The sequence below is a fragment of the Marinoscillum furvescens DSM 4134 genome (genome assembly GCF_003386095.1).
GTDB classification, from domain to species: Bacteria; Bacteroidota; Bacteroidia; order Cytophagales; family Cyclobacteriaceae; genus Marinoscillum; species Marinoscillum furvescens.
Genome location: NZ_QREG01000001.1, coordinates 173,015 through 576,886, shown reverse-complemented (window position 1 = coordinate 576,886; position 403,872 = coordinate 173,015). Strand labels below are relative to the sequence as shown.

At 45.8% G+C, this 403,872-nt stretch carries 378 protein-coding genes, 1 tRNA gene and 1 other RNA gene (1 of these 380 running past the window's edge); 191 read left to right on the top strand and 189 right to left on the bottom strand.

The window, feature by feature from the left end; translation table 11 throughout:
• Nucleotides 1-1,563: 1,563 nt before the first annotated feature.
• From floA to proS, 3 genes are read right to left on the bottom strand one after another with little or no spacing between them, the layout of a single operon-like run.
• Entirely contained in the window at nt 1,564-2,592 is a 1,029-nt protein-coding gene (gene floA, locus C7460_RS02610; RefSeq protein ID WP_115866495.1) for a flotillin-like protein FloA, read from the bottom strand.
• Nucleotides 2,593-2,604: 12 nt separating this feature from the next.
• The gene (locus C7460_RS02605) at nt 2,605-3,069 is read right to left on the bottom strand and encodes an NfeD family protein (protein ID WP_115866494.1); all 465 of its coding nucleotides are present in this window, start codon (nt 3,067-3,069) and stop codon (nt 2,605-2,607) included.
• Nucleotides 3,070-3,073: 4 nt separating this feature from the next.
• Nucleotides 3,074-4,549, bottom strand: a complete 1,476-nt coding sequence (gene proS / locus C7460_RS02600) for a proline--tRNA ligase (protein ID WP_115866493.1) — start codon at nt 4,547-4,549, stop codon at nt 3,074-3,076.
• Nucleotides 4,550-4,672: 123 nt separating this feature from the next.
• On the opposite strand from proS, the gene C7460_RS23600 reads away from it, so the two are divergent.
• Entirely contained in the window at nt 4,673-6,007 is a 1,335-nt protein-coding gene (locus C7460_RS23600) for a hypothetical protein (protein WP_170147855.1), read from the top strand.
• Between the two features lie 58 nt (nt 6,008-6,065).
• Entirely contained in the window at nt 6,066-7,655 is a 1,590-nt protein-coding gene (locus C7460_RS02580; RefSeq protein WP_115866490.1) for an outer membrane protein transport protein, read from the top strand.
• Between the two features lie 62 nt (nt 7,656-7,717).
• On the opposite strand, the gene C7460_RS02575 is transcribed toward C7460_RS02580, so the two are convergent.
• From C7460_RS02575 to C7460_RS02565, 3 genes are read right to left on the bottom strand one after another with little or no spacing between them, the layout of a single operon-like run.
• Complete coding sequence (locus tag C7460_RS02575) at nt 7,718-8,215, bottom strand: shikimate kinase (RefSeq protein ID WP_147302829.1); 498 nt, start codon at nt 8,213-8,215, stop codon at nt 7,718-7,720.
• A complete protein-coding gene (locus C7460_RS02570) occupies nt 8,212-9,300 on the bottom strand; it encodes a BT_3928 family protein (protein WP_115866488.1) in 1,089 nt (362 codons plus the stop codon). Before C7460_RS02570 ends, C7460_RS02575 begins: the two co-directional genes overlap by 4 nt.
• A gap of 13 nt (nt 9,301-9,313) precedes the next feature.
• On the bottom strand, nt 9,314-9,856 hold the full coding sequence (locus C7460_RS02565) for a DUF1599 domain-containing protein (RefSeq protein WP_115866487.1): 543 nt from the start codon (nt 9,854-9,856) through the stop codon (nt 9,314-9,316).
• 72 nt (nt 9,857-9,928) lie between these two features.
• Here C7460_RS02565 and folP point away from each other — a divergent pair, with 72 nt between their 5' ends.
• Both folP and cdaA read left to right on the top strand, forming a co-directional pair.
• Complete coding sequence (gene folP, locus C7460_RS02560; RefSeq protein WP_317127681.1) at nt 9,929-10,741, top strand: dihydropteroate synthase; 813 nt, start codon at nt 9,929-9,931, stop codon at nt 10,739-10,741.
• On the top strand, nt 10,738-11,664 hold the full coding sequence (gene cdaA / locus C7460_RS02555; protein ID WP_115866485.1) for a diadenylate cyclase CdaA: 927 nt from the start codon (nt 10,738-10,740) through the stop codon (nt 11,662-11,664). Before folP ends, cdaA begins: the two co-directional genes overlap by 4 nt.
• Here the strand turns inward: cdaA and kbl are convergent.
• Nucleotides 11,657-12,847 carry a glycine C-acetyltransferase gene (gene kbl / locus C7460_RS02550; protein ID WP_115866484.1) on the bottom strand — a complete coding sequence of 397 codons (1,191 nt, stop codon included), beginning with the start codon at nt 12,845-12,847 and terminating at the stop codon, nt 11,657-11,659. The genes cdaA and kbl overlap by 8 nt on opposite strands.
• Before the next feature lie 374 nt (nt 12,848-13,221).
• Here kbl and C7460_RS02540 point away from each other — a divergent pair, with 374 nt between their 5' ends.
• The 18 genes from C7460_RS02540 to C7460_RS02455 all read left to right on the top strand — a co-directional run bounded on the left by C7460_RS02540 (nt 13,222) and on the right by C7460_RS02455 (nt 37,604).
• Nucleotides 13,222-14,172: an NAD-dependent epimerase/dehydratase family protein gene (locus C7460_RS02540; protein WP_115866482.1), complete on the top strand. Its 951-nt coding sequence runs from the start codon at nt 13,222-13,224 to the stop codon at nt 14,170-14,172.
• A 131-nt stretch (nt 14,173-14,303) separates the two neighbouring features.
• On the top strand, nt 14,304-15,089 hold the full coding sequence (locus tag C7460_RS02535) for an enoyl-CoA hydratase/isomerase family protein (RefSeq protein WP_115866481.1): 786 nt from the start codon (nt 14,304-14,306) through the stop codon (nt 15,087-15,089).
• Nucleotides 15,090-16,577, top strand: a complete 1,488-nt coding sequence (locus tag C7460_RS02530) for an oligosaccharide flippase family protein (RefSeq protein WP_115866480.1) — start codon at nt 15,090-15,092, stop codon at nt 16,575-16,577.
• 5 nt (nt 16,578-16,582) lie between these two features.
• Nucleotides 16,583-17,584, top strand: coding sequence for a sugar phosphate nucleotidyltransferase (locus tag C7460_RS02525; protein ID WP_115866479.1), 1,002 nt, complete (start codon nt 16,583-16,585; stop codon nt 17,582-17,584).
• 4 nt (nt 17,585-17,588) lie between these two features.
• Nucleotides 17,589-19,301, top strand: a complete 1,713-nt coding sequence (locus C7460_RS02520) for a tetratricopeptide repeat protein (RefSeq protein WP_115866478.1) — start codon at nt 17,589-17,591, stop codon at nt 19,299-19,301.
• Complete coding sequence (locus tag C7460_RS02515; protein WP_115866477.1) at nt 19,294-20,037, top strand: DUF4292 domain-containing protein; 744 nt, start codon at nt 19,294-19,296, stop codon at nt 20,035-20,037. The genes C7460_RS02520 and C7460_RS02515 overlap by 8 nt, the downstream gene beginning before the upstream one ends.
• Complete coding sequence (locus tag C7460_RS02510) at nt 20,024-21,217, top strand: murein hydrolase activator EnvC family protein (protein WP_170147854.1); 1,194 nt, start codon at nt 20,024-20,026, stop codon at nt 21,215-21,217. Before C7460_RS02515 ends, C7460_RS02510 begins: the two co-directional genes overlap by 14 nt.
• A gap of 57 nt (nt 21,218-21,274) precedes the next feature.
• Nucleotides 21,275-21,490 carry a Sec-independent protein translocase subunit TatA/TatB gene (locus C7460_RS02505; RefSeq protein ID WP_115866475.1) on the top strand — a complete coding sequence of 72 codons (216 nt, stop codon included), beginning with the start codon at nt 21,275-21,277 and terminating at the stop codon, nt 21,488-21,490.
• 3 nt (nt 21,491-21,493) lie between these two features.
• Nucleotides 21,494-22,918 carry an Asp-tRNA(Asn)/Glu-tRNA(Gln) amidotransferase subunit GatA gene (gene gatA, locus C7460_RS02500; protein WP_115866474.1) on the top strand — a complete coding sequence of 475 codons (1,425 nt, stop codon included), beginning with the start codon at nt 21,494-21,496 and terminating at the stop codon, nt 22,916-22,918.
• Between the two features lie 27 nt (nt 22,919-22,945).
• Nucleotides 22,946-24,298 (top strand): lytic transglycosylase domain-containing protein, encoded by a 1,353-nt coding sequence (locus C7460_RS02495; protein ID WP_170147853.1) that lies wholly within the window; start codon nt 22,946-22,948, stop codon nt 24,296-24,298.
• Between the two features lie 56 nt (nt 24,299-24,354).
• Complete coding sequence (locus C7460_RS02490) at nt 24,355-25,434, top strand: DUF4837 family protein (protein WP_115866472.1); 1,080 nt, start codon at nt 24,355-24,357, stop codon at nt 25,432-25,434.
• 24 nt (nt 25,435-25,458) lie between these two features.
• The gene (locus tag C7460_RS02485; RefSeq protein ID WP_115866471.1) at nt 25,459-27,753 is read left to right on the top strand and encodes an NADP-dependent malic enzyme; all 2,295 of its coding nucleotides are present in this window, start codon (nt 25,459-25,461) and stop codon (nt 27,751-27,753) included.
• A complete protein-coding gene (gene ruvA, locus C7460_RS02480) occupies nt 27,750-28,343 on the top strand; it encodes a Holliday junction branch migration protein RuvA (RefSeq protein WP_115866470.1) in 594 nt (197 codons plus the stop codon). Before C7460_RS02485 ends, ruvA begins: the two co-directional genes overlap by 4 nt.
• A gap of 13 nt (nt 28,344-28,356) precedes the next feature.
• The gene (gene sov / locus C7460_RS02475; RefSeq protein WP_245986146.1) at nt 28,357-35,505 is read left to right on the top strand and encodes a T9SS outer membrane translocon Sov/SprA; all 7,149 of its coding nucleotides are present in this window, start codon (nt 28,357-28,359) and stop codon (nt 35,503-35,505) included.
• Nucleotides 35,506-35,590: 85 nt separating this feature from the next.
• Nucleotides 35,591-35,965 carry a glycine cleavage system protein GcvH gene (gene gcvH, locus C7460_RS02470; protein ID WP_115866468.1) on the top strand — a complete coding sequence of 125 codons (375 nt, stop codon included), beginning with the start codon at nt 35,591-35,593 and terminating at the stop codon, nt 35,963-35,965.
• Complete coding sequence (locus tag C7460_RS02465) at nt 35,931-36,362, top strand: VanZ family protein (protein WP_147302828.1); 432 nt, start codon at nt 35,931-35,933, stop codon at nt 36,360-36,362. The genes gcvH and C7460_RS02465 overlap by 35 nt, the downstream gene beginning before the upstream one ends.
• A 46-nt stretch (nt 36,363-36,408) precedes the next feature.
• Nucleotides 36,409-37,086: an energy transducer TonB gene (locus tag C7460_RS02460; protein ID WP_115866466.1), complete on the top strand. Its 678-nt coding sequence runs from the start codon at nt 36,409-36,411 to the stop codon at nt 37,084-37,086.
• A gap of 152 nt (nt 37,087-37,238) precedes the next feature.
• A complete protein-coding gene (locus C7460_RS02455) occupies nt 37,239-37,604 on the top strand; it encodes a hypothetical protein (protein WP_115866465.1) in 366 nt (121 codons plus the stop codon).
• Here the strand turns inward: C7460_RS02455 and hutU are convergent.
• From hutU to C7460_RS02430, 5 genes are read right to left on the bottom strand one after another with little or no spacing between them, the layout of a single operon-like run.
• The gene (hutU, locus tag C7460_RS02450; protein ID WP_115866464.1) at nt 37,596-39,266 is read right to left on the bottom strand and encodes a urocanate hydratase; all 1,671 of its coding nucleotides are present in this window, start codon (nt 39,264-39,266) and stop codon (nt 37,596-37,598) included. The genes C7460_RS02455 and hutU overlap by 9 nt on opposite strands.
• Complete coding sequence (hutH, locus tag C7460_RS02445) at nt 39,244-40,815, bottom strand: histidine ammonia-lyase (RefSeq protein WP_115866463.1); 1,572 nt, start codon at nt 40,813-40,815, stop codon at nt 39,244-39,246. The genes hutU and hutH overlap by 23 nt, the downstream gene beginning before the upstream one ends.
• A 52-nt stretch (nt 40,816-40,867) precedes the next feature.
• Nucleotides 40,868-43,711, bottom strand: a complete 2,844-nt coding sequence (locus C7460_RS02440) for a tetratricopeptide repeat protein (protein WP_147302827.1) — start codon at nt 43,709-43,711, stop codon at nt 40,868-40,870.
• 3 nt (nt 43,712-43,714) lie between these two features.
• Nucleotides 43,715-44,002 carry an Asp-tRNA(Asn)/Glu-tRNA(Gln) amidotransferase subunit GatC gene (gatC, locus tag C7460_RS02435; protein WP_115866461.1) on the bottom strand — a complete coding sequence of 96 codons (288 nt, stop codon included), beginning with the start codon at nt 44,000-44,002 and terminating at the stop codon, nt 43,715-43,717.
• Nucleotides 44,003-44,027: 25 nt separating this feature from the next.
• Nucleotides 44,028-44,780, bottom strand: a complete 753-nt coding sequence (locus C7460_RS02430; RefSeq protein WP_115866460.1) for a lysophospholipid acyltransferase family protein — start codon at nt 44,778-44,780, stop codon at nt 44,028-44,030.
• A 99-nt stretch (nt 44,781-44,879) separates the two neighbouring features.
• On the opposite strand from C7460_RS02430, the gene C7460_RS02425 reads away from it, so the two are divergent.
• From C7460_RS02425 to C7460_RS02400, 6 genes are all read left to right on the top strand, one after another.
• Nucleotides 44,880-45,791 (top strand): ABC transporter ATP-binding protein, encoded by a 912-nt coding sequence (locus C7460_RS02425; RefSeq protein ID WP_115866459.1) that lies wholly within the window; start codon nt 44,880-44,882, stop codon nt 45,789-45,791.
• Nucleotides 45,784-47,103, top strand: a complete 1,320-nt coding sequence (locus tag C7460_RS02420) for an ABC transporter permease (RefSeq protein ID WP_115866458.1) — start codon at nt 45,784-45,786, stop codon at nt 47,101-47,103. Before C7460_RS02425 ends, C7460_RS02420 begins: the two co-directional genes overlap by 8 nt.
• A gap of 186 nt (nt 47,104-47,289) precedes the next feature.
• Nucleotides 47,290-48,501, top strand: a complete 1,212-nt coding sequence (locus C7460_RS02415) for a sensor histidine kinase (protein WP_115866457.1) — start codon at nt 47,290-47,292, stop codon at nt 48,499-48,501.
• Nucleotides 48,502-48,674: 173 nt separating this feature from the next.
• Nucleotides 48,675-50,183 (top strand): F0F1 ATP synthase subunit beta, encoded by a 1,509-nt coding sequence (gene atpD / locus C7460_RS02410; protein ID WP_115866456.1) that lies wholly within the window; start codon nt 48,675-48,677, stop codon nt 50,181-50,183.
• A gap of 80 nt (nt 50,184-50,263) precedes the next feature.
• Entirely contained in the window at nt 50,264-50,524 is a 261-nt protein-coding gene (gene atpC / locus C7460_RS02405) for an ATP synthase F1 subunit epsilon (protein ID WP_115866455.1), read from the top strand.
• A gap of 146 nt (nt 50,525-50,670) precedes the next feature.
• Nucleotides 50,671-51,345 (top strand): hypothetical protein, encoded by a 675-nt coding sequence (locus tag C7460_RS02400; RefSeq protein WP_115866454.1) that lies wholly within the window; start codon nt 50,671-50,673, stop codon nt 51,343-51,345.
• A gap of 393 nt (nt 51,346-51,738) precedes the next feature.
• Here C7460_RS02400 and C7460_RS02395 read toward each other — a convergent pair whose 3' ends face one another.
• From C7460_RS02395 to C7460_RS02380, 4 genes are all read right to left on the bottom strand, one after another.
• Nucleotides 51,739-52,665 (bottom strand): type II toxin-antitoxin system HipA family toxin, encoded by a 927-nt coding sequence (locus C7460_RS02395; RefSeq protein ID WP_115866453.1) that lies wholly within the window; start codon nt 52,663-52,665, stop codon nt 51,739-51,741.
• Nucleotides 52,662-52,976 carry a HipA N-terminal domain-containing protein gene (locus C7460_RS02390; protein ID WP_115866452.1) on the bottom strand — a complete coding sequence of 105 codons (315 nt, stop codon included), beginning with the start codon at nt 52,974-52,976 and terminating at the stop codon, nt 52,662-52,664. The genes C7460_RS02395 and C7460_RS02390 overlap by 4 nt, the downstream gene beginning before the upstream one ends.
• The gene (locus C7460_RS02385; protein ID WP_115866451.1) at nt 52,945-53,178 is read right to left on the bottom strand and encodes a helix-turn-helix transcriptional regulator; all 234 of its coding nucleotides are present in this window, start codon (nt 53,176-53,178) and stop codon (nt 52,945-52,947) included. The genes C7460_RS02390 and C7460_RS02385 overlap by 32 nt, the downstream gene beginning before the upstream one ends.
• A 143-nt stretch (nt 53,179-53,321) precedes the next feature.
• Nucleotides 53,322-55,505: a tetratricopeptide repeat protein gene (locus C7460_RS02380; RefSeq protein ID WP_170147852.1), complete on the bottom strand. Its 2,184-nt coding sequence runs from the start codon at nt 55,503-55,505 to the stop codon at nt 53,322-53,324.
• A gap of 184 nt (nt 55,506-55,689) precedes the next feature.
• Between C7460_RS02380 and C7460_RS02375 the strand changes: the two genes are divergently transcribed.
• Nucleotides 55,690-56,289, top strand: a complete 600-nt coding sequence (locus C7460_RS02375) for a hypothetical protein (RefSeq protein ID WP_147302826.1) — start codon at nt 55,690-55,692, stop codon at nt 56,287-56,289.
• Here the strand turns inward: C7460_RS02375 and C7460_RS02370 are convergent, their stop codons facing one another.
• Nucleotides 56,290-58,746: an ABC transporter permease gene (locus C7460_RS02370; RefSeq protein ID WP_115866448.1), complete on the bottom strand. Its 2,457-nt coding sequence runs from the start codon at nt 58,744-58,746 to the stop codon at nt 56,290-56,292.
• 314 nt (nt 58,747-59,060) lie between these two features.
• On the opposite strand from C7460_RS02370, the gene C7460_RS02365 reads away from it, so the two are divergent.
• The 5 genes from C7460_RS02365 to C7460_RS02345 all read left to right on the top strand — a co-directional run bounded on the left by C7460_RS02365 (nt 59,061) and on the right by C7460_RS02345 (nt 62,216).
• On the top strand, nt 59,061-59,525 hold the full coding sequence (locus C7460_RS02365) for a hypothetical protein (protein ID WP_115866447.1): 465 nt from the start codon (nt 59,061-59,063) through the stop codon (nt 59,523-59,525).
• Between the two features lie 51 nt (nt 59,526-59,576).
• The gene (locus C7460_RS02360) at nt 59,577-60,026 is read left to right on the top strand and encodes a SiaC family regulatory phosphoprotein (protein ID WP_115866446.1); all 450 of its coding nucleotides are present in this window, start codon (nt 59,577-59,579) and stop codon (nt 60,024-60,026) included.
• Between the two features lie 281 nt (nt 60,027-60,307).
• Entirely contained in the window at nt 60,308-60,745 is a 438-nt protein-coding gene (locus tag C7460_RS02355) for a SiaC family regulatory phosphoprotein (protein WP_115866445.1), read from the top strand.
• 220 nt (nt 60,746-60,965) lie between these two features.
• The gene (locus tag C7460_RS02350; RefSeq protein ID WP_115866444.1) at nt 60,966-61,382 is read left to right on the top strand and encodes a SiaC family regulatory phosphoprotein; all 417 of its coding nucleotides are present in this window, start codon (nt 60,966-60,968) and stop codon (nt 61,380-61,382) included.
• Nucleotides 61,383-61,775: 393 nt separating this feature from the next.
• Nucleotides 61,776-62,216 carry a SiaC family regulatory phosphoprotein gene (locus tag C7460_RS02345; RefSeq protein ID WP_115866443.1) on the top strand — a complete coding sequence of 147 codons (441 nt, stop codon included), beginning with the start codon at nt 61,776-61,778 and terminating at the stop codon, nt 62,214-62,216.
• On the opposite strand, the gene C7460_RS02340 is transcribed toward C7460_RS02345, so the two are convergent.
• From C7460_RS02340 to C7460_RS02325, 4 genes are read right to left on the bottom strand one after another with little or no spacing between them, the layout of a single operon-like run.
• A complete protein-coding gene (locus tag C7460_RS02340) occupies nt 62,209-62,802 on the bottom strand; it encodes an aminotransferase class IV (RefSeq protein ID WP_115866442.1) in 594 nt (197 codons plus the stop codon). The two genes, C7460_RS02345 and C7460_RS02340, sit on opposite strands and share 8 nt — an antisense overlap.
• Before the next feature lie 10 nt (nt 62,803-62,812).
• Complete coding sequence (locus C7460_RS02335) at nt 62,813-63,775, bottom strand: aminodeoxychorismate synthase component I (protein ID WP_221409426.1); 963 nt, start codon at nt 63,773-63,775, stop codon at nt 62,813-62,815.
• Nucleotides 63,772-64,071 carry a DUF6787 family protein gene (locus C7460_RS02330; protein ID WP_115866441.1) on the bottom strand — a complete coding sequence of 100 codons (300 nt, stop codon included), beginning with the start codon at nt 64,069-64,071 and terminating at the stop codon, nt 63,772-63,774. Before C7460_RS02330 ends, C7460_RS02335 begins: the two co-directional genes overlap by 4 nt.
• Nucleotides 64,055-64,741, bottom strand: coding sequence for an RluA family pseudouridine synthase (locus C7460_RS02325; RefSeq protein ID WP_115866440.1), 687 nt, complete (start codon nt 64,739-64,741; stop codon nt 64,055-64,057). The genes C7460_RS02330 and C7460_RS02325 overlap by 17 nt, the downstream gene beginning before the upstream one ends.
• A gap of 226 nt (nt 64,742-64,967) precedes the next feature.
• On the opposite strand from C7460_RS02325, the gene C7460_RS02320 reads away from it, so the two are divergent.
• Entirely contained in the window at nt 64,968-66,941 is a 1,974-nt protein-coding gene (locus C7460_RS02320; protein ID WP_115866439.1) for a methyl-accepting chemotaxis protein, read from the top strand.
• A gap of 59 nt (nt 66,942-67,000) precedes the next feature.
• Here the strand turns inward: C7460_RS02320 and C7460_RS02315 are convergent, their stop codons facing one another.
• Nucleotides 67,001-68,581 (bottom strand): peptide chain release factor 3, encoded by a 1,581-nt coding sequence (locus C7460_RS02315; protein WP_115866438.1) that lies wholly within the window; start codon nt 68,579-68,581, stop codon nt 67,001-67,003.
• Between the two features lie 44 nt (nt 68,582-68,625).
• Between C7460_RS02315 and C7460_RS02310 the strand changes: the two genes are divergently transcribed.
• Nucleotides 68,626-68,808 (top strand): hypothetical protein, encoded by a 183-nt coding sequence (locus C7460_RS02310; protein ID WP_115866437.1) that lies wholly within the window; start codon nt 68,626-68,628, stop codon nt 68,806-68,808.
• 10 nt (nt 68,809-68,818) lie between these two features.
• Here the strand turns inward: C7460_RS02310 and C7460_RS02305 are convergent, their stop codons facing one another.
• Both C7460_RS02305 and C7460_RS02300 read right to left on the bottom strand, forming a co-directional pair.
• On the bottom strand, nt 68,819-69,526 hold the full coding sequence (locus C7460_RS02305) for a LytR/AlgR family response regulator transcription factor (RefSeq protein WP_115866436.1): 708 nt from the start codon (nt 69,524-69,526) through the stop codon (nt 68,819-68,821).
• Nucleotides 69,523-70,584, bottom strand: a complete 1,062-nt coding sequence (locus C7460_RS02300) for a sensor histidine kinase (RefSeq protein WP_170147851.1) — start codon at nt 70,582-70,584, stop codon at nt 69,523-69,525. Before C7460_RS02300 ends, C7460_RS02305 begins: the two co-directional genes overlap by 4 nt.
• Before the next feature lie 276 nt (nt 70,585-70,860).
• Between C7460_RS02300 and C7460_RS02295 the strand changes: the two genes are divergently transcribed.
• From C7460_RS02295 to dnaK, 5 genes are all read left to right on the top strand, one after another.
• Nucleotides 70,861-73,950, top strand: a complete 3,090-nt coding sequence (locus C7460_RS02295) for a SusC/RagA family TonB-linked outer membrane protein (RefSeq protein WP_115866525.1) — start codon at nt 70,861-70,863, stop codon at nt 73,948-73,950.
• A gap of 23 nt (nt 73,951-73,973) precedes the next feature.
• A complete protein-coding gene (locus tag C7460_RS02290; RefSeq protein WP_115866524.1) occupies nt 73,974-75,656 on the top strand; it encodes a SusD/RagB family nutrient-binding outer membrane lipoprotein in 1,683 nt (560 codons plus the stop codon).
• Nucleotides 75,657-75,863: 207 nt separating this feature from the next.
• Nucleotides 75,864-77,927: a beta-N-acetylhexosaminidase gene (locus C7460_RS02285; protein ID WP_115866434.1), complete on the top strand. Its 2,064-nt coding sequence runs from the start codon at nt 75,864-75,866 to the stop codon at nt 77,925-77,927.
• Between the two features lie 73 nt (nt 77,928-78,000).
• The gene (locus C7460_RS02280) at nt 78,001-78,198 is read left to right on the top strand and encodes a hypothetical protein (protein WP_147302825.1); all 198 of its coding nucleotides are present in this window, start codon (nt 78,001-78,003) and stop codon (nt 78,196-78,198) included.
• A gap of 182 nt (nt 78,199-78,380) precedes the next feature.
• The gene (gene dnaK, locus C7460_RS02275; RefSeq protein ID WP_115866432.1) at nt 78,381-80,315 is read left to right on the top strand and encodes a molecular chaperone DnaK; all 1,935 of its coding nucleotides are present in this window, start codon (nt 78,381-78,383) and stop codon (nt 80,313-80,315) included.
• Nucleotides 80,316-80,543: 228 nt separating this feature from the next.
• Here the strand turns inward: dnaK and C7460_RS02270 are convergent, their stop codons facing one another.
• Both C7460_RS02270 and C7460_RS02265 read right to left on the bottom strand, forming a co-directional pair.
• Nucleotides 80,544-80,876, bottom strand: coding sequence for a hypothetical protein (locus tag C7460_RS02270; protein WP_147302824.1), 333 nt, complete (start codon nt 80,874-80,876; stop codon nt 80,544-80,546).
• 77 nt (nt 80,877-80,953) lie between these two features.
• A complete protein-coding gene (locus C7460_RS02265) occupies nt 80,954-81,751 on the bottom strand; it encodes a formate/nitrite transporter family protein (protein WP_115866430.1) in 798 nt (265 codons plus the stop codon).
• Nucleotides 81,752-81,931: 180 nt separating this feature from the next.
• Here C7460_RS02265 and C7460_RS02260 point away from each other — a divergent pair, with 180 nt between their 5' ends.
• Nucleotides 81,932-83,245: a pyridoxal phosphate-dependent aminotransferase gene (locus C7460_RS02260; RefSeq protein WP_115866429.1), complete on the top strand. Its 1,314-nt coding sequence runs from the start codon at nt 81,932-81,934 to the stop codon at nt 83,243-83,245.
• Between the two features lie 39 nt (nt 83,246-83,284).
• On the opposite strand, the gene C7460_RS02255 is transcribed toward C7460_RS02260, so the two are convergent.
• The 7 genes from C7460_RS02255 to ruvB all read right to left on the bottom strand — a co-directional run bounded on the left by C7460_RS02255 (nt 83,285) and on the right by ruvB (nt 89,261).
• Complete coding sequence (locus C7460_RS02255) at nt 83,285-83,998, bottom strand: hypothetical protein (protein WP_115866428.1); 714 nt, start codon at nt 83,996-83,998, stop codon at nt 83,285-83,287.
• A 98-nt stretch (nt 83,999-84,096) separates the two neighbouring features.
• A complete protein-coding gene (gene purU / locus C7460_RS02250) occupies nt 84,097-84,960 on the bottom strand; it encodes a formyltetrahydrofolate deformylase (protein ID WP_221409425.1) in 864 nt (287 codons plus the stop codon).
• A 106-nt stretch (nt 84,961-85,066) separates the two neighbouring features.
• Nucleotides 85,067-85,672: a trimeric intracellular cation channel family protein gene (locus tag C7460_RS02245; protein WP_115866427.1), complete on the bottom strand. Its 606-nt coding sequence runs from the start codon at nt 85,670-85,672 to the stop codon at nt 85,067-85,069.
• 19 nt (nt 85,673-85,691) lie between these two features.
• Complete coding sequence (gene queG, locus C7460_RS02240) at nt 85,692-86,618, bottom strand: tRNA epoxyqueuosine(34) reductase QueG (protein WP_115866426.1); 927 nt, start codon at nt 86,616-86,618, stop codon at nt 85,692-85,694.
• Nucleotides 86,619-86,638: 20 nt separating this feature from the next.
• On the bottom strand, nt 86,639-86,914 hold the full coding sequence (locus C7460_RS02235) for a SelT/SelW/SelH family protein (RefSeq protein WP_115866425.1): 276 nt from the start codon (nt 86,912-86,914) through the stop codon (nt 86,639-86,641).
• Between the two features lie 40 nt (nt 86,915-86,954).
• On the bottom strand, nt 86,955-88,073 hold the full coding sequence (locus C7460_RS02230; protein ID WP_115866424.1) for a T9SS type A sorting domain-containing protein: 1,119 nt from the start codon (nt 88,071-88,073) through the stop codon (nt 86,955-86,957).
• Between the two features lie 162 nt (nt 88,074-88,235).
• Nucleotides 88,236-89,261, bottom strand: coding sequence for a Holliday junction branch migration DNA helicase RuvB (gene ruvB, locus C7460_RS02225; RefSeq protein ID WP_115866423.1), 1,026 nt, complete (start codon nt 89,259-89,261; stop codon nt 88,236-88,238).
• A 133-nt stretch (nt 89,262-89,394) separates the two neighbouring features.
• Here ruvB and C7460_RS02220 point away from each other — a divergent pair, with 133 nt between their 5' ends.
• The 8 genes from C7460_RS02220 (at nt 89,395) to C7460_RS02185 (ending at nt 97,772) form a co-directional block, all read left to right on the top strand.
• Complete coding sequence (locus C7460_RS02220; protein ID WP_115866422.1) at nt 89,395-90,423, top strand: FAD:protein FMN transferase; 1,029 nt, start codon at nt 89,395-89,397, stop codon at nt 90,421-90,423.
• On the top strand, nt 90,420-91,151 hold the full coding sequence (locus C7460_RS02215; RefSeq protein WP_115866421.1) for a class I SAM-dependent methyltransferase: 732 nt from the start codon (nt 90,420-90,422) through the stop codon (nt 91,149-91,151). Before C7460_RS02220 ends, C7460_RS02215 begins: the two co-directional genes overlap by 4 nt.
• Nucleotides 91,148-91,867, top strand: a complete 720-nt coding sequence (locus tag C7460_RS02210; protein WP_115866420.1) for a ZIP family metal transporter — start codon at nt 91,148-91,150, stop codon at nt 91,865-91,867. Before C7460_RS02215 ends, C7460_RS02210 begins: the two co-directional genes overlap by 4 nt.
• An 89-nt stretch (nt 91,868-91,956) precedes the next feature.
• Complete coding sequence (locus C7460_RS02205; RefSeq protein ID WP_115866419.1) at nt 91,957-92,214, top strand: DUF4212 domain-containing protein; 258 nt, start codon at nt 91,957-91,959, stop codon at nt 92,212-92,214.
• A gap of 6 nt (nt 92,215-92,220) precedes the next feature.
• Nucleotides 92,221-93,906 (top strand): sodium:solute symporter family protein, encoded by a 1,686-nt coding sequence (locus C7460_RS02200; RefSeq protein ID WP_115866418.1) that lies wholly within the window; start codon nt 92,221-92,223, stop codon nt 93,904-93,906.
• Between the two features lie 41 nt (nt 93,907-93,947).
• Nucleotides 93,948-95,849: an acetate--CoA ligase gene (gene acs, locus C7460_RS02195; protein ID WP_115866417.1), complete on the top strand. Its 1,902-nt coding sequence runs from the start codon at nt 93,948-93,950 to the stop codon at nt 95,847-95,849.
• A 251-nt stretch (nt 95,850-96,100) separates the two neighbouring features.
• Entirely contained in the window at nt 96,101-97,417 is a 1,317-nt protein-coding gene (locus tag C7460_RS02190; RefSeq protein ID WP_221409424.1) for an ammonium transporter, read from the top strand.
• Between the two features lie 7 nt (nt 97,418-97,424).
• A complete protein-coding gene (locus tag C7460_RS02185; RefSeq protein WP_115866415.1) occupies nt 97,425-97,772 on the top strand; it encodes a P-II family nitrogen regulator in 348 nt (115 codons plus the stop codon).
• Nucleotides 97,773-97,848: 76 nt separating this feature from the next.
• On the opposite strand, the gene C7460_RS02180 is transcribed toward C7460_RS02185, so the two are convergent.
• Nucleotides 97,849-98,301, bottom strand: coding sequence for a hypothetical protein (locus C7460_RS02180; RefSeq protein ID WP_245986144.1), 453 nt, complete (start codon nt 98,299-98,301; stop codon nt 97,849-97,851).
• A gap of 94 nt (nt 98,302-98,395) precedes the next feature.
• Between C7460_RS02180 and C7460_RS02175 the strand changes: the two genes are divergently transcribed.
• Nucleotides 98,396-99,373, top strand: a complete 978-nt coding sequence (locus tag C7460_RS02175) for an aldo/keto reductase (protein WP_115866413.1) — start codon at nt 98,396-98,398, stop codon at nt 99,371-99,373.
• A gap of 80 nt (nt 99,374-99,453) precedes the next feature.
• Here the strand turns inward: C7460_RS02175 and C7460_RS02170 are convergent, their stop codons facing one another.
• Entirely contained in the window at nt 99,454-100,686 is a 1,233-nt protein-coding gene (locus C7460_RS02170) for an aldolase/citrate lyase/malate synthase family protein (RefSeq protein ID WP_170147850.1), read from the bottom strand.
• Nucleotides 100,687-100,805: 119 nt separating this feature from the next.
• Here C7460_RS02170 and C7460_RS02165 point away from each other — a divergent pair, with 119 nt between their 5' ends.
• Nucleotides 100,806-101,426 carry a helix-turn-helix domain-containing protein gene (locus tag C7460_RS02165; protein WP_115866411.1) on the top strand — a complete coding sequence of 207 codons (621 nt, stop codon included), beginning with the start codon at nt 100,806-100,808 and terminating at the stop codon, nt 101,424-101,426.
• On the top strand, nt 101,389-102,297 hold the full coding sequence (locus C7460_RS02160) for an ImmA/IrrE family metallo-endopeptidase (RefSeq protein ID WP_115866410.1): 909 nt from the start codon (nt 101,389-101,391) through the stop codon (nt 102,295-102,297). Before C7460_RS02165 ends, C7460_RS02160 begins: the two co-directional genes overlap by 38 nt.
• A 141-nt stretch (nt 102,298-102,438) precedes the next feature.
• On the opposite strand, the gene C7460_RS02155 is transcribed toward C7460_RS02160, so the two are convergent.
• Both C7460_RS02155 and C7460_RS02150 read right to left on the bottom strand, forming a co-directional pair.
• The gene (locus C7460_RS02155; protein ID WP_115866409.1) at nt 102,439-104,820 is read right to left on the bottom strand and encodes a ribonucleoside-diphosphate reductase subunit alpha; all 2,382 of its coding nucleotides are present in this window, start codon (nt 104,818-104,820) and stop codon (nt 102,439-102,441) included.
• 63 nt (nt 104,821-104,883) lie between these two features.
• Complete coding sequence (locus C7460_RS02150; RefSeq protein ID WP_115866408.1) at nt 104,884-105,864, bottom strand: ribonucleoside-diphosphate reductase small subunit; 981 nt, start codon at nt 105,862-105,864, stop codon at nt 104,884-104,886.
• A gap of 477 nt (nt 105,865-106,341) precedes the next feature.
• On the opposite strand from C7460_RS02150, the gene rplU reads away from it, so the two are divergent.
• Both rplU and rpmA read left to right on the top strand, forming a co-directional pair.
• Entirely contained in the window at nt 106,342-106,653 is a 312-nt protein-coding gene (gene rplU / locus C7460_RS02140) for a 50S ribosomal protein L21 (RefSeq protein ID WP_115866406.1), read from the top strand.
• 6 nt (nt 106,654-106,659) lie between these two features.
• Nucleotides 106,660-106,920 (top strand): 50S ribosomal protein L27, encoded by a 261-nt coding sequence (gene rpmA / locus C7460_RS02135; protein WP_115866405.1) that lies wholly within the window; start codon nt 106,660-106,662, stop codon nt 106,918-106,920.
• Nucleotides 106,921-107,109: 189 nt separating this feature from the next.
• Here the strand turns inward: rpmA and C7460_RS02130 are convergent, their stop codons facing one another.
• The 9 genes from C7460_RS02130 to C7460_RS02090 form a co-directional block, all read right to left on the bottom strand.
• On the bottom strand, nt 107,110-107,661 hold the full coding sequence (locus tag C7460_RS02130) for an NUMOD4 domain-containing protein (RefSeq protein WP_115866404.1): 552 nt from the start codon (nt 107,659-107,661) through the stop codon (nt 107,110-107,112).
• 182 nt (nt 107,662-107,843) lie between these two features.
• Nucleotides 107,844-108,299, bottom strand: coding sequence for a sterol desaturase family protein (locus tag C7460_RS02125; protein WP_115866403.1), 456 nt, complete (start codon nt 108,297-108,299; stop codon nt 107,844-107,846).
• A 6-nt stretch (nt 108,300-108,305) separates the two neighbouring features.
• Entirely contained in the window at nt 108,306-109,148 is an 843-nt protein-coding gene (locus tag C7460_RS02120) for a 4-hydroxy-3-methylbut-2-enyl diphosphate reductase (protein ID WP_115866402.1), read from the bottom strand.
• 6 nt (nt 109,149-109,154) lie between these two features.
• Nucleotides 109,155-109,880 (bottom strand): lycopene cyclase domain-containing protein, encoded by a 726-nt coding sequence (locus tag C7460_RS02115; RefSeq protein WP_115866401.1) that lies wholly within the window; start codon nt 109,878-109,880, stop codon nt 109,155-109,157.
• Nucleotides 109,881-110,714: a phytoene/squalene synthase family protein gene (locus C7460_RS02110; RefSeq protein WP_115866400.1), complete on the bottom strand. Its 834-nt coding sequence runs from the start codon at nt 110,712-110,714 to the stop codon at nt 109,881-109,883.
• Nucleotides 110,715-110,727: 13 nt separating this feature from the next.
• Nucleotides 110,728-112,194 (bottom strand): phytoene desaturase family protein, encoded by a 1,467-nt coding sequence (locus tag C7460_RS02105; RefSeq protein WP_115866399.1) that lies wholly within the window; start codon nt 112,192-112,194, stop codon nt 110,728-110,730.
• A 30-nt stretch (nt 112,195-112,224) separates the two neighbouring features.
• Complete coding sequence (locus C7460_RS02100; RefSeq protein WP_115866398.1) at nt 112,225-112,734, bottom strand: RNA polymerase sigma factor; 510 nt, start codon at nt 112,732-112,734, stop codon at nt 112,225-112,227.
• A gap of 239 nt (nt 112,735-112,973) precedes the next feature.
• Nucleotides 112,974-113,870 carry a MerR family transcriptional regulator gene (locus C7460_RS02095; protein ID WP_115866397.1) on the bottom strand — a complete coding sequence of 299 codons (897 nt, stop codon included), beginning with the start codon at nt 113,868-113,870 and terminating at the stop codon, nt 112,974-112,976.
• 77 nt (nt 113,871-113,947) lie between these two features.
• Nucleotides 113,948-114,619, bottom strand: a complete 672-nt coding sequence (locus tag C7460_RS02090; protein WP_115866396.1) for a carotenoid biosynthesis protein — start codon at nt 114,617-114,619, stop codon at nt 113,948-113,950.
• A 55-nt stretch (nt 114,620-114,674) separates the two neighbouring features.
• Here C7460_RS02090 and C7460_RS02085 point away from each other — a divergent pair, with 55 nt between their 5' ends.
• On the top strand, nt 114,675-114,980 hold the full coding sequence (locus C7460_RS02085) for a DUF4286 family protein (protein WP_115866395.1): 306 nt from the start codon (nt 114,675-114,677) through the stop codon (nt 114,978-114,980).
• Here the strand turns inward: C7460_RS02085 and C7460_RS02080 are convergent.
• Nucleotides 114,977-115,423: a GNAT family N-acetyltransferase gene (locus C7460_RS02080; RefSeq protein WP_115866394.1), complete on the bottom strand. Its 447-nt coding sequence runs from the start codon at nt 115,421-115,423 to the stop codon at nt 114,977-114,979. The genes C7460_RS02085 and C7460_RS02080 overlap by 4 nt on opposite strands.
• Before the next feature lie 122 nt (nt 115,424-115,545).
• Here C7460_RS02080 and C7460_RS02075 point away from each other — a divergent pair, with 122 nt between their 5' ends.
• Nucleotides 115,546-117,897, top strand: coding sequence for a response regulator (locus C7460_RS02075; protein WP_115866393.1), 2,352 nt, complete (start codon nt 115,546-115,548; stop codon nt 117,895-117,897).
• A gap of 55 nt (nt 117,898-117,952) precedes the next feature.
• Here the strand turns inward: C7460_RS02075 and C7460_RS02070 are convergent, their stop codons facing one another.
• Both C7460_RS02070 and serS read right to left on the bottom strand, forming a co-directional pair.
• Entirely contained in the window at nt 117,953-120,100 is a 2,148-nt protein-coding gene (locus C7460_RS02070; protein WP_115866392.1) for a prolyl oligopeptidase family serine peptidase, read from the bottom strand.
• A gap of 108 nt (nt 120,101-120,208) precedes the next feature.
• Complete coding sequence (gene serS / locus C7460_RS02065) at nt 120,209-121,492, bottom strand: serine--tRNA ligase (RefSeq protein ID WP_115866391.1); 1,284 nt, start codon at nt 121,490-121,492, stop codon at nt 120,209-120,211.
• A 254-nt stretch (nt 121,493-121,746) separates the two neighbouring features.
• On the opposite strand from serS, the gene rho reads away from it, so the two are divergent.
• Together rho and C7460_RS02055 are read left to right on the top strand one after the other, a co-directional pair.
• Nucleotides 121,747-123,459 carry a transcription termination factor Rho gene (rho, locus tag C7460_RS02060; protein WP_115866390.1) on the top strand — a complete coding sequence of 571 codons (1,713 nt, stop codon included), beginning with the start codon at nt 121,747-121,749 and terminating at the stop codon, nt 123,457-123,459.
• A 144-nt stretch (nt 123,460-123,603) separates the two neighbouring features.
• Complete coding sequence (locus tag C7460_RS02055) at nt 123,604-124,710, top strand: DUF2911 domain-containing protein (protein WP_115866389.1); 1,107 nt, start codon at nt 123,604-123,606, stop codon at nt 124,708-124,710.
• A gap of 454 nt (nt 124,711-125,164) precedes the next feature.
• Here C7460_RS02055 and rfbD read toward each other — a convergent pair whose 3' ends face one another.
• Nucleotides 125,165-126,013 (bottom strand): dTDP-4-dehydrorhamnose reductase, encoded by an 849-nt coding sequence (gene rfbD / locus C7460_RS02050; protein ID WP_115866388.1) that lies wholly within the window; start codon nt 126,011-126,013, stop codon nt 125,165-125,167.
• The gene (locus C7460_RS02045; protein WP_115866387.1) at nt 126,010-127,227 is read right to left on the bottom strand and encodes an NAD(P)-dependent oxidoreductase; all 1,218 of its coding nucleotides are present in this window, start codon (nt 127,225-127,227) and stop codon (nt 126,010-126,012) included. Before C7460_RS02045 ends, rfbD begins: the two co-directional genes overlap by 4 nt.
• A gap of 253 nt (nt 127,228-127,480) precedes the next feature.
• Between C7460_RS02045 and C7460_RS02040 the strand changes: the two genes are divergently transcribed.
• A complete protein-coding gene (locus C7460_RS02040; protein WP_115866386.1) occupies nt 127,481-128,044 on the top strand; it encodes a methyltransferase family protein in 564 nt (187 codons plus the stop codon).
• A gap of 2 nt (nt 128,045-128,046) precedes the next feature.
• On the opposite strand, the gene C7460_RS02035 is transcribed toward C7460_RS02040, so the two are convergent.
• From C7460_RS02035 to C7460_RS02025, 3 genes are read right to left on the bottom strand one after another with little or no spacing between them, the layout of a single operon-like run.
• Complete coding sequence (locus C7460_RS02035; protein ID WP_115866385.1) at nt 128,047-130,158, bottom strand: AAA family ATPase; 2,112 nt, start codon at nt 130,156-130,158, stop codon at nt 128,047-128,049.
• A 59-nt stretch (nt 130,159-130,217) separates the two neighbouring features.
• Nucleotides 130,218-130,907, bottom strand: a complete 690-nt coding sequence (locus tag C7460_RS02030) for a hypothetical protein (RefSeq protein ID WP_115866384.1) — start codon at nt 130,905-130,907, stop codon at nt 130,218-130,220.
• A gap of 35 nt (nt 130,908-130,942) precedes the next feature.
• Nucleotides 130,943-131,689 carry a hypothetical protein gene (locus tag C7460_RS02025; RefSeq protein WP_147302823.1) on the bottom strand — a complete coding sequence of 249 codons (747 nt, stop codon included), beginning with the start codon at nt 131,687-131,689 and terminating at the stop codon, nt 130,943-130,945.
• A 216-nt stretch (nt 131,690-131,905) separates the two neighbouring features.
• On the opposite strand from C7460_RS02025, the gene C7460_RS02020 reads away from it, so the two are divergent.
• Both C7460_RS02020 and C7460_RS02015 read left to right on the top strand, forming a co-directional pair.
• Nucleotides 131,906-132,154 (top strand): type II toxin-antitoxin system ParD family antitoxin, encoded by a 249-nt coding sequence (locus tag C7460_RS02020; protein WP_115866382.1) that lies wholly within the window; start codon nt 131,906-131,908, stop codon nt 132,152-132,154.
• A complete protein-coding gene (locus tag C7460_RS02015) occupies nt 132,147-132,443 on the top strand; it encodes a type II toxin-antitoxin system RelE/ParE family toxin (protein ID WP_115866381.1) in 297 nt (98 codons plus the stop codon). Before C7460_RS02020 ends, C7460_RS02015 begins: the two co-directional genes overlap by 8 nt.
• A gap of 205 nt (nt 132,444-132,648) precedes the next feature.
• On the opposite strand, the gene C7460_RS02010 is transcribed toward C7460_RS02015, so the two are convergent.
• From C7460_RS02010 to C7460_RS01975, 8 genes are all read right to left on the bottom strand, one after another.
• Nucleotides 132,649-134,379, bottom strand: a complete 1,731-nt coding sequence (locus C7460_RS02010; RefSeq protein ID WP_147302822.1) for an OmpL47-type beta-barrel domain-containing protein — start codon at nt 134,377-134,379, stop codon at nt 132,649-132,651.
• A 34-nt stretch (nt 134,380-134,413) separates the two neighbouring features.
• On the bottom strand, nt 134,414-136,147 hold the full coding sequence (locus C7460_RS02005) for an ATP-binding protein (protein WP_115866379.1): 1,734 nt from the start codon (nt 136,145-136,147) through the stop codon (nt 134,414-134,416).
• Nucleotides 136,148-136,402: 255 nt separating this feature from the next.
• Nucleotides 136,403-138,850 (bottom strand): zinc-dependent metalloprotease, encoded by a 2,448-nt coding sequence (locus C7460_RS02000; protein WP_115866522.1) that lies wholly within the window; start codon nt 138,848-138,850, stop codon nt 136,403-136,405.
• A 212-nt stretch (nt 138,851-139,062) separates the two neighbouring features.
• Nucleotides 139,063-140,460, bottom strand: a complete 1,398-nt coding sequence (lpdA, locus tag C7460_RS01995) for a dihydrolipoyl dehydrogenase (RefSeq protein ID WP_115866378.1) — start codon at nt 140,458-140,460, stop codon at nt 139,063-139,065.
• A gap of 1 nt (nt 140,461) precedes the next feature.
• Nucleotides 140,462-140,857 carry an HI0074 family nucleotidyltransferase substrate-binding subunit gene (locus C7460_RS01990; RefSeq protein ID WP_115866377.1) on the bottom strand — a complete coding sequence of 132 codons (396 nt, stop codon included), beginning with the start codon at nt 140,855-140,857 and terminating at the stop codon, nt 140,462-140,464.
• Nucleotides 140,823-141,182: a nucleotidyltransferase domain-containing protein gene (locus tag C7460_RS01985; protein ID WP_115866376.1), complete on the bottom strand. Its 360-nt coding sequence runs from the start codon at nt 141,180-141,182 to the stop codon at nt 140,823-140,825. The genes C7460_RS01990 and C7460_RS01985 overlap by 35 nt, the downstream gene beginning before the upstream one ends.
• Before the next feature lies 1 nt (nt 141,183).
• Entirely contained in the window at nt 141,184-142,719 is a 1,536-nt protein-coding gene (gene odhB, locus C7460_RS01980; protein WP_115866375.1) for a 2-oxoglutarate dehydrogenase complex dihydrolipoyllysine-residue succinyltransferase, read from the bottom strand.
• Nucleotides 142,720-142,730: 11 nt separating this feature from the next.
• Complete coding sequence (locus C7460_RS01975; RefSeq protein WP_115866374.1) at nt 142,731-145,445, bottom strand: 2-oxoglutarate dehydrogenase E1 component; 2,715 nt, start codon at nt 145,443-145,445, stop codon at nt 142,731-142,733.
• Nucleotides 145,446-145,653: 208 nt separating this feature from the next.
• Here C7460_RS01975 and C7460_RS01970 point away from each other — a divergent pair, with 208 nt between their 5' ends.
• The 3 genes from C7460_RS01970 to trmD are packed head-to-tail and all read left to right on the top strand — an operon-like array spanning nt 145,654 to nt 147,469.
• Nucleotides 145,654-146,256, top strand: a complete 603-nt coding sequence (locus tag C7460_RS01970) for a 30S ribosomal protein S16 (RefSeq protein WP_115866373.1) — start codon at nt 145,654-145,656, stop codon at nt 146,254-146,256.
• 11 nt (nt 146,257-146,267) lie between these two features.
• On the top strand, nt 146,268-146,798 hold the full coding sequence (gene rimM / locus C7460_RS01965) for a ribosome maturation factor RimM (protein ID WP_115866372.1): 531 nt from the start codon (nt 146,268-146,270) through the stop codon (nt 146,796-146,798).
• The gene (gene trmD, locus C7460_RS01960) at nt 146,795-147,469 is read left to right on the top strand and encodes a tRNA (guanosine(37)-N1)-methyltransferase TrmD (protein WP_115866371.1); all 675 of its coding nucleotides are present in this window, start codon (nt 146,795-146,797) and stop codon (nt 147,467-147,469) included. The genes rimM and trmD overlap by 4 nt, the downstream gene beginning before the upstream one ends.
• 70 nt (nt 147,470-147,539) lie before the next feature.
• On the opposite strand, the gene C7460_RS01955 is transcribed toward trmD, so the two are convergent.
• The 7 genes from C7460_RS01955 to C7460_RS01925 all read right to left on the bottom strand — a co-directional run bounded on the left by C7460_RS01955 (nt 147,540) and on the right by C7460_RS01925 (nt 158,347).
• Nucleotides 147,540-149,141 carry a beta-N-acetylhexosaminidase gene (locus C7460_RS01955; protein ID WP_115866370.1) on the bottom strand — a complete coding sequence of 534 codons (1,602 nt, stop codon included), beginning with the start codon at nt 149,139-149,141 and terminating at the stop codon, nt 147,540-147,542.
• 22 nt (nt 149,142-149,163) lie between these two features.
• Nucleotides 149,164-150,732 (bottom strand): family 20 glycosylhydrolase, encoded by a 1,569-nt coding sequence (locus C7460_RS01950; protein ID WP_245986142.1) that lies wholly within the window; start codon nt 150,730-150,732, stop codon nt 149,164-149,166.
• A gap of 9 nt (nt 150,733-150,741) precedes the next feature.
• Nucleotides 150,742-151,497, bottom strand: a complete 756-nt coding sequence (locus C7460_RS01945) for a glucosamine-6-phosphate deaminase (protein WP_115866369.1) — start codon at nt 151,495-151,497, stop codon at nt 150,742-150,744.
• A gap of 96 nt (nt 151,498-151,593) precedes the next feature.
• Nucleotides 151,594-152,358 (bottom strand): glycoside hydrolase family 16 protein, encoded by a 765-nt coding sequence (locus tag C7460_RS01940; protein ID WP_115866368.1) that lies wholly within the window; start codon nt 152,356-152,358, stop codon nt 151,594-151,596.
• 11 nt (nt 152,359-152,369) lie between these two features.
• Entirely contained in the window at nt 152,370-153,824 is a 1,455-nt protein-coding gene (locus C7460_RS01935; RefSeq protein ID WP_245986141.1) for a CBM96 family carbohydrate-binding protein, read from the bottom strand.
• A gap of 38 nt (nt 153,825-153,862) precedes the next feature.
• On the bottom strand, nt 153,863-155,239 hold the full coding sequence (locus C7460_RS01930) for a RagB/SusD family nutrient uptake outer membrane protein (protein WP_115866367.1): 1,377 nt from the start codon (nt 155,237-155,239) through the stop codon (nt 153,863-153,865).
• A 12-nt stretch (nt 155,240-155,251) separates the two neighbouring features.
• Nucleotides 155,252-158,347 carry a SusC/RagA family TonB-linked outer membrane protein gene (locus C7460_RS01925; protein WP_115866366.1) on the bottom strand — a complete coding sequence of 1,032 codons (3,096 nt, stop codon included), beginning with the start codon at nt 158,345-158,347 and terminating at the stop codon, nt 155,252-155,254.
• Nucleotides 158,348-158,572: 225 nt separating this feature from the next.
• Here C7460_RS01925 and C7460_RS01920 point away from each other — a divergent pair, with 225 nt between their 5' ends.
• The 12 genes from C7460_RS01920 to C7460_RS01865 all read left to right on the top strand — a co-directional run bounded on the left by C7460_RS01920 (nt 158,573) and on the right by C7460_RS01865 (nt 171,650).
• A complete protein-coding gene (locus C7460_RS01920) occupies nt 158,573-159,607 on the top strand; it encodes a LacI family DNA-binding transcriptional regulator (protein ID WP_185148284.1) in 1,035 nt (344 codons plus the stop codon).
• A gap of 41 nt (nt 159,608-159,648) precedes the next feature.
• Nucleotides 159,649-161,109: a sodium:solute symporter family protein gene (locus C7460_RS01915; RefSeq protein ID WP_115866364.1), complete on the top strand. Its 1,461-nt coding sequence runs from the start codon at nt 159,649-159,651 to the stop codon at nt 161,107-161,109.
• A gap of 7 nt (nt 161,110-161,116) precedes the next feature.
• A complete protein-coding gene (locus C7460_RS01910) occupies nt 161,117-162,289 on the top strand; it encodes an N-acetylglucosamine-6-phosphate deacetylase (protein WP_115866363.1) in 1,173 nt (390 codons plus the stop codon).
• 195 nt (nt 162,290-162,484) lie between these two features.
• Nucleotides 162,485-163,114 (top strand): hypothetical protein, encoded by a 630-nt coding sequence (locus C7460_RS01905; protein ID WP_147302821.1) that lies wholly within the window; start codon nt 162,485-162,487, stop codon nt 163,112-163,114.
• The gene (locus C7460_RS01900; protein ID WP_115866361.1) at nt 163,114-163,743 is read left to right on the top strand and encodes a hypothetical protein; all 630 of its coding nucleotides are present in this window, start codon (nt 163,114-163,116) and stop codon (nt 163,741-163,743) included. The genes C7460_RS01905 and C7460_RS01900 overlap by 1 nt, the downstream gene beginning before the upstream one ends.
• Nucleotides 163,719-164,516 carry a sensor histidine kinase gene (locus tag C7460_RS01895; RefSeq protein WP_115866360.1) on the top strand — a complete coding sequence of 266 codons (798 nt, stop codon included), beginning with the start codon at nt 163,719-163,721 and terminating at the stop codon, nt 164,514-164,516. The genes C7460_RS01900 and C7460_RS01895 overlap by 25 nt, the downstream gene beginning before the upstream one ends.
• Nucleotides 164,513-165,130, top strand: a complete 618-nt coding sequence (locus tag C7460_RS01890) for a response regulator transcription factor (RefSeq protein WP_115866359.1) — start codon at nt 164,513-164,515, stop codon at nt 165,128-165,130. Before C7460_RS01895 ends, C7460_RS01890 begins: the two co-directional genes overlap by 4 nt.
• 151 nt (nt 165,131-165,281) lie before the next feature.
• The gene (gene rplS, locus C7460_RS01885; protein WP_115866358.1) at nt 165,282-165,635 is read left to right on the top strand and encodes a 50S ribosomal protein L19; all 354 of its coding nucleotides are present in this window, start codon (nt 165,282-165,284) and stop codon (nt 165,633-165,635) included.
• Between the two features lie 164 nt (nt 165,636-165,799).
• Nucleotides 165,800-166,594, top strand: a complete 795-nt coding sequence (gene dapF, locus C7460_RS01880) for a diaminopimelate epimerase (protein WP_115866357.1) — start codon at nt 165,800-165,802, stop codon at nt 166,592-166,594.
• A gap of 28 nt (nt 166,595-166,622) precedes the next feature.
• Entirely contained in the window at nt 166,623-169,979 is a 3,357-nt protein-coding gene (gene secA, locus C7460_RS01875) for a preprotein translocase subunit SecA (RefSeq protein WP_115866356.1), read from the top strand.
• The gene (locus C7460_RS01870) at nt 169,958-170,461 is read left to right on the top strand and encodes a hypothetical protein (protein ID WP_115866355.1); all 504 of its coding nucleotides are present in this window, start codon (nt 169,958-169,960) and stop codon (nt 170,459-170,461) included. Before secA ends, C7460_RS01870 begins: the two co-directional genes overlap by 22 nt.
• Nucleotides 170,454-171,650: a M20 metallopeptidase family protein gene (locus C7460_RS01865; RefSeq protein WP_115866354.1), complete on the top strand. Its 1,197-nt coding sequence runs from the start codon at nt 170,454-170,456 to the stop codon at nt 171,648-171,650. The genes C7460_RS01870 and C7460_RS01865 overlap by 8 nt, the downstream gene beginning before the upstream one ends.
• 4 nt (nt 171,651-171,654) lie before the next feature.
• On the opposite strand, the gene C7460_RS01860 is transcribed toward C7460_RS01865, so the two are convergent.
• The gene (locus tag C7460_RS01860; RefSeq protein WP_245986139.1) at nt 171,655-172,749 is read right to left on the bottom strand and encodes a porin; all 1,095 of its coding nucleotides are present in this window, start codon (nt 172,747-172,749) and stop codon (nt 171,655-171,657) included.
• A 218-nt stretch (nt 172,750-172,967) separates the two neighbouring features.
• On the opposite strand from C7460_RS01860, the gene C7460_RS01855 reads away from it, so the two are divergent.
• From C7460_RS01855 to C7460_RS01840, 4 genes are all read left to right on the top strand, one after another.
• On the top strand, nt 172,968-174,689 hold the full coding sequence (locus C7460_RS01855; protein WP_115866352.1) for a Na/Pi cotransporter family protein: 1,722 nt from the start codon (nt 172,968-172,970) through the stop codon (nt 174,687-174,689).
• A gap of 36 nt (nt 174,690-174,725) precedes the next feature.
• Nucleotides 174,726-175,874 carry a Na/Pi symporter gene (locus C7460_RS01850; RefSeq protein WP_115866351.1) on the top strand — a complete coding sequence of 383 codons (1,149 nt, stop codon included), beginning with the start codon at nt 174,726-174,728 and terminating at the stop codon, nt 175,872-175,874.
• 67 nt (nt 175,875-175,941) lie between these two features.
• On the top strand, nt 175,942-176,295 hold the full coding sequence (locus C7460_RS01845) for a phage holin family protein (protein ID WP_115866350.1): 354 nt from the start codon (nt 175,942-175,944) through the stop codon (nt 176,293-176,295).
• Nucleotides 176,282-176,707 (top strand): hypothetical protein, encoded by a 426-nt coding sequence (locus C7460_RS01840; protein ID WP_115866349.1) that lies wholly within the window; start codon nt 176,282-176,284, stop codon nt 176,705-176,707. The genes C7460_RS01845 and C7460_RS01840 overlap by 14 nt, the downstream gene beginning before the upstream one ends.
• Before the next feature lie 6 nt (nt 176,708-176,713).
• Here the strand turns inward: C7460_RS01840 and C7460_RS01835 are convergent, their stop codons facing one another.
• The 7 genes from C7460_RS01835 to panC all read right to left on the bottom strand — a co-directional run bounded on the left by C7460_RS01835 (nt 176,714) and on the right by panC (nt 182,397).
• Nucleotides 176,714-177,628, bottom strand: coding sequence for an AraC family transcriptional regulator (locus C7460_RS01835; RefSeq protein WP_115866519.1), 915 nt, complete (start codon nt 177,626-177,628; stop codon nt 176,714-176,716).
• A 126-nt stretch (nt 177,629-177,754) separates the two neighbouring features.
• Nucleotides 177,755-178,894, bottom strand: a complete 1,140-nt coding sequence (locus tag C7460_RS01830; RefSeq protein WP_115866348.1) for an acyl-CoA dehydrogenase — start codon at nt 178,892-178,894, stop codon at nt 177,755-177,757.
• Nucleotides 178,895-179,030: 136 nt separating this feature from the next.
• Nucleotides 179,031-179,726: a zinc metallopeptidase gene (locus tag C7460_RS01825; protein ID WP_115866347.1), complete on the bottom strand. Its 696-nt coding sequence runs from the start codon at nt 179,724-179,726 to the stop codon at nt 179,031-179,033.
• Nucleotides 179,727-179,732: 6 nt separating this feature from the next.
• Nucleotides 179,733-180,221, bottom strand: a complete 489-nt coding sequence (gene rfaE2, locus C7460_RS01820) for a D-glycero-beta-D-manno-heptose 1-phosphate adenylyltransferase (RefSeq protein ID WP_115866346.1) — start codon at nt 180,219-180,221, stop codon at nt 179,733-179,735.
• Nucleotides 180,190-181,182 carry a lysylphosphatidylglycerol synthase transmembrane domain-containing protein gene (locus tag C7460_RS01815; RefSeq protein WP_115866345.1) on the bottom strand — a complete coding sequence of 331 codons (993 nt, stop codon included), beginning with the start codon at nt 181,180-181,182 and terminating at the stop codon, nt 180,190-180,192. The genes rfaE2 and C7460_RS01815 overlap by 32 nt, the downstream gene beginning before the upstream one ends.
• An 11-nt stretch (nt 181,183-181,193) precedes the next feature.
• Entirely contained in the window at nt 181,194-181,544 is a 351-nt protein-coding gene (gene panD, locus C7460_RS01810) for an aspartate 1-decarboxylase (RefSeq protein WP_115866344.1), read from the bottom strand.
• Nucleotides 181,545-181,551: 7 nt separating this feature from the next.
• Nucleotides 181,552-182,397 (bottom strand): pantoate--beta-alanine ligase, encoded by an 846-nt coding sequence (panC, locus tag C7460_RS01805; RefSeq protein ID WP_115866343.1) that lies wholly within the window; start codon nt 182,395-182,397, stop codon nt 181,552-181,554.
• A 108-nt stretch (nt 182,398-182,505) separates the two neighbouring features.
• Between panC and C7460_RS01800 the strand changes: the two genes are divergently transcribed.
• The 7 genes from C7460_RS01800 (at nt 182,506) to C7460_RS01770 (ending at nt 189,176) form a co-directional block, all read left to right on the top strand.
• Nucleotides 182,506-183,315 carry a glycogen/starch synthase gene (locus C7460_RS01800; RefSeq protein WP_115866342.1) on the top strand — a complete coding sequence of 270 codons (810 nt, stop codon included), beginning with the start codon at nt 182,506-182,508 and terminating at the stop codon, nt 183,313-183,315.
• Nucleotides 183,316-183,328: 13 nt separating this feature from the next.
• On the top strand, nt 183,329-184,633 hold the full coding sequence (locus tag C7460_RS01795; protein ID WP_170147849.1) for a DUF4270 family protein: 1,305 nt from the start codon (nt 183,329-183,331) through the stop codon (nt 184,631-184,633).
• A gap of 8 nt (nt 184,634-184,641) precedes the next feature.
• Nucleotides 184,642-186,480 carry a glutamine--fructose-6-phosphate transaminase (isomerizing) gene (gene glmS / locus C7460_RS01790; protein WP_115866340.1) on the top strand — a complete coding sequence of 613 codons (1,839 nt, stop codon included), beginning with the start codon at nt 184,642-184,644 and terminating at the stop codon, nt 186,478-186,480.
• A 19-nt stretch (nt 186,481-186,499) separates the two neighbouring features.
• On the top strand, nt 186,500-186,880 hold the full coding sequence (locus tag C7460_RS01785) for a Rid family detoxifying hydrolase (protein WP_115866339.1): 381 nt from the start codon (nt 186,500-186,502) through the stop codon (nt 186,878-186,880).
• Nucleotides 186,877-187,347: a hypothetical protein gene (locus C7460_RS01780; protein ID WP_115866338.1), complete on the top strand. Its 471-nt coding sequence runs from the start codon at nt 186,877-186,879 to the stop codon at nt 187,345-187,347. The genes C7460_RS01785 and C7460_RS01780 overlap by 4 nt, the downstream gene beginning before the upstream one ends.
• Before the next feature lie 70 nt (nt 187,348-187,417).
• The gene (gltX, locus tag C7460_RS01775) at nt 187,418-188,944 is read left to right on the top strand and encodes a glutamate--tRNA ligase (protein WP_115866337.1); all 1,527 of its coding nucleotides are present in this window, start codon (nt 187,418-187,420) and stop codon (nt 188,942-188,944) included.
• Nucleotides 188,945-188,966: 22 nt separating this feature from the next.
• Entirely contained in the window at nt 188,967-189,176 is a 210-nt protein-coding gene (locus tag C7460_RS01770) for a hypothetical protein (protein WP_115866336.1), read from the top strand.
• Nucleotides 189,177-189,203: 27 nt separating this feature from the next.
• On the opposite strand, the gene C7460_RS01765 is transcribed toward C7460_RS01770, so the two are convergent.
• From C7460_RS01765 to C7460_RS01750, 4 genes are all read right to left on the bottom strand, one after another.
• Nucleotides 189,204-189,422, bottom strand: coding sequence for a DUF3185 family protein (locus C7460_RS01765; protein WP_115866335.1), 219 nt, complete (start codon nt 189,420-189,422; stop codon nt 189,204-189,206).
• A gap of 64 nt (nt 189,423-189,486) precedes the next feature.
• A complete protein-coding gene (locus tag C7460_RS01760) occupies nt 189,487-189,921 on the bottom strand; it encodes a VOC family protein (protein WP_221409423.1) in 435 nt (144 codons plus the stop codon).
• 6 nt (nt 189,922-189,927) lie between these two features.
• Nucleotides 189,928-190,563 carry a GyrI-like domain-containing protein gene (locus C7460_RS01755; protein WP_115866333.1) on the bottom strand — a complete coding sequence of 212 codons (636 nt, stop codon included), beginning with the start codon at nt 190,561-190,563 and terminating at the stop codon, nt 189,928-189,930.
• Nucleotides 190,564-190,617: 54 nt separating this feature from the next.
• A complete protein-coding gene (locus tag C7460_RS01750) occupies nt 190,618-191,595 on the bottom strand; it encodes a helix-turn-helix transcriptional regulator (protein ID WP_115866332.1) in 978 nt (325 codons plus the stop codon).
• A 143-nt stretch (nt 191,596-191,738) separates the two neighbouring features.
• Between C7460_RS01750 and carB the strand changes: the two genes are divergently transcribed.
• From carB to C7460_RS01725, 5 genes are all read left to right on the top strand, one after another.
• Nucleotides 191,739-194,552 carry a carbamoyl-phosphate synthase large subunit gene (gene carB / locus C7460_RS01745; RefSeq protein WP_115866331.1) on the top strand — a complete coding sequence of 938 codons (2,814 nt, stop codon included), beginning with the start codon at nt 191,739-191,741 and terminating at the stop codon, nt 194,550-194,552.
• Between the two features lie 14 nt (nt 194,553-194,566).
• On the top strand, nt 194,567-194,827 hold the full coding sequence (locus tag C7460_RS01740; RefSeq protein WP_115866330.1) for a DUF4834 family protein: 261 nt from the start codon (nt 194,567-194,569) through the stop codon (nt 194,825-194,827).
• A 215-nt stretch (nt 194,828-195,042) separates the two neighbouring features.
• A complete protein-coding gene (gene accD / locus C7460_RS01735; RefSeq protein WP_115866329.1) occupies nt 195,043-195,882 on the top strand; it encodes an acetyl-CoA carboxylase, carboxyltransferase subunit beta in 840 nt (279 codons plus the stop codon).
• A gap of 128 nt (nt 195,883-196,010) precedes the next feature.
• Nucleotides 196,011-197,309, top strand: a complete 1,299-nt coding sequence (gene nqrF / locus C7460_RS01730) for an NADH:ubiquinone reductase (Na(+)-transporting) subunit F (RefSeq protein WP_115866328.1) — start codon at nt 196,011-196,013, stop codon at nt 197,307-197,309.
• A 108-nt stretch (nt 197,310-197,417) separates the two neighbouring features.
• Entirely contained in the window at nt 197,418-198,584 is a 1,167-nt protein-coding gene (locus tag C7460_RS01725) for a formimidoylglutamase (protein ID WP_115866327.1), read from the top strand.
• Here the strand turns inward: C7460_RS01725 and C7460_RS01720 are convergent.
• Entirely contained in the window at nt 198,581-198,772 is a 192-nt protein-coding gene (locus C7460_RS01720; RefSeq protein WP_185148283.1) for a PspC domain-containing protein, read from the bottom strand. The two genes, C7460_RS01725 and C7460_RS01720, sit on opposite strands and share 4 nt — an antisense overlap.
• Before the next feature lie 2 nt (nt 198,773-198,774).
• A complete protein-coding gene (locus tag C7460_RS01715) occupies nt 198,775-199,050 on the bottom strand; it encodes a hypothetical protein (protein WP_147302819.1) in 276 nt (91 codons plus the stop codon).
• A 318-nt stretch (nt 199,051-199,368) separates the two neighbouring features.
• Between C7460_RS01715 and C7460_RS01710 the strand changes: the two genes are divergently transcribed.
• From C7460_RS01710 to C7460_RS01700, 3 genes are all read left to right on the top strand, one after another.
• Entirely contained in the window at nt 199,369-199,788 is a 420-nt protein-coding gene (locus C7460_RS01710) for a coiled-coil domain-containing protein (protein ID WP_115866324.1), read from the top strand.
• Between the two features lie 153 nt (nt 199,789-199,941).
• The gene (locus C7460_RS01705) at nt 199,942-201,063 is read left to right on the top strand and encodes an amidohydrolase family protein (protein WP_115866518.1); all 1,122 of its coding nucleotides are present in this window, start codon (nt 199,942-199,944) and stop codon (nt 201,061-201,063) included.
• Between the two features lie 39 nt (nt 201,064-201,102).
• Entirely contained in the window at nt 201,103-203,028 is a 1,926-nt protein-coding gene (locus C7460_RS01700; RefSeq protein WP_115866323.1) for an FGGY family carbohydrate kinase, read from the top strand.
• Here C7460_RS01700 and C7460_RS01695 read toward each other — a convergent pair.
• The 4 genes from C7460_RS01695 to C7460_RS01680 all read right to left on the bottom strand — a co-directional run bounded on the left by C7460_RS01695 (nt 203,025) and on the right by C7460_RS01680 (nt 206,577).
• Nucleotides 203,025-203,891, bottom strand: coding sequence for a DNA/RNA non-specific endonuclease (locus tag C7460_RS01695; RefSeq protein ID WP_221409422.1), 867 nt, complete (start codon nt 203,889-203,891; stop codon nt 203,025-203,027). The genes C7460_RS01700 and C7460_RS01695 overlap by 4 nt on opposite strands.
• Before the next feature lie 76 nt (nt 203,892-203,967).
• Nucleotides 203,968-204,882, bottom strand: coding sequence for a glutaminase (locus tag C7460_RS01690; RefSeq protein ID WP_115866321.1), 915 nt, complete (start codon nt 204,880-204,882; stop codon nt 203,968-203,970).
• Nucleotides 204,883-204,900: 18 nt separating this feature from the next.
• Nucleotides 204,901-205,386 carry a SixA phosphatase family protein gene (locus C7460_RS01685; protein WP_115866320.1) on the bottom strand — a complete coding sequence of 162 codons (486 nt, stop codon included), beginning with the start codon at nt 205,384-205,386 and terminating at the stop codon, nt 204,901-204,903.
• Between the two features lie 183 nt (nt 205,387-205,569).
• Complete coding sequence (locus C7460_RS01680) at nt 205,570-206,577, bottom strand: glycosyltransferase family 9 protein (protein WP_115866319.1); 1,008 nt, start codon at nt 206,575-206,577, stop codon at nt 205,570-205,572.
• A 136-nt stretch (nt 206,578-206,713) separates the two neighbouring features.
• Here C7460_RS01680 and C7460_RS01675 point away from each other — a divergent pair, with 136 nt between their 5' ends.
• From C7460_RS01675 to C7460_RS01665, 3 genes are all read left to right on the top strand, one after another.
• A complete protein-coding gene (locus C7460_RS01675) occupies nt 206,714-208,270 on the top strand; it encodes a hypothetical protein (RefSeq protein ID WP_221409421.1) in 1,557 nt (518 codons plus the stop codon).
• A gap of 79 nt (nt 208,271-208,349) precedes the next feature.
• Nucleotides 208,350-208,895 carry a bifunctional pyr operon transcriptional regulator/uracil phosphoribosyltransferase PyrR gene (gene pyrR, locus C7460_RS01670; RefSeq protein WP_185148282.1) on the top strand — a complete coding sequence of 182 codons (546 nt, stop codon included), beginning with the start codon at nt 208,350-208,352 and terminating at the stop codon, nt 208,893-208,895.
• A complete protein-coding gene (locus C7460_RS01665) occupies nt 208,892-209,818 on the top strand; it encodes an aspartate carbamoyltransferase catalytic subunit (protein ID WP_115866316.1) in 927 nt (308 codons plus the stop codon). Before pyrR ends, C7460_RS01665 begins: the two co-directional genes overlap by 4 nt.
• A gap of 109 nt (nt 209,819-209,927) precedes the next feature.
• On the opposite strand, the gene C7460_RS01660 is transcribed toward C7460_RS01665, so the two are convergent.
• The 4 genes from C7460_RS01660 to purB all read right to left on the bottom strand — a co-directional run bounded on the left by C7460_RS01660 (nt 209,928) and on the right by purB (nt 213,640).
• The gene (locus tag C7460_RS01660; protein ID WP_115866315.1) at nt 209,928-210,389 is read right to left on the bottom strand and encodes a hypothetical protein; all 462 of its coding nucleotides are present in this window, start codon (nt 210,387-210,389) and stop codon (nt 209,928-209,930) included.
• A gap of 166 nt (nt 210,390-210,555) precedes the next feature.
• The gene (locus tag C7460_RS01655) at nt 210,556-211,254 is read right to left on the bottom strand and encodes a hypothetical protein (protein WP_115866314.1); all 699 of its coding nucleotides are present in this window, start codon (nt 211,252-211,254) and stop codon (nt 210,556-210,558) included.
• Nucleotides 211,255-211,332: 78 nt separating this feature from the next.
• The gene (locus tag C7460_RS01650) at nt 211,333-211,926 is read right to left on the bottom strand and encodes a TlpA family protein disulfide reductase (protein ID WP_115866313.1); all 594 of its coding nucleotides are present in this window, start codon (nt 211,924-211,926) and stop codon (nt 211,333-211,335) included.
• Between the two features lie 370 nt (nt 211,927-212,296).
• On the bottom strand, nt 212,297-213,640 hold the full coding sequence (gene purB / locus C7460_RS01645; RefSeq protein WP_115866312.1) for an adenylosuccinate lyase: 1,344 nt from the start codon (nt 213,638-213,640) through the stop codon (nt 212,297-212,299).
• Between the two features lie 105 nt (nt 213,641-213,745).
• On the opposite strand from purB, the gene C7460_RS01640 reads away from it, so the two are divergent.
• Together C7460_RS01640 and C7460_RS01635 are read left to right on the top strand one after the other, a co-directional pair.
• Nucleotides 213,746-214,849: a 2Fe-2S iron-sulfur cluster-binding protein gene (locus C7460_RS01640; protein WP_115866311.1), complete on the top strand. Its 1,104-nt coding sequence runs from the start codon at nt 213,746-213,748 to the stop codon at nt 214,847-214,849.
• Nucleotides 214,850-214,926: 77 nt separating this feature from the next.
• Nucleotides 214,927-216,417, top strand: coding sequence for an alkaline phosphatase D family protein (locus C7460_RS01635; protein ID WP_115866310.1), 1,491 nt, complete (start codon nt 214,927-214,929; stop codon nt 216,415-216,417).
• Here C7460_RS01635 and C7460_RS01630 read toward each other — a convergent pair whose 3' ends face one another.
• The 3 genes from C7460_RS01630 to C7460_RS01620 are packed head-to-tail and all read right to left on the bottom strand — an operon-like array spanning nt 216,418 to nt 217,982.
• Nucleotides 216,418-216,576 (bottom strand): Arc family DNA binding domain-containing protein, encoded by a 159-nt coding sequence (locus C7460_RS01630; RefSeq protein WP_115866309.1) that lies wholly within the window; start codon nt 216,574-216,576, stop codon nt 216,418-216,420.
• A gap of 1 nt (nt 216,577) precedes the next feature.
• Nucleotides 216,578-217,117, bottom strand: coding sequence for a hypothetical protein (locus C7460_RS01625; protein ID WP_115866308.1), 540 nt, complete (start codon nt 217,115-217,117; stop codon nt 216,578-216,580).
• A gap of 4 nt (nt 217,118-217,121) precedes the next feature.
• Nucleotides 217,122-217,982 carry an SPFH domain-containing protein gene (locus C7460_RS01620; protein WP_115866307.1) on the bottom strand — a complete coding sequence of 287 codons (861 nt, stop codon included), beginning with the start codon at nt 217,980-217,982 and terminating at the stop codon, nt 217,122-217,124.
• A gap of 123 nt (nt 217,983-218,105) precedes the next feature.
• On the opposite strand from C7460_RS01620, the gene C7460_RS01615 reads away from it, so the two are divergent.
• Together C7460_RS01615 and C7460_RS01610 are read left to right on the top strand one after the other, a co-directional pair.
• Nucleotides 218,106-218,597, top strand: a complete 492-nt coding sequence (locus tag C7460_RS01615) for a hypothetical protein (RefSeq protein ID WP_115866306.1) — start codon at nt 218,106-218,108, stop codon at nt 218,595-218,597.
• 272 nt (nt 218,598-218,869) lie between these two features.
• Complete coding sequence (locus C7460_RS01610) at nt 218,870-219,313, top strand: hypothetical protein (protein WP_147302817.1); 444 nt, start codon at nt 218,870-218,872, stop codon at nt 219,311-219,313.
• Nucleotides 219,314-219,712: 399 nt separating this feature from the next.
• On the opposite strand, the gene C7460_RS01605 is transcribed toward C7460_RS01610, so the two are convergent.
• From C7460_RS01605 to C7460_RS01585, 5 genes are all read right to left on the bottom strand, one after another.
• The gene (locus tag C7460_RS01605; RefSeq protein WP_115866304.1) at nt 219,713-220,180 is read right to left on the bottom strand and encodes a hypothetical protein; all 468 of its coding nucleotides are present in this window, start codon (nt 220,178-220,180) and stop codon (nt 219,713-219,715) included.
• 284 nt (nt 220,181-220,464) lie between these two features.
• Nucleotides 220,465-221,571 carry a hypothetical protein gene (locus tag C7460_RS01600; protein ID WP_115866303.1) on the bottom strand — a complete coding sequence of 369 codons (1,107 nt, stop codon included), beginning with the start codon at nt 221,569-221,571 and terminating at the stop codon, nt 220,465-220,467.
• 30 nt (nt 221,572-221,601) lie between these two features.
• Nucleotides 221,602-222,231 (bottom strand): hypothetical protein, encoded by a 630-nt coding sequence (locus C7460_RS01595; RefSeq protein ID WP_115866302.1) that lies wholly within the window; start codon nt 222,229-222,231, stop codon nt 221,602-221,604.
• A complete protein-coding gene (locus C7460_RS01590) occupies nt 222,221-222,817 on the bottom strand; it encodes an RNA polymerase sigma factor (RefSeq protein ID WP_245986136.1) in 597 nt (198 codons plus the stop codon). Before C7460_RS01590 ends, C7460_RS01595 begins: the two co-directional genes overlap by 11 nt.
• Nucleotides 222,818-222,905: 88 nt before the next feature.
• Nucleotides 222,906-223,910 (bottom strand): VOC family protein, encoded by a 1,005-nt coding sequence (locus C7460_RS01585; protein WP_115866301.1) that lies wholly within the window; start codon nt 223,908-223,910, stop codon nt 222,906-222,908.
• Between the two features lie 133 nt (nt 223,911-224,043).
• Between C7460_RS01585 and dnaX the strand changes: the two genes are divergently transcribed.
• The 3 genes from dnaX (at nt 224,044) to C7460_RS01570 (ending at nt 226,177) form a co-directional block, all read left to right on the top strand.
• Complete coding sequence (dnaX, locus tag C7460_RS01580; RefSeq protein WP_115866300.1) at nt 224,044-225,168, top strand: DNA polymerase III subunit gamma/tau; 1,125 nt, start codon at nt 224,044-224,046, stop codon at nt 225,166-225,168.
• Between the two features lie 161 nt (nt 225,169-225,329).
• On the top strand, nt 225,330-225,728 hold the full coding sequence (locus C7460_RS01575) for a hypothetical protein (RefSeq protein ID WP_115866299.1): 399 nt from the start codon (nt 225,330-225,332) through the stop codon (nt 225,726-225,728).
• 95 nt (nt 225,729-225,823) lie between these two features.
• Nucleotides 225,824-226,177: a LytR/AlgR family response regulator transcription factor gene (locus C7460_RS01570; protein ID WP_115866298.1), complete on the top strand. Its 354-nt coding sequence runs from the start codon at nt 225,824-225,826 to the stop codon at nt 226,175-226,177.
• A gap of 3 nt (nt 226,178-226,180) precedes the next feature.
• Here C7460_RS01570 and C7460_RS01565 read toward each other — a convergent pair whose 3' ends face one another.
• Genes C7460_RS01565 through C7460_RS01555 form a run of 3 tightly spaced genes read right to left on the bottom strand, consistent with a single transcriptional unit; the run spans nt 226,181 to nt 230,245 of the window.
• Nucleotides 226,181-228,346: a LysM peptidoglycan-binding domain-containing protein gene (locus C7460_RS01565; protein ID WP_115866297.1), complete on the bottom strand. Its 2,166-nt coding sequence runs from the start codon at nt 228,344-228,346 to the stop codon at nt 226,181-226,183.
• Nucleotides 228,343-228,981, bottom strand: a complete 639-nt coding sequence (locus C7460_RS01560; RefSeq protein WP_115866296.1) for an O-methyltransferase — start codon at nt 228,979-228,981, stop codon at nt 228,343-228,345. Before C7460_RS01560 ends, C7460_RS01565 begins: the two co-directional genes overlap by 4 nt.
• 31 nt (nt 228,982-229,012) lie before the next feature.
• Nucleotides 229,013-230,245: a M16 family metallopeptidase gene (locus C7460_RS01555; protein WP_115866295.1), complete on the bottom strand. Its 1,233-nt coding sequence runs from the start codon at nt 230,243-230,245 to the stop codon at nt 229,013-229,015.
• Nucleotides 230,246-230,288: 43 nt separating this feature from the next.
• Between C7460_RS01555 and C7460_RS01550 the strand changes: the two genes are divergently transcribed.
• Both C7460_RS01550 and C7460_RS01545 read left to right on the top strand, forming a co-directional pair.
• A complete protein-coding gene (locus tag C7460_RS01550) occupies nt 230,289-231,263 on the top strand; it encodes a glycosyltransferase family 9 protein (protein ID WP_115866294.1) in 975 nt (324 codons plus the stop codon).
• Between the two features lie 85 nt (nt 231,264-231,348).
• Nucleotides 231,349-232,173, top strand: a complete 825-nt coding sequence (locus tag C7460_RS01545) for a helix-turn-helix domain-containing protein (RefSeq protein ID WP_115866293.1) — start codon at nt 231,349-231,351, stop codon at nt 232,171-232,173.
• A 56-nt stretch (nt 232,174-232,229) separates the two neighbouring features.
• On the opposite strand, the gene C7460_RS01540 is transcribed toward C7460_RS01545, so the two are convergent.
• Nucleotides 232,230-233,483 (bottom strand): RNA polymerase sigma factor, encoded by a 1,254-nt coding sequence (locus tag C7460_RS01540; protein WP_115866292.1) that lies wholly within the window; start codon nt 233,481-233,483, stop codon nt 232,230-232,232.
• Nucleotides 233,484-233,535: 52 nt separating this feature from the next.
• Entirely contained in the window at nt 233,536-233,877 is a 342-nt protein-coding gene (locus C7460_RS01535; RefSeq protein ID WP_115866291.1) for a YciI family protein, read from the bottom strand.
• Nucleotides 233,878-234,111: 234 nt separating this feature from the next.
• Here C7460_RS01535 and C7460_RS01530 point away from each other — a divergent pair, with 234 nt between their 5' ends.
• A complete protein-coding gene (locus tag C7460_RS01530; protein ID WP_115866290.1) occupies nt 234,112-234,441 on the top strand; it encodes a hypothetical protein in 330 nt (109 codons plus the stop codon).
• On the opposite strand, the gene C7460_RS01525 is transcribed toward C7460_RS01530, so the two are convergent.
• Nucleotides 234,442-235,656, bottom strand: a complete 1,215-nt coding sequence (locus C7460_RS01525) for a S8 family serine peptidase (RefSeq protein WP_170147848.1) — start codon at nt 235,654-235,656, stop codon at nt 234,442-234,444.
• Between the two features lie 330 nt (nt 235,657-235,986).
• On the opposite strand from C7460_RS01525, the gene C7460_RS01520 reads away from it, so the two are divergent.
• The 6 genes from C7460_RS01520 to murA all read left to right on the top strand — a co-directional run bounded on the left by C7460_RS01520 (nt 235,987) and on the right by murA (nt 242,597).
• A complete protein-coding gene (locus tag C7460_RS01520; protein ID WP_115866288.1) occupies nt 235,987-238,194 on the top strand; it encodes a DUF7282 domain-containing protein in 2,208 nt (735 codons plus the stop codon).
• A gap of 177 nt (nt 238,195-238,371) precedes the next feature.
• Nucleotides 238,372-239,667, top strand: a complete 1,296-nt coding sequence (locus tag C7460_RS01515; protein ID WP_115866287.1) for an aminopeptidase P N-terminal domain-containing protein — start codon at nt 238,372-238,374, stop codon at nt 239,665-239,667.
• Nucleotide 239,668: 1 nt separating this feature from the next.
• Complete coding sequence (locus C7460_RS01510) at nt 239,669-240,115, top strand: GNAT family N-acetyltransferase (RefSeq protein ID WP_115866286.1); 447 nt, start codon at nt 239,669-239,671, stop codon at nt 240,113-240,115.
• Nucleotides 240,112-240,525: a RidA family protein gene (locus C7460_RS01505; RefSeq protein ID WP_115866285.1), complete on the top strand. Its 414-nt coding sequence runs from the start codon at nt 240,112-240,114 to the stop codon at nt 240,523-240,525. Before C7460_RS01510 ends, C7460_RS01505 begins: the two co-directional genes overlap by 4 nt.
• 86 nt (nt 240,526-240,611) lie before the next feature.
• On the top strand, nt 240,612-241,289 hold the full coding sequence (locus C7460_RS01500) for a DUF4290 domain-containing protein (RefSeq protein WP_115866516.1): 678 nt from the start codon (nt 240,612-240,614) through the stop codon (nt 241,287-241,289).
• Complete coding sequence (murA, locus tag C7460_RS01495; protein ID WP_115866284.1) at nt 241,290-242,597, top strand: UDP-N-acetylglucosamine 1-carboxyvinyltransferase; 1,308 nt, start codon at nt 241,290-241,292, stop codon at nt 242,595-242,597. It begins immediately after the preceding gene.
• 138 nt (nt 242,598-242,735) lie between these two features.
• Here murA and C7460_RS01490 read toward each other — a convergent pair whose 3' ends face one another.
• Together C7460_RS01490 and C7460_RS01485 are read right to left on the bottom strand one after the other, a co-directional pair.
• Entirely contained in the window at nt 242,736-243,527 is a 792-nt protein-coding gene (locus C7460_RS01490; protein WP_115866283.1) for an anti-sigma factor, read from the bottom strand.
• Entirely contained in the window at nt 243,520-244,068 is a 549-nt protein-coding gene (locus C7460_RS01485; RefSeq protein WP_245986133.1) for an RNA polymerase sigma factor, read from the bottom strand. The genes C7460_RS01490 and C7460_RS01485 overlap by 8 nt, the downstream gene beginning before the upstream one ends.
• Nucleotides 244,069-244,115: 47 nt before the next feature.
• On the opposite strand from C7460_RS01485, the gene C7460_RS01480 reads away from it, so the two are divergent.
• On the top strand, nt 244,116-245,138 hold the full coding sequence (locus C7460_RS01480) for a glycoside hydrolase family 113 (protein WP_147302816.1): 1,023 nt from the start codon (nt 244,116-244,118) through the stop codon (nt 245,136-245,138).
• On the opposite strand, the gene C7460_RS01475 is transcribed toward C7460_RS01480, so the two are convergent.
• From C7460_RS01475 to C7460_RS01440, 8 genes are all read right to left on the bottom strand, one after another.
• Entirely contained in the window at nt 245,135-246,121 is a 987-nt protein-coding gene (locus tag C7460_RS01475; RefSeq protein WP_115866281.1) for a beta galactosidase jelly roll domain-containing protein, read from the bottom strand. The two genes, C7460_RS01480 and C7460_RS01475, sit on opposite strands and share 4 nt — an antisense overlap.
• Nucleotides 246,122-246,276: 155 nt before the next feature.
• On the bottom strand, nt 246,277-246,456 hold the full coding sequence (locus C7460_RS24215) for a type II toxin-antitoxin system YafQ family toxin (RefSeq protein ID WP_170147856.1): 180 nt from the start codon (nt 246,454-246,456) through the stop codon (nt 246,277-246,279).
• Between the two features lie 92 nt (nt 246,457-246,548).
• Entirely contained in the window at nt 246,549-246,749 is a 201-nt protein-coding gene (locus tag C7460_RS01465) for a hypothetical protein (RefSeq protein ID WP_115866280.1), read from the bottom strand.
• A 721-nt stretch (nt 246,750-247,470) separates the two neighbouring features.
• On the bottom strand, nt 247,471-247,794 hold the full coding sequence (locus C7460_RS01460; protein ID WP_115866279.1) for a T9SS type A sorting domain-containing protein: 324 nt from the start codon (nt 247,792-247,794) through the stop codon (nt 247,471-247,473).
• Nucleotides 247,795-248,025: 231 nt separating this feature from the next.
• Nucleotides 248,026-248,628 (bottom strand): superoxide dismutase family protein, encoded by a 603-nt coding sequence (locus C7460_RS01455; RefSeq protein WP_170147847.1) that lies wholly within the window; start codon nt 248,626-248,628, stop codon nt 248,026-248,028.
• The gene (locus C7460_RS01450; RefSeq protein WP_115866277.1) at nt 248,615-248,959 is read right to left on the bottom strand and encodes a hypothetical protein; all 345 of its coding nucleotides are present in this window, start codon (nt 248,957-248,959) and stop codon (nt 248,615-248,617) included. Before C7460_RS01450 ends, C7460_RS01455 begins: the two co-directional genes overlap by 14 nt.
• A 105-nt stretch (nt 248,960-249,064) precedes the next feature.
• Nucleotides 249,065-249,760, bottom strand: a complete 696-nt coding sequence (locus tag C7460_RS01445; RefSeq protein ID WP_115866276.1) for a response regulator transcription factor — start codon at nt 249,758-249,760, stop codon at nt 249,065-249,067.
• The gene (locus C7460_RS01440; protein WP_115866275.1) at nt 249,738-251,306 is read right to left on the bottom strand and encodes a sensor histidine kinase; all 1,569 of its coding nucleotides are present in this window, start codon (nt 251,304-251,306) and stop codon (nt 249,738-249,740) included. The genes C7460_RS01445 and C7460_RS01440 overlap by 23 nt, the downstream gene beginning before the upstream one ends.
• Before the next feature lie 122 nt (nt 251,307-251,428).
• Between C7460_RS01440 and C7460_RS01435 the strand changes: the two genes are divergently transcribed.
• A complete protein-coding gene (locus tag C7460_RS01435; RefSeq protein ID WP_115866274.1) occupies nt 251,429-251,713 on the top strand; it encodes a sll1863 family stress response protein in 285 nt (94 codons plus the stop codon).
• Nucleotides 251,714-251,718: 5 nt separating this feature from the next.
• Here C7460_RS01435 and C7460_RS01430 read toward each other — a convergent pair whose 3' ends face one another.
• From C7460_RS01430 to C7460_RS01390, 9 genes are all read right to left on the bottom strand, one after another.
• Complete coding sequence (locus C7460_RS01430; protein WP_115866273.1) at nt 251,719-252,576, bottom strand: nucleoside phosphorylase; 858 nt, start codon at nt 252,574-252,576, stop codon at nt 251,719-251,721.
• A gap of 14 nt (nt 252,577-252,590) precedes the next feature.
• Complete coding sequence (gene trhO, locus C7460_RS01425; protein ID WP_115866272.1) at nt 252,591-253,562, bottom strand: oxygen-dependent tRNA uridine(34) hydroxylase TrhO; 972 nt, start codon at nt 253,560-253,562, stop codon at nt 252,591-252,593.
• Nucleotides 253,563-253,649: 87 nt separating this feature from the next.
• On the bottom strand, nt 253,650-254,291 hold the full coding sequence (locus C7460_RS01420) for an acetyltransferase (RefSeq protein WP_115866271.1): 642 nt from the start codon (nt 254,289-254,291) through the stop codon (nt 253,650-253,652).
• Between the two features lie 81 nt (nt 254,292-254,372).
• Complete coding sequence (locus C7460_RS01415; protein ID WP_115866270.1) at nt 254,373-255,581, bottom strand: hypothetical protein; 1,209 nt, start codon at nt 255,579-255,581, stop codon at nt 254,373-254,375.
• Complete coding sequence (locus C7460_RS01410; protein ID WP_115866269.1) at nt 255,578-256,849, bottom strand: DUF2851 family protein; 1,272 nt, start codon at nt 256,847-256,849, stop codon at nt 255,578-255,580. Before C7460_RS01410 ends, C7460_RS01415 begins: the two co-directional genes overlap by 4 nt.
• Before the next feature lie 67 nt (nt 256,850-256,916).
• Nucleotides 256,917-257,738 carry an orotidine-5'-phosphate decarboxylase gene (gene pyrF, locus C7460_RS01405; protein ID WP_115866268.1) on the bottom strand — a complete coding sequence of 274 codons (822 nt, stop codon included), beginning with the start codon at nt 257,736-257,738 and terminating at the stop codon, nt 256,917-256,919.
• A gap of 166 nt (nt 257,739-257,904) precedes the next feature.
• Nucleotides 257,905-258,534, bottom strand: coding sequence for a LolA family protein (locus C7460_RS01400; protein ID WP_115866267.1), 630 nt, complete (start codon nt 258,532-258,534; stop codon nt 257,905-257,907).
• Nucleotides 258,535-258,579: 45 nt separating this feature from the next.
• Nucleotides 258,580-261,213 (bottom strand): FtsK/SpoIIIE family DNA translocase, encoded by a 2,634-nt coding sequence (locus C7460_RS01395; protein WP_115866266.1) that lies wholly within the window; start codon nt 261,211-261,213, stop codon nt 258,580-258,582.
• 43 nt (nt 261,214-261,256) lie between these two features.
• Nucleotides 261,257-262,285 carry a quinone-dependent dihydroorotate dehydrogenase gene (locus tag C7460_RS01390; protein ID WP_115866265.1) on the bottom strand — a complete coding sequence of 343 codons (1,029 nt, stop codon included), beginning with the start codon at nt 262,283-262,285 and terminating at the stop codon, nt 261,257-261,259.
• 194 nt (nt 262,286-262,479) lie between these two features.
• Here C7460_RS01390 and C7460_RS23595 point away from each other — a divergent pair, with 194 nt between their 5' ends.
• Entirely contained in the window at nt 262,480-262,638 is a 159-nt protein-coding gene (locus tag C7460_RS23595) for a hypothetical protein (RefSeq protein ID WP_170147846.1), read from the top strand.
• Here the strand turns inward: C7460_RS23595 and xerD are convergent.
• Entirely contained in the window at nt 262,635-263,534 is a 900-nt protein-coding gene (xerD, locus tag C7460_RS01385) for a site-specific tyrosine recombinase XerD (RefSeq protein WP_115866264.1), read from the bottom strand. The two genes, C7460_RS23595 and xerD, sit on opposite strands and share 4 nt — an antisense overlap.
• A gap of 14 nt (nt 263,535-263,548) precedes the next feature.
• Between xerD and aroQ the strand changes: the two genes are divergently transcribed.
• The 4 genes from aroQ (at nt 263,549) to rnhA (ending at nt 266,147) form a co-directional block, all read left to right on the top strand.
• A complete protein-coding gene (aroQ, locus tag C7460_RS01380) occupies nt 263,549-263,968 on the top strand; it encodes a type II 3-dehydroquinate dehydratase (RefSeq protein ID WP_115866263.1) in 420 nt (139 codons plus the stop codon).
• 2 nt (nt 263,969-263,970) lie between these two features.
• The gene (locus C7460_RS01375; RefSeq protein ID WP_245986128.1) at nt 263,971-265,014 is read left to right on the top strand and encodes an aminotransferase class V-fold PLP-dependent enzyme; all 1,044 of its coding nucleotides are present in this window, start codon (nt 263,971-263,973) and stop codon (nt 265,012-265,014) included.
• Nucleotides 265,015-265,121: 107 nt separating this feature from the next.
• A complete protein-coding gene (locus tag C7460_RS01370) occupies nt 265,122-265,691 on the top strand; it encodes a MarC family protein (protein ID WP_115866261.1) in 570 nt (189 codons plus the stop codon).
• The gene (gene rnhA, locus C7460_RS01365) at nt 265,692-266,147 is read left to right on the top strand and encodes a ribonuclease HI (protein WP_115866260.1); all 456 of its coding nucleotides are present in this window, start codon (nt 265,692-265,694) and stop codon (nt 266,145-266,147) included.
• Here the strand turns inward: rnhA and C7460_RS01360 are convergent.
• The 3 genes from C7460_RS01360 to C7460_RS01350 all read right to left on the bottom strand — a co-directional run bounded on the left by C7460_RS01360 (nt 266,140) and on the right by C7460_RS01350 (nt 272,141).
• Nucleotides 266,140-266,865: a LytR/AlgR family response regulator transcription factor gene (locus C7460_RS01360; protein WP_115866259.1), complete on the bottom strand. Its 726-nt coding sequence runs from the start codon at nt 266,863-266,865 to the stop codon at nt 266,140-266,142. The genes rnhA and C7460_RS01360 overlap by 8 nt on opposite strands.
• A 141-nt stretch (nt 266,866-267,006) precedes the next feature.
• Complete coding sequence (locus tag C7460_RS01355) at nt 267,007-268,881, bottom strand: histidine kinase dimerization/phosphoacceptor domain -containing protein (protein ID WP_115866258.1); 1,875 nt, start codon at nt 268,879-268,881, stop codon at nt 267,007-267,009.
• A 197-nt stretch (nt 268,882-269,078) separates the two neighbouring features.
• Nucleotides 269,079-272,141 (bottom strand): histidine kinase dimerization/phosphoacceptor domain -containing protein, encoded by a 3,063-nt coding sequence (locus C7460_RS01350; protein WP_115866257.1) that lies wholly within the window; start codon nt 272,139-272,141, stop codon nt 269,079-269,081.
• Between the two features lie 280 nt (nt 272,142-272,421).
• On the opposite strand from C7460_RS01350, the gene C7460_RS01345 reads away from it, so the two are divergent.
• Nucleotides 272,422-273,135 (top strand): tRNA1(Val) (adenine(37)-N6)-methyltransferase, encoded by a 714-nt coding sequence (locus C7460_RS01345; RefSeq protein ID WP_115866256.1) that lies wholly within the window; start codon nt 272,422-272,424, stop codon nt 273,133-273,135.
• 42 nt (nt 273,136-273,177) lie between these two features.
• On the opposite strand, the gene C7460_RS01340 is transcribed toward C7460_RS01345, so the two are convergent.
• From C7460_RS01340 to ubiE, 4 genes are all read right to left on the bottom strand, one after another.
• On the bottom strand, nt 273,178-274,515 hold the full coding sequence (locus C7460_RS01340; RefSeq protein WP_115866255.1) for a saccharopine dehydrogenase family protein: 1,338 nt from the start codon (nt 274,513-274,515) through the stop codon (nt 273,178-273,180).
• A gap of 73 nt (nt 274,516-274,588) precedes the next feature.
• Nucleotides 274,589-275,338 (bottom strand): SDR family NAD(P)-dependent oxidoreductase, encoded by a 750-nt coding sequence (locus tag C7460_RS01335; protein ID WP_115866254.1) that lies wholly within the window; start codon nt 275,336-275,338, stop codon nt 274,589-274,591.
• Complete coding sequence (gene porT / locus C7460_RS01330; protein WP_221409418.1) at nt 275,335-276,039, bottom strand: type IX secretion/gliding motility protein PorT/SprT; 705 nt, start codon at nt 276,037-276,039, stop codon at nt 275,335-275,337. The genes C7460_RS01335 and porT overlap by 4 nt, the downstream gene beginning before the upstream one ends.
• A 23-nt stretch (nt 276,040-276,062) precedes the next feature.
• Nucleotides 276,063-276,785, bottom strand: a complete 723-nt coding sequence (ubiE, locus tag C7460_RS01325; RefSeq protein WP_115866252.1) for a bifunctional demethylmenaquinone methyltransferase/2-methoxy-6-polyprenyl-1,4-benzoquinol methylase UbiE — start codon at nt 276,783-276,785, stop codon at nt 276,063-276,065.
• A 242-nt stretch (nt 276,786-277,027) separates the two neighbouring features.
• On the opposite strand from ubiE, the gene yihA reads away from it, so the two are divergent.
• The 4 genes from yihA to C7460_RS01305 all read left to right on the top strand — a co-directional run bounded on the left by yihA (nt 277,028) and on the right by C7460_RS01305 (nt 278,968).
• Nucleotides 277,028-277,633: a ribosome biogenesis GTP-binding protein YihA/YsxC gene (gene yihA, locus C7460_RS01320; RefSeq protein ID WP_115866251.1), complete on the top strand. Its 606-nt coding sequence runs from the start codon at nt 277,028-277,030 to the stop codon at nt 277,631-277,633.
• Between the two features lie 69 nt (nt 277,634-277,702).
• Nucleotides 277,703-278,146 (top strand): DUF5606 family protein, encoded by a 444-nt coding sequence (locus C7460_RS01315; RefSeq protein ID WP_115866250.1) that lies wholly within the window; start codon nt 277,703-277,705, stop codon nt 278,144-278,146.
• A 6-nt stretch (nt 278,147-278,152) separates the two neighbouring features.
• The gene (locus tag C7460_RS01310) at nt 278,153-278,593 is read left to right on the top strand and encodes an acyl-CoA thioesterase (protein WP_115866249.1); all 441 of its coding nucleotides are present in this window, start codon (nt 278,153-278,155) and stop codon (nt 278,591-278,593) included.
• Nucleotides 278,594-278,638: 45 nt separating this feature from the next.
• Nucleotides 278,639-278,968: a hypothetical protein gene (locus tag C7460_RS01305; RefSeq protein WP_115866248.1), complete on the top strand. Its 330-nt coding sequence runs from the start codon at nt 278,639-278,641 to the stop codon at nt 278,966-278,968.
• Nucleotides 278,969-279,686: 718 nt separating this feature from the next.
• On the opposite strand, the gene fbp is transcribed toward C7460_RS01305, so the two are convergent.
• Complete coding sequence (gene fbp / locus C7460_RS01300) at nt 279,687-280,694, bottom strand: class 1 fructose-bisphosphatase (RefSeq protein ID WP_115866247.1); 1,008 nt, start codon at nt 280,692-280,694, stop codon at nt 279,687-279,689.
• A 72-nt stretch (nt 280,695-280,766) separates the two neighbouring features.
• On the opposite strand from fbp, the gene C7460_RS01295 reads away from it, so the two are divergent.
• Nucleotides 280,767-282,023 (top strand): aspartate kinase, encoded by a 1,257-nt coding sequence (locus tag C7460_RS01295; protein WP_115866246.1) that lies wholly within the window; start codon nt 280,767-280,769, stop codon nt 282,021-282,023.
• Here C7460_RS01295 and C7460_RS01290 read toward each other — a convergent pair.
• From C7460_RS01290 to C7460_RS01265, 6 genes are all read right to left on the bottom strand, one after another.
• A complete protein-coding gene (locus tag C7460_RS01290; RefSeq protein WP_115866245.1) occupies nt 282,001-282,879 on the bottom strand; it encodes a fructosamine kinase family protein in 879 nt (292 codons plus the stop codon). The two genes, C7460_RS01295 and C7460_RS01290, sit on opposite strands and share 23 nt — an antisense overlap.
• Nucleotides 282,872-283,348, bottom strand: coding sequence for a low molecular weight protein-tyrosine-phosphatase (locus C7460_RS01285; protein WP_115866244.1), 477 nt, complete (start codon nt 283,346-283,348; stop codon nt 282,872-282,874). The genes C7460_RS01290 and C7460_RS01285 overlap by 8 nt, the downstream gene beginning before the upstream one ends.
• A 149-nt stretch (nt 283,349-283,497) precedes the next feature.
• Nucleotides 283,498-285,396 (bottom strand): hypothetical protein, encoded by a 1,899-nt coding sequence (locus C7460_RS01280; protein WP_115866243.1) that lies wholly within the window; start codon nt 285,394-285,396, stop codon nt 283,498-283,500.
• A gap of 54 nt (nt 285,397-285,450) precedes the next feature.
• Complete coding sequence (locus tag C7460_RS01275) at nt 285,451-286,458, bottom strand: DUF6588 family protein (RefSeq protein ID WP_115866242.1); 1,008 nt, start codon at nt 286,456-286,458, stop codon at nt 285,451-285,453.
• Nucleotides 286,459-286,482: 24 nt separating this feature from the next.
• A complete protein-coding gene (locus C7460_RS01270; RefSeq protein WP_115866241.1) occupies nt 286,483-287,037 on the bottom strand; it encodes a hypothetical protein in 555 nt (184 codons plus the stop codon).
• 209 nt (nt 287,038-287,246) lie between these two features.
• Nucleotides 287,247-288,281, bottom strand: a complete 1,035-nt coding sequence (locus tag C7460_RS01265; protein WP_221409417.1) for a DUF6588 family protein — start codon at nt 288,279-288,281, stop codon at nt 287,247-287,249.
• A gap of 127 nt (nt 288,282-288,408) precedes the next feature.
• Here C7460_RS01265 and C7460_RS01260 point away from each other — a divergent pair, with 127 nt between their 5' ends.
• Nucleotides 288,409-288,858 carry a Fur family transcriptional regulator gene (locus C7460_RS01260; RefSeq protein ID WP_115866239.1) on the top strand — a complete coding sequence of 150 codons (450 nt, stop codon included), beginning with the start codon at nt 288,409-288,411 and terminating at the stop codon, nt 288,856-288,858.
• A gap of 25 nt (nt 288,859-288,883) precedes the next feature.
• On the top strand, nt 288,884-289,513 hold the full coding sequence (locus C7460_RS01255) for a peroxiredoxin (RefSeq protein ID WP_115866238.1): 630 nt from the start codon (nt 288,884-288,886) through the stop codon (nt 289,511-289,513).
• Between the two features lie 80 nt (nt 289,514-289,593).
• Here the strand turns inward: C7460_RS01255 and ruvC are convergent, their stop codons facing one another.
• Nucleotides 289,594-290,154 carry a crossover junction endodeoxyribonuclease RuvC gene (gene ruvC, locus C7460_RS01250; RefSeq protein ID WP_115866514.1) on the bottom strand — a complete coding sequence of 187 codons (561 nt, stop codon included), beginning with the start codon at nt 290,152-290,154 and terminating at the stop codon, nt 289,594-289,596.
• Between the two features lie 71 nt (nt 290,155-290,225).
• Between ruvC and C7460_RS01245 the strand changes: the two genes are divergently transcribed.
• The 13 genes from C7460_RS01245 to C7460_RS01185 all read left to right on the top strand — a co-directional run bounded on the left by C7460_RS01245 (nt 290,226) and on the right by C7460_RS01185 (nt 298,954).
• A complete protein-coding gene (locus C7460_RS01245; RefSeq protein WP_170147845.1) occupies nt 290,226-291,002 on the top strand; it encodes a lysylphosphatidylglycerol synthase domain-containing protein in 777 nt (258 codons plus the stop codon).
• Nucleotides 291,003-291,011: 9 nt separating this feature from the next.
• A complete protein-coding gene (locus tag C7460_RS01240) occupies nt 291,012-292,124 on the top strand; it encodes a glycosyltransferase (protein WP_115866236.1) in 1,113 nt (370 codons plus the stop codon).
• On the top strand, nt 292,121-292,372 hold the full coding sequence (locus C7460_RS01235; RefSeq protein ID WP_115866235.1) for a hypothetical protein: 252 nt from the start codon (nt 292,121-292,123) through the stop codon (nt 292,370-292,372). The genes C7460_RS01240 and C7460_RS01235 overlap by 4 nt, the downstream gene beginning before the upstream one ends.
• Nucleotides 292,373-292,381: 9 nt before the next feature.
• Nucleotides 292,382-293,569, top strand: a complete 1,188-nt coding sequence (locus tag C7460_RS01230; RefSeq protein ID WP_115866234.1) for a PP2C family protein-serine/threonine phosphatase — start codon at nt 292,382-292,384, stop codon at nt 293,567-293,569.
• A complete protein-coding gene (locus tag C7460_RS01225; RefSeq protein WP_115866233.1) occupies nt 293,569-294,213 on the top strand; it encodes a polysaccharide deacetylase family protein in 645 nt (214 codons plus the stop codon). The genes C7460_RS01230 and C7460_RS01225 overlap by 1 nt, the downstream gene beginning before the upstream one ends.
• Complete coding sequence (locus C7460_RS01220) at nt 294,204-294,974, top strand: TatD family hydrolase (protein ID WP_115866232.1); 771 nt, start codon at nt 294,204-294,206, stop codon at nt 294,972-294,974. Before C7460_RS01225 ends, C7460_RS01220 begins: the two co-directional genes overlap by 10 nt.
• The gene (locus tag C7460_RS01215) at nt 294,971-296,038 is read left to right on the top strand and encodes an asparaginase (protein ID WP_115866231.1); all 1,068 of its coding nucleotides are present in this window, start codon (nt 294,971-294,973) and stop codon (nt 296,036-296,038) included. Before C7460_RS01220 ends, C7460_RS01215 begins: the two co-directional genes overlap by 4 nt.
• 87 nt (nt 296,039-296,125) lie before the next feature.
• Nucleotides 296,126-296,217 (top strand) — tRNA-Ser (locus C7460_RS01210).
• A 10-nt stretch (nt 296,218-296,227) separates the two neighbouring features.
• Nucleotides 296,228-296,437: a GIY-YIG nuclease family protein gene (locus C7460_RS24500; protein WP_115866230.1), complete on the top strand. Its 210-nt coding sequence runs from the start codon at nt 296,228-296,230 to the stop codon at nt 296,435-296,437.
• 257 nt (nt 296,438-296,694) lie between these two features.
• Entirely contained in the window at nt 296,695-297,522 is an 828-nt protein-coding gene (locus C7460_RS01200; RefSeq protein WP_115866229.1) for a MotA/TolQ/ExbB proton channel family protein, read from the top strand.
• 21 nt (nt 297,523-297,543) lie between these two features.
• A complete protein-coding gene (locus C7460_RS01195; RefSeq protein ID WP_115866228.1) occupies nt 297,544-297,849 on the top strand; it encodes a hypothetical protein in 306 nt (101 codons plus the stop codon).
• Nucleotides 297,849-298,481 carry an ExbD/TolR family protein gene (locus tag C7460_RS01190; protein ID WP_115866227.1) on the top strand — a complete coding sequence of 211 codons (633 nt, stop codon included), beginning with the start codon at nt 297,849-297,851 and terminating at the stop codon, nt 298,479-298,481. The genes C7460_RS01195 and C7460_RS01190 overlap by 1 nt, the downstream gene beginning before the upstream one ends.
• 11 nt (nt 298,482-298,492) lie before the next feature.
• Nucleotides 298,493-298,954: an ExbD/TolR family protein gene (locus C7460_RS01185; protein WP_115866226.1), complete on the top strand. Its 462-nt coding sequence runs from the start codon at nt 298,493-298,495 to the stop codon at nt 298,952-298,954.
• A gap of 50 nt (nt 298,955-299,004) precedes the next feature.
• Here C7460_RS01185 and C7460_RS01180 read toward each other — a convergent pair whose 3' ends face one another.
• Genes C7460_RS01180 through tsaD form a run of 6 tightly spaced genes read right to left on the bottom strand, consistent with a single transcriptional unit; the run spans nt 299,005 to nt 303,221 of the window.
• Nucleotides 299,005-299,403 (bottom strand): hypothetical protein, encoded by a 399-nt coding sequence (locus C7460_RS01180; protein WP_147302814.1) that lies wholly within the window; start codon nt 299,401-299,403, stop codon nt 299,005-299,007.
• Entirely contained in the window at nt 299,363-299,758 is a 396-nt protein-coding gene (locus C7460_RS01175) for an arsenate reductase family protein (RefSeq protein WP_115866224.1), read from the bottom strand. Before C7460_RS01175 ends, C7460_RS01180 begins: the two co-directional genes overlap by 41 nt.
• 57 nt (nt 299,759-299,815) lie before the next feature.
• Complete coding sequence (locus C7460_RS01170) at nt 299,816-301,180, bottom strand: NAD-dependent succinate-semialdehyde dehydrogenase (RefSeq protein ID WP_115866223.1); 1,365 nt, start codon at nt 301,178-301,180, stop codon at nt 299,816-299,818.
• A gap of 1 nt (nt 301,181) precedes the next feature.
• Nucleotides 301,182-301,688: an HNH endonuclease gene (locus C7460_RS01165; RefSeq protein ID WP_115866222.1), complete on the bottom strand. Its 507-nt coding sequence runs from the start codon at nt 301,686-301,688 to the stop codon at nt 301,182-301,184.
• Nucleotide 301,689: 1 nt separating this feature from the next.
• Complete coding sequence (smpB, locus tag C7460_RS01160) at nt 301,690-302,157, bottom strand: SsrA-binding protein SmpB (protein WP_115866221.1); 468 nt, start codon at nt 302,155-302,157, stop codon at nt 301,690-301,692.
• 53 nt (nt 302,158-302,210) lie between these two features.
• Entirely contained in the window at nt 302,211-303,221 is a 1,011-nt protein-coding gene (tsaD, locus tag C7460_RS01155) for a tRNA (adenosine(37)-N6)-threonylcarbamoyltransferase complex transferase subunit TsaD (protein ID WP_115866220.1), read from the bottom strand.
• Between the two features lie 36 nt (nt 303,222-303,257).
• On the opposite strand from tsaD, the gene C7460_RS01150 reads away from it, so the two are divergent.
• From C7460_RS01150 to C7460_RS01130, 5 genes are all read left to right on the top strand, one after another.
• Nucleotides 303,258-307,724 carry a translocation/assembly module TamB domain-containing protein gene (locus C7460_RS01150; protein WP_115866219.1) on the top strand — a complete coding sequence of 1,489 codons (4,467 nt, stop codon included), beginning with the start codon at nt 303,258-303,260 and terminating at the stop codon, nt 307,722-307,724.
• A gap of 51 nt (nt 307,725-307,775) precedes the next feature.
• Nucleotides 307,776-309,074, top strand: coding sequence for a cryptochrome/photolyase family protein (locus tag C7460_RS01145; protein WP_115866218.1), 1,299 nt, complete (start codon nt 307,776-307,778; stop codon nt 309,072-309,074).
• 63 nt (nt 309,075-309,137) lie between these two features.
• Nucleotides 309,138-309,536 (top strand): type III secretion system chaperone family protein, encoded by a 399-nt coding sequence (locus C7460_RS01140; RefSeq protein ID WP_115866217.1) that lies wholly within the window; start codon nt 309,138-309,140, stop codon nt 309,534-309,536.
• A gap of 15 nt (nt 309,537-309,551) precedes the next feature.
• An RNA gene (gene rnpB, locus C7460_RS01135) (RNase P RNA component class A) lies at nt 309,552-309,926 on the top strand.
• A 75-nt stretch (nt 309,927-310,001) separates the two neighbouring features.
• The gene (locus C7460_RS01130; RefSeq protein ID WP_115866216.1) at nt 310,002-311,159 is read left to right on the top strand and encodes a sigma-54-dependent transcriptional regulator; all 1,158 of its coding nucleotides are present in this window, start codon (nt 310,002-310,004) and stop codon (nt 311,157-311,159) included.
• A 236-nt stretch (nt 311,160-311,395) separates the two neighbouring features.
• Here C7460_RS01130 and C7460_RS01125 read toward each other — a convergent pair whose 3' ends face one another.
• Nucleotides 311,396-312,052: a long-chain-fatty-acid--protein ligase gene (locus tag C7460_RS01125; protein ID WP_245986125.1), complete on the bottom strand. Its 657-nt coding sequence runs from the start codon at nt 312,050-312,052 to the stop codon at nt 311,396-311,398.
• A gap of 396 nt (nt 312,053-312,448) precedes the next feature.
• Here C7460_RS01125 and C7460_RS01120 point away from each other — a divergent pair, with 396 nt between their 5' ends.
• Nucleotides 312,449-313,156, top strand: coding sequence for a hypothetical protein (locus tag C7460_RS01120; RefSeq protein ID WP_147302813.1), 708 nt, complete (start codon nt 312,449-312,451; stop codon nt 313,154-313,156).
• On the opposite strand, the gene C7460_RS01115 is transcribed toward C7460_RS01120, so the two are convergent.
• Nucleotides 313,153-315,564 (bottom strand): alpha-ketoacid dehydrogenase subunit alpha/beta, encoded by a 2,412-nt coding sequence (locus C7460_RS01115; RefSeq protein ID WP_115866213.1) that lies wholly within the window; start codon nt 315,562-315,564, stop codon nt 313,153-313,155. The genes C7460_RS01120 and C7460_RS01115 overlap by 4 nt on opposite strands.
• Before the next feature lie 279 nt (nt 315,565-315,843).
• On the opposite strand from C7460_RS01115, the gene ald reads away from it, so the two are divergent.
• Nucleotides 315,844-316,956 carry an alanine dehydrogenase gene (ald, locus tag C7460_RS01110; protein WP_115866212.1) on the top strand — a complete coding sequence of 371 codons (1,113 nt, stop codon included), beginning with the start codon at nt 315,844-315,846 and terminating at the stop codon, nt 316,954-316,956.
• Between the two features lie 94 nt (nt 316,957-317,050).
• Here ald and C7460_RS01105 read toward each other — a convergent pair whose 3' ends face one another.
• Nucleotides 317,051-317,503 (bottom strand): type I restriction enzyme HsdR N-terminal domain-containing protein, encoded by a 453-nt coding sequence (locus C7460_RS01105; RefSeq protein ID WP_115866211.1) that lies wholly within the window; start codon nt 317,501-317,503, stop codon nt 317,051-317,053.
• Nucleotides 317,490-318,785 (bottom strand): MFS transporter, encoded by a 1,296-nt coding sequence (locus C7460_RS01100; RefSeq protein WP_115866210.1) that lies wholly within the window; start codon nt 318,783-318,785, stop codon nt 317,490-317,492. The genes C7460_RS01105 and C7460_RS01100 overlap by 14 nt, the downstream gene beginning before the upstream one ends.
• 133 nt (nt 318,786-318,918) lie before the next feature.
• On the opposite strand from C7460_RS01100, the gene C7460_RS01095 reads away from it, so the two are divergent.
• From C7460_RS01095 to C7460_RS01055, 9 genes are all read left to right on the top strand, one after another.
• Entirely contained in the window at nt 318,919-320,247 is a 1,329-nt protein-coding gene (locus tag C7460_RS01095; RefSeq protein ID WP_245986122.1) for an NAD(P)/FAD-dependent oxidoreductase, read from the top strand.
• Between the two features lie 20 nt (nt 320,248-320,267).
• Entirely contained in the window at nt 320,268-320,975 is a 708-nt protein-coding gene (locus C7460_RS01090) for a C39 family peptidase (protein WP_115866209.1), read from the top strand.
• The gene (locus C7460_RS01085; protein ID WP_115866208.1) at nt 320,968-322,413 is read left to right on the top strand and encodes a RimK family protein; all 1,446 of its coding nucleotides are present in this window, start codon (nt 320,968-320,970) and stop codon (nt 322,411-322,413) included. The genes C7460_RS01090 and C7460_RS01085 overlap by 8 nt, the downstream gene beginning before the upstream one ends.
• Nucleotides 322,413-323,639 (top strand): carboxylate-amine ligase, encoded by a 1,227-nt coding sequence (locus C7460_RS01080; RefSeq protein ID WP_115866207.1) that lies wholly within the window; start codon nt 322,413-322,415, stop codon nt 323,637-323,639. The genes C7460_RS01085 and C7460_RS01080 overlap by 1 nt, the downstream gene beginning before the upstream one ends.
• On the top strand, nt 323,636-324,328 hold the full coding sequence (locus C7460_RS01075; protein WP_115866206.1) for an N-formylglutamate amidohydrolase: 693 nt from the start codon (nt 323,636-323,638) through the stop codon (nt 324,326-324,328). The genes C7460_RS01080 and C7460_RS01075 overlap by 4 nt, the downstream gene beginning before the upstream one ends.
• A complete protein-coding gene (locus C7460_RS01070) occupies nt 324,328-325,263 on the top strand; it encodes a succinylglutamate desuccinylase/aspartoacylase family protein (protein WP_115866205.1) in 936 nt (311 codons plus the stop codon). The genes C7460_RS01075 and C7460_RS01070 overlap by 1 nt, the downstream gene beginning before the upstream one ends.
• Before the next feature lie 117 nt (nt 325,264-325,380).
• Entirely contained in the window at nt 325,381-327,021 is a 1,641-nt protein-coding gene (glgP, locus tag C7460_RS01065; protein ID WP_115866204.1) for an alpha-glucan family phosphorylase, read from the top strand.
• A 59-nt stretch (nt 327,022-327,080) separates the two neighbouring features.
• On the top strand, nt 327,081-328,943 hold the full coding sequence (locus C7460_RS01060) for a PAS domain-containing sensor histidine kinase (protein ID WP_115866203.1): 1,863 nt from the start codon (nt 327,081-327,083) through the stop codon (nt 328,941-328,943).
• A 92-nt stretch (nt 328,944-329,035) separates the two neighbouring features.
• Complete coding sequence (locus C7460_RS01055) at nt 329,036-329,488, top strand: hypothetical protein (RefSeq protein WP_115866202.1); 453 nt, start codon at nt 329,036-329,038, stop codon at nt 329,486-329,488.
• Here C7460_RS01055 and C7460_RS01050 read toward each other — a convergent pair.
• On the bottom strand, nt 329,475-330,305 hold the full coding sequence (locus tag C7460_RS01050) for an alpha/beta hydrolase (protein WP_115866201.1): 831 nt from the start codon (nt 330,303-330,305) through the stop codon (nt 329,475-329,477). The genes C7460_RS01055 and C7460_RS01050 overlap by 14 nt on opposite strands.
• Before the next feature lie 121 nt (nt 330,306-330,426).
• On the opposite strand from C7460_RS01050, the gene C7460_RS01045 reads away from it, so the two are divergent.
• Nucleotides 330,427-332,640 carry a patatin-like phospholipase family protein gene (locus C7460_RS01045; protein ID WP_170147844.1) on the top strand — a complete coding sequence of 738 codons (2,214 nt, stop codon included), beginning with the start codon at nt 330,427-330,429 and terminating at the stop codon, nt 332,638-332,640.
• 7 nt (nt 332,641-332,647) lie between these two features.
• Here the strand turns inward: C7460_RS01045 and C7460_RS01040 are convergent, their stop codons facing one another.
• Entirely contained in the window at nt 332,648-332,827 is a 180-nt protein-coding gene (locus C7460_RS01040) for a hypothetical protein (protein WP_147302812.1), read from the bottom strand.
• An 18-nt stretch (nt 332,828-332,845) separates the two neighbouring features.
• Between C7460_RS01040 and C7460_RS23590 the strand changes: the two genes are divergently transcribed.
• Nucleotides 332,846-333,001, top strand: coding sequence for a hypothetical protein (locus C7460_RS23590; protein ID WP_170147843.1), 156 nt, complete (start codon nt 332,846-332,848; stop codon nt 332,999-333,001).
• Between the two features lie 439 nt (nt 333,002-333,440).
• Here C7460_RS23590 and C7460_RS01035 read toward each other — a convergent pair whose 3' ends face one another.
• Complete coding sequence (locus C7460_RS01035) at nt 333,441-334,163, bottom strand: SIMPL domain-containing protein (RefSeq protein WP_115866198.1); 723 nt, start codon at nt 334,161-334,163, stop codon at nt 333,441-333,443.
• A 56-nt stretch (nt 334,164-334,219) separates the two neighbouring features.
• Nucleotides 334,220-335,386 (bottom strand): aspartyl protease family protein, encoded by a 1,167-nt coding sequence (locus C7460_RS01030; RefSeq protein WP_115866197.1) that lies wholly within the window; start codon nt 335,384-335,386, stop codon nt 334,220-334,222.
• 261 nt (nt 335,387-335,647) lie between these two features.
• On the opposite strand from C7460_RS01030, the gene C7460_RS01025 reads away from it, so the two are divergent.
• Entirely contained in the window at nt 335,648-336,187 is a 540-nt protein-coding gene (locus C7460_RS01025) for an outer membrane beta-barrel protein (RefSeq protein WP_170147842.1), read from the top strand.
• An 85-nt stretch (nt 336,188-336,272) separates the two neighbouring features.
• On the opposite strand, the gene C7460_RS01020 is transcribed toward C7460_RS01025, so the two are convergent.
• Together C7460_RS01020 and C7460_RS01015 are read right to left on the bottom strand one after the other, a co-directional pair.
• A complete protein-coding gene (locus C7460_RS01020) occupies nt 336,273-336,677 on the bottom strand; it encodes an SRPBCC family protein (RefSeq protein ID WP_115866195.1) in 405 nt (134 codons plus the stop codon).
• 77 nt (nt 336,678-336,754) lie between these two features.
• The gene (locus C7460_RS01015; protein ID WP_115866194.1) at nt 336,755-337,534 is read right to left on the bottom strand and encodes an ion transporter; all 780 of its coding nucleotides are present in this window, start codon (nt 337,532-337,534) and stop codon (nt 336,755-336,757) included.
• A gap of 213 nt (nt 337,535-337,747) precedes the next feature.
• Here C7460_RS01015 and C7460_RS01010 point away from each other — a divergent pair, with 213 nt between their 5' ends.
• The 5 genes from C7460_RS01010 (at nt 337,748) to C7460_RS00990 (ending at nt 346,550) form a co-directional block, all read left to right on the top strand.
• Complete coding sequence (locus tag C7460_RS01010) at nt 337,748-341,125, top strand: methylmalonyl-CoA mutase family protein (protein WP_115866193.1); 3,378 nt, start codon at nt 337,748-337,750, stop codon at nt 341,123-341,125.
• A gap of 59 nt (nt 341,126-341,184) precedes the next feature.
• A complete protein-coding gene (locus tag C7460_RS01005) occupies nt 341,185-341,880 on the top strand; it encodes a hypothetical protein (RefSeq protein ID WP_115866192.1) in 696 nt (231 codons plus the stop codon).
• A 124-nt stretch (nt 341,881-342,004) separates the two neighbouring features.
• Complete coding sequence (locus tag C7460_RS01000; RefSeq protein WP_115866191.1) at nt 342,005-342,532, top strand: hypothetical protein; 528 nt, start codon at nt 342,005-342,007, stop codon at nt 342,530-342,532.
• A 236-nt stretch (nt 342,533-342,768) separates the two neighbouring features.
• Nucleotides 342,769-344,619 carry a family 16 glycoside hydrolase gene (locus tag C7460_RS00995; protein ID WP_115866190.1) on the top strand — a complete coding sequence of 617 codons (1,851 nt, stop codon included), beginning with the start codon at nt 342,769-342,771 and terminating at the stop codon, nt 344,617-344,619.
• A gap of 11 nt (nt 344,620-344,630) precedes the next feature.
• Nucleotides 344,631-346,550 carry a DUF7133 domain-containing protein gene (locus C7460_RS00990; protein WP_115866189.1) on the top strand — a complete coding sequence of 640 codons (1,920 nt, stop codon included), beginning with the start codon at nt 344,631-344,633 and terminating at the stop codon, nt 346,548-346,550.
• Nucleotides 346,551-346,572: 22 nt separating this feature from the next.
• On the opposite strand, the gene C7460_RS00985 is transcribed toward C7460_RS00990, so the two are convergent.
• A complete protein-coding gene (locus C7460_RS00985; RefSeq protein ID WP_170147841.1) occupies nt 346,573-347,427 on the bottom strand; it encodes a lysophospholipid acyltransferase family protein in 855 nt (284 codons plus the stop codon).
• Nucleotides 347,428-347,513: 86 nt separating this feature from the next.
• Between C7460_RS00985 and C7460_RS00980 the strand changes: the two genes are divergently transcribed.
• Nucleotides 347,514-348,344, top strand: a complete 831-nt coding sequence (locus C7460_RS00980) for a 3-keto-disaccharide hydrolase (protein WP_115866188.1) — start codon at nt 347,514-347,516, stop codon at nt 348,342-348,344.
• A 28-nt stretch (nt 348,345-348,372) separates the two neighbouring features.
• Here C7460_RS00980 and C7460_RS00975 read toward each other — a convergent pair whose 3' ends face one another.
• The 5 genes from C7460_RS00975 to C7460_RS00955 all read right to left on the bottom strand — a co-directional run bounded on the left by C7460_RS00975 (nt 348,373) and on the right by C7460_RS00955 (nt 352,520).
• A complete protein-coding gene (locus tag C7460_RS00975; RefSeq protein WP_115866187.1) occupies nt 348,373-348,822 on the bottom strand; it encodes a hypothetical protein in 450 nt (149 codons plus the stop codon).
• A 5-nt stretch (nt 348,823-348,827) separates the two neighbouring features.
• Nucleotides 348,828-349,289, bottom strand: a complete 462-nt coding sequence (locus tag C7460_RS00970; protein WP_115866186.1) for a hypothetical protein — start codon at nt 349,287-349,289, stop codon at nt 348,828-348,830.
• Between the two features lie 81 nt (nt 349,290-349,370).
• Nucleotides 349,371-350,174 carry a sterol desaturase family protein gene (locus C7460_RS00965; RefSeq protein ID WP_115866185.1) on the bottom strand — a complete coding sequence of 268 codons (804 nt, stop codon included), beginning with the start codon at nt 350,172-350,174 and terminating at the stop codon, nt 349,371-349,373.
• A 92-nt stretch (nt 350,175-350,266) separates the two neighbouring features.
• A complete protein-coding gene (locus C7460_RS00960; RefSeq protein WP_115866184.1) occupies nt 350,267-351,262 on the bottom strand; it encodes a helix-turn-helix domain-containing protein in 996 nt (331 codons plus the stop codon).
• Nucleotides 351,263-351,461: 199 nt separating this feature from the next.
• Nucleotides 351,462-352,520, bottom strand: a complete 1,059-nt coding sequence (locus tag C7460_RS00955; RefSeq protein ID WP_115866183.1) for a 3-deoxy-D-arabino-heptulosonate 7-phosphate synthase — start codon at nt 352,518-352,520, stop codon at nt 351,462-351,464.
• Nucleotides 352,521-352,683: 163 nt separating this feature from the next.
• Between C7460_RS00955 and C7460_RS00950 the strand changes: the two genes are divergently transcribed.
• Both C7460_RS00950 and C7460_RS00945 read left to right on the top strand, forming a co-directional pair.
• A complete protein-coding gene (locus C7460_RS00950) occupies nt 352,684-353,097 on the top strand; it encodes an OsmC family protein (protein WP_245986118.1) in 414 nt (137 codons plus the stop codon).
• Complete coding sequence (locus tag C7460_RS00945; RefSeq protein WP_115866181.1) at nt 353,097-354,044, top strand: carbon-nitrogen hydrolase family protein; 948 nt, start codon at nt 353,097-353,099, stop codon at nt 354,042-354,044. The genes C7460_RS00950 and C7460_RS00945 overlap by 1 nt, the downstream gene beginning before the upstream one ends.
• A 58-nt stretch (nt 354,045-354,102) precedes the next feature.
• Here the strand turns inward: C7460_RS00945 and C7460_RS00940 are convergent, their stop codons facing one another.
• Nucleotides 354,103-354,294, bottom strand: coding sequence for a cold-shock protein (locus C7460_RS00940; RefSeq protein WP_115866511.1), 192 nt, complete (start codon nt 354,292-354,294; stop codon nt 354,103-354,105).
• A 111-nt stretch (nt 354,295-354,405) separates the two neighbouring features.
• Here C7460_RS00940 and C7460_RS00935 point away from each other — a divergent pair, with 111 nt between their 5' ends.
• From C7460_RS00935 to C7460_RS00905, 7 genes are all read left to right on the top strand, one after another.
• The gene (locus C7460_RS00935) at nt 354,406-354,948 is read left to right on the top strand and encodes a hypothetical protein (RefSeq protein WP_115866180.1); all 543 of its coding nucleotides are present in this window, start codon (nt 354,406-354,408) and stop codon (nt 354,946-354,948) included.
• Between the two features lie 728 nt (nt 354,949-355,676).
• Nucleotides 355,677-356,528, top strand: coding sequence for a hypothetical protein (locus tag C7460_RS00930; RefSeq protein ID WP_221409416.1), 852 nt, complete (start codon nt 355,677-355,679; stop codon nt 356,526-356,528).
• Nucleotides 356,525-357,298, top strand: a complete 774-nt coding sequence (locus C7460_RS00925; protein ID WP_170147840.1) for a DUF3179 domain-containing (seleno)protein — start codon at nt 356,525-356,527, stop codon at nt 357,296-357,298. Before C7460_RS00930 ends, C7460_RS00925 begins: the two co-directional genes overlap by 4 nt.
• A 58-nt stretch (nt 357,299-357,356) precedes the next feature.
• Nucleotides 357,357-357,875, top strand: a complete 519-nt coding sequence (locus tag C7460_RS00920) for a hypothetical protein (protein WP_115866177.1) — start codon at nt 357,357-357,359, stop codon at nt 357,873-357,875.
• Entirely contained in the window at nt 357,865-358,284 is a 420-nt protein-coding gene (locus C7460_RS00915; protein WP_147302811.1) for a hypothetical protein, read from the top strand. The genes C7460_RS00920 and C7460_RS00915 overlap by 11 nt, the downstream gene beginning before the upstream one ends.
• A 106-nt stretch (nt 358,285-358,390) precedes the next feature.
• Nucleotides 358,391-360,748: a TonB-dependent receptor gene (locus C7460_RS00910; RefSeq protein ID WP_115866175.1), complete on the top strand. Its 2,358-nt coding sequence runs from the start codon at nt 358,391-358,393 to the stop codon at nt 360,746-360,748.
• On the top strand, nt 360,732-361,616 hold the full coding sequence (locus C7460_RS00905; protein ID WP_115866174.1) for a DUF4249 family protein: 885 nt from the start codon (nt 360,732-360,734) through the stop codon (nt 361,614-361,616). The genes C7460_RS00910 and C7460_RS00905 overlap by 17 nt, the downstream gene beginning before the upstream one ends.
• Before the next feature lie 115 nt (nt 361,617-361,731).
• Here C7460_RS00905 and C7460_RS00900 read toward each other — a convergent pair whose 3' ends face one another.
• The 5 genes from C7460_RS00900 to C7460_RS00880 all read right to left on the bottom strand — a co-directional run bounded on the left by C7460_RS00900 (nt 361,732) and on the right by C7460_RS00880 (nt 365,062).
• On the bottom strand, nt 361,732-362,367 hold the full coding sequence (locus C7460_RS00900) for a peroxiredoxin (protein ID WP_115866173.1): 636 nt from the start codon (nt 362,365-362,367) through the stop codon (nt 361,732-361,734).
• A 74-nt stretch (nt 362,368-362,441) separates the two neighbouring features.
• Complete coding sequence (locus tag C7460_RS00895) at nt 362,442-363,182, bottom strand: carbon-nitrogen hydrolase family protein (protein WP_170147839.1); 741 nt, start codon at nt 363,180-363,182, stop codon at nt 362,442-362,444.
• Between the two features lie 207 nt (nt 363,183-363,389).
• The gene (locus tag C7460_RS00890; RefSeq protein ID WP_115866171.1) at nt 363,390-363,836 is read right to left on the bottom strand and encodes a GyrI-like domain-containing protein; all 447 of its coding nucleotides are present in this window, start codon (nt 363,834-363,836) and stop codon (nt 363,390-363,392) included.
• Between the two features lie 24 nt (nt 363,837-363,860).
• A complete protein-coding gene (locus C7460_RS00885) occupies nt 363,861-364,526 on the bottom strand; it encodes a hypothetical protein (protein WP_115866170.1) in 666 nt (221 codons plus the stop codon).
• Nucleotides 364,526-365,062: an RNA polymerase sigma factor gene (locus C7460_RS00880; RefSeq protein WP_245986115.1), complete on the bottom strand. Its 537-nt coding sequence runs from the start codon at nt 365,060-365,062 to the stop codon at nt 364,526-364,528. The genes C7460_RS00885 and C7460_RS00880 overlap by 1 nt, the downstream gene beginning before the upstream one ends.
• 101 nt (nt 365,063-365,163) lie before the next feature.
• Between C7460_RS00880 and C7460_RS00875 the strand changes: the two genes are divergently transcribed.
• The gene (locus C7460_RS00875; protein ID WP_115866168.1) at nt 365,164-366,255 is read left to right on the top strand and encodes a lactonase family protein; all 1,092 of its coding nucleotides are present in this window, start codon (nt 365,164-365,166) and stop codon (nt 366,253-366,255) included.
• Here the strand turns inward: C7460_RS00875 and C7460_RS00870 are convergent.
• Nucleotides 366,252-367,046 carry a J domain-containing protein gene (locus C7460_RS00870; RefSeq protein ID WP_115866167.1) on the bottom strand — a complete coding sequence of 265 codons (795 nt, stop codon included), beginning with the start codon at nt 367,044-367,046 and terminating at the stop codon, nt 366,252-366,254. The two genes, C7460_RS00875 and C7460_RS00870, sit on opposite strands and share 4 nt — an antisense overlap.
• Before the next feature lie 9 nt (nt 367,047-367,055).
• Entirely contained in the window at nt 367,056-367,589 is a 534-nt protein-coding gene (locus C7460_RS00865; protein ID WP_115866166.1) for an NADPH-dependent FMN reductase, read from the bottom strand.
• Between the two features lie 182 nt (nt 367,590-367,771).
• Here C7460_RS00865 and C7460_RS00860 point away from each other — a divergent pair, with 182 nt between their 5' ends.
• The 7 genes from C7460_RS00860 (at nt 367,772) to C7460_RS23585 (ending at nt 374,490) form a co-directional block, all read left to right on the top strand.
• On the top strand, nt 367,772-368,473 hold the full coding sequence (locus C7460_RS00860) for an SDR family oxidoreductase (protein ID WP_115866165.1): 702 nt from the start codon (nt 367,772-367,774) through the stop codon (nt 368,471-368,473).
• 6 nt (nt 368,474-368,479) lie between these two features.
• Nucleotides 368,480-369,385: a gliding motility-associated ABC transporter ATP-binding subunit GldA gene (gldA, locus tag C7460_RS00855; RefSeq protein ID WP_115866164.1), complete on the top strand. Its 906-nt coding sequence runs from the start codon at nt 368,480-368,482 to the stop codon at nt 369,383-369,385.
• A complete protein-coding gene (gene gldF / locus C7460_RS00850; RefSeq protein ID WP_115866163.1) occupies nt 369,382-370,107 on the top strand; it encodes a gliding motility-associated ABC transporter permease subunit GldF in 726 nt (241 codons plus the stop codon). Before gldA ends, gldF begins: the two co-directional genes overlap by 4 nt.
• Nucleotides 370,104-371,786 (top strand): gliding motility-associated ABC transporter substrate-binding protein GldG, encoded by a 1,683-nt coding sequence (gene gldG, locus C7460_RS00845; RefSeq protein WP_170147838.1) that lies wholly within the window; start codon nt 370,104-370,106, stop codon nt 371,784-371,786. Before gldF ends, gldG begins: the two co-directional genes overlap by 4 nt.
• Before the next feature lies 1 nt (nt 371,787).
• A complete protein-coding gene (locus C7460_RS00840) occupies nt 371,788-372,678 on the top strand; it encodes a hypothetical protein (protein WP_115866161.1) in 891 nt (296 codons plus the stop codon).
• A 119-nt stretch (nt 372,679-372,797) separates the two neighbouring features.
• Nucleotides 372,798-373,922, top strand: a complete 1,125-nt coding sequence (gene dnaN / locus C7460_RS00835; RefSeq protein ID WP_115866160.1) for a DNA polymerase III subunit beta — start codon at nt 372,798-372,800, stop codon at nt 373,920-373,922.
• Between the two features lie 424 nt (nt 373,923-374,346).
• Nucleotides 374,347-374,490, top strand: a complete 144-nt coding sequence (locus C7460_RS23585) for a hypothetical protein (RefSeq protein WP_170147837.1) — start codon at nt 374,347-374,349, stop codon at nt 374,488-374,490.
• Between the two features lie 127 nt (nt 374,491-374,617).
• Here the strand turns inward: C7460_RS23585 and topA are convergent, their stop codons facing one another.
• Complete coding sequence (gene topA / locus C7460_RS00830) at nt 374,618-376,957, bottom strand: type I DNA topoisomerase (RefSeq protein WP_115866159.1); 2,340 nt, start codon at nt 376,955-376,957, stop codon at nt 374,618-374,620.
• 121 nt (nt 376,958-377,078) lie between these two features.
• On the opposite strand from topA, the gene C7460_RS00825 reads away from it, so the two are divergent.
• Together C7460_RS00825 and C7460_RS00820 are read left to right on the top strand one after the other, a co-directional pair.
• On the top strand, nt 377,079-377,549 hold the full coding sequence (locus tag C7460_RS00825) for a SixA phosphatase family protein (protein WP_115866158.1): 471 nt from the start codon (nt 377,079-377,081) through the stop codon (nt 377,547-377,549).
• 9 nt (nt 377,550-377,558) lie between these two features.
• Nucleotides 377,559-378,683 (top strand): glycerate kinase, encoded by a 1,125-nt coding sequence (locus tag C7460_RS00820; protein WP_115866157.1) that lies wholly within the window; start codon nt 377,559-377,561, stop codon nt 378,681-378,683.
• A gap of 85 nt (nt 378,684-378,768) precedes the next feature.
• On the opposite strand, the gene nagB is transcribed toward C7460_RS00820, so the two are convergent.
• On the bottom strand, nt 378,769-380,691 hold the full coding sequence (gene nagB, locus C7460_RS00815; RefSeq protein WP_115866156.1) for a glucosamine-6-phosphate deaminase: 1,923 nt from the start codon (nt 380,689-380,691) through the stop codon (nt 378,769-378,771).
• Nucleotides 380,692-380,908: 217 nt separating this feature from the next.
• On the opposite strand from nagB, the gene C7460_RS00810 reads away from it, so the two are divergent.
• Together C7460_RS00810 and C7460_RS00805 are read left to right on the top strand one after the other, a co-directional pair.
• Nucleotides 380,909-382,180: a sugar MFS transporter gene (locus C7460_RS00810; protein WP_221409415.1), complete on the top strand. Its 1,272-nt coding sequence runs from the start codon at nt 380,909-380,911 to the stop codon at nt 382,178-382,180.
• A gap of 57 nt (nt 382,181-382,237) precedes the next feature.
• Entirely contained in the window at nt 382,238-382,813 is a 576-nt protein-coding gene (locus C7460_RS00805; protein WP_147302810.1) for a hypothetical protein, read from the top strand.
• Nucleotides 382,814-382,816: 3 nt separating this feature from the next.
• Here the strand turns inward: C7460_RS00805 and C7460_RS00800 are convergent, their stop codons facing one another.
• The 11 genes from C7460_RS00800 to C7460_RS00745 form a co-directional block, all read right to left on the bottom strand.
• Nucleotides 382,817-385,165 (bottom strand): TonB-dependent receptor, encoded by a 2,349-nt coding sequence (locus C7460_RS00800; RefSeq protein ID WP_115866154.1) that lies wholly within the window; start codon nt 385,163-385,165, stop codon nt 382,817-382,819.
• 74 nt (nt 385,166-385,239) lie between these two features.
• Nucleotides 385,240-386,958 (bottom strand): STN and carboxypeptidase regulatory-like domain-containing protein, encoded by a 1,719-nt coding sequence (locus tag C7460_RS00795; RefSeq protein WP_115866153.1) that lies wholly within the window; start codon nt 386,956-386,958, stop codon nt 385,240-385,242.
• The gene (locus C7460_RS00790; RefSeq protein WP_115866152.1) at nt 386,943-387,917 is read right to left on the bottom strand and encodes a FecR family protein; all 975 of its coding nucleotides are present in this window, start codon (nt 387,915-387,917) and stop codon (nt 386,943-386,945) included. The genes C7460_RS00795 and C7460_RS00790 overlap by 16 nt, the downstream gene beginning before the upstream one ends.
• Before the next feature lie 24 nt (nt 387,918-387,941).
• Nucleotides 387,942-388,505 (bottom strand): RNA polymerase sigma-70 factor, encoded by a 564-nt coding sequence (locus tag C7460_RS00785; protein WP_115866151.1) that lies wholly within the window; start codon nt 388,503-388,505, stop codon nt 387,942-387,944.
• A gap of 167 nt (nt 388,506-388,672) precedes the next feature.
• Nucleotides 388,673-388,933 carry a hypothetical protein gene (locus C7460_RS00780; RefSeq protein WP_115866150.1) on the bottom strand — a complete coding sequence of 87 codons (261 nt, stop codon included), beginning with the start codon at nt 388,931-388,933 and terminating at the stop codon, nt 388,673-388,675.
• Nucleotides 388,934-389,049: 116 nt separating this feature from the next.
• Nucleotides 389,050-389,343, bottom strand: coding sequence for a type II toxin-antitoxin system RelE/ParE family toxin (locus C7460_RS00775; RefSeq protein WP_115866149.1), 294 nt, complete (start codon nt 389,341-389,343; stop codon nt 389,050-389,052).
• Complete coding sequence (locus tag C7460_RS00770) at nt 389,340-389,573, bottom strand: hypothetical protein (protein ID WP_115866148.1); 234 nt, start codon at nt 389,571-389,573, stop codon at nt 389,340-389,342. The genes C7460_RS00775 and C7460_RS00770 overlap by 4 nt, the downstream gene beginning before the upstream one ends.
• 132 nt (nt 389,574-389,705) lie before the next feature.
• A complete protein-coding gene (locus C7460_RS00765) occupies nt 389,706-390,251 on the bottom strand; it encodes an REP-associated tyrosine transposase (protein ID WP_115866147.1) in 546 nt (181 codons plus the stop codon).
• Nucleotides 390,252-390,494: 243 nt separating this feature from the next.
• Complete coding sequence (locus tag C7460_RS00760; protein WP_115866146.1) at nt 390,495-390,770, bottom strand: hypothetical protein; 276 nt, start codon at nt 390,768-390,770, stop codon at nt 390,495-390,497.
• A complete protein-coding gene (locus C7460_RS00755; RefSeq protein WP_115866145.1) occupies nt 390,770-392,233 on the bottom strand; it encodes an RES domain-containing protein in 1,464 nt (487 codons plus the stop codon). Before C7460_RS00755 ends, C7460_RS00760 begins: the two co-directional genes overlap by 1 nt.
• Before the next feature lie 354 nt (nt 392,234-392,587).
• A complete protein-coding gene (locus C7460_RS00745) occupies nt 392,588-393,763 on the bottom strand; it encodes an RHS repeat domain-containing protein (protein WP_115866143.1) in 1,176 nt (391 codons plus the stop codon).
• Between the two features lie 365 nt (nt 393,764-394,128).
• Here C7460_RS00745 and mobA point away from each other — a divergent pair, with 365 nt between their 5' ends.
• A complete protein-coding gene (gene mobA / locus C7460_RS00740) occupies nt 394,129-394,683 on the top strand; it encodes a molybdenum cofactor guanylyltransferase (RefSeq protein ID WP_115866142.1) in 555 nt (184 codons plus the stop codon).
• A gap of 113 nt (nt 394,684-394,796) precedes the next feature.
• Nucleotides 394,797-395,207, top strand: coding sequence for a hypothetical protein (locus C7460_RS00735; protein ID WP_115866141.1), 411 nt, complete (start codon nt 394,797-394,799; stop codon nt 395,205-395,207).
• Between the two features lie 31 nt (nt 395,208-395,238).
• Here C7460_RS00735 and C7460_RS00730 read toward each other — a convergent pair whose 3' ends face one another.
• The 6 genes from C7460_RS00730 to C7460_RS00705 form a co-directional block, all read right to left on the bottom strand.
• The gene (locus C7460_RS00730) at nt 395,239-396,654 is read right to left on the bottom strand and encodes a rubredoxin domain-containing protein (protein WP_115866140.1); all 1,416 of its coding nucleotides are present in this window, start codon (nt 396,652-396,654) and stop codon (nt 395,239-395,241) included.
• Nucleotides 396,655-396,672: 18 nt separating this feature from the next.
• Nucleotides 396,673-400,182: a nitrate reductase gene (locus tag C7460_RS00725; protein WP_115866139.1), complete on the bottom strand. Its 3,510-nt coding sequence runs from the start codon at nt 400,180-400,182 to the stop codon at nt 396,673-396,675.
• A gap of 22 nt (nt 400,183-400,204) precedes the next feature.
• Nucleotides 400,205-401,557, bottom strand: coding sequence for a NarK family nitrate/nitrite MFS transporter (locus C7460_RS00720; RefSeq protein ID WP_115866138.1), 1,353 nt, complete (start codon nt 401,555-401,557; stop codon nt 400,205-400,207).
• A 100-nt stretch (nt 401,558-401,657) separates the two neighbouring features.
• The gene (locus C7460_RS00715) at nt 401,658-402,572 is read right to left on the bottom strand and encodes an NAD(P)/FAD-dependent oxidoreductase (protein WP_115866509.1); all 915 of its coding nucleotides are present in this window, start codon (nt 402,570-402,572) and stop codon (nt 401,658-401,660) included.
• Between the two features lie 92 nt (nt 402,573-402,664).
• Nucleotides 402,665-403,555 (bottom strand): type IV pili methyl-accepting chemotaxis transducer N-terminal domain-containing protein, encoded by an 891-nt coding sequence (locus C7460_RS00710; RefSeq protein ID WP_115866137.1) that lies wholly within the window; start codon nt 403,553-403,555, stop codon nt 402,665-402,667.
• A 15-nt stretch (nt 403,556-403,570) separates the two neighbouring features.
• Nucleotides 403,571-403,872, bottom strand: partial view of an ABC transporter ATP-binding protein gene (locus C7460_RS00705; protein WP_115866136.1) — the 3' portion only. It continues 517 nt past the right edge of the window; the window shows 302 of its 819 coding nt (coding positions 518-819); the start codon falls outside the window, past its right edge; the stop codon is at nt 403,571-403,573.

Below are 403,872 nucleotides of genomic sequence, written 5' to 3'. Positions count from 1 at the left end.
CTGATGGTACTGCAGTAAAATGTGGGAGAGTAAGTCGTTGCCAGTCTTTATCAAAGGGTAGTTCTTAATTGAGCTACCCTTTTTTTATGCGCTAGAGTTAAATCTTGAGGCCATATACGTACAACAAGTGAAGCATTACTTTAGTAAATATCTGGGTGTTTGCTGGGTCTGTGGCAGCGCTGATGGTAGACTGGGCGTCCCCCTGCAGTAAAGTGTGGGAGAGTAAGGCTACGTGCCTTGATCGTTGCTAGGTTTTATCAAGGGTAGTTCTTAATTGATCTATCCTTTTTTTGCACCAGGGTTAAATCTTGTAGCGATGCACACAGAACAAGTGAAAGATTACTCTAGTATCTAGCTGGGTGGTTGCTAGGGGCTGTGCCAAAGCAGATGGTAAACTAGGCGTCCCCCTGCAGTAAAATGTGGGAGAGTAAGGCTAGTTGTTCCAGGTTATGCGCACCGGGCTACACGTCCTGTTCATTTCCATTCTTTATCAAAGAAAAATTCTTAATTGAGTTACCCTTTTTTTAAACACCAGGGTTAAATCTTGTTGCGATACACACAGAACAAGTAAACGATTGCTCTAGTATCAGCTGGGTAGTTGCTGGGTCTGTGGCAGCGCTGATGGTAATCTGGGCGTCCCCTTGCAGTAATATGTGGGAAAGTAAGGCTATGTGGCCCGAGCTATGTTTTCTGGGCTTCGCGCCCCGATCCTTACTAGACTTTATAAGAAAAAATAATTGAGCTACCCTTTTTTTATGCGCTAGAGTTAAATCTTGTTGCGATATACACAGAACAAGTAAAAGATTACTCTAATATCTAGTTGGGTGGTTGCTTGGGGCTGTGCCAGCATTGGTGGTAGACTAAGCGTCCCCCTGCAATAAAATGTGGGAGAGTAAGGCTACGTGCCTTGATCGTTGCTAGTTTTTATCAAAGATGAATTCTTATTGAGCTACCCTTTTACTATGCGCTAGAATTAAAAGTTTAAGCGATACACCTTTGAATACAGCTGGGTGGTTGCTCGCGGCTGTGTCAGCACTGATTGTAGACTTGGCGTCCCCCTGCAGTGAAATGTGGGAGAGTAAGGCTACGTGCCCGGTTTACGCTCCCAGGCTATGAGTGGTAGGCTATGCTTGCCGATCGAATCTAGCCTTATCAAAGAAAAATTCTTATAAGAGCTACTCATTTTTTATGCGCTAGGGTTAAATCTTGTTGCGATACACACAAAACAAGTGAAATAATATTCTAGTATCTAGCAGGGTGGTTGCTTAGGGCTATGCCAGTACTGATGGTAGACTGGGCGTCCCACTGTAATAAAATGTGGGAGATTAAGGCTGGCAGGCATGGACTATACGCCTGGGTATTTGTGATAGGAAATACGCTTTGATCGTAACTAGTTGCTAAGTAGTAAGCTTGATCTCCTAGTTTGATAGCGAAGTACCTGAACAGAGTGATAGGTACTTAAGGAACGGTTAGTTATAGGCTCAAATGACAATTTGGGAATGTACCTAACGAAAAAAGCCACTTCATGAGATGAAGTGGCTTTGCTTTAAAATGAATTTTATATTAATCTTTTTTCTTAGACGATGAGCTACCTTTTTTGCCAGTGCCGGCTATTGAAGATCTCATGTCTGTGTCGGCCTCTATGTTTTGGAACTTGTAGTAGTCCATCACGCCAAGGTTGCCGCTTCTAAAGGCTTCTGCTAAGGCTTTAGGAACTTCTGCTTCAGCAAGAATTACTTTGGCACGTGCTTCTTGTGCTTTGGCAACCATTTCTTGTTCTTCGGCAACAGCCATCGCTCGTCTCTCTTCAGCTTTAGCTTCAGCTACTTTGAGGTCTGCAGAAGCCTGGTCTGTTTGTAGTTTGGCTCCGATATTAGCCCCTACATCTACATCTGCTATGTCAATAGATAGTATCTCAAACGCTGTACCAGCGTCAAGTCCACGTTGTAATACGAGCTTTGAAATTTTATCAGGGTTTTCAAGAACGTCTTTGTGACTAGCAGCCGAACCAATAGAAGTCACAATGCCTTCACCTACACGGGCAAGAATAGTATCTTCACCAGCCCCTCCGACGAGCTGCTGAATATTTGCGCGAACGGTAACACGTGCTTTTGCGACAAGCTGAATGCCATCAGCGGCAACAGCGGCAACAGATGGAGTATTGATTACTTTAGGGTTTACCGAAATCTGAACTGCCTCAAAAACATCACGGCCTGCCAGGTCTATGGCAGTGGCTTGTTTAAAGGTAAGGTTGATATTAGCTTTGTCAGCGGAGATTAATGCTTTGATTACCTGTGGTACATTACCACCTGCCAAATAGTGAGTTTCTAGTTCTTGAGTTTTAAGTGGTCTGGGTTGCCCGTCTATGGTTTCTTCACGAATCATGAGGCCTGCTTTTGTTGCTGTAATCAGTGAGTTTACGATAACAGAAGGCGGAACCTTTCGGATTCGCATGAAAACCAACTCTAATAGTCCTACTCTTACATTCGAAAACTGAGCGGTAATCCACAGGTTTACAGGAACGAAATAGAGAAAGACAAAAAAGGCAATGATGCCCGCGAAAATGATAAGTATAATAGTAATGCTTCCCATTGTGAAATTTGATTAATTAATAGGTTCTACGGTAATTCGGTTGTTTACTATTCGGGATATTTTCACCTCGATGCCTTCGTCAATCCATGAACCATTGGATTTAACTTCGACAATATGATTTTGAAATTCGGCTTTCCCGAAAGGTTTCAATGAAGAAATTGTTTTGCCTTCATCGCCTATTGAAAGTTTGTGTTTGAGGTCGTTTGATTTGCCAGAGCTGACATCCTTGAGTGAAAGCTTTTGCCAGGCATTGCTTCTAAAAGAAAGTATTACTGCTGCCATGCCACTGATAGCCGCCACGGCAAGAAATATATTGCCTGTAGTGCTCCCAAAGTAATCGTAGCACAGATACACGGAAAATCCAGAAACAACAAACCCGGCGATACCTACTATGGTAGTGCCGGGCACGAAGATCACTTCAATAACAATGAGTGCTATCCCAAAAATGAGTAAACCGATTACAGTGATCCAATCCATTCTACTAATATGCCTTTGCAAATAAGACGCGTTGCGTAGAGGGTTTTCCAGAGTAAATGCATGTGCCCTCTTCTTTTTCGGAATTTAGTGGAATACAACGAATAGTTGCTTTTGTTTCCTGTTTAATTTTTTCTTCCGTTTCCGATGTGCCGTCCCAATGTGCGTAAATGAATCCTCCGTCTTTTTTGAGCAATTCTTTGAATTCTTCGTAAGTGTCTACTTTGTGAGTGTTTTCCTGCTCAAATGACTTGGCCTTATTGTGGATGTTTTCCTGTATTTCTTGAAGGAGTTTTTCCACAAAACCCACCGTATCAGACTGCTGAACGAATTGTTTTTCTTTGGTGTCTCTTCGGGCGATTTCTACTGTGCCTTTTTGAAGATCTTTCGGTCCGATGGCTATTCTAACTGGCACGCCTTTAAGCTCATATTCGGCAAATTTCCAACCGGGTTTATGAGTGTCTCTCTTGTCAAACTGAACAGAGATGTTTTTCGATCTAAGCTCCGATGCAAATTTCTCAGCAACTTCAGAAATAGCTGCTAACTCTTCATCTTTGCGGTAAATCGGCACAATCACTACTTGTATAGGTGCCAGGTTTGGAGGAAGTACCAGACCATCATCATCTGAATGCGCCATGATGAGTGCACCCATTAAGCGAGTAGATACACCCCATGAAGTTCCCCATACAAATTCTTCTTTACCTTCTTTATTTGCAAACTTTACATCGAATGCTTTTGCGAAATTTTGTCCAAGAAAATGGGATGTTCCGGCCTGTAGCGCTTTTCCATCTTGCATCATAGCTTCTATGCAGTATGTTTCTACTGCTCCTGCAAATCGCTCATTCGCTGTTTTTACTCCTTTGGTAACAGGTAGCGCCATGAAGTTTTCTACGAAATCTGCATAGACGTTAAGCATTTGCTCGGTTTCTTCTATGGCTTCATTTTTAGTAGCATGAGCGGTGTGGCCTTCCTGCCAGAGAAATTCTGCGGTGCGTAGGAATAGTCTGGTGCGCATTTCCCATCGTACCACATTTGCCCATTGGTTGATCAGTAGTGGAAGATCACGGTAGGACTGGATCCAGTTTTTGTAGCTATCCCAGATCACTGTTTCTGATGTGGGACGTACGATAAGTTCTTCTTCGAGTTTAGCATCAGGATCTACTACCACACCGCCGTTTTCCTCATCATTTTTTAAGCGATAGTGGGTGACTACTGCACACTCTTTGGCAAAGCCTTCTACATGATCTGCTTCGCGGCTGAAGAATGATTTCGGGATAAAAAGCGGAAAATATGCGTTGGAGTGACCGGTGTCCTTGAACATTTTGTCAAGGGTTTGTTGCATCTTTTCCCAGATAGCAAATCCATATGGTTTTATGACCATACAGCCTCGTACGGGCGAATTTTCTGCTAAGCCTGCTTTTTTTACTAACTCATTGTACCACAGAGAATAGTCCTCAGACCTACTTGGAATTGCTTTGCTCATGCTATATTTAATGTTTTGGTATAGATATTGCTAAATCTTAATAGAATTTGGCTCACAAATATAGCCGGAGCAGCCGGAAACTTTGAGCAGGATTCTGTTGTAATATTAACAAAAGGAGGAATTATGAAAGCATTTGCCACACTCATGAAACGCACTAGCCTGGTAGTTTTGGGCTTTGGCTCCCTACAGGTAATGGGACAGGAGTACGATGATTTGTACTTTACAAAAAATGACCGAAAGGAAGTGGCACATGAGGCATCTGCTTCCAATCCCAGCAAAGAGACTTATCAGTCTTTTAGAAATAACAATTACTCAGAGAACTACTCTACTCACGAAGTAAACCCTGAGTACATAGCTCGCTATCAGTCGCAGGGCGACTATCAGTCAACGAATGAGTATACAGGAGAGCTAGATGAAAACGCTAATTACAGCGAACCAACGCTTTCTAATATTTCATACTTTCCGGAAGATTATCAGGAAGAAAACACAGGAACTACTATCATCAATAATTACTATCAGGATTCAAGGTTTAATAACCGGGGCTGGAACAACAATCCTCGTTGGGGATTCAATAATAGCTTTTGGTGTGATCCATGGTATAGTGGATGGAATATTTCATTTGGCTGGGGGGTAGGATCTGTGTGGTATAATGACCCCTGGTATAATCCATATTTTAGGTCTACCTGGTGGCCGAATACTTTCTATGGTGCTATGTATCCTTATGGAGATCCTCTTTACTATGGATTCGGAGGATTTAGAGGTTATCGATGGAATCGGTTTAACTATGCATATTCTGCGGGCTTCTATGATGGTATGTACTTTGGAGGGTATAACTACTACAACAGAGACAGGTTAGCAGATTCGCGTACGATCACGAGAGGCGCTCGCTACTCCAGAGGTGGACAAGTGGTGAGCAATAATAACAGAACTACACGTACGAGGGCTACATCAGCTTCAGGTACGAATGTCTCTAATAATTCCCGTGGAAGAAAGGACTATTCAAGGACTCAAAATGAATATTTTAGCAGGTCCAGGTCTTCCGCATCTACGAGCAACTCTCGTGTAGCAACTAGCTCTCGAAGTTCTAATAATCGAAGTGGAAATACTTCTTATTCTCGTTCCAGATCTTCATCAAGCCTGAGTCGAAATGGTACATCTAGCAACTCTAGAAGGTATAGTAGCTCTGGGGTTTCCAGAAGTACGCGTTCGTCTGGTTCTAGTTCTTACAGTCGCAGTAGTTCGTCGAGTAAAAGAACATATAGCACTCCTTCGAGAAGCTCTTCTAGTTCGTACTCCTCTGGTAGGAGCAGGTCTAGTAGTTTCTCTTCTGGTAGCTCTTCTAGCAGGAGTTCGTCCTCATACTCCAGGTCTAGTAGTAGCTCATCCAGATCTAGTGGTAGCTCTTCTCGAAGTAGAAGTAGCAGCAGTTCGTCAAGATCAAGGTCTGGTGGCCGGTAGGCAATAACCTGAAGGCCTGGTTAACGTAGCATCATTATATAGTTAAACGAGAAAAACTATGAACAAAATCATCATCATGATATTGGCTGGGATTGGTGTGCTTTTATTAGAAGTATCAGCCCAGTCCGATGCAGCCCTTGGGTATTACAAAGATGTGCTTCTCTTAGGGCAGGGAGGTTCTAGTTATGGCGGATCAGCACGTATGCAGGCCATCGGTGCTCAGTCCGCTTTAGGTGCAGACCTGAGTTCGGCTATGGCCAACCCGGCAGGCCTGGGCTTTTTTAATAGAAGTGTGGTTTCTTTTACACCTAGTGTTAATTTTCAAACAGCTGATGCGACGTACATTGGGCAAAGTAATACTACGTTTCGTAACAGTTTTAACTTTTCAAATATGGGTGTGGCTTTCAACACCAATAAAGGAGAGTACACCAATGAAAAATTTAAAGGGGGCACTTTCTCGATTACATTTCATCGGGTGAATACCTTTAATAGCGAACTGTTTTATAGTGGTCGAAACCCCAATAATTCCGTCACGGATAGTTTTGTGGAAGATTTGAATGCTGGTTTTGAGGGAGGCCAATTAGATTATGCTTTTGGTCAGTTTTTGGTGGAAAATGCTGATGGCTATGTATATGATATTAACCCAGGAGCACAGAGTTATATTTATCCTGAAGGTGATTTTGATGGGTACACCTCACTAGTAGGCTCCCGAAGTGTAGATCAGTATATGCCACGGCAGACCGAAAAAATCGTTAGATCAGGTGGTCAAAATGTATTGAACTTTGCCTGGGGTGGAAATTTTGATGATAAGGTGTATTTCGGAGGGGGGATTGGATTCGAATCAGTAAACTATTCAGAAAAGAAGACTTATCAGGAAAATGACTTCAGGGATCAGAACGGTGATCCTGATGACTTGCTGTACGGTATAGAAATAGTGGATGAGTTGCGAATAGAGGGAAGTGGAATAGGTTTTACAGGAGGATTTATTGTGCGACCAGCAGCATTCATGACTGTTGGTGTAAGTTACAAATCACCCGTTTATTACAGTTTGAATGATGAGAGCGGATTTACGTTTAGTACTGACTATAATGAGAATTATAGCTATTATGATGGGACGAATAGCGAGGGTGATTCATTGTACTATGATCTAGGGTATTTTAGTGAGTCCAGTGATCTGTTGACATCACAATATAACATCCGCACACCAGCAAAAGTCACAACAGGCTTAGCGTTTTTTATTGGTAAGTCAGGCTTTATTAGTGCTGATTTGGATTTTGTGGATTATGCAAGTGCACAAATTAGGTCTAGTGACTTCACCACTATAGGAGACAATCAAGCTATTCGGGATGTCTACCAAAATACAGTGAACTATCGTGTAGGTGGGGAGTATCGATTTGATATATTTCGACTAAGAGCAGGGTATGCAGGCTATGGAGATCCGTTTTCGGACTCAGATGTTGATGGTAGCTCTAAACAGCTTTCGTTTGGTGCGGGAATAAGAACCCGAGATTACTTCATTGATTTTTCTGTGGTAAACAGAAAAAGTCAAATGCAAATAGCTCCATACTTTGTATCTGAGGACACTCCCCAGGCAGCAGTAGATAGCAAAATGGCTACGATTTCAGCCACTGTAGGGTTTAACTTTTAGTGTTAAACCCGTACGGTAGCGTAGAGATTCTTTGAGATGTCTTTGTCCATTGACAATTACTGCTAGCTATTTTCAAGCTCCTGAGCTAGCCGCTTTGGATCTCGATGACTCAACGTGATTTTAGCTTTTTGATATACCGGAAGCCGTTGGTTTAGTAGCTCTTTCACCCTTTTTTCTGTATCACCCACCATCAGTGGTCGGTGATCTTTGGGGGCTAACCTTTTGATGAGTACAGATTCTTCAGCCTCCAGATATACAGTAGTCCCGTGTGCATTCATGTATTCCAGGCCGTCGTGATAACAGGGGGTGCCACCTCCGGTGGAAATGATCACTTCTTCTTGAGATTCGGTAATAATTCGCAGCATGCGGGCTTCCGCCTGTCGGAAATACTCCTCGCCTTCCTGTTCAAAAATGTCTGATATGGTACGCTCTTCCGCTTCTTCGATTTCTTTGTCCAGATCTATCAATGGGCAAATCAGCTCTTCTTCCAGTATGCGACCAAAATGAGATTTGCCAGATCCTGGCATGCCTATTAAGTAAATTCGTCCGTAAGATTTCAATACAGTAGTTGGTTGATTTCAGATACTTCAGGGGTGTCATTGTGGTGCCACTTGCCTCGCACGGTGCCGTTTGAAAGCAGTATTACCCCCGGGTTGGACCTCACCATGGTTTTGAGTACAGTAGCATCTGCATAAAAATAGGGCGCTGCGAGCTGCACTTCATGCCTGAAGCGCTCATATTGCTCATACCCAGATGCAGTTAGCACCCATGGTTCGGCTGTCTTTACATTGTTTACAAGGGCGGTGATGTCTTCTATGTTGTTTTTCGATGCCTTGTCAGCATTATAGATGATGATCAGCAGCTTATTGCCTTGCATCAGTTGGTCGGTAAAGTCTCCATCATCATTCCAGATGCTCAGGTCAGTTATTTTAGGTTGAGCCTCTGGGTTAACCAGGTTCATAGATTTGAACTCATAGGTTTTGTCTGACGGATATTGCTCGAAAGTGTACTCTTTACCGTCTTTTTCCATGATGTACTCATACTTTAGTTCCTCGGAAGGCTCCATGAGTGATGGTAAGTGGTTGCCCACGGCGTAGGCCCTAAAGTCGATAAAAGGCAAATGGCGAACGGCATAGTTTGCCAATAGTGTGAAGACGATTGTAGAGCCAATGATTTTTACGTACCCAAATTTTTCTGAAAACCAGCTGCCGTATTGATGCCTGTTGATAAATATGCCTATGATAAGTATGAGTAGAATAATGTCCTTATAAAAAGACTCCCAAGGGGTGAGTTTGATTGCATCTCCAAAGCACCCACAGTCGGTTACTTTGTTGAAATATGCTGAGTAAAAAGTAAGGAAAGTGAAAAACACGATCATTAATAGCAGCGCCCAGGCTGTTCGGGGCATTTTAAATCCAATGATCAGCGCTATACCGAGCACTACCTCCAGAACGCTAAGGAGTATTGCTAAAAACAGTGATGCAGGAATAAACCACTCAAAGAAAGGGGCGAAATCATAAGCGAATACTTCGAAATATTCTTTTAGCTTGATAGCTGTCCCTGCGGGATCGTTGATTTTAATTATTCCAGAAAAAATGAATAATCCTCCTACGAGGTATCGGGCTAATTCGTAAAAGATGCGCATTGGGAATGGTTATTTATACTTCTTTCAATTTGATCATGCAAAATACCGAGTAGTTGATGATGTCCTGATAGTTGGCATCTACACCTTCCGATATGATCGTTTTACCTGCATTGTCTTCAATTTGTTTCACGCGAAAGAGTTTCATTAAGATGATGTCTGTCATCGAACTTACGCGCATTTCTCGCCAGGCCTCTCCATAGTCATGGTTTTTATTGGTGAGCAGCTGAAGGGTGTCTTCAGCTGCTTTGTCGTATTTAGGCTCCAGAAGTTCGTAGCTTATTTCCATGGGGTCTTCTGGGGTGAGTTGCATTTGGATGAGTGCCATGATGCAATAGTTGATGATACCGATAAACTCAGACTGAATATCGTCACCTACTTTTTGCTCACCTTTTTCCTGGATAGACCTGATGCGTTGAGCTTTGATGTAGATTTGGTCTGTAATGGATGGCAGCCTCAGTATCCTCCAGGCAGTACCGTAATCTTTGGTTTTCTTTTCGAAAATTTCTTTGCATGATGCGATAATTTCGCGGTATTGCTCAATAGTGCTTGCCTTCAATTTCTAATCTGAGTTTATATTGTACGTATGGCTGACAAATCTAACACATTGCATCTTCAAAAGTCCATAAACGTGGCGGGGAACCTGCTGGACCTGGCTACCCCCAGAGTGATGGGGATACTGAATGTCACACCAGACTCATTTTATGCAGGCAGTAGAAAGCAAGAGCTATCAGCTGTATTGGGCAGCGCTGAACAGATGCTTATAGACGGAGCTACGTTTTTAGATGTTGGTGGATACTCCTCACGGCCCGGGGCATCAAACATTTCGGAAGGTGAAGAGCTTGATAGAATGGTGCCTGTGATCGATGCTTTGAGTAAGGAATTTCCAGAGGCCATATTGTCGGCAGATACATTTCGTGCCAAGGTAGCTCGCCTTGCAGTGGATGCGGGAGCACATGTGGTAAACGACATCTCGGCAGGATGTATGGACGATCGGATGCTGGCCACAGTAGGGGAGTTGGGGGTGCCATATATCGCAATGCACATGCGCGGTACCCCTCAGACCATGAACGCGAATACGGAATATGACGATTTGCTGAAAGAAATCATGGCATATTTTGCCGAACGGCTGGCTGCAGCACGGCTGGCAGGAATCAAAGATGTGATCATCGATCCGGGGTTTGGTTTTGCAAAAAAAGCGACCCAAAGTTTTGAATTGCTGCAAAAGCTGGATCATTTGGCTTATCTGGAGTGTCCGGTATTGGTGGGAGTTTCACGTAAGTCTATGATTTATAAAACATTAAATATTTCAGCCAATGAAGCTTTAAATGGTACAACTGTACTAAATACAGTAGCTTTGGGGCGAGGAGCATCTATCCTTCGCGTACATGACGTAAAGGAAGCTGTAGAAGCAGTAAAATTAGTAAATCAATTATCAGTTTGATATTAGGATTCAATATCGGGTTTTTAGAAATAGACTGGGTTGATATCATTGATATCTTCTTCGTTTCGGTATTGCTGTACCAGGTGTACAAGCTGATGAAAGGTAGTGTTGCTATCAAGATCTTTATTGGTTTCTTGGTACTTTACCTCATCTATTTGGTGGTAAATGCTGCCCAAATGGAGCTGCTCAGTAATATTTTAGGGCAGTTTATGGGAGTGGGAGTTTTGGCCGCTATCATTCTTTTTCAGCAAGAAATTAGAAAGTTCCTACTATTACTTGGTCGCACGCCGGTATTTGCCGAAGGTGACTTGCTGGAAAACTTCAAGCGACTTTGGAAAAGTAACACAGGGTATAGTAAGGCAGATATCACTCCACTGATAGAGGCAGCTAAGACACTGGGAGGAACGAATACGGGGGCGTTGATAGTGCTGTCCAAAAATTCTGAGTTGAAATTCTATGCCGAGTCAGGCGATCGTATCGATGCAGTGATTTCCAAGCGACTGTTGATGGCTATTTTCAATAAATACAGCCCGCTTCATGATGGAGCAGTAATCATTCATGACAACAAAATTGTGGCGGCCCGCTGTATATTGCCTGTAACCGAGCGAGACGTTCCTGCTCAGTTTGGTCTGCGCCACAGGGCGGGTATTGGCATGTCAGAAAATACAGATACGCTGGTGATTGTAGTTTCTGAAGAAACCGGTCAGCTGTCGACCATGCGCAATGGTGAGATTTTTCATAATCTGTCTACTCAGGAGCTGAGAAAGAAGATCAACGAATACCTCTACGAAGAAAGTTTTGAGCCGACCTCTTCTACAGATAATGTGCTTAAGAAGGCCAAAAAAGAAGGCTCTTCTAAGAAAGAAGAGCCTAAAAAGTCTGGAAAGAAAGAAGGTTCTAAGGAATCGATTCAGGCTAGCTGATTACTCCAAGTTCCTTGCCTACTTCCGTAAATGCAGTTATTGCTTGGTCTAAGTGTGACTGGTCGTGTACTGCAGACATTTGCACGCGAATTCGAGCCTGCCCTTTTGGTACTACCGGGAAGTAAAATCCAATCACATAAATTCCTTTTTCTAAAAGTTTGGCTGCCATTTTTTGAGAAAGCACTGCATCGTAAAGCATGATTGGTACGATGGCATGATCTCCAGGTTTGATGTCAAAGCCAGCTTCTGTCATTTTTGCACGGAAGTATTTGGTATTAGCCTCTAGCTTATCTCTCAGCTCTGTGGTTTCGGATAGCATGTCGATCACGGCAATAGAAGCTCCTACTATGGACGGAGCCAGTGTGTTGCTAAACAAGTACGGCCGTGAGCGCTGACGCAGCACTTCTATGATTTCTTTTTTGCCGGATGTAAACCCACCGGAAGCGCCTCCCAGGGCCTTGCCCAGTGTGCCAGTAATGATGTCCACTTTGTCCATACAGTTGCGGTACTCATGTACGCCGCGTCCTGTTTTGCCCATAAAGCCAGTGGAGTGGCATTCGTCGGTCATGACTACTGCGTCATATTTTTCAGCCAGCTCGCATATTTTGTCCAGTTGCGCCACGGTGCCGTCCATAGAAAACACGCCATCTGTTACAATGACTTTTACCTTGGCATCAGAAGCTTCCTGAAGTTTGGCTTCCAGGTCGGCCATGTCGTTGTGCTGGTAGCGGTAGCGAGCAGCTTTACAAAGACGTACGCCATCTATGATCGATGCGTGATTGAGTGCATCGGAGATGATGGCGTCTTCAGGGCCTAGCATAGGCTCAAAGACCCCACCATTGGCGTCAAACGCAGCAGCGTAAAGGATCGTGTCCTCTGTCCCTAGAAATTCGGATATTTTGCGCTCTAGCTCTTTATGAATGTCCTGTGTGCCACAGATAAATCGAACCGAAGACATGCCAAACCCGTGGGTGTCGATCGTTTTTTTGGCAGCTTCTACCACGCGCGGGTGAGAGGAGAGGCCCAGATAGTTGTTGGCACAGAAGTTTATGACCTCACTGCCATCCTGAAGTTTGATGACGGCATCCTGAGGCGTAGTGATGATGCGTTCTTCCTTAAATAATCCAGCCTCTTTTATATCGTTGATTTCGTTTTCGAGCTTGGTTTTAAGTGATTTGTACATGTTGTTTATTTTTTCGGGTTTTGCTTGATTATTTAGATGCTTTTGGTTTTCGGACTACTCGGGGTTTAGCTGCCTTCGGTTTAGAGGTCGCCGTGGTTTCAGGTGCCTGTTCTAATTTGTACAGATGCCTAAGCTTGTTGATCAAAAACAGCTTTTGCGCAGTAAAACTATTGGGGTGCATTTGCGAAAAATGCTCCTCGAATTCACAAAATCGCCCGGGTTCTTGCGCTGCGAAGCGCTCTGCGTCGATCTTTTTGCCGATGAGATAAGTCCTTAAGTCCATTTGGGAAACAAATTTAGAAGGAATGCCGATTATAGTATAAGGGAAAGCTCAAATTACTACTTTTGCCCCAAACACATTACCCCACCCAATTATGAATAAAGTACTTGTAATAGGTGCCTGCGGGCAGCTAGGTACGGAGTTAACCCTAAAGCTCCGTGATCTGTTTGGTGTAGACAATGTCATAGCCTCAGATCTGCGAGATCCTGCCGAACTCATTGCAGATGGACCCTACGAGCGTTTGGATGTGATGGATAAAGAATCTCTGGATCTCATTATAGATCAATATCAAATCACTGAAATTTATCATTTGGCGGCTATTTTGTCTGCAAAGGGTGAGCAAGCGCCTAAAATGGCCTGGGATCTCAACATGAACAGCTTGCTCAATGTGCTGGAGGCTGGTCGCAAAGGTGTGAAGAAAATTTACTGGCCTAGTTCTATAGCGGTGTTTGGTCCGGACACACCCTCCAATCAAACACCTCAGCATACGGTCATGAATCCCAATACTGTATATGGCATCAGTAAGCTGGCCGGTGAGCGATGGTGCGAATACTATCATCAAAAATATGGTGTAGATGTGCGCTCGCTTAGGTATCCCGGATTGATTGGGTACAAAGCACAGCCAGGTGGAGGTACTACAGACTATGCTGTTGATATCTTTTGGAAGGCAATCATGGATGGCTCCTATGAGTGTTTTTTGCGTGCAGACGCCAAGCTGCCCATGATGTATATGGACGATGCGGTGAAGGCTACTGTGGAGTTGATGCAGGCGGATGCAGACAAAGTCACCGTGCGCTCAAGTTACAATGTGTCCGCTATGAGCTTTTCTCCTGAAATGATCTATGAAGCCATATGCAAGCGGTATCCTGATTTTAAGATAACCTATACCCCTGATTTTCGTCAGGAGATAGCGGACAGCTGGCCCAATAGTATAGACGATTCGCAAGCGCGAAAAGACTGGGGGTGGCAGCATGATTTTGACCTGGATCAGTTGGTAGGAACCATGCTTGATAACCTCGAGGCAATTTTGGTTAGTGCCAAATAAAGCATATTAAAAGTGGGGATTTGGCAAAGATGCTTCTGAATCGATGCGTAAATCACCCCTTATTTCGGAAAATGTTTGAAATAATCTGATTTTTAATTTTTCTTTCGAGTTCATAAGAAATCATCGACTCTATGGCAGACTTGCAAAATCTTTCGCTGGCAACAGATGGAAGTATTCTGACTATTACAATAAACAGGGAAAGTAAACTCAATGCGCTGAATACCGCTACTTTGGCAGAGCTGAAGGAAGTCATTCAGTCTGTATATGATGACAAGGAAATAAGTGGAGTGATCCTCACCGGAGCAGGTGAAAAGGCCTTTGCGGCAGGTGCAGACATTGGAGAGTTTTCAGAGCTCAATGAAATGAATGCGCGAAAGTTTGCCGAAGAAGGGCAAGAGGTCTTTCAGTTGATTGAAAACTCTCATACACCAGTTATCGCAGTGGTAAATGGATTTGCCCTGGGGGGAGGCTGTGAACTCGCTATGGCATGCCACATGCGTGTGGCATCTGCAAATGCACGATTGGGGCAGCCTGAAGTAAATCTGGGGATTTTGCCAGGTTATGGAGGTACGCAGCGTCTGACTCAGCTGATAGGCAAGGGCCGAGCATTTGAATACCTCATGACCGGAGATATGATGGACGCTAATCAGGCTCAGTCGTTTGGTCTGGTGAACTACACGGAGGTAGACAAAGAAGCGGCTATGGCCAAGGCCAATGAAATACTGGCCAAAATAAGTGCTAAGGCTCCTATCGCCATAGGTCTGGTGGTAGACTGTGTAAACGCCGTTTATAACCACGATGAAAACGGCTATCAGACAGAGGCCAATGCTTTTGCTCGATGCTGCGGAACAGACGACTTCAAGGAAGGGGCTTCGGCTTTTATGGAAAAACGCACGCCAGAGTTTAAAGGCGAGTAAGTGGGTCAACTTAAACAGCTTGCAGGTCAAACCGTAATCTACGGAGCCAGCAGCATTCTTGGTAGACTACTCAATTACCTGCTGGTGCCGCTTTATACAGCGGTATTTGCAGTGGCTGAATACGGGGTAGTTACCGAGCTATATGCCATCGTGGCTTTTCTCAATGTGATTTACACCTATGGTTTTGAAACAGCCTATTTTCGGTTTGCGTCAAAAAGCGAAACGCCCTCTCATTATTTCAATGTTGCTCAGACTTCACTGATTCTCACTTCAGTTGTTCTAAGTGCATTATTAGCGCTTTTTTCAGCAGATATAGCTGAGGCTCTGGAGTATCCTGGTAGAGGGCATCTGGTGACTTGGCTGGCGATCATCATGGCGGTAGATGCTGTGGTAGTGGTGCCGTTTGCCAAACTCAGACTACAAAGCAAAGCTGTAAAGTTTGCCGGACTGAAGCTGATGAATATTAGTGCCAATATCGGCCTGAACCTATTTTTTTTGGTTTTTTGCCCCTGGTGGCTCTCGATGTTTCCAGATTCTATTGTAAGGTGGATTTACAATGAGCAGCTGGGAGTGGGGTACGTTTTTCTATCCAATCTGCTGGCCAATGCGCTGTATCTCCCATTTTTTGGCAGGGCATTTCTTCAGGTACGCTTTGCACTGGGTGCTGAGTGGAAACGGATGCTTTCATATGCTCTACCACTGATGGTGATGGGCTTGGCTGGAGTGACGAATGAAATGTTCTCCAGAGTATTACTAAAATATTGGCTGCCAGAAGGCTTCTATCCGGCCTATACCAATCAGGAGATTCTCGGGATTTTTGGCGGGTGTTATAAGCTGTCAGTTTTTATGACCCTGGCGATTCAAGCCTTTCGTTATGCGTTTGAGCCATTCTTTTTCTCCAAATCTGGAGATGCCCAGAGTCCTCAGCTTTTTGCTCGGGTGATGCACGGATTTGTGATTTTTGGTGCCTTTAGCTGGATGCTGATTTCCATTTTTTTACCTGAAGTCGCTCCCATACTGCTGCGCAAGCCGAGCTACCTCACGGCGCTGGAGATAGTGCCTTTGCTGTTGGGCGGAGGTTTGTTTTTAGGCATCTATTACAATCTGTCTGTGTGGTACAAGCTCACGGATAAGACCAAATATGGAGCCTGGATCACCGTGCTGGGTGCGGTGCTTACATTGCTTTTAAATTTTATATTGATACCTGTGCTGGGCTACATGGGCAGTGCCTGGACCACATTGGCGGTGTATTTCGTTATGGTAGTGGTTAGTTATTATTTAGGGCAAAGGCACTATCCGATTCCATACTTTACCGGGAAGGGGCTATTTTACATAGCTTTGGCTGGGCTTTCCATTATGCCGTTTTATTTTTGCGCGCTTAGCGGCCCCTCTAAGTATTTCACAGCCACGGCGTTATTGCTGCTGTTTGTGGGAGTGGTGTGGTGGCTAGATCTACGAAAAGGAACTTTGCTTAAAAAACAACTATAAAACTTATGAACTTAATAGTGCCTATGGCTGGCAAAGGCAAACGCTTGCGCCCGCATACACTTACTGTACCAAAGCCCTTAATCCCCATTGCTGGAAAACCGATTGTACAGCGACTGGTAGAAGATATTGCTGCTGTGACTCCAGAGCCCATTGAGAAGATAGGGTTTGTAGTAGGAGATTTTGGTGAGGAAACCGAAAAAGAACTGCTGCAAATAGCCGAAGCAGTAGGAGCCAGGGGGTATATTTTTTATCAAGAGGAGGCTTTGGGTACTGCTCATGCAGTACATTGTGCCCGAGAGATTATGCAGGGCAAGGTGACCGTGGCATTTTCGGATACTTTGTTTAAGGCTAACTTTAAACTCAATACGGAAGACGGAGGCATTATTTGGGTAAAACAAGTGGATGACCCGAGCGCTTATGGAGTAGTGAACCTGGATCAGGATGGAGTCATTACAGAGTTTGTAGAGAAGCCAAAAGAGCCTGTTTCAGCCCTGGCTATCATAGGTATATATTATTTCAAAGAAGGAGAAAAGCTTCGTGAGCAGCTAGATTATATAATAGACAATGACGTGCGTGCTGGTGGCGAATACCAGCTCACTACTGCCCTGGAAAATCTAAAGCAGGACGGGGTGAAGTTTACCACTGGTGCGGTAGACGCGTGGTTAGATTGTGGAAATAAACGTGTAACCGTGGAGTCAAACAGTCGGTACCTTGGATTTCTTGGAAAGAATATCATTTCTGAGTCTGCCATCGTTAAAGATAGCGTGGTGATTCCTCCGGTATTTATTGGCGACGGTGTGGAGGTTACAAACTCGGTCATCGGCCCTGGGGTATCTTTAGGTGCTGGTTCTAAGGTGTCAGATAGCCGCATTCAGGATGCGTTGATACAATCAGACAGTACGTTAAAAGGTGTGAATCTACAAAACTCGATGATTGGTAACCACGTTAACATGGAGTCTGCCCCAGAGGACGTAAGTCTTGGGGATTTTTCGGAATGGAAGAAATGATGGGATGAGAATAGCCTGCTTAGTCATATTGCTACTCTTTGCCAGCCTCGCTGAGGCGCAAAGAAAAAAGTCAAAGAAAGAAAAATTTGAGCCTTTGGATGTCACGGAGCTTTCTGAAAGTGATGCCCTGAAGCTCGAAATGATCCTGATAGATGCTGAGCGGGAGCATATTCTAGAAAATTACTACAAAGCTCTGGAGCTTTTTAAGGAAGCTTTGGAGATAGACCCCAGCAATGCGGTGGTCAATTTTAAAATCGCTGAAATTCTTACTAAGAATGGAGATAGCCAGCTCGCACTGCCTTATGCCACAAAAGCCATGCAGCTTGATGGGGGTAATAAATATTATTTGCTGCTAGCTGCAGAGGTTCAGAAATCGCTTTCCAATTATGAGGAAGCCGCCCGGATTTATCAGCAAATGATAGACCATATTCCGGGTACAGAGACTTATTTGTTTGACCTGGCGATCATTTATCAGTATCAGGGACAAAACGAAAAAGCGCTGGCGACCTACCGCCGTGCGGAGGAAGTGTTTGGCATGAACGAAATGGTGCTTCGCGAAAAGCAGAAGATCTACTTGAAAGACAAAGATTTCGATGCTTTGATTGCCGATTGGGACAAGCTCATTGGTGAAAACCCGGGGCAGGACCGCTATATCATTGAACTGTGCGAGTTTTTGATCGCCAACAATCGTTTGGAAGAAGCTAAAGAAAGACTGCAGACTCTCAACAACAGCAAGCATGCAGATTTGCTTTTAAGTGAAATAGCACTGCTGGAAGGCGATACCCCTCGTGCCATTAACCTGGCCATGAGCACATTCGATTCACCGAAGGTGGACTATAAAGCCAAACTTTCGGTTCTCAATAACTTTCTCGACTATGTGGTGACTCCAGAGGAGTTTGCGGCGATTACTGAGTTGACAAAGAAAATGGTGTCGCAGTACCCTGAGCAATATGAAGTGCTGGCATTTTCTGGGGATGTAATGTTTCGCCTAGAGCAAAAGGAAGAGGCCCGTGACTACTACCTTCGTGCTGTGAGCATTGATCCGGGGAATTTTGGTGTATGGCAAAATATTCTAAATCTGGAAGCATCACTCAATCAGTACGACAGTGTGATTGTTCACGCGGAAACAGCCTTAGAGTATTTCCCGAATCAGGCAGCGCTGTATTACTTTGCAGGCACTGGATATCTGATCAAAAAGGATTATCGTAAATCCGTACAAATTCTGGATCAGGGAAAAAGATTTGCCACTGAGCCTGGCTTGCTCACGATATTCTATGGGCAGATGGGTGATGCTTACAATAGCATGAAGCAATATGAAAAATCCTACGCTGCCTATGAGCAGGCGCTCAAAGCAAATCCCGACAATGACCATGTGCTGAATAATTACAGCTATTTCCTCAGCCTCAGAGAGGAAAAAATGGAAAAGGCTCTGGCAATGTCCACGAGGTTGGTTGAGGCTCACCCTGAAAACCCTACCTATCTGGATACGCATGGATGGGTGCTTTATACACTAGGTAAATTCGAAGAAGCTTTAGTTTATTTGCGAAAAGCTGCCAACATGCAAGAAGATGGTACAGTGATAGAACACTACGGTGATGTGCTCTTTCAACTTGGCAAAATAGATGAGGCGGTAGCACAATGGAAGCGTGCACTACAGACCAATGAGGCTTCTAAACAGATAGAAAAGAAAATTGCAGACAGAAAATTGTATGAGTAGTCTGGTGAGGACTTTGCTGGTGCTGACGGTAGTTTTGCTGGCAGGTTGTAATAAGAAGTTGTCGGATATCTTTGATAGAAATGGCAAGACACTCGTGGTAGACGATGTAGAGTTCGACTACTTGTCGGCCAAAGCTAAAATTGACTTTGAGTCAGAAAAAAATAGCCTTTCTGGGAGTGCTAATATTCGCATTCAGCGGGACAGTGTCATTTGGATGTCTTTGTCTCCCGGGCTAGGCATAGAAGTGGCCCGTGTGCTAATCACCACGGATTCCGTGGCGGTTATCGATAAAGTAAATAAGCAGTACATGCAGTACCACTTTGCGGATCTTAGTGAAAAATTTGACTTTGAGCTCAACTATCAGCTGGTGCAGTCTGCCATCCTGGGCAACCTCATTTATCCGTATGACAAAGAACGAGTCGTACGCTCACCACAGGCATACACCTACCGGCAACAGCACGGTCCATTTGCGTTTGAAAACTTTATAGGTGCTAAGACCATGAAGCTGGAAAAGGTACAGGTGCGGGATACAGTTTCTAATAATTCATTTTCTGTAAATTACAGTGATTTTCAGCTGGTAGAGGAGGAAGTCTTCCCTTATCAGATCATGGCCAAGCTGACTACTAGTAAAGAAAAAGGCAACACCGAAGTGCAGATTGCCTACAAGCAGACGTCCATCGAAAAGAAACCATTGAAATTTCCGTTTAATGTGCCACAGCGATATGAGCGTAAATAGTTGGTGTAAAGCCCTGGGGCTGCTATTGCTCATTTTTTCAACTTCCTTACATGCACAAAAGACCAAGTCTCAGCTAGAGCAGGAGAAGCGTGAAAACCTGAGCAAGATAGCTGAGGCGGAAAAAATTCTCAGTGACACTGAATCGGAGAAGAAGGCAACGCTTGGTCAGTTGCGGGCACTCAATCAACAGATAGCTGCACGTGAAGGGCTTATAAGCTCACTAAATCAGGAGATATCCTTGCTAGACGGTGAAATTTCCGACCTCAATATTATCGTAAGAGCATTGCAAGCCGACTTGAAGCGTCTTAAGGAAGAATATGCGGCCATGATTTACAGCAGCTATAAGGCAAATCAGGGATATTCCAAACTCACCTTTCTATTTTCTGCGCGTACGTTTAACCAGCTTTTTATGAGACTAAAGTACCTGGAGCAGTATGCAGATGCTCGGAAAATACAAGTGCGGCAGATTGAAGAAGTGAGCCGGGAGCTCGAAGATCAGCGGGGCAAAGTGGAGATAAAAAGAGCGGAGCAAAGAACTTTGCTCGATCAGCAGCTAGCAGAAAACAGGAAACTCATTCGCCTCAAATCCAAACAGAGCAACCTGGTACAGGAGCTAACCAAGAAAGAAAAAGAACTACAAAAAGAACTGGCCAACAGGAAAAAGGCAGTGGAGCGTCTGGACAATCTAATCGCAGAAATTGTGAGAAAAGAACTGGAGCGGTCCAAGACCCTGTCGTCTAGTGCCATTGCAGATGAGGAGGAGGTTTCAGCATCTTTTGAGGCCAATAAAAACAAACTGGCCTGGCCGGTGAGTTCGGGCTTTATTTCTTCTAAGTTTGGCAAACATCCGCACCCGGTAATGAAAGGAATCATCCAGGACAACCCTGGAGTGGACATTCAAACTCAAAAGGGTGAGCAGGTAAAAAGTGTGTACGATGGCAAGGTGATTCAGATCGCTTATGTGCCAGGCATGTACAATGTGGTCATCTTACAGCATGGTGAATACTATACCGTATATTCGAGGCTCAGGGAGGTCAATGTGAAGAAAGGCAACGTGGTTAAGAAAGATCAGGCCATAGGCTCAGTGCATACAGATAAGGACGGAGTTTCCGAAGTTCATTTTGAAGTTTGGAAAAACTACGCCAAACTTGATCCAGAAAAATGGCTTTCTCCGAAATGATTTTTTCGTAGGAACGTTTTATAGCTATCTTTGAAAATATTTTAAAAGCAATCAATTATGAATACGGTGTTAGCATTTGGAATGCCAGGTGGATGGGAATTGATCGTGATCATTTTGTTCGTGATCATCTTTTTCGGAGCGAAGAAAATACCTGAAATCGCCAGAGGCATGGGTAAAGGCATTCGTGAATTTAAAGATGCTACCAAAGAGATCAAGACTGAAATAGACGAAAGCGCTAAATCCACTTCTTCAGACGACTCTAAAAAGAACTAAAGTTTGCGTTCTCACTCCTCCTTTGCTGAAATCAGCCGGCAGCTTACTGACGGTTCGCTTACCTGCGTCCAGGTAGTAGAGCATTACCTGCAAAATATCCGGGCTAAAAACTCTGAGCTCAATGCCTTATTGTCTGTATATGATGAGGAGGCTTTAGAGCGAGCAGCTCTGGTAGATGGTAAATTGCAAGCTGGCTCAGCCGGCAAACTTGCCGGTATGGTAGTTTCTATCAAAGACGTCCTATGTTATCAGGATCATCCCTTGCAGTGTGGGTCAGAAATCCTCAATGGATTCGAGTCTCAGTTTAACGCTACAGCAGTTCAGCGTTTGCTGGATGAAGACGCTATCATCATAGGTCGCAATAATTGTGATGAGTTTGCAATGGGTTCCTCTAACGAGAATTCGGCATTTGGTCCCGTACGCAATGCCGATAATCCCAACAGAGTGCCCGGAGGGTCATCAGGAGGATCTGCAGTAGCAGTTCAGGCGGATATGTGTGCGGTATCACTAGGCACGGACACCGGTGGAAGTGTACGTCAGCCGGCCTCATTTTGCGGCATTCTAGGGCTGAAACCTACTTACAGTCGCATTTCTCGTCATGGCCTGGCGGCATATGCCAGCACGTTTGACACCATAGGGGTATTTGCACATCATGTAGCAGATATGGCCCTCGTTATGGAAGTAATCGCCGGTGAAGACGCTAATGACAGCACTGTGTCACGACAGGTCGTACCAGCCTATTCGCAGCAGCTAGAGGTTTCGAGCAAAAAGAAAATTGCCTATATCAAAGAGACCATCGATAACGATGCGCTTAATGGAGATGTGAAAGAAGCATTTCTTTCTAAAATTGAAGCACTCAAGGCAGATGGTCATACTGTAGAGGAGGTTTCATTTCCACTCATGGAGTATGCCCTTCCTACTTACTACATTCTTACCACTGCTGAGGCTAGTTCAAACTTGTCTCGCTATGATGGTGTGCGCTTTGGGCACCGGAGTACAGAAGCTAAAAACCTGGAAGAGATGTATAAAAAATCTCGTGCCGAAGGTTTTGGTGAGGAGGTACTTAAGAGAATACTGCTAGGAACGGCAGTGTTATCTGCAAGCTATCATGATGCCTATTATCTCAAGGCACAAAAGGTGCGCCGCATGATCCAAAGTGCGCTAAATGAACTTTTGGAGAATTATGATTTTGTGGCCATGCCAACAGCGCCAACCACGGCGTTTGAGCTCGGCGCCAAAACAGAAAACTCCATGGAAATGTACCTTGCTGACTTGTTTACCGTACAAGCTTCAGTAGCAGGGGTGCCAGCTATTTCTGTGCCTGTGGGTAGAGATCAGGATGGCATGTCCATAGGACTGCAGCTGATCACTAAGGCATTTGATGAAGCTAAGCTGTTAGCCTTCAGCAATTACCTTTTGGAAAATTAATCTGACAGTTTTCGTGTTATGACAGGTATGAAACAAATACTCTCAGGAGTTTTGGTGCTTATCGGTATCGCAGCGAATGCTCAGCGTCCGGATATCGCCTACGATTACATCCCTGACTTCACCTACGAAGAAATAGGGGCTCGAATCGATAGTATTGAAGGTGAAGTGCCGCTTGGCTACAATGAAAAGGTTAAGGCCTTTATCGATTACTTCACGATTCGTGATCGAGCCTATACTCGAAATGTGCTGAGTAAAATTGATTTGTATTTTCCCATTTTTGAGGAAACTCTGGCCAAATATGACCTGCCTGACGAACTCAAGTACCTCTCCATCGTGGAGTCAGGTTTGCGAGCCAACGCCATCTCACATGCCAACGCTGTAGGACTATGGCAGTTTATGTCTTCTACGGGCAAGATGTATGGATTGAAGAATGACTGGTACCTGGACGATCGTATGGATCCCTTTGCTTCCACAGATGCCGCTGCAAGGCATTTGCGGGACCTTCATAGCATGTTTAACGACTGGGAGTTAGCACTGGCAGCATACAATTGTGGCCCAGGCAACGTCCGCAAAGCAATTCGCAGAAGTGGTTATAAAAAGAAATTTTGGGACATTTACCGATACCTACCTCGCGAAACCAGGTCGTATGTGCCTCAGTTTGTTGCCATCATGTACACCGTAAATTATGCTGCGGAGCACAACCTCCTTCCAGAACATAAGGAAATAATGCCCCGGTTTGATACGGTTATGGTCAGCCAGTACTTTCATTTGGAGACTTTTGCTCGTCAGCTCAACGTCTGCCTGGATGACTTGCTTGCATTAAACCCAAACATCAAGCGAGGGGCATTGCCTGAGGGCACCAAAAATTTTGCGCTACGTATTCCTGCCGACCTGAAAGATACTATAGTGGCCAATCGGGCGGTGTTGTACGATACTGCCGGTAGAGTGGGAAAGGCTCAACTAGAATATCTGGCAAGAAACACCCCGGGTAGTACCTATGGCCGAATCAAACAAATCTATCGCGTTCGGAGTGGCGATGTGCTGGGCACCATCGCACAGCGTTATCATGTGCGAGTCTCAGACCTTCGTGCCTGGAACAACATTCGTGGCAACATGATAAGAGTAGGCCAAAGGCTCAATGTCTGGGTGATGCCTACCTACAGTAGCAGTACCAAAGACCTCTACACTTCCTCAGCAAGAGATGTCAATAAGCCCAAACCATTGCCCGGGCAGAAGGTATACTATGTGCAGCCAGGCGATACACTGTGGGATATTGCCAACAAATACGCTGGCCTATCTATAGAGCAGCTCAAATCCCTGAACAACCTGAAGGGCAATACCATAAAGCCGGGTCAGCAACTTATCATATCTTCACAGTAAATTCGTTGGTATTAAAGTTGCCTTTAATAACCTTTACGAACAAACCCAGAATTGCCATGAGAATTACATTCCTGCTGACTGTTTTTTGTCTGTCCACTCTAATTGCCTGTAAAAGCACAACCGATAAAGTCAAAAAAGATTTTATGCCGTTGGCGCGTGGTGAGGCTGATGAAATAATCCTGGTGATCGACTCGGCGCACTGGGCCACAGATCTGGGGGATCAGATGCGAGACATGTACCGCCAGTACATGCGTGGCCTGCCACAGGATGAGCCAAAGTTTTCCCTCAACAAGGTAAACCCGAGAAAGTTGAATGACGTCTTCAAGCATGCCAAAAACATGATCTTTGTCATGACGCTTGATAAAAAAGGCCTCGAAAGCACTACGATTAGAGAGTACTTTACGGACAATTCGCTGAAAATGATCCAACAGGACAGTTCGTTGTTTTATACTGTTCGTAGAGATGAGTTTGCCAAAGGCCAAATAGTCTTGTATTTGTTTGGACAGAATGAAGAGCAACTGCTGGAAAAGATAAAAGACAACAGGTCTCGTCTAATCGAGCTGTTTGAGTCTGCCGTGAGGCAGCGTACAAGGGAAAAAGTCCTTGCCAAATCTAAAGATCAGCTTGAAAAAGCTATCGCAGAGGACCATGCTTACACGATGGAGATTCCGTTTGGTTATGATCTGGCCAAAAACCTGAAGGACTTTGTATGGCTTAGAAAACTTGAAAAAGAATCCGAACTCAACATTATAATTCATGAACGACCGTATAATGATCGAGGAGTTTTTAATAAGGTAGACGAACTGAGAGATGAAATCACATCCACGTACTTGCGCGATTCAGAAAAACCTCAACTTCACATTGCCAGACAGCAGGTAGTGCCGATTTTCACAGAAAGAGTTACTTTCAATGACCGATTTGCAGTAGAAGCCAGAGGGCTATGGAAAGTAAGTGACAATTCGGCGGGAGGACCCTATGTGAGCTATACTGTGGTGGATGAGGCAAGTCAGACGCTTTATTATGTGGAGGGCTATGTTTACAATCCTGCCGGAAAGAAAAAACAATTGATACGCGAAGTAGAAGCGATCATTTCTACATTTAAAATAGATTCAAACACTCAGGAAAACCCATCCTGAATAAAACAATAAAACCCTAACCTTATGTGTGCTAAAGTTAGAAGAAAGGAAGCACTGGACTTTCATGAGGCCCGTCCGGCCGGTAAAATCGAAGTAACCCCAACAAAACCCCTTAGCAGTCAGCATGACCTGGCATTGGCCTATTCACCGGGAGTGGCAGAGCCCTGCAAAGACATAGCGGAGGACAGAGAAAAAGTATATCGCTATACAGCTAAAGGTAATCTCGTAGGAGTAATCTCCAATGGTACAGCCGTGCTAGGTCTGGGAAACATTGGGCCTGAAGCCTCCAAACCAGTGATGGAGGGCAAAGGTGTGCTGTTTAAGAAATTTGCAGGCATCGATGTGTTTGACATAGAGATAGATGAAACCGACCCGGATAAATTCATTGAAATCGTAAAAAGCCTGGAGCCTACCTTTGGAGGTATCAACCTTGAGGACATCAAGGCGCCTGAAAGTTTCAAGATCGAGCGTGAGCTGCGGGAGAAAATGAATATCCCAGTGATGCACGATGATCAGCACGGTACGGCCATCATTTCATCTGCGGCCCTCATCAACGCACTGGAGATCAACGGCAAGAAGATAGAGGAGGTAAAGGTAGTGGTGAGTGGTGCAGGTGCAGCAGCTATAGCATGTGCGGACCTGTATGTGTCTATGGGAGTCACCAAAGAAAACATCCTGATGACTGATAGCAAGGGAGTCATCAAAAAATCTCGAGGAAATCTGGACGAAACGAAAGCGCGATACGCTACTGATCGTGAGGATGTGGATACGCTCGAGGATGCCATGCAAGATGCAGATGTGTTTTTAGGCCTTTCTATAGGAAATATCTTAAAGCCTGAATCTTTAAAGAAAATGGCTAAAGACCCTATTGTTTTTGCGCTTTCTAACCCAGACCCGGAAATAGCCTATGATTTGGCTATGGAAACGCGCGATGACATTATCATGGCAACAGGTCGATCAGATCATCCCAATCAGGTAAACAACGTCTTAGGTTTTCCATACATCTTCAGAGGAGCACTGGACGTACGTGCCACAGCCATCAATGAAGAAATGAAGTTGGCTGCTGTAAATGCCATAGCTGACCTGGCCAAGCAGGCAGTGCCAGAGATGGTGCTAAAAGCCTATGGTCAGAGAAATATTAAGTTTAGTAAAGAATACCTCATCCCAAAGCCACTGGATCCGAGGCTGATCACTACCATCTCGCCGGCAGTAGCCAAAGCAGCTATAGATACCGGAGTGGCGCGCAATACCATCGAGGACTGGGAGCAGTACAAGCTGGAGCTAGAAGAGCGCATCGGTATCGATCAGCGCTTGATTTCACGGATCATTACTCGTGCACGGAGAAACCCTAAGCGAGTGGTTTTTGCTGAGTCTGATGATGTGAATATCCTAAAAGCTGCTCAGCTGTCATTGGATGAAGGTGTGGCTATTCCTATTCTATTAGGAAAAATAGACGTGATCAATCAGCTCATTGAAGAGCATGAGCTAGACGGTCTGCGCGATTGTAAGATGATAGATCCTTATCTGGAGCCGGAAAAGGTAGAAGAGTTTGCAGAGGCCTTTTTTGAAAAGCGTCAGCGCAAAGGAGTTACTCTCAAAATGGCACGCAAGTCCATGATGAGAAGCCGGAACCATTTCGGCTGCATGATGGTAGAAAAAGGTGAGGCAGATGCTTTTATCTCTGGGCTTTCCAATGATTACCCAAAAACGATCCTTCCAGCCCTTCAGATCATCGGAGTAGAGCCAGGCGTGAATCGGGTTGGAGGAATGTATATCATCAGCAATTCCAAAGGCAATTTCTTTTTTGCTGATACTACCGTAAACCTAAACCCTACAGCAGAAGAGCTTGTAGACATCATAGGTCTCACCGCACGAGTGGTTCGATTTTTTGATACAGAGCCGCGCATGGCCATGCTTTCGTACTCCAACTTTGGGTCCGCCCGAGGGGAGGTGCCTGAAAAGGCTGCCAAAGCCGTAAAGCTTGCCAAAGAAAAGTGGCCAGATCTGGTGATCGATGGAGACATTCAGGCCAATGCTGCATTGAATAAAGACTTCTTAAAAGAAAATTATCCTTTCAGCGAGCTAGCCGAAAATCCCGCCAATACCCTTATCTTTCCTGATCTGGATTCTGGCAACATCGCTTACAAGCTGCTAATGGAGCTAGGAGGAGCTGAAGCTATCGGTCCGGTCCTAATGGGGATGAACAAGTCAGTACATGTGCTGCAGGTAGGTAGTGGTGTACGCGACATCTTCAATATGGTGGCCATAGCCGTAGTGGATGCACAGCTCAATGAGAAAAGAGAAAACTCAGCAAAATGATTAATTACCTTGAGGGGAAGCTGGTAGTAAAAGACCCAACGTATGTCGTAGTGGACATCAACGGGTTGGGCTATGAAGCCAAGATCAGCTTAAGTACATATTCCGCATTAAAAGACAAGGATAAAGCTAAAGTGTATACGCATCTTCATGTCAAGGAAGATGCGCATACCTTATTTGGGTTTAGTGAGGAATCCGAAAAGAAACGTTTTTTGGATCTGGTATCCATCTCTGGTGTAGGGCCCAGTACGGGGCTCATGATCCTTTCTTCTTTGTCTCCAGAAGAACTGCAACGTGCCATTCTGAGTGAAGACGTAAAAACCATTCAAGGTGTAAAAGGTATCGGTCTGAAGACCGCCCAACGAATTGTCCTGGAGCTAAAGGACAAAATGAAAAAAGAAGGTCTGCTAGACAAGCAAGTAGAAATTGCGGCTGTAGCTAACAATACATTGCGCGATGAGGCGTTATCCGCTTTAACCACTCTGGGAATAAGTAAGCCCGCAGCGGAAAAAAGTATTGATATTATTTTGAAACAACAGGGCCAGCAAATTAAACTTGAGGACCTAATAAAACTCGCTCTAAAACGAGCCTGACCGACAAGAGTATTTGAAGAGTAGAACTTACATACAACTACTGGTAGGTGTAGTGTTGTGTTGTGTCTGGTGTGCCATAGCCAGCCCGTCCCTGCATGCCATGCCTTTGCTCATCATACAGCAGCAAACCGCTCCTCAGGATACGGTGCCCCAAGACACCATTCCACCCTATGAGCCTACAAAGACTCCTACGTATCAACCGTCCTATAGGTTTGGAGATCCCTTTTCTAATCGATCCAGCCCTTCGCCACTACAGTTATCTGACCCCTCTTCAGTAGATCTTCAGGTAGAGTTCGACTCCTCCGTGAATTACAATGTATATGAGCGCATCGGTGATGTGAATTTCCGGCCGGTCACCACTATGAGCTTTGAAGAGTACGACGCTTACAATGATCAAGCCATCACTAAAGAATATTTCAAAGAACGTTCGTCTGGCCTGGATGGAGAAAGTGCCGTCAGTGGTCGTAGCTTAATACCACGACTTTATATCAGCCCGATTTTTGATCGTTTGTTTGGCGGAAGCTATGTAGACATACAGCCCAATGGCTTTGTAAACCTGGACTTTGGCGGTCGTTTTCAGCGAGTAGACAACCCTGCAATTCCCATTCGCCAGCAGCGCAATGGAGGATTTAATTTTGATCAGCAGATTTCACTTAATCTGGTAGGGAAAATAGGGGAAAAGCTTGCCGTCACAGCCAATTTTGACAACAACAATACCTTCGATTTTCAAAACAACCTCAAGGTAGAATATACCGGGTACGAGGAGGATATCGTCAAAAAGATTGAAATAGGTAATGTGAGCATGCCCGTGACCAATAGCCTCATGACCGGGGCCCAGTCACTTTTTGGAGTTAAGACCCAATTGCAATTCGGGAAGCTATTTCTCACAGGAGTAATGTCGCGGCAGCAGGGTAAAAGTGATGTGATAACCATAGAAAGTGGCTTTCAGGGGAAAGAATTTGAAGTGAGGGCCAGTAATTACGATGAGAATCGGCATTTCTTCCTATCTCACTTTTTCAGAAACAACTATGAAGGCTGGTTGCAAAACCTTCCTCAAGTGACCTCCGGAGTAAATATCACCCGTGTGGAAGCCTATGTGATCAACCGTAACAACGATACCCGAACCACTCGTGAGGTGCTAGGGTTGATGGATTTGGGTGAAGGTAATAGAATCTACCGCAAGGGCAATCCCTATGTTGGTTCTGGGAAGGGTAGGGTGCCAACGGACAATAGCGCCAATGAACTCTTCGCGTCGCTTAAGTCTGATGGCAGGTTACGCCAAAATGATCAGGTGACCAATATTCTGGAACAAGAGTGGGGATTTGTCAATAGCACAGACTTTGTAAAGAAAGGAACAGCTCGTAGACTGGAGGATGATGAGTTTGTCTACCATGATCGACTAGGCTATATCACGCTTTTGCGAAAGCTTCAAAATGATGAAATGCTTGCGGTGGCTTATGAGTATTCGTACAATGGTCAGGTGTATACCGTGGGAGAGCTCTCCGAAGAATATTCAGCCTTATCAGACGATCAGGTGGTTTTCTTGAAATTGCTGCGCCCGGATAAGATCAATACCATGGTGCCTACCTGGGACCTGATGATGAAAAACATCTATAACCTCAATGCCAGCCAAATAGAGCGGGATGGGTTTACACTCAGGATTCACTACCGTGATGATGCCACAGGTATAGACAACCCCTCTTTGCATGAAGGCCGGCAGACAAAAGACAAGCCACTCATAGAACTTCTGGGACTCGATCAGCTCAATCAGAACAACGATAAACAGCGTGATGGAAACTTTGACTTTATAGAAGGACTTACCATTGATAAGCGCAACGGAAATGTGATATTCCCTGTGCTGGAGCCTTTCGGTTCCACGCTGGAGAGTTACTTCGAACCCGGTGAAGTAGCACTCAAAGAAAAATATGTGTACGACACCCTCTACCGTACCACCAGAGCTGATGCGGAGCAGGTGGCTTCTAAGAATAAATTTTTTATTCTGGGTAAGTTCAACTCAGGATCTTCCAGTGAAATAGCCCTTCCAGGCATCAATATCGCCGAAAATTCTGTGGTGGTTACGGCTGGGAACACACCGCTCACCGAAGGGTTGGACTATACTGTGGACTATAACCTGGGCCGAGTACGGATTCTCAATGATGGGATTTTGAGCTCTGGTAAAACGATCAATATTGCTTACGAGAAAGCTGATTTGTTCAATTTTCAGTCGAGGTGGCTGTATGGTGTGCGAGCAGATTATCAATTTAGCGAACGCTTCAATATTGGGGCCACCCTACTACACCTCAACGAACAGCCGGGAGGAGTGTCCAGATTTGCTATTGGGGATGAACCTACGAAGAACACAAAATACGGCTTTGATATCAACTTTCAGGATGAGGTGCCTTTCCTCACAAAGGCAATGGATTTTTTACCGCTGGTTAGTACCAAAGCTCCATCTTCCATCACCTTCAATGCTGAGTTTGCTCAGATGCGACCGGGTACTTCCAATCTGGTAGACGGGAAAGGGACTTCCTACATCGATGATTTTGAGAGCGCAGTTACACCTATCAACCTGATGGGATGGGCAGGCTGGAAGCTGGGTGCTACACCAGAGACGGTTAATGATCAGTATGGAGCAAAAGAGACAGGTCGTCGTTCCAATTACAATAAAGCCAAGATCGCCTGGTACTCCGTAGATATATCGGTTTTTTATAGAAGTGGAGGAAGCCGGAGGCCAGAAAACATCTCGGAAGATGAGCTGGAAAATAACTACGTGCGGCCTGTCATGCCTCAGGAAATCTTTCGCCAGCGTGACAACAACCAAATCGTAACTCCTGAAAATATTTTTGATATCGCCTACTTTCCGCGAGAGCGTGGGCAGTACAATTTCAATCCCGATCTGGAGTATGACCCTACGCTCACAGATGAGGGACTCCTAAAAAATCCAAGAGCTAATTTCGGTGCTATCTCAAGAGCGATCACCAATGAAGTGGATTTTGATAAGACTAACGTAGAGTATCTCGAATTTTGGATGATGGACCCATTCACGGATGTAGTGAATGATGGGATTTTCAATGAGCAAAACACCACAGGAGGAGAGCTGATTTTTAACCTTGGAAGCATCTCTGAAGATGTGATTCCTGATGGACGCCATGCGTTTGAAAGCGGTCTGCCTGCAGATGGTGATACTACCCAGGTCATCCCCAATGAGTGGGGGCGTGTGCCGTCAGAACCATTTTTGACTAACTATTTTGAAAACTCAGCAGCAGCACGAGCTAATCAGGATGTGGGGCTTGAAGGGCTCACAGATGAAGATGAGCGTAGTTACTTTCAGGATTTCCTGAACCAAATCCCGCAATCGGCACGAGCAGCCATGGAGCAGGATCCCTCTGCAGATAACTTTCGCTACTTTCTGGGAAGTGATTATGATGCGCAGGATGCAGGTATCCTCGAGCGGTACAAAAATTTCAATGGGCTGGACGGCAACTCCCCGGTAAATTCCGGGAACAGCATCATTCAGGCATCTACTACTACACCAGACAATGAGGATCTTAATCAGGACAATACTATTTCCGACCTGGAGGAATACTACGAGTACAAATTAGACCTACGGCCAGACAAGCTTGTAGTCGGAGAGAATCATATCGTAGATATTCAGGAAGGGATCAATGGTGCTAACTGGTACCTTTTCCGTATTCCGATCCGAAATCCTGATCGGGTATATGGCGGTATAAGTGGGTTTAAGACCATCCGATACTTAAGAATGTACCTCACGGATTTTTCTCAACCAGTGGTGCTGCGAATGGGTAAATTTCAACTTGTAGGTAGTCAGTGGAGAAAATACCAGGAAGCCCTCAACTCTCCAGGGTTGAATGAAATTCCTGAAACCTCCTATTCCGATTTTAATGTGTCGGTAGTCAATGTGGAAGAAAACAGTACCGGGGATTACCCTTATGTAGTACCACCGGGAATCAATCGAGACCGAGACAACACCACCATCGTTAACCGTCGTGTAAACGAGCAATCTTTACAGATTTGTGTGGCTGACCTGGAAGAAAACGATGCTCGTGCGGTATTCAAAAATGTGACAATAGACCTGATCAACTACGGCAGACTACAGATGTTTTTGCATGCACAGGCGCACAACTACAAAGCCCTGGCAGATGATGAGGTTTATGGGTTTGTGCGATTTGGTACGGATCATACAGAAAACTACTATGAAATAGAAGTGCCACTAAAAGTGACGCCACCCGGAGCTAATGGTGCCAGTGAGGTGTGGCCAGAGCTCAATGAAATCGACGTATCCATTAATGAACTGCTTGGGATCAAATCTGAGCGGAATCGTGCCAACTTCAACGAGCGTATACCTTATACCACCATGTCCAACGACCGGCGGTATCGCTTTACGGTAAAAGGGCGCCCAGATATTAGTTCGGTACAGGTTCTGATGATCGGGGTGCGCAATCCTGAGTCTGAAGATCGGTCGCCGAAATCAGTATGCCTCTGGGCCAATGAACTTCGCGTGACAGACTTTGATTCCAACAAAGGCTGGGCGGCCAATGCACGCCTAAGTACAAAACTGGCCGACGTGGCCACCATCAATGCATCTACGCGGTATACTTCTATAGGCTTTGGAAACTTGCAGCAGACCATCCAGCAGCGCACCCGCTATGAGATGACACAGTATGACTTGTCTGCCAATGTAAACGTGGATAAGTTTCTGTTGCCAGAAAAAACCGGTCTGAAAGTGCCGATGTTCGTGAGCTTGGAGCGCTCAAGAAAAATCCCTCAGTTTGATCCTCTGGATCCTGATATTCCTCTCGAAGCATCATTAGAAGCTTTCGACTCGCCCGAAGAGCGAGATCAATACCGTAGAATTGTAGAGGAGCGGTCAGAGCGGCGTAGTATCAACTTTACCAACGTTCGAAAAGAAAAAGTAAATCAAGATGCCAACCGTCACTTCTTCGATATAGAAAACCTTTCGTTTTCTTACGCATACAGTGATGTGACCACCAGCAATGTCAATACAGAAACTTATTTGCAAAAAAGTGTAAGTGCGGGTGTGGGGTACAATTACTCGCCGCAGCCATTGGTGATAGAGCCATTTGCGAAAGGCGAGCTTTTTAGTAGTCCTTACTTAAAGTTGATCAAAGACCTTAACCTTTCTTTGCTGCCCAATAGCGTTTCGGTACGTGGTGATCTCAATCGTAACTTCAGGATGACACGTCTGTATGATGACGAGCTCAACCCAATGTATGGAGATGAGTATTACGAAAGGCTTTTTACTTTCAACAGAAACTACAGCTTGCGCTGGAACCTCTTCAAAAGCCTAAACCTCGACTACAGCGCCAGAGCCAATGCGGTAATAGATGAGATCGAAGACAGCACTCCAATAGAAGGGGATATCGACTCTCAGGAGGAAAGGCAGTATATCTGGGAGGAAATCAAAAGCCTGGGAAGGATGAAGAATTTCACTCAGGACATTTCTGCTACTTATAAAACACCGCTCGACAAGCTGCCACTAACTGACTGGTTAAGCGCGGATCTTAAGTATGCGGTGGGCTACAACTGGACTGCAGGCTCACTGGATCAAAACGACACCCTGGGATTTTTCTTTGGGCATACGATTGAAAACCGCAGAGACCGGGGCGTTTCTGGGAAAGTAGATCTGGTGAAGCTTTATAACAAAATAGACTTCCTCAAGCAGATCAATACACCTCAACGAAGAAGGCAACGCAATGACGATGAAGAATCAGAGTCTAGCAATTTTAACCCAGGCAAGATTTTCCTAAGAACGTTGATGGCAGTGCGCAATATCAACATGACTTATAACATCAGAGAGAGCACTTCTTTGTCTGGCTTTATGAACGAACCCTTTTTAATGGGGATGGATAGTAGCTGGAACTCCCCGGGTTGGGGATTTTTGCTTGGTCAGCAGGATCCTGACATACGATTTAAGGCCGCCAGGAATGGTTGGCTTACGAAAAGTCAGCAGCTGACTACACCTTTTGTACAGACATATAGTGAAGACCTGGGTATTCGTGCCTCCATTGAGCCAGCCAAGGACTTCAAGATCCAATTGGATGCTTCGCGGACCAATAACGCGACCTTTCAAGAGATTTTTAGGTATGATGAAAACGAGCCTGACAACAACGGCTACCGTTCGCTTACGCCCGCCCGAAAAGGAAGCTACAACATCTCCTTTATGTCGATCAAAACAGCATTTGATGAAAAAGGCGCGAATAACACCTCGGAGACCTTTGATGCTTTCAGGCAAAATGTGGAGACGATACGTCAGCGCCAAAACCGAATAAATGGTGAAAATGGGTTTTATGATTCTCTATCACAAGATGTATTGGTGCCGGCTTTTATTTCAGCCTATTCGGGAAGCGATGCTGGGAGCATAGACCTAAATCCATTTCCGAAAATCCCTCTTCCGGGATGGCGTGTAGACTATAATGGCTTGTCCAAAATCCCACTTTTCGCCGAGCTGTTTAGCTCCATCACCTTGTCGCACGGCTATCGGTCTATGTATAGTATCAATGATTACAACTTCAACATCAGCCAATACGGTGATCAGCTAGGGCAAGATTTGAGCGTTACACTCGATAACAGTATTTTGGACTACCCTCAGGCCACCCAGACGAATGACTCGGGGCGCTTTGTTCCAGTGTATATCCTCAATCAGGTTACCATTTCGGAGCAATTTATGCCGCTGATTGGTGTGAATTTCCGAACTAAGAAAGATATCTCCACTCGCCTCGAGTATAAAAAAGAGCGTACACTATCCCTAAACGTTTCTAACTCCCAAATCACAGAGACAACTAGCAATGATGTGACCTTAGATTTTGGTTACACCAATGATGAATTCAAGTTGCCTTTTAAAATACAGGGAAGAACAATTACGCTGGACAATGCCGTAACAATGCGCGTAAGCCTCACTATTAGGGATTCTGAGACGATTCAGCGAAAACTCGAAGGGGAGAGTAAGGTGACCAATGGTAATACCAATTTCCAGTTTCGACCATCTTTTACTTACAAGATCAACGATCAGCTTGATCTTTCGTTCTACTTTGAGAGGAGTGTAAACGAGCCGAAGATCAGCTCATTCAAAACAGCTACTACAGCGATTGGCACTCAGCTAAGATTTAGTCTTACTCAATAATGAGGAACACACAACTTTAAGTATTTTTGGGCCTCAAAATAAATAACATCAACAGAGCCATACGGCTCCTTGTAACGCTAAAGAAATGAATATACCAGAAAACTTACTCTACACAGAAGATCACGAATGGGTGCGAATAGAAGGTGACGAAGCCTACATCGGTATCACAGACTTTGCTCAGGGTGAGCTAGGCGATATTGTCTATGTAGAGATCGAAACTGAAGGAGAATCCATCGACTCTGGAGAAGTATTTGGTACAGTAGAAGCTGTGAAAACAGTTTCTGATCTGTTCATGCCATTATCTGGCGAAATCCTTGAATTCAATTCAGAACTGGAGGCTAGCCCTGAGCTTGTCAATTCTGATCCTTATGGTGAAGGCTGGATGATTAAAGTGAAAGTTTCAGACAATGGAGACAAACTACTAAGTGCTGAAGATTATCAAAAACTCATTGGTCAATAATATCCGCAAGCTCCAGCCCTATCTGCTAGCTACTACCGTTCTTTGGACGGCACTAATTCTTTATCTGCTGCTGATGCCGGGAGAATTTGTGCGTGGGCCGCGGTGGTTTCGTGGAGAGGACAAGGTGGCACACTTTGCTTTGTTTGCCATGTGGTCATGTCAGGTGTACCTGGTGTTGGATCAGCGGTTGCGTAAGGAAATATCCACTTTGCTTGCTGTACTTGGCGGTGCAGTATTCTTTGGCATTGCTACCGAGATGCTCCAGACGCTGATGCCACGCAGAGCAGGTGATGTTCAGGATTTTCTGGCAGATATGATAGGAGCTGTAATTGGCCTTACAGTGGCTTATTTTCTCAAAAAGGAACTAATCTGTATGGAAAATAAGTTGGATAAGTGATATATTTGAGACTACTCTTGAAGAAAGATTAAAAGATAAATTATTTATGGAACCAAAGAAGAACCCCAAAGCAGATCTCAACCGGATGTCCGGGCTGCTGATGAACATTGGCTTCTCAGTGAGTTTGCTATTGGTGATAGTTGCCTTCGAATGGAGAACCTACGATGACTCGGGGTTGGTAGATTTAGGGCAGGTGGAAGATGACTTTGAAGACATCATGGAAATACCTCCTACGGAGCAGCCGCCACCACCACCACCAAAAATCCAACTTCCGGAAATTATAGAGGTTCCTGATGAGGAGGAAATTGAAGAAGAAATAGAAGTAGAACTTGATGTGGAGGTTACAGAAGAAACTGTAATTGAAGATATCGTGTTCGAAGAGGCTCCTGAAGAGGAAGTGGTTGAAGAAGTTTTCACGATTGTGGAAGATCAGCCTGAGTTCCCAGGAGGAATGGCAGCCTTTTACAAGTACGTTGGAGATCAAATGAGTTACCCGTCGCAAGCACGTCGTATGGGTATCGAAGGTCGAGTTTATGTACAGTTTGTAGTAGACAAAGACGGAACCGTAACGGAAGTGAAAGCTGTAAAAGGAATTGGCGCTGGATGTGATGAAGAAGCTGAAAGAGTACTTCGTGAGTCACCAAAGTTTAAGCCAGGTAAGCAGCGTGGTAGAGCGGTAAAAGTAAGAATGGTACTGCCTATCATCTTTAAGCTGAGTAACTAAGAATAATCTTATTCTCTAAATAGAAAAGCCCTTGTAGCAATACAAGGGCTTTTTGTTTGTTGAGCATTTTCTCTTCCAAATGCGTTGTGTGTTTATTTAGCGCGTATTAATTTACAAGACAGCTTTTCTAACCTAACAAACACACACCGCCAATGGCTGGATTTAGCAAGATTTACTATAAAGGCAAAGAGATAATCTACGTGGACTATCAAGAGCAGTCTGAAGATGAAATGATCACCACAGCAACACATCTTCGAGATTGGCTACTTTCAGAACGCAAACCTCATTTGCGTTTAGTCAATATCACGGGGGCATTTGCCAAACCAAAATTCAATCAATTTATCAGAAGGCTTGGTGAAGAGACCAAGGACATTCCCATGAAAGGAGCCATCGTGGGCGTAACCGGAGGTAAAAAAGCGCTGCTTATCATTTACAATAAGATTCTAGGAGGGTCCTTAAAACCTTTTGATAGTGAAGAAGCAGCGAAAGAATACCTGGTCACACAGTCACTAAATTAAAATACCGTGCTGTTCGCCGGTACGTGTGGCGTCTTCATAGCCTGCGTCATGGTGTCGGTAGATGCCCATGGCCGGATCATTGTGCAGTACCCTGCGTAGGCAGCGCTCTGCTCGGCTAGAGCCATCGGCAAGCACTACCATGCCTGCATGCTGTGAGTAGCCCATGCCTACACCACCGCCGTGGTGAAAGGATACCCACGTGGCTCCGCCAGAAGCGTTGGATAGTAGGTTGAGCAGCGGCCAGTCAGACACGGCATCCGTTCCATCCTTCATGCCTTCCGTCTCCCGGTTGGGTGAAGCTACCGATCCACAGTCCAGGTGATCCCGACCAATCACGATTGGTGCTTTTACCTTACCTTTCTTCACCAGCTCATTGAAGATCAGGCCAGCTTTTTCGCGTTCGCCCATACCTAGCCAGCAGATTCTACAGGGCAGGCCCTGAAAGCTAATTTTTTCTTTGGCCTGCGTTAGCCAATTGATCAGGTGTTCATTCTCGGGAAAGGCTTCCATCAAGGCTTTGTCGGTGGTATAAATATCCTCTGGATCTCCTGAGAGCGCTGCCCACCGAAAAGGTCCCTTGCCTTCACAAAAAAGTGGGCGAATGTACTCTGGCACAAACCCTTTGAAATCAAAAGCGTTGGGCTCGCCACCTTGCACGGCGAATTCCCGTAGGTTGTTTCCATAGTCAAAAGTAATGGCTCCTTGCTGCTGCATTTCCAGCATGAGGCTTACGTGCCTGGCCATGCTCTTCAGGGATAATGCTTTGTACGCTTTGGTATCTTTAGAGCGAAGAGCAGCCGCTTCTTCAAGGCTTAGTCCGTTAGGCACATAGCCAAAAACCGGGTCGTGTGCTGAAGTTTGATCGGTTAGTACGTCAGGTACTATGCCGTCAGTTTTTAGATTTTCGAGGAGGTCTCCAATATCACTCACCAGCCCTATGGAAATGTTCTCCCCTTTGGCTTTAGCTGAAAGGGCCCAGTCTCTGGCTTCTTCGTAGCTATCGGTCATCTTGTCGATATAGCGTGTTTTGAGGCGCTTTTCAATGCGTGTGGGGTCTACATCTGCACCTAAAAAGGTGGCGCCGGCCATCGTGGCAGCGAGCGGTTGTGCTCCACCCATCCCGCCAAGTCCTCCAGAAACGAGCAACTTATGTCGGAGTGTGCCATCAAAATGCTGATTGGCACATGCTGCAAAGGTTTCGTAGGTGCCTTGCAGGATACCTTGAGACCCGATGTATATCCAGCTGCCTGCCGTCATCTGGCCGTACATCATCAGGCCTCTTGCTTTCAACTCTTCGAAATGTTCCCAATTGGCCCAGGCAGGCACCAGGTTGGAATTTGCGATAAGTACACGCGGTGCTTCTGCATGTGTACGCACTTTGCCCACAGGCTTGCCAGACTGTACCAGCAGACTCTCATCGTTTTCGAGTTCAAGGAGCAGTTGAATGATTTTTTCTAACGATTCCCGGTTGCGGGCAGCCTGCCCTGTGCCACCGTATACGACCAGTTCGCCGGGGTCTTCGGCTACTTCCGCGTCCAGGTTGTTGAGCAGCATCCGGAGCGGTGCTTCGGTTTGCCACGACTTTGCGTGGAGTGTGTTTCCAATAGGTGATTTGTAGGTGGGGTGATTGGCGTATTTTTTAAGAAATTGAGAACTGTTCATAGTAATCTCCTTTAAGGTTAATGTCGTGTTTTTGGGCTATGTCATAAGCAGTGCTGTTGATGGCACCGCTGCTAATTAGGTTGTGTGCTTTTCGGATATCATTGGCAAAAATGCGGTCCTCCTCGGCATGATCTATTTGACTTCTGATGAGCTCATGGCAAGCTTCCAGTATTTTGCCAGATTTCATAGGCCTTCGGTAGTCAAAAGCTTGTGCCGCGCAGATCATTTCCACCGCTAAGATGTTCTCCAGATTGTCGATGACCTGGTTGAGCTTGCGGCCACTTATGGAGCCCATGCTTACATGGTCTTCCTGACCTAGCGAGGTAGGGATGCTGTCAGCACTGGCAGGAAAGCATAGTGACTTGTTTTCGCTCACCAGTGCTGCAGAGGTGTATTGCGGGATCATAAAGCCCGAGTTGATACCCGTGTTTTTCATGAGTAGTTTTGGTAAGCCTGCTTCACCGCCTTCCAGGAGGAGGTAGGTGCGCCTATCCGAAATGTTGCCCACTTCGGCAGCAGCCAAAGTAGCATAGTCCAAAGGTAGGGCCAGTGGCTGTCCGTGAAAGTTGCCACCGCTTATGGATTCCTCCGCACTAAGAATGATCGGGTTGTCGGTGACGCTGTTGAGCTCGGTGGTCACTTGCTGGTAGAGGTGTAGCCATGCGCTGCGTGAGCTGCCATGCACCTGAGGCATGCAGCGGAGCGAATAGGGATCCTGTACACGTCCGCAGTTTTGGTGAGAGGCGACCATCTCTGAGTCTTTAAGTAGTGTGCGCAGACGGAAGGCTACGTGTTGGTTGCCTGCAAAGGGCCTGAGCTGGTGCAGCTTGCTGTGAAAAGGGGCCGCTGATCCCAGCACTCCTTCTAGCGACATGGCGCCAATGATGTCTGCCAGTTCCAGGCAGTTGTGCAGGCGCTCTACAGCGCGAGTGGCATACGCCAAAATAAACTGTGTGCCATTGATGAGTGCCAGCCCTTCTTTCGGGCCTAGTTTTAGTGGCTCCCGGTGGTGCTTTTCCAGTACTTCCAGGCTGTTTTGTATTTGGCCATCAGCCATAACCTGCCCCAGGCCTATAAGCGGAAGGAACAGGTGAGCCAATGGCGCCAGGTCTCCCGAGGCCCCTACAGACCCTTGGGTAGGCACCATCGGGATGATGTCGTTTTGCAGGTGCCAGTGGATCCGCTCTAGCGTAGCGAGCGCTATGCCCGAGTAGCCGAAGCTAAGCGCGTGCAGTTTGGTGACCAGCATGAGTTTTACCACCTCTTGAGGTACCGCATCACCCACGCCTACACTGTGGCTGCGCAAGATGTTTTCCTGCAGCGCACGGGTTTGCTCTTTGGAAATAATGGTAGTGCAAAGTGGCCCAAAGCCAGTATTCACGCCATAGACCACTCGGTCACCGTTGGCAATAGCCGCCACAGCATCATGGCTTTTGATGATTTTTTCTTTTGTAGTTGAGCTAAAGGCGCCGTTCAGAGAGCCTCTCGCAAGAGCCAATGCTAGCGCAGGGGTGAGGGTATCCTCACCAAATTGAAAGGGGTGTTTCATAGTCCAAAGTACATGTTATGCTGGTGGGTAGCCAGCGTTATACATTTGGAATCTACCAGGCGGATTCAGCGTCGATTTCTGCTTTTCGGGTCAGATATCTTTGCTCAAACTCCCGATAGTCATTCCGGGTTGTTATCGTTTCGAGCTTTTCCAGCGCGTCGCTGGCATAGCTCTGTAGCCCCACTTCCAGAGCTGTAAGTATGTATTGCTTGTGCAAAGCTACACTCCTTTTGTTGATGTCAATGGCTTCCACCAGCACATCGTATGCTGTGGAGGGGTCCCAGCGCAGAAGTTCGCGCGAAAGGTGTAGGACCATGGGTTCATCAAAAGGATTTTTGCGCAGGTAGTTTCTCAGTCCATTGGCATCTTTGGCTGCCAGTAATCTGCTGGCTGGGTGGTCCGGTAGCGGTTTTTGCTCTTGTAGGGCAAGCAGCAGACGTGCTTTTATGGTGTGCTGGGGGGGCAGTTTAGGTTTTAAAATACTCATTAACCCTGTAAGTCGATCAAAGTTGCCAGTGGTGAGTAGGTCGTGTGATGCTTTGGTCCAGAAATTCTGAGCAAAAGAGCTGTCGGCAGTACTCAGTAGGGCGGATAGCTCGGCCAGTTGGTAGTCTTCGTGGAAGTAGTAAAGTCTCGTAAGTTGCTTCCCTTGCTCGAGGTTTTCACGGTTTTCAAGCTGAGCGAGGCTGTTGGCTACGGATAAGTATGAGGTATCAAGAGAGGTAAGGTGGTTAGCCCATTCCAGACCTTGCTCAAAAGATACTTCCAATGCTGCGGCCAGTTTGGCAAACAATGCCTGGTCTCCTCCTGCTTCAATGGATGCATCCAGATATGAAAGCGCCATTTCAGGGCTATTTTGATCCAGAGCAATCAGCCCCATCTGGTAGTAATAATTCGCCACTTGCTCACCGGTAGCTTCCAGGGCAAGTTGGTGCAGGCTTCTGATGGCCTGGTTGATGTCCAGGGCTTGATAATAGGTGAGTGCTACGGCGTTTTTTGCCGTCCAGTAAGTTGACTCTTCGATTGGGCCTGCCAGCTCACGCTCAAGTAGGCCGGCAATCGCTTCACTTCCAAAGTATCCGGCGGCATTGGTGAGATACGCCATGCGATGCAGTGGGTAAGAAGGGTAAAGGTTGGAGGTGTCCAGAGGCAAGCTGATGCGATCCTCCGTGTTCAGTGCCTTGGCCAGAATATTTGCTTTTACCGCCAGGTTGCTTTCCTTAAATGAGGTTACCTCCTTGTCAAAGGGTTTAACTCTCCAGAGATTTACCTGGGTTGCTTGTGTCCATTCATTATTTGACTCAGCTTGCAGAAGGGTGGTTTCCGCTTGTCGGAGTTTTCCCTGATCCAGGTAAATGAGCCCCAGGTTGTTGAGTAATTGACTGTTATTGGGAAACTCGCGCAAACCATCCTGAAGGCTTACCAGGGCTGGAGTGGCTTCATTTAGTTTAGCAAAAGTGCCGGAGTAGTTGATAAACGCCTGTGGCGAAGGGTAGCGTACGGTAGCTCTACCAAACCGGTAATTTGACTGGTCAAAATCATTTTCCTGTAGTTTTTGGTATCCCAACTGGTAGTTGCTAAAGTGGTTGTCCTGGCCATATACTGCACCCTGGGAGAAGTACTCTTTGGCCAGCAGGTCATTGCCCATGGTTTGGGCCTGTGCACCCAGGTAGTTGAATTTTCCTGCCTGATAGAGTAGCCACGGCTCACGGCTGGCGAGGTAAAAAAGGGCCGCTACAGCCACTAAACCTGCAAGTCGGGCACTTATGTAGGGAAAGTTTTGGTTGCGGTACGCTACTTTATATACCTGTAAGCCCTGTACGAGCGGAGTGATGAAATTTACAAGGATGTAAATGAAAAACATCACACCAAAACCGATGTGAGTATAGAGAATGAAATAGTGAAAAGCTTCGTATACCGGGTCGTTGCCACGGAAAAATGCCAGTCCATAGAAAGCCATCACCATAATGCCAACGCTGCAGAAAAAAGCATACACCATACGGAGAGGCATTAGCCCTTGGAATAGGTAGGCTTTGTGTTTTAGTGCCCAAAGCGCCACTATGCTACTAAGAATAAAGACTGCAAAAGGATTGAAGAACGTGAGTTCTATTGAGAGGTATCCGTATTTATTGGCATAGTACAGTCCCCATACGGTCAGGTATAGCAATGAGAAAATAGAGAAATGGAGTGCGTTGCCCTGTCCGCCTTTAGAACGGGTGATGAGGTACAAGATGCCAAAAATGAGGTCTTCTGCGATGGTAATCAGAAAGAGCAGCGACAATATCACCCACCCAAAGTAGCTGCGGCTGATCAGCTGCTCCTGCAGGGTAATCAGCTCTACTCCGGAAAACAAGGCTATGGAGGCAAAGGCTCCAAGAATGGTGAGCAAACGCAGCGCATAAGGGCTGCTGGTAGCAAACGCATGAAAAACATACGCAGGCAGCAGTATGATCAGTAATGTAACGATGGCTGCACCGGAGGAGGTATCGCTAAAGCCAAATAATTGAATCTCTGGCAGCTGCAGGCTGATGATGAAAAAAATCATGGCGCCCATGATCAGGATAAACCAAAACCGCGTGAGGTAGGTGGCTGTGGTTAGAAAAATGGCCAGCCCGATAAACATGAGTAGGAGGAAAGCACCGTCTCTTTGGTAATCTCGGGTGATAGGGCCCGCCGTGAATGACTCAGCTAGTGCGTATTTGCTGCCTTCCAGGCTAAAGGTAAATGGCCCTTTGACAATAGTGGAGTGTTCGAATGTTTCGGTTTCTGCGGTGGTGGTTACATTCCAGTTGATGCTGCTATCATAGCCTGCAAAATAATGATAGCAGAAAAGTCCTGCTACTCCTAAAAAGAAAACGATCAGGAGTTTTTGAGGCATGCCAGTAAGTTGTTTCACGTTTTAGTCCAGTACTTTAGGTACGCGGAAGTAGTCATCGTCTGCCTTTGGAGCATTTTTTAGCGCTCGCTCATGTTCGAGCTGGTGGCTACGCTCATCCGGTCGTAGGGCATTCTCTTCAAAAGACATGTTCGTAAGAGGCTCCACACCATCGGTGTCCAACTCATTGAGTTTTTCCACCCAGGTGAGTACTTCTTCCAGGTCTTTGATGTATCCTTCCTCTTTTTCAGGTTTGATCTCCACTCGCGCCAGATGTGCTATTTTATGTAGTGTGTCCTTATCTATTTTCATGACGAATACCTTCTAGCCGACAATATTAGCTAACAGTTTTGACTTTATCAGGGTGATGCTTTAGAAGTTCGGATTGTATGGTGTTGAAAACCTGCTCCTTAAGTGCTTTGATGGCAGTTTCACCTTTTCCCTGAGGGTAGATGGGCGGATGGACCGTGATTTTGCAGGGAGTGTGTCTAAATTTTATTTCCGATACATCGGGCAAAATGATGAAGTTGGTAGCCTTGGTGATGGGAATGATGGGGAGCTGGTTTTCTACTGCCAGTCGAAACGCACCGTCTTTGAAGCTACACATGTAGGGCAGGTCGCTGGGCTGCACACGGATGCCCCCTTCGGGGAAAAATGCCACGTCATACCCCTCGTCTATCGCTTGCTGCGAGCGTTTCATGCTTTCTGCCCTGCTTCGCATGCTGGACCTGTTGACGGGGATGTGCATTTTTTTGAAGAAATAGCCGAAGAGCGGAATGTTGGTGAGCGAGCTTTTGCCGATCAGTTTTCCACTTGTGGTGAGAAAAAATGTGGGGATGTCCAGGTATGAAAAGTGATTGCTGCAATAGATCTTTTGATCTGCAGTCTTCAGGTGCTCTAGCCCTGAGATTTCTACGGGCATTCGCCAAATCCAAAATACGATTTTTGCCCACCAGCGGTGGAGCTGTAGTCCGGCGAGGTGCCAGCGGCGGTTGGTGCTCAGTAGTGCCAATGTAGGTACCACTATTACGCAGCTCATCAAAAACACCAAAATAGCGTACCAGGTGTAAGGCGATTTAGCAATCTTCACTTTTACGAATCATTTATATGGATGGTAAAAATATCTCGAGTATGTGTAATAAATTCACTGCGCATTCAACTAACATGCAAAACCTAAAAAAAAGTTATTTTGGAATTATTACAAGTAGAAGGGCTGACCAAGCGCTACGCATCGCATACTGCGCTGAATGACGTTAGCCTGACCATCCCCAAAGGAAGTATTTTCGGGCTGCTGGGACCGAATGGCGCTGGCAAGACCACTTTGATCCGGATCATCACCCGCATCATAGAGCAGGATCAGGGACGTGTAATGCTCAATGGTGAAGAGATCACTCCTGAAATGGTGCGCCTTATTGGCTACCTGCCAGAGGAGCGAGGCTTGTACAAAAAGATGAAAGTAGGCGAGCAGCTGCTTTATTTGGCACGTCTAAAAGGACTCTCACGGCCAGATGCCGTAGCCAAAATCAAAAGTTGGCTGAAAAGGCTCGAGCTGACACCCTGGCACAACAAAGCCATCGAAGACCTCTCCAAAGGAATGGCTCAGAAGGTGCAGTTTATAGCTACCGTACTGCATGAGCCCGAACTGATTATTTTGGATGAGCCGTTTTCAGGTTTCGATCCGGTAAATGCCAATCTGATCAAAGATGAAATTTTGCAGCTGCGCGACAATGGTGCTACCGTAATTTTTTCTACCCATCGTATGGAGTCGGTAGAAGAGCTTTGTGATCACATAGCCCTGATCAATCAGTCAGAAAAAATTCTGGATGGCAAAAAAGTAGACATCAAGCAGGCTCACAAAAACGGAACATTTATCGTAGAGCACGAAGGGCAGCTGACCGCTGGTGCGGACTATGAGTTGCTTACATCAGCGCCTGGCGAAGTAGGGTATACACGGTCTGTCATCAAAGACAAAACCGATGGAGGCCCTAATAACCTGCTGCGCGTGCTGATGGGCGAGGTGGAGATTCACTCCTTTATAGAAAAGGTGCCCACTATCAATGAAATATTTATCCAAAAAGTGAAAGGAGGCAATCATGAATAAGGTAGGGTTGATCATTGCTCGTGAGTATTTGTCGCGAGTGCGTAAAAAATCATTCATCATCATGACGCTCCTCGGGCCATTGCTGTTTGGAGGCTTCTTTTTCTTCATCGGGTGGAGTGCTACAGAGTCTGGAGAAACGAAGCACCTACAGGTGATCGATGAGAGTGGCATGTTTGAGGCAGTGTTTCAAGATTCGAAAGAAATGACCTTTGATTATAGTACTGGAAATCTGGATGCCGCCAAACGCGACCTGGAAGATGGTGCCTATGATGGAGTGCTGTACATCCCCAGGGTAGATGTAGAAAACCCGGAAGGAGTCACGTTTTATGCGCAAAGCAATCCAAGTATTTCTCTAGTCCACTCCCTTAGCCGAAAGCTGGAAGGCGAGATAGAAAACGAAAAACTACGCCGGTCAGGGATCGATAAGTCGGTGTTGGATGAGCTCAAAGCCGATGTGGACATAGCCACCATCAACCTGTCGGCTGGAGGTGAGAAAGAAAGCAGCTCGGTAGGAGCTACGGTGATTGGGTATGTAGCCTCGTTTCTGATTTACATTTTCATCTTCGTATACGGCACGCAGTGTATGCGTGGAGTTGTAGAAGAAAAAACCAGTAGGATCATTGAGGTGGTCATTGCATCGGTGAAGCCTTTTCAGCTGATGATGGGCAAGGTAATTGGTATCGCTGGTGTGGGGCTTACACAGTTTATCTTGTGGATCCTGCTGACTATGGGGGTGAGCTCTGTGGTAGGAGGAGCCTTTATGGATGATGCCATGAAGGCTCAGCAGCAGCGCCCCGGTATGGAGGAGGTAGCTGCAGCACAAGCCGAGCTAGAAGAAGACTCAGGTGGAGATTTTATGGCTAAGGTAGCGGGTGCCGTAGAATCCATAAACCTTCCGATGGTCGTAGTGGCATTCTTGTTTTTCTTTTTGGCTGGCTACTTATTATACGGAGCTCTGTTTGCAGCCATAGGCTCTGCGGTAGATAGTGATGCCGATGCCCAGCAGTTTATGCTGCCAGTCACCATGCCGCTGATTGTGGCTATAGTGATGCTCACCGCCGTGCTCAATGACCCCAATGGTTCGCTGGCCTTTTGGATGTCGATGATACCGTTTACCTCGCCGGTGGTGATGATGATGCGCGTGCCTTTTGGGGTGCCGGTATGGCAGCTAGCCTTGTCCATGGCCCTGATGGTGGGTGGTTTTGTGTTTACCGTATGGGTAGCGAGCCGTATTTATCGCATCGGTATCCTCATGCATGGCACCAAGGTCAACTACAAGGTGCTGGCCAAGTGGTTTATGATGAAGAATTAAGTAAGAAGTAAAAGTTCGTTTGTAAACTGCTTCATTGGCTCGGGTATTGGGCTGGTGGAGCAGTTTTTGTTTGATGTGGCTGCTAAATGTTGAGAATAAATTTTGGTAGATGCCAAAAAACCAAAAATTGGTGGAGCCTCCTGCTTTTAGCTATCTTAGCCCCATTCTGCTAAACCCCAAAAACTATTGAATACCTATCGTGAACAGCCCTCGGTCAGTTTGTACTCCAATCGGTCCAGCTTTAAATGGGTGGTGCTGGGTATTTCACTCATTATTAGTGCTGGCTCTATTATCTATACCGATCAGCTGGTGAAGCAGATCCGCGAGCGTGAGAAAAAGCAGATAGACCTCTATGCCCGTACGCTAGAGTACCTCACCAACGAAAGTGATGCTCCCAATCAGATTTTTATCCTGGAGGAAATCATTCAGGCCAACAACACCATCCCGGTGATCCTTACCAATGAATTTGGTGAGCCGGAGTACTACCGAAATCTGCCTAAGGCTGACAACCTAAAAGACGCGGCGAAGGGTGCCTACCTGCGCGAAGAAATCTCTAATATGAAAGCCGAGCGTGACCCCATCCTGGTAACGCTGGTGGATGACGATAATCAGGTGTATGGCTACAAGCACATATATTATAAGAGTTCGTACCTCCTGGTTCAGCTTCGCTACTATCCGTATGTGCAGCTTTCCATTATCGCCATTTTTGGGCTCATAATTTTCACGGTGTTTAACTACTCGCGTACTGCAGAGCAGAATAGGGTATGGGTAGGTATGGCTAAAGAGACCGCACATCAGCTGGGTACGCCACTCTCTTCGCTCATTGCCTGGGTAGAATATTTCAAAGAGACCTTTCCGGATCATCGCGATATCTTTTTGGAGCTGCAAAAAGACGTGGACCGGCTAGAGATGATTACTGAGCGCTTTTCCAACATCGGTAGTGTGCCGCAGATGCGGGAGGAAAACATGTATGAGGTGGTGCGTGATGTAATCAGCTACCTGGAGGTGCGCATTTCTAAAAAAGTGGCCATGACTGTAGAGGCTTTTCCCAATGAGGATATTGGTTGCTTGCTCAACAAGCCTCTGTTTGCCTGGGTGATCGAAAATATCATTAAAAATGCTGTGGATGCCATGGAGGGCAAGGGGCGAATAGATATCCGTGTGATGCGGATCAATCATGGGCAAGTAGCCGTGGATATATCCGATACCGGAAAAGGGATCGCCAAGCACCGCGTGAAACAAGTTTTTAAGCCGGGTTTTACCACCAAAAAACGAGGCTGGGGGCTGGGTCTGGCGCTGACCAAGCGGATTGTAGAAAACTACCATGGCGGGAAGATTTTTGTAAAACACTCAGAAGTAGACAAAGGGACGACCTTCAGGATATTGCTAAAAACCTGATACTCGTAGAGGTAATTTGGTATATGAGATGTGGTAGAGGGTATGAAAAGGGGTGTTTTCCTGGATATTGATGAAATCGCGAACACTTTTCCAGCGGTGCTTTTTCTCTTAATCAATTTTAGATTAATTTCGCACTCGATTCAAGATACGCTTATTTAAATCACAGTTAGATAATGGCTAATAAAGGCAAAATCACCCAGGTTATCGGTCCGGTAGTGGATGTAAGCTTTGATGCTGAAGGCTCAAAGCTACCAAACATCATGGACGCATTGAAAGTCACTAAAAAAGACGGAACCGCTGTAATCCTAGAAGTACAGCAGCACCTTGGAGAAGACACTGTTCGTACCATCGCGATGGACGCTACAGATGGAATGCTCCGCGGAATGGAAGTAGAAGACCTGGGTAGCCCTATCCAAATGCCTATCGGCGAAGACATCAAAGGACGTCTTTTCAACGTGGTAGGTGATGCTATCGACGGTATTCCTCAGCCAGATGGTGGCCAGGGACTTCCTATTCACCGTCAGGCACCTAAGTTTGAAGACCTGTCTACCTCTACAGAGGTACTTTACACAGGTATCAAAGTAATCGACCTGATCGAGCCTTATGCAAAAGGTGGTAAGATTGGATTGTTTGGTGGTGCGGGTGTAGGTAAAACCGTATTGATCCAGGAGCTGATCAACAACATCGCAAAAGCATATTCAGGATTGTCTGTATTTGCCGGTGTGGGTGAGCGTACTCGTGAGGGTAACGACTTGCTTCGTGAGATGATCGAGGCGGGTATCGTAAACTACGGCGAGAACTTTAAAGAATCAATGGAAAAAGGTGGTTGGGACCTGTCTAAGGTTACCAAAGAAGACCTTAAAGAATCTAAAGCAACTTTCGTGTTTGGTCAGATGAACGAGCCTCCAGGGGCACGTGCTCGAGTAGCACTTTCTGGTCTTACCATTGCAGAATATTTCCGTGACGGAGATGGTAGCGGACAAGGACGTGATATCCTTTTCTTCGTAGACAACATCTTCCGATTCACGCAGGCAGGATCTGAGGTGTCAGCACTTCTTGGTCGTATGCCATCAGCGGTAGGTTACCAGCCTACACTCGCTACAGAGATGGGGGTAATGCAGGAGCGTATTACATCTACCAAAAACGGATCGATCACGTCAGTACAGGCGGTATACGTACCTGCGGATGACTTGACTGACCCTGCTCCAGCGACTACTTTCTCTCACCTGGATGCTACTACCGTACTTTCGCGTAAGATTGCTGAGCTGGGTATCTACCCTGCAGTGGATCCTTTGGACAGTACTTCACGTATCCTGAGCGCAGAAATCCTGGGCGATGAGCACTACAACTGTGCACAGCGCGTAAAAGAGCTTCTGCAGCGCTACAAAGAACTTCAGGATATCATCGCCATCCTTGGTATGGACGAGCTTTCTGATGAAGATAAGCAAGTAGTACACAGAGCACGTCGAGTGCAGCGTTTCCTTTCTCAGCCGTTCCACGTAGCGGAGCAGTTTACAGGTCTGAAAGGTGTGCTTGTAGATATCAAAGACACCATCAAAGGTTTCAACGAAATTATGGATGGTAAATACGATCACCTTCCTGAAGCAGCATTTAACCTCGTAGGTACTATCGAGGAGGCTGTGGCCAAAGGTGAGAAATTGTTGGCTGAGGTCAACGGATAAGTCGAAAGACCTTTTTTTAGAGATTGACAGCTGCAGGAGGTCGCAAAAGCGGCCTCTGAGCAGCCCAAACGATATACAAGATGTTTTTAGAGATAGTAACTCCGGACGAAAAAGTCTATGAAGGTGAAGTGGAAAGCGCCACTTTTCCAGGTAGCGATGGGTCATTTCAGGTGCTGAGCAATCACGCCTCGATGATCTCTACTCTAGGTACTGGAGATATCAAGTTTGTAAGAGAGGTCAACAAAAAGCCAGAAGAAACCCACATACAAGTAAGTGGTGGTGTGGTAGAGGTGCTCAACAATAAAGTAACCGTACTGGCTGAAAAAGTGATCAACGAATAAGCGATATCATTTTTAAGATATAGAAGAAAAGGGCTGCATTTGCAGCCCTTTTTTGTTTCTCATATGTAAATGCGCTAAAAGAGGTAGTTGCTAATATATATTCTTTTTGTAAATTACTCTACGCACATCTTGCCTCAATTAAATTAATGATGATGAAAGGTGTTTTCTGTCTTATTTTCTCATTGGTTAGCTTTTGCTCCCTCGGCCAAGCGGATTTCCTTTCGTTAAAAGTGGGTGGGCTCAATCCAGATATGGTTGGAGCCTGGGGTAATGGCTATCACTTCGAATTGTCGTATGAACGGGGCTTGATTGGTGATTTATTTGCAGGGGTAGGATTAGGTGCAGGAGGCTACGATGACTACCCATCCTATATGAGACCTACGCAGCAGCTTTTTTCAGGCGTGCCTCCTGAAGCAGACAAAAGGATACGGAATCTTTCGTTTGCAGAAGTTTTTGGGTACGACTTTTATCAGGCAGGGATGCAAAATGCTCGCATCTATTTATCCTACGAATTGCCAAAATTCCTGGGGTTCAGGGTCAGGATTACTCCGGGTCTTAATCTTTTAAATCAGCAAATCGCTTCATTTAGATTAACCTCAGCGAGGTTCGAGAATGATCAACTGGTTGATTATACTGTGGGGTTTGCCGTAGAAACGTTTACCCATACAGCTTGGGATGGGGAGGTCAGTGTTCAAAAACAGGTTACTTCTAAAATGAAGGTGATGGCTTACGCTCGCTACACCCAGAATATCCCAACGAGGGATTTTAACTCAGATTATTACTACGTTGGTTTGGGGCTGAATAGGGCAATAAGTTGGTAAGTTGACGGTACTTGTGATCAACGAATAAGCGATATCATTTTTAAGATATAGATGAAAAGGGCTGCATTTGCAGCCCTTTTTTGTTTGGTGGGGGTGAATGAAGGACCTGGTGTCGTACCTGAAGAGCTTGTCGATAGCTAAACATGCTGCCCAACAAGAGCTCCTCAATGCTCAGCAAGGACCACTCAACGTCCAACAAACACCTCTCAATGCCTAACAAGCGATGCTTATGTACAACAAGGGCCACTCAATGCTTAGCAAGGACTGCTCAATGCGCAACATGAACCCCTCAATGCTTAGCAAGGACCTCTCAATAAACAACAAAGACCACTCAATGCCCAACAAGGACTTCTCAATGAGCAACATGAACGACTCAATGCTTAGCAATGCTTACTACCCATACAGTTGTTGATGCTTACTTTCGATCAGTTGGCCATAGGCTTGCTTCATCTCTTGTGATAAAAGAGATCGATGGATGAATTCCTTCCACGTGTATAACAGCTTGGAATATTTGTGAAGGATGTTTTCTGCTGCTTTTTGGGGTATGCCTGATGTGGTCATTGCATTTAAAAAATCGGAATTTCTGAGTCTTTTCTTTTTACCACATAATGTCAAGGCGAGCTCTTCGTCATCTCCTTCCACCACAAGTGCGGTGGCTACCAGGTCGTAGGCTGGAGCCAATTCGTAGTGTCCCTGCTCATTTTTGATGAGTGAGAAGTTTTTCAAATGCATGTCTGCATTTCCCGTAAGGAAACTAAACAGGGTGAGTTCATAAAATCTGACGAGATCCAGGCCGGGGTGTATGCTGCTGCGTTTTATCTCCTTTGCGATTTGCTCATGCGAAGATTTGTACTTGTCTTCAGTCAACCTGCCGAGCAGCTGGCACATGTCTTCCATGTGGATTTTTTCTCCGGCATTTCGATCCATGCGTTTGGTGATGTAGGCGAGCTCTCCAGAACTTAGTCTGATCAGTGAATGCTCTGCCGTTCGGATTTTTGATAGCTGAGCAAGGTGCATGGTCACATCTTCTATTTGAGGGAGTTCGGCCCAGGTAGGAGATTGTGGTTTGAGGATATATGCTCCCCATAGCCCCACGATTGTTAGCTTTTCGGGTTCATTGGTGGGTTTCTCTATGTGGAGGGAAAGTTTGGGTTGTACTCCGGTAACGGTGGCTCTTCCTTTGATCATTTGCTCGGCGAGGATGAGCAAATCATTTTTAGTATAGGGTACGATAGGGGGTGTAGTGGTGCCGAACAATTTCTTGCTACACCCTGGGTGAAAGTCGCTTTCGGATTCTTTATAGCAGTAAAGACAGGTCATGCGTGTGGTTCTATTGATACTGCGCCTATGCAATCTCTGCAGGCGACCAGGAGAACGCCCATTCTATCCTTTTCGTTTACTTTCCAGTTTTTTTCCACGATTTCTAAAATCCAGCCTTCTGGTATGAGGCCATCGAAAAACGGAAACAGTATATTGGAGTGATAAGGCTCCTGTTGGAGGGGTAGCGTTAAGCTTACTGGCACATTTTTGTTTTCCAAATACGTTTCCTCATATTGGAAATGGTACCCTTCTTCGTCTTCGGTGAGCGTTCCGGCCCACTTATTCTGATACAGAACTTTGGCTTTCCTCATCTCTGTTTTGTGCTACTGGTCCTAGTTCATACCCAAAAAGGTTCAATACCTGGTTTACTTTGTCCATCCTGAGCGTTGGTTTTCCTTGCTCCAGATCGCGGACAAACCGCAACCCAACTCCCGCAGCAAAGGAGAGGTCTTCCTGGTTCATTGCTGCCTGTTTTCTTTTATCCTTGACGAACGTTGCTAATCTCGTTTTCATTGTAACTATACCCTTTCGGGTTTAAAAATACACATTTTTCGCTATTATACCATAACGGGTATAGAAATGAGTGTTCTTTTTTATTTATACCTTATAGGGTATAAATGAGGTGTGAGGCTGTGTTTTAATCTTAAGGGCTGCGATCAATCCGGGTCTATGGGTGATCCCAGTCCACAGTTTTCGGCGATGGCCTCTTTGGCTGCTTCCATGCCCATTTCACTAGCTTTTCTAAAATCACGGCACGCATCAAACTTGTTGTTGAGGTTGAGGTTCATCTGTGCGCGATTGTAGTAGACATTGGGGTCTTTGGGATAGAGGTCTATAGACTCGGTAAAGTCCTCTATCGCACCGGTGTAGTTGAGCATGCCGGCTTTGGCAAAGGCGCGGTTGTCATAGTAGTAGGCATTGTCTTCGTTTACGGCTATGGCTTTGGTGAAGAAGGTGATGGCGGTGCTGTAGTCCTCCTGTGCGTAGTAGGTTAGCCCCAGATGGTTGAGAGCATCGTCATTGTCTGGGGCCAGCTCCAGCGACTTGCTGATATAGCTTTTGGCTGGTTCCAGGCTGTCTATTTCATAGAGTGACTTGCCCAGGTTGAGCAGGTATACGGGGTTTTCATTGTTTCGGGCTACGACTTCCCGAAAGTACACAGCTGCCGACCGGTAGTCTTCCATGCGGTAGTAGGAGATGCCGATCATGTTGTTGCTATTGATGGGGTCGTGACCGTGGGTCAGCGCTTTTTCAAAGTAGGTGATGGCTACCGTGTCTTTGCCTAGCTGGGAGTAGGTGTAGGCGAGGTTGTAGTGGTAGAGGCCGTTGGTGCTGTCTAGCGAGATGAGTTGCGAAAAGCTGGTGAGCGCATGCTCAAAATTGCCCTGGTTGTACTGTGCCAGCCCGAGGTTTAGCCAGGCGTCCTGATAGCTGCTGTCGAGTGCTATGGCCTGCTGGTAGTCTTCCATGGCGCTGGCCTGGTCACCCAGGTTGGCTTTGGTTTCACCGCGTTGGTTCCACGCCTGCTGGTATTCAGGGTTGAGCTCTATGGCACGTGTGAGGTCCGTTATGGCGGCATAGTTGTTGCCAAGCTTCAGGTGAGCACTGCCTCGGTTATAAAAAAAGATGAAGCGATCTGCATCTAGCTGTATGGCCTGGTTGTAGTTGCTGATGGCTTTTTCGTATGCTCCGTCTTTGAAAAACTCGTTGCCGGTTTCGTTGTACTTGTCTTCGTTTTGTTCTTCGTAGATTTTGGACTGCAGGTGTTCAGGTATTTGAAACAGGCTTTCATCTACCGGACGGTTGAGTACAGCACTGTCCAGGTTGAGGATGAGGTGCTGCTCCAGAGAAACGTTTTTGAATACTCCAGGCATAGATACTCCCTCCAGCGGGTAGTATCCGGAAAAATCCTGGATTTCTGTACTGGTTTCTTCGCGGAGCAGGTCGTGGTTTTTGCTGAGATAAATGATTTTGGTGTTGGCGCCATCTTGTATTTTTATTCGAGTGGCGGAAAGTCCATTTATAGTGGCTGTATTGGCAGCAATCACGCGTGCGTTTGCGCTAATGCCCGCATTGCCAAAGATGCCATTGTCTTCGTTTTTTTCTTTAGGGGTCACGATCACCTGATCTTGGGTGGGGTTGTAGCTCCACTCTATGCTGTCTGTTTTAACCTGGATAAATTTTGTTCCCTGGAGTTCCATTTCCATGTACATTTCAGGGTTGACAAAGACCAGGAATATGGGGAAGTGCATGCCTTTGATAAATGTGCTGCCCCATACAGTGAGGGAGGAGGTGGACTGGTCAAAGTCAGCGCTGATTTGGCGGTATTTGAGCAGTTTGGCTTCAGCTTCTTCTTTGGGACTTTCGGGGCCAATGATGGCCACACCCCATTTTTGTGCTTCTGCAGCCAGGCGCTCATCCCACTCCGCCTGCAGAGAGGGCGTCATCTGGTCATAGTTTTTTAGCTTGAAGGTAGCATTGGGCGCGGAGCCCTGACCAGCCGTGCCCAGAAGTTCGCCTTCTTCACCAATGACAAACTGGTATTTGCTGCTCATGTCCATTTCTTTGCCCTGCAGCAGCTTTACTTCCTTAAAGGTGAAATTCTTTTTTTTGATAGACCCTTCTATAGCGGCTGCATTGTTGAAGTAGTCTGGCCAGTAGACCTTACCGGTAAAGCGTTTTTTGGCGACCTGGTCCACTTCTATCACCATTAGAAACTCCGTGCCTGACGCAAATGAGAATGTGCCCATCCACTTGCCGGGTTGGAGGGCTTGCGTGGTGGCAGTGAGCGTGAGGAGGGTGCAGACTAGTGTGGTGAAAATGTGCCTTACAGGTATCATTGGCTGTGAATTGTGTGTCAAATTCTTAAAGATACACCGTCTGTGCGAAAGCTGGCACATATATTTGATGTGCCAGACTGGGTTGAATTGGACGACTACAGTCAAAATCGTTTCTATATTTACTGTTGCGTTACCTTCAATTTCTACACATAACATTGCGAACCAATCGTAAACTAATAGACAGATGAAACTGATTTGGAGAGCTTCACTACTTACCTTGATAGGCTTGTTTATATCCATTACAGCTTTTTCTCAGGGAAGCCAGGAAAAGCATCACTCGCTAAAAGTTGGTTCTGGTGGTCAGTTTTTAGGAACCGGAGACCATATAGGTTTCGTATTTCATGCCGAGTATACATTGCATTTGACAGATCGGTTGGGTTTTTCTTTGGCCCACCTCAATGGGAGTGCCGAGTCCTTTGTGTCAGGCGGGAATTTTTACTCAGCTAAAATTTGGACAATCGATGTTTTAGCGAACTATGTGCCATTTCAGCAACAGGCAGATTGGTTTTCCATTTCCTTAGGACCCTCATTGAGACTGTTGAAATCACTGGAGGGAGCCGGGTACCAAACCGTAGATGATGAGTTAAACCCTCAGAACCATGGCTCATCTATAGGTTATCCGGTTTATAGAGATGAAGTGAGTGTTGGTCTTACCACGATGGTGAATGTTAGGTTGCTACAAAAGGGTCAGTTTTTCATAACGACTAATCCCTTTTTGCAGGGGCTTTATTCTACTGGAGATGTTGCATGGGGGACAATGATTTGCGTCGGTTTTAAGTTGTAGTTATTCCTCTTTCAGGTATTTCACAGGGTCTATTTGTGCTGCTTTGATGGTCTGAAAGCTCATGGTGATGAGTGTGGTGCATAGCATGATGCCTCCGGCAGCCAGGAGCGTAAACATTGAGATGGCTGTGCGGATCGGGTAATCTTCCAGCCAGAGATTCATCAGGTGCCAGGTGGCAGGTATGGCCAGCACAAAGCCAATGCCCAGCAGCTTTCCAAAATCACGTGATAGTAGCAGCCAGATACTGCTCATGGAGGCACCGAGCACTTTGCGAATGCCTATTTCTTTGTTTCGCTTGTCGATCACATAGGCAATGAGCCCGATGAGCCCAAGGCAGGCAATGAGTACAGCGAGTATGGCCAGCGCACGGAGCATTTTGCCAAATACGATTGCCTGGCTAAAGAGCTGCATGTACTCCTGGTCTACAAATGCGTAGCTAAAGGGAGCCTTCGGGTTGGTGGCTTGCCATTGGGCTTCCAGTGTTTGCAGCAGGGTGGTAAGCTCCTCTGGCTGTACTTCCCGGCTCAGGTTGAGTGTAAGCTCATAGTTGCTGTCTCTGTAGATCGGAGCATTATTGGCCAGGATGGCGAATGGGTACTGATTGCCCGACAGGCTGGTGGTGAAATCGTCCATTACCCCTATGATGGTAAATTTTTGTCCGTAGTGCTCGAGCTTGTGCTGCAGGGCTTCTTCAGGTGTGGTAAATCCAAGGTTTTGGGTTAGGCGACGGTTCACGATGATGTTGTTGGACTCGTTAAAAGCCTTGCTGAAGGAGCGCCCGTGGATGATCTCCAGGCCAAAAACATCCGTGAAATGCTCATCGGTTGCCACATAGTTAACGGACAGTTGTTTTTCTTCCTGGCCGTCCAGGGTGAAGTTGTCAAAGTCGTGCACCAGCGGAGGCGTATCTGAGGCGTAGGTCACCTGCTCGATGAGTGGGTTGCTGAGGAGGTCGTTTTTGAAAGCTTCAAAAGAGTTTCCAAGACGGTTGGCGTGCTGGATGATGATTTTATTGTCCCGGTCGAAGCCCAGATCAAAAGACTGCCAGTAGTGCACTTGCTCCTGAATGATGAGTGTGCTGCCGATCAGGCCTATAGAGATCGTAAACTGCAGTGTCACCAGTAGGTTGCGTACGCGTGTGCCTTTGGTGCCGCCCTGTATGGTGCCTTTGAGTACCTGTGCTGGTCTGAAGGAAGACAGGTAAAAGGCCGGGTAGATGCCGGCGAGCGCTCCCATGCCCAGCGCTATGATGGCCATAGAGGGTAGTAATAGTATGGTTTGGAAAGGCTTTAGTGCCAGGTCGGTATTCATGGCCTGGTTGAATAATGACAGGCTGAGCTCTGTGAGCAATATGCCCACCACTACAGCGGCTGTAGCCAGTAGAACAGATTCTGTGAGAAACTGAAAGATCAGCAGCGACCGGCCAGAGCCGATGACCTTGCGCACGCCTACCTCTTTGGCACGAGCCGTAGAACGCGCTGTGGAGAGGTTGATGAAATTGATTAGTGATAGCAGTAGGGTAAGTCCTGCTACCATCCACAGGATGTAGAGCGTTTTGATGTCGTTTACTTCATTGAGGCGTGAGTAGACATTGGTAGATCTCAGGTGGATGTCTAGAAGTGGTTGTAGATAGAGGTCCCATTCTTCACCCGAAGCTTTGAATTCTTCGTAGCTGATGCCTCGATACTTTTGCAGAAAAGGCTCCAGATATTTTCCGGGCACTTGAGCCACTTTTTGGGCTACCTGCTCCAGAGAGGCGTCTGGCCGCAGCACGCCGAAGGTGATAAAGGTGGTCCACATCCAGGAGTCTGCCTGGCGCTGTACCCGTGGAAAGGAGGACATGGAAAGCAAGAAGTCAAACTCGATGTGCGAATTGCCGGGCAGGTCTTCGGCTACTCCCGTCACCTGAACAGTCTTTTGCTGGTCGCCTTCACCCATTTCCAGTTGCTTGCCCAGGACGTCTATACTGCCAAAGTAGCGCTGGGCAGTGGTGGCCGTGAGTACGACGCTGTTGGGGTGTGTGAGAGCAGTAGCCGGATTTCCGCGCAATAGCGGAAAGGTAAACACCTGAAGGAAATTACTGTCTGCAGCCACGATGTTGTCTTCTTCAAACATGATGAGCTTATCGGGTGCATTGTATCTGACGAGCCGGCTGCCGGGAGTATGTGCTCTGGTGAGGCTTTCAAATTCGGGGATTTCGCTGCGCAGGGCGTGGATCACGGCAGGTCCGGTGGAGCCAAACAAATCATCGGTATCCCCCCATATAAAGGTCTGGTTGACTCGTACGATCCGGTCTGCTTTTTCATGAAACTGATCATAACTCAGCTCATGATGGCTGTATAACCATACTGTGAGGCATGCTGCCACACCTATAGATAGCCCGATGATGTGCAGGATGGAAAAGAATTTTTGGCGCTTGAGGTTGCGGATGGCGACAGTAAATAAATTTCTGAGCATGGTTAGTGTGTTTGAGCTGCTAAGGTGCTAAATCTTTGCCAGAAAATGTAAGTATCAGATATACAGATGGTTGTGTTTGTTTTGGGGCGCGTGAACTGTTCGTTTTCGAACAATTTAATGTGCGATTGGCAAGAAGTATTTGAATTAGTTTCAAAGGGTAGGTAAATCACCTAAAAAAAGCCTAGGTGAATGGCTTAATACATATTTCGTATCCCATTTCGCACAGCACCTAAATCCTCAAAATCAGCATTTTACTCTTATATAGGGCGTTTTTCTATGGCAATTTTGTAATGTAACTAATCCAAACAAACGCCATGAAGAACGCCATACTGACAATCGCTATTCTAACACTCATTCTTACTACGGCCACTGCTCAGGGAGTGACGGTCACTAACTATATCGAACGTACCACAGTAAACACCAAAATAGGGACTGCAATCGGCTATGCATTTTCTCCCAACGTGGAAATCGGAGGGTTTTACCAGCGCTCTCCCGTGGTGGCTCTTGCAGAAGAAGGAACTACAGCAGATGTAGAAAACCAGTTCTTCGGAGCCTATATGACTTATCCTTTTATAGCATCAGGAAGTGCAGCTGTGAGCTTGAAGGTCCGTACGGGAGTGATCAATAATCAGCATTTTATGATCACACCGAGTGTGCAGGGAAGCTTCGAGCCTATCCAGCATGTAAAAGTATTTGGAGATGTAGGGGTAAGAGCCTTTAGGCCTACTTTCATGGCCGGTATAAATATCCGAATCAATAGCTGGAATCCTCGTAACTGATACTATGCCATAACCAACAACAGAATTAAGAACCACTTTAAGCTAAAGAAAATGAACACTACAACCGTAAGCATCGAAACAGCCATTATTTCAGCATTTACTAAAATGCAGCAATTGGGTAGACGCCCAGCCTCTAAGCTGGTAGTAGCTCAAACCGGACAGACCCCCTATGTGTGCTATGACAGGAGATCGGCCAGGTTGCACATTGCAGGCGTGTCTCTGGGCGCCGGGATGGAGGCATTTTACGAGCCGTTTGTAAAAGAGCTGCGGCAAGGGCTGACCAATAAGAAAGCCACTACGGTAGAGCTTTATCTAAAAGACATTAACCCTGAGACCGCCAAAGTACTTTTCCAACTCTTTAAATCACTGAAGAAAGCGATGGCAGAGGGTACGGACTCTCAGGTGTTCTGGATGGCCGACAGATCCAATAGAAAGCTTCAGGATATGGCAATGGATTTTGCAGAATTATACGAGCTCAACCTTGAGCTTAAATTGATATAGCAGTTAGAAATAGATTAGGTTAGGCGAAACACCTTCGGGTGCATTTCAGAGCCGAAGTTTACTTCGGCTTTGTTGTTTCTAACTGCTACTAGGTGATTCGCCTATGAGATTTGGGGTTTATGCCTAAATGCTGAAAATCAGGGTTTTACCCTTATAAATAAGTTGGTTTAAAGCCATCTTTGTATAGTACGGTTCCTATCGGATATTCATAATTCTTCCCAACAAGCCACGACCTGTGGTACGAATATTTAACCATCATTTACCATCAAACTAAATCACCGATGAACGAACGATCAGATTTAATACCTGAGTATTTACAGGAGCCCCAGAGCCAAAACAACATTGGTATCCGGGTATACCAGGCCACAAATGAAACACCGTATGTACAGCTCAACGAACGCTTGCGGGCGGTGTTGATTAGAGGAAAGTCCGTATCGGACAATGTGCCGGAGTTTTATGCGGAGATTTATAACTGGGCCAGTAAATGCCTGAATGAGCATCGTGAGCTCACGCTGATGCTCGCCTTTGACGAGCTGTGCCTCAATACCATCGTGATGCTCATGGATGTATTTCATGAGATGGAAAAAGTAAAGCAAGCCGGAGGAGAGGTGGAGGTCAACTGGTTTTCCAGAAATAAAGATGAAGGTATGAGGTTGGTGGGAGTAGAGTATGCCCACCAGTTTGACATTCCTTTCAATACAATATCTAAAAATTTCTAACAGGGCCAGGTGGATCGCTCAGCATTAGTAGGTGATCCACCTATTTTTCCTAATTAAGCATTATGCCCTTACCAGGGTAGCGCATTCTCCCCACCTTTGTATACATAAGAAGTCACCAACACTCAGGCTTCACCTTCCCAATGCAGGTTCGCTCCCACGGACCATTCTTACCCGGCCGACTTTATTTATTTGACTAAAGAACTATTAAACCGTAAGAATTATGCAGTCTACAGCCCAAAACCCAGTACTTTATCCAGCATTAGCCGAAATCCTGGACGCATCTAAGATCAGACGCGCTACACCTTATGTGCACTACGATCGTCATGCACAGTGTCTGACTATTGCTGAAACCACCGCTGGTGTAAACATGGAGGAGCTTTGCACGGCTGTAGTAGACCAGTTTAAATCTGATGCGTCTGAGCTGAATAAACTCAAAGTGGAGGTGCAGTTTAACAGGCTAAATACTATCAGTTCTAGTTTGCTTTTTGAGGTATTCAAAGTGCTGGGGAAAGCTGCAGCTATGGGCAAAGAAGTGTATGTGGCATGGATAACAACGTACGACAACATAGAGATGATCGAGACAGGAATGGATTTTCAGGATATCTACGGGCTCGACTTTGATTTTAAAACCAGGTAACCCAACCAGGAGACGAGGCTCTTTTTAGCGGTGAATTGAGCGGAGGGGAGTATGCGCATGGCGCGGCTCCCCTTATTTTTAGCGTGCGACCAGTTGGAATCAGAGAATTGCCTATGCAACTACGAGAAATGCTTATTTATGCAATATCCGTATAATACGCTCACGTAGGTCTGACATGCCAGCTAACTTTAAAAATATTTAGAACTGGAAAAAGCACCGTGCAATTGCTATGGAGGTATGAAGCGAGTTGACCATCTAGCGAGAAACCGACGGATATTGCACTGGAGGCTTGGAAAAAAAACTACTCACATGAAACGAATGATAAAAACGGCAGGGATAGCAGCAGTGGTGCTGTATGTGCTGTCACTGGCCAGTAACTTCTAATACCTAACTATGAGTAGCTTTGAGCAGGATTTTTTGTCATCCAGACAGGCGCCAGTGGTGGCACCTGCAGGTGATCTGATCATCGACCCAACAACCTCAACACCGCATGTAAGCTATACGCTGCACAACTCCACGTTGGTAATTCGCGGTACATCCACACGAGCCACTATCAGGCCTTTTTACCGGCGGATCTTTCATCATGTACTCGGTGGCCTCAAGCAAGCCAACAAGCTTCGGGTTTCATTGATTTACGATGAAATCAATCACGACTCTGTCTTTCTACTAATGGAGTTTTTTAATCGCCTGGAGGAGGAGTCTAAAAATGGTGCAGACATAGCTCTCGACTGGTTTTCCAAAGATGAAACCCATCCGATTTACTTTACGGGCAGAGAGGTGTTTACTGTACTGGAGCTATCGTATCCGGTGCGGATGCTCTGCCTGGCTAGCTGATTGCTGATACTGGCGCTGATACCTCATCCAGCTCTAGCATGCCACTGATAAAACTGATTTTCTGAAAAGAAGTGAGGTCGCTTACGCTAAGCGGGCAGGATATAATACGTCCTGCTTCTAGTAGCGCCTGCCTGCGTACGCCATTGAGTAGGCAGTGTGCTGGGGTGTACCAGTGGGATCCGTCCCATAGCGCGATGTTGGCATAGAAGCTATCGGTTAGCAGCTGGTTTTTTATGATGAGTATTTCGTCGGCATTGCCACGTTGGGCAAAAAGAGACTCCAGGTCTTCTCGATGCGCATATTTGTAAGTGTAGGTCAGTGATGGGGTGGCGGTTATTGTTTTTATCTGCTGTATTTGCCGGTTGGTATAGGGGGTGGAGGTAACATCCAAATGGTCAGCTCCATAGTGTACTCGTACCTTGTGCTTGCTTTTGGCAGGCTCCGGCAGATGGTCCGTCAGCTGTGGTGGTGTGCCTCCAAAAAAATGACGATAGGTCTGTGCCAGACGCTGCTGATGGTATGCGAGCAGCGGGTAGGTGTGGTCTACTGCGCAGATGGTTTCCAGAAAAGTAGGGCCTAAGGTCATGCTAAGAGGGTTAACAAGGGATGTAGATTTTATCAATTACTTCCTGGTATTCACTGGCTTCGTTGCTAAACGAAGTGATGCCGCCGCCACTTTTGTAGTAGAGCTGATTGTTTTCTTTTTCTATGAATCGGATCATGACTCCACTGTCCAGGTTTTGGCCATCGTACACTCCACAGATGCCGGTATAAAAGCCGCGCTCATAGGTCTCTGCATTGGCGATGATCTGCACGGTTTCTTTTTTGGGAGCACCCGAAATGGAGCCGGCGGGCAGCAGTTTGAAAAGTAGTGTGCCCAGTCGGCTGTGATAGTCCTGGGGAAGCTGGCCCCGAATTTCCGAGCTCACTTGTAGGAGGGTTTTTTCATGGGTTTGTACTTCGGTGATAAACCGAAATTTGGTGACGGCTACCTTTTCTGCGATCTGGCTCAGGTCATTGCGAATCAGGTCTACGATAGTGACATGTTCGGCGGTTTCTTTAGGGTCGTTGAGCAGTTGCTGGCGCGCATTGGGTACGGCAGCATCCAGGGTGCCTTTCATCGGGTAAGAGTAGATGTGTCCGTCTTCAATTTTGACGAAAGTCTCCGGTGAAAAAAATACAAACTGATCTTGGTAGCGAAGCTTGTATTTAGCCTTGCTTACGGCATAAATCTCTTGTAGTGAAAGGTTTGTGGTTATGGGCGTTTTTACGGTAAGGTTGACCAGGTAGGAGTTGCCAAAGTTGATTTGATCTACCACGTATCGAAATGCCAACGCGAATTCTTCGCGAAGCAATGGTTGTTTTGAAAACGCGAAATTGGGTTTGGAGTGACTCGATGCCTGGTCTCCAAATGCATAGGTGATGTTGTGTTTTTGGAGCTGGTCTAGCGGGCATACAAAAGCACTGGTGCCCAAAAAGTCTGTGAAAAACAGGAAGGGGGTGTGGCTTTTGCCCAGGGCATTGATCTGCTGAATGGCTGCTGGTCTTCTAAGCATCATGTTTTTTTGCCGCTCATTCGTTTCCACATCTTTTTCTCAAACTCCCAAAAGAACGCAAACTGCCCAAACAAGAAACCATAAAATAACAGTATGACATTGTAAACAGGCAGGATGAGCAGGTAATAGGCGATTGTAAACCAAAGGCTTTTTTCGCCATCGGTGGTGAAAAGCGAAACGATGGGGTCTTTGAGAAACATGACGGTAAATCCGGTGCAGGCGAATACGATCAGTACGATGATCACCTGAAAGCCACTTTTAAGGTTCCAGCGTTTTTTTAATTTATCTATCCAGCTCATTGATGATGGGTTTAAAGGCAGTCCAGGAAGGTTTACAGGTGAAAGTTACCGGTTGTTTGCGAACCGGATGTATAAAGCTAAGCTGAAAAGCGTGCAATGAGATGCTTTTGTCGGGGTTTGGTGTAGGGTATCCGTATTTTAAGTCTCCCTGAATGGGACAGCCCATCTGGGCCAGTTGTACCCGTATCTGGTGTGGCCTGCCCGTGACCGGAAATACTTTGAGCAGGCAGTGTGTCTTGTCTGTGGCGGCAAGTGCATAGTCCAGCTCGGCTTTTTTAGCGTTTCCTTTCGCTTTGGAGTATGCACGGGTGATGTTTTTGCTGCCATCTTTCACGAGCCAGTGCACCAATTTGTTGGCTGGATTGGCGGGTTTTCCCTGGCTGATGGCCAGGTAAGTTTTTTTTATTTTATCCTCCCGAAAGAGCTTGTTCATGCGCTCCAGTGCTTTTGAAGTTCGCGCAAAGGCACAGATTCCACTCACGGGTCTGTCCAGCCGGTGGGTAGGGTGCAAAAACACCTCTCCGGGCTTTTGGTATTTTTCTTTGATATATGCCCTTCCCCAGTCCGTGAGTGTACGATCGCCCGTTTTGTCTCCCTGCACCAGCCAGCCAGCAGGCTTGTGCAAAATGAGTAGGTGGTTGTCTTCGTAGATCACACGGGGAGTTTGCATAAGGTGCAAAGGAAATAATACTCCGGCAATTGGCGATGCTCCGGAGGTTTTGTTTGATAGGAGAAGGGAGAAAATACCGCATGGTGATGAGCTTTTTGATGGACAGACACAGCTTCGTGGATTTTATCCAGTCAGATCACCCTCATTTTTTGTGAGATTGTGCTAATTTGTTGGTTGCCAATACGGAGTAGTTGTATTCCATTTTTTTGTGTTATCACCAGACCTAATGAAAGCCATTTTAAAGAACCTGCTATATGCCGGTACTTCTCAGGAAACCGAGGAGGCCATCAAAAGTCGTGTTTATTATACCAACTGCCTGGTAGTTTTTGCCATCCCTATAGTGGCAGTGCTTACGCTGGCACTGATAGTGTCGGGGCTAGGGGAGGTAGCGCTGGAGGCCCTTTTTGTGCTTCCAGTTTTTGTGATAGGCTATGCGCTCAATGTAGGCGGCTGGCATCGGGCGGGTCGCGTATTTCTGGTATTTGGGATGGTGTGCTACGAGGTGTTCACTTTCTACTATTTCAACCTCCTGTATATCGAGCAGGGAGTAGATGCAGGTATCATGCGTGTGCAGGTCAATAAGATATACCTGTGGCCAGTGATCATCGGTACGGCTATCATTTTTGATCTGCAGCGAGAGCGAAAGCTGTTCAACTTTACCCTGGTCGGGTCGCTGCTGTGCTATGTGTTTTTTGAAAGTATTCAAAGCGCACTTGGGCTGCCGGTAGATGAGCTGCCGTATGAACAGGCCGATATGAACTCGTTCAATATAGCCGCCCGTACTGTAGCGGCCATTGTTGCTTTTGAGTTGTATCTAATTGTGAATATGCATCAGAAGTTTGAAAAGAAAATTTCGGAGCAAACACGAATAGCAGAAAGTAAGAATGAGGAGGTGATCAGGCAAAACGCCATATTGGAGGAGGCTCAGCTTCGTCTGGGTGATACCATAGAGGAGACCAACCGCCTGATCAAAGAAGTGGTGGAGTCGGGCAATTACAGTCTGCGGATGCATGTGGATGAGCAAAACGGGCAATGGAGTGATCTGGCTACTTCTATTAATTCCCTTTTTGAATCGCTGGTGGCGCCGTTTTCAGAGCTCAATCGTGTGATCAACCAGATGTCCAGAGGCAACCTGACGGAGCGGTTTCGGATGGAGTGCCAGGGTGAAGTGGCCCGGCTGGGCGAAAACCTCAACAACGCCCTGGAGAATGTTTCGGATCTGTTGAATGATATCAATGATCAGTCTCAAAATATCCGAAGGGTGGCTGTAATCAGTCAGGAAAATAGTGATCAGGTGAACCGACAGGTGGTGGAAATAGCTCAAACGATGAACGAAATCAGTGCGGGTGCCGCCAATCAGGTGACGCAGGTAAATGCTACATCAGAGCTGATCACTAATATCCGCCAGTTTTCGGGACAAATCGATAGCCAGGCGGCCACCATCAACCAAACCGCATCTGAAGGAGTGGAAATCTGCCAGACGGGTAGTCAGACCATTGAGCAGGTAGGAGATAGCATGCACGAGATCCTCAATTATTTTGAAAAGAGCAGGTCTTCTATACAGGAGCTTGGCACAAACTCCGCTGAAATCTCCAAGATTCTGGGCATCATAGAAGTGATTGTCTCTCAAACTAACTTGCTTTCGCTCAATGCAGCCATAGAAGCTGCACAAGCTGGGGATGCGGGCAGAGGGTTTTCTGTGATCGCTTCAGAAATACGCCAGCTGGTCGAGCAGTCCAGGGATTCTGTAAAGCAGATAGAAGCGCTGGTGGCCAATGTGCAGTATTCGGCCAACACAACTGAGCAGCTGATCACAGATATGAACAGTGTGGTGCAGGCAGGAGGAGCGCATACCTCGGAGGCTAAACGGTCATTTGCAGAGATGGCTGCATCTTACGAGGAGACGTTTCGCTTGTCCAATGAAATAGCTCAGTCTACGAAGCGACAGTACAGTGATGTGAATGAAATCGCAAGCAGAGTTGAGAAAATAGTGGTGATAACCGAAGAGACTGCTGCCGGAGCAGAGCAGGCTGCCACTTCTACGCAGCAAATGTCTAACCTGATGCAAAGCTACCACGGTATAGCTGCTGATGTGACCCGTATAGCGGATGAGCTGACAGGAAATACCGGTCGGTTTGTAATGGATGGCGAAGCTACTAAGCGAGCAAGTGCCGATGAGGTGATTGCTGAGCGCGGTTAGCCTTGATGCAGTGCGTGGGCGGGTGGTCAACCCTCAACCCAACGCACTGAAAGCTTACACTAAAATTCGCTGATGTTGTGAAACTGGATGTCGGGGAAGTTGTCCTGCACCATTTGCAACCACGCCTTGGACTCGGCCATAAATACCAGCTTGCCTTCTTTGTCTTTAGCGATGTGGCGGTATTTGTCTTTGACAAATGCATCCAGCTTGGCGTCATCTTCAGCACTGATCCAGCAGGCCTTATAGATGCTTACCGCATCAAATCGGGCCTTGGCATTGTACTCATTGAGGAGGCGATGCTGCAATACCTCAAACTGTAGAGCACCTACAGTTCCTACCACTTTTCGAGACCCCATCTCAAAGGTGAAAAGCTGTGCAACCCCTTCGTCCATGAGCTGGTTGAGACCTTTTTCCAATTGCTTGGCTTTCATGGCGTCCAGGTTTATTACCTCGCGGAACAGCTCTGGTGAAAATGACGGGATGCCCTTGTAAAGTCCTTTTTCCCCTTCGGTGAGTGTGTCGCCTATCTTGAGGTTGCCAGTATCATACAGACCAATGATGTCACCAGGAAATGCTTCGTCTACTGTTTCTTTTTGCTGTGCCATAAAGGCCGTGGCATTCGAAAACCGGAAGGGCTTTTCCTGTCTTACGTGGTAGTAATTACTGCCTCGTTTGAAGACTCCAGAGCAGATGCGCGCAAAGGCAATGCGGTTGCGGTGCTTGGGGTCCATATTGGCATGGATTTTAAAAATGAATCCCGAAAATTTCTTTTCCTCGGGTAGGATTTGACGCTCCTCTGTTTCACGAGGGACTGGAGGTGGGGCTATTTGGATAAAGCAGTCCAGCAGTTCGCGCACGCCAAAGTTGTTGACGGCACTTCCAAAAAATACGGGTGCTACTTTACCATCCAGGTATTGTTGTGTGTCAAAAGGGTCGTAAACGCCGTTTACCAGTTCGATTTCTTCTCGCAACTCCTTCACAGAACTTTGAGGGAGGTGTTGCTCCAGTGCCGGGTCATCGATGCCTTTGATTTCTACTACATCGGTCACCTTTTTTGTTTTGCTGGGCTCGTAGAGGTTGAGGTTGTTTTCAAACAGGTTATAGACGCCTCGTAAGGATTTACCCATTCCGATAGGCCAGCTCATCGGGCGCACTTTGATGTCGAGCTTTTCTTCGATTTCATCTAGCAGGTCAAAAGCATCGCGTCCTTCTCGGTCGAGTTTATTGATAAAGCATAGCACAGGAGTATTGCGCATGCGGCATACTTCCATGAGCTTTTCGGTCTGTTTCTCCACACCTTTCACACAGTCGATCACCATGATTACACTATCCACAGCGGTGAGGGTACGGTAGGTGTCTTCTGCAAAATCTTCGTGACCAGGAGTATCCAGGATGTTTATTTTGAGGTCTTTGTAGTCAAATCCCATCACGGAAGTAGCTACTGATATACCTCTTTGCTTTTCGATTTCCATCCAGTCGGAGCGTGTGCCCACATCTATTTTGTTGGATTTTACTGCTCCAGCGGTTTGGATGGCTCCACCAAAGAGGAGGAGTTTTTCTGTAAGGGTGGTCTTACCAGCATCCGGGTGAGCAATGATGCCAAAGGTGCGGCGCTTCTGTATTTCCTGTTCGAGTGTCATTCCCTGCGTTTTATTAAGCCCGCAAAGTTAAATATCTTTAGTTCATGAAGCGAAAAACGATTTTGCAAGCGCTGACTTTTGTGGCTGTATGCTGGCTCGGGGGACGACTATTTGCGTTTTTGGCCAAAGAATATGGTTTTACCTTATCCATTGGTTTGGGGGCGAGTCTGGCCATTGGAATGCTTTTGCTAGTGAGCATTGCAGTGGGTAGGCATCTTCGAAAATGATGCAGGAGGGTTACCCTTTCAGAATTCTGGTTTTAACTTCCGACTGGTAGTTACGGCCTATGGGCAGGTACTTGCCGCCGATTTCTACCTGATTGCCATCTATCGCTTTGATTTTGTCTAGTGAAGCTGTGTAGCTGCGGTGTATCCGCATAAACCCCTCTGGAGGTAAGAGTTCGGTAAACGAGTGCAGGTTGTGGTGTACGATCAGGTCTTCGTTTTGGGTGCGCACCATCACATAGTCCTTGAGGCTCTCCACATAGAGGATCTCATCAAAAAAGACCTTGACCATCTTTTTGTCCACTTTTAGAAAGAGGTGGTCGTTTTTTGCGGAGCTTTCTGAGGAGCCATTGGCTGTAGGAAATTTGAGGCGGTCATGTGCTTTTTGGACCGTGCGGAAAAAGCGTGGAAATTCGATTGGTTTTACCAGATAGTCCAACACGTCATAGTCATAACTTTCAGCGGCATATTCGCGGTATGCTGTAGTGATAACTACCAGCGGGCGTTCTTTAAGGCTTTGGAGAAATTCCATGCCAGTTAGCTTGGGCATATTGATGTCCAGGAAGATCAGGTCCACGGTATGCTCTTCCAGGTATTTTAGAGCTTCCAGAGGATTGCCGCATGACCCTACGCAGATGAAGTCATCTACTTCTTCGATGTATTTTTTGATTACGCTGATGGCCAGGGGTTCATCATCTATGATCAGGCATCTTATATTCATAGCATTTTGGGGTTGAGGGGAATTTTTAAATCTACACGATACTTTCCGTTTGAGTCATCTATTTTGAGATCATATTCATCCTGGTAAAGCAATTTAAGCCTACGGATGGTATTGGTTAGGCCTATTCCTTCATTTCCATTGAGTTGCTTGACTGCAGTGGAGTCGTCAATGGTTTTGGTCTGATTGGAAATTTGAAAGTGTAGGATGTTGGCATCACTCACATCCAGCTGAATCTGGATATCCAGCGAGCCGTCCTCTGATTTTTCGCCGTGCTTGATGCTGTTTTCTAAAAAGGGAGAGAGTATTAGTGGTGGAATCTGCCCTTCTAACTGTCCGGAGATTTGTAGGTCTACGTTGAGTTTGTCCCCAAACCTTATTTTTTCGAGCTCTATATAGTTTTTCATGTGCGTAACGGTCTCCATCAGGCTCACTACGTTAGCCTTGGCCCGGTAGATCACAAAGCTCATCATGTTGGATAGCTTTAGGATGGTGTTTGGCGCTAGTTCGGATTTGTCCAAAGTGAGCGCATACAGGCTGTTGAGGGTGTTGAAAAAAAAGTGAGGTTGAATCTGGCTTTTGAGGTAGGCCAGCTCCGTTTCCAGACTGTTTTTTTCCAGTTCGCGCTGAGCATCCCGCTCTCGTATGCGGTCTATGGTAAACTTAATGGCAGCTGTAAGGCCTACAATGTAGAGCTCACCAACGAAGACAGACAGCAAGTAGCTGATACCAAACAGGTTGGTTTCTTTATAGGCACTTTCTGGCCAGATGTCTGTGGTCACCAGGTAGTACGTCAATATGATTTTTACCAGCGACATGATCAGTGTGGCAGAGAAAATGCCCACACCGTACCAGACGTATTTTTTGGTAGTCAGGAGTTTGGGTACCAGCCAGTACAAGTGAAAGTAGACCAGTACGATGTGGATCGGGAATTCAACGAGATTGGATTTGATGGAGTAGATGTAGTCACTGAAATAGTGCCCCCACCTCACGCTGTTGAAAGTGAAATACCCCAGCCAAAAAATGACATGGTAGAGGATGATCCGTTTTTGGTTGCTCACGTGCATTTATCTGTGTTCAGAGCATCAATATATTATTAAACTATTAGATATCGGCTCTTCAATCTTCCTTGATTGAAGAGAAATAGCGTTTTTTAGCCGAATGGTAAAGTTCGGACGCTCAACAACGTATTTGCGTCTTGTAGCAGTAAGTCTGCAGTTTAGCTACGAAATGCCGCGGTATTGCTAAAAAATTTCCCAATGGTATTAAGAATAGGTTAATTCGGATTGTTGACTGAAATCAGTCACGAAACCAATCACACTAAAAAGTTTATTGATATGAAGAAACTGATACCAATTTTTACGATGATGCTGATCAGTGTCGTAGCCCTGGGGCAGCGGACGGTCTCCGGTACGGTGACAGATACTGAATCAGGAGAAGCGATTCCCGGAGCCACCGTGCTCATCAAAGGTACGAGTACAGGTACCACTACTGACTTAGACGGTAATTACCGATTGCAGGTCACTGGAGATGATGCGGTGCTTGTCTTTTCATTTATAGGATATGTAAATAAAGAAGAAGCAGTAGGTTCCAGGTCTGTAGTAAACCTAACCCTGACACAGGATATTACAGAGCTCGGGGAAGTGGTCGTTACTGCTTTCGGAATAGAGAAGGACAAAAAAGCACTGGGCTATGCAGTGACCGGCGTAGAGTCCGAAGACCTCTCTACCGTAAAGCAGGCCAATGTAGTCAACTCATTGGCAGGCCGCGTGCCGGGTATGGTGATTACCCAGTCTACAGGTGGTGTAGGGAGTGGATCCAGAGTAATCATTAGAGGAAATAACTCCCTGACAGGAAATAACCAGCCTCTGTATGTGGTGGATGGAGTGCCGATTGATAATTCAGGCTTTGGTTCGTCCAATGGTGACGGTACAGCCAACTATGAGCGTGTAGATTACGGTACGGGTATTTCGGATTTGAATCCTGACGATATCGAGTCCATGACTGTGCTCAAAGGTCCTAATGCCGCGGCGTTGTATGGATCACGTGCGGCCAATGGAGTGGTGATGATCACTACAAAAAAAGGACGTACAGGTAAAGGTCTTGGAGTGTCTTACTCTTCAAACTTCACCTGGGAGGACCCTCTTTTACTGCCTGAGTACCAAAACGAATATGGCCAGGGATCTAACGGGGATTCGTACACCGATGTGGCCACTTTGAAACAAAATGGTGGTAGCTGGGGGCCGAAAATGGATGGCTCCAACCAAATCTACTGGACAGGTGAAACCAAGCCCTACACCGCACAGCCCGACAATGTGGCTGATTTTTTCCAAACAGGGTTTAATGCCATCAACACAGTAGCTATAGATGGAGGTTCAGAAACCGCAAGCATGCGTTTTTCTTACACCAACTCTTCATTTAGCTCGATTGTGCCTAATTCAGAGTTGCAAAAGCACAACTTCAACCTTAGAGGCTTTTCGCAGGTAAGCGAAAAATTAAGTCTTGACTCCAGGGTGACATATTTTCATCAGGAGACCAAAAACCGTGCGGCTCAGGGTACTGAAGGACTCATGGCTTACCTCTATGACATTCCGCGAAATGTGGATATCAATGACCTGAAAAACTACAAAGGTGATGATCTGATGGTCAACTCCTACAGCAACGGCAATGGCAACCCTTATTGGATATTGAATAATGACCGCAACGAAGATTATAGAGATCGCTTTTCGGGTTTTGTGAAAGCTACATATGATTTCACCAATGACTTTAAAGGCTTTGTGCGTGTGGGTTCCGATCAGGTAAACCAAAAAATAGAACGAGTAGAGAATCCAGGGCACTGGTACTACCAGAGTGGACGCTTTAGCTACGATAATTATAAGACAGGTGAAACCAATGCAGACTTCTTACTCATGTACAATAAGGAAGTGGCGAGCAAATTCAATGTATCAGTAAATGCGGGTGGTAACTGGAGACTCAATACTTACGAGCAGCAAGGTGTAGATGGGGAAAACTTCAAAATTCCTACTAAGTCGATTGTGGCAAGTGCGTCTATTTTATCCCCAAGCTATACGCCTACCCAAAAGAAAAAAGTGACCTCACTTTATGGTTCCGCAGAGTTTTCATTTGACAATTTTATTTATCTGAACCTGTCTGCAAGAAATGACTGGTCTTCGGCCTTGCCAAAAGATAATTGGTCATACTTTTACCCTTCGGCTAGTTTGTCGATACTCGTAGACAAGTTTGTAGATCCTACAGCTTCAGTGCTAGATTACTGGAAGCTTCGCACTAGCTGGGCGCAGGTGGGTAATGATACGGACCCTTTTCAGTTAGCTACTCCTTATACTTTATCCAACCCTACATCTTCGTATCTGGGCTTGCCTATTCTGAACAGGTCTTCTGTGCTATTTGATGAGAACCTCAAACCTGAACAGACCAAGTCGTTTGAAATAGGTACGGATATCAGTGCGTTTGGCAACCGACTTTATGCAGACATCTCCTATTACAAGATTAACTCTACAGACTTGATTATGCAGGTACCTGTGAATGAGTCTACGGGATATGAGGAGTTTCATACCAACGTAGGGCAAATGACCAATCAAGGAGTGGAACTTATGTTGGGAGGAACAGTGGTGAAGACGCCAGGGCTCACATGGGATATGTCAGTAAACTTTGCTAGAAACCGCAATAAGCTGGATGAATTAATAGGTGATGTAGAGCACTTTAACTTTACGACTACCAATGCTGGTACCGTGCTGGTGCGAGCCACTGTGGGCGGTGGATATGGTGATATCTATGGCTATACGTACCTGAGAGATGATGATGGAAACATTGTGACTATAGATGGGGTGCCTCAGATAGATTCTGACTACACCAAGTTAGGTAATTATCAGCCAGACTGGACCGGAGGGTTCTCCAACAACATCATTTACAAGAACGTCTCACTTCGTGTGCTTATAGATGCACGTATAGGAGGTGAGTTGTATTCTGGTACAGATGCAGGACTTGATGCGGCAGGTGTAGGTAAAAAGACATTGCAATATAGAGAGGGAGGAGTCATAGTGGAAGGGTCTGAAAACATAGGCTCTAACGACGAACCTGAATATGTAGCAAATGAGAATAATATCACTGCTCAGCAGTACTGGGGCAATTATAGCTCTGTTCCAGAAAACTACATATTTGATCAGACCAACGTAAGGCTTCGCGAGGCTTCATTGAGCTATCGTCTGCCAAAATCCCTGCTGGAAGCTACACCTTTCAAGGATGTGTCAGTGGGAGTGGTAGGGCGAAACCTGTTCTTCCTGTACAGAGCGCTTGACAATTTTGATCCAGAGTCGAGCTACAGTACCAGTAACTATGCACAAGGGGTATTGTACTACAACCTGCCATCTACGCGGCAGTATGGTTTCAATCTTAACATCAAGTTTTAATGGAACTCCTAAAAGTAACGAACATGAAAGCGATAAAATATATAGCAATACTAGTGATGACTTTAGGGGTGGGAGCATGTACCTCTGATTTTGAGGAGATCAACACCAATCCTAATCATATCACAACAGAAGAAGCCAGTGCTAAATTCTTTCTTACTGGTGCACAGTTTAATCTTTACGGTCCAGGGCGCTATGCTTACTGGAGGGCGCAACTGATCCATGCGGATCGCTATGCGGGACAATTTACATTTGGTTTTAATGCTTCCTGGTGGAATGACGGACTGGGCTATACCTACAACCCAGGCTATACAGATGCTGCCTGGGACTGGCTGGCTGGTTATTTTGGCGACCTGGACAACTATATGAAGTTGACGGCTACAGGTGGCGATTTCGAAAACCCCCAGATGTATGCGGTGGGGCAAATCATCAGTGGGCTTTACTATCAAATGTACACGGACACTTTCGGTCAAATTCCTTATTCAGAGGTAGGAGACCCGGAAGTGTTGAGTCCGAGGTTTGATGACCAGGCCACCATCTATCAAGGGGTTATCAATAAGCTAGATGAGGCCATGGCCACCATCGGTGATACTGAGCGTACAGGTGTAGGTATCGAAGATCTTGGAGCAAACGACATCTACTGCGGTGGAGATTTGCAGCAATGGAAGCGCCTTGCCAACACTTTGAAACTACGTATGGCACTAAGGGCTCATGGAGCATCTGGAGCATCGTTTGCGGAGACGGCCATTTCCGAAGCATTGAGTGCGCCTTTGCTAGAGACTGACGTGCTGATGCAGAAAGACAACATCATCAGCCAGTGGGCAAGCGCAGCTTATGGAGATGTGTGGCACAACTTCGGGGCAGGGTCCAACTGGAAGGTAAGTAAGCCACTGGTAGACTACCTGCAAAATCATAATGATCCACGGCTTGGTGCTTATGCACAGCCTATAGCAGGAGGAGAGGTTACCTGGGTGAAGCCAAGTGAGGCGGATAATCCAGAAGGGTTTGAAAACTTTGACAAGCGAGTAGACTTTATCGTAGAAGTGCTGACCGAGGCAGGAGCCAATCCTACGGTTACCCGAGAAGGAGATGAAGTTACTGTGTCTGTAGAAGCTGGAGCCTATGTAGGGCAGCCTGTCCGGCTCAATGGGTTTATCAAGCAGTATGTTCAGGACGAGTTTTTCTCCAACCCTGCGGAGGAAATTGTTCGCTCAAAAGGTGGTGAGAAAATCCCTTCGGAGATCGTTTTTACCTCTGCTGAAGCTTACTTCCTGCAGGCAGAAGCTGCTGTAAAAGGATTGGGCTCTGGTGATGCACAGACTCTATATGAAACGGGTATTGCACAGTCCATGAGAATGTGGGGCGTTTCAGAGGGACAGATCACTACGTATTTAGAAAATGCATCCATAGCTGATTTGTCTGGAACTACCGATGAGCAATTGGAGAAGATAGCCGTGCAGCGATGGATTGCTTCTTATACTGATGGCTTTGAAGCGTGGGCCGTAGTACGTGACATGGGCTATCCTTCAGAGTTGTCTGCGGGAGTTTCAGATCCAGATATTTTCGCTCCAGGTGATATCAATGGTGCCTACCCAATGAGGATGCAGTATGGCAATGCCGTAAAAAGTGAAAATGGCGACAACTACCAGTCTGCAATTTCGGCACAGGGGCCGGATAAGCAGGATGTAGCCCTCTGGTGGGCAAAATAATAGGTTTGTGCATCGATGTGATGCAGATTAGTTGATTGATGGCCTCTGCAAAAGTGGAGGCCATCCTTAAAAATGTACTGTGTGATTTGTTGCCATCACACAGTTTATAAAACGAGAAATCGAACGTTGATTTCTTATTACACTTCATTCAAATCTACCCTCCTGGGGAGGGCATATCAGCCCTCCCTTATTTAATTTCTTCATCCTATGAGTCGTTCTTATATTTTCGTTCCTCTGGTATTGTTTGTGCTTGTATCCTGCTTGCCAGCTAAGGCTCAGTACGTCAACGTGATGCCCTATCCACAGAAAGTGGACCTACAGGACAAGCATTATTTTATAGCTAAAGACTTTACTATAGCCCTTTCCGGAGACTATCGCCCCCGGTTGGCTGCACAGGCTACCCGCTTTCTTCGTCGGCTGGATGAGCAGACAGGCTTATTTTTTCAGCAGTTTCAGGTTGATGGCTCAGGCTACAAGGAGGCCAATCTGAAAATACGGGTGGAAAAAAAGGGGGAAGTACTACCTGACATGAAAGAGGCATACGAGCTGACCATAGACGATGGAGGACTGCATATTATTGCTGATACGGATATAGGTGCTATTCGCGCTCTGGAAACACTTTTGCAGCTGGTGGAGGTAAGAGAAGGACGCTATGCCTTCCCTTACGTACAGATCCAGGATGCTCCACGGTTTTCATGGCGTGGGCTTATGCTGGACGTGGCAAGGCATTTTATGCCTTTGGAGGTGATCTATAGAAACCTGGATGCCATGGCAGCTCTGAAGCTGAATGTACTTCATTTGCACTTGTCGGATGATCAGGGATTTCGAATCGCTACAGAGACCTATCCTGAGCTAACTGAACTTGGTTCTGATGGGTTGTTTTACACCAAAGCCGAATTGCAAAAAATCATTAATTACGCTGCAGAGCGAGGCATTCGTGTGGTGCCAGAGATCGATGTGCCAGGACATGCCACAGCCATTTTAGTGTCACACCCTGAGCTAGGGAGTGCGGATACTACTTATCAGATCCAGCGATATGCAGGTATTTTTGACCCTACCTTAGATCCTACCAATGAAGCTGTTTATGAGTTTTTAGAGAATCTTTTCGAAGAAGTGGCTGCCATATTTCCAGATCCTTATTTTCATATAGGTGGAGATGAAAATATGGGTAGGCATTGGGATGCAAACGAGAAAATCCAGGCTTTTATGCAAGCCAGAGGAATTGACACCAACCATGAGCTGCAGACCTATTTTAACATTCGAATAGAGAAAATCCTGGCTGACCAGAACAAGATCACTATGGGGTGGGAAGAGATCATGACTCCTGATATGCCCAAAAGTGCTTTGATTCACTCCTGGAGAGGAGCGTGGGAAGGTGTTACTCCTAAAGCTTCGCTCTACGCTGCTGCCAGGTCGGGGTATGATGCTATACTTTCTAATGGGTACTACCTGGATCTGATGATGACAGCCGAGGAGCATTACCTAATGGATCCTGCACCGGCTTCTGTAGATCTGGATGATGAGGCCAGGTCTCATATACTGGGTGGTGAAATGTGTATGTGGAGCGAGCTGGTTACCGAACATACCATAGACAGCCGCCTGTGGCCCCGTGGGGCGGCTATTGCAGAGCGCTTATGGTCTGCTGAGGAGGTGAATGATGTGGATGAAATGTACCGTAGACTATCGATTGTGAATCAATACCTGGAGCGTTTGCATCTCAAACATGTCAGTGAACCAAAGCGTATCTTGCGGCAATTGGCTGCAGGTCATGATCCCAAGCCACTAGAGACTTTGCTTGAGGTGGTGGAGCCTATGAAGGGCTATACCAGAAATCCGGGAGGTACCATGTATGCCTCTTATTCTCCATTTACATTATGGGCTGATGCAGCTACGGCTGATGCCCGTGTGGCCCGTGTTTTTAATGAGCAGGTGGAGGCCTTTTTAAAAGGGGAGGCATTGCATGAGTCGCTCAAGACACAGCTCATCACCTGGGAGGCGAATCATGATCAGGTGGTGCCGATAATCGAGGATTCACCTGTGTTGAAACAAATATCAAATCTTTCTGCTAACCTGTCGGAAGCTGCCAAATCAGGACGCGTGGCACTAGAAGCTATAGTGGCACAGCGAGAGTTGCCTGCGGAGTGGGTAGCCAGAGCACGAAAACAACTGGTAGAGGCCCGAGCCAATGGCGGACGCACCGAGTTGCAAATGTTAGAAGGAGTGGAGCGATTGCTAGATCAGGTGGATTACCGGCGCAGTGCACAGGATTAGATTTTGATGGCTGAAATACACTCCGCTCAGCAGTGAAATGTTAGCTTTGGGCTCAAAATTCCTGCTGAGTATTATGAAAAAGGAGCATCGATATATTTTATACCTACTGCTGGGTGTTGTGTTGTACTATGTAATAGGTGCGGACACAGATCCTGCTGCCCTTGATAAATTTCATGATCATGCACCCATTGTCATAGCACTTGTGGTGGTTTTGCTGTTTGTGGTGAGGTTTTTGCGCCAGCGCCAAGACAAAAACAATGGCAATGACTAGCTGATGCTGTATTTCTATTTCTGGCATATATTCTGACAAACATTTTTAGGGGGAGTGTCTGACTCTGACAATCTGTCACAAAACAGCTGACATTCTCCGGTCAATTGCCGGTTGGCACAACCATTGATTACCTATTGACGAGTTGAAAAGAATTGTAAGAATCTCAAATAAATAGTTACACAATGGGAAAAATAATCGGTATAGACTTAGGTACTACCAACTCCTGCGTGGCGGTAATGGAGGGTAACGAACCTGTAGTGATCCAAAACAGTGAAGGACGCAGGACTACCCCGTCTATCGTGGCGTTTTTGGACAATGGAAATGGAGAACGCAAAGTAGGTGATCCTGCAAAACGTCAGGCAATCACCAACCCACAGAATACCATTAGCTCCGTGAAGCGATTCATGGGTAAAAAATATTCAGAAGTATCTGACGAAAGAAAGAGCGTATCCTACGCGTTGGAGTCTGGTGCTAACGATACAGTACGCGTAAAAATTGGCGATAGAAACTATACTCCTCAGGAGCTTTCAGCAATGATTCTTCAGAAAATGAAGTCAACAGCTGAGGATTTTCTAGGCCAGGAAGTAACAGAAGCGGTGATCACCGTGCCTGCATACTTCAACGATGCAGAACGTCAGGCTACGAAAGAAGCCGGACAGATTTCAGGACTGGAAGTGAAGCGTATCATCAACGAGCCTACGGCTGCTGCTTTGGCCTACGGCCTGGACAAGAAAAACGCTGACATGAAAATCGCCGTGTATGACCTTGGTGGTGGTACATTCGATATTTCTATTCTGGAGCTTGGTGATGGAGTATTTGAAGTGAAATCTACCAATGGTGACGTACACCTGGGTGGTGATGACTTTGACTCAGTGATCATCAACTGGCTGGCAGATGAATTCCAGGGTGAGCACAATGTGGACTTGAGAAAAGACCCTATGGCTCTTCAGCGTCTGAAAGAGGCCGCTGAGAAAGCAAAAATTGAGCTTTCGTCTTCATCTTCTACAGAGATCAACTTGCCATACATCATGCCTATCGATGGTATACCACAACACCTTGTGCGTACACTTTCAAGAAGCAAGTTTGAGCAGTTGAGCGAAGACCTGGTAAGAAGATCAATGGATCCTTGTAAGAAGGCGCTTCAGGATGCCGGACTTTCAGCTTCTGATATTGATGAGGTGATCCTCGTGGGTGGTTCTACGCGTATCCCTAAAATTCAGGAAGAAGTAGAGAAGTTCTTTGGCAAAAAGCCATCTAAAGGCGTAAACCCTGATGAAGTAGTGGCTATCGGTGCGGCTATCCAGGGTGGTGTACTTACCGGAGAGGTGAAAGACGTGCTTCTGCTGGACGTTACTCCACTTTCACTGGGTATCGAAACCATGGGTGGTGTCATGACTAAGCTGATCGAGGCAAACACGACCATACCAACTAAAAAGTCTGAGACGTTCTCTACAGCTGCAGACAATCAGCCATCTGTAGAGATTCACGTACTTCAAGGTGAGCGCCCTATGGCGAAGGACAACCGTACTATCGGTAGGTTCCACCTGGATGGTATACCACCAGCTCCTAGAGGAGTACCTCAGATCGAAGTGACTTTTGATATAGATGCCAATGGTATCATGAATGTGTCTGCCAAAGACAAAGGCACTGGCAAAGAGCAGAAAATCAGAATTGAGGCTTCTTCAGGACTGTCTGAGGAGGAAATCGAAAAGATGAAGCAGGAAGCACAAGCTAATGCAGAGTCTGACAAGGCAGCCAAAGAAAAGATTGAGAAGATCAACCAGGCGGACTCACTGATTTTCCAAACAGAGAAGCAATTGAAGGAATTTGGTGATAAGCTATCAGATGGCAACAAAACTGCTATCGAAGGAGCGCTCGCTAAACTAAAAGAAGCTCATGGTTCGCAAGACCTGGCCGCTATCGATGCAGCCATGGAAGGCATGAACAAAGCATGGGAAGCAGCTTCTCAGGAAATCTACGCTGCACAGCAGGCTGCAGGTGGTGCTGAGCAGGCGCAGAGCACAGACCCTAATGGAGATGCCAATGCATCGGCAGGTGGATCTGACTCAGATGTTTCAGATGTAGAATTTGAAGAAGTGGACGAAGAGAAGAAATAATTTCTTCGTTACGTAGATAATAGATTATCAATTGGAAGCCCTTTTCGCTATCGCGGAAAGGGCTTTTTGCATTTGTAAGGGACAGTGTGACAATGCTTAAAGTTGGCGATATTTAATATTTTGCTATGAGCCATTTTTAACCAAAGACTGTTTTGATGCTAGCACCCGGAGTAGGGTCAGTAAGAGAGAAGGCACACTGGTAGCTTACTTTTTTGTGCGCTATTCGTGTTACTTGGATCGAGTGACTTTTACGGTTTCAGTATCTATTACGTCCGTCACTATTACGATGGCACCAGTGAGGAGGTCAGTTTCATCACCTGTGACCGCTTTGAATTTTCGAAGGCCACCCTGGGAGGCAATCATGATTTGGCCTGTGCCCTGCTGATGAGGTGGTATGGGTGAGCATACTTCGGCTACATTGCCGGGTGCTTTTTGGATGAAATCCGTCCGTGCTCTGTGTTTTTTGTTTTGTAGGGTGCTTTTGAGCCAGTTCATCTGTAATAATCCAGAGATTGGCCATTGGTAAGTGTGGTGGTTGGCGGGTAGGGATACGAGAAGCATATTGAAGCGGTGTTTGGTATTTAAACTTACGAATTAAGTTTCGTTTTACTTCTGTGAAACCCATTATTTTCCTGTGATCATTCTGGTTTTGGGTGATCTGTATGCACCTGCGCATATTTTAAGATGGATACGAATAGTGCTCCGCCAATGGTATTGCCCAGGATGGCAAATGCTAAAAAGTGCAGGTAGTCTGAGGCGGTGATTGTTTTAGAAATATAAAGGCCACAAAGCATCTCTATGGAGCCCACAATGCAGTGATGCAGATGTCCCAGGCCAATCACAAAGGTGATCAAGCCGATGATGAGTATGCGGGATAGGCTGCTTTCTACAGAGGCCGCCAGCCAGCTCAGTAGCCCCATTAGCCAGCCGGCCAATATAGCGCTGGTAAGCAATACATACCATTTGGCTTCTAGCAGTGGAGTAGTCATGGCTGTAGCGGCGGCTGTAGTGAGGAGGTCTTTTTCAGGGCCCACCCAGCTTAGCAAGAGGGCGAAAAACCATCCTCCAAGTAAATTTCCTGAGATGATCAACGACCATAGCTGCAACAGCTCCCTCAGTGAAGCATGACCAGTGAGCACCGGCAAAAGGGCCAGTGAGGTGTGTTCGGTATATAGTTCACTTTTGCCAACGATAATCAGGATAAACCCAAGCGGATATGCTGCAGATGTCATTATTCGCATCCAGTATTCGGGTAGGCTATTGCCAAAAAGTGTAAGCAACGTACCTATCAGCAGTACCGAAAAGCCGATTTCGAGTCCGGCGATGAGTCCGCTGAGAAAAAGCGATAGCTTGGACCGCTTAAATTCCCGAAAGCCAATGCGATGTTGGTCTTGCAGGATTTCTTCTTCGTTTTTGGCTAATGGTGTCTGGCTCATGTGTCAATAGCATACCTACGTTTTGGTTGAGGAAAGGGTAGGTCTGGAAGGCTTACGATTTTATTACATACCCAAAATGGCTGGTAAAATTTGATGAAAACTGCAATTGGTGTAATATCCTTTCGTCGATTTTCTAAAAACCTACTTTTTGCTCTACCTTCGTAGCTTATTTTTTAGCGCATGCGACAGAAGTTACTAAGAGATGGAGCAGATGAGCTGTCCTACGAAATCCGTGGGATAGTAAAAAAAGCGGAGCAGTTGGAAGAGCTTGGGTATGACATCCTATGGGAGAATATTGGGGATCCGATACAGAAAAACCATAAGATGCCCGAGTGGATGAAAAAAATCATAGCTGACTTGCTTTATGAAGATGAAACGTATGGGTACAGCCATTCGAAAGGGGTGCTCTCTACGCGGGCCTTTCTGGCGGACCTCAACAATGCCCGTGGTGGAGCGCAAATAGCACCGCAGGACATTACCTTCTTCAATGGGTTAGGAGATGCTATCCAGAAGATCTATCAGTACCTTTTGCCCACCTCCAGGGTGATAGGGCCTTCGCCTGCCTATTCTACACATAGCTCTGCAGAGGCAGGGCATGCCAACCACCACCCGATCACCTATAAGCTTGACCCGGATAATTCGTGGTACCCGGATATGGATGACTTGTACAATAAGGTGAAGTACAATCCGAGCATTGTAGGCATCCTGATTATCAATCCGGATAACCCTACAGGGATGGTGTATCCAAAAGAAATTTTGGAACAAATGGTGGCTATCGCCAAGGAGTTTAATCTCTTTTTGATCTGCGATGAAATCTACATGAATATCATCTACAATGGAGCGGAGACGTGTACTATAGCAGAAGTGATCGGCGATGTGCCAGCTATTTCTTTGAAGGGAATATCTAAGGAGTTTCCCTGGCCAGGGGCTCGCTGTGGATGGGCGGAGTATTATAACCGTACTTCTGACCCTGAGTTTGCACGGCTGTGCGAAACCATAGACAATGCCAAAATGATCGAGGTAAGCTCTACCAAGTTGCCGCAACTCTCAATTCCGAGAATCATGCAGGACAAACGTTACCCTGATTTTATAAAAGAGACTAAAACGAAAATAGGAAAGCGAAGTGCCTACCTCAATGAGGTTTTTGCTGATGTGCCCTATGTAAAGTTTAATCAAACCAATGGTGCGTTTTATAACACCATGATTTTTGAGCCTGGCGTACTCAATGAGCAACAGACACTGGAGATAGAGGACCCGAAGGTGAAGGTATTGTTGGATCAATGGTTTGCTGCCAATCACATGACGCTGGACAAAAGGTTTGTATACTATTTGCTAGCAGCGAAACAGGTGTGTATTGTTCCAATATCCTCTTTCTGTTCTGATTTGCTTGGCTTCAGGATTACTTTGCTGGAAGAAGACGAGGAGTTGCTTCATAAAACCTTTATGCGGATCAAGGAAGGCGTGATGGAATACTGTGAATCGGTGAGCGGCTAGCGCTCACCGGTATTTTAAAGATCTTGCTGGTATTGCCTTTTAGTTACACAGCTGGTCATAGACCAGTACGTGTTCAGAAAAATCCTTCCATTTGAATTTTTCTCCTGCATATTCTTCTTTGAAGGTTTCGCAGTTTTTGAACAGCCTGGTGAGGGCTTCGTTTTTGTATTTGCGTTTTTTATAAATCTCGGCCTGATCTCCGTCAGTCACTACCAGGTAAGATGTGTCTTCGCCACCTGCGAGCATAACACCATTCAATGAAGAAGTCATGGTCTCGTTTGCGTTGGGGTTTACATATACTTTTATTTTGCTGCAGAAGTCCGGATTGAGGAGCTGCATGAGGGCGTATTTATCTTTTTTGGGTAGGCGTGCCTGATCAAAAAGGATCCATTCTCGCTTCATGATTTTTTGGTAGTCCATATCTGCTACACGAGCTATATTCGGTGCAGACATAGCACTGGTCCAGTTCATGAAGTCCGTGGCTTTTACAGCCAATAGCTTCACATCAGCAGCCTTTAGTTTCACCTTGGATTTGTCAGCTTTTTTGATGGTCAAGGACCTGATCTGACCTCCCATCATTACGGCCGAGTTGATACGGCCAGCCACAGAATCTCCTGCTGTGGTGATGGCGTAAACTTCCTTTGCGGTCATCACGAGCCCTTCGTCTACCGGTGGCATAAAGTACTGTGAGTATTGTGCTGAGCCTACGTGAGCACATAGACTTACTATCAGAAAGCAAAATAGGTTTTTCATGGTTAGATTGATTTTCGATGCATTAATTACGCCAATTCCTTTGAGAAACCATCGCAGACGAATGCAATTTTTTCATTTCAGGCGTGATGACGAGTGGATTACTCAAAAATCACCGTACGGTTGTTGTGCACCAGGGCCTTGCGCTGCAGGTGTGTCCATATGGCACGTGAGAGCACGATTTTTTCCAGGTCTTTTCCCTTTCGGATCAGGTCTTCCACGGTGTTTTTGTGAGAGATTTTTACCACGTCTTGCTCTATGATAGGGCCTGCATCCAGATCGGCGGTTACATAGTGGCTAGTGGCACCGATGATTTTCACCCCACGCTCATGCGCACGGTGGTAGGGCTTGGCTCCTGCAAAGGCTGGTAAAAAGCTGTGGTGGATGTTGATGATTCGGTTGGGGTAGGCACTGATGAAGTCATTGCTGAGAATCTGCATATAGCGAGCCAGAATGATGAAATCTACCCTGAGTTCTGTGAGTAAAGTCATTTGCGCCATTTCTACCTCCGCCTTATTGTCCTTGTTCATCTCAAAGTGATAAAAAGGGATGCCATACCGATTGGCTACTTCTTCATGGATGGAGTGATTGGAGATGATCGCAGGGATCTCTATCTGCCATTCACCGGAGTAGTGTCTGGACAGGATGTCATACAAGCAATGCGAAGCTTTGGAGACAAAAATGGCCATGCGCGGCTTCTTGTCCGTGAAGTGTAGCTGCCATTCCATTTCAAACTGCGAAGCAATTTTCTCATCAAAAACGCTGTGGATGTTTTCTTTTGGTATGTCAAAGCCTTCCAGTTCCCATTCCACACGCATAAAAAATATACCCTCAGATTTTTCTACATGTTCGTCCAGATCGATGATGTTTCCATTGTGTTCAAATAGAAAGTGAGTGATGGTGCTAATCAGACCCTTGCGGTCATTGCAGTGTATGAGTAGTATGGCGTGGTTTTTCAAGCCCATGAGATCAGATTATAAAGTGTTGTGTGGGGCTGTTTTTGGGTAGCCCAAAGCTAAACACAAAAGCATAAAGTGACTAGTCCAGTTTTCATGTCAGGTTGCTAAAGTGTTAATTTTTAAGCTCGGGGAGTTGCCATTCATACTTTACAGCCAGCATGCGAAAGCTCACGATAAAGCATACTGTAATGATTACATTGAAGAACTGGTCGAGTCCCACGAGTGCAAGTATGACATACAGTGCGCCACCGGCAAGGCAGGTAAGGGCGTAAATTTCCTTGCGAAAGATCAGTGGGATGTCATTGCACACGATATCTCGAATTGCTCCTCCAAATACCGCAGAGACCATGCCCATCATGATGGCGATAATGGGGTGAACACCGAGAGTGAGTGCTTTTTGTAGCCCCAGCACAGTAAACACAGCAATCCCTACTGTATCGAAAATGAAAAAAGTGCGGCGCAATTTTCTAACTGTTTTTCCGAACAGAAGTGAGATCAAAACGCCTGCAGTAATCATTGCCAGATAGATGAGGTCGTTCATCCAGCCTACAGGTGTGCTGCCGAGTAGTACATCTCTGACCGTGCCACCCCCAATGGCCGTGATGAAGCCTACGGCAGCTATTCCGAAAAAGTCGAGTTGTTTGTCTCGGCCAGCAAGCGCACCACTAATGGCAAAGACCATGGTGCCCAGGATGTCTATGAAGTATAGGATGTTCACGGAAACGAATATAAATGATTCAGTCGCTTTTTCTGATAAAGTCAATGTTTCGCTTTAGCCCAGTGTACTTGGTTCGCTTTACCGGTGATTTTTTAAACACCCTGCGAAACACCTCTTCTGTCATTTCTTCCCAATCCTGTTTGCTAAAATCTTCCCACCCCTGAGAGGTAAAGGCAGGTTCGTGATGGGGTTTTGCAAAGCGGTTCCAGGGGCATACGTCCTGGCAGATGTCGCACCCAAATGCCCAGCCTTCCATTTTGTCTTTAAACTCCGCGGGGATTTCATCTTTGAGTTCTATGGTAAGGTAAGAGATGCATCGGCTGCCATCTACCACGTAGGGTTCGGGTATGGCATCCGTAGGGCAGGCATCCATGCAGGCAGTGCATGTGCCACAGTAGTCTTTTGTGGGAGGGTCTGGCTCGAGCTCCAGGTCTATGATGAGTTCGGCTATGAAGAAAAAGCTGCCGAGATTTCGATTGAGGAGCAGGGAGTTTTTGCCTACCCACCCCAATCCGCTCTTGGCTGCCCATGCACGCTCATGCACCGGGGCAGAGTCTACAAATACACGGCCTTCAACAGCTCCGACTTCTTCTTGTAGGCTTTGCATAAACTCCTTCAGCTTGTCTTTGATCACAAAGTGGTAGTCTTTACCATAGGCATATTTGGCAATCTTGTAGCTAGAGTCTTTATTATGATCGGGTTCTGGGTAGTAGTTATATAGGAGCGAGACCACTGATTTGGCTCCTGGGACTAGTTTGGTGGGGTCAAGCCGCTTGTCAAAGTGGTTTTCCAAATAGCCCATTTTCCCCTGGTAGCCGCGTTTTAGCCATTCTTCCAGTTTGGGGGCTTCTTCTTCCAGAAATTCTGCCTTTCCGATACCACAGAATGAAAAACCAAGTTCGCTGGCTATTTTCTTGACGGTTGCGGTATGCTTTTCAGGGATCATGCCACAAAGGTAGTCGGGCCCTATCGATTCTTATCCGAATGCCCAAGGCTTTTGTCTGGAGCTATTTGATCACGCACCAGTTGTTTGAGCTCCGTGATTTCTGGAAAACGACCGGCTTTTTTCCGTGAAAATATCAGCTGATTGTTTACATAGATATCAAACACACCTCCGGTGCCCTTTTTTAGTGAAAGTTCATCTAGCTCCTCGTTGAAGGTGGTCAGGAGCTCCTGGCCCATCCAGGCGGCTCGCATCATCCAGCGGCATAGCTTGCAGTACTCTATAGTTACTTTTTGCATAAGCTAAAGGTACATAGCGCGCATGAAATTTCTGTGCTGTCTAATGTTTTACAAGTCGATGGGTGCTCGAAAAGTTGTCTCCAGACAACTGGATCAGAAAATTCCCTTTCAAAGATTGAAGGGTTTGGTTGAGTAGTAGTTCCAGTTCTCCGGGTAGCATTTTGCTGGCTTGTAGGATGGTTTTGCCAGACTCATCATATAATGTGAGGCTATGATATCCCGAGCCCTGTATGGTGACAGACCCATGAGTTGGGTTGGGGAAAATGCTGGTTTTGCCAGTATTGTGTGTGCTTTTTAGTAAGATTTTGGTAGGTAGCATGGTGGCGCTTCCATCATAGTCTACCTGAACAAGGCGGTAGTAGGCGTCATTTTGAAAGTGCGGGTCTGACCAGGTGTATTGTGTAGGGGATGAGGTGGTCCCCTGCCCGGAGATGGTCGTCAACGTTTGAAAGTGCCGCTCATTGGCTTCCCTTTTTTGGATTTCAAAGTAATCGTTATTGAGCTCTGAAGCTGTTTCCCAGGTAAGTATTGCTTCACCAGATTGATTAGCAGCTACTTCAAAGTTTAGCAAAACTACGGGTAGGGCGTCACAATCTGCCCCACAGCAGCCAGATTCGCAATCGGCAACGCTTCCATTGTGGATGGTGGTAGTACCGCCATTGTCGTTATAGCTGCCAGCCTGTAAAGTGCCCGTTTCGCTTACCGTGGTGGTTCCTCCATCATTGTTGGTGTAAGTACCAGCTACGGTCATGATGCCATCGAGTGTAGTTACGCCCTCTCGTCCATCCCAATATACCGCATCTTCGGTTCCATTCGTGTAATTTCCATCGATAGCAAACAGTCCGCCTTCAGCGACGTATACGGTGCTATTGCCCAATATAGAGTAACTGGTGACGTTTCCGGTGGTGTTTAGTGTGCCATATACATCGATACGGTCCCAAATGTAAAGGTCTCCGGTGATCGTAAGTACTGCTCCTGAGGCAATGGTGAGTGTTCTGAAACCCAAAGAGCTCCCCTGGTTTTGAGTACCCGATATAGCGCAAGAAGTACCTGTAACGGTGAAGTTTTCGTTGCTAATGTCATCTGCGTCTGGACATTGAGCATACGTCATAGCGTAGCTGCATAAGACGCAAACGGTTAGGAAGTGTTTTGCTTTCATGCTTAGAAGTATTTAGTCTTCTATAGCTGTTCAGCGTGCTGGTATGATTAACGGTTGGGTTTAGTATTGTGAAGAACGGAACTGATTAGGAGAAATACAAATACCGAGTGTTAAAAATCGATGAATTATGCTGCTTAGATTACGAATGCCTCTTTATTGAGGTTAAAATAGGCGGCCCATTTGCTCAGGAGGAATCTTGCCCAGATGCTGATAAGCTTTTTCTGTGGCTTGGCGTCCTCGGCTGGTACGCTTGATGTATCCTTCCATGATGAGGAAAGGTTCATAGACTTCTTCGATGGTTTCGGCCTCTTCACCACATGCTGTGGCAATAGTTGAAAGCCCCACAGGGCCACCTTTAAATTTTTCTATAATAGTAGCCAATATGCGGTTGTCCATTTCATCTAGCCCATGATCATCCACATCCAATGCCTGGAGTGCCATACGAGCTATGTCCAGAGTGATGGCGCCATCTCCTTTTATTTGGGCAAAATCGCGGGTTCGTCTGAGGAGGTTGTTGCTGATACGTGGGGTGCCGCGGCTTCTGCGCGCTATTTCATAGGCGGCTTCTTCATCTATGGGAGTGCCCAGAATATCGGCTGACCGGCCTACAATGGATGTGAGCAGCTGTGCATCGTAGTATTCCAGTCGGGAGTTGATGCCAAAGCGGGCTCGTAGAGGGGAGGTGAGTAGTCCTGACCGAGTGGTGGCTCCTATCAGTGTAAATGGCTCCAGTCCTATCTGTACTGAGCGTGCATTGGGCCCACTGTCTAGCATGATGTCAATGCGATAGTCCTCCATGGCGGAGTATAGGTACTCTTCCACTACAGGGTTGAGGCGGTGAATTTCATCAATGAAGAGCACGTCATGTGGTTCCAGATTGGTGAGCAGTCCGGCCAGTTCGCTGGCCTTGTCTAGCACAGGGCCAGAAGTGACTTTGATGCCTGCGCCCAATTCATTGGCGATGATGTGTGAAAGCGTGGTTTTGCCCAAGCCGGGAGGGCCGTGTAAGAGTACGTGATCCAGTGGTTCTTCACGCTGCTTGGCAGCTTCTACAAAGATCCGTAGGTTTTCTACCACCTTGGCCTGGCCAGTAAAATCTTCAAATGAAAGCGGACGTAGTGCCTTTTCAAATTCCTTTTCTGATGAACTCATCTGTTCATCATCGCCTGTCAGATAGTCTTCTCTCATTTCCGAATCTCTAAATCGTCGTTTGCCAGATGAATAAAGCTAAGGGATATTGTTCGTTTGAACCACACAAAGATATATGGATTGAATCATCCTTATTTCATATCGCTTAATATTGCAGTTTAATTGCAAAACTATGGATCGCAAGTGGATTTTTAGAGGGATCGTGGTGCTGGTAGTATTGGGTGCGCTGTATCGTATGTATCAGAGCCAGCCGGAGTATTCGCTCACTCATGTTACCGGACAGACGATGGGTACCATTCAGTACAATGTGAAATACCTGGGTGATGATGCGTCTAATCATAAAAAGTCTATCGATTCTCTTTTGGTTGCATTCAATCAGTCTTTATCTACCTATATACCTAACTCAGAAATATCCACGCTCAATCAGACTGGTAGGCTGTCTGAGCCTTCGGCACTGTTTATTGATGTGCTAGCGCAAAGCAAGTTGGTGTATGAGACTACTGACGGAGCATTTGATCCCACAGTAGGTCCTCTGGTCAATGCCTGGGGGTTTGGTCCTGATAAGCTTCCCAATGTGCCAGATAGCAGCCTGATAGCTCAGCTTCGGCAGCATGTTGGATTTCATGAGATTAGCTATACCGAAGATCAGATTGTGATGGATACAGCGATGTATCTGGACTTTAGTGCTACCGCCAAAGGACTTGCAGTAGATGTAGTAGCTGAGTTTTTAGAGACCAATGGATACGAGAATTACATGGTAGAGATCGGTGGAGAAGTACGTGCTGCCGGAAAAAATGATAAGGGAGAAATATGGAAGATAGGCATTGAAGACCCTACTGTGGCTCAGACAGAGCAGCGTCTGTTGGCTATAGTGGCTCTGCAGGATCGCTCCATGGCTACATCGGGTAATTATCGAAACTATTATGAAAAGGATGGGCGTATCATAGCACATACTATAGACCCTCGTACCGGGTACAATACTACCCACAACCTCCTGAGTGCTTCAGTATTTGCGGAGGATTGCATGACTGCTGATGCATATGCTACAGCTTTTATGGTTTTGGGGGTGGAAGCCTCCAAACAAATCGTCAGGCATTCTGAGATGGAAGCATTTTTAATTTTTCAAAACTCTGATGGCACTTTGGGAAGCTACGTATCTGAAGGATTACAATCCGCCATTCAACTGAACAAAATTCAATGAGTAAAATAGAATGGTTTGGTGAGTGGTTTGACTCACCGTATTATCACATACTGTATCAAAACAGGGATCACGAAGAAGCGCAATTTTTTATAGATCGGCTGATAGCGCATTTGGCTCCGGATCAGGAAGCTCGCTTTTTAGATTTGGCATGCGGGAAAGGTCGCCATGCGATTTACCTCAACAGCAAAGGGTATGACGTGACAGGACTGGATCTGTCCGAGCAAAATATCCGATATGCCAGTAGGTATAGCAATGAGCGATTGCATTTTGAGCAGCAAGATATGCGTGAGCCATTCGGGGAAGCGCGCTACGATTATGTGCTCAATCTTTTCACCAGCTTTGGGTATTTTGATACCAAATCTGAGAATCAGCAGGCCATTAATTGTATAGCGAATAGCCTGCGAAAAGGGGGGACGTTTGTGTTGGACTTTTTAAACCCCTACGCGGTGATCAATGGATTGGTGTCAGAAGAGGAAAAAACAATGGGGGGAATTACCTTCAAAATTTCTCGTAGTTTTGATGGGGAATATATTTTGAAGGATATTGAATTTTTTGCTGATGGATCGCATTACCATTATCAGGAAAAAGTGAAAGCCATCCGCCGGGTGAAGTTTCTCAGCTACTTCGAGCAGGCAGGTTTGCAGGTTCGGGAAGTGTTTGGAAACTACCAGTTGTCGTCCTATGATAAAGAAAAAAGTGAACGCCTGATTTTTATAGCAACCAAATGATCCTGATTTTTTCTGTATTGTTTCTGTCCGCCCTGCTAGGAGGTGTTGCAGCCCGGTATGTAAACGGTGGGACTAGTATTCGTTATCCGCTCATTTTCGCAGGGTCATTCCTGTTTTCGATTACGATCATCCATATTTTGCCGGAGGTGTTTACGCTGAGTGCCAACCCTATGAAAATTGGCCTTTATGTGTTGTTTGGTTTTTTCTTTCAGCAGCTGCTAGAATATTTTACATCCGGTATAGAGCACGGTCACGCTCATGCGCAGGAAGATATGTCTGTGGGTGGACGGCTCGGTTTATTAGTGGCCCTGGTGATTCATAGTTTTTTGGAGGGCGCTCTGCTTACTCATGATTCCCCTTTTCATGATCATCATGATTCGCACTCTGTGCTGATAGGGATTGTCTTGCACAAGGTGCCTGCGGCATTTGCCTTGGTGACCACCTTTAAGAATGGGGCAAAGGTCTCAGCGGGGCTATGGGTAATCTTGCTTGTCTTTAGCTTGTCATCACCTCTTGGCTTTTTGCTTAGTGATCAGGTACTTCATATGTCGTCTGATCAGCTGGTGATTCTTTTTGCCTTTGTGTCGGGGAGTTTTCTGCATATATCCACTACTATTTTTGTGGAGACCAGCCCAAACCATCACTTTGGTTTGAAGAAGTTTTTGGTGAGTGTACTGGGGGCTGGTTTGGCCATTGTGGCCGAGCACATGCTATAAAATGGTATTTTTAATTCTCCTTAGAATTTAATTCTGCAGAAGTTGGGAATTGCCTATCTTCAAGGCTTCAATAAACCCAACTTTCAAAAATGAGTGACAATAAGATGAAGGCCTACTGGCGTAGGAATCTTCGGTATCTTCTAGTGCTGCTCCTGATCTGGTTTGCCGTTTCCTATGGCGCCGGGATATTTTTTGCTGAGCAGCTCAACACCATCCGATTAGGAGGATTTAAGCTAGGCTTTTGGTTTGCCCAGCAGGGATCCATTTACGTTTTTGTGGTATTGATCTTCGTGTATGTCTGGCTGATGAACCGGCTAGATCGTGAATTTGACGTAGACGAAAAATAGGCAGCTATGGATGTACAAACCTGGACGTTTTTAATTGTAGGCGTCACTTTCGCGCTCTACATCGGAATAGCGGTGTGGTCTCGGGCGTCTTCTACCAAAGATTTTTATGTGGCAGGAGGTGGGGTGTCGCCCCTGGCCAATGGTATGGCCACGGCTGCAGACTGGATGTCAGCTGCTTCATTTATCTCCATGGCAGGTCTTATCTCTTTCATGGGGTACGATGGGGCTGTTTACCTGATGGGATGGACAGGCGGCTATGTGCTGCTTGCTTTGTTGTTAGCGCCTTATCTCCGAAAGTTCGGAAAGTTTACCGTTCCAGACTTTATTGGTGATCGGTATTATTCTAATGTGGCACGCTCCGTGGCAGTGATTTGTGCCATTATTGTGTCTTTTACGTACGTGGCAGGTCAGATGCGTGGTGTTGGGGTGGTCTTCTCACGGTTTTTGGAGGTGCCCGTGAATACCGGAGTGTATATCGGGATGGCACTTGTTTTCTTTTATGCCGTGCTAGGCGGGATGAAAGGAATTACCTATACCCAGGTAGCGCAGTATTGCATTCTGATTTTTGCCTTTATGGTGCCGGCTTTCTTTATTTCATTTCAGCTTACTGGCAATTTTATTCCCCAGATGGGTTTTGGGGGGTCGCTTGCTGATGGTACGTTTTTGCTGGATAAGCTGGACGGGCTGCATCGGGAGCTTGGTTTTGCAGAATATACCAGTGGATCCAAGTCCATGATCGACGTATTTGCTATTACCCTCGCGCTAATGGTGGGGACAGCAGGTTTGCCACATGTTATTGTGCGGTTTTTCACCGTGCCCAGAGTGAAGGACGCTCGAATTTCAGCCGGCTGGGCGCTGGTTTTTATTGCTATCCTTTATACTACAGCACCAGCTATTTCAGCTTTTGCACGTACCAACCTTATCGAAACGGTGCGAGATGCTGACTATAGTACCATGCCTGAGTGGTTTAGCAACTGGGAAACTACGGGGCTCATCACGTTTGAAGATAAAAATGCAGATGGTAAGATCCAGTATGTGGCAGGTGACGAAAATGAACTGGTGATAGATCGGGATATCATGGTGCTGGCCAATCCGGAAATAGCTCAGCTCCCCAACTGGGTGGTGGCGCTAGTGGCTGCAGGAGGGTTAGCTGCTGCCTTATCTACGGCGGCTGGTTTGCTGTTGGTTATTTCAGCCAGTGTGTCACACGATTTGATTAAGAAACAGATAAAGCCAAACCTTTCCGACAAAGAGGAACTTATATGGGCAAGGGTCGGGGCCATTGCAGCGGTGTTGGTGGCCGGTTATTTTGGTATCAACCCACCAGGGTTTGTGGCAGCAGTGGTAGCGCTGGCCTTTGGACTTGCTGCAGCCAGTTTTTTCCCTGCAATTATCCTCGGGATATTTGATAAGCGGATGAATAAAGAAGGGGCTGTTGCAGGTATGATCGTAGGCATATTGCTGATGCTCTTTTATATGATCAAGTACAAGCTTGGAGGGTTTGGTGGAGGTACTCCTGAAGACTGGTGGTTTGGGGTTTCGCCAGAAGGCTTTGGTACTATTGCCATGATGGTAAACTTCCTGGTGTCCCTCACGGTGTCCCGAATGACACCAAAACCCCCGGAGGATGTACAGGAAATGGTAGAGCAGATTCGTTACCCCAGAGGAGCGGGTGCTGCTTCAGAACATTAGAAAATTCACATTTACTAGACTAAATAAACTGTAAACTAGACATGAGTCATAAAATTCAAACACTAAGCGGATACATACATGAGTACCAAAAGAGTGTTTTACAGCCTGAGGTATTCTGGGCTCAAATTGGTGAGTCATTTCATTGGAAAAAGCGCTGGGATAAAGTGCTTGAGTGGGATTTTGAAGGTCCTGATGTCAAGTGGTTTCTAAATGGGAAGCTAAATATCACAGAAAATATATTGGATAGGCATCTGTTCATCATGGGTGATCGGCCGGCTATCGTATGGGAGCCGAATGAGCCAGATGAAGAAGGTGTTACTTTGACGTATAAGGAACTGTACGCCAAAGTGTGCCAATTTTCGAATGCGATGAAAGCCCAGGGAGTAGGTAAAGGTGATCGTGTGATTATCTACATGCCTATGGTTCCTGAAGCCGCCATTGCCATGCTAGCGTGTGCACGGATCGGTGCGGTGCATTCCGTGGTATTTGCTGGTTTTTCTTCCAGCTCATTGGCAGATCGGGTCAACGACTGTGAAGCCAAGATGGTACTTACATCGGATGGGAACTTCCGTGGTGCGAAAAAAATAGATGTGAAAGGCGTGGTAGACGAAGCGCTCGAAAATACAAGCACCGTAGAGAAAGTGATCGTGTATCAGCGTACAGGAGCGGATATTGCCATGAAGGCGGGACGTGACATTTGGTGGCATGACGCCATCCAGGGCCAGTCTGAGGAATGTCCGGCAGAAGTAATGGATGCCGAGGATATGTTGTTTATTTTGTACACTTCAGGGTCTACAGGTAAGCCCAAAGGAGTGGTGCACACTTGTGGCGGATACATGGTGTATAGCTACTACTCCTTCCTAAATGTTTTTCAGTATACCCCTGGTGATGTCTACTGGTGCACGGCAGATGTGGGGTGGATTACAGGTCATTCCTATATTGTATACGGCCCTTTATTGGCCGGGGCTACCACGGTGATGTTTGAAGGCGTGCCTACCTATCCGCATGCTGGACGCTTTTGGGAAATAGTGGATAAGTATCAGGTCAATCAATTTTATACAGCTCCTACTGCAATTAGAGCTCTGCAAGCTCATGGACTGGAGCCATTGGAGCCTTACAGTTTGGATTCACTCAAAGTGATTGGGTCTGTGGGTGAGCCTATTAATGAGGAGGCCTGGCATTGGTATCATGACCATGTAGGTAAGGGGAATTGCCCGCTTGTTGATACCTGGTGGCAAACCGAGACTGGCGGCATTATGATTTCTGCTCTGGCCGGTGTGACACCCAATAAGCCAGCCCATGCCGGACTGCCATTGCCCGGTGTGCAGCCGGTGATAGTAGATGCTGATGGGAATGAACTCAAAAGCAATAATGTGCAGGGAAATCTTTGTGTGAAATTTCCATGGCCAGGAATATTGCGCACGACATATGGAGATCATGAGCGCTGTAAGCAGACCTATTTTTCTACTTACAAAGGGATGTATTTTACAGGTGATGGAGCCAAGCGAGATCATGACGGATATTTGAGGATTCTGGGTAGGGTAGATGATGTGATCAACGTTTCTGGTCATCGTATGGGAACAGCCGAGGTGGAAAACGCCATCAATGAGCATCCTAAGGTGGTGGAATCAGCTGTGGTAGGTTACCCTCATGAAGTTAAAGGGCAGGGAATCTATGCCTATGTGATTTGTGACATGGAGGGAAGAACTGAAGAGAGCCTGAAAAATGAAATCCGTCAGACGGTCAATAAGATCATTGGACCTATAGCTAAGCCTGACAAGGTGCAGATCGTTCCTGGTCTGCCAAAGACTCGCTCCGGAAAAATCATGCGTAGAATACTGCGCAAGGTGGCATCTGGAGAATCCGATCAGCTAGGAGATACCTCTACTTTGCTCAACCCAGAAGTGGTAGAGGCTATCATAGAAGGAGCCGTGAAAGATTGAGTGATAGATGAAGACGTTAGCAAAGGCCATTCCTGATTTTGTAGGGAATGGCTTTTGTTTTTATGGTCAAATTGAAAGATTGATTCTTTTCAAAAATGTGAAAATGGCAAAATAGTGCACTGCGTATTTTGTTTTATTCAAAAATATGGCTTGCGCAAAGGATAAATTTCAGGGCATCGGGCTTTTTCGTTAGTTTGGCGCCCTGTTATTTTTTCGTGCCATAGAAAAGATCAATCTTAATGCAAAAAACAATGAAAACCCTTCTGCTACTAGGAGGGGTGTTACTGCTATCGCCTGCGGTATACGCAGGAGCCGATGAGCCAATTGATACAGGCGCTACCGCCTGGATGCTAACCTCTACAGCACTCGTGCTGCTGATGATTCCGGGGTTGGCCATGTTTTACGGAGGTCTCGTACGCACCAAAAACGTATTGGGGACAATGATGCACAGTTTTGCCGCTATGGGAATAATGACCATACTATGGGTGACTGTGGGTTATGCCATGTCTTTCGGGGAAAATGTTCTCGGAGGTTGGTTTGGCTGGAACTGGGACTACTTCATGCTACAGGGTATTGATGACTCCATACTGGGAGAAGGTATACCTGAATATGTGTTTTCTATGTTTCAGGCCAAATTTGCCATTATCACCCCCGCACTTATAGCGGGAGCGTTTGCTGAGCGTGTTTCATTCAAAGCTTACTGTATTTTCATCGCAGTGTGGGGAGTGCTTATCTACAACCCACTTTGTCATTGGGTGTGGGCATCTGACGGGTTCTTGTTTAACCTGGGAGCAGATGGAGCTATTGACTTTGCTGGAGGTACTGTAGTGCACATTTCTGCAGGTGTAAGTGGTTTAGTAGCTGCTATTTACCTGGGAGGTAGAAAGTCACATCCACACTTGCCTATGCGCCCTAGTAATCTGGTTATGACCATGATCGGTGCGGGTCTCCTTTGGGTAGGCTGGTTTGGCTTCAATGCCGGAAGTAGTATCAGCAGTGGGCTGGCTACAGCGCAGGCGCTTACTGTGACTCAAATCGCTGGAGCGGCTGGAGCCTTAGCCTGGGTGATCATCGAAGGCTGGCATCAGGGCAAAGCTACTGCACTTGGTTTTGTCAGTGGTATACTGGCAGGCCTCGTAGCTATTACTCCTGCAGCTGGCGTGGTTCAGCCTATGGGGGCTATTGCTCTGGGGATCTTGTCTACCATCATTTGTTACATGGCCATCATCATGAAAAACAAACTAGGCTATGACGATACACTAGATGCTTTTGGTATCCATGGTGTAGGTGGTATCGTTGGAGCTATTTTTCTGGTGTTTTTTATTCGCGAAAGTTGGATGGAAGACGCAGCTCAGCTGGCAGGAGGTTCCTGGACCATTTGGGATCAGTTTGGCATACAAATACTCGCAGTGCTCATCGCAATAGCATACGCCGTAGTAGGAACATTGCTAATCTTGTTTGTGCTCAATAAGTTTATCAAACTTCGGGCAACGGACGAAGCAGAAATGAAGGGACTGGACAATTATTACCACGGAGAGCGTGGGTATGGAATGATTAACCCTAACTAAGCTGACTATGAAACTTATTATCGCAATAATTAGAGAAAATCAACTTGACCAGGTGCGTGAAGGATTGATAGCAGCTGGGATATCGAGAATCACGGTGTCTCATGTGTCTGGTCATGGCCGGGCCAATGGTGAAGGGGAGATTTACAGGGGGCAAAAGGTAGTGCCAAACCTGACCCCAGGAGCCAGAATAGAAATCGCAGTAAATGACGACTATGTAGACCGTACGGTAGAGGCTATTCAAAATGCTACGCAATCCAATGACGGAGAGTTTGTGGGCAGTGGCAAGATTATGATTATGCCACTGGACGATGTAATTCGTATCCGTACTGGCGAGCGTGGCGCAGATGCCATTTAGTATCACCGCTCACTAGTCATAATGAGCTCAGCCCGCTGTTTTCAGCGGGCTGTTGTTTTTTTAGATAACACCGGAGTTAAGGGTTGGGAGCATTGGGATCTACCCCTGGAGGGTTAAAAAGCCCCCAGTTATCTACTTCAAAGTTCCAGGGATCAAAGGTGGATACCCATTCGATAAACAAGTGCCGATATTCTTCTATTTCCGATTGAATTAGTTTCAAATAGTCGGGCTGCTTATATCCCATCATTCGGAGGCCTGTACAGTTTACACGCAACTCACGAGCTGCTTTACGTATGAGGGCTGCACTTTCCATTTTGATATCATAAAGCTCGCCAGCCTCAGCTCCAGCCACACGCACGCATAGCGTAGTGGCATCTTGAATCATCCACCGCTTGTACTCATTCAGTACTTCATCATCCTCATCAGTGATGAGACTTACCACTTTTTCAGTAAGTTGCAGAATTTCCTCACCTTTTTTGAAAATTGGCAAATTTTGATGGCTATCTAAATCATCATCTTCGTCAAACATAATATTGAACTTTAGGGGGTGTTTAGGTATTCAGTTAGAGGTGGGAATCGAATGAATGTAAAGTGTTAACAATAAAAATCAAAAACAAAGTTTCATGGTATTAGATTTTGGAACTTCTGGAATCAAAGTTTCACAAATAGGCCTGGGAATGGCTGCTTTGGGAAGACCCGGATACATCAACCTTGGACACAATAACGACCTGAATAATAACTATGATGTGGAAGCCATGCGGCAGCACAGCCATGCTGTGCTGGATGTGGCATACAAGTCAGGAATTCGTTACATAGATGTGGCACAATCTTATGGGAAGGGGGAGGCCTTTCTGGCTTCCTGGCTTGAGTCTAAAGGGCACAATGATGTAGTGGTGGGCTCTAAGTGGGGATACTACTATACCGCCGGTTGGCAGGTGAAAACGGACGTTCATGAGATCAAAGAACATACTCTGGACCGCCTCAATAGTCAGTGGGCAGATAGCAAACTAACACTGGGAGAAGATTTGAAGATTTACCATATCCACTCGGCCACTTTCGAGAGTGGTGTGTTGGAAAACTTTTCGGTGTTGGACAGATTGGAAGAGTTGCGGGCCGAAGGTTATATCATTGGCTTGTCCATCACTGCCACGCGTCAATCTGAGGTGCTGGAAAAAGCGATGAGTATCCAAATTGGGGGTAAGCCTTTGTTTGGTTCTGTTCAGGGAACTTTTAATTGTTTGGAGCAGTCTGCTCGTGATGCATTGCAGCAGGCCCATGACAATGGGTTGGGGGTGATAATTAAAGAAGGAATGGCCAATGGAAGGCTCTCACTTCGGAACGAACAGGCTGCCTATATGGAGCCCTTAAAAAGCATTGCCACTCGGCATGGTGTAGGGGTAGATGCTGTAGCCCTGGCTTATATATTGCATCAGTCTTTTGCTACGGTGGTCCTCAGTGGTGCTGCACGTGCGGATCATTTGGTGAGCAACCTGGATGCCCTCCAGGTAGAGCTTAGTGCGGATGAAGTAGCGCTGTTGGATAGTTTGGCTATGAAGTCTGAAGATTACTGGGGAGAGCGCAGCCAGATGCAATGGATCTAAACACAAAATCCCGGCCTTGGCCGGGACTTTACTTGCTAACAGATTAGCGAACAATTGGTAATTATTTCACATTTTGGATCTTATAGATCCTTGATTAATTCATCTGTGATAGTCAGGCCACTTACGGTTTTACATCCGCAGTTCACCCAGCTGGTAAGCATGGTGCGTGCCAGTTCGTCACCATCTTTGGCTTGTTCATAGCATGCCTTTACACCATCCATTGTGATGGTTCCTAGCGGTGTTTTGGCTAGTTGGTCTGTAGTGACTGTTACGTCGTAACGTTTGTTGAATACACACTCCTTAGGGTAGCTCGCTAGCACTGCTTCTGCCTCAGTAGCAGAGGCTACTATTTCCCCGTCAAACCCACATTCCAGGCGTAGGTCGATTTCACGTGTAAACTCTCCTCTTGAATTGTAAAGTGCAGGTACTCCATGTCTGTGTGCTACCTGTACTACCAGGTCGTTAAGGGCTGTAAACATTGGGCAGTTCAGCGTAAGTTGGTCACGATTCGGAAGGTGCTCCTCTTCTTCAAACTTACATAGGAAATTGGCTAGATAATCCATGGGTGTAGAGGCTATGGCTCCCAGGTGATTGCTGAGCTTTTCAGCTATTTTAGGAAGTTCGATGGCACTCCACAGGGAGCTTGTTTCTACAATGACTCGTAAGGTCCCATTAGACAGCCCCAGGTAGCTTTGCGCAAAAGCGAAAACTTCATTCCACCAGTGAGCTTCTTTTACAGAGTTGACTTCTGTAAGGTATATCGTAGGCGAAAAGCTTTGTCTTAGTAATTCGTGGGCATTGTGAAAGAAGAACAACCCAAAATCAATTAATGACGCACTGCCCGGGCGATCGTGAATCATAAACAGCCGGTCTTCAAAGTCCAGTGCTCGTGGAGCAAAAATCACCTGGTATTCTTCCTGAGCGTCCCGGTTTTCAATAGCGTTGGTAAGGTGCTCTTGTGCTTCGATCACTTCTACAGAAGAGGCACAGTCATTGAAATTAACAAGCTGGTGTCCGTTTTGTGCCTCTTTGGTAAGTGCCTCTGCTGGTACTGCCTGAGTGAGCTGAGGTAGAGGAAGTCCCTGATGAGGGGTTTCTTGCTCTGGTTGGCAGATGATAGGGCGCTGAGAAGTAGTATCCACCAGTTTTTCGGTGAGCTGGCGATACTTCAGTAGTTCTTTTCTGGGCTCGTTAAATCGTTCGTGCAAGGCAAGTAGGAAATCCAGTGCCTGCGCGTTGAGGAGTTGACTGTGGCTAGTGTCTACAGCTTCGTTTAGCTCCAGTCCAATCGGGGTTTCTAGGGTGCTTAGCATTTTGTCAATCATTTGTGAAATATTCTTACCAATGAAAATACGAATATAGCGAAAGAAATTAAATAGCGAAAATTCGCTATTACTATTTTTTCACAAAATTCACGTATTTTTGGACTCGTATGTCAAAGGAAATTTTCGAACTCAAATTCATATTCGGGCTGAAGCTCAAGGAAATAAGACAGCAAAAAGGCCTATCGTACCAGGAGCTCAAGGAGCGGTCAGGCTTGTCGCTTTCTTATCTTAGTGAGATCGAAAACGGCAAAAAGTATCCAAAGGGGGATAAAATCATGGTGCTGGCAGAGGCACTAGATGTGTCTTATGATGAGCTTGTATCATTGCAAGTGCCTACCAAGCTGAAGCCGGTAGTGACACTGATTCGTTCAGATTTTTTTAAGGCTTTCCCTATGGAGCAATTTGGTCTCAACCCGCAAAAGCTGGTAGAGATCATTTCATATGACCCAGAAAAGATCAATTCATTCCTGAAAACGATGCTGCAGGTAGCGCGCAATTATGAGTTGAAACAAGAAAATTTTTATCAGGCCGCACTACGCAGCTATCAGGAGCTCAACCAAAACTATTTTGATGAGCTGGAAGATGAAGTGGATGGTTTGCGACTGGAGTTTCCAGAGCTTGGTGAAATACCTTTTAACGAAAAGTTGCTCTCCAGCATTTTGATGAAAATAGGTGTGCGCATAGAGTTTGATGCCATTGCAAGGAAAAAACCTACGCTCTCTCTATAATCCGGAAGAGCGTCTTCTACACCTCAATAACGGGCTGAATAGTGGGCAGATTAATTTTCTCCTTGGTAGAGAAATTGCCTTTCAGTGGATGCGAATGAAAAATCGATCGCTCGGTACACCACCACAGCGCGTTATGGATTTTGAAGAAAACCTTAACAACCTCAAGGCGTCCTATTTTAGTGCGGCATTGATGATGCCCAAAAAGAACCTTTCGGCCGACTTCAAAGCATTTGGTAAGCACAAAAAATGGGACCCGGAGTTGTTTTTAGGTCTCATGACAAAGTACCATGTAACTCCAGAAATGCTAATGCAGCGGTTGACCAATATCCTGCCCACGGTGTTTGGTGTGGAAAATTTATTTTTCCTGCGTTTTGTCGCGCATAGTGCAGATAAGTTTACGCTAACCAAGGAGCTGCATCTTTCTGAGCGAAATGACCCGCACCATGCCAATGAACTGAATGAACATTACTGTAGACGGTGGATCTCACTTGAGATTCTGCAGGAGCTCTATCAGCAAGTAAAGGCCAATCCTGACAAACAGTTCATTGCAGGAATCCAGCGTTCACGTTATTTTGAGTCTGAAAGTGAGTATTTATGCCTGTCCATTGCCTTCCCCAATGTTTCCAATAGAGAGGAGGCCATTAGTGTTACTGTAGGCTTTTTGATTGATGATCGTTTGGGTGACCACCTAAAGTTTTTGGATGACCCGGATATTCCTGCTAAGCTTGTAAACACTACCTGTGAGCGGTGTCCAATTTCTGACTGTAAAGAGCGTGCGTATGATGCGGTCATCCACAAGCAGTCGCAGCACGAAGAGGCAATTAAAAACGATATAGTTGATTTATTGGGGACACAGAGAGGAGTCGCTTAGGACTTTTCTGTGACACTTATTTAATATCAGTCATTTGGCATATGAAGAGCCTATTGCTGCTTTGATATGCTAGCAAAAAAAAGAACCTCACTTTTCAGTAAGGTTCTTCTTGATTATCAAAATAGCAGATTTTTAAGGTGCTTAGCTTCCACACATTTCGCATCCTTCCGGATCATCTAGCGAGCACTGAATGGCCGCTTGATTTTCAGCTGTTTCTGCTTCAGTTGCAGGTTTAGCTTCCGGTTGTGCTGCTTGCTCTTTTTCCAGCGTAAACTTAATGGCATCAGTAGCTGCTTTGGTACGCAGGTAATACATGCCTGTCTTCAATCCTTTCTTCCACGCGTAGAAGTGCATAGAAGTCATCTTTCCGAAGTTGGCATCTGTCAGGTGTATGTTTAGACTTTGACTCTGACAGATAAATGCACCACGGTCTGCAGACATATCTATGATTGCTTTCTGAGAGATTTCCCAGACAGTTTTGTAGCGTTCTTTGATGTCTTCAGGGATTTCAGGGATGTCCTGAATGGAGCCATTGGCAGTCATGATGCGGTTTTTCATGCGATCATTCCACAATCCAAGTGCAATCAGGTCTGTCATGAGGTGTTTGTTCACCACGATAAACTCACCAGAAAGTGTTCTTCTTGTATAGATATTGGAAGTGTAAGGCTCAAAGCACTCATTGTTTCCAAGGATTTGCGAGGTAGATGCGGTAGGCATAGGTGCCAGTAGCAGTGAGTTGCGTACACCATGCTTTCGAACCTTTTGTTTCAGATCGTACCAGTCCCATCTTCCGCTATCAGGAGTCACTCCCCACATATCAAACTGGAAGATGCCTTTGGATACCGGAGAACCCTTAAATGTCTCGTAAGGGCCATCTACCTGAGCTAGCTCCATAGAGGTCTCCATAGCTCCGAAATAGATGGTTTCAAAGATTTCTTTGTTGAGCTGACGAGACTCTGCAGAGTCAAAAGGCATCTTCATGAGCATAAACACGTCTGCAAGTCCCTGTACACCGATACCGATTGGTCGGTGACGGAAGTTAGAGTATTCAGCTTCTTTTACCGGATAGTAATTGATGTCAATCACCTTGTTGAGGTTGCGTGTAGCTACCTTGGTGATTTCGTACAGTTTCTGGTGGTTGAAAGTGCCGTCTTCGTTTACAAATTTAGGCAGCGCAATAGAAGCCAGGTTACATACAGCTACTTCATCCTTGGAGGTGTACTCCATGATCTCTGTACATAAGTTTGAAGAGCGGATGGTTCCCAGGTTCTTTTGGTTAGACTTCTTGTTGGCTGCGTCTTTGTACAGCATATAAGGAGTTCCTGTTTCTATTTGAGATTCCAGGATTTCAAACCAAAGCTCCTGTGCTTTTACAGTCTTGCGTGCTTTGCCTTCTTTTTCGTATTTGTCGTAGAGTTTTTCAAACTCATCACCATAGGCCTCATAGAGTCCTGAAGCTTCATCTGGGCTAAATAGTGACCACTCACCATTTTGCTCTACACGCTTCATGAAGAGGTCTGGGATCCAAAGTGCGTAGAACAAATCTCTTGCTCTGAGCTCTTCTTTTCCGTGATTTTTCTTCAGCTGTAGGAAGTCGAAGATGTCTGCATGCCATGGCTCCAGGTAGATGGCAAAGCTTCCTTTGCGTTTTCCTCCACCCTGGTCCACGTACCTTGCAGTCATGTCAAAGTTACGTAGCATTGGCACTATACCATTTGAAGTGCCATTTGTTCCTTTGATGTATGCTCCAGTGGCTCTTACATTGTGAATGCTCAGGCCAATTCCTCCAGCAGACTGAGAGATCTTAGCACATTGTTTCAATGTATCGTAGATGCCGTCAATACTGTCATCCTGCATGCTGAGAAGGAAGCATGAAGAAAGCTGTGGTTTAGGAGTACCCGCATTGAATAGCGTAGGGGTAGCGTGTGTAAACCACTTTTCAGACATGAGGTTGTAAGTTTCAATCGCCGCGTCGATATCATCCATGTGGATACCAACTGAAACTCGCATGAGCATGTGCTGTGGGCGCTCCACGATCTTTCCATCCAATTTCATCAGGTAGGAGCGCTCCAGGGTTTTGTAGCCAAAAAAGTCGTAATTGTAGTCTCTTGTGTAATCAATAGCTTCGTCCAGACGCTTGGCGTTTGCACGGATGATACCGTATACCTCCGTAGAAAGCAATGCTGCGTTTTCGTCGGTTTTAGGATTGATGTACGTGTAGAGTCGCTTCATCGTATTGGCAAACGACTCTTCTGTGACCTTGTGTAGGTTCGAGATTGAAATGCGTGCTGCCAGTTTAGCAAAATCCGGATGACGGGTGGTCATTGTAGCAGCGATTTCCGCGGCCAGATTGTCCAGCTCTACGGTAGTCACTCCATCGTAAAGTCCGTCGATAACCTTTTTAGCGATTTCTACGGGCTTTACAAAGTCAGCATTCAGGCCGTCACAGAGCTTCTCTATTCTGGCTGTTATTTTGTCAAATTTTACGGATTCTCTTCGTCCGTCTCTTTTAATTACTAACATTTTATAACAAGGCGATTATTATGGATGGAATAAATGGGTTTGTTTCTTATTTAGTCGGTATTTTTAGAAGTCTTCATCAAGACTGAATTTCGGTTTGTCATCATTTCCGCTATCCATTACTCCAGCTTTTTGGTATTCTCCTACGCGTTTTTCAAAGAAGTTGGTCTTCCCTTGCAAAGAGATCATGTCCATGAAGTCAAATGGATTCGTGGAATTGTAAACTTTACTGCACCCTAGTTCACCAAGGAGTCTGTCAGCTACAAATTCTATGTATTGGCACATCAGATCAGCGTTCATGCCGATAAGTTTTACTGGAAGTGCGTCAGTTACAAACTCCTTTTCGATGTTTACCGCATCTTTGATGATTTCGGTTACGGTTTCTTTGGGTAGTTTGTTTTGGATGTGGTTGTTGTATAGCAAACATGCAAAATCGCAGTGCAGCCCCTCATCTCTGGAGATCAATTCATTAGAGAATGTAAGGCCAGGCATAAGGCCACGTTTTTTCAACCAGAAGATAGAGCAGAAGCTACCTGAGAAGAAGATCCCTTCTACAGCAGCAAATGCAATCAAGCGTTCTTGAAAGTTTCCTTCATCGATCCAACGAAGCGCCCAGTCTGCTTTCTTTTTCACACAGTCCATCGTCTCGATGGCGTTGAAAAGTCGGTCTTTTTCCTTCGGTTCTTTTACGTAGGTATCTATAAGGAGTGAATAAGTCTCTGAGTGGATGTTTTCGATCGCTATTTGAAACCCATAGAAGAATTTAGCCTCTGTATACTGTACCTCCGAAACCATGTTTTCGGCCAGGTTCTCGTTTACGATCCCATCACTCGCTGCAAAGAATGCCAACACGTGCTTGATAAAGTGTCTCTCACCGTCGTTGAGCGCTGCCCAGTCTTTAAGGTCCTGACTGAGGTCAATTTCTTCTGCTGTCCAAAAACTTGCTTCTGCTTTCTTGTAGAATTGCCAAATATCATCATGCTGAATAGGGAATAGCACAAAGCGATCGGCGTTCTCTTTGAGTAAAGGTTCTTCTACGTGGCTCATAATTTCTTTAAGTTATTTAATCTTTATCCACTAGACAAATAGATTATTAACAATGTTATCCACAATCAGTATTGGTTATCCACATTGGACAATAGCATTAGTCCCACAATTAACAAAATTGCGGTTTTTGCTTGTTTTAACTGATTTTGGGATACAACAGGAAGCGAAAAGTGACTTGTATTTCCTCTGCTGCGTTTACAAATGTGTAAAAGATCAGTGGAAAAATCAAGCTCAAAACCTGCTTGAAATTGGAGTCAAAAAAAAGTTTAAATACTTTTATAAGGTGCTGTGGTAAAGCTGGTTATCTTTGCTTTTTCTAATCAAAACTTGAGCAAAAAACAGCCTCATTCAGCGATTTGAGAAGTGAAAAAAAAAGTGAATTTTTTTTTAAGAGTGATTTATGCTAAGGGATAGTTTGATATTTAGAGTAGAGGCGGTATCTTTGCAATCCTTTTTTGAAAAAAGCTAAGAATAAACATGTACGCAATAGTAGACATAGCCGGAAAACAGTACAAAGTTGAGAAAGACAATTTTGTATACGCACCATTACTAGATGGGGAAGCAGGATCAAAGGTAGATTTTGATCAGGTGTTGCTCGTTGATAACGACGGCAAAGTGAAGGTAGGAGCTCCTACAGTTAAAGGTGCGAAGGTATCCGGAAAGATATTGGAGCATGTAAAAGGTGATAAGGTGATTGTATTCAAGAAGAAGAGAAGAAAAGGATACAAGAAGAAAAATGGTCACCGTCAGGATTTCTCTAAAGTATTAATTGAAGATATTAAAGGATAAGAAAGCATGGCACATAAGAAAGGTGTAGGTAGTTCGAAAAACGGTAGAGAGTCGGAAAGTAAACGACTTGGAGTGAAGATCTATGGTGGTCAAAACGCTATCGCAGGAAACATCATCGTGCGTCAGCGTGGTACTAAGCATCATCCAGGACAAAATGTAGGAATGGGTAAAGACCATACTCTTTTTGCACTGATAGATGGTACGGTACGATTCCGCAAAGGAAGACAGGATCGATCGTATGTACATGTAGATCCTACCGCTGAGTAAGTAAGAGATTTAGGGAAATTCCCTTATTCATATTGAAAGCCCATTTTGACTCTTTGTCGAAATGGGCTTTTTGTGTTGTTGAATGTGTTGGTGCTAATTGATGGATTGGAGTGGGTTTGGGTAGTATCTATTGATTTTTAAGAGGAGTTGGTAGTTGTTTTAAAGGAATGAAAAAAGCCCATATGACATTTAATTCACATGGGCTTTGTGCTTAAGGTTGGACTGAGAAAGAAACGATGCTTCTGCTGGCTGCTCCTCAGTTTTGTTTTTTCTTGGTCTTCCTGGAAGAACAGTACCGGGCTTAAATCCGTTTTTATAACGTTTCTTTCTGGTTTTCCATACTTTGAAGTTGTCCTTGTTGCCAACTTCAAATTGCCACTTCATATGATCTGAAGCAGAAACCCATTTGAGGTTTTCGGCTTTGTTGTTTCGAGGGTTGTTGTCCTCGTGGATGATCATTGTGAGTGTTTCAGGGTCTTTGTTCTCTACGTATACTTTGGCTACCTCTTTGTGAGGGTATACTGTACGTCTGCGCTTGTCATCGTCTATTAGATCCAGGAAGTAGCACTTGCAGGTTTTGTTCCAACGCTGCTTCATGAGCTTACCCTTGATTTTCATGTTGGTTTTACTTCCCTTGTGCCAGGTTGTGCGCGTTTTGCTTCTAATTCTACCTCTGCTAGAGATTTCGTAGTTGCTGAAACCTGCGATAGGTTCCCATCTTTCTTCAGTTTGATTTGCCATTGTCGCTTGTTTATGGTTTTACATTAACAAGCTGGTTCTTAGTGAGGTAATATTCGCTTAATGATTTACCAAATGTAATTGATTTCTTGAAACATCAAAGCGGTATTTGCTGAATTTTTTCAAAATGCGAAAAGTTGACGATTGGAAGGGGATAAATATAGATGAACGGGGATCTGTGGGTATTAAGAGTTGTTTTCTTCGTATTTCTTTGGGGCGTAGAGAAAGCCAAAGGCTCTGGCTCCTTCTTTGGTATGCGTTTCGTGATGAATGTAGTGAGCCTTCATGATGCGCTTGAGGTATTTATTCTTTGTCTGGAAAGGAATTTTGATTCTCCTGTGTACGATGATGTCGTGGAAGACAAAGTAAAAGATGCCATAACCTAATATGCCAAAGCCAATATAGCGCAAAAGGTAAAGTGAGGGGCTTTCATAGCCTATTATGATCAATGCTATAGATGGGATGCTAAAAACCAATGCGAACAGGTCATTGCGCTCCAGGGGGTGTGGGTGCTTGCGATGGTGAGAGCGATGCCAGCTCCAAAGGGGGCCATGCATGATGTATTTGTGGGTGGCCCATGCTACGCCCTCCATGAGTAAAAAAGTGGCAATCATGATCAGTGCGTGGATCAGGTGTTGCATAAGCTTTTAGTAGGTATGTAGTTCGTTCTTAATTTCTTCCATTAGCCACATAGGTGTGGAGGTGGCTCCACAGATGCCAACACGATCGTTGGAGTTAAACCAGGTAGGGTCTAGCTCATCTTTGTTGGAGACAAAGTAAGTGTTGGGGTTGTTTTCCTTGCAAATCGTGTATAAAACTTTGCCATTGGAGGATTTGGTGCCTGATACAAAAACTATGATATCGAATTGTTTGGCAAAATTACGTAAATCTCTGTCTCTGTTGGATACCTGGCGGCAGATCGTGTCGTTGGCATTTACCTGGATGCCTGCTGCTGTGAGCTCCTCTTTGATTTTGTAAAACTGGTCAGTGCTTTTGGTGGTCTGGCTATATAGTGTTAATTCCCTGGGGAGTTGGTGGATGTCAAGTTCTGATAGGTCTTGAAAAACCACTGCTTCTCCATTGGTTTGACCCTGAAGGCCTTTTACTTCGGCATGTCCGTGTTTGCCATATATAAATATGTGTTCGTCCTTGTCAAAAGAGTTTTTGATTCTGTTTTGTAGTTTTAATACTACCGGGCAGGAGGCATCTATTAGGGTGAGGTTGTTTTCTATTGCTATCTGATAGGTGGAGGGGGGTTCGCCATGTGCTCGGATCAGTACATTTACATCTCGCAGGTTGCGCAGTTCATCATGGTCTATGATGGTCAGTCCTTTCGCTTCCAGTCGTTTTACTTCCTCATCATTGTGTACGATATCTCCCAGGCAGTACAGTTTGTCATGCTGGAGTATGTCTTCGGCCATTTCGATAGCGTATACTACTCCAAAGCAAAATCCCGAGTTTTGATCTATTTCTACATTGAGGTTTAGCATGGCCGTTTAACTTTTGTTTAACTCAATATGTTCGTGTTTCGGGCCATGGTTGGATTTGTGTGCCCTGAATTTTTCCAAAAACGTAACATTCATCAGAAGTAATAGAAGGGCATATGCTGTGTCTTCTACTGGAATTGATGCTATTCGAATGGATAGGTTTTCTTCATTATCGTACCAAACAATGGACTCGTCTATAAATGTTCCGGTGAGTACTCCATTTACGATCAAAAATGGTATAAGGTGTATGGCGTAGGCTGTCCAAAAATGAGCGAGCCAGTTGGGTGATTTGATTCCTGTGCTGAGTAAAAAGCTGCCGCAAAAGACGAAATTCCAAAAGGTATATGCTCGCTCGTAGTTTAATGCTCCTATGGCTAGAATAAGGAGTGCTAGTGCGATGGTTGTTGGTCTGGTGATCCTGGAGTTTTGGAGGTTTGGAAAAAAGTATCTGACGCATTCATAGATAAAAACACTGGCAAACGGTACAGTAAAGAAAAATAGCCATTCCTCCAATGGTAAGCTGAGCAAGTGTGGGCCCAGAAGGTAGGTGTCGTTAAACCCCCATACCTGGTGTCGGGTGAAAAGGATGTCCCAGGATATGAAAAAGAGTGCGGTAATGGCGATGGCAGGAAAAAGCGCAGGCCACTGCTTGGCGTACCTGATTCTTGGTTCGAATGATCGAATCAATGGAAAGCTTATCGTTAATAAGTTGATGATCAGGTAGAGGGCTTTCATCTAAAAGGATTTTAATTTGTTGAGTAGTAGGGTTTTACTCAGTAGTAGCGCTTTCATGGTGTCAGGAACTCTTACTCGCTCATTCATGATTTTGGTGGCGGGCAGGTTTTTGATTTTTTTAAATAGCTGGAGGTAATAAATGTATGCCAGGTATACGCCTGCTCGGGCTCCGGATGGGAGTTTTTTAATGCCTTCCAGTGCATGGTCAAAGTCTGCTTTGATGTCTGCTTCTATCGCTGTTTTTTCTGTCTGACTAAAGGTGCGAAAATCGACTCCAGGAAAATACACTCTGCCTCTGTCTTTATAGTCGCTTTTGATATCTCGTAGAAAATTGACTTTTTGAAAAGCTGATCCCAGGCTTTTGGCAGGTGCTTTCAAATCCTCATATTGCTCATTGTCTCCCTCACAAAATACTCTAAGGCACATAAGTCCTACTACTTCGGCCGATCCGTATATGTACTCTTGATATAGTTTGTCGCAGTAGTCATGGTGTTTTAGGTCCATTTCCATGCTGTGCAGGAACGCATCGATAAGTTCGTGCTCTATTTGATATTGGTTTACTACGAGCTGAAAGGAATGCAGCACTGGGTTTAGGCTGATTTTTTCACTAATAGCTAAATAGGTGTCCTTTCTGAATCTTTCCAGAAGCATGACTTTGTCGTGCTCGTGGAAGGTGTCTACTATCTCGTCAGCATAGCGCACAAAGCCATATATGGCGTAGATGGGTAGATGGAATTTTCTGTGCAGCGTTTTGATGCCCAGTGTAAATGAGGTGCTGTAATGCTGGGTGATCAGCTTGCTGCACTTTAGGGTTGTGGTGCTAAAAAGATCCATGCAGGTGAGGTGGTTAAAAGTCTTTTGCAATTTCTGTAGCTACTACTTCGCCAGAAATGATAGAAGGAGGTACTCCGGGGCCTGGCACAGTGAGCTGTCCTGTAAAATACAGGTTTTTTAGCTTTTTGTTTTTGATAGAGGGCTTCAAAATCGCTGTTTGTTGGAGGGTATTAGCTAATCCGTAGGCATTGCCCTTGTAGCTGTGATAATCTCCGATAAAGTCATTGTGGGCGTAACTGCGCTTACATACGATGTGCTCTCGGATCGATGTACCGGTGTATGCTTCAAGGCGATCCATGATCATGTTAAAATATCGTTCGCGCGTTTCGGGTGTGTCTTGAAGGTCTGGCGCTACCGGGATGAGTACCACCAGGTTTTCACAACCTGCCGGCGCTACAGAGGGGTCAGTTAGTGATGTGGCAGAGGTGTAAAGCAATGGTTTGGTAGGCCACTGAGGGTTTGTGTAGATTTCATGGGCATGCTGTTTAAAATCTTCGTCAAAGAACAATACGTGATGCTTCATGTTGGGTAGGCGCTTGTTTACACCTATGTAAAAAAGCAGTGAAGAAGGTGCCATAGTACGTTTGTCCCAATATTGAGGGCTGTACATGCGAAACTGCTCTGGAAGCAGTTTTTGATCTACGTGATGGTAGTCAGCACCAGCAACTACCACGTCTGCTTTCCTTGAAGTCTTGTCGGTGATTACTTCAGAAATGCTGTTTTGTTTGTAGGCAAATTCCGTTACTGATTCTCCAAAATGAAAGGTTACGCCTAGTTCTTGAGCAAGTGCTACCATTGCTTCTACTACCTTGTGCATGCCGCCCATTGGGTACCAGGTACCAAGTGACATATCTGCGTAGTTCATGAGGCTGTAAAGAGCTGGAGTGTTTTGTGGGGTGCTGCCCAAAAAGAGTACAGGAAATTCCATGAGTTCGATAAGCTTCTCTGATTTGAAAAACTTTCGGATATGTGAACTCATGGAGGTGAGTACGTCCATTTTTACCAGCCCTTTGAGTAGTCGCAAGTCCATAAATTCTCCAAGTGATCGGCTTGGCTTATAGACCAGGTCGTTGATGCCTACCTGGTATTTATATTCTGCTTGTTTTAAAAAGCGACGTAATTGCTGTGCGCTGCCTGTTTCTATGGACTCAAAAAGCGCTTCGAGCTCAGGCATGGAGGCTGGTAGATCTATGATTTCATCCTTGAATTTTACCCGGTAGGATGGATCCAGTCGAAGGAGTTCGTAATAGTCTGATGGTTTTTTATCGAATTGGGTAAAAAATCGCTCGAATACATCGGGCATCCAATACCAGGAGGGCCCCATGTCAAAAGTAAAGCCAGACAATTCAAGTTGCCTGGCTCTTCCTCCGGGTGTGTTGTTTTTTTCTATGACAAAAACCTTATTTCCAGCTTTTGCCAGATGACAGGCTGCAGAAAGTCCTGCGAATCCTGAGCCTATCACGCATATGTTTTTACTCATTTGGTGTGTGTCGGAAGTTGATAATTTCGATTATTTCTTACCGTACACTTTTAATTTGGACTTAAGTTCCTTCCGAGCAATGTGAATTCTATTTTTCACAGTTCCGATTGGAATGTTGAGTTTGTCTGCAATCTCATGGTATTTGAATCCCCTGAAGTGCATCATAAAAGGTACTTTGTAAGAATCCTGAAGGTTGTCAATTGCATTGTTGATATCCTTCATGGCAAAATTAGTATGTGCCTTGTTTTGAATGATGCTATCTGACGAGTTGATGTAATGCAGGTTTTCTGTGGTGTCTATGAAGGTGTTTCTTCTCACCATACGCTGATAGTTGGTGATGAAGGTGTTCTTCATAATGGTATACATCCAGGCCTTGAGATTGGTGCCTTCTGCAAATTTGTCTCTGTTTGTAAAAGCTTTGAGTACCGTTTCCTGAAGCAAATCGTTTGCGTCTTCCATGTCTTTGGTAAGCTTGAGCGCAAACGGCTTTAGTGAACTTGTTAACTGGTCTACCTTATAACTAAATTCTAGTGCTGTCATGGTTGTGGTTCTTTTTGTTTAATTCAAAAGTACATATAGTTAAACAAAGCTCCAAAATTTTGTTTAATTATTTTATTTAAATCGTAAACAATAATACGGAGCCGAACTGCTGGGGTTACGCAAAACCATATAAAAAAAGCTCTCAAAGGGATTTTTGAGAGCTTTTATTGAGAAAGAGTGAGTATGTAGGGTGTTTGTTTTGTTTAACTAAAGTTTCTCAAAATTTAAAATTTGTTAATCTAAGCTAGTGTAAATGAATTTTCTTCAACAAAAGTGATCAATTGCTCCAATCTTGTGAAGATTTCAACATTTTCCGGGGTTTCCAGGTCTTGACCGATTACCTGATAGCCGGTCAATAATATGGTTGAATCTGGAAAATGCTTTGACAAGCGGTCTACGTACGCTTGAACCTCTCTGGGGCCTGGTACCGTGGTGAGTACTGCCAGTAGGTAGTCTGGCTGATGTACATCATAAACTGCCTCCAAATCAATGAAAGGTAGGGATTGTCCCAGGAAGATGGTCTTATTTTTTCGAGACTTGATGATATAATCTGCAAAAAGCAGGCTGAGTTCGTGCAACTCTCCTTCTGGTAAGAAGAGCACATATTTTTTGGCTTTATCTGACGCTACGGAGTATTGGCCATCTATGGCTACTATGAGTTTTTGTCTCACCAGGTTAGAAATGAAGTGCTCCTGTGCAGGATTGATGGCGCCTGTTTGCCAAAGGATTCCAATCTTGGAGAGGAATGGATAGATGACGTTCATCATCGTTTTTTCAAATCCTAATTTTAGGATATTGGTGGAGATGATTTTTTCGAAACGTTCTTCGTCCAGATCTACCATGGAGATGGTGAGTGCGTGGATTTGCTCAGGATGATGAAGGTTTCGCTCGGTGAGTTTTAGGACTTCACGCTGCATTTCGCCTTCGGTCATCTCAGCTATTTTGGAGATCTTCACGCCGTTTTCTTTCAGTAGCGCAACATTCAAAATTAGCTTTAGATCACGATCGTCGTAGTATCGAATGTTCGTTTCTGTGCGCTTTGGCTTGATTAGTTCGTAGCGTTGCTCCCAGATCCTTATAGTGTGTGCCTTGATCCCGGACAGGTGCTCCAGGTCTCTTATAGAAAATGTGCTCATCCCTTTACTCTTGACTCATATTCCCTCCCATGAAACAACGGGATTTATCTTTGTAACCCTGAAATTTCAAAAAGTGTTTAAAGATTGGTGAAAATAAAAACGACACTAAAGTATAAGATTTGAGCAAATACCAAAGTAGAGCTTAACGGGTTCCAGCAGTTCTTCGCGGAGATGGAAATGCTTCGTCCATAATTGGTTGATTGTAAAGGGATTTGGAGGGTGAACCCAATAATGAACCAGGCAAGGTAATTTTGGATAGGGACTGTAGTGGATGCCCAGTTCCAATAGTGTAAGTGAATAGCCACAGGCTCAATGAGAAAGTCTAGCAGGGCCATGCCAGCACCACCCAGAAGGGCTTTTATGAAAGGAGGATACGTGGTGCGACCGGCAAGGTCTCCCAGTGTGTAAGCCAACATGAACCAATTGATGCCGATAAGAAGGGGAACGCCAAGCACTTTCCATCCCAAAACTGCACCATAAGAATATTCGCCAAACGGGAAGGAGGTCTGAACACCCACAATTTCCACGATCATACCTATCGAAAAAGCCCAAACGAAAAAATAAATGAAAGTCTTGAAAGACTCTCGGTGTGCCAAAGCCAGAAGCAGCACTGAAAGAATTAGATTTGCAGGAGTCAGTGGTACCACCAACTCTCGTGTGGGAGGATAAACCGTACCTGCAGCGCCCACTATGTGGAGCACCCATAAGATTCCTTTGAGTATCTTGATGTGATTAGAGTTAAGCTGCATTCGTTTTTAAACTGACGGGAATAACGATGGTTTTGAATTTTAATAAGCGATATAAATGATACTTTACAATGTAACCGTAAGTGTAGCTCCTCAGGTGGAGCAGGATTGGCTGACATGGATGAAGGACGTGCATATTCCGGAGGTGATGCGTACGGGTTGTTTTGCCGAGCATAAATTTTTACGGCTTCTAAATGAGTCGCCTGAAGCTGAAGGTTCTACCTACGCTGTTCAGTATTTTGCACCTGGCAAGGCTGAGCTAGACACCTATCTGGCAGATCATGCACCAGCACTGCGTCAAAAACACCTGGAGAGGTATCAGGACAAAGCATTAGCGTTTCGCACATTATTGGAGGAAATCTAAAAATCCAGGTGGCAGTTGAGCCACTCTTCTTCCATTTTAGCGTTGTACTTTTTATAGAAGTTGATAGCGGGTTCGTTCCAGTCCAATACCTGCCACATCATGCCTGTAGCACCTGCGGCCTTTCCAATGGCTATGGTTTCGTCAAACAATAACTTGCCAATGCCGAGGCCTCGCCTGGATTCTGTGACGATCAGGTCTTCCAGGTAGATGCGCTTACCTTTCCAGGTGGAGTAGCGCCAGTAGTACATGCTCATGCCCACTATTTTATTGTTTTCTTCAGCTACTATAAAACCAAAAACCGGATGGTCACCAAAGCCATCTTGCTCCATCATTTCCAGGGTGTTGGATACCTGGTCTTCGGCTTTTTCGTAGATGGCCAGCTCACGGATTAGCTCTAGTGCTGCTGGTAGGTCTTCTTTTGTGCCTTGTCTGATTGTAGTCATGATGCTAAAATAGGGACTCTTCCTGAAACAGTTTCTGCATCGGCTTTTTTGGGATAATCTTCGTGGGTCGATTGTAGTTTTTAAACTTTTAGTTAGTTTCACTGGATACGCGCCATTGATTGATGATCAGATTCGTGAAAGCCCTTAGTCTCAAAACCCTTGTAGGAACCCTTTTGGTATTGCTCACCTGTAGCTTGCATGCGCAGGAGGTGATCGATGGTATGGTGGATTTAAGGAATGATTCGGAGGAGGTATTGAGTGTAGACCTGGACGGTCAGTGGCGGTTTTTATGGAATGAGCTCACCACAGAGCCGGTGAAAGGAGGTGAATTGGTGAAGTTTCCAGGGCTGTGGAACGGAATGGAGGCTACTGATGGTAAGCCTCAGGGCTTTGGTACCTATCAGCTCACTGTCTTGCTAGACCCTGCTCGTAAGTTTGCCATCTATACACCCGCGGTTTACTGTTCTTATGAGTTTTATATCAATGGGCACCTGGTAAGCAGCAATGGTAAAGTAGGCGCTACTAAAGAAACTTCCAGACCTCACTGGAGACAGCTTACTGTACCGATCGACCCTCGGATTCTTAAAGATACCAATACCTTCAATCTGCAGGTTTCTAACTTTAGACATGCCAAAGGTGGTCCTCTGGAAAGTATTGTTATTGGTGACCAGTCACACCTTACCAAATATCAGCATTATGTGTATACACTAGATGCTATCCTCACCGGGGCACTGATTATGGGAGGGTTGTTTTTCCTGGGGCTATACTTGTATGGGCGTAGGCAGCCAAGTATTCTCTATTTTTCCCTGTTTTGTCTCACTTTTAGCTATTACATTTTTGGCAGTGGCAATTACCTCATGCACTGGCTTATTCCAGGTATACCGTGGATCATCACGATCAAAATGGAATATGCTACGGTGTATTTGGTGACCATTCTCCTTACCAAATACACTTACAACACCTACCCTGAAGATGCTCCCAAAAGGTGGGATCAGGTGATTATTGGTTTGTCGTCGTTTTTTCTGGTAGCAGCTTTGGTGTTGCCTCCGGTGTGGTTTACGGCATTGCATGATTACTACCTGATCTTGGCATTTGTGTTGATCATTTTGGCGTTTTATGTCTATGTGTTGGCATTTATCAATAAACGGACGGGAGCTGGTTATGCCCTGATCAGTACGAGTATGATATTGCTGGTGTTTACAGTGCGTGCCCTGCATCAGTTTGAGTTGCTGACAGTGCCGGCTTTTGTAGTGCCACTCGGCTACATGGTGTTTTTCTTTTTACAGTCAGTGACTACTTCACAGCAGGTGGCTATCGCCTGGCGGCAGGCCAAAGAAGAAGCGGAGCAAGCACTGCAAACCAAGTCGGAGTTTTTGTCTATCATGTCGCATGAAATCCGCACGCCCATGAATGCGGTCATTGGGCTTACGCATCACTTGCTGGACAGTCACCCACGAAAAGACCAGAAAAAGACCCTGGACTCATTGAAGTTTTCCTCGGAGAATCTACTCCGGTTGATCAATGACATTTTGGATTATAACAAACTAGAGTCTGGCAAGCTGGTACTGGAGGAAGGGTATTTCAACCTGTACACCCTCGGGGAAAACCTGGTGGCAGGGTTTCAGGCTCAGGCAGGAGAAAGGGATACGGAGGTTACTTTTCACTACGACGAAAACCTGCCACTGATGTATTTTGGTGATGCCGGGCGCCTCACCCAGGTGCTATCGAATCTCCTCAACAATGCGGTGAAATTCACGGAGAAGGGGAGTGTAAAACTGAAGATAGAGCAGCAAGAACGCAGCCCAGACTCCATTGCGATTTACTTCTGTGTGGAGGATACGGGTATCGGGATATCAAAAATAGATCGGGCACGTGTGTTTGATAAGTTTAATCAGGCCAATAGCGGGATCACCAGGCGGTATGGTGGCACCGGTCTGGGGCTTTCCATCACAAAGAAAATCCTGGAACTGCAGGGTGTGGAGATAAACATGTGGAGTGAGCTGGGGCAAGGGTCTCGCTTTTATTTTACCCTGCCACTGAAAATAGCCAAAGGTTACCGCAAGCCCGTCACCCGTCCAGGCATACTGGATGATCCACTCAATAAAAAACGAATCCTGCTTGTGGAGGATAACAGTATAAATGTGATGGTAGCCAAAAGATTTTTGGAGAAGTGGCACTGCGAAGTGGAGGTAGCAGGAAATGGTGTGGAAGCACTGGATTGCTACGAAGAGGATAAGTTTGACCTGATATTGATGGACTTGCAAATGCCCGAAATGGACGGGTATGAAGCTACACGCAGGTTGCGCCAGCAGGGTGCCAGGCTGCCGATCGTGGCCTTGACGGCTACTGTGTTGGCTGATTTTCAGGAAAACATGACCTCTGTGGGGTTAGATGATTTTGTAGTGAAGCCTTTTCACCCTGATCAGCTTCATCAAAAACTCATCAAGTACCTGGTGGATCAACCGGTGAAATAAATCCAAAAAGTAGAAAAGGCTGAGGGCACCACTCGTGGCACCCTCAGCTTAAGTATTACATGTCTTTTTTAGCTATTTCGGGGACCACTCCCATGTTGTACCAGGCAAAGGCATATTTGTCTGCCTCCTGATCGATCTTTTTGGAAATAGGTGTGCCAGCTCCATGGCCTGCATCTGTTTCTATCCGGATGAGTACCGGATTGTCTCCTGCATGAGCGGCTTGAAGCCCTGCTGCAAATTTGAAAGAGTGCGCCGGAACGACTCTATCGTCATGATCAGCTGTGGTCACCATGGTGGCGGGATAGCTTGTGCCTTCTTTTAGGTTGTGTACCGGTGAGTAACCCAGCAAGTAATCAAACATTTCTTTGGAGTCTTCAGATGTGCCATAGTCTGAGGCCCAGCCTGCTCCAGCTGTAAATTTATGATAGCGCAGCATGTCCATCACCCCTACAGCAGGAAATGCCACTTTCGCCAAATCAGGTCGCTGAGTCATCGTTGCACCCACCAGTAGTCCACCATTCGATCCACCTGCTATTGCCAGGTAATCTGAAGAGGTGTAGCCTTCGCTGATTAGAAACTCTCCAGCAGCTATGAAGTCATCAAATACATTTTGCTTTTGCATCTTGGTGCCGGCCTTGTGCCATTTTTCTCCATATTCGCCCCCACCGCGGATGTTGGGTTGTGCATACACACCGCCATTTTCCAGCCAAAGAATGCGTGAGGTGCTGAAGGTTGGTTTGAGGCTTACATTAAAACCTCCATAAGCGTACAAATACGTGGCATTTTTACCGTTTAGCTCCAATCCTTTTTTGTGCACTATAAACATAGGAACTTCGGTGCCATCTTTGCTCGTGTAAAAGACCTGTTTGGTCACATAGTCTTCTGGATTAAAGTCGATCTCAGGCTGCTCGTAAAGGATGGATTCGCCAGTAGTCACATCATACTTAAAGATGGAGCTCGGGTAGGTAAATGAAGTGAAGGTGTAATAAAGCGTCTCATCCGACATTTTGCCTCCAAACTTATAAACTGCACCGATGGCAGGAAGCTCTACTTCGCGGATGCGGTTGCCGTTTAGGTCAAATTGCTGCACTACAGATTGCGCATCTTTTAGGTAGTTGGCGAAAATATATCCTCCACCTGTGCTGGTGGATAGTACATTTTCTGACTCTGGAATCACATCTTTCCAGGTGTTTGTTTCAGGATTTCCAATGGAAGTTTCCACGATTTTGTTGTTGGGAGCGTCCTGGTTGGTTTGAATCAGGATGCGCTCTCCGTCTGTGGAAACGATGTACTCGTCGGTCTCCATGTTGTTATCCACTGTGAGGATTTTTCCTGCCGGGTCTTTTAGGTCTTTGATGAAAAGCACATTGCCACTGGTGCTACTTGCAGCGCTGATTTGTAAGTAGCGATTGTCTTCCGTCACCGATCCGAAAATGTATCGGTACGGCTGAGCTTCCCCGCCAAAGACCAATTGATCGTCCGATTGAGCTGTTCCCAGCTTGTGGAAGTACAGTTTGTGAAACTGCGTTTTGCCAGAAAGCTCGCTACCGTCTTTCGGCTTGTCATATGAGCTATAGTAAAAGCCTTCATTGCCGTACCAGGAAAGGCCGCTAAACTTTACATTGTGAATCGTGTCTCCCACCAGTGCTTTCGTTTTGGTGTCCATCACGAGGATTTTTCGCCAGTCGGAGCCACCTATAGAGATGGCATAAGCAAAGAGACTCCCATCCTCGGTAAAACTGGATCCACCCAGAGAGATGGTGCCGTCTTCCGAAAATTTGTTCGGGTCTAGAAAGACTTCCGCCTCGCTATTTGCGTCTTTTCGTCGGTAGAGGACACTTTGGTTTTGTAGTCCATCATTTTTGGAGAAGTATTCCCACTCGCCATATTTCTCGGGTGCAGATACACGCTCATAGTCGAAAAGCGTTTTTAGTCGGTTCTTGATTTTGTCGCGGTAGGGGATATTGCTCAGGTAGGCATTGGTTACCTGGTTTTGGGCCTTTACCCATTCGGCAGTTTCTTCTGAGCGATCGTCTTCCAGCCATCGGTAGGGGTCTGGTACTTCTGTGCCAAAGTAGGTGTCTACCGTATCTACTTTAGCTGTCTCGGGGTACGAAAGATTTTTTGGAGCGTCCGAAGTGTCGGATTTAGGGCTGCAGGCCATAGTTAGCCCCAGTACCCACAGGGGTAATGATCTCTTCATGGTTTCAAAATGTGTTTAAATCGATCGGAATTTACGATCAAACCAACTGAAAACCATGAGGCAGCGCAAGCCCTTACACGAGCGGTTGCGCTGCTTTATGAATTGTCCTTAAGGTCTTGTGATTAAATCAAAACCGGTATATGGCTGAAGTACTTTTGGTACGCGAATGCCGTCAGCGGTTTGGTTGTTTTCCAGTAGAGCTGCCAGGATTCTCGGTACGGCCAGCGCAGAGCCATTGAGTGTGTGCGCCAATGCTTTTTTGTTGTTGGCATCCTTGTAGCGCAGCTTCAGTCTGTTGGCCTGGAAAGTCTCGAAGTTTGACACTGAGCTCACCTCCAGCCATTTTTCTTGTGCTGCAGAGTAGACTTCAAAATCGAATGTGAGGGCAGAGGTAAACCCAAGATCTCCACCGCATAGGCGCAGAATACGATAAGGAAGCTCCAGGTTTTTGACCAGCTTTTCTACATGGGCGACCATTTCCTGTAGTACGTCGTAGCTTTTCTCCGGATGCACGATCTGCACGATCTCCACTTTGTCAAACTGATGGAGTCTGTTGAGGCCACGAACGTGCGCTCCCCAGGAGCCGGCCTCCCGGCGGAAGCATGGAGTATAGCCTGCATTTTTGATCGGCAGCTCGTCTTCTTTTACGATCACATCGCGGTAAATATTAGTGATAGGTACCTCGGCTGTAGGGATCAGGTACAGATTAGAATCAGTGATGCCGTACATCTGTCCCTCTTTGTCGGGTAGCTGGCCGGTGCCATAGCCACTGTCTTCATTGATGACAATTGGTGGCTGCACTTCCATGTAGCCCGCCTTTTGCGCTTCATCCAGGAAGTAGTTGATCATGGCGCGTACCAGGCGTGCACCTTGTCGCTTGTAGATCGGGAAGCCAGCGCCAGTTACCTTATTGCCTAGCTCAAAATCGATGATATCGTATTCGGAGATCAGGTCCCAGTGCGGTTTCGCACCATCTGCCAACTTCGGGGTGTTGTCGTCTACTGTTTTTACTACCTCATTGTCATCCTCGCTCTTGCCGGCGGGCACGGACTCATGCGGGATGTTGGGGATCTGATAGAGACGGTCCAAAAGCTGGTTTTGCAAGCTGGTAAGTGCTTCACCAAGTGTTTTGCTTTGCTCTTTCAGCTCGGCCGTTTGCGCTTTGGCAGCCTCTGCTTCGTCTTTTTTACCCGTTTTAAAAAGCTGACCTATTTCTTTGGCCAGCTGGTTGGACTTGGCTTTGATGTCATCAAGTTGTTGTTGGGTCTTTTTGCGGTCACCGTCCAGTGAGATCAGCTCCTGCAATTGCTCTGCGGCATTGGTGAGGCCTCTTTTTTGGAGTCTTTCCACAAAAAGGTCAAAGTTTTCTTCTACTTGAGCTACTTGTAACATCTGCTAGATTTTTTTGAGTTTGCAAAGTAATGATGCTTAGGCCAATAAAGGAAATACCACGTGCAAATATTGCCTTTGGAACCACCAGGCTAGTTTTTTAGTTGTTTATTTGTGAAAGATTGGGCGTTCGCCTATACTTGTGGTGCAATTCAAGTGGAGACCCACTTAATTTTTACCCATTTCGACATTTTCGTTTATCAAAACCCGCTCATTCTGACCAGCGGACCAGTTAATTAAACCCACAATTTTGATTTATGTACACTTTAGATGATTTGAGTGTCAGGCTCCTCTCTGAACTTAGGGAGATTGCTGAGGATCTCGGTGTGAAAAACGCCAAGAAAACAACCAAGAAAGACCTTATTTACGAGATATTAGACAAGCAGGCAACGATGCCTGATAGTGAGATCAAAAAGCTGAAAAAAGACGACAAGAAGTCAGCTCCTGCGGCCGAAGAAAAGCCTGCTAAAAAGCCCTCCAGAAAGCGTGAAAACGTAAAAAAAGCTGCGCCCGCAGCCAAGAAAAAAGACGAAGAGCCAAAAGCATCACCTAAAAAAGAAGAAACTAAAGAAGCGAGCAGTAGTGCACAAGACCTACTAAAATCGCTGGATATAGAGCTGGACGAAACGGTAGAAAAAGCTAAGGCAGAAACAATCTCGGCTGACAAGCCTGCACGTGAAGACCAAAAGCCTCGCAAGCGCCGAGAAAATGCTGCCGAAAGCAATGACAACAAAGGTCAGAAAGAGCAGCCCCAGCGTGAGCAACGTGAGCAACGTGAACCTCGCGAGCCTAGAAAGGACAATCGCAATGAACACAAAAGCAAAAAGGCTCAGTTTAACGAAGAGGTAAAAGAGTTTGACGGAGTGATCTCCAGTGAAGGTGTGCTGGAAATCATGCAGGATGGCTATGGCTTCCTCCGATCTAGTGACTACCACTACCTGGCTAGCCCTGACGATATTTATGTGTCTCCTTCACAGATCAAACTTTTTGGTCTGAAGACAGGTGATACGGTAAAAGGACAGATTCGTCCTCCAAAGGATGGTGAGAAGTATTTTGCGCTACTGCGTGTAGAAAGCGTAAACGGAAAGACAACTGAGGAAATCAGAGACCGTGTGGCTTTCGAATACCTTACTCCACTTTTCCCTGAAGAAAAACTGAAGCTGAGCAGCAAGCCAGACAATTACTCTACGCGTATCCTCGACCTCTTTGCACCTATAGGTAAAGGGCAGCGGGGGATGATCGTAGCACAGCCAAAGACTGGTAAGACGGTATTGCTCAAGAATGTGGCCAATGCCATTGCAGAAAACCACCCGGAATGCTACCTGATGATCCTTTTGATCGATGAGCGCCCTGAGGAGGTTACGGACATGGCACGCTCGGTAAAGGCAGAAGTGATTGCTTCTACCTTCGATGAGCAGGCTGATAAACACGTAAAAGTATCTAGCATTGTGTTGGAGAAAGCCAAGAGAATGGTAGAGTGTGGACACGATGTAGTGATCCTGCTCGACTCCATCACTCGTCTGGCACGTGCATACAACACTGTAGTGCCTTCATCAGGAAAGATCCTATCGGGTGGTGTGGATGCCAATGCGCTCCACAAGCCTAAGCGTTTCTTCGGAGCAGCGCGTAACGTAGAAAATGGTGGCTCACTGACCATCATCGCTACGGCACTGATCGAAACAGGCTCTAAGATGGATGAGGTGATCTTTGAAGAATTTAAAGGTACGGGTAACATGGAGCTTCAGCTGGATCGTAAGCTGGCCAACAAGCGTGTGTACCCTGCGATCGACGTGCCGGCTTCTGGTACGCGAAGAGAAGACCTACTCATGGATAAGGAAGAACTCAGCCGTGTATGGATCCTTCGTAAGTTTATGTCTGACATGAACAGCAACGAGGCGATGGAATTCCTACTGAGCAAGATGAAAGGAACGCGCAACAACGACGAATTCCTCATCTCGATGAACGGCTAGTCCATACGCTAACATCACTAAAAGAAAAACCGGGCAACGCCCGGTTTTTTGCGTTTATAGCCATATAGTGCCGGTTATATAAGGATAGCCGGGGAGTGGTGGGTGTCAGGTGTTTTTACTACCAAAACCAAACACCTACTAAACATGAAAAGATCAACCTCCCTACTTGCAGCGCTATGCATGGCGCTTTGTATGCTGTCTTTTGACTTGTATGCTCAGCTCACCACACCTCGGCCGAGTCCAGCTGCGGAGCTGACGCAAACCATTGGGCTTACAAAAGTTACGGTCAACTACTCGCGACCACAGGTGATCCGCGGTGCCAATGACCGCACCGGACAAATCTGGGGCAATCAGGTGCCCTACGGACTAACGGCTAATAATTTCGGTAATCAAAAACCGATGCCCTGGCGAGCAGGTGCCAATGAAAATACGGTGATTACGTTTTCTACGCCTGTAAAAATTGAAGGCAAAGCAATCGCAGCGGGCAGCTATGGGCTGCACATGATTCCGAATGCAGATGGCACGGTGCAGGTGCTGTTTTCCACCAACACCACCTCGTGGGGTAGCTTTTGGTATGAAGAAGCAGAGGAAGTATTGCGGGTATCCGTCAAAATGGAAGATGCTCCTTTTACCAATGTGCTCACCTATGATTTTGTAGCTTTTAGTCCGAATACAGGTACACTGGCGCTAAGCTGGGATGATAAGCGGATTCCTATCCAAATCAGTGTGGATCAGGAAACTACGCTGGCCAATATTCGCGATCAGCTGCGAGGAGTGATTGGCTTTGGGTGGCAGGGGCCACTAGCGGCTGCCAGCTACTGCCTCAATAACAACATCAACCATGAAGAAGCTATCGGCTGGGCAGACCGGGCCATAGCAGCCAACAGATCCGGGCAAACGCTTGGAGTAAAAGCAGCACTGCTTTTCCAGGTGGGAAATAATGAGGAAGGAGTGAAAGTAGCCGATGAAGCCAAAGAAATCGCTAACGTAAACGAACTCAACATTCTGGGATATCAGCTGATGGGGGCTAAGCAGATGGATAAGGCTAAAGAGTTTTTCCTGCTCAACATCGAGCGAAACCCCGAGGTAGCCAACTGCTACGACAGTATGGGAGAGTGCTATGTGGCCATGGGGGATGAGAAAGCCGCGATTAAGATGTTTAAGAAATCGCTGGCGATGAATCCTCCAGCTAATGTGAAAGCCAATTCGATTGCGAATTTGCAGCGGCTAGGAGTGGAACAGGCGGAGTGAGGGACTGTGAAGTTGTAATCAAAAAAGGATGCTCGAGAGCATCCTTTTTTATGAAGAACGAAAATCAGGCAATATAAGGGGCGTTTTAATCTCCCAATATTTTGTATTTGTTTGTGCATCAATCAATTTATCTGGAGAATTGCTTTAGGAAGTTTGTATGTCTGATATTTGATTTAGTACTCTGGATTAGACTTTTTTTTAATTTACTTTTCTACTTTTCCATTGATGAAAAGTAGCAAAAATCTAGGGCTGGGTTCATTTCTTAACGATTTTCCAAATGAAAATCAGCAAATAAATAAACTCGCAATTACGATTGCTCCCTGATTTTGATGTTAAGCAAATGCTCAAACAATATTTATTTGTTACCTGATTTCCATCTGTAAAACCTAAAATGAACCAAGGCCCGTCCTTCAATAAATTATTTTAGTCGTCTGGTTTTGGAATGGTCTTCGTGTTATAACATTTCCAAACACTTTTTCAGGCTGGTGCGCCAGTGGGGGATGGCGATCCCGAAGGTCTTTTTAAACTTCGTCTTGTCCATCACGCTGAAGTGGGGCCGCTTGGCGGGAGTAGGGTATTCCTCAGTAGGAATTGGCTTGGCCACTACCGAGAGGCTTTTGTACTCAAACACCGCCGCAGCAAAGTCGTACCAGCTGGCTACTCCCTCATTACTGTAGTGGTACAGGCCATAGGCTGTGTTTTTGGTTTTGATCACGGCTACAATCACCTCTGCCAGATCGCGGGCATAGGTAGGAGTGCCTACCTGATCAGCAATGATGCTCAGCTCGTCTTTGGTTTCGCCGAGGCGGATCATTGTCTTCACAAAATTGGCGCCGTAGGAGGAGTACAGCCACGAAGTGCGAAAGATGAAATGCTTCTCCCACGTATCACGGATGGCATTTTCTCCATTGAGCTTGGAGAGGCCATAGTGGCTCAGCGGGCTGGTGAGGTCGTTTTCCTGCAGGGGCAGGTGCGTCACGCCATTAAACACAAAATCTGTAGAGATATGTACCAATACCACATCGTGGGCCTTGCACAGATCTGCCAGGTTTTGGCTGCCGGTCACATTGATGGCGTCACATTTTTCCTTTTCCTCTTCGGCTTTGTCCACCGCCGTATATGCCGCACAGTTGATGCAGTAAGCAAACGCGGTGGCCTTGAAAAGCTCACCGAGGCTGTCTGCATTGGTGATGTCTACCTCGGGATAGTCTGTAAAATGAAACGTAAGGTTTGCTTCGGTTTTGGCCAAAGCCTGTAGCTCTGAGCCTAGCTGTCCGCCGGCTCCGGTTACGAGTATGTTCATAGTTTTCCTTCTGCGTAATCAGTTAGGTATTCGTATTTTGGCGTAAGCTGCCCTTTGAGGGTGATCGTCGCACGCTCTATTACTTTTTTGCTGTCGTCACCCAGTAGCTCGGGGAGTACATTGTGCACCAGCTCGTTGCCAAAGCTCTCCGAAGCATCTCGTGGGAGCTCACATGGCAGGTTGTCCACGGCCATCACGGTGATGTTGCCTTCGTCTGAAAAAGGTGCCTCTACTTCATCATCGCTGGGGTTGTAGTCGTAGATGGGGTCCTCTATGGTGCTCGGTTTTTTCGTGCTGGGGATGGAGCCTTCTATGTCGCAGGTGATATCGGCGATTACTTTGATTTTGAAATCATTGCGCAGGATGTCCTCACGGGTGAACAGCACCGGAGCTTTTGGGTCCCAGAAGGCTGCCGCTACCAGCAGGTCTGCGGCCTGGGCAAACTTGAGAAAGTCTGATTCGTAATTTTCCGGTGTGCTGTAAAACTCATGACGGCTAAAGTTACTGCCTACCTTGTGGCGGTGGTAGTCACGGGTGTTGAGCTGTGTGAATACCGGCCCGTCATATTCTTTTTGCAAAAACTCTCCGGGAGATACCTTGCGGATGCCCATGCCGTGGAGCACTTCCATAGCCCCTTTGGCTACACGCCCACCGCCAGTGACGGCTATCTTGTTGGCCGGGAGCTTCACCTTGGTGTATTCGGTTTTGAGCTCTTCCAGGTCAAAGCACTGGTGTGCAGGCTTGAGGTCGAAAAGGTTGTACCGGCGGCCATAGGTCAGTACGCCATTGTAGGCCCCTACGATACCCGCCCAGCGACCAAACGCAATGATACGCTTGCCCGACTCATCGGTAAGGGTCTCATAGTCGATCAGGCGGATGTTTTGGTCCAGGATATAGCGCAGCAGCTTTTGGTTGTAAGGCTGCTTTTTGATGGTATGCGAAAAGAAAAAGTACGTTTTCTCATCGATCAGTTCGGGGATGGGTACCTCTTTTACGCCAAGTAGAATGTCACAGTCGCTGACGTCATCCACCAGCTCGATGCCTTCTTTTTCATAGTCTGCATCAGAAAAACACCGGATGTCCGATCGCTGAGCGACTACTTCCACATTGGGGAAAGTCTGCTTTACCTGACGTGCCTGAAAAGGGGTGAGGGCCACGCGCCGATCGATGGGTACTTTGCCTTCTTTGATAAGTGCGATTTTCACTGCTGTCATTGCTGTTTTGTGTTTATGCGCTTGAGTTGGGGCAAATGTAGGCAAATGGAGCCTTTAGACGATGGAATGTAAGGGGTTAGTATTGCGGTGGGGATGATGAGGGGATTTGGTGAGTTTGGGTTTTGTCATACTGAGCCTGCCGAAGTATAGGACAAAACCCAAAAACGTTAGACAAGCATTCACTACCTCCACCTACCCGCATTTACACTCCATTCCATTTGATACTTTGCTGGTAGGGCCATAGATTGCCGTCATGCATTACCTCATATTGATCATCGGGGCATGGGCGGGCTACTTGCTGCTGCACAGCCTGCTGGCTGCCGACCGCATAAAGGCTGCCGTGCCACTGAATGCACAAGTCTATCGGCTTTTCTATTCGCTCGTGAGTGTGGCGGGACTCCTCGGCTTGCTCTATCTGATGGCGCTGGCTCCGGCCAAACTGCTATTCACTCCTCCTGGCTGGATGCGCTATGGGGCCATGATCTTTGCTTCGTGGGGCGTGATCATCGTGATGGTGTCTTTTCGGCACCTGTCTATGCTGAGTTTCCTGGGACTGAAAAAAGAACCCGCCACCGGACTGGTGCGGGAGGGTATCCACGGCTATGTGCGCCACCCCATCTATAGCGGGACGATCCTGGTGCTGATAGGGATGGTGGGCTACCACCCTACGGATGTAAATGTAGCCACCGTGCTTACGGTGTTTGCCTACCTACCGCTGGGCATCCGCTGGGAGGAGCAAAAGCTTCTTAAACAATACGGCCAAGCTTATGAGCAGTACAAAAAAGAAGTCCCGGCGATAGTGCCGGGGAGGGGGTAGGGTTAAGCAGGGTAAGTTTGCCTTGTGATTGAATCTCCTAGAATATCTGCGTCACATTTTTCGATGACATACTCTGGAATATGGTCAAATTTTATAGGATCCAATTGACATATGAGTTCATTTTCAATGTGAAAAGTCTCATTAATAAATTTCCTTAAGACATCAGGGGTCTCTTTTCCTTCATTAAGAATCCGATAGATGTTCAATTTAACGTAGCCACTTGAAGCTTTAGAGTAAATTTGGATAAGTTTACCCCTATCTTTTAAAGCATTTAGAATGTCGTTATAATCAAATTCTGGTAATTCTTTTACAATTCCTTCTACTCCAGATTCGTATCTTTCAGGTGATAGTTCTTCTGTCTTGTTAACAGTCAATTTCCCCAACTCCCTTAAATGAATAAGATTTGACAGAACTTGATATTCATCACCTAGATTATCTAGAATTTCAAAGTGTCGTCTTAGAAAGATTACTTTCAAAACAATGTCACTGTCTGACTTAAGGTAATCTTTACAGATTTTAGCGAAGGTTTTTAAATCTTTTGATTTAATGGGGGTCTCCGAGAGAACTCCAGATGAATTCCTTATAAATTTTGCATGTGAAAACCCTTGGAAATCAGTTAAGATTTTAACGCAATCGATCAATGGGTCTATATCATGAGTAAGCATTAATACAGTGCGTCCCTTCAAGCATTGGCCCTTTTCTCCTCTAAAAAGTTTGTGTAAAATGGCATATTTTTTATTCTTATCAAATGAAGAAATGGGGTCATCGAGTATTATCAAGTCTGGGTTTTCATGCAAGGCCAAATACATAAACAAGATTATAGCGAATGCATTTTTTTCACCAAAGCTGAGGTGCTGCTTTGCTTGAGTGAGCGGTGATTCCGATTCAATGTGTTTGAGGTGGAGTTTGTAGCTATTGAATTCGTCTTTTGATATTATAACCTCATACCTATATCCTCCGCTAGTTAAGAATGAGTTAATAGCATCTTGTCGTTTTTGAATTATTTTCCCAAGAGTTTCATTTTGAATTCTCAAGAAGGCTTCGAGTTGATTGGTCTTCTCAAGAAGAACATTGATTGAGTTATTAATTGCTGTAACTATTTCTTGTGTAGTTTGGGAGTTGAATTTATCAAAATAGTTTAGATCTATCGTCAAGTTGTGTAGTTGGTCTCGTAGGTTACCTTCACAATCCAATGAATTGGCGGAAATTTCTCGGAGAGAAATTAGTTTATTTAATAGCGTGTCTATCTGATTTTTGACTTCTATTATATATTGTTCTTCCTCAGGGTTTAGTTGACTGCTTTTTGTGGTTATCTTTCTCAACGATTCTTGTGCAATTGGAGAAAAATAGTCTCCCAACTCATTCAGTGCCTCTGTAATTATTAAGAATTTTTTAATAACTGACTTGTCATAATTATTAGATACCGCTTTAATGGTTTCAATTTTGTCTGATGTCGAAGATGTGCAATAAGGACAGTTATCTGAAATTTCTAGAAAGTCACTTCCTTTAAGTTGCCAATTTAGCCATTCCACACACTTGCTATTCTGGATAAGTGGCGTGTAGCCGGATAGTTCTTTAGGTATGTTTTCAATTTTGTTGCCATTTTTCAATCCTTTATAAAGGGGGGATGATTTTGATAAACCGTTTTTTGTAGATGCGAAACTTGTTGATAGCCGATCAAAAGCGTCTATTATTCTATCCAGTTCCTCATGCTCTGAGAAGGTTGCTTTGATTTGTTGAAGTAATACTTCAATTTTCTCTGAATATGCATTGAACTCGGGTGTTTTGATGAGAACTTCATAACTATTAGTCAAGAGTTCATCTTTGGTAAAAACAAATTGTTTTAAATATTCCTCGTTAAATACAAGTACACTTCGAATTTCGGAAGGTAGATTTACAGAAGGTTGAATTTCTTCATCATCAAATGAATGAAATGGTTTTAGTTCTTTCTGAAGACTACCTTCGTTATCAATTTGTAGTGAAATTGCACTTGCGATTGTGCTTTTTCCTGTGCCATTTATCCCGTACTTTATATTCAAGGATTTTGGTTTCAGAGAGATTTCACCCGATTTAATATTGTTGCAGTTCTCAAGTTTTATTTTTATTTCATTCATAGTTTTTGGGAATTTGCCCCCGAGCCTTCACCCGGGGGAGGTTGAGATTCATAGATGATTTAGTGTTGGATGTCGGGCTCTGGCTCGGTGGCAAAGCTTCGGCTTACATTCACGGACATGCCGCGGGCATTGAAGTAGTCCTCTGCAAAGTCCGGCTCCAGGCGCTTGAGGCGCATCATGAGCAGGTCCAGCTGATTGGCCAGCAGTTGCTGAGTTTCTCGGAAGAGCACATTGAGTGTCTTGTGTGCCCGCTTGGAGGCGGCTTGAGTCCCACCATGTAGCTCACTTACGTCCTGAAACTTACTGCTGAGTTCACTGAGTTTGGCTACATCTTCCGGCATGATCAGGTACATGGCCAGTGATTCCAGATGAGCAGTGAGCTCCTCTTCCAGTACGCGCGACAGGTTGAGCGCATCCTCATCTTTGGCATAGCGGATGTCTGAGTAGTGGATGTCAAACACGCCTTTGAGTTCGTTATTGTCCTGCTCTTGCGCATAGGCCATGGCTGCAGCAGCCAGCTCCACGGCGAGCTCTGCCAGCTCTCGCTTTAGCTTGGCTTTGCCTTTAGACAGGCTCGTGCTATCTACCACCGTAGCTTTGGCATGTTCTTCTATCTGTGACACGTTGTGCTTAAAAGCATCTGCGGCTTTTTCAATTACCGCGTATTTGTTGGTTTCCACAGGGTAGTTGTTTAAGACTCCCAGGATGTCACGATACTGATTGAGGTACTTCGTTTGTCTGTCGTTCATGATTTGTAAATTTTAGATATGTGAATAATTGGTTTTCATAAGCTGGCCGTAAGACGGCTGTATTTCGAAAAAGCTGGTTGTAAATACGTTTTAGACGGTTGCAACGGCCGTAAGACGGCTGCAGTATGAAAAAGACGGCTGTAATTTGTTTTAGACGCTTGTAAGCGGCCATCAGACGCCTGCAGCGACGAAAAGTTGGCTGTAAGTGGCCGTAAGACGTCTGCTGCAGAATGAAAAAGACGGCTGTAATTTGCTTTAGACGCTTGTAAGCGGCCATCAGACGCCTGCAGCGACGAAAAGTTGGCTGTAAGTGGCCGTAAGACGGCTGCAGAATGAAAAAGACGGCTGTAATTTGCTTTAGACGCTTGTAAGCGGCCATCAGACGCCTGCAGCGACGAAAAGTTGGCTGTAAGTGGCCGTAAGACGGCTGCAGTATGAAAAAGTCGGCTGTAATTTGAATTAGACGCTTGTAAGCGGCCATCAGACGCCTGCAGCGGCGAAAAGTTGGCTGTAAGTGGCCGTAAGACGGCTGCAGAATGAAAAAGACGGCTGTATTTTGAATTAGACGCTTGTAAGCGGCCATCAGACGCCTGCAGCGACGAAAAGTTGGCTGTAAGTGGCCGTAAGACGGCTGCAGCATGAAAAAGACGGCTGTAAGCGGCCTTTAGATAATAGGTGCAAACGACTTTTAGCAGCATATACTGCCTCCAGTAGCGTATACTGGATGATGGCGCACATAGATAGGCGCTTTGAGGTTGGGATTCGGTGACTATCAGTTTCAATCGTACGGCGGTTCGTGTATGGCCAACATGCACCTAAAAATTCTAAAGCGAAAAGTGGTGCCCGGTTGGGGTTAAAAACCTGCTGAGCAGTGATTTGCTGTTTAAATTACCACTTCACGGCATAAGATCAAACCATTCTAAGTAAAATACCCAAAATAGGGGAGTCGAGATTTATTTGGGGATTGCTCTTTTACCAATATTTGGTAACTTTATGGCATGGGAAAAAATACATCAATATCACTTGGAGACTATTTTGATAATTTTGTCAAACAAAGTGTCACGGAAGGTCGCTTTAAGAATGTAAGCGAAGTGGTACGCGCAGGATTAAGGCTGCTTGAAGAAGAAGAGCGTAAAGTGACTTCACTCAAGCAGGCCATTCAAGAAGGGGTTGATAGTGGAGTTGCAGAAGATTTTGATCCATCTACTCATCTGGACCAGCTAAAGTCATCCCGATCAAATGGGTAATTATCGTTTGACCAACCGAGCTGTTCGGGACCTGACAGAAATTTGGAACTACACTTTTGATCATTGGTCAGAGCTTCAGGCGGATACTTATCACAAGCAACTTGTAAACGCTTTTAAGGCCATTGCATCTTCTCCTGATCTAGGGCGTAACTATGATATGATAAGAATGGGTCTGTGTGGATACAAGGTGAATCGTCATATCATTTTCTATCGTAAGGTCTCAGATAACCTGGTTGAGATAACCAGAATACTACATGAGCGTATGGACCTGAAAAATCGACTGAAGTAAGAAGTTTTATTCCAGTAAAGAAATCTAAGCTTCATTGTCTCTAACTACGTGCATGGTTTTTCCTTATGCTTCGAGACTGGGTTTTGTCATGGTGAGATGGGGGGCGCCTAGTCGGGGGCGCCAAGCCTCGAACCATCAGACAAAACCAAAAAAGGCCAGGACTTGCGCCCTGACCTTTTCGTGAATCACCGGTAAAAGTGTTTCTTTATTTGATATAAAACTCGATGGTCTGCTCGGAGGTATTGCCCAGAAAATCTACCGTCTGTACGCGGAGCTCATGCTTGCCTTTGCGCAAGCCAGAGATCAGGCCGGCATACGGCTTCAGGTCATTATTGCCCAGTGCATAGGAGAGCTTACTCACACCAGAGGTCTGATCCACGGCTGAGAGGAAGATCCCCACGGTGACCGGATACACCGGCTTGCCATTTTTCTCACCCGTTTGTCCGGTATTAAACTGGATGATGCTCCTTGGTGCGGTTTTGTCCAGGTAAAACGAAAATTGTGAAGTGTTGCGGTTGTTTACATTGTCATACCCAAAGTACTCCAGCGTGTGGTAGCCCTCAGGAGTTTCGCTCAGCGTAAATGGTCCCTCGTAGTTCGTTTCGCCCACCATGTTTTCCAGGCTGTGGCTCATGTATTGCAGGCCAGATTCCGGGTCTTTGCCCGTCAGGCGGATTTTCGAATAGGGCCCGATAAACAGCGTATCGTCACGCGTAAAGGAGAAGTTGCGAATGCTGTGATCAATCACCGGCCCGGTGAGGTCTACATAAAACTTCGCCACATTGTGCTTAAACTCCTCATAGCCTCCATGGCTGGTGTAGCCCGTATTGCCTTTGGCAGTAGAGTTGTTGAGGTTGTCTACAGAGTAGTACCGAATGCTATGCACCCCAGATACACTCGGGAGGTAAAACGGCTGCTTGTATTCCTGAAACTCATTACCATCTACCGAAAACATCACTTCTTTTACGCCCACTTTGTTGTCTACGGCAGTGAGCTTTAGCTTGGTACGCCCGGAAAAGTACACCTCGTCCTCCACAATAAAGCGGTCACCCAGTACGTCTGCCACCATAAGTGGTGCAGATTTGTCCAGGTAAAACGAAAAGCTTTTTTCCTGCTCTACATTGTTTACCTGGTCTTTGGCATAGTAGGTCACCGTATGGTCGCCTTCATCCAGGTCAGTGAATGGCAGGTTGCCACCGCGGTATTTTTTAAATGCCTGATCATCGAAGCGGTAGTATACATCGGCCACACCAGAGATAGAGTCTAGGGCCAGGATGTACATCTTAGATCCTAGAGAGATCACCTGGTCTTCCGTGATGCCATTTACCGTAAGGTCACTGTATGGTGCAGTAGGGTCTATGGTAAAGGTCACCGACTGGGTTTCTTCCACATTGCCCACCATGTCTTCACTACTGTAAGCGAGGGTATACACCCCCGCTTGAGCAAAACTGATTGGAGTGCTGTATGGAGCAAATGCTCCGTCGTTGATTTTATAGAGTAGCTTGCGCACGCCAGAGAGCTGGTCTTTGGCCTGCAGCCCAATGCGCAGCCCTGCTTTGTAGTAGGTTACGCCTTCGTTGGCATACTTATCTACCTGCTCATAGCTGGTGGTGGTGATCGGTGCCAGTCCGTCGGCATAGATCTCAAAAAGCACTTCCGTATCTGGGAGCACTCGCCCTGTTTCCGGATCCACGGCATTGCGCGAGCGGATGTAGTTTACCCCCTCAGTATCCAGGTAAAAAGGATCAGCGTATTCGGGAGTGGCCTGGCTTTTGAGGCGCTCCTGAGGGCCGTTGGGGTTGTCAGAAATAAACAAGTAAACAGGTGTAGACTTGCGCCAGTACAGGTTGCCAGTAGAGTCAGTGTGATGGGTGGGCTTTTGGGCCATGGCGGCAAAAACCATCAGTAGTGCGACAAGTGTAAAAATCCTTTTCATATGGTGTGTGCGCTATGTGTTTAGAGGATGCTTTTTAGTTTTGAAATCGGAGTTTAAATTCGGTGCCCACCTCGGGTTCGCTAGATACTTCTATCACTCCGCCAACCTTTTCTATGAGCTCTTTGCAGAGGATCAGTCCCAGGCCGGAGCCTTTTTCTTTGTCTGTTCCCACCGAGCTGCGGTTGGTAGAGATGTCAAAAAGTGAAGCCACTTTTTCGGGCTTCATGCCCACTCCCGTGTCCTTTACGATCACACAGTCTTCTTCAGGAGAGTGGTTGTAGCTGATGGCTACACTGCCCCCTTTTGGGGTAAATTTCAGTGCATTTTGGATGAGGTTTCTTAGCACAATGTCTACCGTATCCGGGTCGCTAAAGAGCACATCATTGTTTGTGATGCTGCTGCTTAGCGCAATTTCTTTTTTGGTGGCATGCTCCTGCAGTAGTCGAAAGTTTTTCTCCACGATTTCGGCTACAGCCACTTCTTCTTTTTTAGGTACGGCTTTTTCTAGCTGCGAGCGCGACCAGGTGAGGAGGTTTTCCAGTAGCGTGGCACTATTGGCCAGCTGTGATTCTACCCCTTTTAGAGCATTCCGCAGTTCATCGGGTACGTCAAACAGGTCGATGTAAGAGAAAAAGCCTCTCAAGGAGGAAATAGGGCTGCGTAGGTCGTGTGAGATCACAGAAAAGATGCGGTCCTTGGTATGGTTGGCCACTTCCAGCTCCTGGCGCTGCTCCTCTATGGAGCGGTTTTTTTCTTCCAGCACCTGGTTGTGCTGCTTGGTCTTGCGCACGTTGATCAGGATCAGTATGGCGATGATCACCCCGGCTATCACCACAATGATGAGTGTGGTGAGGTAGGCATTCTTCTGTACTTCCAGCTTTTGGTTTTCGATGTGCTGCGCCTCGGCTTCCAGATCGCTCAGCTGCTTGTCGCGCTCCAGTAGCTCCAGCTCCAGCTCCTGGGCCGAAAGACTAGAGTAGAGGCTTTGGTTGATGGAGTCCTTCTGCTGGAGTTCTTCGTTTTTCTGATAGAGTTCCAGCTGCTTTTTGAGGAGTTCGTTTTCCTTCAGCGCCTTCTCTGCGGCGAGTTGTTGTTTTTGTACCCGTTCTTTTTCCAGTTGTTCGTTTACACCTTTGATCTCCTCACGCTGGATCTGCTCATGAAAACTCTTGTATAGCTCAAAATACTGTAGTGAGCGCTCCACATCTCCCATCTTTTCGTAAGTCTCCGACAGCATGCCATATACGCTCCGCATCTGCTGTTTGTCGTAGTGCTCTCTGGCCAGATCCAGAGCTTCAGAAAGTCTTTTGACGGATTCTTCGTAGCGCTCCAGATTGTTGAGCACCACGGCCATGTTTACCAGCGCAGCGATGATGCCTACTTCCTCATTGCTCGCCCGCCGGGCAGCTAGTGTTTTGCTAAACTTGTCCAGCGACTGCTCATACCGACCCAGGTCAGCGTAGAGCATACCCAGGTTGTTGTTGATCATGGCTATGCCGTTTTCGTTAGCCACGCGCATGTTGAGGTCCAGCGACTGCTCGTAGTATTTGGCTGCTTCTTCGTAGTGATTGTTGTTCCAGTAGACAAACGCCACGTCGTTGAGTGCACCACTAGCTCCGCGGAAGTCATCGCGGGCTATGAGGTCGTCATATTTTTGGAGGTTAGCTACTACGATCCCACTGTCGCTTCGGGATAGCGGATGTTTTTGGGCGGAGGCCCATAGGCTGATGAGCAGCACAAGTACGAATAGACCTGTTGATTTGGTCATTTTATGGGGAGCTATTAAAACTGATTGTTAAGGTTATTTTATCCAAAGCGTGGGCCCTGGAATGGTCGGTTGGCTAGACTCGGGTTGGTTACCAAATCTAATCAAAGAATAGCGCCCACGATGTGAGGTTTTCGATGATGACGGGCTTTCACCCGTTAGGTGATGGAATTGGGCAGGTGAAAGTTAGGCGATGGGTGGAGGTAAAAAAACACCCCGCAACGAAAAGGTCGGAGCGGGGTGTGTATGAAATTGTGCTTAGCTACGAGGATCGAGGATCACGTCGATTCTAGCGATGAGGTCTTCTATGTGAAAGCGCGAGAGCGCGTTTCGCTGGCGGCTGAGCCCGCGTGACAGTTCTGATTTGAGCAGTTTGAGGTTGCCACGAGCAATCGACGGCACGTCAGAGGTGCGCAGATCGTTATCCTCCGTATTGGTCAGTTCTCCCAGCTTTTCTACAAAAGCCTTCTGGAGGTTGCGACGGAACAGGTCTATGGTCTTACCGCTTCGGAGTTCGCTAAACACGCCCTTTCGCACATCCGTGAAAAGCTGTGAGGCAGCATAGGCATCTGTGCCGTTGAGGGCTTCGTTTTCCAGCATTCTTCCCAGACGGTCGCCTTGTAGCAGTCGGTTGAGGGTGCGGGTTTGTAGTGCTTTGATGCGGTCCACGATGCCTTCCTCTTCGATTCGAGACAAGATGCCGGGGTGGATGACCCACTCAGGTGTGGTAAATAGCTGCTCATTGAGAAAGGCTACGGCTCTGCGTTGCTTGTCTTTAGAAGCGTGCGTATACACCGCACCGTCCTGATCGGCGGTTTTGTAGTATTCGTACACACCACCCACATTGGCGGTGACATGACCCATGTAGCGGTTGTATTGCCCAACTACATTGCTGTAAAGCTCTGCCAGGTCTTCGTAGTTTTTGCCATCTTCGGTGCCCCACTCCAATAGCTGGGCGATGATGCGCTGCAGGTTGGCGATCCCATATTCGGATGCACGCATGGAGTCGTCACCCAGGTCTTCCGTTTGTGCACTAGGGTCGGTCGGGCTCCATCTTTGTCTACCAAAACGATAAACAGGATCGTCGGCTTTTTCCAAAATCCACGCATTGAGGGTGGTTTCTTCATCTTCAGGAGCTTGTACATTAGGAACTGGGCGGTAGCCATACCAGATGGACCAGTCGTCATATTCTCCCACTCGAGGGAAGAAGTTGGTCACGCCATCACCAGGTTGCGCGATGTAGTTGAATCGGGCATAGTCCATGATGGATGGAGCCACTCCATGAGTAGCAGTAAATGTAGGTGAGCGTAGGGAGTCTACGGGATAGGCTACACTAGAGCCCATGTTGTGCGGCAGGCCGAGTGTGTGACCTACTTCATGAGCCGCCACAAAGCGGATGAGCTCGCCCATCAGTTCGTCATCAAACTGAATTTTGCGTGCATCTTCGTTTACCGCAGCAGTCTGGATGGCATACCAGTTGCGGAGCAGGTTCATTACGTTGTGGTACCATAGGATGTCGCTTTCGAGGATTTCGCCAGTACGCGGATCGTGTACGTGTGGGCCCTGAGCATTTTGGATATCCGTAGCGATGTATCGGATCACCGAGTAGCGCACGTCTTCTGGGCTCCAGTCCGGGTCCTCTTCGGGTGTAGGTGCGTCTTTGGCAATGATGGCGTTTTTCAGTCCTGCTTTCTCAAAAGCGCTTTGCCAGTCTTCCACACCCTGTTTGATGTAAGGTCTCCAGACTTCCGGAGTGGCTGGATCTATGTAATACACGATCGGTTTTACGGGTTCCACCGCTTCGCCATTGTTAAACGCTTCCCAGTCGCTGGGCTCTAGTCTCCATCTGGTGATGAAGCGGTTTTTTGCAGCACGGTGCTCTTCTTTGGAGTAGTCGATCTGGCGAATAGAGAAGTAGCCCACACGCTCATCGAAGTTTCGAGGTACCATGGGGTCTTCTGGTAGCAGGATCATCGACTGGTTCATCTCTATGCTGAGGGCATCGGTAAGTTGGTTGTCCGGGAGGTTTTTGCCCTTGTAGGTTAGGATGTGGCGTATTTCCATGTTTTCCGGAAAGGCCTTCACCCAGGAGATCACCGAGCGGCTTTTGTCTACCGATGACACTTTGAAGTTTTTGCGTTGTGATTCGTACAGCGCCCCGATCATGGGCACGTCCGTAGTGAAAAAGTTTTCGATGTTGATCACATAGCTCGCTGAGTCTTTGCCTAGCGCTTCTATTTTGAAAGTGTGGATGATTGGCTCAAAGTTGTTGTTGACCACAGAAAGGTAGATCGGGTCTTCTTCGCTAGCTACAGAGTTGTACGAGACAGAGCGCAGCAGGAGGGAGTTGTCTTTGCGCTGAAAGCGAATGACCTGCTGTGGGCGGGATTTCATGCCTGCTCCTCCGAAGTTGAGCCCTTTTACGTGGCCCGAGATACGGGAGACGATGAGGATTTCTTTTTCCAGTAAGTCTTCAGAGATTTCAAAGTAGTACTTGTCATCTACTTTGTGAAAGGTGAAAAGTCCTTCGTCGGTTTGAGCATCGTCGGTGATGACTTCCGAATATTTCTTGAAGGGAGATTTTTTCTTGGGTTTGGACTGCTCAGTGGCGGCCTTTTTTTTCTTTTTTCCGAAGAGTTGAGCGCTGGTATCGTGACAGGCCATTGCCGTCACAATCATTAGCGCCAGTAGTAGTGGCTTTCGCATGATTTTCAGGATTGTTTTGATTTTGAATGGCTGGCAAAATAAAACAGTCAGGTGAGAAAGTGATCCAAAAATCCATAAAAGGCCGATTTGGAGGATGTGAAGAGGTGTCTGAGTGATTTGAATGGAGGTGTAGCCATAAAAAAAGCTGCTTCTAACTACCGGTATCATACCGGATATTAAAAACAGCCTCTCAAAAATGTGTAAATGCCTGCTTACATGTGAATCGGGCGATTGTCTGTCGCTGCCAGACATGCCTCTTTCACCGCTTCCATGTAGGTAGGGTGTGCATGCGACATGCGTGATACATCTTCTGCCGATGCTCTGTATTCCATAGCAGTGACACCTGCTGCGATCATGTCTGCTGCTCGTGCACCTATGATATGGATGCCCAGTATTTCGTCGGTTTCTTTGTCTGCCAGGATTTTTACCAGTCCGTCCAGGTCCATAGAAGCTCTGGCTCGTCCGAGGGCTTTGTATGGAAACTTGCCAACTTTGTATTTCTGGCCTTTTTCCTTGAGCTGCTCTTCCGTAAAGCCTACGCTGGCTACCTCTGGCCAGGTGTACACCACGCCAGGGATGAGGTTGTAGTTGATGTGTGGTTTTTGTCCTGCGATAGATTCCGCTACGAACACGCCTTCTTCTTCAGCTTTGTGAGCCAGCATGGCACCTTTCACTACATCACCTATTGCCCAGATGTTATCTACACTGGTTTTTAGGTTGCCATCTACTTCGATGCGGCCTTGCTTGTCAGTGCTGATACCTACATTTTCCAGTCCAAGCCCCTCAGTGTATGGCTTGCGCCCGATAGATACCAGGCAGTAGTCGCCTTTTAGTTCCAGAGCTTCACCTTTTTGACTTTCAGCCGTAATGGTGACTTCTTTGCCTTTGGCTTCTACGGCAGTTACCTTGTGGCTGGTGTAGATGTCAAAGCCAAGCTTTTTGAGGGACTTTTGCAGCTCTTTGCCCATGGTGCCATCCATGGTGGGTATGAGGTTGTCCAGGTATTCTACCACCGACACCTTTGCGCCCAGTCGCGCATACACGGAGCCCAGCTCCATACCGATCACACCACCACCGATCACGATCATGTGCTTGGGTACTTCTTTGAGTTCGAGTGCTTCCGTGCTGGTAATCACACGTTTTTTGTCCAGCTCGATGAAGGGGAGGGAAGCAGGCTTGGAGCCTGTAGCGATGATCACTTTTTCAGAAGTGATTTCTTTCTCCTCTTTTTCACCTTTTATTACAATGGTGTTTTTGTCTTTGAAACTCCCTACGCCCTGATGCACATCTATTTTGTTCTTTTTCATCAGGTAGGCGATACCGTCCACATTTTGCTTTACCACATCAGCCTTGCGGGCGATCATCTGCTTGAGGTTTACCTTGGGTTTGTTGATGTCTATCCCGTGTTCTTTGAAGGTGGTTTCTGCATTGTGAAAGTGCTCCGAAGAGTCCAGCAATGCCTTGGACGGAATACAGCCTACATTGAGGCAGGTACCACCTAAAGTAGGATATTTTTCGATCAGCGCAGTTTTGTATCCGAGCTGTGCGGCTCGGATAGCTGCTACATAGCCTCCGGGGCCTGAGCCTATGACGGTAATATCGTATTGCATATCAATAGTGTTTTTCTATGAAATCGGATAAAGAAATAAACGTCTTGTAGTAATTCTGTATGTTTCGATAAAGCTCATTTGCGATCGCTTCATCGTATGTGTGAGAAGTGAGGTTTCTGCCACGCTGGGCATCCAGCCACAAGTCTTCCCGGTCTATAATTCTTAGTTCTACGGCTTTTTTGATACACGAAGTAATCCCTCCGGCTACAGGAGCTCCATTCTCAAATTCAATTATTCGTTTTAAAAGCTTCCAGCCCATCTCGAAGCAATACTCAAACCGCTGAATACACGCATCGCGCACGATCTCAGACTTGGGCAGCTTCAGTGCTTCTTCCAGAGAAGAGAGACCTTTTCTGAAAACTTTATTTCGTTCCTTTAGGAGTTCTAATGACATCATATCTGTCTAAATATTCCACATTTTTCATGGCAACACTCCGAAAACTGTCACTGACCGAACGAAAGTCAGTGACATCAAACTGGTATAAAATAGGAAGCGCATCCAACATGATCATAAAATCTGCTAGCGCTTCCATGGGTATTTTATCAGTATGTAGCAGCCCCAAGTCTATATCTGCGGGAATCAAATGCTCTAGATTTGCCTGACTACCGTAAATAAAGACTTCTGTTTCTGCTGGGAGGCAAACAGCCGCAGCGATTCCGATTTGCCGTAAAACTTCAGCTTTTCGATCCTGCTGCTTCGCTATGTCGTTTGCCTTTGTCATTTTACACGCCTAGTAAGATTCTGGTAGGATCTTCGAGGAGTTGCTTCATGCGTACCAGGAAGCTTACAGACTCACGTCCATCAATGATGCGGTGATCGTAAGAGAGCGCCACATACATGATTGGTCTCACCACAATTTCTCCGTTTTCTACCACGGGACGCTCTACGATGTTGTGCATCCCAAGGATAGCAGACTGAGGCGCGTTGATGATCGGGGTGGAGAGCATAGACCCGAAAATACCACCGTTGGTGATGGTAAAGGTGCCACCCTGCATTTCATCGATGCTGAGCTTGCCATCGCGAGCTTTGGTAGCCAGGCGGATGACTTCTTTTTCCACCTGATCGAAGCTGAGCGACTCAGCGTTTCTGATTACCGGCACTACCAGACCTTTTGGAGTAGATACGGCTATCGATACGTCACAATAGTCGTGGAATACCAGCTCCTCACCATCGATGGCAGCATTCACTGCCGGCCAATCCTGTAGTGCCATACAAGCAGCTTTGGTAAAGAATGACATGAAGCCTAAGCCTACTTCGTGTTTGTCTTTGAAGCTCTCTTTGTATTTTTTGCGGATGTCCATGATCGGCTGCATGTTCACCTCGTTGAAGGTGGTGAGCATGGCCGTTTCATTTTTCACTGAAACCAGACGCTTGGAGATGGTCTTTCTCAGTGAGGTCATTTTCTCACGGTTTTGCTCTCGGCTGGCACCTGTTTTGATTTCTGGTGCGTCGTAGCTCGGCTTAGACTTTTGCTCTTGCTTTGGAGCTTCTTTTTTAGGTGCTTCTTTCTTCGGAGCAGGTTTTTCGGCTTTCATGGCATCTTCTTTGGTGATGCGGCCGTCTTTGCCTGTACCTTTTACATCTGCCGGATCTATTCCTTTTTCCTTCAGGATTTTGGCTGCTGCTGGCGATGCGTGCCCTGCTGCGTAATTGTCATCTGATGAAGCGCTGGATTCGGAACTGTCTGATGCAGCATCTGAACTGCTGGCAGAGGAGCCAGCAGACTCGCTAACTTCTATCTTGCAGATGAGGGCACCTATTTCGAGTGTTTCTCCTTCTTCTGCTATGATTTCCAGTTTGCCACTAGCTTCGGCCGTAAGCTCAAAGGTGGCTTTGTCAGACTCTATTTCGGCGATCACCTCGTCGAGTTCTACCGTATCTCCAGATTGCTTAGTCCAGTTGGAGATGGTCACTTCGTTGATAGACTCACCTACTGCAGGCACATGCATTTCTTTGATTTCGCCGGTAGGTTTGCTTTCTTCCTGCTTGGGCTCTTCTTTAGGTTCTTCTTTTTGCTCTGCTTTAGACTCATCGATTTCACAAAGCACCGCTCCTATATCTAATGTGTCGCCCTCCTGGGCTTTGATGGATAGCTGGCCGGCAGCTTCGGCGGTCACTTCAAAGGTGGCTTTGTCGGATTCGAGCTCACAGATCACCTCGTCCATTTCTACCAAATCCCCATCGCTTTTCATCCATTGGGCAATGGTCACTTCGGTGATCGACTCACCTACAGCCGGTACTTTCATTTCAAGGCTCATAATTGTCTTGGTTATATTTCGAATGCTTTGTTAACGATTTGTGCTTGTTCTTCTTTGTGTACTTTGGAATACCCTGTAGCAGGTGAAGCCATCGACTTGCGCGAAACAAGTGTGAGGTCCAGACCTGAGATTCGCAGCATAAAGCTCCAGGCTCCCATGTTTTCGGGTTCTTCTTGTACCCATACCAATTTAGGCTTGCTATATTTCTTCAGTATTTTCTCCAGTTGTTTTTTAGGATAAGGATACAGCTGCTCCAGTCGTACAATTGCTACGTCTTTGGCTTTGCGCTTTTGCTGCTCCTCCAACAGGTCGAAATATACCTTGCCAGTACATAGTAAGACTTTCTTTACGTTTTTGTTGGTCACATAGTCGTCACCAAGAACTTCCTGGAAGCTTCCTTTCGTAAACTCTTCGATAGGCGAAACAACCTTAGGATGTCTGAGTAGTGACTTTGGCGAAAAGACCACACATGGCTTTCTAAATTCCCACGTGAGTTGTCTTCGGATCAGGTGGAAGAAGTTGGCCGGAGTGGTAATGTCTGCAATGATCATATTTTCCTGAGCAGTCATCTGCAGGAATCTTTCCATGCGGGCACTAGAGTGCTCTGGTCCCTGGCCTTCATAGCCATGAGGTAGTAGCATTACCAGTCCGTTCATGCGCTGCCACTTGGTTTCTGCACTGGTGATAAACTGGTCGATCATCACCTGTGCGCCATTAGAGAAGTCTCCAAACTGTGCTTCCCAGATCACCAGGGCATTTGGAGTGGCCATGGCATATCCATACTCAAAGCCTAAAACCGCATATTCGGAAAGGAGGGAGTTGAAAATTCTAAATGGCTCCTGATCTTCCTGGATATGGTCGAGGTTGCAGTACGGCTCGTTGGTGTTGGAGTCGAACAGGTATGAGTGGCGGTGAGAAAACGTCCCACGCTTCACGTCCTGTCCAGACATCCGCACGATTTTCTTTTCAGAAAGAAGTGATCCGTAAGCCAAAAGCTCTGCATCTGCCCAGTTCAGTGATTTTTCCTCATAGAAATGGTTGTTGCGTTCTTTAAGCAGCTTTTCGATCTGACGAAGCGGCTTGAATCCATCAGGTATTGTGGTAAGTGCCTTGGCTACTTTTTCAAGCGTATCTTTCGAAATGCTGGTATCTGGTGACTTGTCAAAGTCCTCGAGCTTACTTCTTCTTAGAAAGTGCCACTCCTCTTCAATTTTTTGTGGCTTGTATGGAAGAGGTTTTTGTTTTACCTCATCCAGACGATCCTGAAGTTGTTTTTTAAATTCTTTGTCTAGCTTTTCAGCTTCAGCTTTGTCTATGTCTTTTCGCTCTACTAGCTGCTTCACGTAGATTTCACGTGGATTGGCATGCTTGGCGATAAGGTTGTAAAGCTTCGGCTGTGTGAATTTAGGCTCGTCGCTTTCGTTATGACCGTGTCTTCTGTAGCAGAGGAGGTCTATGAAAAAGTCTTTGTTAAATGTCTGGCGGTATTCGATGGCCAGGTTCGCAGCAAAGTTTACAGCTTCTGGATCGTCACCGTTTACGTGGATCACCGGTGCATCTACAATCTTGGCCAGATCGGTACAATATATAGAGGAGCGGGCATCGTCGTAATCGGTAGTAAAGCCTACCTGGTTGTTGATCACAAAGTGGATAGTGCCTCCTGATCGGTAGCCATCTAACAACGACATCTGGATGCACTCATACACCACTCCTTGTCCTGCTACGGCTGCATCTCCATGAATCAACACCGGAACGGCCTTTTTCATATCTCCACGATACTCATCATCTATCTGAGCTCTGGTGTAGCCCAGAACTACAGGGTCTACTGCCTCCAGGTGTGAAGGGTTTGGTGCCAGCTTTACATAGATTTTTTTGCCGTTGACCTGTATGTGGCTGGAGTAGCCAAGGTGATATTTTACATCGCCATCACCCATTGTGAGGTCAGGATCGGTATTGCCTTCAAACTCCGCAAAAATTTCTTCGTAGGTCTTGCCCATGATGTTGGCCAGGACGTTGAGACGTCCGCGGTGGGCCATTCCGATCACTACTTCCTCTGCATCCAGCTCCGCAGCTCTGCGGATGATTTTGTCCAGCGCGGGGATGGTGTTTTCTCCACCTTCTAGTGAAAATCGCTTTTGGCCCAAAAACTTTGTGTGCAGGAAGTTTTCAAAAACTACCGCTTCATTAAGCTTAGAAAGGATACGTTTTTTTTCATCTTTCGGAGGGTTGATGTCTACCCCTTCTGTTTCCACCTTGTTTTTCATCCATTCGAAAATGTCCGAATTGCGCAGGTGGTTGTATTCATACCCAATATGACCAAGATATATTTTGGCTAGTCGCTCGCGAATGGTTTTTAGGGATGCTTTGCCAAGACCAATCTCACTGCCTACTTCAAACTCTTCGTTTAGGTCATCTTCCGAAAGTCCGAAGTTGTCCAGCTCCAGCCGCACGTTGTGCTTACGTCGTGGGCGTACAGGGTTGGTGTCCGACTTTAGATGTGCTCTGGATCTGTGAGCATAGATTAAGTTTCGGACTTTAATTTCTTTGGAACCCTCTAAGGCAGCTCCTGGAGCGCCATTGTCACCATATCTTTGTTGTGAAAACTCAAATCCCTCAAAGAATTTCCTCCAGGATTCGTCAATATTTTCAGGGTTTTCTTTGAAAGACTGATAGAGGTCGTCGATGTAGCCCACATCGGCATTGGAGATGTATGAATATTTGTCCATTATCTATGGGCGTTGTTAAAGCGTTAGTTTCTGAGAAACAAATATATGGAACGAATGTTTAAGATTAAAATCGCCTACCCGCTTACACAAATATCAGGGTAAATACTGAGAGTTAAATCATGGCTTTCAAAAGTGTGGAAAACAGTGTATCTTTGCGGCTCTTTAAAAATCTTTGCATGGACGAGTTCCATAAACAAAAGAAAAAGTTATGCCTGTAAAAATCAGATTAGCGCGTCGCGGACGCAAAAAACAAGCCATGTACGATGTAGTAGTGGCAGACTCAAGAGCACCACGAGATGGTAGATTTATTGAGAAGATTGGGACTTATAATCCAAATACTGACCCAGCGTCAATTTCTTTGAATGAAGAAAAAGCATTTGACTGGGTAATGAAAGGTGCACAGCCTACAGATACTGTACGCGCTATGCTCTCTTACCGTGGTATCCTTATGAAGAAGCACTTGCAAGTAGGTGTGAACAAAGGAGCGATCACGCAAGAAGAGGCCGACAAGAAATTCGAGGCATGGGTGAAGGAGAAGGATGCTAAGATTCAAGGTAAATTGGATCAACTTTCATCAGACAAGGCTGCAAAAGCGAAAGCAAGACTTGAAGCTGAGAAGAAAGTGTCTGATGCCAGAGCTGAGGCGATTGCTGCGCGTAAGAAGGCAGCAGAAGAAGCACTTGCTGCTGAAGTAGCAGAGGCTGGAGCTAGCGAAGAAGAAAAAGCGCTAGAGGAAGAAGGGTCAGAGGCTGTAGAGGAAGCAGAAGCTAAAGCTGCAGACGAGTTTTCTGAAGAAGAAAAAAAGGACTAATCCAGTAGTAGATGGGTTTTGATGAATGCTACCAGCTTGGTAATGTAGTCAAGACTCATGGTCTTCGAGGGGAGCTTGTGTTTTTCCTCGATGTGGATTTTCCCGAACAATATCAGGAAATGGAATCAGTGTTCGTTGAGCTCAGCGGTAAACTGGTTCCATTTTTTGTTGAATCCTTTCATCTCCAGGGAGAGCGAGCCATCGTAGCCCTGGAAGAGATCGAGTCTATAGAGGATGCTAAACCTCTGGTGGGTAAAAACCTTTTTCTACCGCTCGATCGCTTGCCACAACTCCCCGAAGGCAAGTATTATTTTCATCAGTTGGTTGGTTTTGAGCTTTATGACAGAGATCAATTAATAGGTGCCGTTACGGCGATCTACGAGTTGCCCACTTATCACCTGCTCAACGTAGATCATCAGGGAGTAGAAGTGTTGGTCCCTGCCGAAGATGGTATCATCCAGTCGGTAGACTTGAAAGAAAAGGTGATCAAGGCAGAATTGCCCGATGGCTTGCTGGATGTATACCTGGAGGACAAATCATGAGACTAGACATCATCACTTGCTTGCCTGATCTATTCGATGGCCCAATGAATCAGAGCATTGTAAAGCGCTCACAAACCAAGGGGCATGTGGAGATTGCGATACATAACCTGCGTGACTATGCCACTAACAAGCACAAGAATGTGGATGACTATGCCTACGGTGGTGGAGCAGGTATGGTGCTTTCTGTAGAGCCGATAGATAAGTGCATCTCCGGTCTTAAGGAGCAAAGAACCTACGAAGAAGTCATCTACCTCACCCCCGATGGGGAAACGCTCAATCAGCGAATGGCGAATCAGCTTTCGCTAAATGAAAACATGATTTTGCTCTGTGGACATTATAAAGGAGTGGATCAGCGTGTGCGAGATCATCTGGTGACCAAAGAAATCAGCATAGGTGATTATGTGCTCTCAGGTGGAGAGCTGGCAGCTATGGTGCTGGCTGATGCGCTTATTCGTTTGGTGCCGGGCGTTCTCAATGACGAATCTTCCGCGCTCACCGATTCTTTTCAGGATAATCTACTGGCCCCTCCAGTCTATAGCCGCCCCGTAGAGTACAAAGGCTGGAAAGTGCCTGAAGTACTAACCTCCGGACATGAGGCCAATATCGAAAAATGGCGCCACGATCAGGCCGTGAAGCGAACTGAAGAAAGACGACCAGACCTTCTTGATTAAAAAAATAAGTGCGACCATCATCGACAGCCACACTTAATACATCTCTCTCCGAAACTAAAGCTTAACGGCTCTATTCGCCATCATAATAGTTTATCCCTTCTAGCTTCCACCTGGTTTTTAAAGATTCCAGTGATTCGCTAAAGCGATCGAAATCCTTATTTTCCAATTGTGTCCAGCCTACTTCTGCATAAATGGCTAGTCGAGGAAAAACCTGACGCTGCATTTGAGACACTTCTGGTATCCATTCGCTCCACATCTGCGTGCCCAGACCAAGTATATGATGATGGTATTTTTCATCTAAACCTTCTGGAATAGGATTGAAAGCGTAAGACTTAGACAATGGAGTACGCTTAAATGTGTAGTCGAGATAAGTATCCCAGTGATTGGAGTTCACCACATCGTAACCATCCTGCACCGCTCGTGTGATTAGTTTCAGGTCACCTTTCCAAAAATGTACGATCGCAGATTTTGCGAGCTCCTGTTCCACTTTGGTATCTTGCCCTTCTCTCTCTTCATGAATATCATCTCCCATGATGTCATTCCATCCCATCATACGCTTACCTGCAGCATCGACATAGCTGGAAATCTCATTGGTAAAATATATCTGTAAGTCGACAGGGGAATTCAAGTCTTTGGCTTTCATAAATGCCTGAACATCTTCCGACTCCTCCCATGGTTTTAGGTTTACTTCATCACCCCCTACATGGATTACCTCTCCTGGGAACAACGCCATCACCTCATCCAGTACATCTTTGAGGAAACTCACAACTTCAGGATCTGAAATCCGGAAAGAGTCATCCATTTTACCGAAAATCTCAGACACTTCGGTAGTCGTTCCCAGCGAACCTAACCACGGATAAGCAGCCACAGCAGCCATGGCATGCCCAGGCATTTCTATCTCTGGCACTATGGTAATATGACGGTCAGCAGCGTAAGCGATAACCTCTTTGATCTGTTCCTGGGTATAAAAACCTTCGTGAGGCACTCCGGTGCGCTCTTCACTTCTGAAGCTGGTTTGAGTATCCTTTCGTTTACCTCCAACTTCCGTGAGCTTTGGATATTTTTTTATCTCAATCCGCCAGCCCTGATCATCTGTAAGATGCCAGTGAAAAGTATTGAGTTTGAGTAAAGCCATCTGATCCAACAGCTTTTTCACTTCTGCCATTCCTTTGAAATGACGAGACTCGTCCAGCATAAATGCTCTCCATGGAAATCTGGGACTATCACTGATATCGAGAACGGGGATTTCAACTCCTTCACAATTTACAAATTCGAAATCCTGTGGGAGCAGTTGACGAAAGGACTGTATACCATAGAACACTCCTGCGGGAGTTGCCGCAGAAATATTTACACCACCAGAAGTTACAGAAAGAGAGTATCCCTCTTCGCCCATTGATTCTAACAGCGAGTTGTCAAATTGAAGAACTATTCCTTTTCCTTTTTTAGCGGTTTTAGGTTTTGATCCAAATCCGCTTTCCAAAATACCAACTAGAAAATCAGCTTCATTTTCCAGCTCGGGAGATGCTATGACCTTAGTTTGAGTACCTAGTTTGAAAACACCCTCTCCATAAACAATGGATTCCGGCTCTGGTATGATTTTTACTGCTTGAGCGCTCACCTGACAAAAGGATAAAGCAAAAACCATTACAATCAATGATTTGAATATATGCATGTTTTAGAATCTCGTTAGAATGTTATTTTAATTTAGCAAGGCGATCGTATAGTACGTGGATTTGCTGTACCCTCAGTTCGTTTTGCTCCTGAAGCTCTGAATCATACAAAAAGCCTTTATTCAGCTCTGTAAACCTCGCGTCCAAAGCTTTGGCCTCTGCCAAAATTCTATCCAGCTCGGAAAGGAGACCAGCAGCTTGATCAGGTGTATAGATCTCTGAATTGTATCGTGCCTCTACTTGTTTGAAGTCCAGATAATGCATGCGCAAATCCGCCATCAATTTGAAGTGATCGAACTCCTCTTCATTTTTATTTGGCTTGACCGAAACCAATGGATCTCTCACTGCAGCATATTTCTCTGCCATTTGTGAAACGCTCTCACTCCATTGGGGCTTACCATTGGCTATAAGTTCTGGGCGAACTGAAAGAAACTGCCATAACGTAGCAGCGTCCTGCTTCTTCAAACCAAACCTCTCTTTGGCATATTTCAAGACAAACGTTTCTGGATCGAAAACCTCGCTTTGGTCCAGCGTCTGATCATAACTAGCCATCAAAACACGAAAACCTGACATAGGGTAGGTATTTCGAATTTGAACCATGTCTATGACATCATAGCCTACATCCCAAGTGAAACCATACACACCAGTCGTAGACCAGGATGTCATGATCATGCCTTCATAGCCTGCTTCACGGGCATATGGAATGAACTCTTTTTGATTCTTGAAATGCGTGGGCCAATCAGTAACAAACCAGTTATCTGGATGACATCTGATCGAAGGCGCTCCCCAAAAAACAAAGCCCTTTTCCTGCAAGTCAGAAATATTTCCAAAGTGATTGATTCGCCAACCGTAGTTCCAATCAATGAAAATGGTCTCGGCAGGTAGCTCCTCCGCTGCTTCTGGATACTTCAAAATAATATCCGCCCACATGACAGGTTTTTTGCCAAGGTCAATTACGATCTCAGCGATCATCTTCATATGATCTACAAAAAGCTTTGACTTACCTACTTCCTCTACTCTGGCAGCACAAACCGGACAGTGTCCCAGTAGCTTAGTCTCATCTCCGCCGATATGAATAAAGTCTGAGTCGTGAGTGGAAACCAGGTCTGAAAAGAGGTCTGTGAAAAGAGCTTTACTTTCAGCGCTTTTCATCGGACAGATCTGAGAAATGTCTTTCCTATCCTCCTTCAGGTGGCTATACCGAGGATTTCTCAGAATATACTCCACATGACCAAGGCTCTGTTGCAAGGGAATCACATCAATGCCCAGGTTTTCACAATATGCCACGAAATCAAGTATTTCTTCGCGGGTGTAAGAATACTCATTGGAGATGGTCGCATGTTTTTCAAATGGATAGGTTCCTTCCCACTCCATCACCAAGGTATTCATTCCCATCTCAGACAATTGATCAGTAAAAGACTTAAGTGCCTCTGGCGTCATTACCTGAATTCGGAGATCAAGATGAAATCCCTTGACCGGAAAACCTGCCGACTCACTACCCTGCGCATAAACGCCAAAAGAGAGCATCACTGCCAGACAGCATACCAGCAACCCGAATTTTAAACCTGTTGATATTCCTGTTTTGATCGTCATATCTAGTTTCTAAATGTCCGTTACTTCTCCAAATGCTTCTTCATCAAAATAGAACTGACAATTAGGATGCCGGGTAAGGATGGAAGCCGGACAATCCGTTGAAATAGATCCTTTCAAAGTATCTCTTACAGCTTCGCTCTTGTTCTTTCCAAGTACGATACAAAACAGGTTTTCTGCATCCAAAAGTGTAGGTATCGTAAGCGTCAATGCGGTCTTTGGCACTTCATCTATACTACCAAAACATCCGTCGTGAACCTGCTGCATGCGACATGCTTCATCCAAAACCACTTCTTTCATGACCACCGGATCATCGAAATCCGCTACCGGAGGATCGTTGAAAGCAATGTGACCATTTTCACCTATTCCCAGGCAGACAATATCAATTGGATGTGCTGTAATAAGATTCGAATAGTGCGCTATCTCTTCAGATATCTCCTTATGGCTGTCTATCTTATGACTGGCTTTGAAATTCACTTTTGAGAAAAGTCTTTCCTCCAAATAACTGGAAAAAAGCTGTGGCGCCTGTGCTGGCAACCCCAGGTATTCATCCATATGAAAAGCTTCTATCTGAGACCAGTTGATGCTGGTAGATTTGGTCAAATACTCCAACATATAATTCTGCGAAGGTGCAGCCGCAAAAATCATCCGAATCGTCTTCTTATTCTTCTGCAGCTTGACTATGCACTTCTCGATAGCTTCTCCTATGGCGGTTCCTGCCGAAAGGGCAGAAGGAAAAACATGGATATCTCTATCTAATTCTGTCATTCTTTATGCTAATTATTTCAATTAAAAAGTGAGCTGAGTATCTGAAATAGGCCTGGAGTTAGGGGACTCCAGGCATTCCAATCTCTGGTTATTAAATCAGTATATCTCTACCCTGTCTATAATCATTTCTTGCTCCTGAAGATTAGATGGCATTCTTCCTCTGAAAAGCCATAGATTGATTTTCAATCGCTCTTCACTGTCTGGGGGAACACTGTTTCCTGTATAATTCCACGAACTGATTATAGCACTACTGTCTGCCGGCTCGAGCGTATGACCTCTGTAGCTGGCAAAATCTATTTTGTCAGGCTGCCAGTCAAAGTAATGAGTGGTCAGACTGTCAGTAATAGCAAGGTCGAACCTCGTTTTATTTCCAGACTCATGTGATGGCTGCACTGCAAACTGTGCATCCTGATTGTCGGGATCTGACCATCGGGAAAATTCGATATCGATCTCCTCATAGTCATTCATATAGGTAAACAAGCCTCCAACCACATTTTGATCTAGCTGATCTACTCGACTACCGACGTAAAACACATATTTGTTGTAACCAAGTGAACGACGCAGGGAGATTGCTGAACAGTACCAAATTCCACCTTGCTGTACAATTTTTAAATGCAACCTCCCCTTGTCGTCAACCCATACGTTTTCTTCCGAATCAGAAAAATAGTTTGGACCAGGGCCCACTGTTTCATTATTGGAATTTCTAACCACCCACTCATAACCAGAAAATTCGATGATTCTGGTTTGGGATTCCGGCTCAGGAGGCGTGTCATTGGCCGTGTGCCCTTCCGAACATCCACTAAATGTTAGCGTGATCAGTACGAGTAGTTTTATCCCAGAGGTTCTTAATGTTTTTTTCATCTTTGATTTATCTACTGTATGCTAATGGCTACTTCGAATGAATCAATACTGCCACCAGTACGGTCTTTTGCTGTCAAAACCACTTTATCAGACGGACCTGTACCATCATTGATGTAGAGCAGACTCATCACGTCGATATCATTTTGCGTGAAACGATCTCCCACGCTCAGAATGCTCGCTCCTTTTACAAGCCAGCCCGCTGTAGGGATTTCCTCCACCGTGTAGATAAGATCAATAGCCGCCGCTCCTGTTGCTTCCAGCATCTCAGTATTCCAGGCGTACGAACCCTCAGCCTCTACGGTGAATCCGGTGTTGGTTGCCAGTTCTAGTGAATTGACACCTGTAGCAATGGTAGCGATAAGCATAGGCATAGCAAGTGTGCCGTTTTCTTTCGAACCAAACTCATCAGTCTCATTGCTTTCCTCATCCGCATCAAGCATTAGAGAAATCCTTTTCTTACCATCCAAAGACTGATAATAATCGGTGAGATTAAAAGCGAAGTATTCCCCTGCAGCCAGCTTCACAGAAGTGATAGAGCTAATCGCTTCACCAGTAGGGAAAGGCGCATTGTTCCAATTGAGCCCCATCTCTGTCCAGTTGGTATCTGTCTCATATACATACAGGCCTACACCTTTTCCATGCGTGAATGAAATAGAAAGTTGTAACTCTAGGTCGGTTATAACACCCTCTTTATTCAGATCACGAAGATCAAACATTAGAAATGGTCTTCTCTGATAAAGCCCGCCATCTCCGGAAGCATTTTTCATTAAGATTTTAGCATTCGTTCCGAAATTGGTGCCTGATTGTGAACCACCGTTTACGTAAGTATCATAAAGTACAAAAGCTGTGTCCCGCTCTATCGTAGGGTCTGGCACTGACAGATCTCCAATAGGAGCAGAGAAGTACACGACCGAATTTACGATATGTATAATGCCATTGGTAGATTCAAGGTTAGAAGTGCTGATATCCCATTGCTTGCTGGTGCCTTCATTTACGTAACCGACAAAGTTGCTATTGTGCGATAGGTACATAGTCTGACCATTGCCAGTCTCATAAGCAATAGGCTTATTGCTGGAAAACAGTTCTGGATCCGTAAAAATCACCTCGGCATTCACTATGTGGTACATGAGTGCATTGCGAAGGATTGGCACGGGCACCTCGTCCAGACTGGTGTAAGAGTTGCTCTCCAGATATTCCTCAAATGCAGTATTTGTAGGAATAATGAACGTTTTGGCCGTTTCTCCAGAGTAGTAAGACTGTAGCTCTGTAATGTTGATAGCCTCTTCCAAAAGTGTGAAGTACTCGCTACTCTGAATGTACTCCCACGCCGAAACTCCGAGCTCACCCGTTGAGTTGCTCTTTTTATATTCGAAATCGTCCTGGGTTTCGCAGCTGGACAATGTTAGTAGCACTAGCAACATTGACTGCAACCATCCGAAAGGTATATTTAGTTTATTTCTTTTCATTTTAGATATTTCGTTTGGATCTAACAAATAATGGAATCCTATCTGTAGAAGTCATTCTGCAATAGATTAGGGTTTCTATTGATCGCATCCTGATGTATTGGCCAAACCAGGTTGAGCTCATCACTTAGACCATTTAATGGCCCCATCACTTCTACCGCCTTGTTGTTTCTTACAAGGTCAAACCATCTGTGTCCTTCGTATGAAAGCTCGATAGATCGTTCGTGAAGTATAGCAGATTCGATATCTCCGTAGAGGGTCTCTGCATCGCTTTGTGTCAACTCATCCAGACCAGCACGAGTTCTGATGGTATTGAGCAGACTCAATGCCTCGTCCACATTACTGGCATCCGTTTCTATCAGATTTGCATGTGCTTCAGCTTTTAGCAACATGATATCTGCCAGTCTCAATAGCACGATATTGTTTTGAGAAGGATCGGCACTTTCGTCGCTAAAACCTTTACCGAAAAACTTCCAGATTTGTCTTGGCTGTTCTAGTGTCACATCGTAAATGAGTGTCTGACGCTCGTCTCCCTCCTCAAATGAGTCCATAAAGTCTTCGCTTGGGAAGTAGTCACTATCCGAGCCCAAAGCATAAAGCACTCTCAGGAAGTTTGTCTGAGTCTCATTGTAACCTATTTCGAAAATGGTTTCGCGACTCAAACCTGTAGTGAAAATACTGGACCATTCACTGATCGTTACTAGCGAGTAAAGTGAGTTATTCAATACTCGATCGGCCGTTTCGATAGCCAGCGCATATTCGTGTCTCCACATGTACACATGGGTAAGCAAAGCGTCTGCTCCACCCTGAGTAAACAAGATGCGATCACGCTCTCCTCCAAAGGTTGCACGACAGTTTTCAGAAGCAAACAATAAATCTTCCACTACCTGATCGAGCACAAGCTCACGATCTGTCTTCTCGATGAAGATATCCTGATCTATACTTTCGTACGGCTCTGTAACCAAAGGCACATCTCCCCATACTCTCACCGCATAGAAGTAACACAACGCACGGAGTGCTCTGGCCTGCCCAAGCAACTGCTGTCCATTTTCACTTTCACCATTGAATACTTGCGGCACGTACTTGATCGCATAGTTTGCTCTACTGATGGTCTCATATAGCGTATTCCAGCTTGCAGAATTCAAGGTGGTGTTCAAGTTGTTTTGCATCAAGGCCAGCGGGTCTCCAGAGTGACTGGTATTAACCGCATCGCCTCTGCCCTCTCCCCAAAAAGCGAAGTTTCTGGAAAGCGTAGACTGTAGCCCATCGTATATTCCATATACTCCGGCCTGAGCATCGCTTGCCGTTTGATAAAAACCCTGCGCAGAGAAACTACTCACAGGTTCTTCGTCCAAAATCTCACAGGACACCATGGTCAACGTGAGGACTCCAAGATAGATTTGTATTAATTTCTTCATGATTCTCACTGTTTAAAATCCGAATTTTAACCCTACAATCACCGTACGACTCTGTGGATAAGAGCCTTCGTCTATACCCATTCTCAAACCACTGTGCGAGTTTACATCTGGATCATAACCTGTATATTTCGTCCATGTCACCAAGTTAGTAGCATTGACATATGCGGTCATTGTGCTTAGCCCAACACGGTTAATCAAAACTGAAGGCACGCTGTAGCTAAGGTTCACATTTTTAAGTTTGATGTAAGAGCCGTCTTCTATCCAGCGGCTTTGCACCCTGCTATCTGACTGTAATGGATCGTCAAAAACCGGTCTCGGGAAATCTGTAACGTCTCCCTGCTCACGCCATCTGTTGAGCGCAGCTGTAGAGAGGTTGTTGTAGCGAACCACCGAGTTTCTCTGGTGATTGATCTCGCTGTAGATTTCATTGCCATAGGTGAACTGGAAGAATACACTTAAAGTGAAATTCTTATATGAGAAGTCATTGGTTATACCTCCGAAAAAGTCTGCCTGAGCATTGCCAATAACCTGTCTGTCATCTTCATCAATGATATGATCTCCGTTCAGGTCGTCCCAGATTGGGTCACCGCCCTGATAGACCGGACCTAAAGCACCGTTAGTTACACCATTTACATTGTCTTCATCCCTTGAGTAAACCCCTTCGAATTTCCATCCATAAAATGTTCCAATAGGCATGCCTTCCTGTAGAATGTGGAAAGATCCATTTTGGATATAACCATTAGTCAACAATTCGTCTGGCAGATCTTTCACCTTGTTTTTGTTGGTACTAATGTTGAAACTAGTGTTCCACTTAAACTCATTCACAAGGTTCTTGGTGCTCACGAAAAACTCAACCCCTTTATTCTCAATACTTCCGATGTTTTGGGTGATGTATGAAAATCCAGTTGTGCGAGGGATCGGCACATTGTAAAGCAGGTCGTCAGTTACTTTCAAGTACACGTCTGCATTTAAAATGACTCTGTTTCTAAGTAGAGACAGATCCAATCCTGCATCGTACTGTGTGGTAGTTTCCCATGTAAGGCCAGAGTTTGGCATCACAGATGGAGCAGCCCCTGAGTAGTCCAGATAGTTTGTGCCTACTACAAATTCTCCCTGAGAAGTGTAGTTTCCGATGGCTTCATTTCCGGTCTGTCCTGCGCTGAATCTCAGCTTGGCATCATCCAAAAATGACAGCCCACTGAAGACTGCTTCTTCCGAAAATCTCCACCCAACGGAAGCAGAAGGGAAGTATCCGAATCGCTGATCTTTACCAAATCTGGACGATCCATCAGCTCTCATATTTGCTTCAAAAAGGTATTTCCCTTTATAATCGTAAGAAACCCGTCCGAAATAAGACAGCATAGAATGTGCAGAGGCAACATTGACTTCCTGATTGGAAATGGTACCAGCTCCATTGAGCGTTCGTATCTTATCACTAGAGAAATACATACCATCTAGTCCGGTTCTTCTGTAGCTCCATTTCTGGAAACTCATACCAGCGATAGCCCCAAGATTGTGACTTCCACCAAACGTTTTCTGAAAACTGAAATAGTTCTCATTACCCCATGTTATATTGTTAGTTGCTCTTACCGATCCGGTGTTGTATCCTTCTCTATAATCCAGTGTTGACGGAACGAACTCATCTTCGTCCATCGTGATCACATCCAGGTTTAGATTACTTCTAAATTTCAAATCTTCGACAATATCAAACTCGAGGTATTGATTGCCAATGATACGATTGCTGGTATTGAGGTGTGTAGCCAGTTCTGCCAGACCGACAGGGTTTCGTTTCCCAAACTGATACCCATTGAGTGAGCCATCCGGCAAATACATAGAATATGTCGGAGGACGAATCAAAAGCTCCCGTACCACACTCAGGTTTCCTGACCCTGCAGCATTGATTCTGTTGTTGATCCCATGAGTAAAAGAGATGCTTTGGCCCGCTCTTACATGCTCGGACATATTAAAATCAACATTCAAACGAGAAGTGATTCTTTTATAGTTGGAGTTGAGAATGATACCATCCTGATCCAGGTAAGAAGAACTCCATGCATACTTCATGTTTTTTGAACCACCACGAACAGAAACATCTATTTGGTGCTGTCTAGCCTTATGGTATACTTCGTTTTGCCAGTCTACATCTCCATTATTTCTCGGGCTTAGGGAATCGATCAGCGCCCAGGTAGGCTCTACAGGGTTGGCCATGTTTGCATATGCATCCAAAATCACTTGTCGGTATTGGCTGGCATTGAGAACATCGAGTGTTCTGGTTACCTCGCTTACTCCTGTGCTGAATTCAACGTTGAGCTGAGCTTTTCCTTCCTGCCCTCTCTTTGTAGTGATCATAACCACACCATTGGCTGCTCGCGATCCATAAATTGCAGTGGATGCAGCATCCTTAAGTACTTCTATTGAAGCAATATCTTTTGGGTTTATATCTGCCAGAGGATTCAGCCCAAAGTTTTCTGTACCATTGAGTGACGACATTGTACTCGACTCTATCGGCACACCATCCACTACATATAAAGGACCATTTCCTGCATTGAGTGAAGAACTACCTCTCACCTGAATAGACATACCACCACCGGGAGCACCAGAATTGGAAACAACCTGAACACCAGCTGCTCTACCCTGCAGCACCGAGATAGGATCCTGAATGTTCGTCTGAGCGATGGCTTCACCACCCACAGAGACTACCGACCCGGTAAGGTTTTTCTTTTTCTGCTCACCATAACCCACTACCACAAGCTCATTCAGCTCATTTACAGCAGACTTCATAGAAACATCCAATTCTGTCTGATTACCTACTAACACATCCTGAGGCGCATAGCCTATATAAGAAAATGTTAGTGTGTCAGAAGGACCATCTACCTCTATACTGTAGCGCCCATCGATATCCGAGGTAACCCCTCGGAACGTACCTTTTAAAATGACCGTAACCCCAACCAAGGGCTCACCACTATCACCGTCAGTGATCGTTCCTGAAACAGAAAGGCTCTGTGCATTTCCGTGCAGGGTTAGCAACCCCAGAATCATCAAAAGCAGCAAAGTCGGAAACTTCCCGAGCTTGCCACTCCTGAGGGTGCCTTCTTGTTTTTTTCTCTCCATAAATTTTACAAGTTGATGTACAATGACAGCATGGTGGAATGTCTGTAATCCAAATATAAAATTTAGGGAACATTAACGCAAACGTTTGTGTAAAAAGATGCGCAGCAAAAACATTAAACATCCTTATGTTAGACTATATATATGGCTAAAGGAGCTATTTATTGCAATAAAACTCGCTCAAATAAAATTTTATTGCATTATATTTACACAAACGTTTGTTTATCAATGAGCTCAAGAATCACCCTTAAAGACTTAGCAAAAAAATTAAACTTATCGCCTTCCACGATTTCTCGAGCGCTGGCAGACCACCACTCTATAGGTGAAGAGACCAAAAAAAGAGTCCGTGAAAAAGCGGAAGAAGTGGGATTCACCCCTAATTCGATCGCAGCAAGTTTTCGGAAGAAAAAAACAAAATCTATTGGCATAATAGTCCCAAGGATCGACGTTCACTTCCACTCAAGGGTAATTAGTGGTATTGAAGAGTTTGCTTATAAGACTGGTTATAATGTCACCATTTTTCAATCTAAAGATTCTTTCGTCAGAGAAAAGGAGATAACCAAAATCCTACAAAACAGAATGGTGGAAGGCATCATTGTATGTCTCTCTATAGAAACACAGGATTACGAACATTTCAAAAGGTTTAAAAAGCTGGGCATGCCACTCGTTTTTTATGATCGCGTACCGTCTTCACTAGATGCCAATAAAATTATTGTGAATGACTTTGAGTCGGCCTTCACAGCTACAGAGCACTTGATCAAGAACAACTGCAAACGAATAGCTCACATCGCCGGAAGTCAAAACACGGATATTTTCAAAGAACGTCTAAAAGGATATACTGCGGCTTTAAAAAAGCATCATCTGAAAATTGACCCAGACCTGATCTTGCCCACTAACAACCTGAGCTATGAAGAAGGTGTGATTTGTGCAAATAAATATCTGGAAATGGAGAGCCGCCCAGATGGTGTGTTCTGCGCCAATGACTACACGGCAGTGAGTGTGATCCAGGTGTTTAGAAAAGCGGGCATCAATATACCAAAGGATGTGGCTATTGTCGGGTTTAGTAACTATCCTATCTCAGGGATCATAGAACCCAACCTCACCACTGTCAATGACCGTGCATTTCAGATGGGTGAAGCCGCAGCTAGGTTGCTGACGCGCCAGATTGAAGACGAGGAAAACTACATAGGGTCAGAAATAATAACACTCAATACGGAGCTGATCGTACGCGAATCATCCATTCGCAAAGCCAGCAATAAATAACGACTCCTACGTGAGTCGGGAAGCTTAAAAAAACTAAGAATATGCAGGTAATAGACTGGATCATACTGATCCTTTATTTTGCAATTATTTTCGGGATCGGTCTTTTCGCGTACTGGAAAGTAAAAGATTCGGCAGATTTCTTCACCGCCGGCGGCAAATTGCCATGGTGGCTTTCGGGTATATCGCATCACGTTTCAGGATACAGTGGAGCAGTATTCGTGGCTTATGCAGGCATTGCTTACACACACGGATTTTCGCTCTATGTTTGGTGGGCTTGTGGAGTTGGGCTGGCAACATTACTTGCCGCCATTTGGGTCGCTCCACGATGGGCAAACCTGCGGATAGAAGCCAATATACAGTCGCCGACAGAATATCTACTGCAACGCTATAATTTACCAGTGCAACAAATCATCGCCTGGAGTGGATCTCTTACCAAAGTATTTGATGTGGGAGCCAAACTAGCGGCTATTGCAGTGTTACTCAATACTTTCACCGGGAGCTCTCTCACCTTTGGGATTTTATTAACCGGAGGGGTCTCTCTACTGTACATTATAATCGGCGGGCTCTGGGCAGACGTATGGAACGATTTTGCACAGTTTGTCATACAGCTTCTCGCCGGGTTGACTATGTTCATTATGATACTGATCAAGCTGGATGATGGCATTGGTGGTGTGTTTTCTGTATGGGACAGGCTTCCAGAATCTAACTCACAGCTTTTTAGTGATCCGTACACGCCAGCTTTTGCACTCAGCATGCTGCTGATCAATTTCTTCAGCTATAGTGGAGGCACCTGGAATCTGTCCACGAGGTTCATCTCTTCCACTAACAAAAAAGAAGCTCGGAAAGCCGGAATTCTATCTTCTGCACTTTACTTCTTCTGGCCACTGATCCTGCTATTCCCGATGTTTGCCGCTCCGGTATTTTTCACAGATCTTGAAGACCCTACAGTATCTTATGGTAAAATGGCTATGGAATTTTTACCTGCCGGACTTATCGGACTTGTCTTGGCATCAATGTTTGCCAATACCCTTTCCATGACATCATCCGACTCCAACACCGTGTCAGCAGTGATAACCAGAGATATTCTTCCTGTGATTTTTCCTTCCGTCAGAAAATTTGACTCGAAAAAATCTCTAATTCTAGCACGCGTAACCACCTTCACTTTCACCGCCCTCACCATACTTGTAGCCCTCAATGCCAGCCATTTCGGAGGAGTGTTTGGGTTGATCATTTCTTGGTTTGCCGCATTGCTGGGGCCAATTGCCATTCCTATGATATTGGGACTACTACCACCATTTCGCAAAAGTGGAAGCAATGCAGCGCTCATTTCCATTGCAGGAGGACTTGCTGCCTTTATTGCTACCAAGCTTTTCACCGTCACCAACCTGGCGCTACAGGTTGCGACTCCAATGCTCGCATCACTCGTTCTCTATACTGTGATTGGATTTATTAGCGGAAAGGACAACTCTCTCACAACAAAAGAATCAACAACTCCAAGTTAACAACACAATGCCAGCAGCTCCAGAGTACATCACCGGCAAGGATCTTGAAACAGGAAACCCTATAAAAATTGAAATTGTAAAAGGTGTCATCCAAAGTGTAAACCCGCTTACTCAAGCTCAAGATGATTTACCTTTTATCGCACCGGGACTTGTAGATCTTCAGGTCAATGGATACGGTGGCGTAGATTTCAACACCTTTCCTATCACGACTTTAGATTTCGAAAAAACCGTGAGACTTTTAGCTGCAGAGGGGGTAACCTCTTTTTTTCCTACAGTAATCACCAATTCTCCACAAGCCACCGGAGACCTCCTTTCAAACATTTCTCAAGCATGTCAGTCAAACTCTTTGATCGATCAGGCTGTCGGGGGCATTCACCTGGAGGGGCCATTTATCTCTAAAGACGATGGAGCCAGAGGAGCTCATGACCTGGCTCATGTGTGTGCGCCAGATTGGGAGCTTTTTCTTAAATGGCAGGAAAAAGCTGAAGGTAAAATCAAAATCATCACCCTATCACCGGAGTGGGACAGTGCACCGGCTTTTATCACGAAATGCGTTGAAAATGATGTGATAGTGTCTATTGGACATACATCAGCCACACCAGCCCAAATAGACACTGCCGTAAAGGCAGGAGCTCGCATGTCTACTCATCTTGGTAATGCTGCCCATCTGATGCTACCCAGACACCCCAATTACATTTGGGAGCAGCTAGCTCAGGATCAGCTGTGGGCTTCTGCGATTGCTGACGGCTTTCATCTACCAGACTCATTCCTAAAAGTGCTTTTCAGAGCGAAACCGGACAACTCCGTACTAGTGAGCGACTGCACCCAATTTGCGGGATTGATGGCTGGGAAGCACAAAACGCACATTGGAGGTGAGGTGGTCTTAACCCGAGAAGGCCGCCTGCACCTTGCCAGTCAACCAGAATTGCTGGCCGGTTCGGCTCAGTCATTACTATGGTGTGTCAATCATGTCATTAGCAAAAAACTATTGCCTCCGGCTGACACATGGAAGAAAGCATCTACAATGCCTCTTAGTCTACTTTCGGGAAAACCGGAAACATCATTCCATATCGGACAACCTGCCAATCTTGTGCAATTCGTACAGGAAGTAAACCTAATCACCGTCCGCAAGACGTACATAGCTGGCCAATCCATCTCCTACAAAGAACCACTAAGATAATCGTTCACTGCCGCGCTTTTGGGCTCAAATGCTAAGCGAGCTAAAATGTGGCGTACTTGCCCATTTCATCAGACTTCACGGATTTTACCTCTAAATAGGTATTTACAATCCCTCCGTTTGCTTTCATCTTTGATAAGCTGATAAATACTCGTATTTTCAGTGTAGTTAAATCTATACCTAACCTTAAATTATTGAATGATGAAAAATTTTGTATTACTAGTCTGCATCGTGTCTAGTTTGATGGGGTGTGAAATGAGTGAAAGCTCAAAGCTGAAGCGACTGCAAGCTAAAATTGACTCACTTGAAAGCATGACATTGATTCCAAAGCCAACAAAGAAAATGCAAGAGTCTTTTGCTCTGGCGGAGAAAGCTCTTGACGATAGGCGTGTGAATATCAACTTAGGTTCTAGGATAGAACTTGATGAGGTTAAAAATGATACTGCAGCTTTTTTAGATTTCCGCAGAAGAATTAAATCGTGTCTAAACAGTGAAGGTGTTATTCTATCGAGTTCGTACTCTTTTGGGTTAGCAGAAATTCAGGAGCTTCTCAAGGATATAAATAAAATGAATCAGAGTTTAGGACGAATGAGTGATCCTATAACAGGAATTCGAATTCATATGGGGATGGATTCAATTGAAATAAGTGGTACAGATTTCCCATATGTGGATGTTTTTTTGACACCAGTGACTAAGTCGGGGTTGTCTGTGTTTAGAGATGATATGATTCAATATTTTGATTTACCATCCTCGAGTACTACTACAGCTTCAGCCTCGAGTTCAGGCTCTTTGAATTCATCGAATCCCTGTCCTAACCTTTGTCCATAATGTTGTATCTGCTGATTTATGGATCAAATTTATCTCCATTACCAGCAATATTGATTGGGATTAAACGATTTGTGAGAAGTGAATTGCCCACTGTTTCGAAAATTATTTGGCTATTAGTTATAGTATCATTTGTTTCTGATATTTCGTCATTAGTGATGGCAATTCATTTCGGTCATAACTATTTAATTATAAATGCTTATTCAATTGTTGAGTTGATATTTGTAGGAGTGATTATTAGCGAAATTGTGGCCAATCGGTTTTACATTGTCTTATACAGCATTTTGGCCATATTATTTATTTTTATTAATGCTGTGAGCGGTTTTAACGACTATCATGGTTCATTCCTTGCGGTAACAGCGTTAATTTCAATACTCATATGTTTTTTAACTCTTAAGTTCTATTATCAGAATGAGACAGACATTTTTATTGAGAGTTTTAGTGGTTTTTGGTATGTAATCGGTCTGCTGACATATTTTTCAGGAGCCTTATTTACATTTATTCTAAGCGAGGATATACTCTCTCAGGAAGAAATCGTTATTGAGTATTCCTGGGCCTTTCACAATATCGCCAATATCCTCAAAAACATCTTATTTGCAATCGGACTATGGAAAGCCAGAGCAGTAGCTTAAATGCCGAGTTGGTACTTATACTCGGTACCAGTGGGATGCTGCTGCTCACAGCAGCCATTGCCATTTTTATATACCTCTACCAGCGGAAGCTGATCAAGCGTAAGTTGGAGTATCAGAAAATCGAAGACCTACTCAAAAAGCAGGAACTCAAGTCGGCCTATGCCATGCTGGCAGGACAAGAAAAAGCGCATAAGCGCATAGCAGAAGAGCTGCACGATAACCTGGGTAGCATATTGGTTACGCTGAATATGTTCGCTGATACGCTCCAGAAAAAGACCAATCCCGATGACCTAAAAAAGCTGGCTCAAAAGATCAGCGAAGTGGCACAGGTGGCCAATGAAGCAACCCGAAAGATTTCCCATAGCCTGGATTCGGGCGTATTGAAACATTTTGGACTGGCTACGGCCGTGCAAGAGCTGGTAGATGCTGTAGGAGAGTCGCATACTCTGTCGGTTTCTAGTCATATTCAGATTGAAGACAAGCTGGACAGTGAGGTGAGTCTCAACATTTACCGCATCCTGCAAGAGCTTATCAATAATACCTTGAAGCATGCGCAGGCTTCCAAAATCAATATTGATCTAAACCAGATTAAGGACAATTTGAGTCTTATATTTGAAGACAATGGCATAGGATTTCAGCAAAATGGGCAAACGCCTAAAGGCATGGGGCTGAGAAACCTTGAGTCGAGAGTAGAGCGTCTGGGCGGGACCATCACGCTGGACAGCCAAAAAAATAAGGGAACCACCACGATCATAGAAATACCACTGGCATGAGAAATATCAAGATACTACTAGCAGATGATCACGCTATCGTGATGGAAGGACTCAAAGAGGTGTTGGGCGCCGATGAAGAGATCACGGTGGTAGGCACAGTGATGAACGGAGAAGAAGTGCTCCGGTTTGTGAGAGGAAATCACGTGGATATCGTAGTGCTGGACATCAACATGCCGGTGATGGATGGGATTACTTGTGCAAGACATCTCAAAAAAGAACATCCGGACGTGAAGATCATTGTGCTCACCATGTATGCGCAGCGATCGTTCGTAGATGAAATCCTCAAGATAGGCATCGATGGGTGCCTGCTCAAAAACAATACGGGAAAAGAGCTGATTGATGCAGTGCTCCGAGTGATGGGCGGAGGGCAGTATTATGATCGTATTGCTGCATTTAATTCAGATGAAGAAGAAGTGGCTCAGTATAAGCTCAGTGAGCGAGAGCTAGAGGTCATACGTTTGATGGCTGAGGGACTTACCAGTTCGGAGATTGCGGGCAAATTGTTTTTGTCTGACCACACCATTAAGACCCATCGTAAAAATATCCTGAAAAAGCTCAATGTTCACAATAGCTCGCAAGCCGTGCAATACTGCCTGAAAAACGATCTTTTGTAGGAATTGAGCTAACTTGTCAACTGTATTTTGGAGGGATTTGTTGGCGCAGGATGTTGTCCGTTTAAAAATTAATGGACTCCATTTATTCTTGTGAAAAATTTCCCTATATTTGCACTCCTTTTTGAGAAAACACTCCAGACCGAGTAAAGACATGAGCGAATTAATAAAATTTGTAGAGGCGGAAAGTAAAGCAGTAAAAGAGAAGTTGCCTGCTTTTGGTGCCGGAGATACTATCAACGTACACTACAAGATTAAAGAAGGTAATAAAGAAAGAGTTCAGCAGTTCCAGGGTACTGTACTTCAGGTAAGAAACCAGGGATCTAATGGTGAAACTTTCACAGTAAGAAAAATATCAAGTGGTATTGCAGTGGAAAGAATCTTTCCTATCCTTTCGCCTAATATCGAAAAGATCGATTTGGTAAGAAGAGGTCGCGTAAGAAGAGCGAGACTATTCTACCTGAGAGGACGAAAAGGAAAAGCTGCTCGTATCAAAGAAAAACTCTAAGAGAGGTTTACAAAAGATATGCTCTAAGCCAACTTCAGCAACGAAGTTGGCTTTTTCTGTTTTTGTCAGGTGACATTTGGGCTGCTCACTGTCTATTTGGCAGAAATATCACTTAATTTGCTGCTCTTTTTAGCTGAGTACGGTTTTTGACCAACCAATCAACCATGCAAATCTCATTTCATAAATATCAGGGTACAGGCAATGACTTTGTGATGATCGATGATCGACAGAGAACATTTCCTGAGGACAATAGCGAAGTAATCGGCTTTTTGTGCGATCGTAAGATGGGAGTTGGTGCCGATGGTGTCATCCTGATTCAGGAGCATCCGGAGCACGATTTTCGTATGATTTATTACAACCCCGATGGTAGTAAAAGTCTTTGTGGAAACGGCAGCCGATGTGCGATAGCTTTTGCCAAAGCGCTGGGCATGATAGGGGATAAAACGGTTTTTGAAACTACTGATGGTGTGCACGATGCCTTCATCCAGGGAGAAATTGTTCATTTCCACCTTCATGATGTAAATACTGTGGAGCACCAGGGAAATGATTTTTTTATAGATACAGGCTCACCTCACCATGTACAATTGGTAGAAGATGTGGCTGCAGTAGAGATTGTAAGTGAAGGTTCAGCTATTCGCTATGACGAAAAATACAGCCCGGGAGGCACTAATGTGAATTTCTTGCAGCAGCAGGAAAGCCAGATCAGTGTCCGCACCTATGAGCGTGGTGTAGAGGGCGAAACACTATCCTGCGGAACGGGAGTAACGGCTTGTGCACTAGCTGCTAGTTTTCTAAACTATGAAAGTCCTGTAAGCGTTGAAACCAAAGGTGGGCAGCTGTCGGTTTCTTTTGAGAAAAAAGGCGAGCAGCACTTCGAAAATATCTACCTCGCAGGCCCAGCCAAAAAAGTCTTTGAAGGCATCGTGGAAGTGCCTGTTCAAAACGAAATTCCATCTTAACTTTAGACCCAATTTAGATAAAAGATACATGTTAGATATAGTCTCCAAGGGAATCGCAAAAATCTTCGGAACCAAAGCCGAGAAAGATATCAAGTTGATAACGCCAATCGTGGCTCAAATCAATGCGGAATTTGCTAAGCTTAGCTCCCTCACCGATGACGAGCTGCGTGGCAAAACTGCAAAGCTCAAGGGAATCATTGCCGATAAACTCAAGCACATCGATGATGAGCTGCAAGCACTGCACGATCGTGTAGAGCAGGAAGAAGGACTGGATATCCATGAAAAGGAAGCTATTTTCGAAAAGATTGATGCGCTGGAGGAAAAGCGTGATGAAGAGCTGGAAGGTGTACTTAATGAAATACAGCCTGTAGCTTATGCCGTAGTGAAAGAAACTGCCCGCCGCCTGGCTGAAAACAAGCAACTAGTGGTGACCGCCACTATGATGGATAAGGAGCTGGCGCTACGCAAAGAAAACGTTCAGATCAGTGGGGAAACGGCCACCTGGCTCAACAAGTGGAAAGCAGCCGGAAACGATGTGGAGTGGAACATGGTACACTATGATGTACAGCTCATCGGTGGTGTGGTACTGCACCAGGGCAAAGTTGCTGAGATGGCTACAGGTGAAGGTAAAACCCTCGTCGCTACGCTGCCTGCCTACCTCAATGCACTTGCAGGGAGAGGCGTGCATGTGGTGACGGTCAACGACTACCTCGCCAAGCGAGATTCTGAGTGGAATGCTCCACTATTTGAGTTTCATGGCCTGCGCGTAGACTGTATTGATAGGCATCAGCCAAACTCCGTGGATAGAAAGCAGGCATACGAAGCGGACATCATCTACGGAACCAACAACGAATTTGGGTTTGACTATCTGCGTGACAACATGACCCGAAACCCGGAAGAACTCGTTCAGCGCAAGCACCATTTTGCGATGGTCGATGAGGTGGATTCGGTCTTGATCGATGAGGCACGTACTCCTCTGATCATTTCAGGTCCTATCCCTAAAGGCGATGAGCATGAGTTTTACGATCTTAAGCCCAGGATTTCACGCCTGGTAGAAGCTCAAAAGAAAATCGTTTCGGATTACCTCATCCAGGCCAAAAAACATATCAAAGAGGGCAACGAAGCTGAAGCAGGATTGCCTCTTTTTAGAGCTTACAGAGGTTTGCCCAAGTATAAGCCTTTGATTAAGTTTTTGAGTGAAACGGGTATTAGAGCTGTACTCCAAAAAACAGAAAACTTCTATCTGCAGGACAATCAAAAAATGATGCCTGAAGCAGATGAGCCACTCTATTTCACTATTGATGAAAAACACAATAGCATCGATCTCACTGAAAAAGGCATTGACCTGATCACGGGTGCGGGTGAAGATCCAAATTTCTTCATCTTGCCAGATATAGGTGATGAAGTAGCAAAGCTGGAAAACAACAATGACATAGAGGAAAGCGATAAGCTCAAGCGCAAAGAAGAAGTAATAGCTGACTACAGCGTAAAAGCACAGCGTATCCACAGTGTCAATCAGCTTTTGAGAGCTTACTGCCTTTACGAAAAGGATACGGAGTACATCGTAGTAGACGATAAGGTGAAAATCGTAGATGAGCAGACCGGTCGTGTGATGGATGGCCGCCGATACTCTGATGGATTGCACCAGGCCATAGAGGCAAAAGAAAATGTGAAGGTGGAAGATGCCACGCAAACGTACGCCACCATTACGCTCCAAAACTACTTCCGTATGTACCACAAACTTGCTGGTATGACGGGTACGGCAGAGACCGAAGCAGGTGAGCTTTGGGATATCTATAAACTTGATGTGGTAGTCATCCCTACCAACAGGCCAATTGCTCGTGACGACCGTCATGATAAGGTTTATAAAACCATTCGGGAAAAATTCAATGCCGTAGTAGACGAAATTGTGGAGCTGCGCGAGGCTGGCAGACCGATACTCGTGGGTACCACATCCGTGGAAATCTCAGAGGTGCTCAGCCGAATGCTGAAAATCAGAAACATCAATCATCAGGTGCTCAATGCCAAGCAGCATGCCAAAGAGGCTGACGTAGTGGCAGAGGCTGGTAAGCCAGGCACCGTGACCATAGCTACCAACATGGCAGGTCGTGGTACAGATATTAAACTGACACCCGAAGCAAAAGCTGCAGGTGGATTGGCGATTATCGGTACAGAGCGCCACGAATCCCGACGTGTAGATCGTCAGCTACGAGGACGAGCAGGTCGTCAGGGAGATGTTGGGTCGTCTCAGTTTTATGTGTCGCTGGAAGATAACCTTATGCGACTCTTCATGTCAGACAAGGTGGCGAAAATCATGGACCGCCTGGGACTACAGGAGGGCGAGGTGATCCAGCACAGCATGATTACCAAATCCATCGAGCGAGCGCAGAAGAAGGTGGAGGAAAACAACTTTGCTATCCGTAAGCGATTGCTGGAGTATGATGATGTGATGAACGCCCAGCGTGAGGTGATCTACAAGCGAAGAAAAAATGCTCTTTTTGGAGAGCGTCTGGAGCTGGACATCAACAACATGTTATTTGATACCTGTGAGGATATAGCGCTAAATGCTAAAGGAGACAATAACATGGACGCGCTCAAACTCAATACCATTAGTGTGTTGGGCATAGACTTTCAGATTACCGACGAGGAGCTGGCCAAGGCTACCGAAGGTGAGCTGGCACAAAAGCTCTACGACGAAGCACAAAAGCACTACCAGGAAAAAAATGCCAGTATAGCCGAGAGAGCACTGCCATTGCTCAAGCAAATTCAGAAAGACAAAGGAGCTACCATAAAAGACGTGTTGGTGCCATTTACAGATGGTAAAAAACAAATAAATGTAGCTGCTCCGCTCGATAAGTCGGTAGAAACCGAAGGTCGTGAGATGATTCGTTCCATGGAAAAAATGATTACACTGGCGATCATAGATCAGACCTGGAAAGAGCACCTGCGTGAAATGGACGACTTGAAGCAATCCGTACAAAATGCTGTCTACGAGCAAAAGGATCCGTTGATCATTTACAAGTTTGAGGGATTTGAATTGTTTAAAGCTTTTCTGGGTAAAGTGAATGAAGAGTGTACCTCATTTTTGATGAAGGCACATATCCCGGTGAAAGACCCTAGTGAAGTTCAGGAAGCTCGTGCACAGCGATCTGAGCGCAACTACAGCGAAAGCAAAGAGGATAGCGGCTCTGTGCTAAACAGAGGGCAGCAACAAACCAACCGTCCTCCTGCAGAAAAAGTACAGCCTGCCAAAACCGTAAAGATTGCCAGTAGAAACCAGCGAGTTTCAGTGCAGTATTCTGATGGGTCGGTTAAAAAGGATGTGAAATACAAGACCGTAGAAGAGGATTTAAAAAACAACAAATGCGTACTGCTCGACTCTTAATCTGTGTATGTGTAGTGCTGGCGGTAGGGTGTAAGTCCTCCAAAAAAGTGACCAGCTCTACTACCAGGTCCTATAGTGAGGACCTGAGTGTGCTGAGGCCGGAATTGACCGTGGAGGAAGAAGCTGCTGAACCTTTAGAGGCTAATGAGCTGCCTAAAGTACCGGCCGGACATCTGCGTGCTGAACTCGATAGTGTCAGTCAGATTATTGCTGAGCAAAACCGCAGGCAGCGTTACGTGGATGGTCATACCATACAGATTTATACCGGTAGTGACCGGGAGCAGGCTCAAATGGCTTTGGATACCGTACAGGTTTATTTTCCAGAACTAGATGCATCCATGCAGTACCACCAGCCAAATTATAAAGTAAAGGTAGGGCAGTATGTGAGTAGGCTTAGAGCTCATGAGGTTTTTGAGGCCATCAAAGTTTACTTTCCACTTGCTCTGATGTTACCAGAAAGGATAAGAATAGATTATGACTGATACCATAGATAAAATCAAACAACTGTCTGAAAGCTACTTTGAAGATGTATTGTCCATTAGAAGGCATCTTCATAGCCACCCGGAGTTGTCTTTCCAGGAGCACAAGACAGCTGATTTTATCGAGCAGCAATTGCGTGACATGGGGATTACTGATTTCGAGCGCAAAGCAGAAACAGGTATCACCTTTTTGCTGAAAGGCAAGGAAGACAATGGTAAAGTGGTAGCCATGCGTGCCGACATAGATGCGCTGCCTATCACGGAAGCCAATGAGGTGCCTTATAAGTCTAAAAATGAAGGGGTCATGCATGCTTGTGGACACGATGTTCACACTTCTAGTTTACTAGGAGCCGTACGCATACTCAAGGAACTAAAAGACCATTACTCGGGTACCGTCAAGGTAGTGTTTCAGCCCGGAGAAGAAAAGCTTCCTGGAGGAGCCTCGCTCATGATTAAGGAAGGAGTGCTCGAAAATCCAAAGCCTCATCGTATGCTAGGGCAGCATGTAATGCCGCTCATTCCTGCAGGCAAAGTTGGGTTTCGCAAAGGCATGTACATGGCCAGTGCAGATGAGATATACTTTACCGTGAAGGGCAAAGGGGGGCATGCAGCCATGCCCGAAAATGCCATTGATCCTGTACTGATCACCAGTCATATCATTGTGGCCTTGCAGCAGATCGTTAGTAGGAATTGTAGTCCGAAAATCCCCTCGGTGCTTTCTTTTGGTAAAGTAGAAGCAAATGGAGCTACCAATGTGATCCCCAATGAAGTGAAAGTGCAGGGAACATTTCGCACGTATGATGAGGAGTGGAGAGCAGATGCACACCAGCGCATGACCAAAATGGCAGAAGGTATCGCTGAGTCCATGGGAGCTACCTGTGAGTTTCAGGTAATGAAAGGCTACCCACACCTCAAGAACCATCCAGAATATACAGCAGCCAACATCCAGGCAGCCAAAGCCTACCTTGGTGATGAAAACGTACAAGAGATCGATATGTGGCTTGCTGGTGAAGACTTTGCTTACTATTCTCAAGAAGTAGACGCTTGCTTTTACCGATTAGGTACCCGAAACGAAGAAAAAGGGATCGTATCGGGGGTGCACACACCGACGTTTGATATAGACGAGTCTGCACTGAAGATCGGTATGGGGCTCTTTGCGTGGCTTACTATGGCTGAGCTGAACAATGGGTAGCTCTTTACAGAGCTACTTCTACCTGCACGCGCATCATGAAAAAATCACGGTCTAGCTTACGTGTGGTATAGGAAAAATCACTTTGAATTTTCAGTGAATGGCCAGACACATACTTTGATATACCTATCAGGTATTCAGATGCCTGATTGATGGAGCTGACGTTGGCGGGTGAAATTTCGGTGAATCTTCCCGATAGTTCCCAGTCAGATGGAAGCAGGTAGCCAGCTGCCAGCGCAATTCCTTGTCCATAGCCAAATTCGGGGTTTTTGGAGTCAAACGTACTTCTGTGGGCATATTCTCCACTTGCCGAAAATCCCCGATACTTGAGCAAAGCGTCTATAAATAGGGTGTTGAGGTTTGAGGCCACATATTCTTCTCCTTCTCGCACAAAACTTCCCAGGTTGCCACGAGACCTTACGGTATTGTGGTTGTAGTCCGCAGTAATTCCTAGAGACAACTTTACGTTATCTTCTCGCTCCAGATCGGCACCGAAGTAGTCGCCATCATTTGCAAAACTGCCAAATGGCAACCATTCGAAACGAGCTGTATACTGACGGCCATTGTATGGATTGTTCACTATGATGTTTCTACCTTCTCCAGTAGAAATAGCTAATTTTTCTTCTATCACAGCACATCTCCCTATTTTGTGCTTGCCGTGAAGCTGGATACCTATGTCACGGTCCAGTGTGTATCGGCTATTTACCCGGCTCCGATCTACAAATTGCAATTCCTGAGAAGAAAAAACACGCTCCCGGTTTCCAGGAAGTTTGGTTTGTCCCACCCAGAGTTGCCAGTTTTCGGCAAACTGCCATTTGACCACTGCATCCAATACGATGTTGGCTGTAGGTCCACTTTCGGGGATGTTTCCAGAGCCTACATCGCGGTTAGAAAGTCCCAGCTCTAGTTTATACTTGATGTTAGGTCTAAAGGCGTGACCGCCAAACTTTAATCGAGACCTTCGGATCATTAGGGATTCGGTCCAGTCTCCAGTTTCAAAATACCGGCCCTGGTAAAGAGTTTGAAATCTGAAATTACACTTTACAGCAAACGAATTGTCCTCAGCCACAAATTTCAATCCTTCTCCGAAGGAATAGTTCATGACTTGCTGGCCAGATGAGATAGAAGCAATGAAAAGAAAACAGGTGGTAAAAAAAGCGCAGGAAAAATGCCGCATGACAGGTTGTTGAGAGTTTTTAGTTAGAGCCTCAATGTTAGTAAAAGGATACGGAAACTTAGGAAGAAGATGTCTGTTTCTTAACATTGGGGTAATATGAGCGCTGTAGCTTTGCAGACACTTTAACCACGAAAAGGCGGATTATGGAATTTGGATTAATGGACTTCCTGAACCTGTTAGGTTCATTAGCTTTCTTCATCTATGGAATGAAGATTATGAGTGAGGCCATTCAGCGGGTAGCAGGGTCACAAATGAGGCAGATACTAAGCTCAATGACTTCCAATAGGTTTAAGGGCGTTTTGACTGGTTTTTTGATCACCAGTCTGGTTCAGTCTTCCTCAGCTACCACAGTGTTGGTGGTGAGTTTTGTAAATGCAGGGCTGCTCTCTCTGGTGGAGTCTATAGGCGTGATTATGGGAGCCAATATTGGTACCACAATTACCGCATGGCTGATTTCCATAATTGGCTTTAAAGTAAAGATTTCTTCATATGCTTTGGTCATCATTGCCCTGGCATTCCCATTACTATTCTTTAGCAGGGACAAGGTTAAGACATGGGGAGAGGTGTTTATTGGATTTGCGCTCTTGTTTATGGGGCTGGCTTATTTGAAGGACGCAGTGCCAGATCTAAAATCCAATCCAGAGATTTTATCCTTTTTGAGTGCGTACTCTGATTTGGGATTTGTGTCGGTTATCCTTTTTGTGGCCATTGGTACACTTCTTACGGTCATTGTGCAATCATCGAGTGCCGCCATGGCACTTACACTCGTTATGGCCAACAATGGCTGGATTCCTTTGGAGCTTGCAGCAGCTATGGTTTTGGGTGAAAACATTGGAACTACAATTACAGCAAACCTGGCAGCCCTGGTCGGGAATGTTCACGCGAAGCGCGCTGCATTTGCTCATTTGATTTTTAATGTATTCGGAGTGATATGGATATTGATTTTCATGTCGCCTGTGCTGAGTGCTATCTCGTCGTACCTCGTCTATTCTACAGGGCTTTCCCCTGAGACCAATGCGCAATCTATTCCTATAGCGCTATCTATTTTCCACACTACGTTCAATATACTCAATACCCTCTTTCTAGTAGGGTTGGTAAGGCAAATTGCCAAAATAGTGGAGCGTGTGGTCGGATCCAAAGGTGGTGATGCCGATGAGTTTAGATTGGAATACATAGGTACTGGATTGCTGAATACTGCTGAGTTGTCGTTGGAAGAAGCGCAGAAAGAAACTGCTGCTTTTGGGCAAACCGTAGCCAAAATGTCTGGTTTTCTCAAGCAACTCCTCAACGAACCTAAGTCTAAAAAGCAGAAGAAGCTAATCAAGAAAATGCGTAAGTACGAGGAAATCACCGACCGATTGGAAGAAGAAATAGCGGGCTACCTGGCAAAAGTTTCAGATGGTTCTCTGAGCTCGCATGCATCTGCTCGGGTGGTGAGTTTGATGAGTATTATCAATGATTTGGAGAGAATTGGTGACGTCTTTTTCCAAATGTCAAAAGACTTTGAAATGAAAAAGAAGGATAAGATAAGCTTCACTAAGCGCCAGACTTCCAACCTGTTTAAGATGGTAGAGCTGCTAGATGAAGCTATAAAAGTGATGGTAGATAACCTGGATAGCCGTTACGATCAGGTAACTCTGGATGGCGCGCTAGCTAAAGAGCAAGCCATTGATAAACTTAGAGATAAACTAAGAGAAGATCATATCCTCCAGATGCAGGCAAAAGATTATGATATAGAGGTAGGGGCGCTATATAAAGATCTGTTTCAGTCTATGGAAAAAGTGGGTGACCATGTAATCAACGTTACGGAAGGGATTACTGGAGAGACCGAAAGACACCTTAAGAAAGAAAGCGAACTGGTATGATCTTATGCCAAAGCTACGTTAGTCGATTAGGTCTTGATGAAAACTAATTGGGGCAAGCATATTTTTGCCATTGCAGTGGCAATTCTGTCCTTTTTCATGTCTATTCAGCTTCTAGGAGCTGGATTGCAAGAAATAGGTAAAGGACTATCGGGCGTATTTGAGCTCACTTTATCCAATCCATCTATTGGCTTGTTTATTGGGCTCTTGCTAACGGCCATTCTGCAAAGTAGCTCCACTACTACCTCAATGGCAGTGGCTGCGGTGGCGGCAGGGTCTTTGACTCTTGAAAATGCCATCCCACTCATTATGGGAGCTAATATCGGAACCACACTTACCAGTACCGTAGTTTCTATGAGTTATGTTACCAAGGTGGCTGAGTTTCGTAAGGCAATCTCTGCTGGTTGTGTACACGATATTTTCAATGTGTTGGTGTGCCTGGTATTGTTTCCCTTAGAGGTAAAATATGGTTTGTTGAGTGAAGTTAGTCACTCTATAGCGTCTTCGCTCTACATCGCATCGGGCAACGCTCCTGCGGTAGAAAGTTTTTTCTTTTATAAATTATTCGAGGAATTTGGTGCTCAGCTGATCTCGTGGACGGGGCCCTATCTGGTTATTTTTATTGCTGTAGTTTTATTGTTTTCTACGGTGAAGTACATTTCTAATATGCTGTATAAAAGGCTCATTGGGGATGCTCGCAATCGCTTTGAGCAGGTTGCTTTTAAAAACTCATTTAAGTCCTTTAGTTGGGGGTTTGTACTTACATCTGCCATTCAGAGTAGTTCGCTCACTACTTCGTTAATCGTGCCATTGGTGGCTACTGGTAAGGTAAACCTGAAGCGAGCATTTGAGTTTGTGATGGGAGCTAACCTCGGGACTACAATTACGGCCTTGCTTGCAGCTTTGCTCAAAAGTGAGGCGGCCATCAGTCTTGCAATAGCCCACTTTTTGTTCAATAGTGTCGGGGTATTGCTTTTTATAGCTGTTCCTTTTCTCAATAAAATTCCAATGTATCTGGCAGATCGCCTGGGCGCCGTGTCTTTACGCTACAAAATCACGGCATTTGCATACATTTTGGTGTTGTTTTTCATACTTCCTTTTACCCTGATTTATTTTAGCCAGTCAAAAAGTGAAAAACAAGAAAATACAGTCCGCAGGAGTCAGGTAGAGCTATTTTCAAATAATTAGCTCTAAACAATTCCGACGATTTGGATATTGTATATCTTGAGACTTAGACGTAATTCAAAATCTTAAGATGTCGATCATCAACAACCTCGTAGACAAGCTTTCGGAGTATATCCGAATAAAAGGAGAGAAACTAAAGCTGGACATTATTGCTCAGGTGTCGCGTTTGCTGGCACACTTTGTTGCTTTTATGACACTAGCAATTATCGGCTTGTTTTTACTCGTATTTTTATCTCTTGCTTTATCCTCCTATCTCAATTACTTGCTGGACAGTCCGCATTATGGCTATTTGATCGTTTCGGGATTTTACCTGGTAGTCTTCGTTGTTATTTTGCTTCTCTTGAGGAGCAATCGCATACAGCAATGGCTCGAAGTTTTGTTTGTCAACCTGAGTGAAAACATTTCTGACGATGGAGAAGTATAGGTCTCAGACGTGGTTGCGTCATCGCAATCGTGTGGTTCAGCAGGAGGAAGAAGTAAAAGATGCTCTGGAGGAAGTGTCTTCAGACCTGGAGCATCGGGTAAAAGTGGGGGTAGGTGTAGGACTTACCGTAGGCCTGGTGGCACTGGCAGGTTATTCATTGTACAAAAGCTTTAGCGGAGGCGAAAAGAGCAAAAAGCAAAAGGTAGTTGTAAAGAGTAAGGAGAAGCAAGAAGTAGTAAAAGAAGCTGGGGCTGAATCAGGAACTAATCATTCTTCTGGATTCAGTTTTAAACGCATGGTGCTTGAAAAGCTGGCCATGGTAGCCTTGAAATTCATAGGAGCTCAGCTAGCTATAATGCTCTCAAAGAAATTTGGAGTAGCCGATGATGAATCCGAATCGGAAACGAATTAATGTCCGTTAGACATTGATAAGAGATTCTCTCCGACGCATTTTTCCTGCTGGAATCCCAAACATCATTTTGAATCTACGGCAAAAATACGCCGTGTCTTTGTAGCCGACTTCTTTTCCGATTTCCCGAATACTTTTCTTGGAGGTGCGCAGCAAGTTGACCGCTTGTTCCATTCGCTGGTATTCGATGTAGTCTTGAGGGTTGATTCCTGTAAGCATTTTAAAATACTGACCAACATAATCTTCTGATACATTGGCTACATTGGCCAGTACTTTGTTCGACAGGTCTTCACCTAAATTTTCTTTGATGAAAGTGAAGATATCGATAAGACGGGGGTCTTTAAAATAAGTGCTGTTGGTGGCAAATTGTTCAACAAACAGTCCTTGTTTTAATATATAACGAATGAGCTCTACTACGAGATGCTCTGTCAGTACTTTGATGATTCGCCCTTTGCCGGGAGCATTGTCGTTCATTTCGCCATTGATACTGCGTATGAGTGACCGTACTTTGTCGGCATCATGAATTTTGAAAGGTGGGATGTCTAAAGACGCAAAAAAGTTTACCGAGTCAAAAGCTTTTGCTTCGAAGGATACATAGCTATAATGCTCTTCGGTTTCTGCTTCGTGCTCGTAGCTTTTAAAATATTCTTCTTTGTGGTTTAGGAAATCATCTTTCGAGAGACTTATCGGGTTGTGCGTGCCGTATGTAATGGATACCTGACGGCCGCCTGGAATGAAGAAAACATCACCCTCCTGGCAGGTTTCGTGATCCGGGCCAAAGGATAGCGTACCGCCATTGACTAGAATGAGTGAGTTCTCAATGTCGTAGTTGTTCTCAATAGTGACAGGCTTTAAAATATTAATATTCTTAGCTTTTACGAACCTGACACTAAGAGATTCGATGATCATGTTATAGTCTTCCACCAATTCTCTAATATGATTTATTGCGGACGAAGGGCGCGGATGCGTCCGTATTATTGTATAAAACTAATATTAATTGGGGGAATAATCCAAATATCAGGGGCTTTAAACCCCTGATATAAAGTTATATTATTTTAATAAACCACGAGAAATCACGATTTTTTGGATTTCCGAGGTGCCTTCATAGATCTGTGTGATCTTCGCATCCCTGAGCATTCGTTCTACGTGATATTCCTTTACATATCCATATCCACCATGTATTTGTACGGCTTCTACGGCATTTGCCATAGCTACTTCAGAGGCGTATAGTTTGGCCATGGCACTGGCTTGAGAGTAGTCTTGCTCCTGGTCTTTTAGCACTGCTGCTTTTAGGCAAAGTAGGCGAGCAGCTTCCACTTTAGTGGCCATATCGGCTAGTTTAAACTGAATGGCCTGGTGCTGGGAGATTTCCTTACCAAATGCCTTGCGTTCTTTAGAATAGGCTATGGATCGCTCCAGAGCACCAGAGGCTATGCCCAGCGCTTGTGATGCTATGCCTATACGTCCTCCGTTTAGCGTACTCATTGCAAATGTAAAGCCAAAACCGTCTTCGCCTATTCGGTTTTCTTTTGGCACTTTCACATCTGTAAACATTAGCGAATGAGTGTCGGATCCACGGATTCCAAGCTTATCCTCTTTTTTACCTACCGTGAAACCTTCCATGTCTTTCTCCACTATTAGGCAATTGATCCCTTTGTGTTTTTTCTCAGGGTTAGTTTGTGCCATTACCAAAAAGACAGAACCGCTGTTGCCGTTGGTGATCCAGTTTTTAGTGCCATTGAGGAGGTAGTGATCGCCTTTGTCCTCAGCGGTAGTGCGCTGAGAAGTAGCATCTGACCCAGCTTCTGGTTCGGAGAGGCAAAAGCCCCCAATCCACTCACCACTCGTTAGCTTTGGTAGGTATTTTTGTTTTTGCTCTTCTGTTCCGAATTTTTCGATTCCCCAACATACCAGACTGTTGTTTACAGACATGCATACAGAGGCTGATGCATCTATTTTGGAGATCTCTTCCATCGCCAGTACATAAGAAACAGAATCCATTCCGCCTCCACCATATTTAGGGTCTACCATCATTCCCATAAAGCCAAGCTCACCCATCTTTTTTATTTCCTCTGTGGGAAAGCGCTGCTCATTGTCACGTTCTATTACTCCGGGGAGGAGTTCCTTTTCTGCGAATTCTCTTGCAGCATCACGTACGGCTTGCTGCTCCTCAGTCAAGTTAAAATTCATCTGCTCTATTTTAGGGTTATATGTTGTTTCTGTTCAGACAAATTTAATGCATTTTTATTATGCATGCATACTATCTAAAAACCAAAAAAAGCCTCTGGTGTTGAGGCTTTTCTTAGAATAATCTTTGGATTTGGTCTTAATCTCTGCTTCCGCTCAAAAAGATCATGACCCAGTAAAGTAGCGTAGCCAATGATGAAAGTGCAGCGATTACATAGGTTTGAGCCGCTGTGTTAAGGGCATCCTTGGCCATGTCATGTTCACCACTGTTAACGATGTTTCGGTTTTGGATCCATGCCAATGCCCGTTTGCTGGCATCAAACTCCACAGGAAGCGTGATAAATGCGAACAGGGTGAAAACACCATAACACGCTATGATTACCAGTATGGCCAAATTAAAAGGGATGACCTGTGGTAGCAGGAATGCTCCAAAAAACATCATCATGAAAACAATGTTGATGATTTTGGCACTCACATTTTGGATGGGTACCATAGCGGACCTAAACTCCAAAAAGCTGTATGCATTGGCATGTTGCACCGCATGACCGCATTCGTGGGCAGCTACTGCCGCAGCTGCCGCAGACCTGCCATGGTATACATCCTGGCTAAGGTTTACGGTTTTGTTGGCAGGATTGTAGTGGTCTGTGAGCTGGCCTTGTACGCTGGTAACCTGCACATCGTGGAGGCCATTATCTGCCAGCATCAGTTCAGCTATCTCTCTACCGGATAGGCCTGAGGATAGTGGAATTTGGGAGTATTTTTTAAACTTGTTTTTCAGCCGGGTACTCACGACCAGGCTGGCAATCATAAATCCAATAATGATGACGAATAGCATAGTTATTTATTGATTTTGAGTCTTTTTTAATTTGTTAATTATCGCCGAGGAAGAATAGTCAGACACGAGTGGAATGGTCACTACTTTTCCTCCTGACTGTATTACGAATTCTGCTCCGGCAATGTTGCTCAGCTGATAATCCCCACCTTTCACAAGTACGGATGGTTTTATTGCCTGTATGAGTTTTTCGGGTGTATCCTGATCAAAAAGCACTACAGCATCTACAGCTTGTAATCCTGCAATTACTCGGGCTCTACTGTCTTCTGGAGTGATTGGTCGGGACGCTCCTTTTAGCCGTTTTACAGACAGGTCCGAATTTACAGCAACTATCAGGTGATCTCCAAGGTTTTTGGCTTTTTCAAGACACTCTACATGTCCGGGGTGTAGCAAGTCAAAGCAGCCATTGGTAAAAACGATGGATTTGTTGGAGTGGTGCCAGTCCGCCACCAGGTTTATGAGCTGGTCAGTGGTGTGTATTTTCTGCTGACTGTTCATGTTTTTTGATAAATAACGATGCAATCAATGCCAATCCGCCAAAAAGCGCAATGGCTACAACCTGACTGGTATGAAGAAGCGTGGCCAAAAAAACGCCCGTGGTATCGTCTACAGCGTATAACACCAACATAGCACTAATAAATGCATGGTAGGTGCCTATACCGCCTTGCACAGGCAAAGCCAGTGCTATTCCTCCTGTGACCAGTAGCATGACGCCTACCATCCATGACAAATGTGCTGTTTCTGGTATGGAAAACACGATGATGTAGGACATGAAATAATAGGTTGTCCACAGGATTACAGTAGAAAGTACAAATCCGAGAGGATTTTTAATGTCTTTGAGCGACAGTAGTCCACGAAAAAGCTCATTGACGAAGTTTTTAACTTTTGGAAACTTTAGATAAGCAAAATATGCCACGAGAAGTGCTATGATACCTCCTAAAGCAGCAATCAATGAAATTTTCCAAATGAGAGCCTGAGAGACATCATAGTCGCCCATAGTGGTTGCAAAAAAAGTAATGAGTCGGTCATACTCAGCGATCAGTGCGAACAAGAATAGGCCTATCAATGTAAAGAGGTCAATCACTCGCTCGGTTATTACTGTGCCGAGCGCATTGGAAACGGGCACATCATCGCTCCGCTTGAGCATGCCACACCTTGTAACCTCTCCCAGTCTGGGGAAAGCGAGGTTTGCCAGGTAGCCTACTAAAATGGCAAGGTTGGTCCGGTGTATGTTCAGGTTGGTATGACCCAATGGCTTTAGTAAAATATTCCACCGATATGCTCTGGCGTAATATGCCACCATCGACAGTAGGATAGAGTAAACTACCCAGCTATAATCCACCAATGCAGCCCTTTCCCAGAATTCTGCAAAATCGATATTTCTAAATGCAAAATACAGGAGGAGGCCGGCCACTACCAGGGAAATCGAGTACTTGGCTACGGCTAGGAGTTTTTTCATTGCTGGAAGTGCTAGGAGCTTACGCTATTTTTTTCATCCGGAAAAATTACAACGGGTTTGTGTGTGCTAGCTTCTTCCTTCGGTATTGAGCAGTATGAGATTATAATCACAATGTCTCCAACCTGCGCTTTGCGAGCAGCAGGTCCGTTCAGGCAGATTTGTCCACTTCCACGTTCTCCTTTGATCACATAGGTTTCCAGTCGCTCACCATTGTTGATGTTGACAATCTGCACCTTTTCATTCTCTACCAAATCTGCGGCATCCATGAGATCCTCATCTATTGTGATGGACCCTACATAGTGTAACTCCGCTTCTGTGATTTTTACTCGGTGTATTTTTGATTTTAGTACTTCTATATGCATTTCTGACTCAATCTTGCCGCAAATATAGGTTATCAATAAGTCTTACCCCTTCTACGTATCCCGCTACGCACATGGCTACCTGTTCGGTATGGTTTTCTGCTGTTTGGAGGGTTTCAGGGTCTACTATTTCAAAGTATTCTATTGTTAGCCCTTCTTGCTGGTTATAGAAAGCAATTGCAGTCTTTTTAGTTTCCTCAGGAGAGGATTTCAGCTTCCATTGACTTTTCGCCAGCTGCAAGCCTTGATATAAGGCGGCTGCTTGTAATTTGCCTTTATCAGAAAGACGCTGGTTTCTGCTGGACATGGCAAGACCCGATTCCTCACGGATGATGGGCATGCCGATCACTTCTACAGGAAATGACAGATCCTGACTCATTTTGCGAATGAGAAGAAACTGTTGAAGGTCCTTCAAGCCAAAGTAAGCTTTGTCAGGGTGAGTCTGATGAAAAAGCTTTGCCACTACTACGCCCACTCCTCCAAAGTGACCGGGACGAAAGCCTCCTTCCATGGGTATGGCCAATTCACCAAAATCTATGGATACCACGGGCTTATTCGTATACATTGCGTCCTCCGATGGTGTGTAGGCTATGTCTACACCCAGCTTTTCGAGAGCGTCCAAATCTTTTTGAAGCGTTCGTGGATAGTTTTGGAGGTCTTCAGTGTTGTTAAACTGAAGCGGGTTAACAAAAATGCTTACAACCACCACATCGGTTGACCTTCTGGCTTTTTCTATCAAAGAAAAATGTCCCTGATGAAGAGCACCCATAGTGGGGACAAGTCCGATGGATTTTCGTTGAAATTTGTGGTCAAGAGTGAGTTTTTGGACCTCTCCAGGGGATTGGATGACCTGCATCAAATGGATAATTAATGTTGCCTAACTTATTGAAAACGTTGATTATATGGCAAATTTATGGTAATTTTGAGGTCATTTTAGACAATCCCCAATAAAAAAAGCACATCTATGTCGAATTTGAGAATCCTTTATGTAGCAAGTGAGATCAATCCATTTCTGAAAACTACTGAGGTGGCCGACTTTGTGAGGAGACTTCCTCAGGCCATGCAGGAACGTGGAATGGAGATCAGAATCTTGGTACCGAGGTTTGGGTTAATTAACGAGAGGAAAAACCGACTCCACGAGGTGGTTCGGTTGTCAGGTATCAACATTTCTGTTGGTGATGAGGAGAAACCATTGGTCATCAAAGTGGCATCTATACCTAATGCTAAGCTGCAGGTGTATTTTATTGATAACGAGGATTATTTCCACAGAAAGTCAGTCTTCTTTGATAAAGAAGATAATTTTTATGAAGACAATGACGAGCGCGCAATATTCTTCTGTAAAGGCGTTTTAGAGACTGTAAAGAAACTAGGATGGTCTCCAGACATCATTCATTGCAATGACTGGATGACAAGTTTGATTCCTTTATACGTAAAGACTACTTATAAAAACGATCCAATCTTCAAAGAATCTAAAACAGTATTCACTATTTATGGTAATAATTTTAGCCATAAATTTGGGGACGACTTGCTAGACAAAGTGAAGATGATTGATATTGATGATAGCATGTTAGGCCCACTAAAAACAGCCGATTATGAAGGCTTCGTGAAAATGGGGGTTGAGTATGCAGATGCTGTGATCAATGCAAATGAAGAATCTACCGAAAGTTTCAAGAAATTGATGGATGATATGGCTGGCAAGCGTATCGAGTCTATAGAACAGGATGAAAATTTCGAAGAATCGTACTACAACTTGTATAATGACCTTGTTGGATAAATTAACAAACTCTATGAAGTCGGGACTAGCTCTTCTGCTGGTCCCGTTTTTTTTTGCCTGTGATGATCCCAGCGACCTGGGATTGGAACTAGAAAGCGACAACAACCCACTTCAACTCCATAAATTTGAGACGGTAATACCTGCCTCCACGCTGTATATAGATAGTTTGAGGACAGAGCATTTTACAACTTCACTTTTTGGGCGGTATCAGGACCCTGTCTTCGGTGAAGTGACTGCCACTTCTTATCACAGCTATAGCGTGGCCAGTGGCACACTCCCAGGAGATACCCTGGATTATAGCGATGTGTTCTTGATTCTTAAAATCAAAGAAGCAAAGGCAGATGGGATCGTGGGAAATGAGCGCATAGAAGTTCGGGAGTGCAACGAGCAAATCCACTCGGACGTCAAGTACTTCGCCTCAAATTCGTTAGAACAAAAGGATGAAGTGATTGCTACTCATGATTTTACCTACGACCCGCTTGGAGATACCATTATCAATGTCCCCCTTTCAGAAGCTTATGGAACATGGCTTTTTGATCTGCTGGTAAAAGGAAGTGATACTGGTGACAATCAGGATTCTTTGCTTCAAAACAAATACGACTACCCGCCATTGGCGTTTAATCCGGGGTCTGGAAATGCGGCGCTCTACTCGATTGATTTGGATGACGATACCACAGGTATTTATGTGGAGATGACTAACGGATCAGGAGCACTCGAGTATTTTCAGTGGGACCTCAAAAACGAACACTTTGCTTCACTCGAACGCGACCGGTCCGGAACACCTTTGAGCGTATTTAACTCAGATTACCAGGAAGAAGTGCTGAATGAACAGGCATATTTAAATTTGCTTTCGGGTGTCTATACTCAGCTAGATCTGGCTCCTTATCTGGAGTTTGCCGAATCCCATCAGCAAATTATTATCAATAGGGCTTCACTACGTCTGGCGTTTGAAGAAGGTGAAAATTCTCCCGTGGACTTTATTCAGTTTTATTATCCAAATAGCTCAGGAAGAATCAATGGAGGTGCAGTGGTTAATGGAAGTCTTGTAAACAATGTGCTGCTTTCTGAAGGCGCATATCGGCCAGGTTCTTCCAATGTTAGCGCACTCACTCTGGGGCTGGCTACGGATAGCGTGAGCTATGAGGCTGATATTACTCTTTTTACCCAAATCTTGTCAGACAATTCAGACAATGAAGATGATTACCTGGCAGAAAAATTAGTGATAACCAGTCCTGAAACTATTGGGCTTGGCCAGACCACTTTTATCAAATCTGATATTAAATTGACGGTTTATTACGCAACTGTAGAAAATAACTAATAGACATTATGTGCGGAATCGTTGGATACATCGGTCATCGACCGGCATTTCCATTATTGATCAAAGGCTTAAAACGCCTCGAATATCGAGGATACGATAGTGCAGGAGTGGCTCTCCTGGAGCAAAATGAGCTACAGGTTCACAAGCGTAAAGGGAAAGTGCAAGAGCTCGAAGATCTGGTAAACGGACGGTCCTTTTCAAGTACTTTAGGAATAGGTCATACTCGCTGGGCTACCCATGGAGAACCGAATGATGCCAATGCACACCCTCACTTTTCTGCTGACCAAAACCTGGCAATGATTCATAATGGAATCATTGAAAACTATGGTACCCTCAAAACCGAATTAGAGGCTGAAGGATACGAGTTTAGAAGTGATACCGATACTGAGGTATTCATAACGTTTATCAGCGACCTTCAAAAGACTTTGAACGTAAGCCTTGAGGAAGCTGTTCGCATCGCTCTTACAAAAGTAGTGGGGGCCTATGCGATAGTGATCATGTCAAAAGATGACCCAAATCGCCTAATAGCCGCACGCAAAGGCAGTCCAATGGTGATAGGCCTGGGCAAGGACGAATATTATGTGGCTTCTGATGCCTCGCCCATCATTGAATATACCAATGAGGTAATCTATCTCAAAGATGAGGAGTTGGCAATTATCAGTCGAGATGGATTGGAGATTATGGATACTCAGGAAGTACCCCAACAACCTGAAATTCATAAGTTGGACCTCAAGCTGGAAGCCATCGAAAAAGGCGGGTATGAGCATTTTATGCTCAAGGAAATCTTTGAGCAACCCAAATCCATTGCGGATTGCATGCGAGGAAGACTCAATGCTTCGGCAGGTGAACTCACATTGGGAGGGATTCAAAACTATGCAGAAGCCCTTGCTCAGGCAGACCGTATCATTATAGTGGCGTGTGGTACATCCTGGCATGCAGGCCTGGTAGCGGAGTACTTCATCGAAGATATGTGCCGAATTCCCGTGGAGGTAGAGTATGCCTCGGAGTTTCGGTATCGAAATCCAGTAATTAAAGAAGGAGATATCCTAATAGCGATTTCCCAATCTGGCGAGACAGCCGATACCCTGGCGGCCATAGAGCTGGCAAAGGCCAAAGGAGCTATTGTCTTCGGTATTGTAAATACCGTGGGATCGTCTATAGCTCGTGCTACGCATGAAGGTGCTTACCTGCATGCAGGCCCCGAAATAGGGGTGGCATCCACCAAAGCATTTACAGCACAGCTGACGGTGCTGATCATGGTATTTCTGAAGTTAGCTAAAAGAAAAGGTACTATCGCAGAGAGCCGATTCAGAGAGCTTCTGATAGAACTAGAGAGTGTCCCTCAAAAGGTGGAAAAGGCCTTGAAAAGTGATGATCAGATTCGTGAAATTTCTGAACTCTTTAAAGATGCCCATAACTTCCTTTATCTGGGGAGAGGCTACAACTTTCCGGTGGCTCTGGAGGGAGCGCTCAAACTTAAGGAAATCTCTTACATTCATGCAGAAGGTTACCCTGCTGCAGAAATGAAACATGGACCTATCGCATTGATCGATGAAAACATGCCCGTGGTATTCATTGCTACACGAGATAGCTCTTACGATAAAATCGTATCGAATATACAAGAAGTAAAATCCAGGAAAGGTAAAGTGATTGCCATCGTAACGGAAGGTGATGTGCTGATTCCTAAAATGGCCGATTTTGTAATAGAAGTTCCCGCAACCCACGAGGCCTTGATGCCGTTGGTTTCGGTGATTCCGCTACAGTTGCTGTCCTATCACATTGCACTGATGCGCGGATGTAACGTAGACCAGCCAAGAAACCTGGCCAAATCTGTGACAGTAGAATAAAAGTTAAAAATCAACCACTATGAAAAAAATCGTTTTAGCTCCAGCTGCACCGGCACCAATAGGACCTTATAGCCAGGCAGTGATCTATGGTAATACTGTTTATGTCTCAGGTCAAATTGCCATTGATCAGGCAACAGGCGATCTGATCACGGCAAACATCGAAGATGAGACTAATCAGGTGATGAAAAACCTGGGACTTATATTGAAAGAAGCAGGCGCTGATTTTAGTCAAATTATCAAGTGCAGCATTTTTGTATCAGACATGGGCAACTTTGCGAAAATCAATGAGGTCTATGGTAAGTACTTTGCTGAAAACCCACCAGCACGCGAGACCGTTGAGGTGAGTAGGTTGCCCAAAGACGTAAATGTGGAAATTAGCTGCATCGCCTACGTAGGATGAGGTTTGCTCCTGTGATGCGGCACACTTTGGTGTCAGGGCTTTCCTGTGCTGAAGTGCTGTATCAAATAGAGCAGTCTACGCAGGTCATTGATGACGAATATATTACAGAAAACGCCCGCTTCAACGGGCGTTTTTTTAATGCCTCTTTTCGGATTTCCCCAAAAATCCGAACTCCCCAAAATGCCGTGCCTCTGCTTGTTGGTAAGGTAGAAGACACTTCCAGAGGGAGTATTATTTTTCTGACCATTCGTTTATTTCCGGCAGGCGTGTTGTATTTAAAGGTGTCAACTCTGCTCTGCATGCTCGTGGGGATGATTTTTCTGCTGCTATCTCCGCAATTTTCTAACGCTTGCATTGCTTTTGGTCTGGGCATTATCAACTACCTCATTTTATATGTCAATTTTCGGATGCGTGCTCAGCAGGCTGTTAGCGACCTGGAGGAGATCCTTGCTCAGGTAGGCGAATAAAAACGTTTTGCTTTCTCAGCCATTATCTATTTGATAGTTTTGCACTCCAAAAAAAATAACAACACAGAAAATGGATCAAGTGAGAGTAAGATTTGCTCCCAGCCCAACAGGGGCGCTACACATTGGGGGAGTTCGCACAGCCTTGTTTAATTATCTTTTTGCAAAGAAAAACAATGGTACTTTCATCCTCAGAATCGAAGATACTGATCAGACACGGTTTGTAGAAGGAGCGGAGGCTTACATCAAAGAATCACTTGAATGGTGTGGGATAGAACCTGACGAAAGTCCGTGGAAACCTGGAGATTTTGGTCCATACCACCAGAGCCAACGAAAAGAGATCTATCAAAAGTACGCACAAAAATTGCTCGATGAAGGCAACGCATACTATGCCTTTGATACCCCGGAGGAACTGGACGTCATGCGCGAGCGGTTGAAGGAAGCCGGAGTGGCCAACCCTCAGTACAATGCCGCTGCCCGTATGACCATGAAAAACTCACTGACCCTCTCGGCAGAAGAAGTGCAGGCAAAAATGGATGCTGGCGAACCATATGTAGTGCGCTTTAAGGTAGACCCTAAAGAGGAAGTGCGCCTAAACGATATGATTCGTGGGTGGGTACATGTGCATGGCTCCACGTTGGATGACAAGGTGCTCATGAAGTCAGATGGGCTGCCCACCTATCATCTGGCCAATATCGTAGATGATCATTTGATGAAAATCACCCATGTAATCCGTGGTGAAGAATGGTTGCCTTCTGCACCATTGCACGTGTTGTTGTATAAGTATCTCGGTTTTGAAGAAACCATGCCGCAGTTTGCTCACCTTCCGCTAATTCTTAAGCCGGATGGCAATGGCAAACTCAGTAAGCGAGCTGCAGATAAGGCTGGTTTTCCTATTTTTCCACTCAATTGGAATGACCCTGAGTCAGGCGAGCTCTCTGTGGGATTCCGTGAAGAAGGATTTCTACCGGACGCTCTGATCAACTTCCTGGCCTTCCTGGGGTGGAATCCTGGTACTGAGCAGGAGCTTTTCTCAAGAGAAGAGCTCATACAAGCATTTGGCATAGAAAAAGTAAACAAGGCGGGGACCAAATTTGACGTGGAGAAGGCCAAGTGGTTTAACCAGCAGTACCTCAAGAGTACAGATCCTAATCAGCTTGCTGAAACGGTAAAGAATGACTTACATGCGAAATATCAAATAGAGTGTTCTGAGACCACTGCCCTGGCTATTGTAGATTTACTGAAGGAGCGTGTGACTTTTCCTCATGAGATGGCACCAAATGCACTGTACCTCTTTTATGCGCCTGAAGAATATGACGAAAAGGTGGTGAGAAAAAAGTGGAATGAAGAAGCCGAAAAAGCTGTGACACTTTATGCCAATGCTCTCGAACATCAGGATGAAATTTCACCAGAAGGTGCGAAAGACTTGTTTTTTACCACCATGGAGGCCAATGATATTAAAGCAGGAAAAAACATGCAGGCCCTACGCATGGTAGTCACTGGAGAGGGCTCAGGGCCGGATTTGATGGCGATTATTTCCCTGATGGGAGGAAAAGCAGTAGCTGAACGAATCAAATACAGCATAGATCAGTTAAAGTAGTAGGAACTAAACGCTTACTACTATGAGCAAAGCATCTGAAAACAAACCGGAAAAACCTAAAGTGAATAAGGAACTGGAAGGGTTTGATATCAAAATCAACTCTTTTGGTGAAATCAGTTCTACAGTGGATATCGATAAGATCAATTTGTTTCTGAACAGAAACGTGGATGATAAAAAGCTGAGAGACCGGGAAGATTTGGAAGAGCTGAAAAAGAAGAAAGAAAAAGAATGAAAAATGCCGGCACATGCCGGCATTTTTTTATTTCATGGATTTGAAGGTCCTAAGTACTCCCACAACACCTAGGAGGATGCCCCCACCCATACAGATATAGTACCAGGTTTCAGAAAGGGTGTAAGACCCTGTAAGTTCATTTCCGATCATCTGTCCCAGATCTTTGGGTGAGTGTGACTGTGCCCAGTAAATGAGGAATATGCCTATAGCTATAAGGGCAATGCCTCTGATCAATCCGCTTTTCATAGTTATCTAAGTTTGGGTTCTATTTTACCTCAACTTACTGAAAAATCATCAATCGATCAGGCTACTAATCAAAAGCGGCCTCCATTCGGGGATCAACTCCACGTACTTCATCCAAAAGCTTTTCATCCACCTGCGGCTGAAAATGCGGGTTGTAGATTAGTCCAATCACGTTTTGCCAGGGGTCTCTTAGTAGTGCTACTTTTACTCCTCCACCTACTTCGTTGGGGGCTTCCAGCTCTATGGCTCCTGTAGTCACCATCTTATCAAAGGCATCAGTAATGTCACGTACTCCCCAGTAGGAGAGTACGTTAGTGGTGCGAGGAGTTTCGACTTTTTCATGTAAAAGCCCCAGTTCATAACCGGCGATGTTAAACCCCACATATTTTGGGTCCTCGTAGTATGGATTGGTGCCAAAGGCCTCACTGTACCATTTTTTGGCAACTTGCAGATCTTCTACTTTGTAGATTGTCGTTCGCAGACCTTGAGATAGGATTCCCATTTTCATTCAGTTTTGAGGCTTTACCTGATACCGGAGTATTGTTTTTCGGCGCGGTTCAGGAGTCCTTCTAGGATCAGACAGGTAGATTTCTGTATGATACCCGGCAAACGCATAGGCAGAATCCGATAAGCAGGAAATCATTTTCTCAATGGATGGAAGCTCTTCTTCGTAACTCCCCACATGCAGTATTTGTATGCATTCGCCCAGGTCTATTAGTTCGTAGTTTACCTTTTGTAACGGTAGATGGCTTTTGGCTTTTTTTGTTGATACCATGCTGCTTGCCTGCTCAAAGTTGGATGGCTCAATGAAGTCGGGCATACGGATGGCAATCTTCCAGTGCCACTCTTCGCGGGGAGTTTGGGTAAACAGGTGCTGAGCTTCCAGCCCTCCGGATATCCACCACTGGCATTCCATTTTTGGTACCACAAAGTCCATGTCATTAGCCTTGGCGCTAAATTTTATGGCATACGCATACGCATAAATGGCCTCTATGGCTTGCCAAAACGCAGGGTCTTCGGGGGCACATTGGCCACTTATCGTTAAATAAGGGTACTCACCCAGCTGCAGTATTTGGGGAGTTTTCTTCGCTGAGTAATACGTCGGGTCTGTTTTTGCCAGATTTGTCTTTTGAAGTAGTTCCATAATTTGTTCTGATTATTTGGTAGTACTTCAAAGAAAAGCGTACGAGTGACAGCCCTATGTCACTGCTTTGGTTGCGTCCTCTATTTTTTCTAAATGTGTAGAAAGTTCTACGGTATAGTCGTGCAGCTTTTCTAGCAAAGCAGGAGGACTCACCACATGGGCATCACTGCAAAACATCATTAGCCAACGTGCAAAATAATCTAGTGATGGGGTGAGAAATTTCATTCGCACCTTGCTCTCCAGTTTCTCTTCTTCAATAAAGCCCTGATAGTAACGCTGATCCTGAATGATGTGTGCGGCCTTTTTGCTAAAATCTACCACTACTTCATAGGATTGAGAGCCTTCCATAGACCTGTTTAGGTATTCAATGTAGTTTGGATAGTCATCCGGATTGTAGGAGGTACTGAGGATAGAAAGCTGGCGTATTCTGTCTGTTCGAAAATCTCGAAGAGCTTTTCGCATTTGGCAGTGGGCTATGAGGTGCCATCTATTCGAGTAAAACACCAATCCGAGTGGCTCGATTATTCGCTGATTTACCTCCTGAGAGTAGCTGGAGTAGTATTCTATTTTCAGCTGTTTACGAAGAGCTATGGCTTGTTGTATTTCGGAGGTAAATGAGTTTTGAGAGAGATGGTCTGGGAGTTTGGGTACCATTACGGCTATTTGTTCGTCGAGCTTTTCCAGGTACTCTTTGTCGCTGTAGCGCAAAACTGCCTTTATTTTCAGCAGTGCATTTTGAAAATTGGTGGCCAGTCCCGAGTCACCATTTCTTTCCATCACTTTGCCGGCCACCAGAAGCGCAGCGGCTTCATTTTGGTCAAACATGACCGGAGGCAAGTGATAACCCTCTACAATGAAATACCCCTCACTGGCATCTCCCCCAATAGGTACGCCGGCATCCATAAGACTTCTAATATCCCTAAATACCGTTCTTCTGCTCACCTCAAATCGATCTTCCAGCTCCAGTAGCGGTACACGGCGCTTGGATTGCAGGTGGATGAGAATGGCAGTAAGGCGGTCTATACGGTTCATATTCCCAAATTTACAGTGCGTTTTTTGAAGGCTCGCCGAAACAAAGTGAACTATTTTATGAGATTTCAAAATTTTACCTTCCCTGTGTGAAATTGCTGACTTAAATTTGCCCCAATTTGTACCTACGTAAATAAAAAAATCAAATGCCGAAAGATCCCAGTATCAAATCAATACTAATTATTGGAAGTGGTCCGATCATCATTGGACAAGCATGTGAGTTTGACTATTCTGGTTCGCAAGCCGCCAGATCATTGCGGGAAGAGGGTATAGAAGTAATCCTGATCAATAGCAACCCAGCTACGATCATGACGGATCCTGTGACAGCAGATCATGTCTACTTAAAGCCACTCACCAAAAAGTCCATCAAAGAAATACTGGAAAAGCATAAGGTAGATGCGGTGCTGCCTACCCAGGGTGGACAAACTGCGCTCAACCTGGCTATCGACTGTGACAAGGCAGGTATTTGGGAAAAGTATGGTGTGAAAATCATCGGCGTAGACATTGATGCTATTGAGACTACCGAAGATCGTGAAAAATTCCGCTTGAAAATGGCGGAAATCGGAGTAGGCACGTGTAAAGGAGAGACTGCTACCTCATTTCTTAAAGGTAAAGAAATTGCCCAGGAGATCGGCTTCCCGTTGGTGATTCGTCCTTCATATACGCTTGGAGGTTACGGAGGAGGTTTTGTCAATACTCCAGAAGAGTTTGATAAAGCACTGAACTCCGGGCTGCAGGCTTCACCGATCCATGAAGTATTAGTGGAGCAAAGTATTCTCGGATGGAAAGAATACGAGTTGGAGCTACTTAGAGATAATATCGGCAACATCATTATCATCTGTAGCATCGAAAACTTTGATCCTATGGGTGTGCATACTGGAGATTCTATCACAGTAGCTCCAGCCATGACGCTTCCAGATACAGTCTATCAGAAAATGAGAGACCTGGCCAAAATCATGATGAATGCTATCGGTCAGTTTGCAGGAGGGTGTAATGTGCAGTTTGCTGTACATCCAGACACAGACGAAATCATCGGTATCGAGATCAACCCTCGTGTGTCCCGTTCTTCTGCGCTTGCGTCTAAGGCTACAGGTTACCCTATTGCTAAAATAGCTGCGAAGCTAGCCATAGGATATAACCTCGATGAGCTGGAAAACCAAATCACCAAAACTACATCGGCATTTTTTGAGCCTGCGCTGGATTATGTGATTGTGAAAATCCCACGCTGGAACTTTGATAAATTCCAGGGAGCAGAGCGAAAGCTAGGCCTACAGATGAAGTCGGTGGGTGAAGCTATGGGTATCGGTAGAAACTTCCAGGAGGCACTACAGAAAGCATGTCAGTCACTGGAGATCAAACGTAATGGACTGGGTGCAGACGGTAGAGAGCTTACCGATCAGCAAGAGATCCTCTACAGCCTGGAAAACCCAAGCTGGAACAGACTCTTCCATATATATGATGCTTTTAAACTGGGGATTCCATTTAAAACCATCCATAAGCTTACAAAAATTGACCCCTGGTTCCTGCACCAAATCGAGGAGTTGATCTTGCTCGAAAAGGAAATCTCGAGTCACACATTGGAAGACCTGCCTAAAGCATTGCTCCGTGAAGCCAAAGAAAAGGGCTACGCTGACAGACAAATAGCGCATCTGCTAAAATGCCTGGAAAGTGAGGTTTATAGCAAAAGAAATGAGCTAGGTATCAAGCGGGTATACAAACTGGTGGACACGTGTGCGGCGGAGTTTGAGGCTAAGACTCCTTATTACTACTCCGCATTCGATGAAGAAAACGAATCTCACGCCACAGATAAGAAGAAAATCATTGTGCTGGGATCAGGTCCAAACCGAATTGGTCAAGGTATAGAGTTTGATTACTCCTGTGTGCACGGGGTGCTGGCTGCCAAAGAGTGTGGCTATGAAACCATCATGATTAACTGTAACCCGGAGACTGTATCTACAGATTTTGATACAGCGGATAAGCTATACTTTGAGCCCGTATTCTGGGAGCATATTTACGATATCATTCTGCATGAAAAGCCGGAAGGAGTCATCGTACAGCTAGGAGGACAGACAGCACTGAAACTTGCTGAGAAGCTTCATAGATATGGAATCAAAATCATTGGTACCAGTTTCGAAGCACTGGATTTGGCAGAGGATAGAGGGCGTTTTTCAGATTTGCTCAAAGAGCAGGAGATCCCTTATCCTCAGTACGGAACCATCAATGATGCAGAAGAAGCCATAGAGCTATCTAAAGAGATAGGTTTCCCGCTGTTGGTGCGACCTAGCTATGTATTGGGTGGACAAAACATGAAGATCGTCATCAATGAGCAAGAGCTTGAAGAGCATGTAGTTAATCTGCTCAAGGATAAGCCTGATGGAGTAATCCTTTTGGATCACTTCCTGGAAGGTGCCATCGAGGCAGAGGCCGATGCCATTTGTGATGGTGAAGATGTTCACATCATCGGGATCATGCAGCATATAGAGCCTGCAGGTATTCACTCTGGGGATTCTTATGCAGTGCTTCCTCCGTACAACCTGGGAGATTTTGTCATGAGACAAATCGAAGAGTATACGGTGAAAATCGCTAAGGCGCTGAAGACAGTTGGTCTGATCAATATACAGTTTGCGATCAAAGATGATAAGGTATACATTATCGAGGCAAACCCACGGGCTTCTCGTACGGTGCCATTTATCTGTAAGGCATACCGTGAGCCGTATGTAAACTACGCTACGAAGGTGATGCTCGGAGAGAAGAAGGTGAAAGACTTTGATTTCAAACCTTACAAGCACGGCTATGCGATCAAAGAGCCGGTATTCTCTTTCCATAAGTTCCCGAATGTAAATAAAGAGCTCGGGCCTGAGATGAAGTCTACAGGAGAAGCTATCTACTTTATCGATGACTTGATGGACGATTACTTCCTGGAAATTTACTCTGAGCGAAACCTCTACCTGAGTAGATAAGTTAAAGGAGTAGTATGTTAAAATTTCTGATAATAATCGGGCTCATAGCCTACGTGTTTTTCAAAGTTGGTGGCGCGCTGTTTAGAATGTTCTTTTTAGGAGCATCTCAGCAGCAGCGAACGCAGTATCAAAACCAGCGCTATCGTGAGCAAGCTCATCAAAGCCGAAAAGCACCAGGTAGCAATGTAAACATTGACTATGTGCCTCGAAAAGAAGAAAAAAGTGATAAGGATTTTCAGGGTGGCGACTATGTGGATTACGAAGAGGTTAAATAACCTCTTGGTAGGCCGGTAGTAATTGCCCCCATCCAAAGGATCCTAAAATATGTAAGAGCAAAGGTTGGGGAGACTCAACCTTTGTTTATTTGATAAAAACATAACAAAAACACAGGGATTCAGTGCTTTCATCAAGTTCGAAAATGATAATTGGCATCACACCTGTTTCATTTAGTTCGCATCCCTTAGTTTTGCAGTTCACATAACATCAGCACATGGCTTGGTTTAAAAGACAAGACAAAGGAATACACACTCCTACTGAGAAAAAGAAAGAAGCCCCTGATGGGCTGTGGTATAAAACCCCTAGCGGAAATATCATTCACATGCGTGAGTTGAAAAACAACTCATATGTATGTCCAGACGATGATTACCACGTAAGAATAGGCTCAAAAGAATACTTCGAGATTCTTTTTGACGACAATAAATTCACAGAGTTGGATGCTGACCTAATGTCTGCGGATCCTCTGAAATTTACGGATAGTAAAAAATACCCGGATCGTATAGCGGCATCACAGAAGAAGACTGACCTAAAAGATGCCGTGCGTACAGCGTATGGTAAAATGAATGGAAAAGATATTACCATTTGCTGTATGGATTTTTCCTTTATCGGAGGATCTATGGGCTCTGTAGTCGGTGAGAAAATTGCTCGTGGTATAGATCACTCACTAAAAAAGAAAGTGCCTTTCCTGATGATCTCTAAATCTGGAGGTGCACGTATGATGGAGGCGGGTTTTTCGCTGATGCAAATGGCCAAGACTTCAGCTAAGTTGGCTCAGCTATCTGAAGCAAAAATTCCGTATATCTCTCTGCTCACAGACCCTACTACAGGTGGTGTGACGGCTTCATTTGCGATGCTTGGTGATTTTAATATCGCAGAGCCTGGAGCACTGATTGGGTTTGCAGGTCCACGTGTGATTAGAGAAACCATAGGAAAAGACCTACCGAAAGGCTTTCAAAGTTCTGAATTTGTGCTAGAGCACGGTTTTCTGGATTTTATCGTAGACCGTAGACAGCTCAAGAACAAGCTCACTACTCTATTGAAAATGGTCTATTAAATCCTCGAACATTAAAGAAAACATTCTGTTAAGTGGTCGGGAATATAAAGCGGTAGCACACTTTAATCACAAGCGTTTATCGGTTATATTTGCCACCAAATCAAACTAAATCAAAAGGCTTAAGACCCATGTCATCAGTCATTATCACGTCCATTATTGCATTTACTGCAGTAATTCTGTTGTTGGTTTTCATCCTGTTGTTTGCTCAGTCCAAGCTGGTTCAGTCTGGTCCAGTGAAGATCATTGTAAATGGAGATGAAGATAATCCCATCACTGCACCTGCAGGATCTTCCCTGCTGTCTACACTTTCAGGTCAAAAATTATTTCTTCCTTCTGCATGCGGAGGGGGCGGTACTTGTGCCCAGTGTAAGTGTACTGTGAAAGAAGGAGGAGGAGATGTACTTCCTACTGAGGTAGGTCACCTCAGCCGCTCTGAGCAGAAAGAAGGTGTTCGTTTGGGTTGCCAGGTAAAGGTAAAGCAGGATATGCGTATTGAGATTCCAGAGGAAATCTTCGGAATCAAAAAATGGGAAGCTACTGTAGTGAGAAATTACAACGTAGCTTCGTTTATCAAAGAATTTGTTGTAGAAATACCTGAAGACATGGACTATCAGGCTGGAGGATATATCCAGATTGAAGTACCTAAGTGCGAGGTAGACTATAAAGATATTGACATCACGGCTCACCCTGAAGAGCATGATGATCCTGAGAAATTTAAGCTCGAGTGGGATAAGTTTGGTCTTTGGGATCTCAAAATGAAAAATGATGAGACCATCGAAAGAGCTTATTCAATGGCTTCTTACCCTGCAGAGGGGCGTGAAATCATGCTCAACGTTCGTGTAGCTACTCCACCATGGGATCGAAGCGCAAACGGTTGGATGAAAGTAAATCCTGGTATTGCTTCCAGCTACATTTTCTCTAGAAAGAAAGGAGATAAAGTGACTATTTCTGGACCTTATGGGGAGTTCTTTATCAACCCATCAGATGCAGAGATGCTTTATGTAGGTGGTGGAGCAGGAATGGCGCCAATGCGATCACACCTTTATCATCTCTTCAAAACATTGAAAACTGGTAGAAAAGTGACTTACTGGTACGGAGGACGTTCAAAGCGTGAGCTGTTCTATCTGGATCACTTCTATCAGCTGGAAAAAGAGTTTCCTAACTTCAGTTTCTACGTAGTATTGTCTGAGCCTCTACCTGAAGACAACTGGAAAGAGAAGAAAGACGTGCATGACAAAGATGGAGATGGTTTCCTTGGATTCGTGCACCAGGCGGTGATCGATCAGTACCTAAGCAAACACGATCAGCCTGAAGAAATCGAGCTCTACTTCTGTGGACCTCCATTGATGAATGCTGCTGTTCAGAAAATGGGTGAAGATTTTGGAATTCCAGATGAAAATATCCGATTTGATGACTTTGGAGGATAATCTCTAAACGTTATTACAAAATAGAAAAGGAGGGTGCCATGTGCACCCTTTTTTTGTGCCTGCTGAACTCCACATTTTGGTTAGATTTGTTTGAAACTACCTACCCCCATGGACCTGAAACTTTTTTTTGATCCGATCTCGCCGGAAGTGTCACTTAACAAGTTGCCATCATCGGCCATTGCACATTCTCTCTACATCAATGAAAACAAAATGCCTGATGTGGACGAAAAAGACATTGCAATCATTGGTTTACAAGAGGCTAGAGGAGCTGATAAAGTCAATCAGCAAGGGATCAGTATTTCAGCGGATGAAGTTCGTAAAAGCTTTTACGGTCTGAAAAAAGGTTCTGGAAACCTGAAAATTGTGGATCTGGGCAACTTTAGAAATGGCCCAGAGCTAGAAGATACCTATCAGCGCTTACAGGAGGTGTGTGCTTACCTTATGGAAAATGAAGTGTTGCCGCTCATTATAGGGGGAAGCCATGATCTGGATATCGGTCAGTATCAGGCCTATGAAAACCTCGAAAAAATTATCACCGTACTGAACGTAGACAACAAGCTGGATCTTGCTGACCCAAAAGGCCCTTTACCAAACGCATCACATATTCATCGGATATTCAAACATGATCCGAATTTTTTATTTAGCTACTACCATCTGGCGCATCAGTCATACCTGGTGGAAGTAAAAGAAGCAGAGCTTTTAGAAAAACTGTATTTCGAAGCGGTACGACTGGGTGTAGTCAAAGAAAATATCAAGGAGCTGGAACCTATAGTGCGTGATGCAGACATGCTTACCTTCGACTTGTCCGCTATTCAGGCGCACTATTGTCCTGGTGCTACCGACTCCAAGGTGTACGGGCTTACCGGAGAAGAAGCATGTCAATTGTGCTGGTATGCTGGACTAAATGATAAGCTTAGCTCTATTGGCTTCTATGAGTATGATGTGGCCAAAGACACAGAAGACCGTAAGTCAGCATTTGTTCTGGCTACCATGATATGGTATTTTATAGAAGGCTTTTATAACCGCAAAGACAGTAAAAACTTTCGCTCCAATGATTACCTGATCTATGAAGTGCCTCTGGGAGGCGAGCCATCGTCAATCAAATTTTATAAGAGCAAGATCTCCGAAAAATGGTGGATGGAAGTCCCACACCCAGAGGAAGCTGGAGGGTTTTTGCGGAGCAGAATGATACCATGTAGCTATTCAGACTATGAATTGGCTTTAAACGGGGAAGTGCCTGCCCGCTGGATCAATACCTACTCCAAGATGATTTAGTGTTGCTCAGGAATTACTATCCAGAGAATGATGTATACGAGCAAGCCAGGAAAGGCTGCACTTAATATAGAAACCAAAATGTAAGCGATGCGCACAAGCGTAGGGTCGAGCTCAAAATACTCAGCAATTCCCCCACATACTCCGGCAAGCATGGAGTCTGATTTAGATCTAAAAAGTCGTTTACTCATAATTATTTATTGTTGAGGTACGGTAGATGATTCGTAAAGATATGAAACATCCTCGTAGCTGAGTTTAGCTCTATTGGCTGTGTTGCTATCTGGCGTTCGGCTACTGGTGTGGTTTTTTGAGCCACTGGCTGTGGTTCACTCGGTACTTGAGGAGTGGCGAGAGTTTCTGCCATAAAAAGAGGTCTACCGAGAGTCATCAGGAGAGCTATGATTACTCCTATAATGATCAGTAGTGTTTTGGCAAGTCCGCCTTTAAGGTTAGAGTTTTTAAGTAGCATAACGATCATTTTATTGACAAGGCTCATGCCAAAAACTGTAACTATCTAGTATACAGTAGTATAGGAATTTTTCTGGTTTTATAGGTGTCCGTATGCGTTCACAATCGCACACTTTTCGATCACATGGTGTACACCTGAGCGGACACTTCTAAAGAAAGTTATCATACCATTTTAAGAAAAATAATCTCAATTTGGGAGTTTTAGCTATTGCTTAAAAATCGTAAAGTACTGATAAACAATAAGATGGGATTGTGGAACGATAATTACATGTAGGATGGCATAGCTAACAATAAAATTTGATAAACTATGAAATCGACCATGAAAACCTTAGCACACATATTCGGGATAGCAATGATTGCCACTATGGTGGTAGCATGTGATGGAAATCAAAATCGTTCTGACAATCGTGAATTGAGTGAGCTGCAGGATGATTTTGAAGACAAAAGAGACGAATTGAAAAACGAGCTGGAAGAAATGAAGCTCGATGTAGAGTCAGAAATTGACAATCTCGAAGATAAAATAGAGGATGCAAATGACGAGAACAAAGCACGTCTTGAGGAAGTAAAAGATGATCTGGACGAAAAAGCTGACGATCTCGAGAGAGCTATCGATAAAGTGGAAAACTCCACTAAACAGGCTTGGCACGATACCAAGGAGTTCGCTGAAGATACTTCAGAAGATGTAGAGGAGTCCCTGGAAGAGCTCGGTAACGAAATAGAACAGGCTTTTAACTCATAACCAGTAACCGGAACCAGCGGTAACTTAGCCACTCCAATTTTGGGGTGGCTTTTTTCGTTTATAGCCAGTCCAATTTTTTATTAGCTTTAAAACCACCTTTGATCACAAGCCTGCGTATACTTGGTTTGTGAGTGAAAAGCTAATCGATTTATGATGAGAAAATTTTTGATTGCCGCCATGTCAATGGCCGTTTTGGTAGGATATGCTCAAGAACAAACACCTACTATGGATTTTGAGAGCTATGACCCCACATCTACGCTCGTGGTTCCTGAAAACCCCATAACAAAAGCGAAATATCCATTTATAGATGTACACAGTCATCAGTGGAACCTCACAAAAGAAAAAATTGCCAAAATAGAGGAAGAAATGGATGAGCTGAATATGGCGGTAATGGTCAATCTTAGTGGTAGGGGCTATGATCGGGAAGCGGGTGATATTGGTAGTCAGGAATACCTGGCTGGGATGGTAAGGCGTATAGAAGGCGAAGCTCCTGGGCGAATTGCAGTGTTTACTAATGTGTCGTTTAAAGACATAGGTACTAAAGGATGGACCAAAAAAGCTGTACGACAGCTCGAAGAAGATGTGGAAAACGGAGCTGTGGGGCTTAAGATATACAAAAGCCTGGGCATGGGCATAAATGATGTGGACGGTAATAGAGTGCCTGTAGATGACCCGAGGTTAGACCCTATATGGGCCAAGTGTGGAGAGCTGGGGATTCCAGTCCTGATACATTCAGCAGACCCTAAGTCGTTTTGGGAGCCGCATGATGAGAAAAATGAGCGTTGGCTAGAATTGAAACTCAAGCCCAGAAGAAAGCGATCGGCCACAGATCCGGCTCCATGGGAGCAAATCATTGCCGAGCAGCATCGAGTCTTTGCGAGCCATCCGAATACCACCTTTGTAAACGCCCACATGGGGTGGATGGCCAATGACCTGGGGGTATTGGCAGTACATTTGGATACTTATCCCAATGTAAACGTAGGAATAGGCGCCGTGATTGCCGAGTTGGGCAGACATCCCAGGTTTGCCAGAGCATTTTTTGAAAAGTATCAGGACCGCATTCTTTTTGCCAAAGATGCTTACAACCCCGAAGAGTTTTACACCTATTTTAGAGTATTGGAAACAGCCGATGAGTACTTTCCATACTACAAAAAGTACCATGCCTTTTGGCGGATGTACGGACTCAACTTACCAGATGAAGTACTCAAGAAAGTCTATTATAAAAATGCATTGCGAATTATTCCGGGGTTGAATAGGGATTTGTTTCCGCAGTAAGGTCAACATTGAGGGCGTTTGGCGTAGCTTTGGCGTAAGATGTATCTCATAGGGTATGACATAGGTAGTTCGTCTATCAAAGCGGCTTTGGTAGATGCCCGTACACACCAAACGGTGAAGGTGGTACAATATCCGGAAACCGAAATGGATATGATTAGCCGCCAATCAGGCTGGGCTGAGCAGCAGCCAGAGCTGTGGTGGCAAAATCTGTGCTTTGCCACCAAGAAACTACTGACGTCAGTGTCCATCGATCGCAAGGAGATAAAAAGTGTAGGGCTTAGCTATCAGATGCACGGCCTGGTGCTCATCAATGAGCAAAAAAGACCTTTGCGTCCAGCCATTATTTGGTGTGACAGCCGCGCAGTATCCATTGGCGACAAAGCATTTGAAGATCTGGGGTTTCAGTATTGTTTGGGTAGCTGCCTAAACTCCCCGGGGAACTTTACAGCTTCAAAGCTGAAATGGGTTAAAGATCACGAGCCTGAAGCCTACGAGTCAGCGTATAAGTTTTTACTGCCTGGCGATTACATCTCTATGCAGCTGACAGACAATATCTACACAACTATTTCAGGGCTGTCAGAAGGCATTCTTTGGGATTTCAAATCCAAAGACATAGCCTGGGAAGTACTGGATTATTTTGAGCTTAATCATAAACTTGTTCCAGAAGTAATTGGGGCCTTTGATGTGCAGGGCTATGTCACCCGTGAGGCCTCGGAATATACCGGGTTGCCAGAAGGTATCTCTGTTACCTATCGGGCTGGAGACCAACCAAATAACGCGCTTTCGCTCAATGTGGTAAACCCAGGAGAAATGGCTGCAACTTGCGGTACCTCTGGGGTAGTATATGGTGTGGTGGATAAGCCTCGATTTGATGAGAAGTCTAGAGTCAATGCTTTTGCGCATGCCAACTACACAGTAGACAATGAGCGAATAGGTGTTCTGCTATGCATCAATGGTGCGGGCATGCAATACTCCTGGATGAAACATCAGGTGGCGCTGAGTGGTAGGAAATATGACGACATGGAGCGAATGTCTGCCAGCATTCCTATTGGTTCTGATGGCTTGTGTATACTGCCTTTTGGAAATGGTGCAGAGCGCATATTAGAAAATAAAAACATCAATTCTCAGGTTATCAATCTGCAGTTTAATCGCCACACGCGAGCGCACATGTACCGAGCTGCTTTAGAGGGAGTGGCTTTTTCATTTGTATATGGTATCAACCTACTCAAGGATATGGGGCTGGAGGTAAGTACCCTGAGGGTAGGGAATGACAATATGTTCCAGTCGGAGATTTTTTCCACTACCATTGCTTCTTTGCTAGACTGCAGTATAGAGGTGGTAGAAACCACTGGTGCTATAGGTGCAGCCAAAGCTTCTGGCGTGGGTGCTGGTATCTATCAGGATTTGGAAGAGGCTCTGGGGCAGGTAGCGCCTTATATGACTTTTGAGCCTACGCTAAACCGGGCTTCATGCGAACAGGCGTACCATTTTTGGCTTTCGAACCTGGAAAAAGCCATGACCAGGGTGGATGTGAATAAAGGTACTGGTGTGGATCAAAAAAAGGTTTTTCATACCATGAAATCTAAAAGTGTGCAGACTTTCCTGTCTAGTTTGCAGCAAGACCTGGAGTCATTAAAGAAGCATCCAGACCCGGCAGCTGTTGCTCAGCTGCTATCGCGAGTCAATCAGCAACTGCACAAAGAACGTGACTGGGCTAAGCTGGATGAACGTGTAGAAACCACAAAGGATGAGTTTTACAAGCGACTCAAACAAATCAATAGTCGTTTGAGTGCAGAAGATATCTACCTCTGCCGGTTGGTAATGATGGAGCTTACGTCCAAAGAGATTGCAGAACTCATGAATCTGTCTATTCGGGGTGTGGAGACCAAACGCTACCGTCTCCGCAAAAAACTCAAGCTGTCTGGAGATACTGATTTGGAAAGCTTTTTATCAGGTATTGCCTAGTCATGTTGCCAGCAATACCCGGTAGTGCCTGCTTTTCGGCTGCACTGCTTCCCTGATTGGGTCAATGCTTTGCATTGCTGTGTGGGTAGATCGGTAGGTTCAGGTAGAGTGCTGTTATTATTTTGTTGCAATTCAGGGTCCCAGTTCCAATCGCCAATGTTTTCATCGTCTTCAAAATCTGCCTCTAGAGTGTCATCTAGCAGGTGAAAGAAATCAATGCCTGTCATTACTTCTATCTCGTCAATAGAGTGCACAAACGATTCTAGTGGAAGGGAAGACGATTCGTTGGGAAGTACAAACCCTATGGCTTTTTTGCGGCTGAGGTCCACATAGATTTTGTAGTAAGCACACGGGACGGTTACATTCTGGCCAATTTGTCCACAGGACTCTGTAAGTATGGGACCAGTAATGATTACGTCGTTCGGGGAGTTGGCATTGATGGCCCAGGTGCGGGTGAGCGCCTCTAGGCTTTTCCAAATACCCCTGTTAAACCCCGGCTTTTGAGGGCTCATGTTGGACATATAAAAGGACTCACGCATCGCGGTGGTGTTAAAGTCCATGTCTCCGGCTGGAGCCAGGTGTCCCCGGTCATAGCCGGACGCCTTGTAGTCGTCCAAAGTGGCTGATTGGCTGCTGACCAGTGGGTCTTCTCTGAAGTTGTCGCTACGTTCGGTATCCCCATCCACTCCTGCAAAGTAAATTACCCACTTGGCCTGCTCGTGTGGTTCGCTGTATTCCAGACTGTAGTAGGTGTGCTCTACTACCTGGTGAGTAGCAGTGGGGTAGTAGTCGGCCAGGCTCTGAGATAGGGCAGATACAGATAGGAGTATGCTGGCTGCCAGGGTGGTGATTGATTGATGCATAGTCATTGGCTTTGATGCAAATTACGAATAACGTATGAATTCTGCTTTTAAGGAAGGCGGTAATTGTATCAACTTCTTAAAAAAGCGAAATGCCCATATCGGTAGTTAGCAGCTCTAGAAAGCGCAGGGCCTTTACTGGGTTGCCTTTTTCGTTGAGCTCTGGACTGTAAACAGCGATGCTAAATTCTCCGGGTAATACCGCGATGACTCCACCACCTACCCCACTTTTTCCTGCCAGACCTACTTTAAAAGCAAACTCTCCCGCTTCATCATAAAACCCACAAGTCAGCATGAGTGCATTGATCCTTTTAGTAAGTCCACGGTCGAGCACCTGTCTATTTGTGTAGATGCAGTGGCCATGGTTGGCGAGGTAGAGAAATGATTTGGCCAGTTGTTCGCAGTTCATTTCCAGTGCGCAGTGATAGGTGTAGACCTCCATCAGCTCCTCCACATCGTTGTGTAGGTTGTTGTACGATTTCAGTAGGTGTGCCACTGCTCGGTTGCGATCGGCGCATTCCAGCTCAGACTCCTGTACAGCCTTATTGGCAGATACATCTTCACCACCGGTCATGCCTTTGATAAATTGGTGAATAGCTTCTTTAGGTTCCGCATGCATGGACATGAGCGCATCAGTGGTTACCAGTGCTCCAGAGTTGATGAAGGGATTTCTGGGTATACCATTTTCATACTCCAACTGCGCCAGATTATTGAAGGGGTTGCCGGAGGGCTCTACATTGACACGCTTCCAAAGGTCCGCTGCCAGGTCGGAGTACACCATGGTGAGTGTGTGAGCCTTGGAGATACTTTGTATGCTAAATGCTGTCTGAGAGTCGCCATATTGATAGGTATTGCCCTGGCGATCTACCAGGCATACGCCAAAAAGCTCGTGGTTTACACGCGCCAACTCAGGAATATAGTCTGCTAGTTTACCTCGAAGGTTTTCTTTGGCTACCGCTTCAAATACGCTTTCAATGACCTGTTGGTAGTTCATCTGTTCTGTTAATGGGGATTATATTCGTTTCGGAAATGCTCTCAGCTTTTCAGTGGCTTTGGCCTGTTGGATGTCTTTCCAGTTTTCAATATCCAGCTCAAATGCCACCACCCCGCAGGTAGGAAGATTGTCCAGGTAAGTTTCGTTAAAATGATTGATCAGGTCTGTGAAGCCCGGGTTGTGACCAAAGATAGCGATGCTTTTACCTGTGCCTTCTTGAGAGAGAAGGTTTAGGATGTCTTCAGTGCTTGTATGATACAGCTCGTCGGAAATTTGAATGTCCGATTCGGGATACCCCCAGGCATCAGCTATATGTAGCGCTGTATAAAGTGCCCGGCTGGCTACACTTGAAATGATGAGGTCTGGTGTCAGTTCGTTGAAGCTGAGATGCTTGGCTATTTTAAAGACATCTTTGCGGCCCCGGGCATTTAGTGGGCGGTCTTTGTCTGGGAGGTCAAAATTCCATGAAGATTTAGCATGTCTGATGATATAAAGGGTTTTCATGTGTTTCGTATGCAAGTCAAAAGACCTCTGGCTGAATGGAATGCTTCGGAAAATGGAAGCATACTATTCTGGTAAGGTCTGTTAGGTGAAAAATGGGGTTTTACAACCAAATTGAAATTCGATATTAGAAACGAAATCTATTAGGCTCTGTTTGAAAAATCTACTGAATATAGCAATTGCTCACTAATCCGGTAAATAAAAATCAAAGGTCACCTCGTTCATACACTTGAAGTGCCCTTTTGGGCATTTGTCAAAACCTATCTTAGAACAGGGCCTGCAAGACAGGTTTTTCTTTTCGAAAATGGTGAATTTGGTGCGGTAGGGATACATGCCAAACTCGGGCACCGTACTGCCCCAAATAGTGAAAAGTTCTTTTTTGAAGGCAGCCGCTATGTGCATGAGTCCTGTGTCGTGTGTGAAAATCCACTGCGCCTGTTTTAATACTGAGGCACTTTGATGGATGTTGAATTTGCCGCAGGCATTAAATACCGTGGTGGTTTTGCCTAGCGCACGGAGGCCTTCTTCGAAACTGCTATCGGTGCCTTCTCGGCTGAAAAATTTCTCTATCTCTCGTCCACGTTCTACATCCTCTTTTCCTCCTAGTAGGATTACGGGTTTGTTGATGCGATCGCACAGTTCTATGAGGCGCGATGTGGGCAGGCGTTTGGTCGCTTTTTTACCTCCTATCACCACTGCAGCGTACCGCTGAAACCCCTCAGGCAGCCAGTCCAGATCTACTTCATCTTTCTCAGGGATGAAATGATCTAGCCCCAGGCTATCGTTTTTTACTCCCAGGGGAGCGACAGCTCTGAAATAGCGGTCTACTACATGCTCAGAGGGCATGCGGTTGACCTTAAGGGCGGTGAGCAGCCATTTGTTGATGTTTTCTTTGGGGTAACTGTAGGATTTCTTTCTCAGGAGTTGTTTGAGGATGAACGTGCGCAGGTTGTGATGCAGGTCTATGATATAGTCGTAGTTTTCACTGCGGAGTGTTTGAGCCAGTTCCCACAGGCTGGCCTCCAGAGTGTAAATCTTGCTCAGGTATGGATTTTCGATCAAGACGTCTTTATATGCTGATTTGGTGACAAAATGAACTTCAGCCTCACTTAGGTGAGTTTTTACCGCGCGGATTATGGGGGTGGTGAGTACTATATCACCCAAAGAAGAAAATCGAATAATGAGAATTTTCATGAAGCTAATGTAACTGGACTCACTGATTATCTGTTGGTATAAGTATAGTGTTTTGCGATTTTTTCAAACCACCTGTTTTTCACAATTCGTTAGAATGGCTAAATTGATTTTGAACCATACGTTTTTACCACAAAGCATGATGATACGCTTCTGGATATTTTTGGGGATTGGTGTGATGTTTTTGAGTGAGGCCTCTCATGCTCAGCGCAAAAAGGATCAGGATACCAGCGCTCATATTTATCAGCCTGGCCGCATAGAGTTTGATGTGTCTGATTATGGCGAGGAATATAGAGTGATCAATGGCGAAGAGGATGGGCTACTGGTGACTATAGAAACAGAAGATCGCGGAGAAGGGGGCTTCAACTGGACCTTTCACTATGTGGATACTGCGCTCAACAAAGTGTGGACTCGAATCTACCCGGTGCCCTACGAAAGTTACCTCACAGGCTATGAATACCATGATGGTCAGTTTTTCCTGCTGTACAATGTATCACGCTATCGCAATGAGGACATGCTCCTGCTGATCATTGATATAGACAAAGTGGAAATTACGGAGGTAGAAATCAATACAGTGTTTCCGGTGCAGCTCACCTATTTTGAAGTACTAGCCAACAACATCATTTTTGCTGGCTATACCAACTTTAGGCCGGTGCTTCTCACATTTGATTTGGATGAGCAGAAGCCTCGGGTGGTTCCTGGGTTTTATAATAACAACAGCGATATCCTGGACCTCATTATCGATGATGATGCCGGGATGTTTACCGTTATTCAATCAGAGCGGATGCAGAATCGTAAGTATACCGTAAGGGCTAAAACCTTTACTCCATCCGGAGATCTGGTTCAAAACAATACGGTGCTCCCCGGTGATAAGAAGAACCTGGTAGATGGAGCTAGTACCATCTTTTTTGGAGGCTTTCAATACATAGCGGGTACATATTCCAAAAAATCTTCACAATATAGTCGAGGGCTATACCTGGCCAAATTCGTAAATGGCCGGCAGCAGTTTATTCGTTATCATGAGTACGCGGACCTTACCAACTTTTTCGGATATATGAATGAGCGTAGGGAGCAGCGCATCAAAGACCGCATTGAGCGAAAAAGAGCAAAAGGTAAAAAAGCCAGGTTTAGCTACCGGCTACTGGTGCATGACATCATAGAGAGAGGAGATGAGTACCTTATGATTGCGGAAGCGTATTATCCACGCTATAGCAGTTATTCCAATTCTAACCCGTACTACTGGAACAACTCCGGGAGGTACAATCCGAGCTTCATGGGGTATAAATATACGCATGCTGTAGTGGTGTCTTTTGATCGCAATGGCAACATCATCTGGGACAACAGTTTCGAAATCAATGATATTGAGACTTTTGGTCTGGAAGAGTTTGTAGCGGTAAACACTTACGAAGATCAGGTGGTGCTGATGTACCTGGAAGAAAACACCATTCGCTCGAAAGTGGTGAGAGGAAATGAAATAGTGGAAGGCAAAACCTTTAATCCGGTGCGATTGTCCTATGCTGAAGATGAGGTGAAAACCCGCGACCCAGAAGTGGAAGGGCTGAAAGTGTGGTATGATCAGACCATGTATGCCTACGGTGAGCAGCGCATTCACAACGACAATGCAGTGGGAGGTGACTATAGCCGAAAAGTCTTTTACATCAATAAAATCAAGTATCAGGTAGGGGAAGTGAACTAGCGGCGAATTCCACGATCAAAATATTGAGCAGCCCTATATGGGTTACCACAGATGCTTTTATATTTGCACCGCCTAGATCATGCAAAAACGACTCCTGTTTAACAGCAAGCTTCTCCAGATCACAATCAGCCGGTTGTGTCAACACCTGATAGAAAATCATGGTGATTTTTCGGATTCCGTTATTTTGGGATTGCAGCCAAGAGGTATTTACCTGGCTGAGCGTGTACGCAAAGAGCTGGAAAGCATTCTGGGTAAGCCTATACAGGTAGGTTATCTGGATACTACTTTTCACCGGGATGACTTTCGTCGGAGAGATCATCCACTGACTCCATATGAGACCAAAGTGCCCTTTCTTATCGAAAACAAGCGTGTGGTGCTCATCGATGATGTGCTTTTTACCGGTAGGTCCGTGAGGGCAGCACTAGATGCCATGACCACCTTTGGGCGCCCTACGAAAGTAGAGCTGCTCGTGCTTATCGACAGAATGTATAGCCGTGATATCCCCGTAGAAGCAAACTACGTGGGCCGCCGCGTCAACACCATGAAGTCACAGCGGGTGCTGGTAGAGCTGCAGGAGCAAGGCACAGAAGAAGACAATATTTGGTTAATCAACGAACCTGAATGAGCCAGCTGAAAACAAAACATCTCTTAGGAATCAAAAACCTCGATCCAGAGGAGATCGAACTTATTTTTGAAACTGCTGATAATTTTAAAGATGTTTTGAACCGGCCCATAAAAAAGGTGCCCTCTCTGCGAGATGTTACTGTGGCCAATGTCTTTTTTGAAAACTCCACGCGAACCAAGCTTAGTTTTGAGCTGGCAGAAAAACGCCTCAGTGCTGACGTGATCAATTTTAGTTCGTCGGGATCCTCCGTAAAAAAAGGAGAAACGCTCCTTGATACGGTCAACAACATATTGGCTATGAAAGTGGATATGGTGGTGATGCGTCATAGCAGCCCTGGAGCTCCACATTTTCTGTCCAAACACATAGACGCCAACATCATCAACGCTGGTGATGGTACGCATGAGCATCCTACTCAGGCGTTGTTAGATACTTTTTCCATCCGCGAACGCACCGGCGATGTGGCTGGTAAAAAAGTGGTGATAGTAGGAGATATCCTACACTCTCGCGTGGCCTTGTCCAATATTTTTGCCTTGCAAAAGCTAGGTGCCGAGGTGATGGTGTGTGGTCCGGCTACACTACTGCCCAAGCACATAGGCTCACTAGGGGTGAAAGTAGAGCTAGATATTCGCAAAGCACTGGAATGGTGTGATGTGGCCAACGTGCTGCGCATCCAGCTGGAGCGTCAAAAGATGCGTTACTTCCCTTCATTAAGAGAGTATTCACTCTATTACGGTATCAATAAGCAGTTGCTCGATTCGCTGGATAAGGAGATCGTGATTATGCATCCTGGTCCTATCAATCGCGGAGTAGAAATCACGAGCGATGTAGCAGATTCTGAACATTCCATTATTCTGGATCAGGTAGAAAATGGCGTAGCTATCCGCATGGCTGTGCTCTATCTGCTGGCGGGGAATGTGGAGTAGCTCAAAAAAGTGAAGTCAGGGTGCCTGGCTTATACCTCTTTTCCTTCTTTAGATTGTCGGGTTCTAGTTAGCTGATGAGCTATTACATGTAGTGGGTTTAAGGCTTTGTTTATTCAAAGTAGGTTTTGGAGCCATCCATGTTTTCAAAATATTCAGGAATATCGGCACTTACCTGTACAAAGGTTCCATCCGCTCGCACACCGTAGCCAAACCCACAGTCCTTTTTTAAAGTGGTAATGGTGATGCTCTTGTCTTGAACCTTCAGAGCTAAATGACAATCAGAAGATTCATCCTGAAACCTAATTTCAGCCTTGTCTGTGCTGGTGTTTACCTCCCGGTAAAGGCTGCCGGAGTTGTAGCTGGGAGCACCGCGCGTTACAAACAGGTGAATATAAAAGGTAGAGTCAGCGACTGGGTAAACGAGAAGCGTTCCAGATTTTTCTCCATTTTCATTTACACGGTGATAGGTGCCTGGAGCAAACTGCTGAAGGGTGGATTGGTTGTTTGTTTTGAGGTTGCAGCTTATCAGTAGTGCGATGAGGGTAAGTATTAGTAGTTTAGATCGAGTCATGATGTAATCATGTTTTTCCCTCAAATGTACATGATTCAGTCGCTGTATAGGTGCCAAAGAGAGTGACCTGTTGAAAGGTGTAGTTCTTTACATAAAAAAATCCGCAAGTGTCGCCACCTGCGGATTTTGGGGTAATGCCCTGAAGCTTCAGGGAATATCCTTGGAGTTAGTTTACGCCTTTGCGCAATCGCTCATACATATTGGCTTGCTTTTCAGTCAGGCTCAATAGTTTGCTTTTAGTGTTTTCAAGTTCGTCATTCTTTACACTGAGCTCTTGCTGAGATTTCGTAAGTTTTTTGTTCATTTTATTTACCAGGTCCATGCGGTTGCTTAGCTCTAGCGACTTGGCTGCATCTGCCAGTGTAAGTTTTTTGAAGTGGTGCGCCCAGTATCCACAAACCATCACCACGGTGATTGCCAAACATGCGTGATATATAAATGTGTGCAGGCTCATGTACTCTAACTGTGTGAAATACACTCCCGACATTCCGCTGTACTGCAAGTAGGCAAACACCGCATGATGTATGACTATAAAGGTGATCAAGGGAATCTGATAGCGCCAGTTTTGATATACGATGAGGATTGCACTACCAATAAAGGCAAAAAAGTGCATTTCAAATAGCCCGTGCATCTGATAGATGAATGTGCCTACAAATACTCCAAAAAAGCCACTGGCTACATAGCGGTGCAAGCTGTGGGTGGGAAGCAGTAGCTTGAAGGCAAACCAGCTGCCTATGGCTAAGGCTGCAGTGCTCAATCCTATGAGCCATGTGTCGTAGTAAGTAGAGATGGCAATGCCGAAAACTGAATAAGCCAGCAAAAAACGAAAGGTAAATTCGTCTGCGCGCTCATACAAATTTTGCATGACCTGGCTCTTCTGGTAATTGGATAATGTTAAGGATTTCATAACGATGAATAAGGTGTATAATAGTAGAATTGTTGATTAGAAATAACTGATACCACAACCATAGGCAATGGTGGCCAGGGGTCCAAACTGCGGTGGAGTAGCTCCATGGCGCAACGAGTCTAGCGCCATCTGAGCAAAATTGCTCAGCGGGTCGGTGCAATAGCGTGCTTTGTTGTAGTTGCCACGAAAGTACAGGCTGCAATCTGGTTTGAGAATCACTGCCTGAGGTGTACTGTATACGCCCATTTGGATGGCCAGCTCCTGGTTTACATCACGAATGAGGCGAGTGTCTCCATCAAAGTACCCCTCCGCTTTGCTAAGGTCATCTTCATGAGGGACCACCACATAAAAATCAATGGAGTCGCCGTAGTTGCGCTTCAGACTATTGAAATGATCCAGGTTAAATCGAGAGCACGGGCAGTTTGTCGTAAAAAAGTGATAAAAAGCGGGCTTGCTAGAAGTAGTGAGTGCCGTTTCTTCACAGATGACAGACTCTACAGGTACCTCCTGATATCCTTGTGGTATAGGGGTAGGGAGGAGGTATTGTACCTCTGTCCACCAGAAAATGGCGCCTAATGTCCCTAGAATACATAGTAGAAGTGCGAATGCTATAAACTTTCGAAGGATCACAATGGAAGCGATTAAAAGTTGTGAAATTTATAGCTGGAATCAGTTGGTAGTGCGAAAGTACGAATAATTTCACCTTTTGCAAATTATTTTATAAGTCCGAAATTGTTATGTTTTCCTTAAATGTAGCCGCCCGGACAGAACGAAAATTTAATTTCCGGAAAGGGGGTGAACTTCAAATTCTATTCAGATTTGTTTAGTAATGCATCATGGGAGTGAAGGCAATGAAAACCCGGGGAAATAGGAAGGTCATTGCGGGTACTAAATGAATAAAAAAGGCTGCCTTGAAAAATGCTCAATAGGCAACTAATGCTCCCACGAGAATGCACTTTTTTCAAGACAGCCTCCAAGCTGTTCGGTAATATATTTTATGCTACTTGCCTATGTAGTTGAAAGGCGTAATCGCTTTGAGTTCTTCTTTTATAGTATCCGATACTTCCAGCCCATCTATAAAGCTAAGCAGCGTGTCTTGCGTGATTTTGTCTCCGGTACGAGTCAGTGCTTTGAGGGCCTCGTACGGATTGGGGTAGCTTTCCCTTCTCAATATCGTTTGGATGGCTTCAGCAGCTACTGCCCAGTTGTTTTCCAGGTCTGCTCGGATGGCGGCTTCATTCACCTCTAGCTTACCCATTCCTTTTTTCAGAGAAGTAAGTGCCAATAGAGAGTGGGCGATTGGTACACCGATATTTCTCAAAACCGTAGAGTCGGTAAGGTCTCGCTGAAGGCGCGAAACAGGCAACTTGGCGCTAAGATGCTCCAGTAGTGCATTGGCTATGCCCAGATTTCCTTCTGCATTCTCAAAGTCAATCGGATTTACCTTGTGAGGCATGGCGGAGGAGCCTACTTCATTCGGGTTGATCTTTTGTTTGAAGTAGTTCATAGCTACATACTGCCATACGTCTTTGCTAAAATCGAGCAGGATGGTATTGATTCGCTTTACGGCATCAAACAGTGCCGCAAAGTGATCGTAGTGCTCGATTTGTGTAGTAGGATGGGAGCGTTTTAGTCCCAGCTTGTTGGCTACAAAGCTGTCGCCAAACTGGTGCCAGTCCTGATTTGGATAGGCCACATTATGTGCATTGAAGTTGCCCGTGGCACCACCAAATTTCGCAGCATAAGGCACCTGCTGGAGGAGGTCTAGTTGCTCACGCAAGCGCACTACAAATACCTCCACTTCCTTGCCCAGACGCGTAGGAGATGCCGGCTGTCCGTGCGTGCGTGCCAGCATCGGGATGTCAGCCCACTGTTTGCCCAACTCCGAGATCTGCTCAATGATTGCTTCCAGATAGGGCAAAAACTCCTGCTCCATGGCGTCTTTGGTAGACAAAGGCACGGAGGTGTTGTTGATGTCCTGAGAGGTAAGCCCAAAGTGGATAAACTCTTTATAGTCACTCAATCCCATCGCATCAAATTTTTCTTTGATGAAGTACTCCACGGCTTTTACATCGTGGTTTGTGACTTTTTCTATGTCTTTGATCTTGAGTGCGTCTGCTTCAGAGAAGTTTTCATAAATCGCATGAAGATCGGCAAACTTTCCGCTATCAACACCTGTTAGCTGAGGCAGTGGCAGTTCACACAATGCGATGAAGTAGAGGACCTCCACTTTTACACGGTAGTGGATCAGGGCATACTCTGAAAAATAGGGTGCCAGAGTGTCTACTTTTGATCGGTATCTTCCATCGATGGGTGAAATTGCTGTCAGGTGATTTAACTCCATGTGATTTGTCTGGTTTTTTGAAGCTGCAAAAATAGGTGGATTCACTAAACTTGCCGGACAAACAGGGGAGATTTACCTTTGCGCACTTTAAAAAACTACATAGACATGGCTTTTGGATTGTTCAAAAAGAAAAAGAAAGAAAAAAAGACCGATGAGCGCTACCAGACGCTTACCATTCGTGAGGTGGTGCACGTGGCCACCGATGCAGTAAATCTGGTCTTTGAAAAACCCACGGGTGATTTTTCTTACAAGCCGGGTCAGTTTATTACCATCATACGAGAGATCCAGGGCAAAAAGGTGCGTAGAGCATACTCACTTTGTACCACCCCATTTGCAGACGAATACCCGGCAGTCACCGTAAAGCGTGTGCCGGGAGGTATCATGTCCAATCATGTGGCAGACACTTTCAAAGCAGGAGATCAGATAGAGATCATGGAGCCTATGGGGATGTTTACCACCGAATACCAGGCAGGAGCCAGTCGCCATGCCGTGTTCTTTGGTGGAGGTAGTGGTGTCACTCCTCTCTATTCTATCCTTCGCTCAGTACTGCTCAAAGAGCCCAACAGCCGAGTATCTCTGGTGTATGGCAACCGCAGCGAGGAGTACATCATTTTCAAAGATCAGCTCAATCAGCTGGTGGCTGAATATGGTGGCCGATTTGAGTTGGTGCATGTCCTGGAGGAGGATGCCAGCGGCCTGGCGGCATTTACCGGAAGACCTACCGTGGAGATGATTGGCCAGATCGCTGACAAACTAAAGGTCACTCCTGAAACGGAATTTTACATCTGCGGACCAGAGCCAATGATGAACATCACCAGTGAGGGGCTGAGTGCGATAGGCATCAAAGATGAAAAGGTGCGCAAGGAGAGCTTCGAAGCGGGTAAGACCTCACCGTCTGTCATCGTGGATGGTGGCGAGGGTGCTTCGGCTTCCGGTGCCAGTGAGGTAACTATCCTCATGGATGGCGAGGAGTACGTGGTGCAGGTAGATCGCAATACTCCAATTCTGGATGCTGGGCTTGATAAAGAGATCGATATGCCGTACTCCTGCCAGAGCGGACTGTGCACAGCCTGTAGGGCCAAGTGCCTGGAGGGTGAGGTAGATCAGGAGGGAGCTGAAGGACTTTCTCAGGAAGAATATGACGATGGCTATGTGCTGCTGTGCGTAGGCAAGCCTAAGTCTGAAAAGGTGAAAGTGGAGGTGGGATAATTCATTTTCCCTTAACCTAACATCGCTGGGGTGCTTGATAGCTCGTAGTATCTTGCACCAAAAAACTACTACTAGCGATGAATTATTCAAAACTACTTTTTGGTCTGGCGGTGGCGCTCACTGTTGCATGCCAGGCCCCACAGCAGGAGCAAGCCAGTGCTGCTGAGCAAAACTTTTTCCAACATGGAGTGGCCTCCGGTGATCCGCTGGCAGATCGTGTGATTATCTGGACACGCGTTTCGGATACACAGGCAGATGAAGTGCCTGTGAGCTATGAGGTATCCACTTCTGAGGATTTTTCCACTTCTGTGAAAAAAGGGACTACCCAGACTCATGCTGGCCGCGATTATACCGTAAAGGTTGATGTAGATGGTCTGGAGGCTGGTCAAACCTATTTTTACCGATTTCAGGTAGGTCAAACTTTTTCGCCTACAGGCCGCACCAAAACGCTAAGCCAACAGGCAGATTCGCTTCAATTTGCTGTGGTAAGCTGCTCCAACTACGAGTGGGGGTACTTTACAGCTTATGGCAAAATAGCAGAGCGCCCGGTGTTGGATGCAGTCATTCATCTGGGTGACTATATTTACGAATACGGTCCGGGTGCTTACGGTGATACCACCATCGGCCGCAAGCATGAGCCCGCGCATGAGATCCTTACGCTGGAAGACTACCGCACGCGCTATGCGCAGTACCGCACAGACAAAGACCTGCAAGCCATGCATGGTGCGCACCCATTTATAGCCATTTGGGATGACCATGAGATCGCCAACAACACCTATCAGACGGGAGCCCAAAATCATCAGGAAGATGAAGGAGACTTTGAAGCCAGAAAGCAAGCGGCCGTGCAGACCTACTATGAGTGGCTGCCCATACGGGAAGGGGCGCACTACCGGTCTTTTCAGTATGGCGACCTGGCCAGCCTGATCATGCTGGATGAGCGTCTTGCCGGCCGTACCGAACCCGCCAAAGGTAAGGACGACCCTAAAATCGATGACCAAAATCAGTCTATGCTGGGTGCTGAGCAGCTGGAGTGGTTTAAATCCGAACTCAATTCGAGTGCTTCCTGGAAAGTAATAGGAAATCAGGTGATGTATTCGGATTTGTATCAGGAGCCCGTCTGGCCAAACTTCCCTATAAATACCGACTCCTGGAGTGGCTATCGTGTAGAAAAAAATGCCATTGCTCAATATATCCTCGATCAGGAGGTGGAAAATGTGGTGTTTCTCACTGGAGATACCCATGCGTCATGGGCGTTTGAGGTGCTGGTGTCAGATGTGTCTGATGAGGCTGTAGCTACGGAGTTTGGTACTACCAGTGTGAGCTCTGCCAATCATGATGAACGCAAGCCACTCGATACTGTGCGCGCTACCGAGCAGCGATTTTACCCGCATAATGAGCACCTCAAATATGTAAACCTCGCCGATCATGGCTACCTCATGCTGACCGTGGCAGCAGAAGAAGCACGTGCAGAGTTTTATTATGTAAATGACCTGCGTAACCCTGGAGGGGACGAATACCGGGCCAAAACCTTTCGGGTAAAAGCCGGTACCTCCACCATAAGCGAATAATCAAGAATCTTTTTTGATCCTCCCTGCCTCTTTGAGTGCACGGTGGATGATCCACTCTATTTGACCATTGGTGCTGCGGAACTCATCCGCAGCCCATTTTTCGATTGCTTTCAATGTGTCTTCATCCAGACGCAGTGCAAATGGTTTTTTCTTGGCCATACTAATCCTTTTCCCAGCTTGCTTTTAGTTTTTCTACGGCTGCTTGTGCTTCTTCGGGTTTTTGAGTGCCCAAAAGTAAGCGTTCTCCATTGGTAAACTCCAACTGAATGCCCCATTTTCCGGCTACATTGAGCGCTTTAGACTTGCCAAGAGCTCCTCGATAGCCCCATCCGCCATACTCCAGGATGGGTTTGTATTTCCTTACATAGATGGCTTCCACATCAGCACGATTCACGGTTTGGGTGGTTTTCTTAAAAGGCGGAAACCGGTAATGAATTGCTCCGTGATCGATGGCTACATACAGTCGCACCCGGTGGAGCAGCCAGGCCAGCACCATCAGCAAAAGCATGGTGCCACTACCCACCAAAACGAGCGTGAGGTCACCGGCAGGCTTTGTGCCAAAAGGTTTGCCCAGCACCAGCTGCTGATAAAAGCCAGAGCCAAACAGCACTATGTTGCCCAGAGCAATGACAATGAGCAGCCACCAGCTCCAGGTGTACTGGAAGGATTGGGTTTCGTTAAAAAGCACTTTTCCTTTCATAGCACTAGTGGTGTAAGGTGCCGGAGTTTACCACTGGAGATACATCCTTGTCTGCGCACAGCACCACCATCAAGTTGCTGACCATGGCAGCCTTTCGCTCTTCGTCGAGTTCCAGTAAGTCTTTTTCAGAAATTTGCTCCAGTGCCATCTCTACCATGCTCACAGCACCCTCCACGATCTTGTGACGTGCAGCTACTATGGCTGTGGCTTGCTGCCTACGGAGCATGGCCCCGGCGATTTCTTCCGCATACGCCAAATACCCAATGCGTGCCTCCATGATTTCTATACCGGCAATCGACAAACGCTCCTCTATTTCACGCTCCAGGTGCTCATTTACCTCGTCCAGTCCTGAGCGCAGCGTAATGTCGGCCTGCTCATCGTCAAAATTGTCATACGGGTAACTACCCGCAAGTTTTCGGACTGCCGCATCGGTCTGCACCCGCACAAAATTCTCATAGTCGTTCACCTCAAATGCGGCAGCATATGTGTCTTTTACCTTCCACACCAGGATCACCGAGATCAGAATGGGGTTGCCTATCTTGTCATTCACCTTCACACGCTCACTGTCAAAGTTGCGAGCCCGCAGAGAGATCGACTTCCGGGTGTAAAAGGGGTTGGTCCAAAAGAATCCGTTTTGGCGCACCGTGCCGATGTATTTGCCGAAAAGCACCAAAACGCGTGAGCCGTTTGGGTTTACAAAGAAAAAGCCTGGAGCCATCGCTAGTCCGAGTAGGAGAGGAGCTATAAAGAAGGGGATTTTAGACAGGCCTATAAGAATGGCCGAAGGCATTATGAGCATCAGACAAACGACAAACATGATGTAGCCATTGGCCGGCTGATGACTGATTTCATTCGAGTGCTTCATGATTTTAGGGTTGATTTGATATGATATCAAAATGATATCAATATGTTTTACGCGAAGAATGAGGGTTAGGTTGCTTGGTGATTTGAATTAGTTTTGCTGCTATACAGCAAGCGCATCTAAAAAATGAGTCAATCATATAACAATTGGGAGCAGTATTACCATCAGGTCAACGTGGTTTTTCATGGCGTGATAGCGGCCTCACTCATACCCTTTGCATATGCATTTTTGGAGACCCAAAAGCAGTTTCCAGACGCGCCTATGGTGGAGGGAGAGCTGCTCACGGTGGTGAAATTTGCGCTGGTAGTGTTAGCCGGAGGGCTGTTGGCATTGGCCCAGATGCAGCGGCCAAAGCTCATAGCTAAAGTGCGGGAGGTAGATGGCTTGCAGCCCAGGCTCAAAGCCTATTTGCGGAAGATGCTAATCTATTACATGGTGCTGGAGACTGCTGCAGTTGTGGCGTTTGTAGGGCTGCTGGTGTCCAAAGACCAGCTGTTTTCCCTGATCTATGTAGTAGTCATTTTTACCTTTTCACTCACCCGCCCTACGTTTGACCGCATAGCGCGCGAGACGGGCATTCCAGAAAAAGAGCTGAAAGAGTGGGGTAAAGGCAACTGATTTAAGGTCCACAATGAAGGAGTGAAACATCAGGGAACTCTACAAAGAAAACACCAACCTGTAAGTGGGAATTTCTTAAAAAACGGTTAACTTGGATCGATCTAAATGATTGTCCATTAATTACCTAACCGCATATGAATCAAAGATTTCTTAAAGCTAAACATTGGCAGTTATTCCTGTTGACCTTCGGGATTCCGATGATACTTCATTTCATCATGATGGTCTTGGTGTTTGTGAATATCGGAAGAAATGATTCACCTGACCCAGCATTAATGATGAGTTACTTTATGGTTTTTCCATTCATAATGTTGGTCTTCTCAGGGGTGTTTTTTGGTTGGTTTTGGGCAGTAGCCGTAGGTCTGCAATCTAAAGTTCCAGAAGAAGTAACGATGAAAGTAGGGAGGTTCAAAACCTTCCTTTTCATACCACTACTATACATAGCGTTTTTTGTAGTGTATATGCTGGTAAGTTTGAATACTGCTTTTGAAGGTGGAGCCCCTCCTGATCCTACCATTTTTGCGGTGGTTTTACCACTTCATCTTTTCTCAATGTTTTGTATTTTCTACTGCCTATACTTCGTGGCTAAGACCTTCAAAACTGTTGAGCTACAGCGCAAAGTGACTTTCTCGGATTTTGCTGGGGAATTCTTCATGATTTGGTTTTATCCTATTGGGATATGGATTATTCAGCCCAAAATCAACGAGATGGTCCAGTAACTCGCGCTGAAGTTAAGAATTGAGTAGCCCATACCAGGCCCAAATAAAATGAGGTAGTAGTACTGTGGGAGCGTAATCGTTTCTATAAAACACATCACCCGATCTGAGGAATGCACGAAGTACTCGGGGTAGTCCATGCCGGGCTGAGGGAATGCACGACCCGCTTGATAAAATGCACGTTTTATTTTGGGGAGTCTATTTCCTTCGTGGTAAAACGCATCATCCGTCCTGGGGAATGCACCAACTGTCCGGTAGAGTCCATGCCCAGCTGGGGGAATGCATTTCCCCGCTGATAAAACGCATCACCCGCCTGGGGGAGCCCATAAAAACGCAGAAAAACGCATGCCGGAGCTGGGGGAGTCTATAAAACCGCAAATAAACGCATGTAACGCTATTTCATTATTTTTCTTTGATGTAGGTATCAACAAACCATTTACGATCTGTTTCACTTTGAAAGCACTCAAAGGGAAAGTACAAAAATTGTTCCTTGGAAATATGTAGGAAATACGCTGATCGCAAAGAATAGCTTTTGGTGATAAGATTTCTATTTATGGTAGATTCATTGCCTCCATCTATGTATCCGGTAATTTTTGTTTCATTGATTTCATACAGCCTGGGGAGTAGGAATAAGCTGTTGTCTTTTGAGTTAACCCAGCGCATATATTGAAAAACGATTAAGAATGGATACAGGCCAAATAGGATCAAAAAGTAATAATCGATTTTGTCATGGTATTCCTTGGTGGAGATATAAATTCCTAGAATAAATATGGTCAACAATAGACCCCATCTTCGTTTGGCATACCTCATCAGAAGCAGTTGGAGAAGTTTGTTTTTGCTCAATGAAAATTGATTTGTTTTTATGTTCATTAGGAGGTTGACTTTTAGGTTAGCAAAATATCAAAAAAATGAGATTTATTCACTGAAAATACGCATGCTGTCATTTTGGTGCCCTGCTTAACTCAATTGTTGTTTTATGAAGATAAGAGGGCGGATCTTATACTTCGACAGGCTCAGTATGACCTGTCATCACATGACTGATTGTTGGAAGCGGCATGAAGGTCTCGCAAGTAAAAAACCCTGAAGGTTTTTAATCCTTCAGGGTTTTTCTGATAGTCTTATTGAGTGAACGAGACACTCATCTTTTACCGCACTTACAGCGTTATCCCAAAGGTGATGGCATTGAGGCCATTGCTGCCTTCTGGTCCCCGATTCGAGGTGAACGTGTCATTGAGGTCATACATCGCAAAGAGGTCGAGTCCCTTGTAGCCTACCTGCACTCGTACCCCATAGCGGAGGTTGGTCAGGTAGAAGCTGCCTTTGTCTTTGTCTTTTTGGCGGTCGCCATCTTCCTTGTAGACGTATTTGCTGTTGGAGCCCAGGCGGTAGCCTGCATAGCCTCCCACCCCAAATCGGATGCCTTGCTTTTTATAGGTTCGGAAGTTTACACTGCCGCGCTCCAGGTTTTTGACCTTGCGGCGCCCTTTGGCAAAATCGAGCATAGGTACCAGCGTCACATTGGCATAAGTGGCCTGTAGACGGCTTTTGATACCTTCGATATCTACATCTACTGGCTCCACAAACTCGATGCGTTCATCGCCTTCTACTACCTGGTAGTCTGCATCCTGAAGTTTCCAGTTGTACCAGTTTACTCCCAGGCCCCAGTCCAGAAAAAGTGGCCCCGAAATCCAGGTGCGGTTTACGCTATTTAGACCAAGGTACCAGCTGCCCCACGGTTTCACGCCATAGCTTTTGCCCTCAGCATCCGGAAACACCCCGTCTTCCATCCAGTTGTTGAGTCCCACGTCCACGTTGAAGTAGTGGCTGGTGCGCTTTTCTGGCTCCTCTTCAAATTCATATTTTTTTACTGGCAGGTCATCATCAAACTCATCTTCCAGGTCGTCCCAGTCGTCAGTGTCTACCAGTAGCTCCAGGTTGCCTATACGGATTTTGCTTTTGGCTTTGCCCTCGCCAAAGACGATTGTAGTGTCCTTGAGGTACTTTTTGCCATTGGCGTCTTCCATTTCTATTTTCTGGATCTTTTTGGACTTCAAGGCCTGGTTGAGGTCCGTGATCATCTTGTTGAGGTCGTATTGCTCCAGGTCTTTGAGTGCTACACGGTCTTCGGTGTAGATCATGATCTTGCTCTTGTTGTTGAGCTCTATGACTACAGTGTCGCCAGACTCGTTGCCAGATGCCTTGCTGATGGCCGGGAGCATGAGTAGTGCTGCCGCCAGGAGTGCGAGTAGTGTATTTTTCATTGTTCCTTTTATTTTGAGTTTTTGACTTAATTAATTTCTGCTAAACAGGCTGTTTTTAGCATCGCGTATATCTGCTAGAAAACCCGATGGAGAAACCTCGCGCGATAGATTTGTCCATAGTTCGTTTAGCTTTTCTTTAGGGTTTGTGTCGTTTTCTGCTATGTAAGTGATCTTGATGGTGGTGGCCTCTGCTTTTGGCTGCTGGTCACCAAGTAGCGATGTGTTCGCTGCCAGTGTAGCTGACAGGTTTACCGAGCGTATAGCCTTTAGCTCATGAAGCTGTATGGTTTCCGATTCCTTTTCTGACGGGCGCTCAGCTATAGGCTGTTTGGCTATCTGGCCTGTTTTGGTTGCTGCCTGTGGTAGCGCTTTTAGTTCTTGTTTAGACCGGCTTGGCACCTCTATAGCGGGTGCCGCTTGCCAGCGCTCTGGGTGGTCTACCTGAGCTACAAATGCGCCGGGAGCTTCCTGCTCGTAGTAGAGCACTACCATGGTGGCAGTCAGGAGTAGTACCACTGCCGCAGCGATGCTTGCCGGCAGCCATACTGCCTTTTTCTTCGGCTGGATTTGTTGCTGTACTTTGCTCCAGCTCTCCGTGCTGGGAGTCACTTCCGTTTGGTGGAGCTTTTCCCGAAACAGTTGATCTATTTTATGAGCCATTGCTTCTGTCTTTTAATTCGTTTTCCTGTAGCTGTGCCAGTTTGTTCTGGAGCAGCTTTCGTGCTCTGCTCAGCTGAGATTTAGACGTGTTTTCACTGATGCCTAGCGTCTCAGCTATTTCTTTGTGATTGTAACCCTCTATAGCGTAGAGGTTAAATACCGTGCCATATCCCACCGGCAATTCGGCGATCAGGTTGAGTAGATCCTGAGCTTCCAGCTGTGTTTCCAGTAGCTGATAGTCAGGCTCCTCATCGGCTTTTTCTACTTCTACCTCCAGCGACATGTTCTTATGCTTGCGGATGTACATCAGGCTTTCGTTTACCATGATGCGCCGTACCCACCCCTCCAGACTGCCTTCGCCGCTATATTGATTCAGCTTTTCAAAGACCTTCACCATGCCGCCGATCATCACATGTTCGGCTTCTTCCCGGTCTCGGATATACCGTATGCATACCCCCAACATCTTCGGTGCGAACCGCTCATAAAACGCCTGCTGTGCCCGGGGTTTGCCTTTTTTGCAGTCCCGAAGCAACGCTTCCTCAGTGTTAGATTTTTGAATTCGCAACATGTTTAAGTTGGTGTTCATGGGGTAGATGCACAAAGTGCCAGGTGAGTTGCGTGAGGGGTGTGTTTTTTTTGAAAATTACTAAAAAGCAGGCTAAAGGTTGATTAAATCATGGTTTAGGCTGAAGGTTGAGCTTTTTGAAGCGTAGGGCCCACAGAATCCAGGGTGCGACAGGGCGCACCGGAGATCGACGGGAGAGGTTGAGCTTCCAGCCAATCTTTTTAATTATTGGCAGATGGTGTGTTTCTACCATTTCTATAAGTGTGCCATCGGGATCTTCCATATATCCCCAGTGACCGCCCGCATCCCCCATGCGAAAGTCCGGATTGCTCAAAATGCTAAAAGGGAAGCCGGCTTGCTGCTGCTCATCTACCCATCGGGGGAGGTTATATACATCGAAGCACAGGTGCATATAGCCGGGATCACCCCAAAAGCGATTTTCGTAGGGTTTTCTAGGATCACCTTCTAATAGTTGGATGAGCGTGATTTCGGATGGCCCGAAAAACCCACCAAAGCGGCCGCCAGACTGCTTACTATTCTTGAGTACGACTTGTTTGCATGGCTTTTTCCCGACAGGGTGATGCCTTTCGTGAGTGGCGAGTTTCTCATCAAACCCTAAAGCATGATAAAACGGAAGGGCTGTAGCAAGAGAAGAAACACCGATCGTACATCCACAAACTCCACCAGGCCTTTGGCCAGGCAGTAGCTCGATGAGATTGCCAAAGGGATCTCGGATATAAAACCCCAGGTCATCATATTCGCTCACAGCAAATGCCAATAGCCGCTCATATGAGGATTGGAGGTTGGTCACTCGTATGCTGAAGTAGTTGATCCCAATATCACCAGGCATCACCAGTTCAGAATCAGCTTGAGGTTTACGCTTGGTATATTGCCAGATTTCAAATCCTCCACCACCGTTTGGGTGGAGCAGGAGCATGGCTCGTTTGGCTTGTGGAGATCCGCCCATATAGGGTGCCATGTGGGTGGCAGGAGTACAGTCGTCAAATATCTGGATAGTAGCATCGAGGTGATGGGCATACCACTGTGCCGCGGCTTCTACATCGGTTGCCCCTATGCCTATTTGCTGTATGCCGTACAAAAGTTTTTGATCCATAGCTGCTTAAGAGGTCGGTAGCAGGTATTTGCTGAGTCATTGGTTTTACCTGTAGGGCCTCCGTGGCTAAAGTTAGTAGAATTGTTTTCCATTTTTTGCTGGGCTTCTATGGCTTTTGTCTTAATTTTCCGGCGTGGAAAGTTTCGTAGTATCGGCACGGAAATATCGCCCGCTTGGGTTTGATGAAGTAGTAGGGCAGGGACACATTACCACCACCCTCAAAAACGCTATTGACAATGATCACCTGGCGCAGGCACTGCTTTTTTGTGGTCCTCGTGGTGTGGGTAAGACCACTTGTGCGCGGATCATGGCGCGCATGGTCAATGGGTTTGAGGCCGAAAACGGTGATGCTGCTGCCAGCAACTTCAATATCTATGAGCTCGATGCAGCGTCTAACAACTCAGTAGACGATATTCGAAACCTGATCGATCAGGTACGCTACCCACCTCAGCAGGGGAAATACAAAGTGTACATCATCGATGAGGTGCACATGCTGTCCACGGCGGCTTTCAATGCCTTTCTGAAGACATTGGAAGAGCCTCCTTCGTATGCCATTTTTATTTTGGCTACTACCGAAAAGCACAAAGTAATTCCTACCATTCTGTCCAGATGTCAGATTTACGATTTCAATAGAATCGAGATCAATGACATGGTGGAGCAGTTGCAAAAAATAGCTAAGAATGAAGGCGTAGATGCTGAGCCCGAAGCCCTGCATCTGATCGCTCAAAAGGCCGACGGAGCCATGCGTGATGCTCTGTCCATCTTTGACCTGATCGTTACGTTTTCTTCAGACAATAAGGTCACTTACCAGAATGCTATTCAGAACCTCCATATTCTGGATTATGACTATTACTTCAAGCTTGGAGACTTCTTCAAGGAGGAAGACATGTCTGGTGCTTTGCTGATGTTTGACGAGATTCTTCGTCAGGGTTTTGATGGGCACAACTTTCTGATAGGCCTTCAGGAGCACTTTAGAAATTTGCTGGTGTGTAAAAATCCAGAAACGCTAAAGTTGATGGAGGTGCCTGAAAACTTAAAAGACAAATACCAGGAGCAGTCCAATGCGCTGGGGACTTCATTTTTGCTGACGGGCCTCAACCTGATGAATCAGGTGGATCTGAACTACAAGCAAAGCAAAAACCAGCGACTACATGTGGAACTGTGTCTGATGAAGCTCTCGCAGCTCAATCGTGCCATCCAACTAGGCCGCACAGGCGGTAGCTCCTCTGATGGAGCAAAAAAAAAAGTAGCAGTGTAGAACAAGAGCAGGATGCATCGGCCGGACCGGCGGGTACTTCTACTGCTCCAACCACACCAAAGCTCCGACCCCCAGGTACACCTCGTGATCCAGAAAAAAAGGAAACACCAAGTCTGATCCCTAAGAAAAAGCCTGCCAAGGCAGAGGAAGTCAAGGAGGAGGTGAAAAAACCTGTACTGGAGGAAAAGACTACTCCATTTGATGATCAGCTAGTGAAAATCACCTGGGAAGCTTTCAAAAGCCACCGCATCAGCAATGGCGCAACGGATACCGAAAAGCTGGTGCTGGACCGGGTTATGGAAAAGTCAGGAGAACACAACATCAAGATCCTGATGGAAAGCCCGCTAGAGGCAAGTATCCTGGATAAGTTTGAGGCTGATGTGATTCAGTTTTTCCGTAAAAAGCTCAGTAACACACTCATACAGATGGAACGTGAAGTGCGCGAGCCCGAGCACAAACGACAGCTCTATACCAGTAAAGAGAAGTATGAATACATGAGCGAGCAAAATCCCGCACTCAGAGAGTTGAAAGAACGGTTGGGACTCGATTTTGAATACTAATCCATTTTTTAATCTTCGTTTTTTCAGCGTTCACCGATAAGTCCTTGATTTTCCGTGGGTTTTACTCAAACTTGGCAATTAAGAACCCAACGGTGATGAAATTAAGAGCCATAGCTATTGATGACGACCCAACCGCCACGCTCATAATAAAACGGTTATCTGAAAGAATACCTGAGCTAGAGTTGGTCAGCACATACAACGATCCTATTAGGGGAGCCGCAGGAATCATTCTCGATCAGCCTGATGTCATTTTCCTGGATGTGGAAATGCCAGAGCTGAGTGGTATTGATATCATGAAAGCGCTCGTAAAGCCTAAAAAAATAATAGTAATATCTGGTAATGAAACTACCCGACAGGCCGTGATGGACCTGAACGCGGTGAGCTTTATCGCTAAGCCACCTACGGTGGGGGCATTGCAAGAGGCGATGGAGCAAATCAAAGCTTCGTAGGCTTTACTGGGTCACCTTTAGCTCATCTCCTACAGAAAGTGCGTTTGAGGTCAGACCATTAAGCTGTTTGAGCTCTTCCACAGTCATGCCATGCTGTCTGGCGATTTTGTACAGACTGTCACCTCCCCGTACGATATACGTCTTGTAGGTGGGTTTAGGCTGGGGGAGTTTTTCAGGTGCCTGGAGCACCAGATTTTGTCCGATACTTAGCTGATCACCGTCAGCTAACCCATTCCACAGTCGGAGTTCGTCCAGCGTCAGATTGTATTTTTGAGCTATGGCCCAAAGCGATTCGCCCGGCTGTACTTCGTGTATTGGAGTGGCTGCTTTCTCAGGTGGTGATGTCTGAGTTTCTGACTGCTGATTTTCTTCCTCTTTTGCTGGTCTGGTCAGGTGCAGTTCCTGTCCTATAGAGATGGTACCGTCAGGTAGGTTATTCCAGCTTTTTAGTTCATCTACAGTTACTCCGTATCGTTTGCTGATAGCCCATAGCGATTCGCCCGGTTGCACCACATGGGTGTTGGAGTGATTAGGAGATGGTGTGTCTGCTGGTGTCTCGGCTTCTTCTTCTGCGGCATCCAGCGCGGTTTTACTTGCATATATCACCAGCTCTTGTCCGGGGCTCAGGGCTGTTTGTTTCAGATTGTTCCAGTCCATGATCGCCACAATTTCCACTCCATATCGCCCACTGATCGCATATAGAGATTCTTTAGGCTGTACCACGTGTAAGATTTTTTCGCTGTTAGCTGGGATAACCACCTGAGGCTTGGTGTCTTCTGGCTCAGGCTCAGGGCGAGTTTTGGTGCTTTTGGTTTTTGCGATAGCTCGTTTTGGTGTGCTTGGTTTGGTGGTGGTTGGTTGAGGTTTACGCACTTCGTGATATTCTATAGGTGTACTTTTAGGTCGCTTTTTTCGGAGCCACATGAGCCTGCCTGGCTTTACAGGGTCTGTAGTTTCCATTCGGTTTTTGCGTGCCAGTTTTTTGAGCTTGATGCCGTATTTCTGTGAGATGTCCCAAAGGCTTTCTCCATACTGAGCTACATGGTAGCGTATGGCTGAGCGGTTCTTTTTGTTTCGGATGTAGTAAATCTCTCCCTCTTGAATGCTCTGTCCTTCCCGTAGGTCATTATACTTCATCAGGCGCGTGCTGCTAACCCCACTTTTCATAGCCAAACTCACGATATTGTCACCTTTGGAGGCCATGACCGCCTCTATTCCATTGATTTTGATAAATAGCGTTTTTTGCCCCGTGGCAAAGCCCCCCGCAATCTGCTCAGGATATTTTGTAGGGGTTGACTTAGGAGTTTCAATGGTGCGTGTGAGTGGACGTTCATCGTCCTTTTGGAGCCCTTTTGGAGATTTGCCTTTTACGGGTACGATTACCGTGTAGGGCTTGTCCTCGGGAATTCTGCCGTGCCGTAGCCACTTGTTGTAGTCTTTGAGGAGGTCTGCGTCTACGCCCAGTTCTTCGGCTATGTCATTGAGAGATTTTCCAGCTCCTTTGGTGTATTCTTTCAGGCGCAGCCCTTCGCTGTGAGGTCCGCCTACTTCATCTTTGAAAGCGATCACATGGGCAATAAACCGCAAGACATACCAGTGCGTATTTTTGGTGATGGTGAGGCGGTCTTTTCCGTAGTTTTCTTTGTCTACATATTTTTTGGCTCCTCCGGGACCAGCCTGATAGGCACTGACGGAGTATATCCAGTTCTTAAAATAAAAGTTGTTGCGCTTAAAGTACTTGGCAGCACCATGGGTGGCAGCTACAATGTTTTTGCGTTCGTCCACTTTATTGTCCACTCGGAGGCCTACTTCCCTACCGGTAAAATCCTTAAACTGCCAGTACCCGACTGCATTGGCTGAGCTTACAGCGTCTGAAATAAGTGCGCTTTCCTGTACGGAGAGGTATTTGATGTCTTCAGGTACGCCTTCTTCTTTGAGAATACGCTCGATGATCGGAAAATAGAGGTTGACCCGATCGAGCTTGATCCGAAAATACTTATCACTTGCGCGCAGGGCATTGACGTCTTTCTGAATCTCATCACGAGCTCCACTGGTGAGCTTGAGGTGCACACCGGCTATTTTGATAGATGCTGGTACTGTGGGGGCTTGAGCCTGAGTGGTAGGTGCCCAAATGCAGAAAATAAGCAGTCCGAACAGAAGTATCCTCATAGTTTTCTGAGCACCATTAGACCGTCACGAATTGGCAGCAACACGTTTTCTACGTCAGGATGATCATGGACCATTTGGTTGAATGCACGCATCGAAAGTGTGGCTTTGTCTGATTTACTTTCGTCAAATACTTTGCCACTCCAAAGTACATTGTCGATAATGATGAACCCACCTTTTCTTACCTGTGGGAGGGTGAGCTCAAAATAGCGGGAATAGGACTGTTTGTCAGCATCTATAAAAACCATGTCCCAGGTATAACTCAGCGTTGGTATGATTTCTTGTGCATTGCCTATGCGAAGTTCTATTTGGTCCCGGTAGGGAGACTGGGCAAAGTAGTTTTTCACTCGTCTTTCCAGTTCTTCGTTTACGTCTATCGTGACGAGCTGGCCACCACTCGTGAGCCCTTCTGCTAGGCAGAGAGCGGAGTAGCCGGTATAAGTACCGATTTCCAGGATGTATTTGGGCTGTACCATATGGGCAAGCATAGCCAGAGTTCGGCCTTGCAAATGACCAGATAGCATGCGAGGCTTCAGTACCTCCAGGTGCGTTTCGCGGCTGATTTGGCGTAGCAGCTCCGGTTCGGGAGCTGTATGCGCTGCTACATATTGGTCGAGTTCGGCAGGGAGAAAATCCATGTCGTAAAAATAACAGAATTCTAGCGTGTACCTATTCAGGAAGGTAGGTTAATTGGCACATGTTTTCCATAGAGAAATTTACTCGGGCCAATTCCATCAGCTGATCGCTGGTGGTGGCGTCTATTTGGCGGAAGATGTGGTTGATATCCGGGATTTTATTGAGGTCGAGTATGCTTTTGGCCATCATGAGCATCATGGCATTGTTGTTTTCCTCACTCATGGCTAGTTGCCCTTTCAGCTGCTGCTTTGCTTTGTGTAGCTGTAGGTTGCCCATAGGCTTTTGCTTAAGTAGGTCCAGCTCTTTTTGTACCAGCTTCAGGCTCTTTTTGAGGTTTTTGGGGTCGGTGGCAAAGTAGATCCCAAAGCTCCCGGTTTCAAAGTATGGTGTGTAGTTGGCGTCTATACCATAGACAAATCCATGCTTTTCGCGCAGCGATAGGTTTAGTCGCGAATTCATGCTGGGACCTCCCAGAATGTTGACCAGCAAGAAAAACGGAATACGGTTTTCATCCTTGAGGCTGTAGCTGGTACGGCCTATGGCCACATGCGCCTGGGTGATCGGTTTCTTTACGGTATGAATAGTAGGCTTGTAGGATTCAAAATAGTTGCGCTGTGGTGTGTGGTTTTTGTGAGGCACAGGCTTGATGTGTTTTTCTACCAGACGCTGCAGCTTTTTGATGGAGTAGTTTCCTACACTAGAAAGTATGATTTTTTCGGTGTTGAGGTTGCGCTGCAGGAAGTTTAGAAAGTCTGCCTGCTGAAAACTCCCTACCGTGGCGGGCGTACCCAGGATGTTTTTACCCAGTGGATGACCATGAAATACCTGCTCGTCAAAATCATCCTGAATGGCGTCTTCCGGAGTATCACGATACATTGCCATTTCTTCTAAAATGACCATCCGCTCTTTTTCGATTTCTTTAAGAGGAAAGGTGCTGTTGAACGTGATGTCTGCAAGTAGCTCTACGGCTTTGTCCAGATGATTGTCTAGTAAGGAGGCATAGAAGCAGATTTTTTCACGTGTAGTGTAGGCATTCAGCTCACCTCCTAAAGAGTCCAGCCGGTTGATGATATGGAAAGCTCTGCGTTTTTTGGTGCCTTTAAAGGCCATGTGTTCCCAAAAGTGGGCCAGGCCTTGCTCCTCCGGAAACTCATCTCTACTGCCAATGTCCAGCATGATGCCCACATGCGCTATTTTGGTATTGGTGATTTGTTTGTGAACTATCCTGATGCCATTAGGCAACTCTATCAACTCGTGCTCCTCCATAGGGGCGCAAATTTACTACATTTACCTTGCTTTTACCCACCGAATGCAAATACTCATCATCCAAACGGCCTACATAGGGGATGTGGTCCTGGCTACATCGCTTATTGAGAAAATCAAGGTGTATCATCCTGATGCTCAGATAGATTTTTTGTTACGCAAAGGCAATGAAGAAGTACTTGCTCACAACCCCAAAGTGCGTGAAGTGCTGATGTGGAACAAGCAACAGCGAAAGTGGAGAGGACTAATGAACATCCTACGATTGGTACGTAGTAGAAAGTATGATTTAGTGGTGAATGTCCATCGGTACCTTAGCAGTGGATTGATTGCAGCATTGTCTGGAGCAGGATATGTGGTGGGCTTTCGCCAAAACCCTCTGAGTTACCTTTTTGATGAGCGCGTAACCCATCTGATGGATGGGCGGCATGAAATAGCCCGTAATCAGGAGCTGATAGCCAGCATTACAGATGCAGAGCCGCATCATCCGAAAATGTATGTGGCGGACGTGAGCGAAAAAGTGACTCATTTGAAGAGTAAACCGTATGTTACGGTTTCGCCTGGTTCGGTATGGCCCACCAAGCAAGTACCGGTAGAAAAATGGGTAGAATTACTCGATCGCTTGCCTGGGGCGTGGAAGGTGTATTTGCTGGGAGCCAAATCTGATGAGGAATTGTGTGTAGAGATTTTGAAGCGGACGTCCCATAAGTACGTTACTTCTCAGGCTGGACTGCTATCTATGCGAGCATCAGCTGCACTGATGCAAGACGCAGAGATGAACTACGTAAATGATTCAGCTCCAATGCATTTTGCATCTGCTGTGGGTGCTCCCGTCTGTGCAGTGTTTTGTTCCACATCACCGGGATTAGGCTTTGGGCCGCTTTCAGATCGGCATTTTGTGGTAGAGGTAAAGGGACTAACCTGTAAGCCTTGTGGTATTTCTGGAAAAAAAGCTTGTCCCCTTGGGCATTTTAGGTGTGGTAATGATCTGGAGGTGAATAATATGCTGGATTGCTTGCCCTGAAGGCGGAAAAATCGGTTATTAAGTAGCAGTTGGCCCGACTATTGTTTGTGAAATACTTTTTACCCGACCATAATGCCGTTTTATAATGAGTTTCAACTACTACGAACAACTTCCTTCAGAGGATTTGAAGGGGGTAGTGAAAAAGTTTTTTGTAATCGATTATACAGCTAATGAAATTACTACAGATTTTTTGTTGCCCGATGGTACACCATCATTGAGCTATTTGTTTCCTCGGGGGTATGATATTCAGGGTCAGTTTTTGGGCGAACCTGTAGGTGAAGTAGTGTTTGAAAATAGTTTTTATGCAGGCTATGGAAATACTTCTCTAGAGTTTAAGCACGGACCCTTTAAAGTGGTAGGAGCCAATATTTATCCTGTTTACCTCAGTCTGATTTTCTCTATTGGATCAGGAGATTTTATGAACAACTTCGTGAGGGTAAACACGCTGAAGGGATTCGAAAATGTGGAGGAAGAGGTCAATTTTCCAGAAGATGATGACCAGCTTGGATTTCAGCAGATCGGTGATTTTGTGAAATCCCGGCTCCGGAGCAATGCCTTTTTAGCAGACTTTCAGAAAGTGCATGATCGGCTCATCGCTCCGGATGGGCACCTGCTGTCGGTGGAGGATTTGGCTGATTTTTTGGGTTACAGTACCCGTCACCTCAGCAACATGTTTAATCGGCACATGGGGATGTCCCCAAAAAAGTTTCTAAAGCTTGTGCGGTTTAACCAGGTGCTTACCCTGATGGAGCAAACTGATGAAAATCTTGGACGGTTGGCTTATGAGGTAGGATATCATGATCAGGCCCATTTTATCCGGGATTTTAAAAGTATCTGTGGAAAGACACCCAAAGAATTGTCAGCTATGTTGCCCGATTCGCTGGCGAGAAAATTTAGGTTCGGAGACTAGCTGTTCCGAAAAATACAATTTTTTAATATCGTCATTAACTTCCTTTGTTAAGCTTGTTACATTGGTTTACTGGTTGGGCGGTTGACAAGCTTGAAAATTTTTTTAGTTAGAAAAAGTTTATCTCGTTTGTTCACCGCAAACTTCAGGGCCATTTCCGCTTCGGATATGGCCTTTTTTATTTCTCCCACACGTTCATAGAGTTCACTTTTTGTAGCCGGTACCAGATAGTTGCCATTTAGTATGGGTGCATCTTCCAGTTTTTTTAGTTCTATTAGGGCCTGTTTTGGGCCATATACTTCAGCACAGGGAATGATGCTGTTGAGGCCAATGATCGGATTTTGGGTAAGCTGGTATAGCTTCTGATAGAGCTGATAGATGTGCGCCCAGTTGGTGCTGGAGTAAGATGTGGCGCGGGAGTGGATGCCTGCGATGGCTGCTTGTAAAAAATATTCGTTGCTCTGCCCATGTTTGATAGTGGCCAGGTAGCGATCGCCCAATTGTATGTGTTGGTGGTCCCAGCTTTCGCGGTTTTGATCGCGAAGACTCACAGGGTTGCCATCCGCACTTACACGAGCTTCAAAGCGTGCTACCTGGTAGTGCATTAATGCCATCAGTGCTCGAGTATGTTCATTATTTAGTTGAGTGTGGCCTAGCAGTAGGTGATTGAGCCTCATGGCTTCTTCACACAGGTCTTTGCGGATGAGCTGATCTCCGGTAGTGCATTTGTAGCCTTCATTAAACAGTAAGTAGAGTGCTTTGGTAACTGCCTGTAGCCTGATAGGCAAGGCATCAGCTACCGGAAGTTCTAGCCTTAGATTCTGGTCTTTAAACTTTTTTTTCGCCCGGGTGTAGGCTTTGGCTATGGTCTCTTCTTTTTTCAGCAGCGCCGCTGCTATTTCACGTATAGACAGACCTCCGAGGATTTTGAGCGTAAGAATTAGTTGGTGTTCAATACTCAACGAAGGAGAGCAGCAAGCAAAAATCATTTTGATTAGCTCATCTGAGAAAACTTCCTCTGAAGGTTGAGGTGACGCTGCCTGTTCGGGGAGCTTTGTAGCATAATATACTTTTTGTTGCCGGCGAAGGTGGTCGATGAGTTTGTTGGTTGCTGTGCGGATTATCCAGCCGGTAGGGTTATCTGGAGTAGTTTGATAGGGCCATGTTTGCATGGCTTTCATCAGTGCTTCCTGTACTGCGTCCTCAGCAGCTTCCAGATGAGCAGTGCCAAACCGGCTGGTCAGATAGGTCACCGCCTTACTGTATTCTGTTCTGAAAAAATGATCGACGAGTTGGAAACTATTCGCAGGCATGGACAGGCAGATACAAAGGGGATGCCGCGTGATGCGGTATCCCCTGAATGTTTTACATTTTTATGGCTTCTCGTACTTCTACGGTGCCACCAAACTCAAAGATTGGGCATTCTTTGGATAGCTCCACAGCATGGTCCAGGTCATTGGCTTCTACCAATACATAGCCGCCTACGATCTCTTTGCCCTCTGTAAAAGGGCCATCAGTGATAAGATTACCGCCATCGGCTACTACTTTGCCACTTTCATGAAGGGGCAGTCCAGGTACAGGTTGGTCAGTATTGCTGATTTTGGTCATCCACTCTCCCCAGCGAGCCATATGGGCTTGCATCTCTTCTGGTGATTGCTCTGCGTAGCCTTCGTCTCCGCCTCTGAATAAGTACAAAAATTGCTTCATGATAGTAAGGATTTAAGTGTTAAAAGTTAAACGATTTGCATGGATGACGAACGAATCTGGTCTAAATGGACACGGAGCGAGAAAAAAAATCTGGAATTGTAAGAAAAATCTAAGGTGTGAGGCGAAAAAATACCCAAAATCGGGGATTGTTATTTTTTGTGACTTTGAGTTATTTGCTGGTCATTAAGAATGCAGGAAGGGAAAGAAATGTGTAGACGCTAATAATGATCAGCTATGAGTAATAACACCCTAAAAGATGATATGCTGAAGGCAAGACTTGTTTTGCAGCATACCGCAGACAATGAAGAGATCCGCATGCAGCTGGCAACGCACGGATATGATGAGCAATATCTGTACCGTGGGTTTACGCTTTATGAAATTGCCCAACAGCGACTGGAGCTGCTTGCAGTGAAGCCTGCAGATGTGGCGGATGAGGCAAGTAGTCATGCGAGCGAAGAGGCTATCCGGCGCCTAATGGCATGGATGGTAGATTTTGTGGCAATCTCCAGGCGTGCCATGCGCGCTCAACCACAATACCTCGAAGTGATGGGGATAGAGCCCTGATTACTCCCAAAAAATTTCCAGAACTTCTTTGCCTACAAGTAAAGAGGTTTGCCTGATCCTGTCTGGTCGTTTGATTTTCAGTGTCTCGCCAGGATTTCGATACATATATCGGTTGGCGACATTTTTTTCATTGGTTTTGTGAAATGCCACCACATAGCTCGCCTCAGTTTTTAACGGTATTTTAACGCTTTTCTTCTTGGTTCTTAGGGTGTTGGGGCGTGAGATGGTTTGGCCATCCATTAGCTTTAATATTCGAGTGCAGGTGGGTACACCATGCCCCAGGTAGTTGTTGGCGTATGGGTGAAAGTTACCTGCAGATTTTAAAAGGTCCATAACTTCAAAATTGCTGAGCGTACTGTCTCGCTGCCATATGCATGCTGCCATCCCCGTAACCACTGGTGCTGCATAGCTAGTGCCTGAGGAGGCATAAACGGCTATGTCCGGCTTTACATAGGGCAGCCATGAAGGACCTATGCTGCTGTAGTTCATTTTGTCCCAGATGTCAAACTTGCTTGCCCCTACAGTGAGTGCATGTTCGGCATCACCGGGTGTAGACACTATCTGCCAGGGATCCAATGCTTCATTGCCAGCGGCCACTATGATTAGCATTCCCTTCTCCAGGGCGGCAGCACTGATCGTTTTGGCTAGTAGTGTGGATTTTCCATCCATTTGCTCGCGTCGGTAGTTTTCCTCAGGGTTGGTGTAGCCAATATTGTAGCCCAGGGATACATTTACCAGCCGTACCCCCATCCGATGCATTTGCTCCAGTGCAGCAATGAGATGGTCTTCTTCTATGCGCTTTTCGTAGGCCCCATGATCAGTACGTGCCAGGTAGTATTCGGCATGAGTGGCCAGTCCATACTGGATGTTTTTGCCAGGGTGCTTGCCTCCAATCAGCTGCCATACCTCCGTGCCATGACCATCATCCAGACGTGCTATGCCATCGTATGGTGTCAGCTCAGGTGTTACAAAATCCTGATAGTTTTTTACGCGCTCAGCTTCAAATACGTGTTTTAGTGATTTGCTTTTGTTGGCTTTCAAGAATCCCCCGTCGATGATGCCAATTTTAATCCCCGCCCCATTGAGCCCTTCTTGCAAAAATGCCTTTGCTTCTATCTGTTCTAGTGCAAAACCGAGTACCGGAGAAGATATCGGTAGAGTAGCAGGTTTAAATAGCTGTACGGGTAAGGCTTTGCTGCCCAGCGTGTGATACACATCCTCAGAGACAGAATAGGAACAGTACGGCAACCAGGAGGAGCAAAATTCGGGTTTTGGTAGACACAAATTATTGGTGTCAGCATGTGAAATCCACACTTTCTGCTGGCTAAAAGCGCTCAGGCACAAATAGAATAAAATGCTGTGTAAAACTGCTCTCACTTGTCAATAATAAGAAAAAGTGAATGAATCAGGGTGAATAATGAGGTGAAATTGATGGGTTTTGTTAAAAGAATTTTAAGAAAAAGTAAACAAAATAAATCCACAAAGCCTTCAGCCGTCGTAGGTACCACACGAAAAGATTCAACTCGAACTAAAAATTATTCAACTATGAAAAATGTAACAATGAAAAACTTTTTGCTGCAGATGGTATTCGTCCTTTCGGCGATGGTACTGTTCACAGCATGTAATGATGACGATGACGGAGGAGAGCCAACACCAGACCCCACTGGATCACTTACGGTGTCTGATCAAAATGTAACTGAAAATAACTCCATTATAGTATCTAGCGTCACACTGGATCAGAATGGATGGATCGTAGTGCATGCTAGTAATGCTACTAATGATGGCCCTCAGGTGCCGGACATTATCTCCGAACCTAAAATGGTAGAGGCTGGAACATCATCGAGTGTGGAAGTGATGTTTAAAGAATCTACTGAAATAGAAGATGGTGATGTGGTATATGTGATGCTGCACACAGACGATGGCGTAGCAGGTACCTATGAATTTGATGGTGCCAATGGTCTGGATGCTCCTATTTTGGATGCTTCTGGAAACATCGTGATGACAAGTATTACGCTTTCAGTGGAAGCTGATCCTACCGGAACACTCATGGTAGAGAGCCAAATGATTTCTCAAAACACCATTGTAGTGCCAGAGATTGTGGTAGACAGAAGTGGATGGGTAGTAGTACACGCCAGCAATGCTGACGGATCACCTGTAGTGCCAGACATTATTTCTGAGCCAGTGCAGGTGAGTGCCGGAACGAACACAGACGTGGAGGTGACGATCACCGAAACAGCCGACCTTAAAGACGGAGATATGGTGCATGTCATGCTCCATACAGATAATGGTGCTGCTGGTACTTATGAGTTTGATGGAGCGAATGGTCTGGATAACCCTATTTTCGATGAAAATGGTGGTATCGTCATGAAAATGATCGAAATAGGTTCGCCGAGCCTCATGTCAGAGGCGCAGGTAGTAAGTGCCAACATGGTGAAAATTTCTGAAGTGAAAGCCGCCGTAGACGGATGGTTAGTAGTGCATGCGGATAACGAAGGTACATTTGGTGAAGTGCTTGGACAAACTTTCGTAGAAGCCGGAACCACCACAGACGTAATGGTAGATCTGGGTACTGGTGTGGCTTTCTCTGGAGGTGAGAAACTATGGCCAATGCTACACATCGAAAGCCCGGCTGATGGTGAATATACTTTTGACGGTACCAATGGCGAAGATGGTCCTGAAGTGTTTGGTGATGCAGTGATCATGCAAAGCTTCGATGTAGAGGCTCCTACAGGAACAATTACAGCGATGAATCAAATCGTGCAGGGAACTACTGTGAAAGTGAGCGAAATCACCATGAATGCCAAAGGCTGGTTAGTGGTGCATGCAAGTAACGCTGCTGGAGACGGACCTGAAGTACCTGGAATCGTATCTACTCCCGTTCAGATAGAAGCAGGTACCTCTACGGATGTAGAAGTAATGCTCAATAGCGACTTTGTATTCAATGCAGATGACAAAATTTACCTCATGCTGCATACTGAGAATAACATCGTAGGCGAATATGAATTTGATGGAGCCAATGGCTTTGACGGCCCGATTACTACAGAGGCAATTACACTGGAAGCCCCTAAGGGCGAGCTAACGGCGATGAGTCAGGTAGTATCTCAGAATAAAGTAATGATCGAAAGCATTATGGTGGATCAGCCATCATTTGTGGTAGTGCATCGTGACAATGGTACAGGCGAAGGCCCAGTGGTGCCTGGCATCATTTCTGAACCGGTAGCACTAGATGCAGGTACACACGAAGATATCTCGATAAGCTTTAAAGATGGAGAAGATCTGGTAGATGGCGAAAAGCTTTGGGTGATGCTTCACAACGATAATGGTGTGGTAGGGACCTATGAGTTTGATGGTTCGAGTGGGTTGGATGGTCCTATCACCACATCAGCTGGAGCTATAGTGATGTCAGCTATCAACATTGAAGCACCGAGTATCACAGCTACAGACAAAGCTGTAACCAATGCTACAGTGGTCGTAGACGAAGTAAAAGCTGCTGTGGATGGATGGTTGGTGATCCACGAAGATGACGGTACAGGCAACTTCGGAGCGGTGATAGGTCAGACTTTCGTAAAAGCCGGAACTACTGCTAATGTGGAAGTAGATGTAACCGGAGCTACCATAAACTCTGGTGATAAGCTTTTCCCAATGCTTCACATCGAGAGCCCAGCAGATGGAACTTACGGATTCCCCGACAATGGAGATGGTCCTGAGGTGTTCAACGAAGCAGTAATAGTGGTAGAATTTACCGTTCTCTAAAGAGTAAAAAACATATCGGTATACATTTCAAAAGCGGCTGGAGTTATTCAGCCGCTTTTGTTTGTTGGTATCCACACTATTTTTTTATTCACCTCACGGAGAATGCTAACTTTGTTTGCAGGTACGCCAACTATTCCAGGTGCTGCCTGTTCTTTCAATGACTAAAAGCAACTACCCATGAGATATAGACCTATAGATAACGAACTTTTTATTGGCAACAGAAAGCGGCTTGTTTCTCGGCTGAAGCCAAACTCAGTAGTGGTGATCCACTCCAATGACATCATGCCTACCAACGCAGATGGCACCATGCCTTTTAAGCAAAATAGCGATCTGCTTTACCTCAGTGGTATCGATCAGGAAGAATCAATCGTGCTGTTGGCGCCAGACCATCCAGATGAGAAGCTTCGTGAAGTGTTGTTTCTTAGAGAAACCAATGAAGAAATTGCGATTTGGGAAGGACATAAGTTTACCAAAGAAGAAGGTACATCTATTTCAGGAATCCAAAATGTGAAATGGACGAATGACTTTGAAAAAGTGCTCTACACAGTGCTGGCTGAAAGCGAACATATTTACTTGCCTACAAATGAGCACCTACGCAATGCTTCTGTAGTAGAAACTGCCAATGACCGTTTTGTAAAGGAGATGATGAGTAAATTTCCTCTATACAAATACGAGCGACTGTCACCGATACTGTACGATCTGCGCACCATCAAATCACCTATAGAAGTAAAGCTCATAGAGCATGCGTGCCATATCACGGAGCAGGGCTTTAGACGAATTTTGGATACCGTGGAGCCTGGAGTGTGGGAGTATGAAGTGGAGGCTGAGTATGCTCATGTGTTTTTGTCCAACAGATCACGAGGGTTTGCTTATACACCAATCATAGCTGGGGGCTTTAATGCATGTGTGCTGCACTACATAGAGAATAATCAGCAGCTCAAAGACGGTGATCTAATGCTGATGGATGTAGGTGCAGAGTATGCGAACTACAACGCTGACATGACCCGGACTATTCCTGTGAATGGACGATTTACCAAGCGTCAGCGGCAAGTATATGATGCTGTGCTGAGGGTGAAAACACAGGCAACAGATCTACTGAAACCCGGCAGTAGTATACCCGAGTATCACAAGGCAGTAGGTGAGCTTATGACAGAGGAGTTGCTCGATTTGGGTTTGCTGGATAAAGAAGACGTGAAAAATCAGACGGCAGAGAACCCTGCTTACAGAAAATATTTTATGCACGGCACTTCTCACCATTTGGGGTTAGATGTGCATGATGTGGGTTCTGTTTACAAAAAGTTTGAGCCCGGTATGGTCTTCACGGTAGAGCCCGGTATTTACATCAGAGAGGAAAACATTGGTATCCGACTGGAAGATGACGTTGTGATTACAGAAACAGGCCATAAAAATCTCATGCGCAATATCCCCATTCATGCTGAGGAGATCGAAGACCTTATGAATTCAGGAAAATAATATGGCAAAAGCAGTGTCCGTGCGCTCTGGGTCTATAGAGGAAGCAGTGGTTGTACAGCAGCTGATTCCCGAATTTGAAAACCCATATTCCGTAGCAGAATATACCAACCGACTGCTCAGCTCCGAACATGTAATACTTATTGCCGAAGAGAACGGTAAGCCTATTGGGTTCAAGGTTGGGTATGACCGGTTTTTAAATGGGGAGGTGTTTTACTCCTGGATGGGAGGCGTGTTGCCTGACCATCGACAAAAAGGCATTGCCCGGTTGCTATTGCAAAAAATGGAGGTTTGGTGTCGCCTAAAAGGGTACAAAGCGCTTAAGTTTAAGACTCAAAACAGACACCGGTCTATGATGCAGTTTGCCATACGGGCAGGGTTTGATGTGGTGGATTTTGTGGCAAAAGGTGACCTTAAAATGCATGAAGTTTATTTTTTGAAAGAACTATGAATAGCTATCAGTCAGATGAGGCTCCGGAGCCAGTAGGGTTGTATCCGCATGCACGTAAAGTGGGGAATTTGCTGTTTTTGTCAGGGATAGGTCCACGAGAGCGGGGAAAACAATCCATTCCGGGTGTTACATTAAACGAACAGGGAGATGTGGTTTCTTACGACATCTCTGTGCAGTGCCATGCGGTATTTAAAAATGTTCGGGCGGTGCTAGAGGCATCAGGAGCAAAATGGGAACATTTGGTGGATGTCACCGTTTTTTTAACCAATATGAAAGAAGACTTTCATACCTTTAATGCCATATATGCGGAGTATTTTGGGGATGTGCAGCCATGCCGTACCACAGTAGAGGTTACAGCTCTTCCCACGCCGATTGCCATCGAACTCAAGTGTATCGCAGCCATTGGCTAAGCTAAAACCACTTGCAGGCATGATTTGTCCTTGCTTTTGGGCGGTGGCCTAAAGTGATTTCACTATTTTTGAGCAAAATCAATTTTATGAGTCTGGAATATAATACCGAACGTACTCATCTTAAACTAAGAGAATACGGAAGAAATGTGCAAAACCTGGTGGCACATATCAAAACAATCGAAGACAAGGAAGAACGAAATAAACTGGCTGCTACCCTCGTGGAGCTCATGAAAATGGTGAACCCGGAGTTTAGCAAAGACGCCAATGAGTACACTCAAAAGGTTTGGGATGACCTTTTTATTATTTCTGACTTTGACCTGGAAGTAGAAGGGCCATTCCCAGTGCCAGAATCTACCATTCTAGATCGCAAGCCTGATCGCATGCGTTATCAGTCGAATGAAATTCGCTATCGACACTATGGTCGAAACATTGAAATTTTGATCAACGATGCAATTGCGATGGAGGACCCTAAAGAAAAAGAAGGTGCAATCATCGCCATTGGTAAGCTCATGAAATCTTTTTACCTGACATGGAATAAAGACACCATAGAAGACGAGCAAGTTCTCAAAAACATCAAGCAACTCTCTAAAAACCAGCTGGATATTGATATCCAAAAGGTAAAAGAATTTGGTTTGTTTGATAGTGAAAAACGTCCGAACGACAACAATGGCAATGGCGGCCACCGTCACCAAAATCAAAACAGAAACCGCAACAAAGGCGGCAAGCGAAATTTCTCCAACAAACGAAGAAGAAACAACAACTAAATGGCTTCATTTCGTGTGAAGGGAGGCAAACGCCTCAAGGGGACCATCATTCCCCAGGGTGCAAAAAACGAAGCACTACAAATCATCTCGGCTGTATTACTTACCTCAGAGCCTGTTCACATCCATAAGATTCCCAATATCCGTGATGTGATCAAGCTGATAGATTTGCTTGCAGATCTTGGTGTACGGATAGAAAAAACTGGCGAAGAGTCCTACCGGTTCACCGCTCGAGAGGTGAATCTGAAATTCATGGATACGGAAGACTTTAAGCAAAAGGCTTCCTCATTGCGTGGGTCTATCATGATTCTCGGTCCGCTGTTGGCTAGATATGGTACTGGCAAAATGCCAAGACCCGGAGGTGATAAAATTGGTAGACGAAGATTAGATACGCACTTTGTAGGCTTTCAAAAGCTCGGAGCCAAGTTTAACTACGATTCTCAAAATGCATTCTATACCGTAGATGGTACCAATCTGAAAGGTTGCTACATGCACCTGGATGAAGCCTCTGTGACGGGTACAGCCAATATAGTGATGGCGGCAGTGCTGGCTGAAGGAGAGACAACTATCTACAATGCAGCGTGCGAGCCTTACTTGCAGCAGCTGTGTAGCATGCTCGTGCGTATGGGTGCGAAAATCCAAGGCATCGGTAGTAACAAGCTAATCATTGAGGGAGTAGAATCCCTGGGGGGTACGGAGCATACCATGCTTCCAGACATGATCGAGATCGGCAGTTTTATAGGTATGGCGGCCATGACTCAGTCGGAGATTACCATCAAAGATGCCCGCATCGACATGTTGGGGATCATTCCAGATACTTTCAAGCGCTTGGGGGTGAAGATGGAATTTCGTGGAGACGATATTTTTATACCTGCTCAAGAGCACTATGAAATTGAAAGCTTTATAGATGGCTCTATCCTGACCATTGCTGATGCGATCTGGCCAGGATTTACACCAGACTTATTAAGTGTAGCGCTGGTTACAGCCACCCAGGCCAAAGGAACTGTACTCATTCATCAGAAGATGTTCGAGAGTCGCTTGTTTTTCGTAGATAAGCTGATAGATATGGGAGCGCAAATTATACTTTGTGATCCACACCGAGCTACGGTGATAGGTCTGGACCGTGCTTTCCCTTTGCGAGGTATCAGTATGACTTCTCCGGATATACGGGCAGGTGTTTCACTGCTGATAGCAGCATTGAGTGCGGAAGGCACCTCTACGATCCACAATGTAGAGCAGATTGACCGGGGCTATCAGTTTATTGATAAGCGTCTGCAGGCACTGGGTGCGGATATAGAGCGCTTCGATTAAGTGAGAAACAAAAAAACGCCGTGAGAGCCACTCACGGCGTATAATCAACCAGCTTTAAGCGTTTCTAAACAGAAACTGATTTACTTACGATCTTACTGGATCTGCTGGATTTAATTTTCTTTATTTTTTTTAATTATTTCACGATTGTGGTTCGCCATACACCTGCATGGTTTCCAATGTAGGTGATGCTGCACCTCCAGATTCCTCCACTGTGACTGCAAAAGCATCTGCTTTGGCTATGTTTTTCATGATCTGAAAGGTCCCTTCATTCGCATCAAATACACCGGCATCCACGGGGACACCATCTATTAGCGCCCAGAGCTGGTATTGCTGGTTTTGTGGTAAGCTAGCCAGGTTGGCGGAGTTGAGGTATACTTCTTCCTGGTCAGGATTCCAGTAGATCACTGCCTTGGCATCTTTGGCATTGTCCGTGCCATTTAGGATGATACGGCTAAACTCCGGGCTCACCAGTACGGCCAGGTCCTGGCGGATATCTGTGAGCTCTTGATTTACGATATGATAGCTCTCTGCAAGCTCCAGATTACGGGCGGTGAGTTGTGCCAGCCTGTAGTCGGTGTTTTTCCATTGATTCCAGAAGTATACTGCAGCAAAGGCTGAAAGTAGCGTGACCACTACACTTGCGGCCAGTAGCATTTTGATGCCATTGCCTACCCTGTCGCCAGATGCTGTTGGCATAGACATGGTCATGACCTTGGGGTCTTCCATGATGAATCGCTTGACTGCTGTAGCTGGGGTGATGGCATATTGAAATGCCAGCTGCTCTACGGTCTTTTGTAATTCATAAAACTCGTCTCCTACCTGCTCGTCATCTTGGATGAACTGTTCTACTTCAGCGAGCTGTTCCGCAGAAAGCTCTCCTGTGATGTAGGCTGCCAGGTATCCCTCCGTTATAATTTCTTCCCTATTCAAAATCTTTTCTGAGTTTGTTTTTAATGTCTTTTAAGCAGTTTCTGAGACGTGTTTTTACTGTGCCCAGTGGCATTTCTTCATTTTTGGATATCTCGGCGTGCGAGTAGCCCATAAAGAAGTTTAGCTGGATCAACTTTTTACACATTTTTCCAATCTCACTTAAAACAGCTGATAGTCCAATGTAATCCTCCTTGTTACCGGAGTCTTGGAACATATCTACGAACCCATCAATGTCATCAGATTTATCGGTGGTTTTGAAATCTTTGGATCGCCTTGCATCTATGGCCTTGTTTCGAGCTATGCGATACATCCAGGTGAAAAGCGTGCCTTTGCCCGGATCATAACTTTCTATGGAATCCCAGATTTTGATAAATACATCGTGCAGTGTTTCCTCTGCAATCTCCTGGTGGTTTAATGTGCGGAAAATGATGCCATACAGTGCCTCAGAGTAGTGGTCGTAAAGATAATCTAGCGCTGTAGCATCCTTATTTTTTAACCGCTTAACCAGTAAGATGTTGAAGTCTGTGGTTGTTGTAGCCAAGTTGATGTTGATTAATTGGTTTAATTTAATGAAAATACTAACAGCGTATGAAACTTATTGTTGGGTTCTTTCTGATTGTCTGTGTGATGCTGGTGGGGTATTTTTTGATAGACCCTTCTGTAGAGGTGCCTGTAAAGGTTTCTAAAAAGATTAATGGAGTGAGTTTGGTGAACCCACGTCGCCCGGCAGGTAAGGCTGCGCTATGTGATGTCCAATCCATCAATGCAGATTGGGTGGCGGTTATTCCTTTTGGTTTTTCTGTGCAGGGGGAGCCCTCCGTGTATTTTGATACTGAGCGACAGTGGTGGGGCGAACGCCTGGAAGGTACACGACAGCTTATTAGAGATGCAAAGTCTTGTAGCCTCAAGGTGATGGTGAAACCGCACGTTTGGCTGAGGCGCGGCTGGATTGGGGAGTTTTCGCTGCAGCAAGAGCAGGATTGGCTAGAGTGGGAAAATGCTTATACAAAGTATGTGCTGGCATTTGCTCAATTGGCTGAAGCAGAGGGCGCGCCTATGTTTTGTATTGGTACGGAGTATAAAAGAGCTGTGAGGGAGCGTCCACACTTTTGGCCTTTGTTGATCGAGGAGGTGAAGAAGGTGTATAGTGGCAAGCTTACCTATGCGGCTAATTGGGATGATTACGACGAAGTGGCTTTTTGGGCGGAGCTGGATTACATCGGCGTGGATGCCTATTTTCCATTAGAGATATCTGCTAAGTCGGATTTAAAGGCTGTGACAGCAGGCTGGAAAAAATGGGCGGATCGGTTGACTGTTTTTGCACATCGGCAAGGGCGACCGGTGTTGTTTACAGAGTATGGCTATCAGAGTAGGGATGGTGCCTTAGATACACCCTGGGGAGTGCCACGTAGCTATGGAGAGGTAGTAGATCTGGATGTGCAGTGTATGGGGTATGAGGCATTGTATCAAAGTGTGTGGAAAGAGTCCTGGTTTGCTGGAGGTTTTCTATGGAAATGGCATTTGGATTCCAGCGCTGGAGGTTTTCATAATGCGGATTTTACTCCTCAGGGGAAACCTGTAGAAGCGATCATCAGCAAGTGGTATCATTAGTCCGTTAGCTTATGGCGCTGACGGTAAGGTACTATGGCCAGCGGCCCTTTGTAGATCCCTGCATTGCCACCAATGTCGCTGACTCTTACTGCTAGCACATTTTCTCCATTTTTATTGAGGATGCCATTGGGGATGATATAGAGCCTCTTTTTACTGTATGACTGTGACCATCCGAAGGGGCGGCCGTCATCGGTAGTGCCGATAAGTGTTCCGTTTAGGTAGGTTTCATCAAAGTCATCAATGTAGCCCAAAACAAGAGCCAGATCTTCTTCACCTTTGAGGTAATCGGGCAAGGTGAAAGTTTTGCGATACCACGCCGTACCTTCTATCATTACTTTTTTTAAACTCCTCCAGTAGCTGGGCACCATGCTTTCCTGCCAGTTTTTGTCATTGTAGCGGCTTTCTTTCCAGTGGAAATTATCACCTTCACGAAACCTCCAGATGCCTTCCAGCAAAACAGCCTGTGGCGGAACGTTGGCCCTGGCATAAATGCCGGTCTCACCCTTGATTATACCTCCTTCGAGAATGGTGTCATATACGCGTACGGCTATTACGTTTTGTCCATTGCGGTTGATCAGTGATGGAGGGATGTAATACTGGCGGTGGGAGTGATAAGCCGTGTAAAAGTCTGGAGGAAACGATCCGCTAAATCCGATAAGTTCGCCGTTGAGGTAAACTTCGTCTACATCATCTATAAATCCCAGTACGAGATACAGGTTGTGCGTGGAGATATTGGAAAGGTCCAGTGAGATTCGGTACCATGCATAGCCATCAAAACCACTAAAACCTTCGTCTTCCCAGGCAGCTGGTACCTGGATTTTCTCCCAGGTGCTGTCGTCATAGTCTGGTCGTGCCCATCGGGGGTTGTCACCTATGGTAAACTTCCATTTGCCGCGCAGGTCGATGACCTTTTTGAGGTCGCCGGCCTGGGTGGCGGAGAGCACCGTGAGTAGTAGAATCCAGATGTAAATAAACCTTTTCATGCCTCTTCAAACAATGATACGATGATCATACGAAAAGGTGGTCAACATCGGGTAAATGATTGTCACCAAATGTCATTAGAGCTTTCGGTTTTTTGGTGGAGTGAAGGTGAGAGTTGCTCTCGAAGTTGTTAAAGTTGACCAGTAGAGTGTTGGAGTTAAAATAGATCGCTATGGCTACCAGTTCTGATGAGTGAAGTCAAACGGACACCATCATTTTGATCCCAGATTAATAGCCAGTCGGGCTGGATGTGATATTCCCAAAAACCAGCGTATTGGCCTTTGAGTTTATGGGGCTTGAATTTTGGCGGCAATGTGCCTGTTTCGCGAAGGGTAATTAGTACTTCTTAAAGTTTGGATTCGGGTAATCCCCGTTTCATTGCTAGCTTATAATCCTTTTTAAACTTAGATGTAAGTTGTATTCTGTAGCTCATGACCGAAGCTTTTCCATCAGGTCTTCGTGGCTTTTGGTTTGAATCAGATTCTTTCCTGCTTTCGCTTCTTTGATGGCCTGTTCTGTCTCTTCGTTATACCTGGGCTTTTCCTCAATCTCCACGAAAGAGAAGGTTTTAAGCATCTCTATTAAGGCTTTTGCTTGTTTGCTTTTTTCGTTGATGTGAACCGTTACCATGCTTCAAATTTAAGTTTTCTGTGGTGTGTTAACCAAATTAGCGTGAGCAGCCGGCGTATCGTGGTATTAAGATATACAAAAAATGTACTCGCAAGGTTCTGATGCCAGCCGTGTTGGGGTTGTTTTAATCTGATTCAGTATGGAATATGTGGCTAAAAAAGTATTAAGTAATACTTCTGTGGGCTTACCTAAGAAAGTTCAATTGTGGCATTGTCTGTAAGGGTCTGTTCTTTTACTGATTGCATTAAACTTTCTATATCGTCAATTGTGAGTGCTTCTTGCCCTACTTTTCCATGCGGCCGGCCAGGCTGATGAAAAGGCTTCGCGCCCCGGTAGCAAAAATCAAGGGCTATGCGCCCCGGACTGAGTCCATTTCTTAACGCTTTTCCAAATAGAAATCAGCAAATAAATAAACTCGCATTTACGTTTACGATAAGATTTTGAGATTAGGTATAAGCTCAGACCTGCCTATGCCGGCCGTATTTATTGGTAACCTGATTTTCATCCGGAAAACCTAAAATGAACCAAGGCCCATCCCTTAATAGATCCTTTTTCACGATAGATTTTGGATTGATCCTAAATTATCCCAGATCTATGCATAATACAAGCTCCCCAAAGAAATATTGTTTGATCCTTACCTATCCCTATAAAAAAACAAAAACCTTCTTGAAACAAGAAGGTCTTTTGCAATAGTATAAAGAAGTATGATCTTAAATGTTTTTTATTTCAGCACTACCTCTTGCGTGTAGCTACCGTTGTTGTCGGTGATTTCGAAGGAGTATGTACCAGGTTCCATTAGGTCCATGTGGTATCTCCTGAGAAAACCACCATCGTTTTTTATCTTTTCGATCTTCACGAGCTTACCGTGCTCGTCCTTGATTTTTATTTTTACCACGTTTTGCTCTTTAGGAGCATACAGTAGTTTAAACGTTGAGTTACTGCCCGGTATTACCGCAGCTCTTTTGCTCTTCTTGCCATCACCGGAGGCGAATGCAGCGCTAGTAACTGTTAGCAGCACTGCTACAATCATTGTTAGTCTTTTCATGAGTATTGAGTTTGAGTTTGACCTTTAGGTTATTGATATACCATTTTACGGCCTTCAACACTCAGGTTTGTCATCGCTCAGTAAACGATTGTCATGAAATGTCACATAATTGTATACAATGCGCAACAAAAGTAAGAAAGTATTGCAAAAATCAAATATGATAACGTTTGTATATTATGTCAGCCCATGTTTTTGGTGCGTGTGTTGGTGAAAACACGAATGAGTGGGGAGTTATTGGGTGACTGGTGAAAGCGTACCACAGGCGATTTTGGCATTATCATGTGGATGTGCACCGTGATTGGGATCACACTCGGTAGTGAAGTCTTCAAAAGTTTCGTGAATTACGAGTACAGCGCCCGTGATGTCTTTTTCCGATCCTGTGCCCACTTCCCAAAGGTCTGTTTTGATTTCTAGAGAGCCTGTACCATCATATCCTACGCTGGCATTGCCCACGTCTCCTGCCATAGGTTTTCCCCAGGTAATGCCCAGGCTTTTTTCGTTGCAAAATGAGTGACTCATGTCTTTGCCCTGATTCCAGTGCATGCCTGGATTTTCGCATGTGCCCGCATGCAAGTGTATGGCGTGGACGGTGTTTGGAGCGAAATTTTTAAGAGAAATGGAGGCTAACACAAAGCTGTCTTTTTGTATAAATACAGCACTGCCAAAATCGTTGGTGTCCAGGACATAGCTACCATCATTGTTTTGTAGCATGCCACTGAGGGGTGCTATTGCTGTAGGTAGGGCCGGTTCATCAGGCTCTTTAGTGGGCGCTTCATCATCACAAGCCACCACCAGAAGAATGAGCAGCACTATTAGCCAGTTAGTCTTCATCATCTTCCTCATCCTCCCCGAGGTAGTCGCTCATGTATCCTACATCAGCATGTTTGTTTTCATAGTCATCTCGAATGTCGTCTTTTAGGTTGCCATCATCATCAAAATCATCATCATCTTCTACAATGGCTTTGGCTTCTGCTACGGTCATCCGTACCATGTAATATTTTTCATCCGTTTCAAAAGGCAGTGCTGAAACCCTGTTACCCTCCTTGTTGTAGAAGTGAATCAGAGAATCATGAAAGCCATAAGGGTAGGCTAGTTTGATCTGCTCTTGCAGGTGCTCATCAAGTTTGTCAAAATCTTTGATGACGCGGGGTTTTGATGCTTGCATGGTGGTTGCTATTTGTCATTTTCTGGCGAAAGGTAGTCGACGAATTGTTATTTCAAAAACTGAAATCACTGGTAAATGAAAAATTTTATTAAAAAAATAACCTTGCTAGGTAAGTAGCTTATAGCCAGCGCCGTGAACCGTTAGGATATGCCGTGGTTCGTTGGGGTTTTGCTCTATTTTTTGTCGCAGTTTTAATATGAAATTATCTACTGTGCGAGTGGTGGGGTGGTTGTCATAGCCCCAAACATCTTCTAGCAACTGGTAGCGGTTTACTACTTCGTTTTTATGTAGGTAGAGGTATTGGAGTATTTCATATTCTTTGTGAGACATTTTCATGCTGCCCTGTTGGGAGTGACTCGCAGAATAAGTAGCAAAGTTTACCGTAAGCAGTCCAAGTTGGATTTGTTCTGGGACTTCATTTTCAAGAGGTTGCTCACTTCCCGTACGCCTGAGCACAGCTTTTACACGGGCTACCAGTTCTCTGATGCTAAAAGGCTTGGTGATGTAGTCATCAGCGCCCAGCTCCAGTCCGAGCACTCTGTCGATTTCCTCACCTTTTGCCGTGAGAAAGATGATCGGAGTAGTGATTCCATTTTTTCGGGCTTTTTTACATACGTCAAACCCTGACAGCTTCGGAAGCATAACATCGAGGAGTACCAGGTCAAACTTACTGGAGGCCAAGTGTTTGAGGCCTTCTTCACCGTCTTTGGCTACGGTCACCTCAAATTGTTCAAACTCCAGGTTGTCTTTAAGCCCAATTTGCATGTTAGGCTCGTCTTCAACGATCAGTATCTGCGCCATGCTTGTCTTTGTGAAATATGAGTTTAAATATACTGCCACCTGTTGGATTGTGGTCTACTTCTGCTTTGCCACCATGAGCTTCCATGATCCGACTTACGAGCGTAAGTCCCAGACCGGCACCTTGCGTAGTGTGTACATTGCCTTCAGATACCCGGTAAAACTTATCGAAGATGAGGCGTTGCTTTTCGGTGGGTATGCCCATACCCTGATCCATCACTACTATTTGTAAGGTGTGCTTGGATTCTTCGGTACGGAGCTCCAGGTGTTTGGTCTCTGGGCTGTATTTGATGGCATTATCTACGAGGTTTACCAGTGCTTCATAGATGGCCTCCTTATCTGCTGAAATCACAGACAGATCAGGGGTGAAGCTCGTGGTGTAGGTGAATCCATTGCGCTCCAGGTGATAGGCATAGTCATGCAAAAGTTCCTCCACAATAAGGTTGAGGTCACAGGTGGTCATGTGGTAGGTGCGCTTGTTGGCTTCCATTTGTGAAAAATTTAGAATTTTGTTCACAATGCCCGTGAGCCGATTGGTTTCTTTGTAGATGATCTCTTCATATTCTTTGCGCTTTTTGGGAGAGGGTACCCGGTCTAGCATGAGGGTTTCTGCAAACATGCTAATCAGCGATAAAGGAGTTCTTAGTTCGTGCGAAACGTTGGAGACAAAGTCTGATTTCGCTTCAGCTAATGAAATATCTTTGCGGAGGTTTCTGATCACCAGGCCAAAGCCAAAAAGCAAAAGAAGGATAAGTATAAACGTGGCAGCCAGGTTGTAGGTGGTTCGTTCATTTACTAGCTCCGATACGGTTTTGTTGGATGAGCTGATGCCCACATCCAATTCGGGAAAGAGCCACATGCTTTTGCTGAGCATGATGTTGTTCGAAAGGGAGTCTGTCACATATACCAGTTGTTCGTTTTTTCGGTATTGAAGGGCGATGATTAAATCGCGCTCCGCGATCTGTTGGAGACGCGGTGCCAGTACATTTTCGGCGAATCCCTGAATGCTTAATAGTCCGGTAAAATATACTTTTTTACCTCGCACATCCAGTACCGCATGGATGATCTGTATTTTATGAGGGCCCAGGTAGAGGGTTCCTCTGGGTTCTACTTTGCGATAGCCACCTTCTTCATAGCGGATAAGCTGATTTTTAAGTGCTACGTCGGCAGCCAGCAAAGAGTCATATTGTTTTTTCCAGTTTGGGCCTAGTGTAAGTTCGGGGTTTAATGTGTGTAGTTTGGGCGGTCCATTTGGTAGTGGGTCCAGTATAAATGCATGGAGATTGCTGTATTTTAGGAAGGGTTTGGTGGTGGTAAGTGTGAGGGAGTCAGTGAGTTCTTCTTCTAGTTTGTTGAGTAGTGCGTTGACGTTATCATTGGAAAACTGGTTGACAGAAAAAATGATAGCATCTAGCTGGTCCCGGTAAATTTTTTCAATTACTTCCTCGCTCTCTTTTACCGATGTGATCTCATAGACCGAATACAGGACTATAGGCAGTAGGATGGTGCCTATGACGGTGGCTATAAGTCGATTTGATGAGGATTTCATGTGTGCGTAGCTGCTAGGCAATGGGTAAATGTATGGGCTAAAAATACACTATGAAACGAATGTGTCCGGCGATCGTTGGAAATATTATTTCAAATCTTTAATTTCCATGAAAACCGGTAATTATGGCAGAAGATACTAACGGACAAGTTGAAAATATACTGGCAGAGCTAGGTAAAAAGATCGATCAGCTGATCTATGAAACCAAAGATGCCAGCGCTGAAGTGCGTGATGATGTAGAAGAAAAGATCCGTGAGCTGAAGAAGAAAAAGGAAAAGCTGGAGGATGATTTTCATCACTACAAAGACCGCAACGAAGACAAGTGGGGCGAGACCAAAACACATTTGAGTGCGGCTTTGCGCGAAATGAAAAAAGCCGTGGATGCACTTTTTAGGAGCAAAGAAGCTTAGAGAGCCTAAATCCGCTCCAGTACTTTTTCTATTAGCGCATCGATCACCGCATTAGGATCATCGGCAAATTTATTGGTGATGCGGTTGGCTACTATGGCGTTGAGGCTAATCATTTCATGCCCCAATAGTCTGGCTAGTGCATAATATCCTGCCGTTTCCATTTCCAGGTTGGTGAGCCAAAAATCCTCATGATGAAAGTAATTGAGCGTTTCCACCAGCTTAGGATAGCGAATAGGGATGCGGATTTCTCGCCCTTGTGGTCCGTAGAAGCCATGACATGTTACGGTGTTGCCCATGGTCATGGCATCTGCAAACTGTGCAGCCAGTGTTTCACTGCCTTTTACACAATAAGGCATGTAGGGGAGGTCCATGGCTTCCTGTAATTTGTTGGCGACTATCTGCTCCTGCTCGGTCATTTCCAGCTTGTAAAAATGTACCATTGGGTCCATTCCTATGCCGTATTCGCTGATCACATGGCTGCCGAGTGGTATGTCTTCCTGTATACTTGCCGAGGTGCCTATACGCACTAGTTTGAGTTTGGTAGGCTCAGGGTTGGGTTCGCGTGTTTTCAAATCGATATTGAGTACTGCATCTAGCTCAGTCATCAAAATCTCCACATTGTCGGTGCCCATGCCCGTAGAAATTACCGTGAGCCGCTTGCCCTTATAGGTGCCTGTGTGAGTGATAAACTCTCGCTTGTTCATCTCAAACTCCACCTTGTCGAAGTGTCTGGAAACGCGGTGCACCCGGCTAGGGTCACCCACCGTAATGATTTTGTCTGAAAGGTGCTCAGGTTTCAGGTTGAGATGATAGATACTCCCATCCGGATTGGTGATGAGATCAGTTTCTGAGATTTTGGGCATGGGAGTTTGTTGTGTTATTCGTTCGTTGCTTTGGCTTCTTTGCGCTTCAGGCCGCGGTAGGGATTGTACCCATTCATGTCTTTGGCATAGTATCCTGTGCCATCATATGGTCGTACATCAGGGTTTTCCATGCATTCTTTTGAGCAGCATCCATTGTATACTTTAGCGCCTTCTTCGCTCATCGGGATATGGATGTTGCAGTGAGGGTTGGCACAGTTGACCATGCGGTCACAGGGCTCATTGGTCACATAGCATCTAGAGATCACTTTAGGGTTTACCTTGTTCAGGTCTTTCACTACCCGGTTGTCAAATACGTAGCATTTACCTTCGAAATCTTCACCTTCAGCCTCTATACCATACTTGATGATACCACCATGTAGCTGATGTACATTTTCAAATCCCTGCTCTAGCAGATATGCGCTGGCTTTTTCACATTTGATCCCGCCTGTGCAGTAGGTGACAATCTTTTTGTCTTTGTATTGCTCTAGTTCTTTTACTTTCTCGGGAAAGTCTCGGAAGTTTTCTATATCCAGCGTCACGGCATTTTTAAACTTGCCTACCATGTGCTCATAGTTGCTACGCACGTCCAGGATGACAGTGTCTTCTGGTTGCTCTTTGAGAATTCTCCTAAACTCTTCAGGCTCTACATACCCACCGGTTTTTTTGGTAGGGTCTATGTGCGGTAGGCTGGCGTGCACGATTTCGGGCTTCACACGCACGTGCATTTTCGCAAAAGTATGGTCTGGCACTGCCTCTACTTTAAACTCGGTATCCGCAAAACGTGGATCAGCTTTTACTTCGGCCATATATTGCTCACAGTCTGCACGCAGGCCAGATACAGTGCCGTTCAATCCCTCTTCTGCCACGATGATGCGTCCGCGGAGGTTTAGCTCCAGGCAGCGCAGATGATGTTGTTCACGAAAAGTTTCCGGATCCTCGATCCTGGAATAACAGTAATAGAGTAATACGAGATAGTCTTCTTTCATAACGAATAGCCTTGTTTCAGCAAGGTGTTAATTTTAAGAACAGAAAGATGTAAAGGTGCAAAAGTATAGCACCTGATTGAATTGTGTTTATTTTGGTTGTATCGGGGTGGCTGGGTTGCCAAATACGGTGGCACCATCTTCCACGTCTGCCACCACTACTGATCCAGCACCGATTCTTGCTTTTTTACCAATTTTTACGCCGGAAACGATCAATGCCCCGCTTCCTATAAAAGCCTCGTTGGCGATGGTCACGCCGGAGTTGATAGTAGCGCCAGCTCCGATCTGTACAAAATCGCCTACTGTAGTGTTGTGCTCAATGATGGCTCCTGTATGTATTAGGCAGTGCTGTCCTATGGTGGTATCAGGGCCTAACGTCACGCGGGCATTGATAAAGTTACCATGACCAATGGCCGCACTGTCCGAAATGATGGCCGCCTGATGTACCGCATTTGTGGGCATCACTTTTCGTGAGTCCATCAGCTTTTTTACCTGCTTTTTGCGCAAAGCATTGTCATCCGTAGCCACAAATGCTTCTGTCTTCTGACCGATCAGCTTCAAGAAGCCATGGTCTTCAGTATCTCCGAGCACAGGCACATCATCGATCTCTTTGCCATGCAGGTCTTTAGAGTCTTCCAAAAAGCCGTAGACCACCACGTTGTTGCTTTTGAATATCTCTAATGCAGCGGTGCCTATTCCTTTGGCGCCAAATATAATTACGGGTTTATCCATCGTTTTTTTGATCTCTTGTATTTGGGTGATTTGTTCGAAAAGCTAATTCCGTGAAAATCAGCCTGCAAAGGTAGCTAAAAGCTAATCTTTTTGAAACAATCTGCGGAAAGGTGTATACAGCAAGACAAAGACCAGAAAGGGTAGGTAGGCCGTTTTGTAACGGATCAGTGTGCCAAAGGCCGGAGCTGCCAGCGGTAGAGTGATGGCTAGTATACTGCAAAAAATAATCGCGCACCAGCCTGCGGCATCCATGCGAATATGTCTCCACCAGTAGATGCTGAGGAGAGTAAGGAGGAGCAGTGTCAGGTTTTCCAGCCCAAAAGGAAGAAACCAGGTTGACCCTTCAAAAAGCAGCGGACGGAATAACCCGGCGAAAAAGCTTTCTGGTGAAGCTTTGAGAAGTCCTGAATATGTGGGGGTAAGGTTTTCGAAAACGACATGGTGCTCAGGGCTGGCATCTAGTATTTGGGTATAGTTGGTGTAGATGGCCTGTGGGAAATTTGCGATGTTGAGGTTGAAGTTGAGCAGCGATAGCATGCCTAAGAGTGCGATGCAGTGGATGGCAAGTAGGGCCATTCGGCCCACGGTTGAGATCCTCAATTCTTTTAATAAGGTGTTGATGGCGAGAAGGCCCAATGTCAAACCTGCAGTGGCTGCGAGGTAAAATTTCAGGTAAAACAAGAGCAAAAGACATGTGAATGTGAGCACTAATTGGCTGAAGGGCTGTGATTTTCGGTAACAATAGGTGATCACCACACTGCCGAGCAGCATGAGTGCGGAGTTTGTAAGCGTGTCTTTGAGTATCCCTGAAGACCAAAAAATCACGGAAGGCCAGGCCAAAAAAGCAATGATGGCAATGGTGCGCAGATGTGGAAAATAGTTGGACAGCTGTCTGGTAAGGTGAAATGCACAAAAAAATGAAATCACTCCCAGGAAGGCTGCAGCGATCCAGTAGCTGCCACCTGCTAGTAGGTACAGCACACTCAATATTTTGGTGAAAAGCTCGGTGCGTGCTTCAGCTTTGAAAACTGGATGCTGAGCGGTGAAGAGCTCTGCAAAATAGGCTCCAGGAGAAGTTATTGCCTGTTGATAGCGGGCAAAAGCTTCCTGGTGGAAAGTAATAGTGTCACCTTCGCCCAGATAGTGGAGGTACACCCATCCCATCAGTAATGCACCAGCTACACGCAGCCCCATTGCCGGCCAGTAGACGAGTTTCCAAAAATCATCTCTCGGACGCACTTTGATCAAAACCAGTGCAAGGATCAGCATGCTAGTGGTTTGCCAGATCATTTGCGGTGGAGTATAGTGAGGCCGATGTTGCAGTGCAGGCACTTTTTCATCTGGCAAAAATGCTGAAACTGGTGGAGAGCAGCCTGGGAATCAGCTGCTGATTCTAAGCTTATGCCCAGTTCGGTCCATTTTTTGGTGATCTTATTTCGCTCAGCTGGGAGTGACTCCATTAGCTCTTGAGCGAGCTCCAGGTAGCTCACTTCACCGATGTATTGGGCGTATGCGGCCAAAATAGGAGCTACAGTATTGATGATAATGATGGAAATGGCACTCTTGCCTATGGTCATGGGTTTTGTAGCTGGCTTTCCCAGGTCCATGTGCTCCTTCCAGTAATCGGGTAGAGGCTGATGCAGTAGTGACTGGGCATCTTTGAGCGAGTGGATATGGGTCACAGCATCAAATAGCTGCTGATGGGCGTGCAGCACCGCGCCAAATTGTGCCAGGCGCACAGCGGGGAAATTTGCTGGTCGCATCCGGGCGTGTTTCCATAAGTGCTTTTCCAGTAGTGGGCTTAAGCTGTACTTTTTTTGAAGGAACTGAAATTCCCGCTGTAAAGCTTGCGAATAATCATCGGTGGGTGTGTCGTTTAGCCAGCCACTCATGCCAAAAAGCAATGCGAACAGTTGAGTAGGCTGCTGCTGGTGCTTGCGGAGCACCTTGTAAGGCAGTGAGGTGCTCAGCTTGAGCATAGCTTCTTTGTTGGTTTTAAACCCAAAGTTGGCGGCTAGAGTACGATAAGTGGTTTCTTCCCAGTCATTGCCACAAGCTGCCAAAGTAGTGAGTACGGTCTGGCTTTTAGCCTCTAACCGAGCGGCTAGTGACCGGTCCAGTAGGGTGGTGATTTGAATATTAGGAACCTGGTGAAGGACTTTGCCACAGCGTATGTCTTCGGGCTGGTTGATGTATCGGCGATATTCGGCTTGCAGGTCTTTGGGAGCATAGCGTGCCAGCTCCAGGGTGGGTATAGGCTGACCATCTATGGTGATGTCCTGGTCATGGTTCCAAACCACATGTAATACCACATTGTGGTAGGCTTGATCATCGAGGTGACCATGGCGTTTCCAGTCAGATGAACGGTAGTGGATTTCTACAGATCCTGACCACATGAGCTCACCAATTTTTAGCCGGGCATCACGGAAATCCGGACCCGAGTCAAAATTTTGATGTCCTGGATGGTAAACTTCCAATACTTCCTTGTTGGTAAGTACCAAAGGCTTGCCTTCCAGCTTTTGAAACTTCCAGAGAAATTGCAAAAAGTATTCGTCCATAGGCTAGTAGATGAGCCTATGAATATACAACGAATCAGTAATAAATAAAGGTGCTGCCCGTCATTTACTACCCAAGGTGCAGCTGCAATTGGGCAGCCATTTCTTGTTGTAGCTTTTTGGCTGCGTTGGCCGCTGCTGCCCCAAAGTTCTCATCTGACCCAGCGTAAATGATTCCTCTGGATGAGTTGACGATCAGCCCGCACTGCTTGTTCATGCCGTACTTACAGACCTGCTCCAGACTACCGCCTTGTGCGCCCACGCCTGGGATTAGCAAAAAGTGATCAGGTACGAGAGCCCGCACGCCGATGAGCGATTCGGCACGAGTGGCACCTACTACATACATCATATTGTTGGCATTGCTCCAGCTGGCACTTTTTCGGATTACCTGCTCGTAGAGTTTTTCGCCAGTGCTTTCTATCATCAGCTCCTGAAAATCAAACGAACCTTTGTTAGAAGTAGCAGCCAGCAAGACCACCCATTTTCTTGGGTATTCAAGATAGGGGGTCACGGAATCTTCTCCCATGTATGGCGCCACGGTCACTGAGTCGAAGTTCATGTTTTCGAAAAAGGCCTTTGCATACATGTTGGAGGTGTTGCCAATGTCTCCTCTTTTGGCATCAGCTATGGTGAATATGTCCTTAGGGATGTATTCCATGGTGCGCTCCAGCGACTCCATGCCTTTGCTACCCAGCGCTTCGTAAAATGCCAGGTTGGGTTTGTAAGCAATGGCGTACTGATAGGTGGCGTCTATAATTTGTTTGTTGAACTCAAAGATCGGATCAATGGCCTTGTGCAGATGGGAAGGGATCTTGCTGAGGTCCGAATCCAGTCCTACACACAAGAAAGATTCTTTTTCTCTGATTTTCTCAAAAAGTTGTTGACGCGTCATTTGTCTGGAGGTAGTTTGGGACGCAAGTTAAAAATTAAAGCGTTTGTGGCGGTAACGAAATGAAGGGTTAAATAGTGTGGATATAAAAACAGGGCATAAAAAAAGGGGCTACCTCCGAAGTGTCTGCTTCTGAGAGAGCCCCTTGTCTAGGTTTTGGTAATGATGACTATCTAAAGTCGATCACCTCTACGCCTTTGTTTTTCTTGGTATCAAACGTGAAGTAATCATCGCTGACATCTTCTTTCTTTGTGAACTCGTTGATGGTGTAGATGTATTTGTTTCCACTCCGCTCAAAGACGGTGAATTTTTTCAAGTTGTCCTGTGAGTCGATCACCAGTCGGATTTTGAAATAGCTTTTGTCCTTACTTACAGGGTCTAGCTCTACTATGCGGTCACCTTGTCCATTGATAGACATCAGTGCATACTTGAAGCCATCTTTGTAGAGGTCGTAGATGTTTCCAAGCGTGATTTCTTCATTTTCTGGCTCATATGGACTGATGGTCACTTCATTGAATTCTTCGCTGTAGCTATAGACATTGGTGCCGTTGTTGTAGATTTCCTGTCCGGCTACCTGTAGGCGATACTTGTCGTCTTTTACGGTGATGCTGCCAGAGATGGTCTCGTTGATTTCAGCACTTTCGTTTACAAGCTCCTGAGTAAAATCTGCACTATAGGTGCCAATGTCTTTGTACTTGCTGCTCATTGCATCGAGCACTGCGCGTGCTTCAGGGTCGTACTGCGCGGAGGCGCTCCATGCCATTACAGCAGTCAGGGTTGCAACAATAATTCTTTTCATATGCTTCTAATTGGTGTTTTGCCTGGAGGCAAAACGGTTTACTTGTTAATACTTCTGGTCTATCTCATTCAATAACTGTTCCAAAGCGTATTCGTCCGGTACGAGTACCTCTCGGGCCTTGCTTCCTTCGAATGGTCCTACGATGCCTGCAGCCTCTAGCTGATCGATGAGTCGGCCGGCACGGTTGTAACCCAGTTTCAGTTTTCGCTGAATTAGCGAGGTGCTTCCCTGCTGGTGCATGACGATCACTTTAGCAGCATCTGCAAACAGCGCATCGCGCTCCGATAGGTCTACACCGCCTACTTCAGAACCATCGCTATCCCCAATAAATTCAGGAAGTAGGTAAGCATCGTCGTAGCCCGGCTGATCTCCTACATACTCACACACCCGGTCTACTTCTGGAGTGTCTACAAATGCACACTGCAAACGTATCAAATCTGAGCCAAGTGACAGGAGCATGTCTCCCATGCCCACTAGCTGATCAGCTCCACCCGTATCCAGAATGGTTCTGGAATCAATTTTGGAGGTTACCCTAAACGACAGGCGAGCAGGGAAGTTGGCCTTGATGATACCGGTGATGACATTTACCGATGGACGCTGTGTGGCTACAATCAGGTGAATGCCAATTGCACGTGCTAGCTGCGCTAGTCGGGCAATAGGTGTTTCTACCTCTTTGCCGGCAGTCATCATCAGATCGGCAAGCTCATCGATGATGAGTACAATGTACGGCAGGTACCTGTGGCCCTTTTTAGGATTGAGGCGCCGGTTCATAAATTTCTTGTTGTACTCCTTCAGGTTTCTACAGCCAGCGTCCTTCAGGAGGTCATAGCGGTTGTCCATCTCTATACACAGCGAGTTGAGTGTGTTGACTACTTTGCTGGTATCGGTGATGATGGCTTCTTCACTATCCGGGAGTTTTGCCAGGAAGTGGCGCTCTAGCTTGTTGAAAAGCGTGAGTTCCACCTTTTTGGGGTCTACCATCACAAACTTGAGCTGCGATGGGTGTTTTTTGTAGATCAGCGAGGCGATGATCAGGTTGAGTCCTACCGACTTACCCTGACCGGTAGCTCCGGCCATCAGTAGGTGGGGCATTTTAGCCAGATCCGTGACGTAGACTTCATTGCTAATCGTTTTTCCGAGAACGATCGGCAGGTCTTTGTCACTTTTCATAAACTTCTCCGTGGTGATCACAGACTTCACGTCTACCATCTCCCGGTTTTTGTTCGGTACTTCTATACCTATCGTGCCTCGGCCTGGAATAGGTGCGATGATTCGAATGCCTAGTGCTGCCAGGCTCAGCGCTATGTCGTCCTCCAGGTTTTTGATCTTGGAGATTTTTACCCCGGCCTCAGGTACGATTTCGTAGAGCGTCACCGTAGGGCCTATAGTAGCTTTGATGCTCGAAATCCCTATTTTGAAGTTGATGAGGGTCTCTACAATCTTGTCTTTGTTTTGCTCCAGCTCATCTTTGCTTACCTGAATGTCGCGCTGAGGATAGTCTATCAGGAGCTCAGGAGTAGGGTAGTGGTAGCGCGGTAGGTCTAGCGTAGGGTCGTAGTTTTCCATCTCCTCTACGCGTTTTTCTTCATCTTCGGGGATGTCTACAGGTATGCTAAATTCCGGCTTGGCTTCTTCTTTGGAGCCATCTTCTTCGGGTATTTCTATGGAGAGCTCCAAATCTTCTTTCGGTTGCGCTTTGCGCGGCTCAGGTTTTTTGTCCAGCGACCAAGACTCTACTTCTTTGGGAGCTTCCTCTTCTTTTTCCGCTTCATCCGTTGAACCCAGATCAAATGTCGGAACGTTTGCAGGAGGTGGGGTAGGTTTTTCTGGAGTTGGCTTTTTGGGCTCTTCTGTGTTGGGCTCACTTGACGCTTGCTCTTCTTGCTCTACTTCTTCTTTTACCTGCTTTAGGATAAAATCTAGCGAACCATCGGCACCAGTGGTGTCTACCTCATCTTCGGTTGCTATATCTTCATCAGCAGTAGACTTGTCATCTTCTGTTTCCGTCTCTGCTTTTGGCTTCCTGGCCAAAAGACCTTCCAGTCTGGCTTTAAACTTGACTACCACATCATCCACTACAGGTATCTGCGTGATGTCAAAGAAGTACATATTGAATACCAAAAACAGAAAAATCAAAAACAGCATGGTGCCCCATCCCATTAGGCTATCAAAAATGATTGCCAGCTCAAATCCTGCACCACCGCTCAGAAAACCCCAGGCGCTTACTTCGTCTGAGCTGATCATAAAGTAGCCGATGAAGGTGCTGAGCCACAGTAGGTAAAAGGCTGTAAAGCCAAAGGATTTGGTGAGTGACAGGGTGCGTTTGCGCCATATGATTCGGTGGCCTACCAAAAACAAAAACGGAGGAATCAGCAACGCCGCCAATCCAAACCAGAGGAAAATAAAATAGTGGGCTGTGATGGCACCTAGCGTGCCAAACCAGTTTTGTACCTCTTGCCCAGAAGCTTTTACGTTGGTTTGGAGAAATGCCTCTACTACACTTTGGTCTTCCTTGCCCGTGATCAGGTAGGAGACAAAAGATACCAACAGGAAAAATGCTGTAAGCAGCAGAAACATACCCACTGCGAGGTGAAACTTGCGGTCGTTGAAAAAGTCCAGATTAAACTTGAAAGACTTAGTCGAGGACTTGTTTTGTTTTTTATAGGTGTTTTGTGCCATTTGAATCGTTAACCAACAAAAGTAATGGAGATTGTGCCGTTCATCAAGCGTTTTTGAGGATGGCCTCATTGATTTCTCGTACGAGTCCGGGGCCTTTGTAAATCAATCCGGTGTAAACCTGTACCAGGGTGGCTCCAGCAGCGATTTTCTTTAGTGCATCCTCGCCGCTCATGATTCCTCCTATGGCTATAATGGGTATATCACGATTTTGTGCACGTAAATATTGTATCACTTCGGTAGATCTTTCGAAAACCGGTGCTCCACTTAGTCCTCCTGCCCCTATTTGGTCCAGCTCTTCGTCGGTAGTTTGCAGACCTTCACGAGATATAGTGGTATTGGTAGCTATGATGCCATCCAGGTTGATGTTGTGAGAGATTTCGATGATGTCATCGAGCTGAGCGTCGGTTAGATCTGGAGCGATCTTAAGCAAGATAGGTTTTGGAGATGCTTTTTTCTTGTTAGCCTTTTGAAGTTCTTTTAGAAGTGCTTCCAGTGGCTCCTTGTCCTGGAGTTCGCGAAGACCCGGAGTATTAGGGGAGCTTACATTCACTACAAAATAATCCACTACCGGATATAGGGTGTCAAAACATTTGAGATAATCCAGCGTGGCCTCCTCGTTTGGAGTGATCTTGTTTTTGCCAATATTACCGCCAACGATGATGCCATTGGGACGCTTTTTAAGGTTGGCTAGAGCAGCCTTCATGCCATTGTTATTGAAACCCATGCGATTGATCAGAGCTTCATCTTCGGGTAGTCTGAAAAGTCTGGGTTGTGGATTGCCGGGCTGTGCCTTTGGGGTAATAGTGCCTATTTCTATAAAACCAAAGCCCAGACCAGCAAATTCATGGATGTAGTCAGCATTTTTATCAAAGCCTGCGGCCAGTCCTACGGGGTTTTTAAACTTTAGCCCAAAAACTTCTCGCTCCAGTCTGGGGTCATTTACCGTATAGATTGATTTGAAAATAGATTTGACAAAGGGGAGTTTAAAAGCTCTTTTAAGGTTTTTGGTGGTGAAATGGTGCGCTTCCTCAGCTGGTTTGGTAAAGAGGAATTTCTTAGCGAGTTGATACATGAATGAAGTCCTGATTTTAGATATAAAGACAAACTGGGCAAAACTACTGTTTAAATCGCATAAATGAGGTGGATTTCTAAATGGCTCCGTCGGCGAGATTGGGGGATTAAACTGTAGTGACAGTGCTTTGAACGAAACACTTCCTGAATGAATTTTCGTGTGTACTATTTTTAGTAAGCAAGCAATCGAAAACAATGAAGACAATAATAGACGCTAAAAGAACCCCGAGGGAGGTGGCGGGAGTTTTGCGGCTGGCACAAAAGGACTTTGAGGTGAAGCGTGCCAGGATTCGTAAAAAAAGATTGGCCATGGAGCAGATTCGAAGAGCCCTGGCTGAAGGATACTCCTTTTAACTTCGGGGATGAAACTCGTGAATAACCTGCCGTAGGTAGTCACGGTCCAGGTGCGTGTAGATCTCGGTGGTAGTGATAGACTCATGTCCGAGCATCTCTTGCACTGCACGCAAGTCTGCACCACCTTCTATTAGGTGGGTAGCAAAACTATGGCGAAAGGTATGTGGGCTTATGTTTTTGGCAAGCCCTATTTCTCTAGCCAGGTCTTTTAGGATATTAAATACGCTGATCCTGGAGATGCGTGATCCCCTTAGGTTTAGAAACAAATGGTCTTCTGAGCCTTTTTTGATGTCCTGAAAGTTGCGAACATGGTCCTTATACAGGCGAATATGCTTGAGTGCTTCTCGCCCTATGGGTACCAGACGCTCTTTGCTGCCTTTACCCACCACTCGAATAAACCCTTCATCAAAGTAAATGTGACTGATCTTGAGCTCTATGAGCTCAGATACGCGTAGACCGGAGCTGTAAAGGGTTTCCAGCATGGCCCTGTTGCGTACCCCTGCGTCTGTAGAGAGGTCTATGGCTGTGAGTAGCTTTTCTATTTCATGAAACTCCAGCGTATCGGGAAGTTTTCTCCCTATTTTTGGGGCTTCGAGCAGTTCGGAGGGGTCTGCCTCCAGGTAGTCTTCGTAAAGCAAGAATTTAAAAAAAGCCTTAATGCCGCTCAGGATGCGAGCCTGAGAGTAAGGGGATAAGCCCAGCTCTAGCAGGTATTCGATGAAATCGGTAAGGTCTGCCTGAGTTACATTGAGAGGAGATACTTCGCGGTTTTTGATTTCGAAAAACTCCTTTAATTTCGTAATGTCTCGGATGTAGGCTTCCACGGAGTTGTCCGCAAGGGAGCGCTCTAGCTTGAGATAGCTTTGAAATTGCTTGATATATACGTTCCAGTTCACTCTAAAGCGAATTTATGCAAATTATTATCATAAACGGACCCAATCTAAACCTGCTAGGCAAACGTGAGCCGGAGGTGTATGGGCATCAGACATTTGAGGATTATTTTGAGCAATTGAAAACGACATGTTCGGACGTGGAGTTGCACTACTTTCAGTCTAACCACGAGGGGGCATTGATTGATAAGTTGCATGAAGTTGGATTTTCATATGATGGCATAGTAGTAAACCTGGCAGGCTATACACATACTTCTGTGGCTTTGGCGGATGCCATAGCGGCTATACCTGCGCCAGTGGTGGAAGTTCATATTTCTAATATCCATGCCCGGGAGGCTTTTCGTCATCATACCTACACCGGAGCCAAGTGCAAAGGGATTATCTCTGGCTTAGGGTTGAAAGGCTATGAGTTCGCAGTGAAATACTTGCAGGAACTATGAAAATGGCCAATTTTTACCCCGGACCAAGCAGGGTGTATTCCCATATTACCGAGTACATCTACGAAGCTTACATGGATGGAGTGATGTCGGCCAACCATCGGAGCGAGTTGTTTATGGATCTGATGGTAAAAACCAAATCCACTTTAAGTGAAAAGCTTTGCATACCGGAGGGCTATGAACTTGTTTTTACCTCTTCGGCTACCGAGTGCTGGGAGATTATCGCCCAGTCGCTTACGCAAAAAGGGAGTCAGCATTTTTATAATGGTTCCTTTGGTGAGAAATGGGCTTCGTATTCTTCTGCGCTTGTGCCAACAACGAATGTGCATTTTGGGATCAATGAAGTGCTGCCTACTGGTGATGTATCTGAAGATGTAGATGTGCTTTGTGTCACACACAATGAAACCTCTAACGCCACCATAGTGAGGCAGGAGAGCCTGCAAATGCTGCGAGAAGAAAACCTTGGCAAGCTGATAGCGGTGGATGCTACCTCTTCTCTGGGAGGAGTGAAGCTAGATTTTACACTGGCAGATGTATGGTATGCATCGGTGCAAAAATGTCTGGGACTACCAGCCGGTATGGGTGTGATGATCTTGTCGCCCAAAGCTCAGGAAGTGGCCTACAACATAGGGGAGGGGAATCGTTACAATAGCCTCGTGCGTATTTTGGACAATGCCAAAAAGCATCAAACCGTCTACACGCCCAATGTGCTCAGTATTTATTTGCTCATGCGCACGCAAAAAGCATCCAAAGGCATCGACTATATCGCTGAAAAGCTGAGCCGACGGCTGGTGCAGTATGAGGAATTGATCAGCTCCAAAGCGGGGGTGTCACACCTGGTAGAAAATGAGGCAGTCCGCAGTAGCACAGTGTTGGCATTGAAAGTGGACGATCCTGAGGTGCTAAAAAGTCAGGCTGAAGAGTACGGGATCATACTGGGCAATGGCTATGGACCGTGGAAACCATCTACTATACGAATTGCCAACTTTCCTGCGATCAAGTCTCGTGAGGTGGAAAAGCTGATCGGTTTTCTGGACAAACACCTGTAGCCAAATTATCTTCTCATTACTGCCAAATAAAATTTTGTGTGATTTTCAGATTTGCGCAACCAATGCTCAAAATACCACGTAGCTTTGTGGAAAAAAATTAGCAAGCGTTGTTCAATTTGAAAGAAATCCTATCGGTTTCACTGATTCTATTTTCGGTGATAGACATTCTGGGGAGTGTCCCGATCATTATTGATTTGCGTAGAAAAGCGGGGCATGTACAGTCCGAAAAGGCCACGTTGGCTTCTGGTGGACTGATGATTTTGTTCCTGTTTTTGGGAGAGGGTTTGTTGAAACTCTTTGGAATAGATGTGGCGTCATTTGCCATAGCTGGTGCACTGATCATGTTTTTTCTTGGACTGGAAATGGTGTTGGGTATCCACTTTTTCAAGTCGGATAATGAGGACTTGTCTTCATCCTCTATTGTGCCGCTGGCATTCCCATTGATAGCCGGAGCAGGAACGCTCACTACACTGATCTCGCTCAAGTCTATATACGCCACACCCAATATATTGGTAGGCGTGATTCTCAATCTCCTGTTTGTCTACGTGGTATTGAAGTCTTCCAACTGGCTGGAGCGAAAGATCGGTGCGGCGGGATTCAACGTGCTTAGAAAGGTATTTGGTATTATCTTGCTTTCGATAGCTATCAAGATTGTGAAAACACACTTACTGCAGTAAATGATCAAAATATATACAGACGGAGCAGCGAAAGGCAACCCCGGCCCTGGGGGATATGGTGCTATATTGGATTTTCAGGGGCGCCGAAAAGAGCTATCGGAGGGTTTTAGAAATACGACCAATAATCGCATGGAGCTGCTCGCTGTGATCAAAGCCCTGGAGGCTATCAAAAAGCCAGGCTGGGAAGTGCTGGTATACTCAGACTCCAAATATGTGGTGGATGCAGTAGAGAAAGGCTGGGTTTTTGGCTGGGAGAAAAAGGGCTACAAAAACAAAAAGAACCCGGATCTGTGGCAGCGATTTCTCAAAATATACCGCCAGCACAAGGTGAAGTTTCAGTGGGTAAAAGGCCATGCAGGCCACCCGGAAAATGAACGCTGCGATCAGCTGGCTGTAGAGGCTGCTGAAGGCCTGGACCTAAAAGTGGATGCGGCGTTTGAGCAAGGTGCTAGCTGAGCGTCTTGAAATGTGTGGAAAGCTCTTCAAAAAACTTTTTAGAAATAGGCAGTGAGTGCTCCCCAAGTGATACTGACGTGCTAGAAAAGGAACTCACCTTTTCGGTATTTACCGCATAGGACCTGTGGATGCGTTGGAAGGTATCTGCTGGTAGTTGCTTTACAAAATCTTTGAGTGTGGAGCGAATGAGATGCTTTTTTGTGCCCACCATGATCTCCAGGTAGTTGTCGTCAGACTTGATAAAGTCTATTTCCTGAACATTGATCTTTACGTACTGGTAGTTTTCTTTCACAAAGAAGTAATTGCGAATAACAAAACCTTCGTTTTCGTTCTGATTTAGAATTTCCCCAAACCTCTTCAGGGCAACTTCGATGGTTCCGTACAGGTTTTGCTTTTCTACAGGCTTGATCAAGTAGCCATAAGGCGAAGTGTTTACCGCTTTGTCTATGGTGGCTTTGTCACCATAGGATGTGAGAAACACAAACGGAAAGGAGTGGATTTCTTTGATTTGATTGGCTAACCAGATTCCGTCTTCTTCTCCTTTAAGCTGAATGTCAAAAAGGGCCACATCAGGAGGGTTTTTGCGGATAAACTCCAGTGCTTGTTTGGCACGTATGCAAATCCCCATCACTTCGTAACCCAACTCTGACAGCATGTCGGATATGGATTCGGCGATGATCATCTCATCTTCTACAATTAGTACTTTGAGTGCTTCCATATTACGACCTGTTTTGAGTAGGTAAATGGCCAGCCAGGCCTTGCCCAGCCAGCCCCATTCTGCCTTTAGACAAATATTGTGACTGACTATTTAAAATCAGAATTATTGTGGCGAATGCCAGAGTATCTGGGGTGAACAGCATCATGCGGCAAAATTTAGCTTAAACTCGGTGCCTTTTTTGGCATGGATCTCGAAGGAGCCTTCCAATTGATTGCTCAGCATATTGACGAGGCGCAGCCCCAGTGAGCGTGTTTTTCGAATATCTATTTCTTCAGGAAGTCCTTTGCCATTATCTGCTATGCGCAGTACAAACTCCTCTCCCTGCTTTTTCAGGGAAATCGAAAATACGCCCGAATCTTTGTCTGCAAAGGCATATTTAAAGGCGTTGGTGGCCAGCTCATTGACGATGAGGCCGAGCGGCACCGCCACTTCCACATCAAAGTGAATGTCCTCTGCCTCTACCTGTAAGTTTACCTTGTCTCCATCGGATCCAAACGAATGTTTGATTTCCGTGAGCAGTTCATTGAGGTATTCACCAAAGGGAATGCTCTTGAGGTCTTCATTTTCGTACAGTTTTTGGTGAATTAGTGCCATAGATCGTACACGTCCCTGGCCATCTTCCAGTACTTTCTTAAAATCTTCGTTTTCAAACTTACCTGACTGCAGGTATAGCAGACTGGCGATGATCTGCAGGTTGTTTTTTACGCGATGGTGGATCTCTTTGAGCAGCGACTCGCGCTCTTCCAGAGATTTGGAAATGATCGCGTTTTGCTGTTCGATTTTTTGGTTGGATTCTCGTTTTTCGAGGTAGTATTTTGTAATGAGCCCAGTGATGCAAAGCAAAGCCCCCAGCCCGCCAAGCAGTGCATATTGAATTTGGTTTTGAGACTTGATCTCAGTTTCCTGCAGATCGATGCGGATGTCTTTTTTTTCTGATTCGTACTCTGCTGTGAGCCGGGCCATGTGCTCTTTGTTATTTTTCGCTGCTATGGAGTCATTGAGCGGGATAAACTTTTTGAGGCTTTGATAGGCGGCCACAAAATCCCCCTTGGCTTCATAGATGGGGGCAAGTAATTCATGCAAATAGCTCTGGTAATGAGTGATCTGGTGTGTGTCGAAGGTGCGTAGCGACGCTTCCAGATAGGGAAGGGCTTCGTCATTTTTGTTTTCTTCGGCCAGGATCTTGCCCAGATCCATGAGGAAAAAAGCCGCTTCTACGTCATTCAGCCGTTCAGCTATGGCTAGTCCCTGCGTTAAATATTTTTTAGCTTCTTCATTGTTGTTGGTGCGCATGTATCCCTGCCCGAGTCCCTGTAGGGCTTTCATTTGCCAAAACTCTGGTAGCTGTAGCGAATGCTCATAGGCACGTTGGAAAAAATAAATGCTGCTGTCGGGTCGGTTAGCTTTTAGGTGTGCTTTGGCTATTTGGTCCAGGGTCGGGAGGATGCTGGAGGGGTCATTGATGGATTCGAAGATCCGTAGTGCGCGAGTGTAGTGTCTAATGGCACGTTCGGTGTCCCCTAATTCGTTGTACATCATGCCCTGGTAGTTTAGGCTGTGGCCAGTACGCTTAGATAGGCCTAATTCCTCCCAAATTTTGGAAGCTTCTGTTTCGTAGTTTAGGGCTTTTTCAAAGCTGCGCATGCCAAAGTGTATTTTGGCGATCTCCTGATGCAACGTGCCAATGTAAAGGGTATGGTCATACTTTTCGGCTACTGCCAGTGCCTCCAGATAGAGCTCAATGGCTTCTATTTGATGTACATTCATAAATGCCAATAGGCCGGAACTTACCAGATGAGGCAGTTCTGCTGACTGATAGCCTTCATTGATGAGCTGTTCGGCAGTGCTTTTTATTTGTAGAAAAACACCTCGGTCATAGCCGAAATTGTCCTCAAAGTAATTGAGAATAAACTGGTTAAGAGAATCTACTTCTACCTGCTTGTTTTGATGAGGTGGAATGGTAGGTTCGCAGGCCATACAGGCGGCAAAAGCCAATATGGATAGGTACTTGTACATTCTAGCTTAGTTGGTGGTACGCTAAACTACAACGATCATTACAAAAGAACTCAATGATTTTCGATGAAGCAGTAGTTTTTCCAGAGCGCCGTATAGTGCCGGTTTATGCTATGTTGCACTCTGGTAAATAGTGGCCGATTGTTCATGGTGGAGGTTTCCGTAAAAGTGAAGAGCGTGCTTCTTGGGGTAAATGAATGTTAGGCTGCAAATTCGAGTTCGAAGTGCGTACCTGCTTTAGATTCGATCTTAAAATCCCCTTCCAATTGTGTGCTGAGCATTTTGACCAGGCGCAGACCTAGTGATTTGGTTTTTCTGATATCAATCTCCTCGGGAAGCCCACGGCCATTATCGCTTATTTGCAAGACAAATTTGTCAGCACTTTTTCGCTGGAGCGAGATGCTAAACCTGCCCTGTTCGTGCTCGTGAAATGCATATTTGAAGGCGTTGGTGGCAAGCTCATTGACGATCAGCCCCAGAGGTACGGCCATTTCCACATCAAAATAAATGTTTTCGGATTCCACTTCCACTTCTATATTGCTAGCCTGAGCTCCAAAAGAAGCTTTGATTTCTCCTAATAGTTGGTCGAGGTACTCGCCAAAGGGGATGCTTTTGAGGTCTTCGTTTTCGTAGAGCTTTTGGTGGATGAGTGCCATAGATCTCACTCGCCCTTGTCCCTCTTCCAGTACTTTCTTGAAGTCCGCATTTTCAAATATCCCAGACTGAAGGTAGAGGAGGCTGGCGATGATCTGGAGGTTGTTTTTTACCCGGTGGTGAATCTCTTTCAGGAGCGATTCACGCTCCTGCAAGGCTTTTTCTATGGTGGTTTTTTGTTCCAGTATTTCGGAGGTACGCTCAGAAATAATGCCTTCTAGTCTTACATTTTCAGCCTTGAGCCTGCGGCCATTGAGGTGAATCAGGCCGTAGATAAATCCACCAAAAAGCAACGTGTAAAACCCATAAGCCCAGGCTGTTTGGTGCCAGGGGGGAGTGATGGTGAAATTGTACCTGCCTACTTTGCTTTCTTCACCAAAGCCATTTTTTGCTTTCACCAAAAATGAATAACTCCCGGCCGGAAGGTTGGTGTATTCCTTTTCGGTTTTTTGTGTCCATTCGGACCAGTCACTGTCAAATCCCAGCAGTTGGGTGCTGTAGGAGCGTTTTGCCGGGTTTTTGTAATAAGGGCACGCATATTGAATTCTTAGGTTGTTTTGGTGCGGGTTTAGCATAAGGTCCGCCTCCTGCTCGAAGCCCCAATTGCCAGAAGATGTTTGGTGCATGCCACTAAATACTACACTGTCTGTGCCCGCCGTAAGGGTGATTCTCCGGATGGTGGCAGGAAACCGAATGGCAGTATGGTTTTGTTGCTCAGGAGCTATTATCCCTATGCTTTCTGAAGCCCCAATGATGAGTTCACCAGCGGCAGTGGCATGAAGCGGCACACTCTCTGCAGGCAATACCTGACCCATTTTTTGGATAGATAGAACTTTTTTATTGGTGACGTCATAGGTGATGAAGTCTTTATTTGGACTGTAGTATTTGATTATTCCATAAGCTAGTCGATGACTTCTAGGGTCGCTGGTTTTTTTGATTTCTGCTGGAAGGGTGGCATACGGCTGAAACTGCTTCGATGAAGGCTGATATTCATAAAAAGTGCCACTTGGATGATGGTAAACAAGGCTCGCGACAACCTCTAAAAACTCAATATCATCTGTAGGGAGGCCATCTTGGGTTCCGTGAATTCTGATGTCATAGATGCTATCATAGGCTGGTGATAGCTGAAAGCTATAGAGTGAGTGGTGCCCAATAGCCCAAATCCTATCGTTTTGGGTGTTGTATTGCAAGTCAAAAGTCTGAATGGGCAAGTCATCATGCTTCAGGGTGTTGGTATGTTTCCAGCTTTTGCCCGTATCACGAAATACTTCCAGACTTTCGCCAGCATTACCGGTGGTTATGGCCACTTTGCCACTGTCTAGCGTAAGAAAAAGGCTTGCTCCCACTCTCCCGGTATATAAAATCTCATATTGATTGTCGATGACCTGCCCAATAGACTGATAGCCTCGAGCCAGAATAGTGGAGCCCCCCGGTACCATGTCGTCCACATAAATGTCAGAGCCTGCTATTTTTTCAAACTTAATATCGGACGCATTTTTTAGGGATGACCTCTCAGGTCTCAAACATCTGTGGATACCTGTGGTAGAACCAAAATAGAGGTAGTTTTCATCTTCTGCCGCTGAGACCACATAGCCAGAAACATTGTGTTGTGCGTTGTAATACGTAATTGAAGACTCCAGGTCAATGACAAAACAACCCATGTTAGAACCTACCCACAGGTTGTTTTCTGCATCCAAAAAGGACTGAAAAGTACCTTCACAGAGGCCATTTTGCTCGTTGAGGTGCAAGATGGTGTTCCAGTCATTGTCAACTATACGTACGCCTCCTGTTAGATAGTTGATAGCAAAATAATCTTTGCTCAGACGGGTGATGCGGTACGGTAGCTTGTCTTTAAAAAATGGATCTCCACCGTATGGGATTGTGTAAGAAGTGTCAGATTGGTAGAGAATCAGCTCATGACTACTGGCATTTACTCCTATGATTGTGCTGTCAGGCATTTTTACAAAATCAGCCATTCGTATTTTTTCAAACGGTGCGCGGTGAGGTGCAAGCTGTATTTGTTCATCTACTATCGTACAAAGACCTTTATTTTCCTGAAAAAAATACGGTTGTTCGTTTAGCGTAAAGCTCGTGAAGTTTCTGCCATCTTCCTTGAGGATGGTCAGTTCGTTGCGGACTTCATCATAGCTGTAGATCTCTGTGATGCCAAAGAAGTACACCTTAGTACCTATTATTTCGATGGTGTTCATGGCGCCAATATTGGTGTCTTTGGGAAGTAGGTCTTGAAACGCATGGTATGCCATATGGCCAGAGCTGTCAGGTGCCAAATACCCTGCTACGTTTACACCAGAGACATATATTCTGCCTTGGTTGTTCTTTTTAAACCTTCTCGGGATATACTTTCTGTCTCTGAAAAGGGTGCGCCAGGTTTCTCCATCGTACTCGTGAATGCCATAAGAAGCGGCCAGGTAAATGAGGCCACGGTCGTCTTGGGCTATGTCCCACACCTGATCAAATCCACCATAGTCCACACCTTTGAAGTTGTGGATGGGAGGGACACCTGTTTGATTGATTGTCAGCTTTGGATTTTGCCCAAACAGCAGAACACAAAAAAACAGGAAAACGGGTGCGGTAAATAGGCGGATCATAGCGAGTGACTTAAAAGAAGCCAGCCGAAAATTCGGCTGGCCATAGTTAGCGGTGATTTGATGGTCAAAGCAATAGGTTCAACCAATAGTGAATGCACTTGCTTCGACAGACTGTTTGACATTGGTTTGGAACCGAAAGTCCAAAGAGTAAAAATGTATAAAGGAAGGAAGTGAGTCTAATTTTTGTGGTAAACACCTAGATTTTTGTGGTGTTTGACTTGTGCCTTTGATTTCCGTCTGGCTATTCTAGCTTTGCCATTGTAAAAGCAGATGTCTGACCATGCCAAATTCTTATTTTCAGTTCAAACAGTTTAGGATAGAGCAGGGGGGTACAGCTATGAAGGTTACTACCGAAGGGTGTGTCCTCGGAGCGTGGGTTAGTAAGGTAGCGGTGGGCAGTGGCAATGTGCTAGACATAGGCGCAGGTACGGGGCTGCTCAGCCTCATGGTGGCCCAGAAACTGCCAGATGTGGAAGTGCATGCTGTAGAACTGGATGCGACAGCTGCAGAGCAGGCTCGTCAAAATTTTGAGGCCAGTCCATGGAACGATCGATTGGTATTACACGAAGGTCCTGTTCAGGATCAGGTTTTTGCAGATGCTTTTGAGCTAATCATCTCTAACCCACCATTTTTTAACGACTCTCTGCGCTCACCGCAGGAGGCTATCAACCTCGCCCGACATGATAGCTCTTTAAGTCAAACGGACCTACTTACCGCCATCAGCCGGCTGCTGTCCAGTACAGGTACGGCTTTTGTACTTTATCCAGAGCGCGAAGCATTGCGCTTTGCTGAGCTGGCCGTGCAGCAGGGGTTTTTCGTGTGCGCCAGACTGGATATTTACAATAGTCCCGGCTCTAAAAAACTGCGAACTATTGTTGGTCTTTCCAAAGCCAACCGCCCGATGCACCAGGCGGCCTTGCACATCAAATCTCCCACTGGTGGATATACCATGGACTTTGTAGCCCTGCTAAAGGATTATTATTTGCATTTATAAATGGAGCGTGCTGTTTATTCCAGACACGCTACCACAGCATTCCTACTGAATCGATTCCTCCATTTTTCGCTCAGAAAACTCAAAACCCATAGCATCCAACTCGGCAAGGATGGGTTCGTACAATTCCTTTTTGGTAGGTATGTGCACACCACTGAGGTTGATTTTGCCTTGAAGTAGTAGTTTGGCGGCAATGCCCAGCGGCAACCCTACTGTTTTCGCCATAGCGGTGTTTACACTGTCATCTCCTACTGCGATCATGTTGGACTGAATTTCGCGAGGTTCACCGTTTTCCAGGTAGTTAAACTTGTGCCACATCACGATCATGTCCCGGTCTGAGGGATCAAGCGACCATTTTTTCTTGAGAATATGCTCAAGGATTTGGGCAGGAGTGCCTTTTGAGAGCCCCACGGGCTCATCGGTAAACAAGCCGAGCCATTGCAGCTTATACATCTCCTCAGACTCCATGCCGATGTTTACATAATGAGCCAGCTTGAGCTCTACAGAGTCGTGAGGGTTATATCGCAAAAAAGAATTGATGAACTGGCGATGGGTGAGCTGGCTCACATTTTCCATTTCATAAGAGTCATCAGTGGCGCCTAGCTGTACGAAGATGTTCCAGGCTTTGCAAAATCCCGGCCTTCTAAGCGTGCCACGATAGAGCGTGCGAATGCCGCGCAAGCCATAGAGGTCCTGATATTTTAATGAGTCTCTGTTGGCATAGCCTTCAAAATACCCATGCCCGGGAATATAGATTACCTCTGTGCGGTCAAACAACCGATGATAGGGAATGTATTTATACCTGCCTTCCTGGATGAATTTTACCGTGCCCGTTCCGGCCATTACGATGTTTCGCGGATTCCAGGTAAACTTGTATTGCCAGGGATTGGACTGATGGGTGTCTTCGGCTAAAAGTCCGCCTGTAAAGGTCTCAAATCCAACGAGCTCATGACCTTCGCTTTTAATGCGGTCCAGCACCTGCATGGCGGACATGTGATCGATGCCTGGGTCTAGCCCCAGCTCCATGATACAAGCCGCTCCTCGCTTTTCAAATTCCCCGCTGAGGGTTTTGATATCATCGGCCAGGTAAGATGCCGTAAGTAAGTGTTTGCCTTCCTGGGCACAGATTTTGGCTACATGCACATGTAAGCTTGCAGGTAGCATGCTGATGACCAGGTCCATTTTTTTGATTTGTGTGGTGCTAGATTCAGTATTGTAAATGTCAAACGCTACACAAGCTGCTTCGGGGAATTTTTGCTGGGCGAGCTGCAAGTCCTTTTCGCCGATGGTTACAGACCAATGCTCATTGGTGGCGTTTTCGAGTAAGTAGGAAATCAAGGCAGTAGAAGACCTGCCAGCTCCTAGCACAAGTATTTGTTTCATACAAAGTTGAGTGGGTTAGGGTAATGTTGTTTCTACAAACCTAACGATACCTGCGGCATTGACAAGCACAGAGTCAGGCTTTCTTGTGCACCATGGTGGATGTAGCCTGAGCGGTAGGTAGTATGAGCACATCTGCGATATTTACATGGGCTGGAGCCAAAGCAATATATCGGATGGTGTCCGCTATATCTTCCGCACTCAGTGGTGTGAAGCCTTCGTATACTTTGTCTGCTTTGGTTTTGTCACCCTTAAAACGAACCTCCGAAAATTCGGTGTTCACCAGTCCGGGTTTTACTTCAGATACTTTGATGCCATGTGTGTGCAAATCCTGGCGCATGCCTTTGCTGATAGCGTCCACCGCATGCTTGGAGGCGTTGTACACGTTTCCTTTTGGGTACACATCTACGCCCGCTATGGAGCCTATGTTGATGATGTGGCCAGATTTATTAGCGATCATGTGAGGGAGTACAGCTTTGCTTACATAGAGCAACCCTTTCACATTGATGTCGATCATAGCATCCCAATCTGCAATATCACCTTCATGAATAAAACTCAGCCCATGAGCATTCCCCGCATTGTTGATGAGCAGGTCTATTGCTTTCCATTCTTCGGGTAGTCCATCGATCGCAGCAAAAACGGCAGCCTGATCCCGTACATCGAAGCTCAGCGTTTTTACATCAGTAGGAAGGTTGCTTTGTAATTCTTGCAGCCTGTCTGCTCTGCGTCCACAAATGATTAGCCGATAGTGAGCGGCCAGCAGGTTGGCTGTGGCTTTTCCTATGCCACTGGTGGCTCCGGAAATGAGTGCTATGGGCTTGCTCATCGCTTTTTCTTTTTGCGTTGGTTGTTTTTTAGGTAGGAGGGACCTCCCTCAAAGGTGATGTAAAATGAAATGTTCTGATACGTCAGTTTTTTTAGCGGCTGGTCATAGCTGTTTACATCATCGGTGAGCATGTTTCTCAATCCCCATGAATAGCGCACCTCTGGTGAAAACTTAAATAGCGGAAAATACAAGTCAAAGCCTACGCCAGCATCTATAGAGGCATTCCAGTTGCGTAGCTCCAGTCGTTCTCTGGTGTCTAGTTCATCGCCCTTTCCTGAGGCCTCCAGTGCCGGGCTTATGCCACCAGTGACGTACATAGCGATATTGCCTCTTCGGGCAGATTTGTATTTGAGCATTAGTGGTAGCTCCACCAGAGTGGCGTCTTTCAGTTCTCTATGGCTGGTACCATCGGTATAGCGGTACGTCAGGTCTTGCTCATAAAACCCCACGGTGGGTAGCACCCTAAAGCTAAGGTATTGGAGTAGGTTCATGTCTACTACAAAACCCACCTTCCAGCCGGGCAGGTGTCCCGGTACCACAGAGTGGAGCGAGTCCATTTCAGGCCTCGCAAAGTCGTCTGAGTACTGGATGCGGTAGCGGGAGTTGTGTATGCCCATCAGAAATCCGTAGTGGATCCACTGTGCATCATAGTCTCCCAGGTTTTCCTTTGGGTCATTTTGAGCCTGCCCGGGCAGTGCCATGGCCGTCAGGAGGAGGAAAACGATTATTTGGTACCTATATAAATAGAGCTTATTCCGAGGGTGAGTGGTTTGCATTGAGTGTTTTTAAAACCGACCTTTTCTAAAATTTGTAAGAAACTCTCGCCATCTGGAAACTGCCGTACAGATTCGGGTAGATAAGTATAAGCAGCCTGATCCTTGGATATTGTATTGCCTATTTTAGGCAAAACCCATTTAAAATAAAAATTGTATAACTGCTTGAATGGGAACGATTTCGGTTTGCTAAACTCCAGAATCACGACCTTTCCACCCGGACGAATGACACGTTGCATGTCCGCCAGACCCTTTTCTAGATTTTCGAAGTTTCTCACGCCAAAAGAAACGATCACAGCGTCGAATTTATTGTCTTCAAACTGCAGTGCCTCTGAGTCGCCAGAGAGTAGCTCTATACGATCATCCATTCCTTTTCGCTTCATCTTCTCACGGCCCACGGCCAGCATGCCTTCGGAGATATCTACCCCTGTGACTTTGTCAGGGTTGAGGGCCAGAGCCTCTATGGCAAAGTCTCCAGTGCCAGTAGCTATGTCCAGAATCTGCTTGGGGTGGTCTTTCTTGAGCTGACGGATGGCCTTTTTGCGCCATAGAATGTCTATTCCCAGGCTTAAAAAGTGATTGAGGAAATCATATTTGCCACTAATGTTGTCAAACATGGAGGCAACCTGCTGTTTCTTGCTGCCCTGCTTATCTTTGTACGGAACTACGGTCATATCTGCTTGCAAAATTAATCCATAAACCCTGCGTTTTAGGGGAATGTTAAAAATTATTACGTGAATAGTCCGAGAGATAGCGGCCACATGCGAGTTACGCGTGTGGACCAAGGTCTCTTCTGTGACCGCCACAGCACTGCAGATTTACGTGAGTTTTGGCGGCACTTTCCGGTAGAGGCGGGGAGGGCTAGACACCTCGAGAGGTTACAATACCCTATATCAGCATAAGAAAGCAATAATACATGAAGCCAATAAAAACAGCTGAGTTTGTAAAAAGCAGCTCCAAAGTAGAAGAATGTCCTGAAGGTAACCTGCCCGAGTACGCCTTTATAGGGCGCTCCAATGTGGGGAAGTCTTCACTGATCAACTTGCTCACAAACCATGGTAAACTAGCCAAGGTGTCCAGTAAGCCTGGAAAAACACAGCTCATCAATCATTTTTTGATCGATAAGGAATGGTACCTGGTAGACTTGCCGGGCTACGGCTGGGCCAAAGTGAGTAAGTCGCAGCAAGCCGCCTGGAAGAAGATGATAGCACGCTACTTTGAGACACGAGAAAACTTAACCAACGTCTTTGTGCTTATCGATTCCCGTCATGAGCCCCAGCGTAATGATTTAGATTTTGTCAATTCCCTGGGAAAAGCAGGCTTGCCTATTGCGCTGATTTTTACCAAAGTTGATAAAAATGGTATGCCCAAATCGCAATCCAATGCGGCGATGTTTTTACGAGCACTCAAAAAAGACTGGGCAGAGGTGCCTCCACATTTTATGACATCTACAGTGACGGGCTATGGCAAAGACGATGTGGTTAGATTTATACGAGACATAAATCAGCAGATATCGCAGTAGAGGTTTTGCGATTGGTACTCAAACGCTATTTTTGTCCCCCTTAACCACAAGACAATAATCAAATAAAACATGGAATTTAGTGAAGTAGCAGCCGTTTCTGGCAAAGGAGGCCTTTTTAAAGTAGTATCTCCTACACGTACCGGAGTGATTTTGGAGGCGTTGGATGGCTCAAAGAAAAAAATGATTGCCAACATGCAGTCAAAAGTTTCCATTCTTTCAGATATCAGTATCTACACTACAGACGAAGAAGGTGCTGTGCCTTTGGAGGATGTGATGCAAAAAATTCATCAAGAATTTAATGGAGACACAGGCTTGAGTGCTACTTCTGATCCAGACGAACTGAAGGCGTTTTTGAAGTTTGTGCTGCCAGAGTATGACGAATCTCGCGTGTATGTTTCGGATATCAAGAAACTCGTGACCTGGTACAATACCATCGCAGCTACGCTCCCTGAACTTTTGGAAAAGAAAGAAGCTAAAGACGACAGTAAGGAAGAGCAGAGCTCGGATAAATAGTCTCAAATGGAACCGTATAAACAACATTTTCAGGTGATCTGGGCAGATCTGGACCCCAATGCCCATATGCGCCATACAGCTTATAATGACTATGCAGCTCAGGTACGAGTAGGTTTGTTTGATGAGCTGGGGTTGCCACTCAAAGATCTCGTAGCATCTGGGTATGGTCCGGTGCTATTTCATGAAGACACTACCTTCAAGCGAGAGGTTTTTATGAACGAGCATATCACCGTAGACTGTGCGGCACTGAGCTTTAGAAAAGATCTCAAGGTTTGGAAGTTTCGTCAGCAAATTTGGAAAGCTGACGAATCGCTGGCCTGCACGGTGATTGCTACCGGAGCATTTATGAGTTTAAAAGAGCGAAAAGTGGTGGTGCCTCCTCAGCAGATCATAGATATGCTAGAGCGTATACCCAAAACAGGGGATTTTCACTGGTTAGAAAAATAGCTTCGAATCGGAACGGTATTTTTAGATAGAATGTATTGATAGTGTATGTCTCAACCAGACGAAATCAAACTGGCTAAAGGGAGTCTGTCCCTGATTCAAAAGGATCTAAAACTGAATGAATCGTGTGACCTGGAAGGTGTCGAAAACCCGTTTAAGGTGTTGAGACAATTTCTCAAAAAGCGTGTGCAGTACCTGTTAGATCATGATTTTGGTCATCTGCTCAATGCCATGTACCGCATAGATATTCCAGAACCCAAGCTGAGAAGAATTCTGGATCAGGCAGATCCTGAATGCCTGGCCGATGAAATCTCCGAGGCGATCATAGAGCGCGAACGGGCCAAAATGGTTACTCGTTTGCGTTATTCGTCACGCTGAAATGAGGGAAGATTTCCCATACATAAAAAAAATGAAAAAATCTTATACCCAAAATTGGGTATTTTCAGAAACGGTTCTTACATTTGAGTATTAGTTAATCATTATGGCGGTGAATGCCCCGTAGCTCTTTGGGTTGCGGGGCTTCTTTTTTTATAAGCATTGACTTTTTATAGCTGCCTCATTCTCCCCCAAATTAAATTTCATTTTGTCCTTCCCAGGATGAGCAGATACAAGTGATAGGCCATTTGATCCGTAAAGCCAATGGAGGATGAATCAATCAACAGTAAAACCAAAGCAGGACTAAACCCTGGTCTGTTTACTTCACCTGGGATTACAGTCATTCAGGTAAAGTGCAATTAGGATTATCATTTATCATTGTAAACCATTATTAGAATTAAGTAAAAACCTGTCAAGTAATTTTAGGACGGGTCCTTTAGCAGTGATTCAAATTGGCTTTGCAGGCATCTTACTGGTCTTTGCAGACTTTATGGCGGTTATTGCAACCGTCAGATAGGTCTTTGCATACACCAAAGCTGTAATTGCAGTCATAATAGCATTCATTGCAGCCATTTGATCGGTTCTTGCAGGCTTCTGAGTAGTCTTTGCAGGTCCTCAGGTAGGTCTTGCAATGATTGAAGTGGTCTTTGTAAGTAGATTGCAAAAAAAACCTCATACTGATGGCTCAGCATGAGGTTCGCATTTCCTTTTATTAATGGGCCTATGAAGCTTCTTCTGCTTGTCCGCAAAATTCAAGTGCTTTTTCCACCATTTTCTTGGAGCCAATATAAAGCGGGGCACGCTGATGAAAGGTTTCTGGCTGAATTTCCAAAATTCGCTGCTTGCCATCGGTAGCTATACCTCCGGCCTGTTCGGCAATAAACGCGAGCGCATTGCATTCGTAGAGCAGCCTTAGTTTACCTTCAGGTACTTTCTCAGTGCTCGGGTACAGGTAGATTCCCCCTTTGAGCATGTTGCGGTGATAGTCCGCCACCAGGGAGCCTATGTACCGTGCAGTAAGGCCTTCTTCCTTGCACCAGGTGATGTAGTCACGCACACCCTGATCAAACTGACACCAGCTTCCCTCATTGATGGAGTAGATGTTTCCATCTTCAGGGCAAACCATATTAGTGTGCGACAGTACAAACTCACCCAACGATGGCTCCAGGGTAAAGCCATGCACACCGTGGCCTGTGGTGTAGACTAGCATTGTAGAGGATCCGTATAAAATGTAGCCGGCAGCTACCTGCTTGGTGCCAGGCTGTAATACGTCTTCTTTTTTCACAGGGCCACCTGTAGGTGTTACTCGTCGGTAGATCGAGAAAATAGTACCGATGGACACATTCACGTCGATGTTTGATGAGCCATCTAAGGGGTCAATAGCTACGATGTAGCGGCAGTTCTGATCCAAATGGATGATCTCTTCGTCTTCTTCACTGATTACAGCACATACCTGTCCGCCATTTCTCAGTGCCCGGGTAAAGCGAATATTAGCGATGACATCCAGCTTTTGCTGGTCTTCGCCCTGCACATTTTTTGCACCGTACGCACCAGCAATATCCAGTAGTCCAGATTTGTTTACTTCTCTATTGATGATCTTGCCAGCCAGAGCGATATCCCGTAGGAGCTGAGACAGCTCTCCGGTAGCATATTCAAACTCATCCTGTTTTTTCTTGATAAAGCGATCAAGGGTCGTCCCGATCGGTAGGCCTAGACTATTTTTGTTCATAAGATAAGAAAGTTATTGGGGTGCTCCACAATGCGAAAATAGCCCTTTTTGTTGTATTCAAACGTTTGCAAGATGCGAATTTTTAAATTTGGCGGTGCCTCTGTAAAAGATGCCGATGGTGTAAGGAATTTGTGTGAGATCATCACACAATTTGGTGGTGATTCGCTGGTGATTGTCATATCAGCTATGGGTAAGACCACCAATGCTCTAGAGGCGCTGGTCAGACGTGCATATGAAGGAGGTGAATGGAAGGAACGCTACGAAGCATTGGCTACTTATCACTCAGACATCTGTAACGAGCTGTTTGCGCAAGTTCCTGAGGATGTTACCAACTGGCTGTTGCAGCTAAAAGCTGCCTTGCAGACAGCAGAAGGCTCCTATGAGCAGTTTTACGACCAGATCGTTCCTTATGGTGAGCTGCTTTCTACTAGTATCGTCTATCATCAGCTGAGCACCCAGCAGTCTTGCGTTTGGCTAGACGCCCGAAAATGTGTGAAAACCAACAGCCTTTATACAGAGGCCAATGTGGAGTGGGAGCTCACCGAGCATTATATAGCTCGGGCACTGCCCGCTTTACTGGCTCAGGGCCCTGTGATCACTCAGGGGTTTATTGGATCAGATGCTTCTGGCAAGTCTACCACCCTGGGGAGGGAAGGTTCCGATTTTTCAGGGGCCATCTTTGCGTATTGTTTGCAGGCAGAGAGCCTCACAGTTTGGAAGGATGTGCCTGGGTTGCTAAATGCCGACCCAAAGCGCTTTCCGCAGGCTGAGTTGTTTCATGAGCTGTCTTTCCAGGAAGTGACCGAGCTCACTTACTATGGCGCCAAGGTGATTCACCCAAAGACCATCCGTCCACTGGCTCAGCGTAACATTCCACTGTATGTGCGCTCCTTTGTGGATCCAACTGGCACAGGTACTAAGATTTCTGAAAGTGAAAAGGTTGGGGTGAAACCGTGCTTTGTATTTAAAGACAAGCAGCTGTTGTTTACGCTACGAGTGCGCGACAATAGCTTTGTAGATGAAAGCAAACTAGTGCGGGTGTTCCAGGCGTTGGATCAGGCCAATGTCAAAATTAACCTCATGCATAGCTCAGCACTTACGTTTACTTTTTGCATGGATTACAGTGCTGTGAAACTGGAAAAACTACAGTCGAGTCTGACGGAGGAGTTTCATGTTCTGTACAACGAAGGGCTACATCTGGCTACGATCAAAAACTATACGCCAGAATCATTCGAGTTGCTTCCACCCCTGGGAGAGGTGATATTAGAACAAAAAACACGAAACAATTTTCAGGTGCTTTATCGTCCTACAGAAAGCGACGAAGAGTAGCTTCCACCCCTGTGAGGTAAGAAGTACCAAACAGGTTTACATGTACCAGTAGTGGGTAGAGGTTGTAAATATCCATTCGCTGATCAAAGCCAGGTTCTACCGGATACTGCTCATGATAGCCGTGGTAAAACGCCGGGTCAAAACCACCAAAAAGTTTAGTAAAAGCCAGTTCGATTTCGCGATGGCCATAATATACCGCAGGGTCGAAAAGACAAGCTTTGCCTCCAGGGCCAACCATAAAATTACCACTCCAGAGGTCTCCATGCAGCATTGCGGGCGGTTCTTCTGGTATAATGCCAGGAAGGATTGGGTAGATCTGGCGAAAGCGATTGGCAAATGCTTCGTCGATGTGGTCGTTATACAAAGCCAGTCCGAGCTGTACCTCTAGCCTGTGCTGGATAAAAAAATCCAACCAGCCTGGTTCCTGGTCATTGCGCTGCGGGAGCTTACCGATATAGTTGTTATGATCTAACCCAAAAGTAGGTGCTGTTTGTCGGTGAAGCTTCGCCAGGTTTTGGCCAAAATCCTCCCAAAAATCAGCGGAAGGTGCTGCTTTGTTGATGTGTTCTAGGATAATGTAATGGTTCGGACCCACCTGACCTATACCGATTACATCAGGTATTTGCAGGTGATTTGCTGCTTTTAAGAGGCTGAGTCCCAGGGCTTCTTTTTCAAACATGTCTTCATCGATATTGTCGTTGAATTTGATGAAGTATGTGCCCTCGTTGGTGACTGTTTTTACGGCATTGTTGATACAACCGCCAGAAAGGTGTTGCGCACTTTTTACTGCCTGAGGGATTCCTGTAGACTGAAACAGTGCGGACTCCAGGAGCTGTATGTCTACATTGCTAGCCATCCAGTTTGTGTTCTTTTACTACATAATTCAGAAATGCATCGATGGAGCGATCCAGCATTTGGTACACCTCCTCAAAGCCATCTTTGCCGCCATAGTATGGGTCAGGTACGTCCATTCCTTTGCCTTTCGGGTCAAAGTCCCGCATCAGGTATAAGCCTTCGTGTTTGTCGGCCAGCTCGTGGATAATGTTTCGGTGGTTTGATGCGTCCATGGCCAGAATATATTGGAAGTGCTCACCGTCTGAGAAGTGAAATTGTCGTCCTTTATGTGCAATGGGGATGCCATGCTTCACCGCTACTTCAATGCTGCGCTCGTCTGGGTCTGCCCCAATGTGGTAATTGGCCGTGCCAGCAGAGTCTACTTCTATATGTGCTGATAAGCCACGCTCAGAGACTTTGTGTTTACAAATAGCTTCAGCCAAAGGAGATCTGCAGATGTTGCCCAAACACACAAATAAAACTTTTATCATTTTTTTTCAATTAGTAGGTTACCTTTTTATTAACAGCCGTATTAACCTATGCATAACACAAATTTATATTCATACACCTGTTTGACATCTTTGAAGAGTCTCGGCTTTGCCGAGACTTTTCTTTTTAAAAGCTGTCTCTTTTTGCTACTTCAATTATAAGGAATCATTCGAGGTTTGTATTTGAATATTTCGCTAAAAACTACCGGTACCGTGGCATTTACAGAAAATACTGTTGGGTGCTCGAGGTTTCCCCTGTGGTAGTGTGTAAGCCGTAGTTCGATAGTGCTAAATGCCAGTGCTTCATTGCGAATGCGTATGCCCCCACCCACTCCTCTAAACGGTGTGCTGGATTTATCATGTAAGCGTGAGTCCCAAATCTCACCAAGTGTATAGTATGCAAAGGGAGCAAACCTAAAACCATAAAAATACCAGGGAGTAAATAGCACCGATTCGAAAGAAAAGGCAAACGTATTATTGCCGGTAGTTTCCGCTGACTGGACGTCTCTGATTTTGTCTCGTAGTGTAATGTGACGATGGTTTTTTTGCCCAATTCCCTGGTGATAGGTTAGTCGTGCGAAATTTCGTAGATGAAACCGACCTAAATCGAATAATGGACTGAAATAATTGATTCGGGTGGCATAGGCACCATTGGATAAGCTGTCTCTATCAAAGGCACCTACTTCCTGACTAGCCAGCAGGTATCCAAAGTTTTTGATGTAAAACGCCCAGAATAGGTGTAGTCCGTAGTAGTTCTGCTGAAAGAATTCATTGAAATCTCTGCCGGTAATAAAGGAAAACCGATATCCTAAAGGTATATCCTCAGAGATGCCAATAGCATTGATGTAATTCGTTTTTAGATATTGCTGATTGGAGATGCTCACCTCACCCAGTGCCAGGACCCGATTGTAATACAATGAGTTGCTGTCCTGACTTACGAATGGTTGTTTGGCAAACTGCCGATGTAGCAGACGACCAGCAATCACCAGATTTTTTCTTTCATATTTAGAAGGAAGCTGAAAAGACCTGCCCAGCCATAGGTCCTGATAGTTTAAGGTGAAATTGCCATTGTGGACGGCTTCTCCGTCCAGCTGTACTGTGGAGTCACTTATTTGACGGATGTCCAGTCCTCCGCCAAATTTGATCTCAGGAGCTACAAATTCTTTTTGTACCGTACCGCCCCACTCCAAATGGTTGCCGATTTTTGTATGATTGATCGACCAACTGGTAATGGTGTTTTGGATGTTTTGTGCCCCAACCCGAAAGTCATACCCATGATTGGGCTGGTAATCGGTATTGTAGACCCACGCTGCAGAAGCAAACTTTCCTGAACCGCCGATATTTCTATTCGTAAGAGTGAGTTTGAAATCGCTAAGGCCATCAATGTCTGCCCGGCTTCCCCACGCAATTCTGTCTTGCACTGCGATCACTATTTCTGTGCCGCGAGTGGTATTTTTCACATAGACTTTAGCATCCTGAATGTACGGCAGCCTTCGAAGTATCCGCTCAGTATCTGCCAAAAGGTACGGGTCTATGGGTTCGCCTTCCTCAAGCAGCAGAGCGCTTCGTATTACACGCTTCCAGGTTTGCATGTGTAGTGTGTTGGCGATTCTTGCCAAGCCGGAGCTGGCCGCCTTGGTGGTGTCACTGACAGAGCCTTCCAGTACATCTACGGGAAGGATACGTATGTGGGAGATGACCATTCCCTCGTAGGCTTCAAAGGCCTCATGAGATGATCGGCTGTTTTTTTCGGGAGTCCCAGGTGATGTGGACTGAGGGTTCACATACAGGAGGTCAAAAAGGCTTCCTGTTACTTTATTTTGGTGGCTTTTGGTTTTTAATTTTTCATAAAACTTACGTGAAGATTTGTAGGGGTTATTTTTTACTTTGTATTTACCAGGTCGTATGTAAAAGGTGGTGTCTCTATCTGGAGCAAACACACTGTCGCCGAGTATTAATATTTCTGTTGCTTTTACGTGCACGGTGTCTGCGGGTTGGGCAGCAACCAGTATGCAATAGCAAGTCAGCGCACAGGTCAAAAGTATTTTCATAGATACAAAAAAAGCGGGCATCGCCCGCTTTTAAACATACAAGTTGATAAGTTGTTACCTGATGCTGATCCCTATGCCACCGGTGAAGGTGTTGTACTTTTGTAATGCATACTCCGCATGGAAGGTAAAGATCAATAGCTTCAGACGTGCTCCGATATTTGCTCTGGGGCTCGCACTGCTGTATTCCAGGTTGATAGGGTCGGTAAAAGTCTCGTCTCCCACTTCGTAATCTCCCGTAACATTAAAAGTCACCTTACTTGAGGTCATACCAAGACCGGCATACACTGTCAGTACTGATAGCTTTTTAGATATGATACCCTGGATTGTCGTTCCAGATACGTCAAAGGCACCAATATTTTCCGGATTGTCCACGTCGAGTTCCATGCTGTTTTTCATTTTGCTAAAAGCAAAAAATCCAGACAGGTCAAATGGCAGATTTTTGATGCCGGGAATCCACTGCTTAACATCATGCATGATACCTATACCAAACGTAGAGGTAGTGAACTGCTCTCCCGGATCGCCAAATGTTTGCTCAGGAACGAGTCGCAACTTGAGCTCAGTGTTTTTCGGAAGACCTATTCCCAGCTGCACAGCCGGAGCAGGTACAAAGTTGGTGCCGTATTCTGCCTCGAGTCCAAGTCCTGAAGGGCCAGATACACGTACTTCATCCTCCGTGTCTTCATTAAAAACCAGATAGGGGATGTCATCTGCATCCAGGTTGGGTCCCATGAGTGTTGGGAAGTCTGTTTCTCCTGTCTCTGAGGGAGCTGTAGACAAGTTCTTATAATCGGCCGGATTTACCGTGAAGAACTTTGACTCTTCAGGAATATAGGCCAGGTTGCCCGTTACGGTGATGTCAAAGCCAAGAAGCTTGTGTGGCTTTCCAGTATTGTACCAGCCACTGTTTAGTGCGTAGCCAAAACCTTCAAATGCAGGCTGTAGGTAGCCTTCCATAAGTTTGTTGCCGTCTTCTACGCCCCCTTCGAGGAACTTGCCTATATCTTGAGCGCTTGCAGCAAAGCTGAGAAAACCTACAGTAATGTATAATGCTAATTTTTTCATTTTTTCAGTGATTTAGGTCAGGTTTTAGAGGTCGCGGATTTTTACTACCACATCAAAATAGAATTCAAAGTCAAACTCGAAGTTACCCTCAGGAAGCTCAGCAAAATCAAAAGTTACCTCTGCGTTTACGGTGCCGCCATCTTTCAGAACACGAGCGAGTTCAGATTTATTAAGGCTTGAAATCTCACCTTTAGGAAGATCGGTAAGTACATTGTTTGGTAGTCGGTTTGTGATTTGCAAAGTGCCAATATCAGTTCCATTAGCTGATAACTCGATGCTCAATTCTTCTACCTCGATTTCTTCGTTACTGTCTACTCCTGAAATACTGTAAGAAACCTTATTGACCAGTACTTCTTCTAAATTTTCCAGGTCATCGGAAAATTCATTTACATCATTGAGGTCGTAAGTTTCAGACTGTGTGAATGCCGGTGGGTTTCCTCCAAAAGGTGTAGAAGGAAAGTCTCCGGCATCAATTGGGATAGTAACTGGAAATTCCTTCCCGACATTAAATCCAATGCCTTCTTCTCCACAGGAAAAAGCAAAAAATGCTAAGACGGTGATAGCAATTAGGTTTCTCATTATAAAAGTTCGTTTAGTTGAGTGGAAACAAAAATAGTGATTCCACTTTATTGACCATGCAATTCGGTCCGATTTGGCGACCTGCTCGTCGAAAATACCACATTGGTGGTATGCCTCAAACGAAAAAAGACTCCATAATCGCTTATGAAGTCTTTCATTTTTGGGGGTGTCTATCTGAATCTGGCTACTGATTCATCTATAAAAGGTCTTTATCGGATGCTGATACCTATACCAGTATTGAAAGTGTTGTAGCGCTGGAGCGTATACGCAGCATGTAGGGTGAAAAACGCGAGTTTCACCCGTCCGCCTATAGTGGAGCGCATGCCGCCGGCTCCTGAAAACTCCAGTGAAACAGGGTCTTCTATTTCTGAAGAAGAAGTGGCTGTGTTGTATCGATAGGTACCGTTTACATCCAGAGTGCTCGATACTGCATTGAAACCTACGGCAAAGTAGGGTGTGAAAAACAGGAGCTTTTTAGAGATGATCCCTTGAACGGTCGTAGATGATGTGGCGAAAACTGCTTCACCCTGACCTTCAAAATCTCCGGTGTTTACATTGATATCATAGGTGAGATTGAGTTTGGAAAATGCAACAAGAGCAGACAGATCAAAAGGCAGCTTGCTGATGCCCGGAATCCACTGCTTGATGTCGTGCTGCACTCCCAGTCCGAACATGGATGCTCCAAAATCTCCGGCAGATACTTCTGGCAGTACACGCACCTTTACTTCCGTTCCTTTCACGAGACCTACACCTATATTATATGTTGGAGCTGGGCTTCCGCCAAAAGGGACATTATTGAGGTCTATCACTCCGTCGGGCACATCAAAGCGCTGCTCAGCATCAAATGTGAGCCCTCCTGGGTAGGTGGCTTCTCCAGAAAAGACCAGCTCAGAGCCTGCTTCGGCATCTCCGCCTACCAGTGTGGGTATGATACCGTCTGCATCTCCTTCCAGACGCAGATCCTGATACTCAGCAGGGTCAAAAAGAAACGTACGGTCATCCTGTGGGATAAATGCAAAACTGGGAGATACCGTGAGATTGAAGCCCAGGCTTTTATGAGGCTTTGCGGTGTTGTACCAGCCTTCCGACATGCCATTACCAAACGAGTTGATGGCTGGTCCTGCATAATGTGTCAGGTAGGTTTCGGCATTTTCAGCACCTACAGCGAGGATGTCTCCAAAGTTTTGGGCGTAAGAGGTTAGGGTTAATGCAGCTAACGCTATCGAGAGTAAAATTCTGTTCACTTGCATAGTCTATTGGTTGTATAACTTTTATCAATACCTATATAATCTTTTCCTTGGTCAATATGTTTGGTAAGGCTTGGAATGAACTCTACATTTGCAGCCAAATAGGAATAATTCTCATTTAGGAGTGACAGAAAAGACGTATCAACATATCAAAGAATTGCTCTCGGAGGCTGGTTTAAAAGCTACTCATCCGAGGATAGCAGTTTTGCATGAGTTGATGCTGAGTGATGAGCACCCAAGTGCTGAACAGCTCCACGATCGTGTGAGTCGTCAGTATCCAAGTGTCTCGCTCGGAAGTGTCTATCGCGTTTTGGAAAAGCTCGTGGAGGCTGATCTGGTTTACCAGGTGGCTACACGGGGTGGATCTAAGCGCTATGACGCCAATCTGGAACAGCACTGTCATATCTACAGCATCAATACCGAGGAGATTCAGGATTATTATGACCCTGAGCTCAACGAATTGATCAAGAATTATTTCCATGAAAAGCAGGTTTCCAATTTTAAAATCACCGACATCAAACTTCAGATAAACGGTGAAAAGCGGGACCCTAAGAGTAAAGTAACTATTGTATAATCAATTATAAACGCGAATTAAGACTATGTCATTAGTAGGAAAAAAAGCACCAGTATTTAATGCACCAGCAGTAATCAACGGTGAAGAGATCGTAGAAAGCTTCTCACTTGCAGATTACATTGGTAAAAAAGAGGTTATTTTCTTCTTCTACCCTAAAGACTTCACATTTGTATGCCCTACCGAAATCCACGCTTTCCAGGAAAAGCTTGAGGAGTTTGAAAAGAGAGGCGTACAAGTAGTAGGAGTATCTTGCGATACAGAAGAAACTCACCTTGCTTGGTTGATGACAGACAAAGATAAAGGTGGAATCTCAGGTGTAACTTACCCATTGGTAGCGGACAGCTCTAAGACTATTGCTACTAACTACGGTACACTAGCCGGAGACTGGAACTACAACGAGGAAGGTGAATTGGAATTCGAAGGAGCTCCAGTTTCTTACAGAGGTACTTTCTTCATCGACAAAGAAGGTGTAGTACGTCACGAAACCATCAACGACCTTCCTTTAGGAAGAAACATCGATGAGATGCTACGTATCGTTGATGCATGGCACCACGTAGAAAAGCACGGTGAAGTATGCCCTGCAAACTGGGAAGAAGGTAAAGACGCGATGCAGGCTACAAGAGACGGTGTGTCTTCTTACCTGTCATCACACTAAGTTATTTGAATTAGGATCAGATAATCCGATAATACTCCTTAAAGCCACTCTGCATGCAGGGTGGCTTTTTACTTATACGACTATTTAGCCCTATTGGGGTTTTCGGAGAGAAATGCCTTCCAGCTTTTGTAGCTGGCTTTGGTAGTGCCACCTCCCTGATAGTGATGGCACAGTGCTACAGCCAATGCATCCGTGGCATCCAGCAGTTTTGGGGCATCGTCGAATTTGAGGAGGGTCTTAAGCATGGCTGCTACTTGCTCTTTAGAGGCATTTCCATTTCCAGTAACAGACTGTTTTACTTTTTTGGGAGCATACTCGGTAATTGCGATTTCCCTGGAAAGTGCTGCAGCCATAGCTACTCCTTGAGCACGTCCCAGCTTGAGCATAGATTGTACGTTTTTGCCAAAGAAAGGAGCCTCCAAAGCCACCTCATCTGGGTGGTAGTCATCGATAAGGCTGATTACCCGCTCGAAAATTTTCTTGAGCTTCAGCTCATGTCCACTATACTTGCTGAGGTGAATCACGCCAAACTGGAGCAAAGTCACCTGTTGTTTGCGCGTTTTGATGATGCCGTAACCCATTACTGTAGTTCCCGGATCTATCCCTAAGATGATTTTTTCTGATGAAAGTGCCTTGGACATTGATGCAAAGTAACCGATACGTATCCAGATACAAAAATCCAATACTCAGGGCGCTCAAAATTGCAGCTACTTTGATTAGCCTAAGTTTCATTGCCTATGTAGTTAGTACTCAAAAAGTGGACTGGGGGCTCTTGATTCCGAGAGAAGGTCAGCTGTTGGGGGTTGGTTTGGTGCTGTTGCTGATGCCTTTAAACTGGTGGCTTGAGGCTCTGCGTTGGAGGTTGGCCGTTCCGGAAGAAAGACTTTCAGTTCGGCAGTCTGTCAACCGTGTGCTGATTGGGCTGGCGCTTAATTGGTGGGTGCCCTTTACATTGGGTGATGCAGGTGGGAGGCTGGCCGGTGTTGAAAATATCAAAAAAGCTGTTTCCGGACTCGTGCAGGTGAGACTTATCTCCTTACTGCTCACAGTAGGGTTTGGAGGAATGTCTGTACTGTATTACTTCCAATTTGCTCAGCAGTACTTAGTTCCAGCACTCTGTGCGTTGGTTGCGTTGTTATTTATAGCTCCTTTTTATATTTCTAAAATCAACCTGCGATTACTTCTGCACTTTTCTGTGATTAGATATGTGGTGTTCACTTCCCAGTTATTTCTACTGCTATACGTTTTTCTTCCTGAGATACCACCTGCAGGTTTGGTCATGGGTATCGGGTGGATATTTTTATTTCGGTCAGTGATTCCATCTTTGTTTGGCAACTTTGGAGTGCGTGAGGCGAGCGCACTGGTTTTTTTCGAAAGCTTTGAGGTTAATCCTGCTGCTATCATTGCACCCTGCGTACTGGTTTGGTTGATCAATACGGTTTTGCCTTCTATTGTGGGAGCACTTCGTCTTTCACAAATTAAACATTAAAATTGCCCGATGATTGGGATTTTGGCATTGTCCATTGCGCATGTGGGTTTTTTGTTGTGGGCCGCGTATCATTGGAGGCGGGTCTCAGTCACAGAGCCTCATAGTGCTCAGAATTACCAATTCTCTGTGTTGGTGCCTGTCCGCAACGAATCTAAGAATCTACCTCAGCTTATAGACGACCTTCAGCACCTGCAATATCCTCACGCATTTTTTGAAGTGATAGTAATCAATGATAGTTCTGATGATGATACGCAGCTGGTAGCAGAAAATTCACTAAAAAAGACTAGCCTAAACTATCAGGTAATAGATCTTGGAGTACTGGGTGAAACCGGGAAAAAACGGGCCCTTACTCTGGGTATTTCCAAAGCCAGGTTCGAACATATTATTACCACAGACGGAGATTGTAGCCTGCCAAAGTCTTGGCTGCAAGCCTATGCTGATGCGTATGATCAGGGTGACTGGGCTATGCTGGCCGGTCCAGTTAAAATGACCGGTGATAGCTGGTTTGAGCGCGTGCAGGCTGTAGAGTTTGCAGGGTTAATAGGAATAGGAGCAGCTTCGCTGGCTTCCAAAAACCCGGGCATGTGCAATGGAGCCAACTTGTCCTACAGAAAAGAAATTTTCCTCGCGGTAGATGGTTATCAGGGTAATGAAAACATACCCTCAGGTGACGATGAGTTTTTGCTACAAAAGGTCTATCGTCATGCTCAGGGGAAAGTGAGTTTTCTCAAAGACCGACGGGCAGTAGTTAGTACAGCAGCTAAACCAACATTTCTAAGCTTTATCAATCAGCGTATTCGATGGAGCAGCAAGTGGCGATTCCATAAAAGTTGGTATGTACGCTTGCTGGCTATATTGGTTTTTATGGATTTTTTTGGTGTGGCATGGATGCTGACAGTTGGCTTGTGGGATATACAATTTACCGTGCTCATTATAAGTGTGATGGGGTTGCGTACCCTGGCGTTGAGGAGGTTTTTATATCCTGTAGCTCAATTTTTGGGTGTGCCTCGCGTTAATAGAGTGGCTGTGCTATTGGAGATAATTTACCCATTCCTTGTGCTATTCTTGGGGATAGCTTCTATTTTTGGTAAGTATTCGTGGAAAGGTCGAAATTACTCATGACAGACGAGCAATTTGATGTATTGGATGAACTGTATTTCGTCATGTCTCATGACGAGTTGCGGGAAGCTACAGGTTTGAATGATGAAAAACTAATAGCTGTACTCGCTGAACTTTACGAGGCAGGCTGGATCAAAATCATGCATACCGTAGATGAGGAACTCGCACCAGATCAAGTAGATCTGAAAACCAATGCCGCCACTTATTACTACCTGGCCAGTAAAAAAGGTCTGCTGGCTCACAACTCTTAAGCTAAACCTATGTCCCAAAGTCTGGATATAAAAGATCTGGAGCTCAACGCGCTTCTGGAAATCACGCAGGCTATAAACAATAATCTGTCGGAGGAAGATCTGTTTCGCATCTACAGGTTTACATTGCTCGCAGATCTAAAAGTGCGACAGCTTGCGCTATTTGTAAAAGATGCCGATTGGGTCTGCAAGGTGCATTTTGGGACTTCTACTGACTGGTCACAGCAAGCACTTCCCGCCCCGTATACACAGCTCAATGAAATAACACTTCTACAAGAGTCAAGCAAACCATTTGATGTGTTTGAACAAGCGATACCGGTTACACACAAAGACAGGCTGCTCGCAGTGGTGTTTGTAGGAGGTGTTGATGAAGAAGTGATCAGTGATTCTACTTTTCTGAGGGCACTTACCAATATCATTATAGTGGCCATCGAAAATAAAAAGTTGGCCCGAAAACAACTAGAGCAGGAAGCTTATCGCAAAGAGCTGGAAATCGCCAAAAAGGTGCAGAACTTTTTGTTTCCTAAAGAGCTGCCTAAAACGCATCGCTTGAAAGTGGAGGCGGTATACCTGCCTCATCAAGATGTAGGTGGAGATTATTATGATTACCTCACTATAGACAATGATAGTTTTTTAGTGTGCGTAGCTGATGTAAGTGGTAAAGGGGTGCCGGCGGCATTGCTAATGTCTAATTTCCAGGCATCGCTCCGTACGCTGGTACGCAAAACCAACGATCCCAGGGAGATCGTGGAAGAGCTGAATCATACCATTACTTCTAGTGGAAACGGCGAAAACTTTATCACTTTTTTTCTGGGGATTTATGACTTTAGGCATAAGAGCTTCGAATATGTAAACTGTGGGCATAACCCTCTTTACCTTGTAACTAAGGATGGCATAGAAGAACTCAATGACGGTACGACTATTTTGGGGATGTTTGATCCACTTCCTTTTCTCACGACTAAGAAAGTAGAAAACCTGGATGAATTTTTCTTTTTTGGGTACACCGATGGGCTGACAGAAACCTTTAATGCACGGGAAGAGCAGTTTGGAGAAGAGCGTTTGCTAGAGTTTTTTAAAGGAGGCATGCCAAAAGATATTGATAAGTTGCATCGGCAGATATTTGAGCAGTTGGATGGATTTCGTGCCGAGACACCTTATCGGGATGATATTACTATGCTTTCCTGCCTGGTCAAAAACTGATGCGTCTGTATTTTTACAAAAACCCTCGCTGGCTACAAAGCCTTTATAAAGGGGCTTTGTGGAGCGCACCTGATCATGGAGTAAAAAGCATCTACCTTACATTTGACGATGGCCCAGCCCCTGACGCCACACCCTGGGTGGTGGAACAGCTGCGAGCCTTTAATGCCAAAGGAACGTTTTTTGTGAATGGTCAGCGGGCAGAAAGATATCCAGACCTGCTACAGCAATTGCTTTCTGAAGGGCATGCCATTGGAAACCACGGCTACTTACACCTGTCGGGTTGGAGTACGAATACCGCCGACTATTTGGAAAACCTAAAGAAAGGGCAACGAGCTCTTGAAAATATCGCTACTTCTCGCTTGTTTAGGCCTCCATATGGTCGAATGAAACCTTCACAACTATCTGGCATTAAAGCTTTAGGATATTCGCCTGTGATGTGGACCCATCTTTCAGGTGACTTTGATCAGACATTAGATGCAGGAAAGGCATTAAAAGTTTTGCTTCAGGCTACTTCTGGCTCAATTATTGTTTTTCACGACAGCTTCCAGGCCAGAGAAAATTTACATAAATTATTGCCTGAGGTCCTCCTGCATTTTTCAACTTTGGGGTACCATTTCAAATCCTTAGATTTTATATGCGACTAGTAGACTCCCACGCACATATATATTTAGAGCAGTTTGATGAAGATATAGCCGAAGTGATAGCGCGTGCTCAATCTGCGGGTGTAGAAAAAATATACATGCCCAATATTGATCACGAGTCGATAGATGCGATGCTGGAGCTCGCTGAGAAGTACCCAGGCTATTGCATTCCCATGATGGGCTTACACCCTTGTTCGGTTGACAAACACTTCGAGAAGCAACTCTATGAGGTAGAAGACTATCTCAACAAAGGAGGATTTTGTGCTGTAGGAGAGATGGGTACAGATCTTTATTGGGATAAAACCTTTTTTGAGCAGCAAAAAGAAGCCTTTAAAATACAGAGTGATCTGGCGCTAAAGCACCAACTGCCCATCGTTATACATTGCAGAGAATCCATCGATGAGACCATTGAGCTGGTGAAGCCTTTTGCAGAAAAAGGGCTTACGGGAGTTTTTCACTGTTTCACAGGAGATGTGAAGCAGGCCGAGGAGATCGTTGCCATGGGTTTTAAACTGGGATATGGAGGTGTTTCTACTTTCAAAAAAGGAGGCATGGAACCAGTCATCCAGGCTATTGATTTGGAGCATGTCCTCCTGGAGACTGACAGTCCATACCTGGCGCCCACCCCAAATCGTGGAAAAAGAAATGAGCCGGCATATGTAAGCCTTGTGGCGGAAAAAATTGCGAACGAACTCGGAAGAGATGTCGCTGAAATTGGAGAAATTACATCGAATAACAGCATAACCCTTTTTACACAAAAATGAATTATAAAATAGTCAACATACGGACCACTGCTTCAGTGGATCCAGTTGATTCGGTACTCATTATATATACTGGAGGTACCTTTGGTATGGCCTTTGATGAAGCCGGCTCATTGGCACCATTTAACTTCGGGCGCGTGATCGACCGGGTGCCAGAGCTTCGTAAGCTGGAACTCAAGATTACCGTGATCTCCTTTCCTGAGCCCAGAGACAGCTCCAATATCAACTATACGGACTGGCAGGATATGGCCTATATCATCTATGAAAATTACGATCAGTATGATGGCTTTGTGATCCTTCACGGTACAGATACGATGGCCTACAGTGCTTCTGCGCTGAGCTATATGCTGCAAGGACTCAATAAGCCTGTGATTTTCACAGGAGCACAGATTCCGATAGGCTCTATTCGATCGGATGCTCGTGAAAACCTCATAACTGCCTTGGAAATAGCTTCGGCTAAAAACGGTGGTGTGCCTATGGTGAACGAAGTATGCATATACTTTAACTACTACCTACTTCGAGGCAACCGATCACAAAAAATTAGAAGTAGTACGTTTGCCGCATTCCAGTCTCAAAACTACCCCTATTTGGCTGAGTCAGGTATAGAAATAGAGTATAGGCAAACCTATATGATGCCTCATAACCCGACAGCACAATTGTCCCTGAAGCGCAACTTTGATGAAAATGTGGTGATACTTAAGATCTTTCCGAGCATGAGTCAGGCTGCTGTAGAGAGCTTTTTTAAAATTAAAGGTCTCAAGGGAGTTGTGCTGGAAACTTACGGGTCTGGCAATACAATGAACTTCCCGTGGTTTTTGAAAGTGCTGGAAAAAGCAATAAAAAAAGGAATAATCGTTTACAATGTGAGTCAGTGTAGTGGAGGGGAGGTAATACAGGGAAGATACGAGACAAGCAAGCGACTCAATAATATTGGGGTACTCAGTGGAGGCGATATTACCACTGAGGCTGCGGTCACTAAGCTTATGTTTCTTCTGGGAAATGAAGAAAAACAGGCAGATGTCAGAAGAAAATTGGTTATTCCGCTGAATGGCGAAATGGATAACTGATTACAGGCGATTTGGATTTTAAATTTGCATAAGCTTATTTTTCTTAATTTCTTTGTTGCCCTGTAAAATCAGGCTTGTATAGATTTAGGAGAGGTGGCCGAGTGGTCGAAGGCGCACGCCTGGAAAGTGTGTATACCCTTCACGGGGTATCGAGGGTTCGAATCCCTCTCTCTCCGCCAGAATTTTGAAATGATGTTTTACGCATACATATTGCGTAGTGAGGCGCACGGCACTCATTATTATGGTAGTACTCAGGATGTGGAATCACGTCTGAAGTATCACAATTCGGGTAAAGTGCGATACACCAAGGGTAGACGACCCTGGATCTTAGTTTATGTGGAGCAAAATGTCAGCCAATCGGTAGTTGGTTTAGATACCATAGAAGAAAATTGGTTCTGACAAAGCAAATCTCTCTCCACAATGTGCAGAATATGAATCAGTTACGTAACCTGCAGAGCTGAGGATTTTATGAAGTTGCTGAGTAAGCTTCCATAAGAGTTTACGAAAGCATCACTAATTCTGTTTCAAAAAACGAATTTTCTCAAGGAATGATGTGATAGATGAAAATGTTCGAAATCAGCCATTTCTTGAATAAATTGATATATTTACGAATCTTAAAAAACAAATAAAATTAACCGAAGACTTCCAAACAGATTATGAAACAGTTATTTACTCTAATGATGTTGGCAGGTGTTTTCACCTTTTCTTCTGTGAATGCATTCGCGCAAGATAGTACTGATGTAGCATCAGATAGCACTGTCGTAGAAGCAGACTCTGCAGCACTGGAAGAAGAGCCCGCAGTAGCAATTGCTGAAGAAATCACCGAAGAACCTCAGGAAGAAACAGAGGCGACATTCCACCAAATTGTAAAAGAGCAATTCATCGATGGTGGTCCAACTTTCATGGGGATCGTATTGCTTTGTTTGATCCTTGGTTTGGCAGTGGCTATTGAGCGTATCATTCACCTCAACCTTGCTACTACTAACGTAAAGAAACTTCTTGCCAATGTAGAGAGCGCACTTGCTTCTGGTGGTGTAGAAGCTGCTAAAGAAGTTTGTAGAAATACAAGAGGCCCTGTAGCATCTATCTTTGTTCAAGGTATGATGAGAATGTCAGAAGGTATCGAGATGGTAGAAAAATCAATCATCGCATACGGTTCTGTGGAAATGGGTAAACTGGAAAAAGGTATGGTATGGATTTCCCTATTCATCTCTTTGGCTCCAATGCTTGGTTTCATGGGTACGGTAATCGGTATGATTGGTGCATTCGACGCTATTGCAGAGGCTGGAGACGTTTCTCCTTCACTTGTGGCAGGTGGTATCAAAGTAGCACTTTTGACTACTGTAGGTGGTCTGATCGTTGCAGTTATCCTGCAGTTGTTCTACAACTACCTCGTTTCTAAGATCGATTCACTGGTAAACAGCATGGAAGATGCTTCTATCTCTTTGGTAGATATGCTAGTGAAGCACAATCTTTCTAAGTAATCACCCAAAACTGACTGTCGCATGGATATTATAGACGTTGGATTATACGCAAGTTATATTCTCATTGCCCTTTGTGCTTTGAGTGCAGTTGTGATTCCATTGATACAATCATTTGCAGATCCTCAATCACTATTGAAATCTGGAATAGGGGTGATCGGCTTGTTGGTAGTATTCGGAATCGGATATGGACTGGCAAGTGGGGAGGCTCCAGGTACTACGGAAGCAACCTCTAAGGTTGTAGGTGCTGGTATCATCACAATGTACATCATGTTTGGTGTAGCTATTGTAGGAATCGTTTACACGGAAATTTCTAAAATCATTAAGTAATGCCAAGAGGTAAGAAAAGACCATTACCGGAGGTGAGCTCAGGCTCAATGGCCGACATTGCTTTTCTCTTGCTCATTTTCTTCCTGGTAACAACTACCATAGCAAATGACAAGGGTATCGCGATGCTTCTGCCTCCAAAGCCTGACCCTAATGAGCCACCACCAGAAGTAAATAAGAACGACAAGAACATCTTCAAAATTCTTGCTAACTCTAGCGACCAGTTATTGGTAGAGGATGAGCCATACAAAAAGTCAATGGATGAGCTCAAGAAAGAAGTGAAGGAATTTGTTCTGAACTTTGGGGATCCTACAGAAGAGGGAATCCAGGTGTACAACAGCTTGCCTTCATCTATGAAGGCATCTGTAAACCGATTCGGTAAACGCCCGGACTCGTCTGATGATCCCACAGAATGTGTGGTTTCGTTTAAAGCTGCAAGAGGTACGAGCTACGAGCTGTACATCGATGTGCTGGATGCAATCAACGCGGCTTATAATGAAATCTACGCTGAGCGTGTAGGTATTACTGTAGAAGAATGGCTCGCTCTGGATAAAGATGATGATATCCAAAAGGATATGTACAACAGAGCAAGGAGTAATATTCCTAGAGCTATTTCAATTGCTGAACCAGATTAATTTATTCGACTATGTCAAAATTTAAAAAGAGTTCGAATACAGAACAGGATATCCCTACGGCTGCACTTCCTGATATTATTTTCATGCTGTTGTTCTTCTTTATGGTGACTACAGTAATGAGAGAGACCGATATCATGGTAAAACAGCAGCTTCCGCGGGCAAGCCAATTGACAAAAATTGAAAGAAAGTCTTTGGTTAGTTATATATACATTGGTGAGCCTAAAAACACTTCGCTTTATGGTAATGAACCTAAGATTCAGACCAACGATGTGTTTGTGGATACGGATGATGTGGTTCAGTTTGTAAACCAGGAAAAAGACAAGCTATCTGAAGTAGAGCGTGACCAAATCACTATGTCTATGAAAGTAGATGTAGAAGTGAAAATGGGTATCGTATCGGACGTACAGCAGGAGCTGAGAGAAGCAAATGCACGAAAAGTCCTTTATAGCTCTATCAAAAGAAGCGAAGAATAAAGTCTAAAAACATACAGCAATAAAAAAAGGCCTGAATTTCAGGCCTTTTTTTATTGCTCTTTATCTAACCAACGTTCCAGTTTTTCTATTGCTTCGTTGGACTGATTTAACAAATTATCAAACTCTTCCTGGAACTTTTCAAGTTCTTTTTCAGTGGCTTTGGCCACTCGCTTGGATTGTCGTTTGAGTTTGCGCTTTTTAGCTTCTAGCTCATCTATCGCCTCTTCTATTTGATCACTGGCGTCTTCCTTTAGTTGTTTGCTAGAATTTTTCAGTGATGCGATTCGCTCATCTAACTGTTCTTGCTGCTGCTGTAACTGCTCTAAGAGTTGTTCTTTCTTTTCTTCTTTGCTCTCAGCTTCACCATTACAGCTCACAAGCAGTAGAGCTAATACAAGAACTGCTAAACTACCTTTCGCTCTTGTTGGCGTGTTCTTCTTGGATTTCATAGGTCTCAAGTTTTTCTTTGATTAGTTCAAAGGACGAACCTACAAAAAATGAAGCTTCTTTTGACAAGACAATTGGAGTTCTCATTTTAGAAGCGTCTTGAGCCAATACTTTTATGAGTTCTTCATCCGTAAATTGCTCGTAAGCACTGCGGCTTCCTTCGCGATAAAGGTCACCTATACTCACGTCCAATATATCTGCGATTTCGGCGATTTGCTTTGGCGTAAGGTGATCCTTATGTATGTCTATTTCATTGATTTTTAACTTATCAATAGTGATTGCATATCCTCTGGCACGCTTATCTTCTAATTGATTACTGTTGTATATAAATAGAAATTCTCCTTCACTTAGCATCATTGTACTCGTTTTTGATTCTACTTAAATGAACAGGGAGCTACAGCCGTATGTTTGGAATTATTTAATATAGATGGTTTTGGCATTGACAAATTCATGAATGCCTAATAGGCTGAGCTCTCGACCATATCCGCTGGATTTTACACCTCCAAAAGGAAGCCGAGGGTCTGATTTCACAAAATCATTGATAAATACGGCACCAAATTCCAGATGTTGCTCGGCAAGGTGTGCTGCTTTATCAGTATCATTGGTAATGATAGCGGCACCCAGGCCAAAGGACGTGTCATTGGCAATACGTACAGCATCAGATTCATCTGTGGCGGTGATGATTGCTCCTACAGGCCCAAAAAGCTCTTGATCATAGGCGGGCATGCCTTTGCTTACCTCTGTGAGTAGCGTAGCTGGATAGAAATATCCTTTTCCCGAAGGTATTTGACCACCAGTCAGGCATTTTGCTCCTTTGGCTATAGATTCGGAGACTTGCCGATGCAGGGATTCACGAAGATCTTTTCTCGCCATGGTACCTAGCGGATGATTTTCTTCCGGATCGCCATATGTGTATGATTTTACCTTTTCGGCCACTAGTTCTGTAAACTGAACCGCTCGTTTTTTTGTGACGATAAAGCGCTTGGCAGCTATACAACTTTGCCCCGTATTGAGCATGCGACCAGAAAGGCATATTTCAGCCGCCTTTTCCAGGTCAGCATCATCCAGTATGAGATAGGGATCACTCCCGCCGAGTTCAAGTACACATTTTTTAAGGTACTTCGCGGCGAGTTGGCTGGCAGATTGGCCAGCTTTGGTAGAGCCAGTCAGCGTAAGGGCTTTAACCTTGGGATTTGCTAGTATTGGCTCAATCTGTGGTATATCGGCTAGTAGGGTGGTAAATGCTCCTTCAGGAAATCCAGCCTCTTTAAAGAGTTTTTCTATGGCTAATGCACAGCCAGTGGTGTTAGGTGAATGTTTCAGGAGTGCTACATTTCCAGCCATAAGGCTAGGGGCGGCAAAGCGAAACACCTGCCAAAAAGGAAAATTCCAGGGCATAATAGCCAAAACAGGACCAAGTGGTGCATAGTGGATGTAGCTCAGTCTGGCTTCTGTTTTTATTTGTTCATTTTGAAGAAAGTTTAGTCCATTTTCGGCATAATAGTCGCAGACCCATGCACATTTCTCTATTTCGGCTACACTTTGTTTTAGAGGCTTGCCCATCTCAATAGTGATGAGATGACCTAGTTGCTCCTTTTGGTCTTCAAGAAGCCTGGCCAAAGTGTGTAGAAGATGCTTTTTTTTATCAAATGACGTGGTTTTCCAATCATTGAATGCCGAATACGCCCGTTCAATTTTTTCATCAATGGTTTGATCGCTGAAATAGCTATAATTAGACACTACATCCTCGGTAGCAGGGTTTATCGTTTGAAAGGTCATATTATGCGCTTACTTTATGTTCCAAAAATGGCATCCAGTCTTTTCTTATCGACTTAGCAGATGATTTTAGAAACATAACATAGGATGGCCGAATTGGTTTTTTGCTCAGCTGCAAGCCTACATCCTCCGGTTTGAAGTCCCCTTTTCGAGTATTGCATCGCTTGCAGGCAGTTACCAGGTTGGTCCAGCTGGATTTTCCTCCCTTAGACTTTGGGATGAGGTGGTCCAGGGTGAGGTCTTTGCCCGTGCCGCAGTATTGACAACAAAAATCATCTCTTTTAAAGATGTTGTGCCTGGAAAGCACTACCCCTTTGTAAGGTACGTGAACGTAATTTTTTATTTTAATCACCGATGGAAATGGATATCGGTGATCGATTGTTCGAAGTGATTTTTCTTTTATGTCGCTGATGAGTTCCGCTTTTTTAAGGTACACCAGCAGAAATGCTCGCTCTATGGTGCATAAAGTGAGAGGGCTGTAGTCTGCGTTGAGTACCAATACGGAGTTCATATCAAATGCGCATGCGTTTCAATTCTCTATCCTGATCTTTTTTCTTAATACTGTCACGTTTATCGTGCAGTTTTTTACCTCTGGAAACGGCTATTTCCAGCTTTGCATATCCTCTTTTGTTGATGTAGAGCCTGGTGGGGACAATGGTCAGGCCTTTTTCTTCGGTTTTTGACTGGATTTTTTCCAACTCCTTGCGTTTCAGTAGGAGCTTACGCTCTCGTGTCATGTCGTGGCTTTGGAAAGAGCTATTGCTATATGGGGAGATATTCATGCCTTTGATGAATAGCTCTCCTTTTTTGAGGTAACAATAGGCTTCCTGTACACTTGCTTTTCCTTCTCGGATAGCTTTAATTTCTGTGCCTTTCAGTACGATTCCCGCTTCATATTTATCCAGAAATTCGTATTCATAGCTCGCTTTTCTATTTTTGATATGGATGTTATTGGAAAACCGTGGTTGATTTTTAGCCATAAGTGTGTGATGGTCTGATTTAAAAATAGTTAAGAAGCATGTGAAATGAAAAATCAGGTAGAAAATGACATACGAGGCATTGGACTGTCTCTCAGTGAACCTGTTTTGCCAGCTTGTAGCTGATAGTAACCGGCCGTAGCTATCATGGCTGCATTGTCCGTACAAAACTCGAATTTTGGTATGAACACCTGCCATCCATGTTTTTTTGCTTCTTCTTGTAGATGTTTTCTCAATCCGCTGTTAGCTGAAACACCTCCAGCAATGGCAATGTTTTTGATTTTTTCTTGTTTGGCAGCCTTTTTTAATTTTTTAAACAGCATATCTATCAGTGTAAACTGTAAGCTTGCAGCCAGGTCATGAAGATTGTCTTCTATGAATTGTTCGTTTTTACGTTTTTCATCCCTGAGGAAATACATAAAAGCGGTTTTTATACCTGAGAAAGAATAGTCTAAATCTGGTATGTCACTCTGCGGGAAGGTAAACCGATGAGGGTCACCTGTTTGAGCTAATTTGTCAACCCTGGGGCCACCAGGATATCCTACGCCCAATAGCTTGGCACATTTATCAAATGCTTCACCTACAGCATCATCCTTGCTCTGCCCGATTACGGTCATGGTAAGGTAGTCATCCACTCGCACGATTTGAGTGTGTCCTCCACTTACGGTGAGGCATAAAAACGGGAAAGTCGGCTTTGGATCTTCTATAAAATGAGCCAACACATGCGCCTGCATATGGTTAATAGGAATGAGCGGGATGTCCAATGCCAGTGCTGCTGACTTGGCAAAAGAACTGCCAACGAGAAGAGCTCCGAGTAGGCCAGGCCCCTGAGTATAGGCGATGGCATCCACATCTTGTAATGTTATGGCGGCAGCATTGAGTGCTTCACTGATTACTGGCACAATGTTTTTTTGATGTGCCCGAGAAGCTAACTCCGGCACGACGCCTCCATAACTTTCGTGGATGCTCTGCGTTGCAATAATGTTATTGATTATTTGACCATCTTTGCAGACTGCAGCAGCGGTCTCGTCACAAGATGATTCTATGCCTAAGATTACGGTACTCATGGTACTTGTAGATTGAGGGTTTTGAAGAGACAGTATATGGTAAGAAACATTCTGAAATTCTTGCGTAGAGTAGTCCTGTGGACGCTCACTTTTCTGGCTATATTCCTTACTGTACTTATTCTATTGCTTCAGACACCGTTGTTTCAAAATTTTGTTGCCGATGTGGTGGTTGATAAAATCAACCAGGAAACCAGACAATCTGCAAAGTTTAAAAACATTCAGATCAAATGGTTTGATTTTGTAGAAATAAAAGGCCTTGAAGTTTTTGATTACAAAGGAGAGCCATTGGTGGCTGTGGGAGAGCTTTCCGTTGATTTTCAATTGAGTAAGATACTAAACCCTCAGGAAATAGCTTTCGATCAGGTCTATCTACAAGATGGAGGCTTATACCTTCATGATTATGACGATGATGAAGCGATCAATCTGGTAGAGTTTATCAATGATATAAAGCAGCTAACAGGCTCAAAACCAAAGGATACACTTAAAAAATCACCTTCCGTACATATAGACAAGATCCGATTGGATCATTTTCAGTTTGCTTTTTACAATGAGAAAAAGCCGAAAATGCCTAAAGACAAATTTGACTATGGCAATTTCTTATTGGAGATTCCTGGAGCCACGCTGAAGTCCTTTTTGCTGGTAAGTGACACCATAGAGGCCAATATAGAGTCGTTAGCTGCTCGAGACCCATCTTCGGGGCTCACGATTCAGGAGATGAGTTCGCTGTTTCATTTGAGTAACAAAGCAATTGACCTCAGTGAGCTTTATCTAAAAACGAGTAGATCTGAAATTCGAGATAAGATACGCCTGGAATATTCTGGGCTCGATGATTTAGGTGCTTTTGTGGATAGCGTATCTATGGATATCCACCTGAAAAATGCTACCATAGACAAGCGTGATATCGATTATTTCGCGGATATCCCTGCAGAAGGTTTTGATGCGCGAGTGACTGCTCAAATTAATGGTACGGTGCCGCACCTTTCCATAGACGAACTCCAAATATATGTGGGACAGCAGTCGCACGTTTATGGTAGCGTGGATTTTATGGGGCTGCCGCGTATAGAGGAAACATTTATTGATGCCCGACTTACCCAGGCATTTGCCCGGCCTACAGATTTAAAGCCATTTTTAGGGCCAAATTATGAGCAGGTGAAAAACCTGGGAGCCATCGGCTTCTCTGGAAGCTTTTTAGGTTTTGTCAATGATTTTGTTGCGAGAGGAGAATTCAATACGAGGGAAGGCAACATCGCTTCGGATATCAACCTGAAATTTCCGGCAGATTGGGAAGACGTAAGGTACTCGGGTAAACTGCAATTAGAAGATTTTAATGTTGGCGCCTTATTGGAAGACCCTTCTATGGTAGGAGCTGTAAACATGGATGGCACTATAAAAGGCAAAGGCGCCACGGTGCAAAAGGCAAGATTTTATTTAAATGCTGATTTATGGCAGTCAGAGTTTTTTGGTTACCGGTATGATTCCATTCAGGCTGAGGGGGATTTTGCTTCTGAGTTTTTTAAAGGAAGGCTATCTATAGCGGACCCCAACTGTCAGATATCTACCGAAGGGTCTGTGGATCTGGCAGCCAGGCCAGAAGTGATTGCAGTAAGTTCTAAAGTGGATGCTCTGGACTTGTTCGAACTGGGATTTGTCAACGAGCCGCTGAGTCTGTCTGGTAGTTTGCAGGCCGATGTTACAAGTCTAAATCTGGACAGCTTGCAGGGTAAAGTGCAGGTTGGTGGTCTGAAGCTACGGTGGAAACAAGATTCTGTAGAGCTTGATTCGATAATGGTAGCCTCCTATGTGTCAAAGGACAACAGAGAGATTGCGATGAACCTTCCTGAGGTGCGCATGCGCATGGCCGGGGATTTCTCTTTTTCTCAACTAACAAATGATGCTAAGGCTATTTTTAGGGAGCTGGAGGCATATGTGAAGCCAGACTATCAGCGAGGCGAGAAGAAGTCGTTGCATGACTATGACCGTTATTCCATCGACTTTGAACTTCAGTACGACAATATTGCTGATTATATAAAACTGCTAGACGTACCGCTCTATTTGTCACCGGGAGGTCATGTGACTGGTACCTACTACCAGCGGTCGAATGCCACACTTTCTGTTTTTGCCGAAATTGACAGTATCAATTATCAGGAGGTAGGCTATAAAGAAAATACCATTGATATCAACTTGTCTAAAGATTTGGACTCTGCCAGTATTATTGCCTCTGTGCAGTTGATGTCAGGCGTACAAAACTGGCGCAAGATTCCTCAAACCAATGACCTTTTGGTAGAGGCCGTATGGAACGATAAGCACGTGGATCTAAGCTCGAGTATTCGGCAACCAGCCAATAATAGTTCATTAGCTGTAAATGGGCAACTGAGAATTTTGACAGACAGACTCGTGTTTTCATTTCTGCCCTCACGCCTCATTTTATTTGATAATCAGTGGTTTTTCAACCCTTACAACAAAGTGGTTTACACCGAAGATAAAATTACCGTGGACCGACTGGAGCTGTATCAAAACGACCAATCTATATTGCTAAAAGGGAGCTATAGTGATTCTGCATTGACCAATCTCACATTGAATTTTGATGCTTTCGAGTTGAAAACCATAAGTGGGTTGCTGCCTTTAGATGTGGCTGGGGTCTTGAATAGCTCAATAGAGCTGCAACGCCAAAAGCGTCAGGAGCCTTTTATTCTCAGTAGCGATGTGTCTATTGTGGATTTCGAATTGAATGAATTTCTGGTGGGTGATGTGTCTGGCAAGTCTGAATGGAACCCGGATAAGCAGGGGTTAAAGCTGGACCTCAATGTAGTGCGAGAAGGAGTAGAAACCATAGCTATTGGTGGGTACTATACACCAGATGCGGAAGAAGAATTGGCTGTAGAGGCGAGTTTTAACAAGGCAAATCTTCAGGTTTTGGATCCATTTTCTGGTGCATTGTTTTCGAATATTGGAGGGCTAGCTGATGGAGATATGCAGCTCAATGGGACGCTTGACCGGCCTGTGGTCACAGGTGAAAGCACTATTACCAACGGACGAATGAGGTTTGACTACCTGGGAACTACCTATGAGTTTGACGGTGCTGTGGCTTTTGACAATAATGCTATCAAACTCAATGGAATAAGACTGGTGGATAAGGATGGAGATAAAGCCTCGCTGACAGGGGCTATACAGCACGATGGCTTTACAGACTTTTATACCAATCTAAACCTGGCGGCCAGTGAGTTTCAGTTCCTAAACACAACTGCAAGTGATAATAGTCTCTACTATGGCACTGCCAATGCTTCGGGGGATATTTCTGTGCGCGGGCCATTTGATGATCTGGTGATCACGGCCAAGGCGACTACTGAGAAAGGTACTAAGCTTTACATACCGCTTTCTGGAGAGAGTGAAGTAAGCCAAAAAGAGTACATCTCTTTTGTGGATTTTTCGGATACTACTGACGTGTTAGATATCGAAGAGGCTGTGAAAAATAGTATTTCAGGGGTTCGGTTAGATTTTGAAATAGATGTTACACCAGATGCTTATGTAGAGCTAATATTCGACATTCGCACAGGGGATATTATTAGGGGAAGAGGTGCTGGTAACCTCAATCTCACACTTGATACCAATGGTGAATTTGAGCTGTTTGGAGACTTAAATATTACTGAAGGAGCTTACAATTTCACTGTGCCCAATTTTGTCAATAAAGAATTTAGCGTAGTGCCAGGGAGTACCATCTCCTGGTATGGGGATCCTTATGCAGGTGTTTTAGATTTGGAGGCAACCTACCGTCAGCTCGCTAGCTTTGATGCATATCTGGGAAAAGAAGAGGAAGGCATCAGTACCAAATATCCTGTACTGGTGGTGCTCAAACTTAATGGTGAAATGCTGTCGCCAACCATCGATTTTGAAATTAAACTTGAAGATAGCAGGGCATCACCTGCTAATGAGATTGTTGGTGCCATCAATACGATCAACAATGATGAACAGCAACTCAAAAAGCAAGTGTTCAGTCTATTGATCTTGCGAAAACTATCGCCTCCGTCCAGCTTCGCCGTAAGTGGGGGGATGGGCAATAGTCTTAGTGAATTTGTAAGCAACCAGTTTTCTTACTTTATCAGTCAGGTAGATGAAAACCTTGAGGTAGATATCGATCTGGCTTCCATGGATGCCAATGCCTTTAATACTTTTCAGTTGAGGTTGTCATACACTTTTTTGGATGGAAGATTACAGGTAAGCGGAGGTGGTGGTATGCCTCAGGGTGCCGACGATGTGGCGGGCACTGCTACCTATATTGGAGATTGGTCAGTTCGGTATTTACTCACACCAGATGGTCACCTCAGGGTAAAGGCTTTTAGCCAAACTGAGCAGGTGGCTAACGACCTCCAGCGGGAAACAGGCGTTAGCTTTCAGTACCTTAAGTCTTTCAATGATTTTAAAGAGCTATTAAGCAAAACGAGGGAAGAGTCTATACGTACGGCACCTAAAAATATGGAAGCTGAAAAAGCAGCCAACGAATCCTGACAATTTGAAGGAGAGAGACAAACATCCAACAGGATAGCTGGTTCTTTTCTCATGGATAAGGTAAATGTTTTTTGGCATAGACGTGATTTGCGTTATATCGACAATGTAGGGCTCTATTATGCCCTCGATAGCGAAGAGCCTGTGCTTCCCGTTTTTATTTTTGATAAAAACATACTGAATGAGCTTGACGATCCGGCAGATGCCCGTGTCACTTTTATACACGATCAGATAGCACAGCTCGATGAGGCCTATCGGAGAAGCGGAGGGGGCTTGCGCGTGTTTTACGATACTCCTAAGGCTGCTTTTGAGCAACTCATGGAAGAATATGATCTGGCTGGCGTCTATACGAATCGAGATTATGAGCCTTACGCAAGGCAGCGAGACCAGGAGATCAAAGAGCTCCTGGCCAGTCAGGAAATACCTTTTTATAGCTTTAAAGATCAGGTTGTTTTTGAGCAAGGAGAAATCCTTACTGATCAGGAAGAACCTTACAAGGTATTTACCCCTTACAAAAACAAGTGGCTGGCTAAGTTGGCAGGTATCCAGCTGGATCACTACAACAGTGAACAGAAGCTGGCGGCTCTCTATGCCGAAAAACAACCAGCAATCCCATCTTTAAAGGACATAGGGTTTTCGCGGACTGACATTGAGCTACCAAATGCTGAGGTTAGAGATGAGCTGCTGGCCAACTATGCATCTGATCGAGATTACCCGGCAAAGGAAGGTACATCCAGGCTGGGAGTGCATTTGCGTTTTGGGACGATAAGTATCCGGGAATTGGTATTGAGAGCACAGTCCATATCAGATACGTTTCTGAACGAGCTCATTTGGAGGGAGTTCTATATGATGATACTGGCACACTATCCACATGTAGTAGATCGGGCTTTTAAGCCTAAGTATGATCAAATTCCATGGATCAACGACGAGGAGCAGTTTGAAAAATGGTGTCAGGGAAAAACAGGCTATCCGATAGTAGATGCTGGCATGCGTGAGCTCAATGCTACGGGCTATATGCACAATAGGATCAGAATGGTGGTGGCTAGCTTTTTGACCAAACACTTACTGATCGACTGGCGGTGGGGTGAGCGATACTTTGCGGCAAAGCTCCTCGACTTTGAGCTTAGCAGCAACAATGGGGGCTGGCAGTGGGCTGCCGGAACTGGTACAGATGCACAACCTTATTTTCGGGTTTTTAACCCTTACAGCCAACAGGAAAAATTTGACAAAGAACTACGGTACATTCGAAAATGGGTGCCCGAGCTGGAGACGTCACGGTATCCAGACCCCATAGTAGACCATAAGGCTGCTCGCCAGCGAGCCATTGATACTTACAAAAAAGCCTTGGGCTAGTGACTTTGAAGTGTGGTTGAATTTGACGAACTTAATGTAGTCATACACCACTAAAATAAGATCATGAACTTAAAGGAGTTTTCGGAAAAGTTCGCCAATAAGATTGGCGGAGACTACAACGAATACGATGATAACCATTCGATATTCATCGTTCCCCTGCCAGACGAACGGTTTCAAACCGTCATTGCGAAGCTAGTCAATCACGAAAAATACAATCGAAAGGCTGTTCAGGTGACATCTAAGGTCTGTCGAGTGACTGAAAACATTGATTATGCCACACTTCTGGAGGCGAGCAAGGATTTTGTGCATACAAATTTCATAGTAGAAGATGACTTCCTGAAAGTAGACACCTCCATTTTTTTAGAGCATACGGATGATAAGCTTATTGAAGAGGCTATCAAGGAGGTAGCCTACACAGCTGATGAGTGGGAGTTTAAAATTACCGGTCAGGATAACTTCTGATTGGTTAGTTTTGCACCTGCAAGTCGGCTCATCGCTTCAGTAGCAATGCTGGGGAGGAAAGTCCGGGCAGCGCAGAGTACCGCACTTCCTAACGGGAAGGAGCATGGCTGGGAACAGCTATGTTACAGCTAGTGCCACAGAAATATACCGCCCTGGCCTGCCAGGGTAAGGGTGAAAAGGTGGAGTAAGAGCCCACCGGCTGCAGTGTGAATTGCAGTGTCCAGGCAAACCTTGCGGGCTGAAAGACCAAATAGGTCCTGTTTGAGAGTTACTCGCTCGTATGCAGGATGGGTAGGTTGATAGATGCTGGTGGTGACACCAGTACCAGATAAATGGTGAGCATTTGCCTAAGGGCAAATACAGAACCCGGCTTACAGACTTGCACTTTTTTCTTTTTTCGAATGCCTTAAAGTGTCTGTTGGCACAATTCGTGGATAGGCATTATTCAAACCAACGAAAGTTATTATGGCGCATATCCTAATAGTAGATGATGAGAAAGCCATCCGCCAGGCACTTCGTGAGATTCTGGAAGACGAGTCTTATGAGGTGAGCGAAGCACCCGATGGGGAAGCTGCGTGGGAGCAACTGAAAAATACGAAATACGATGCGGTGTTGTGTGACATTAAAATGCCAAAGCTAGATGGTATTGAGTTGCTCGACAAAGCGATCGCTGAGGGTATAGATGCTCCGTTTATCATGGTGTCTGCGCATGGTACCATTGAGACGGCTGTGGATGCTACCAAAAAAGGAGCGTATGATTTTATTCAGAAGCCACCAGATCTTAATCGTTTGCTTTTGACTGTAAGAAATGCTCTGGATAAGTCTAATCTGCAGACCGAGACCAAGCGACTTAAAAAGAAGATTAGCAAGTCGTTTGATATCGTAGGGCAGTCTGCCGCAATTTCCGAAATTAAAGAAACCATAGAGAAGGTAGCTCCTACAGATGCACGTGTGCTGATCATGGGGGAAAATGGTACCGGTAAGGAGTTGGTAGCACGCTGGCTACATGAGAAAAGCAGTAGATCAGCTAGTCAGCTTGTAGAGGTTAATTGTGCGGCAATTCCGTCTGAGCTGATCGAAAGTGAATTGTTTGGGCACGAGAAGGGGTCGTTTACCTCTGCGCACAAGCAGCGTTCAGGAAAGTTTGAGCAAGCCAACGGCGGTACTTTGTTTTTGGATGAGATTGGTGATATGAGTCTTTCTGCACAAGCCAAAGTACTAAGGGCATTGCAAGAAAATCAGATTTCGCGTGTAGGTGGCGATAAAAGTATCAAAGTGGATGTGCGTGTGGTGGCCGCCACTAATAAAGACCTGAAGCAGGAGATAGCAGATGGGAAGTTTCGAGAGGATCTTTATCACCGGCTAAGTGTAATGATTATTCAGGTGCCTCCGCTAAGAGAGCGAGCAGATGATATTCCCATGCTGGTGGAGCATTTTTTACATCAGATATCTCAGGAGTATGGCACTGCGCCAAAAACAATAGCAGATGATGCTGTAAAGCAGCTTCAGCAATATAAGTGGACAGGAAATATTCGTGAACTACGAAATATAGTCGAGCGACTGATCATCATGTCGAATGACGAGATCAGCGTAGAAGACGTGAAGAAGTACGTGGAAATATAAAAGAGCTTAGACGTTGGCAGTCTCCTCAGTTTGAGGCTGCTCTGCGTCTCCTTTAGCGTATGTTGGGCATGTTTTTTGGGTGCATGCAGACATACCAAATATTACCAGGGCGAGTATTGTCACTTTCAGTTTCATGAGCGGCTTATTTACTACTAGCGGACATATCATCCATTGTTACCTTCTCAAAAATATCAATACTTTAAGTTCTAAACAAAATAAATCTTGCTATTTGTCGGCTACACCAAGAGGTTGCAGCCTCTGATATCAGAGTTATCAAAGCGACCAAGGACTTCAAATTGATCGCTAGTGACCTGTTTGCCAAGGTCTTTGGTTTCAATAAACGCACAGGTTTGAATGTTGGCGAGATCGATAATGTTTAAACCTCCGGATTTGCCTTCAGATACGTAGCTAAAGGGGTCGTTTATATCTCTGATCAGTGCTCGGCACCATGGTGGGAATTTAAATTTCCCATGAGCCCCATAGGCCTGGGAGGTCAGTTCGGTCATGCCATACTCCGAGTGGATGGCCTCTACTCCAAAGCCTCTTTTTAGTAAGTGATGAAGTTCATCACGTATAAGTTCCTTTCTGCGTCCTTTCATGCCGCCAGTCTCCATCACAGTAAGGTTGTGGCTAGAGATAGCCTCGTGCTCGACTGCATCTAATAGTGCAAAAGAGACCCCTATCAATAGTTTTTGGTGCGATGTGTGGGTTTTGAGGCGCTTTATGAGCTCGTTAGTCTGGTGTAAATAATAGCGACTCTCATGACGGGAATTGGATATGAAATGATCCACCATGCTGATTAGCGAGGAGTTGCCTTGCTCTTGATAGGAGGGGAGTAGGGCCAGTATCTCTACATCTTTTAGGGGATAGTAGTGTGATTCAAAAATTTTCACCGTATTAGCAAGGTAAAAGGATTCAGACGGGCAGTGGTGTTCGCTACGCTCCATTCCGGTGGTTCCGCTGCTTTTAAAGACCCTTTCTGAACGCCATGATGCACACTTTAGAGTGTGTGTTTTAAAGAATGAGATAGGTAAAAACGGGATTTGGTGTAAGCTCTCAACGTGCTGAGGCGTTTGATTTAAGTGCTTGCAGTAAGCTTGATATACAGGGTTAGACTCGTATTGGTAGGCGAATAATTCCAACGATTTGGTCTCAAAATTGTCTTTAGTAGTAGAAAAAAGTTCACTTTTGAAATTTTCGATATCAAACATGAGTTATAACCTCTAATAAAGGAAAGAAATAATAGATTTGTCTAAATGCACAGCCGTTCGATTCAAATATCAATACTTATGGTGACACTGCTGCTTAGCAGTTGTTTTGAGCCGCCGGAGTTTTCCGAGATTCCAAAGATAGCATTCAATAGTCTACGATTCATTGATTATGAGACGGAGCGTGACTCTATGGTTCTGAGTTTTGATTTTGAGGATGGTGATGGCAATATCGGTCTTACAGAAAATGAGCTCTTTTTTCCTTTTCACCCTTTTGATTATGTAATTGATGCGCGTGATTCGCTGGTGACGTTCTCTGATCCTGATGTAGAGCCGCCTTTGTATCTGGTGTCATCACGGGTAGATCCTACTAAAGAGCTGCTGAGTGAAACTGATAATCGGCCACCGTACAATTGTAAGGACTACCAGGTGAGTGCAAATGATACCTTGTATATTCGTAAGAACCCTTACCATAACAACCTACATATTGATTTTTTGCGTAAGCGTAGTGGGGAGTATGAGGTGATCGATTTTGCCGAGACTTTTGGTAATACCAATTGTAGTGAGGTTGATTTCAATGGTAGGATCCCTATTTTCGATGTGGAAAATTTGGGTCGCTCACTGAGCGGCACCATCAATTACACCATGTTTTCTATTGGGTTTCCGATCGTACTACGCCGAGATACTTTCAAGGTCCGCTTTTTTATCTATGACAGAGCTCTCAATGTCAGCAATACAGTGGAGTCTCCTGATCTTACACTTCAGATGATCACCGACGAGCGAAACTAGTAGATCGCCCGGTGCTTGTCAGGGTTTACCTCGTGCATCAGATTGTATACGCCTTCAAACACGTCTTCAGTATTTGGTTTTGAGAAGTAATCTCCATCCGTACCATATGCTGGTCGGTGCTCCTTGCCAGTGATTGTGACTGGTTTAGAGTCCAGGTGGAAATAGCCTCCATCTCGTTCTAGTGCGTTTTGCATCATAAAGGCTGAGGCGCCCCCAGGAACATCCTCGTCAATGAAGACCACCCGGTTGGTTTTCTTAACCGACTCGGCTATTACTCCATGTCTATCGAATGGTAGTAAAGATTGTACGTCGATGACTTCACATGAGATGTCAAATTCACTCAGCTGCTGAGCTGCCTCCATCACTATGCGGCAGGTGGATCCATACGTTACCAGTGTCACATCTTCTCCTTCACGTAAAATCTCAGGCACACCCAGTGGCACTTTTATTTCACTGATGTTTTCGGGCATTTTTTCTTTTAACCTGTAGCCATTGAGTGATTCGATAACGATGGCAGGGTCATCAGACTCTATCAGCGTATTGTAAAAGCCAGCAGCCTGGGTTAAGTTTCTTGGTACCAGTACGTGGATGCCACGGAGTGAATTGATGATCATGCCCATAGGTGATCCACTGTGCCAGACTCCTTCCAGGCGATGACCTCTCGTCCGTATGATGAGAGGAGCTTTTTGTCCTCCGCAAGTTCGGTAGTGCAAGCATGCCAGGTCGTCGGAAAGTGTCTGTACTGCGTAGATCAGGTAATCCAAATATTGGATTTCAGCTATTGGCCTTAACCCACGAAGGGCAGCGCCAATACCCTGGCCGATAATGCTGAGTTCGCGGATGCCCGTGTCTGTGATTCGTATCTCACCAAATTTATCTTGTAGGCCAGCAAAACCTTGATTTACATCACCGATTTTGCCTACATCCTCACCAAAAGCAATGACTCTGGGGTCTCTTTCGAAAAGGGCATCAAAACAGGCATGTACTACTTCACGCCCGTCTACTACTTTGGAGTCAACGCTATACTCTGGTTTTACCTCTGCGATGTTGAGAGGCGAGTCTGCAGACTGACTGTAGAGATGCGAGCTATATTCGTCCCAGTGTTGTTTTTGTTTGTCGTTTAGCCACTGAGTAAGTAGGGCTTTTTCCTGGGAGTTGTCATTTACCAGATAGCGAAGGCTTTTGCGCACAGCACGGATAATGTCTGCTTTCAGGGGATTCAAAGCACCTTTGAGGTCGCTTTTGATCTGCTGCAGTTTTTTGTTGTTGCTGGAAGATAGGGCAGCTTTGCCTATCAATTCGGCAGCTTCATTCAGTTCATTTTTGATGTCTTCTGAAAAAGCTTTCCAGGCTGCCTCACGCGCTTTTTTGGCCTTTGACTTTGCTTCTTTCTCCAGTTGGTTGAGTTCTTCTGCAGTAGCGATGCCCTCTGCTTCGATCCACTCACGCATTTTTAGATTACAATCATGAGCTTTTTCCCACTCCAGTCGTTCTTTGGGTTTGTATCGCTCATGAGATCCGGAGGTAGAGTGTCCTTGCGGTTGGGTGAGCTCTTCTACATGCACCAAAGATGGTATGTGCTCTTCGCGCGCAAGTTTTACTGCTTTTTGGTACGTCTCTATCAGCGCAGGGTAGTCCCAGCCTTTTACGGTAAATATTTCTACTCCAGGCTCATCTTTGGTTCGTTGTAGCCCTGCAAGTGCTTTGGAGATCGATTCTTTAGTGGTGTGGTACTTCTGTGGTACGGATATTCCGTAGGCATCATCCCATACGGATATTACCACGGGTATTTGCAGTACCCCTACTGCATTCATAGCTTCAAAAAAGTGCCCTTCTGAAGTGGAGGCATTGCCTATAGTACCAAACGCTACTTCGTTTCCATTGATGGAAAAATCTTTTAAATCTTTGAGTTCGGGGTTTTCACGGTAGAGTTTAGAAGCCCATCCTAGCCCTACGAGTCTTGGCATTTGGGCAGCAGTAGGAGAAATGTCCGACGCAGTGTTCTTCATGTCGGTGAGGGTTCTCCACTCTCCTTTATTGTTTACTGTTCGGGTGCCAAAGTGTCCGTTCATCATGCGCCCACCTGATGCCGGGTCGGCTTCTACATTGGTGTGTGCGTAGAGCTGTGCAAAAAACTCCTGAGCATTCGTTTGACCAATGGCCATTACAAAGGTTTGGTCGCGGTAGTATCCAGACCGCCAGTCTCCGTTTTGGAAAAATTTGGCTTTTGCGATTTGCGCAACTTCTTTTCCATCTCCGAAAATACCAAACTTGGCTTTTCCCATAAAGACCTCTTTGCGTCCTATTAAACTCATTTCACGGCTTTCAACAGCCAGTGCATAATCGCTTAATATTTCGCTTTTATCCAGGGTGATTTTTTGCTTGCGAATGGTTTTAGTTGCACTCATAGAACGTAAGTTTTTTATTGGGTTGGGGTTGTTGTCGTACCTACAAATCTAATCAAAATCGAGGATTTTTGGTTCGGGGAGACCATATGAAATGCTGGTCTATGTGGTGGTAATCGTTTTCATTAAAAATATTCTTTTGTTATGGTGGTGAATACCAAATATTATTCCTTAATCAGTGAAAACTACTTGCTGGTTCTATCGAATTTTTTGAGTGCTAATATTTTGTGAAAATGGCCCTTTATCTTTGCTCTTGACAACATCCAAAAAAGACTCAGAATTATGATAATCGGGGTTCCAAAAGAGATTAAAAACAATGAAAATCGAGTAGCTCTCACCCCTGCTGGAGCGAAAGAACTGACCAAAAGAGGTCATCAGGTTTATGTGCAGGCTACGGCCGGCCTGGGAAGTGGTTTTTCTGATGAGCAGTATGTAGAGGCTGGAGCCAAAACATTACCTACAATCGAGGAAACTTATGAGATCGCTGAGATGATCATCAAGGTGAAGGAGCCCATAGAGCCTGAGTATAAGCTAATCAAAAAAGATCAGTTAGTATTTACTTACTTCCACTTTGCCTCTCATGAGCCGCTCACACGTGCGATGATGGAAAGTGGGGCAGTGTGCCTGGCCTACGAAACGGTGGAAAAACCTGATAGATCATTGCCCTTGCTGGTGCCTATGTCTGAAGTAGCCGGACGGATGTCTATCCAGGAAGGCGCCAAGTACCTGGAGAAGCCGATGGGCGGCAGAGGGATATTGCTTGGAGGAGTGCCTGGTGTGCGTCCAGCAAAAGTGCTGATCCTCGGAGGAGGTGTAGTAGGGACCAATGCTGCTAAGATGGCGGCTGGACTGGGAGCAGATGTGACCATCATGGATGTAAACCTTTCGCGTCTGCGGTACCTGGATGATGTGATGCCAGCCAATGTAAATACGTTTATGTCTAATGAGTATAACATCCGAGAGCTCATAGCCACGCATGATCTGATTGTGGGAGCAGTACTGATCCCTGGAGCAAAAGCTCCGCACCTGATTACCAAAGACATGCTAAAGGAAATGACACCTGGTACCGTGTTGGTAGATGTGGCTGTAGATCAAGGTGGTTGCATAGAAACGTGTAAGCCTACCACTCATCAGGACCCTACCTACGTGATCGATGATATTTTGCACTACTGTGTGGCCAATATGCCGGGTGCAGTGCCTTACACGTCTACATTGGCACTTACCAATGCTACGCTGCCTTACGCCATACAGCTGGCAGACAAAGGATGGCAAAAAGCCTGTACTGAAAATAGAGAATTGTTGCTTGGACTAAATGTGGTGAATGGAGATATTGTCTACGAAGGAGTAGCCAAAGCCTTCGGGTTGCCATTTAGCCCGGCAGAAAAATACTTGTAATTCTACTACTTATACAATTACGAGTGAGTAATGTGAATAATTGGAGAAAGCGCCCTGGTGGCGCTTTTTTCATTTGCAGGAGGCTGTCGACCTCTCAGGATTTTGTAGGGAAGGTAGGGAATTCTTTGAGTTGTGTATAGCTACCCAATTTGGCCTGATACTCCCAAATGTAATGCTGCAATCCATTTGTCATAGCAATGTAGGCTGCCTGCAGTTGTTTGTTGTATTGACTGATTTGGGTAAGTGTATTTCGTCCTAGTTTTACATCCGGTGCTTTGCACTCGATGAGTAAAAAATTACCACCCTGCCGATTTTTCAATACAATGTCACTTCGCTTTTGGTTTTTGAAGTACTTAAGCCCATTTTCTACAGAAATAAGCGACTTTGGGTATTTGAGGTGGTTGATCATCAGGTGGACAAAATGCTGGCGCACCCATTCTTCAGGCGTGAGTACCAGGTACTTTTTTCTGATGATATCAAATACGAATTGGTTTCCTTCCTCTGACTTGATGCGCAGGTCACAGTCCGGAAGATTAAGTTTTTGCATCACTGGTTTTGGGCATTTTCACAAAGATGAGAAAGAGAAAGCCCACTACAAAATATCCTGCCAGCGCCAGCGTGCTATTTCGCATGCTGCCAGTTAGCTGCTCTATGGCTCCATAGCTAAAGGTGCCCAGCACTACGCTGATGTGGAAAGTGACATCATAAAACGAGAAATATGAAGCATGATCGATAGTGTCGGCCGGAACGAGTTTAGAAAATGTGGCGCGTGATAGTGCTTGTATTCCTCCCATTACCAAACCTACCAGGACAGCTACAATGTAAAACTCCTCCACAGTAGTGATGGTGTATGCAAACATGCAAATGCCTATCCAGATGCCGATCATGGTGCAGAGTGAAAGGATGTTGCCTTTTTTGTCGGAGAGCCGTGCAAACAAAATCGCTCCGCCAATAGCCACAAACTGTATGATCAGGATGACCGGAATGAGTTGGGCCGAGCCCAGGTTGAGTTCTTTAGTGCCAAACAATGTGGCTAGTAGCATAATAGTTTGCACGCCCATATTGAAAAAGAAAAATGCCAGCAGGTAGCGCTTGATATGGGGTTGATTTTTGAGTGCCAAAAACACTTTTTTTAATTCTAGATAGCCATTGAGTAAAATCTTGCCGGTAGGTTTTCGGTTAAAGACGTTGGTGGGGAGGTGTTTTAGTGGAAGCTGCGCAAAACCTATCCACCATACTCCTACCATCAAAAAGACCGTGCGAGTGGCCATACCTTTGTTTGGAAACCCCAGTGGCTCATAAAAGGTAATCAGAGCAAGACTTGCTATCAAAAGGAGTGCACTACCGGCGTATCCGTAGGAATATCCCCGTGCACTGATGCGATCGGTCATTTCCGCCGGGGCAATTTCCGGAAGATAGGCGTCATAAAAAACCAGTCCGGAGCTGTATCCCAGGCTGGCCAAAACCACGCAGGCGATGCCCCACTCCAGCGTGTCTGCGGTAAACAGAAACATCCCCATACACGCCACAGCACCAAGTGTGGTAAATAGCCTGAGGTAGCGCTTTTTCTGACCGGTATAGTCTGCAATGCCAGATAGTAATGGTAAAATGAGCGCAGAGAGTAGGTATGAGAGCGATATCGCATAGCTGTAAAGCACCGAGTTGACGATCTCAAACCCAAAAAAAGACACCAGATCCGAGCCATCATCCGTGGCGGTGACTGCTGTGTAATAGATCGGGAAAATCGAAGTATTAATGACAAGATTGTAGGCCGAGTTGGCCCAGTCATACATGCACCAGGAGTTGATGACTTTTTTGGAGCTATTCATGCCTGAAAATTATTTAAAAAAATTAAAGGAGGTTGATCCATTCTTTTTTGTTTCTCGTTTAATCAACTTCGCGGCAGAATAAGCAACGTTAACAAGTTTTGTACTTATCTGTTGATTTTAATAAAAGCTCAAAGTGGAAGAACTAATAGAAGCTCCCGTAAAAAGACAAGACAAGATTAACGAACGAATCCCCTGGACCAACAAACCACGAGTAGTCATTATTGGTGGAGGTTTTGCTGGGATCGAACTTGTGCGTACGCTTAGCAAGCAGGATGTGCAGATCGTCATGATCGATAAGCACAACCATCATACCTTTATCCCACTGCTCTATCAGGTAGCCACTGCCGGGCTGAGTCCGGGAGATATTTCCAGCCCATTGAGGGAGTTTTTGAAAGAAAATAAGAATTTCCACTTCCGCCTGGCCAAGGTGAAGCAAATCCATGCTGATGACAAAAAGGTAGAAACGAACCTTGGGTTTCTTAAATATGATATCCTCGTGATCGCTTCGGGAGCTACGACCAATTTCTTTGGAAACGATCAGCTCAAAGCAAAAGCTATGAAGCTCCGGGAGATGAGTGATGCTATCGAGCTTCGTACCCGGCTTATTACCAATTTTGAAAAAGCACTACAGCTCTACGAAGATGAAAAGGATGAGCTGGAAAAACACATGAACATTGTGATTGTGGGTGCCGGACCTACGGGTGTGGAGCTAGCTGGAGCCATAGGAGAGCTGAAAAAACACGTGCTGCCCAATGACTACCCGGAGTTGGATTTTAGTAAAATGAAGATTCATCTCGTGGAAGGACTGGACAAAGTATTGGCAGCAATGTCTGATAAAGCAGGTAAAAAAGCGGAGAAATACCTGGACCATTTTGAGGTGGATGTGCATCTGGGCAAGTTTGTAGAGAAATACGAAGATGGTATCGCTCACCTGAGTGATGGTTCTACGCTGAAGACCTACTGTCTCATCTGGGCAGCTGGAGTAAAAGGTAACCTCATTGCTGGTTTGAGAGAAGGAGCTGTAGAAAAGGGGCGGATCATCGTGGATCAGCACAACCTGGTGAAAGGACACGAATATGTGTATGCTATCGGCGATGTAGCCATGCAAAAGAGTGAAGCATACCCTAAAGGGCTGCCTCAATTGGCTCCAGTGGCCATCCAGCAGGCCAATCATTTGGGAACAAACCTCAAACGTCTTTTTGCTAAGAAAGAAATGAAGCCGTTTAAATATGTGGATAAGGGTACTATGGCTACTATCGGTAGAAACAGAGCCGTAGTAGACGGTCCGTTCAAAATGACCATTGGTGGCTTCATTGGCTGGTTTGTCTGGATGTTTGTTCATTTATTTTCGATCATAGGAATTCGCCGTAAACTTTTGGTGTTTGCCAATTGGGTTTGGAACTACTTTACATACAATAGAGGAAACCGACTCATCATCAATAAAGATCTGGATGATGTTTGACCGTGACTAAAAAACCTGAGATGGATGTCAAGACACTGCGTTTTGACATCCACGCACAGCCCAACGACGAAACATGTGGGCCAACCTGCCTTCAGGCAGTGTATCAGTACCATGACGACACTATAGAGCTGTCTGAGGTAATTGCTACTGTGAAAACCCTCCAGACAGGAGGTACATTGGGAGTCATGCTGGGCAACCATGCCCTGGCAAGAGGCTATCAGGCCACGCTTTTCACTTATAACTTAAAGATGTTTGATCCCTCCTGGTTTACCGGGGAGGTAGATCTTAATGCCAAGTTAAAAGAGCAGCGAAAGCACAAAACCAGCAAAAAATTCCAGGTGGCTACAGATGCATATTTGAGGTTTTTGGAGTTGGGTGGAAAAATCCGATTTAAAGAGCTCAATACCAAATTAATCAAGCGTATTCTCAATCAGGGCAACCCAATCCTGACCGGTTTGAGTGCTACTTACCTGTACAACTGTCCGCGAGAGATTGGTGAGCTCAACGAATACCACGACATCAAAGGCGAGCCTATGGGGCATTTCGTGGTGATTTATGGCTATGACATTGCGAGCAAAACCGTGCACATAGCCGATCCGCTAAAAGCGAATCCTATAAGCGAAACACAACATTACGAAGTAACGTTACAGCGCGTGATCAATTCCATTTTGTTGGGTATATTGACCTATGATGCCAACTTATTGGTGATCCATCCAAAAAATGTCTGACATACTATTAGTCACCGAAAAACCAGAAGACTGGCAGGGCTGGTCTGAGCGGGTTCAGGTAGTTACCCCGGGGGCATATTTTTCCTCGGCTGATTACACCAAGTACCGGAAGTACAAGGTCATAAACCTCTGCAAAAGCTACCAATATCAGAGTTTGGGCTACTATGTGTCATTGCTGGCTGAGGCTCGCTCCCACAAGGTGATGCCGCAGATTGCCACATTGCAGGATTTTCGTTTTCCCACTTTGGTGAAAGAGGATGCGGAGGATTTCGATGCGATCATCCAGTCCGTACTCAAAAAGACGGAAGGAGATAAGCTGGAGCTATTCGTTTGTTTTGGAAAGGTGCAGGACCAGGCATTCGCCAAAATAGGTACGCTCTTGTTCAACCTCTTTCAGGTGCCGGTACTCAAAGCACAGTTTGTAAGGAAAGAAAAATGGATGCTGGGGCAGCTGAGACCGCATAACGTAGGAGACTTGCCAGAAACAGAAAAGGAACTGCTCAATAAGTCTTTGGAGGAATACGTTCTTGGTAAAAACCGCTCGAGTAAGCAGTTTAGTCGTAAAAAATATGATCTGGCCATTCTCATCAATCCAGAGGAGCAAACGCCTCCTTCCAATAAAAAGGCGCTTGCCAATTTTGTGAAAGCAGGGGAGAAGATCGGTTTCAACGTAGACTTTATTACGAAAAACGATTTTGCCAAGCTGATTCAATACGACGCACTGTTTATTCGTGAGACCACCAATGTAAACCACCACACCTTCAAGTTTGCCAAAAAGGCTGCTGCAGAGGGATTGGTGGTGATGGATGATCCTGAATCTATTTTGCGATGTACTAACAAGGTGTACTTGAGTGAGCTCTTGCAGGCGCACAAAATACCCACGCCGGCATTTCAGATACTTCGCAAAGACAAGACGGGAATGATCCCCAGTGGGCTGGAATACCCGGTGATTCTCAAACAGCCCGACGGATCATTTAGCAAAGGAGTGAAAAAAGCCCGCGACGAGGCAGAGTTGAAGAAGGTCCTGGCTGACTTTTTTCAAACCTCAGAGCTGGTGATCGCTCAGGAGTTTATACCTACAGACTTTGACTGGCGGGTAGGAATTCTGAATAAACAGCCACTTTATGTATGCCGCTATTACATGGCGGCAAACCACTGGCAGATCGTCAACTGGAAAAATGCGGGTAGTCCTGAGGAGGGTGATGCCGATACCATAGCGGTGGAGGATGCACCGAAGGCACTTCTGGATTTGGCCGTAAAAGCAACTGCCCTGATCGGTGATGGGCTCTATGGTGTGGACATCAAGCAGCGTGGTAAGAAATTTTACATTATTGAAATAAACGATAACCCAAACCTGGATGAGGGTGTAGAGGATCAGGTGCTTAAGCAGAAGCTCTACCAGCAAATCATGCAGGAATTTATGAATCGATTGGTGTAATGAAATCAAGATTGCACTTATTTCAGGGCTACGGTGTAGAGCTGGAATACATGATAGTGGATAAAAATACGCTGGCGGTGAAGCCCATCGCGGATGTTCTATTGCGCGATGCTGATGGTCAGGTGACTGGTGAGTTGGAGCAGGGCATCACTGCCTGGAGCAATGAGCTGGTGAGTCACGTGATAGAGCTCAAGTCCAATGGACCTTCTGACGACCTTGGGGCACTCCATCAAAAGCTCGTAGCGGACGTTCGAGCCATCAATGCGCAACTTGGTGAGCATGGTGCCATGCTCATGCCCGGTGCGGCTCACCCCTGGATGAATCCAGCCAAGGAAACCAGACTGTGGCCGCATGAGTCTCAAGAGATTTATCAGGCATATGATCGTGTTTTCAATTGTAAGGGACATGGCTGGTCTAACCTCCAAAGCGTGCACATCAACTTCCCGTTTTATGACGATGAAGAGTTTGCTCGCCTGCATACCGCCATTCGGTTTATGATGCCCATGATTCCGGCTCTGACTGCTGCCAGCCCCATATTGGATGGTAAGTTTACCGGATATATGGATAAGAGACTCGATTTCTACGAGCGCAATCAGTCTAAGCTGCCCATACTTACTGCTAGGGTGGTGCCGGAGAAGCTTTTTACACGTCATCAGTACCAAAAGCACGTATACGATCGCATTGCGGAGGCTATAGCACCTTTTGATACGGACAAAATACTGAAACCCGTATGGCTCAACTCGCGGGGAGCAATGGCTCGTTTCGATCGCGGAGCTATTGAGATTCGAATCATCGACATACAGGAATGTGTAGCTGCAGATATTGCGGTGGTCAGTCTAATCACTGAGTTGGTGAAGTTGCTGGTTTCTGAGAAATACGTGTCCTTCAAAACACAAGAGTCATTTACCACGGAGCAGCTGTACCATGTCCTCAGGTCATGTGTAAAGCGTGGGGCCAAAGCGCAAATCACAGATATGGATTATGTGAGAACCTGGGGCTTTGAGTCACTAAGTGGAGGTGAGTTTTGGCAAGCCATGGTAGAGCGGCTTGGAGATAGCATAGCTGCAGGTCACCAGAAAGAAAACCTGAAACAGCTAACACAAGATGGAACTCTCGCGGAACGCATTATCAAACGCCTGGGAGAATACTATACGCAGGAGCAGCTCACGGAGGTGTACAGGGAGTTGTGTGACTGTTTGGCGCAAGATCGCTTGTTTCGAAAATGATACCTTATGTGCTGGTGTTCACTTGTGAGCACGCTGGCAACCAAATTCCCGATACCTACATCACTTTTTTTCAGCATGCCAAAGCTGCGCTGGAAAGCCATCGTGGATGGGACCCTGGGGCTATTCCGATAGCTGAGGCGTTAGCCAGGCATTTTGAAGAGCCATTGTTTGCTCACTATCAAAGTAGGCTGTTGGTAGAAGTCAATCGATCCGTCGATCATGAGCAGCTATGGTCTGAGTTTTCAGATGTGCTCACTTTGGAGGAAAAAGAAGCCGTTTTAGAGCTTTACTATTGGTCCTATCGCAATCGGGTGGAGACTCATATAGCTAATCTGGTGTCTGAGGGATACTGCGTGGTGCATTTGTCAGTGCATACCTTCACACCTATTTGGAAAGGAAAAAAACGGGATGTAGAAATTGGGTTGCTATTCGATGAAGACCGGGCTTCAGAAAAGGAGTTTTGTGAGGAGTTGGGAGTGTACCTTCAGCAGCAATGCGAGTACATAATCCGTAGCAATGAGCCCTACCAGGGCAGTGCGGATGGCTTCACTACTTATTTACGCACAAAATTTGACCAATCCTGTTATCTTGGTATAGAGCTGGAAATAAGTCAGGAATATGCCATGACTCATTCGCAGCCCATCGCACAACTTTTTTGTACTTCACTCCAACATACCTTAAAAAAATAATGGAAATAGCCGGTACTCTTGTAAGTCTAGGACAGACCAAAAAGATCAATGCGCAGATTGCCAAACTGCCCTCAGGTACAGTCATAGATATCCCTGTGCTGGTACACCGGGCCAAAAAAGCGGGTCCTACTTTGCTATTGCTGGCGGGGATGCATGGTGATGAAATCAATGGTGTGGAGACCATGCGGAGAATCATCCGAGACAAGCTCTATCAGGTAGATGCCGGCTCCGTGATCTGCGTGCCTATCATCAATATTTATAGCTTCATCAACTTTTCCCGTGATGTACCGGATGGCAAAGACATTAATCGCTCTTTTCCTGGATCCAAGACCGGGTCATTAGCCAGTCAAGTGGCTTACTTTCTAATGCATGAGATACTACCTCACATAGACTATGGTATAGATTTTCATACCGGAGGTGCGCGGATTCATAATGCTCCACAAATACGCGTAAAGACTGATGATGCAAAAAACCTCGAGCTGGCCAAAGTATTCGGTGCGCGATTTGTGATCAATTCTCCGCATAGGGATAAGTCCCTACGCAAGGAGGCCTTTAAGCAGGAAAAGCGCATTTTGGTATATGAGGGAGGTGAGTCTTTACGCTTGCGCAAAAACGCCATAGATGTGGCCATAGCTGGTACACTGCGTGTTATGCGGTATTTGGGGATGGTAGCCGAAGCACCGCCTTTGAATGAGCCACCAATCGTAATTCAAAAGTCTACCTGGATACGTGCCAAGTCTGCGGGGGTACATTACTCTTCCAGCAGAAACGGATCGGCGGTCACTGCCAAAGAGTTGTTAGGTAAAGTGTGTGATCCTTTCGGGACCTACGAAACCAAAATTTCCACACCGCATGATGGATATCTCATAGCGGTGAATAACAACCCCGTAATCAACCGGGGAGATGCCCTTTTTCATGTGGGTGTTGAGGGATAAAGTGTTGACTTTCAAATGAAAACGTTTTCATTTTTGCTGTAAGCAAAATTTAATGAAATCGGCTGTGGTTAATTGTTTAGAGCGATTATTTTCGGGCAAAAACCATTACGAATAGAAATGATGTCAGCCTATAATACCTGGAACCACCCGTACAAAATCGATAAAAAATACCAAAAGAAAGTAGCCTATTTCAGTATGGAGTTTGGCATTGATCAGGCCTTGAAAATCTACTCTGGTGGATTGGGTTTTTTGGCCGGAAGCCATATGCGTAGTGCCTATCAGCTCAAGCAAAACATGATCGGTATAGGTATGCTGTGGAAATACGGCTACTATGATCAGGGACGGAAACCTGATGGTACACTGGAGCCTCGCTTTGTAGAGAAAAACTATGCCTTTTTGGAAGATACGGGCATTCAGGTTCAGATAAGAATTCTTGAAAATGCACATGTACATGTTCGAGCATACTGCCTAAAGCCCGAGATTTTTGGCACAGTGCCGATGTATTTGCTATCCACTGATGTGCCAGAAAACGACCACTTGTCTCGAACCATAACCGATCGGCTTTATGACAACAACGACCTGACCCGCATCAGCCAAAGCATTGTGCTGGGGATAGGTGGAGCTAAAGTAGTGGAAGCTTTGGGAGGTGCTGATATCTATCACCTCAATGAAGGGCATGGCTTGCCTGCGTTTTACTACCTGAAAGATCAGGGAGTGAAGAAAGATCAGTTTGTCTTTACCACCCACACACCAGAAAAGGCCGGTAACGAGGAGCGTGAAGGTGCATTTTTGAACAATATGGGCTTTTTTGGAAGGCATCTTTCCGATGAAGAGTTGCAAAAAGAAACCACAGATGAAGGTATGCTCAGCTATACTGTGGCAGCTTTGCGTCATGCCAAGCGATCGAATGCAGTCTCGAAAATACACGCCAAAGTATCTAAGGATATGTGGAAGGGGTTTAATGGCATTAGTAAAATAATTCCTATTACCAATGCACAGGATGCAGTTTACTGGCAAGATGAGATTTTGAAGAAAGCAGCAGAGAAAGCCGATCACAAAAAGTTGATCAAACGCAAACACGAACTCAAGCGTGAGCTCTTCAGAGAAGTAGCCAATCAAACTGGGAAAATCTTCGATCCGGAAGTGCTAACTGTAGTCTGGGCCAGACGCTTTGCGGCGTACAAGCGACCTGACTTACTCCTGATGGATGAAGCTCGTCTGGAGAAATTGCTAACCAATAAGGAATATCCCATTCAGATCATATGGGCAGGTAAGCCCTATCCGAAAGATAAGAATGCGGTAACCATTTTTAACCGACTGATCAAGTACTCGAAGCACAAGTCAAATGTTGCTGTACTTACAGGGTATGAGCTGGAACTTTCGCGTAAGCTCAAAAATGGTTCGGATATTTGGCTCAATACTCCTAGAATCACGCGAGAAGCTTCTGGTACCAGCGGAATGACCGCAGCTATGAATGGGTCCGTGAATTTGTCGACTTACGATGGGTGGATACCTGAGTTTGCGAAAGATGGTAAGAACTGTTTTGTTATACCTCCGGCCGACATGAATGTAGATCAAAATGCGCACGACCGCCAGGATTATGAGAGTTTAATGCATTTGCTAGAGCAGGTGGTTCTTCCTCTTTATTATCAAGATGCGGAAGGGTGGAACAAGTTGGTAGTCAGGGCTATGAAGGACGTGTTGCCGGCCTTTGGCAGTGCCAGGATGGCTGCCCAATACTACGATGAGCTCTATTAAATTCCCGTTCGCTTCATTTTATTTCTACCAGTGGAGGATTAAACCTACTTTCATTGGTCATGAAGCCGCTAAAAATGCTCAAACAAGGTCTGATTTGGGTGGGGGTCCTAATGGTTGTCACCCTTTTTCTGCTACTATTTGCTGTGCATCAGTATGGTAGCGTAGGTGAATCAGCACCTTTTGGTTCAGGCGCCTTGCTTATAGTCCTGTCGCTGGGGGTACTTATCGGCTACCTTTTGCTTGTGCGCTACGTGCTCAGGTTGTTTCAGCAGCGGGAGTGGGATCAGAAGAAGGTTGAGAACAAACTTATGGCTTTTGATGCCAGATTGGCGGCTTTTATTGAAAACCCCGAGCACATTAGCATTTTTACTTTAGATCGGGAGTATAGATATGTTTACTTCAATGAAATCCATGCCGAACGCATTCAGAAAAACTTTGGAAGTGAAGTAAAGCAAGGAGCCTCCATTTTGAGCATGCTTCCAGAGGATCTCGCACACCAGATTTCGAAAAGCTTCAACAGGGCCCTTTCTGGGGAGCATTTTACGGTCACTAGCAGGTTTGAAGATCGCTATTATACTCAGGTGTACAACCCCGTATACAATGATCAGGGAAAAGTAATAGGGCTTACGGGAAATATTGCTGACGTAACAGAGCGAATACGGGCGGAGCAGGAGCTCGAACAGTACAAAGACCATCTGGAGGAGGAAGTAGAAAGACGAACCAAAGAGATCAATCTGCAGAGTCAGTTTTTTCAGAGCATCATCGATAGTCTCCCTAGCCTCATTTTCGTGCGAAACGAGAAAGGCAGGTACGTAATGGTGAATCGAGCGATGGCCAACTCACTGGGGGTGCCTCATAAAGAGGTCCTTGGCGAGAGTATCAGTGAGACTCATAAAAGTGTGGAGGATGTGTACCGCTATGAGCAGGAAGATAGAGAAATATTGAATGACGACATAGTAGTAGAGGAGGAGGCCTACTACGAGTTTCCGGATGGAACCGGCCACTGGCTGCTCCTGAGTAAGCGCCGAATGCTGTTGGGTGATGAGGCTTATGTGTTGGGCATCCATGTGGACATTACCAATCTGAAGGATACAGAAATGAAGCTCCTACAGGCCAATGACGAGCAGAAAAAAACGCTCAACCGGCTCAAACAGGCACAGGTGCGCCTGGTAGAGTCTGAAAAAATGGCGTCTCTGGGACAACTCACAGCAGGGCTGGCACATGAGATCAACAATCCCATCAACTACGTAGCAGGTAATGTGGCACCTATTCGTAACGACCTCCATGAGCTTAAAGAGTATCTTGAGGATATGGGTGGTCCTCAGGCCAATGGAAATGGAAAGACTAGAAATTTTGATGCACTGTTTGAGGAGCTTCATTCACTCCTCGATGGAGTAGATGAGGGTACCACACGAGTGAAAAACCTCATGAATGATCTTAATACATTTTCGATGCCTGCAGAGTCCAGGCGCTATCGGTACAACATCAACGATTCGGTGCGCTCTACGGTAAATCTGGTGAAACACCATGTGAAAGGTCGAATTCAAATCAATCTGTATATGGGTGATGTGCCCAGTATTTTGTGCAATCCTCATCAGCTCAATCAGGTTTTCTTAAATATTTTGAACAACGCTATTCATGCCATTAAAGATGAGGGAGTCATCGATATTCGCACATCTACAGAAGATGCACAGATATCAGTCGCCATTTCGGACTCAGGACATGGGATATCCAGTGCTCATATGAAAGAAATTTTTGACCCATTTTTTACCACCAAAGACCAGGGTGAGGGCACAGGGCTGGGGTTGGCTATTTCTCATCGTGTTATTACCGAACATCATGGCAAAATAGAAGTTAGTAGCATAGAAGGTAAAGGGTCTACCTTTAGGATTGTTTTGCCGGTAGATCAGTTGGGAGAATAATATTCCCTTTCACGGTGAATTAATGTATATTCATGTGGTTTTGTTGGTCTCTCCCTTCTGGGAGCTTACCTTTGGTATCAGCTAACCTGCAAATGGAACAAAGTCTCACAAAAAGAATTTCCCGGGTATACTGGGGAAACATGGTATGCGCTGCCTCACGCGAAGTTACCTCCTCGCAAATCACAGTGCATCGCCTGAACGACCTACTTGTTAAGGTAGTTTTTCGAATGGGTGATGCTATCTACATGTTTCGTGGGATGCTCACAGAGCAGGACGAAGGTCTGCTGATGACTGTCCAAAATAGAGTCATGCCCGACTACATCCTTTCAGGCATTGAAGGGTTTGTACCCAATAAGTCCAATGTCCATGGGGGCTTTATGTTTCAGCTCAATGCCTTTTACTTTCACATCATGATACGTAAGTTCGATGGCACCGAAGTGGAAGTTTATTTTTTAGGCAAGCCTGAAGAAGAATTCAGGCTCCAGCAAGAAGCTAAGGTTCGGCAATTTGCTGAATCTTCAGACGATGCCTCTACGAATTGCTGAGCATCCAATCAATCATCTGATCAGTGACTTCCCCTTTGCAGTTATCGTGAAGTGGTTCGTGTAAGAAATGCTCCAAAGGCACCCATTGCACCTTGGTGGACATGCATTGGGTTAGTTCTTGAGAGGCTTTCCAATCTACTATTGGGTCTGCGGTACCGTGAAAGACCAGCGCGGGCAATTTGATTTGATCGGCATGGTCCAGGGCATAAGCACTGGAAGCGGCACATTCTGTGTAGAGCTTTGCGGAAATAAGTCCATGCACCAGCGGATCTTCATTGTACGCTCTGATGGCGTTTTCATCTTTCGTAAACTGTCTGGCGTCCAAGTTGTTCGGTTGTGTTAAGGATGGAAAAATGCTTTTAGCAATGCCGGCGAGCTTTACTTTCCAGGCCGGAGGCGCAAACGCAAGTCTGAGCCATGGAGACGTAAGGATCATGCCACTTAGCTCGTTGGTATTCATTCGAATGGCATAGTTAGCCACCAGATTGCCTCCCATACTTTGCCCATGCAGGTACATGGGGAGTTCTGTGTGCTCGGCTCTGGCGGTTTTGAGGAGTTCTTCTATGTCGCTCATGAGCAGCTCTATACTCCTGGCATGTCCTCTTTTTCCTTCCGACTTACCGTGCCCTCTGAGGTCCATAGCGTAGGTGGTTATTCCCGAGTTGGCCAGCTGCTGGGCTAGCTCATGGTAGCGGTTGCTGTGCTCTCCCAGGCCATGAACGATACACAGAATAGCCCTTGGTGACTCACACTCCCAATAGCGGTAAAAAAGCTTCAGCCCATCCTGGCTTAAAAAATGACCTGATTCACTACTCATGTTCTCTCATTTTTGGGATTTTGTATAACTTGATCCAAACCGAAGATGCCCAAGGCACACGATGCGTAAATCTATAGATTCGATCATATATTCTTTTCCTGTTCAGTTGGTTTTTCATCATATGAGGAGGAATCTTGCCCTGGTGATACTGTGGGTGCTATTTGTGGTCACTATCAGCGGTGGTATTGGTAAAATTTACGGCATTCATTACCTCTATCTGGATCCAGAGTATGTAAACCAGGTCGGGTTTTGGAGCTTTTTTATGGTAGGGTTGGCGTTTGGCAATTTTACCATGGCCTTTCATATTACTTGCTATATTCTGGATAGCCATCGTTTCACGTTTGTGGGTATTCTGGAGCGTCCTTTTGCGAAGTTTTCTATCAATAACAGTGTGCTCCCGCTTATTGCACTGATCACTTATGTAGTCTTATTGATTCGATTTCAAAGCAGTAATGAATTTGCCAGTAGTGTAAACATTCTGCTGGACGTAGTGGGTTTGTTGTGTGGTTTGGCAGTGATGCTCGCTGTATTTTTTATTTATTTCAAGTTTACCAACAAGGACATTTTTAAGTACCTGGCAGGGTCTGTAGACAAACGTCTGCGAAAGTCTAGCCTCAGTAGAGAGCGGATGATGAACAAGCTCACCGAAAGTAGAGCACGCAGGTATAAGGTTTATTCGTACTTCGATCTGAAGTTGAGGGTGAGGTCATGTAGGAGGCTTCAGGATTTTTACGACAAGGAAGCAGTGCTGAAAGTATTCGATCAGAATCACTTCAATTCTGTGGTGATAGAGTTTGGGGTCATTTTCCTGATTCTATTTCTGGGCACCTTTATGGATAATGAGTACCTTCAAATACCTGCTGCCGCCAGTTCGCTGCTGATGTTTTCCATAGTGATTATGCTGGTAGGTGCCTTTTCCTATTGGCTGCGAGGCTGGGGGTTGGTGTCTGCTGTTGGCTTGTTTTTGCTGGCCAACTTGCTGGTGAAGTGGGGGCTGATTCAGGGTGAGTACCCTGCCAGGGGGCTGGACTATGAAGGAGAGAGGGTGAATTATACGCTGGGCAAACTGCGAGAGTTGAACAGTGAGCAGTGTTTTAGAGAGGATAGCCTACAGATGCTAAAGACCCTTGAGAGCTGGAGGCAGCAGCAGGTGGAGCCAAACCCCAGGGCAGTGTTTTTGTGTGTCAGTGGAGGAGGTCAGCGTGCAGCGCTGTGGAGTTTAAATGCGCTAGTCAATGTAGATAGCATATTGCAAGGGCAGCTTATGCGCCAAACGGTACTCATTACAGGTGCCTCAGGAGGAATGGTAGGGGCAGCTTATTTTCGGGAGCTCTACTGGCGAAAGGTTCAAGGCGAAAAAATACCCGCGGTTTCAGAACGGCTCAGGATGATCGGTCGAGATAATCTCAACCCCATCGTGTTTTCGCTCCTAGTGAATGATGCGTTTTTTAGGGTGCGCCGGTATACGTATGACCAAAAATCTTATCTCAAAGACAGAGGCTATGTCTTTGAAGAAAACCTAAATAGAAACCTGGGCGGGGTGCTGGACAAAAAACTGGCAGCCTATCGAGAGCCAGAGATGAAAGCACAAATACCTATGATGCTGATGTCACCGGTTATTTCCAATGACGGCAGAAAGCTTTACATTTCGCCACAGCGTGTGTCATTTATGGGCAAAAGCACTACGGGTGATCCTGATGGTAAGATTGCTGGGGTTGGCTTTAATCGACTGTTTGAAAAGCAGGGAGCCGAAAACCTAAATTTTCTCACAGCCCTCCGAATGTCCGCATCTTTTCCCTACATCACTCCTACTGTGTCCTTGCCTAGCGAGCCCCGTATAGAGGTGATGGATGCTGGTATTTCTGATAATTTTGGTGTGGGTGATGCGGTTCGGTTTATTGAGGTTTTTAAAGAGTGGTTTGAAGAAAATACTGCAGGTGTAACCATGGTGATCATCAGGGATACTCGGAAAAATGCACCCATAGAGCCACAGTCCAATCCCTCGCTAATTCAGCGGATGACCTACCCCATAGCTAGTGTGTACAATAATCTGGGCAATATCCAGGATGTCAACAATGATGAACGAATAGCTAGTTTGAAAGATAACTTGCGTGTACCGCTGCAGACTGTGGAGCTGGAGTATAACACCTATACCAATATCGATGAGAGCTATCTGGTGGAGGCTAAAGAAACTGAGCGCAAGCAGCTAGAGCGTGCTTCGCTAAGCTGGCATCTTACCACTAAAGAAAAAGAAAATATCATTCAAAACATTGATTTAGAAAACAATCAGTGGGCGCTTAGGAGGCTGGAAACCATCATGAAAGAGGGCGAATAGTGTGGTTTCAATAATTATGGATCTTCGTCATGTTTAGCTCCTCGGTGAATTTGTGAAACTCCAGAGCCGTTATATAGGCATTATATTGCCTATTTCCTTCAGTCATCTTCGGTGATGCATCCATTAGTGCAGGATCGGCATTATACTGCCGAATGGTGGCTTTTTTACCTATCAGGACTTTGTCCATTTTGGAGAAAAGATAGAGATGCATAAGTCCAGAGTAGAGCGTATTCTGAAAGATTTTAGTGAGCCAAACCCTAAGGCATTGACGCTCATCGATCGGTCTGCGTTGAGCGCTGAGACCAAGGAAAACTACCGTTCCATTTATCTGGATAGAATCGATAGGATGAAAATCAGGTAGAAGTCATTTGGTCAAAAAGATTTATTGACCTGTTATAGGTGATTGTCAATAGGTTGGCTTGGGAATAATGTGAACACGATTCAGCGCACCTCTAAGCTCGAAACACTAAAGAAAAAATCATTCAAAACATTGATTTAGAGCGCAATGATTGGGTTTTGCGGAAAGCTACACCGAATCATGAAATTACAGCCAGAGGAGCTTCAGTAAAAATACCGAGTGGTGATTACAGGAAAATTGAGAGGATTTGGGTGATACAATACCTCTAATATTGTATTGCTCGTACAGACGGTCGGGCGCATTGTCTTCCTAATTAAGCACGAGGTAATTCACAATTGTCCCAAGGCTGGGCTGGTAATCCGTTAGGAAGATCTTTTATATGGCAATAACCGGAGGGACTATATCATCCATATTGGCGGCCCCTCCGGTTTTTTTTGTGCTTTTATTTTGCGGACTGTAAGTAAAATACGATGTTGGCAGACTCCTGAAAGTTTAGATTGTCAGCTTCAAAGTTTGAAAACTGCACATCGGCTTTTCTAGATAGCTCTGCAGACTCAGCCATGGCATACATGGGGCGTGGCCCTCCACCAGACTGCTCATGATACTGTATGGATTTAATCCCAGCCACTTCATAGTCTGCAGCTCCGGCCAATAAGTCTGCTTTCAGGCGGGCATCTTTTACTGCCTGTTGCAGGAGTTCATTTTTTAGTTTCGCCTGTCGCTCTTTGTCCAGTCCAAATGAAATGCTGATTTCTGGGTTGGCCTGACTATCGGTGGTTTCGTTGAGTACCTTCAGCAAGGTTTTCTTCTCCATCCCAAAGGTGACTTTTACGTTTTGCACTCCCAGATACCCGAGCTCTTTCCATTCTCCCCGGTCATATTTTTTGTTTTTATCTACGCTGAAGCTGGATGTCACTATTTCATGGTCTTCAAACTTTAGTTTTTTCAGTGAGGAGGTAAGTAGGTCTACCCGTCGAATAAGTTCATTGATGGTGCCTGTATAGGAAGTTCCCTGTGCTTCTATTCGAAAGCTTACTGTCGTTTCAGTAGGCTTTACAGAGGCGCTGGAGGTGCCCTTGATCGTCAGCGTTGGTTGCTCAGTGTCTTGTGCATTTGCTACAATCGCCATCAAAAACACCAGGGTGCTCAGAAATATATGTTTCATGGTATGTTGAGTTTTTTGCTCACAGACTACAAGGACAATGCCAGTTAGTTAGGTGACTATTCGATTAGGCTCCGCAATGCAAGGCTTACGGTCTTCTCATCGCCGTTCTGGTTGAGCACCAGGGTGACCTCTTCACCATTTTGTCTGAGCATTTCTTTGATGCGAGGCAGCGGAACATCTCTTACCGGGGTGTCGTTGATCAATAGCAGCTCATCATTGAGCTGGATGCCGGCTTCAGCCGCCGGGCTATCTTCAAAAACCTGATGAACCAATACCCGCCTCTTGTCTTTGGACAGCTGTATGTCTATGCCGCTACAGTTTACATGCAGGGGTTTGTCAAAGTTTTTATTGGGTTGGAAATAGAGCTTTTTGCCAGGCAGGTCTATGGTGATGTTAAACTTGCTGAGCACCTGGTTACCAATGATTCCAGCTACTTCAGGGTGAGCCTGTATGCCTTCTTTAGCCATACTTATCCCGATTGGTAGGTCTTCTATGGTTTGATCACCAAATGAAAAGGAAAGCACATGACCCTCATAATGCAGTGTTTCTTCTTCGGAGATGCCCTTCACCAGATAGGAGTAGTGTTTACCCGTTTTATGAATGACATCCCATTTTTCAGCATAGGGAGAGTTGAAATCCAGGGTGGTGCCCGCCCCTGACATAATGAAAAACTTACCATCATGTGGCTCTCCGTTGTTGAGTGTGACGGCTCCTTTTATAGTGGGGATAGAAATGGTTAGGTGAAAGGGTACTACGTCTCCATCGGCGGGGCCCTCCCCATGCTCATAGATGTCCATGATTCCTCGAGCGTAGTTTATGTGGAGCGTGTGATGATGCATAAGGTCATACCCCACTATGCCGTCAATGTCTCGCCCTAGGCTGATTTCCAGATGGTCCAGATCTGTTGAGTAGATTTTGATGTTTTTTTCCATCGGGAAGCCATTGATCTCAATCTCATTGTGTTTGATGAGCTCCATGGTCGTCTTGGTCGTGTTCATTTTCACTTTTTTGCCACGGAGCTTTAGTCTGTCGGCTACATCATCATCTATTACGGTGAGTCCAGATCCCGTATCAAAGATGAAATCAAGGGGCTCCGAATTGTCCACGCTCACTTTGATGAGCATGTGGTCACCATATAGCTGAAAAGGAATACTGGTGATGGGAGTCTGCGCACTCAGGCTATACACAGCCAAAGCAAATAGGAAGGTCAGTGATCGTTTCATAAATATTAGGAGGTTAGAAGGTTTGAAATTATCGATTTCGTTGGAAAATTGGAAATAAACAACGTTCAATCGTAGAGAATATCCGATGAGATGGATTTTAAATCTGAAAATATGCTTGTCGATTTGAGAATGTTTAGGCTTGATTATTGCCTTTTGGATGGTTTTTAGGCTCTTTTTAGGCTTTGGTACGGTCTTTTTAGTATGGCAGGTGATTCCGCAAGTGCGGAAATGACATGGTATCACGAAAATTGTATTATTTCAATGAAACGCATAGTTTACACAATACTGGCAATTATCGGATTTGGTTTGATTTCGGCTACAGCACAACGTGCCAACGTAGGGGTTAACTTTTCAGGAGCAGCTCCTTTGGGGGATAACGCAGATTTTTACAATGCCGGGGCCGGAGCCGATGTATCCTTTGACTATTACTTCAACGACCGGTTTGATGTAGGTGTTGAGGCAGGTTTTGAGGCGCTGCCCTATGATGCTGATGGGCTGGACGGTGAGCGACTGACCATAGTGCCTGTGCAGGTGACTGCAGCCATTCACAAAGACCTGGCCACCTGGGTAGATTTGTATGGAGAGCTCGGTGCAGGTACGTTTACATTTGGGTCCAGCCTGGAAGGGGTAGATGCTGATACCTATGCAGGGGTATCTCCTCGGGTAGGCCTTGCATTTGAGCTTAGTGAAAACCAGTGGTTTTTAGATACAAACCTCGAATACCGACACGTGTTTACAGACGTGGAACCAGATTTCAATACGCTTGGACTTAACATAGGGCTGCTTTATACCATATTTTAGTAGGTAAAAACTCAGCTAATTGATGGCCGTCTCAGAAACAATGCCCGGAGGTAATTGCTTTAGGTGTGTTTCTGAGACGGCTTTTTTATAGTGCCTCCACATGTTTCTTGAAATTATCAAGAATGGCTTGCCACCCATCTCTTTGCATGTCTACTGGATGTGACGTTTCTGGTTCAAATTCCTCAATTATTCGGGTACTTTCACCCGCTTTTTCAAACTGAACACGCACTTTTCTGCCATCAGCCATGGTGTGCTCTATAAGCTCATTGGGGATGACTTTAGTGTAGGTGCCTTCAAAATCAAATTGCATGCTGCCGTCTTTAGCTGCCATGGTAGACTTGTACTTGCCACCTACGCGCAAATCTACCTCTGCCGTAGGGCAGTGCCAGTCAGGTGAGGCCTGGTTCCATTGCATGATGGCTTCTGGTGAATTCCATTTCTCCCATACGCTCGCTATTGGGGCGTTTATTGATGTTTGTACTGTGATCATGACTTTTTTTAGTAAAAGTAGAAGTTAAGCGAATTTTTTCTTCGGTGCTATTCTGTCAAAGTATGGGTGCTTTTACGTCAATAGTTTTCCGATTGATTATGGATTGGAGTCTTTTGTTTTTCGGATATTAATTCTTCCGTATACCCGGAAGCGAGGATCCCAGAAGGAAGTGCTATTAGTCCGATACCAATTAGCGTTATGATTCCATTCAAAACTTTGCCAATTGGTGTGATTGGGTAAATGTCTCCATAACCGACTGTCGTTAAAGTGACTACACCCCACCATAGTGATTTCAAAATACTGGAAAATTGTTCAGGTTGTGCTTCTCTTTCAGCATAATACATTAATGTTGATACTATAATTAGCACTACAACAATGAATGAGCTGGTTATTATTAATTCTTCACTCTTGTTTTTCAAGACTTTGTGAATCGTATTGAAGGCTTTTGTATAGCGTGTTATTTTTAAGATGCGAAATATCCGAAGTAGCCTAAGTGCTCTTAAAAACCTGAGATCAATTCCAAGAAATGGGAGAAATGCTGGGAGAATGGCCAGCAAGTCCACTAGAGCTGAAGGTGTAGACGCATATTTCAACCTGCCCACAATAGCATGACTGTATTTTTGACGTTCTACGCAACTCCAAAGTTTCAATAGATACTCAATTGTAAAGACAAAAATTGAAGTAGTTTCTACAATTTGAAATATGCCAGAATATTCAAGTGCTAATGACTCTTCGGATTCTAAAACGATCTCAATCGTGCTAGCTACTATGAATACCAAGATTAATAGGTCAAAGATTTGACTTGTCTTGGTTTGATGGTTGTCGTCATGAACGATAAGGAAGATTCTTCTTTTCATAAGTGCTAGATTGATATTCGAATGAGGAAATTGAAAATTAATATCTAAATCCAATAAGTATTTATTTTATTTCTTCAATCTGGTACTATCAGGAAGATCATTGGGTGCAAAATCCATTTCACAAAATCCGCTCGCTGAGCATTTGCTTTTACTTATTTTTGTGTTACCCAAATTAGAAAAACAACATTACCCTAATTCAACACAAAAAAGCATATGTCTCAAACTGAAGCGCCTTACAAGCCCGTCAACCATATACGTATAGTCACCGCTGCGTCTCTTTTCGATGGCCATGATGCCGCCATCAACATCATGCGTCGCATTATTCAGTCTACTGGCTGCGAAGTAATCCACCTCGGGCACAATCGGTCTGTGCAGGAAATCGTGGATTGCGCGATACAAGAAGATGCTCAGTCCATAGCCATCACTTCCTATCAGGGAGGGCATGTGGAGTACTTTAAGTACATGTATGACTTGCTCAAAGAGCGGGGTGCAGAGCACATTCGCATCTATGGTGGTGGAGGTGGTACCATTCTCCCAGAAGAGATAGATGAGCTTCATGCACACGGCATAGCACGAATATACTCTCCCGACGATGGGCGGGAGTTGGGCCTACAGGGCATGATCAATGACCTGGTAAAAGGAAGTGATTTTCCGGTAGGAAAAAACCTCAACGGACAGGCGAAAGCACTCGATAAAAAAGATGTCAACTCCATAGCGCGGACCATTTCTGCGATCGAAAATTTTCCTGAGGAAAATCAAAAAGTGCTGGATCAGATTCGAGAGACCATCGCTGCCAAAAAAGTAGCTCCGGTACTTGGGATCACCGGTACGGGAGGAGCAGGGAAGTCTTCGCTGGTAGATGAGCTCGTTCGTCGTTTTCTGCTAGATTTTGAAGATAAAAACATTGCCGTGATCTCAGTGGACCCTTCCAAACGAAAGACTGGTGGGGCGCTGCTAGGCGACCGTATTCGCATGAACTCTATCTTTTCAGATCGGGTATACATGCGCTCACTGGCCACACGTCAGTCCAATCTGGCACTTTCCAGGTATGTGAAAGATGCGGTGGACATTGTAAAAGCTGCAGGTTTTGACCTGATCATCCTCGAGACCTCAGGGATTGGGCAGTCGGATACTGAAATCACCGATCACTCAGACATGTCACTCTATGTGATGACTCCAGAGTATGGTGCAGCTACTCAGCTGGAGAAAATCGATATGCTGGATTTTGCGGATGTGATCGCCCTCAATAAATTTGACAAGCGCGGGGCACTGGATGCACTTCGTGATGTCAAAAAGCAGTACAAACGCAACCATGGCTTGTGGGAAACGGAAGACGATGCATTGCCTGTCTACGGCACCATCGCGAGTCAGTTCAACGATCCGGGTATGAATCAGCTCTACAAGGTGATCATGGATCAGTTGGTAGAGAAAACGGGTGCGGAACTGAAGTCTAATTTTGCTTCGACCAAAGAGATGTCGGAGAAGATCTACATCATACCTCCCAAACGTACGCGTTACCTCTCAGAGATATCCGAAACCATCCGCGACTACAATGAGACGGTAGAAAAACAACGCGAGATCGCTCAGAAACTCTACGGCCTCAATAAGTCCATGGAGGTGATGAAAGACCTGGACAAGGAGAGTGCGCTGAAAGCCATAGAGGAGGCGAAAGACCAGTTGGAGTTGGACCTGGATCCGCACAATAAGAAGCTGCTAGAGGGCTGGGAAAAGAAAAAGGAGCTTTATGCCGGAGACTCTTTTACCTATGAGGTGAGGGGCAAGGAAATTGTCGTGGAAACTTCCTCCACTACTTTGTCGCACACCCGCGTACCAAAGGTAAGCCTGCCGCGCTATGAGGCGTGGGGCGATGTGCTGAAGTGGAGCTTGCAAGAAAATGTGCCAGGAGAGTTTCCGTTTACATCGGGCGTATTTCCATTCAAACGAAAAGGCGAAGACCCTACCCGGATGTTCGCCGGAGAAGGTGGCCCAGAGCGAACCAATAAGCGCTTTCACTACCTTTCTCACGGACTGCCAGCAGCACGCTTGTCTACAGCTTTTGATTCAGTGACATTGTATGGCGAAGATCCGGATCACCGACCGGATATCTATGGGAAAATCGGAAACTCGGGGGTAAGCATTTGTTGCCTGGATGATGCCAAAAAGTTGTATTCGGGCTTCAATCTCTGTGACCCGACTACTTCCGTATCCATGACGATTAATGGACCGGCCGCTACCATAGCTGCATTTTTTATGAATGCAGCCATTGATCAGCAGTGCGAGCTTTACATCAAAGAAAATGGCCTGGAGCAGGAGGTAGAACAAAAGATCAAGGCAATCTATGATAAGTTGGGCAGTGAGCGTCCAAAATACAACGCAGAGTTGCCGGCTGGTCACAATGGCCTGGGGCTGATGCTCCTTGGGGTAACTGGAGACGATGTACTGCCCGCAGAGGTTTATCAAGAAATCAAAGCACGTACGCTTTCAAGTGTGCGAGGTACCGTGCAGGCAGACATACTAAAAGAGGATCAGGCCCAGAATACCTGTATTTTCTCCACGGAGTTTTCGCTTCGACTGATGGGGGATGTACAGCAGTATTTCATTGATCAGGCGGTGCGCAACTTTTACTCGGTATCCATCTCTGGCTATCACATCGCGGAGGCTGGGGCAAATCCTATTACTCAGTTGGCGTTTACGCTGGCAAATGGATTCACCTTCGTGGAGTACTACCTGTCCAGAGGCATGGACATCAATAAGTTTGCTCCAAACCTCTCGTTTTTCTTTTCCAATGGAGTAGATGCAGAATATGCTGTGATCGGTAGAGTGGCACGTCGTATTTGGGCCAAAGCCATGAAGGTGAAATATGGTGCCGATGAGCGCTCCCAAAAGCTCAAATACCACATTCAGACTTCAGGTCGTTCTTTGCACGCACAGGAGATCGATTTTAATGATATCCGCACTACACTGCAGGCACTTTACGCGATCTATGACAACTGTAATTCCTTACATACCAACGCATACGATGAGGCCATCACCACGCCTACAGAGGCGTCCGTGCGTCGGGCTATGGCCATTCAGCTGATCATCAACAAAGAGCTTGGCCTGGCCAAAAATGAAAACCCCATGCAGGGCTCATTTATCACCGAAGAGCTTACGGACCTGGTAGAGGAGGCCGTAATGTTGGAGTTTGACCGCATCACGGAGCGAGGCGGGGTACTCGGAGCGATGGAGAGCATGTATCAGCGTGGTAAAATCCAGGAGGAAAGCCTCTATTACGAAACCAAAAAACACAATGGCGATCTGCCGATCATTGGTGTAAATACCTTCTTGTCTTCCAAAGGATCACCTACCGTGATTCCGGATGAGGTGATCAGGGCGACCACCGAGGAAAAGGAAGATCAAATTGCAAACCTCAATGCGCTCCACCACAGAAATGAAGCGCACAGCGAAAAAATGCTCAAGCAGCTGCAGGAGGTGGCGCTGAATAACGGAAATACCTTCGCTCAGCTGATGGAAACCACCAAGTACTGCTCACTTGGGCAGATTACCCACGCCATGTTTGAGGTAGGGGGGCAGTACAGGAGAAATATGTAGGTTATTCCGTTTTTGGTTATTTCAATTAATGATGAAATACGTCTTGAATAATTTATGAAATGAAACTGTCGATAGAACGGAATGAAGAAATCATAGTTGTGAAGAGCTTCATTATTCAATTTGTGATGTTTTTCATTTTGTTCTTATCAATAGTAAGTATCCACGGTATCAAGAGCATCGAGGAGTTGTTCATGCTTACAAATGGGGTCATAGTGGTTTTCGGAGGCCTTATTTTGTTAGCCTACTTGAGTCAAATTGTAATTTCAGTGACCTTTAAAGAGTTAAACTTTTACCATCGAGCTCTAGTTAGTGTAGTTGTCAACACTGTTTTGATGACACTATTAATATTCTCACTGGATAGTAATATTGAAACATGGCTTGCCATACTTTTTGCAACAGTATATGGATGCTTTTTTGAACTACCAAGACTGGGGATTATTGCTCATTATGACCATGATAAGGGAGATTTAAAGTTTGTCAAATGGGCAATAGCCAACTATCCAAAGTTCCTTTTGGCAATTCTTGTGATTACACTGCTTCTTTTGCTTCTGAATTGGCCGAATATATCATTGGGAAAGGTTGGAATAATATTAATGACCAATATATCAATAGTCACATTTTTCACTGTAATAGCATGGCGCCTCAAATCGAATTTTCATCTTCGTAAGATATTCACTCTTTGGAAAATCTATGGATTGACTTTGGGGATTGTAACACTCTATGCTGTTGCAAATAACTTGATCAATAGACTTTAGAAGTTGAGTTCTAGCTGCTAATTCCCAATAGTTAAGTTTCAGTGCACCAATGAGTTGCGTGTAGAGGGGCTTCTTTGGCACTAATCTTGGTTTTTCATCACCCGTAAACCAAATTTTTAGTGCCATGAAAAAAGCAATTTTACTAAGCGTAGTATTGATGGCTTTCGGGTTATCAGAAGGACGAGGACAGCACTTTGTTTCTTCACACGGGGAGGCGTATCAATGGAGCCTGCCGTACGAAGTATATTATAGAATTCAGCATGATTTTTACCGGCATGACGTAGTGCACGTGGCTCGAGTGAGCACCTATCGCCGGGCATTTTATGATGTGGTCTTGCGGCGAGGAGGTATGTTTATCAAGGTGCGCATGACTCCTTACGGCAAAGTGATTTACAGGGAGCGAAACTTCCCATTTGACTATAGAAGACACCAGTGCCAAAGATCCTGTGGATTTGATCAGCGGTTTTATCGAGATGCGGTATGCAGGCCGGTCAGGCATGAAGGGCATTTCTACAGAGATGATATCAGACGCGATGCGCATGGCTATCGCAACTCCAACCACGCCAAGTCCCGGTTACACGCAAGATCTCGTGGGCATGACCATCATCATGCATACAAGGCTTACCCTTCCAAACGATCCTGTGACGATTAGCTAAATACTCCAGATGACTGATGAGTCCTGGCAGTATGGAAAAGTATTTGAAAAAGTGGAAAAGCCACTGCGATTGTTTAGTGACAGTTGCGGTGGCTTTTGTGCTGGTGGGGAGTTGAGCCTCAGGGTATGGCAGGCAAGTATTGGGTTTTTCAGTCCATAAACTTGTAGCCGAAAGATTTCTATTACCTTTCAAGGGAAATTCCTTTTTTAACCCATTTTTTTAATTCTCAAACATGATGAAACAAAGCATATTGCTAATCGGTCTTTTCTGGCTGTTTTCTATAGGTATTCATGCGCAGGATGGGTACGAATACCTCAAGCTGGAAGATATGGCTGGTTTTGAGCCTCAAGCAGGCAATTGGCAGGTCGTAGGAGATGTGGTAGTTGACCCCAGAGTAGACCCCCATGCTACTCACGAACCACAACCAAAGAAAAAAAAGAAACGTGGCAAGCAGGAAGAAGCACCAGAACCCATTCGCGTGACGAGTGGTACAGGTGTTTTGATCAATTTGCCTACTGAAGAGCAGAAGGATAATTTGCTGACCTCCTGGCAGCATGGCGACCTGATTCTGGAATTGGAGGTGATGATGCCTCCGGGCTCCAATAGTGGTATTTTTTTGCAAGGCAGGTACGAAATTCAGCTTTTCGATAGCTATGGAGTAAGACTCCCGCAGTTCTCAGATATTGGCGGGATCTACCGCAATTGGGAGCAAGACATCCAAAAGAGCTACATGGGCAAGGCCCCGCTACTCAATGCCGCCAAAGCTCCCGGCCTTTGGCAATCCTTGAAGATCGACTTTAAAGCACCAAGATTCGATGAAGCCGGCAATAAAATAGCCAATGCACGTATACAGGAAGTAGTCCTTAATGGCATGGTGATCCATAAAAATGTGGAGTTGCCAACCTATACCGGAGGGCAGATCTCAAAGCAAGAAGCACCGATGGGGCCGCTATTGATTCAGGGCGATCATGGTGCTGTGGCCTTTCGAAACATTCGGTACAAAAAAATGAAAGAGGGGCAGGCGAAGCTCGGACCCTTGCAGTATGAGGTGCGCCGAGGGAGATTCGAATCAGAAAAGCAGTTTTTTGAAGAAGGAGAAGTGGTAGCCTCAGGAGAGACCAACACTTTGACTTACGAAGTGGCCGACGAGCCACAGCATTTTGGGGTGAGCTTTACTGGTAAGCTCACTGTGCCCGATGATGCACTCCATACCTTCAGACTGCATTTGGGCTGTGTAGGTGTGCTCAAAATTAATGGAGAGGTAGTCGCGGAAGGGTATAACTATGCCGAGGGATCGGTAGCCCTCAGTGCAGGAGCTCATGACTTTCAGCTGATTTATAGCCACTTTCAGGCGTGGCGCGGCAAGCGTCTGGGAGTGCAGGTAGCCACAGCCAATAGTTATTGGCAGGACCTGCATGCGTTCAGTTCCTTTCCTCCGGGAGGAAGTGCCACAGCCCCGATATTGGTGGAGCCGGGCAGTGAGCCTCGCCTGGTTCGTGCTTTTGCACGGCACCCTGATGTAGACGGATTGCTTACCCATGCAGTAGGCGTTGGCACTCCGGAGGGCGTTCACTTCTTATATGATCAGACCGCTGGTTCTCCCGTGTCGATGTGGCGAGGAGGATTTGTAGATGCTACTCCGATGTGGCATGACAGGGGAAATGCTACTTTCAACCCGCAAGGCCTCGTGCAGTACTTGTCAGCCGCACCATCTATAGCCATCAAGGGGCAGGCAAAATCGGAAGTAATTACTAAAGGCTATCAACTGGACCCGGCGACTGGGCTCCCGACTTTTAACCTCGAGGTAGGCGGTGTAGCAGTGCAAGACCAATTAAAACCCGAAGATGGTAGCGCGCTAGCTCGGGAAATTATCTTTCCAGAAGGTGTACTCGCAGAGGTGCAGGCGGCTACAGCCAGCCAGATAGAAGCACTGGGTGCGGGCTTGTATGCGGTAGGCGATAAGCAATACTTCATTAGCGTGCCAGCTGGTATGCAAAGCGAAGTTAGGTCCCTGGGGCCAGATCAGCAGGCACTGGTGATCACAGCACCCGCTCAGAAAATCTCTTATTTACTCATCTGGTAACTCACATAGACATGCATTTTTTCAAACAACTATTTATCGGAGTGCTGTTGGCTATGTCGGTAGTGGCAGTAGCACAGCCTACAGAAGATGATTATTATAAAATTGTCACCATTCCTGTGCCAGAAGGTATTTTGCTGGAAGTAGGTGGTGTGGCAACCCTCCCTGATGGGCGAATTGCACTGGCAACCAGAAGGGGGGATGTCTGGCTGGTAGAGAACCCCACCATGGAGGGAGGTCAGGTGCCTAACTTCACCTTGTTTGCTACGGGATTACATGAACCACTAGGTCTGGCGTATTATCAGCAGGCTTTGTACGCCACACAGCGCGGCGAGCTTACCCGCCTCAGAGATACCAATGGTGATGATCGGGCGGATAGCTATGAGACCGTATATTCCTGGCCGCTTTCTGGTCACTACCACGAGTATTCTTATGGCCCCAAGATAGCTCCTGATGGATCGATGTTCGTTACCGGAAACGTAGCCTTCGGTGATGAAGAGTGGTGGCGTGGAGAAAGCCGCGTGCCGTGGCGTGGATGGACGCTGAAGATTACCCCTGATGGGGAAATGGAACCCTGGGCAACAGGTATGCGCTCCCCTTGTGGTATTGGTTTGATAGATGGTGAGTTTTTCTACGCAGACAACCAGGGAGACTGGATGGGAAGTGGTGGTGTTTGGCATGTGGAAAAAGGTGACTTCACCGGGCACCCTGCTGGCCTGCGCTGGTCCGAGGACGAACGATCACCTGTGCAGCTTACAGAAGCCGAGTTTTCAGCTAAAATTGATCACCGTAAGGTGAAAAAGGATGGTCGGTATGTGAAGCCTGAAAATATCGCGGATGAAGAAAATCCATGGACCCTCGCCGCAGTAAAGAAGGAATTTGATGAAGTAAAACTGCCCGCCGTTTGGCTGCCTCATGCTATTTTGGGTATTTCCAATTCGGAAATCCTCAAAGACGAAACCGGAGGTGCATTTGGTCCTTTTGCCGGTCAGATTTTTGTGGGAGATCAGGGGCAAAGCAAAATCATGCGTGTGGTATTGGAAGAAGTTAACGGAGCTTATCAGGGCGTGGCCTTTGATTTTCGAGAAGGCTTTCAGTCAGGTGTTTTACGAATGGACTGGGGCAATGACGGATCCTTGTACGTGGGAGAAACCAACCGTGGTTGGGGATCGGCAGGAAACACCAACTCAGGATTTGAGCGGCTGGTTTGGATCGGAGACACCCCAATGGAAATCTACACCGTGTCAGCAAGGCCCGACGGTTTTGAGCTCTTCTTTACCTTGGAAATTGATAAGAAAAGTGCGGCAGATCTGGATAGCTACAATGGGAAGCTTTTTACCTACAAGTACCACCCCGTGTATGGAAGTCCTACTATTGGGGAGGAGGAGCTAAAGATTTCAGGAGTGAAAGTGGCCGATGATGGAAAGAGCGTTCGTCTGCTGGTGGACAACATGAAGCAGCATTTTATCCATCAGATCAATGTGCCGGGCATACGTTCCGCAGACAAAAACATGCCCGTACTTCACCCGGAAGCTTACTACACCCTCAACAATATACCTGATGGGGAGCGGCTAGACAGGTCAGAGGTGAGCACCAGGCGCTCTTCTGCAGCCATCAAAAAGCCGGTGAAAAAACCCGTAGCGAAGGCAAAGCCAAAAGTAAAGGAGGTGCTTAGCTACGAACAAGTGAAGGCGCTGCTTGACAAAAATGCCTGCTCTGCCTGCCATAAGGCAGACAAGCGTGTGGTGGGCCCTTCCTTTGCAGATGTAGCAAAGCGCAGGTATACTGATGAGCGTATTGTGGAGCTGATCTACAATCCCGAGCCGGAAAACTGGCCGGGCTATGCCACACCTATGGCGCCCATGCCGCAGGTGCCTCGTGCCGATGCTCAAAAAATCGCTCAGTGGATCAATTCGCTGAGAGGAGAAGATTAAACTATGCAGTAGCGCTGGGAGCTTACGGTTGAAGTTTCCAGCGCTTATGTGTCCACAGCCAATACTCTGGTGCTTCCAGGATTTGCTGCTCCAAACGAGCGGTATGTCGCTGGGTAATTGCTCCGGCTTCAGTCTCCCGTGGGTTGGGTTCCATTAGCTCTAGGTGCAGTTCATAGTGCCCTCTTTTGATTTTTTTAGCAGCCCCAAAGACTACTGCCTGATCATACGTCCGGGCATATTTTTCTGCACCAAAATGCACCGCTGTGGGTTGCCCCAAAAAAGTGGTCCAGTACACTTTTTGCCCTTTTCGTGGGCACTGATCTACCGCAAAGGTGGTGCAAGTCAAACCGGAAGAACTTTCGAAAAAGTCTTTAACCTGCTTTTTGGGGATCAGTTTAAGTCCAAAGCGCGACCGGCTCCCCGAAAATTTCTTTTCAAAAAATGGATTGGTAAGTGGTGTATAAATGCCCGTCAGCTGATGGGGGATCTGCGGGTTGGAGGCTACGGCGTACAGTTCCCAGTTTTGGTAATGCCCTCCAACCAATACGACACTCTTTTTCGCTTCAGCTAGCTCCTCCAATAGCTCGGGATTTACCACCCGAAAACGACGAATGGCTTCTTTTTGCGAAATGCTAAAAAGGCTAATACTTTCAGCTAGTAGGTCGTAAAAATGTCTGTAAAACTGGCGCCGCACTTTGCGCCTCCAGGCGGGGCTGCGGTCCGCAAAGGCCTTGTGCAGGTTGCAGGTGACCACCTTTTTGCGATAAGCTAAACCTACAAACTGCAAGCAATACAGAAGGTCACTGAGTAGGTAGATGACTCTCAGGGGTAAAAGCGATAGTGGCTTGAGTACAAGGAAATAAAGTAGTGCTGCCATTTGAGCGTGCCAAACTACAAAAGGCGTGTGGCATTTTCCCCTTGAAGATGTAGTTTTAATGTTTTTAAAATAAAGAAGTAGAATAGATGAAAAAACTGATGTTATCGCTGCTCGCTGGAGCTGCATTCTTCGCCAATGCCCAGGATATCCCACAGCCCGATTGGGATGAGCTCAATAAGACCAAGCCCTGGGAGCAAACAGAACTCTATAAAAAAGTGCCCGTGGTTACGCCTACGGTGGACCATTCGGCTCCATCTGACGCCATCGTTCTTTTTGATGGCAAAAACCTGAATGCCTGGCAAAAAGCACAGTATGGCTCTCCGGTGAATATGGAAGGGTTTGAAGCCATGGCACCACTGATGGACCCTGACTATAAGGGCGAAGCAGCCGAGTGGAACATCGTAAAAGGAGCACTGGAGGTAAACCCCGGAACAGGAAGTATAGCTACCAGGCAGGCTTTTGGTGATGTGCAGCTGCATATCGAGTGGCGTGCGCCTAAAATGCCGGCAGACAAGAAAGGTCAGCAGGGAGGCAACAGCGGAGTGATTTTTATGGGAATGTATGAAGTGCAGGTCCTCAACTCGTACAAGAACCCTACCTACAACAATGGGCAAGCAGCTTCTGTATATAAGCAGCACATTCCTTTGGCCAATGCCTCTCGGCCGGCAGAAGAGTGGCAGGTGTACGACATCATTTTTATGGCGCCAAAGTTTTCTGACAAAGGCACCGTGGTGAGCCCTGCACGCGTGACGGTTTTTCATAACGACATCCTGGTGCAAAACAACGTAGAGCTGCTAGGGCCTACCTGCTTTATTGGTACGCCGTATTATGTGGCTCATGCCGAAAAACTACCACTGGTGCTGCAAGATCATAGCGACAAGATGCAGTTTAGAAATATTTGGATCCGGGAGCTGTAGAGAATTACTAAAAGCTGAGCTTTTTGGCTCAGCTTTTAGTGGTTTCAGGATTTTTATCCCGCCTATGATTTTCAAACATCTCGATAGCCGTCTTGAGCAAACCAATCAGCCCGATTCCTAAGACCGTGATGCCGACAGATATCCCCTGAGATTCCTGAGAGGAAGTCAGGTACATAGCCGTCAGCCCCCCGATGATGAAGCTAAATGCCAGAGCAGCGATGTAGATGATCGCTAATTTGCCTTTTCTTGGGCTTTGCCATATTTTCCTGGAGAGCTTGTTCTGAGTCTTTCGCGGGTCTTGTAGCGACGAAAAGCTGATCGCCACACCGAAAAAGATCAGGACATTATTGAGGAAAAAGTAGTCCGGCTCATGATTTAGTAGCGATTTAAGAAAAGGGATATAGTACCACACTCCGGCGAGCAAAAGAGGATATTGCAGATAGCTAACTAGGTGGAAAATTTTTCGAGGTGAGTTCATGTGGGTTACTTAAAGAGGAGATAGCCAACGATGATCATTAGAGGGGTAGCTCGAAGCAATAGCGGTTGCATTTGGTGAATCAGTCCCCCTTGAGTGAAATTCATGGCTATGAGAATCACAGATATCATGAGTAGGTTAAAGCCACCGATATAGAGCATCGTGCTGCCCTGATCATTTCCAAACTGCATAATGTTGAATAGGATACCTACAGTGGCAATCGCACAGCTGATCCAGGCAATTTTTGGCAATATGACGAATCCCAACAAGTGGCCAAATCCTTTGGGTTCGTCGCTGGGTGAGGAGGGCTCTTCTGCGGGTTTGTGGGCATTGAGAAAAAAAGAAACTGCCAGACCAGATAAGCCAATGATGAGTAATTCGGTAATTTCAATTCCCATCGACTGAAGGATAAAGCCCAGGGCAGATGTAGCTAAGAAGGCTTTCTCCAGGTAGGGTAAGTATTTGTACATGCTGATTGAGTATCTAGTGATTATCTAAACCCTAAACTAATGCTGTTTTTGGCTGTTGGCAAGAAAACCGGGAGTATACACCTAAGCACTTAATTTTTGGCGTGTGTTTGCTTCCCTTTTTCGGCTAGTGACTTCCTCAAAAGTTTCTTCGTAGAGTTGATGATCCGTTTTCATCCACTTGTCCCACCAGGTAAAATACAGCCCGTAGTTGCAGTGAAAATGATGGTGGTGCATGTTGTGATGCGTGGAGGAGGTGTTCCAATTGACCCATGGGTTCTTGATAAATCCTTTCGGGAAAAGCTCAAAGCCGAGGTGGCCCAGTACATTTCTAAGGATCATGTAGGTGAGAAACAAGAAGAGATTAAACGTATGAACCGGCATGAGCAGTAAAATGAGCGGCAAGACCCCTGCTTGTACCACTGCCTCTAGCGGATGAAAGGAATAAGCCGCCCAGGGTGAAGGATTGGTGCTTTTGTGGTGGATTTTGTGCACGTGGCGGTAAATTTTTGGATGATGCATCCATCGGTGTGTCCAGTAGAAGTACGTGTCATGGATGAGTAGCATAAGTATAGGAGTGGCCACCAGATAGGTCCAGCCATACTGTGCCACATCTCTGTAGATGGTGAAAACGCCCGTCTTATTGGTGTAGTGGATACCCACTCCAACCAGAGCGAAAATCACGATGGTACTCATGCTGTAGGTGAATTCAAACCACAGACGATTGCTTTCAGGTTTTTTCTTTTGGATGAAGCGGTGACGAAGAGCTTTGCCGAAGAGGATCCAAAACACGAAAAAAGCTCCGCTGGCAGGGATGAAGTAGCGTAAAAAATCTACCACTACTATGCGTCGAAAGATCGATGCGAATTCCAGTATAAGTGCTTCCATAATTTGATGTTTTTGTGGTTAAGCTATCTCGGAGGACTGAAAAGTGCTCGTCGAAAGTGGATTATGCTTGCCGATTTTAAAATTGACCAGCATTAAATGTGCTTTTTTCGGTATTCGGTAGGTGTGAGGCCAGTGGCTTGTTTAAATGACCGGTTAAAAGGCCCTATGGAATTGTAACCTGTTTTGTAAGCTATCTCCAGGATGGTGAGACTGTTCAGGTCTGGATTTTTTAGCATTTCGGTGGCTTCTTTGATTCGAAACGAATTGGTGAAGTCTATAAAGTTCCGGTAGCCCATTTCCTGATTGATCACCCTTCGGACTTTGTATTCCTGTTCGTTGAGCAAATCGGCCAGCTGTCCAATGGTTAGTTTTTCCTGCCGGTAGAGCTTTTGGTCTACCATAATGTTTTGGATACGTGAGATGAGTTCGGGGTGCTGAGTGGTGCTCAGTTGCTTACGCGAGTCAAAGAGGTGGCTGCTGAGCTTGAAATTCAAAACGATTAACGTCGTATTAAACAGCAAGATCGAACTCCGCTGAATAAGCCTGGGGAGTAGCTGGTCTCCTTCGGATAGACTCAGCTCAGATAAGATGGTGATAAACACCATGAAGCTGATGAAATAAGTAAAATATCGTCTGAGCCGTATTCTGGATTCGTCCAGGTCGGTTCGCTTACCAGATTGAGCTTCCAGGATGGCTAGTAAAATAAACAGGATCGACAGGGCTTGGCTAGCCACATTGAAGTATGGAGTGTAGGAGGTATAGTGTGAAATAGCATAGAGACCATACGATGCTACTGCCGTAAGAATTAGGTATGTTAAAAGGCGTTTTTGATGTAGCGGAGTGTCGTTGAACAAGGTACGGGCCATGATCCAAAAGCTAAATGGGAGTAGCAGCGGGCCAATGATCAAAAATGCCCTCAACTCCGGCGGAAGGTGGTCGATGACCAGGTAAAGCAATACGCACATCAGGAAGCTAAGTACTGCCCAGGAGGCATTGATGCGGTTGCGGGCTTGCAAGATCAGTGCGATAGATAGTACGATGCTGTAGGCTGTCACCGTATTGAGATGTGTATAGAGGTAGTCGGTCATAGGGCTCAATAAGCAACTAATCTAATGAGAAAATTATAGTTGAGGTCCTATGTCATACGAGCGCTGACTTAGTAGTTGGCCGATTGAGCAAGATAGCGAGTGGTTACAGGAGGGAGGTCATATTTAAAATGAGCTCAAACAAAAAAAAAGCTTGCCAGGAGGCAAGCTTTTAGTTCATTAAGATTATTTGATACAACCCTTAGGCCGTAACGGGTAGCTCCTTTTTGTAATGCTTTCGGATCTCCCATATCTGATCGATATCCTGGATGAGCTTTCGTAGCACATCCGGAGTGATCGATTGCTTAGGGTCATCACCAATACCACGCTTAGGATCGCAGTGTGTCTCGATGATCACACCATCCGCACCGTATGCCATGGCAGCCATAGCAGCGGAAGGCACAAATTTCGCACGCCCTACAGAGTGTGACGGGTCTACGATTACCGGAGCCCAGGTTTTGTCTTTTAGTAGTGGAGTGATGCTCTCGTCAGGATAGTTTCTATAGCCATCCATGGTAGGAGAGGTACCTCTAGGGCAAAGCATCACATCAGCATTGCCACCAGCAGCGATGTACTCAGAAGCTGCGATAAATTCGTTGATAGGTCCCATTCCGATCGAACGCTTCAGCAATACTGCAATGCGCTTGTCAGCAGTAGCCTGACCTACTTGCTTGAGTAGGGAGTAGTTGAGTGCGTTTCGAGCACCTATCTGCAGGATGTCTACACCGGCTTCTACAGCGATCTGTAGCTGGTGGTCGTCCATTACCTCGGTATCTACCGGTAGTCCGGTTTGTTCTTTCGCCTCTATGAGGATTTTCATCGAGCTATCATCACCCTGAAACGAGTAAGGCATCGTACGCGGCTTCCATACACCACCACGTATGGCTTTGGCTCCAGCCTCTTTCACTGCATGTGCAGACTCGATGAAAAGGTTCGGGTTTTTAGGATCTATAGTACAGTGCCCCGCTATGATAAACGGAGACTCCCCTACGATATGATCACCAATCTTTATTTTGTGGTGAGCCAGCTCAGAGTGGATATCCATGAGTTTAAAAGGCGAATCCACCGCGTCAAATCGGTCGATATAGTCCAGGCCGAGTATGCGGTTGACCATGATGGTCTCGCGTTCTTCGCCTAGTACGGCATAGATGGTACGGTGATGTCCTTCGATGGGCTGGATCCGACAGTTGTATTCTTCTACTATCGAAACTACCTCCTCAAACTGCTCTTTTGTTAACTTTGGCTCCTTTGGAATGATCATAATCCAGGTAATTTTTACTTGAACGAGCAAAAGTAGCTTACTTGTATTAGAAGCCAAGAAGATTTTGAAAAATGTCTACCACAGGTGGAAACATTTAGAAAATTCGAAATTTTAATCGGTTTAATTCTTTAAATCATAAAACAAACAAAATATTGACATGGTAATGAAAGTGAACTTAGGTTTTAAAGGAGAGGAAGAGTATTACGCTGTAAACGAGCAGGGCAATCGGGTGGAAATAGATATGTTGGCTGCCGAAGACAAGCAGGCCATGTCGCCCATGCAGCTGCTGCTGGCAGGTGTGATTTCTTGTGCGGCTGTAGATCTGGTAAAGATGGTGAAAAAGCGTAGAAAGACCCTCGTAGACTTTTCTGGAGAGATCGCAGGTACGCGTCGTGATGAGATCCCTAAGCGCTTTACGGCCATGCACATCGTATACCGATTTGTGTCGCCAGACCTGGAGGAGGCTGAGGCCCAAAAGCTAGTCAACCTGGCAGTAGAAAAGTACTGCTCTGTGGCTGCTTCTTTGGATCCGGGTATCGAAATGACCCATGCTGTAGAAATTGCCCGACCTGCATAATGGCCGAAAAACTCACCATAGCAATCGCACAGCTGGCTCCGGTATGGCTCCATAAGGCCGCCACATTGCAGAAAGTGCAGCAGTCCATGCAGGAGGCTGCTGCCAAAGGAGCACAGCTGGTGGTCTACGGTGAAGCACTGGTGCCAGGCTATCCTTTTTGGGTAGAAAAAACAGACGGTGCCGTGTTTGATAGTGCCATGCAGAAGGATTTTTATGCCCACTATGTGCGTGAAGCTGTAGCGATAGTCCGTGGTGAGTTAAATCAGCTGAGCGATCTGGCCGGAAAGCTCAAGCTAGCAGTGTATCTCGGTGTGATCGAGAAAGCACAAGACCGGGGAGACAGCCTCTACTGCTCACTGGTTTACATCAACCAAAATGGAGAAATCGCCTCTGTGCACCGAAAGCTGGTGCCTACCTATGAGGAGCGCCTGGTTTGGAGTCAGGGCGATGGCCATGGGCTGGTTACTCATAGCTTACCTCCCTTCACCGTAGGTGGTCTCAACTGCTGGGAAAACTGGCTGCCGCTAGCACGCACCAGTCTCTACGCTCAGGGCGAAGACCTGCATGTCTCTGTGTGGCCTGGAAACTACCGCAATACACACGATCTGATTCCTATGATAGCTAAAGAAGGGAGGTCTTTTGTGGTGGCGGCCTGTGGGCTGTTTGGCGAAAGCCAACTAACAGACGATCTGCCACACGCTGCACTACTCAAAAAGAAGATGAATGGTGCACTGGCCAATGGGGGTAGCTGTGTGGCTGCCCCAGACGGGAGCTGGTTGCTGGAGCCAGTAGTGGATCAGGAGGGAGTATTTGTAGTGGAGCTCAATCATGAGCAGGTACGCAGAGAGCGCCTGCTCATGAACGGAGTGGGCCATTACAGTCGTCCGGATGTCTTTGAGCTAAGGCTCAATACCGACAGACAGACCCTTTTGAATGATAAACATTAAAAAACCCTGGCACATTGGCCAGGGTCAGCAATGATTAAAATTTGATATCTATTAAAGCTTAAGAAAGCTTAACATTCACAGCATTCAATCCTCTTTTACCTTCTTTCAATTCGAAAGTAACATCGTCATCTTGTCTGACCTCATCGATCAAACCGGACACATGTACGAAGTATTCTTTGTCCGATCCTTCTTCTTTAATGAAACCATAACCTTTGGAATCATTGAAGAATTTTACTTTACCAGTGTTCATTAGAAATAAAATATTAATTAAGAAAGGACCAAAGGTAGGGAAATAATATTCTCCGTTATTTAAAACTGGAACAATGTTTGGTTTCATCATTATGAACCAAATGTTACGGCCATGAAATATTCGTATACCAAAGCCTGTTTTGCCCTCCTAATCCTCCTTTCGTCTTGTTATAGTTCTACTGAGGTAGGTCCTGTAGGCCCTCCCGGTCCGCAGGGACCCATTGGTCCTAAGGGTGCTGATGCAGAAAATGCCTACGTTTTTGAGTGGGAGAACGTAAATTTCACAGCGCCGGATTTTGAGGTGATTTTGCCCTATCCGGACAACTTTGAGGGCTATGCCTCAGATGTGGCTCTGACCTACCTGCTTTGGGATACTTACACTACCGATGATGGCGAGGTGGTGGAAGTTTGGCGAAAACTCTCCCAGAGCATCCCTACGGCAGATGGGATGTTGGTCTACAATAGTGACTTTTCGATCTATGATGTGCGCCTGTTTTTAGATGCGGAGTTTCCGCTCACCTGGCTCGGTGCAGATGATACCGATGCCTGGGTAGTTCGTGTGGTCATTGTGCCCGGTGATTTTTGGAATTCGGGTAGGGTAGATTTTTCAGACTATCAGGCTGTGGCCAAAGCGTTGGAATTGCCGGAGCTGTAGGTTTTTGTTTTATTTAAATCAAAGGAACGGAGAAATAGAGACCAATCAAATAACCCTCTGAATCTCAATAAAGACCCTGGAAGTTTTAGAAACCTCCAGGGTTTTTGATTACTGAATTAGATCTTTTTGAAGTGGTCCTTTTAACATAGAGCCTTTCTTTAGAGTCAGTTAAGATTAGTTGCTGTAATGGGTGGCTTGATTAAATTTTTCATAATACTAGTGGCATTGAAGATTTTCCGGAAAAGATTTGCAAGCAAATTTGTGGGAGAAGACAAAAATTTGTTTGAAATCCTGTTGCAAACAGGATGAGTTTATTTTTGTCCCCCAAATTTGAGTGCAAATCCCGGCAAAAGCTTCAAAGCCTTGGGTTTTTGACGGTCCGCCGCTGCGGTACTTTTGGGCTAAGCCAAAAGTACGGAAGTAAATAATGCATGTGGGGTTTTTGAACGTCTATCAGTTGAGTTAACGGAAGAGATAAGATGCTTTCAGTAGCCTGGGATATTTTTAATAAGATTCCGATGGATTAGTATAGTTTGTAGAATATCTGAACTTCAAAACTAGCCGTCCGCAACTGGCCGTTCCCCAAACTCAAGTCGAAAAAGCGCTCCATAAGCGCTCACATGAGCAATATTCAGCACCTCTGTCTCGGTGAGGACAGTGCATGGTGAACAAACCCGCTACCTTTTCTGTGTTATAATTATATGCAGGCGGGTCATTTCAAATATCGATTGGCGTTTATCCTTTTACTCATCGCTGGGTTTGCGTTTGCTGGCGGTGGATGGACACAGCCCAAAGGGGGCTTTTATGCCAAGCTGGACCACTGGTGGACAGTCTACGATCAGTACTACGACCTGTATGGTCATAAGGTAGAAGACCGCAAGCGAGCACTTCTTAAAACGAGTATTTATGGTGAATACGGAGTTACTCCAAAACTTACTGTAGCAGGTTACTTCCCTTTTGTGAGTGCTGCGATGGTAGGTGAGGAGGTAGCCAAAGGCAGTGGGCAGGTACTGGCCGAAGGAGACCAGCTCACCACCGTAGGAGATGGGGTGTTGCAGGTGAAATACAACCTGATCAACGCGCTGGTAGCTTCTCTGAGTGTGTCTGGCATCCTGGGTATCCCTACAGGCACTGCGGAGGGAGGCACAGATGGCACGCTGTGGACCGGAGATGGTGAGTGGAATCAGATGCTCCGGGCAGATTTGGGTATTTCCATTCCTGTGGGAGACTATTACCCCTATGCCAATGGCTATGTGGGATACAATCACCGAACCCGGGACTTTACCGATGAGCTGCATTTTGGAGCAGAAGCTGGTTGCGAACTGGGGAAATGGTTTTTGGTGGCGCGCATGGATCGGGTGCGAGCGCTGAAAAAAGGTGAACTGGAAGAAGCCACTTTCAGTAATGGCCTTCAGCTAAATAATTCTTCATTTTGGAACCTTTCGGCAGAAGTGGCTTATAAGTTTACAGAACTTGTGGGCATAGTGGTAGGCGCCAACCAAATGGTGGGCGGTAGACAGGTGTATGCAGGTACTGGGTTTTCAGTGGGGGTGTTTATGGCTAAAAGTGAATGGTTATGAAATGGTGGGCAATGATCGTAATCGCAGTGTTGGTAAGCTGCGACCTTAGCAAGGAAGTAGATCTTGAGGATGAAGACAATCAGGAGCTAGACCCTGCCACCTGCGGAGCGCAGGTGATTGTGGATGGGGAGTACTATGAGCAAAATGGCCGACAGTACCTTGGTGATACGCAGGACTCCACCCTGCGGTTTGATATTACCGGATGGTCACTCAACGTGTGTCATGTTCGTCATGGACTGGGGCGGGAGACTTTTCAGGCTCTGATTTCGCCAAAATATGATCGGGTGTCAGAGGTAATCGATCGGCATGATCCTGAAGAATCCGCCGTAGTGGTCAAGGATCAGGGCAACGTAAAAGTGTACCCGTTGCTGACTTTGATCAATCATGAGGCCATCAACGATGTGGCCAATGGTGAACCCATAGTCGTGGTTTTTTGCTATTTGGCGGATCTGGTGACGGTTTACAGTCGAAACTACTGCAATCGGACTTTGACGTTTGGGGTGACGGGCTATACCTACGCAGACCCCAACATCCGGGGAGGATTAGAAAGCTTCCTGCTGTGGGACCGCAACTCGGAAAGTGTCTGGTGGCCCATATTAGATCAGGGCGTGTCGGGTGCCTTCAAGGGCTATCGCATGGTGAAGTACAATTCCCGAGAGTGGGACATTATGACCATGGGTGAAATCGGCGAAAAGTACCCAGATGGATTGGTGGTGAAAAAAGGGCAAACCGTAGATCCTCCCAATTTTGGTAAATGGACGGGCTGCTAGCTCAAAAATACCGTCTGGCCCGGATGCTATTTGTCTTAGATTTTTTCATTTTTGATGCATGGGGCTATTCACCAAAATCAAAAACTATATCACAGGAGGCGCTGCTGAAGTCGGCATTGTTTTCGAGGAAAATCCTACAGATGGGCTGAGCCCGTTGCGGGTCTTTGTGACGGCTTTTGCCAATGCGGACTGTAAGGCCAGTAACGTCTACCTCAAATGGCGTGCACGGGAGACCTACAAAAAGCTTGTGACCACTACCAGTACCGATAGTGATGGCAACTCCACTACCTCTACCCATAGCGAAACCCGATACGAAGATCATTATACAGCACAAGTCAAGGTAGCGGAGGAGGTCTCCATAGCCAAAGGAAAGGAAGAGCGCTGGCTGGTTACGCTGGATTTGCCCAGGGAGGCTCACCCTACTTATCATGGCAAGGAAGTCTTTTTTAAATGGGAGGTCTTCGCAGGACTCAGTATGCCTGGCAATGACCCGGACAGTGGCTGGCAGGAGGTTGTCATACGCCGCAAAACCAATTACCAATACAAAGAGCAAGAAGCAAATGGGCGTGATCAATAAATTGAAAAACTACGTAACGGGACAAGGTGCTCGCGTAGAGATGGCTTTCGGAAATCCCGAAATCAACGGGCCGGAAGCGCTACAGGTGACGCTTACAGCTGAAGCCACAGATGACGTGCTATATGCCGAACAAGTAATCCTCCAGCTCAGGGCAATAGAGCGATCTGCTTCCAGTCATGTGTTGTATTCTGACGACCTGGTGCTAGATAAGCAAGTCCAGCTGAGTCCAGGGCAACCGTCAAAATGGGAGCAGTCTGTAGCGATACCACCACATATCGCCGGGACTTTTGTGGGAAAGCATAGCAGCTTTCACTGGGAGGTCCGAGGCAGACTGGAGGCTGCAGGCATAGACCCTAAAAGTGAGTGGCAAAAGTTTTTTGTCAACCGTATCCCCACTACTGAACATTGATTTTTCAAACCGTTTTCAACTAAACCATAAGATTCAGGGTCTTAGTCACAATTGCATACAAAGGTGTGCGTTAATGCGATAGTGTAATCACCTAACCTTATAGTTTATGAAAAACCTTTGGCTGCTTGCCGTCCTTTGGCTGCTTGCCAGCCACGCTTTCGGGCAATACCGAATCAGTGGCTATGTAGAAGATGAGTCATCGCGCGAAAAGCTCTTTGGGGCTACAGTGGTAGTAGCTGGAACTACCACCGGCACTACCAGTAATTTTTATGGATATTTCAGTATGCCTCTGTCCAGAGATAGTGTCACCCTGGCCGTTTCTTTTGTGGGCTATCAAACCAAATACCTCACCCTTTCACTCACTCAGGATACATCCATGACTATAGCTCTGCCGCCTATGGTGGAGCTGGAAGCAGTGGTGGTAGAAGGGGCACGTGAAGAGGTGATGGCCGTGCAGCCTCAGGTATCGTCCATAAATATTCCTTCTAAGCAGCTCATGCAGCTTCCGGCCATTGCCGGTGAGATCGATCTGCTGCGTGGGCTACAGCTGCTTCCGGGAGTGCAAAGTGGTACCGAAGGGCTTACGGGGATTTATGTACGTGGAGGTGGTCCGGATCAAAACCTCATTTTACTAGATGGCGTGCCGCTCTACAGCGTTTCTCACTTGGGAGGGCTGTTTTCTGTTTTCAATCCAGATGTGATCTCAGGTGTCAATCTGATCAAAGGTGGGTTTCCTGCCAGGTATGGGGGACGGCTATCATCCGTAATCAATGTAAAGGTAAAAGACGGCAATAGAGCCAAGCGTCAGACTTCTGGAGCCATCGGGCTGGTTTCCGCTCGCCTCACTACGGAAGGGCCACTGGCGCAAGGCAAGGGCTCCTACATGGTGGGCCTGCGCAGAACCTATATTGACCTGTTTACCCGGCCAATATCCCGTGCAGCTACTGACGGAGAGGTTTCTTTTGGCTATCTTTTTTATGATTTTAATGGCAAGGCTACTTACGATCTGGGACCTAAAGACAAGCTTTCGGTGAGTGTATACAGTGGAGATGATAAGGGGGTAGGAAAATTTGATGATGACGAAAGCAATAGCAAAACCAGGTTTCAGTGGGGGAATTTTTTGGCCACAGCCCGGTGGAATCACCTGATTTCAGATCGCCTGTTTACGAACCTTTCCCTGAATTATACCCGCTATCGATTTTTGGTTGGATTTGAGCAAGAAGATACCCAGGATAATTCCAGTCAGTTTTACGAATACAGGTCAGGTATCCAGGATGTCGGTGCCAGATATGAGATGGAATACTACCTGTCTAAAAAGCATCAACTGCTCACGGGCATGCAATTGACGCAGCACTATTTTACTCCTGGAGTCAATGCTTTCAAATCAGAGGACCAAAATGAAAAATCCGACACTACGTTTGGTTCCTTCAATATTACCGCTCAAGAGCTCAGCTGGTACCTGGAGGACCAGTGGGAAATCAGTAGGAGATTTAAGCTCAACGCAGGTGCACACTTGAATTTTTACCATGTGGATGGCAAAACCTTCTCTTCCCTGCAGCCTCGGGCTACACTACGTATGCTAACCGGGAAGTATGCTTCATTCAAGCTCAGCTATGCGGCCATGCAGCAAAATGTACATTTGCTAAGTTCATCGGGCGTGGGGTTGCCCACCGATCTTTGGGTGCCAGCCACTAGAAAGGTGCGGCCGCAGATTTCACATCAGGTCACCGTGGCATACAGCCAGCAAATAGCCAAAGGAGTGGAGCTGAGTGCGGAGGTCTATGCTAAGCGGATGAATCACCTGATCGCTTATTCGGAGGGTGAAAACTGGCTGAGTGGTGGGGATGACTGGCAAGAGCGCGTAGAATCGGATGGAGAAGGTGCCTCCAAAGGGCTGGAAGTGTTTTTGCACAAAAAAGAAGGGCGATTTACCGGGTGGGTCGGGTATACGCTTTCCAAAACAGACCGTCAATTTGAAGAGATAAATTATGGGGAGCCGTTCCCTTACCGATTTGATCGGCGGCACGACATAGGGATCCTGCTCACTTATCGGATAAACGAACGCATTGATATATCCGCCACCTGGGTGTACGGTACCGGAAATGCTATCACCCTGGGAGAAGGAAGATATCTGGCAGTAGGGTATGGGTATCCTAGCCTGTATGGCGATTTTCCAAACGATCGTTACTATAACGACGAAGTGGAAATTTATAACGGCCGCAATGGTTTTCGTATGAAGCCTTACCACCGGGCCGATTTTGGCATCAGATTTACGAAGGCCAAAAAGTGGGGAGAGCGCACCTGGAATCTTGGGTTTTACAATGCCTACAATCGCGCCAACCCGTTTTATTATTACTGGGCTGATAGCTACAACAATACCACCCACGAATACGAGGGTCGCAAACTGAAACAAATCGCACTATTTCCAATAATACCTGCCTTTAGTTATGAATTTAAGTTTTAAGGATCTATTGAGTTGGCTGATGGCGGTGGTGCTGCTTTCGGCTTGTACGGATTTTTTCGAGAAGGAAGTCTATGTAGAGATGCCTCCGCATGAGCCTAAGTTGGTGCTAAATGGCCTGGTAGATGAAAGTGATTCGGCATTTCGCTTGCTCATTACTCGTACCAGTCCTCCAAATGGTCAAACAAATACCGCTTTGTATGAGGCTGGTGCTCAGCCTGCTGTAAAGCAAAATGGTATGGAGCTGGTGGGGGCTTTAAATGAACAATATCATTGGGTGTATCCGTGTGATATAAAACCGGGAGATACCTTCGAAGTGCTCGTCAATGATGATGACCTGCCTTCGGCCAGCTCATCGGTTAGCTTGCCGAATCCAGCTAATCTATTGAAAGCGGAGCTCGATGGTATTCGCTATGATATTGACGGTTATGAGTATAGCGCCATCAAGTTTGAAATGGTAGATGAAAAAGGAGTGGACAATTTCTACGAAGTGTTTCTTATGTATGAAGAGACTGCCGGCTATGAAGATTCGGTATATGTGTACAGGTCGGAGATTGGCTGGATACAATCTCCTATTCCGTGGCTGGAGGAATCATCCAGAGGCTTAGTTTTTACAGATGCAGCATTTAAGGATGGGGAGGTTAGTCTTGAAATTTGGTATGACTATTATCACCCAGATTTCAAGTACTATGTAGGTGTACGAAGCGTTAGCGAGTCCTACTATGAGTACATGAGGAAATATGAGATCCACCAGTGGAATCAGTATCCAGACTTGTTTTCAGGTGAGCCGGTACCCATGTACAATAACATTTCGGGAGGTTACGGATTGCTCGCTGCTTTCACCTCCACCGTTAAGAAAATTGAAGAATAAAAAAAGGTGGCTTAGTGCGCAAAGCACCGGTGCCACCTTTTAACCATCAATCAGTTTTTTATTATCAGAGACGCTCATTTGACAAAATCAAAAGACGCTCTTGAGTACATTCAAACTACTTATCCGGCTGAGGGGTCATGCGTAGATATGGTTTGATCACCGTGTGTCCTTTGGGGAATTTGCCAGGGATTTCCTCATCCTTCACCGCAGGAGTGATTACCACGTCCTGCCCTTGTACCCAGTCAGCTGGAGTTGCTACACTGAAGTTGGCTGTCAGCTGCAGGGAGTCGATCACGCGTAGAATCTCCGCGAAATTTCTTCCGGTGCTCGCCGGGTAAGTAATTGATGCTTTGATCTTTTTATCTGGTCCTATGAAGAACACCGAGCGTACCGTAGCTGTTGCCGATGCATTCGGGTGAATCATGTCGTAGGCTGTTGCCACCACACGGTCCGGATCTGCAATAATCGGGAAGTTTACCTCACAGTTTTGGGTTTCATTGATGTCTTTGATCCATCCCTGGTGAGACTCCAGATCATCTACACTCACTGCCAATACTTTGGTATTGCGACTAGCAAACTCATCACCTAGCTGTGCCGTACGACCAAGTTCTGTAGTACACACTGGAGTGTAGTCTGCAGGGTGAGAATATAGCACGCCCCAGCTGTCTCCCAGCCATTCGTGAAAATCGATTTTTCCTTCGGTAGTTTCTACCTGAAAGTTGGGTGCATCGTCACCTATTCTTAATGCCATAATTGATATTGATTTTAGGATTCAAAAATGAAGTTTGACAGGACTAACGAATCGTACGAATTGAAGTTTGGTTGTCAGACCGTTTTTTGTTGCAGTTGGTGAGTCTTTGTCCGCTGCATGTCCGTATCCACAATCAAAAGTCCTTCTTCATCTCTGGATAGCAAGCCGATGGGTTGTCCCCCAGCTGCCCATACAGCTGATCCACCTGCGCAGATCCCTTCTTCGCACTCACCTACAGCATTTACGAGCAGGCTCATCACGCTATGTTTTTTTGCTACAAGCTGAAGGTGCTCATGGGCTCTTGCCAGGCCGGTGGCTGTTTTTGCTACAGAAGTGGCATAAATTTCCATGTGGAGTTGCAGGCAGTTGGAGAGGTGTGTCTCCAGGCCTAGCTCGTAGCAGATCGCCGGGGCTATGGCAGGTGAAGGGTGTAAGAGTGCTACCTCTTTGCCCGGTGAGAAATAAGGTGTTTCATCTGGGTGAAGGTGGTTTTTGGCGTAAGCAGAAGGAGCCGTATCGGGAGCAAATGTCAGTAAGCCAATTTGCGGAAGCTCTTTGGTGCTCAGCGGCATGCCACAAGCAATGGTCATGCGGTACCTCTGTGCGGCTTCTTGCAGAGGAGAAAAACGCGTATGTGTGGAGGGAAGTGCCAGCTCTTTAGCCAGTGAGGGCTCATAGCCTGTAAGCGATAGCTCAGGGAAGAGTAATAAATCCACATCAAATCGATGCGCAACACGAGCTACATGAAGGTGCTGGCGTAGGTTGCTTTGAAAGTTACCTCTAAAAGGAGCGATTTGTGCTAAAGCGATAATCAAGGGAAGAGTAGTTTGTTTGTGCCAAGTTAACCAATAAAAAAGCAGGCCTGACGGGTGGCCTGCTTTCTTTAGAAAAGATACAATTGTACAAAGGCAATGTGTTGTCTATCCTCAAATTTGATCTGATCGTCAATTAACTAAGGGGTGTATACAAGGTAATGAATACTTGTTAGTTATCTGTCACATGACGGGATTTTTTTTCGGAGATCAAGAAATGAAAATATCCACCTCAGCATTGGACCAGTCCTGGCTGCGGCTGTCATATACTTCAAAATCAAACGTGTATTGACGGCTATGTTTACTTTCCCAGACCTCTTTCCAGGCGGTAGTCATGCACTCGGGCATTTTGCCTTTGGCTACTACTTTTTGATAACTGCCGGGCGGTATCATGAGATGGTCTAGCTCTGGATTAGGCTCAGTAGGAGCTTCGCTACCCACAAAATACCGGAATGCAGCTGGATCATTTGGGTCATAGTCGTAGTAAACAGCAAATACCTTGTCAGATAAGCGGCCCTTTATTTTACTTGCTACCTCTTGCTCAAACTTTTGCCAAAGTGCACCACAGTCTTCCGAAGACTGTGCGTTGGTGTTGGTTGTGCGTCGATTTAGGTCGAGCCCTACCAGTTGGATAGGGCTAGGAATCGTAATGCTCATTCGGTCAGTTTTTTTGAATTAAATCTAACGTTCTTTGTCGAATTCATCAATCTCGCCGATGAATTCCAGCGCCTTGTTGATCTGACTGCCATTGCCTATGATGAGTTTATTCATCCAGGGTTTGTTGGCATTTTTGGGGCTTAGTTTTCGATGTGCCCATATAGAGAATGGTAGAAAGACCAGTACCCCGATGGCTACATTGCTCCACAGCCAGGTAGGGTCGGCATGCAGCATGATGTCTATACCAAACAGTGCTTTGAAAAACCAGGCAATGAAGGCCATGAAAAAGGGAAAGATCCATACGACCAACCGTAAATAGCGGATAATGATCAGCTTGAGTCGGAGTAGTTTGCCCTGTACAGTAGCTACAGGTTCGCTAAAGTCTATGCGGCTGATCAGCTCTAGCTCGTGTACGCACCCCACACTGATAATGAGTGTCCAGATACTCAGTATGGCTCCCGAACCTACCAGGTATGGGGAAGGCCACCCACCGATGGTGAAATGCACAAAGTAGTAAGTGGCTAAGACATAAAAAGCCAGCGTAATCCCAATCACCCAGGTGAGTTTGTTGAGTTCGTTTCGAGCCTTGCTGGTGTTGGTAGTGCGCAGCAGGTGCATGTTTAGCTTCCAGTTTCGGTCTAGCTTTTCGTCGTACTGTTTCCAGTAAAGTTTTAGTTGATCGATTTCCATTAGTCTTGAGTTTTATGTTGAGTAAATGCTTGTTTGAGTTTTTCTTTTATTCGTCCTATGCGTGTGCCTACATTCGACTTGCTGATGCCAAGTATCTTGCTGATTTCTTCATGAGACAGGTCATCCAGGTAGAGCAGGATGATGGCTTTGTTAAACTCATCCAGCTGGTTGATGAACCTGTGCAACTGTGCCACCTGCGGGTTTTCTGATGCTGGAGGAGGTGCCTCTATGACCTGTGTGAGCGATTCGGTTGTTTCTTTTTTTTGTTTGCGGTGATGGCTGATGGCCACATTGAGTGCCACGCGGTAGAGCCAGGTGGATAGCTTTACCCGGCCATCGTACCGGTGTAGGCTTTTCCAGACCTGTACGGAGATCTCTTGCATCAGGTCATCCCGGTCTTCCGGAGCCTGACAGTAGGAGTTAATCACTTTTAGCAGGAGTGGCTTATATGTTGTTAAAACCTGCTCCAATGTCATTTCCGGTGTAGAGGCGTTCATCTTTTCTGAAAGGGATACTGTGGAGGCGGATTGCTTCATGTGGTCTTGCTTTGCCCTGTTATTCGCAGGTGACCATAGAAAAATCACACGCCGCGCTGATTTTTTGTAAATTCACCTTTTTTTAAACCATTCATCGATCTATGAAATTACTCAAATTATCACTGCTGCTGGCAGTACTGGCCGCGTGTAGTCCGGCGGCTCCTAACTATGACCTGCTCATCGGCACCTATACAGGTGAAGGTAGCGAAGGGATCTACTCAGCTACGTTTAATTCAGAAACGGGAGAATTGTCATTGCCTGCGCTTGCCGCCAAAGCCAACAATCCCTCTTATCTTACCATCACTCCAGACAAAAAGCGGGTGTACAGCCTCGGAGAACGACCCGATGGCAAAGTGGTGGCTTATGCTGTAGAAGAAGGAGGTCTCTTACCTTTCGATACCGTAAGTGCTGTGGGTAAAAACCCTTGCTATGTGGACTTCAGTACGGAAGCCAATGCCGTTGCGGCTGCCAACTACTCTTCTGGAGATGGCGTGATCTATGCCTTAAATCAGGATGGTACGTTTGTAGATGCAGTAGATACTTTTCAGCATGTGGGCTCAGGGCCAAACGAAAAACGCCAGGAAGGCCCTCATGCGCATTGTTCTATTTTTTCGCCGGATGGCAAGTTTCTCTATGTCGTAGACCTGGGGATCGATGCGGTGATGGGATATGCTGTGAAAAATGGCAAGCTGGGCGAAGGTTTTGTAGCCTTACAGCTAGAGCCGGGTGATGGTCCTCGCCATTTGATTTTTTATCCAAAGCGAAATCAGGCCTTTGTGATCAACGAACTTTCCAATACAATAGTCTCCGCGCAGGTTAATACTACTTCGGGTAAACTAAATCAGCTCGACAGAGCCTATACCTTGCCGAAGGATTTTGCTGAGCACAGCCAGTGTGCAGACATTCATATCAGTAGTGATGGGCGGTTTCTATATGGCTCCAACCGGGGGCACAACAGTATTGCTATTTTCTCAGTGTCCGAAAGTGGAAAGCTGGATTTTCTAGGCACAGAGTCTGTGCAGGGAGACTGGCCCAGAAACTTCACACTAACACCGGATGAGCGTCATCTGCTGGTTGCCAATCAATATTCGGACAATATCACCGTCTTTGAGCGCAATCCAGAGACAGGTATGCTTACATACACAGGCAATGAAGTGAAAATGTCCAAGCCTGTTTGCTTGAAGTTTTTCTAAAGCCCATAAAAAAGGTATAGCTGTATGATAGCGGTAAAAATGGCCAAAAGGCCCACACCTATTTTTGGGTCCAGCCTTTTGGTCACATACCGGTACAGCCCCAGGACCAGAAACTGAAACGGAATAAGAAAGCTGAAAGTAGCGTAAACACTGTAAATCTGAGCAACTACACGTGGCTCACCATCCAACATCAGGGTGGCACTAATGGGTTGACGAAATATCGCGGAGGCCCGTACGGTAGCCTGCTTACCTAGCTCTTTGAGCACTACTTCACCCTGATCAAAGCGCATGCGAAAATCAGTAAACTGAACATCATCATACCGGTAGATTGCCCTCCCTTTTGATTTTTCGTAAACCCGAGATACACCCACTACTTCCTGCTCATGCTCCCGGTAGGGGAGGCTATAGTCCAGGGCCAGTAGTAAGTTAAATACCATGGCTCCGAGGAGAATAATATCCATCACATAGAAGGTCTTGCGAATGGTTTCCATACGCATTTTCTGGATTTCGTGGGCTTTGCGTCGTGCTCGTTCACGGGCATCCTGCCGCCAGCGTTCGTATTCGTCCTGCGCAGGGTTGTAGTCATAATTTACCTGCTCCTGATGAGGTGTGGGGCCCACTTTCATGAGAAAGTTGTACGCCTCTGTGATGGCGATGAATTGCTCCCGTGCTTCAGGGTGCTTGTTGAGGTCTGGGTGGTACTTCTTGGACAGGCGGCGGTAGGCGGCTTTTACATCTTGTTTGGTAGCTCCAGGCTCCAGCTCCAGCAGGTTGAGGTAGTGGTTTTGCATGGCTTTTGGTTAAAACCCAATAAGCAAATCTGCCTGCTGCTCCAGTAGCTCCATATAGAGTTTGTTCGCTATTTCGAAGGATTCACCGTCAGAGAGGTTGGCTTCTATACGTGCGAGTTTGGGCTTCAGTGCCAGTACATGCATGCCACAGTAGTTGAAGATGTCGGTGAGGTGGCTGAGTGCCAGACCGGCGCCTTGTACTCCCGAGGAGAGTCCCACCAGTGCGCATTTCTTGTTGGTAAAAGTGTGTGGGTACTCAAGGCCGTCTATAAAGGCCTTCAGCACTCCCGGAAAGGAGCCATTGTACTCAGGTACAATAAATACATACTTTTGAGCAGCTTTCATTTGCGCTCTAAACGCATTGAACGCTTCGTTTTTACCTGAATTTTCATACAGGGCCGAGACGGTAAAATCATCAGGTAGATCATTTAGATTGATAATTTCACTAGCCACATCGCGTTCTGCTAATATGCGCTGGTATAGAAGACTTATTTGATAAGAAACCGCGTCGTTGCGGTTGGTGCTGCTCACGATTGTAATCATAGGGGGCAAAATTACTAGGAATCGCTCAACCAAAAAAAGCAAAGGTCAGAATGCGGACCCTTTAGCTTCAGTGGGCTAAATCGTGCAACACTTAAAGGCGCCATCCAGTTTACGGTATTGGTCTTTGACCATTGTAATCCATAGAAAAACAAAGCATATTGCAAACCCTAAAAACAAACAACATGAGTCAGTTAAAAGGAAAAAAAGCGATCGTTACGGGCGTAAGCAAGGGGATTGGTCTCCACATCGCACTTCAGCTACTAGAGCAAGGTGTGAAAGTGGTCGGCTGGAGCCGCTCGCAGCCAGACATCACGCACGATGATTTTCACTTTGTGGAAACAGATGTGGCCGATCTGGACTCTGTGGAAAGTGCCTATAGTGAAACTACGAACCTCATTGGAGAAGATATTCACATCTTGATCAACAACGCGGGATACGGAATAGCAGGTGCCATCGACGAGCTGCCTATCGAAGACTGGAAGGGCATGTTTGATGTAAACGTCCATGGCCTGATGTACTGCACCCGCGCGGTAGTGCCCCAGATGAAAAAGATGGATCAGGGCCATATTGTCAATATCAGTTCTATAGCCGGACTCAACCCGGTGAAAAACATGTCGGGCTATGCAGCTACGAAGCATGCAGTCACAGGCTTTGGCCACTCTCTGTTTATGGAGCTGCGCGACTGGGGTATCAAGGTGACCAATGTGTACCCTGGTAGTGTAAAGACAAACTTTTTTGATGATTTTGACGGGATAGATGCGCATGACAACATGATGCGCCCCGAAGATGTAGCAAAATCTGTAGTAGATCTTTTAGATTCGCATCCAAACTTACTTCCAGTGGATCTGGAGCTGCGACCGCTCCGCCCAAAAGGAAAGCAATAAGCACACATGGTATCTATCCAGCAGCTGACGAAAATATTTGGAAGGCAATATGCCGTAAATGAAATTTCATTTGAAGCTCAAAAAGGCCAAATCACTGGCTTTTTGGGGCCAAATGGTGCCGGCAAGTCCACCACCATGAAAATGGCTACAGGCTACATACGCCCTACTGCAGGGCGTGTGGTGCTGGAGGGCATAGATGTGGAAGCGGAGCCTCTACAGGCCAAACGCATCACGGGTTACCTGCCGGAGCACAATCCGCTCTACCTGGACATGTACGTGCGAGAGTTTTTGCGTTTCGTAGCGTCTGCGTATGGACTAAAGCAGCCAGGGCGTAAAGTGGATGAAATGATTGAGTTGGTAGGCCTCACGCGTGAGCGCAGCAAAAAGCTGAGTACGCTTTCTAAAGGGTATCGTCAGCGTGTGGGGTTGGCCAAAGCCCTCATCCACGACCCGAAAGTGTTGATTTTGGATGAGCCCACCTCGGGCCTGGATCCCAACCAAATACTTGAAATCCGTCAGGTAATCAAAGACATTGCTGTGGACAAGACGGTGATCCTCTCTACTCACATCATGCAGGAGGTAGAAGCCATCTGTGATCATGTGGTGATCATCGATCGGGGAAATCTGGTGGCTGATGATAAACTTACTGTTTTAAAAGAAGGGCTCAACGACACCACCGGGATCATACTGGAGTTTGAGCAGGAGGTGGACCAAAAAGTATTTGAAGAAGCGGGATTTGAACCTCAAGCCATCGGGGAGCGATCGTACCTCATAAACTCCGAGCGGCCAGACTTGCGTGCAGAGCTTCTCAGGATTACCTCTGAGCAAGACCTCCCGCTGGTGAGCCTCACCCGGGCACAAAATTCACTGGAAGAAATTTTTCATCGCCTAACTCAAAAGTCGGAAGCATGATCAGTATTTTCTTCAAAGAGATCAATGACTTTCTCAACTCACTTATCGCCTACGTGGTGATCGGTGTGTTTTTGATTGGTATCGGCCTGCTCATGTGGGTGTTTCCAGATACCAATGTGTTGGACTATGGTTATGCCACTTTGGAGCCATTGTTTAGCCTGGGGCCGTATGTCTTTATGTTTTTGATACCGGCCATTACCATGAAGTCTTTCGCCGAAGAGCGCCGTACCGGCACCATTGAGCTTTTGCAAACACTGCCTTTTAGAGATGCTGAAATCATTGTTGGTAAATTTCTGGCTGGATTCTTTTTAGTGCTATTTTCAGTGCTGCCCACGCTGGTGTATTACTATAGCCTCCACTATCTGGGCAACCCTGTGGGCAATCTGGATACGCCGGGTATCATCGGCTCCTACATCGGGCTGGTACTGCTAGGTGGTGTGTTTACCGCTATCGGTATTCTAGCCTCAGTACTCACAGGCAATCAGATCGTTTCGTTCATTTTGGCAGCTTTTCTCTGTTTTTTCTTCTACGCAGGGTTTGATGCACTGGCAGCCATCAATATTTGGGCTGACTGGTCGTATGTTGTTTCCGAAATTGGCATAATGGCTCACTACACGTCGATCAGCCGCGGACTGTTGGATTTTGTAGATGTCGTATACTTCATAGGCCTCATTGCAGGCATACTGATGCTCACACAGGTAATACTTGGATGGCGAAAATGAAAAGCTCAGGATATAAAACAGGACTTTTACTCAGGCTGGGGATAGGTCTCCTTTCGGTGGTGCTTCTTTTTCAGATAGCACAGCGTTATCCTTTTCGGATAGACATGACCGAAGAAAAGCGCTACAGCATTTCGGAGCCTACCAAAAAATTACTGCAGCGGCTGGATCAGGACGTAGTGGTAGAAGTATACCTGGCAGGTGAGCTGCCAGGTAATTTTTTACGGTTTCAAAAAGCCATTCGCGAACTTTTGGAGGAGTTTGCCATCTACACGCCTGGCACATTGGATGTAAAGCTGGTAGACCCGGCACAGGCCAGTAGCAGTAGGGCGCGCAATCAGTACTTTCAAGGGCTTATACAGCAGGGGTTGCAGCCTACTAATCTCAACTACAGTCAGGATGGAAAAAACACCCAAAAACTCATTTTTCCCGGGGCGGTGATTTCTATGGGAGGGCGAGAGCTCGCCGTTAACCTGCTAAAAGGCAACCGCGCCAGTGGGCCAGAGGCCATTATCAACCAGTCCATAGAAGGGCTCGAATATGCCTTTGCCAATGCACTGCAGCAGCTGGCAAACCCTACGCGCAAACGAGTGGGTCTCGTGCTGGGGCACGGTGAACCAGATACCACACAGTTGGCGGGGCTTACCAATCTGATTCTGAGCAAATACGACTTGTTTAGAATCAACCTGCCAGAGCGGAAGACGCCCATCACTGGCTATGATTTGCTGCTCATCACTAAGCCCACAAAACCTTTTTCCGAAAGGGAAAAATACCTCCTGGACCAGTATGTAATGGCTGGAGGACGGGTGGCTTTCTTTTTGGATGCCCTTCGGGTAAACATGGACAGTGCTTCTGGTGAAGGTACAGTAGCCATTCCCTACGAAACCAATCTCAATGACCTGCTTTTTCGCTATGGCGTGCGCATCAACCAAAACTATGTGGTAGACCTCAACTGCGGAGATTTTCCGGTGGTGGCAGGCAATATTGGCGACCAGCCTCAGATTCGCATGCTGCCCTGGCCGTACTTTCCGGTGATTACCAACTATGGCAAACACCCGGTAGTGCGCAACCTGGACGCTGTGATGACACGCTTTGTGTCCAGCATAGACACCGTAAAGGCGGTAGGTGTAGAGAAAACTCCTTTGTTGCTGTCGTCAAATAATACCAAAGTGCTGGGAGCACCTATCACGGTGGCGTTTAATGACTTGCAAAGTGAGCTGCTTCCCGAAAAATTCCAGAAAGGCCCACAAGCTCTAGGGTATCTTTTGGAGGGTACGTTTACTTCCATGTACAAAAACCGTTTTCCTCCGGCTGGTTTTTCGCGCAATGAAATCGTGCCCGAGAGTGCGCCCAACAAGTTGGTGGTCATCGCTGATGGAGACCTCATCCGCAATGAACTAAGCCTGGAAGATGGCAAGCCTCTCCAGATGGGACTGGATCCGTACTCGCAAAAGACGTATGCCAATGAAGACCTGGTGATGAACCTGGTGGATTACCTCCTCGATGAAGATGGTTTGGTACAGACACGCGCCAAGGAGGTGAAGATTCGTCCGCTAGACAAAGTGAAAGTAAAGCAAGAGCGGCTCAAGTGGCAGCTGGTCAATGTGGCCTTGCCGGTGATTTTACTCGTACTTTTTGGGATTGTAAAAATGACCATTCGTAAACGCCGAAATACCTATTGATATGACAGGAAAGAATCGCACATTATTCGTGGTTTTCGTGGTACTGCTGGTGGTCAATGTGTTGTTTGCATTGCTGGGAGGGCGTACGTCTGGAGTGTCTTTCGACGAAACTAAATTTACTGTAGCTGATACAGCCGGCATAGCACGTGTGGTGATAGGGGAGTCTCTGGAGCTATCATCAGCAAATGGGCAATGGACGGTAAACGAAAAGTACCCTATGGATCCCGGGTTAAATAAGCTTTTGCTGACGATTTTTCAGCGGGTGCGAGTGAAAAAGCCCGTAGACGTACCAGTGCAGGAGCCACAGACTGTAGCACTATCGGGTTCACAGCCCATGACCTTCCAGGTGTGGGGCAATGCCACCAAAACCAAGACCTACTTTTCACTGCAAGGTGAGGAGGAAGCCTATGAGGTGCATATCCCGGGCTACAATGAATACCTTGGAGGCCTGTTTGAGCTCACCGCCAATCAGTGGCGAGACAGACTGCTACTCAACGCCAGCTGGCGCACCATCCAGCAGCTAGAGCTGGACTATGCTGCCGCAAAAGACCTTAAAATTGTGTTTGACAAAGACTTTTTCCAGGTGGATGGGATCGCACCTATAGATTCCAATGCCGTAGTGGACTATCTCAATCAGTTTCAGTTTTTTCAGGGGAATGAATGGGTGAGTAGCATGCCAGCATACGACAGCCTTTCGCGCCAGCCACCGCTAGCCACCCTCAGTGTGGAAACTCTCAGTGAGGAGCTCCCGGTTATTTTAGATATCTATCCGGCACTGCCCGGAGATCGCTACCAGCTGGTAAAAACCTATGATGAAGGACTGATACTCATAGACCGGAAAAAGGTGGCCAAAGTACTTCAAAAACCCGAAGATTTTTCATTTTCAGAGTGATGCCAATTTGGGCTTTAAATCTCGAATTTTGTGCTTAAATTTGACGCCCAATTGAAACTGGCTATGGACTCTCCGGTCAATTCGTACTCGAGACCGCTAAAGAAAAAACGAAACTTAGAATGAAATTCATTGTATCATCTTCCTATCTGTTAAAGCAACTATCGGCAATCAACGGAGTGATTACCACAAATCCTGTGGTGCCTATTCTGGAGAACTTCTTGTTTGAAATCAGCGATGGTACGCTTACCATCACGGCCTCAGACCTGCAGACCAGCATGATTACAGAGCTGGAGGTAGAAGCAAAAGAAGATGGCAGCATAGCCATGCCAGCAAAAATCTTGTTGGAAACCCTTCGAAACCTTCCTGAGCAGCCGGTGACCTTTTCTATAGATGGTGATACATACAGCATAGAAATCAACTCTGATAATGGTCGCTACAAGCTATCAGGAGAAAATGCCACAGACTTCCCTAAGGTGCCCACCGTGTCTGACGGGTACTCGGTAAACATGTCTTCGGGAGTGCTGGCGCAGGCTATTAACAATACCATCTACGCTACCAGTAATGATGAGCTGAGACCAGCCATGACTGGGGTGTACATCAAGCTGGATGAAACCAATACCACTTTTGTGGCTACGGATAGTCACCGACTCATCCGCTACAGACGTGTGGATATAGCTGCGGACATGGCGCACAGCATGATTGTGCCGCGCAAAGCACTTACACTACTCAAGGCTACCTTGCCTTCAGAAAATACCAACGTAAACCTGGAGTTTAATGCATCCAATGCATTCTTTAACTTCAACAACGTGAAAATGATCTGCCGCCTCATCGATGAGCGTTTCCCGGATTACGACAATGTGATCCCTTCGGATAACGAAAACACGATGAACATCAACCGTGCATCATTGCTGAGCTCACTGAAGCGTATTGCGATCTACGCAAACAAAACCACGCATCAGGTAAGACTCAAAATCACCGGTAGTGAGCTGATGATCTCTGCGGAAGACCTTGATTTCTCCAACGAAGCAAACGAGCGCCTATCTTGCGAGCACGATGGTGAAGATATCGAAATCGGTTTCAATGCGAAGTTTCTCATAGAGATGCTCGGAAACCTCGATGTGGAAGAAATCACCCTTAAGCTCAACGCTCCAAATCGTGCAGGAATCATCTTGCCTAGCGATCAGGACGATAATGAGGATATCTTGTTGCTCGTAATGCCAGTAATGCTCAACAACCACGTATAGCAAATCATTTGATCTCAAGACATACTAAAAAGCCCCGATTCGAAAGATTCGGGGCTTTTTTAATTTTAGGACGGGTCCATTTGTAGTCCCGAAGGAGGGCTTTGCACTCGGTGATGAATTCTTTGCAGATATAGGAGAAGGTCTTGCAGTCTTGTGAGAGGCTGTTGTAATTAAGCGAGAAACCTTCGCAATCTTGTGAGTAGGCTGTGCAGCTTGACCCTTGGCCATTGCAGGCAGTATAGAGGTCATTGCAAACACTGTAGCATGTCTTGCAATCTCTTGAGTGTTTGTTGTATTTTATGGCGAGATGCTGTCCGGCAAATAGCGGAAAGAGGTTGTGGTAATTAATTTCACTGTTTATATTGTAGGTGAATAGGGTTCAAAGGAAGAATCTTACTATTATTATCACCTAACCAAATACGAAATGAAAATCACAAAAAGAGATGTAAAATGCTTTGTCCTTGGTTTTCTCACCCTGCTTGTCATTGAGTTTGCCTGGAACTGGAATGATCATGTGGAGTCCTTTAAGGAAGGGTATCGAGCGGGTACTAGCCAGGATGTCAAGTAGGCTTCTGGTGCGCTATCCGTGAGCGCTATCTACTGCAGGGAAGTATTAGAAAGCCGATAGCTCTTAGTTGTCTGGAAATTAAACTACACAAAAAAAGCTGCCTCGAAAGACAGCTTTTTTTAATGCTTTATTTTTTGGCTTTGCGACGACCGCCGCCACGGCCCTTTTTCTCTGGAGTTTTTTCAGCTAGCTCCTTACATTCCTCAAAAGTCAGCTCTTCCGGCTTTTTGTCTTTCGGGATTTTTACATTTTTCTTACCAAACTTGATATATGGACCATAGCGCCCGTTTAGTACGAAGACATTTTCATCCTCATCAAAAGTCTTGATGTACTTGTTAGCATCTTCTTCACGCTTTTGCTGGATGAGCTCTATGGCTTCTTCCTCGGTGATCGTAAGCGGATCTTGCTCTGGTTTCAGCGATACGAATTTACCCTGATGACGGATGTATGGACCGTATCTGCCTACTGCGGCGGTCATGACTTCACCTTCAAACTCACCCACTTCTCTTGGGAGTTTGAAGAGCTCTAGTGCTTCTTCCAGTGTGATGGTCTCGATGAGTTGACCATGACGCAGACTGGCAAATTTTGGCTTTTCTGCTTCCTCGTTTTCTTCATCGATCTCTCCGAGCTGTACATAGGCGCCGTAGCGTCCCAGTTTTGCGATGATCTTTTTGCCGGTCTTGGGATCTTCTCCCAATTCACGACCCGCATTTACCTCAGAGCGTTTGAGTTGCTCCGTGTTTTCGATTTTACTATGAAAGCCTCCATAAAACAGCTTGATCATATCTCGCCACTGGATCTTGCCACTGGCGATCTCATCAAACTCCTGTTCCACCTTGGCAGTGAATGAAAAATCAATCACATTAGGAAAGTGCTCCACCAGAAAATCATTTACTACCATGGCGGTATTGGTAGGGAACAGCTTGTTTTTTTCTGCACCCGTAATTTCTGTCTTGGTGCTTTCATCTACAGTGCCACTAGCGAGTAGAAGTTCGCGGTATTGGCGCTCATGGCCGTCACGGTTTTCCTTGGCGATGTAGTTTCGCTTGATTACCGTAGAGATTGTAGGTGCATAAGTAGATGGACGTCCTATGCCCATTTCTTCAAGTTTTTTCACGAGGCTGGCTTCCGTATATCTAGGTGGGTGCCTGGTGAAGCCTTCGCGAGCGAGCATGCTTTTGAGGTCTAGCTCCTGACCCACAGACAGAGGAGGTAGCATGCCTTGCTGCTCTTCTTCATCACCTTCTTCGTCGGTAGACTCGATATATACTTTAAGGAATCCTTCAAATTTGATCACTTCACCTTTCGCTACCAGCTTTTCATCGTTGGTACTGATGCCAATGGTGGCAGTAGTTTTTTCCAGTTGTGCCTCTGACATTTGGGAGGCAATGGCTCGTTTCCAGATCAGTTCGTAGAGGCGCTGCTCTTTGCTGTCTTTGCCGGCTTCCAGCACGGAAAAGTTGGTGGGTCGGATAGCTTCGTGAGCCTCCTGTGCACCCTGACTTTTAGTCTTGAAGTGGCGTTCTTTGAAAAACTCCTCTCCATATGCCTTTACAATCTCTCCTTTCGCGGAAGCGATGGCCTCCTGAGAGAGGTTTACAGAGTCCGTTCTCATATAAGAGATCTTACCGGCCTCATACAGCTTCTGGGCTACAGACATGGTCATGGCTACTGGGAAGCTCAGCTTGCGGCTAGCTTCCTGCTGTAGGGTGGAGGTGGTAAACGGAGGTGCTGGAGATTTCTTAGCAGGTTTAGTTTCTAGGTTTTCGATATTGAAAGCAGCATCTTTACACTGCTCCAGGAAAGTCTTAGCTTCCTCTTCGGTTTTAAATTTCTTCGGCAGGTCCGCTTTGAGCACCTTGCCATTTTCCAGATTAAAAAGTGCGGTGATTTTGAAGCTGGATTCTGCGTTGAACTGCTCGATTTCACGCTCACGCTCCACCACCAGGCGTACAGCTACCGACTGGACGCGTCCTGCTGAAAGTCCTGTTTTGATTTTTTTCCAAAGGACTGGCGAAAGCTCATAACCTACCAGGCGATCCAGGATGCGGCGCGCTTGCTGCGCGTTGACGAGATCTTCATCGATGCCTCGTGGGTTTTGGATGGCATTTTGAATGGCATTTTTGGTGATTTCACGAAAAACAATGCGTCTTGTTTTTTGGTCATCCAGATCCAAAGCCTGGGCCAGGTGCCACGAAATAGCCTCTCCTTCACGGTCATCATCCGATGCCAGGAAGATGGTCTCTGCTTCTTTCGAGAGTTTTTTTAGCTCTTTTACTACATCCTTTTTGTCGTTGGATATTTTGTAGGTGGGTTCGAATCCGTTTTCAATATCGATTGCAAAATCATCTTTGGGCAAATCTCTCACATGCCCATAGGATGATTTCACCTGGTAGTCCTTACCCAAATATCCTTCGATCGTTTTTGCCTTTGCCGGCGACTCTACTATAACCAGGTTTTTTGCCATGCTGTGATTTTTTTGAGGCGGTAAATATCTCTCAAATTTTATTAATTAACTAAAAGTTGGAGGGTGATCCACCAATCGGTAACTTAGAAACTTGGTAATGGCGTAACCCAAATGCAGCGAAATGGTTAGGAATCTTTATTTGCTTCGGCACGGTCGTGCCGCTCACGGTTTTGACATGGCGGATATCGACCGCCCCCTTATCTCTACAGGTATCGCTCAGCTGACCGAATTGGGCGCCTATATGAAAACCAAAGGGTTTGACCCGGACAAAATTTTTTGCAGCACTGCTAAACGAACTCGAGAAACTGCTAAAGTCATTACTGAACAAATTGGGTACAGCAGGCCAGTAGAGTACAGGGAGGATATTTATGAAGCCTCTGTGAAAACACTTTTTGAAATTGTCGTGGGCTGTGATGATGCGCATCAAACCGTACTAATTATCGGTCACAATCCGGGAGTTTCTTACCTGTATGATTACCTCACCGAATCCAATTTTGGTGATATGACTCCAGGTGAATTGGTAAAGATTGAATTCGAAGACCTTTCATGGAAAGAGGTGTCTCAGGGTTTAGGAGTGAAAAAGACACTTTAAATTTCAGGGATGCCAAACGTCCTCATCTGTCCGAATGCATTCAAGTCCTCACTATCTGCCGAGGCTGTGGCTAAAGCTATCGCGGCTGGCCTGGAGCAAAGTAGGCTGAGTTGCACCTGCACAACATTAGCTATAGCGGATGGCGGTGATGGTACACTGAAGGTGGTAGCAGAATACCTTGGGTTGCAGCTGCGAACGCTCGAGGTAAATGGTCCTCTTGGTAAGCACGTGCAGGCTTCATATGGAGTGAAGGGTGATATGGCTTTGATTGAGCTTGCCGAGGCTTCGGGATTGCACTTGCTTGATGAAAATGAGCTCGATCCATGGGCTGCAACTACCTTGGGGACCGGGCAACTGATAGCAGATGCTATTGACAAAGGCGCTCGCAAGATTTACCTGACTGTAGGAGGTAGTGCTACTGTAGATGGAGCGCTCGGTATCCTGGATGCATTGGGAGTTGTCTTCTATCATGAACTGGGGAGTATCCAGCAGCCGGTGCCTTCTGATTTTGGTCGGATTCATCGATTAGATATGCGTGAAGCAGCTGATTTGCTGGAGGGAGTAGCTCTCTACGTGCTTTCGGATGTGACCAACCCATTAATCGGGGAAAAGGGAGCTGCAGCAGTATTTGGTCCGCAAAAAGGGGCAAAACCAGAAGATATTGAAGTGCTGGATGCGGGTTTGCATCACCTGGCTGATGTGATCGAAAAGCACAATGGAGTGCATATTCACGACCTTTCTGGAGCTGGCGCTGCAGGTGGAGTGGCTGGTGTACTTCATGGGGTGCTAAGGGCTGAGCTGATAAACGGGGCTGAGCAAGTGCTGAAATGGTCTGGGTTTCGTGAGTTGCTGGCGGATGCCGATATAGTAATCACGGCGGAGGGACATATGGATGAGCAGACAGCTTTTGGTAAGGGGCCAGGGATGGTGGCCGGGTTGGCAAAGGAAGCCGGAAAGGTAGTAATCGGAATGGCTGGAGGTGTCTCAAAGGACCTCACGGAGCTGGAGGGTTTTGATGCTATATTTCCAGTGGTGCACGCTCCGGTGAGCCATTTTGATGCCTATGCGGCCACTGCTGATAACCTTTCACGCACGGCCCGACAAATAGGCAATCTGCTGGCTAAGAAATCCTAATCGAATCCTGATGCATAAAAAAAAGACCACCCGTCCGGTGGCCTTTTCAACTTATGAACAACTTTGCTTGTGAAGCCTGCGTCGATTAGAAGTGATAGCGGACAAATGCCTCCATCGCTTCGTATTCTGTAAGTCCGAGCTGATCGTAAAGTTGCGCTGTGGTTCGGTTGCGGTCTTCCGCTCTTTGCCAAAACTCACGCTTGTCCGATCCTGGAAATACAGGGGAGTCCTTTTGGGACTGGTGTTTGAAGATGGCCTTTCGCTTGCGCATCAGCTCTTCCGGGCTAATTGGAATTGCCATTTCTATGTCTTCGATATCCCACTCTTGCCATGCACCTCTGTAAAGCCATACATAGCAGTCTTTGAGCCACTCTTCACCTTGCTCTTTCAGTCTTTCCAGGGCTTTGAAGATGGCGTCCAGACATACGGCATGTGTACCATGTGGGTCTTGCAAATCGCCAGCGGCGAATATCTGGTGAGGTTTTACTTTTTGGAGCAAATCAATGATGATTTGAATGTCATCTTCACCAATAGGCTTTTTCTTTACCTGACCGGTTTCGTAGAATGGCAGGTTGAGGAAGTGCATGTTGTCATCCTTCACTCCACAGTAACGGCACCCTGCTTCAGCTTCTCCTTTTCGGATGAGCCCTTTGATTACTTTTACTAAAGGAGTGTCCTGCTCTCCAAGCTTCTTGCTTTCAAGAAATGACTTGAGTTCTGCGTATTTCTCACTAAAGTCAGAGTCAATGCCGAGGTGCTCTAGCAAATCTTTGGCAAATCCTCCAAAACGGTAAGCATCATCATCAAATACAGCGATATTTCCTGATGTTTGGTAGGCCACATGTACATCATGGTTTTGCTCTACGAGTCTTAGGAGTGTGCCTCCCATGGAAATTACGTCATCATCTGGATGTGGGCTAAATACGATAGAGCGCTTCGTAGCTGGCTGAGCGCGCTCTGGTCGGTCCTTGTCGTCAGAGTTGGGCTTACCACCTGGCCAACCTGTAATGGTTTTTTGGATGGCGTTGAAGATTTTAATATTAAGCTCATAAGCACTTCCCGCTTGAACCAACAAGTCCATCAGGCCTGAGTCTTTGTAATCATCATCGGTAAGCTTCAAGATGGGTTTGCCCAGCTTTAGACTCAGCCAGGTGACTGCACGACGCTTCATTTTGTCGTCCCAGTTGACCATCCCTGTGAGCCATGGAGTCTTGTAGCGTGCCAGATTTCCAGCTGCTGCTTCATCAATGATGACTTTTACGTTGGCATGCTGCTGGAGGAACGTAGCGGGTACGTCTTCACTGATTTTTTCTTCCACCATTTTCTGAACGATAGGTGCTTTGCCTTGTCCCCAGGCGATCAGGATGATCTTGCGTGCTTTCATAATGGTACCTACACCCATTGTGATAGCGCGCTGTGGTACGTATTCTTCCTTGATAAAGTCCTTGGCTGCATCTGAGATGGTCAGCGGGTCCAGCTTCACCATTCGGGTGGTGGAGTGGAGGGTAGAGCCAGGTTCGTTGAAACCGATGTGACCCGTACGACCGATGCCCAGTAGCTGAATATCTAATCCACCTGCATCGATGATCTTTTGCTCGTAAGCAGCACAGAAAGGCATTACTTCGTTTTCAGCGAGCGTACCATCTGGAATGTGGATGTTTTCACGCTTGATGTCTATGTGGTTGAAAAGGTTTTCGTCCATGAAGTAGACATAGCTCTGAAGAGCATCTGGCTGCATGGGATAGTACTCATCCAGGTTGAAAGTGATGACATTCTGAAAGCTAAGTCCTTCTTCTTTGTGCATTCGGATTAGTTCCTTGTACACCAAAATGGGAGAAGAGCCTGTAGCCAATCCCAAAACAGCATTTTCACCTTTTTGCTGCTTTTCGGTGATCACCTTTGCAATTTCTTTAGCCACCTTTTTGCTCCCAAAATCCTCACTCGGAAAGATCGAAACCGGGAGTTTTTCAAGGTGCTTTTCTGGATAATTGATGATTTCTGTGGTCATATATCTTAGATGTCTGTTGCTAAATCAAACGAGAATTTTCCTTCTCACGGATCAAAAGTAATAAAAATGAATAAATAATGTGTGCGCACACACTTAAAAAATTAAAAGATGTGTGCGCACACAACATCTTTGTATATATTAGTCGGTAGAAACACTAAAAATCATAGGCTTGCTTCGGCAAATTGCCTTTTTTTACATCGGTTTAACCAAATGCTCTATGAACCAACAAAAAAGTAATTATGTAATGTCCATGCTGATCATCGGCATGTTGTTTTTTACCATTGGGTTTGCTACCTGGGTAAACGGTACGCTCATCCCTTATCTGAAAATAGCCTGTGAACTGGAAACGGAGGTGCAATCCTATCTGGTGGCGACCGCATTTTTCATTGCTTACACGCTGATGGCGCTGCCTTCTTCTTATGTGCTCAATAAGGTAGGTTATAAAAAGGGGATGTCGCTTTCGCTGCTTGTAATGGCCGTGGGTGCGATCATCTTTGTGCCTGCGGCGCAGGTGAGGAGTTTTGATCTGTTTTTGGTGGGGCTCTTCATCATCGGTACCGGGCTGGCTTTACTGCAGACTGCCGTGAACCCCTACGTGTCGATCATTGGGCCAGCAGAGAGTGCAGCTCAGCGGATCAGTATCATGGGTATCTCCAATAAAGTGGCGGGAATACTGGCGGGATTGATTTTTGGGTACATCACACTGAGTGATGTGGATGCCCTGGAAGCGTCTCTTGAAATCATGAGTCTGGAGGAGAAAGCTGCTGCCTTGGATGAACTGGCCTCCCGCGTGATCATGCCTTACTATATCATCGCTGGGGTATTGGTGCTTTTGGCTGCAGCGATTTTTAAGTCTCCTCTGCCTGAGATCGACGATAGTGGAGAAGATGCTGCCGCTGGCAATGAGTCAGATGTTGCCGCACAGCGTACCAGCGTTTTTCAGTTCCCTTATTTGCTCTTGGGTGTGGTGGCGCTCTTTCTATATGTGGGAGCGGAGGTGATTGCTGGAGATACCATCATTAGCTATGGTAAATCGTTGGGCATCAGCTTGTCTACGGCCCGATATTTTACACAGGCTACACTGGCGTGTATGCTGCTGGGTTATGTGATCGGGATTTTCACTATTCCTAAATACATTTCGCAGGCCAAGGCGTTGAGTATTTTTGCCATTCTTGGTTTGATCTTTTCGGTATGTGCCCTGGTGACTGATGGATTTGTATCGGTCGGCTTTATTGCGCTACTCGGTCTCGCCAACTCGCTCATGTGGCCGGCGATTTTCCCACTTTCCATCCATAAACTGGGAAGGTTTACGAAAACAGGCTCTGCTATGCTGGTGATGGCGATTTCAGGAGGGGCGTTGTTGCCGCTGGCCTATGGCGCTTTGGCTGATGCTATAGACGGGCGTAGTGCTTACGTTATTTTATTACCCTGTTATGCGTTTATCTTGTTTTTTGCTGTGAAAGGACACAAAATAGGAGCTCCAAAATAAAGAGCGCTATTGTAAGACATTAAGGGCAATGCTCTATTATTGTGTAAAACGATAAGTATGAGATTGCCCTTTTTTATTGCTTTACTGATCATGTCGGGCCTTATGGCCTGCAAAGAGGATGAGACTCCAGATGTCTATGAGCCCAAGCAGATTACGCGGGTGCAGCTCATATTTAGTGATAAATCTGGCGGTGCACCGATCACTGTTTCAGCAGAAGACCCAGATGGGGCAGGGCCATTGCCGGTGCAGGCCTCAGCGTTTGGGCTCAAGTCAGGCACTGCCTACGATTTGTTTATCAAGCTGGAAAATGAATTGACCGATGAAGATGTGGCTGAGTTGGTGGAAGCTGCAGCTACTGAACATATGCTGTTTTATGCTTTTGATGACCAGCTTTTTGCAAGTCCAGAAGGAACGGGCAATATGGACGACCGGGGAGCGCAGGTCAACTATTTGGATCGCGATGAAAATGGATTGCCTTTGGGGCTGATTACTGCCTGGGTGACGGGTGAGGCTGGAGCAATAGGATCGTTTCGTATCAAACTTCAAAATCAGCCCAATCTAAAAAGTGAAACCTCCACCAGCGATGAAGGCTTCACAGATCTTGATTTGACGTGGCAGGTCACCTTGCAGTAGCTATTAAAATTTGATCATATAGGCGATGTTGGGTAGAAAAGGTAGCTGCGGCGACTGGATGATTTCCTGACTGCCGTGCTGGTAATACTCATTTACAATTCCCTGATGATTGGTGACATTCGAAATGTCAATTTTAAACTCTCTGGTAGTATTTCTTTTGTCTCTGCGAATTCCCATGGCGAGATTGATGAAAAAGATGTCATCTCCTTTTTCAGACCAGGGTTTGTCTTCATTACGCACTTCGTCTCCCGTGTTTCTGCTGGCTTCCAGGTCTATAGGAGTGTAGCGCGCTCCACCAAGTAAACTGATTTTGGTGTTAACGAAAAATGTTCGTCGTTTGTCGGGATTCCCGAAAGCCATTTCTTTTCCTGCCAGGAAATTGGTGGCGTAGTTGCCATTAAAGGCGGTGTTTCGCTCCACGCCATCTTTAGCCGTGTAAAAGGACTCATATACGGAAGCCGTAAGCATGTAGTAAAAGCCTTCTGCGAAATACCGCTCCAGAGTAAGCTCCAGCCCAAAATTGCGTCCAGTGCCCTCATTAACTAGCTGGCGTGTTTCAAAACTCTCTGTGCTATTCAATAGCGAGAAATGACTAGTGGGATCATCCACCACCGGTACATCATAGAGGTGTTGGTAATAGAGCTCAGCTTTTAGGTGAGTATTTCGGCCGATAGCTAAGCCATAGCCACCCACCAGATGGAGCGCTTTGGTTGGTTTGAGATGCTTGTTTGGGGTTTCCGTTCCACTGTTGGTTGGTCGCTTAGCCAGGTAGCTGGTGATACTCTCCAGACGGCTATGCAGGCCTGCGCCCAAGGTGAAGTGGTGCCTGTCAGTAGCATCCCATCGAGCACCTATTCTTGGCTCCAGGGTATAAGATCCATTGAGTCCATAGTACAAGGTATGCAGGCCGCTGGTGATGGTCCAGGTGCTGGAAGGTCGATATTTCCAGCTGGCAAAAGCCTGTAACGTGTAGGTATTGCCCTCGTCATCCAGTTGGGTTTGGATGGCTTCCTCTTCAAAATTGAATGCTTCCGCAAAAGCATTGTAGCTCAGCAATGAGCCAATAGTTCCTGTTTCTAGTTTATGCCGTGCATTGAGCTTTAGGTTATAAGTGGAGGCCAATCGGTAGGTGGTTTTGTTTATCTTGGAGGCTCCCATGTATCGAAACTGGTTGTTGTTATCCGGAAGGTGATCTTCCGTGCTGAGTGCTGTGGCACTTACGGAAAGTGTGTTTTTAATAAAAGCATCATTGCCAAAAAAATGCGTGTGACTAACTCCCAGTATGCCCAAATCTGCTCCCATGGTTCCCTTGTATTGACGAGTGCCATCTTCTTCTTCCTCTTCCACGGCGATTTCGCTGATGCCGCCCAGCCCAAAGGTGGTGAGGTAGTCGTTTTTGCCTAAAGGCAGGGCTACGTTAAAAGAAGCATCCTGATACTTTGGGATACCACCAAACTCGAGGAAGCCAAGGTCTGCGATCAGTTGTAAAGATGAATAGCGGTAATTGGCAATGTAAGACCCGCGGTAGCCTTTGGTAAAAGGGCCCTCTGCAGCAAAATCAATTCCGAACACGCTTGCACCGGCGGTATATTCACGGGTTTCGTTGTTGCCTTTTTTGAAGCGCATATCAAATACTCCGGAGAGTGCATTGCCGTACTCTGGGGCAAAGGCCCCTGAGAAAAAGTCGGAGTTGTCGAGCATATTGCTGTTGAGCGCATTGATGGGGCCGCCAGTGGCTCCTTCATTGGCGAAGTGGTTTGGATTGGGGATTTCCACACCTTCCAGCCTCCAGAGAATACCCCTTGGAGAGTTGCCTCGGACTACAATGTCATTGTTACCTTCGGCATTGCCAGTCACTCCTGCATAGCCCGACACCATTCGAGCAGGGTCGCTGAGTGCCCCGGCATAGCGCTTGGTTTCTTCTACCGAAAACGTACGGGCGCTGATCAAGGCCATCTCATTGAGTACTTCAGATTTTTGGGTGGCGGCCACTACCACTGCATCGAGGTTTTCTACCGATTCTAGCAGGCTGATTTCCAGTACCACTTCTTTGCCACTGCTTACGAGCACATTAGGAATGACTCGATCCTCATAGCCGAGGTATGTGGCTAGTAGGGTGATTCGACCCAATGGAACGTTGGTAAGTTTAAAGGCTCCGTTAGTGTCTGTGCTGGATCCAATAATTGGTGAGCTGCCCAACACCTGAATGGTGGCTCCTATAAGTGGTGTTTGTGCATCCTGGTCGATGAGTCTGCCACGAACGGTCTGAGTGTTTTGAGCACTTAGCTGTGTGGTGGTATAAAGCATCAGGTCCAGCACCAGGAGTAATCGAAAAAAAGTAAGGGGATTCATAGTTTCTTATAATTATGGTTTTCACCAAAAGGGAACCTGAAACTAAAAATACCCCTATGTGTAAAATAAAATTTTTACAATCTAATTCCGAATGTATAGCCTGCCCACCATTTGTGCATGATATCTCCTACCTCGTGCGAGAAGCTGGCATTTTCGCCCAGTTTATGAACTGCCGGGAAAGTGTCTGTATCTGCATTGTACATATAATGGACTACTGGTCCGCCAAAGATGCTGACGTCATCGAAGATGGTGAGTCCTGCTGTAAACCCTAGCCTTGGGTTGAGAATAGGGTGTGAAGTTTTTTCATTGAGTTTGAAAAGCGTGTGAGCGGTGAGGTCTACGGTGAGATAAAAGGGCTTTAGAGGGATGTCTGTGCCAAAACCACCTCCGGCGCCCCAGATTTCTTTTTGATCGTGAATGCCAGTGCTCAGGATGGTATAAAAGTGCTTGGCGCCGGACTTGAAGGAGAGGTTGTAGCGCGTTACGTCATTGCTCGATAGCTCAAAGGTGAGTACTTCATCTTTAGCTACGTTGATGATGCCGATCATGGTGCCTTGTTCTACTTTTTTAGCGATGTTGACGATTCCTACCTGTACGCCGTGGAGGTTTTGGGTGCGGTTGATAGTGCTGAGCTGCACACCATAGAGTGTGTCGGCGTGGTTGTAAACCCCTGAGAGTTGTAACCCAAAAATATGATGGCCATAGTTGAAGCAGCTGGCTAGCTGTGCTCCGTACATGTCGCCCGTGAGGAAGTTGAATGCTCCGGAGAGCTGTAGTCCGGTGGCTACCCGTGCAAAATTGGTGGCTCCACTGATCTGCGCTCCATTTAGGGTGTCTGTGTGATTGACTACTCCAGCGATTTGCCAGCCTGTAAAGCTGTTTTTGGTGCGATTGACCATGCCTGCCAGCTGTAGGCCTGTGCTGCTATGCCCAGTGGCGTTGAACACGCCAGCCACCTGTGCGCCTCGAAGCATGCGTTCGGTGATGTTAAACACTCCTCCAAGCTCTACTCCTTTGATGCCTTGTGTAAATCCTCCAATAATATTTAAGGACATGTTGTGGGTGAATTTTCCCGTAAGGAAACCATTGGTGCCTATGCCAGGTACGAGTGACATTTGAAAAACACGGTGTTCGGAGAGGTTGATGTTGCGTTGGTGGCGCTTGAGTCTTTGATTGATCCAAAAGTCTTTGATCCAGGTAGTATCGCTGATGAGCTTGCGCTGTTGTTTTTTGATGGGCTCCAGGAGAAGCTTTACAAACTCTCCTTTGGAGCGGTGTACCACGATGACCGTGTCTTTGTAGTTTTCTCGACTTACAGCGATTAGCATAGGATCTCCGCTAGTCTTGGGTGAGAGGGTGTAGGTTCCGTCTTGAGAGGTGAGGGTGGCTGCTGACAGCCGGTCTACCTCGTAAATACTTACTCCGGCGATGCGCTCACCCGTGTTGGCATCTACTACTTCACCTTGAATCTGCCCTGTTTTTTTGGGTGCCTTTTTTTTAATGGGTGTCAGTATGATGTAGCTGCCACGCACTTTGCATTCATAGGAGGTGCCTAGTAGGTCCAGGAGTATGGTCTGTACCGGAGTGTTTTCATAGTGGGCAGTCACCTTTCGCTGTGGGAGCTGGTCGGGGTTATATGAAAATCGCACATCGCTGCCAGCCGAAATGCTGTTGAGTGATTCTGCGATGGTTTGGTTTTGAAAGTTGACCGTTACTGACTGGTCCAATAGATCCTGACTGTAAAGTTGTGTGCTACCAAAGAGCACGATGCATGTGATTAGTTTTCTAAACATCCGTTTCCTGTTAAAATGTATTGATCGGGAGTACGCTGCACCTCCAGGTTCAGCGTTAAGCGGATGATTTCGATCACGTCTTCTAGCTTTTCAGCTTCAAAGGACACACTTAGTTTACAGGTATTCAATGCTTCACTTCCGATGACCACTTCTTGATCGTAGGCCAGATTGAGGGCTTCTACTACTTCAGGAAGGGTATTGCCTTTAAATTCCAGCCGCCGAGTTCTCCAAAAGTGGTCCGCCTCGGCCAACGTAGTGGACTCAGAGCGTTTGAGCTCTGCGTCTACTGCATCAAATGCTACGCGCTGCCCTGCAGTAAGGATCACCTGTTCGCTTTTGTATGTTACCTGCACTTTCCCAGACTTCACTGCCACACTAAGGGTGTTTGCTGCTTGCTTTACATTAAAAGCAGTACCCAATACCTGTACCTGTAAGTCTCCAGCCGATACAATGAATGGTTGCTCCGGATCGTGAGCCACCTCAAAGAATGCTTCACCTTTGAGCTTTACCTCACGGGTCTGGCCTTCAAAAGTCTCTGGAAACTCCACTTCACTGGCGGTGTTTAGCGTAATGGTGCTGCCATCTGCAAGAGCTACGGATTTGGTTTGAGTCACGGCAGCTACTTTGACTTGCTCCACCTGTTGGGAATACTGGTAAAGTACCACCATGGCACAGAGTAACGCTGCGACTGCCGCGGCAATGCTCCAGCGATGCGTGCTTTTCTGCGCAGGTTTTACTTTTTTCCAGGCTTTGTTTACGTTGTAGCTGTCGGTATAGTCTGCACCTCTGATCGCACGAGCATCCATCCACGCAACTTGCCACTGCCAAAGCTGCTGGGAGTTTGCGGGTGACTGGTTGGCCCATGCCTCTACCTGACGGGTTTCGTCAGTGGTTGCACTACCGGCAAAGTAGCGAGCCAATACCTCTTCGCTGATGCTATGTGAACGTTCGTTTTTCATCTGCTTACTATTCTGACAACCAGTTTAAAATTTACCCCCATGGGTGATGAAAAGAAAAATGAGTAAAAGGTAATCCTGCAGCTCGCGGCGGAGAATTTTGAGCGCTTTGCCCATTTGGTTTTCTACCGTTTTGATAGACAGATTAAGCTCTTCGGCGATTTCATGGTATTTTTTGCCTTCATATCGGCTCAGCTCAAAAATCTCGCGACATTTTTCAGGGATTTGTTCGAAGGCCTCATCGATCCGCGCTTTCAGCTCGTCTAGCTCCAAAAAGTCGGTGGTGTCGTGATCGGTGGAGAGGTGAAGCTGGTGCTCGGTGTAGGCGTTTTGGACTTTGAGGTGTTTTAGGTAATTGAGGCAGGCGTTTCTCACTGCACCAAACAAGTAGGACCTGATGGAAGTGCGGATGGTGATGGTGTCGGCTTTGGACCAGAGTCCGGTGAAAAGCTCCTGTACGATGCTTTCGGCCTCATCAGGATCGGTGACGTAATGCCGTGCAAAGTTGACTAGTCCGGTATAGTGCTCTCGAAAGATGCTTTCGAACTGTTTTTCGTCCTGAAATAGCAGTGTTTGATTGATAGCGGTCAAGGCGTGCGGTGATTTTCAGGTAAAGCTAAAAATGATTGCTAAAAAGTAGAATGGATTTGGTGCAAAGGTATAGATACGTTTTTATCTCAAGCACATGCGGACGCTTGCGCTAGGTCACTATATTATTCCTGCATCCTTGGACTAATAGGGGATCTTCAACTTTTTCTTTACCATTCTTCCATCTCTTTTTCAAGATCTTCCTGAGTGGTAAACTGACCAGAGCCTATTCTTGATTTTGCATCTCTCACTCTTTGTTTCAGGGTTTCTTCATTCATAGGCTCCCCTGATAAGGTATAATCCTCAATGTCTGCCTGGAACATCCCTTTCACTAAGCGCAAGATTCGATCATCCGCCTTATCAATATATTGGTGAAGCTCTTCTTTAATTGTGCTGTATCCATAAAAAACTCCTTTTCTACAAAATAACAATTTCTATTTGTTCTTCCTTTTACAATAACAGGAAGAACTGGTCAATATCGGCTCTCCGCCGCAAGGGTTCGCATCTCTAGCACAAGCGGATGCTTAAGCTAATAGGGTATGTATTTTTATACTTTCAAATTCTCAGGATCTTGACGTGTATCCCAAAAAATCAACAACTCAATTTCTTCAGATTTGATCCGATAGTACAAGCTAATATGCTTAGTGATAACCGCACGAAACACATCTTTCTTTTTGGAGTAAATATACTGCCTGGGATTTTGAGCAATGAAGTTGATTACTTCATCTGTTCGATCAAAGAAGCAATCAATTTCTTTTGAAGTCCAATTTTCCTCCAGATATTCGATGACCAAAGCATATGTAATTTCAGCTTCTGGTAACCATTTTATGGAGTAACTCATTTTTGATATTTCGCTCGAATTTCACTCATAACTACTGCATGGGGTCTTCCTTCTTCACGTTCCGATTGGGCAATAGCCTTGTTTATGGATGCCTGTAAATTGGGATGTAAATCATCCCACCAATCTTGATCCTTGTCTGCATCAATCATTGCATTAATGAGTGTTAAGAATCGATCATCGGCCTGATCAACATATTCATGGATTTTTTGTCTTATCTGAGTGCTGTTCATCCCTTTCTGCTTTTCTACAAAATAACAATTTCTAATCGTTTTTCATTTTACAATAACAGGAAGAATTGGCTCTCCGGCGCAAGCGTCCGCTTGTGCCAGCCATCTTCCTAAAGCACGCGTTCGCTGGTGACTCTATAAAAGTAAAACCTTCAACAGCCCTTTTCCTCCCGAATAGTCAATCGCACTGCTATACTTCCAATGCTCTGGCTCCAAAACGAATCCTGCTTTTACAGGGTTCATGTGTAGATAGTTTAGCCGCTGCGACATCATCCAAGTATAACTCAATGCAATAGGATGATTGTGCTGTTGCCATAGCTGCCAGTCTGAATTATTGCCATTTTTCTTGCCGGCCCTTTCAAACATCCAAAGCAACCATTCTTTCCTGCTTTCTCTCGGATGCTCCTTGATTTCTTCACGCAATTTCCTGGAAGTAAAACTCTTCATGTCTCGAAGAATATCCTGCATAGGATTAGCAGATGTACCCATGATCAGATGAACGTGATTTGGCATAATGCACCAGGCATATAGCTCCAAGCCTTTTTTTGATTGACAATACCGCAGGCTGTCCAGAAAAATTTCGCAGTACTCAGGCCTTGTGAACAGGTCTATCCAGTTTACGGTAGCAAAACTTACAAAATATAGCTGCTCCTGGTCATTGAATTTATACTTTCTGCTCACAAAACCAATGTAGGCAATTTATGGTAGATCGTTACAAATTGGTTTCATAATTGCGTGCTTTTATTCATTAGAACTTGTGGATGCCTTTTGGTTCAGGTACAAGTGGATGTCTTTTGATCCCAAGCACAAGCGGATGCTTCCTGGATTCTGGCATAAGGGGATGCGTTTTTATCTCAAGCACAAGCGGACGCTTGCGCTAGATCACTATATTATTTCTGCATACTTGGACTAGTGGGGGGTATATTACATTCGCATTAAAAGCGTTCGCACACCTAAAATATTACCCAACTCAATTAAATCCAGAACAGATTGGTAACCAATAGCAGGTATTTTCACATCTACCCAAGAAACGCAGTTTTCTGCACCGATCTTTCCATAAATTACATTAGTTAGCTCTTCATCTTGCTTCAATTTCATGTAAAGTTTTCTATAAGTTTGAGAGTCAGTGTGTTCGCTATACAGTTTTGCGAAATTGTTCCAAGCTTTATCACCAGGATAGTATTTTTCTAAAGCAGCCATTAATCATTTGAATTCAAAATCACCATATTTGATCCATTAGCGTTTCTTGCAGAAGGAGCTAAAATACCATCAAATCCGTTCTCTCGGGCGTAATTACCAAGTTGTTGAGTAACATCATAGCTGTCTGAAGTTATTTCATCTAAACTTACTCCTAAACGCTTTCTTATATCGACGTTGGTTAAGTCTAATACATTGTTCAAAGAAAATTCTTTCGACACCAATACTCGTCCATCCTGAGCACCATAATGTGAAATTTCCATGTAAGCTGTTTCTGGCGATGTGCCACCATAAACACCGCCATTGCCTGATCCTGTGTATCTGTGTTCAGCCGCAACATTATACTTATGTGTATCCCAAGTAGTAGAAACTCTATCAGGAATCTCATAACGATAAAGCTTACCTTTCCATTTAGTTCCAAGACCTGCAATGTCATTAATCAATCCACCACCAGTTATGCCTAGACCAATCAAGTCTACCGTCCCCATCATCAGCCTCTGTCCATCCCCAAAATCAGGGCGTCCTTCTTCCAATCTTCTGGTTTCCTGTATCCCATCATCAAATGAAAAGCCATAAACGGGAACGTTTACGTTGCTGACGTAACCGTTTCCGTTGACGAACTGGCTAAATCCAAAAGTCGTTCCTTCGACCAAACCCGAAATTAAACTAGTGGTGGTGTAAACCATGCCATCTATTGTAGACTCGGTGGCCTGCTTAGCAATTTCACCCCATGTCATCAAGGCATTTACATCCAAGTAACTTATAAATTCCAACCCATCTAAATCAATCCCATCAATCGGACGATTCATAGCAAATGGGTACGGCGACCAAGATGGATAACTCTTGGTCAATGGATCCACACTCAAAAACTTCCCGATCTCCGGGTTATAAATCCTAAACCCATAGTCGTAGTGTACATTTCCGAATGACTGATCCCTTTCCTTACCGTTAAAGCCGTAGCGGTAGGCGCTGCTGCCGGCCGTGTGGCTGGTAGCGCGAGTGCCGGGCTGCTCTAGTCCGAAAGGGTAGTAGTCGGTGCTACGGATCACCTCGGCCTCTTTGGTGTTGGTCACGCCATCGGTGGTGATGGTAAAGTCATCCGTCACTACGGCCATTACATTGCCCAGGTGGTTGGTGAGTTCGTAGGATTTGTTGCCCAGGGTGCGGCTGTTGCTGGTATTGGCCCCGGTATACATACCCAGTCGGCTGCTGCCATAGATGGGTACCTCGGCCAGTGCGTCATTTTTATAGACGGCCATGGTATTGCCGGAGGCATCCCGTACGTATCGGGTAGTAGAGGTGGTGGTGCTCTGGGTGTGTAGCTTAGCTACTCTGTTGCCAGCCGCATCGTAGAGGTATTGTACTTTGTCACCGTTTGTGAGCGTGACTTGCTCTACTTTGCCGGAGGCGTTCCAGGTGATGGAGGTTGTTTTTAGCTGATGCGGATGCCTTTTTATCTCAAGCACAAGCGGACGCTTGCGCTAGGTAACTATATTATTTCTGCATCCTTGGACTAGTAGGGGTTCTTAAACAGATATCAATTGAAGAGCTTTTATAAAAACTATTGCACTAACAGCTGGAAAAATGGGGAAAAATAAAAACCTTAAATAGCTTTCTGAGTATTCAATCAATAGATCACTAAAAATAAAATAGATGGCATAAAAAACTATTTGTGATATCACAACTGAAACAACAACCCATTTACCCCTTTTTTCAAATGAAAAGGTTGATTTCATATTGTCAGTATTTACGTAAAGAATAGCTGCAAGACAGCTGATAATCAATGAAAAAAAGATCATAACTTCCTTCTATTTATAGTCTTAATCATTACTCATCCTGTCCTTTTCATCAAAATCTTTCGCAGCAGGCTTAGACTTGTGCATAGTGTTCCATTCATCAATTGAATAAGATTTACCATTAGAAAATAATTGACCGGTAAAATTTCCATCATCATCAATATGAATAAACATGTTAATGTTTTCTGAATAGTCATAAAATGGATTTAGGAGTTCTGGCCCCAACTCTAACCTGTTACCATTTTCGCCTGCCATAATAGTTGTGAGAAAAACCCTAGTTCCTTTGGCATCCTCAATAAAAGACTCATAGGCTGGAAAATTTCTTCCAGTAATTTCTCCATGAACATGAAGCTTACCTGTTGTCTTTCCAAATTTCAGGTCAGAAGCCCATTCAATATCTGGTGCAACAATATTCCAAATTAATGGATCAGACCCTTCAATCTGAGTTTTTAATGTGCTTCCATCAAAATTTCCATATTGACGTTCTGGGGCTCTTGCTTCAGAATCATTCCCAATAAACATGTATTTACCCATCGTAATACTAGATGTCTGAAAATTATAATCATCTACAAAACCAGCATTGCCTAAACTAATCTTTGAAGCTCCGTACAATCTTGACGAAGCGTTTTCCCATGGCCTACTTGCAGGAGTGTAGGCCGTATGATCAAGAAGTGAAAACCCTCTATCATCACCTCTAAAACTCTTCTGAAATAACAAGAAAAGATCACCAAATGCATCCCAAGGAGCAAATGAACGCTGATGAACGATGTACTCTTCCAGCCCATCTAAATCTATTGCTACAATCGGCATATTCCCCGCAAACTGGTAAGGCGTGTACCATGGATACGAAGAAGTCAACGGATCCACACTCAAAAACTTCCCTATCTCTGGATTATAGATCCTGAAGCCATAGTCATAATGGACATTGCCGAAGCTGTTATCCCGTTCCTTGCCGTTAAAGCCATAGCGATAGGCACTGCTGCCGGCCGTGTGGCTGGTAGCACGTGTACCGGGCTGCTCTAGTCCGAAAGGGTAGTAGTCGGTGCTACGGATCACCTCGGCCTTTTTGGTGTTGGTCACGCCATCGGTGGTGATGGTAAAATCATCCGTCACCACGGCCATTACATTGCCCAGGTGGTTGGTGAGTTCGTAGGATTTGTTGCCCAGGGTGCGGCTGTTGCTGGTATTGGCAGGCCCCATGCCTCAGTTTTGAGGCTCCATGCCGATTCAGAAGGTGCCATGGAAGGCTTTTTAGGTTCCATGGCTCACATTATACGCTCCATGGTGGTAGAGGTGCTCTCCATGGCAGCCATGGAGTAGTTAATATCAGGAATGACCGAATAAAATTTGGCATGAAGGTGGAAAAATCACCATGACGAAATAAAATTAGGCATGAAGGGATTTGTGTTCGCCATGGAGCTTTTTAGACTAGCATGGATGCCATTTGGTCTCAAGCACAAGTGGATGCCTTTTTATCTCAAGCCCAAGCGGAGGCTTGCGCTAGGTCAAGGAACAATATTCGGCATGATACTTTAAGGATTGGAACATCTCCGTATCTTTAGTTCATGATCAAAGCCTTAATCCTGACAGGGGGTAAAAGCACTCGCATGGGAACGGATAAGTTTCTCATGGAAGTAAACGGTAAACCTCAGTACCAGCATTTGTATGAGCTTCTGACCGGGCTCGGTTTAGAAACCTATCTTTCCTGTAGTGCAGAACAAGTGAAAAAACTTCATGGATCGGTGCCACTTATCAAAGACATTCATGATGGAATAGGACCCATTGGAGGGCTGGCTGCAGCCATCACAGCATTTCCGGATACCAGCTGGCTAGTGGTAGCCTGTGATCTCATACATTTTGAAGTAGAAACGGTTAACGAACTGCTCCGGGCAGATGATGAAAACTATGATGTCATCACTTATCAGCAGGAGGGGAGCTCTTTTTTCGAGACCACATGCACGCTTTACCATCCATCCGCATATATAGTTATCCGCCGAAATATCCGCAATGGCGACTACAGCCTGCAGTCGGTATTGAAAAAATCCATGGTTAAAACCATAGTGCCATCAAATCCGCAATGGCTTAAAAATGCCAACAGCAGAGAGGATTTGAATTCTTAATTAAGGTGTAGTATTCTCAAGACTGAAAAAAATCCATATTCGAAGGTAGGAGAAATTCGGTTTAGTATGTTTATATAACAATTACAGAGTCGAAACATTAAATAATTAAACCAATGAAAACGCTAACAAGACTAGGATTTCTTTTGCTATTTGCATTCGCAGTGATGAGCTGTGAAGACGAGCCGGAGCTTACTGCATCTGTATCTATCAATGAAACAGGAAGTGATTTGGGCGGTGATGTTACCGGAAATGGTGGTAGTGCCACTGAGTCATACACCTGGACCAATAACCTAACTACAGTAGATTACAATATGGATATCACCGCTGCTCAAGAGGGTAGTTTTCAGCTACAGATCACAGATGCAGATGGAAAGGTGGTCTTAAACCAAACGTTAACTTCCGGCGTGGGAGATGACTCCAAATCTGGCGTATCCCAAAGTGGAACAGCTGGCGAATGGACTGTTGAAGTTATTCTCAAAGACTTCAAAGGAGACGGTTCTTTTTCTATCAGCCCAGGAGACTGATATTAATGGAGTAGCGGCTAAAGAGGGAGTATTAGATGCTGGCTTTTTGGTACCCCTCTTTGCTGCCTCCGCACGTAGGGCAGGTATAGCTGCTCGGTAGGCTCCAAAAGGCCGTGCCGGGCTCAATACCAGCTTCCAGGTCTCCATACGACGCGTCGTATACTGTCTGACAGTGCACACACTGGTACAGGTCTTTTTCTAGGTTTTCGGTAATGGATTTTACCTTGGGTGACGGGCTCTTTTCCTCATCCATCCCCTCAAAGTATACCAAGCTGAGCTCCAGAATAAGTGCAGCCAATACCGATTTATGCACCTTGCTCGCATAAGTCTGGTAGTCGGTAAGGTTGGGGTTGAAGTTTTTGCTGTAAAGGATGTTGTAGGTTTCGGGCTCTTCGCACTTTTCGATCACTACTGACGTAAACAGGGTGATGTTTGGTGTGGTTTTGATGGTAAACGTGAGGCCATAAGTACTGATGTCCTGCTTGTCTAGCTCGCGCACCAGGTAAAACTTCAGATCCAGGGCCTCCTGATCCAATGCAGGCAGGTGCCAGTTGAGTTCCAGCGAGCTGTGGCGCAGGTTCATTCCAAATTTTCCCATCAGCTTTTCCCATCCTATCCGGTCTTTTTCGAAGATGCCTTTGATCACAAAGGATTTCCATGGTGTGAGCGTGACTTTGCCCACTTCCGTTTCGATGCACCGCTCCATGATGGCCTTTAGGGTGCTGATCCGGTATTTATTGTCGCGCCAGTAGAGACCTAGCCAGTATTTCCCGTCTGGCAGTCGATTGATCCCCTCGTAGTAAGGGAAGTGGGTTTCCGGTAGTACCAGGTTTTCCGTTACGGGCTGGGTGTTCATTTTTACATTGTCCGTGAGGAAGGTGAAAATCTCCCGGTAGCTCCAGTCTTTGTTGGCTATAGCATTGTCTTCCAGCGCACGAGCGATTTTTACCAGGTCTTCGGTATACACCAAAAGAGGCATTTGCCATGGGGCGTTTTGTATGTGCTGAAACCTCAGGTATACATACCAGTAGTTTTCTTGCCCAGAGGCAATAAAGTTGACCTGCCCGGTAAACAGCGGAACCAAACTTTGAGAAGGGTCTACCACGTTTACACGCAGCCTGGTGCGGTAATCGAAGCTATTGAGAATGTAGTGGTAGATGTGTGATGCCAGCCACTTTTTTCCCGGTAGGATATCCTGTGAGACATAGGAGCTGAGGATGTTTTGGTACTCAAAAGAGTTGATCTCGTACTCCGTCTGGATGGACTTAAAAGTCTCGTCCAGTATCTCTTTGCTTTTTTCCTTGGCGGCAAAGAGGATGTCTTGTCGGGAGCCAAAATGCACGTGGGACGCGCCCAGTTTTTCGGCCATCAAAAGCAACTTTAGAAACTCTCCGGGAGAGATGATGCCTCCTTTTACAAATATCCTTACCAGGTCTTTTACTTGCATATGCTCACAAATATACGTTTAGCTGACCGGCTCCACAGACCGATCGATCAATCGTTTTACCTCTGACTTGCAGCTACCACAGCCAAGCCCGGCGCCAGTTGTCTGGCACAGGCTGTTGAGGTCCTGACAGCCCTTGCTTATGGCTTCCTGTAGGTTGACTTCACCCACATTGTTGCACGAGCATACCAGTTTGCCCTTCACTGGTTCGGGTGCATTACCGGATCTTAGCAGCTGCATTCGTTTTTCGGATAGCTCCGTGCCACTTTCTATTAGTTCCTTGTATTCCGCAAACTCCGCTTTGTCTCCGAGGAGGATGGTGCCCACCAGTTTGTCATTGTGGATGATGCACTTTTTGTAAAACAGTGCTTCCCGGTCCAGGAATGTAATCTCGCTGTAGTTTTTTCCATTCACCGGTATTTCCGGAATCCCCACGGAGCAGAGGTCCAGACTGGGGAATTTGAGGATGTTCATGGGTGAGGTACCGGTATAATACTGTGAAGGGTCACCTGCAAGGTAGCGAGCACAGATGTCTGCCTGGGCTTCAGCCGCAGCAGTGATGCCGTTCATTCGCTGATTGTGCTCAGCGATTTCGCCGAGGGCAAAGATGTCCGGGTCGTTGGTCTGCAGGTAGTCGTTTACCTTCACGCCGCGTCCATGCTCCAGTCCTGCATCAGCTGCGAGTTGGATGTTTGGTCGGGTGCCAATGGCGTACACCACGGCATTAACTGTAAGACTGTTGCTACTTTTCAGAGAAATGTCCAGAAGCTTTTGCTCATTTTCGGTGATGCTTACCACCTCGTCATTGGTATAGACGCGCACGCCCAGGTCTTCTACATACTCGCGCAGCATGGCGCTGGCTACAGGGTCTAGCTGGCGCTCCATCAGTCGGGAGCCGAGCTGTACGATGGTGGCGCTCACTTGCATTTCGGTGAGAGCCGCAGCCAGCTCCAGCCCCAGAAGTCCCCCGCCGATCACCAGGACGTGACTCCCAGGGCAGAGCTGTTTTTTTAAGTCGTCGGCATTTTCTCTGTCGCGCATGGTAAATACGCCCGGCAGGTGCATCGGAGCATTTGGCGGTACGAACGCCCGGCTACCAGTGGCCATGATAAGCATGTCGTAAGGATGGGACGCTCCATGATGATCTGTAACCGTCTTGTGCTCACGGTCTATTTTTTCTATGGGATTGGCAGGGTGCAAGACCAGATCGAGCTGTGCCAGTTCGGTCTCGGTATATTTCACCAGATCCTTCCATTCTTTGGTTTCGTTTACATAATCCGGCAGTAGTACCCGGTTGTAAAAAGGCCACTTTTCTTTAGAGAAGACGTGGATTTCGTCCGATTTGTTAAATTCTCTGTAGGTATTGACAAAGCGATAAGCTGCGGCACCAGCACCGATTACTACAACCTTGCGGGGGGGAGCGGTATAAGGTACTACCTCTACTGCCGAAAATTTGAATCCAGGCTGTTTGGATTTGGGATCATAGCGTTCGCTGGTGAGGTTGTTGGCCCTGTTCAGGTCTCCATTGAGCTTTTTGCCCCAGTGCATAGGGAGAAATACCACGCCCTTTTTGATGGCTGTGCTCAGACGTGCTGCTACCTGCACTTCGCCACGGGCATTGCTGATGAGCACCGGCATGCCTTCGGTGATGCCTCTTTGAGCTGCGTCTTCTGGATGGATTTCCAAAAAGGGCCTGTCGATGTGTTTTTTGAGCTTGGATACTTTGCCTGTGCGGGTCATTGTGTGCCACTGGTCGCGGATACGCCCGGTGGTGAGGATCAGCGGGAAGTCAGGGCTGATTGGTTCTGCCTCGTTTTCTGGTCCAGTGGTGTGAATGTTTGCTTTTTGGTCGGGAGTAAGAAACTTCCCGTCTTCAAACAGGCGCGGAGTGCCCCCGTGGTTGGGAGCAGGTACGGGCCATTGCATGGACCGTTCTATTTTTAAGCGTTCGTAAGAAAGCCCAGTAATGTCTATAGGGGTGTCTTTGGTGAGCAACGCATATTCGTCATAGACTTCACTCATAGACTCAAAGTCAAAGCCATGATACCCCATTTTATCAGCGAAACGCATGAGTATCTCTGCATCGGGGAGTGCATTGCCGGGAGGGTCCAGCAGCTTGGGGAGGTACGAAATCCGTCGCTCGGAGTTGGTCATGGTTCCTTCCTTTTCCAGCCAGCCGGCAGCTGGCAGCAGTAGGTCGGCATACTGTGCTGTATCACTGTTTTTAGAAATGTCTTGCACCACTACAAAACGCGCTGCTTTGAGGGCTTCATCTACCAGCCGTGCGTTGGGCATGCTCACAGAGGGGTTGGTGCAGATCACCCAGATGGCTTTCATTTTGCCTGATTTCAGGGCGTCAAACATCTCTGTAGCTGTAAGTCCGGGTTTTTCCTGGATGGACTCTACTCCCCAAAAGTCGGCTACTTCTTTTCGGTGTTCGGGGTTAGCGAGGTTTTTGTGTGCTGCCAGCAGGTTGGCCAGGCCACCTACTTCGCGTCCGCCCATGGCATTGGGCTGACCAGTGAGTGAAAATGGCCCGCAACCAGGCTTACCTATTTTTCCTGTGATCAGGTTGAGGTTGATCAGTGCCAGGTTTTGGTTGACACCTGTCGTGCTTTGGTTGAGCCCCATGGCCCACATGGTGATAAAGCCTTTGGATTGCCCAATCAGGCGGGCAGCCTGGATAATATCGTCTTCCGGCACCTGACAGATGGCTGCATATTCTTTGAGTGACTTGCCTTTTACTTCTTTGGCGTATTGCTCGTATCCGTTGGTGTGCTGGCGGATAAAGGCTTCATCGATCATCCCCTGATCGATCAGGTACTGACCTACGGCATGAAATAGATACTTGTCGGTACCCGGCTGGACCTGCAGGTGCAGGTCCGCCAGTGCACAACTATCAGTCACCCGAGGGTCTACTACTATTATTTTTACTTCTGGGTTTTCGGCTTTATGCTTTTCGATGCGTCGGAAAAGTATTGGGTGACACCATGCCGGGTTGGCTCCAGCTATGAGAATGGTATCGGACAGCTCTATGTCCTCATAGGAGATGGGCACGGCATCATCTCCTACAGTCTCTTTATAGCCCACCACAGCTGAGCTCATGCACAGACGGCTGTTGGTGTCGATGTTGTTGGTACCCAAAAAACCCTTTACGAGCTTGTTGGCCAGGTAATACTCTTCGGTAAGTAGCTGGCCCGATACGTAGAACCCCACACTGTCTGGGCCGTGCTGTTCTATAAACGTCTTGAATACTGCTGCTGCTCGCTGCATGGCCGTATCCCAGGAGACTTCTTCTAGTGGATGCCGTCTACTCCAGCGCATTTGAGGTGCCGTGAGTCGGTCGCTTTGGTCCATTGCGGTATAGTGCAAGTTCATCCCTTTGCTGCATAGCATCCCTTTATTCACAGGGTATTGTTCGTCGCCCTTCAGTGTGAGCTTGCCTTTGTCGCTTTTGCGTATTTCTATTCCGCAGCCTACTCCGCAGTAGGAGCAGGTGGTTTTGATCGGTGGTCCCCATTTTTGTGGCATGAGCGAGATGGTTTTGTTGGGATTAGGCTGATTTTACGACTTCTGGATGTAGTTCTATGGCTGCTTCCTTTTCAGATTTGTCTTCACGAGCCTGAGCCTCCATGGCAGGAGAAAAGCGCACCAGGAAGCTGAAGAATGATACTCCCAATACGATCACCCCGAGGATGAGGAAAGAATCGGTCCACTCCAGTCCGGTAAGTTGTTTTTTGAATAAAAGCATGCCCGCTACTGCGCCTGCATTGCCGCCCGCACCTACGATTCCGGATACCGCACCCAGTGCTTTTTTGTTGATGAAAGGTACCACGCTATAGGTGGCTCCTTCGCTCATCTGTACAAAGAGGCTAAAGACTAGCAGTGCACCGATGATCCTTGGGATGGTGCCCATTCGGGAAAAGAGAATGAGCGCCAGGCCTTCGCAAAAGAGTGCAAGGAAAAGCCATTTTACACGACCATTGAGACCAGACATCCTTCCGAAGCGGTCTCCGATAGCTCCGCCTAGTGAGCGAGCAAAGAGGTTCATCAATCCGAAGATCCCAGCGATCAGTCCAGCCGTTTTGATGTCCATATCAAAGTAGTCTGTGAAGTACAAAGCGGCTTTGGAGTTGACGATGAGTTCTACCCCAAAGCACGCTCCGTAGATTAGAAACAAAACCCATACCCGGTGGTCTTTTACAGCGGCAAGCATTGAGCCGTTAGCGTCTTTTTTCTTTTTCGAGCGGTTGGGCAGGTCTTTGTAGTTGCCCTGCGGAGTGTCTTGTGTAAAGAAGTAATAGGCAACTCCCATAAGGAGTAGCATGATACCCGGGCCAATCATGGCATACCTCCAGGCGAGGTGTTCAGCACCTACGTAGGCCAGCACTCCGGCAAATACCATGGGCATGACCTGCTGGGTGACACCACCTCCCAGGTTTCCCCAGCCAGCTGTAGTGGCGTTGGCAGTACCCACGATGTTGGGGGCAAACATCACTGATGTATGAAACTGTGTGATGACAAACGCTGCACCAATGGCTCCGATAAACATACGAGCGAGTAAGAACTGCTCATAGCTCTGGGCAAGTCCTATAAGCATCACAGGAATAGAACCTAAAATCAATAACCAGGTGTAGGTAATGCGAGGACCGATTCGGTCGCATAACCAGCCTATGATCAGGCGCATAAATACCGTAGATGCTACAGCGATCATGTTGGTGTTTACGATTTGATCGGTAGTGATTCCCAGGTCTTCTCGAACAATCGAAAGCATGGGGGCTATTCCAAACCAGCCAAAAAAGCAGAGAAAAAAAGCGAACCACGTGAGGTGAAAAGTCCTCATGTGGAGGCTGCTGAGGTCAAATAACTTGATTTGTTTGGCTTGTCCTGATTTAGATAATTCCATAATGAAAGTTTTTTACGTAATTACTTAGTTTCAAAACTACGTAATAACTTTCAATAAATAAGTAAAAATACGTATTTAAAATACGTAAAACTTCGTGGGGTTATCTATGAAAGATGTTTTGAGCCATTTCCATATTCAGTGCAGCACCGGCTTTATTGCCAGCAGCCACAGCATTGGCTACCGATCGTAATGGGTAGCAGTTGTCGCCGCAAGCATATACACCCTCCACTGTAGTTTGCTGCATTTCGTTTACTTGTATGAAGCCCTGTTCGTTGTGTTGGCAGCCGAGCTGAGCGGCGATATCTGAGTGTTGCTCAAAGGGAATGCTGGCATAAAGGCTGTCCAGTGCATTGGAGGATCCATCGGCGAGCTTGAGTTTTTGTAAGTTGCCATGCTCATGAATGACTTCAGTGATTGGAGCCTCGATGACGGGAATTTGGTGTTTCGCCAGGAGTGCCAATTCTTTGTGATCAAACTCCTGGGGACCGTTGGTGAAAATGGTTAGTTTGCTGGTCAGATTTTTTATCAGGCTGCTGAGATGTAGCGCTTTTTTGCCATTGGCCAGGAGTCCGGTCTGCTGATTTCTGACCTCATAGCCATGACAATAGGGGCAATGAATGATACTTTTTCCCCAGCATTGGGCAAACCCAGGAATGTCAGGCATCAAGTCTTTGAGGCCAGTGGCTATTACGAGTTTTTTGGAGTGAAATGTTTGACCAACTTGGCTCTTTACTTTAAAGCCACCAGCTATTTGCTGGCTCTGCACCGCATAATCCTGGAGCCAGGTCACGGATTCATATTTAAGTACCTGTTCTCTGGCAGTAGCGGCTATTTCTAATGGCGGACTGCCATCCTGAGTAAGGAAGTTTTGAGAATGAGGCGAAAACCTGTTGCATGGCTGGGCAGCATCTATTATTAGAGTTTGGCGCAAGGACCTACCGAGAGCTAACCCTGCTGATAATCCGGCATAGCTGCCGCCAATGATTATGACGTCAAAAGTAGATGGTGTGTTCATTTGATTTTTTTTGGGCTCAAAGAACACACTTCAATATCATAAATGCAATTAAGTTGCAATTATGATATTACTTATGTCGTGTGCATTACCTGTTAGATGGCGTGGCTGGGTTGGTCCAGTTTTGCTTCCAGTTCCTCTATGCGACCCTTCAGTTTGAGGTTTTCCATCATTTGGCTGGTGGTTTTTAGGGTGTATGATTTGTCTTTTTCGATTACTTCTTCTTTCAATTGTATAGCGAGCTTTTTGAGTTCTTTGATTCTACTGTTGGCTTGCTTGATTTGTGTGGAGGAGTAGTTTTGTTCGTCGTTTCTCAGTACGCTGAGTTTAGAAATAATGGATTCTTTTTGTTTGGAGTCTACAAACATCGGTCTGAAGATGAACAGGATTTCCATGAGAATCACCAGCAAGGTGGTGCCCAGCAAATAGTACTCTACCGTTGAAAGCATTTCGATTTTGGCGGATGCCTGCTTGTCATACTGGAAGGTGATCTTGTTCATCAGCGTAAGAAACTCTCCTTCATTGGATTTGATAGCGGCTATTGCATCCGTCGCCTGGTTTTTTCTGGAGGAGTTTGCTGTTTCGAAGCTCATGCTTATCAGTTCTTCGGAGGCCTGTTTGATCGCTGTGTAAAAGGGATCTATCTGCTGAAATAGGGCTTGCAAGGCCTGGTCTTTGTTCATTTCGCTTACATCTATTTCAGAGCTACCAAATTGTAAGTCTGCATGTGAGGTAGTCCAAAGCTTGTAGGCTGCTTGCAGTTCTGATTTAGCGAGATCAAAGGCTTGCTTGTCTTCAGCCGTTTGAAGTTTGAGTGAGGCTTTGGTGATTTTTTGGCTAAGCATCCGCTGACGCCCGGAGATGTTGATGATGCGAGCATCTGACTTGCTGTCTTTGATGGTCTTTTGCATCAGCAATTGACTGCCGAGGATAACCAGTGTAAGTACGCCTAATACTAGTAGGTACTTTGAAGTGAATTTTTTCATAGCTGAGATGATTGTTTAGTGATTTAAAAAGTTGAGTAAATACGCGCGATAGTCATAGTATTCAGGGTGCTCCAGAACTTCCTTTCGATTGCGTGGACGTGCGAAAGGAATTACCAGTTCATCACCTATTTTGGCATAAGGGCCGGAGGTCATCATGATCACCCGGTCGGCCAAAAAGATGGACTCGTCTACATCGTGCGTGATGGCTACTGCTGTAATTTTTTCTTTTTGCCAGATCTCTAGTAGTACATCTTGTAGCTCTCCCCGGGTGAGGGAGTCCAGCATGCCAAAGGGTTCGTCTAGCAGGAGTATTTTAG

What these genes read in the sequence shown, in the direction of transcription:
- floA (WP_115866495.1), bottom strand. Translation starts at nt 2,592, where the DNA reads ATGGGAAGCATTACTATTATACTTATCATTTTCGCGGGCATCATTGCC.
- C7460_RS02605 (WP_115866494.1), bottom strand. Translation starts at nt 3,069, where the DNA reads ATGGATTGGATCACTGTAATCGGTTTACTCATTTTTGGGATAGCACTC.
- proS (WP_115866493.1), bottom strand. Translation starts at nt 4,549, where the DNA reads ATGAGCAAAGCAATTCCAAGTAGGTCTGAGGACTATTCTCTGTGGTAC.
- C7460_RS23600 (WP_170147855.1), top strand. Translation starts at nt 4,673, where the DNA reads ATGAAAGCATTTGCCACACTCATGAAACGCACTAGCCTGGTAGTTTTG.
- C7460_RS02580 (WP_115866490.1), top strand. Translation starts at nt 6,066, where the DNA reads ATGAACAAAATCATCATCATGATATTGGCTGGGATTGGTGTGCTTTTA.
- C7460_RS02570 (WP_115866488.1), bottom strand. Translation starts at nt 9,300, where the DNA reads ATGCGCATCTTTTACGAATTAGCCCGATACCTCGTAGGAGGATTATTC.
- kbl (WP_115866484.1), bottom strand. Translation starts at nt 12,847, where the DNA reads ATGTACAAATCACTTAAAACCAAGCTCGAAAACGAAATCAACGATATA.
- C7460_RS02540 (WP_115866482.1), top strand. Translation starts at nt 13,222, where the DNA reads ATGAATAAAGTACTTGTAATAGGTGCCTGCGGGCAGCTAGGTACGGAG.
- C7460_RS02535 (WP_115866481.1), top strand. Translation starts at nt 14,304, where the DNA reads ATGGCAGACTTGCAAAATCTTTCGCTGGCAACAGATGGAAGTATTCTG.
- C7460_RS02525 (WP_115866479.1), top strand. Translation starts at nt 16,583, where the DNA reads ATGAACTTAATAGTGCCTATGGCTGGCAAAGGCAAACGCTTGCGCCCG.
- C7460_RS02520 (WP_115866478.1), top strand. Translation starts at nt 17,589, where the DNA reads ATGAGAATAGCCTGCTTAGTCATATTGCTACTCTTTGCCAGCCTCGCT.
- C7460_RS02515 (WP_115866477.1), top strand. Translation starts at nt 19,294, where the DNA reads ATGAGTAGTCTGGTGAGGACTTTGCTGGTGCTGACGGTAGTTTTGCTG.
- C7460_RS02510 (WP_170147854.1), top strand. Translation starts at nt 20,024, where the DNA reads ATGAGCGTAAATAGTTGGTGTAAAGCCCTGGGGCTGCTATTGCTCATT.
- C7460_RS02505 (WP_115866475.1), top strand. Translation starts at nt 21,275, where the DNA reads ATGAATACGGTGTTAGCATTTGGAATGCCAGGTGGATGGGAATTGATC.
- C7460_RS02495 (WP_170147853.1), top strand. Translation starts at nt 22,946, where the DNA reads ATGAAACAAATACTCTCAGGAGTTTTGGTGCTTATCGGTATCGCAGCG.
- C7460_RS02490 (WP_115866472.1), top strand. Translation starts at nt 24,355, where the DNA reads ATGAGAATTACATTCCTGCTGACTGTTTTTTGTCTGTCCACTCTAATT.
- C7460_RS02485 (WP_115866471.1), top strand. Translation starts at nt 25,459, where the DNA reads ATGTGTGCTAAAGTTAGAAGAAAGGAAGCACTGGACTTTCATGAGGCC.
- ruvA (WP_115866470.1), top strand. Translation starts at nt 27,750, where the DNA reads ATGATTAATTACCTTGAGGGGAAGCTGGTAGTAAAAGACCCAACGTAT.
- gcvH (WP_115866468.1), top strand. Translation starts at nt 35,591, where the DNA reads ATGAATATACCAGAAAACTTACTCTACACAGAAGATCACGAATGGGTG.
- C7460_RS02460 (WP_115866466.1), top strand. Translation starts at nt 36,409, where the DNA reads ATGGAACCAAAGAAGAACCCCAAAGCAGATCTCAACCGGATGTCCGGG.
- C7460_RS02455 (WP_115866465.1), top strand. Translation starts at nt 37,239, where the DNA reads ATGGCTGGATTTAGCAAGATTTACTATAAAGGCAAAGAGATAATCTAC.
- hutU (WP_115866464.1), bottom strand. Translation starts at nt 39,266, where the DNA reads ATGAACAGTTCTCAATTTCTTAAAAAATACGCCAATCACCCCACCTAC.
- hutH (WP_115866463.1), bottom strand. Translation starts at nt 40,815, where the DNA reads ATGAAACACCCCTTTCAATTTGGTGAGGATACCCTCACCCCTGCGCTA.
- gatC (WP_115866461.1), bottom strand. Translation starts at nt 44,002, where the DNA reads ATGAAAATAGATAAGGACACACTACATAAAATAGCACATCTGGCGCGA.
- C7460_RS02420 (WP_115866458.1), top strand. Translation starts at nt 45,784, where the DNA reads ATGAATAAGGTAGGGTTGATCATTGCTCGTGAGTATTTGTCGCGAGTG.
- atpD (WP_115866456.1), top strand. Translation starts at nt 48,675, where the DNA reads ATGGCTAATAAAGGCAAAATCACCCAGGTTATCGGTCCGGTAGTGGAT.
- atpC (WP_115866455.1), top strand. Translation starts at nt 50,264, where the DNA reads ATGTTTTTAGAGATAGTAACTCCGGACGAAAAAGTCTATGAAGGTGAA.
- C7460_RS02400 (WP_115866454.1), top strand. Translation starts at nt 50,671, where the DNA reads ATGATGATGAAAGGTGTTTTCTGTCTTATTTTCTCATTGGTTAGCTTT.
- C7460_RS02395 (WP_115866453.1), bottom strand. Translation starts at nt 52,665, where the DNA reads ATGACCTGTCTTTACTGCTATAAAGAATCCGAAAGCGACTTTCACCCA.
- C7460_RS02390 (WP_115866452.1), bottom strand. Translation starts at nt 52,976, where the DNA reads ATGAGGAAAGCCAAAGTTCTGTATCAGAATAAGTGGGCCGGAACGCTC.
- C7460_RS02385 (WP_115866451.1), bottom strand. Translation starts at nt 53,178, where the DNA reads ATGAAAACGAGATTAGCAACGTTCGTCAAGGATAAAAGAAAACAGGCA.
- C7460_RS02380 (WP_170147852.1), bottom strand. Translation starts at nt 55,505, where the DNA reads ATGATACCTGTAAGGCACATTTTCACCACACTAGTCTGCACCCTCCTC.
- C7460_RS02375 (WP_147302826.1), top strand. Translation starts at nt 55,690, where the DNA reads ATGAAACTGATTTGGAGAGCTTCACTACTTACCTTGATAGGCTTGTTT.
- C7460_RS02370 (WP_115866448.1), bottom strand. Translation starts at nt 58,746, where the DNA reads ATGCTCAGAAATTTATTTACTGTCGCCATCCGCAACCTCAAGCGCCAA.
- C7460_RS02365 (WP_115866447.1), top strand. Translation starts at nt 59,061, where the DNA reads ATGAAGAACGCCATACTGACAATCGCTATTCTAACACTCATTCTTACT.
- C7460_RS02360 (WP_115866446.1), top strand. Translation starts at nt 59,577, where the DNA reads ATGAACACTACAACCGTAAGCATCGAAACAGCCATTATTTCAGCATTT.
- C7460_RS02355 (WP_115866445.1), top strand. Translation starts at nt 60,308, where the DNA reads ATGAACGAACGATCAGATTTAATACCTGAGTATTTACAGGAGCCCCAG.
- C7460_RS02350 (WP_115866444.1), top strand. Translation starts at nt 60,966, where the DNA reads ATGCAGTCTACAGCCCAAAACCCAGTACTTTATCCAGCATTAGCCGAA.
- C7460_RS02345 (WP_115866443.1), top strand. Translation starts at nt 61,776, where the DNA reads ATGAGTAGCTTTGAGCAGGATTTTTTGTCATCCAGACAGGCGCCAGTG.
- C7460_RS02340 (WP_115866442.1), bottom strand. Translation starts at nt 62,802, where the DNA reads ATGACCTTAGGCCCTACTTTTCTGGAAACCATCTGCGCAGTAGACCAC.
- C7460_RS02335 (WP_221409426.1), bottom strand. Translation starts at nt 63,775, where the DNA reads ATGATGCTTAGAAGACCAGCAGCCATTCAGCAGATCAATGCCCTGGGC.
- C7460_RS02330 (WP_115866441.1), bottom strand. Translation starts at nt 64,071, where the DNA reads ATGAGCTGGATAGATAAATTAAAAAAACGCTGGAACCTTAAAAGTGGC.
- C7460_RS02325 (WP_115866440.1), bottom strand. Translation starts at nt 64,741, where the DNA reads ATGCAAACTCCCCGTGTGATCTACGAAGACAACCACCTACTCATTTTG.
- C7460_RS02320 (WP_115866439.1), top strand. Translation starts at nt 64,968, where the DNA reads ATGAAAGCCATTTTAAAGAACCTGCTATATGCCGGTACTTCTCAGGAA.
- C7460_RS02315 (WP_115866438.1), bottom strand. Translation starts at nt 68,581, where the DNA reads ATGACACTCGAACAGGAAATACAGAAGCGCCGCACCTTTGGCATCATT.
- C7460_RS02310 (WP_115866437.1), top strand. Translation starts at nt 68,626, where the DNA reads ATGAAGCGAAAAACGATTTTGCAAGCGCTGACTTTTGTGGCTGTATGC.
- C7460_RS02305 (WP_115866436.1), bottom strand. Translation starts at nt 69,526, where the DNA reads ATGAATATAAGATGCCTGATCATAGATGATGAACCCCTGGCCATCAGC.
- C7460_RS02295 (WP_115866525.1), top strand. Translation starts at nt 70,861, where the DNA reads ATGAAGAAACTGATACCAATTTTTACGATGATGCTGATCAGTGTCGTA.
- C7460_RS02290 (WP_115866524.1), top strand. Translation starts at nt 73,974, where the DNA reads ATGAAAGCGATAAAATATATAGCAATACTAGTGATGACTTTAGGGGTG.
- C7460_RS02285 (WP_115866434.1), top strand. Translation starts at nt 75,864, where the DNA reads ATGAGTCGTTCTTATATTTTCGTTCCTCTGGTATTGTTTGTGCTTGTA.
- C7460_RS02280 (WP_147302825.1), top strand. Translation starts at nt 78,001, where the DNA reads ATGAAAAAGGAGCATCGATATATTTTATACCTACTGCTGGGTGTTGTG.
- dnaK (WP_115866432.1), top strand. Translation starts at nt 78,381, where the DNA reads ATGGGAAAAATAATCGGTATAGACTTAGGTACTACCAACTCCTGCGTG.
- C7460_RS02270 (WP_147302824.1), bottom strand. Translation starts at nt 80,876, where the DNA reads ATGCTTCTCGTATCCCTACCCGCCAACCACCACACTTACCAATGGCCA.
- C7460_RS02265 (WP_115866430.1), bottom strand. Translation starts at nt 81,751, where the DNA reads ATGAGCCAGACACCATTAGCCAAAAACGAAGAAGAAATCCTGCAAGAC.
- C7460_RS02260 (WP_115866429.1), top strand. Translation starts at nt 81,932, where the DNA reads ATGCGACAGAAGTTACTAAGAGATGGAGCAGATGAGCTGTCCTACGAA.
- C7460_RS02255 (WP_115866428.1), bottom strand. Translation starts at nt 83,998, where the DNA reads ATGAAAAACCTATTTTGCTTTCTGATAGTAAGTCTATGTGCTCACGTA.
- purU (WP_221409425.1), bottom strand. Translation starts at nt 84,960, where the DNA reads ATGGGCTTGAAAAACCACGCCATACTACTCATACACTGCAATGACCGC.
- queG (WP_115866426.1), bottom strand. Translation starts at nt 86,618, where the DNA reads ATGATCCCTGAAAAGCATACCGCAACCGTCAAGAAAATAGCCAGCGAA.
- C7460_RS02235 (WP_115866425.1), bottom strand. Translation starts at nt 86,914, where the DNA reads ATGCAAAAAGTAACTATAGAGTACTGCAAGCTATGCCGCTGGATGATG.
- C7460_RS02230 (WP_115866424.1), bottom strand. Translation starts at nt 88,073, where the DNA reads ATGAAAGCAAAACACTTCCTAACCGTTTGCGTCTTATGCAGCTACGCT.
- ruvB (WP_115866423.1), bottom strand. Translation starts at nt 89,261, where the DNA reads ATGAGAGAAGACTATCTGACAGGCGATGATGAACAGATGAGTTCATCA.
- C7460_RS02220 (WP_115866422.1), top strand. Translation starts at nt 89,395, where the DNA reads ATGGATCGCAAGTGGATTTTTAGAGGGATCGTGGTGCTGGTAGTATTG.
- C7460_RS02215 (WP_115866421.1), top strand. Translation starts at nt 90,420, where the DNA reads ATGAGTAAAATAGAATGGTTTGGTGAGTGGTTTGACTCACCGTATTAT.
- C7460_RS02210 (WP_115866420.1), top strand. Translation starts at nt 91,148, where the DNA reads ATGATCCTGATTTTTTCTGTATTGTTTCTGTCCGCCCTGCTAGGAGGT.
- C7460_RS02205 (WP_115866419.1), top strand. Translation starts at nt 91,957, where the DNA reads ATGAGTGACAATAAGATGAAGGCCTACTGGCGTAGGAATCTTCGGTAT.
- C7460_RS02200 (WP_115866418.1), top strand. Translation starts at nt 92,221, where the DNA reads ATGGATGTACAAACCTGGACGTTTTTAATTGTAGGCGTCACTTTCGCG.
- acs (WP_115866417.1), top strand. Translation starts at nt 93,948, where the DNA reads ATGAGTCATAAAATTCAAACACTAAGCGGATACATACATGAGTACCAA.
- C7460_RS02190 (WP_221409424.1), top strand. Translation starts at nt 96,101, where the DNA reads ATGAAAACCCTTCTGCTACTAGGAGGGGTGTTACTGCTATCGCCTGCG.
- C7460_RS02185 (WP_115866415.1), top strand. Translation starts at nt 97,425, where the DNA reads ATGAAACTTATTATCGCAATAATTAGAGAAAATCAACTTGACCAGGTG.
- C7460_RS02180 (WP_245986144.1), bottom strand. Translation starts at nt 98,301, where the DNA reads ATGTTTGACGAAGATGATGATTTAGATAGCCATCAAAATTTGCCAATT.
- C7460_RS02175 (WP_115866413.1), top strand. Translation starts at nt 98,396, where the DNA reads ATGGTATTAGATTTTGGAACTTCTGGAATCAAAGTTTCACAAATAGGC.
- C7460_RS02170 (WP_170147850.1), bottom strand. Translation starts at nt 100,686, where the DNA reads ATGCTAAGCACCCTAGAAACCCCGATTGGACTGGAGCTAAACGAAGCT.
- C7460_RS02165 (WP_115866411.1), top strand. Translation starts at nt 100,806, where the DNA reads ATGTCAAAGGAAATTTTCGAACTCAAATTCATATTCGGGCTGAAGCTC.
- C7460_RS02160 (WP_115866410.1), top strand. Translation starts at nt 101,389, where the DNA reads ATGCCATTGCAAGGAAAAAACCTACGCTCTCTCTATAATCCGGAAGAG.
- C7460_RS02155 (WP_115866409.1), bottom strand. Translation starts at nt 104,820, where the DNA reads ATGTTAGTAATTAAAAGAGACGGACGAAGAGAATCCGTAAAATTTGAC.
- C7460_RS02150 (WP_115866408.1), bottom strand. Translation starts at nt 105,864, where the DNA reads ATGAGCCACGTAGAAGAACCTTTACTCAAAGAGAACGCCGATCGCTTT.
- rplU (WP_115866406.1), top strand. Translation starts at nt 106,342, where the DNA reads ATGTACGCAATAGTAGACATAGCCGGAAAACAGTACAAAGTTGAGAAA.
- rpmA (WP_115866405.1), top strand. Translation starts at nt 106,660, where the DNA reads ATGGCACATAAGAAAGGTGTAGGTAGTTCGAAAAACGGTAGAGAGTCG.
- C7460_RS02130 (WP_115866404.1), bottom strand. Translation starts at nt 107,661, where the DNA reads ATGGCAAATCAAACTGAAGAAAGATGGGAACCTATCGCAGGTTTCAGC.
- C7460_RS02125 (WP_115866403.1), bottom strand. Translation starts at nt 108,299, where the DNA reads ATGCAACACCTGATCCACGCACTGATCATGATTGCCACTTTTTTACTC.
- C7460_RS02120 (WP_115866402.1), bottom strand. Translation starts at nt 109,148, where the DNA reads ATGCTAAACCTCAATGTAGAAATAGATCAAAACTCGGGATTTTGCTTT.
- C7460_RS02115 (WP_115866401.1), bottom strand. Translation starts at nt 109,880, where the DNA reads ATGAAAGCCCTCTACCTGATCATCAACTTATTAACGATAAGCTTTCCA.
- C7460_RS02110 (WP_115866400.1), bottom strand. Translation starts at nt 110,714, where the DNA reads ATGGATCTTTTTAGCACCACAACCCTAAAGTGCAGCAAGCTGATCACC.
- C7460_RS02105 (WP_115866399.1), bottom strand. Translation starts at nt 112,194, where the DNA reads ATGAGTAAAAACATATGCGTGATAGGCTCAGGATTCGCAGGACTTTCT.
- C7460_RS02100 (WP_115866398.1), bottom strand. Translation starts at nt 112,734, where the DNA reads ATGACAGCACTAGAATTTAGTTATAAGGTAGACCAGTTAACAAGTTCA.
- C7460_RS02095 (WP_115866397.1), bottom strand. Translation starts at nt 113,870, where the DNA reads ATGAGCACATTTTCTATAAGAGACCTGGAGCACCTGTCCGGGATCAAG.
- C7460_RS02090 (WP_115866396.1), bottom strand. Translation starts at nt 114,619, where the DNA reads ATGCAGCTTAACTCTAATCACATCAAGATACTCAAAGGAATCTTATGG.
- C7460_RS02085 (WP_115866395.1), top strand. Translation starts at nt 114,675, where the DNA reads ATGATACTTTACAATGTAACCGTAAGTGTAGCTCCTCAGGTGGAGCAG.
- C7460_RS02080 (WP_115866394.1), bottom strand. Translation starts at nt 115,423, where the DNA reads ATGACTACAATCAGACAAGGCACAAAAGAAGACCTACCAGCAGCACTA.
- C7460_RS02075 (WP_115866393.1), top strand. Translation starts at nt 115,546, where the DNA reads ATGATCAGATTCGTGAAAGCCCTTAGTCTCAAAACCCTTGTAGGAACC.
- C7460_RS02070 (WP_115866392.1), bottom strand. Translation starts at nt 120,100, where the DNA reads ATGAAGAGATCATTACCCCTGTGGGTACTGGGGCTAACTATGGCCTGC.
- serS (WP_115866391.1), bottom strand. Translation starts at nt 121,492, where the DNA reads ATGTTACAAGTAGCTCAAGTAGAAGAAAACTTTGACCTTTTTGTGGAA.
- rho (WP_115866390.1), top strand. Translation starts at nt 121,747, where the DNA reads ATGTACACTTTAGATGATTTGAGTGTCAGGCTCCTCTCTGAACTTAGG.
- C7460_RS02055 (WP_115866389.1), top strand. Translation starts at nt 123,604, where the DNA reads ATGAAAAGATCAACCTCCCTACTTGCAGCGCTATGCATGGCGCTTTGT.
- rfbD (WP_115866388.1), bottom strand. Translation starts at nt 126,013, where the DNA reads ATGAACATACTCGTAACCGGAGCCGGCGGACAGCTAGGCTCAGAGCTA.
- C7460_RS02045 (WP_115866387.1), bottom strand. Translation starts at nt 127,227, where the DNA reads ATGACAGCAGTGAAAATCGCACTTATCAAAGAAGGCAAAGTACCCATC.
- C7460_RS02040 (WP_115866386.1), top strand. Translation starts at nt 127,481, where the DNA reads ATGCATTACCTCATATTGATCATCGGGGCATGGGCGGGCTACTTGCTG.
- C7460_RS02035 (WP_115866385.1), bottom strand. Translation starts at nt 130,158, where the DNA reads ATGAATGAAATAAAAATAAAACTTGAGAACTGCAACAATATTAAATCG.
- C7460_RS02030 (WP_115866384.1), bottom strand. Translation starts at nt 130,907, where the DNA reads ATGAACGACAGACAAACGAAGTACCTCAATCAGTATCGTGACATCCTG.
- C7460_RS02020 (WP_115866382.1), top strand. Translation starts at nt 131,906, where the DNA reads ATGGGAAAAAATACATCAATATCACTTGGAGACTATTTTGATAATTTT.
- C7460_RS02015 (WP_115866381.1), top strand. Translation starts at nt 132,147, where the DNA reads ATGGGTAATTATCGTTTGACCAACCGAGCTGTTCGGGACCTGACAGAA.
- C7460_RS02010 (WP_147302822.1), bottom strand. Translation starts at nt 134,379, where the DNA reads ATGAAAAGGATTTTTACACTTGTCGCACTACTGATGGTTTTTGCCGCC.
- C7460_RS02005 (WP_115866379.1), bottom strand. Translation starts at nt 136,147, where the DNA reads ATGACCAAATCAACAGGTCTATTCGTACTTGTGCTGCTCATCAGCCTA.
- C7460_RS02000 (WP_115866522.1), bottom strand. Translation starts at nt 138,850, where the DNA reads ATGCGAAAGCCACTACTACTGGCGCTAATGATTGTGACGGCAATGGCC.
- lpdA (WP_115866378.1), bottom strand. Translation starts at nt 140,460, where the DNA reads ATGCAATACGATATTACCGTCATAGGCTCAGGCCCCGGAGGCTATGTA.
- C7460_RS01990 (WP_115866377.1), bottom strand. Translation starts at nt 140,857, where the DNA reads ATGATGTCATTAGAACTCCTAAAGGAACGAAATAAAGTTTTCAGAAAA.
- C7460_RS01985 (WP_115866376.1), bottom strand. Translation starts at nt 141,182, where the DNA reads ATGACAAAGGCAAACGACATAGCGAAGCAGCAGGATCGAAAAGCTGAA.
- odhB (WP_115866375.1), bottom strand. Translation starts at nt 142,719, where the DNA reads ATGAGCCTTGAAATGAAAGTACCGGCTGTAGGTGAGTCGATCACCGAA.
- C7460_RS01975 (WP_115866374.1), bottom strand. Translation starts at nt 145,445, where the DNA reads ATGGACAAATATTCATACATCTCCAATGCCGATGTGGGCTACATCGAC.
- C7460_RS01970 (WP_115866373.1), top strand. Translation starts at nt 145,654, where the DNA reads ATGCCTGTAAAAATCAGATTAGCGCGTCGCGGACGCAAAAAACAAGCC.
- rimM (WP_115866372.1), top strand. Translation starts at nt 146,268, where the DNA reads ATGGGTTTTGATGAATGCTACCAGCTTGGTAATGTAGTCAAGACTCAT.
- trmD (WP_115866371.1), top strand. Translation starts at nt 146,795, where the DNA reads ATGAGACTAGACATCATCACTTGCTTGCCTGATCTATTCGATGGCCCA.
- C7460_RS01955 (WP_115866370.1), bottom strand. Translation starts at nt 149,141, where the DNA reads ATGCATATATTCAAATCATTGATTGTAATGGTTTTTGCTTTATCCTTT.
- C7460_RS01950 (WP_245986142.1), bottom strand. Translation starts at nt 150,732, where the DNA reads ATGACGATCAAAACAGGAATATCAACAGGTTTAAAATTCGGGTTGCTG.
- C7460_RS01945 (WP_115866369.1), bottom strand. Translation starts at nt 151,497, where the DNA reads ATGACAGAATTAGATAGAGATATCCATGTTTTTCCTTCTGCCCTTTCG.
- C7460_RS01940 (WP_115866368.1), bottom strand. Translation starts at nt 152,358, where the DNA reads ATGAAAAAAACATTAAGAACCTCTGGGATAAAACTACTCGTACTGATC.
- C7460_RS01935 (WP_245986141.1), bottom strand. Translation starts at nt 153,824, where the DNA reads ATGAAAAGAAATAAACTAAATATACCTTTCGGATGGTTGCAGTCAATG.
- C7460_RS01930 (WP_115866367.1), bottom strand. Translation starts at nt 155,239, where the DNA reads ATGAAGAAATTAATACAAATCTATCTTGGAGTCCTCACGTTGACCATG.
- C7460_RS01925 (WP_115866366.1), bottom strand. Translation starts at nt 158,347, where the DNA reads ATGGAGAGAAAAAAACAAGAAGGCACCCTCAGGAGTGGCAAGCTCGGG.
- C7460_RS01920 (WP_185148284.1), top strand. Translation starts at nt 158,573, where the DNA reads ATGAGCTCAAGAATCACCCTTAAAGACTTAGCAAAAAAATTAAACTTA.
- C7460_RS01915 (WP_115866364.1), top strand. Translation starts at nt 159,649, where the DNA reads ATGCAGGTAATAGACTGGATCATACTGATCCTTTATTTTGCAATTATT.
- C7460_RS01910 (WP_115866363.1), top strand. Translation starts at nt 161,117, where the DNA reads ATGCCAGCAGCTCCAGAGTACATCACCGGCAAGGATCTTGAAACAGGA.
- C7460_RS01905 (WP_147302821.1), top strand. Translation starts at nt 162,485, where the DNA reads ATGATGAAAAATTTTGTATTACTAGTCTGCATCGTGTCTAGTTTGATG.
- C7460_RS01900 (WP_115866361.1), top strand. Translation starts at nt 163,114, where the DNA reads ATGTTGTATCTGCTGATTTATGGATCAAATTTATCTCCATTACCAGCA.
- C7460_RS01895 (WP_115866360.1), top strand. Translation starts at nt 163,719, where the DNA reads ATGGAAAGCCAGAGCAGTAGCTTAAATGCCGAGTTGGTACTTATACTC.
- C7460_RS01890 (WP_115866359.1), top strand. Translation starts at nt 164,513, where the DNA reads ATGAGAAATATCAAGATACTACTAGCAGATGATCACGCTATCGTGATG.
- rplS (WP_115866358.1), top strand. Translation starts at nt 165,282, where the DNA reads ATGAGCGAATTAATAAAATTTGTAGAGGCGGAAAGTAAAGCAGTAAAA.
- dapF (WP_115866357.1), top strand. Translation starts at nt 165,800, where the DNA reads ATGCAAATCTCATTTCATAAATATCAGGGTACAGGCAATGACTTTGTG.
- secA (WP_115866356.1), top strand. Translation starts at nt 166,623, where the DNA reads ATGTTAGATATAGTCTCCAAGGGAATCGCAAAAATCTTCGGAACCAAA.
- C7460_RS01870 (WP_115866355.1), top strand. Translation starts at nt 169,958, where the DNA reads ATGCGTACTGCTCGACTCTTAATCTGTGTATGTGTAGTGCTGGCGGTA.
- C7460_RS01865 (WP_115866354.1), top strand. Translation starts at nt 170,454, where the DNA reads ATGACTGATACCATAGATAAAATCAAACAACTGTCTGAAAGCTACTTT.
- C7460_RS01860 (WP_245986139.1), bottom strand. Translation starts at nt 172,749, where the DNA reads ATGAACTATTCCTTCGGAGAAGGATTGAAATTTGTGGCTGAGGACAAT.
- C7460_RS01855 (WP_115866352.1), top strand. Translation starts at nt 172,968, where the DNA reads ATGGAATTTGGATTAATGGACTTCCTGAACCTGTTAGGTTCATTAGCT.
- C7460_RS01850 (WP_115866351.1), top strand. Translation starts at nt 174,726, where the DNA reads ATGAAAACTAATTGGGGCAAGCATATTTTTGCCATTGCAGTGGCAATT.
- C7460_RS01845 (WP_115866350.1), top strand. Translation starts at nt 175,942, where the DNA reads ATGTCGATCATCAACAACCTCGTAGACAAGCTTTCGGAGTATATCCGA.
- C7460_RS01840 (WP_115866349.1), top strand. Translation starts at nt 176,282, where the DNA reads ATGGAGAAGTATAGGTCTCAGACGTGGTTGCGTCATCGCAATCGTGTG.
- C7460_RS01830 (WP_115866348.1), bottom strand. Translation starts at nt 178,894, where the DNA reads ATGAATTTTAACTTGACTGAGGAGCAGCAAGCCGTACGTGATGCTGCA.
- C7460_RS01825 (WP_115866347.1), bottom strand. Translation starts at nt 179,726, where the DNA reads ATGCTATTCGTCATCATTATTGGATTTATGATTGCCAGCCTGGTCGTG.
- rfaE2 (WP_115866346.1), bottom strand. Translation starts at nt 180,221, where the DNA reads ATGAACAGTCAGCAGAAAATACACACCACTGACCAGCTCATAAACCTG.
- C7460_RS01815 (WP_115866345.1), bottom strand. Translation starts at nt 181,182, where the DNA reads ATGAAAAAACTCCTAGCCGTAGCCAAGTACTCGATTTCCCTGGTAGTG.
- panD (WP_115866344.1), bottom strand. Translation starts at nt 181,544, where the DNA reads ATGCATATAGAAGTACTAAAATCAAAAATACACCGAGTAAAAATCACA.
- panC (WP_115866343.1), bottom strand. Translation starts at nt 182,397, where the DNA reads ATGCAGGTCATCCAATCCCCTGGAGAGGTCCAAAAACTCACTCTTGAC.
- C7460_RS01800 (WP_115866342.1), top strand. Translation starts at nt 182,506, where the DNA reads ATGTCGAATTTGAGAATCCTTTATGTAGCAAGTGAGATCAATCCATTT.
- C7460_RS01795 (WP_170147849.1), top strand. Translation starts at nt 183,329, where the DNA reads ATGAAGTCGGGACTAGCTCTTCTGCTGGTCCCGTTTTTTTTTGCCTGT.
- glmS (WP_115866340.1), top strand. Translation starts at nt 184,642, where the DNA reads ATGTGCGGAATCGTTGGATACATCGGTCATCGACCGGCATTTCCATTA.
- C7460_RS01785 (WP_115866339.1), top strand. Translation starts at nt 186,500, where the DNA reads ATGAAAAAAATCGTTTTAGCTCCAGCTGCACCGGCACCAATAGGACCT.
- C7460_RS01780 (WP_115866338.1), top strand. Translation starts at nt 186,877, where the DNA reads ATGAGGTTTGCTCCTGTGATGCGGCACACTTTGGTGTCAGGGCTTTCC.
- gltX (WP_115866337.1), top strand. Translation starts at nt 187,418, where the DNA reads ATGGATCAAGTGAGAGTAAGATTTGCTCCCAGCCCAACAGGGGCGCTA.
- C7460_RS01770 (WP_115866336.1), top strand. Translation starts at nt 188,967, where the DNA reads ATGAGCAAAGCATCTGAAAACAAACCGGAAAAACCTAAAGTGAATAAG.
- C7460_RS01765 (WP_115866335.1), bottom strand. Translation starts at nt 189,422, where the DNA reads ATGAAAAGCGGATTGATCAGAGGCATTGCCCTTATAGCTATAGGCATA.
- C7460_RS01760 (WP_221409423.1), bottom strand. Translation starts at nt 189,921, where the DNA reads ATGGGAATCCTATCTCAAGGTCTGCGAACGACAATCTACAAAGTAGAA.
- C7460_RS01755 (WP_115866333.1), bottom strand. Translation starts at nt 190,563, where the DNA reads ATGGAACTACTTCAAAAGACAAATCTGGCAAAAACAGACCCGACGTAT.
- C7460_RS01750 (WP_115866332.1), bottom strand. Translation starts at nt 191,595, where the DNA reads ATGAACCGTATAGACCGCCTTACTGCCATTCTCATCCACCTGCAATCC.
- carB (WP_115866331.1), top strand. Translation starts at nt 191,739, where the DNA reads ATGCCGAAAGATCCCAGTATCAAATCAATACTAATTATTGGAAGTGGT.
- C7460_RS01740 (WP_115866330.1), top strand. Translation starts at nt 194,567, where the DNA reads ATGTTAAAATTTCTGATAATAATCGGGCTCATAGCCTACGTGTTTTTC.
- accD (WP_115866329.1), top strand. Translation starts at nt 195,043, where the DNA reads ATGGCTTGGTTTAAAAGACAAGACAAAGGAATACACACTCCTACTGAG.
- nqrF (WP_115866328.1), top strand. Translation starts at nt 196,011, where the DNA reads ATGTCATCAGTCATTATCACGTCCATTATTGCATTTACTGCAGTAATT.
- C7460_RS01725 (WP_115866327.1), top strand. Translation starts at nt 197,418, where the DNA reads ATGGACCTGAAACTTTTTTTTGATCCGATCTCGCCGGAAGTGTCACTT.
- C7460_RS01720 (WP_185148283.1), bottom strand. Translation starts at nt 198,772, where the DNA reads ATGAGTAAACGACTTTTTAGATCTAAATCAGACTCCATGCTTGCCGGA.
- C7460_RS01715 (WP_147302819.1), bottom strand. Translation starts at nt 199,050, where the DNA reads ATGCTACTTAAAAACTCTAACCTTAAAGGCGGACTTGCCAAAACACTA.
- C7460_RS01710 (WP_115866324.1), top strand. Translation starts at nt 199,369, where the DNA reads ATGAAAACCTTAGCACACATATTCGGGATAGCAATGATTGCCACTATG.
- C7460_RS01705 (WP_115866518.1), top strand. Translation starts at nt 199,942, where the DNA reads ATGAGAAAATTTTTGATTGCCGCCATGTCAATGGCCGTTTTGGTAGGA.
- C7460_RS01700 (WP_115866323.1), top strand. Translation starts at nt 201,103, where the DNA reads ATGTATCTCATAGGGTATGACATAGGTAGTTCGTCTATCAAAGCGGCT.
- C7460_RS01695 (WP_221409422.1), bottom strand. Translation starts at nt 203,891, where the DNA reads ATGCATCAATCAATCACCACCCTGGCAGCCAGCATACTCCTATCTGTA.
- C7460_RS01690 (WP_115866321.1), bottom strand. Translation starts at nt 204,882, where the DNA reads ATGAACTACCAACAGGTCATTGAAAGCGTATTTGAAGCGGTAGCCAAA.
- C7460_RS01685 (WP_115866320.1), bottom strand. Translation starts at nt 205,386, where the DNA reads ATGAAAACCCTTTATATCATCAGACATGCTAAATCTTCATGGAATTTT.
- C7460_RS01680 (WP_115866319.1), bottom strand. Translation starts at nt 206,577, where the DNA reads ATGAAAATTCTCATTATTCGATTTTCTTCTTTGGGTGATATAGTACTC.
- C7460_RS01675 (WP_221409421.1), top strand. Translation starts at nt 206,714, where the DNA reads ATGATGATACGCTTCTGGATATTTTTGGGGATTGGTGTGATGTTTTTG.
- pyrR (WP_185148282.1), top strand. Translation starts at nt 208,350, where the DNA reads ATGCAAAAACGACTCCTGTTTAACAGCAAGCTTCTCCAGATCACAATC.
- C7460_RS01665 (WP_115866316.1), top strand. Translation starts at nt 208,892, where the DNA reads ATGAGCCAGCTGAAAACAAAACATCTCTTAGGAATCAAAAACCTCGAT.
- C7460_RS01660 (WP_115866315.1), bottom strand. Translation starts at nt 210,389, where the DNA reads ATGACTCGATCTAAACTACTAATACTTACCCTCATCGCACTACTGATA.
- C7460_RS01655 (WP_115866314.1), bottom strand. Translation starts at nt 211,254, where the DNA reads ATGCAAAATTTGTATGAGCGCGCAGACGAATTTACCTTTCGTTTTTTG.
- purB (WP_115866312.1), bottom strand. Translation starts at nt 213,640, where the DNA reads ATGGAGTTAAATCACCTGACAGCAATTTCACCCATCGATGGAAGATAC.
- C7460_RS01640 (WP_115866311.1), top strand. Translation starts at nt 213,746, where the DNA reads ATGGCTTTTGGATTGTTCAAAAAGAAAAAGAAAGAAAAAAAGACCGAT.
- C7460_RS01635 (WP_115866310.1), top strand. Translation starts at nt 214,927, where the DNA reads ATGAATTATTCAAAACTACTTTTTGGTCTGGCGGTGGCGCTCACTGTT.
- C7460_RS01630 (WP_115866309.1), bottom strand. Translation starts at nt 216,576, where the DNA reads ATGGCCAAGAAAAAACCATTTGCACTGCGTCTGGATGAAGACACATTG.
- C7460_RS01625 (WP_115866308.1), bottom strand. Translation starts at nt 217,117, where the DNA reads ATGAAAGGAAAAGTGCTTTTTAACGAAACCCAATCCTTCCAGTACACC.
- C7460_RS01620 (WP_115866307.1), bottom strand. Translation starts at nt 217,982, where the DNA reads ATGAAGCACTCGAATGAAATCAGTCATCAGCCGGCCAATGGCTACATC.
- C7460_RS01615 (WP_115866306.1), top strand. Translation starts at nt 218,106, where the DNA reads ATGAGTCAATCATATAACAATTGGGAGCAGTATTACCATCAGGTCAAC.
- C7460_RS01610 (WP_147302817.1), top strand. Translation starts at nt 218,870, where the DNA reads ATGATGAGTTACTTTATGGTTTTTCCATTCATAATGTTGGTCTTCTCA.
- C7460_RS01605 (WP_115866304.1), bottom strand. Translation starts at nt 220,180, where the DNA reads ATGAACATAAAAACAAATCAATTTTCATTGAGCAAAAACAAACTTCTC.
- C7460_RS01600 (WP_115866303.1), bottom strand. Translation starts at nt 221,571, where the DNA reads ATGAAAAATACACTACTCGCACTCCTGGCGGCAGCACTACTCATGCTC.
- C7460_RS01595 (WP_115866302.1), bottom strand. Translation starts at nt 222,231, where the DNA reads ATGGCTCATAAAATAGATCAACTGTTTCGGGAAAAGCTCCACCAAACG.
- C7460_RS01590 (WP_245986136.1), bottom strand. Translation starts at nt 222,817, where the DNA reads ATGAACACCAACTTAAACATGTTGCGAATTCAAAAATCTAACACTGAG.
- C7460_RS01585 (WP_115866301.1), bottom strand. Translation starts at nt 223,910, where the DNA reads ATGGATCAAAAACTTTTGTACGGCATACAGCAAATAGGCATAGGGGCA.
- C7460_RS01570 (WP_115866298.1), top strand. Translation starts at nt 225,824, where the DNA reads ATGAAATTAAGAGCCATAGCTATTGATGACGACCCAACCGCCACGCTC.
- C7460_RS01565 (WP_115866297.1), bottom strand. Translation starts at nt 228,346, where the DNA reads ATGAGGATACTTCTGTTCGGACTGCTTATTTTCTGCATTTGGGCACCT.
- C7460_RS01560 (WP_115866296.1), bottom strand. Translation starts at nt 228,981, where the DNA reads ATGGATTTTCTCCCTGCCGAACTCGACCAATATGTAGCAGCGCATACA.
- C7460_RS01555 (WP_115866295.1), bottom strand. Translation starts at nt 230,245, where the DNA reads ATGGAGGAGCACGAGTTGATAGAGTTGCCTAATGGCATCAGGATAGTT.
- C7460_RS01550 (WP_115866294.1), top strand. Translation starts at nt 230,289, where the DNA reads ATGCAAATACTCATCATCCAAACGGCCTACATAGGGGATGTGGTCCTG.
- C7460_RS01545 (WP_115866293.1), top strand. Translation starts at nt 231,349, where the DNA reads ATGAGTTTCAACTACTACGAACAACTTCCTTCAGAGGATTTGAAGGGG.
- C7460_RS01540 (WP_115866292.1), bottom strand. Translation starts at nt 233,483, where the DNA reads ATGCCTGCGAATAGTTTCCAACTCGTCGATCATTTTTTCAGAACAGAA.
- C7460_RS01535 (WP_115866291.1), bottom strand. Translation starts at nt 233,877, where the DNA reads ATGAAGCAATTTTTGTACTTATTCAGAGGCGGAGACGAAGGCTACGCA.
- C7460_RS01530 (WP_115866290.1), top strand. Translation starts at nt 234,112, where the DNA reads ATGAGTAATAACACCCTAAAAGATGATATGCTGAAGGCAAGACTTGTT.
- C7460_RS01520 (WP_115866288.1), top strand. Translation starts at nt 235,987, where the DNA reads ATGAAAAATGTAACAATGAAAAACTTTTTGCTGCAGATGGTATTCGTC.
- C7460_RS01515 (WP_115866287.1), top strand. Translation starts at nt 238,372, where the DNA reads ATGAGATATAGACCTATAGATAACGAACTTTTTATTGGCAACAGAAAG.
- C7460_RS01510 (WP_115866286.1), top strand. Translation starts at nt 239,669, where the DNA reads ATGGCAAAAGCAGTGTCCGTGCGCTCTGGGTCTATAGAGGAAGCAGTG.
- C7460_RS01505 (WP_115866285.1), top strand. Translation starts at nt 240,112, where the DNA reads ATGAATAGCTATCAGTCAGATGAGGCTCCGGAGCCAGTAGGGTTGTAT.
- C7460_RS01500 (WP_115866516.1), top strand. Translation starts at nt 240,612, where the DNA reads ATGAGTCTGGAATATAATACCGAACGTACTCATCTTAAACTAAGAGAA.
- murA (WP_115866284.1), top strand. Translation starts at nt 241,290, where the DNA reads ATGGCTTCATTTCGTGTGAAGGGAGGCAAACGCCTCAAGGGGACCATC.
- C7460_RS01480 (WP_147302816.1), top strand. Translation starts at nt 244,116, where the DNA reads ATGAAACTTATTGTTGGGTTCTTTCTGATTGTCTGTGTGATGCTGGTG.
- C7460_RS01475 (WP_115866281.1), bottom strand. Translation starts at nt 246,121, where the DNA reads ATGAAAAGGTTTATTTACATCTGGATTCTACTACTCACGGTGCTCTCC.
- C7460_RS01465 (WP_115866280.1), bottom strand. Translation starts at nt 246,749, where the DNA reads ATGGTAACGGTTCACATCAACGAAAAAAGCAAACAAGCAAAAGCCTTA.
- C7460_RS01460 (WP_115866279.1), bottom strand. Translation starts at nt 247,794, where the DNA reads ATGAAAAGACTAACAATGATTGTAGCAGTGCTGCTAACAGTTACTAGC.
- C7460_RS01455 (WP_170147847.1), bottom strand. Translation starts at nt 248,628, where the DNA reads ATGATGAAGACTAACTGGCTAATAGTGCTGCTCATTCTTCTGGTGGTG.
- C7460_RS01450 (WP_115866277.1), bottom strand. Translation starts at nt 248,959, where the DNA reads ATGCAAGCATCAAAACCCCGCGTCATCAAAGATTTTGACAAACTTGAT.
- C7460_RS01445 (WP_115866276.1), bottom strand. Translation starts at nt 249,760, where the DNA reads ATGGCGCAGATACTGATCGTTGAAGACGAGCCTAACATGCAAATTGGG.
- C7460_RS01440 (WP_115866275.1), bottom strand. Translation starts at nt 251,306, where the DNA reads ATGAAATCCTCATCAAATCGACTTATAGCCACCGTCATAGGCACCATC.
- C7460_RS01435 (WP_115866274.1), top strand. Translation starts at nt 251,429, where the DNA reads ATGGCAGAAGATACTAACGGACAAGTTGAAAATATACTGGCAGAGCTA.
- C7460_RS01430 (WP_115866273.1), bottom strand. Translation starts at nt 252,576, where the DNA reads ATGCCCAAAATCTCAGAAACTGATCTCATCACCAATCCGGATGGGAGT.
- trhO (WP_115866272.1), bottom strand. Translation starts at nt 253,562, where the DNA reads ATGAAAGAAGACTATCTCGTATTACTCTATTACTGTTATTCCAGGATC.
- C7460_RS01420 (WP_115866271.1), bottom strand. Translation starts at nt 254,291, where the DNA reads ATGGATAAACCCGTAATTATATTTGGCGCCAAAGGAATAGGCACCGCT.
- C7460_RS01415 (WP_115866270.1), bottom strand. Translation starts at nt 255,581, where the DNA reads ATGATCTGGCAAACCACTAGCATGCTGATCCTTGCACTGGTTTTGATC.
- C7460_RS01410 (WP_115866269.1), bottom strand. Translation starts at nt 256,849, where the DNA reads ATGGACGAATACTTTTTGCAATTTCTCTGGAAGTTTCAAAAGCTGGAA.
- pyrF (WP_115866268.1), bottom strand. Translation starts at nt 257,738, where the DNA reads ATGACGCGTCAACAACTTTTTGAGAAAATCAGAGAAAAAGAATCTTTC.
- C7460_RS01400 (WP_115866267.1), bottom strand. Translation starts at nt 258,534, where the DNA reads ATGAAAAGAATTATTGTTGCAACCCTGACTGCTGTAATGGCATGGAGC.
- C7460_RS01395 (WP_115866266.1), bottom strand. Translation starts at nt 261,213, where the DNA reads ATGGCACAAAACACCTATAAAAAACAAAACAAGTCCTCGACTAAGTCT.
- C7460_RS01390 (WP_115866265.1), bottom strand. Translation starts at nt 262,285, where the DNA reads ATGTATCAACTCGCTAAGAAATTCCTCTTTACCAAACCAGCTGAGGAA.
- C7460_RS23595 (WP_170147846.1), top strand. Translation starts at nt 262,480, where the DNA reads ATGAAGACAATAATAGACGCTAAAAGAACCCCGAGGGAGGTGGCGGGA.
- aroQ (WP_115866263.1), top strand. Translation starts at nt 263,549, where the DNA reads ATGCAAATTATTATCATAAACGGACCCAATCTAAACCTGCTAGGCAAA.
- C7460_RS01375 (WP_245986128.1), top strand. Translation starts at nt 263,971, where the DNA reads ATGGCCAATTTTTACCCCGGACCAAGCAGGGTGTATTCCCATATTACC.
- rnhA (WP_115866260.1), top strand. Translation starts at nt 265,692, where the DNA reads ATGATCAAAATATATACAGACGGAGCAGCGAAAGGCAACCCCGGCCCT.
- C7460_RS01360 (WP_115866259.1), bottom strand. Translation starts at nt 266,865, where the DNA reads ATGGAAGCACTCAAAGTACTAATTGTAGAAGATGAGATGATCATCGCC.
- C7460_RS01355 (WP_115866258.1), bottom strand. Translation starts at nt 268,881, where the DNA reads ATGTACAAGTACCTATCCATATTGGCTTTTGCCGCCTGTATGGCCTGC.
- C7460_RS01350 (WP_115866257.1), bottom strand. Translation starts at nt 272,141, where the DNA reads ATGATCCGCCTATTTACCGCACCCGTTTTCCTGTTTTTTTGTGTTCTG.
- C7460_RS01345 (WP_115866256.1), top strand. Translation starts at nt 272,422, where the DNA reads ATGCCAAATTCTTATTTTCAGTTCAAACAGTTTAGGATAGAGCAGGGG.
- C7460_RS01340 (WP_115866255.1), bottom strand. Translation starts at nt 274,515, where the DNA reads ATGAAACAAATACTTGTGCTAGGAGCTGGCAGGTCTTCTACTGCCTTG.
- C7460_RS01335 (WP_115866254.1), bottom strand. Translation starts at nt 275,338, where the DNA reads ATGAGCAAGCCCATAGCACTCATTTCCGGAGCCACCAGTGGCATAGGA.
- porT (WP_221409418.1), bottom strand. Translation starts at nt 276,039, where the DNA reads ATGGCACTGCCCGGGCAGGCTCAAAATGACCCAAAGGAAAACCTGGGA.
- ubiE (WP_115866252.1), bottom strand. Translation starts at nt 276,785, where the DNA reads ATGACCGTAGTTCCGTACAAAGATAAGCAGGGCAGCAAGAAACAGCAG.
- yihA (WP_115866251.1), top strand. Translation starts at nt 277,028, where the DNA reads ATGAAGCCAATAAAAACAGCTGAGTTTGTAAAAAGCAGCTCCAAAGTA.
- C7460_RS01315 (WP_115866250.1), top strand. Translation starts at nt 277,703, where the DNA reads ATGGAATTTAGTGAAGTAGCAGCCGTTTCTGGCAAAGGAGGCCTTTTT.
- C7460_RS01310 (WP_115866249.1), top strand. Translation starts at nt 278,153, where the DNA reads ATGGAACCGTATAAACAACATTTTCAGGTGATCTGGGCAGATCTGGAC.
- C7460_RS01305 (WP_115866248.1), top strand. Translation starts at nt 278,639, where the DNA reads ATGTCTCAACCAGACGAAATCAAACTGGCTAAAGGGAGTCTGTCCCTG.
- fbp (WP_115866247.1), bottom strand. Translation starts at nt 280,694, where the DNA reads ATGAACAAAAATAGTCTAGGCCTACCGATCGGGACGACCCTTGATCGC.
- C7460_RS01295 (WP_115866246.1), top strand. Translation starts at nt 280,767, where the DNA reads ATGCGAATTTTTAAATTTGGCGGTGCCTCTGTAAAAGATGCCGATGGT.
- C7460_RS01290 (WP_115866245.1), bottom strand. Translation starts at nt 282,879, where the DNA reads ATGGCTAGCAATGTAGACATACAGCTCCTGGAGTCCGCACTGTTTCAG.
- C7460_RS01285 (WP_115866244.1), bottom strand. Translation starts at nt 283,348, where the DNA reads ATGATAAAAGTTTTATTTGTGTGTTTGGGCAACATCTGCAGATCTCCT.
- C7460_RS01280 (WP_115866243.1), bottom strand. Translation starts at nt 285,396, where the DNA reads ATGAAAATACTTTTGACCTGTGCGCTGACTTGCTATTGCATACTGGTT.
- C7460_RS01275 (WP_115866242.1), bottom strand. Translation starts at nt 286,458, where the DNA reads ATGAAAAAATTAGCATTATACATTACTGTAGGTTTTCTCAGCTTTGCT.
- C7460_RS01270 (WP_115866241.1), bottom strand. Translation starts at nt 287,037, where the DNA reads ATGAGAAACCTAATTGCTATCACCGTCTTAGCATTTTTTGCTTTTTCC.
- C7460_RS01255 (WP_115866238.1), top strand. Translation starts at nt 288,884, where the DNA reads ATGTCATTAGTAGGAAAAAAAGCACCAGTATTTAATGCACCAGCAGTA.
- ruvC (WP_115866514.1), bottom strand. Translation starts at nt 290,154, where the DNA reads ATGTCCAAGGCACTTTCATCAGAAAAAATCATCTTAGGGATAGATCCG.
- C7460_RS01240 (WP_115866236.1), top strand. Translation starts at nt 291,012, where the DNA reads ATGATTGGGATTTTGGCATTGTCCATTGCGCATGTGGGTTTTTTGTTG.
- C7460_RS01235 (WP_115866235.1), top strand. Translation starts at nt 292,121, where the DNA reads ATGACAGACGAGCAATTTGATGTATTGGATGAACTGTATTTCGTCATG.
- C7460_RS01230 (WP_115866234.1), top strand. Translation starts at nt 292,382, where the DNA reads ATGTCCCAAAGTCTGGATATAAAAGATCTGGAGCTCAACGCGCTTCTG.
- C7460_RS01225 (WP_115866233.1), top strand. Translation starts at nt 293,569, where the DNA reads ATGCGTCTGTATTTTTACAAAAACCCTCGCTGGCTACAAAGCCTTTAT.
- C7460_RS01220 (WP_115866232.1), top strand. Translation starts at nt 294,204, where the DNA reads ATGCGACTAGTAGACTCCCACGCACATATATATTTAGAGCAGTTTGAT.
- C7460_RS01215 (WP_115866231.1), top strand. Translation starts at nt 294,971, where the DNA reads ATGAATTATAAAATAGTCAACATACGGACCACTGCTTCAGTGGATCCA.
- C7460_RS24500 (WP_115866230.1), top strand. Translation starts at nt 296,228, where the DNA reads ATGATGTTTTACGCATACATATTGCGTAGTGAGGCGCACGGCACTCAT.
- C7460_RS01200 (WP_115866229.1), top strand. Translation starts at nt 296,695, where the DNA reads ATGAAACAGTTATTTACTCTAATGATGTTGGCAGGTGTTTTCACCTTT.
- C7460_RS01195 (WP_115866228.1), top strand. Translation starts at nt 297,544, where the DNA reads ATGGATATTATAGACGTTGGATTATACGCAAGTTATATTCTCATTGCC.
- C7460_RS01190 (WP_115866227.1), top strand. Translation starts at nt 297,849, where the DNA reads ATGCCAAGAGGTAAGAAAAGACCATTACCGGAGGTGAGCTCAGGCTCA.
- C7460_RS01185 (WP_115866226.1), top strand. Translation starts at nt 298,493, where the DNA reads ATGTCAAAATTTAAAAAGAGTTCGAATACAGAACAGGATATCCCTACG.
- C7460_RS01180 (WP_147302814.1), bottom strand. Translation starts at nt 299,403, where the DNA reads ATGAAATCCAAGAAGAACACGCCAACAAGAGCGAAAGGTAGTTTAGCA.
- C7460_RS01175 (WP_115866224.1), bottom strand. Translation starts at nt 299,758, where the DNA reads ATGATGCTAAGTGAAGGAGAATTTCTATTTATATACAACAGTAATCAA.
- C7460_RS01170 (WP_115866223.1), bottom strand. Translation starts at nt 301,180, where the DNA reads ATGACCTTTCAAACGATAAACCCTGCTACCGAGGATGTAGTGTCTAAT.
- C7460_RS01165 (WP_115866222.1), bottom strand. Translation starts at nt 301,688, where the DNA reads ATGAACTCCGTATTGGTACTCAACGCAGACTACAGCCCTCTCACTTTA.
- smpB (WP_115866221.1), bottom strand. Translation starts at nt 302,157, where the DNA reads ATGGCTAAAAATCAACCACGGTTTTCCAATAACATCCATATCAAAAAT.
- tsaD (WP_115866220.1), bottom strand. Translation starts at nt 303,221, where the DNA reads ATGAGTACCGTAATCTTAGGCATAGAATCATCTTGTGACGAGACCGCT.
- C7460_RS01150 (WP_115866219.1), top strand. Translation starts at nt 303,258, where the DNA reads ATGGTAAGAAACATTCTGAAATTCTTGCGTAGAGTAGTCCTGTGGACG.
- C7460_RS01145 (WP_115866218.1), top strand. Translation starts at nt 307,776, where the DNA reads ATGGATAAGGTAAATGTTTTTTGGCATAGACGTGATTTGCGTTATATC.
- C7460_RS01140 (WP_115866217.1), top strand. Translation starts at nt 309,138, where the DNA reads ATGAACTTAAAGGAGTTTTCGGAAAAGTTCGCCAATAAGATTGGCGGA.
- C7460_RS01130 (WP_115866216.1), top strand. Translation starts at nt 310,002, where the DNA reads ATGGCGCATATCCTAATAGTAGATGATGAGAAAGCCATCCGCCAGGCA.
- C7460_RS01120 (WP_147302813.1), top strand. Translation starts at nt 312,449, where the DNA reads ATGGTGACACTGCTGCTTAGCAGTTGTTTTGAGCCGCCGGAGTTTTCC.
- C7460_RS01115 (WP_115866213.1), bottom strand. Translation starts at nt 315,564, where the DNA reads ATGAGTGCAACTAAAACCATTCGCAAGCAAAAAATCACCCTGGATAAA.
- ald (WP_115866212.1), top strand. Translation starts at nt 315,844, where the DNA reads ATGATAATCGGGGTTCCAAAAGAGATTAAAAACAATGAAAATCGAGTA.
- C7460_RS01105 (WP_115866211.1), bottom strand. Translation starts at nt 317,503, where the DNA reads ATGCAAAAACTTAATCTTCCGGACTGTGACCTGCGCATCAAGTCAGAG.
- C7460_RS01100 (WP_115866210.1), bottom strand. Translation starts at nt 318,785, where the DNA reads ATGAATAGCTCCAAAAAAGTCATCAACTCCTGGTGCATGTATGACTGG.
- C7460_RS01090 (WP_115866209.1), top strand. Translation starts at nt 320,268, where the DNA reads ATGGATGTCAAGACACTGCGTTTTGACATCCACGCACAGCCCAACGAC.
- C7460_RS01085 (WP_115866208.1), top strand. Translation starts at nt 320,968, where the DNA reads ATGTCTGACATACTATTAGTCACCGAAAAACCAGAAGACTGGCAGGGC.
- C7460_RS01080 (WP_115866207.1), top strand. Translation starts at nt 322,413, where the DNA reads ATGAAATCAAGATTGCACTTATTTCAGGGCTACGGTGTAGAGCTGGAA.
- C7460_RS01075 (WP_115866206.1), top strand. Translation starts at nt 323,636, where the DNA reads ATGATACCTTATGTGCTGGTGTTCACTTGTGAGCACGCTGGCAACCAA.
- C7460_RS01070 (WP_115866205.1), top strand. Translation starts at nt 324,328, where the DNA reads ATGGAAATAGCCGGTACTCTTGTAAGTCTAGGACAGACCAAAAAGATC.
- glgP (WP_115866204.1), top strand. Translation starts at nt 325,381, where the DNA reads ATGATGTCAGCCTATAATACCTGGAACCACCCGTACAAAATCGATAAA.
- C7460_RS01060 (WP_115866203.1), top strand. Translation starts at nt 327,081, where the DNA reads ATGAAGCCGCTAAAAATGCTCAAACAAGGTCTGATTTGGGTGGGGGTC.
- C7460_RS01055 (WP_115866202.1), top strand. Translation starts at nt 329,036, where the DNA reads ATGGAACAAAGTCTCACAAAAAGAATTTCCCGGGTATACTGGGGAAAC.
- C7460_RS01050 (WP_115866201.1), bottom strand. Translation starts at nt 330,305, where the DNA reads ATGAGTAGTGAATCAGGTCATTTTTTAAGCCAGGATGGGCTGAAGCTT.
- C7460_RS01045 (WP_170147844.1), top strand. Translation starts at nt 330,427, where the DNA reads ATGAGGAGGAATCTTGCCCTGGTGATACTGTGGGTGCTATTTGTGGTC.
- C7460_RS01040 (WP_147302812.1), bottom strand. Translation starts at nt 332,827, where the DNA reads ATGGACAAAGTCCTGATAGGTAAAAAAGCCACCATTCGGCAGTATAAT.
- C7460_RS23590 (WP_170147843.1), top strand. Translation starts at nt 332,846, where the DNA reads ATGCATAAGTCCAGAGTAGAGCGTATTCTGAAAGATTTTAGTGAGCCA.
- C7460_RS01035 (WP_115866198.1), bottom strand. Translation starts at nt 334,163, where the DNA reads ATGAAACATATATTTCTGAGCACCCTGGTGTTTTTGATGGCGATTGTA.
- C7460_RS01030 (WP_115866197.1), bottom strand. Translation starts at nt 335,386, where the DNA reads ATGAAACGATCACTGACCTTCCTATTTGCTTTGGCTGTGTATAGCCTG.
- C7460_RS01025 (WP_170147842.1), top strand. Translation starts at nt 335,648, where the DNA reads ATGAAACGCATAGTTTACACAATACTGGCAATTATCGGATTTGGTTTG.
- C7460_RS01020 (WP_115866195.1), bottom strand. Translation starts at nt 336,677, where the DNA reads ATGATCACAGTACAAACATCAATAAACGCCCCAATAGCGAGCGTATGG.
- C7460_RS01015 (WP_115866194.1), bottom strand. Translation starts at nt 337,534, where the DNA reads ATGAAAAGAAGAATCTTCCTTATCGTTCATGACGACAACCATCAAACC.
- C7460_RS01010 (WP_115866193.1), top strand. Translation starts at nt 337,748, where the DNA reads ATGTCTCAAACTGAAGCGCCTTACAAGCCCGTCAACCATATACGTATA.
- C7460_RS01005 (WP_115866192.1), top strand. Translation starts at nt 341,185, where the DNA reads ATGAAACTGTCGATAGAACGGAATGAAGAAATCATAGTTGTGAAGAGC.
- C7460_RS01000 (WP_115866191.1), top strand. Translation starts at nt 342,005, where the DNA reads ATGAAAAAAGCAATTTTACTAAGCGTAGTATTGATGGCTTTCGGGTTA.
- C7460_RS00995 (WP_115866190.1), top strand. Translation starts at nt 342,769, where the DNA reads ATGATGAAACAAAGCATATTGCTAATCGGTCTTTTCTGGCTGTTTTCT.
- C7460_RS00990 (WP_115866189.1), top strand. Translation starts at nt 344,631, where the DNA reads ATGCATTTTTTCAAACAACTATTTATCGGAGTGCTGTTGGCTATGTCG.
- C7460_RS00985 (WP_170147841.1), bottom strand. Translation starts at nt 347,427, where the DNA reads ATGGCAGCACTACTTTATTTCCTTGTACTCAAGCCACTATCGCTTTTA.
- C7460_RS00980 (WP_115866188.1), top strand. Translation starts at nt 347,514, where the DNA reads ATGAAAAAACTGATGTTATCGCTGCTCGCTGGAGCTGCATTCTTCGCC.
- C7460_RS00975 (WP_115866187.1), bottom strand. Translation starts at nt 348,822, where the DNA reads ATGAACTCACCTCGAAAAATTTTCCACCTAGTTAGCTATCTGCAATAT.
- C7460_RS00970 (WP_115866186.1), bottom strand. Translation starts at nt 349,289, where the DNA reads ATGTACAAATACTTACCCTACCTGGAGAAAGCCTTCTTAGCTACATCT.
- C7460_RS00965 (WP_115866185.1), bottom strand. Translation starts at nt 350,174, where the DNA reads ATGGAAGCACTTATACTGGAATTCGCATCGATCTTTCGACGCATAGTA.
- C7460_RS00960 (WP_115866184.1), bottom strand. Translation starts at nt 351,262, where the DNA reads ATGACCGACTACCTCTATACACATCTCAATACGGTGACAGCCTACAGC.
- C7460_RS00955 (WP_115866183.1), bottom strand. Translation starts at nt 352,520, where the DNA reads ATGATCATTCCAAAGGAGCCAAAGTTAACAAAAGAGCAGTTTGAGGAG.
- C7460_RS00950 (WP_245986118.1), top strand. Translation starts at nt 352,684, where the DNA reads ATGAAAGTGAACTTAGGTTTTAAAGGAGAGGAAGAGTATTACGCTGTA.
- C7460_RS00945 (WP_115866181.1), top strand. Translation starts at nt 353,097, where the DNA reads ATGGCCGAAAAACTCACCATAGCAATCGCACAGCTGGCTCCGGTATGG.
- C7460_RS00940 (WP_115866511.1), bottom strand. Translation starts at nt 354,294, where the DNA reads ATGAACACTGGTAAAGTAAAATTCTTCAATGATTCCAAAGGTTATGGT.
- C7460_RS00935 (WP_115866180.1), top strand. Translation starts at nt 354,406, where the DNA reads ATGAAATATTCGTATACCAAAGCCTGTTTTGCCCTCCTAATCCTCCTT.
- C7460_RS00925 (WP_170147840.1), top strand. Translation starts at nt 356,525, where the DNA reads ATGAAATGGTGGGCAATGATCGTAATCGCAGTGTTGGTAAGCTGCGAC.
- C7460_RS00920 (WP_115866177.1), top strand. Translation starts at nt 357,357, where the DNA reads ATGGGGCTATTCACCAAAATCAAAAACTATATCACAGGAGGCGCTGCT.
- C7460_RS00910 (WP_115866175.1), top strand. Translation starts at nt 358,391, where the DNA reads ATGAAAAACCTTTGGCTGCTTGCCGTCCTTTGGCTGCTTGCCAGCCAC.
- C7460_RS00905 (WP_115866174.1), top strand. Translation starts at nt 360,732, where the DNA reads ATGAATTTAAGTTTTAAGGATCTATTGAGTTGGCTGATGGCGGTGGTG.
- C7460_RS00900 (WP_115866173.1), bottom strand. Translation starts at nt 362,367, where the DNA reads ATGGCATTAAGAATAGGTGACGATGCACCCAACTTTCAGGTAGAAACT.
- C7460_RS00890 (WP_115866171.1), bottom strand. Translation starts at nt 363,836, where the DNA reads ATGAGCATTACGATTCCTAGCCCTATCCAACTGGTAGGGCTCGACCTA.
- C7460_RS00885 (WP_115866170.1), bottom strand. Translation starts at nt 364,526, where the DNA reads ATGGAAATCGATCAACTAAAACTTTACTGGAAACAGTACGACGAAAAG.
- C7460_RS00880 (WP_245986115.1), bottom strand. Translation starts at nt 365,062, where the DNA reads ATGAAGCAATCCGCCTCCACAGTATCCCTTTCAGAAAAGATGAACGCC.
- C7460_RS00875 (WP_115866168.1), top strand. Translation starts at nt 365,164, where the DNA reads ATGAAATTACTCAAATTATCACTGCTGCTGGCAGTACTGGCCGCGTGT.
- C7460_RS00870 (WP_115866167.1), bottom strand. Translation starts at nt 367,046, where the DNA reads ATGCAAAACCACTACCTCAACCTGCTGGAGCTGGAGCCTGGAGCTACC.
- C7460_RS00865 (WP_115866166.1), bottom strand. Translation starts at nt 367,589, where the DNA reads ATGATTACAATCGTGAGCAGCACCAACCGCAACGACGCGGTTTCTTAT.
- C7460_RS00860 (WP_115866165.1), top strand. Translation starts at nt 367,772, where the DNA reads ATGAGTCAGTTAAAAGGAAAAAAAGCGATCGTTACGGGCGTAAGCAAG.
- gldA (WP_115866164.1), top strand. Translation starts at nt 368,480, where the DNA reads ATGGTATCTATCCAGCAGCTGACGAAAATATTTGGAAGGCAATATGCC.
- gldF (WP_115866163.1), top strand. Translation starts at nt 369,382, where the DNA reads ATGATCAGTATTTTCTTCAAAGAGATCAATGACTTTCTCAACTCACTT.
- gldG (WP_170147838.1), top strand. Translation starts at nt 370,104, where the DNA reads ATGAAAAGCTCAGGATATAAAACAGGACTTTTACTCAGGCTGGGGATA.
- C7460_RS00840 (WP_115866161.1), top strand. Translation starts at nt 371,788, where the DNA reads ATGACAGGAAAGAATCGCACATTATTCGTGGTTTTCGTGGTACTGCTG.
- dnaN (WP_115866160.1), top strand. Translation starts at nt 372,798, where the DNA reads ATGAAATTCATTGTATCATCTTCCTATCTGTTAAAGCAACTATCGGCA.
- C7460_RS23585 (WP_170147837.1), top strand. Translation starts at nt 374,347, where the DNA reads ATGAAAATCACAAAAAGAGATGTAAAATGCTTTGTCCTTGGTTTTCTC.
- topA (WP_115866159.1), bottom strand. Translation starts at nt 376,957, where the DNA reads ATGGCAAAAAACCTGGTTATAGTAGAGTCGCCGGCAAAGGCAAAAACG.
- C7460_RS00825 (WP_115866158.1), top strand. Translation starts at nt 377,079, where the DNA reads ATGGTTAGGAATCTTTATTTGCTTCGGCACGGTCGTGCCGCTCACGGT.
- C7460_RS00820 (WP_115866157.1), top strand. Translation starts at nt 377,559, where the DNA reads ATGCCAAACGTCCTCATCTGTCCGAATGCATTCAAGTCCTCACTATCT.
- nagB (WP_115866156.1), bottom strand. Translation starts at nt 380,691, where the DNA reads ATGACCACAGAAATCATCAATTATCCAGAAAAGCACCTTGAAAAACTC.
- C7460_RS00810 (WP_221409415.1), top strand. Translation starts at nt 380,909, where the DNA reads ATGAACCAACAAAAAAGTAATTATGTAATGTCCATGCTGATCATCGGC.
- C7460_RS00805 (WP_147302810.1), top strand. Translation starts at nt 382,238, where the DNA reads ATGAGATTGCCCTTTTTTATTGCTTTACTGATCATGTCGGGCCTTATG.
- C7460_RS00800 (WP_115866154.1), bottom strand. Translation starts at nt 385,165, where the DNA reads ATGAATCCCCTTACTTTTTTTCGATTACTCCTGGTGCTGGACCTGATG.
- C7460_RS00795 (WP_115866153.1), bottom strand. Translation starts at nt 386,958, where the DNA reads ATGTTTAGAAAACTAATCACATGCATCGTGCTCTTTGGTAGCACACAA.
- C7460_RS00790 (WP_115866152.1), bottom strand. Translation starts at nt 387,917, where the DNA reads ATGAAAAACGAACGTTCACATAGCATCAGCGAAGAGGTATTGGCTCGC.
- C7460_RS00775 (WP_115866149.1), bottom strand. Translation starts at nt 389,343, where the DNA reads ATGAGTTACTCCATAAAATGGTTACCAGAAGCTGAAATTACATATGCT.
- C7460_RS00770 (WP_115866148.1), bottom strand. Translation starts at nt 389,573, where the DNA reads ATGAACAGCACTCAGATAAGACAAAAAATCCATGAATATGTTGATCAG.
- C7460_RS00760 (WP_115866146.1), bottom strand. Translation starts at nt 390,770, where the DNA reads ATGGCTGCTTTAGAAAAATACTATCCTGGTGATAAAGCTTGGAACAAT.
- C7460_RS00745 (WP_115866143.1), bottom strand. Translation starts at nt 393,763, where the DNA reads ATGGGGCCTGCCAATACCAGCAACAGCCGCACCCTGGGCAACAAATCC.
- mobA (WP_115866142.1), top strand. Translation starts at nt 394,129, where the DNA reads ATGATCAAAGCCTTAATCCTGACAGGGGGTAAAAGCACTCGCATGGGA.
- C7460_RS00735 (WP_115866141.1), top strand. Translation starts at nt 394,797, where the DNA reads ATGAAAACGCTAACAAGACTAGGATTTCTTTTGCTATTTGCATTCGCA.
- C7460_RS00730 (WP_115866140.1), bottom strand. Translation starts at nt 396,654, where the DNA reads ATGCAAGTAAAAGACCTGGTAAGGATATTTGTAAAAGGAGGCATCATC.
- C7460_RS00725 (WP_115866139.1), bottom strand. Translation starts at nt 400,182, where the DNA reads ATGCCACAAAAATGGGGACCACCGATCAAAACCACCTGCTCCTACTGC.
- C7460_RS00720 (WP_115866138.1), bottom strand. Translation starts at nt 401,557, where the DNA reads ATGGAATTATCTAAATCAGGACAAGCCAAACAAATCAAGTTATTTGAC.
- C7460_RS00715 (WP_115866509.1), bottom strand. Translation starts at nt 402,572, where the DNA reads ATGAACACACCATCTACTTTTGACGTCATAATCATTGGCGGCAGCTAT.
- C7460_RS00710 (WP_115866137.1), bottom strand. Translation starts at nt 403,555, where the DNA reads ATGAAAAAATTCACTTCAAAGTACCTACTAGTATTAGGCGTACTTACA.